General features: G+C 71.8%; 417 protein-coding genes, 2 tRNA genes, 3 rRNA genes, 2 pseudogenes and 1 riboswitch (2 of these 425 only partly in view). Of the genes and pseudogenes, 175 read left to right on the top strand and 249 right to left on the bottom strand.

Annotation, left to right across the window (positions count from 1 at the left end; translation table 11 throughout):
• Positions 1-814, top strand: the 3' portion of a protein-coding gene (locus OG373_RS30545) for a pseudouridine synthase (protein ID WP_405441545.1). The gene continues 158 nt to the left of window position 1, outside the view; the window shows 814 of its 972 coding nt (coding positions 159-972); its start codon lies off the left edge, out of view; the stop codon is at positions 812-814.
• A 189-nt stretch (positions 815-1003) separates the two neighbouring features.
• Here OG373_RS30545 and OG373_RS30540 read toward each other — a convergent pair whose 3' ends face one another.
• The 13 genes from OG373_RS30540 to OG373_RS30480 form a co-directional block, all read right to left on the bottom strand.
• Positions 1004-1681: a helix-turn-helix domain-containing protein gene (locus OG373_RS30540; RefSeq protein ID WP_405441544.1), complete on the bottom strand. Its 678-nt coding sequence runs from the start codon at positions 1679-1681 to the stop codon at positions 1004-1006.
• Between the two features lie 91 nt (positions 1682-1772).
• Entirely contained in the window at positions 1773-4613 is a 2841-nt protein-coding gene (locus OG373_RS30535) for a DEAD/DEAH box helicase (RefSeq protein WP_405441542.1), read from the bottom strand.
• 46 nt (positions 4614-4659) lie between these two features.
• Entirely contained in the window at positions 4660-5559 is a 900-nt protein-coding gene (locus OG373_RS30530; protein WP_405441540.1) for a diacylglycerol kinase, read from the bottom strand.
• Between the two features lie 78 nt (positions 5560-5637).
• Positions 5638-6603 carry a twin-arginine translocase subunit TatC gene (tatC, locus tag OG373_RS30525; RefSeq protein ID WP_405441539.1) on the bottom strand — a complete coding sequence of 322 codons (966 nt, stop codon included), beginning with the start codon at positions 6601-6603 and terminating at the stop codon, positions 5638-5640.
• 47 nt (positions 6604-6650) lie between these two features.
• Positions 6651-6944 carry a Sec-independent protein translocase subunit TatA gene (gene tatA, locus OG373_RS30520; RefSeq protein ID WP_397737934.1) on the bottom strand — a complete coding sequence of 98 codons (294 nt, stop codon included), beginning with the start codon at positions 6942-6944 and terminating at the stop codon, positions 6651-6653.
• A gap of 169 nt (positions 6945-7113) precedes the next feature.
• Positions 7114-7314 carry a hypothetical protein gene (locus OG373_RS30515; protein WP_397737932.1) on the bottom strand — a complete coding sequence of 67 codons (201 nt, stop codon included), beginning with the start codon at positions 7312-7314 and terminating at the stop codon, positions 7114-7116.
• 26 nt (positions 7315-7340) lie between these two features.
• Positions 7341-7568 carry a hypothetical protein gene (locus OG373_RS30510; RefSeq protein WP_053703996.1) on the bottom strand — a complete coding sequence of 76 codons (228 nt, stop codon included), beginning with the start codon at positions 7566-7568 and terminating at the stop codon, positions 7341-7343.
• A 14-nt stretch (positions 7569-7582) separates the two neighbouring features.
• Positions 7583-8551: a helix-turn-helix transcriptional regulator gene (locus OG373_RS30505; RefSeq protein ID WP_405441537.1), complete on the bottom strand. Its 969-nt coding sequence runs from the start codon at positions 8549-8551 to the stop codon at positions 7583-7585.
• A gap of 105 nt (positions 8552-8656) precedes the next feature.
• Positions 8657-9613 carry a YafY family protein gene (locus OG373_RS30500; protein ID WP_030016322.1) on the bottom strand — a complete coding sequence of 319 codons (957 nt, stop codon included), beginning with the start codon at positions 9611-9613 and terminating at the stop codon, positions 8657-8659.
• A 170-nt stretch (positions 9614-9783) separates the two neighbouring features.
• Positions 9784-10176 carry an FKBP-type peptidyl-prolyl cis-trans isomerase gene (locus OG373_RS30495; RefSeq protein WP_405441535.1) on the bottom strand — a complete coding sequence of 131 codons (393 nt, stop codon included), beginning with the start codon at positions 10174-10176 and terminating at the stop codon, positions 9784-9786.
• A 28-nt stretch (positions 10177-10204) separates the two neighbouring features.
• Complete coding sequence (locus OG373_RS30490; RefSeq protein WP_189974325.1) at positions 10205-11146, bottom strand: FKBP-type peptidyl-prolyl cis-trans isomerase; 942 nt, start codon at positions 11144-11146, stop codon at positions 10205-10207.
• Positions 11147-11296: 150 nt separating this feature from the next.
• Positions 11297-12658, bottom strand: coding sequence for a Pup--protein ligase (gene pafA / locus OG373_RS30485; protein ID WP_030016332.1), 1362 nt, complete (start codon positions 12656-12658; stop codon positions 11297-11299).
• A 139-nt stretch (positions 12659-12797) separates the two neighbouring features.
• Positions 12798-14060 carry an MFS transporter gene (locus OG373_RS30480; protein WP_405441533.1) on the bottom strand — a complete coding sequence of 421 codons (1263 nt, stop codon included), beginning with the start codon at positions 14058-14060 and terminating at the stop codon, positions 12798-12800.
• 144 nt (positions 14061-14204) lie between these two features.
• Between OG373_RS30480 and OG373_RS30475 the strand changes: the two genes are divergently transcribed.
• Positions 14205-15203, top strand: a complete 999-nt coding sequence (locus OG373_RS30475) for a LacI family DNA-binding transcriptional regulator (protein WP_405441532.1) — start codon at positions 14205-14207, stop codon at positions 15201-15203.
• 82 nt (positions 15204-15285) lie between these two features.
• Here OG373_RS30475 and prcA read toward each other — a convergent pair whose 3' ends face one another.
• The 6 genes from prcA to arc all read right to left on the bottom strand — a co-directional run bounded on the left by prcA (position 15286) and on the right by arc (position 21154).
• The gene (prcA, locus tag OG373_RS30470; RefSeq protein WP_161288465.1) at positions 15286-16050 is read right to left on the bottom strand and encodes a proteasome subunit alpha; all 765 of its coding nucleotides are present in this window, start codon (positions 16048-16050) and stop codon (positions 15286-15288) included.
• Between the two features lie 46 nt (positions 16051-16096).
• A complete protein-coding gene (prcB, locus tag OG373_RS30465) occupies positions 16097-16936 on the bottom strand; it encodes a proteasome subunit beta (RefSeq protein WP_385588429.1) in 840 nt (279 codons plus the stop codon).
• Positions 16888-17184, bottom strand: a complete 297-nt coding sequence (locus OG373_RS30460; protein ID WP_405441530.1) for an endonuclease domain-containing protein — start codon at positions 17182-17184, stop codon at positions 16888-16890. Before OG373_RS30460 ends, prcB begins: the two co-directional genes overlap by 49 nt.
• Before the next feature lie 29 nt (positions 17185-17213).
• Positions 17214-17426 carry a ubiquitin-like protein Pup gene (locus tag OG373_RS30455; RefSeq protein WP_030016348.1) on the bottom strand — a complete coding sequence of 71 codons (213 nt, stop codon included), beginning with the start codon at positions 17424-17426 and terminating at the stop codon, positions 17214-17216.
• A 186-nt stretch (positions 17427-17612) separates the two neighbouring features.
• Entirely contained in the window at positions 17613-19124 is a 1512-nt protein-coding gene (gene dop, locus OG373_RS30450) for a depupylase/deamidase Dop (RefSeq protein WP_405441529.1), read from the bottom strand.
• Positions 19125-19387: 263 nt separating this feature from the next.
• Positions 19388-21154, bottom strand: coding sequence for a proteasome ATPase (arc, locus tag OG373_RS30445; RefSeq protein WP_397737915.1), 1767 nt, complete (start codon positions 21152-21154; stop codon positions 19388-19390).
• Positions 21155-21418: 264 nt separating this feature from the next.
• Here arc and OG373_RS30440 point away from each other — a divergent pair, with 264 nt between their 5' ends.
• Positions 21419-21739: a ferredoxin gene (locus OG373_RS30440; RefSeq protein WP_397737913.1), complete on the top strand. Its 321-nt coding sequence runs from the start codon at positions 21419-21421 to the stop codon at positions 21737-21739.
• 4 nt (positions 21740-21743) lie between these two features.
• Here the strand turns inward: OG373_RS30440 and OG373_RS30435 are convergent, their stop codons facing one another.
• From OG373_RS30435 to OG373_RS30425, 3 genes are all read right to left on the bottom strand, one after another.
• Positions 21744-22340: a hypothetical protein gene (locus tag OG373_RS30435; protein WP_405441528.1), complete on the bottom strand. Its 597-nt coding sequence runs from the start codon at positions 22338-22340 to the stop codon at positions 21744-21746.
• Positions 22341-22517: 177 nt separating this feature from the next.
• Positions 22518-23414, bottom strand: coding sequence for a tRNA (adenine-N1)-methyltransferase (locus OG373_RS30430; protein WP_030016358.1), 897 nt, complete (start codon positions 23412-23414; stop codon positions 22518-22520).
• A gap of 18 nt (positions 23415-23432) precedes the next feature.
• Positions 23433-24566, bottom strand: coding sequence for a site-2 protease family protein (locus tag OG373_RS30425; RefSeq protein WP_405444265.1), 1134 nt, complete (start codon positions 24564-24566; stop codon positions 23433-23435).
• Between the two features lie 222 nt (positions 24567-24788).
• Here OG373_RS30425 and OG373_RS30420 point away from each other — a divergent pair, with 222 nt between their 5' ends.
• Positions 24789-25709 carry a RecB family exonuclease gene (locus OG373_RS30420; RefSeq protein ID WP_397737909.1) on the top strand — a complete coding sequence of 307 codons (921 nt, stop codon included), beginning with the start codon at positions 24789-24791 and terminating at the stop codon, positions 25707-25709.
• A 63-nt stretch (positions 25710-25772) separates the two neighbouring features.
• A complete protein-coding gene (locus OG373_RS30415; protein WP_030389607.1) occupies positions 25773-26444 on the top strand; it encodes a response regulator transcription factor in 672 nt (223 codons plus the stop codon).
• A gap of 74 nt (positions 26445-26518) precedes the next feature.
• Here OG373_RS30415 and OG373_RS30410 read toward each other — a convergent pair whose 3' ends face one another.
• The 4 genes from OG373_RS30410 to metH form a co-directional block, all read right to left on the bottom strand.
• Positions 26519-28102: an ABC transporter substrate-binding protein gene (locus tag OG373_RS30410; RefSeq protein ID WP_397737906.1), complete on the bottom strand. Its 1584-nt coding sequence runs from the start codon at positions 28100-28102 to the stop codon at positions 26519-26521.
• A 70-nt stretch (positions 28103-28172) separates the two neighbouring features.
• Positions 28173-29777 carry an ABC transporter substrate-binding protein gene (locus OG373_RS30405; RefSeq protein WP_405441527.1) on the bottom strand — a complete coding sequence of 535 codons (1605 nt, stop codon included), beginning with the start codon at positions 29775-29777 and terminating at the stop codon, positions 28173-28175.
• 530 nt (positions 29778-30307) lie between these two features.
• Positions 30308-31009 (bottom strand): HAD family phosphatase, encoded by a 702-nt coding sequence (locus OG373_RS30400; protein WP_189974347.1) that lies wholly within the window; start codon positions 31007-31009, stop codon positions 30308-30310.
• Positions 31010-31121: 112 nt separating this feature from the next.
• Complete coding sequence (gene metH, locus OG373_RS30395; protein WP_405441526.1) at positions 31122-34634, bottom strand: methionine synthase; 3513 nt, start codon at positions 34632-34634, stop codon at positions 31122-31124.
• 275 nt (positions 34635-34909) lie between these two features.
• On the opposite strand from metH, the gene OG373_RS30390 reads away from it, so the two are divergent.
• From OG373_RS30390 to OG373_RS30370, 5 genes are all read left to right on the top strand, one after another.
• On the top strand, positions 34910-35677 hold the full coding sequence (locus OG373_RS30390) for an IclR family transcriptional regulator (protein ID WP_405441525.1): 768 nt from the start codon (positions 34910-34912) through the stop codon (positions 35675-35677).
• A gap of 313 nt (positions 35678-35990) precedes the next feature.
• Complete coding sequence (locus OG373_RS30385; RefSeq protein WP_397736106.1) at positions 35991-36773, top strand: MIP/aquaporin family protein; 783 nt, start codon at positions 35991-35993, stop codon at positions 36771-36773.
• An 81-nt stretch (positions 36774-36854) separates the two neighbouring features.
• Entirely contained in the window at positions 36855-38381 is a 1527-nt protein-coding gene (glpK, locus tag OG373_RS30380) for a glycerol kinase GlpK (protein WP_030388692.1), read from the top strand.
• Positions 38382-38422: 41 nt separating this feature from the next.
• Entirely contained in the window at positions 38423-40030 is a 1608-nt protein-coding gene (locus OG373_RS30375) for an FAD-dependent oxidoreductase (protein WP_397736102.1), read from the top strand.
• A 127-nt stretch (positions 40031-40157) separates the two neighbouring features.
• Positions 40158-41153, top strand: coding sequence for a PAC2 family protein (locus tag OG373_RS30370; protein ID WP_397736100.1), 996 nt, complete (start codon positions 40158-40160; stop codon positions 41151-41153).
• 250 nt (positions 41154-41403) lie between these two features.
• Here the strand turns inward: OG373_RS30370 and mshC are convergent, their stop codons facing one another.
• The 4 genes from mshC to OG373_RS30350 form a co-directional block, all read right to left on the bottom strand.
• Complete coding sequence (gene mshC, locus OG373_RS30365; protein WP_405441524.1) at positions 41404-42633, bottom strand: cysteine--1-D-myo-inosityl 2-amino-2-deoxy-alpha-D-glucopyranoside ligase; 1230 nt, start codon at positions 42631-42633, stop codon at positions 41404-41406.
• A gap of 110 nt (positions 42634-42743) precedes the next feature.
• Positions 42744-43592: an SCO1664 family protein gene (locus OG373_RS30360; RefSeq protein ID WP_405441523.1), complete on the bottom strand. Its 849-nt coding sequence runs from the start codon at positions 43590-43592 to the stop codon at positions 42744-42746.
• Positions 43556-44146 carry a DUF3090 domain-containing protein gene (locus OG373_RS30355; protein ID WP_405441522.1) on the bottom strand — a complete coding sequence of 197 codons (591 nt, stop codon included), beginning with the start codon at positions 44144-44146 and terminating at the stop codon, positions 43556-43558. Before OG373_RS30355 ends, OG373_RS30360 begins: the two co-directional genes overlap by 37 nt.
• Before the next feature lie 76 nt (positions 44147-44222).
• Positions 44223-44942: a histidine phosphatase family protein gene (locus OG373_RS30350; RefSeq protein WP_397736092.1), complete on the bottom strand. Its 720-nt coding sequence runs from the start codon at positions 44940-44942 to the stop codon at positions 44223-44225.
• 54 nt (positions 44943-44996) lie between these two features.
• Here OG373_RS30350 and corA point away from each other — a divergent pair, with 54 nt between their 5' ends.
• Positions 44997-45989 (top strand): magnesium/cobalt transporter CorA, encoded by a 993-nt coding sequence (gene corA, locus OG373_RS30345; protein ID WP_397736090.1) that lies wholly within the window; start codon positions 44997-44999, stop codon positions 45987-45989.
• Here the strand turns inward: corA and OG373_RS30340 are convergent.
• Complete coding sequence (locus tag OG373_RS30340) at positions 45967-46797, bottom strand: ferritin-like domain-containing protein (protein WP_405441521.1); 831 nt, start codon at positions 46795-46797, stop codon at positions 45967-45969. The two genes, corA and OG373_RS30340, sit on opposite strands and share 23 nt — an antisense overlap.
• A gap of 222 nt (positions 46798-47019) precedes the next feature.
• Complete coding sequence (locus OG373_RS30335) at positions 47020-48069, bottom strand: LLM class F420-dependent oxidoreductase (RefSeq protein ID WP_189973661.1); 1050 nt, start codon at positions 48067-48069, stop codon at positions 47020-47022.
• 100 nt (positions 48070-48169) lie between these two features.
• Between OG373_RS30335 and OG373_RS30330 the strand changes: the two genes are divergently transcribed.
• Both OG373_RS30330 and OG373_RS30325 read left to right on the top strand, forming a co-directional pair.
• Entirely contained in the window at positions 48170-49153 is a 984-nt protein-coding gene (locus OG373_RS30330; protein WP_405441520.1) for an aldo/keto reductase, read from the top strand.
• A complete protein-coding gene (locus OG373_RS30325) occupies positions 49150-51408 on the top strand; it encodes a hypothetical protein (RefSeq protein ID WP_405441519.1) in 2259 nt (752 codons plus the stop codon). The genes OG373_RS30330 and OG373_RS30325 overlap by 4 nt, the downstream gene beginning before the upstream one ends.
• A gap of 84 nt (positions 51409-51492) precedes the next feature.
• Here the strand turns inward: OG373_RS30325 and OG373_RS30320 are convergent, their stop codons facing one another.
• Positions 51493-52149: a hypothetical protein gene (locus OG373_RS30320; RefSeq protein WP_405441517.1), complete on the bottom strand. Its 657-nt coding sequence runs from the start codon at positions 52147-52149 to the stop codon at positions 51493-51495.
• A gap of 47 nt (positions 52150-52196) precedes the next feature.
• On the opposite strand from OG373_RS30320, the gene OG373_RS30315 reads away from it, so the two are divergent.
• The gene (locus OG373_RS30315) at positions 52197-52385 is read left to right on the top strand and encodes a DUF5703 family protein (protein WP_397736081.1); all 189 of its coding nucleotides are present in this window, start codon (positions 52197-52199) and stop codon (positions 52383-52385) included.
• Between the two features lie 39 nt (positions 52386-52424).
• On the opposite strand, the gene OG373_RS30310 is transcribed toward OG373_RS30315, so the two are convergent.
• The 3 genes from OG373_RS30310 to OG373_RS30300 all read right to left on the bottom strand — a co-directional run bounded on the left by OG373_RS30310 (position 52425) and on the right by OG373_RS30300 (position 55096).
• Positions 52425-53204 (bottom strand): chaplin, encoded by a 780-nt coding sequence (locus OG373_RS30310; protein ID WP_405444263.1) that lies wholly within the window; start codon positions 53202-53204, stop codon positions 52425-52427.
• Between the two features lie 203 nt (positions 53205-53407).
• Positions 53408-53641, bottom strand: a complete 234-nt coding sequence (gene chpH, locus OG373_RS30305) for a chaplin ChpH (RefSeq protein WP_030009120.1) — start codon at positions 53639-53641, stop codon at positions 53408-53410.
• Between the two features lie 129 nt (positions 53642-53770).
• Positions 53771-55096 carry a M20/M25/M40 family metallo-hydrolase gene (locus tag OG373_RS30300; protein WP_189973665.1) on the bottom strand — a complete coding sequence of 442 codons (1326 nt, stop codon included), beginning with the start codon at positions 55094-55096 and terminating at the stop codon, positions 53771-53773.
• 167 nt (positions 55097-55263) lie between these two features.
• On the opposite strand from OG373_RS30300, the gene OG373_RS30295 reads away from it, so the two are divergent.
• Positions 55264-55351, top strand: a tRNA-Leu gene (locus OG373_RS30295).
• Positions 55352-55473: 122 nt separating this feature from the next.
• Here OG373_RS30295 and sigJ read toward each other — a convergent pair.
• Positions 55474-56418, bottom strand: a complete 945-nt coding sequence (sigJ, locus tag OG373_RS30290) for an RNA polymerase sigma factor SigJ (RefSeq protein ID WP_405441515.1) — start codon at positions 56416-56418, stop codon at positions 55474-55476.
• A 101-nt stretch (positions 56419-56519) separates the two neighbouring features.
• Here sigJ and OG373_RS30285 point away from each other — a divergent pair, with 101 nt between their 5' ends.
• On the top strand, positions 56520-56903 hold the full coding sequence (locus OG373_RS30285) for a hypothetical protein (protein WP_405441513.1): 384 nt from the start codon (positions 56520-56522) through the stop codon (positions 56901-56903).
• Between the two features lie 80 nt (positions 56904-56983).
• Here the strand turns inward: OG373_RS30285 and OG373_RS30280 are convergent, their stop codons facing one another.
• The 3 genes from OG373_RS30280 to OG373_RS30270 form a co-directional block, all read right to left on the bottom strand.
• On the bottom strand, positions 56984-58423 hold the full coding sequence (locus OG373_RS30280; protein ID WP_397736133.1) for an amino acid permease: 1440 nt from the start codon (positions 58421-58423) through the stop codon (positions 56984-56986).
• A gap of 221 nt (positions 58424-58644) precedes the next feature.
• A complete protein-coding gene (locus OG373_RS30275) occupies positions 58645-60216 on the bottom strand; it encodes an APC family permease (RefSeq protein WP_405441512.1) in 1572 nt (523 codons plus the stop codon).
• 132 nt (positions 60217-60348) lie between these two features.
• A complete protein-coding gene (locus OG373_RS30270; protein WP_189973669.1) occupies positions 60349-61296 on the bottom strand; it encodes a hypothetical protein in 948 nt (315 codons plus the stop codon).
• 266 nt (positions 61297-61562) lie between these two features.
• On the opposite strand from OG373_RS30270, the gene OG373_RS30265 reads away from it, so the two are divergent.
• Positions 61563-61988: an ASCH domain-containing protein gene (locus OG373_RS30265; RefSeq protein WP_405441510.1), complete on the top strand. Its 426-nt coding sequence runs from the start codon at positions 61563-61565 to the stop codon at positions 61986-61988.
• 38 nt (positions 61989-62026) lie between these two features.
• On the opposite strand, the gene OG373_RS30260 is transcribed toward OG373_RS30265, so the two are convergent.
• Positions 62027-63682, bottom strand: coding sequence for an FAD-binding dehydrogenase (locus tag OG373_RS30260; RefSeq protein ID WP_405441508.1), 1656 nt, complete (start codon positions 63680-63682; stop codon positions 62027-62029).
• Positions 63683-63758: 76 nt separating this feature from the next.
• Between OG373_RS30260 and OG373_RS30255 the strand changes: the two genes are divergently transcribed.
• The 8 genes from OG373_RS30255 (at position 63759) to OG373_RS30220 (ending at position 70285) form a co-directional block, all read left to right on the top strand.
• On the top strand, positions 63759-64289 hold the full coding sequence (locus tag OG373_RS30255) for an NUDIX hydrolase (RefSeq protein WP_405441506.1): 531 nt from the start codon (positions 63759-63761) through the stop codon (positions 64287-64289).
• A 9-nt stretch (positions 64290-64298) separates the two neighbouring features.
• Positions 64299-64697, top strand: a complete 399-nt coding sequence (locus OG373_RS30250; protein ID WP_397736065.1) for a YidH family protein — start codon at positions 64299-64301, stop codon at positions 64695-64697.
• A complete protein-coding gene (locus OG373_RS30245) occupies positions 64694-65011 on the top strand; it encodes a DUF202 domain-containing protein (RefSeq protein WP_397736063.1) in 318 nt (105 codons plus the stop codon). The genes OG373_RS30250 and OG373_RS30245 overlap by 4 nt, the downstream gene beginning before the upstream one ends.
• Positions 65012-65098: 87 nt before the next feature.
• A complete protein-coding gene (locus tag OG373_RS30240) occupies positions 65099-65395 on the top strand; it encodes a hypothetical protein (protein WP_189973675.1) in 297 nt (98 codons plus the stop codon).
• 150 nt (positions 65396-65545) lie between these two features.
• The gene (locus OG373_RS30235) at positions 65546-66457 is read left to right on the top strand and encodes an MBL fold metallo-hydrolase (RefSeq protein ID WP_405441504.1); all 912 of its coding nucleotides are present in this window, start codon (positions 65546-65548) and stop codon (positions 66455-66457) included.
• A 144-nt stretch (positions 66458-66601) separates the two neighbouring features.
• Positions 66602-67651, top strand: coding sequence for a phosphotransferase family protein (locus OG373_RS30230; RefSeq protein ID WP_405441502.1), 1050 nt, complete (start codon positions 66602-66604; stop codon positions 67649-67651).
• An 11-nt stretch (positions 67652-67662) separates the two neighbouring features.
• Entirely contained in the window at positions 67663-68895 is a 1233-nt protein-coding gene (locus tag OG373_RS30225) for an acyl-CoA dehydrogenase family protein (RefSeq protein ID WP_405441500.1), read from the top strand.
• Positions 68896-69085: 190 nt separating this feature from the next.
• Positions 69086-70285, top strand: a complete 1200-nt coding sequence (locus tag OG373_RS30220; RefSeq protein ID WP_405441498.1) for a S8 family serine peptidase — start codon at positions 69086-69088, stop codon at positions 70283-70285.
• Between the two features lie 60 nt (positions 70286-70345).
• Here the strand turns inward: OG373_RS30220 and OG373_RS30215 are convergent, their stop codons facing one another.
• The 3 genes from OG373_RS30215 to OG373_RS30205 all read right to left on the bottom strand — a co-directional run bounded on the left by OG373_RS30215 (position 70346) and on the right by OG373_RS30205 (position 73580).
• Positions 70346-70951, bottom strand: coding sequence for a TetR/AcrR family transcriptional regulator (locus tag OG373_RS30215; RefSeq protein WP_405441496.1), 606 nt, complete (start codon positions 70949-70951; stop codon positions 70346-70348).
• A gap of 68 nt (positions 70952-71019) precedes the next feature.
• Positions 71020-72831 (bottom strand): class I adenylate-forming enzyme family protein, encoded by a 1812-nt coding sequence (locus tag OG373_RS30210; protein ID WP_405441495.1) that lies wholly within the window; start codon positions 72829-72831, stop codon positions 71020-71022.
• Positions 72816-73580, bottom strand: a complete 765-nt coding sequence (locus tag OG373_RS30205) for an SDR family oxidoreductase (RefSeq protein WP_405441494.1) — start codon at positions 73578-73580, stop codon at positions 72816-72818. The genes OG373_RS30210 and OG373_RS30205 overlap by 16 nt, the downstream gene beginning before the upstream one ends.
• A gap of 95 nt (positions 73581-73675) precedes the next feature.
• Here OG373_RS30205 and OG373_RS30200 point away from each other — a divergent pair, with 95 nt between their 5' ends.
• The 4 genes from OG373_RS30200 to OG373_RS30185 all read left to right on the top strand — a co-directional run bounded on the left by OG373_RS30200 (position 73676) and on the right by OG373_RS30185 (position 77832).
• On the top strand, positions 73676-75007 hold the full coding sequence (locus OG373_RS30200; protein WP_405441493.1) for an exo-beta-N-acetylmuramidase NamZ domain-containing protein: 1332 nt from the start codon (positions 73676-73678) through the stop codon (positions 75005-75007).
• 94 nt (positions 75008-75101) lie between these two features.
• Positions 75102-76424, top strand: a complete 1323-nt coding sequence (locus OG373_RS30195) for a serine-threonine protein kinase (protein ID WP_405441492.1) — start codon at positions 75102-75104, stop codon at positions 76422-76424.
• Between the two features lie 95 nt (positions 76425-76519).
• Positions 76520-77101, top strand: coding sequence for a hypothetical protein (locus OG373_RS30190; protein WP_405441491.1), 582 nt, complete (start codon positions 76520-76522; stop codon positions 77099-77101).
• Positions 77098-77832, top strand: coding sequence for a 3-keto-5-aminohexanoate cleavage protein (locus tag OG373_RS30185; RefSeq protein WP_405441490.1), 735 nt, complete (start codon positions 77098-77100; stop codon positions 77830-77832). The genes OG373_RS30190 and OG373_RS30185 overlap by 4 nt, the downstream gene beginning before the upstream one ends.
• 213 nt (positions 77833-78045) lie before the next feature.
• On the opposite strand, the gene soxR is transcribed toward OG373_RS30185, so the two are convergent.
• Entirely contained in the window at positions 78046-78489 is a 444-nt protein-coding gene (gene soxR / locus OG373_RS30180; RefSeq protein WP_030388732.1) for a redox-sensitive transcriptional activator SoxR, read from the bottom strand.
• Positions 78490-78595: 106 nt separating this feature from the next.
• Here soxR and OG373_RS30175 point away from each other — a divergent pair, with 106 nt between their 5' ends.
• A complete protein-coding gene (locus OG373_RS30175) occupies positions 78596-79057 on the top strand; it encodes a MaoC family dehydratase (protein WP_405441489.1) in 462 nt (153 codons plus the stop codon).
• Positions 79058-79073: 16 nt separating this feature from the next.
• Here OG373_RS30175 and OG373_RS30170 read toward each other — a convergent pair whose 3' ends face one another.
• From OG373_RS30170 to OG373_RS30160, 3 genes are all read right to left on the bottom strand, one after another.
• Positions 79074-79709 carry a TetR/AcrR family transcriptional regulator gene (locus OG373_RS30170; protein WP_397736037.1) on the bottom strand — a complete coding sequence of 212 codons (636 nt, stop codon included), beginning with the start codon at positions 79707-79709 and terminating at the stop codon, positions 79074-79076.
• A 94-nt stretch (positions 79710-79803) separates the two neighbouring features.
• On the bottom strand, positions 79804-80091 hold the full coding sequence (locus OG373_RS30165) for a YiaA/YiaB family inner membrane protein (RefSeq protein WP_189973689.1): 288 nt from the start codon (positions 80089-80091) through the stop codon (positions 79804-79806).
• A gap of 197 nt (positions 80092-80288) precedes the next feature.
• Positions 80289-81440, bottom strand: a complete 1152-nt coding sequence (locus OG373_RS30160; RefSeq protein ID WP_405441488.1) for an acyl-CoA dehydrogenase family protein — start codon at positions 81438-81440, stop codon at positions 80289-80291.
• A 77-nt stretch (positions 81441-81517) separates the two neighbouring features.
• On the opposite strand from OG373_RS30160, the gene OG373_RS30155 reads away from it, so the two are divergent.
• Both OG373_RS30155 and OG373_RS30150 read left to right on the top strand, forming a co-directional pair.
• Positions 81518-82159, top strand: coding sequence for a TetR/AcrR family transcriptional regulator (locus OG373_RS30155; RefSeq protein ID WP_397736033.1), 642 nt, complete (start codon positions 81518-81520; stop codon positions 82157-82159).
• Complete coding sequence (locus OG373_RS30150; protein WP_405441486.1) at positions 82156-82410, top strand: hypothetical protein; 255 nt, start codon at positions 82156-82158, stop codon at positions 82408-82410. The genes OG373_RS30155 and OG373_RS30150 overlap by 4 nt, the downstream gene beginning before the upstream one ends.
• On the opposite strand, the gene OG373_RS30145 is transcribed toward OG373_RS30150, so the two are convergent.
• The 8 genes from OG373_RS30145 to OG373_RS30110 form a co-directional block, all read right to left on the bottom strand.
• Complete coding sequence (locus OG373_RS30145) at positions 82407-83486, bottom strand: Zn-dependent alcohol dehydrogenase (RefSeq protein WP_405444262.1); 1080 nt, start codon at positions 83484-83486, stop codon at positions 82407-82409. The two genes, OG373_RS30150 and OG373_RS30145, sit on opposite strands and share 4 nt — an antisense overlap.
• Positions 83487-83583: 97 nt before the next feature.
• Positions 83584-84996, bottom strand: coding sequence for an aldehyde dehydrogenase family protein (locus OG373_RS30140; RefSeq protein ID WP_405441485.1), 1413 nt, complete (start codon positions 84994-84996; stop codon positions 83584-83586).
• Between the two features lie 98 nt (positions 84997-85094).
• Positions 85095-86564, bottom strand: coding sequence for a CitMHS family transporter (locus OG373_RS30135; RefSeq protein WP_405441484.1), 1470 nt, complete (start codon positions 86562-86564; stop codon positions 85095-85097).
• Between the two features lie 73 nt (positions 86565-86637).
• The gene (locus OG373_RS30130; protein ID WP_405441483.1) at positions 86638-88836 is read right to left on the bottom strand and encodes a molybdopterin oxidoreductase family protein; all 2199 of its coding nucleotides are present in this window, start codon (positions 88834-88836) and stop codon (positions 86638-86640) included.
• Between the two features lie 81 nt (positions 88837-88917).
• Entirely contained in the window at positions 88918-89538 is a 621-nt protein-coding gene (locus OG373_RS30125) for a TetR/AcrR family transcriptional regulator (protein WP_397736129.1), read from the bottom strand.
• 35 nt (positions 89539-89573) lie between these two features.
• Positions 89574-90902, bottom strand: coding sequence for a hypothetical protein (locus OG373_RS30120; protein ID WP_405444261.1), 1329 nt, complete (start codon positions 90900-90902; stop codon positions 89574-89576).
• Between the two features lie 478 nt (positions 90903-91380).
• The gene (locus OG373_RS30115; protein WP_405444260.1) at positions 91381-92226 is read right to left on the bottom strand and encodes a hypothetical protein; all 846 of its coding nucleotides are present in this window, start codon (positions 92224-92226) and stop codon (positions 91381-91383) included.
• Positions 92227-92386: 160 nt separating this feature from the next.
• Positions 92387-94525 (bottom strand): right-handed parallel beta-helix repeat-containing protein, encoded by a 2139-nt coding sequence (locus tag OG373_RS30110; protein WP_405441482.1) that lies wholly within the window; start codon positions 94523-94525, stop codon positions 92387-92389.
• A gap of 217 nt (positions 94526-94742) precedes the next feature.
• Between OG373_RS30110 and hmgA the strand changes: the two genes are divergently transcribed.
• Both hmgA and OG373_RS30100 read left to right on the top strand, forming a co-directional pair.
• Complete coding sequence (gene hmgA, locus OG373_RS30105; RefSeq protein ID WP_405441481.1) at positions 94743-96056, top strand: homogentisate 1,2-dioxygenase; 1314 nt, start codon at positions 94743-94745, stop codon at positions 96054-96056.
• A gap of 63 nt (positions 96057-96119) precedes the next feature.
• Positions 96120-96869: a GntR family transcriptional regulator gene (locus OG373_RS30100; RefSeq protein ID WP_405441480.1), complete on the top strand. Its 750-nt coding sequence runs from the start codon at positions 96120-96122 to the stop codon at positions 96867-96869.
• 137 nt (positions 96870-97006) lie between these two features.
• Here OG373_RS30100 and OG373_RS30095 read toward each other — a convergent pair whose 3' ends face one another.
• Positions 97007-97174, bottom strand: a complete 168-nt coding sequence (locus OG373_RS30095; RefSeq protein WP_397736017.1) for a hypothetical protein — start codon at positions 97172-97174, stop codon at positions 97007-97009.
• Positions 97175-97319: 145 nt separating this feature from the next.
• Here OG373_RS30095 and OG373_RS30090 point away from each other — a divergent pair, with 145 nt between their 5' ends.
• Positions 97320-98444: a type ISP restriction/modification enzyme gene (locus OG373_RS30090; protein WP_405444259.1), complete on the top strand. Its 1125-nt coding sequence runs from the start codon at positions 97320-97322 to the stop codon at positions 98442-98444.
• Between the two features lie 24 nt (positions 98445-98468).
• Here the strand turns inward: OG373_RS30090 and OG373_RS30085 are convergent, their stop codons facing one another.
• Positions 98469-99191: a TetR/AcrR family transcriptional regulator gene (locus OG373_RS30085; protein ID WP_405441479.1), complete on the bottom strand. Its 723-nt coding sequence runs from the start codon at positions 99189-99191 to the stop codon at positions 98469-98471.
• Positions 99192-99264: 73 nt separating this feature from the next.
• Between OG373_RS30085 and OG373_RS30080 the strand changes: the two genes are divergently transcribed.
• The 3 genes from OG373_RS30080 (at position 99265) to OG373_RS30070 (ending at position 102489) form a co-directional block, all read left to right on the top strand.
• Positions 99265-100311, top strand: a complete 1047-nt coding sequence (locus tag OG373_RS30080) for an ATP-binding cassette domain-containing protein (RefSeq protein ID WP_405441477.1) — start codon at positions 99265-99267, stop codon at positions 100309-100311.
• On the top strand, positions 100308-101102 hold the full coding sequence (locus tag OG373_RS30075; RefSeq protein WP_405441476.1) for an ABC transporter permease: 795 nt from the start codon (positions 100308-100310) through the stop codon (positions 101100-101102). The genes OG373_RS30080 and OG373_RS30075 overlap by 4 nt, the downstream gene beginning before the upstream one ends.
• 190 nt (positions 101103-101292) lie before the next feature.
• Complete coding sequence (locus OG373_RS30070) at positions 101293-102489, top strand: CaiB/BaiF CoA transferase family protein (RefSeq protein ID WP_405441475.1); 1197 nt, start codon at positions 101293-101295, stop codon at positions 102487-102489.
• Positions 102490-102538: 49 nt separating this feature from the next.
• Here OG373_RS30070 and OG373_RS30065 read toward each other — a convergent pair whose 3' ends face one another.
• Complete coding sequence (locus OG373_RS30065; protein ID WP_172671376.1) at positions 102539-102808, bottom strand: hypothetical protein; 270 nt, start codon at positions 102806-102808, stop codon at positions 102539-102541.
• A gap of 279 nt (positions 102809-103087) precedes the next feature.
• On the opposite strand from OG373_RS30065, the gene OG373_RS30060 reads away from it, so the two are divergent.
• Positions 103088-104926 (top strand): serine/threonine-protein kinase, encoded by a 1839-nt coding sequence (locus OG373_RS30060; RefSeq protein WP_405441473.1) that lies wholly within the window; start codon positions 103088-103090, stop codon positions 104924-104926.
• On the opposite strand, the gene OG373_RS30055 is transcribed toward OG373_RS30060, so the two are convergent.
• Entirely contained in the window at positions 104896-105696 is an 801-nt protein-coding gene (locus OG373_RS30055; RefSeq protein WP_405444258.1) for an SGNH/GDSL hydrolase family protein, read from the bottom strand. The genes OG373_RS30060 and OG373_RS30055 overlap by 31 nt on opposite strands.
• 206 nt (positions 105697-105902) lie before the next feature.
• On the opposite strand from OG373_RS30055, the gene OG373_RS30050 reads away from it, so the two are divergent.
• Positions 105903-107000 (top strand): DUF5925 domain-containing protein, encoded by a 1098-nt coding sequence (locus OG373_RS30050; protein WP_372453126.1) that lies wholly within the window; start codon positions 105903-105905, stop codon positions 106998-107000.
• A 170-nt stretch (positions 107001-107170) separates the two neighbouring features.
• Here the strand turns inward: OG373_RS30050 and OG373_RS30045 are convergent, their stop codons facing one another.
• Positions 107171-107560 carry a GntR family transcriptional regulator gene (locus OG373_RS30045; RefSeq protein WP_397736005.1) on the bottom strand — a complete coding sequence of 130 codons (390 nt, stop codon included), beginning with the start codon at positions 107558-107560 and terminating at the stop codon, positions 107171-107173.
• A gap of 71 nt (positions 107561-107631) precedes the next feature.
• Between OG373_RS30045 and OG373_RS30040 the strand changes: the two genes are divergently transcribed.
• From OG373_RS30040 to OG373_RS30025, 4 genes are all read left to right on the top strand, one after another.
• On the top strand, positions 107632-108606 hold the full coding sequence (locus OG373_RS30040) for a GNAT family N-acetyltransferase (RefSeq protein WP_405441470.1): 975 nt from the start codon (positions 107632-107634) through the stop codon (positions 108604-108606).
• On the top strand, positions 108603-109085 hold the full coding sequence (locus OG373_RS30035; RefSeq protein WP_397736001.1) for a DUF402 domain-containing protein: 483 nt from the start codon (positions 108603-108605) through the stop codon (positions 109083-109085). The genes OG373_RS30040 and OG373_RS30035 overlap by 4 nt, the downstream gene beginning before the upstream one ends.
• Before the next feature lie 224 nt (positions 109086-109309).
• Positions 109310-110383 (top strand): tRNA (adenosine(37)-N6)-threonylcarbamoyltransferase complex transferase subunit TsaD, encoded by a 1074-nt coding sequence (gene tsaD, locus OG373_RS30030; protein WP_405441467.1) that lies wholly within the window; start codon positions 109310-109312, stop codon positions 110381-110383.
• A gap of 10 nt (positions 110384-110393) precedes the next feature.
• The gene (locus OG373_RS30025) at positions 110394-111068 is read left to right on the top strand and encodes a histone deacetylase (RefSeq protein WP_405441465.1); all 675 of its coding nucleotides are present in this window, start codon (positions 110394-110396) and stop codon (positions 111066-111068) included.
• A gap of 50 nt (positions 111069-111118) precedes the next feature.
• Here the strand turns inward: OG373_RS30025 and OG373_RS30020 are convergent, their stop codons facing one another.
• On the bottom strand, positions 111119-112375 hold the full coding sequence (locus tag OG373_RS30020) for an esterase/lipase family protein (RefSeq protein ID WP_405441463.1): 1257 nt from the start codon (positions 112373-112375) through the stop codon (positions 111119-111121).
• Positions 112376-112934: 559 nt separating this feature from the next.
• On the opposite strand from OG373_RS30020, the gene OG373_RS30015 reads away from it, so the two are divergent.
• Complete coding sequence (locus OG373_RS30015) at positions 112935-113162, top strand: hypothetical protein (RefSeq protein ID WP_405441462.1); 228 nt, start codon at positions 112935-112937, stop codon at positions 113160-113162.
• A 240-nt stretch (positions 113163-113402) separates the two neighbouring features.
• Complete coding sequence (locus OG373_RS30010) at positions 113403-114500, top strand: lytic polysaccharide monooxygenase (RefSeq protein WP_405441461.1); 1098 nt, start codon at positions 113403-113405, stop codon at positions 114498-114500.
• 30 nt (positions 114501-114530) lie between these two features.
• On the opposite strand, the gene OG373_RS30005 is transcribed toward OG373_RS30010, so the two are convergent.
• From OG373_RS30005 to OG373_RS29985, 5 genes are all read right to left on the bottom strand, one after another.
• Positions 114531-115391, bottom strand: coding sequence for an esterase/lipase family protein (locus OG373_RS30005; protein ID WP_405441460.1), 861 nt, complete (start codon positions 115389-115391; stop codon positions 114531-114533).
• Between the two features lie 212 nt (positions 115392-115603).
• The gene (locus OG373_RS30000) at positions 115604-116614 is read right to left on the bottom strand and encodes a hypothetical protein (protein WP_405441459.1); all 1011 of its coding nucleotides are present in this window, start codon (positions 116612-116614) and stop codon (positions 115604-115606) included.
• Positions 116611-120171, bottom strand: coding sequence for a DNA polymerase III subunit alpha (locus OG373_RS29995; RefSeq protein WP_405441458.1), 3561 nt, complete (start codon positions 120169-120171; stop codon positions 116611-116613). Before OG373_RS29995 ends, OG373_RS30000 begins: the two co-directional genes overlap by 4 nt.
• A gap of 750 nt (positions 120172-120921) precedes the next feature.
• Positions 120922-122577: an amidohydrolase gene (locus tag OG373_RS29990; RefSeq protein ID WP_405441457.1), complete on the bottom strand. Its 1656-nt coding sequence runs from the start codon at positions 122575-122577 to the stop codon at positions 120922-120924.
• A gap of 32 nt (positions 122578-122609) precedes the next feature.
• On the bottom strand, positions 122610-124004 hold the full coding sequence (locus OG373_RS29985; RefSeq protein WP_405441456.1) for a purine-cytosine permease family protein: 1395 nt from the start codon (positions 124002-124004) through the stop codon (positions 122610-122612).
• A 138-nt stretch (positions 124005-124142) separates the two neighbouring features.
• Between OG373_RS29985 and OG373_RS29980 the strand changes: the two genes are divergently transcribed.
• The 8 genes from OG373_RS29980 (at position 124143) to OG373_RS29945 (ending at position 136045) form a co-directional block, all read left to right on the top strand.
• Entirely contained in the window at positions 124143-124745 is a 603-nt protein-coding gene (locus OG373_RS29980; protein ID WP_405441455.1) for a TetR/AcrR family transcriptional regulator, read from the top strand.
• A 297-nt stretch (positions 124746-125042) separates the two neighbouring features.
• Complete coding sequence (locus OG373_RS29975; protein WP_405441454.1) at positions 125043-125945, top strand: alpha/beta fold hydrolase; 903 nt, start codon at positions 125043-125045, stop codon at positions 125943-125945.
• Positions 125946-126336: 391 nt separating this feature from the next.
• The gene (gene fxsA, locus OG373_RS29970; protein WP_209468431.1) at positions 126337-126501 is read left to right on the top strand and encodes an FxSxx-COOH cyclophane-containing RiPP peptide; all 165 of its coding nucleotides are present in this window, start codon (positions 126337-126339) and stop codon (positions 126499-126501) included.
• A 29-nt stretch (positions 126502-126530) separates the two neighbouring features.
• Positions 126531-128783 (top strand): radical SAM/SPASM protein FxsBH, inactivated beta-hydroxylase extension form, encoded by a 2253-nt coding sequence (gene fxsBH / locus OG373_RS29965; protein WP_405441453.1) that lies wholly within the window; start codon positions 126531-126533, stop codon positions 128781-128783.
• A 119-nt stretch (positions 128784-128902) separates the two neighbouring features.
• On the top strand, positions 128903-129637 hold the full coding sequence (locus OG373_RS29960) for an aminoglycoside N(3)-acetyltransferase (protein WP_405444256.1): 735 nt from the start codon (positions 128903-128905) through the stop codon (positions 129635-129637).
• A gap of 43 nt (positions 129638-129680) precedes the next feature.
• Positions 129681-131093, top strand: coding sequence for a TIR-like protein FxsC (locus OG373_RS29955; RefSeq protein WP_397736117.1), 1413 nt, complete (start codon positions 129681-129683; stop codon positions 131091-131093).
• Positions 131077-135066, top strand: a complete 3990-nt coding sequence (fxsT, locus tag OG373_RS29950; protein WP_405441452.1) for an FxSxx-COOH system tetratricopeptide repeat protein — start codon at positions 131077-131079, stop codon at positions 135064-135066. Before OG373_RS29955 ends, fxsT begins: the two co-directional genes overlap by 17 nt.
• An 82-nt stretch (positions 135067-135148) precedes the next feature.
• The gene (locus tag OG373_RS29945) at positions 135149-136045 is read left to right on the top strand and encodes a DUF4231 domain-containing protein (protein ID WP_405441451.1); all 897 of its coding nucleotides are present in this window, start codon (positions 135149-135151) and stop codon (positions 136043-136045) included.
• A gap of 35 nt (positions 136046-136080) precedes the next feature.
• On the opposite strand, the gene OG373_RS29940 is transcribed toward OG373_RS29945, so the two are convergent.
• The 4 genes from OG373_RS29940 to OG373_RS29925 all read right to left on the bottom strand — a co-directional run bounded on the left by OG373_RS29940 (position 136081) and on the right by OG373_RS29925 (position 139854).
• Complete coding sequence (locus tag OG373_RS29940) at positions 136081-136560, bottom strand: hypothetical protein (RefSeq protein WP_405441450.1); 480 nt, start codon at positions 136558-136560, stop codon at positions 136081-136083.
• A gap of 97 nt (positions 136561-136657) precedes the next feature.
• On the bottom strand, positions 136658-137545 hold the full coding sequence (locus OG373_RS29935) for a S1 family peptidase (protein ID WP_405441448.1): 888 nt from the start codon (positions 137543-137545) through the stop codon (positions 136658-136660).
• A 135-nt stretch (positions 137546-137680) separates the two neighbouring features.
• Positions 137681-138496 carry a DUF1684 domain-containing protein gene (locus tag OG373_RS29930; protein WP_405441447.1) on the bottom strand — a complete coding sequence of 272 codons (816 nt, stop codon included), beginning with the start codon at positions 138494-138496 and terminating at the stop codon, positions 137681-137683.
• 77 nt (positions 138497-138573) lie between these two features.
• Complete coding sequence (locus tag OG373_RS29925; RefSeq protein WP_405441446.1) at positions 138574-139854, bottom strand: DUF5685 family protein; 1281 nt, start codon at positions 139852-139854, stop codon at positions 138574-138576.
• A 284-nt stretch (positions 139855-140138) separates the two neighbouring features.
• Here OG373_RS29925 and OG373_RS29920 point away from each other — a divergent pair, with 284 nt between their 5' ends.
• Positions 140139-140588: a cell division protein SepF gene (locus OG373_RS29920; RefSeq protein WP_052875748.1), complete on the top strand. Its 450-nt coding sequence runs from the start codon at positions 140139-140141 to the stop codon at positions 140586-140588.
• 9 nt (positions 140589-140597) lie between these two features.
• On the opposite strand, the gene OG373_RS29915 is transcribed toward OG373_RS29920, so the two are convergent.
• Positions 140598-141767 (bottom strand): acyl-CoA dehydrogenase family protein, encoded by a 1170-nt coding sequence (locus OG373_RS29915; RefSeq protein WP_405441445.1) that lies wholly within the window; start codon positions 141765-141767, stop codon positions 140598-140600.
• Positions 141768-142007: 240 nt separating this feature from the next.
• Positions 142008-143660 (bottom strand): MFS transporter, encoded by a 1653-nt coding sequence (locus OG373_RS29910; RefSeq protein ID WP_405441444.1) that lies wholly within the window; start codon positions 143658-143660, stop codon positions 142008-142010.
• Between the two features lie 293 nt (positions 143661-143953).
• On the opposite strand from OG373_RS29910, the gene OG373_RS29905 reads away from it, so the two are divergent.
• Together OG373_RS29905 and OG373_RS29900 are read left to right on the top strand one after the other, a co-directional pair.
• Complete coding sequence (locus OG373_RS29905; RefSeq protein ID WP_405441442.1) at positions 143954-145069, top strand: hypothetical protein; 1116 nt, start codon at positions 143954-143956, stop codon at positions 145067-145069.
• Between the two features lie 242 nt (positions 145070-145311).
• On the top strand, positions 145312-146409 hold the full coding sequence (locus OG373_RS29900; RefSeq protein ID WP_405441441.1) for a phosphatase PAP2 family protein: 1098 nt from the start codon (positions 145312-145314) through the stop codon (positions 146407-146409).
• Positions 146410-146701: 292 nt separating this feature from the next.
• Here OG373_RS29900 and OG373_RS29895 read toward each other — a convergent pair whose 3' ends face one another.
• From OG373_RS29895 to OG373_RS29885, 3 genes are all read right to left on the bottom strand, one after another.
• Positions 146702-147670, bottom strand: coding sequence for a helix-turn-helix transcriptional regulator (locus OG373_RS29895; RefSeq protein ID WP_405441440.1), 969 nt, complete (start codon positions 147668-147670; stop codon positions 146702-146704).
• A gap of 37 nt (positions 147671-147707) precedes the next feature.
• Positions 147708-148238: a hypothetical protein gene (locus tag OG373_RS29890; protein WP_405441438.1), complete on the bottom strand. Its 531-nt coding sequence runs from the start codon at positions 148236-148238 to the stop codon at positions 147708-147710.
• Between the two features lie 100 nt (positions 148239-148338).
• The gene (locus OG373_RS29885) at positions 148339-149103 is read right to left on the bottom strand and encodes a transglycosylase family protein (protein ID WP_405441437.1); all 765 of its coding nucleotides are present in this window, start codon (positions 149101-149103) and stop codon (positions 148339-148341) included.
• A 295-nt stretch (positions 149104-149398) separates the two neighbouring features.
• Between OG373_RS29885 and OG373_RS29880 the strand changes: the two genes are divergently transcribed.
• Together OG373_RS29880 and OG373_RS29875 are read left to right on the top strand one after the other, a co-directional pair.
• Positions 149399-150211 (top strand): hypothetical protein, encoded by an 813-nt coding sequence (locus OG373_RS29880; RefSeq protein WP_405441436.1) that lies wholly within the window; start codon positions 149399-149401, stop codon positions 150209-150211.
• Positions 150212-150419: 208 nt separating this feature from the next.
• Entirely contained in the window at positions 150420-150800 is a 381-nt protein-coding gene (locus OG373_RS29875) for a hypothetical protein (RefSeq protein WP_405441435.1), read from the top strand.
• Between the two features lie 25 nt (positions 150801-150825).
• Here the strand turns inward: OG373_RS29875 and der are convergent, their stop codons facing one another.
• The 5 genes from der to OG373_RS29850 form a co-directional block, all read right to left on the bottom strand.
• Positions 150826-152289: a ribosome biogenesis GTPase Der gene (gene der, locus OG373_RS29870; protein ID WP_397735946.1), complete on the bottom strand. Its 1464-nt coding sequence runs from the start codon at positions 152287-152289 to the stop codon at positions 150826-150828.
• A gap of 75 nt (positions 152290-152364) precedes the next feature.
• Positions 152365-153054, bottom strand: a complete 690-nt coding sequence (locus tag OG373_RS29865; RefSeq protein WP_199816022.1) for a 1-acyl-sn-glycerol-3-phosphate acyltransferase — start codon at positions 153052-153054, stop codon at positions 152365-152367.
• Entirely contained in the window at positions 153009-153716 is a 708-nt protein-coding gene (cmk, locus tag OG373_RS29860) for a (d)CMP kinase (RefSeq protein WP_189973733.1), read from the bottom strand. Before cmk ends, OG373_RS29865 begins: the two co-directional genes overlap by 46 nt.
• Positions 153717-153884: 168 nt before the next feature.
• Positions 153885-154973 (bottom strand): prephenate dehydrogenase, encoded by a 1089-nt coding sequence (locus OG373_RS29855; protein ID WP_405441432.1) that lies wholly within the window; start codon positions 154971-154973, stop codon positions 153885-153887.
• 131 nt (positions 154974-155104) lie between these two features.
• Positions 155105-155584 carry a YidB family protein gene (locus OG373_RS29850; RefSeq protein ID WP_405444255.1) on the bottom strand — a complete coding sequence of 160 codons (480 nt, stop codon included), beginning with the start codon at positions 155582-155584 and terminating at the stop codon, positions 155105-155107.
• Between the two features lie 98 nt (positions 155585-155682).
• Here OG373_RS29850 and OG373_RS29845 point away from each other — a divergent pair, with 98 nt between their 5' ends.
• From OG373_RS29845 to OG373_RS29835, 3 genes are all read left to right on the top strand, one after another.
• Positions 155683-156024: a DUF952 domain-containing protein gene (locus tag OG373_RS29845; protein ID WP_405441430.1), complete on the top strand. Its 342-nt coding sequence runs from the start codon at positions 155683-155685 to the stop codon at positions 156022-156024.
• An 81-nt stretch (positions 156025-156105) separates the two neighbouring features.
• On the top strand, positions 156106-156594 hold the full coding sequence (locus tag OG373_RS29840; RefSeq protein WP_405441429.1) for a Rieske 2Fe-2S domain-containing protein: 489 nt from the start codon (positions 156106-156108) through the stop codon (positions 156592-156594).
• A gap of 27 nt (positions 156595-156621) precedes the next feature.
• Positions 156622-157302, top strand: coding sequence for a DNA polymerase beta superfamily protein (locus OG373_RS29835; RefSeq protein WP_405441427.1), 681 nt, complete (start codon positions 156622-156624; stop codon positions 157300-157302).
• On the opposite strand, the gene OG373_RS29830 is transcribed toward OG373_RS29835, so the two are convergent.
• The 14 genes from OG373_RS29830 to OG373_RS29765 form a co-directional block, all read right to left on the bottom strand.
• The gene (locus OG373_RS29830) at positions 157291-158049 is read right to left on the bottom strand and encodes a DNA polymerase beta superfamily protein (protein ID WP_405441426.1); all 759 of its coding nucleotides are present in this window, start codon (positions 158047-158049) and stop codon (positions 157291-157293) included. The genes OG373_RS29835 and OG373_RS29830 overlap by 12 nt on opposite strands.
• 3 nt (positions 158050-158052) lie before the next feature.
• Positions 158053-159063, bottom strand: a complete 1011-nt coding sequence (locus tag OG373_RS29825; RefSeq protein ID WP_405441424.1) for an ADP-ribosylglycohydrolase family protein — start codon at positions 159061-159063, stop codon at positions 158053-158055.
• The gene (locus tag OG373_RS29820) at positions 159060-159788 is read right to left on the bottom strand and encodes an NUDIX hydrolase (RefSeq protein ID WP_405441423.1); all 729 of its coding nucleotides are present in this window, start codon (positions 159786-159788) and stop codon (positions 159060-159062) included. The genes OG373_RS29825 and OG373_RS29820 overlap by 4 nt, the downstream gene beginning before the upstream one ends.
• Complete coding sequence (locus OG373_RS29815; protein ID WP_405441421.1) at positions 159785-160864, bottom strand: AAA family ATPase; 1080 nt, start codon at positions 160862-160864, stop codon at positions 159785-159787. The genes OG373_RS29820 and OG373_RS29815 overlap by 4 nt, the downstream gene beginning before the upstream one ends.
• A complete protein-coding gene (pnuC, locus tag OG373_RS29810; RefSeq protein WP_405441420.1) occupies positions 160861-161457 on the bottom strand; it encodes a nicotinamide riboside transporter PnuC in 597 nt (198 codons plus the stop codon). The genes OG373_RS29815 and pnuC overlap by 4 nt, the downstream gene beginning before the upstream one ends.
• 176 nt (positions 161458-161633) lie before the next feature.
• Positions 161634-163070 (bottom strand): pseudouridine synthase, encoded by a 1437-nt coding sequence (locus OG373_RS29805; RefSeq protein ID WP_405441418.1) that lies wholly within the window; start codon positions 163068-163070, stop codon positions 161634-161636.
• Complete coding sequence (scpB, locus tag OG373_RS29800) at positions 163070-163705, bottom strand: SMC-Scp complex subunit ScpB (protein ID WP_397735922.1); 636 nt, start codon at positions 163703-163705, stop codon at positions 163070-163072. The genes OG373_RS29805 and scpB overlap by 1 nt, the downstream gene beginning before the upstream one ends.
• Positions 163702-164814: a segregation and condensation protein A gene (locus OG373_RS29795; protein WP_405441417.1), complete on the bottom strand. Its 1113-nt coding sequence runs from the start codon at positions 164812-164814 to the stop codon at positions 163702-163704. Before OG373_RS29795 ends, scpB begins: the two co-directional genes overlap by 4 nt.
• A gap of 363 nt (positions 164815-165177) precedes the next feature.
• Positions 165178-165708, bottom strand: coding sequence for a hypothetical protein (locus tag OG373_RS29790; RefSeq protein WP_405441416.1), 531 nt, complete (start codon positions 165706-165708; stop codon positions 165178-165180).
• Positions 165693-166811, bottom strand: coding sequence for a ParA family protein (locus OG373_RS29785; protein ID WP_397735916.1), 1119 nt, complete (start codon positions 166809-166811; stop codon positions 165693-165695). The genes OG373_RS29790 and OG373_RS29785 overlap by 16 nt, the downstream gene beginning before the upstream one ends.
• A gap of 368 nt (positions 166812-167179) precedes the next feature.
• Positions 167180-168295 carry an alanine dehydrogenase gene (ald, locus tag OG373_RS29780; protein WP_397735914.1) on the bottom strand — a complete coding sequence of 372 codons (1116 nt, stop codon included), beginning with the start codon at positions 168293-168295 and terminating at the stop codon, positions 167180-167182.
• Between the two features lie 152 nt (positions 168296-168447).
• On the bottom strand, positions 168448-170436 hold the full coding sequence (locus OG373_RS29775) for a tetratricopeptide repeat protein (RefSeq protein WP_405441414.1): 1989 nt from the start codon (positions 170434-170436) through the stop codon (positions 168448-168450).
• Positions 170437-170587: 151 nt separating this feature from the next.
• Positions 170588-171223, bottom strand: a complete 636-nt coding sequence (locus OG373_RS29770; RefSeq protein WP_405444253.1) for an NUDIX domain-containing protein — start codon at positions 171221-171223, stop codon at positions 170588-170590.
• 83 nt (positions 171224-171306) lie between these two features.
• Entirely contained in the window at positions 171307-172959 is a 1653-nt protein-coding gene (locus tag OG373_RS29765) for a CTP synthase (RefSeq protein ID WP_189973747.1), read from the bottom strand.
• Positions 172960-173405: 446 nt separating this feature from the next.
• Here OG373_RS29765 and OG373_RS29760 point away from each other — a divergent pair, with 446 nt between their 5' ends.
• From OG373_RS29760 to OG373_RS29750, 3 genes are all read left to right on the top strand, one after another.
• Positions 173406-175235, top strand: a complete 1830-nt coding sequence (locus tag OG373_RS29760) for a glycoside hydrolase family 15 protein (protein ID WP_405441412.1) — start codon at positions 173406-173408, stop codon at positions 175233-175235.
• 133 nt (positions 175236-175368) lie between these two features.
• Positions 175369-176751 carry an FAD-binding protein gene (locus tag OG373_RS29755; RefSeq protein ID WP_405441411.1) on the top strand — a complete coding sequence of 461 codons (1383 nt, stop codon included), beginning with the start codon at positions 175369-175371 and terminating at the stop codon, positions 176749-176751.
• 35 nt (positions 176752-176786) lie between these two features.
• Positions 176787-178406 (top strand): PucR family transcriptional regulator, encoded by a 1620-nt coding sequence (locus OG373_RS29750; RefSeq protein WP_405441409.1) that lies wholly within the window; start codon positions 176787-176789, stop codon positions 178404-178406.
• A 125-nt stretch (positions 178407-178531) separates the two neighbouring features.
• Here OG373_RS29750 and OG373_RS29745 read toward each other — a convergent pair whose 3' ends face one another.
• From OG373_RS29745 to OG373_RS29725, 5 genes are all read right to left on the bottom strand, one after another.
• Positions 178532-179656, bottom strand: coding sequence for a glycosyltransferase family 4 protein (locus tag OG373_RS29745; RefSeq protein ID WP_405441407.1), 1125 nt, complete (start codon positions 179654-179656; stop codon positions 178532-178534).
• A 205-nt stretch (positions 179657-179861) separates the two neighbouring features.
• Positions 179862-181586 carry a DNA repair protein RecN gene (gene recN, locus OG373_RS29740; protein ID WP_405444251.1) on the bottom strand — a complete coding sequence of 575 codons (1725 nt, stop codon included), beginning with the start codon at positions 181584-181586 and terminating at the stop codon, positions 179862-179864.
• Between the two features lie 107 nt (positions 181587-181693).
• On the bottom strand, positions 181694-182638 hold the full coding sequence (locus OG373_RS29735) for an NAD kinase (RefSeq protein WP_397735901.1): 945 nt from the start codon (positions 182636-182638) through the stop codon (positions 181694-181696).
• Positions 182635-183450 carry a TlyA family RNA methyltransferase gene (locus tag OG373_RS29730; protein WP_405441406.1) on the bottom strand — a complete coding sequence of 272 codons (816 nt, stop codon included), beginning with the start codon at positions 183448-183450 and terminating at the stop codon, positions 182635-182637. Before OG373_RS29730 ends, OG373_RS29735 begins: the two co-directional genes overlap by 4 nt.
• 7 nt (positions 183451-183457) lie before the next feature.
• Positions 183458-183727, bottom strand: a complete 270-nt coding sequence (locus tag OG373_RS29725; protein WP_405441404.1) for a hypothetical protein — start codon at positions 183725-183727, stop codon at positions 183458-183460.
• 64 nt (positions 183728-183791) lie between these two features.
• On the opposite strand from OG373_RS29725, the gene OG373_RS29720 reads away from it, so the two are divergent.
• Entirely contained in the window at positions 183792-184139 is a 348-nt protein-coding gene (locus OG373_RS29720) for an SCP2 sterol-binding domain-containing protein (RefSeq protein WP_052875800.1), read from the top strand.
• A 198-nt stretch (positions 184140-184337) separates the two neighbouring features.
• Here OG373_RS29720 and OG373_RS29715 read toward each other — a convergent pair whose 3' ends face one another.
• From OG373_RS29715 to OG373_RS29700, 4 genes are read right to left on the bottom strand one after another with little or no spacing between them, the layout of a single operon-like run.
• Positions 184338-185159 (bottom strand): ABC transporter ATP-binding protein, encoded by an 822-nt coding sequence (locus tag OG373_RS29715; RefSeq protein ID WP_405441402.1) that lies wholly within the window; start codon positions 185157-185159, stop codon positions 184338-184340.
• Positions 185160-185176: 17 nt separating this feature from the next.
• Entirely contained in the window at positions 185177-186244 is a 1068-nt protein-coding gene (locus OG373_RS29710; RefSeq protein WP_405444250.1) for a FecCD family ABC transporter permease, read from the bottom strand.
• A 20-nt stretch (positions 186245-186264) separates the two neighbouring features.
• On the bottom strand, positions 186265-187332 hold the full coding sequence (locus OG373_RS29705) for a FecCD family ABC transporter permease (protein WP_405441400.1): 1068 nt from the start codon (positions 187330-187332) through the stop codon (positions 186265-186267).
• Between the two features lie 49 nt (positions 187333-187381).
• Entirely contained in the window at positions 187382-188449 is a 1068-nt protein-coding gene (locus tag OG373_RS29700; RefSeq protein ID WP_405441398.1) for an HAD-IIA family hydrolase, read from the bottom strand.
• 87 nt (positions 188450-188536) lie between these two features.
• Here OG373_RS29700 and OG373_RS29695 point away from each other — a divergent pair, with 87 nt between their 5' ends.
• Positions 188537-189808: a DUF1015 family protein gene (locus OG373_RS29695; RefSeq protein WP_397735888.1), complete on the top strand. Its 1272-nt coding sequence runs from the start codon at positions 188537-188539 to the stop codon at positions 189806-189808.
• A gap of 87 nt (positions 189809-189895) precedes the next feature.
• On the opposite strand, the gene OG373_RS29690 is transcribed toward OG373_RS29695, so the two are convergent.
• The 6 genes and pseudogenes from OG373_RS29690 to OG373_RS29665 form a co-directional block, all read right to left on the bottom strand.
• Entirely contained in the window at positions 189896-190786 is an 891-nt protein-coding gene (locus tag OG373_RS29690) for a hypothetical protein (protein WP_405444248.1), read from the bottom strand.
• Between the two features lie 555 nt (positions 190787-191341).
• Positions 191342-192349: pseudogene (locus OG373_RS29685) on the bottom strand (hypothetical protein); the annotation flags it as partial.
• A gap of 183 nt (positions 192350-192532) precedes the next feature.
• Positions 192533-192649: ribosomal RNA gene (gene rrf, locus OG373_RS29680) — 5S ribosomal RNA — on the bottom strand.
• A 106-nt stretch (positions 192650-192755) separates the two neighbouring features.
• Positions 192756-195878 (bottom strand): 23S ribosomal RNA (locus OG373_RS29675).
• A gap of 284 nt (positions 195879-196162) precedes the next feature.
• Positions 196163-197687: ribosomal RNA gene (locus tag OG373_RS29670) — 16S ribosomal RNA — on the bottom strand.
• Together the 16S, 23S and 5S rRNA genes form the textbook arrangement of a ribosomal RNA operon.
• 553 nt (positions 197688-198240) lie before the next feature.
• Positions 198241-198882, bottom strand: a complete 642-nt coding sequence (locus OG373_RS29665) for a DNA-3-methyladenine glycosylase (protein ID WP_405441397.1) — start codon at positions 198880-198882, stop codon at positions 198241-198243.
• Between the two features lie 108 nt (positions 198883-198990).
• Between OG373_RS29665 and OG373_RS29660 the strand changes: the two genes are divergently transcribed.
• The 3 genes from OG373_RS29660 (at position 198991) to OG373_RS29650 (ending at position 201009) form a co-directional block, all read left to right on the top strand.
• Positions 198991-199773: a sporulation protein gene (locus OG373_RS29660; RefSeq protein WP_405441396.1), complete on the top strand. Its 783-nt coding sequence runs from the start codon at positions 198991-198993 to the stop codon at positions 199771-199773.
• Between the two features lie 49 nt (positions 199774-199822).
• Positions 199823-200356, top strand: coding sequence for a YbhB/YbcL family Raf kinase inhibitor-like protein (locus OG373_RS29655; protein WP_405441394.1), 534 nt, complete (start codon positions 199823-199825; stop codon positions 200354-200356).
• Positions 200357-200505: 149 nt separating this feature from the next.
• Positions 200506-201009 carry an HNH endonuclease gene (locus OG373_RS29650; RefSeq protein ID WP_052877037.1) on the top strand — a complete coding sequence of 168 codons (504 nt, stop codon included), beginning with the start codon at positions 200506-200508 and terminating at the stop codon, positions 201007-201009.
• A 69-nt stretch (positions 201010-201078) separates the two neighbouring features.
• On the opposite strand, the gene OG373_RS29645 is transcribed toward OG373_RS29650, so the two are convergent.
• The 4 genes from OG373_RS29645 to OG373_RS29630 all read right to left on the bottom strand — a co-directional run bounded on the left by OG373_RS29645 (position 201079) and on the right by OG373_RS29630 (position 204308).
• The gene (locus OG373_RS29645; RefSeq protein ID WP_405441392.1) at positions 201079-201849 is read right to left on the bottom strand and encodes a sulfite exporter TauE/SafE family protein; all 771 of its coding nucleotides are present in this window, start codon (positions 201847-201849) and stop codon (positions 201079-201081) included.
• An 89-nt stretch (positions 201850-201938) separates the two neighbouring features.
• On the bottom strand, positions 201939-202925 hold the full coding sequence (locus tag OG373_RS29640) for an SPFH domain-containing protein (protein WP_397738384.1): 987 nt from the start codon (positions 202923-202925) through the stop codon (positions 201939-201941).
• An 84-nt stretch (positions 202926-203009) separates the two neighbouring features.
• Positions 203010-203438 carry an NfeD family protein gene (locus OG373_RS29635; protein ID WP_030386459.1) on the bottom strand — a complete coding sequence of 143 codons (429 nt, stop codon included), beginning with the start codon at positions 203436-203438 and terminating at the stop codon, positions 203010-203012.
• A 75-nt stretch (positions 203439-203513) separates the two neighbouring features.
• The gene (locus OG373_RS29630; RefSeq protein WP_030720092.1) at positions 203514-204308 is read right to left on the bottom strand and encodes an ABC transporter ATP-binding protein; all 795 of its coding nucleotides are present in this window, start codon (positions 204306-204308) and stop codon (positions 203514-203516) included.
• A gap of 133 nt (positions 204309-204441) precedes the next feature.
• Between OG373_RS29630 and OG373_RS29625 the strand changes: the two genes are divergently transcribed.
• Entirely contained in the window at positions 204442-205224 is a 783-nt protein-coding gene (locus OG373_RS29625; protein WP_397738380.1) for a hypothetical protein, read from the top strand.
• 169 nt (positions 205225-205393) lie between these two features.
• On the opposite strand, the gene OG373_RS29620 is transcribed toward OG373_RS29625, so the two are convergent.
• From OG373_RS29620 to OG373_RS29610, 3 genes are all read right to left on the bottom strand, one after another.
• Positions 205394-205639 (bottom strand): chaplin, encoded by a 246-nt coding sequence (locus tag OG373_RS29620; protein ID WP_030012639.1) that lies wholly within the window; start codon positions 205637-205639, stop codon positions 205394-205396.
• Between the two features lie 150 nt (positions 205640-205789).
• Positions 205790-206452 carry a response regulator gene (locus OG373_RS29615; protein WP_405441391.1) on the bottom strand — a complete coding sequence of 221 codons (663 nt, stop codon included), beginning with the start codon at positions 206450-206452 and terminating at the stop codon, positions 205790-205792.
• Complete coding sequence (locus tag OG373_RS29610; RefSeq protein ID WP_405441390.1) at positions 206445-207608, bottom strand: GAF domain-containing sensor histidine kinase; 1164 nt, start codon at positions 207606-207608, stop codon at positions 206445-206447. Before OG373_RS29610 ends, OG373_RS29615 begins: the two co-directional genes overlap by 8 nt.
• Before the next feature lie 157 nt (positions 207609-207765).
• Here OG373_RS29610 and OG373_RS29605 point away from each other — a divergent pair, with 157 nt between their 5' ends.
• From OG373_RS29605 to OG373_RS29595, 3 genes are all read left to right on the top strand, one after another.
• Positions 207766-208521 carry an SDR family NAD(P)-dependent oxidoreductase gene (locus tag OG373_RS29605; protein ID WP_405441388.1) on the top strand — a complete coding sequence of 252 codons (756 nt, stop codon included), beginning with the start codon at positions 207766-207768 and terminating at the stop codon, positions 208519-208521.
• A complete protein-coding gene (locus OG373_RS29600; protein ID WP_405441387.1) occupies positions 208518-209627 on the top strand; it encodes an S-adenosylmethionine:tRNA ribosyltransferase-isomerase in 1110 nt (369 codons plus the stop codon). Before OG373_RS29605 ends, OG373_RS29600 begins: the two co-directional genes overlap by 4 nt.
• Before the next feature lie 296 nt (positions 209628-209923).
• Positions 209924-210613, top strand: a complete 690-nt coding sequence (locus tag OG373_RS29595) for a transglycosylase SLT domain-containing protein (RefSeq protein ID WP_405441385.1) — start codon at positions 209924-209926, stop codon at positions 210611-210613.
• Positions 210614-210741: 128 nt separating this feature from the next.
• On the opposite strand, the gene OG373_RS29590 is transcribed toward OG373_RS29595, so the two are convergent.
• Positions 210742-213288, bottom strand: coding sequence for an FHA domain-containing protein (locus tag OG373_RS29590; RefSeq protein ID WP_405441383.1), 2547 nt, complete (start codon positions 213286-213288; stop codon positions 210742-210744).
• Between the two features lie 232 nt (positions 213289-213520).
• Here OG373_RS29590 and OG373_RS29585 point away from each other — a divergent pair, with 232 nt between their 5' ends.
• Together OG373_RS29585 and serB are read left to right on the top strand one after the other, a co-directional pair.
• Positions 213521-215074 (top strand): streptophobe family protein, encoded by a 1554-nt coding sequence (locus OG373_RS29585; RefSeq protein WP_405441381.1) that lies wholly within the window; start codon positions 213521-213523, stop codon positions 215072-215074.
• Positions 215075-215304: 230 nt separating this feature from the next.
• Positions 215305-216504 carry a phosphoserine phosphatase SerB gene (serB, locus tag OG373_RS29580; protein ID WP_397738366.1) on the top strand — a complete coding sequence of 400 codons (1200 nt, stop codon included), beginning with the start codon at positions 215305-215307 and terminating at the stop codon, positions 216502-216504.
• 90 nt (positions 216505-216594) lie between these two features.
• Here serB and OG373_RS29575 read toward each other — a convergent pair whose 3' ends face one another.
• The 4 genes from OG373_RS29575 to OG373_RS29560 form a co-directional block, all read right to left on the bottom strand.
• The gene (locus tag OG373_RS29575; protein WP_189973869.1) at positions 216595-217116 is read right to left on the bottom strand and encodes a histidine phosphatase family protein; all 522 of its coding nucleotides are present in this window, start codon (positions 217114-217116) and stop codon (positions 216595-216597) included.
• A 100-nt stretch (positions 217117-217216) separates the two neighbouring features.
• Positions 217217-217447 carry a hypothetical protein gene (locus OG373_RS29570; RefSeq protein WP_405441379.1) on the bottom strand — a complete coding sequence of 77 codons (231 nt, stop codon included), beginning with the start codon at positions 217445-217447 and terminating at the stop codon, positions 217217-217219.
• Positions 217448-217603: 156 nt separating this feature from the next.
• Entirely contained in the window at positions 217604-217723 is a 120-nt protein-coding gene (locus tag OG373_RS29565) for an SGM_5486 family transporter-associated protein (RefSeq protein ID WP_252120216.1), read from the bottom strand.
• Between the two features lie 5 nt (positions 217724-217728).
• Complete coding sequence (locus OG373_RS29560) at positions 217729-219051, bottom strand: CynX/NimT family MFS transporter (protein ID WP_405441377.1); 1323 nt, start codon at positions 219049-219051, stop codon at positions 217729-217731.
• A 57-nt stretch (positions 219052-219108) separates the two neighbouring features.
• Here OG373_RS29560 and OG373_RS29555 point away from each other — a divergent pair, with 57 nt between their 5' ends.
• Entirely contained in the window at positions 219109-219822 is a 714-nt protein-coding gene (locus tag OG373_RS29555) for a FadR/GntR family transcriptional regulator (protein WP_405441375.1), read from the top strand.
• Here the strand turns inward: OG373_RS29555 and OG373_RS29550 are convergent.
• From OG373_RS29550 to fabG, 3 genes are all read right to left on the bottom strand, one after another.
• The gene (locus OG373_RS29550) at positions 219803-220234 is read right to left on the bottom strand and encodes a hypothetical protein (protein WP_397738358.1); all 432 of its coding nucleotides are present in this window, start codon (positions 220232-220234) and stop codon (positions 219803-219805) included. The two genes, OG373_RS29555 and OG373_RS29550, sit on opposite strands and share 20 nt — an antisense overlap.
• A 207-nt stretch (positions 220235-220441) precedes the next feature.
• Positions 220442-221212: an enoyl-ACP reductase FabI gene (gene fabI, locus OG373_RS29545; RefSeq protein ID WP_389125486.1), complete on the bottom strand. Its 771-nt coding sequence runs from the start codon at positions 221210-221212 to the stop codon at positions 220442-220444.
• Positions 221213-221217: 5 nt separating this feature from the next.
• Positions 221218-221937, bottom strand: coding sequence for a 3-oxoacyl-[acyl-carrier-protein] reductase (gene fabG, locus OG373_RS29540; protein ID WP_397738356.1), 720 nt, complete (start codon positions 221935-221937; stop codon positions 221218-221220).
• Between the two features lie 185 nt (positions 221938-222122).
• Between fabG and OG373_RS29535 the strand changes: the two genes are divergently transcribed.
• The 3 genes from OG373_RS29535 to tyrS all read left to right on the top strand — a co-directional run bounded on the left by OG373_RS29535 (position 222123) and on the right by tyrS (position 226385).
• The gene (locus OG373_RS29535) at positions 222123-223646 is read left to right on the top strand and encodes a TldD/PmbA family protein (RefSeq protein ID WP_397738354.1); all 1524 of its coding nucleotides are present in this window, start codon (positions 222123-222125) and stop codon (positions 223644-223646) included.
• On the top strand, positions 223643-225043 hold the full coding sequence (locus OG373_RS29530) for a metallopeptidase TldD-related protein (protein WP_189973862.1): 1401 nt from the start codon (positions 223643-223645) through the stop codon (positions 225041-225043). Before OG373_RS29535 ends, OG373_RS29530 begins: the two co-directional genes overlap by 4 nt.
• 73 nt (positions 225044-225116) lie before the next feature.
• Positions 225117-226385 carry a tyrosine--tRNA ligase gene (gene tyrS / locus OG373_RS29525; RefSeq protein WP_405441371.1) on the top strand — a complete coding sequence of 423 codons (1269 nt, stop codon included), beginning with the start codon at positions 225117-225119 and terminating at the stop codon, positions 226383-226385.
• Positions 226386-226481: 96 nt separating this feature from the next.
• Here the strand turns inward: tyrS and OG373_RS29520 are convergent, their stop codons facing one another.
• Positions 226482-226757, bottom strand: coding sequence for a GlsB/YeaQ/YmgE family stress response membrane protein (locus tag OG373_RS29520; RefSeq protein ID WP_397738352.1), 276 nt, complete (start codon positions 226755-226757; stop codon positions 226482-226484).
• A gap of 239 nt (positions 226758-226996) precedes the next feature.
• Between OG373_RS29520 and OG373_RS29515 the strand changes: the two genes are divergently transcribed.
• Both OG373_RS29515 and OG373_RS29510 read left to right on the top strand, forming a co-directional pair.
• Positions 226997-227275: a DUF3099 domain-containing protein gene (locus OG373_RS29515; RefSeq protein ID WP_405444246.1), complete on the top strand. Its 279-nt coding sequence runs from the start codon at positions 226997-226999 to the stop codon at positions 227273-227275.
• A 136-nt stretch (positions 227276-227411) separates the two neighbouring features.
• Complete coding sequence (locus tag OG373_RS29510; protein WP_405441369.1) at positions 227412-227654, top strand: hypothetical protein; 243 nt, start codon at positions 227412-227414, stop codon at positions 227652-227654.
• 24 nt (positions 227655-227678) lie between these two features.
• On the opposite strand, the gene moaA is transcribed toward OG373_RS29510, so the two are convergent.
• From moaA to OG373_RS29495, 3 genes are all read right to left on the bottom strand, one after another.
• Positions 227679-228668: a GTP 3',8-cyclase MoaA gene (moaA, locus tag OG373_RS29505; RefSeq protein WP_405441367.1), complete on the bottom strand. Its 990-nt coding sequence runs from the start codon at positions 228666-228668 to the stop codon at positions 227679-227681.
• Positions 228669-228846: 178 nt separating this feature from the next.
• On the bottom strand, positions 228847-230475 hold the full coding sequence (locus OG373_RS29500; protein WP_405441366.1) for a cation acetate symporter: 1629 nt from the start codon (positions 230473-230475) through the stop codon (positions 228847-228849).
• Positions 230472-230837, bottom strand: a complete 366-nt coding sequence (locus tag OG373_RS29495; RefSeq protein ID WP_397738344.1) for a DUF485 domain-containing protein — start codon at positions 230835-230837, stop codon at positions 230472-230474. The genes OG373_RS29500 and OG373_RS29495 overlap by 4 nt, the downstream gene beginning before the upstream one ends.
• Before the next feature lie 256 nt (positions 230838-231093).
• Here OG373_RS29495 and OG373_RS29490 point away from each other — a divergent pair, with 256 nt between their 5' ends.
• Positions 231094-232650 carry a S8 family serine peptidase gene (locus OG373_RS29490; RefSeq protein ID WP_405441364.1) on the top strand — a complete coding sequence of 519 codons (1557 nt, stop codon included), beginning with the start codon at positions 231094-231096 and terminating at the stop codon, positions 232648-232650.
• 119 nt (positions 232651-232769) lie between these two features.
• Here OG373_RS29490 and OG373_RS29485 read toward each other — a convergent pair whose 3' ends face one another.
• Genes OG373_RS29485 through OG373_RS29475 form a run of 3 tightly spaced genes read right to left on the bottom strand, consistent with a single transcriptional unit; the run spans position 232770 to position 235517 of the window.
• The gene (locus OG373_RS29485; protein ID WP_397738340.1) at positions 232770-233813 is read right to left on the bottom strand and encodes a zinc-dependent alcohol dehydrogenase family protein; all 1044 of its coding nucleotides are present in this window, start codon (positions 233811-233813) and stop codon (positions 232770-232772) included.
• Between the two features lie 55 nt (positions 233814-233868).
• Positions 233869-234567, bottom strand: a complete 699-nt coding sequence (locus OG373_RS29480; RefSeq protein WP_405441362.1) for a lysoplasmalogenase — start codon at positions 234565-234567, stop codon at positions 233869-233871.
• Positions 234564-235517 (bottom strand): sterol desaturase family protein, encoded by a 954-nt coding sequence (locus OG373_RS29475; RefSeq protein ID WP_405441360.1) that lies wholly within the window; start codon positions 235515-235517, stop codon positions 234564-234566. The genes OG373_RS29480 and OG373_RS29475 overlap by 4 nt, the downstream gene beginning before the upstream one ends.
• Before the next feature lie 114 nt (positions 235518-235631).
• Between OG373_RS29475 and OG373_RS29470 the strand changes: the two genes are divergently transcribed.
• Positions 235632-238739: an NACHT domain-containing protein gene (locus tag OG373_RS29470; protein ID WP_405441359.1), complete on the top strand. Its 3108-nt coding sequence runs from the start codon at positions 235632-235634 to the stop codon at positions 238737-238739.
• A gap of 25 nt (positions 238740-238764) precedes the next feature.
• Here OG373_RS29470 and OG373_RS29465 read toward each other — a convergent pair whose 3' ends face one another.
• The 4 genes from OG373_RS29465 to OG373_RS29450 are packed head-to-tail and all read right to left on the bottom strand — an operon-like array spanning position 238765 to position 242979.
• Positions 238765-239988 carry an amidohydrolase family protein gene (locus OG373_RS29465; RefSeq protein WP_405441357.1) on the bottom strand — a complete coding sequence of 408 codons (1224 nt, stop codon included), beginning with the start codon at positions 239986-239988 and terminating at the stop codon, positions 238765-238767.
• The gene (locus OG373_RS29460) at positions 239985-241271 is read right to left on the bottom strand and encodes an amidohydrolase family protein (RefSeq protein ID WP_405441355.1); all 1287 of its coding nucleotides are present in this window, start codon (positions 241269-241271) and stop codon (positions 239985-239987) included. Before OG373_RS29460 ends, OG373_RS29465 begins: the two co-directional genes overlap by 4 nt.
• A gap of 12 nt (positions 241272-241283) precedes the next feature.
• Entirely contained in the window at positions 241284-242168 is an 885-nt protein-coding gene (locus tag OG373_RS29455) for an SDR family NAD(P)-dependent oxidoreductase (protein ID WP_405441353.1), read from the bottom strand.
• A 1-nt stretch (position 242169) separates the two neighbouring features.
• Entirely contained in the window at positions 242170-242979 is an 810-nt protein-coding gene (locus OG373_RS29450) for an acetoacetate decarboxylase family protein (protein ID WP_405441351.1), read from the bottom strand.
• A gap of 124 nt (positions 242980-243103) precedes the next feature.
• Here OG373_RS29450 and OG373_RS29445 point away from each other — a divergent pair, with 124 nt between their 5' ends.
• From OG373_RS29445 to OG373_RS29425, 5 genes are all read left to right on the top strand, one after another.
• Positions 243104-243727 (top strand): TetR/AcrR family transcriptional regulator, encoded by a 624-nt coding sequence (locus tag OG373_RS29445; protein ID WP_397738323.1) that lies wholly within the window; start codon positions 243104-243106, stop codon positions 243725-243727.
• Between the two features lie 74 nt (positions 243728-243801).
• Positions 243802-244779, top strand: coding sequence for a DEDDh family exonuclease (locus tag OG373_RS29440; RefSeq protein ID WP_397738321.1), 978 nt, complete (start codon positions 243802-243804; stop codon positions 244777-244779).
• Between the two features lie 92 nt (positions 244780-244871).
• The gene (locus tag OG373_RS29435) at positions 244872-245105 is read left to right on the top strand and encodes a hypothetical protein (RefSeq protein ID WP_078938101.1); all 234 of its coding nucleotides are present in this window, start codon (positions 244872-244874) and stop codon (positions 245103-245105) included.
• 84 nt (positions 245106-245189) lie between these two features.
• The gene (locus OG373_RS29430; protein WP_405441349.1) at positions 245190-245981 is read left to right on the top strand and encodes an SURF1 family protein; all 792 of its coding nucleotides are present in this window, start codon (positions 245190-245192) and stop codon (positions 245979-245981) included.
• Positions 245982-245990: 9 nt separating this feature from the next.
• The gene (locus OG373_RS29425) at positions 245991-246746 is read left to right on the top strand and encodes an SDR family oxidoreductase (RefSeq protein ID WP_189973843.1); all 756 of its coding nucleotides are present in this window, start codon (positions 245991-245993) and stop codon (positions 246744-246746) included.
• A gap of 35 nt (positions 246747-246781) precedes the next feature.
• Here the strand turns inward: OG373_RS29425 and amaP are convergent, their stop codons facing one another.
• The 8 genes from amaP to OG373_RS29385 form a co-directional block, all read right to left on the bottom strand.
• Positions 246782-247339, bottom strand: a complete 558-nt coding sequence (gene amaP, locus OG373_RS29420) for an alkaline shock response membrane anchor protein AmaP (RefSeq protein ID WP_405441347.1) — start codon at positions 247337-247339, stop codon at positions 246782-246784.
• A 4-nt stretch (positions 247340-247343) separates the two neighbouring features.
• The gene (locus OG373_RS29415; RefSeq protein ID WP_405441345.1) at positions 247344-247943 is read right to left on the bottom strand and encodes a DUF6286 domain-containing protein; all 600 of its coding nucleotides are present in this window, start codon (positions 247941-247943) and stop codon (positions 247344-247346) included.
• Positions 247940-248365 carry a hypothetical protein gene (locus OG373_RS29410; RefSeq protein WP_405441344.1) on the bottom strand — a complete coding sequence of 142 codons (426 nt, stop codon included), beginning with the start codon at positions 248363-248365 and terminating at the stop codon, positions 247940-247942. Before OG373_RS29410 ends, OG373_RS29415 begins: the two co-directional genes overlap by 4 nt.
• 7 nt (positions 248366-248372) lie before the next feature.
• Positions 248373-248558 (bottom strand): hypothetical protein, encoded by a 186-nt coding sequence (locus OG373_RS29405; RefSeq protein ID WP_189973839.1) that lies wholly within the window; start codon positions 248556-248558, stop codon positions 248373-248375.
• 15 nt (positions 248559-248573) lie between these two features.
• On the bottom strand, positions 248574-249005 hold the full coding sequence (locus tag OG373_RS29400; protein ID WP_405441341.1) for an Asp23/Gls24 family envelope stress response protein: 432 nt from the start codon (positions 249003-249005) through the stop codon (positions 248574-248576).
• 127 nt (positions 249006-249132) lie between these two features.
• Complete coding sequence (locus tag OG373_RS29395; RefSeq protein ID WP_189973837.1) at positions 249133-249912, bottom strand: enoyl-CoA hydratase/isomerase family protein; 780 nt, start codon at positions 249910-249912, stop codon at positions 249133-249135.
• 159 nt (positions 249913-250071) lie between these two features.
• Positions 250072-250293, bottom strand: coding sequence for a helix-turn-helix domain-containing protein (locus OG373_RS29390; protein ID WP_030010789.1), 222 nt, complete (start codon positions 250291-250293; stop codon positions 250072-250074).
• 364 nt (positions 250294-250657) lie between these two features.
• Positions 250658-252256, bottom strand: coding sequence for an ABC-F family ATP-binding cassette domain-containing protein (locus OG373_RS29385; RefSeq protein WP_405441339.1), 1599 nt, complete (start codon positions 252254-252256; stop codon positions 250658-250660).
• A gap of 290 nt (positions 252257-252546) precedes the next feature.
• On the opposite strand from OG373_RS29385, the gene OG373_RS29380 reads away from it, so the two are divergent.
• The gene (locus OG373_RS29380; protein ID WP_405441337.1) at positions 252547-253440 is read left to right on the top strand and encodes a neutral zinc metallopeptidase; all 894 of its coding nucleotides are present in this window, start codon (positions 252547-252549) and stop codon (positions 253438-253440) included.
• Positions 253441-253502: 62 nt separating this feature from the next.
• Entirely contained in the window at positions 253503-253898 is a 396-nt protein-coding gene (locus OG373_RS29375) for a VOC family protein (protein ID WP_397738303.1), read from the top strand.
• A gap of 34 nt (positions 253899-253932) precedes the next feature.
• Here OG373_RS29375 and OG373_RS29370 read toward each other — a convergent pair whose 3' ends face one another.
• Together OG373_RS29370 and OG373_RS29365 are read right to left on the bottom strand one after the other, a co-directional pair.
• Complete coding sequence (locus OG373_RS29370; protein WP_372453162.1) at positions 253933-255357, bottom strand: hypothetical protein; 1425 nt, start codon at positions 255355-255357, stop codon at positions 253933-253935.
• Between the two features lie 230 nt (positions 255358-255587).
• Positions 255588-256718: an alpha/beta hydrolase gene (locus OG373_RS29365; RefSeq protein WP_405441335.1), complete on the bottom strand. Its 1131-nt coding sequence runs from the start codon at positions 256716-256718 to the stop codon at positions 255588-255590.
• 309 nt (positions 256719-257027) lie between these two features.
• Here OG373_RS29365 and OG373_RS29360 point away from each other — a divergent pair, with 309 nt between their 5' ends.
• The 7 genes from OG373_RS29360 to OG373_RS29330 all read left to right on the top strand — a co-directional run bounded on the left by OG373_RS29360 (position 257028) and on the right by OG373_RS29330 (position 265731).
• Positions 257028-258338 carry an anion permease gene (locus OG373_RS29360; RefSeq protein ID WP_405441333.1) on the top strand — a complete coding sequence of 437 codons (1311 nt, stop codon included), beginning with the start codon at positions 257028-257030 and terminating at the stop codon, positions 258336-258338.
• 38 nt (positions 258339-258376) lie between these two features.
• Positions 258377-258598 carry a hypothetical protein gene (locus OG373_RS29355; RefSeq protein WP_030386568.1) on the top strand — a complete coding sequence of 74 codons (222 nt, stop codon included), beginning with the start codon at positions 258377-258379 and terminating at the stop codon, positions 258596-258598.
• A gap of 157 nt (positions 258599-258755) precedes the next feature.
• A riboswitch (cobalamin riboswitch) is annotated at positions 258756-258841 on the top strand.
• 58 nt (positions 258842-258899) lie between these two features.
• Complete coding sequence (locus OG373_RS29350) at positions 258900-259862, top strand: cobalamin biosynthesis protein (protein ID WP_405441331.1); 963 nt, start codon at positions 258900-258902, stop codon at positions 259860-259862.
• The gene (locus OG373_RS29345; RefSeq protein ID WP_405441329.1) at positions 259859-261379 is read left to right on the top strand and encodes a cobyric acid synthase; all 1521 of its coding nucleotides are present in this window, start codon (positions 259859-259861) and stop codon (positions 261377-261379) included. Before OG373_RS29350 ends, OG373_RS29345 begins: the two co-directional genes overlap by 4 nt.
• A 136-nt stretch (positions 261380-261515) precedes the next feature.
• Entirely contained in the window at positions 261516-263663 is a 2148-nt protein-coding gene (locus OG373_RS29340; RefSeq protein ID WP_405441328.1) for a putative cobaltochelatase, read from the top strand.
• Complete coding sequence (gene cobO / locus OG373_RS29335) at positions 263663-264262, top strand: cob(I)yrinic acid a,c-diamide adenosyltransferase (protein ID WP_030013115.1); 600 nt, start codon at positions 263663-263665, stop codon at positions 264260-264262. The genes OG373_RS29340 and cobO overlap by 1 nt, the downstream gene beginning before the upstream one ends.
• Positions 264256-265731 (top strand): cobyrinate a,c-diamide synthase, encoded by a 1476-nt coding sequence (locus OG373_RS29330; RefSeq protein ID WP_405441327.1) that lies wholly within the window; start codon positions 264256-264258, stop codon positions 265729-265731. The genes cobO and OG373_RS29330 overlap by 7 nt, the downstream gene beginning before the upstream one ends.
• Before the next feature lie 2 nt (positions 265732-265733).
• On the opposite strand, the gene OG373_RS29325 is transcribed toward OG373_RS29330, so the two are convergent.
• The gene (locus OG373_RS29325; protein WP_405441326.1) at positions 265734-266459 is read right to left on the bottom strand and encodes a ZIP family metal transporter; all 726 of its coding nucleotides are present in this window, start codon (positions 266457-266459) and stop codon (positions 265734-265736) included.
• A 119-nt stretch (positions 266460-266578) separates the two neighbouring features.
• Between OG373_RS29325 and cobC the strand changes: the two genes are divergently transcribed.
• Positions 266579-268024, top strand: a complete 1446-nt coding sequence (gene cobC / locus OG373_RS29320) for an Rv2231c family pyridoxal phosphate-dependent protein CobC (protein WP_405441324.1) — start codon at positions 266579-266581, stop codon at positions 268022-268024.
• 109 nt (positions 268025-268133) lie between these two features.
• Entirely contained in the window at positions 268134-269375 is a 1242-nt protein-coding gene (locus OG373_RS29315) for a CapA family protein (protein ID WP_405441322.1), read from the top strand.
• Positions 269376-269617: 242 nt separating this feature from the next.
• Here OG373_RS29315 and OG373_RS29310 read toward each other — a convergent pair whose 3' ends face one another.
• The 10 genes from OG373_RS29310 to OG373_RS29265 all read right to left on the bottom strand — a co-directional run bounded on the left by OG373_RS29310 (position 269618) and on the right by OG373_RS29265 (position 279915).
• On the bottom strand, positions 269618-270547 hold the full coding sequence (locus OG373_RS29310; protein WP_397738284.1) for an SCO1860 family LAETG-anchored protein: 930 nt from the start codon (positions 270545-270547) through the stop codon (positions 269618-269620).
• Positions 270548-270851: 304 nt separating this feature from the next.
• Positions 270852-271970 (bottom strand): amidohydrolase family protein, encoded by a 1119-nt coding sequence (locus tag OG373_RS29305; RefSeq protein ID WP_405441320.1) that lies wholly within the window; start codon positions 271968-271970, stop codon positions 270852-270854.
• A 30-nt stretch (positions 271971-272000) separates the two neighbouring features.
• Positions 272001-273062 carry an aminotransferase class V-fold PLP-dependent enzyme gene (locus OG373_RS29300; protein WP_405441319.1) on the bottom strand — a complete coding sequence of 354 codons (1062 nt, stop codon included), beginning with the start codon at positions 273060-273062 and terminating at the stop codon, positions 272001-272003.
• A gap of 70 nt (positions 273063-273132) precedes the next feature.
• Positions 273133-273840: a DsbA family oxidoreductase gene (locus tag OG373_RS29295; protein WP_405441318.1), complete on the bottom strand. Its 708-nt coding sequence runs from the start codon at positions 273838-273840 to the stop codon at positions 273133-273135.
• A 68-nt stretch (positions 273841-273908) separates the two neighbouring features.
• On the bottom strand, positions 273909-274409 hold the full coding sequence (locus tag OG373_RS29290; protein ID WP_405441316.1) for a GNAT family N-acetyltransferase: 501 nt from the start codon (positions 274407-274409) through the stop codon (positions 273909-273911).
• A gap of 63 nt (positions 274410-274472) precedes the next feature.
• Complete coding sequence (locus tag OG373_RS29285; RefSeq protein ID WP_405441314.1) at positions 274473-275921, bottom strand: peptidoglycan D,D-transpeptidase FtsI family protein; 1449 nt, start codon at positions 275919-275921, stop codon at positions 274473-274475.
• 62 nt (positions 275922-275983) lie between these two features.
• Positions 275984-276634, bottom strand: coding sequence for a response regulator (locus OG373_RS29280; protein WP_405444244.1), 651 nt, complete (start codon positions 276632-276634; stop codon positions 275984-275986).
• Between the two features lie 65 nt (positions 276635-276699).
• The gene (locus tag OG373_RS29275) at positions 276700-278019 is read right to left on the bottom strand and encodes a sensor histidine kinase (RefSeq protein ID WP_405441312.1); all 1320 of its coding nucleotides are present in this window, start codon (positions 278017-278019) and stop codon (positions 276700-276702) included.
• The gene (locus tag OG373_RS29270) at positions 278016-279005 is read right to left on the bottom strand and encodes a hypothetical protein (RefSeq protein ID WP_405441311.1); all 990 of its coding nucleotides are present in this window, start codon (positions 279003-279005) and stop codon (positions 278016-278018) included. The genes OG373_RS29275 and OG373_RS29270 overlap by 4 nt, the downstream gene beginning before the upstream one ends.
• A gap of 127 nt (positions 279006-279132) precedes the next feature.
• Positions 279133-279915 (bottom strand): IclR family transcriptional regulator, encoded by a 783-nt coding sequence (locus tag OG373_RS29265; RefSeq protein ID WP_405441310.1) that lies wholly within the window; start codon positions 279913-279915, stop codon positions 279133-279135.
• Positions 279916-280042: 127 nt separating this feature from the next.
• Here OG373_RS29265 and OG373_RS29260 point away from each other — a divergent pair, with 127 nt between their 5' ends.
• From OG373_RS29260 to OG373_RS29245, 4 genes are all read left to right on the top strand, one after another.
• Complete coding sequence (locus OG373_RS29260; RefSeq protein ID WP_405441308.1) at positions 280043-281566, top strand: aldehyde dehydrogenase (NADP(+)); 1524 nt, start codon at positions 280043-280045, stop codon at positions 281564-281566.
• Between the two features lie 62 nt (positions 281567-281628).
• Entirely contained in the window at positions 281629-281886 is a 258-nt protein-coding gene (locus tag OG373_RS29255) for a hypothetical protein (RefSeq protein WP_405441307.1), read from the top strand.
• A 61-nt stretch (positions 281887-281947) separates the two neighbouring features.
• Positions 281948-283210: a TerD family protein gene (locus OG373_RS29250; RefSeq protein WP_405441305.1), complete on the top strand. Its 1263-nt coding sequence runs from the start codon at positions 281948-281950 to the stop codon at positions 283208-283210.
• Between the two features lie 102 nt (positions 283211-283312).
• The gene (locus tag OG373_RS29245; protein WP_405441304.1) at positions 283313-283489 is read left to right on the top strand and encodes a hypothetical protein; all 177 of its coding nucleotides are present in this window, start codon (positions 283313-283315) and stop codon (positions 283487-283489) included.
• 31 nt (positions 283490-283520) lie between these two features.
• Here the strand turns inward: OG373_RS29245 and OG373_RS29240 are convergent, their stop codons facing one another.
• The 3 genes from OG373_RS29240 to OG373_RS29230 all read right to left on the bottom strand — a co-directional run bounded on the left by OG373_RS29240 (position 283521) and on the right by OG373_RS29230 (position 287444).
• Positions 283521-284960: an alkaline phosphatase PhoX gene (locus tag OG373_RS29240; protein ID WP_405441303.1), complete on the bottom strand. Its 1440-nt coding sequence runs from the start codon at positions 284958-284960 to the stop codon at positions 283521-283523.
• Positions 284961-285176: 216 nt separating this feature from the next.
• Positions 285177-285695: a proline dehydrogenase gene (locus OG373_RS29235; protein WP_405441302.1), complete on the bottom strand. Its 519-nt coding sequence runs from the start codon at positions 285693-285695 to the stop codon at positions 285177-285179.
• A 219-nt stretch (positions 285696-285914) separates the two neighbouring features.
• On the bottom strand, positions 285915-287444 hold the full coding sequence (locus OG373_RS29230; protein WP_405441300.1) for a hypothetical protein: 1530 nt from the start codon (positions 287442-287444) through the stop codon (positions 285915-285917).
• A 443-nt stretch (positions 287445-287887) separates the two neighbouring features.
• Here OG373_RS29230 and OG373_RS29225 point away from each other — a divergent pair, with 443 nt between their 5' ends.
• The 3 genes from OG373_RS29225 (at position 287888) to OG373_RS29215 (ending at position 290707) form a co-directional block, all read left to right on the top strand.
• Positions 287888-289729, top strand: coding sequence for an endonuclease/exonuclease/phosphatase family protein (locus tag OG373_RS29225; RefSeq protein WP_405441299.1), 1842 nt, complete (start codon positions 287888-287890; stop codon positions 289727-289729).
• 70 nt (positions 289730-289799) lie between these two features.
• On the top strand, positions 289800-290309 hold the full coding sequence (locus OG373_RS29220) for a GNAT family N-acetyltransferase (RefSeq protein ID WP_405441298.1): 510 nt from the start codon (positions 289800-289802) through the stop codon (positions 290307-290309).
• A gap of 137 nt (positions 290310-290446) precedes the next feature.
• The gene (locus OG373_RS29215) at positions 290447-290707 is read left to right on the top strand and encodes a hypothetical protein (RefSeq protein WP_405441297.1); all 261 of its coding nucleotides are present in this window, start codon (positions 290447-290449) and stop codon (positions 290705-290707) included.
• Between the two features lie 106 nt (positions 290708-290813).
• Here OG373_RS29215 and dapD read toward each other — a convergent pair whose 3' ends face one another.
• Positions 290814-291794: a 2,3,4,5-tetrahydropyridine-2,6-dicarboxylate N-succinyltransferase gene (dapD, locus tag OG373_RS29210; RefSeq protein ID WP_405441296.1), complete on the bottom strand. Its 981-nt coding sequence runs from the start codon at positions 291792-291794 to the stop codon at positions 290814-290816.
• A gap of 9 nt (positions 291795-291803) precedes the next feature.
• On the bottom strand, positions 291804-293051 hold the full coding sequence (locus OG373_RS29205) for an MFS transporter (protein ID WP_405444243.1): 1248 nt from the start codon (positions 293049-293051) through the stop codon (positions 291804-291806).
• Between the two features lie 95 nt (positions 293052-293146).
• Between OG373_RS29205 and OG373_RS29200 the strand changes: the two genes are divergently transcribed.
• Positions 293147-294118 (top strand): winged helix-turn-helix transcriptional regulator, encoded by a 972-nt coding sequence (locus OG373_RS29200; protein WP_405441295.1) that lies wholly within the window; start codon positions 293147-293149, stop codon positions 294116-294118.
• Here the strand turns inward: OG373_RS29200 and OG373_RS29195 are convergent.
• Both OG373_RS29195 and OG373_RS29190 read right to left on the bottom strand, forming a co-directional pair.
• A complete protein-coding gene (locus OG373_RS29195) occupies positions 294109-294660 on the bottom strand; it encodes a TetR/AcrR family transcriptional regulator (protein ID WP_405441293.1) in 552 nt (183 codons plus the stop codon). The genes OG373_RS29200 and OG373_RS29195 overlap by 10 nt on opposite strands.
• Positions 294660-294980 (bottom strand): DMT family transporter, encoded by a 321-nt coding sequence (locus OG373_RS29190; protein ID WP_397738244.1) that lies wholly within the window; start codon positions 294978-294980, stop codon positions 294660-294662. Before OG373_RS29190 ends, OG373_RS29195 begins: the two co-directional genes overlap by 1 nt.
• 122 nt (positions 294981-295102) lie before the next feature.
• Here OG373_RS29190 and OG373_RS29185 point away from each other — a divergent pair, with 122 nt between their 5' ends.
• Entirely contained in the window at positions 295103-296284 is a 1182-nt protein-coding gene (locus OG373_RS29185) for a hypothetical protein (protein WP_405441292.1), read from the top strand.
• Positions 296285-296362: 78 nt separating this feature from the next.
• Here the strand turns inward: OG373_RS29185 and OG373_RS29180 are convergent, their stop codons facing one another.
• From OG373_RS29180 to OG373_RS29145, 8 genes are read right to left on the bottom strand one after another with little or no spacing between them, the layout of a single operon-like run.
• Positions 296363-296707, bottom strand: a complete 345-nt coding sequence (locus OG373_RS29180; protein WP_030009139.1) for a metal-sulfur cluster assembly factor — start codon at positions 296705-296707, stop codon at positions 296363-296365.
• Positions 296704-297165, bottom strand: coding sequence for a Fe-S cluster assembly sulfur transfer protein SufU (gene sufU, locus OG373_RS29175; RefSeq protein ID WP_030009138.1), 462 nt, complete (start codon positions 297163-297165; stop codon positions 296704-296706). The genes OG373_RS29180 and sufU overlap by 4 nt, the downstream gene beginning before the upstream one ends.
• A gap of 22 nt (positions 297166-297187) precedes the next feature.
• Positions 297188-298444, bottom strand: a complete 1257-nt coding sequence (locus tag OG373_RS29170) for a cysteine desulfurase (RefSeq protein ID WP_030009137.1) — start codon at positions 298442-298444, stop codon at positions 297188-297190.
• A complete protein-coding gene (gene sufC, locus OG373_RS29165; protein WP_007263436.1) occupies positions 298441-299208 on the bottom strand; it encodes a Fe-S cluster assembly ATPase SufC in 768 nt (255 codons plus the stop codon). Before sufC ends, OG373_RS29170 begins: the two co-directional genes overlap by 4 nt.
• Positions 299209-299215: 7 nt before the next feature.
• Positions 299216-299533, bottom strand: a complete 318-nt coding sequence (locus OG373_RS29160) for a bifunctional 3-phenylpropionate/cinnamic acid dioxygenase ferredoxin subunit (RefSeq protein WP_052874919.1) — start codon at positions 299531-299533, stop codon at positions 299216-299218.
• Positions 299533-300711: a Fe-S cluster assembly protein SufD gene (gene sufD, locus OG373_RS29155; protein WP_405441289.1), complete on the bottom strand. Its 1179-nt coding sequence runs from the start codon at positions 300709-300711 to the stop codon at positions 299533-299535. Before sufD ends, OG373_RS29160 begins: the two co-directional genes overlap by 1 nt.
• Positions 300712-300771: 60 nt before the next feature.
• Positions 300772-302187, bottom strand: coding sequence for a Fe-S cluster assembly protein SufB (gene sufB, locus OG373_RS29150; RefSeq protein ID WP_405441288.1), 1416 nt, complete (start codon positions 302185-302187; stop codon positions 300772-300774).
• Positions 302184-302945, bottom strand: coding sequence for a helix-turn-helix transcriptional regulator (locus OG373_RS29145; RefSeq protein ID WP_397735295.1), 762 nt, complete (start codon positions 302943-302945; stop codon positions 302184-302186). Before OG373_RS29145 ends, sufB begins: the two co-directional genes overlap by 4 nt.
• A gap of 390 nt (positions 302946-303335) precedes the next feature.
• Between OG373_RS29145 and OG373_RS29140 the strand changes: the two genes are divergently transcribed.
• From OG373_RS29140 to OG373_RS29125, 4 genes are all read left to right on the top strand, one after another.
• Positions 303336-304262: an ABC transporter ATP-binding protein gene (locus tag OG373_RS29140; RefSeq protein WP_405441286.1), complete on the top strand. Its 927-nt coding sequence runs from the start codon at positions 303336-303338 to the stop codon at positions 304260-304262.
• Positions 304259-305041, top strand: coding sequence for an ABC transporter permease (locus tag OG373_RS29135; protein ID WP_405441285.1), 783 nt, complete (start codon positions 304259-304261; stop codon positions 305039-305041). The genes OG373_RS29140 and OG373_RS29135 overlap by 4 nt, the downstream gene beginning before the upstream one ends.
• Positions 305042-305108: 67 nt before the next feature.
• The gene (locus OG373_RS29130) at positions 305109-306242 is read left to right on the top strand and encodes a hypothetical protein (RefSeq protein WP_405441283.1); all 1134 of its coding nucleotides are present in this window, start codon (positions 305109-305111) and stop codon (positions 306240-306242) included.
• A 4-nt stretch (positions 306243-306246) separates the two neighbouring features.
• Positions 306247-307236 carry a COX15/CtaA family protein gene (locus OG373_RS29125; protein WP_405441281.1) on the top strand — a complete coding sequence of 330 codons (990 nt, stop codon included), beginning with the start codon at positions 306247-306249 and terminating at the stop codon, positions 307234-307236.
• Positions 307237-307291: 55 nt separating this feature from the next.
• Here OG373_RS29125 and OG373_RS29120 read toward each other — a convergent pair whose 3' ends face one another.
• From OG373_RS29120 to OG373_RS29110, 3 genes are all read right to left on the bottom strand, one after another.
• On the bottom strand, positions 307292-308383 hold the full coding sequence (locus tag OG373_RS29120; protein WP_405441279.1) for an amidohydrolase family protein: 1092 nt from the start codon (positions 308381-308383) through the stop codon (positions 307292-307294).
• 128 nt (positions 308384-308511) lie between these two features.
• Positions 308512-308889 carry a hypothetical protein gene (locus OG373_RS29115; protein WP_405441277.1) on the bottom strand — a complete coding sequence of 126 codons (378 nt, stop codon included), beginning with the start codon at positions 308887-308889 and terminating at the stop codon, positions 308512-308514.
• A gap of 15 nt (positions 308890-308904) precedes the next feature.
• Positions 308905-309852, bottom strand: a complete 948-nt coding sequence (locus OG373_RS29110; RefSeq protein WP_397735333.1) for a heme o synthase — start codon at positions 309850-309852, stop codon at positions 308905-308907.
• Between the two features lie 327 nt (positions 309853-310179).
• Here OG373_RS29110 and tkt point away from each other — a divergent pair, with 327 nt between their 5' ends.
• From tkt to pgl, 5 genes are all read left to right on the top strand, one after another.
• Positions 310180-312282: a transketolase gene (gene tkt, locus OG373_RS29105; RefSeq protein WP_405441276.1), complete on the top strand. Its 2103-nt coding sequence runs from the start codon at positions 310180-310182 to the stop codon at positions 312280-312282.
• Positions 312283-312316: 34 nt separating this feature from the next.
• Entirely contained in the window at positions 312317-313435 is a 1119-nt protein-coding gene (gene tal / locus OG373_RS29100; RefSeq protein WP_405441274.1) for a transaldolase, read from the top strand.
• Between the two features lie 5 nt (positions 313436-313440).
• Entirely contained in the window at positions 313441-314967 is a 1527-nt protein-coding gene (gene zwf, locus OG373_RS29095) for a glucose-6-phosphate dehydrogenase (protein WP_397735277.1), read from the top strand.
• On the top strand, positions 314964-315983 hold the full coding sequence (gene opcA, locus OG373_RS29090; protein ID WP_405441273.1) for a glucose-6-phosphate dehydrogenase assembly protein OpcA: 1020 nt from the start codon (positions 314964-314966) through the stop codon (positions 315981-315983). Before zwf ends, opcA begins: the two co-directional genes overlap by 4 nt.
• 216 nt (positions 315984-316199) lie before the next feature.
• Positions 316200-316982, top strand: a complete 783-nt coding sequence (gene pgl, locus OG373_RS29085; protein WP_052874934.1) for a 6-phosphogluconolactonase — start codon at positions 316200-316202, stop codon at positions 316980-316982.
• 72 nt (positions 316983-317054) lie between these two features.
• Here pgl and pgi read toward each other — a convergent pair whose 3' ends face one another.
• From pgi to OG373_RS29020, 13 genes are all read right to left on the bottom strand, one after another.
• Positions 317055-318761, bottom strand: coding sequence for a glucose-6-phosphate isomerase (pgi, locus tag OG373_RS29080; protein WP_405441271.1), 1707 nt, complete (start codon positions 318759-318761; stop codon positions 317055-317057).
• A 163-nt stretch (positions 318762-318924) separates the two neighbouring features.
• Positions 318925-319260 (bottom strand): RNA polymerase-binding protein RbpA, encoded by a 336-nt coding sequence (locus tag OG373_RS29075; protein WP_010352468.1) that lies wholly within the window; start codon positions 319258-319260, stop codon positions 318925-318927.
• A 181-nt stretch (positions 319261-319441) separates the two neighbouring features.
• Positions 319442-319672 carry a preprotein translocase subunit SecG gene (secG, locus tag OG373_RS29070; protein ID WP_189973883.1) on the bottom strand — a complete coding sequence of 77 codons (231 nt, stop codon included), beginning with the start codon at positions 319670-319672 and terminating at the stop codon, positions 319442-319444.
• A gap of 129 nt (positions 319673-319801) precedes the next feature.
• A complete protein-coding gene (gene tpiA, locus OG373_RS29065; RefSeq protein ID WP_405441269.1) occupies positions 319802-320578 on the bottom strand; it encodes a triose-phosphate isomerase in 777 nt (258 codons plus the stop codon).
• A gap of 6 nt (positions 320579-320584) precedes the next feature.
• Positions 320585-321799 carry a phosphoglycerate kinase gene (locus tag OG373_RS29060; protein WP_405441267.1) on the bottom strand — a complete coding sequence of 405 codons (1215 nt, stop codon included), beginning with the start codon at positions 321797-321799 and terminating at the stop codon, positions 320585-320587.
• Positions 321800-321930: 131 nt separating this feature from the next.
• A complete protein-coding gene (gap, locus tag OG373_RS29055) occupies positions 321931-322938 on the bottom strand; it encodes a type I glyceraldehyde-3-phosphate dehydrogenase (protein WP_030009077.1) in 1008 nt (335 codons plus the stop codon).
• A gap of 208 nt (positions 322939-323146) precedes the next feature.
• Positions 323147-326107 carry a M14 family zinc carboxypeptidase gene (locus tag OG373_RS29050; protein WP_405441265.1) on the bottom strand — a complete coding sequence of 987 codons (2961 nt, stop codon included), beginning with the start codon at positions 326105-326107 and terminating at the stop codon, positions 323147-323149.
• A 152-nt stretch (positions 326108-326259) separates the two neighbouring features.
• Positions 326260-327255, bottom strand: a complete 996-nt coding sequence (whiA, locus tag OG373_RS29045) for a DNA-binding protein WhiA (protein WP_030009075.1) — start codon at positions 327253-327255, stop codon at positions 326260-326262.
• Entirely contained in the window at positions 327246-328310 is a 1065-nt protein-coding gene (gene yvcK / locus OG373_RS29040) for a uridine diphosphate-N-acetylglucosamine-binding protein YvcK (protein WP_405441263.1), read from the bottom strand. The genes whiA and yvcK overlap by 10 nt, the downstream gene beginning before the upstream one ends.
• Positions 328307-329254, bottom strand: a complete 948-nt coding sequence (gene rapZ, locus OG373_RS29035) for an RNase adapter RapZ (protein ID WP_030720410.1) — start codon at positions 329252-329254, stop codon at positions 328307-328309. Before rapZ ends, yvcK begins: the two co-directional genes overlap by 4 nt.
• Positions 329251-331266, bottom strand: a complete 2016-nt coding sequence (gene uvrC / locus OG373_RS29030; protein ID WP_397735263.1) for an excinuclease ABC subunit UvrC — start codon at positions 331264-331266, stop codon at positions 329251-329253. The genes rapZ and uvrC overlap by 4 nt, the downstream gene beginning before the upstream one ends.
• A 204-nt stretch (positions 331267-331470) precedes the next feature.
• Positions 331471-332256, bottom strand: coding sequence for a hypothetical protein (locus OG373_RS29025; RefSeq protein WP_405444241.1), 786 nt, complete (start codon positions 332254-332256; stop codon positions 331471-331473).
• A 5-nt stretch (positions 332257-332261) separates the two neighbouring features.
• On the bottom strand, positions 332262-332870 hold the full coding sequence (locus OG373_RS29020; protein ID WP_405441262.1) for a papain-like cysteine protease family protein: 609 nt from the start codon (positions 332868-332870) through the stop codon (positions 332262-332264).
• Positions 332871-333099: 229 nt separating this feature from the next.
• Between OG373_RS29020 and OG373_RS29015 the strand changes: the two genes are divergently transcribed.
• Positions 333100-334032 (top strand): hypothetical protein, encoded by a 933-nt coding sequence (locus OG373_RS29015; protein WP_405441261.1) that lies wholly within the window; start codon positions 333100-333102, stop codon positions 334030-334032.
• A 21-nt stretch (positions 334033-334053) separates the two neighbouring features.
• Here OG373_RS29015 and OG373_RS29010 read toward each other — a convergent pair whose 3' ends face one another.
• Positions 334054-334485, bottom strand: coding sequence for a Rieske (2Fe-2S) protein (locus tag OG373_RS29010; RefSeq protein ID WP_405441260.1), 432 nt, complete (start codon positions 334483-334485; stop codon positions 334054-334056).
• A gap of 138 nt (positions 334486-334623) precedes the next feature.
• On the opposite strand from OG373_RS29010, the gene OG373_RS29005 reads away from it, so the two are divergent.
• Entirely contained in the window at positions 334624-335508 is an 885-nt protein-coding gene (locus tag OG373_RS29005) for a carbohydrate kinase (protein ID WP_405441259.1), read from the top strand.
• Here the strand turns inward: OG373_RS29005 and OG373_RS29000 are convergent.
• Complete coding sequence (locus OG373_RS29000) at positions 335498-336016, bottom strand: TetR/AcrR family transcriptional regulator C-terminal domain-containing protein (RefSeq protein ID WP_405441258.1); 519 nt, start codon at positions 336014-336016, stop codon at positions 335498-335500. The genes OG373_RS29005 and OG373_RS29000 overlap by 11 nt on opposite strands.
• 216 nt (positions 336017-336232) lie before the next feature.
• Positions 336233-339214, bottom strand: a complete 2982-nt coding sequence (gene uvrA / locus OG373_RS28995; RefSeq protein WP_405441256.1) for an excinuclease ABC subunit UvrA — start codon at positions 339212-339214, stop codon at positions 336233-336235.
• A 187-nt stretch (positions 339215-339401) separates the two neighbouring features.
• Here uvrA and OG373_RS28990 point away from each other — a divergent pair, with 187 nt between their 5' ends.
• The 3 genes from OG373_RS28990 (at position 339402) to OG373_RS28980 (ending at position 342281) form a co-directional block, all read left to right on the top strand.
• Positions 339402-340091 carry a maleylpyruvate isomerase family mycothiol-dependent enzyme gene (locus OG373_RS28990; protein ID WP_405441255.1) on the top strand — a complete coding sequence of 230 codons (690 nt, stop codon included), beginning with the start codon at positions 339402-339404 and terminating at the stop codon, positions 340089-340091.
• 9 nt (positions 340092-340100) lie between these two features.
• Entirely contained in the window at positions 340101-340757 is a 657-nt protein-coding gene (locus tag OG373_RS28985; protein ID WP_397735244.1) for an MBL fold metallo-hydrolase, read from the top strand.
• Between the two features lie 207 nt (positions 340758-340964).
• Positions 340965-342281, top strand: coding sequence for an MFS transporter (locus OG373_RS28980; protein ID WP_405444240.1), 1317 nt, complete (start codon positions 340965-340967; stop codon positions 342279-342281).
• 13 nt (positions 342282-342294) lie between these two features.
• Here OG373_RS28980 and OG373_RS28975 read toward each other — a convergent pair whose 3' ends face one another.
• The 4 genes from OG373_RS28975 to uvrB form a co-directional block, all read right to left on the bottom strand.
• On the bottom strand, positions 342295-343278 hold the full coding sequence (locus tag OG373_RS28975; RefSeq protein WP_397735323.1) for a TerC family protein: 984 nt from the start codon (positions 343276-343278) through the stop codon (positions 342295-342297).
• Positions 343279-343516: 238 nt separating this feature from the next.
• Complete coding sequence (locus tag OG373_RS28970) at positions 343517-345478, bottom strand: TerD family protein (protein WP_405441252.1); 1962 nt, start codon at positions 345476-345478, stop codon at positions 343517-343519.
• 40 nt (positions 345479-345518) lie between these two features.
• Positions 345519-346097, bottom strand: a complete 579-nt coding sequence (locus OG373_RS28965; protein WP_030762430.1) for a TerD family protein — start codon at positions 346095-346097, stop codon at positions 345519-345521.
• Positions 346098-346184: 87 nt separating this feature from the next.
• Entirely contained in the window at positions 346185-348341 is a 2157-nt protein-coding gene (gene uvrB / locus OG373_RS28960) for an excinuclease ABC subunit UvrB (RefSeq protein ID WP_405441250.1), read from the bottom strand.
• A gap of 246 nt (positions 348342-348587) precedes the next feature.
• Here uvrB and OG373_RS28955 point away from each other — a divergent pair, with 246 nt between their 5' ends.
• The 3 genes from OG373_RS28955 (at position 348588) to OG373_RS28945 (ending at position 351700) form a co-directional block, all read left to right on the top strand.
• Positions 348588-349532: a glycerophosphodiester phosphodiesterase gene (locus tag OG373_RS28955; RefSeq protein WP_405441248.1), complete on the top strand. Its 945-nt coding sequence runs from the start codon at positions 348588-348590 to the stop codon at positions 349530-349532.
• A gap of 82 nt (positions 349533-349614) precedes the next feature.
• A complete protein-coding gene (locus OG373_RS28950; RefSeq protein ID WP_405441246.1) occupies positions 349615-350187 on the top strand; it encodes a methylated-DNA--[protein]-cysteine S-methyltransferase in 573 nt (190 codons plus the stop codon).
• A gap of 292 nt (positions 350188-350479) precedes the next feature.
• A complete protein-coding gene (locus tag OG373_RS28945) occupies positions 350480-351700 on the top strand; it encodes an MFS transporter (RefSeq protein WP_405444239.1) in 1221 nt (406 codons plus the stop codon).
• Here the strand turns inward: OG373_RS28945 and OG373_RS28940 are convergent.
• Together OG373_RS28940 and OG373_RS28935 are read right to left on the bottom strand one after the other, a co-directional pair.
• Positions 351690-352064, bottom strand: coding sequence for a cupin domain-containing protein (locus tag OG373_RS28940; protein WP_405441244.1), 375 nt, complete (start codon positions 352062-352064; stop codon positions 351690-351692). The genes OG373_RS28945 and OG373_RS28940 overlap by 11 nt on opposite strands.
• Before the next feature lie 139 nt (positions 352065-352203).
• Positions 352204-352974 (bottom strand): class I SAM-dependent methyltransferase, encoded by a 771-nt coding sequence (locus tag OG373_RS28935; protein WP_405441242.1) that lies wholly within the window; start codon positions 352972-352974, stop codon positions 352204-352206.
• Positions 352975-353056: 82 nt separating this feature from the next.
• Between OG373_RS28935 and OG373_RS28930 the strand changes: the two genes are divergently transcribed.
• A complete protein-coding gene (locus OG373_RS28930; RefSeq protein ID WP_405441241.1) occupies positions 353057-354001 on the top strand; it encodes a pseudouridine-5'-phosphate glycosidase in 945 nt (314 codons plus the stop codon).
• On the top strand, positions 353998-354897 hold the full coding sequence (locus OG373_RS28925; RefSeq protein WP_405441240.1) for a carbohydrate kinase family protein: 900 nt from the start codon (positions 353998-354000) through the stop codon (positions 354895-354897). The genes OG373_RS28930 and OG373_RS28925 overlap by 4 nt, the downstream gene beginning before the upstream one ends.
• A gap of 130 nt (positions 354898-355027) precedes the next feature.
• On the opposite strand, the gene OG373_RS28920 is transcribed toward OG373_RS28925, so the two are convergent.
• On the bottom strand, positions 355028-355675 hold the full coding sequence (locus OG373_RS28920) for a uridine kinase (RefSeq protein ID WP_405441239.1): 648 nt from the start codon (positions 355673-355675) through the stop codon (positions 355028-355030).
• 93 nt (positions 355676-355768) lie between these two features.
• Here OG373_RS28920 and OG373_RS28915 point away from each other — a divergent pair, with 93 nt between their 5' ends.
• The gene (locus OG373_RS28915; protein WP_405441238.1) at positions 355769-357214 is read left to right on the top strand and encodes a WGR domain-containing protein; all 1446 of its coding nucleotides are present in this window, start codon (positions 355769-355771) and stop codon (positions 357212-357214) included.
• A 25-nt stretch (positions 357215-357239) separates the two neighbouring features.
• Here OG373_RS28915 and OG373_RS28910 read toward each other — a convergent pair whose 3' ends face one another.
• The gene (locus OG373_RS28910) at positions 357240-357611 is read right to left on the bottom strand and encodes a cupin domain-containing protein (RefSeq protein WP_405441237.1); all 372 of its coding nucleotides are present in this window, start codon (positions 357609-357611) and stop codon (positions 357240-357242) included.
• Positions 357612-357750: 139 nt separating this feature from the next.
• On the opposite strand from OG373_RS28910, the gene OG373_RS28905 reads away from it, so the two are divergent.
• Positions 357751-358410 (top strand): DUF2293 domain-containing protein, encoded by a 660-nt coding sequence (locus OG373_RS28905; RefSeq protein WP_405441236.1) that lies wholly within the window; start codon positions 357751-357753, stop codon positions 358408-358410.
• Between the two features lie 305 nt (positions 358411-358715).
• On the top strand, positions 358716-359783 hold the full coding sequence (locus tag OG373_RS28900; RefSeq protein ID WP_405441235.1) for a S1C family serine protease: 1068 nt from the start codon (positions 358716-358718) through the stop codon (positions 359781-359783).
• Positions 359784-359899: 116 nt separating this feature from the next.
• On the opposite strand, the gene OG373_RS28895 is transcribed toward OG373_RS28900, so the two are convergent.
• A complete protein-coding gene (locus tag OG373_RS28895; RefSeq protein WP_405444237.1) occupies positions 359900-360547 on the bottom strand; it encodes a chaplin in 648 nt (215 codons plus the stop codon).
• Between OG373_RS28895 and OG373_RS28890 the strand changes: the two genes are divergently transcribed.
• Together OG373_RS28890 and OG373_RS28885 are read left to right on the top strand one after the other, a co-directional pair.
• The gene (locus OG373_RS28890) at positions 360464-360679 is read left to right on the top strand and encodes a hypothetical protein (RefSeq protein ID WP_405444389.1); all 216 of its coding nucleotides are present in this window, start codon (positions 360464-360466) and stop codon (positions 360677-360679) included. The two genes, OG373_RS28895 and OG373_RS28890, sit on opposite strands and share 84 nt — an antisense overlap.
• A gap of 64 nt (positions 360680-360743) precedes the next feature.
• The gene (locus OG373_RS28885) at positions 360744-361292 is read left to right on the top strand and encodes a hypothetical protein (RefSeq protein WP_405441234.1); all 549 of its coding nucleotides are present in this window, start codon (positions 360744-360746) and stop codon (positions 361290-361292) included.
• Here OG373_RS28885 and OG373_RS28880 read toward each other — a convergent pair.
• The 3 genes from OG373_RS28880 to OG373_RS28870 form a co-directional block, all read right to left on the bottom strand.
• Positions 361273-362478, bottom strand: coding sequence for an SWIM zinc finger family protein (locus OG373_RS28880; protein ID WP_405441233.1), 1206 nt, complete (start codon positions 362476-362478; stop codon positions 361273-361275). The two genes, OG373_RS28885 and OG373_RS28880, sit on opposite strands and share 20 nt — an antisense overlap.
• Positions 362475-365303 carry a DEAD/DEAH box helicase gene (locus OG373_RS28875; protein ID WP_405441232.1) on the bottom strand — a complete coding sequence of 943 codons (2829 nt, stop codon included), beginning with the start codon at positions 365301-365303 and terminating at the stop codon, positions 362475-362477. The genes OG373_RS28880 and OG373_RS28875 overlap by 4 nt, the downstream gene beginning before the upstream one ends.
• 178 nt (positions 365304-365481) lie before the next feature.
• Positions 365482-366792 carry a helix-turn-helix domain-containing protein gene (locus tag OG373_RS28870; RefSeq protein ID WP_405441231.1) on the bottom strand — a complete coding sequence of 437 codons (1311 nt, stop codon included), beginning with the start codon at positions 366790-366792 and terminating at the stop codon, positions 365482-365484.
• A gap of 216 nt (positions 366793-367008) precedes the next feature.
• Here OG373_RS28870 and OG373_RS28865 point away from each other — a divergent pair, with 216 nt between their 5' ends.
• Positions 367009-367626 (top strand): hypothetical protein, encoded by a 618-nt coding sequence (locus OG373_RS28865; protein WP_405441229.1) that lies wholly within the window; start codon positions 367009-367011, stop codon positions 367624-367626.
• A gap of 74 nt (positions 367627-367700) precedes the next feature.
• Positions 367701-367961 carry a DUF6343 family protein gene (locus OG373_RS28860; protein WP_397735206.1) on the top strand — a complete coding sequence of 87 codons (261 nt, stop codon included), beginning with the start codon at positions 367701-367703 and terminating at the stop codon, positions 367959-367961.
• A gap of 1 nt (position 367962) precedes the next feature.
• On the opposite strand, the gene OG373_RS28855 is transcribed toward OG373_RS28860, so the two are convergent.
• The 4 genes from OG373_RS28855 to rpsA form a co-directional block, all read right to left on the bottom strand.
• Entirely contained in the window at positions 367963-368364 is a 402-nt protein-coding gene (locus tag OG373_RS28855; RefSeq protein ID WP_397735204.1) for a tetratricopeptide repeat protein, read from the bottom strand.
• A 66-nt stretch (positions 368365-368430) separates the two neighbouring features.
• Positions 368431-369039, bottom strand: coding sequence for a dephospho-CoA kinase (gene coaE, locus OG373_RS28850; protein ID WP_405441228.1), 609 nt, complete (start codon positions 369037-369039; stop codon positions 368431-368433).
• A gap of 31 nt (positions 369040-369070) precedes the next feature.
• On the bottom strand, positions 369071-370009 hold the full coding sequence (locus OG373_RS28845; protein ID WP_405441226.1) for a PAC2 family protein: 939 nt from the start codon (positions 370007-370009) through the stop codon (positions 369071-369073).
• A 264-nt stretch (positions 370010-370273) separates the two neighbouring features.
• Positions 370274-371782 (bottom strand): 30S ribosomal protein S1, encoded by a 1509-nt coding sequence (rpsA, locus tag OG373_RS28840; RefSeq protein ID WP_033222162.1) that lies wholly within the window; start codon positions 371780-371782, stop codon positions 370274-370276.
• Positions 371783-372135: 353 nt separating this feature from the next.
• Here rpsA and OG373_RS28835 point away from each other — a divergent pair, with 353 nt between their 5' ends.
• Together OG373_RS28835 and hrpB are read left to right on the top strand one after the other, a co-directional pair.
• On the top strand, positions 372136-372984 hold the full coding sequence (locus tag OG373_RS28835; RefSeq protein ID WP_405441225.1) for a class I SAM-dependent methyltransferase: 849 nt from the start codon (positions 372136-372138) through the stop codon (positions 372982-372984).
• Position 372985: 1 nt separating this feature from the next.
• Positions 372986-375541, top strand: a complete 2556-nt coding sequence (gene hrpB, locus OG373_RS28830; protein ID WP_405441223.1) for an ATP-dependent helicase HrpB — start codon at positions 372986-372988, stop codon at positions 375539-375541.
• Here hrpB and OG373_RS28825 read toward each other — a convergent pair.
• From OG373_RS28825 to OG373_RS28815, 3 genes are all read right to left on the bottom strand, one after another.
• Positions 375531-376526 (bottom strand): DUF3068 domain-containing protein, encoded by a 996-nt coding sequence (locus tag OG373_RS28825; RefSeq protein WP_405441221.1) that lies wholly within the window; start codon positions 376524-376526, stop codon positions 375531-375533. The two genes, hrpB and OG373_RS28825, sit on opposite strands and share 11 nt — an antisense overlap.
• A gap of 14 nt (positions 376527-376540) precedes the next feature.
• Positions 376541-376681 (bottom strand): SPW_0924 family protein, encoded by a 141-nt coding sequence (locus OG373_RS28820; protein WP_106971437.1) that lies wholly within the window; start codon positions 376679-376681, stop codon positions 376541-376543.
• A 171-nt stretch (positions 376682-376852) separates the two neighbouring features.
• Positions 376853-378115, bottom strand: a complete 1263-nt coding sequence (locus OG373_RS28815) for a lytic murein transglycosylase (protein ID WP_405441220.1) — start codon at positions 378113-378115, stop codon at positions 376853-376855.
• Positions 378116-378299: 184 nt separating this feature from the next.
• Here OG373_RS28815 and OG373_RS28810 point away from each other — a divergent pair, with 184 nt between their 5' ends.
• Entirely contained in the window at positions 378300-379160 is an 861-nt protein-coding gene (locus OG373_RS28810) for a DUF4184 family protein (RefSeq protein WP_405441218.1), read from the top strand.
• Positions 379161-379196: 36 nt separating this feature from the next.
• Here the strand turns inward: OG373_RS28810 and polA are convergent, their stop codons facing one another.
• A complete protein-coding gene (gene polA, locus OG373_RS28805; RefSeq protein WP_405444236.1) occupies positions 379197-381857 on the bottom strand; it encodes a DNA polymerase I in 2661 nt (886 codons plus the stop codon).
• 258 nt (positions 381858-382115) lie between these two features.
• On the opposite strand from polA, the gene OG373_RS28800 reads away from it, so the two are divergent.
• The 8 genes from OG373_RS28800 to OG373_RS28765 all read left to right on the top strand — a co-directional run bounded on the left by OG373_RS28800 (position 382116) and on the right by OG373_RS28765 (position 391980).
• On the top strand, positions 382116-384401 hold the full coding sequence (locus OG373_RS28800; protein ID WP_405441217.1) for an FdhF/YdeP family oxidoreductase: 2286 nt from the start codon (positions 382116-382118) through the stop codon (positions 384399-384401).
• A 54-nt stretch (positions 384402-384455) separates the two neighbouring features.
• Entirely contained in the window at positions 384456-384929 is a 474-nt protein-coding gene (locus OG373_RS28795; RefSeq protein ID WP_397735185.1) for a PaaI family thioesterase, read from the top strand.
• Positions 384930-385216: 287 nt separating this feature from the next.
• Positions 385217-385639, top strand: coding sequence for a hypothetical protein (locus tag OG373_RS28790; RefSeq protein ID WP_405441215.1), 423 nt, complete (start codon positions 385217-385219; stop codon positions 385637-385639).
• A 542-nt stretch (positions 385640-386181) separates the two neighbouring features.
• Complete coding sequence (locus OG373_RS28785) at positions 386182-387414, top strand: branched-chain amino acid ABC transporter substrate-binding protein (protein WP_405441214.1); 1233 nt, start codon at positions 386182-386184, stop codon at positions 387412-387414.
• 108 nt (positions 387415-387522) lie between these two features.
• Positions 387523-388455, top strand: coding sequence for a branched-chain amino acid ABC transporter permease (locus OG373_RS28780; protein ID WP_319724855.1), 933 nt, complete (start codon positions 387523-387525; stop codon positions 388453-388455).
• 5 nt (positions 388456-388460) lie between these two features.
• Positions 388461-390188: a branched-chain amino acid ABC transporter permease gene (locus OG373_RS28775; RefSeq protein ID WP_405441212.1), complete on the top strand. Its 1728-nt coding sequence runs from the start codon at positions 388461-388463 to the stop codon at positions 390186-390188.
• 5 nt (positions 390189-390193) lie between these two features.
• Positions 390194-391267: an ABC transporter ATP-binding protein gene (locus tag OG373_RS28770; RefSeq protein WP_405441211.1), complete on the top strand. Its 1074-nt coding sequence runs from the start codon at positions 390194-390196 to the stop codon at positions 391265-391267.
• Positions 391264-391980 carry an ABC transporter ATP-binding protein gene (locus OG373_RS28765; RefSeq protein WP_383205205.1) on the top strand — a complete coding sequence of 239 codons (717 nt, stop codon included), beginning with the start codon at positions 391264-391266 and terminating at the stop codon, positions 391978-391980. The genes OG373_RS28770 and OG373_RS28765 overlap by 4 nt, the downstream gene beginning before the upstream one ends.
• Before the next feature lie 65 nt (positions 391981-392045).
• Here the strand turns inward: OG373_RS28765 and OG373_RS28760 are convergent, their stop codons facing one another.
• The gene (locus tag OG373_RS28760) at positions 392046-392699 is read right to left on the bottom strand and encodes an ANTAR domain-containing response regulator (protein WP_030008501.1); all 654 of its coding nucleotides are present in this window, start codon (positions 392697-392699) and stop codon (positions 392046-392048) included.
• A 99-nt stretch (positions 392700-392798) separates the two neighbouring features.
• On the opposite strand from OG373_RS28760, the gene OG373_RS28755 reads away from it, so the two are divergent.
• A tRNA-Leu gene (locus tag OG373_RS28755) sits at positions 392799-392871 on the top strand.
• Positions 392872-393037: 166 nt separating this feature from the next.
• The gene (locus OG373_RS28750; RefSeq protein WP_405441210.1) at positions 393038-393748 is read left to right on the top strand and encodes a helix-turn-helix domain-containing protein; all 711 of its coding nucleotides are present in this window, start codon (positions 393038-393040) and stop codon (positions 393746-393748) included.
• 2 nt (positions 393749-393750) lie between these two features.
• Here OG373_RS28750 and OG373_RS28745 read toward each other — a convergent pair whose 3' ends face one another.
• The 4 genes from OG373_RS28745 to OG373_RS28730 form a co-directional block, all read right to left on the bottom strand.
• Complete coding sequence (locus tag OG373_RS28745) at positions 393751-394269, bottom strand: hypothetical protein (RefSeq protein WP_397735172.1); 519 nt, start codon at positions 394267-394269, stop codon at positions 393751-393753.
• Positions 394270-394313: 44 nt separating this feature from the next.
• Positions 394314-394769, bottom strand: a complete 456-nt coding sequence (locus OG373_RS28740) for a MarR family transcriptional regulator (RefSeq protein WP_405441209.1) — start codon at positions 394767-394769, stop codon at positions 394314-394316.
• A gap of 158 nt (positions 394770-394927) precedes the next feature.
• A complete protein-coding gene (gene pyk / locus OG373_RS28735; RefSeq protein ID WP_397735167.1) occupies positions 394928-396355 on the bottom strand; it encodes a pyruvate kinase in 1428 nt (475 codons plus the stop codon).
• Between the two features lie 147 nt (positions 396356-396502).
• Positions 396503-397222, bottom strand: a complete 720-nt coding sequence (locus OG373_RS28730) for an SIMPL domain-containing protein (RefSeq protein ID WP_405441208.1) — start codon at positions 397220-397222, stop codon at positions 396503-396505.
• Positions 397223-397351: 129 nt separating this feature from the next.
• Here OG373_RS28730 and OG373_RS28725 point away from each other — a divergent pair, with 129 nt between their 5' ends.
• A complete protein-coding gene (locus OG373_RS28725; protein WP_405441206.1) occupies positions 397352-399154 on the top strand; it encodes a bifunctional metallophosphatase/5'-nucleotidase in 1803 nt (600 codons plus the stop codon).
• A 70-nt stretch (positions 399155-399224) separates the two neighbouring features.
• Here OG373_RS28725 and OG373_RS28720 read toward each other — a convergent pair whose 3' ends face one another.
• The 5 genes from OG373_RS28720 to OG373_RS28700 all read right to left on the bottom strand — a co-directional run bounded on the left by OG373_RS28720 (position 399225) and on the right by OG373_RS28700 (position 406871).
• A complete protein-coding gene (locus tag OG373_RS28720) occupies positions 399225-400379 on the bottom strand; it encodes an ALF repeat-containing protein (RefSeq protein WP_405441204.1) in 1155 nt (384 codons plus the stop codon).
• A gap of 138 nt (positions 400380-400517) precedes the next feature.
• Positions 400518-401927 (bottom strand): lysine N(6)-hydroxylase/L-ornithine N(5)-oxygenase family protein, encoded by a 1410-nt coding sequence (locus tag OG373_RS28715; RefSeq protein ID WP_405441202.1) that lies wholly within the window; start codon positions 401925-401927, stop codon positions 400518-400520.
• On the bottom strand, positions 401924-403321 hold the full coding sequence (locus OG373_RS28710) for a pyridoxal phosphate-dependent decarboxylase family protein (RefSeq protein ID WP_405444234.1): 1398 nt from the start codon (positions 403319-403321) through the stop codon (positions 401924-401926). The genes OG373_RS28715 and OG373_RS28710 overlap by 4 nt, the downstream gene beginning before the upstream one ends.
• Before the next feature lie 611 nt (positions 403322-403932).
• On the bottom strand, positions 403933-406482 hold the full coding sequence (gene pepN, locus OG373_RS28705) for an aminopeptidase N (RefSeq protein WP_405441201.1): 2550 nt from the start codon (positions 406480-406482) through the stop codon (positions 403933-403935).
• A 32-nt stretch (positions 406483-406514) separates the two neighbouring features.
• Positions 406515-406871 carry a chorismate mutase gene (locus tag OG373_RS28700; RefSeq protein WP_405441200.1) on the bottom strand — a complete coding sequence of 119 codons (357 nt, stop codon included), beginning with the start codon at positions 406869-406871 and terminating at the stop codon, positions 406515-406517.
• 144 nt (positions 406872-407015) lie between these two features.
• Between OG373_RS28700 and OG373_RS28695 the strand changes: the two genes are divergently transcribed.
• Together OG373_RS28695 and OG373_RS28690 are read left to right on the top strand one after the other, a co-directional pair.
• Positions 407016-407438, top strand: coding sequence for a hypothetical protein (locus OG373_RS28695; RefSeq protein WP_405441199.1), 423 nt, complete (start codon positions 407016-407018; stop codon positions 407436-407438).
• Entirely contained in the window at positions 407435-407788 is a 354-nt protein-coding gene (locus tag OG373_RS28690; RefSeq protein WP_405441198.1) for a winged helix-turn-helix domain-containing protein, read from the top strand. Before OG373_RS28695 ends, OG373_RS28690 begins: the two co-directional genes overlap by 4 nt.
• Here the strand turns inward: OG373_RS28690 and OG373_RS28685 are convergent.
• The 3 genes and pseudogenes from OG373_RS28685 to OG373_RS28675 all read right to left on the bottom strand — a co-directional run bounded on the left by OG373_RS28685 (position 407785) and on the right by OG373_RS28675 (position 409995).
• Positions 407785-408381 carry a hypothetical protein gene (locus tag OG373_RS28685; protein WP_405441197.1) on the bottom strand — a complete coding sequence of 199 codons (597 nt, stop codon included), beginning with the start codon at positions 408379-408381 and terminating at the stop codon, positions 407785-407787. The genes OG373_RS28690 and OG373_RS28685 overlap by 4 nt on opposite strands.
• A 382-nt stretch (positions 408382-408763) precedes the next feature.
• Positions 408764-409151 (bottom strand): annotated as a pseudogene (locus tag OG373_RS28680) (LuxR C-terminal-related transcriptional regulator); the annotation flags it as partial.
• 91 nt (positions 409152-409242) lie between these two features.
• Complete coding sequence (locus OG373_RS28675) at positions 409243-409995, bottom strand: serine protease (RefSeq protein ID WP_405444232.1); 753 nt, start codon at positions 409993-409995, stop codon at positions 409243-409245.
• 176 nt (positions 409996-410171) lie between these two features.
• On the opposite strand from OG373_RS28675, the gene OG373_RS28670 reads away from it, so the two are divergent.
• Entirely contained in the window at positions 410172-411149 is a 978-nt protein-coding gene (locus OG373_RS28670; RefSeq protein ID WP_405441196.1) for a hypothetical protein, read from the top strand.
• A 113-nt stretch (positions 411150-411262) separates the two neighbouring features.
• A complete protein-coding gene (locus OG373_RS28665) occupies positions 411263-411943 on the top strand; it encodes an HAD family acid phosphatase (protein WP_405441195.1) in 681 nt (226 codons plus the stop codon).
• A gap of 262 nt (positions 411944-412205) precedes the next feature.
• On the opposite strand, the gene OG373_RS28660 is transcribed toward OG373_RS28665, so the two are convergent.
• The 3 genes from OG373_RS28660 to OG373_RS28650 form a co-directional block, all read right to left on the bottom strand.
• Positions 412206-412649: a VOC family protein gene (locus OG373_RS28660; protein WP_397735145.1), complete on the bottom strand. Its 444-nt coding sequence runs from the start codon at positions 412647-412649 to the stop codon at positions 412206-412208.
• Between the two features lie 81 nt (positions 412650-412730).
• Positions 412731-413642, bottom strand: a complete 912-nt coding sequence (locus tag OG373_RS28655) for an SDR family oxidoreductase (protein WP_397735144.1) — start codon at positions 413640-413642, stop codon at positions 412731-412733.
• A gap of 1 nt (position 413643) precedes the next feature.
• Complete coding sequence (locus OG373_RS28650) at positions 413644-414408, bottom strand: SDR family oxidoreductase (protein WP_405441194.1); 765 nt, start codon at positions 414406-414408, stop codon at positions 413644-413646.
• A gap of 56 nt (positions 414409-414464) precedes the next feature.
• Here OG373_RS28650 and OG373_RS28645 point away from each other — a divergent pair, with 56 nt between their 5' ends.
• From OG373_RS28645 to OG373_RS28625, 5 genes are read left to right on the top strand one after another with little or no spacing between them, the layout of a single operon-like run.
• On the top strand, positions 414465-415214 hold the full coding sequence (locus tag OG373_RS28645) for an enoyl-CoA hydratase family protein (protein WP_405441193.1): 750 nt from the start codon (positions 414465-414467) through the stop codon (positions 415212-415214).
• Complete coding sequence (locus OG373_RS28640; protein WP_405441192.1) at positions 415211-416062, top strand: CoA transferase subunit A; 852 nt, start codon at positions 415211-415213, stop codon at positions 416060-416062. The genes OG373_RS28645 and OG373_RS28640 overlap by 4 nt, the downstream gene beginning before the upstream one ends.
• Positions 416059-416802: a CoA-transferase subunit beta gene (locus tag OG373_RS28635; RefSeq protein WP_405441190.1), complete on the top strand. Its 744-nt coding sequence runs from the start codon at positions 416059-416061 to the stop codon at positions 416800-416802. Before OG373_RS28640 ends, OG373_RS28635 begins: the two co-directional genes overlap by 4 nt.
• Before the next feature lie 16 nt (positions 416803-416818).
• Positions 416819-417901, top strand: a complete 1083-nt coding sequence (locus OG373_RS28630) for an NAD(P)H-dependent flavin oxidoreductase (RefSeq protein WP_405444230.1) — start codon at positions 416819-416821, stop codon at positions 417899-417901.
• A gap of 30 nt (positions 417902-417931) precedes the next feature.
• Positions 417932-418861: a tyrosine-protein phosphatase gene (locus tag OG373_RS28625; protein WP_405441188.1), complete on the top strand. Its 930-nt coding sequence runs from the start codon at positions 417932-417934 to the stop codon at positions 418859-418861.
• Between the two features lie 78 nt (positions 418862-418939).
• On the opposite strand, the gene OG373_RS28620 is transcribed toward OG373_RS28625, so the two are convergent.
• Positions 418940-420622 (bottom strand): DEAD/DEAH box helicase, encoded by a 1683-nt coding sequence (locus tag OG373_RS28620; protein ID WP_405441187.1) that lies wholly within the window; start codon positions 420620-420622, stop codon positions 418940-418942.
• Positions 420623-420723: 101 nt separating this feature from the next.
• Positions 420724-420927: a cold-shock protein gene (locus tag OG373_RS28615; protein ID WP_052872633.1), complete on the bottom strand. Its 204-nt coding sequence runs from the start codon at positions 420925-420927 to the stop codon at positions 420724-420726.
• Between the two features lie 415 nt (positions 420928-421342).
• On the opposite strand from OG373_RS28615, the gene OG373_RS28610 reads away from it, so the two are divergent.
• Positions 421343-421984 carry an SIMPL domain-containing protein gene (locus OG373_RS28610; protein WP_405441185.1) on the top strand — a complete coding sequence of 214 codons (642 nt, stop codon included), beginning with the start codon at positions 421343-421345 and terminating at the stop codon, positions 421982-421984.
• 44 nt (positions 421985-422028) lie between these two features.
• Here OG373_RS28610 and OG373_RS28605 read toward each other — a convergent pair whose 3' ends face one another.
• From OG373_RS28605 to OG373_RS28590, 4 genes are read right to left on the bottom strand one after another with little or no spacing between them, the layout of a single operon-like run.
• Complete coding sequence (locus OG373_RS28605) at positions 422029-423186, bottom strand: acetyl-CoA C-acetyltransferase (protein ID WP_405441184.1); 1158 nt, start codon at positions 423184-423186, stop codon at positions 422029-422031.
• Positions 423187-423212: 26 nt separating this feature from the next.
• Complete coding sequence (locus tag OG373_RS28600) at positions 423213-423842, bottom strand: TetR/AcrR family transcriptional regulator (RefSeq protein ID WP_405441182.1); 630 nt, start codon at positions 423840-423842, stop codon at positions 423213-423215.
• 26 nt (positions 423843-423868) lie between these two features.
• Positions 423869-424651 carry an SDR family oxidoreductase gene (locus OG373_RS28595; protein ID WP_397735124.1) on the bottom strand — a complete coding sequence of 261 codons (783 nt, stop codon included), beginning with the start codon at positions 424649-424651 and terminating at the stop codon, positions 423869-423871.
• Positions 424648-424914, bottom strand: a complete 267-nt coding sequence (locus OG373_RS28590) for a hypothetical protein (protein WP_405441180.1) — start codon at positions 424912-424914, stop codon at positions 424648-424650. The genes OG373_RS28595 and OG373_RS28590 overlap by 4 nt, the downstream gene beginning before the upstream one ends.
• A gap of 64 nt (positions 424915-424978) precedes the next feature.
• Between OG373_RS28590 and OG373_RS28585 the strand changes: the two genes are divergently transcribed.
• The 3 genes from OG373_RS28585 to OG373_RS28575 are packed head-to-tail and all read left to right on the top strand — an operon-like array spanning position 424979 to position 427391.
• A complete protein-coding gene (locus OG373_RS28585; RefSeq protein ID WP_405441178.1) occupies positions 424979-425188 on the top strand; it encodes a hypothetical protein in 210 nt (69 codons plus the stop codon).
• A complete protein-coding gene (locus OG373_RS28580) occupies positions 425188-426333 on the top strand; it encodes an acyl-CoA dehydrogenase family protein (RefSeq protein WP_405441177.1) in 1146 nt (381 codons plus the stop codon). The genes OG373_RS28585 and OG373_RS28580 overlap by 1 nt, the downstream gene beginning before the upstream one ends.
• Positions 426333-427391, top strand: a complete 1059-nt coding sequence (locus OG373_RS28575) for an acyl-CoA dehydrogenase family protein (RefSeq protein ID WP_405441175.1) — start codon at positions 426333-426335, stop codon at positions 427389-427391. The genes OG373_RS28580 and OG373_RS28575 overlap by 1 nt, the downstream gene beginning before the upstream one ends.
• On the opposite strand, the gene OG373_RS28570 is transcribed toward OG373_RS28575, so the two are convergent.
• On the bottom strand, positions 427372-428097 hold the full coding sequence (locus tag OG373_RS28570) for a class I SAM-dependent methyltransferase (RefSeq protein ID WP_405441173.1): 726 nt from the start codon (positions 428095-428097) through the stop codon (positions 427372-427374). The two genes, OG373_RS28575 and OG373_RS28570, sit on opposite strands and share 20 nt — an antisense overlap.
• Positions 428098-428162: 65 nt before the next feature.
• Here OG373_RS28570 and OG373_RS28565 point away from each other — a divergent pair, with 65 nt between their 5' ends.
• The gene (locus OG373_RS28565; protein ID WP_405441171.1) at positions 428163-428375 is read left to right on the top strand and encodes a hypothetical protein; all 213 of its coding nucleotides are present in this window, start codon (positions 428163-428165) and stop codon (positions 428373-428375) included.
• Between the two features lie 85 nt (positions 428376-428460).
• Here the strand turns inward: OG373_RS28565 and OG373_RS28560 are convergent, their stop codons facing one another.
• The 5 genes from OG373_RS28560 to OG373_RS28540 all read right to left on the bottom strand — a co-directional run bounded on the left by OG373_RS28560 (position 428461) and on the right by OG373_RS28540 (position 432605).
• Positions 428461-429009, bottom strand: coding sequence for a DUF1062 domain-containing protein (locus OG373_RS28560; RefSeq protein ID WP_405441169.1), 549 nt, complete (start codon positions 429007-429009; stop codon positions 428461-428463).
• Between the two features lie 188 nt (positions 429010-429197).
• Complete coding sequence (locus tag OG373_RS28555) at positions 429198-429749, bottom strand: hypothetical protein (protein ID WP_405441168.1); 552 nt, start codon at positions 429747-429749, stop codon at positions 429198-429200.
• 46 nt (positions 429750-429795) lie between these two features.
• On the bottom strand, positions 429796-430752 hold the full coding sequence (locus tag OG373_RS28550) for an alpha/beta hydrolase fold domain-containing protein (RefSeq protein ID WP_405441166.1): 957 nt from the start codon (positions 430750-430752) through the stop codon (positions 429796-429798).
• A complete protein-coding gene (locus OG373_RS28545) occupies positions 430749-431480 on the bottom strand; it encodes an SDR family NAD(P)-dependent oxidoreductase (protein ID WP_405441165.1) in 732 nt (243 codons plus the stop codon). The genes OG373_RS28550 and OG373_RS28545 overlap by 4 nt, the downstream gene beginning before the upstream one ends.
• Positions 431481-431483: 3 nt before the next feature.
• Positions 431484-432605: an LLM class flavin-dependent oxidoreductase gene (locus OG373_RS28540; protein ID WP_405441163.1), complete on the bottom strand. Its 1122-nt coding sequence runs from the start codon at positions 432603-432605 to the stop codon at positions 431484-431486.
• 111 nt (positions 432606-432716) lie between these two features.
• Here OG373_RS28540 and OG373_RS28535 point away from each other — a divergent pair, with 111 nt between their 5' ends.
• The 4 genes from OG373_RS28535 to OG373_RS28520 are packed head-to-tail and all read left to right on the top strand — an operon-like array spanning position 432717 to position 435202.
• Positions 432717-433319, top strand: coding sequence for a helix-turn-helix transcriptional regulator (locus tag OG373_RS28535; RefSeq protein WP_405441161.1), 603 nt, complete (start codon positions 432717-432719; stop codon positions 433317-433319).
• Entirely contained in the window at positions 433316-434044 is a 729-nt protein-coding gene (locus tag OG373_RS28530; protein WP_405441160.1) for a VWA domain-containing protein, read from the top strand. Before OG373_RS28535 ends, OG373_RS28530 begins: the two co-directional genes overlap by 4 nt.
• Before the next feature lie 37 nt (positions 434045-434081).
• A complete protein-coding gene (locus OG373_RS28525; protein ID WP_405441158.1) occupies positions 434082-434606 on the top strand; it encodes a pyridoxamine 5'-phosphate oxidase family protein in 525 nt (174 codons plus the stop codon).
• On the top strand, positions 434606-435202 hold the full coding sequence (locus tag OG373_RS28520; protein WP_405441156.1) for a hypothetical protein: 597 nt from the start codon (positions 434606-434608) through the stop codon (positions 435200-435202). Before OG373_RS28525 ends, OG373_RS28520 begins: the two co-directional genes overlap by 1 nt.
• Positions 435203-435232: 30 nt before the next feature.
• Here the strand turns inward: OG373_RS28520 and OG373_RS28515 are convergent, their stop codons facing one another.
• Positions 435233-436531, bottom strand: a complete 1299-nt coding sequence (locus OG373_RS28515; RefSeq protein WP_405441155.1) for a DUF1906 domain-containing protein — start codon at positions 436529-436531, stop codon at positions 435233-435235.
• A gap of 185 nt (positions 436532-436716) precedes the next feature.
• Positions 436717-437655, bottom strand: a complete 939-nt coding sequence (locus OG373_RS28510) for an NAD-dependent epimerase/dehydratase family protein (RefSeq protein WP_405441153.1) — start codon at positions 437653-437655, stop codon at positions 436717-436719.
• Between the two features lie 112 nt (positions 437656-437767).
• Here OG373_RS28510 and OG373_RS28505 point away from each other — a divergent pair, with 112 nt between their 5' ends.
• Positions 437768-438730: a GlxA family transcriptional regulator gene (locus OG373_RS28505; RefSeq protein ID WP_405441152.1), complete on the top strand. Its 963-nt coding sequence runs from the start codon at positions 437768-437770 to the stop codon at positions 438728-438730.
• A 61-nt stretch (positions 438731-438791) separates the two neighbouring features.
• On the opposite strand, the gene OG373_RS28500 is transcribed toward OG373_RS28505, so the two are convergent.
• Genes OG373_RS28500 through OG373_RS28490 form a run of 3 tightly spaced genes read right to left on the bottom strand, consistent with a single transcriptional unit; the run spans position 438792 to position 441120 of the window.
• On the bottom strand, positions 438792-439826 hold the full coding sequence (locus OG373_RS28500; protein WP_405441151.1) for an ABC transporter permease: 1035 nt from the start codon (positions 439824-439826) through the stop codon (positions 438792-438794).
• Positions 439823-440716, bottom strand: a complete 894-nt coding sequence (locus tag OG373_RS28495) for an ABC transporter ATP-binding protein (RefSeq protein ID WP_405441150.1) — start codon at positions 440714-440716, stop codon at positions 439823-439825. Before OG373_RS28495 ends, OG373_RS28500 begins: the two co-directional genes overlap by 4 nt.
• On the bottom strand, positions 440713-441120 hold the full coding sequence (locus OG373_RS28490; protein WP_189736102.1) for a GntR family transcriptional regulator: 408 nt from the start codon (positions 441118-441120) through the stop codon (positions 440713-440715). Before OG373_RS28490 ends, OG373_RS28495 begins: the two co-directional genes overlap by 4 nt.
• 187 nt (positions 441121-441307) lie before the next feature.
• Between OG373_RS28490 and OG373_RS28485 the strand changes: the two genes are divergently transcribed.
• Genes OG373_RS28485 through OG373_RS28470 form a run of 4 tightly spaced genes read left to right on the top strand, consistent with a single transcriptional unit; the run spans position 441308 to position 443385 of the window.
• Positions 441308-441637 (top strand): PadR family transcriptional regulator, encoded by a 330-nt coding sequence (locus OG373_RS28485; RefSeq protein ID WP_405441149.1) that lies wholly within the window; start codon positions 441308-441310, stop codon positions 441635-441637.
• Between the two features lie 2 nt (positions 441638-441639).
• A complete protein-coding gene (locus OG373_RS28480; RefSeq protein ID WP_405441148.1) occupies positions 441640-442026 on the top strand; it encodes a DUF1048 domain-containing protein in 387 nt (128 codons plus the stop codon).
• Positions 442023-442853, top strand: a complete 831-nt coding sequence (locus tag OG373_RS28475) for an alpha/beta fold hydrolase (RefSeq protein ID WP_405441147.1) — start codon at positions 442023-442025, stop codon at positions 442851-442853. Before OG373_RS28480 ends, OG373_RS28475 begins: the two co-directional genes overlap by 4 nt.
• Positions 442837-443385, top strand: a complete 549-nt coding sequence (locus tag OG373_RS28470; RefSeq protein WP_405441145.1) for a GntR family transcriptional regulator — start codon at positions 442837-442839, stop codon at positions 443383-443385. The genes OG373_RS28475 and OG373_RS28470 overlap by 17 nt, the downstream gene beginning before the upstream one ends.
• Here OG373_RS28470 and OG373_RS28465 read toward each other — a convergent pair.
• Positions 443357-443557: a DUF397 domain-containing protein gene (locus OG373_RS28465; RefSeq protein ID WP_405441143.1), complete on the bottom strand. Its 201-nt coding sequence runs from the start codon at positions 443555-443557 to the stop codon at positions 443357-443359. The genes OG373_RS28470 and OG373_RS28465 overlap by 29 nt on opposite strands.
• Positions 443542-444378, bottom strand: coding sequence for a helix-turn-helix domain-containing protein (locus OG373_RS28460; protein WP_405441142.1), 837 nt, complete (start codon positions 444376-444378; stop codon positions 443542-443544). Before OG373_RS28460 ends, OG373_RS28465 begins: the two co-directional genes overlap by 16 nt.
• A 193-nt stretch (positions 444379-444571) precedes the next feature.
• On the opposite strand from OG373_RS28460, the gene OG373_RS28455 reads away from it, so the two are divergent.
• Positions 444572-445003: a hypothetical protein gene (locus OG373_RS28455; protein WP_405441140.1), complete on the top strand. Its 432-nt coding sequence runs from the start codon at positions 444572-444574 to the stop codon at positions 445001-445003.
• 313 nt (positions 445004-445316) lie between these two features.
• Here the strand turns inward: OG373_RS28455 and OG373_RS28450 are convergent, their stop codons facing one another.
• From OG373_RS28450 to OG373_RS28440, 3 genes are all read right to left on the bottom strand, one after another.
• Complete coding sequence (locus OG373_RS28450; protein ID WP_397735091.1) at positions 445317-446777, bottom strand: glutamate synthase subunit beta; 1461 nt, start codon at positions 446775-446777, stop codon at positions 445317-445319.
• Positions 446770-451335: a glutamate synthase large subunit gene (gltB, locus tag OG373_RS28445; protein WP_405444228.1), complete on the bottom strand. Its 4566-nt coding sequence runs from the start codon at positions 451333-451335 to the stop codon at positions 446770-446772. The genes OG373_RS28450 and gltB overlap by 8 nt, the downstream gene beginning before the upstream one ends.
• Positions 451336-451708: 373 nt before the next feature.
• Positions 451709-452440: a VIT1/CCC1 transporter family protein gene (locus OG373_RS28440; RefSeq protein ID WP_030385523.1), complete on the bottom strand. Its 732-nt coding sequence runs from the start codon at positions 452438-452440 to the stop codon at positions 451709-451711.
• Positions 452441-452699: 259 nt separating this feature from the next.
• On the opposite strand from OG373_RS28440, the gene OG373_RS28435 reads away from it, so the two are divergent.
• Entirely contained in the window at positions 452700-453686 is a 987-nt protein-coding gene (locus tag OG373_RS28435; RefSeq protein WP_189963424.1) for an ADP-ribosylglycohydrolase family protein, read from the top strand.
• On the top strand, positions 453683-453878 hold the beginning of the coding sequence (locus OG373_RS28430) for an ADP-ribosylglycohydrolase family protein (protein ID WP_405441139.1). It continues 1337 nt past the right edge of the window; 196 of the gene's 1533 nt are visible here — the first part of the coding sequence; its start codon is at positions 453683-453685; its stop codon lies beyond the right edge, outside the window. The genes OG373_RS28435 and OG373_RS28430 overlap by 4 nt, the downstream gene beginning before the upstream one ends.

The raw sequence follows: 453878 nt of genomic DNA, 5'->3' as shown, positions 1-453878 counted from the left end.
CGCCCGTCTGCTGGCCGCGGGGCGGGTGCTCGGCCCCGGCGGGCAGGTGCTGCGCGCCGGGGATCCGTACGAGCCGGGCGCCTACCTCTGGTTCCACCGGGACATCGAGCCGGAGCCGCGGGTGCCGTTCCCGATCTCCGTCGTCCACCGGGACCCGCACCTGCTGGTCGTGGACAAGCCGCACTTCCTGGCGACCACCCCGCGCGGCAGCCACATCACCGAGACCGCCCTGGCCCGCCTCCGCGAGGAACTGGAGCTGCCCGAGCTCAGCCCGGCGCACCGCCTGGACCGGCTGACGGCGGGGCTGGTGATGTTCAGCATCCGGCCCGAGGACCGCGGGGCCTACCAGCTCCTCTTCCAGCGGCGCGAGGTGCACAAGGAGTACGAGGCCCTCGCACCCCACGATCCGGCGCTCGCCCGCACCCTCCCGCGCACCGTCCGCAGCCGGATCGAGAAGGCCCGCGGGGTCATCGCGGCGGTCGAGGTGCCCGGCGCCGAGCCCAACGCCGAGAGCCTCGTCGAATGCGTCGAGGCGCGGGAGGGGCTGGCCCGCTACCGGCTGACCCCGCACACCGGCCGTACCCACCAGCTGCGCGTCCACATGAACAGTCTGGGCCTGCCCATCCTGGGCGACCCGGTGTATCCGCAGGTCACGGATCCGGCCCCGGACGACTACCGCCGGCCCCTGCAACTCCTGTCCCGGGTGCTGGCGTTCACCGACCCGGTGACCGGAGCCGCGCACCGCTTCGAGAGCCGCCGCACCCTCCAGGCCTGGGACGACCGCACGGGCTGGGAGGCCGGAGCCGGAGGCTAGTGCTGTGACCGGAAAGGTTTGCCGGGTCGCGGCGTCCGGTGCATGGGGTCTCCCCAGGCCCGCAGGGCCTGGGGGAAGCATCGCAAGGCGGAGGGCCGCGGGCCGTACTGGACGTACTTCCGTGGTCCGACAACGCGGCGAGGTGCCGTGCCGGGCGTCGCGACCCGGTGGACCTTTCCGGTCACAGCACTAGCCAGGGCCTACGGGGTGTCCCGGGGGGAGGCCGACGCCCGCGATCCGCAGCGCCGCGTCGGCCGTGGCCTCGGCGAAGGCCACCACCGGCCGCGCCGGATCCGCGCGGTGGACCAGCATGACGCCCTCGATGAGTCCGAAGACCAGGTCTCCCCGGAGCGTCAGCCCCGCCCGGTCCCCGGCCAGTTCGGCGCCGACCCGGGTCCCGGCGAGCAGCACCCGGTAGGCGTCCTTGAGTTCCCGGCGCATCCGGTGGAACCGTGTGAAGCGCGCACCGCCCACCTCGGGCAGCAGATAGAGCGCCCCCAGGTTGTAGGGTCCCCCGCACAGCAGCAGCACATCGGAGCGGCACAGCTCCCACAGCCGCCGCGCGGCGGACCGCCCGCCGTCGGCGAGCAGCTGCCGGGCCAGCACCAGCGAGGGTGCGACGGTGGACTCCAGCAACTCGGCGAGGAGTTCCTCCTTGCCTCCGAAGTAGTGGTACATCGTGGCCTGGCGCATCCCGGCCCGTTCGGCGACGGCCCGGGTGGTGGTCGCCGCGTATCCCCGGGCGGTGAAGAGCTCGGCCGCCGCGCAGAGGAGTTCCTCGCGCGGCGGCCGGCCGCTGTCCGGTCTCAGCCGGTCGGCACGTGGCCGACCGACCCGTTTCGGACCATCGCCCGCTCCCCCACTCATGACATCGATCGTCGCACAGAGCACGCCGATACGATCATGGCAAGAGATCAGATCAAGCCGGTCCCGCTCTCGGAGGAAGGCCCAAATCCGCCTAGCCGACGGAGCTGTAGGCCACTACTCCCCGAAGCAGCGCGTCCACGGCCTTGCGGGCATTGCGGGCCACCGTGCTCCCGCTGTCCCCGGAGGCCGCCGGAGCGGCCGCCGCGACCTGCCCGAGCACGTCGATGACCTGCTTGCACCAGCGCACGAAGTCACCGGCCGGCATCTCCGCCTCGCGCAGCACCTCGTCCAGACTCTTGTCGGAGGCCCACTGGTACACCGCCCACGCGAAGCCGAGGTCCGGCTCGCGCTGGCCCACGCCCTCCGCCTGGTTGATGCGGTGCTCCTCCTCCAGCGCGTCGAGCCGGCCCCAGATCCGGACCATCTCCGCCAGCGCCTCCTTCGCCGCGCCGCCCGGCACCTTCGGTGCGACCGCGTCGTCGGACTGGCGTGCCTCGAAGACCAATGCCGATACGCAGGCCGCCAGTTCGGCCGGGCTGAGGCCCTCCCACACCCTGGCCCGCAGGCATTCGGAGGCCAGCAGGTCCAGCTCCCCGTACAGCCGGGCGAGCCGCTTGCCGTGGACGGTGACCTCGTCCTCGCGCAGGTAGTCCAGCTCGGTCAGCAGTGCGTGGATCCGGTCGAAGGTGCGGGCGATGGTGTTCGTCCGGCCCTCGATCCGCCGCTCCAGCTGCTGGGTGTCCCGCTTGAGCCGGTGGTAGCGCTCCGCCCAGCGGGCGTGGTCCTCGCGTTCGTCGCAGCCGTGGCAGGGGTGCGCCCGCAACTCGCTGCGCAGCCGGGCGATCTCACGGTCGTCGGCGGCCGCGGCCCGGCCGCGGCTCCGCCGCTCCGGCGCGATGTGCCCGGCCTTGGTCCGCAGTTGGGACGCCAGGTCCCGGCGGGACTGCGGCGAGCGCGCGTTGAAGGTCTTGGGGATCCGCATCCGGTCGATGGCCTCGACCGGAACCGGGAAGTCGATCGCGGCGAGCCGCTTGACCTGCCGCTCGGCGGTGAGCACCAGCGGGCGCGGGCCCTCGGCGTACTCGTGCCCGCGGTGTCCGTTGACCCGTCCGGCCGGCACGCCCGGGTCCAGGACCAGCGCGAGCCCGGCGAACTTGCCCGTCGGTACGTGGATGATGTCGCCCGGCTTGAGCTTCTCCAGCGAACCGGCCGCCTGCACCCGGCGCTGCGCGGCGCCCTGCTTGGCCAGGTCCGTCTCGCGGTCCTTGAGGTCACGGCGCAGCTGCGCGTACTCCTCGAAGTTCCCCAGGTGGCAGGTCATGCCCTCCTGGTAGCCCTCCAGGCCCTCCTCGTTGCGCTGCACCTGCCGGGAGATCCCGACGACCGAGCGGTCGGCCTGGAACTGCGCGAAGGAGGTCTCCAGCAGCTCGCGCGAGCGGTGCCGCCCGAACTGGCTGACCAGGTTCACGGCCATGTTGTAGGACGGCTTGAAGCTGGAGCGCAGCGGATAGGTACGGGTACCCGCGAGCCCGGCGAGCCCCGCCGGGTCCATGCCGCGCTGCCAGAGCACCACCGCGTGGCCCTCGACGTCGATGCCGCGCCGCCCGGCCCGGCCGGTCAGCTGCGTGTACTCGCCGGGGGTGATGTCGGCGTGCTGCTCGCCGTTCCACTTGACCAGCTTCTCCAGGATCACCGTGCGCGCGGGCATGTTGATGCCCAGCGCCAGGGTCTCCGTGGCGAAGACGGCCTTGACCAGGCCGCGTACGAAGAGCTCCTCCACGACCTCCTTGAAGGTGGGCAGCATGCCCGCGTGGTGCGCGGCGATGCCGCGCTCCAGCCCTTCGAGCCACTCGTAGTACCCGAGGACGTGCAGGTCCTCGGTGGGGATGGAGGCGGTGCGCGCCTCGACGATCTCGCGGACCTTGAGCCGCGCGGATTCGTCGTTCAGCCGCAGGCCCGCGAAGAGGCACTGCTGGACCGCGGCCTCGCAGCCGGCCCGGCTGAAGATGAAGTTGATGGCGGGCAGCAGCCCGTCATTGTCGAGGCGGGCGATGACCTCGGGGCGGGACGGGGTCCAGATCCGGCCGCGGGAGCGCCGCTCGCGCTCGCGGTCGGCCTCGCGGACCATCTTGCCGCGCCGCCGGTCCTTCGGACTGTAGGTGCGGCTGTTCTCCTCGCGCGCCATGCGCAGCAGGTCGGGATTGACCTCCCGGCGCGCGGAGCCGCGGCCGCCGTGGTCGGACTCCTCCTCGAAGAGGTCGTAGATCCGTCGGCCGGCCATGACGTGCTGCCACAGCGGTACGGGCCGCTCCTCGGAGACGATCACCTCGGTGTCCCCGCGCACGGTGTCCAGCCAGTCGCCGAACTCCTCGGCGTTGGACACGGTGGCCGAAAGGGAGACCAGGGTCACCGACGCGGGGAGGTGGATGATCACTTCCTCCCAGACGGCCCCGCGGAACCGGTCGGAGAGGTAGTGGACCTCGTCCATCACGACGTAGCCGAGGCCGAGCAGCGACTGGGAGCCCGCGTACAGCATGTTGCGGAGCACCTCGGTGGTCATCACGACCACCGGTGCCTCGGAGTTGACGCTGTTGTCGCCCGTCAGCAGGCCCACCTTGTCGGCGCCGTAGCGCTTGACGAGGTCGGCGAACTTCTGGTTCGACAGGGCCTTGATCGGCGTCGTGTAGAAGCACTTGCGGCCCTGCTGGAGGGCCAGGTGCACGGCGAACTCGCCGACGATGGTCTTGCCCGAACCGGTCGGGGCGGCGACGAGGACGCCTTTGCCGGCCTCCAGCGCCTTGCAGGCTTCGACCTGGTACGGGTCCAGATCGAATTCGTACATCTCGCGGAAGGGGGCCAGGGCGGAGGCCTCTTCGGCGGCGCGGATCCGGGCAGCGGCGTACCGCTCGGCGGGTGAGAGTTCTTCGGTCATCTTGCTGTCGAGCCTACCCGCCACCTCTGACAACAGTCGCGATCATTTAAGTGAGCAGCCGGACGGCCCGGGGAACGCACTCGGCGGTCACCGGCAGCACCCCCATTGGCTCGCCGTCCGCGTACGCGGTCAGGCCCGCCGCCGCCAGGGTGATCTTCCGGGCCCGGTGGACGGTCACCTTCGGGTGGCCCAGGTGCCGGCCCCGGTAGACCTGCGGGAACACCTTGAGCAGGGTGGTCCGGCTGCAGTCGCCGACCACCGTGATGTCGAAGAGACCGTCGTCGGGCACGGCGTCCGCGCAGATGCGCATGCCCCCGCCGTAGGAGGAGCCGTTGCCGACGGCCACCAGCGTGGCCTCGGTCTCGATCACCGGGCCGTCGTCCAGGGTGATCCGGTACGGGAACGGCCGGAAGGCGGCCAGCTCCGCGATCATCGCCAGGTCGTACTTGAAGCGGCCGGCCGGCAGCCGCATCCGGTTGCCCCGGTCGTTGACCCGCGAGTCGAAGCCGGAGCACAGCACGGTCCCGAACCACTGCGCACGGTCGGCGCCGCCCACCCGGCCCAGGTCGATCTCCCGGACGCGGCCCTCCTTGACGGCTTCGGCGGCCAGCCGTCCGGCCCGGGCCGGCTCCCGCACGGGCAGCCCCATCGCCCGCGCGAAGTCGTTGCCGGTGCCCACCGCGACCACCCCGAGCGGCACCGGGGTCCCCGCCAGGGCCTGGAGCGCCAGGGAGACCATCCCGTCGCCGCCCACCGCGATCACCGCGGCGGTGCCCTCACGGACGGCGGTGGTCAGCCGGGCCAGCGCGTCCGGTGCGTCGGTGCCCACGACGGTCCGTACGGAGAAACCGGCCGCCCGGACAGCAGAAGCGGCCGGCTGCGCGGCGTGCGCGCCCCGGCCGCGTCCCGCGGTGGGATTGACGAAAAGGGTGACCTCGTGACTCACCCGGGGGAATGTACCGGAGCCCCCTCCCGGAGCTTCCCCCCTGGGGACTCCTCCCGGCGGCGGCCGCGGGCGTGTCCGTCAGGTGGCGTCGTCGTATCCGTTGACCCGCTGGCGTCCGCCGTCGGCCTGCTCGGGCAGGGCCGCGGGGGCCGGGACCGAGTCCAGCGCGCCGATCGGCGCCGGGGTGAGGTCCAGCTCGGAGGCCTCGTCGTCGCTGAGCCCCGCGTCGGGGTCGTTGCGCCGGCGCCTGCGGTCGTTGAGGAGGCAGAGTCCGAGAGCCGCGAAGTAGAGGGCCACGATGGGCAGGGCCAGCGCGAGCATGGTCGGCGGGTCGCCGGTGGGCGTCGCGAAGGCGGCGAAGATCGTGATGCCGAGGACCATGCCCCGCCACCAGCTCGCCAGCCGCTTGCCGGTGAGCACACCGGTGAAGTTCAGCAGGATCAGCAGCAGCGGCAGCTCGAAGGCCAGGCCGAACACGATCACCATGCGGGTGACCAGGTCGAGGTAGTCGTCGACCGGCAGCAGGTTGCGCGCGTGGTCGGGGGTGAACTCGAGCATGATCGTCGCGGTCTGCGGGAGGATCTTGTACGCGAGCACCGCGCCGGTCAGGAACAGGGGCGCTCCGACGGCGACGAAACTGCGCGCGTACTTCTTCTCGTGGCTGTGCAGCCCGGGCGCGGCGAACGCCCACAGCTGGTAGAGCCACACCGGTGCGGAGAGCACCACACCGGCCATCAGCGAGACCTTCAGGGCGATCGAGAACGCCGAGATGAGGCCGTTCACGGTCATGTCGGCGCAGGGGCGGCCGTTGCGCTGGGTCACCACACCGTTGGTGCAGCCGACGGAGTCGAGCATCGGCTTCAACAGGAAGTTGATGATGTCCCGGTAGAAGAAGGCGGCGACGATCGTGATCACCAGGATCGCGATGACCGACTTCAGCAGGCGGTTCCGCAGCTCACGCAGGTGCTCGACGAGAGGCATCCGCCCTTCGGCGTCCTTCGCCTGTCGTTCCTTCTTCTCCTGCTTGCGGGCAGAGTTGAGCAACCCACGTCCCTTGTCTCGTTGCAGATGACTGGCGTGTACGGCGGGTGTCAGCCCTGGGCGGTGCGGTTCGGCTCGCTGACCGGACGGGAGCTGCTGACGTCACCGGGCGCGGCCTGGATGGTGCGCGGGGCGACCGGCTGCTGCGCGGACTGGTCCGCGGCGGGGGTGGCGGTGGCGGCCTCGTCGCCCTCGCCGTCCTTCTTCATGGCCTTGGCCTCGCTCTTGAGGATGCGGGCCGATTTGCCGAGGGAGCGGGCCATGTCGGGGAGCTTCTTGGCACCGAACAGCAGGATGATGACGCCGACGATGACGAGGATTTCCCAACCCCTGAGGTTGCCCATAGAAGTCTTCCTTTTCTCCGAGGTTCACAGCGCACCGGCACGGACGCCTGGGACTGTGTCTATCGAGGATCGTAACCCCAGGGGGTGAACGCCCGGCAATCCCCGGGCGTCCCCGCGCTTGCGCCCTGGCCTGTTGTTCACGCCCTGGTCACACACATTCGTCCCGATGTCAGGGACGTACGCCGTGTCCCGCCCGGGCCAGGTCGACGGCCGCCTGCTCAAGATCCGCCGAAGCGTCCGTGATCCGGCGGCTGGCCTGCGCCACCTGCGAGGACAGTTTGCGCACCTCCAGGTACACCCGCACGGCCAGCACGGCGAGCACGGCCACTCCGAGAAAACCCAGGGCAATTGCGAACATCGGCCACAGCATGGGCCGAGCCTAGGCCACCCGCCGGTTCAGATGCTGCGCAGGGTGCTCACGCCGCCACCGGTCAGCAACTCCACGATGCGCTCACCAGCCGGTTTGCGTACGGCAGCACCGCATTCAGGACAGGTGAAGGAGTAGAACGTGGTGCGCCGGCTGCCGCCGATGGCCAGCCGCAGCGCGCCCGCGCCCAACTCGAAGCGGGCCCGGCAGTCGGGGCAGGAGGCCTTGAAGGCGACGGGCTCGGACGTGGGCGACATCGACCGCGCTCCCCTCAGACCTGTTCCCCGTACCCCGCGAGTGCTTCTCGAGCAGCGCTCCGCGCACTCTCCGCCAGGTCTGCGGGAGCGACGATCCGCCCCTCGCGTCCGAGCCGCAGGGCGAGCCGGCGCAGCGAGGCCGGGTCCGGGCTGCGCAGGGTGATCCGCAGACCGCCCCCGGGCAGTTCCTCGGCGCTGTCGTGCGGGTAGTACTCGGCGACCCAGCGCCCGCCCGGCCCCACCTCGACGACGACCTCGGGGTCCTCGGCGGCCGGCTGGACCAGGCCCTCGGACAGGTCGCGCGGCTCGATGGCGGGCGGCTCGGCCCGCTCGTCCAGCAACCGGATCTCGGCGACCCGGTCGAGGCGGAAGGTGCGCCGGGCCTCGGAGAGGTGGCACCAGCCCTCCATGTACGTGTGTCCCACCGCGAAGAGCCGGATCGGGTCGACCGTGCGCTCGGTGAGCTCGTCCCGGGCGGGCGAGTAGTAGCGCAGCCACAGCCGCCGGCGCTCCGCGATGGCCCGGTCGACGTCCGCGAAGACCCCGCCCTCGGACTCGAAGGTCACCGACAGCCGGGAGCTGGCCCCGGCCACCTCGCCAGCGGCCGCCTCCAGCTTGGCCGTGGCCCGCAGCAGGGCGTCCCGGTCGCTCTCGCGCAGCCCCGGCAGGGTCGCCACGGCGCGCGCGGCCACCAGCAGGGCGGTCGCCTCGTCGGCGGCCAGCCGCAGCGGCTCGGCGGTGGACTCCCCCGAGGCGTCGGGGTTGCGCCACCAGATGCGCTCCCCGTCGGTGTCGATGTCGAGCAGGTCCCCGCCCCGGAAGCTCGTTCCGCACATGGGCAGCACGTCGAGGTCCGAGATCAGCTCGTCCTCGGTGATCCCGAAGGCGCGCGCGACGTCCGCGACGTGCGCACCGGGGCGCTCGCGCAGGTAGGTCACCAGGGACAGCATCCGGCGGGTCTGGTCGATGGCGTTGGCAGCCATGCTGGTACGTCTCCCCCTCAGGGCACGTCTGTGGATGTCGCTGTTGTCGAACGGTGCGGCCGCGGATCGGCCGCCGGGCCCGCGGGCCCCGGGGTCGGGCCCCGGTCAGGCCCCGGCGACGGCCCGCAGCCGGTCCACCACGTCCGCCCGCAGGTCGGCGGGACCGACCACGACGACGTCGGGCCCGAACTCCACCAGCCATGCGTCGAGCCCGTGCCCGTAGGGGATCTCCAGCTCGTCCCAGCCGTCCCCGCCCTCACGCACCGCGGTGGCCTTGGCCCGCAGCGGATAGCCCGCCCCGGCCCGCAGCCGGATCAGCGCGCTGCGGTCCGCGCTCTCCCCGGCCCAGCTCGCCACGGTCTCCCGTACGGTCACCACGTCCGGCACCTCCGCGGTGTACTTCGCGGCCCGGGAGCGGACCTTGCCGGTGATCCGGGAGAGCCGGAACACCCGCTCCGCCCCGCGGTCGCGGTCGTAGCCGGCCAGGTACCAGTGGCCGCGCCAGCACTCCAGCGCCCAGGGCTCGACCTGCCGGGCCTCGGGCCGGGCGGCGGTGGACTTGCGGTAGTCGAAGACCACCGGCCGGCGGTCCCGGCAGGCCAGCATCAGCGGCTCGAAGGCGGCCTCGTGGACCGGGATGCGCGGCTCGATCGCGCTGTGCTGCCCCTCGTACGGGTCCTCCGCCTCGGGCATCCCGCCCGCGCGCAGTTTCTGCAGGGCTCCACTGGCGGCTCCCGCCAGCCGCGCCTGCTGCCAGACCTTGGCCGCCAGCCCCAGGGCGGCGGCCTCCTCGGCGTCCAGCGAGACGGGAGGCAGCCGGTTGCTGTCGCGGCGGGCCAAGTAGCCCGTCTCGCCGTCCAGGTTCTCCACCGTCTCGATGACGAGGCCGAGTTCGCGCAGATCGTCCTTGTCCCGCTCGAACATGCGGTTGAAGGACTCGTCGTTGCCGGCCTCCATGTAGGCCTCGATGGAACCGCGCAACTCGCGCTTGCTGAGCGGCCGGCGGGTCCCCAGCAGACACAGCGCCAGATTCATCAGCCGCTCGGCCTTGGCAATCGCCATCGACGCCCTTCCGCCCTTCTCCGCCTGCACATCCGTCGAACCGTCACACGGGCCGCGACAGGTTGCGCAGGGCCCGTGACGGTTGACCGTACCGCCCCGGCGCGCCCGGGCAAAAAGCGAGGGGCCCCGCCGGACGGCGGGGGCCCCTGCACCGATCACGGATGTCCGGATCAGCCGACCTTGACCAGGTCGCAGACGAAGATCAGCGTCTCGCCCGGGGCGATCGCGCTGCCCGCGCCGCGGTCGCCGTAGGCGAGGTCGGCGGGGATGACCAGCTTGCGGCGGCCCCCGACCTTCATGCCCTGGACGCCCTGGTCCCAGCCGGAGATGACCTGGCCGATACCGAGCTGGAACTGCAGCGCGGAACCGCGGTTCCAGGAGGCGTCGAACTCCTCGCCGGTGGAGAAGGCCACGCCCACGTAGTGGACGGAGACCCGGTCGCCCTTCTTGGCCTCGGCGCCGTCGCCCAGCCAGATGTCCTCGATCACGAGGTCCTTGGGGGCCTCGCCCTCGGGGAAGTCGATCTCGGGCTTCTGGAGGTCACTCACGGAACTTCTCCTCATACGTACGAAACGGTCAACCGGAACAGTCTTACATCACCGCGAGGATGTCGAGGCTGAAGACCAGCGTCGACTTCGCCGGGATGGTGCCCTGCTCCTTGTCGCCGAAGGCCTGGTCCGGCGGGATGACCAGCAGGATGCGGCTGCCGACCTTCTTGCCGACGATGCCGTCCTTCAGACCCTTGACCGAGAGCTCACCCAGCGGCCAGGTGACCGTCTGGTCGCTGGTGTAGGTGCTCTCGAAGGACTTGTCGTCCTTCCACGTCTTGCCGTTGAACTTGACGACGACGCTGTCGGTGTCCTTCACGACCGCGCCGTCACCCTCCAGGACGTAGTTCGAGACCAGCTTGGTGGGCTCGGCCGTGTCCTTCGGGACGGTCACGGAGACTTCCTTGCCGTCCGCGTTCGTGCCGACCTTGGGCAGGTCCTTGTTCTCCTGGGCGACTTCCTTGCCCGTGGCCGAGGCCGGGACGGTCGCGCCCTTGACGATGTCCACGACGAAGACCAGCGTGGCGTTCGGCTTGATCTTCTCGCCCGAGCCCTGGGCCCCGTAACCGAGCTCCGGCGGGATCACCAGCTCGACACGGCTGCCGACCTTCTGGCCCTCCAGGCCCTGGTCCCAGCCCTTGATGACGGCGCCGGCGCCGATGGTCAGGTCGAACGGAGCGGGCCGCCCGAAGCTCTTGTCGAACGGCTCCTTGCCGTCCCACACCTGGCCGAGGTAGTGGACCTGCGCGATGTCGTTCTTCTTCAGCACCTGCCCGGTGCCCTCGCTGACGGTCACCACCTTCAGCTCCTTGGGCGGCGTGCCCTTCCCCTTCGACAGGGTGGGCGTCTCCCCGAACGCGGCTCCCTTGGTGATCGCGGGGGCCCCGTTCTTCATCTGGGCGGAGTCGGAGCCGCTGTCGTCGCCACACGCTGCGGTCGTCAGCAGCAGGAGGGGTACGACAAGCAGGCCGGCAAGTCGGCGCACGGGTTCCTCAGATCTCAGACGGCAAAGCGGTCGCTCGCCACTCTAAGCCGTGCGCAGGGCCCCGTACGAGAGACGTACGAGGCCCTGGCGAGGAGTGTGATGTCACACTGCGGTCACTCTGCGGTCCTGACTGCCGCGCTGGATGCCGCCCTACATGCCGGCGATCAGCTTCTCCACCCGGTCGTCCACCGACCGGAACGGGTCCTTGCACAGCACCGTCCGCTGCGCCTGGTCATTCAGCTTCAGGTGCACCCAGTCGACCGTGAAGTCCCGCCGCTGCTCCTGCGCCCGGCGGATGAAGTCGCCGCGCAGCCGGGCACGCGTCGTCTGCGGGGGCACCGATTTGCCCTCGAAGATCTTGAGGTCGTTGCAGATCCGCGCCGCCTGCCCCTTGCGCTCCAGCAGGTAGTACAGCCCGCGCCGGCGGTGGATGTCGTGGTACGCGAGGTCTATCTGAGCCACTCGCGGGTTCGACATGGTCATGTTGTGCTTGGCCCGGTACCGCTCGATCAGCTGGTACTTCATGACCCAGTCGATCTCGGTCCCGATCCGGTCCAGGTCCTCCGCGTCGATCGCGTCGAGCGTGCGACCCCACAGCTCCAGCACCTGGTCCACCACACCGGTACGGATACCCCGGCGCTCGGCGAAGTCCACCGCCTTGTCGTAGTACTCCCGCTGGATCTCCAGCGCCGAGGCCTCCCGGCCGCTCGCCAGCCGCACCTTGCGCTGACCCGTGATGTCGTGGCTGACCTCGCGGATCGCCCGGATCGGGTTCTCCAGGGTCAGGTCACGCATCACCGTGCCCGCCTCGATCATGCGCAGCACCAGGTCGGTGGCCCCGACCTTGAGCAGCATGGTCGTCTCGGACATGTTCGAGTCACCGACGATGACGTGCAGCCTGCGGTAGCGCTCGGCATCCGCGTGCGGCTCGTCCCGGGTGTTGATGATGGGCCGCGAGCGGGTCGTGGCGGAGCTGACGCCCTCCCAGATGTGCTCGGCCCGCTGGCTCACGCAGTAGACCGCACCGCGCGGCGTCTGCAGCACCTTGCCCGCGCCGCAGATCAACTGCCGCGTGACAAGGAACGGAATGAGAATGTCCGCCAGGCGGGAGAATTCCCCGTGCCGGGCCACCAGGTAGTTCTCGTGGCAGCCGTACGAGTTGCCCGCCGAGTCGGTGTTGTTCTTGAAGAGATAGACGTCGCCCGCGATTCCCTCCTCGTGCAGGCGGCGTTCGGCATCGACGAGCAGACCTTCGAGAATGCGCTCGCCTGCTTTGTCGTGAGTGACCAGCTCGGTCACGTTGTCGCATTCGGGAGTTGCATATTCCGGATGCGAACCCACGTCGAGGTACAGGCGGGCGCCGTTCCGCAGGAAGACATTGCTGCTGCGGCCCCATGACACAACACGGCGGAAGAGGTAGCGCGCCACTTCGTCAGGAGACAGTCGGCGCTGTCCCCTGAACGTGCACGTGACGCCGTACTCGTTCTCCAGCCCGAAAATGCGGCGGTCCATGACTGAACATTACGCCTTCTGCCCTCTTCTGAAACCGGGTTCGGGAGCGCCGTTTCGATCAGTTCCCATCAGCGGGCCGATCGACGCCCCGATCACACCCCGATCGCGGCCCGATCGGCCCATCCGGCGCACCCTCCGATCAGGGCGCCGACGGAGCACCCGACGGCACGTCACGCGAGCCGTCCGACGCCCCGTCGGACGAACCCGCCACCGCGCGACTGCGGCCGCCCGTTGCCATCGCCCGCTGAGTGACCATCAGCACCAGCAGCGCCGCGCCGCCCGCCACGCCCGCCACACCGAAGCCCGCCGCGGTACCGCCCAGCTCCACCGCCGGCCCCGCGGCCGCCGTACCGATCGCCGCGCCCACCCCGAAGAACGTCACCAGCCACGAGAACGCCTCCGTCACCGTGCCCGCCGGGGCGTGCCGGTCCACGACGATGAACGCGCACGCCAGCGAGGGCGCCAGGAACACGCCCGAGAGCGCCGCCAGCGCGGTCATCGCCACCGGCCCCGGAACCAGCATCAGCGGCAGATAGCCGACCGCCAGCAGGGCCACCAGCAACCGCAGCCGCCGCTCGGGCGCACCGGACCACTGCCGGGCTCCGTAGAACACACCGCCGACCAGCGCGCCCAGGCCCAGCGCCGCCATCAGCCAGCCGTACACCGCCTGACCGCCGTGCTCGTCCGCGTACGCCACACCGGCCACCGTGATCGAGCCCAGCGCCGTACCCACGAAGAAGAACGCACCGAGCAGCGCCAGCAGACCCCGCGAACGCAGCGCCCCCAGCCAGTGCGCCTCCCGCGGCGCCGAGCGCCACTTCCGGGACGGCTCGCTGACCACCACGGACAGCGCTCCGAGCACCCCGATCGCGTTGAGCGCCAGCAGCGCCCCCGCCGGTGACCACATCGCCACGAACAGCGTCACCAGCAGCGGACCGACGGTGAACATGACCTCCTGGGCCACCGCGTCCATCGCGTACGCGGCGTGCACCTTCTCCTCGCGACCGCCCAGCACCCCCGGCCACAGCGCCCGCAGCCCGCCCTCCAGGGGCGGCGTGAAGAGCCCCGCGACCACCACGGCGGCGTACGCGGCCACCGCCGACCCGGTGCCCGCGAGCGCCAGCCACAGCATGCCCAGCGCCGAGGCCACCGCGGCCGGCAGCTGGACCCGCGGCTGCCCGAACAGGTCCACGGCACGGCCCAGCAGCGGCTGACCCACCGCGTTCGCCAGTCCGTACGCGGCGGCCAGCGCACCCGCCAGGCTGTAGCTGCCGCCCTCGGCACGCGTGAACAGCACGATCGCGATCGGTCCGGTGGCATTGGGCAGCCGGCCCACGAGCGTGCCCACCAGCAGCCTCGCGGCGTGCCGGGTCCTCAGCAGCTCCGCGTATCCCGCGGCCATGACCGCCCCCTTCCGCCCGGATCCAGCCGGGAGTACCCAAGTAATACGTATAACTTGACCCGTCATACGTACCATGGCCGCAGTCCGCCGGTCCACCCCGCGGACCCCGCAACACCGCCCGACCTCGCACTTCAGGAGCCCCGTGTGACGAGACCCACCAGCCGCGACGTGGCCACCGCCGCCGGGGTCTCCCAGGCCACCGTCTCCCTCGTTCTCGGGGACAAATGGGCCGGCCGCGTCTCCGAGCGCACGGCGGCCGTCGTCCGTGAAACCGCCACCCGCCTCGGCTACCGGCCCAACCTCGCCGCCCGCAACCTCCGCCTCGGCACCACCCGCACCGCCCTCCTCGTGGTGCCCGCCCTCACCAACGAGTTCTTCGCCCGGGTCTACACCGGAGCCGCCCGCATCGCCGCCGAACACGGCTTCGGCGTCGTCCTCTACCCCTCCCCCGACGGCACCGGCCCGGCCCGCGACCCCTTCGCCTCCGCCCGCGCCGCTCTCGACGGGATCATCGCCTCCTCCATGGCCGCCGACGCCCTCGACGCCATCGGCGGCAACGCCCTCCCCCTCGTCATGCTCGACAGCGACCCCACCGCCGGCACCGCCGCCGCCCACGTCAACCTCGCCATGGCCGACGGAATGCGCCAGATCACCGAGCACCTCCTCGCCCTCGGCCACCACCGCTTCCTGCACCTCGCCTCCGCCGTCGACTCCTGGACCTTCGACACCCGCGCCGAAGCCCTGACGGCCCTCCTGGGCCCCGGAACCGAGCTGCGCACCGTACGGTCCCCCCTCACCGTCGACGGCGCCCGGACGGCCATGGAGGCCGCCCTGGCCACCCCCCAGGACCGACCCACCGCCATCGTCTGCGACGACGACATCCTCGCCGCCGGCGCCTGCAAGGCCGCCCGCCGCCTCGGTCTGCGCATCCCCGAGGACCTCTCGATCACCGGCTTCGACGACCTCGCCCTCGCCACTGCCGTCGAACCCGAACTCACCACCGTCCACCTCCCCGCCGAGCGCGTCGGCGAACAGGGCATGACCGCGCTCCTCGCCGTCCTCGAAGGCACCCCCTGGACCGCCCCCGACCTCCCGGTCCGGCTCGTCGTCCGCGACTCCACCGGCCCCGCCCCCACCGCCTGACCGGCCCGGACACGACAAAGCCCGGACACGACAAAGCCCCGGCCCGCCGGAACGGCGGACCGGGGCTCCCACTGCACTGCGCCTACTCGGCGTCGTCCTCCGGCGCCTCGTCGTTCGACACGGCATCGGCCTGCACCGCCGCCGTCACGTCCGCCTCCAGCAGCCGCGACAGCTGCCGGCCCCGGATCCGCTTGAACTTGCGCTGCTGGGACCGCGTCCGGTCCAGCACCGCGACCTCCAGCCGCTCGGCCGGAATGGTCTTGTCCGCGCCGTTGGCCTGGCTGGACAGCGCCTGCACCGCCAGCTTCAACGCCTCGGACAGGGTCATCCCGTCCCGGTGACGCTGATCGAGGAAGGTACTGATCTGCTCGGCGTTGCCACCGACCGCGACCGAACCGTGCTCGTCCACGATCGACCCGTCGTGCGGCAGCCGGTAGATCTGGTCCCCGGCCGCGGTCGCACCGACCTCCGCGACCACCAGCTCCACCTCGTACGGCTTCTCGCCGGCCGAGGAGAAGATGGTGCCGAGCGTCTGCGCATAGACGTTGGCCAGCCCACGGGCCGTCACATCGTCACGGTCGTAGGTGTACCCGCGCAGATCCGCGTACCGCACACCACCGATCCGCAGGTTCTCGTACTCGTTGTACTTGCCGGCGGCCGCGAAGCCGATCCGGTCATAGATCTCGCTGAACTTGTGCAGCGCACGGGACGGGTTCTCGCCGACGAACACGATGCCGTCGGCGTACTGCAGCACGACCAGGCTGCGACCGCGGGCGATGCCCTTGCGGGCGTATTCCGCCCGGTCGGCCATGGCCTGCTGGGGTGACACATAGAACGGAGTCGACACCGGCTGTCCGTCCCTTTCTTCTGGGCTCCTACGGGGCGACGGATGGTCAGAGCAGGGCGGCGCGCGGGCCGTCGGGCTGCTCCAGCCGACGGTTGGTGACCGTACGGGCGAGCTCCTGCGACTCGTCGTCGGTCAGCCTGCGGAACCCCTCGTCCGTGATGACGGTGACGATCGGGTAGATGTGGCGGTACAGGTCCGGCCCACCGGTCGCCGAGTCGTCGTCGGCGGCGTCGTACAGCGCCTGTACGACCAGGGTGGTGGCCTGCTCCTCCGTCAGATCGGGACGGTAGAGCTTCTTCATGGAGCCCCGGGCGAAGATCGAACCGGAACCGGTGGCGGCGTAGCCGTGCTCCTCGGAGCGGCCGCCGGTCACGTCGTAGGAGAAGATCCGGCCCTTCTCCTTGGCCTCGTCGAACCCGGCGAAGAGCGGCACGACGGCCAGGCCCTGCATCGCCATGCCGAGGTTGCTCCGGATCATGGTGGAGAGCCGGTTGGCCTTGCCCTCCAGGGACAGGGTCGTCCCCTCCACCTTCTCGAAGTGCTCCAGCTCGAGCTGGAACAGCTTGACCATCTCCACGGCCAGGCCGGCCGTACCGGCGATGCCGACGGCGGAGTACTCGTCCGCGGGGAACACCTTCTCGATGTCCCGCTGCGCGATCATGTTCCCCATGGTCGCCCGCCGGTCACCGGCGAGGACGACCCCGCCGGGGAAGGTGGCGGCGACGATGGTCGTCCCGTGCGGCGCCTCGACGACACCCTCCGGCAGCTTGCGGTTGCCGGGCAGCATCTCGGGCGAGTGCGCCCCGAGGAAATCCATGAAGGACGAGGACCCCGGCGTCAGGAAGGCTGCCGGTAGACGCCCTGTGCTACGAGTGTTGGCTTCCACAGGTTTCCTTCCACGTAAGCGGCTGCACGCCCCACGACGTCCGGCCGATCCTTGAACTGGCCCGGTGCCGCTCTGCGGCTGAAGCACCGGACGCCTCGGACCCTACCCGTCTGATGATCGTGATCCACATGCTCTGCCGAACCCGATCGGCGGAGCGGTCGGACCTCGTCCCGAGCGGCGATCGGGCACTGCTCATGACCGGACGGTACGGATGTCGTACCCGCACCGTCCGACCTGTCACTCCGCACCCGACCTTCGAATCGAAGGTCAAATGACCTTACTGGCCACCCTTTTGAACGAAGCTTCGCACGAAGTCCTCGGCATTCTCTTCGAGCACGTCATCGATTTCATCGAGTACGGAGTCGACGTCGTCGGAGAGCTTCTCCTGGCGCTCCTTGAGGTCGGTCGATTCCTCGACCGCCGCCTCCTCGACCTCCTCGGTCGAGCGCGTCGCCTTCTGCTGTCCGCCGCCGGTGTCCTTGGTCGCCATGTCTACCTCACCCCGCTCGGTTCGCACGCTCACACAGAGAGACCCCGGATCGGGATCTCCCAAGATCAGACCCTACGTCGGACCCTACAAGGAGGGTCCGACATTCGTCCCCGTAGTTGTCCAAAAGCTCCGGCGCAACGTCCGGCTCTCTTCATGATTCCCGGACCGGAGGCCTTTCAGCCGCGCTCACTGCCCCGAAAGCACCCGGACCAGGTCCTCCGCCGTGCGGCAGCGGTCCAGGAGCTCCTTGACGTGGTTGCGCGTCCCCCGCAGGGGTTCCAGCGTCGGGACCCGCTGGAGCGAGTCGCGGCCGGGGAGGTCGAAGATCACCGAGTCCCAGGAGGCCGCGGCCACGTCGTCCGCGTACTGCTCCAGGCAGCGGCCGCGGAAGTACGCCCGGGTGTCCTCCGGGGGTTTGCTCTGGGCCCGTTCCACCGCGGGCTCCTCCACCAGGCGCTGCATCTTGCCGCGGGCCACCAGGCGGTTGTACAGGCCCTTCTCGGGCCGTACGTCCGAGTACTGGAGGTCGACCAGGTGCAGCCGCGCCGCGTCCCAGCCCAGCCCGTCCCGGCGTCGGTAGCCCTCCAGGATCTCCCGCTTGGCGATCCAGTCCAGCTCTCCCGACAGGCTCATCGGATCGCTCTCCAGCCGGCCCAGCACGTCCTCCCAGCGGGCCAGCACGTCCTTGGTCTGCTCATCGGCGTCCGACCCGAAACGTTCGTCCACGTACTTCCGCGCCAGCTCGAAGTACTCCATCTGGAGTTGCACGGCGGTGAGTGTCCGGCCGCTGCGCAGCGTGATCAGGTGCTGGAGGTCCGGGTCGTGGGAGACCTGGTGCAGGGTGCGTACCGGCTGGTCGACGGCCAGGTCGACGTTGATGAACCCGTCCTCGATCATGGACAGGACAAGTGCGGTCGTGCCGAGCTTGAGATAGGTGGAGATCTCCGAGAGGTTCGCGTCGCCGATGATCACGTGCAGCCGGCGGTACTTCTCGGCGTCCGAGTGCGGCTCGTCCCGGGTGTTGATGATGGGCCGCTTCAGGGTGGTCTCCAGGCCGACCTCGACCTCGAAGTAGTCCGCGCGCTGGCTGATCTGGAAGCCGTGTTCGCGGCCGTCCTGGCCGATGCCCACGCGTCCCGCGCCGGTCACGACCTGGCGCGAGACGAAGAAGGGGGTCAGGTGGCGCACGATCTCCGAGAAGGGGGTCTCCCGCTTCATCAGGTAGTTCTCGTGCGTGCCGTAGGAGGCGCCCTTGTTGTCGGTGTTGTTCTTGTAGAGGTGGATGGGCTGGGCGCCGGGGAGCTGGGCGGCGCGTACGGCCGCCTCGGCCATGATCCGCTCGCCGGCCTTGTCCCAGAGGACGGCGTCGAGCGGGTTGGTGATCTCGGGCGAGCTGTATTCGGGGTGTGCGTGGTCGACGTAGAGCCGTGCGCCGTTCGTGAGGATGACATTGGCGAGGCCGATGTCCTCGTCGGTCAGCTGGCTGTTGTCGGCGGCCTCGCGGGCGAGGTCGAAGCCGCGGGCGTCCCGCAGCGGATTCTCCTCCTCGAAGTCCCAGCGGGCGCGTCGCGCCCGGTGCATCGCCGCCGCGTAGGCGTTGACGATCTGGGACGAGGTGAGCATGGCATTGGCGTTCGGGTGCCCCGGGACGGAGATCCCGTACTCCGTCTCGATCCCCATTACTCGCCGTACGGTCATGCGGCCCTCCTTGCCCGGCGGCGCTCCCCTCTCGGGAGCGGCGCTCAAGTACCGCTGGTGCTCCGGTGCGTGTGACTGTGCGGTGCCCGTCCCCGCACTGCGCGTCCGGCGGTACGGAAGAGCCTAGAACCACTGCGCGCTCGTGGGGAGATCATTTCCGTCATTGAATGCGCCTTGTCACCGGCTGAAAGCGGCCGGTGAAGCGGTGGGGGTAAAGCAGTCGGCTGCGGATGCCCGGGGAGGGCATCCGCAGCCGCTCCGGGTCAGAGGTACTGACCGGTGTTCGCCACCGTGTCGATGGAGCGTCCGGTGTCCGCGCCCTGCTTTCCGGTGACGAGCGTGCGGATGAATACGATCCGCTCGCCCTTCTTTCCGGAGATGCGGGCCCAGTCGTCCGGGTTGGTGGTGTTGGGCAGGTCCTCGTTCTCCTTGAACTCGTCCACGCAGGCCTGGAGCAGGTGCGCCACCCGCAGGCCCTTCTGGTTGTGCTCGAGGAAGGCCTTGATCGCCATCTTCTTGGCCCGGTCGACGATGTTCTGGATCATCGCGCCCGAGTTGAAGTCCTTGAAGTAGAGGACTTCCTTGTCGCCGTTGGCGTACGTGACCTCGAGGAAGCGGTTCTCCTCGGTTTCGGCGTACATCTGCTCGACGACGGTCTGGATCATGCTGTGGACGGTGCCGTCCTTGGAGCCCTGGTGTTCGGACAGGTCGTCCGTGTGCAGGGGCAGCGAGGCCTTGAGGTACTTCGCGAAGATGTCCTTCGCGGCCTCGGCGTCCGGACGCTCGATCTTGATCTTCACATCGAGGCGGCCGGGGCGCAGGATGGCCGGGTCGATCATGTCCTCGCGGTTGGAGGCGCCGATGACGATGACGTTCTCCAGGCCTTCCACGCCGTCGATCTCGGCGAGCAGCTGGGGGACGATGGTGTTCTCCACGTCCGAGCTGACTCCGGATCCGCGGGTGCGGAAGAGGGACTCCATCTCGTCGAAGAAGACGATGACGGGGGTGCCCTCGCTGGCCTTCTCCCGGGCACGCTGGAAGACGAGGCGGATGTGCCGCTCGGTCTCGCCGACGTACTTGTTGAGGAGTTCGGGGCCCTTGATGTTCAGGAAGTAGGACTTCCCGGCGGGCTGGCCGGTCACCTCGGCGACCTTCTTGGCAAGGGAGTTGGCGACGGCCTTGGCGATGAGCGTCTTGCCGCAGCCGGGCGGGCCGTAGAGCAGGATGCCCTTCGGGGGCCGCAGTTCGTGTTCCTTGAAGAGGTCCGGGTAGAGGTACGGGAGCTCGACCGCGTCGCGGATCAGCTCGATCTGGTCGCCCAGGCCGCCGATCTTGTCGTAGTCGATGTCGGGGACCTCTTCGAGGACGAGCTCTTCGACCTCGCTCTTGGGGACGACCTCGTAGACGTAACCGGAGCGGGGTTCGAGCAGGAGGGCGTCGCCGGGACGGATGGTGATGTCCAGGAGCGGCTCGGCGAGCCTCACCACCCTTTCCTCGTCGGTGTGCCCGACGACCAGGGCGCGCTCGCCGTCCTCGAGGATCTCCTTGAGGGTGACGATGTCCCCGGCCCGCTCGAATTCCATGGCCTCGACCACGTTGAGGGCCTCGTTGAGCATGACCTCCTGGCCGCGCCGGAGGTCTTCCGGATCGACGCTGGGGCTGACGTTCACGCGGAGCTTTCGGCCTCCGGTGAAGATGTCGACGGTGCCGTCCTCATTCGACTGCAGGAAGACACCGAAACCGGCCGGCGGCTGTGCGAGCCGGTCGACTTCTTCCTTGAGGGCCACGATCTGGTCTCGGGCCTCACGGAGGGTATTCGCGAGTCGTTCGTTCTGTGCGGATACGCCGGCCAGATTTGTCTGGAGCTCGACGATCCGCTCTTCGAGAATCCTCGTGTGTCGCGGAGAGTCGGCGAGCTTTCGTCGCAGGACGGCGATTTCCTGCTCGAGATAGGCAACCTGGCCGGCGGGGTCCTCGGACCCTCGCGCGGGCCGGATGCCGCGGTTGATGTCGTCGTCGTGGGCTGCCACGGTCCTCACCTCCTCCAAGGGGAGCTGGACGCTTCCTGACCCTACCTGGGCTGGTGGTGATTGAAACCCCTAGATCACAAAGACGGTAGAGGTGTGTCCGATCTTCACCCTTGCGTACTCCCTCACGCCAAGGAAATACCCACCCATCAAACTCGGGAAGCAGCCGGTTGTAAGGTCGAACTGTTCAACACCCGTCAGGGCTCGCGCGACTTGCTGCGGGTTGTGACCGGGATGGATCACTCAGCGCAGGGAACGGCAGGAGATATGACCGTGCAGCAGGAGGCTCCGACGGGCGGTGCCGGTGAGGCCGGCGAGCCGCTCGAGGTCTGGATCGATCAGGACCTGTGCACCGGGGACGGCATCTGCGTGCAGTACGCGCCTGAGGTGTTCGAGCTGGACATCGATGGTCTGGCGTATGTGAAGAGCGCCGAGGACGAGCTGCTGCAGGACGCGGGGGCGACCACTCCGGTTCCGCTGACGCTGCTCCAGGACGTGGTCGACTCGGCGAAGGAATGTCCGGGCGACTGCATTCACGTAAGGCGCGTTTCGGACAGGGTGGAAGTCTTCGGCCCCGACGCGGAGTGACGTTTCAAACACTCCTGGAGGCCGAGTCCGTCAGCTCCTGGCGGAATTTTCCGTCGTGCCAGCGCCACTTGGCGAGCTGTTTCGTGTCGGGGCTGTAGCGGGGTACGTCGGGTGAGGAGTAGCCGACGAGGGTGGCCGTGACGAGGCCGTCGCGGACGGTGAGACCGGTGACGGTCTGGCGCCGGGCGGCTTCGAGCAGGGTGGCGACGACGCGGGAGCCGGCGCCTTCGGCCGGGCCCCGGGTGAGCACGTAGATCGCGTGGGGCGGGGTGCCGGAGCCGGCTTCGCAGCGGACGGCGGCCACGGCCTCGGGGCGGCCGTCGCCGTCGAGGTCGCCCTGGGCGCTGGTGGTGACGGTCTGCGGGGCGCCCTTGCAGTCGAGGGGGTAGGTCACCCCCGCGGGGTCGGGGGCGGCGGCCTGCGGGCCCTTCGCGGCGGGTTCCCCGGCGGCCGCGGGAGTGCCGGTGGCCGGCTGTACGAGTCCTGCCGCGGCTATGACGGCGGCCATGGCGGTGGCCGTGGCGAGCCAGTGGACGGGCCTGGTGCGGCTGTGCCCCAGGGTTTCCGGGATCGGGGCCGGCTCGGCGGTGCTGTGCGGCACGCGGGGTGTCTCCTGTGCGAAGGGTGACGGGGAGCCAGCATCGTGCCACACCTCACACAGGGGTGGAACGGCTGGGTCCGGCGGCGGTGCGCGGACAACGAAAAGGCGCTGTGGCGCAGTTCCCGGGTGGATCGGGGAACTGCGCCACAGCGCCTGCGTGTTGGGTCTGCGAGGCCGTTATGCGGAGCGGTCGCTGCCGGGGCCGTCGTAGTCCTCGCCGTAGGCGCCCTTGGCGGGGCGGCGGCGGCGCATCGGGGGCTCGACTCCGTCCGCGAGGCGGCGGGCGGTGACGAGGAAGCCGGTGTGGCCGATCATCCGGTGGTCCGGGCGGACGGCGAGGCCTTCCACGTGCCAGTTGCGGATCATCGATTCCCAGGGCTGCGGCTCGGCGAAGCAGCCGATCTCGCGGATGGACTCGACGGTCTTGGACAGCTGGGTGGTGGTGGCCACGTAGCAGCAGAGGATGCCGCCGGGGACCAAGGCCTTGGAGACGGCCTCCAGGCACTCCCAGGGGGCGAGCATGTCGAGGATGACCCGGTCGACGTCCGTGTCGGACAGGTTGTCCTGGAGGTCGCCGACGGTCAGCTGCCACGCGGGGTGGGGTCCGCCGAAGTAGCGCTCGACGTTGGCGGTGGCGATCTCGGCGAAGTCCGCGCGGCGCTCGTAGCTGTGGAGCATGCCCTGGTCGCCGATGGCGCGCAGCAGGAAGCTGCTCAGGGAGCCGGAGCCCACTCCCGCCTCCACGACGCGGGCGCCGGGGAAGATGTCGGCGAAGGCCAGGATCTGGCCCGCGTCCTTGGGGTAGACCACGGCGGCGCCGCGGGGCATGGACAGGACATAGTCGGGGAGCAGGGGGCGCAGCGCGAGGTATGCGACGTTGCCCGTGGTGCGGACAACGCTGCCTTCGGGAGCACCGATCAGCTCGTCGTGCGGGAAGGAACCCTTGTGGGTGTGGAAATTCTTCCCGGCTTCGAGCGTGAACGTGTAGTGGCGGCCCTTGGGGTCGGTGAGCTGTACCTGGTCCCCGACCTCGAAGGGCCCGCGTCGGCGGGCGGCACCGGTCGGTTCGGACATGTGACCAGTGTATTGGCTTCAGGACTGGGGCCGTGCCATGGCCTTCACGAAGGCCTTCTCGACGTCGAGGGTGGACAGGACGCCGTAGATGGTGCCGGCGGATTCGACGACGAGGTACTCGGTGGCGGGGGTGGCGCGGAGGTGGTCGAGGAGTTCTTCGCCGGTGAGGTCCGCTGAAACCTTCATGCCGTCGGTGAGGTCCTGGGCAAGGGTGCTGACGGCGACCCAGGGACGGCGGTGTTCGGGGACGGAGGCGATGGCGGTCTCGCGGACGATGGCGGTGGGGTCGCCGTGGCCGTCCACGACGACGAGGGCGCGGGCGCCGGCTTCGTTGGCGCGCCGCAGGGCCTCGGAGAGCGGGGTGGTGTTCTCGACGGGGATGGCTCGGCGGGTGAGGGTGCGGGCGCGCAGTTCCGGGAGGTGCTGGCGCAGGCGGGCCATGCGCAGGCTGTTGCCGGCTCCGGTCCAGATGATGGCGGCGAGGATGGCGGCGAGCAGGGCGTCCATGACGGTGTTCATGCCGCCGATCTCGCCGGTGCGGTTGCCGAGGGTGCCGGTCTGGGTGAGCAGCGGGAGGCCGATGAGGACGGCGACGGCGAGGCCGCGGCCGACCCAGGCGGCGGCGACGGTGCCTGCCATGGGCTTGCCGGTGATGCCCCAGATGACGGCACGGAGCATGCGGCCGCCGTCGAGGGGGAGGCCGGGGAGCAGGTTGAAGGCGGCGACGAGCAGGTTGGAGATCATCAGCCCGGCGAGGAGGACGCCGGGGACGGTGGCCGGGTCGACGGCTTTCATGCCGAGGTAGAAGGCTCCGGCGAGGAGGAGGGAGAGCAGGGGGCCGACGAAGGCGAGGACGAATTCGCGGCCGGGTGTCTCGGATTCCTTTTCGATCTCGGAGACGCCGCCGAAGAACTGGAGCTGGATGCGGCGCACGGGGAGCTTGAAGCGCAGGGCTGCGACCGTGTGCGCGAGTTCGTGGACCAGGACGGAGGCGTAGAAGGCGACGGCGAAGAAGAGGGAGACCAGGTAGCGGATGGGCCCGAGGTCGGGCAGGACGCGGTCGAGCTGGTCGCCGAAGACCCAGGTGATGAGGGCGGCGACGAGGAACCAGCTGGGCGAGACGTAGACGGGTACGCCGAAGGGGCGGCCCATGAGGATTCCGCCGCCCGGTCCGGAGCGCCTGCCTGCGCGCTCGCCGGTTTCGTCGGTGTCTGCCACGGCTGTCCTTCGTTCGGTGCTGGTGTTTCCAGTGTGGTTCTGGTCGTCTTCGGGGTGGTGCTGTAGCGGGTTGTGATGCTCCGATCATGCAGTGCGAGGGGGCTTGGCGTCGATGGTATGCGCGTGCTGTCGGCGGTGGGTCGTAGGGTTTTGTCCATGACGACGAGCCCCGGTGCTGTGCCTGACGCAGCCGATGCCGATGCGCGGAGCGCTGTGGCGCCCACTTCGCTCTCCCCTTCGCGGGCGAGCGATTTCATGCAGTGCCCGTTGCTGTACCGGTTTCGGGTGATCGACAGGCTGCCGGAGAAGCCGAGTGCGGCGGCGACGCGCGGGACGCTGGTGCACGCGGTCCTGGAGCGGCTCTTCGATCATCCGGCGCAGGAGCGTACGGCGCCGCGGGCGAAGGCGTTGCTGCCGGGGCAGTGGGACCGGCTGCTGGAGTCGAAGCCGGAGCTGACGGAGCTGTTCCCGGAGGGCGACGAGGGGGCGGGGCTGGCGCGCTGGCTGACGGAGGCCGAGGCGCTGGTCGAGCGGTGGTTCACGTTGGAGGACCCGACCCGGCTGGAGCCGGTGGAGCGGGAGTTCTTCGTGGAGACCGAGCTGGAGTCGGGGCTGCGGTTGCGCGGGATCATCGACCGGGTGGACGTGGCTCCGACGGGTGAGGTGCGGATCGTCGACTACAAGACGGGGAAGGCGCCGCGCCCGGAGTACGCGGAGGGCGCGCTGTTCCAGATGAAGTTCTACGCGCTGGTGGTGTGGCGGCTGAAGCAGGTGGTGCCGCGGCGGCTCCAGCTGGTGTACCTGGGCAGCGGGGACGTGCTGACGTACGACCCGGTGATCGCGGATCTGGAGCGGGTGGAGCGCAAGCTGCTCGCGCTGTGGGAGGCGATCCGGGAGGCGACGGAGTCGGGTGACTGGCGGCCGAGGCCGACGAAGCTGTGCGGCTGGTGTGATCATCAGGCGGTGTGTCCGGAGTTCGGCGGGACTCCCCCGCCCTACCCTCTGGTGATTTCCCCCGGCTACCGCCGGGAGGTGCCCCCGGCGCGGCCGGGGGCGGAGCTCCCGGCGGAGTCCTGATCCCGGGGTCAGGGCAGAATGGACGCGCCCGCCGTAGCCGTCCGACGAATACGAGGTAGACCCGTGGCGATCCGCGTCCTTCTGGTCGACGACCAGCCACTGCTGCGCACCGGTTTCCGGATGATCCTGGAGGCCGAGGAGGACCTGGCGGTGGTCGGTGAGGCCGGGGACGGTCTGCAGGCGCTGGACCAGGTCCGGGCGCTGCAGCCCGACGTGGTGCTGATGGACATCCGGATGCCGCGGATGGACGGGGTGGAGGCGACGCGCCAGATCACCGGTCCGGAGCGCAACGGGCCGGCCAAGGTGCTGGTGCTGACCACCTTCGACCTGGACGAGTACGTGGTGGAGGCGCTGCGGGCGGGAGCGAGCGGGTTCCTGCTGAAGGACGCGCCGGCGAACGAACTGGTGCAGGCGATCCGGGTGGTCGCGGCGGGTGAGGCGATGCTCGCGCCGAGCATCACGCGCCGTCTGCTGGACAAGTACGCGGGGCATCTTCCGTCGGGTGAGGAGAGCCTTCCGAACACCTTGGGGACGCTGACCGAGCGTGAGGTCGAGGTGCTGAAGCTGGTGTCCCGCGGGCTGTCGAACGCGGAGATCGCGGCGGATCTGTTCGTGAGCGAGACGACGGTCAAGACGCACGTGGGGCACGTGCTGACCAAGCTGGGTCTGCGGGACCGGGTCCAGGCGGCGGTGTACGCGTACGAGAGCGGTCTGGTCCGCCCCGGGGCCCAGTAGCTCCGCCGGGGCGCGCATGCGCGAGGGGGCCGTACGTGCTGACACGTACGGCCCCCTCGCGTATGGCTACGGCATCAGCCCTTGCTGATCTCCCAGAAGCGGAAGACCGTCGAGGCGTCGAGGGACCACTGCAGGCCGGTCACGTTCTGGCGGGTGACGGCGTACTGCTTGCCCTGCCAGAGCGGGATGAGCGGGAGCTCGTCGGCGACGATGTCCTGGAGGCGGTTGTAGTCCGTGTTGGCCGCGGTGCGGTCGGACTTCGCGGAGGTCGACGGGATGATGGTCCCGGTGATCTCCTTGTTGTCGTAGTTGTTGTTCAGCACGTTGCCCGGGCCGAAGAACGGCTGCGTGAAGTTGTCGGCGTCCGGGTAGTCGGGCACCCAGCCCTTCACGTACACGCCGTACTTGCCGGCCTGGATGTCCTTCTCGTACTGCTCGTACTCGACGGACTTGACGTCGGCGTCGAAGAGGCCGCTGTCGTTGAGCTGCTTGGCGATGACCTCGAACTGCTGGTCCGTGGAGGGGCCGTAGCGGGACGGGGTGGAGTACAGGGTCAGCTTGACCTTGCCGTTGATGCCGGCGGCCTTGAGGACGGCCTTGGCCTTCTCGGGCTGCGGGGTGCCGCCGTAGCGGTCGAAGAACGGGGTCGTGTGGCCGGCGATGCCGGTCGGCACGATGGAGTAGAGCGCGGTGGCGGTGCCCGCGTACACGTCCTTGACGAGGGCTTCGCGGTCCACGAGGTAGGCGATGGCCTTGCGGACGGGCAGCTTGCCGACGACGGGGTCGTTGACGTTGAACACCATGTGCTCGACCTCGGCGCCCGTGCCCTGGACGACGTCGACCTTTTCGTCGCCGGTCTTGCTCGACGCGAGGGCGGCGATGTCCTTGGCGGCGAGACCGCGGAACGCGAAGTCCACGTCCCCGCTCTCCAGGGTCGTCTTGAGGCCGGCCTGGTCGCCGTTGAAGAACTTCAGCGTGACGCCGGTGTTCTTGGCCTTGGCCTTGCCGCTGTAGGACTCGTTGACGGAGAAGGTGGCGCTCTTCTCGCCGAAGGAGTCCAGCTTGTAGACGCCGGAGCCGATGGCCTTGTTGTCGCTGCGCAGCTTGTCGGCCGGGTACTCGGCGTGGTCGACGATGGAGCCGGCACCCGAGGCGATCTTGCTGGGGAAGGTCGCGTCGGAGGTCTTCAGCTTGAAGATGACGGTCTTGTCGTCGGGGGCTTCGATGCCGGCGATCGACGAGAGCATCACGGCCGGGCCGTTCTCGTCGTTGATCTTCAGCGTGCGCTCGAAGGAGAACTTGACGTCCTTCGAGGTGAGGCTGTGGCCGTTGCTGAACTTCAGGCCGTCCCGCAGGGTGCACTTGTAGAGCTTGCTGTCACCGCCCTCGAAGCCACAGGTCTGCGCGGCGTCGGGCTCGGGGGTGGTGCCGCCCTTGGGGAAGCTCAGCAGCGACTGGAAGACGTTGTTGAACAGCAGCCAGGAGCCCGGGTCGTAGCCCGATGCCGGGTCGACGGACTTCACCTTGTCGGATATGCCCATGACCACGCCCTTGCCGCTGCCGGCATTGGAGCCATCGGTCGAACCGCAACCGCTGAGCAGCGCGGCGGCGGTGGCTGCGCCGAGCGGAGCCGCCAGCCACTGGTTACGTCGATTCACGCGAACGTCCTTCACAGTCGAACTGTTTCGTTGCGCCGGCCTGCGACACCCGCCGCCGGTTGTTGCGTTCTCAGCCGCTTACGCCGCGACCGAGCTCCCACAGCTGGAGGTCGGAGATGGCGTTGACCGACCACTCCACTCCGGTGATCCCGTCGCGTGCGGCGACGTACTGCTTGCCCTGCCACAGAGGCAGGACGGGCACGTCCTCGGCGACGATGTCCTGCATCTCCGTGATCGCGGGCACGGCGACGTTACGGTCGGCCGCGCGCCGGGATTCGGGGAGGAGCCTGCTGCGCACCGCGTTGTTGGCGTACGGCGTGCCCAGGAAGTTGTCCTGCTCCAGGAACGGGGCGAGGAAGTTGTCGGCGTCCGGGTAGTCGGGGAACCAGCCGAGCCCGTAGGCGGCGTGTTCGCCCTTCTTCTGGGCGGGGCGGAAGTCCGCCCACTCGCTGCCCTGGACGGTGATGTCGAACAGCTGGGTGGAGTTCAGCTGGGCCTTGAGGGCCTCGAACTCCGCCGCGGTGCCGTCGCCGTAGTGGTCGCTGGTGTAGTGCAGGGTCAGCTTGACCGGGGTCTTGATCCCGGCCTCCTTCAGCAGTGCGGCGGCCTTGGCCGTGTTGGCCTCGCCGTACTTGTTGTAGAAGGAGTTGACGTGGCCCGTCACGGTGGTGGGGACCAGCGAGTAGAGCGGCTGGGCGGACTTGCCGTAGACCTTGGAGATGAGCTGGCCGCGGTCGACGGCGGCGGCGAGGGCCTGGCGGACGGCCTTCTCCTTGACGACCGGCGCCTCGGTGTTGAAGCCGAGGTAGCGGATCTCCAGGCCGGGCATCGGGACCAGCTTGACGCCCTTGGGCGGCCGCTCGGTGAGCTCGGTGATCTGGGCGGGCGACAGGGTGCGGGAGACCATGTGGATCTTCCCGTCGGTGAGCGCCTTGCTCATGGCCGGGGAATCGGCGAAGGTGCGCAGTTCCACCTTGTCGTTCTGCAGCTTGAGGTCGCCCTTGTAGTGCGGGTTCTTGCTGAAGACGGCGCGGACCAGCCGGTTGCCCTTGACCTCGGCCTTCATCGTGTACGGGCCGGAGCCGTCCACGGCGAAGCCGTCGCGGAGCTTCTTGGCGTCGTAGTTCTTCGCGCTGACGATGCCGGCGGCGGGGGTGGAGAGCTTGAACGGGAAGGTCGCGTCCGGGGTCTTCAGGTGGAAGACGACGGTGTCGGCGCCCTTGACCTCGACGTTGTCGAGGGTGGAGAGCAGCGAGGAGGGGCCGTTCTCGTCCTTGATGGCGAGGACGCGGTCGATGGAGAACTTGACGTCCTTGGCGGTGAGCGGCTCACCGTCGGCGAACTTCAGCCCGGGGCGCAGCGTGCAGCGGTAGCTCTCGTTGCCGGCGTCGGTGAAGCGGCAGGCGGAGGCTGCTTCGGGGACGGGCTGGCCGCCGCCGCGCGGGGTGTGCATCAGCGTCTGGACGGTCTGGCGCAGGACGTTCCAGGCGCCGGCGTCGTAGGCGTAGGCCGGGTCGAAGGGGGCGGGAGCGAAGTCTGCGGCCTCGAACCGATCGGTGGTTCCGACGACGATCGCTCCGGATCCTGCTCCTCCGCCGCTCGCGCTGCCGCAGGCGGCCAGCGCGGGGGTGAGCAGTCCGGCCGCGGCCGTCAGCACCATGGTCTTGCGGTTCATGCTGGAAGTACTCCCTGTAACCGGCACTTGTTCAAAGCGGCGTAAAGGGCACTTCACGGCGGTCGCCCGTTCAGGGCGGAACGATCGGGCCGGTGTAGTGACGATCGGTCCACGCGGTCCCGGCACAGGGGTGTGTGCCGGGGCGGCTGAGGTGCGGCTTGGTGCCCGCGTCGACACTAGTGGTCCGGGACGGGATGGCTGGAACTGACCGGACTTGGGGCGTAATCGCACCGTGATCGGAGCGAACTGCCTGTTCACGCGCAGGGCCGCGCAGATTCGGTCAGGGGCTGATCAATCCGGACACAAGGGAAGGGGCGGGAGGCCCCGAGAGGGCCCGCAGGGGGGTGTGCGGGTGACCAATGTCACTCTGAGCGATGACCCCGGAGAGGATGGAATTTCAGCCTCCGGGGCCCGTGACGGAAGATCCTTCCGTCTGACCTCCATCACGCGCACGTTCCGTTCGGCACAGAGCGTGCATGCGGAATACCGGTGTGTGGCGGCGTACGGACGGGGCGGGTCGGCCGTCGCACTCAGTTCATGGGGACGATGAGCGAGCGCAGGAACTCCAGGTCCACGTCCTCCAGCGAGCGGACGACCGTACGGCCGGGCGCCGGTTCGATCACACCGACCGAGGGGATGGCCACGACCCGGCAGCCGGCTGCCTCGGCGGCCGCCACACCGGTGCGGGTGTCCTCGATGACCGCGCACCGCGAGGGGTGCGCGCCCAGCGACCGCGCGGCGAACAGGTACGGGTCGGGGTGCGGCTTCGTACGCGCCACCTCGTCACCGGCGACCGTCATCGTGAAGCGGTCGCGGCCGAGGGTGAGCAGGACCTGGTCGATGACCCGCCGGTGGGAGGCGGAGACGAGGGCGGTGGGCACGTTGTGCCGCGCCAGCTCGGACAGCAGCCGCTCGGCGCCGGGCATCAGCGGCACCCGGTCGGCGATGCGGGCCTCGAAACGCTCGTTGAGCAGGACGCTCAGCTCGGCGAGCCCGATGGCCGCGCCGGTCGACTCGATCAGGAAGCTCGCGCTGCGGCTCATCGGACCGCCCACGACCACGTCCCGCCAGGCGTCCTCCAGCCGGTGCCCGAGCTCCCGGAAGATCTCCGCCTCGATCTCCCACCAGAAGCCCTCGGTGTCGACCAGGGTGCCGTCCATGTCGAGCAGCACCGCCTGCAGGGCAGAACCGTCGGCCGTACGGGCGACGGGGGCGGGAACGGTGCTCGTCATGCGCATGCCTCTCCGAAGGGACGAGAAGGCCGGTCACCTCTTCCGCGGGCATACCACCCCGGGGAACAGGCGACCGGCCTGTATGGGACCGACAAGTGTACGTCGGCGAACCTCAGCGTGCGTTGAAATACTTCGCTTCCGGGTGATGAATCACGATCGCGTCGGTGGACTGCTCCGGGTGGAGCTGGAACTCCTCCGACAGGTGGACGCCGATCCGCTCCGGCTGGAGGAGATCGGCGATCTTCGCTCGGTCCTCCAGGTCGGGGCAGGCGCCGTAGCCCAGCGAGAAGCGGGCGCCGCGGTACTTGAGGTCGAACATGTCCTCGACCTTCGACGGGTCCTCGCCGCCGAATCCGAGCTCGGCGCGGACGCGGGCGTGCCAGTACTCGGCCATGGCCTCGGCGAGCTGGACCGACAGGCCGTGCAGCTCCAGGTACTCGCGGTAGGAGTCCGACTCGAACAGCTTGGCCGTGGCCTCGCCGATCTTCGAGCCCACGGTGACGACCTGGAGGCCGACGACGTCGGTCTCGCCGGACTCCTCCGGGCGGAAGAAGTCCGCGAGGCACAGGCGGCGGCCGCGGCGCTGGCGCGGGAAGGTGAAGCGGGTCCGCTCGTTGCCCTCCTCGTCCAGGATGATCAGGTCCTCACCCTTGGAGACGCAGGGGAAGTAGCCGTAGACCACCGCGGCCTCGAGCAGGTTCTCGGTGTGCAGCTTGTCCAGGAGGCCGCGCAGGCGCGGACGGCCCTCGCTCTCGACGAGCTCCTCGTACGTGGCGCCGCCCGCGCGGGCCTGCTTCAGGCCCCACTGGCCCTTGAAGAGGGCGCCCTCGTCGAGCCAGGAGGCGTAGTCCTTGAGCGGGATGCCCTTGACGACGCGGGTGCCCCAGAACGGCGGGGCGGGGACCGGGTTGTCGACCGAGACGTCGGAACGGCCCCCGGGCTCCTCGGCATCCTCGACCTGGAGGACCGGCGTGTCGCGCTTGGCCACGCGGCGCTGCTTGAGCTCGGGCAGGGACGCACCGGGAACACCGCGCTTGACGGCGATGAGCGCGTCCATCAGGCGCAGGCCCTCGAAGGCGTCGCGGGCGTAGCGGACCTCGCCCTCGTAGATCTCGTGGAGGTCCTGTTCGACGTAGGCGCGGGTGAGGGCGGCGCCGCCGAGGATGACCGGGTAGTCGGCGGCCAGCTTGCGCTGGTTCAGCTCCTCCAGGTTCTCCTTCATGATCACCGTTGACTTCACCAGCAGGCCGGACATGCCGATGACGTCGGCCCGGTGCTCCTGCGCGGCCTCCAGGATCGCGGACACCGGCTGCTTGATGCCGATGTTCACGACGTTGTAGCCGTTGTTGGTGAGGATGATGTCGACGAGGTTCTTGCCGATGTCGTGGACGTCACCGCGGACCGTCGCGAGGACGATGGTGCCCTTGCCCTCGTCGTCGGTCTTCTCCATGTGCGGCTCGAGATACGCCACCGCCGTCTTCATCACCTCGGCGGACTGCAGGACGAAGGGGAGCTGCATCTGGCCGGAGCCGAACAGCTCGCCGACGACCTTCATGCCCTCCAGCAGGGTGTCGTTGACGATGTCCAGGGCCGGCCGGGTCTGCAGGGCCTCGTCGAGGTCGGCCTCCAGGCCGTTCTTCTCGCCGTCGATGATCCGCCGCTGGAGCCGCTCGTCCAGCGGCAGCGCCAGCAGCTCCTCCGCCCTACCGGCCTTCAGCGACTTGGTGTTGACGCCCTCGAAGAGCGCCATCAGCTTCTGCAGCGGGTCGTAGTCGCCCTCGCGCCGGTCGTAGATCAGATCCAGCGCGGTGGTGACCTGCTCGTCGTCGAACCGGGCGATCGGCAGGATCTTGCTCGCGTGGACGATCGCCGAGTCCAGACCGGCCTTGACGCACTCGTCCAGGAACACGGAGTTCAGCAGCACACGGGCGGCCGGGTTCAGACCGAAGGAGATGTTGGAGAGACCCAGGGTCGTCTGCACGTCCGGGTGGCGGCGCTTCAGCTCACGGATCGCCTCGATCGTGGCGATGCCGTCGCCCCGGGACTCCTCCTGGCCGGTGCAGATCGTGAAGGTCAGGGTGTCGATGAGGATGTCCGACTCGCGGATCCCCCAGTTCCCCGTCAGATCCTCGATCAGCCGCTCGGCAATGGCGACCTTGTGCTCGACCGTGCGGGCCTGACCCTGCTCGTCGATGGTCAGCGCGATCAGAGCCGCACCGTGCTCCTGCGCGAGCCGGGTGACCAGAGCGAACCGGGACTCCGGACCGTCGCCGTCCTCGTAGTTCACCGAGTTGATGACCGCGCGGCCGCCCAGCTTCTCCAGACCCGCCCGGATCACCGGGACCTCGGTCGAGTCGAGCACGATCGGCAATGTCGACGCCGTCGCGAAACGGCCCGCCAACTCGGCCATGTCGGCAACGCCGTCACGGCCCACGTAGTCCACACACAGGTCGAGCATGTGCGCGCCCTCGCGGATCTGGTCGCGGGCCATCTCCACACAGTCGTCCCAGCGGGCCTCCAGCATCGCCTCACGGAACTTCTTCGACCCGTTCGCGTTCGTCCGCTCACCGATCGCCATGTACGAGGTGTCCTGGCGGAACGGAACCGTCTGGTAGAGCGAAGCGGCGCCCGGCTCCGGCTGGGGGGTGCGCTCGGTGATCGCCGTACCGCGCACCCGCTCGACGACCTGCCGCAGGTGCTCCGGCGTCGTGCCGCAGCAGCCGCCGACCAGGGAGAGCCCGTACTCGCGGACGAAGGTCTCCTGCGCGTCCGCCAGCTCGGCGGCGCTCAGCGGGTAGTGGGCGCCCTGCTTGGTCAGGACGGGCAGACCGGCATTGGGCATGCAGGAGAGCGGGATGCGGGCGTTGCGCGCGAGGTAGCGCAGGTGCTCGCTCATCTCGGCCGGGCCGGTGGCGCAGTTCAGACCGATCATGTCGATGCCGAGGGGCTCCAGCGCCGTCAGGGCGGCGCCGATCTCCGAGCCGAGGAGCATCGTGCCCGTCGTCTCCACGGTCACCGAGCAGATCAGCGGAACGCTGACGCCCAGCGCCTCCATCGCCCGCCGCGCACCGATGATGGAGGACTTCGTCTGCAGGAGGTCCTGGGTGGTCTCCACGAGCAGCGCGTCCGCGCCGCCGGAGATCAGACCCTCGGCATTGATCTGGTAGGCGTCACGGATCCGGCCGTAGGTGATGTGGCCCAGCGTCGGCAGCTTCGTACCCGGGCCCATCGACCCCAGCACCCACCGCTGCTGCCCGCTCCCGGCAGTGAACTCGTCCGCGACCTCACGCGCGATCCGCGCACCCGCCTCCGACAGCTCGAAATTGCGTTCGGCGATGTCGTACTCGGCCAGCGCCGCATAGTTCGTACCGAAGGTGTTCGTCTCGACGCAGTCCACACCCACCGAGAAATACGCCTCGTGCACCGAACGCACGATGTCGGGGCGGGTCACGTTCAGAACCTCGTTGCAGCCCTCCAGCTGCTGGAAGTCCTCCATGCTGGGGTCCTGCGCCTGGAGCATCGTCCCCATGGCCCCGTCGGCGACGACCACACGGGTCGCGAGCGCCTCCCGGAGGGCATCGGCCCGGGTCTGGGTGTCAGCGGACGGGTTGGGCAACGAAGCCATGGTTGTGCTCCCTGGGATGCGACGGCTGTCGGCTTTGCACCCCCTCTGTGTCAAGGGTGCACGCGGCCAGGGTAACCGCGGGGCACCGGACCCGGTGTGGGTGTCCCACGTGGCGGACTGCATTCTGTGGCAGGGGCTTGCCGGGGGTGTCCTGGCGGCGGTACGGCGAACAGATCTCCGACGGTGCGGAAGGTCGGCATCGACCGATACTGTTCAGCATTGTCGAACCGCGTCAAGATGGTCAGTAATACCGAAGGTCTGCAGGAGGCTGCGCGATGGCACGGAACATCCAGTCGCTCGAACGAGCCGCTGCGATGCTGCGACTCCTGGCCGGCGGCGAGCGCCGGCTGGGACTCTCGGACGTGGCGTCCTCGCTGGGCCTGGCCAAGGGCACGGCCCACGGCATCCTGCGCACCCTGCAGGCCGAGGGCTTCGTGGAGCAGGACCCGGCCTCCGGCCGGTACCAGCTGGGCGCGGAGCTGCTGCGCCTGGGCAACAGCTACCTCGACGTGCACGAGCTGCGCGCCCGCGCCCTGGTCTGGACGGACGATCTGGCCCGCGCGAGCGGCGAGAGCGTGTACGTGGGCGTGCTGCACCAGAGCGGGGTGCTGATCATGCACCACGTGTTCCGGCCCGACGACAGCCGTCAGGTGCTGGAGGTGGGGGCCATGCAGCCGCTGCACTCCACCGCCCTGGGCAAGGTGCTGTCGGCGTACGACCCCGTGGCGCACACCCAGGCGCATGACGTCGAGCGCGAGGCCTTCACCCCCCGCACCGTCACGGACGGCACCGACTTCGAGGCGATCCTGGGCCTGACCCGGGCGCGCGGCTGGGCCTCCGACATCGAGGAGACCTGGGAGGGCGTCGCCTCGGTGGCGGCGCCGATCCATGACCGGCGCCGGATGCCGGTCGGCGCGGTGGCGGTCGCGGGCGCCGTGGAACGGGTCTGCGGCGAGTCGGGGGAGCCCCGTGCGGCCCTCGTGGCGTCGGTGCGGGACTGCGCGCGAGCGGTTTCACGCGATCTCGGCGCAGGCCGGTTCTGAGCTTCCTTTAACAGGCTGTAGCCACACCCTGGCCTCTTTCTGCCCACTTTTCGCCATATCCCGGCCATCGAATGGCTGGTTTTGGCTGATCGCACCTAGTGGTAACGATCCGACACTTTGGCCTGGCCGACCCTTGACGCGTTCTTCACTTGGGCGGAAAACTGCCGTTCATCGGTCGGCATTGTCGAACACCTACCGGCAATACGCGCTAGGATGCGACAAGGCCACGGACCGGTGCAGCACTCACCGAGTGCGCGGAACCACCGGAGGGACCCGGTGTCCGCCCACCCCTGGACGTACAAAGGAGTCGCGGGTGTCCAGCTCCGACATCTTCATCGGCGAGACCATCGGTACCGCCCTGCTCACACTGCTCGGCGGTGGCGTCTGCGCCGCAGTGACACTCAAGAGCTCCAAGGCCCGCAATGCGGGCTGGCTCGCGATCACCTTCGGCTGGGGTTTCGCCGTACTGATCGCCGCCTACGTCTCAGCGCCGCTCTCCGGTGCGCACCTCAACCCGGCGGTCACCGTCGGCATCGGCGTCACGACCGGCGAGTGGGGGGACGTCCCCGTCTACTTCGCGGGCCAGCTGCTGGGCGCGATGCTCGGCGCGGTCCTGATGTGGATCACCTACTACGGACAGTTCCGCGTCCACCTGGCCGACCCGGAGCACATCCGCGACGCCAAGCTCGGTCCTGAGGACCCGCACCCGCACGATGTGGCCGGCCCGGTGCTCGGCATCTTCTCGACCGGCCCCGAGATCCGTAACGTCGTGCAGAACCTCGCGACCGAGATCATCGGTACCGCCGTCCTGATCCTGGCGATCCTGACCCAGGGCCTCCAGGGCGACGGCAAGGGACTCGGTGTGATCGGCGTCCTGATCACCTCGTTCGTGGTCGTCGGCATCGGCCTCTCGCTCGGTGGCCCGACCGGCTACGCCATCAACCCGGTGCGCGACCTCGGTCCGCGCATCGTGCACGCCCTGCTGCCGCTGCCCAACAAGGGCGGCTCCGACTGGGGTTACTCCTGGATCCCGGTGGTCGGCCCGCTCGTCGGTGCCGCTCTCGCCGGTGGTCTCTACAACATCGCGTTCGCCTGATCAGCAGTACCGGCAAGATCGTAAGATCCGCACCGCCCTCCTGATTCCGCCTACTCATCAGACCTGCCAGGAGCAGCCACCATGACCACCAGCACCGGCCCCTTCATCGCCGCGATCGACCAGGGCACCACCTCCTCCCGCTGCATCGTCTTCGACCGTGACGGCCGCATCGTCGCCGTCGACCAGAAGGAGCACGAGCAGATCTTCCCGAAGCCGGGCTGGGTCGAGCACGACGCCACCGAGATCTGGACCAACGTCCAGGAGGTCGTCGCCGGCGCCATCGCCAAGGCCGAGATCACCGCCGCGGACGTCAAGGCCGTCGGCATCACCAACCAGCGCGAGACCACCGTCCTGTGGGACCGCCACACCGGCGAGCCGGTCCACAACGCGCTGGTCTGGCAGGACACCCGCACCGACGCCCTGTGCAAGGAGCTCGGCCGCAACGTCGGCCAGGACCGCTTCCGCCGCGAGACCGGCCTGCCGCTGGCGAGCTACTTCGCCGGCCCGAAGGCCCGCTGGCTGCTCGACAACGTCGAGGGCCTGCGCGAGCGTGCCGCCGCCGGCGACATCCTCTTCGGCACCATGGACTCCTGGGTCATCTGGAACCTCACCGGTGGTGCCCAGGGCGGTGTGCACGTCACCGACGTCACCAACGCCTCGCGCACCATGCTGATGAACCTGCACACCCTGGCCTGGGACGACAGCATCGCGAAGTCCATGGAGGTGCCGCTCTCCATCCTTCCCGAGATCAAGTCCTCCGCCGAGGTCTACGGCCACGTCAAGGACGGCGTCCTCGCCGGTGTCCCGGTCGCCTCGGCGCTCGGTGACCAGCAGGCCGCCCTCTTCGGCCAGACCTGTTTCGCCGAGGGCGAGGCAAAGTCCACGTACGGCACCGGAACGTTCATGCTGATGAACACCGGCGACAAGGTCATCAACTCCTACAGCGGCCTGCTGACCACGGTCGGCTACAAGATCGGCGACCAGAAGCCGGTCTACGCGCTGGAGGGCTCCATCGCCGTCACCGGCTCGCTCGTCCAGTGGATGCGCGACCAGATGGGCCTGATCAAGTCCGCGGCCGAGATCGAGACGCTGGCCTCCTCGGTCGAGGACAACGGCGGCGCCTACTTCGTGCCGGCCTTCTCCGGCCTCTTCGCCCCGTACTGGCGCTCCGACGCCCGCGGTGTGATCGCCGGCCTCACCCGGTACGTCACCAAGGCGCACATCGCCCGTGCCGTCCTGGAGGCCACCGCCTGGCAGACCCGCGAGATCACCGACGCCATGACCAAGGACTCGGGCGTCGAGCTCGCCGCCCTCAAGGTCGACGGCGGCATGACCTCCAACAACCTGCTGATGCAGACGCTCTCGGACTTCCTGGACGCCCCCGTGGTGCGCCCGATGGTCGCCGAGACCACCTGCCTCGGCGCCGCCTACGCCGCCGGCCTGGCCGTCGGCTTCTGGCCCGACACCGACGCCCTGCGCGCCAACTGGCGCCGCGCGGCGGAGTGGACCCCGCGGATGCCCGCCGAGCAGCGGGACCGCGAGTACAAGAGCTGGCTCAAGGCCGTGGAGCGTTCCATGGGCTGGGTCGACGACGAAGACGCCAGCTGACCGCACTCAGCTGAGTCAATCGACGAGGAGCTAAGAGAGATATGAGCAGCCTGCAGAGCGTTCCCGCACTGGGCACGCACCCGACCGCCGGTGCCAACGTCAGCCGCGCGCAGACCCGTGAGCAGCTGTCGAAGGCCACGTACGACCTGCTGGTCATCGGCGGTGGAATCCTGGGCACCTCCGTGGCGTGGCACGCCGCGCAGTCGGGCCTGCGGGTTGCCATGGTGGACGCCGGCGACTTCGCCGGCGCCACCTCCTCGGCCTCCTCCAAGCTCGTCCACGGCGGTCTGCGCTACCTGCAGACCGGCGCGGTCAAGCTGGTCGCGGAGAACCACCACGAGCGCCGGGTGCTGGCCAAGGACGTGGCCCCGCACCTGGTCAACCCGCTCACCTTCTACCTGCCGGTCTACAAGGGCGGTCCGGTGGGTGCGGCCAAGCTGGGCGCGGGCGTCTTCGCCTACTCCGCCCTCTCGGCCTTCGGTGACGGCATCGGCAAGGTCATATCCCCGGCCCGTGCCGTCGCCGACAACCCCGGCCTGAAGACGGACAACCTCAAGGCCGTCGCGGTCTACTACGACCACCAGATGAACGACTCCCGCGTCGCCGTCATGACGGTCCGCGCGGCCGTCGAGTCGGGCGCGGTCGTCCTGAACCACGCCGAGGTCACCGGACTGCGCAAGACACACGGCCGGGTCACCGGCGCCGAGCTCAAGGACCGTCTCGACGGCACCGAGTTCGGGGTCGACGCGCGCGTCGTGCTCAACGCCACCGGCCCGTGGGTGGACCACCTGCGGCGCATGGAAGACAAGCACTCCATGCCGTCGATCCGCCTCTCCAAGGGCGCGCACATCGTCATGAAGCGGAAGTCGCCGTGGAAGGCCGCCATGGCCACCCCGATCGACAAGTACCGCATCACCTTCGCCCTCCCGTGGGAGGACCAGCTGCTGCTCGGCACCACCGACGAGGTGTACGAGGGCGACCCGGCGGACGTGCGCGCCACCGAGTCCGACATCCAGCAGATCCTGGACGAGGCGGCCTTCTCGGTGAAGGACGCGGACCTGGACCGCTCGCTGATGACGTACGCCTTCGCGGGCCTGCGGGTGCTGCCCGGCGGCCCCGGCGGCGTCGAGAAGGCCAAGCGCGAGACGGTCGTCTCCGAGGGCGCCGGCGGCATGCTGTCGGTGGCCGGCGGCAAGTGGACGACGTACCGTCACATCGGCCGTGTGGTCATGGACAAGCTGGCGAAGCTCCCGGGCAGCCCGCTGACCGAGGACATGGAGCCGGTGAAGTCGCTGGTCCGCCGGATCGCACTGCCCGGTGTCGCCAACCCGAACGCGGTCGCGCACCGGCTGCTGGTGGACCGGGAGCCCGGCACGCGGATGGACCCGCTGACCGCCCGCCACCTGGCCTCGCACTACGGCTCGCTGGCCTTCGACATTGCGCGCCTCGCGAACGAGGACGCGGCGCTGGCCGAGCGGATCCACCCGGACGGTCCGGAGATCTGGGCACAGGTCGCCTACGCCCGTGACAACGAGTGGGCCGAGACGGTCGACGACGTGCTGCGCCGCCGCACGACGGTGACGATCCGTGGCCTGGACGACGAGTCCGTACGTGCCCGTGTCGAGGAGATGCTGGGCCACAAGGCATAGCTCCTGCACAGGTGGGGAAGAGGGGCGGTTCCGAGGGGAACCGCCCCTCTGTCGTGGGCTGTGGCCGGTGCCTCATCAAGGCTTAGGCTGACCCACGTACGCAAGGGAACTTCGGAAGGAGACCTGGGTGATCGAGCTTGAGGGCGTGCCCGAGCTGATCGACCCGGTCATGGTGGCCGCGTTCGAGGGCTGGAACGACGCGGGTGACGCGGCCTCCGGTGCGGTCGCACACTTGGACCGGGAGTGGAAGGGCGAGGTCTTCGCGGCGCTCGACGCCGAGGACTACTACGACTTCCAGGTCAACCGGCCGACGGTGTGGCTGGACAACGGGGTACGGAAGATCACGTGGCCGACGACCCGGCTGTCGGTGGTCCGGATCGGCGGCGCCAAGCCGCGCGACCTGGTGCTGGTCCGCGGCATCGAACCGTCCATGCGGTGGCGGTCGTTCTGCAACGAGATCCTCGGCTTCGCCCATGAGCTGGGCGTGGAGATGGTCGTCATCCTGGGTGCGTTGCTGGGTGACACCCCGCACACCCGCCCGGTGCCGGTCAGCGGGGTGACCTCGGACGCGGATCTGGCGCGGACGATGGACCTGGAGGAGACGAAGTACGAGGGTCCGACGGGGATCGTGGGCATCCTGCAGGAGGCCTGTACGCATGCCGGGGTGCCGGCGGTGTCCCTGTGGGCGGCGGTGCCGCACTACGTCTCGCAGCCGCCGAACCCGAAGGCGACGCTGGCGCTGCTGAACCGCCTGGAGGATCTGATCGACATCCGGATCCCGCTGGGCGAACTCCCCGAGGACGCGCGGGCGTGGCAGCTGGGGGTGGACCAACTGGCCGCCGAGGACAGCGAGGTGGCGGAGTACGTCCAGACCCTGGAGGAGGCCCGCGACACGGCCGACCTGCCGGAGGCCTCGGGCGACGCGATCGCCCGCGAGTTCGAGCGGTACCTGCGCCGGCGCGACCCGGCGGGGCCGTCGGCCGAGCCGGGCGACGGCTCGTACCTCCGCGACACCTCGGGGGGCCTCCCCCGCCCCCCGAAGCGCAAGCCGGACCCCTCCGGGGAGGAACCCGAGCCGCCGGCCGCCCCGTCCACCGACGAGGACGACACCCCGAACGCGTAGCCCGCGGGGGCGGGTGCGGGTGGCTGCGCTGCGCGGAGCTGTCCCCCACCCGCCCTTCCTCCGTTCCCCGGGCTCTGCCCGGACCCGGTCCTCAATCGCCGGACGGGCTGAATATCAGCCTCGGGATACGGCGAGCGGGCGGGGCGGGGAGAGGCTTCGCGCAGCGGCAGGACCGTCCGGCCCGCGCGCGGAAAGGGCGATGCCCCCGGGCCGGAGGCCGGGGGCATCGGCAGCAGGGCTGCGGGGGTGGTTACAGGGCCACGCCCAGGAGGGCGTCCACCGTGCGGGAAACCAGGCCGGGGGCCGACTCGTCGTCGCCGTCGGTGGCGATCTGCCGCTCGACCCAGCGGTCCACGGCCGCCAGCGCGGCAGGGGCGTCCAGGTCGTTCGCCAGGGCCTCGCGGACCTCCTCGACCAGGGCGTCCGCCGCAATGCCGTCCGGCCGGGAGACGGCCGCGCGCCAGCGCTCCAGCCGGGCCACGGCCTCGGCGAGGATCTCGTCCGTCCACTCCCAGTCGGCCCGGTAGTGGTGCGAGAGCAGCGCCAGGCGGATCGCCGCCGGGTCCACGCCGGAGCGCCGCAGCGCCGATACGAAGACGAGGTTGCCCTTCGACTTCGACATCTTCTCGCCGTGCAGCGCCACCATGCCGGCGTGCACGTACGCCTTGGCCATCGGGAACTCGCCCGTGAGCGCCTGCGCGTGCGAGGCGCCCATCTCGTGGTGCGGGAACGCCAGGTCGGAGCCGCCGCCCTGGATGTCGAAGCCCATGCCCAGGTGGTCGAGGGCGATCGCCACGCACTCGATGTGCCAGCCCGGCCGGCCGCGGCCCAGCGAGCCGCCGTCCCAGCTCGGCTCGCCCGGACGTGCGGCCATCCACAGCATCGGGTCCAGCGGGTTCTTCTTCCCGGGCCGGTCGGGGTCGCCGCCCCGCTCCGCCGAGAGCAGTCGCATCGCCTCGGCGTCGAGGTGGGAGACCCCGCCGAAGTGCGGGTCGGCCTCGACCGAGAAGTAGACGTCGCCCTCCAGCTCGTACGCCGCGCCGGCGTCGCGCAGCCGCTCGACCAGCGGCACGATGCCGGGTATGGCCTCGACGGCTCCGATGTAGTGCTGCGGCGGCAGCATCCGCAGGGCCGTCATGTCCTCGCGGAAGAGCGCGGTCTCGCGCTCCGCCAGCTCGGTCCAGTCCTGGCCGTCGCGCAGCGCCCGCTCCAGGAGCGGGTCGTCCACGTCCGTGACGTTCTGGACGTAGTGGACCTGCCGCTTGGTGTCGAGCCACACGCGTTGTACGAGGTCGAACGCGTTGTAGGTCGCCGCGTGACCGATGTGGGTCGCGTCGTACGGAGTGATGCCGCAGACGTAGATACGGGCGACGGGACCGGGGGCGAGGGTGATCGTCCCCCGGGTCGCGGAGTCGTGGATCTGGAGGTCGCGGCCCTTGCCAGGAAGGGCGGGGACCTCAGAAGCGGGCCAGGCATGCATGTCTCGAGCCTAACCGGACGGGTGTTCCGGAAACGAACTGGACCTGCACTGTTGTCTTGATCGGCACTCTTGCGATCTGGCCGGTTCTATGCGTACGGCCGGTGGCTGGTTCAGACCGGTGGCCAGGGGATCGCCGGCCACTGCCCGGAGGGCTGCGGATGGGTTCCGGTGCGCAGCAGGTGCTCCACCCGGCTCCGTACGGCGGCCAGCTCGACCGGGGTGATCAGTTCGGCCAGCCGGGTGGCGAGCGGGGCTCCCGGGGCCAGTCCGGCGGCCAGCTCGGCCAGTACCTCGCGCGCCTCGTCGGTCAGCGGCTCCCCCGCCCAGCCCCACAGCAGGGTGCGCAGCTTGTCCTCGGCGTGGAAGGTCACCCCGTGGTCGATGCCGTAGAGCCGTCCGTCGGGCGCGGGCAGCAGGTGGCCGCCCTTGCGGTCGCCGTTGTTGATCACGGCGTCGAGTACGGCGAGGCGGCGCAGCCGGGGGTCGTCGGCGTGCACGAGCAGCGCGGTGCGGCCCTCACCGACCTCGGCGAGGGCCACGGGCTTCCAGCCCTCCCCCGCCTCCTCTCCGTCGACGAGCCCGAGGAGCGCGCCCAGCGGGGAGTCCTGCTCGGGCTGCTCCGCCTCGATCCACCGCTGGACCATGCCCTCGCCGTACGGGCCGTCGCGCAGCACGGTGGCGGGGACCAGGCCCCATCCCGTGGCCTCGGAGATCAGGTACGCGGCGACCTCCCGGCGGGCGAGGTTCCCGTCGGGGAAGTCCCACAGCGGCCGCTCCCCCTTGACCGGCTTGTACACGCAGTCGGCGCTCACGCCCCCGTACGTGACGCTGCACAGCAGGACGGCGTTGGACGCCTCGCGGATCCGGCCGATGACGGTGAGCTCGCCCTTGGCGAGCAGTTCCTCCAGCTCCCCCGTGTCGGTCACCCCTGGCGCCGGTAGCCGTTCTGGCGCGGGCACACGTGCCCCTCCGGGTCCAGCGGCAGGCTGCACAGCGGGCACGGCGGGCGGCCGGCGTTGACCACGTCCAGGGCCCGCTTGGCGAAGGCGCGTGCCTGGGCGCCGGAAAGGCGGACCCGCAGCATCGGCGGGCCGTTCTCCTCGTCCTGGAGGAGCCGCTCCTCCGCGTCGGCGAGGTCCTCGTCGGAGTCGGCGTCGAGTTCGACGAGCGCCTGGGCCTCGACGATCATGCGCTGTTCCTCGCCGTCCCAGGCCAGGGCCATGGTGCCGACGCGGAACTCCTCTTCGACCGGGACGTCCAGCGGCGCGGTGTCGGCGGCCTCGGCCGGGGCGACGGCCGGGACCGGGGCATTGCCCCCGGTGCGCCGTACGACCTCGTCCAGCAGCTCGTCCATCCGCTCGGCCAGCGCCGCGACCTGGGTCTTCTCCAGGGAGACGCTGGTGACACGGGGGCCTGAGGAGGCCTGCAGGAAGAACGTACGGCGTCCCGGCAGACCGACCGTGCCGGCCACGAAGCGGTCCGGGGGGTCGTAGAGGAACACCTGACGGGGCACGTCCAGTCTCCAAGTCTCGGCGGCAGGGGCAGATCCGCGCCCTGTGTGGGCCCGTCCACCCTACTGCGCCGTGCGATCAAGCCGCGCCCGCGCCGCCCCCCACGACGGCGTCTCCGGCGTCTTCGGCGTCTTTGTCCGAGGCGACGGTCTCCGGTGCGGCGGGGCGCCGTACGAGCGAGCCGAAGTCCCCGGTGTCGCCGAGCCGGAACACGAAGGGCCGGGTGGCGGTGTAGCGGATGGCGGTCACCGAGCAGGGGTCGACGTGGATGCGCTGGAAGAGGTCGAGGTGCATGCCCAGGGCGTCCGCGACGAGGGACTTGATGATGTCGCCGTGCGAGCACATCAGGAAGACGGCGTCGCTCCCGTGTTCCTGCTCGATCCGCGCGTCCCAGTCCCGTACGGCGTCCACGGCGCGCGCCTGCATGGCGCGCATGGACTCGCCGCCGGGGAAGGCGGCCGCCGAGGGGTGCTGCTGGACGATCTTCATCAGCGGTTCGTCGGAGAGCTCGGACAGTTTGCGGCCGGACCATTCGCCGTAGTGGCACTCGCCGATGCGCTCGTCGGTGTGGAGTTCCAGTTCCGGCCGGGCGGCCAGCAGGGGTGCGAGGGTCTCCCGGCAGCGCTCCAGCGGGCTGGTGACGGCGACGGCCAGGGGCACCCCCGCCAGCCGGCCGGGGAGTGCGGCGGCCTGCTCGGCGCCGCGCTCGTCGAGCGCCACCCCGGGGGTCCATCCGGCGAGCAGACCGGCGGTGTTGGCGGTGGACCGCCCGTGTCGTACGAGGATCAGCGTGGCCATGGGGCCAGCGTATGCGCTGCCGGGGGCGTGCGGGCGGGCCGTGGGCAGGGAAGAATGCCCCGCGTGATTGTGGACTGCGCGATTTACCGGGACGGCCGCCGTACCGAGGGACCTGGCGATTTCTCGGACGCCCTCGACGAGGCCCGGGCGACCGGTGACGCCTTCCTCTGGATCGGCATGCACGAGCCGACGGAGAAGGAGTTCGACCATGTCCGCCAGGAGTTCGGCCTGCACCCGCTGGCGGTGGAGGACGCGCTGACCGCGCACCAGCGCCCGAAGCTGGAGGTGTACGACGATTCGCTGTTCGTCGTCCTGAAGCCGGTGCTGTACGCAGAGGCCACGGACACCGTGACCGCGGGCGAGCTCATGGTCTTCATAGGGGATTCGTTCGTGGTCACGGTCCGGCACGGCGAGCAGGCCCCGCTGGCCGCCGTGCGCCACCGGCTTGAGCAGGAGCCGGACGTGCTGCGGCACGGCCCGACGGCGGTGCTGTACGCGGTGTCCGACGCGGTGGTCGACCACTACATCGAGGTGGCGGCCGAGCTCCAGTCGGACCTGGAGGAGCTGGAGGCCGAGGTCTTCGCCCCGAACGCCTCGGACACCAAGAACACCGCCGCCCGGATCTACGGATTCAAGCGGCAGGTGCTGGAGTTCCGGCGGGCGACGAGCCCGCTGCTCCAGCCGATGGACCGGCTCGCCTTCGGGGAGGTCCCCTTCGTCCACGAGCACGCGCAGCCGTTCTTCCGCGATGTCGCCGACCACCTGACCAAGGCCAACGAGTACATCGAGGGGCTGGACCGGCTGCTGTCGGACGCGCTCTCCGCCCACCTCGCGCAGATGGGCCTGCGGCAGAACGACGACATGCGCAAGATCTCGGCCTGGGCGGCGATGGCGGCCGTCCCCACGATGGTGGCGGGGATCTACGGGATGAACTTCGATCACATGCCCGAGCTGAGGCACACCTGGGGCTATCCGGCGGTGCTGGTGGTGATGGCCGGCGCGTGTCTGGGCCTGCACCGGATGTTCAAGCGCCGGGGCTGGCTCTGAGCTCCCTCTCGCGCGGGGTGTGGGCGGGGCCGGGCATGCCGGCCGGTGCGCCGCCGAGCGCGTCCAGGCGCTCCGGCACCCGCAGGTTCACCATCCGGTGCCAGCCGCTGAAGCGCTCGTACGCGTACATCGCGTGGATGCCGGCGGCGAGTGCGGCCCCCTTCGGGGCGGGCCAGTGCAGCAGACGCCCCATGTGGGCCATGACGGCGAGGCTCACGTCCCGGTAGACGGAGATCTCGGCGAGCGCGCTCTCGCGGAGCACCCGCTGGATGGTCCGGCCGTAGCCGGACCGGACGAGGCGCAGCAGTTCCTCGTGGCAGTAGGCGAGGTGGTTGTCCTCGTCGTGGCTGATCAGGTGGATCGCCCTGCCCACCTCGGGATGGTCTCCGAAGTACTTGACCAGCATGTCCATCTGGTCGGCCGCGCGCTGTTCGGTGACGCGGCTGTGGGCGAGGTAGACGACGATGTCCTCCTCGGTCAGCGCCTCCTCGCGGCGCAGCTTCTCGTGCGCGAGGCCGATCCCGCGGCGCTCCAGCAGCATCGTGTAGTCGGTCTCGGGAGGTACCGGGACGGGCGGCAGACCGCGCTTGCGGAGCAGCGCGTCGAAGATGCGGCCGTGCTTGTCCTCGTCGGCGCCGTGTCGGGTGATCTTGGGCGCGAGGTGGCGCATCGCGTCCGGCACCAGGGCCGCGATACGGGCGTTCTCCCAGCCGCCCTGAGCCTCCCCGCTGGCGGCGATGGAGCAGAACAGCTGGAAGGAGTCGTCGTTGTCGACGATCTCCTGGAACAGGCTGCGGGCAGAGAGCATGCAACGAGTCAAACGCCGGTCGGCCGGGTGGGCAACCGATAGGTCCCACTACTCGTCCGAATGAACGAAATCGGCTGTTGGGCCGCAACGCGTAACCCGGTGGGCGCCCAAGGCGTTGTTCGCTGTGTCGGCCGTGGCGGGGAAGACCCCCCGAGCCCCCACCACGGCCGCAGAAGCGTCCAGCGGTGCCGGCGTTCGTCCGCCGGCACCCGGAGCGGGCGATCAGGCGAGACCCGCGAGCTCCATGGCCTCGGTGCCGGCGCGCAGGGCGGCGATCCGCTCGTCCAGCGTGAAGCCGGCCGGGGCCAGCGTGAGGGTGGTGACTCCGGCCTCCGCGTAGGCCCGCATGCCGTCCGCGATCCGGGCGACCGGGCCGAGCAGCGTGGTCGAGTCGATCAGCGAGTGCGGAACGGCCTCGGCCGCGCCGTTCTTGTCGCCCGCCAGGTACTTGTCCTGGATCTCGGCCGCTTCCTTCTCGTAACCCATGCGCTGGGCCAGCTGGTTGTAGAAGTTCTGCTTCCGGCTGCCCATGCCGCCCACGTACAGGGCGGTGTACGGGCGGAACATGTCCGCGAGCGCGTTCACGTCCTCGCCGAGGGCCAGCGGCACGGTCGGGCAGACGTCGAAGCCTTCCATGGTCAGCCCGGCCTTCTCGCGGCCCGCCCGGATGTGGGTGAGCGCGGTGGCCTCCAGGTGCTCGGCGGCCGGGAAGATCAGCAGTGCGCCGTCGGCGATCTCGCCGGTCTGCTCCAGGTTCTTCGGCCCGATGGCGGCGATGTAGAGCGGGATGTGCTCGCGCTCGGGGTGCACGGTCAGCTTGAGCGGCTTGCCCGGGCCGTCCGGCAGCGGCAGGGTCCAGTGCTGCCCCTCGTAGCTCAGCCGCTCGCGGGTCATCGCCTTGCGGACGATCTCCACGTACTCGCGGGTCCGGGCGAGCGGCTTGTCGAACTTGACGCCGTACCAGCCCTCGGAGACCTGCGGGCCGGACACGCCGAGGCCGAGCCGGAAGCGGCCCTTGGTGAGCGAGTCGAGGGTGGCCGCGGTCATCGCGGTCATCGCGGGCTGGCGGGCCGGGATCTGCAGGATCGCCGAGCCGACGTCGATGCGCTCGGTCTGGGCGGCGACCCAGGCGAGCACGGTCGGGGCGTCGGAACCGTAGGCCTCGGCGGCCCAGCAGACGTCGTAACCCAGGCGGTCGGCCTCCTGGGCGACGGCGAGGTTGTCGGCGTCCATGCCCGCGCCCCAGTAACCAAGATTGATGCCGAGCCGCATGTGTCGTCCCCTTACCGGTTTACCGATCAGTAACGTTGGTGTGCGGGGACTGTAGCGCGCCAGGGTCCTCCGCGTCAGCGCCCCAGTAGTCTCAGCGCTCATGGAGCAGAGGCATCTCGGCCGCACCGGACTGCGCGTCTCCCGGATCGGCCTCGGCACCCTCACCTGGGGCCACGACACGGGCGAGGAAGCCGCCGCCGAGCAGGTGAAGACCTTCTGGGAGGCGGGCGGCACCCTCGTCGACACCGCCGACGTGTACGCCGGCGGGGAGGCGGAGTACCTCCTCGGACGGCTCGTCGGCGGACTCGTGCCGCGCCGGGACCTGGTGATCGCGACCAAGGCGGGCAGCGTGCCGGACCCCGACCGGCGGTTCGACGGCTCGCGCGGGCACCTGCTCGCGGCCCTGGACGCCTCGCTGGACCGGCTGGGCACCGACTACGTCGACCTGTGGCAGGTGCACGCCTTCGACCCGGCGACCCCGCTGGAGGAGACCCTGCAGGCGCTGGACCTGGCGGTGAGCAGCGGCCGGGCCCGGTACGCGGGGCTGGCGGGCTTCTGCGGCTGGCAGCTCGCGAAGGCGGCGACCTGGCAGCTGGCGGCGCCCGGGGTGCGCACCCGTATCGCCTCGACACAGATGGAGTACTCGCTGCTCCAGCGCGGGGTGGAGCGGGAGGTGCTGCCGGCCTCGCTGGACCTCGGGATCGGCCTGCTGCCCTCCTCGCCGCTGGGGCGCGGGGTGCTGACGGGCAAGTACCGGGACGGCACCCCGGCGGACTCCCGGGGCGCCTCGGAATCGCTGGCCGCGCTCGTGGATCCCTACCTCGACGAGGCCGCGGGGCGGATCGTGGACGCGGTGGTGACGGCGGCCCAGGGGCTGGCCGTGACCCCGCTCCAGGTGGCCCTGGCGTGGATCCGGGACCGGCCGGGGGTGGTGGCGCCGATCGTCGGCGCGCGGACGTCCGCGCAGCTCGCGGCAGCGCTGTCGGTGGAGGCCCTTAGTCTTCCGGAGGAGATCTGCCGGGCGCTGGACGATGTTTCGGCTCCGGTGCACCGCTACCCCGATCAGGACTGGAGCACGCTGTGAGTACGGACCCTCAGGCCGATACCGCTGCCGCGGAGGACCCGGCCGCCCCGGAGGCCGAGCCGTCCGCAGCGGCCGAAGGCTCGCACGAGCCCGAGCCCGACCCCGAGCCCGAGACGGGCCGAGCGGGCGCGGATCCTGCCGACGAAGGAGGGGACGGGGAGCCGGGGGCGGAGCCCCCGGTTTCGGAAGGCGGCGGGGAAGGAGAGAGCACCGCAGGGACCGGGGCCGAGGCCTCGGACGCCGACGCTGCGGAACCCGCCGAGCCGGCCGCCGAGGCCACGGCGGCACCCGCACTCTCCGAGGCCCAGGCCGAGTTGGCCGCGCAGCGGATCGAGCGGGAGCGGATCGCCCGGCGCAAGGCCGAGCGGGAGGCGCCCGTCGACGCCGGGGCGAAGCTCAGCGGGACGGCCGCCGACCTGCTGGCCGCCGTACGGGCCGTGGAGAGCGGCGCGAAGCCCCCCGCCGAGTACTTCGACGAGGCCCCGGCCGCGCCCCGCAGGGCACCCGCACCCGCGCCTGCCGCACCCCCGGCGCCGCGCCCCGCCACCCCGGCGGCAGCGGCCGCGCCCTCCGCCGACGCCGTCGAGGGCGTACGGGCCGTACTGGCTCGCGGTGGCGCCCCCGAGGCCCTGGCCGGGCCCGCCGCGGCCGCCCTGGGTGAGGACGCCGCCGGCCAGCTCGCCGAGAACCCCTGGCGGCTGCTGTCGGTCCCGGCCGTGCGGCCGACCCAGGCCGACGGCTTCGCGCGGGCCCTGCTGGGCCCCGAGGCCGGTCCCGGGGACGAGCGCCGCACCACCGTTCTGGTGGGCTGGCTGCTGGCCCGGGCCGGGCTGAAGGGGCACACCGCGCTGGAGGCTCCGGTGCTGGAGAAGGCGCTGGCCCAGTACGGCGTACCGGATCCCGCCGAAGCGCTGGAACAAGCCGTGGCCGAGGGCTCGGTGCTCGTCTTCCACGAGCCTCTGGGGCCTCCGGTCGCCGAGGACACCGAGGACGCGGAGCAGCCGGTACGGGTGCTGGTGGGCCTGGAGGGCGCCGCCATGGCCGAGGAGAGCCTGGCCGACGGGCTGGCCAGGCTGGCCGCCGGCACCTTCGACGACGCGGCGGAGTGGGAGCGGGCCGCCGGCGCCGCGCCGAGCCCCTCGGCCGCCGAGCTGATCCGCACGGTCGCGGGCCACGGCCTGGTCACCCACACCGGCGGCGAGGCCGCCCGCGCCGAGCCGTTCGCGCTGGCCGCGGCGGCCCGCGAGCTGGGCCTGCGCGTCTGCCTGGCCGCGCACGCCCCGGGCGGCCCGGACGCGGTGACCGTGGCGGAGCTGCTGTCCGGGGCCGAGGGGCCCGGGCGGGACGCGGACGGGCAGTTCGCGCTGGACCTGCTGGTGGTGCTGGACGCGCCGCAGCTGGACGTGGAGACCGCGGCCGCGCTGGTGGAGTCCGTACCGGACGGGGCCCGGCTGGTGCTCTCCGGGGACCCCGGCGTCCTCGGATCCGCCGGGGCGGGGCGGGTGTTCGCCGATGTACTGGCGGCCCGCACCTGCCCGCAGCTGGTCTCCCGCACCCCCGACCCGGGCCCCCTCGGCGAGCTCGTCTCGGGGGTCGGGATCGGGGAGCTGAACCAGGTCGAGGCGCCCGGCAAGGAGGTCGTCATCGTCCCGGTGCAGGACGCCGGGGAGGCGGTGCACCGGACCGTGCAGCTGGTGGCCGAGTCGGTGCCGCGGGCCTTCGGGATCCCGGCGGACAGCGTGCAGGTGATCACTCCGGGCCACGGCGGTGCGGCGGGGACCCGCGCGCTGAACGCCGCCCTGAAGGAGCGGCTGAACCCCGGTCCGGGCCGGTTCGGCGGCTTCGACCCCGGCGACCGGGTCGTCCACGTGCCGTCCGCCGGGCGGGCCCTGCCGGCCCGGGTGGTGTCGGCCGACGCGGAGGGCCTGCACCTGGACCGTGCGGGCGCGCGGATCGTCGTACCGAAGGAGCTGGTCGAGTCCCGGGTGCGGCACGGCTGGGCGATCACGGCACATCAGGCCGTGGGTGCGCGCTGGCCGGCGGTGGTCGTCGTACTGCCGGGTGACGCAGCCCAGGCACTGTCGCGGGACTGGGTCTACACGGCGTTCGGGCGGGGCGAGCGGCACCTGTCCGTGGTCCACGGCGTCGACCAGGCGCTGCCGCGCGCGGTGGCCGAGGTACCGGCGAAGCCGCGTACGACACGGCTGACGGGCCTGCTGACGGCCCTGGCGACGGCGGGCGCACCACCGCAGTGAGCCGGCCGTGGCCCCCGCCCGGGAGGGCGGGGGCCACGTGATCGGACCGGGGTCGGCCTGGGTCCGGGTCGGGGCCGGCCGGGATCAGGCCGGGGTCAGGCCGGGCGCCGCGGCCTCCTCCTCGTCCTCGTCGAACTCGTCGTGCTCCTCGTCGAAGACGGAGCTGACGTCGAACCGGTGCAGCACGTCCTGCGGATCGATGTGGCCGAAGGGCGAGCCCAGCCACTCACCCGGTTCCGCCCCCTCCTCCGAGGCGGCGATCCAGAGGGTGGAGTCGCCCTCCTCCAGCCCGAAGTCCTTGTAGCGGGACGCGATCTCGTCGGGCTCGTACTCCCCGAAGAGCACGCCCAGCGCCTCGGCGCTGCCGCCGTCGTTGACGAATTCGGCGTCCCGGTCGTGCGCGGCGACGCGCTCGGCCTGCGCGACCAGCCTGGCCGGTTCGACGACGGCGTAGTCCCGGCGGATGAGCACGCTGAAGGCGGCGGGCTCGGCGGGGCCGGTGTACGGCACGCCGTCCTCGGGCGTGGGGATCTCGAAGGGGGTGACCTCGTCGTAGCGGTCGTAGAGGAGTTCGTCGTACACCTCGGCCGCGGCGGCGAGTTCGTTGAACGCGGCGTAGACGTCGGGGTCCTCGTCCCCGATCCTGCGCTCGACCGCGGCGAGGTGACGGTCGAGCGCGGCCTTGACCGCCTCGGCGGCGGCGCGTACCTCGGCAACAGTGGGAAGAGCGGCATCAGACATAGAGCAGACGCTATCCGTAGCAGGCCTCTGCCCGCACAATAGATGCGATGCCGGAATACGAATTTGTCGACGTGTACGTGCCCCGCGGTGTCCCTCGCAGCGAGGCGACCCGCCTGTTGACCGACCATGCCGAGTACGGGCACTGGGAACTCGACCGCCTGAGCCTGTACCGGGACGGCAGCCGCCGTGTGCGACTGCGCCGCCGGATCATCCGCCAGGTCCGCGCGACCTGGTGACGCGGGCCCCGGGGGCGGGGCCCGCGCCGTGAAGGCCCGTCAGGCGGCGTTGCGGGCGCGCCGGTAGAGCACGGTGCCGGCGAGCAGCAGGCCGCCCGCGAGCGGGAGCCCGGCGGTGAGGACGTCACCGGACCCGGTGGCGGCGAGCCCGCCCGCCTGACCGGGACTGTCGTTCCCGCCGCCCGGCCCGGGGTGCGTGACCGGGGTGGCGGAACCGGTACCGGGGGTGGAGGGCGTGCCGGGGGTACCCGGGTTGCCTGGGGTACCGGGGTTGCCCGGGTTCCCAGGATTCCCGGGGTTGCCCGGGTTCCCAGGGTTACCAGGATTGCCAGGGTTCCCGGGGTTACCCGGGTTCCCGGGGTTACCCGGGTTCCCAGGATTCCCGGGGTTCCCAGGGTTACCCGGGTTCCCAGGGTTACCCGGGTTCCCAGGGTTGCCCGGGTTCCCAGGATTCCCGGGGTTCCCGGGATTGCCCGGGTTACCGGGGTTCCCAGGGTTACCGGGGTTGCCCGGGTGGTCGTCGCACGGTTCGTCGTCGTCGCCCGGGTGACCGGGGTGACCCGGGTGGTTGGGCTTCGGCGGCTTCGGCGGCTTCGGCTTGGTGTGGCCCGATCCGTTGGCGCAGCTGTTCCCGAAGGCCGGGTTGAGGCCTCCCACCACCGTGATCGTGTTCCCGCAGGCGTTCACCGGTGCGTCCACGGGCGCCTGCACGTTGTTCCCGGACAGCAGGCCCGGAGAATTCGCGGCGTGCCCCGAGGCGCCGGAGTCCGCGTGTGCGTGGCCCCCGCCCAGGGCGAGAACACCCCCCGCGGCAGCCATGGTGATCAGGGTCTTCCTGGTGACCTGTGCCGGTCGTCGCATCTGTACTCGTCCCCTGGTGTGTACGTTTCGGCCATCGTTCGATGGCCCGGCCGTCCGGGCTCCCCCGCCTGGCACGCCGAGAAGTAAGAGAAATCCGGGCCGGAAAGCCCGGTGGCCCCGGAGCGCTGGGATGCGCTCCGGGGCCCAAGACTTCAGACGCGTCAGGCGTTGACGCAGGTGTTGCCGAAGGCCGGGTTCAGCAGGCCGATGACGGAAACCGTGTTGCCGCAGACGTTCACGGGAATGTGGACGGGAACCTGCAGCACGTTGCCGGACAGGACACCGGGCGAACCGATGGCCGCACCCTGCGCACCCGCATCGGCGTGGGCCAGGCCCGCACCCGCGAGAACCAGGCCACCGGTGGCAGCCGCAGCGGCGACAACCTTCTTGATCATTGTTCCTCCTAGTAGGCAATGCGGTCCCAGCCGCGGACCGCAACACCTGTAACGAGGAGGGATCACCGGGGCTACGAGCGTATGAGTGCATTCACTCTTCTCAGTGGAATGCGCACACGTTCCCGATTCTCAGGCGTTGTCGATGAACCGGTCGAGCACGCGCACGCCGAACTTCAGTCCGTCGACCGGCACCCGCTCGTCCACGCCGTGGAACATCCCGGCGAAGTCCAGCTCCGGCGGCAGCTGCAGCGGCGCGAAGCCGAAGCAGCGGATCCCGAGGTCGTCGAAGGACTTCGCGTCCGTACCGCCCGACAGCATGTACGGGACCGCGCGCGCAATCGGGTCCTCGGCCTTCAGGGCGCCCTGCATGGCGTCCACCAGCCGGCCGTCGAAGTCCGTCTCCAGCGCCTTGTCGCCGTGCACGTCCTCCCGCTTCACGCGGGGGCCGAGGATGCGGTCCAGGTCGGCGAAGAACTCGTCCTCGTAGCCCGGCAGGAAGCGGCCGTCGACGTGGGCCGTCGCCTGGCCGGGGATGACGTTGACCTTGTAGCCGGCGCCGAGCATGGTCGGGGCGGCCGAATTGCGCAGGGTCGCGCCGACCATCTTGGCGATGCCGCCGAGCTTGGCGAGCGTGGCGTCCATGTTGTCCGGGTCCAGGGGGGTCCCGAGCGCGTCCGAGAGCTCGTCCAGGAAGTGCCGTACGGTCTTGGTCACGCGCACCGGCCACTGGTGGCGGCCGAGCCGCCCCACGGCCTCGCACAGCTCGGTGATGGCGTTGTCGTTGTTGGTCATGGAGCCGTGGCCCGCGGTGCCCTCCACCGTGAGCCGCATCCAGTGCATGCCCTTCTGGGCGGTCTCCACGAGGTAGAGCCGCAGGTTCTCGTTCACCGTGAAGGAGAAGCCCCCGACCTCGCCGATCGCCTCGGTGACGCCCTCGAACAGGCCCGGGTGCTTGTCGACGAGGTGCCGGGCCCCGTAGGTGCCGCCCGCCTCCTCGTCGGCGAGGAAGGCCAGCACGATGTCGCGAGGGGGCTTGCGCCCGCTGCGCATCCGGTCGCGTACGACGGCAAGCGTCATCGCGTCCATGTCCTTCATGTCGACCGCGCCGCGGCCCCACACGCAGCCGTCGGCGATCTCGCCCGCGAAGGGGTCGTACGTCCAGTCGGCGGCGTTGGCCGGAACCACGTCGGTGTGCCCGTGGATCAGCAGCGCCGGCCGCGAGGGGTCCTCTCCCTCGATGCGCGCCACGGTCGAGGCGCGTCCCTTGTGCGATTCGAAGATCTGCGGCTCCAGCCCGACCTCGGCGAGCTTCTCGGCGACCCATTCCGCCGCCTTGCGCTCCCCGGGGCCCGAGTGGTCTCCGTAGTTGCTGGTGTCGATCCGGATGAGGTCCCGGCAGAGGTCGACTACCTCGTCCTCGCCGGAGACGGTCCTGCCCGCGCTCGACTCGCTCACGCTGCTTCCTCCCACTGATCAGTACCGAACGTCCCCATCCTCCCGCTCAGGACCGCTCTCCCCAAGGGCGATCCCCGGCCGTCGGGGGGTGTGATCGAGGACCCCGGAATGTTTGGTAATGTTTTCCACGTCGGAACGGCCCGCGAGGGACGCGAGACAGACACCTTGTCCGGGTGGCGGAATGGCAGACGCGCTAGCTTGAGGTGCTAGTGCCCTTTATCGGGCGTGGGGGTTCAAGTCCCCCCTCGGACACCATGGTCCAAGGACCTGAAAGAGCCGGTCAGAACGACGTGAAGTCGTTCTGACCGGCTCTTTCGTCGTGTGGTGCGGGCGGGGCGCAGGCGGGAGCGCGGGACGGGGCGGGGCCGGGCGCGGGATCAGCGCGGTCCGGTCTGCACCCACGGCCGGAGCTTCTCCGGGTTGCGGACCGCCCAGATGCGGGTGACGCGCCCGTCGGTGAGCTCGAACGCCGCCACGGTCACGGTGGCCCCGGTGTGCTGGGCGACCAGGCCCGGCCGACCGTTGACCGAGCGCTCCAGGAGCGTCAGCCCAGGGGCCCTGTCGGCGATGTGGATCAGGTACTGGGCGATGCGCTCGGCGCCCTCGACCGGGCGCAGGGCGGCGCCGACCAGGCCGCCGCCGTCGGCGATCATCGCCGCGTCGGGGGCGAGCAGACCGACGAGGGCCTTGATGTCCCTGGCCTCCCACGCCTCTTTGAACTCCCGTACCAGACCGGCTTGTCCGGCGGTCGCGGCCGTCGGGACCTGCGCGGCGCGCACGCGTCGGCGGGCCGAGGTCGCCAGCTGCCGGCAGGCCGCCGGGGTGCGGCCGATGACGGCGGCGATCTCGGCGAAGGGGTAGCGGAAGACGTCGTGCAGGACGAACGCCACGCGTTCGGCCGGCGTCATCGACTCCAGCACGACGAGGAAGGCCATGTTCACCGACTCGTCCAGGGTGACCCGGTCGGCGGGGTCCGCGAGGTCGGCCGGCCCGCCGGTCCACTCCGCACGGTCGGGCAGCGGCTCGGGGATCCATTCGCCGACGTAGCGCTCGCGCCGGGCGCGCGCCGAGCCCAGCAGGTCCAGGCAGATGCGGCCGGCCACCGTCGTCAGCCAGGCGCCGGGCGATTCGATGGCCTCCTGCCGGTGGCTCGGCATCGCGTACCAGCGCGCGTAGGTCTCCTGTACGGCGTCCTCGGCCTCGGCCAGCGACCCCAGCAGCCGGTAGGCGAGGTTGGTGAGGTGTGCGCGCTCGCCGACGATCACGCTCAGGTCCGCCCCCGGCCGGCCGGCCCCCGGAGTGGACGACGTACTCGTGCTCACGACCGCTCCCCCCGGCCCGCCTCACATTCGGCGGGGCCACGTCGTCGAACTACCGAGACCTTATCGATCTACGCCGTGAGGCAGAAGAGGGGGCCACCACCATGGCCACACTGACGACGGAGAAGCCGCACACCATCACGTTCGTGCAGATCGCGGTCGGTGCGCAGACCTTGGCCCTCTTCTTCCAGGCGGTCACCGCCGGCATGCTGCTGTCCTCGTCCCACGGCGAGCTCCTGCACGGCATAGGCGCGCGGGTGATGTACGGGGCGTCGATGCTGTACGTGCTCGCCGCGGTCCTGGCCTGGCGCCCGGGCGGCGGATCGCCCCGGCCGATCCTGTACGCGTCGGGCTTCCTCGTACTGGCCTCGGCGCAGGTGGTCCTGGGCATCGCCCGCGTCGCGTCGGTCCACGTCCCGCTCGGCGTCCTGATGTTCGCCCTGAGCCTGCTGGCCCTGAACCGCGCCCCGTCCGCCCGCCTGTCCTGACCGGCACGACATGACACGGCGCCCCGCCGCCCGGCCGGGAGGGCAGGGCAGCGGGGCGCCGGGACGGGCGGTTGCGGGGGTCAGTCGCGGGCCGCCGCGAGGTCGGCGACGCGGCCGCGGACCAGGAACCAGCCGCCGACGAGGGCGGCGGCGATGGCCGGGAGGAACATGACCGTGGTGCGGCCGACTCCGCCGTCGCTCCACATCAGGATCAGGACCGTGACGAGGAAGCCGAGGGTCACGATCTGGGTGTACGGGGCCCAGGGCAGGCGGTAGGCGGGGCGTTCGACCAGGCCGTTCTGCGCGCGGCGCCAGAAGAACAGGGAGCAGATCATGACCATCGCCCAGGTACCGAGGATGCCGATGGAGGCGAGGTTGAGGACGATCTCGAAGGCTTCGCCGGGCATCCAGTAGTTCAGGCCGACGCCCGCGACGCCGAAGGCGGCGGTGAACAGGACGCCGCCGTAGGGGACCTTGCCCTTGTTCATGACGCCGGTGAACTTCGGGGCGGAGCCGGACAGGGACATCGAGCGCAGGATGCGGCCGGTGGAGTAGAGGCCGGAGTTCAGGCTGGAGAGGGCGGCCGTCAGGACGACGAGGTTCATGACGCCCGCGGCGCCGGGGACGCCGAGCTTGTCGAAGACGGTGACGAAGGGGCTCTGGTCCGAGCTGTACGCCGTGTAGGGCAGGAGGAGGGCGAGGAGAACGACCGAGCCGACGTAGAAGAGGCCCACGCGCCACATGATCGAGTTGATGGCCTTCGGCATGATCTTCTCGGGGTTCTCGGTCTCACCGGCGGCGACGCCGCAGAGCTCGACGGAGGCGTACGCGAAGACCACGCCCTGGATGACCAGGAGCATCGGGAGGACGCCGGAGGGGAAGAGGCCGCCGTTGTCGGTGATGTTGGCGAGGCCCGGGGTGTTGCCGCCGATGTCGTGGCTGGTGGCGACGAGCCAGATGCCGACGATCAGGAAGACGACGAGGGCCGCGACCTTGACGAGGGAGAACCAGAACTCCATCTCGCCGAAGTACTTCACCGAGATCAGGTTGGCGGTGAGCACGATGGCGAGGGCGATGAAGGCGAGGACCCACTGGGGGACGTCGGTGAACATCGACCAGAAGTGGGCGTAGGTCGCGGCGGCCGTGATGTCGGCGACGGTGGTCGTGGACCAGTTCAGGAAGTACAGCCAGCCGGCCGTGTAGGCGCCCTTCTCCCCCATGAACTCGCGCGCGTACGAGACGAAGGCGCCGGAGGACGGGCGGTACAGGACGAGCTCGCCGAGGGCCCGTACGACGAAGAAGGCGAAGACTCCGCACACCGCGTAGGCGATCGCGAGCGAGGGGCCCGCGCCGGCCAGGCGGCCGCCGGCGCCGAGGAACAGGCCGGTGCCTATCGCCCCGCCGATCGCGATCATGTTGATGTGGCGGGACTTGAGGTCCTTGCTGTACCCCTCGTCACCGGCGTCGACATGGCGGGTCGGCGCCGGGGCGGGGGCCTCGGTCAAGGTGCGGTCACTCAGGTCACTCATGTAGGACTTCGCCTTCGATGGTGGGACAAGGCAGTGCCCGGACCGCGGCGCAGGGAAGCCGGATGGTGTCCCCTGTGCTGCGATCCGGGTGTTTTGGTCGCAACAGGAGACCATGAGGCTCCGCTCCCCTCCAAAAGCACCCCCTGCACGCCGAAGCCCCCGACGACCTTGGAAACGGGTGTCGGGGGCTTCGTAGGGGCTGGAAAGCGAGGTCAGTCGCCGGGAGTGCCCTCCGCGGCCTGGTCGAGGCGGAAAGCCTCGTTCCCCAGGCCGATACGGGCGTGCACCTCGGGGCGGCTGCGGCGCAGCACGGCTCCGTAGACCAGGCCGATCACGACGGCGGCGCCGATGATGCCGGGCAGCAGCCAGCTGAGCACGGAGCCCTTCTCGGCGCCGACCAGGACGCCGAAGTCCTTGACCGTGTAGACGGCGATGGCGAGGAGGGCGAGGCCGGCGGTGCCGGCCGCGACGAGCCGCCAGACCTGGGCGCCGGCGGTGCCGCGGCGGACGAAGAAGGCGATGACGGCGAAGGAGGCGGCGGCCATGAGGAGGGTCACGCCGAGGGCGCCGACGCTGCCCATCCAGGTGAACAGGTGCAGGACCGGGGTGGTGGGGTCGGGCAGCTGCACCTTGAGGGAGGGGTCGGCGGGCGCCTTGTCCTCGGTGAGGGCGAAGGCGATCACGACGAGGGCTGCGATGCCGGTCTGGAGCAGGGAGCCGGTGGCGGGGGCGCCGGTGCCGGGGTTGGTACGGCCGAAGGTGGCCGGGAGCAGGCCCTCGCGGCCCATGGCGAAGGCGTAGCGGGCGACCACGTTGTGGAAGCTGAGCATGGCCGCGAACATGCCGGTCACGAAGAGGACGTGCAGGACGTCGGTGAAGGCGGTGCCGAGGCGGGCCTCGGTGAGCTGGAAGAGCAGGGTGGGGCCGGCCTCGCCCGCGGCCTTGACCACCTCGGAGGGTCCGGTGGCGACGGTGAGGGCCCAGGCGCTCACGGCGAAGAAGAGGGCGACGAAGCCGACGGCGAGGAACATCACGCGCGAGACGACGATGTGCGGCTTGCTGGTCTCCTCGGCATAGACCGGGGACTGCTCGAAGCCGACGAAGGCGGCGATGCAGAAGCAGAGGGCGGTGCCGAAGCCGGCCCCGCCGAGGGTCTCGGGGTTGAAGGCGTGGAGCGAGAGGCCTTCGGCGGCCGGCTTGCTGATGGCGGCGATGTCGAAGACGACGACGAGGAGGCACTCGACGAGGAGGAGGACCCCGAGGACCTTGGCGTTGAGGTCGATCTTGAGCCAGCCGAGCGCCCCGGTGGCGGCGACCGCGAGCAGGGCCGGGATCCACCAGGCGAGCTCGATGTCCAGGTAGGTGGCGAAGAGGCCGGATATCTCGAAGCCGAGGATGCCGAAGACGCCGACCTGCATGGCGCTGTACGCGACGAGGGCGACGAGGGAGGCGGCCGCGCCGGCGGTGGGGCCGAGGCCGCGGGCGATGTACGCGTAGAAGGCGCCGGCGTTGTGGACGTGGCGGCTCATCTCGGCGTAGCCGACGCTGAAGAGCGCGAGGACGGCGCCGAGGATGACGAAGAGCAGCGGCTGGCCGACGATGCCCATGACCCCGAAGGTCGTGGGCATGACACCCGCCACCACCATCAGGGGCGCGCTGGCGGCGAGTACCGACAGGAGCAGGCTGGCGGTGCCGAGGCGGCCGGCGCGCAGGGCCCTGTCCTGGCCCTTGTACGTACTGATCTCGGCCGGGTCTTGGAGCGTGGAGGATCTGCCCGTCGGCATGGCGGCGTCCTTTCGGGGGCGCGGTTCTCTCGGGGGCGGAGCGGACTTGCGGGTGCTTGCGGGGGTGCGGGGGTGCGGGGTGCTGGGTGCTGGCGGTGGCTTACGGGGCCTTCGGGGCGGGGCGGCGCCCGGTCAGGCGGTGCCGAGGGCGACGCCCCGGGCGGCGAGGAAGGCCTTCTGCGGGTCCCGGTCCGGATAGGACCAGGGGGCGCGGGTGGCATGGCTGCCGATGCGATGGAAGAGGGCCGCGGCCTCGGCGGGGCGGCCCTCGCAGAGTTTGGCGTGAGCGAGGAAGTTGAGGTCGACCCGGTTGCGGGGGTGGTCGTCGCGCTCCCACTCCAGCCACCAGTCGAAGGCGGAGCGCAGCACCTGGCGGGCGCGGCGGCCGGCCCAGTGGGCGGCTGCCGCCTCGGGCGAGTGGCCGTGCGTGGCGGCCAGCACCCGGTACCGCTCGGCGTGCGCGACGACGGGGAGGACGGCGAGCGGGGAGTCCGCCGGGGACTCCTCGGCGGCCCAGGACGCGAAGTCGTAGACCTCGTGCAGCGGGTCCTGACCGGAGACGAGGACGCGTTCGGCCAGTTTCGCGACCATCAGGTGATGGGCGTGGTGGTGCTCGCGGTGGCGGGCCCGGACCTGGTCGAAGTGCCGGCTGAACTCCTCCTCGCTGCCGAAGGCGCGGGAGAGGAGGAGCAGCCCGAGCCAGGGGGTGGGATCCGCCGGGTGCAGGGCGGCGGCCCGGCGGCAGGCCTCCTCGGCCGCGGCCGGGGTGCCCTTGTGGCGCAGGGCGCCGAAAACGGCGGCGCAGGCGAGCAGGGTCGCGGCGTCGGCGCTCTCCGGTTCGGCGAGCAGCCACTCCCGGGCCCAGGCGGTGGCCGCCGGGGTCTGGGCGAGGACGACGACGCGGTGGCCGCGGCGGTCCCAGTCGTCACCGGTGCCGACGAGGAGGGCGCGGGCCCGGGCCCACCGACCCTGGGTGAACTGGGACCGGACGTCGACGAGTTCGGCGTCGCACAGGGCCGGGTCGAAGAGCTGGGCGTCCCGCTTGCGGGCGCGGCCGAGGGGCGGCGGAGGCGGGGACATCCGCGGGTTTCCCTCCAGGACGCGGGCGGACGTGGGTCAGCGGTGGCCGGTACTCGCGCGGGGGCGCACGCGAGGGGTTCGGCCGGGCGGTTCGGGGGATCGCGACGGTGAGCGCGCCGGTGATCACGCACAGCAAAGCGGTACGCCCAGCTCCGCGTCAAGGTCCAGTCCACTGCGTGGCGGGTTTCAACTGCTGCGAGGGGGGTGCGAGTTGGGTGAACGGTCCACTTCCGGGAGGTGTCCGCACCGTCTCGTAGGGTGGCCGCATGACTGCATATGATGATCTTCCCCCCTATCTGCTGGGGTTCCCGGGGCCGTTGCGCGATCAGCTGGTCGCGGCCGTGCTGAGCGGGGCGAAAACCAGCACCACCGGCCTGCTCGCGGAGTACGAGGCCGAGAAGGAGCCCCTGCCGGAGCCCGGCACGCGGTCGCTGCTGGTCGATTCCGCGGAGCACGGGGTGGCGGTGGTGGAGGTGACCGCCGTGGAGGTGCTGCGGCTGGGGGACATCGGGCTCCGGCACGCGCTCGACGAGGGCGAGGGGTACGCGTCGGTGGCCGAATGGCGTACGGCACACGAGGAGTTCTGGCACAGCGACCCGGTGCGCGGGGTGATCGGTGACCCGGGGTTCACGGTCGACGACGACACCCTCGTCATCGCGGAGCGGTTCCGGGTCACCGAACGGCTGGTCTGACGCCGGCCCGCCGGCTTTCGGCGGGGCCCGGGGGCCGGTCAGCCGACGGCGCGGGCGGCGGCGCGGCCAGCCGCGCGGCCCGAGAAGATGCAGCCGCCGAGGAAGGTGCCCTCCAGGGCCCGGTAGCCGTGCACCCCGCCGCCGCCGAATCCGGCCGCCTCGCCCGCCGCGTAGACGCCCGGCAGCGGTTCGCCGGAGCCGGTCAGGACGCGCGAGGAGAGGTCGGTCTCCAGGCCGCCCAGGGACTTGCGGGTCAGGATCGAGAGCCGTACCGCGATCAGCGGCCCGGCCTTGGGGTCCAGGATCCGGTGCGGGGCGGCCGTGCGGATCAGCTTGTCACCGAGGTACCTGCGGGCCCCGTGGATGGCCGTGACCTGGAGGTCCTTGGTGAAGGGGTTGGCGATCTCCCGGTCGCGGGCCACGATCTCGCCCCGGACCGTGGCCTCGTCCAGGAGGTCCTCCTCGGTGACCGCGTTCATCCCGCGGACCAGGGCGGACAGGTCGCGCTCGACGACGAAGTCGGCCCCCTTGTCCATGAAGGCCCGCACCGGGGCCGGTACGGCCTGACGCGCCCGGGTGAAGACGTCGCGCACCGACTTGCCCGTGAGGTCCGGGTTCTGCTCGGAGCCGGACAGCGCGAACTCCTTCCCGATGATGCGCTCGTTGAGCACGAACCAGGTGTGGTCGTGGCCGGTCTTCATGATGTGGTCGAGGGTGCCGAGGGTGTCGAAGCCCGGGAAGAGCGGCACGGGCAGCCGCCTGCCGGTCGCGTCCAGCCACAGCGGGGAGGGGCCGGGCAGGATGCGGATGCCGTGCCGGGCCCAGATCGGGTCCCAGTTCTGGATGCCCTCGGTGTAGTGCCACATCCGGTCCTTGTTGATGTGGCTGGCCCCCGCCCGCTCCGCGATGCCGAGCATCAGACCGTCCACGTGCGCCGGGACCCCCGACAGCATCCGCTGGGGCGGGGTGCCGAGCCGGTCGGGCCACTGGGCGCGGACGAGGTCGTGGTTGCCACCGATGCCGCCGCTGGTGACGATCACGGCCTGGGCCCGCAGGGAGAAGGTCCCGGTGGCCTCGCGGCTGCTGGCGGTGCCCCGTACGGCGTCGGAGGGTTCCAGGATCTCGCCCGTCACGGTGTCCACCGCGCCGGCCGTGGCGGAGAGCCCGGTGACGCGGTGGCGGAACGCGAACCGGACCAGACCGCGGGCCACGCCGGCCCGGACCCGCCGTTCGAAGGGCTCCACCAGGCCGGGGCCGGTGCCCCAGGTGATGTGGAAGCGGGGGACGGAGTTCCCGTGGCCGTTGGCGTCGTAGCCCCCGCGCTCGGCCCAGCCGACCACCGGGAAGAAGCGGACGCCCTGCGCGTGCAGCCAGGAACGCTTCTCGCCGGCCGCGAAGTCGACGTAGGCCTCGGCCCAGCGGCGCGGCCAGGCGTCCTCCTCGCGGTCGAATCCGGCGGTGCCCAGCCAGTCCTGGAGGGCCAGGTCGTGGCTGTCCTTGATCCGCATCCGGCGCTGCTCGGGCGAGTCCACGAAGAACAGCCCGCCGAAGGACCAGTGCGCCTGGCCGCCGATCGACTGCTCCGGCTCCTGGTCGAGCAGGATGACCTTGCGGCCCGCGTCGACGAGCTCGGCGGTGGCCACGAGCCCCGCGAGCCCGGCTCCGATCACGATCACGTCAGCGTCGTACGTCATGCGGTTACCCGTCCTCCGTCGATGGTGGGGCAGATCCTTGGCTACGGAGCGGTAACCAGTCAACAGCGGTGGTTGGATGACCTGTGTGAGTGCCGCTGATGAAGTACTGGACGTGGTGGACCGGGACGACCGGGTCGTCGGGCAGGCCCCGCGGGGCGAGGTGTACGCGCAGGGGCTGATCCACCGCTGTGTGTTCGTGCGGGCCGTGGACGCGCGGGGGCGGGTCTTCGTGCACCGGCGGACCGCCTCGAAGCTGGTCTTCCCCTCGTACTACGACATGTTCGTGGGCGGAGTGGTGGGCGCGGGCGAGAGCTACCCGCAGGCCGCGCTGCGCGAGGCCGAGGAGGAGCTGGGCGTACGGGGGCTGGCGCAGCCGACGCCGCTGTTCAAGTTCCTGTACGAGGGTCCGGGCGGGGCCTGGTGGTCGTACGTGCACGAGGTGCGGTGCGAGCTGCCGGTGGACCCGCAGGCCTCGGAGGTCGACTGGCACACGTACCTCACGCCGCAGGAGCTGGACCGGCGGGTGACGGGCGGGGAGTGGGCCTGGGTGCCGGACGGGCTGGAGGCGTACCGGCGGCTGCGCGCGCACCCGGACTTCCACCAGTAGATTTGTCGGGTGATCGACTTCGTCAAGGACGTGCGCCTCTGGTTCGCACCCTCGCGGCTGAGGGACGAGGGCGAGACCCCCGACTACCGCTTCTCGCTGGCCAACGAACGGACCTTCCTCGCCTGGATCCGGACCGCGCTGGCCCTGGTGGGCGGCGGGTTCGCCGTGGACCAGTTCCTGCCGGACCTGCGCTGGGGGGTGCGGGTCGGGATGGCCCTCACGCTGCTCGCGGTGGGTGCGGCCTGTGCGCTGCGGGCGGTGAACCACTGGGTGCGGTGCGAGCGGGCGATGCGGCGGGGTGAGGACCTGCCGCTGTCGCGGTTCCCGGTGCTGTTGAGCCTGGGTGTGGGGCTGGTGGCGGTGGCGATGGTGCTGGTCGTGCTGCTCGGCTGGACGACGGGGCAGTGAGCGCCCCGGGCCCGGACCGCGATGCCGGACTGCAGCCCGAACGGACCCGGCTCGCGTGGCGGCGTACGACGCTGGCCTGCTCGGTCGTGGCGGTGCTGGCGCTGCGGCAGGCGCTGCGCGGGTCCGGTTCGCCGGTGGAGCTGGCCGGGGCGGCGGTCATCGCGCTGATCTGGCTGGCGTTCCTGTGGGTGGCCCACCGGCGGATCCGGGAGCTGGCGGCGGGCCGGCCGCGGCCGCTCGCGCCGCAGGCGGCGCTGGCGGCGGTGGCGTGCACGGCGGCGCTTGCGGTGTTCGCCATGGCGGTGATCGTCTGAGCTCCGCCTCCGGTGTGATGATCGCGCTTCGCCACGCCGCTGCGACACAACGGGCGATACCCGACAATCCGCACTAACCTCGGCGCCATGACGACGCTGCACCACGAACACCCCACGCACCAGCACACGCACGGCGCGGACTGCGGCCACCAGGCGGTCTCGCACGGCGACCACGTCGACTACGCCCACGACGGCCACCTGCACCGGGAGCACTCGGGCCACTGGGACGAGTGCGAGCCCAGCGGGCACACCACGCACGACGGACACGCGCACGCGCACGGCGCGGACTGCGGGCACGAGTCGGTCCGGCACGGCGATCACGTGGACTACCTGCACGACGGCCACCGGCACGCGGAGCACGACGGACACTACGACGACCACTGACGCGCTCCGGTCGGGCACTGACGTGCGCCGGCCCGTGCCGACATGCACTGACGTGCGCTGACGCGTGCCGAATACCACCCGCCCTCCCCCGGGGCCGCGACGGCTGGCAGGATGCCGACCGTTCGTCAAAGCGACCCGGGGAGAGCGCAGATGTCCGTCGAAGAGCCGTACCTCGTCCAGCCCGCTCCGGGGGTGTACGCCTACGTCCAGCCGGACGGCGGCTGGTGCCTCAACAACGCGGGGTTCGTGACCGACGGGGGCCGGACCCTGCTCGTCGACACGGCCGCCACCGAACGGCGGGCCCTGGCCCTGCGCGACGCGGTCGTGGCGGCCGGGGCGCCGCTGCCCCGCACCGTGGTCAACACCCACCACCACGGCGACCACACCTACGGCAACGGCGTCTTCACCCCCGAGGCGCTGATCCTCGGCCACGACAACGCGCGGTCCGAGCAGCTCGCCGCCGGGCACCAGCTGGAGCTGATCTGGCCCGCCACGGACTTCGGCGCGGTCGACATCGTCCCGCCCGACCTCACCTACAGCGACCGGGCGACCCTGCACGTCGGCGCGACGGAGGTGCGGGTCATCCACCCGGGCGTCGCGCACACCACCGGGGACTCGGTCGTGTGGCTGCCCGGGCAGCGGGTGATGTTCACCGGCGACCTGGTCTTCGCCGGCGGCACCCCGTTCCTGGCGATGGGCTCCCTGGCCGGTTCGCTGCGGGCGCTGGAGCTGCTGCGCTCGCTGGACGCGGAGACCGTCGTACCGGGCCATGGACCGCTGACCGACCCCTCCGCCTACGACTCCACCGAGCGCTACCTGCGCTACGTGGCCGAGACCGCCCGGGAGGGCCGGGCCAAGGGGCTGTCCCCGCTGGAGGTGGCCCAGCAGGCCGATCTCGGCGAGTTCGGGGCCTGGCGGGAGAGCGAGCGGCTGGTCGCGAACGTGCACCGGGCGTACGCGGAGCTGGCCGGGAAGCCCGAGGGGGCGCCCCTGGACATCCTTGCCGTCCTGACGGACATGACGGTGATGAACGGCGGAACACCGATCCTCTGCCACGCCTGAGACAGCCGGGCGGAAAGCCGGGCGGAAGGGTTTCCTTCCGCCCGCACTCTGGACGACATACCGACTGGTCGGCATGATGGCTCGCGACGGTGCTCCGACGCACCGCCGCTCTTCCCCTCGTCGACTCGCACGGAGGTGCGCACCATGACCTCAGCCCCGGCCGACCCGCGCGGCCTGGACCTGGAGCGACTGCGCGGTCATCTCGACCGGGCCCGGCCGGGGCTCGTGTCCGGGGCGCTGCGCGGCCGGCTCATCGAGGGCGGCCGGTCGAATCTCACGTACGAGATCACCGACGGGACCGCCCGCTGGGTGGTCCGCCGGCCGCCGCTGGGCCACGTCCTGGCCACCGCTCACGACATGCGGCGCGAGCACCGGGTGATCGAGGCGTTGCACGGCACGGCCGTGCCGGTGCCGGAGCCGCTGCTCCTGTGCGAGGACGAGGCCGTGCTCGGGGCGCCGTTCTACGTCATGGAGTTCGTGGACGGGGTGCCGTACCGGACGGCCGAGCAGCTCGCCGCGATCGGCCCGGAGCGGACCCGGCGGGCGGTGCTGGGGCTGGTGGACACCCTGGTCGAGCTGCACGCGGTGGACCCGCAGGCGGTGGGCCTGGGCGACTTCGGCCGGCCGGAGGGCTTCCTCGACCGGCAGTTGCGGCGCTGGGGCAAGCAGCTCGCGGCCTCCCGGGGCCGGGAGCTCGCCGGGATCGACGAGCTGCACGGCGCGCTCGGCCGCAGGCTCCCCGACTCCCCCGCCCCCACCGTGGTGCACGGGGACTTCCGGCTCGACAACGTGCTGATCGGCGGCCCGGACGACACCATCCGGGCGGTGCTGGACTGGGAGATGTCCACGCTCGGGGATCCGCTGACCGACCTCGGGCTGCTCGTGATGTACAGCTCGGACCTGGGCCTGACCGGATCGCCGGTCAGTACGACGAGCGGGGCGCCGGGCCATCCGACGCCGGCGGAGCTCGTCGAGCGCTACGCCGCCCGCTCGGGGCGCGACACCGGGGCCATCGCCTGGTACACGGCCTTCGCCTGGTTCAAGCTCGCCGTGATCCTCGAGGGCATCCACTACCGCTACACGCTGGGGCAGACCGTCGGAGCGGGCTTCGACCGGATCGGCGAGCTGGTCCCGGTCTTCATCGAGCACGGACTGACCACTCTCCAGGACCGCCAGGACCTCCAGGAAGGCTGAGGCACTCACCCATGGATTTCGCATTCGACGCCCGGACCGAGGAACTCCGCGAGCGGCTGCTCGCGTTCATGGAGGAGTACGTCTACCCGGCGGAGCCCGTCGCCGCCGAGCAGCGCGCACGGCTGGCCTCGCCCTGGGACACCCCGGCCGTCTTCGGTGAACTGAAGGCCGAGGCGCGCCGTCAGGGGCTGTGGAACCTCTTCCTCCCCAGTGCCGAGCACGGCGCGGGGCTGACCAACCTCCAGTACGCGCCGCTCGCCGAGATCACCGGGCGCAGCCCGCACCTGGCACCCATGGCCACCAACTGCGCGGCTCCGGACACCGGGAACATGGAGCTGCTCGCCCAGTTCGGGAACGAGGAGCAGCACAAGCAGTGGCTGGAGCCGCTGCTGGCCGGGGAGATCCGGTCCGCCTTCGCGATGACCGAGCCCGAGGTGGCCTCGTCGGACGCCACGAACATCGAGACGCGGATCGAGCGCTCGGCGGACGGTGACGAGTACGTGGTCACCGGCCGGAAGTGGTTCATCTCGGGGGCGATGAACCCGGACTGCCGGATCTTCATCGTGATGGGCAAGACCGACCCGGAGGGCGCCGACCCGCGCCGCCAGCAGTCGATGATCCTGGTGCCGCGCGACACGCCGGGGGTCGAGGTGCGCCGGGCCATGACGGTGTACGGGTACGAGGACCACGACCACGGCGGCCACGCCGAGGTGGTCTTCGACGGGGCCCGGGTTCCGGCAGCGAACCTGATCGGCGAGGAGGGCACCGGCTTCGCCATCGCCCAGGCCCGGCTCGGCCCGGGCCGTATTCACCACTGCATGCGGCTGATCGGGATGGCGGAGCGGGCGATCGAGCTGATGTGCCGGCGCGCGGTGGAACGTACCGCCTTCGGCAAGCCGCTGGCCGCCCAGGGTGTCGTGCAGAACTGGATCGCCGATGCCCGGGTCACGGTGGAGCAGCTGCGGCTGCTGGTGCTGAAGACGGCCTGGCTGATGGACACGGTCGGGAACCGGGGCGCACACACCGAGATCCAGGCCATCAAGATCGCGACACCGCGGGCGGTGGTGCGGATCCTCGACGACGCGGTGCAGCTGCACGGCGCGGGCGGGGTGAGCCAGGACTTCCCGCTGGCCGAGTTGTGGGCGGCCGCGAGGACCCTGCGGTTGGCCGACGGACCGGACGAGGTGCACCAGCGGTCTTTGGCACGGCGGGAGTTGAAGCAGTACGCGGCCGGTCGGCCGTGAACGTGTGGGAATCGTGCAGGAGTTCGCATGAACTCGTGTACGGGGTGAAGGCGATGCGGGGGACCCTTTAAGAAACCTTGTTGAATAACCCCGCACCCCCAAGGCGTTCTTGATTTGCGCCTGTCAATCGGAAGAGGGTTCTCCAGAAGGTCTGACGCCCCACACGTCAAACACGAGGAGAACCCTCCAGATGGCAACTCACAAGCGCTCGCGCGGTTTCCGGTACGCGGCAGTCGGCACGGGAGCGGCCGCGGCCACTGCCGTGACCCTGCTCGCCTCCCCCTTCGCGGGGGCGGCGGCACCGGCCGAAGGCACCGTGTACGGCCTCGGCGCGCCCGGCGCGATCAGCGGTAGTTACGTCGTCATACTCGACGCATCCGCGAACAAGGAACAGCTCGCCCGCAAGTACGGAGGCGAGCTGAAGCGCTCCTACGGCTCCGGCGTCAACGGTTTCTCGGCCGCGGGCCTGAGCGAGACCGAGGCCAAGCGGCTCGCCGCGGACCCGGCCGTCGGCAAGGTCGTACAGAACAAGAAGTTCACCATCAACGCCACCCAGACCAACCCGCCCTCATGGGGGCTGGACCGGATCGACCAGACCGCCCAGGCGGGCGACAAGAAGTACAACTACCCCGACAGCGGCGGCGAGGGGGTGACGGCCTACGTCATCGACACCGGCGTGCGCACCACCCACAAGGACTTCGGTGGCCGCGCGACGTCCGGCTTCGACGCGGTCGACAACGACGACAGCGCCGACGACGGCAACGGCCACGGCACGCACGTGGCCGGCACCATCGCGGGCACCGCGCACGGCGTCGCCAAGAAGGCGAAGGTCGTCGGGGTGCGGGTGCTCGACGACAACGGCTCCGGCACCACCGAGCAGGTGGTAGCCGGCATCGACTGGGTCACGCAGAACCACTCGGGGCCCTCGGTGGCCAACATGAGCCTGGGCGGCGGCGTCGACGAGGCCCTCGACGAGGCGGTGCGCCGGGCCATCGCCTCGGGCGTCACCTTCGCCGTGGCGGCGGGCAACGAGTCGTCCGACGCCGGTCAGGGCTCGCCGTCCCGGGTCACGGAGGCGATCACGGTCGCCTCCAGCACGATCGACGACGCGCAGTCCTCGTTCTCCAACTTCGGCTCCGTGGTGGACCTGTACGCGCCGGGCTCGGACATCACGTCCACCTGGAACGACAGTGACACGGGAACGAAGACGATCTCCGGCACGTCCATGGCCACCCCGCACGTGGCGGGCGCGGCGGCGGTCTACCTCGCCGGGCACCCGACGGCGACGCCGGCGCAGACAGCCGCGGCTCTGACGGGGGCGGCCACGTCCGGCGCGGTCACCAACCCGTCGGCGGGCACGGCGAACAAGCTGCTGAAGGTGGCCCCGTAGTCGACGGCCCGTGGGTCCGCCCGTCGGGCGGACCCACGGGCCCGTGCCCTGTCCGGGGGGTCAGGGACGCAGAGCGCGCAGCAGCAGGTCGGCGAGGTGATCGGCGACCTGCTGCGGCGTGAGCGGGCCGTCCGCCCGGTACCAGGTCGACAGGTGGTGGACGGACCCGAAGTGGTAGTCCACCACGAGGTCGGCGGGGGTGGCGCTGGAGAACGCCCCCGTACGCTGACCCTCCTCGACCAGCGCCCGGAAGCGCTCGTGGTAGCGCCGGCGCTCCGCCCGCACCTGCTTGAACTTCTCCGGGCTGAGCTGGTGCATCGACCGGAAGAAGATCATCGCGTCGTCGAGGTTCTCGATGGTGGTGACGACCACGTCGGCGGCCGCGGCGCGCAGCCGCTCCTCGACGGGCGCGTCGGAGTCGGCCACCGCGTCCAGGCGCTGCTGCTGGAGCCGCAGCATCCGCGCGTACACCTCGTGCAGCAGGTCGTCCTTGGACCCGAAGTAGTGGTAGAGCGCGCCCTTCGTGACGCCGGCCGCCTCGACGATCTCCTGGACCGAGGTGCGGTCGTAGCCGCGCTCGGCGAAGAGCCGGGTGGCGACGGCCAGCAGCCGCTGCGGTACCGGGGCTTCGTGCGTGCCTGCGGGTTCCGTGGTCCTGGCCGCCATGGCGCTGACCTTCCCTTCCTGTTTCCTGCCTGGTCACTGGGACCAGCTGTACGACCGTCCGACTGTTTTCAGCCGCGATCGCGCAGTTCCCGTCGCAGGATCTTGCCACTGGTCGTCTTCGGAAGGACAGGCAGGATCTCGACCTGACGCGGGTATTTGTACGCGGCGATGCGCTCGGCGCAGTAGGCGGACAGCTCCGCCGGCTCCACCGAGGTGCCGGGGCGCAGGCTCACGTACGCCTTGACGCTCTCCCCGCGGTACGCGTCCGGTACGCCGACCACCGCGGCCTCGCGGACGGCGGGGTGGGTGTACAGCACGTCCTCGACCTCCCGCGGCCAGACCTTGAAGCCGGAGGCGTTGATCATGTCCTTCTTGCGGTCGACGACGTAGAGCCAGCCGTCCGGGTCCATGAATCCGACGTCGCCGGTGCGCAGTTCGCCCTCCGGGAAGGCCTTGGCGGTATCGGCGGGCAGACCCCAGTAGCCGGGCACCACCTGCGGGCCGCGGACGGCGATCTCACCGGTCTCGCCGAAGGGGACCTCGGCTCCGCGCTCGTCGAGGATGCGGACGACGGTGTCGGCGCCGGGCAGCCCTACGGAGAGCGTCCCGGAGACGGGGTCGACGGGAGCCTCCAGGTGTACGGGGACGCTGGCGCAGGGGGCGGTGCACTCGGTGAGGCCGTAGCCGTTGCGGAGGTAGAAGCCGAAGGCGGTGCGCAGGCGCTCGACGAGCGCGGGCGGCAGCGGGGCGCCGCCGGAGGAGATCACCCGGAACGAGGCGAAGTGGTCGCGGGTGACACCGGGGTGGGCGGCGAGGGCCATGAAGGCGGTGGCCGGGCCGACGGTGTAGGCGGGGCGGTGTTCGAGGAAGGCGTCGAGGACGGCGCCCGCGTCGAAGCGGTGGGCGAGGACCAGGGTGCCGGCGTTGGCGAAGCAGGCGGCGAGCTCGCAGACCATGCCGGTGATGTGGAAGAGCGGCGCGAGGGCGAAGTACGTGGCGCCCTCGGGCAGGGGGTGGGAGGTGACCTGGCGGACGGCGTTGTACGTGAGCGCGCCGTGCGGGTTCATCGCGCCCTTGGGGGTACCGCTGGTGCCGGAGGTGTAGCTGATCAGGGCGGTGTCGGCGGCGGTCAGGTCCGGGCCGTCCGGCGCGGGCCGCCTGCCGCGGGCCACGGTCAGGAGGTCGGCGGGGCCGAGGCCGACGAGGTCGGCGGCGTCCGGGCCGGCCGGATGCTCCCGGCCGGGCACCGCGTCCGGCGCGTCCGGCACGTCCGGCGCGGCCGCCTGGGCCGGCACGAACGGCCGGGCGGGGGCGGCGGCCCGGTCCGGCGCCGGGCCGAAGAGCCGGGGGTCGTTGCGCGTCTGGAAGTCCAGGTCCGACGTGGTCAGCACGGTCCGCACGGCGCTGTCCCGCGCGGCCTCGCGCACGTACGCCGTCCACGCCCGGCCTTCGCAGACGAGCGCGGCGGCTCCCGAGTCGCGGAGGATGTGCTCGACCTCGCCCGACTTGTACATGGGGTTGAGCGGGACGACGACGGCCCCGGCCTTCCAGGCGGCGAGGACGGCGAGCACGAAGTGCGGGGTGTTCTGCAGCATGACGGCGACCCGGTCCCCGCGCCGGACGCCCCGCGCCGCGAGGTGACCGGCGACGGAGTCGGAGAGCGCGTCGGCCTCGGCGTAGCCGATCCGGCCGTCGAAGTAGGCCAGCGCGGTGCGCTCGGGGGCCCGGGCGGCGGCCTCGCGGAAGGCGTGCAGCACGGTGGGCGGCGGGTCGACGGGCTCCCGCTGGACCTCGGTGAGCCGCCCGAGCCAGGGCTTCGCGGCGTACAGGGATGCCCGGGAGGTCCTGGAGTCCTGCGAGGGGGTCACCGGGTCTCCCATTTCTGCTGGAGGTGGTTCATGCCGCTCAGCCAGCGATCCGGCTCGGTGGCGCGGGCGGCGTAGAAGTCGGCGACCTCGGGGTGCGGGAGGATCAAGAATCGGCCCTTCTCCATGCCGTCGAACAGCGCGTCCGCGACCGCTTCCGGCTCGATCGCGGTCGGCGCGAGAACGAGTTCGCCCGCCGAACCCGCGGCGGTCAGCATGTCGGTGCGGACCCCCTGCGGACAGATGGCGTGGACCTGGACCCCCCGGTGGCGGTAGGTCAGCGAGAGCCATTCGGCGAAGGCGAGCGCACCGTGCTTCGTGACACTGTACGGGGCCGCTCCGATCATGGTCAGCAGCCCTGCGGCCGAGACCGTGGACACGAAGCGGCCGCTCCCCCGCTCCAGCCAGTCGGGCAACAGCAGTCTGGCGGCGCGCACGTGGGCCATGACGTTGGTGTCCCAGGCCGCCTCCCAGACGGCCTCGTCGGCGAAGGCGTCGCCGCCGGAGGCGAGCCCGGCGTTGGCGCAGTAGATGTCGACCGTCCCGCCGAGGGCCTCGCGAGCCTCGTCCACGACGGCCGAGGCGTCGCCCGGCACCGGGATCGCCCGCGCGCCGATGGCCCCGGCGACCGCGGCGGCCCTGGCCGGGTCGAGGTCGTTGACCACCACCGTGGCGCCCTCGGCCGCGAAGCGGTGGGCGAGGGCGGCGCCGATGCCGCCGCCCGCGCCGGTGACGACGACTCGCTGGTCCTGGTACGCGCTCACGGGGTCCACCTCTCGTGCGGCCGGATGCCGGATCGTGGGCAGACTAACCAGTCGGTATGTCAGGAGGAAAGGGGCGTGACTCGTAGCGTGGCCGGATGACGCTGTCGCGACGCGGGGTGCTGGGGCTGGCGGGAGCCATCGGGTCGGCGGGCGCCCTGGGGGCGGCGGGGCGCACCGGGCCCACTGGAACCACGGGGACCACAGGTACCCCCGGGACCACCGGCGCCACCGGAACCGCCCGGACCGCCGGTGCCCGGGCGGTCATCGGGGCGGCCGGCCGGGTGCGTACCGGTCTCGATCGGCTCGCCGCGGACGGGTACGCCGCGCTGGCCGGGGAGAAGGTCGGGGTGGTCACCAACCCCACCGGGATCACCGCCGACGCCCGGCACCTGGTCGACGTACTGCACGCGGACGAACGGGTCGACCTGGTCGCGGTGTTCGGGCCCGAGCACGGGTTCCGCGGGACGGCGCAGGCGGGTGGGTCCGAGGGGGCCTCCCGGGATCCGGCGACGGGACTGCCGGTGTACGACACGTACGGCCGGAGCGGGCAGCAGCTCGCGGACGTCTTCACGGCGGCCGGGATCGACACCGTCGTCTTCGACATCCAGGACGTCGGGGCCCGCTTCTACACCTACATCTGGACCCTCTACGACTGCATGCGCGCGGCCGCGCTCGCCGGCAAGGCGGTGGTGGTGCTGGACCGGCCCAATCCGGTGGGCGGCCGGCGGGCCGCGGGGCCCGTACTGGAGCGGCCGTACGCGAGCTTCGTCGGGCGGGAGCCGATCGCCCTCGCGCACGGGATGACGGCGGCCGAACTGGCCCGGCTCTTCAACGGCGAGTTCCTGACGGACAGGCCCGTCCGGCTGCGGACGGTGCCCCTGTCCGGGTGGCGGCGGGAGTCCTTCTTCGGGGAGACGGGGCTGCCGTGGATGCCGCCCAGCCCGAACATGCCGACACCGGACACGGCCCTCGCGTACGCCGGTACCTGCCTGTTCGAGGGGACGAACCTCTCCGAGGGGCGCGGGACGACCACGCCCTTCGAGGTGGTGGGCGCGGAGGGGATCGACCGGCGGTGGGCGGAGGAGGCGAACGGCCTGGGGCTGCCCGGGGTGTGGTTCCGGGAGGCGTACTTCACACCGACCTTCTCCAAGCATCAGGGGAAGGTGTGCGGTGGAGTCCGGCTGATCGTGCACGACCGGGACGCCTTCGACCCGGTACGGGCCGGGATCGGGCTGCTGATCACCGCGCGGCGGGTGTGGAGCGGCTTCGGCTGGCGCGCGGACCACTGGATCGACCGGCTGACGGGCTCGGACCGGGTACGGACGCTGGTGGACGCGGGGGCGGACGTGGACGAGGTGGTGGGCGACTGGGCGGTGGGACTGGCGCGCTTCGGGGCGGTGCGCGAGAAGTACCTGCTCTACCCGTGAGCCTCCGGTGAGCCGACCGCGTCAGGGGGCTGGCCGGGCGGGCTCCGCAGCAGGATGCTGACTGCACCGGAGGCACGGCGTGGAGGGGGACGTCATGGCGGACATCGGTGGGCGGAGCAGGAACGCGGTCGGGATCGGGGCCGGGATCGGGGTCGCCCCGTACGCGGAGCTGACCTTCGACTCCGAAGGGGACGTGGACCGGGCGACGCAGGGGACGGTGGCCCGGATGGAGGCCACGGACCTGCTGGTCTTCGCACACGGCTGGAACAGCGACCGGTCCACGGCGACGCGGCTCTACGACCGTTTCTTCTCTCCCTTCCCGGGGCTGGTGGGGTCGGGGGTGCGGCTGGGGTACGTGGGTGTCGTATGGCCCGCGATGCGGTTCTCCGACGAGCCGATACCCGACTTCGACGCACCCGGCGCACTCGCCGAACCCGGCCTCGGTACAACCCTGGACCCCGCCACCCGGCGAGCGCTCGCGGAGTTCTGGCCGGAGCGGCGGGCCGAGCTGGACCGGGTGGCGGAACTGCTGGAGGAGCAGCCCGACTCGGCGGCCGCCTTCATCGAGTTCGGCGCCCTCGTGCGCGAGTTGGCGGGGGTGGACGCGGTTCCCGCCGTGGTCGCCCCGGCCGTGCCGGCGATCTTCACCGAGGATGTGCTGGAGGTGTGCCGGGCCCTGTCCACCGCCCTGGTCCGGGCGGGCGCAGCGGATCCGGCGGACCCCGCCGGTCCGGGCCTCACCATCGGCGGCGGGCTGCGCGGCCTGTGGGGCGGCGCCAAGGAGCTCCTGCGGCAGGCGACCTACTACAAGATGAAGAAGCGGGCGGGCGTGGTCGGCGAACGCGGACTCGGCCCGGTGCTGACGGAGCTGGCGGCCGCCCGCCCGGCGCTGCGGTTCCACCTGATCGGGCACAGCTTCGGCGCACGGGTGGTGTCCTTCTCGCTGCGCGCGGTGCCGGACCGGGCCCGGTACGTGAAGTCCGTGACCCTGCTCCAGGGGGCCTTCTCCCACTACGCCTTCGCCGACCGGCTGCCGCACGACAAGAGCAACGGCGGCGCCCTGCGCGGCCTCCAGCGACGGGTCGACGGGCCGGTGGTCGCCTGCCACTCCCCGCACGACTCGGCCCTCAAGGTCTTCTACCCGCTGGCCTCCCGGATGGCAGGCGATTCGGCCGGACTGCTGGGTTTCGACGAGCGGTGGGGCGCCATCGGGCACGACGGGGTCCGGGCGGTCCCGGGTGCGCCCCGGCTGAGCCTCGAAACCGCTCTGCGCGAGGGGGTGCCCGCGGCCGGTTGCGTCAGTGTGGACGCGGGCTCCGTGGTGCGGCGCGGCGGCGCCCCGTCGGGGGCGCACAGCGATATCTGCCACGAGGAACTGGCCCGGGTGGTGGTGACCGCGGGGCGCATGGGGCGCTGAGTTCTGGCCATGTGCCACCCGCACGCCTCGACCGCCCCCGCATGCGCCCGCCTCCGGCCGGGCATGTTGGGCACATCGGCGGAGGTGATGGTGTGATGGCGGGATTCCGGAGTCTGGCCTACCAGGTGCGCGACGCGCGCAATGACCGGGCCTTGCGGCGCCATTCGCTGCGCCGCTGCCTGGAGCGCTTCGCGCCCTACGGGCACCGGGCCACATGGTGGCACCTGTGCGACCGGCACGGGATCGCCCCCGAGGACCGGGGGGCCGATCCACTGCGGCTCGTGGCCGCGCTGGAGGAGCTGGAGGACGCGCGGGCGGTCTGGCTGGAGTACGAGCGGCAGTTCGCGGAACGCCGCCGGCGCGAGAAGCACCACGGTCTGCGCCGCCCGGAGTGGGCGTGGGGAGGGAGCGGGGACGCGGTGGTGCGGTGCGCGGACCCGGGGGTGCGGCCGGAGGGAACGCTGGGCGAGGTGCTGCGCAGGCTGGTGCGGGCGCTGGAGTCGGAGCCGGGGACGGCGTGCCCGGTCTGCGGGGACACCGAACTGCACTGGCCGGAGGTGGCTCCGGTCGGCCCCTGGGCGGGGGCGCTGGCCTGGGACGGGCCGGTGTGCGCGGGCTGCGGGATCGTGGTGCCCAGACCGGCCCTGGCGGATCTCCCGACGGCGGGGGCCGCGTGAGAACCACGCTGTCGGTGTCATTGAACGGCTCGCGGAACGCCACCGACGGCCCGGCCGTGCCGATGTCGCCGCAGGCGCTGGCCGAGTCGGCACTGGCAGCCGTCGCCGCCGGGGCCGGAGAGGTACTGGTGCACCCGCGCACCCCGTGCGGGCGCGAAAGCCTCTCGCCGCGGGTGGTCGGGCCGGTACTGGAGGTGCTGCGGCGCGCGGGGGTCGGCGTAGCGCTCTCGGTGTCGGCGAGCATCGCGGCCGAGCCCGATCCGGCCGGACGGCTGGATCGGGTGGCCTCGTGGACGGTGCTGCCGGACCGGGCCGTGGTGGACTTCGGGCAGCCGGGGGCCGCCGGGCTGGCGGAGGCCCTGCTGTCGCGGGGCGTCGCCGTGGACGCGGAGGTGCCGCTGGGCGGTGCGGCCGGGCCGGAGCCGCTGGCACGGTTCCTGGCCTGGCCGGTGCGCGAGCCCGGGCGGGTCCGGCTCTCGGCCGAACTCGCGGCGGGCGATCCGGCTCTGGTGGCGGGCCTGCGCGGCCTGCCGCCGGTCCCGGTGCTCCTGTACGGGCGGGACGCGGCCGCCTGGCCCGTGCTGCGGCTGGCCGCACGGTGCGGGACGGGCGTGCGGACCGGCGTAGGGGATGTGACGCACCTGCCCGACGGACGGCCTGCGCGGTCGAACGCCGAACTGGTGGCGGCGGCCCGGGACCTGCTGGCGGAGGCGCCGGTCAGGACACCCTAGGGGGCAGGACAGCCCCTGGGCCGTCTCTTTCGGATCTTGTCGGCCGAGCCCGCGGCGTCCGGCGGCATGGGGGCTCCCCAGGCCCGCAGGGCCGAGGGGAAGCATCGCCAGGCGGAGGGCCGCTCCTGTACTGGACGTACCGGGGCGGGCCCGACAACGCGGCGAGGTGCGGTGCCGGGCGTCGCGGGCCCGGCAAGATCCGAAAGAGACGGCCTAGAGCCGCGAGCCGGTGAGGCGCTCGCCGAAGACGTCGTCCGGGTTGGACAGCGCGCAGGTCTCCATGGACAGGCAGCCACAGCCGATGCAGTCCGTCAGGTGGTCGCGCAGCCGACCGAGTCGGGTGATGCGCTCGTCGAGTTCGGCACGCCAGGCCTCGGAGAGGCGGGCCCAGTCCTCGCGGTTGGGGGTGCGCTCCTCCGGAAGCCGGGCGAGTGCCTCGCGGATGCTGGCCAGCGGGATCCCCACGCGCTGGGCGGCGCGGACGAAGGCCACGCGGCGCAGGGCGTCGCGGGTGTAGCGGCGCTGGTTGCCGGACGTACGGCGGCTGCTGATCAGGCCCTTGGCCTCGTAGAAGTGGAGCGCGGAGACGGCCGCGCCGCTGCGGGCGGACAGCTGGCCGACGGTGAGCTCATGGATTTTCTCGGGAATCTGCGGCACCCGGTCGAGCGTAGTCGGAGGTCCGTTGACATACGCATGCGGGCCCCAGCATGCTGAGCAAGCGCTTATTCGTCCGTCAGTCGTCCGCGAGAGACAGGAACAGGGCATGGCCGAGCCGAGGGTCTTCACGTCCGCCGAGGAGCTGCACGCCGGGATCGGCGAACCGCTCGGCCCCAGCGAGTGGCTGGAGGTGGACCAGAAGCGGATCGACCTCTTCGCGGACGCCACCGGCGATCACCAGTGGATCCACGTGGACCCGGAACGCGCCGCGGGTGGACCCTTCGGTTCCACGATCGCGCACGGCTATCTGACACTGTCCCTGCTGCCCAGCCTGGTACCGCAGATCATGCGGGTGGAGGGCATGCGGATGGGCCTCAACTACGGGACGAACAAGGTACGTTTCCCGGCTCCGGTGCCCGTCGGTTCGCGGCTGCGCGCGACCGCCGTGATCACGGAGGTCACGGAGGCGGGCGGCGGCGTGCAGGTCACGGCCACGGTGACGGTCGAGCGGGACGGCGGCGACAAGCCGGTGTGCGTGGCGGAGTCGGTGTCGCGCTACTACTTCTGAAGCCCGTCCGTCCGCGCTACCGCGCGGGCGCAGGCCGCGCGGCCACCATGCGGAGCACGAGGTCGGCGTAGAGTCCGCCGACCTCGTCGGGCGTGCGCTGCCCGGCCACGTTGAACCAGCGCGCCACGTCGATGCACAGGGACAGTACGGCGAGCGTGGTGCCCGGCAGGTCGGGGACGTCGAACTCCCCCGCGGCCACTCCGTCGGCCAGGATGCGGCGCACGGCGGCGTCGCTCTGCCGGCGCAGCTCCACGATCTCGGAGCGGTGCTCGGGGGCGAGGGCGTCGAGCTCGTACTGGACCACGCGCGCGGTGGTGTGGTGCGCCGCGTGCCACCGCACGAAGGACCGCACGGCGGCGTCGAGCCGGTCGGCGGGGCTGCCGGGGCCGTCGGCGGCGGTGGTCAGGATCTCCAGCGCCTTGTCGTGGCCGATCCGGCTGATCCGGTGGAGCAGCTCTTCCTTGGTCTTGTAGTGGATGTAGAGCGCGGCCGGGCTCATACCGGCACGGCCCGCGATGTCACGTGTGGTGGTGGCGTGGTACCCGCGCTCGGCGAAGGCTTCGACGGCGGCGACGAGCAGCCGTCGCGCGGCGTCGGGGGTGACCTCGGACCACGGCCGGTAGCCGTCGACCGTATCCTCCGCGCTGCCCATCGCCCACTCACCCTTCACCGTATGGAAGGCAACACCCTACCGGAGGGTGAGCAAGCGCTTAGCCTTGTCGGGCGCGCGCCGCCGGTCGGGCCGGCTACTTCGGCGCGAAGGGGTCGTACTCGGCCATGATCTTCTCCATCCTGGCCTGATCCACCCGGCTGACGATCTGCGTGACCTCCTGGCGGTCGCGGACCACCTTGGCGAGGGTGAAGGCGGAGGTGGTGAGGTACAGGACCGCGATGCCCAGGAAGGCGCGGACCCAGCCGTCGACCTCCAGGTTGTAGATCCCCACGGCCACGGCGCCGATGGCGATGCCGAAGGAGGCGACGGCCTGGCCGTAGTACGCCCCCGTGCTCTGCTGCTTGACCGGTGTTTCGTTCATGGGTCGAGGATCGGGCCGGCCGGCGCGGAGCACATCCGCACGCGTACTCATCCCGCGTACTCATGCCGGTACTCACGCGTGCACGCATCGGGTGCACGGCTGCGCAGCTCGCCTCGCAGCGTGCCTCGGAACGCGCCTCGGAAGGTGCGTCAGAGGGTGCCCCGGACGGTGCCTCGGAACGCGCCTCGGAAGCTGCCTCAGAAAGCCGAGACCCCGGTGCGGGCGCGGCCGATGAGCAGCTTCTGGATCTGGCTGGTGCCCTCGTACAGGGTCATCACGCGGGCGTCGCGCAGCAGCTTGCCCGCCGGGTACTCGTCGATGTAGCCGTACCCGCCGTGCACCTGGAGGGCGTTGCTCGCGGCGCGCACGGCGGCCTCCGAGGCGAAGAGCTTGGCGGTGGAGGACTCGGTGGCGAAGGGCTGCCCGCGGTCGATGAGGTCGGCGACCCTCCAGGTGAGCAGCCGGGCCGCGTCCACGTCGACCGAGATGTCCGCAATGAGCTCCTGGACCAGCTGGTGTTGGGCTATCGGCTTGCCGAACTGCTCTCGCCGGGCGGCGTACGAGAGCGCCGCGTCCAGTGCCGCCTGCGCGATGCCGACGCAGCCGGCGGCGACCGACATCCGGCCCTTGGCGAGGGCGGACATGGCGACGGAGAAGCCCTTGCCCTCGGGGCCGAGCATCGCGGAGACGGGCACGCGGACGCCCTCGAGGACGAGTTCGGCCGTGGCCTGGCCGCGCAGGCCGAGTTTGCCGTGGATCTCGCGGCGGGTCAGACCCGGGGTGTCGGTGGGCACCAGGAAGGCGGAGACCCCGCGGTGGCCGGGCTCGCCCCCGGTACGGGCGAAGAGCAGCACCACGTCGGCCCACGTGCCGTTGGTGATGAACATCTTGCTGCCGTCGAGGACGTACGTGTCCCCCTCGCGGACGGCGCGGGTGGTGAGGCTGCCCGCGTCGGAGCCGGTGCCGGGCTCGGTCAGTCCGAAACAGCCGAGCGCGTCGCCGGAGCAGAGGCGGGGCAGCCAGGCGCGCTTCTGGTCCTCGGTGCCCCAGGCGGCGATGGTCTTGGCGACCAGGCCGAGGGAGACGGAGACGATCCCACGCACGGCCGAGTCGCCGCGTCCGAGCTCCTCGGTGACCAGGACGTAGGCGAGGTGGTCGCCGCCGGAGCCGCCGTACTCCTCGGGGACGGTCAGCCCGAGGAAGCCGAGCGCGCCCAGCTTCTTCACGATGGCCCGGTCGACACTCTCGGCGCGGTCCCACTCGGCGGCGTACGGGGCGACCTCGCGCTCGGTGAACTCGCGGGCGAGCCTGCGGACGGCAGTCTGCTCCTCGCTCAGCTCCAGATTCACCGGGCACCTCCGGGACGGCGTCGGGGCCTTTAACTAGCACCGGTAGTTTATGGCGGGCAGGCCCTACTATGTGGCGCATGGCCAGACCGCGCAAGCCCCTTCTCAGCCGGGACCGCATCGTCGAGGCGGCCGGCGCCCTGGTCGACGCCGAGGGGCTGGAGGCGGTGTCGACGCGGCGGCTGGCGGCCGCCCTCGGGGTCAGCGGGCCCTCGCTCTACAACCACTTCCGCACCAAGGACGAGATCCTGGACGCGGTGGCGGACTCGGTGAGCGCGCGGGTCGACCTGTCGATGTTCGACGGCGGCCCGGACTGGCGCGGGGCCCTGCACGCGTGGGCGCATTCGTACCGGGACGCCCTGGCGGACCACCCGAACATCGTGCCGGTGCTGGCGCGCGGGCCGGGCCGCCGGCCGGCCGGGCTGCGGCTGGCGGACGCGGTGTTCGGGGCGATGACGGAGGCCGGGTGGTCGCCGGCGCAGGCGACCCGGATCGGCGCACTGATGCGGTACTTCATCCTGGGCTCGGCGGTGGCCTCCTTCGCCCGGGGTTTCGTGGACGACCGGGCGGCGTACGACCCGGCGGACTATCCGCACCTGGGCCAGGCCCACCTGCTGGCGGAGCGCGGGCGGGAGGTGGACGAGGGCGCCTTCGAGACGGGCCTGGCGGCATTGCTGGACGGGCTGGCTCTCCAGTACGAGGCGCTGAAGGGGACGGTATGACACTCGGGGACACCGACTTGATCACCGCGGTGCGGGCCGACGACGCGGCGCGGGTCCGCACCCTGCTGCGGGCAGCGGCAGATCGGGCCGCTCCGGACGCACCCGGCGCGGAGGCGCTCGGCGCGGAGGCACTCGGCGCAGGGGGCCGGACCCCGCTGCTCCCGGCGGTCGACGCCGGGCCGCCCGGCTACTGGTCCCTGTACGACGCGCACCGGCACCTGCGGCTGCGCAAGGCGGCGGACACCCCCTAGAAGACGATGAGGGAGCGGCCGCCCTTGCCCGCCAGCATGGCGTCGAAGGCCGCCGGGATGTCGTCGAGGGTGATGCGGTCGGTGACCAGGGCACCGAGGTCGAGGCGGCCCGCGCGGACGTGCTCGGCGATCACCGGGAGGTCGCGGGCGGGGTCGCTGTTGCCGTAGACGCAGCCGGTGAGGGTGCGGGCGAAGTGGAAGATCTCCAGGGCGTGGAAGGTGACCTGCTGGTCCTTGCCGCCGATGCCGACGACCGTGGTGCGGCCGCCGCGGCGGGTCGACTCCCAGGCACCGCGGATGGTCTCCGCCCGGCCGACGCACTCGACGGCGACGTCCGTGCCCTGCCCGCCGGTCAGTGCGCGGATCTGCTTGGCGGTGGTGTCGGAGGCGAGCACGAACTCGGTGGCTCCGGCCGCGCGCGCCAGTTCCTCCTTGGCCGGGGACACGTCGACGGCGATGACCGGCCCCGCCTGCGCGATCCGCGCGGCCTGGAGGGCGGCGAGGCCGACCCCGCCGACACCGAACACGGCGATCGACTCGCCCGGGCGGACCTGGGCGCTGTGCCGGACGGCCCCGTAGCCCGTGAGGACGGCGCAGCCGAGCAGGGCGGCCTCGGTGAGGGGGATCCCGTCGGGGGCGGGCAGCACGCAGTTGGCCGCGACGACGGTCTCCTCGGCGAAGGCCGCCACGTTCAGCCCGGGGTGCAGTGCGGTGCCCTGCGCGTCGTGCGCGTGGACCGCCCCGACCCCGGCGAGCGCGGTGGCACAGAGCCAGACCTCACCGATGGTGCAGTGGTGGCACGCACCGCAGGACGGGGCCCAGTTGAGCACCACGCCGTCACCGGGGGCGACGTGGGTGACGCCCTCCCCCACGGCGAGGACCGTGCCCGCGCCTTCGTGGCCGAGGACGGCGGGTACCGGGACCCGCATGGTGCCGTTGGTGAGGGAGAGGTCGGAGTGGCACACCCCGGCGGCGGCGAGCCGCACCCGGACCTGCCCGGGGCCGGGATCCGGCAGCACGATGTCCCGGATTTCCAACGGGGCTCCGACGGCGGGCAGGACGGCGGCGCGGACCATGGTCGTCATCTCGTCTTTCCGGTGCTGGGCGGGTGCGGGGGGGGTGCGGCGATGGGCGATCGGGCGGGGCAGGGGGACGGTGGGCCGGGTGGCGGGATCAGAACTGCAGGGACTTCGTCTGGAGGTACTCGGCCAGGCCGTGCGGGCCCAGCTCGCGGCCCACGCCCGACTGCTTGTAGCCGCCGAAGGGCGCGAGCACGTTGAAGCGGCCGCCGTTGATGTCCACCTGCCCGGTGTCCATGCGGCGAGCGAAAGCCACGGCCGTCGCCTCGTCGGCCGCCCAGACGGCGCCGCCCAGGCCGTAGACGGTGCCGTTGGCGATGCTGAGGGCCTCCTCCTCGTCCTCGTACCGCATGATCGACAGCACCGGGCCGAAGATCTCCTCCTGGGCGATGGCCATGTCGGGCGTGACGTCGGCGAACACCGTCGGCGCCACGAAGTACCCCTGCTCCTGCGGCGCGTCGGGCCCGCCGGCGACCAGGCGCGCGCCTTCCTCCACGCCCTTGGCGATGAAACCGCGGACACGCTCGTGCTGCTTGGCGTTGACGACCGGACCGACGCGGGTGCCGGCCTGGCGGGGGTCGCCGGTGGGGTAGTTGGCGACGGCGGCGGCCGCGAGCGAGACGGCCTCCTCGTACTGGTCCCGGTGGACGAGCATCCGGGTGAGCGCGTTGCAGCTCTGGCCGGTGTTGTTCATGACGTGCCCGACACCTGCCGCGACGGCCTTGGCCAGGTCGGCTCCGGGCAGGATGACGTTGGCCGACTTGCCGCCCAGTTCGAGCGCGACCCGCTTGACGGCGGCGCCGGCCGTGGCGCCGATCAGCTTGCCGACCGCGGTCGAGCCGGTGAAGGAGACGAGGTCGACTCCCTCGTGCGCGGCCAGGGCCTGGCCTGCGACCGGACCGGTACCGGTCACCAGGTTGAAGACTCCGGCCGGGATGCCCGCCTCGTGCACGGCTTCGGCGAAGAGCTGTGCGGTCAGCGGGGTGTCCTCGGCCGGCTTGAGGACGAGGGTGCAGCCGGCGGCGAGAGCGGGCGCCACCTTTGCAACGACCTGGTGCAGCGGATAGTTCCACGGCGTGATGGCCGCGACCACCCCGACCGGTTCCAGCAGCACGGTGGAGTTCCCGATCCGCTCCTCGAAGGCGTACGAGGCGGCCAGTTCGGCATAGGAGGCGGCCACGGCGATCGGCGATCCGACGTGGACCGCCTTCGAGAAGCCGAGCGGGGACCCGAGCTCGGCGGTGATGGTGTCGGTCAGTTCGACCTTGCGGGCCAGCAGTGCGTCGCGCAGCGCGCCGATCAGAGCGCCCCGCTCGGCCGGGGGCGTGGCCGCCCAGCCGGGGAGGGCCGCACGGGCCGCGCGTACGGCCGCGTCCACGTCCTCCTCGGTGCCGGCCGGGACGGCGCCTATGACCTGGCCGTCGGCCGGGTTCACGACCTCGATCGGCTCGCTGCCGGCGGCGGGCCGCCACGCGCCGTCGATGTACATCCCGTCGTGGGCCTTCATGGCATTCCTCCCGAGCACGCACGAGCGCGTAGATCCGACCTCTCGAACACCCTACAAACTAGCGCCGGTAGTTTCTGTCGGCCAGGGGGCGCGGGATGTCAGATGATGCCGAAAAGCATCCCCGCCGCCAGGACCACGAGGGAGGTCAGGGCCGCCCATTTCACGGTGAATCGGGTGTGGTCGCCGAACTCGACCTTGGCCATGCCGACGAGGACGTAGACGGCCGGAACCAGCGGACTCGACATGTGCAGTGCCTGGCCGACGAGGGAGGCGCGGGCGATTTCGAGCGGGGAGACCCCGTGGGCGGCGCCGGCCTCGGCCAGGACGGGCAGGACGCCGAAGTAGAAGCCGTCGTTCGACATGAAGTAGGTGAGCGGCAGGCTCAGCAGGCCGGTGACCAGTGCCATGTGCGGGCCCATGCCCTGGGGGATGGCGCCGACGAGCCAGTCGGCCATGTGCTTGACCATGCCGGTGCCGGTGAGGACCCCGGTGAAGACGGCGGCGGCGAAGACCATGCCGGCGACGTTCAGGACGTTGTCGGCGTGGGCGGCGATCCGGGCCTTCTGATCGGGCATGTGCGGGAAGTTGACGGTGAGCGCGAGAGCGGCACCGAGGAGGAACAGCACCGGGATGGGCAGCAGCTCCATGATCATCGCGGTGAGCAGGGCGACGGTCAGGCCGGCGTTGAACCAGTACAGGCGGGGGCGCAGGGTGGGACGGTGCGGATCCAGGCCCTGGAAGCCCTCCTCGGGGGTGGGTGTGTCTCCGCTCGCGTGCGGGACGGAACCGGAGGCGGGGGCGGGGGCAGCGGCGGAGTCGGGGGCGGGGCCTGCGGCGGAAGCGGCGGAGCCGACGGCGCCCTCGGCGGAGGCGGAGGCGCCGGACGCCCCGGGGGCGGCCGGGACCAGCTCGTCCTCGACCGTCTCCCGCTCCACCTGTCCGGGCAGTACCAGCGTGCCGACCCGGCGGCGCTCCTTCACGCCGAGGACGTACGCCAGGACGAACACGAAGAGCAGCCCCACCGCGAGGGCCGGGATCATCGGGACGAAGATGTCGGCGGCGTCGAGCTTGAGGGCGGTGGCGGCGCGGGCGGTCGGACCGCCCCAGGGGAGGGTGTTCATGACGCCGTTGGCCGTGGCCGCGACGCCCGTCATGACCACCAGGCTGAGGCCGAGCCGCTTGTAGAGCGGATACATGGCCGACACGGTGATCATGAAGGTGGTCGAGCCGTCGCCGTCGAGCGAGACGATCGCGGCGAGAACGGCGGTGCCGACCACCACCCGCATCGGGTCCGCCTTGCAGAAGCGCAGGATGCCGCGGACGATCGGGTCGAAGAGACCGACGTCGATCATCACTCCGAAGTAGACGATGGCGAACATCAGCATGGCGGCGGTCGGGGCGAGCTTGCCGACGCCGTCGATGACGTAGTCGCCGAGGTGCGCGCCCTTCCCTGCGAACACGCAGAAGAGTGCGGGGATGAGGACGAGCGCCGCGATGGGCGACATTTTCTTCAGCATGATCAGGACCAGGAAGGTCGCGATCATGGCGAAGCCGAGGAAGGTCAGCATGTGGGGAAGGTAGGTGCCCCCTCAGCGCGCCAACAAGACGTCTGCGCGTGAGCAATACGAGCAAAACCCCAGCTCAGGGCAGGGGTGCCAACTCGACGGGGAAGCCGTTGAGCACCGCCGTGCCGGACAGCCGGTCCATGCGGGTGCCGTCGAGCAGCTGATTGACATTGGCGCCGGGCACCGCGGCGGCCACGGACAACCGCGAGCCGGCGCGATCGTGGCCCCACCCGTGCGGCAGGCTCACCACACCGCTGCGGACGGCGTCGGTGACCTCGACGGGTACCTCCAGGCTCCCGCCCTCGGCGGTGATCCTGGCCCGCCCTCCGTCGACGAGTCCGAGTCGCTCCGCGTCGTGCGGGTGGACGTGAAGGGTGCAGCGGTTGGAACCTCCGGTGAGGGCCGGGACGTTGTGCAACCAGCTGTTGTTGGACCGCAGATGGCGGCGGCCCACGAGCACCAGGGCGGCGGGGCGTTCGGCGAGCGCCGCGCGCAGCCGGGGCAGCTCGGCCGCGATCGGGTCCGGGAGCAGTTCGATCCTGCCGCTGCGGGTCTTCAGCACGCCCGGGAGCCGGGGCCGCAGCGGGCCGAGGTCGATGCCGTGCGGCGCCTGCCTCAGATCGTCGAGGGTCAGGTCGTACGGGCCCGTGCGCAGCATCAGGTCGAGGCGCCGCTCGGGGCCGGAGGTGCCGGTCAGCAGGCGGGCCAGTTCCTGGGAGTCGCCGCCGTGGAGCGGTGAGTGGGGATCGGTGACGGCCCGGGCCAGGGTGTCTGCGATGACACGCTCGTCGACGGCCTCCGGGGGCGCGCCGTGCAGCCCGGAGACGGCGAGGATCAGGCGCGCGTGGATCTCGCACTCGTCCATGCGCTCGCTCTCCAGAGGGACGGCGGCGGGCGAGTACCGGGCCTGGTTGCGCACGGCGAACCCGTTGAACGCAAAGTCGAAGTGCGCGCTCCGGGAGGGCGGCGGCGGTGGCAGGACGACGTGTGCGTGACGTGAGGTCTCGTTCAGGTACGGGTCGACCGAGACCATGAAGTCGAGCCCGGCCAGCGCCCGGTCGAGCCGGTCGCCGTCGGGTGCGGACAGCACCGGGTTGGCGGCGATGGCGAGCAGCGCGCGGATCCGCCCTTCACCGGGAGTCTCGATCTCCTCCGCCAGCGCGGCCATGGGCAGCTCACCCTTGGCCTCGGGGTGGCCGCCGACCCGGCTCGACCAGCGGCCGAGGGCGAATCCCTTGCCCGGACCGGCGGGCCGGCCCGCCGGGGCGGTCGCGGAGAGCGGGAACAGAGCTCCGCCCGGCCGGTCCAGATTGCCGGTCAGGATGTTGAGTACGTCGACCAGCCAGCTCGCCAGCGTGCCGAACTCGACGGTGCAGCTGCCGATCCGCCCGTAGACGGCGGCGGTGGGTGCGGCCGCGAGCTCGCGGGCGAGCGTACGGATCTCGGCGGGCGTGAGGTCGCAAGCGGGTGATACGGCCTCAGGAGTGAAACTCCCCAGCGCGGCCCCGAGTTCCCCGATGCCCTCGCTGAATTCCTCCAGTGCGCCGGGAGCGGCGAGCTTCTCCTCGATCAGGGTGTGCGCGAGGGCGGCGAGGAGCAGCGCGTCGCTGCCGGGGCGCGGCGCGAGGTGGCGGTCGGCGAGCGCGGCGGTGCGCGTACGGCGCGGGTCGACGACGACCAGGGTGCCGCCGCGGGCCCGCAGGGCTTTCAGCCGGCCGGGGAAGTCGGGGGCGGTGCACAGGGAGCCGTTGGACTCGACCGGGTTGGCGCCCAGGAGGAGCAGGAAGTCGGTCCGGTCGAGGTCGGGGACCGGGATGGCGAAGGGGTCGCCGAAGAGGAGTCCGCTGGATACGTGCTTGGGCATCTGATCGAGCGTGCTGGCGGTGAAGAGGTTGCGGGTGCCGAGGGCCTTGAGGAGCAGCGGCGGGTAGAGGGCGCCGGCCATGGTGTGGACGTTCGGGTTGCCGAGTACGACGCCGACCGACTGGGCCCCGTACTCCCGGACCAGGGCGGGGACGGCGGCGGCGATGGCGTCGAAGGCCTCCTCCCAGGTGGCCTCCCGCAGCCGGCCGGCACGGCGGACGAGGGGGCCTCGCAGCCGGTCGGGGTCGGAGTCGAGCGCTCCGAACGCGGCGCCCTTGGGGCAGATGAAGCCGCGGCTGAAGACGTCCTCGCGGTCACCGCGGGCGCCGGTGACCGCGCCGTCCGCGAGGGTGAGGGTGAGGCCGCAGGTGGCTTCGCAGAGGGGGCAGATGCGCAGGGCGGTGCGGGACATGGGCCCTCCAGGGCGGCGGTCTGCGGCACGGGCACGCGAGGTGCACCGAGCATACCGACCGGTACGCACGGAGGGGAGGGGTCAGTCGAGTACGCGGGCGAGATAGGCGTGCATCATCGCGCGGGTCTCGTCGACGATGCCGGGATCACCGGCCGGGTCGGCCCGGAAGGCGAGCTGGATCAGGGCGTCGGTGGCCTCGACGGCGACGAGGACGGCCCGTTCCAGGGTGGCGTCGGGGGTGAGGCCGAGGTGCGCGGAGAGCAGCTCGGTCAGCCGGGCGGCGACCTGGTGGTTCGGGTCCGCCTCCGGCCCCTCGGCGGGCGGCGCGGGCACGCCGAAGTCGACGAGCGCGAAGCCGGGCATGCTGCGCTTCATGGCCAGGTACTCGTCCAGCACGGCGTCCACGACGGGCCGCCAGTGGGTGGCGGGAAGGTCGGCGAGCCGGTCTGCGATGCCGTCGACGTAGCGGTCCAGGTTGCGGTGGGCGAGGGCGATGGCCATCGCCCTCTTGTTGCCGAAGAAGCGGTAGACGGAGCCGATCGGCACGCCGGCGCGCAGGGCCACGGCGCGGGTGCTGAGGTTCTCGTACCCGGTCTCGTCGAGCAGCTCGGCGCAGGCGTCGAGGATCCGGGCGAGCCGGTCGGCGCTGCGCTGCTGGATCGGCGTACGGCGCAGGGAGTGGGCGGGAGGCACGGGGTCCATCATGCCGCTCCTCGCTTCCGGGTTCGGTGGGGGCCTCAGTTCAGCAGAAGTCCGATCCCCCCGATGGTGTAAGTGATCATCAGCGCCAGCAGTGGCAGTTGGCCGGCCACCGCTCGGGCGGGCGGGAAGAGGCGTACGGAACGGTCGTGGGCCGCGACGACGCCGAGCACGTGACCGGTGACGACGGCGATGACCTGGAGGGCGGCGAGGCCGCCCGGCCCCAGTGGTGGCACGGGTTCGGGGGCGTTGTCAGTGCCGAGTGCCATGCTTACTGTGCGTGGTCCTTCGACTACAAGGAGGGAGAAGTAGTGGGCGATGAGATAGCCGAGTGCGATCGGTACGAGTGAGTGCGCGAAGGCGGTGAGCGGTCCGGGGTGCGGGCCGCTGACGAGGCGGGTGGCCGCGGCGCAGAGGCAGTAGAGCGTGGCGACGAGGGCGATGGAAGCGAGCAGTCCGAGTGTGGCCGTGGGGGTGCGGCCGAGGGGGGAGGTCTGTAGGGCGTTGATCCACGAGGGGTTGTCGGAGAAGCCGTCGTAGGCGGTGGAGCCGAGGAGGACGCAGACGGTGGCGACGAGGCCGGGCCGCTCGGGTGTCGCGTCGAGTCCGTGGAAGGGGTTACGGAGAACGAGGCGGCCGTCGCTGCGACGGCCGAGGGGAGAGAGCCGGGCCAGGAGGGCGGAGTACGCCTCGAAGGCGTCGCCGTCGTCGAACCAGCGCTCGCCGAAGCGGGCGGCGAGCAGGAGTTGGGCGGCGGCGTAGGTGGTGATCGCGATCAGGAGGGTGGTGGTGGATGCGGGTTCAGGAGCGACGAGTTCGAGCCAGGTGAAGCCGAACAGCCCGACGGCGGCCGGCCATTGACCGAGCCGGGCCGGCAGGGGGCGGCGGTCGGGGGCGGGGTCGGGGCCGGGGCCGGGCTCGGGGCGGCGCAGGGCTCGGGAGAGCAGACGGTGCAGGGTGCGGAGCGGGTTGAGCAGGCGCCAGGCGGGGCCGAGGAGGAGGGAGGCGGGGACGAGTCCGACCCAGAGGAGGACGTAGACGGCGCCGGGAGCGGGGTTGTGCGCGGGGTCGTCGGGACCGAGGAGGAGGTACAGCAGGACGGCCAGCGCGGCGGCGAGTCCCAGTCCACGCAGGGCGGTTCGGGTGGCCGGCGCGTCGGCCACCCGCTGCAGGGCGACGGGCAGGGCGAGACCCGAGCGCTCTCCGCGGAAGCGGGAGGTGGACCAGAGCAGGCCGAGCGCGAGGAAGGAGACGAACAGCGCGGCGAAGGCACCGGCGAAGGCATAGAAGGGAGAGATGGGCAGATCGTGCTGGGACCCGATCCCGTGCGCGAGCGAGGTGAGCGGATCGGCCGGGTGAAGGACCACGCCCTGGCCGCGACCACCACCGCCGCCGCCCGGGGTGGCCCCCGGCCCGAGGGGGCTCACCATGGGCCCACCCGGGACGGCGCCGTCCCGCGGGCAACGCGGCCGGGCGTCCCGGGCTCGCGCCCGGCTCCGGGACGCCGGGGCTGGGATACGGGCCGGAATGCGGGCCGGAATGCGGGCCGGAATGCGGGCCCGGACGCAGTCCGGAGCGCGGGCCGGGACCCGCGCCCGGGCCGAGGCGCGGGCCCGCACTCAAGTCCCTGCCGGGGCAGTGGGCCGAAGGCGGATCGGGCTGCCGGCACAGGCACGGCCGGGGCCGTGCGTCCAGGCACGGCCCCGGCCATGGGTCCGGGCACGGGCCGCGCCTTGCCCCCGGGCACGGCCCGGGCCTTGCTCCCACGCCCGGGTCGGGCCTTGCGCCCACGCCCGGGCACGGGCGGCGGGCGGTGGGTGAGGCCTGGGGCGGTGCGGGGGCGGGTCATCGGACGAGGAGTTGGGTCAGGACGAGGTTGGACTCGTGGGTTTCGACCTCGAAGAGGCCCGTGCGGTCGGCCGTCAGGATCAGGGTGGCCTCCTGGCCTGCCGGCAGGGCGAGTTCCTTGTCGTAGCCGTGGACGTGCAGGGTGTCCGCGCGGTCGCTGGTGACGCGCAGGGCCACGCGCTCTCCGCGCCGCAGTTCGGTGCGGGCGGGGGCGGGGCTGACCTTGCCGTCCCGGACGGTGATGGTGACCGTCCGGTCGGCCTGCTCCGGAGCCGGAGCCGAAGTCGGAGCCGGATCCGAAGTCGGGGCAGGGCTCGGGCTCCCGCCGTGAGTGTGGCCGTCCGGCCCTCCCGGGACGGCGGCGGTGGCGGTGAGCTGCGCCGTGCCCTCGACCGGCTTGCCCGATACGGCCCAGGCGGTGTGGTCGTCCGCGTAGAGGCGGACGGTCAGGGTGTGCGCGCCCTCGGGGACCTGCGCCGCGGGCAGGTGGAACCAGGGGCCGTACAGCCGGGCCAGTTTGCGTCCGTCGAGCTCCAGGTGGGCGTGGCCCGCGCCCGGGAGGGCGGCGCCGCCGGTGCTGTCGGGGGTGAAGCGGTAGTTCTTCACCGCCAGTTGGAGGTTCCAGCCGTCCTCGCTGTCCGGGCGGACGGTCAGCTGGACCTCCGGCGCACCCTGCGCCGGGACCTCGCGGAGCCGGTGGCCGGTGGCGTCGGTGGCCGTGAGCAGGGTGCCCACGCTGCCGGAGGCCTGCTCGTGGCTGGTGCCGGGCTTGTGGTGGGTGGTGGCCCGCCCGCCGCAGCCCGTTGCCGCGCCGCCCGCGAGGAGCAGGGCGAGGGCGAGCAGGGCGGCGGCGCGGGCGGTTCGGGGGAGCCTGCGGAGCGCGCGGGGCGGCGGCGTACCGCAGGCGTCGCACCGGCTGTCTTCGTCGGGCCGCTGCTCCGGCTGGTGCTCGGGCCGGTCGGTCACGGCTGGCCTCCTGGGGTCGGCGCGGCCTGGGCGGGGGTCACGGCGCGGGCTCCGGGGCGGTCGGCGGCTCGGGGGCCGCCGCGCGCAGTGCCGGGGCGGGACCCGCGGGGACCGGGGCGCGGTCGCCCGAGGGGTCGTCGCCCGGGCCGGACGGGTGGGCCGGCGCACCCGGGCGGGCCGAGGCCACCACCGCCCACAGGACCCAGACCACGGCCACCAGGGCCCGTACCCAGGCGGGGCTCAGGGGGGTCCACGGGATCATCAGGACCGCCTTGTCGAAGGCGTCCAGCAGGGTGAGCCCGGCCAGCAGCAGGGTCAGGCGGGCCAGCCACGGGCGGCCGGTGCGCAGGACCAGGCCGACGCCCGTCCACCACAGGCCGAGCAGGAGGAGGGCCAGCGCGGGGACGAAGGTGGCGGTCAGGGCCATGGTGGAGCCGGCCACGTCCAGGACCAGGCCCGCCAGCCCGGCGAGCGAGGCGGCCGTGCCCGGGCGCGAGCCGCGCAGGCGGCGCCACCACAGGACCCCGCCGACCAGCAGCAGCACCGCGGCGACGGCCAGCGCGAGCTGGGTCTCCACCCGCTCCAGACCGCGCGCGCCGTACCAGTCGCAGCCGGCCGGGAGTTTGCGCGCCTGGACGTTGTAGTCCGCGCAGACGAGGAGCTGGACCAGCTTGACCGGTTCGCCGACCAGCCGGGAGGACGCCCCCGAGACCTCGCCCCGGCGGTCACCGCACTGCGGGACCGTGCCCGGGGTGGAGCCGTCGGGTCCGTCCTGCCAGCAGTTGGCGCGCCCCTGGCCGTCCCACCACACGTCCATGCCGTTGGGGCGGGCGGCCCCGGACTTGTCCTTGCCCATGACGTTCCCGGCGTACCGGTTGTGGTGGGAGGTGTCCGTCTGCTTCGACCACGCCTCCTCGCCGCGGATGAAGGCGGGGACCGCGCTGAGGAAGAAGCCCGCGCGCCGGTGCCCGTACACCCAGTTGCCCTCGTAGAGGTTCCAGTTGCCGCCTGCGGTGATGATGCCGGTGCCCGGGGGCATGGAGATCTGCGGGCAGACGACGCCGCGTTCGTAGCCGCGCTCGATCGGCGGCTTGGCGCAGGTGCCGTCGGCGACGAAGCCGTAGTAGTCCTGGTTGTTGTCGTGGATCAGGTTGCGCTCGAACTTGGCGTGGTTCTGCGGGAGTCCGGGGTGCCCGGGGAAGGCGCTGTCCATCGAGGCGCCGCCCATGTTCTGGTCGAACTCGTTGTCGTGCACCCACACCGAGTCGCCCGCGGTGCCGGAGTAGCCGACCATGTTGTGGTGGCTGCGGCAGCCGGTGATCTCGATGGAGTACCGGGGGACCTCGTAGCCGCGGCCGTCGTTGATGTTCGAGGCGCTGCCCGGGTAGATGCCGGAGTCGCCGTTCCCGTACGACTCGCAGTTCTTGTAGAGCCCGTGGTCGCTGGCGAAGGTCAGGAAGCCGTACTCGTCGTTCCAGCGGGTCAGCACGTCGTCGATGACGAAGCCGTCGCCGGCCAGCACGTACAGCGAGTTGAAGGTGGTGCGCTGGGCGGTGAAGTTGCGGAAGTAGATGCCGTTGGACTTGTCCGCGCGGATGGCGTTCAGCTTCTGGTACTTGGCGTCGACGACCACGTCGAGCCGTGATGCGCCGGTGCCCTCGATCTGCAGGTTCGTCTTGCCGAGGATCGCGACGAGGTTCTGGTTGTGCCGGCACCGGACCTGCTGCTCGTAGGACAGGATCTGGTAGCCCAGTGAGGACTCGGGGGCCTTCAGCGCGGCGCACTCCCCCGTCGGCTTGGGGAGCGAGGGCTCCTCCTCGTACAGGCCGGGGAGGATCGCGATGTTCATTCCGGGCCGGTCGACGGCGTCGACGGCCTCCTGGAGGTGCCGGTAGCCGCTCTTCTCGCACCGCTCGTAGAGGGCGAGGTTGCGCTGCCTGAGCTCTTCGGGGAAGGCGGATATCCGGCGTTCGAAGGCGGGCCGGTCGGTCTTGCAGACGATGAGGTCGGGCTCCGCCCTGCGGTACTCGGGTACGGATCCGGAGCCGTCCGGGAGGGTGATCGGGCGCTCCTCGTGGGCGCCGGCGGCAGGCGCGGAGACGAGGAGGGACACAAGAGCGAGGAGGGCGGCGAGGAGCGCCGCCGGCACGGCAGGAAACCTGCGGGTCCACGACATGCGCGTGAGAGTAGAGCAATGTTCATCTTTTGTGATCCCCCTCGACCGAATCCGCGTTCCGGTCCGGCCGGAAGCCCCTCGATCTTTCCCGCCTTTCCGGCCATTCCCGCCGATCTCCCACCGGTCTCCCGCCCCCGCGCGGGGTCCGCCGTTGACGCGCGGGCCGCGGAATCCTACTGTCGACCATAGGATTCCTTCGACGGAGCGGGAGCAGCACATGAGCGAGCAGGCCAGGAAGACGGCCGGGGCACTGGAGTACCTCACCGGCTTCGGCAACGAGCACAGCTCGGAGGCCGTCCCCGGCGCACTGCCGATCGGCCGGAACTCGCCCCAGCGCGCACCTCTCGGCCTCTACGCCGAGCAGCTCAGCGGCAGCGCCTTCACCGAGCCCCGCACGCACAACCGCCGCTCGTGGCTCTACCGGATCCGCCCCTCGGCCGCGCACCCGCCCTTCACCCGGGTCGACAACGGCGCCCTGCGCTCCGCGCCCTTCACCGAGGCCGTGCCGGACCCGAACCGGCTCCGCTGGAACCCGCTGCCCGCCCCGGCCCCCGGCACCGACTTCCTGGCCGGCCTGTGGACCCTCGGCGGCAACGGCGACGTCACCCAGCGCTCCGGCATGGCCATCCACCTCTACACCGCCAACGCCGACATGACCGACCGGGTGTTCAGCGACTCCGACGGCGAGCTGCTGATCGTCCCCGAGCGCGGCGGGCTGCTCCTGCGCACCGAACTGGGCCTGCTCGCCGCCCACCCCGGCGACATGGCCCTCATCCCCCGCGGCGTCCGGTTCCGCGTCGAGCTGCTCGACGCCGATGCCCGGGGCTACGTCTGCGAGAACTACGGCCAGCCCTTCGAACTGCCGAACCTGGGCCCGATCGGCGCCAACGGCCTCGCCTCCGCACGGGACTTCCAGGCCCCCGTGGCCGCGTACGAGGACAGCGACCGCCCGACCGAGGTGATCAACAAGTTCTGCGGCAACCTCTGGTCGGCCACCTACGACCACTCCCCGCTCGACGTGGTCGCCTGGCACGGCAGCCACGTCCCGTACGTGTACGACATGCGCCGCTTCAACGTCCTGGGCTCGATCAGCTACGACCACCCGGACCCGTCGATCTTCACGGTCCTGACCTCCCCGTCCGACACCCCGGGGCTGGCGGGGGTGGACTTCGTCGTCTTCGCCCCGCGCTGGCTGGTCGGCGAGGACACCTTCCGTCCGCCCTACTTCCACCGCAACGTGATGAGCGAGTACATGGGCCTCATCGAGGGGGCCTACGACGCCAAGGCCGAAGGCTTCGTCCCCGGCGGCGGCTCGCTCCACAACATGATGTCCGCGCACGGCCCCGACCACGAGACCTTCGACCGGGCGAGCGCCGCCGAGCTGAAGCCGCAGAAGATCGACGACGGCCTGGCCTTCATGTTCGAGACCCGCTGGCCGATCACCGCCACCGCACAGGCCGCCGGCGCCGATCACCTCCAGCGCGGCTACGACGACGTGTGGCAGGGTCTGCAGCGCCACTTCCGCGCCTGACCTGCACTGCATACCCTGCATGCGCCGCACGTCACCCCTGCCCAGCCGTTCGGAGATCCACCCGTGACCGCCTTCGCCCCCGACTCGCTGGTACTGAACCGGAAACTGCCGCTCTGGTACCAGGTGTCGCAGTCACTGCGCGCCTCGATACTCGGGCGCACCCCGGACGCCTCGCTGCGCCTGCCCACCGAGGAGCAGCTCGCCGAGCACTACGGGGTGAGCGTGCTGACCATGCGGCAGGCGCTCAAGGAGCTGGAGAACGAGGGCCTGATCAGCCGGCACCGGCGGCGCGGCACCTTCATCGAGCCGGGCGCGCTGCGCAGCACCCCGGTCCGGCTGCTGGGCTCGGTCGACGCGATCGTGGCCCAGCAGTCGGGCGACCGCACGACGATCCTGGGACACGGCCGCACGGCCGTGTCCGGGGAGCTGCTGGAGCACTTCCCGGACACCCCCGAGGTGGTGACGTACCGGCGTCTGCGCCACGACCGGGAGAGCGGCGAGCCCACCAATTGGGCGGAGAACGCGGTCCTGCCGGAGTTCGCCGGGGCCGTGGACCTCGCCGATCTCGAACGCTGGCCGATGACCAAGGTCCTGCGGGACATCGTCGGGGTCCGCATCAGCCGGATCACGGACACGGTGGAGGCCCGGCTGGCCGACCCGGAGACGGCCGAGCTGCTCCAGGTCCCGCTGCTCAGCCCGATCCTGCACTACACGGGCGTCACCTACGACGAGGACGGCCGGGTGGTGGACGTGGCCCGGATCCGCTACCGCGGCGACCGGTTCTCCTTCACCGTGACGGTCGACGCGCACTGACGTCTACGCACGCCGACGTCGACGCGCACTGACGGTCGACGCGCACGGACGACGACGCACGCCGAGGTCGACGCGCACTGACGGCCTGCGCACACCGACGGCCGGCCCGCACCGACGGCCGCACCATCTCCGCGCGACTACTTCTCGTCGTCGTCCTCCCTGGTGCGCTCGCCCTCCGCCTGCGACGGCGTGGTCCGCATCGTGTGGGGGTGCTGCCGCTGCTTGCGCTGGGCCTCGTCCATGTCCTCGTCGAGGCGCTCGCCCTCGGCCTGCGACGGGGTCGTGTATTCGTCGTACTGGCTCATGACCGCCTCCTCAGCCTCCCCGGTCGATACCGTATGTATGCGTACATAAGGAGCGTAGCTCTTCGGACTGGACGCAGCCCGGCCGCCCGGTCCCGTCGCTACCATCGGCGGCGTGAGCGAAGACGTACCGCTGCTCGATGACCTGATGCCCTGGGCCGTGGGCAGCCTGCGCCTGGGCCGGGACTGGGTGGCCGCACCCGATCCGGCGGCCCTGCGCGCCCGCTGGGCCGCCCTGACGGGCTCCGAAGGGGCCGAGCGGGAGCGGCTGTTCCGCCCGAGCCGCAGCCGCAGGCCCGACGCCGGGGCGGCCGCCCTGCCGGGGCAGCGCTCGGCGGCCACGGCCCGTTTCACGGACGCCCCCGGCCCCTGCCCCGACCCCGTACGGGTACTCCGCGAGCCCTTCGACGAGCAGTGGCTGCTGCCCGACCAGCGGCTCATCGATGTGGCCCGCCCCGAGCTCTGGCGGGTCCGGGACGAGCACCAGCTGTTCCTCGTCGAGACCCCGGAGCCGCTGGTCACCGCGCACCTGCCGGTCGGCCGCCTCGGCCGCATCCGTCCGCTGCACCGGCGCCCCGGCGGCGCCGAGCCCAATCTCGCCCCCGGCCTGCTGCCCCTGCTGGGCGCGCGCCACGGCGGCTGGGTCACCCCCGAGGACGTCCTGTGCTGGATCCTGGCGGCGGGCCGCCCTGGCCCGCGCGGTTACGAGGTCCCGCTTGCCGCCGACACCGCGCACTGGCGGGCCGGGCTGGAGCTGGGGCACCGGCTGCTCACCGTGCGGCTGCGCGGCGCGCGCGGTGGCGAGCCGCCCCGGCTGCCCGGCGGCCGCCGCCCGTACGTCCGCTCGGCGGTCTCGGGCTGGCCGCACGAGCCGGCGTACGACGCCGGGAGCGAGACGCTGAGCGTCGGGAGCGGGACCGTGTCCCCCGTGCCGGCCGGGGCCTGGGAGTACGAGGCGCAGGGCGTACGGGTGCTGCCGGCCTGGTTCGCTGCCCGCACCGCGCACCGCGGCCCGGACGCCGACGGTCTGGCGGCGCTGGGGCCCGCCGAGTGGCCGCAGAGCTGGACCTCGGAACTGCTGGCCCTGGTCACCACCTTGGCACTGCTGGCCGAACTGGCTCCGGAGCGGGCGGCGTTCGAGCCCGGCCCGGAGCTGCCTGCCGAGGCCCTGCGCGCGGCCGGGGTGCTGCCGCCGCCGGCCTCGGCCCGGCGCCCGGCTTCGGTGCTCGACCACCAGGAGGAGGGCCCGGGCGGGCAGTTCGCCCTCCTCTGAGGAGGTCCCGCACGCATCCGGGGCCTACGCCTCCCAGGCCCCCAGCAGCCGGACCATGGTGCGGTCGAAGACCGCGGCCATGTCGAGGCCGGCGCCCGGGACCGGGCCGCCGCCGAGGGCAGCCGCCAGCCGCGGGTACTCCCCGGTGGCCAGCCGGGAGCCGAGCCAGGCGGTCCGTACGCGTTGCTCCTCCGCCTCGCTCCAGGGCAGCGACCGGGCCCGCTCGGCGAGCGCCAGCTCGCCCGCCACGTAGGTCGCGACGGTGCCGTTGACGGCGGCGACGAGCTCCAGCTTCTCGCTGTCCGGCACATCGAGCGGAGCCAGGCAGTCCAGGCTGTACTCCAGGTAGCGCAGGGCGTTGGGGCCGAACCCGTAGACGGGGGTGAGCAGGCGCGGCAGCCACGGGTGGCGGTGCATCAGCGCCCGCGTCCCGCGGGCCAGCGCGAGCAGGTCGGCCCGCCAGTCGCCGGTCGGCGCGGGGAACTCGTACTCCCCGCTGACCGCGTCGACCATCAGCTCGTACAGGTCCTCCTTGCGCGGCACGTAGTTGTAGAGGGACATCGTCCCGGCGCCGATCCCGGCCGCCACGCGCCGCATGGAGACGGCATCGATCCCCTCCTCGTCGGCGATCCGCACCGCCTCGGACGCGATCGACTCGCGGCTGTGCGCGGGCCTGGGTCCGCGGCCGGCCCGCTGGGGGCGGGACCAGATCACTTCGGGTTCAGCGGGTCGCCCGCCGGCTGTCATGGCTCAGATCACCTCGTCGTCTCGCCACCATCTTAGTTACGTACGGCGTACGTAGTGCGGTACGGTGGCGCACATGACGACTACGTACGCTGTACTTAGTGAGGGTCTGCGAAAGAACTACGGGGAGATCCATGCCCTGCGCGGCCTCGACCTCGCCGTCCCCGAGGGCACGGTCTGCGGCCTGCTCGGCCCCAACGGCGCGGGCAAGACCACCGCCGTCCGGATCCTCACCACCCTCACCCCGCCCACCGGCGGCCGCGCCCTCGTCGCCGGCCACGACGTCACCCGGGATCCCGCGGCCGTCCGCCGCGCCATCGGCGTCACCGGCCAGTACGCCTCCGTCGACGGGGACCTGACCGGCCGTGAGAACCTCCGGCTCTTCGCCCGGCTCGCCGGACTGCGCGGCCCCGCCCGCCGGGCCCGCGCCGACGAGCTGCTGGAGCGCTTCGGGCTCGGCGAGGCCGCCGACCGGGTGGCCGGCACCTGGTCCGGCGGCATGCGCCGACGCCTGGACCTGGCCGCCGGACTGATCACCCGGCCCCGGGTGCTGTTCCTCGACGAGCCCACCACCGGACTGGACCCGGCGGCCCGCGAGCAGATCTGGACGGCGGTGCGCCGGCTCTCCGAGGAGGGCACGTCGGTGCTGCTCACCACCCAGTACCTGGAGGAGGCCGACCGGCTGGCCGACGAGATCGTGGTCGTCGACGGCGGCCGGGCCGCCGCCACCGGCACTCCGGCCCGCCTGAAGGCCCGGATCGGCGCCCGCGCCGAGGTCACCGTCGCGGAACGCGGGGCGGTCGCGCGCGCCGCCGCCGTACTCGACCGGCTCACCGGCGGCCTGCCCGTGCTCGACGAGGAGCGGCTGACGGTGGGCGTCACCGTCCTCGACGACACCCTCACCCTGCCGCGGATCATCCGGGAACTCGACACCGCCGGGGTCCCGGTCACGGACGCGAGCCTGCGCCCGCCCACCCTCGACGAGGTGTTCCTGCGCCTGACCGGGGCCCGCCCCGCCATCACCGGAACCGAACGGGACGCCGACACCGACGCCGACGCTGACACCGGCACCGGCACCGGCACCGGCACGACCACCGAAGCCGACCAGGAGTACGCCGCATGAGCACCCTGCTGTCCGATGGCGGAGCCGTCCTCACCCGCCAGCTCCAGAAGGCCCGGCACGCCCCGGCGCTGCTGATCCTCACCCAGACCATGCCGATCACGATGCTGCTGTTCTTCGGCTACGTCTTCGGCAGCGCCGTCGCCATGCCGGGCGCCGAGTACCGGGAGTTCCTGGTCCCCGGACTGCTGGCCGCCACCGCCGCGAACGGTCTGATGACCGGCCTGTTCACGGCCGCGCAGGACGCCCACCGGGGGGTGATGGACCGCTTCCGGACCCTCCCGATGAGCCGTACCGCCGTGCCTCTCGGGCAGACGGCCGCCGACCTGCTGACCACCGGCGTGGCGATGGTGCCGCTGATGCTGGTGGGGCTGGCGATGGGCTGGCGCATCGAGAACGGACTCCCCGGCGCACTCGGGGCCCTCGGCGTGCTGCTGCTGTTCCGCTTCGCCACCGCGTGGGTCGGCACGTACCTCGGCCTGTTGAGCAGGAACGAGGAGGCGGCCGGCCAACTCGGCGGCGCCACCTTCATCCTGCCGATGCTGTCCAGCGCGTACCTGCCCACCGAGGGGCTGCCCGGGTGGCTGCGGGCGGTCGCCGAGTGGAACCCGATCAGCGCCGTGGCCACCGCCGTGCGCACACTGTGCGGGAACGCCGGGGGCGGGGCCGCGGCGGGCGCAGCCTGGCCGACGGCGCATCCCGTGGCCGGGGCGCTGCTGTGGTCGGGGCTGCTGCTCGCGCTGTTCGTACCGCTGGCCACGCGCCGGATCTCCTGCGGCGACGCCCGGAGGTAGCCGATCGGGCCGGGCACCCCGGAACAGCCGGTCGGTGGCGGCGCCCCCACGGCGGACGGACGGACGGGTGCCGACGGGCCCGTGCGACACCCGGGATGCCCGCCCGCGCGGGACGGGGGCCCGTGGGCTCGAGCGGCGTCACGGCGCCGGCCTCGTGACAGATGCCCGTCCGACCAGGTAGGCAGGGGGCATGTCTACCGAACCGCTCCCCCTGGACGGCATCACCGTCGTCGCCGTCGAGCAGGCCGTCTCGGCTCCCTTCGCCACCCGCCAGCTCGCCGACCTCGGCGCCAGGGTGATCAAGGTCGAGCGCCCGGACGGCGGCGACTTCGCCCGTGCCTACGACACCGCCGCGCACGGCCTCGCCTCGCATTTCGTCTGGGCCAACCGCGGCAAGGAGTCGATCGCGCTCGACCTGAAGGACCCGCGCGGCCGGGAGGTCCTGCACGGGCTGCTCGCCGACGCCGACGTGTTCGTACAGAACCTCGCCCAGGGGGCCGCGGCTCGGCTCGGGCTCGACTCGGCGGCACTGTGCGCGCGTTACCCCCGGCTGGTCGCCGTGGACGTCTCCGGCTACGGCGCCGAGGGCCCGTACGCCCACAAGCGTGCCTACGACATGCTCGTGCAGTGCGAGGCGGGTCTGGTGTCGGTGACCGGCACCCCGGAGCAGCCGGTCAAGGCGGGGATCCCGGCGGCGGACATCGCGGCGGCCATGTACGCCTTCTCGGGGGTCCTGGCCGCACTGCTGCGCCGCGGGACCACCGGGCGCGGGGGCAGGGTGGAGGTGTCCATGCTGGACGCGCTCGCCGAGTGGATGGGCCACCCGCTGCACCACACGATGCACGGCGGGGAGCAGCCCGTGCGCACCGGCCTCGCGCACGCGGTGATCGCACCCTACGACGCCTACCCGACGGCCGACGGGGACCGGGTGCTGCTGTCGGTGCAGAACGACCGCGAGTGGCGGCGGCTCGCGCAACAGGTGCTGGAACGACCCGAGTTGGCCGAGGATCCGGCGTACGCGACGAACGCGGCGCGCACCGGCAACCGGGAGAAGACCGACGCGGTGGTGGCGGAGGCGCTGGGCCGGCTCGGCGCGGACGAGGCGATCGGGCGACTGGAGGCGGCGGGCATCGCCTGCGCGCGGCTGAACTCGGTGGCCCAGCTGGCCGGGCATCCGCAGCTCGCGGCCCGGGACCGCTGGCGGGAAGTGGCATCGCCGGTCGGCCCGCTGCGGGCCCTGCTGCCGCCGATCGGGCTGCCGGGCGGCGCGGCACCGCACATGGGTGCGGTGCCCGCGCTGGGCGAGCACACCGAGTCCCTGCTGCGCGCCCTGGGGATGGCGGACGCACAGATCTCGGAACTGCGCCGGGACGGTGTGATCGGGTAGGGCCGGGAAGCCGGAGGCCGAAGGGCCGACGGCTGCGATACGGGGACGGTTACGAGCGGCGGCTGCCGAAGAGCGTGCGACGCAGACGGCGCAGCGGCGCGAAGAGCGAGACGCGCGCGCTCCGGCTCCGCAGACGGTGCGTGTGGTCGCGGGAGGTGAGCTCGCGCATCAGCAGCGTCGCCTCGGCGGCCTCCCGGTGCGGGACGGCGGGACCGCCCAGCACAGCGAGGTGGCGGTCGAGGCGCGAGCTGGTCGCACTGCTGCCGCAGGTGATGGCAGGCACGCGAGGCGGCCTGCTGCGCATTGCTATCTGTTCCATGATCTCTCCCCACCCGTACGAGGGCACCCGGCCCGGGCAGGTTAACCCTATCGCCCCCGCGTCGCCCCCGGGTATCCCGGTGGTGTGAATTACCCCTGTGGCGACGGGGAGTTGACGATTACTCAACGGAGTCGCCGGTTACTCTCCGCACAGACATCACGCTACGAAAGGCCTCTGCGCCAGTCCCGTCACGACAGGGGTCACACGGCTCGCACTGCGCTAACTTGGAGTGATCGCCCGATAACACGGGGGCGCACGGGAACACACTCGGGGGCGCGCGTGAGTGAGCAATCGAACTCCGATCGTGTCATCTCCGGCCGCTACCGACTGCTCGAACCGATCGGCCGCGGCGGGATGGGCATCGTGTGGCGGGCCCGGGACGAGGTACTCGCCCGCGAGGTCGCCGTCAAGGAGGTACGGGCGCCGGCCGGACTGGAGCCCACCGAACTGGAGCGGCTGTACCGGCGGCTGGAGCGGGAGGCCTGGGCCGCCGCCAGGGTCTCGCACCGCGGGGTCGTCACCGTCTACGACGTGGCTTCCGAGGGCGGGCGGCCCTGGATCGTCATGGAGCTCGTGCGCGGGCTCTCGCTGGCGGACGTACTGGAGGCCGAGGGCCCGATGACCCCTCAGCGGGCCGCGCACATCGGAGAACAGGTGCTCGCAGCGCTGCGCTCGGCGCACGACTGCGGGGTACTGCACCGGGATGTGAAGCCGGCCAACGTACTGATCGCCAACGACGGCCGGGTGGTGCTCGGCGACTTCGGGATCGCGAGCCTGGAGGGGTCCTCGGCGATCACCATGACGGGCGAGGTGGTCGGTTCCCCCGAATTCCTGGCACCGGAGCGGGCGTTGGGTCGCGACCCGGGGCCCGCATCGGACCTGTGGGCGCTCGGGGTCATGCTCTACGCCGCGGTCGAGGGGGGCACGCCGTTCCACCGGGCCACGCCGCTGGACACCCTGCGGGCCGTGGTCGACGCGGAGTTGCCGCCGCCGCGCCGGGCCGGCGCGCTGGAGCCCGTACTGGAGGGACTGCTGCGCAAGGATCCGGCCGAGCGGCTGCCCGCGGCGGAGGCGGCCGGGATGTTGCGGGTGGTGGGTGCGGGAGGGACCGTACGGGCCTCCGGCGGACCGGTGTCGGGGCCGGACGGGCCGACGACCGTCGCGCACCACGGGCGGCGGGGGGCCGACGCGCCGCACGATCCGTCCGGGGCGCAGCCGACGCGGGTGGCGCGGCCCGCGCACGGGTCGCCGTACGGGACACCGCCGCCGGTGGCGCGCGAGGGGAACGCCGGGCTGGTGCTGACGGCCGGGATCGTGCTGATGCTGCTGGCCCTGGTCGCGGTGGGGTGGCTGCTGCTCAGGGACCATGGGAACGGCGGCGGGACGGGTGGCGGGAACGGGGCCCCGACGGGCTCGGCGACGACCGCCCGGACCGTCACCGCGACCCCTTCGACCGCTCCGACGGCCCCGGTGTCGGCGTCCGCCTCGGGCGCGGCGGGACAGCACGTCTCCGTGTACGTGGACGCCGTGCGCTCCTCCTACACGGGCAGTTGCCCGCCGCCCGCCGAGTCCGCACCCGCCTTCACCGCCACCGTCGAGGTGGAGCGCACCCCGGTCGTTCTGGAGTACCGGTGGGCCACGCGCAGCGGTCGGACCTCAGGGCCCGACTGGCAGTCCGTCACGTACGAGGACGGCGGGCCGAGGAGCCGGCGGGTGGAGCACGCGGAGCTGACGCACGAGCCGGACGGGGTCCTCGAGGACGCGGTCCGGCTGGAGGTGCGGGGGCCGGCGGAGGCGGCCACCCAGTGGGTGGCCACCTCCGTGACCTGCCGGAAGGAGACCCCGACGAGCGGGGCCCCCTCCCCCGGACCGAGTCCGTCACCGGCGTCGCCGACGGCGAGCGCTCCGGCGAGCCCCGCGACCGGTGAGCCGGATGGAACGGATGGAACCGATGGAACGGGTGGAGCGGGTGGAGCGGATGGAGCGGATGGAGCGGGTGGAGCGGATGGAACGGATAAGCCCGGCCCGGCGGGTCGGGCGGACCCGGCCGGGCAGGCCGGTCGGGCGGGTCCCGGGAGTCGGACGGATCAGGCGGCGTTCGTGAAGACCGGCAGGTAGCCGCCGGACTGTCCGGCGGCGGTCGGGTGGTACGACTCGCCGATGTTCAGCCAGTTGACGCTGTGCAGCCACGCGCTGCCGGAGCAGATCTCGTGACCCGTGAAGACACCGGCGACCGAGGCGAAGGTGAAGCCGTGGTTGGCGGCGCGTTTGGCGATGGCGGCGTTGAGATAGTCGGCGGCGCCGTTGATGGCGGCCCGCTCGCCCTCGGTGAGGCCGGTGGTGCAGGTGCCGTTCAGCTTGTAGAAGCGGGGATAGCCGAGGACGACGACGTGCGCGCCGGGCGAGCGGCTGTCGATGGCGTTGTAGACCTGGTCGAGCCGGCCGGGGAGGGTGGAGTCCACGTAGGCCTTGGCCTGGTTCACGCGGCTGACGCAGGTGGATTCGGACTGGAGCACACAGGTCGTCATGACGTCGGAGAATCCGGCGTCGTTGCCTCCGACGGTGATGCTGACCAGGTCGGTGCCGGAGTTGAGCGGGGCGAGCTGGCTGGCGAGGACATCACCCGTACGAGCGCCCGAGCAGGCGGTGAAGGAGAAGGTCTGGGGGGAATGGGCGGCGGCCCACAGGGCCGGGTAGGCGCGGGTGGTGCGCTTGCAGTTGCCGCTCCCGCTGTCGTAGTTGCCGGCGCCGACGCCGGAGGAGTACGAGTCGCCGAGGGCGACGTAGCCGAAGTCGGCCTGGGCGGCGGCCTGGCCGGCTCCGAACAGGGCGGCGCCCGCGGCGAGTAACAGGGAGGAGGACAGGGCTGCGAAGCGCGACAGTCTCATGCTCATGTGTGCGGCTCCTTGTGGGGGTTACTCCTGAGTCCGTGGTACAAGCAGCCGGGGTCCGCTGGAAGTGTCCATGCCAAGAATGTTCGGGGCAGAGTTGGGGCTCGAATCTTCACCGCGGATGCGTTTGAAGAGGGAACCCGGGCACCCGATCCGGCGAAACACGGGTGCACGAGGGCATCGCGTGCCGGATCATGGGCGCCATGTCAGCCAACCCGCATGACGCGCTGCCGATCCGGCTCAATGTCGACGACAGCGATTCGCCGTCGGATGTCGTCGACGCGCTGTTCCTCGGCCGGTTCGCGTCCGGTGAGCAGCCGTACTCGCACAGCGTGTCGATCGAGCGGGTCAAGGCCGAGGCCACCCTCCTGCCGCCGGAGGCCACGGTGTTGCGCTCGGCGCGCGACAGCGACCGCAGCGCCACCCTCGCCGAGGGCGAGGGCTGGACCATGCTCGTCTCGCGCTGGAGCCGGGGCGCGGACGTCACCGTGACGGCGGTCAGCGACGAACTCGCCGCCGGAGTGCTCGGCAAGGCCACGGAGGGCGTGCAGGACGAGCCCGAACCGCAGCCCGAGAACGTCACGATGGGCTTCTGGTACGTCTCCCCGCGCCGCGGCCCCTACCGGACGACCCGCCAGATCGCGGCCGGGACCTGGGCGGAGGTGCGGCCCAACTACACGGCGCCGGTGGCCGGGGCGATGGACCGGCTGATGAAGGTGACCCCGGACGACATCGCGGGGCGGCTGCTCCTGCTGCACGGGCCGCCGGGCACGGGCAAGACCTCCGCGCTGCGCACGCTGGCCCGGTCCTGGCGGGACTGGTGCCAGGTGGACTGCGTCCTGGACCCGGAACGGCTGTTCAACGACGTGGGCTACCTGATGGACATCGCGATCGGCGAGGACGAGGGCACGGCGAAGGGACGCTGGCGGCTGCTGCTGCTGGAGGACTGCGACGAGCTGATCCGCGGCGAGGCCCGCCACACGGCCGGGCAGGCGCTGTCCCGGCTGCTGAACCTGACGGACGGACTGCTGGGCCAGGGCCGCAACGTCCTGGTGGGAGTCACCACCAACGAGGACCTGGAACGGCTCCACCCGGCGGTGGTCCGCCCGGGGCGCTGCCTGGCCCGGATCGAGGTCGGCCGGCTGACCCACCGGGAGGCGGTGGACTGGCTGGGCACGGACGAGGGCGTCTCCCGCGAGGGCGCCAGCCTGGCGGAGCTCTTCGCCCTGCGCCGTGGCACGGGCCCGGCGGCGGTCCTGCCGCCGCAGCCGCACAGCTCGGAGGCCGGGCTGTACCTCTAGCCTCCGGCCCGGCCGCGCCTGACGGACCGGGCGCCGCCCGGACCCCGGGTGCTGCCCGGGCCCGCGCCTCGAATGCCGGCGAGGCTGACTTTCCGGCCCCACCGGCGTTCGAGGCGGGGGTCCGGGCGCGGGCCACCGGCAACCGGCTCGCGCGGGGCCGAAAGCGGGGGCTACTCGGCGGCGTACCGGGCCCGGAGGGCGTCCGTGGCCGCGGCGAGGGCTTCGGCCTGCGTCAGGCCGAGGCGGCGTACCCGGTCCGCGTACGCCTGTGCGGCAGACGCCGCCTCGCGGGACACCGCGTCCCCCGCGGCCGCGATGAAGGTCCCGTTCCGCCCCCGCGTCTCGATCACCGCGTCCGCCTCCAGCGCCCGGTACGCCTTCGCGACGGTGTTGGCGGCCAGCCCCAGCTCCTCCGCGAGGCCCCGTACCGTCGGCAGTTTGAAGCCCGCCGGCAGCTTTCCCGTCCGGGCCCGGTCGGCGATCTGCGCGCGCAGCTGTTCGTACGGGGCGGCCGACCCGGCCGAGCCGTCGATGGTGATCTTCAGGTTTGTCGAGGTCACGCGGGTGATTGTCCCCCATGACCGGTTAATTGGGAGGCGCCCGGCACGAAGCCGCCCGTAGCGTCTGCCGCATGACCGCATCGATCCGCGACTTCCGCCCCGGCGACCCCTCGGACGCGGAGTCCGTCGTACGGGTACTGCGCGCGACCCTGCCCTTCACGATCACCACCCCCGAGGGCGTGGCCTTCGAGCTGGCCTGCGCCCACCCCGCGAAGCACCACCGGCTCCTCGTCGCCGAGGGCCCGGACGGCCGCGTCATCGGCACCGCCCAGGTCGGCATCGCGTACGACAGCCCCGAGCCCGGCCAGTCGTACGTCAACGCCTACGTCGACCCCGCCCACCGCGGAATCGGCGCCGGCCGCCTCCTGCTCCGCACCGCCGAGGAGCACCTCGCGGCGCACGGCGCGGTGGACGTGTACGCCTGGGTCCTCGACGAGCCCGCCCACCGCGCCTTCGCCGAGCGGCACGGCTACCGCCCCAGCCGCTCGGCGCACTTCCTGCGCCTGGACCTGGCGGCGGCCACGCTGCCCGAGCTGCCGCGGGACGGGGACCTTCCGGCCGGGGTCGAACTGCGTCCCGCCTCCGCCTTCGCCGCCGATCCGCGGCCGCTCTTCGAGGCCGACGCCGAGACGACCTCCGACGAACCGGGCGATGTGGCAGCCTCGTTCGACGACTACGAGTACTGGCTCGCGCAGACCTGGCACAGCCCGTCCCTCGACAAGGAGCTGACCACCGTCGCCCTGGTCGACGGCCGGGTGGCCTCCTTCGCCGCGGCGCAGACGGACGGCGCCACCCGCTACGGCTCGGCGATGACCGGCACCCTGCGCGCCTTCCGCGGCCGGGGTCTGGCCAAGCTCGCGAAGACGGTCTCGCTGCACCGGGCCCGGGCGGCCGGGTACACGGAGGCGTTCACCGGCAACGACGCGGGCAACGGCCCGATGCTCGCCATCAACGAGTGGTTCGGCTACGAGATCTGCGCGACCGAGACGCGCTTCACGAAGAAGCTGAAGAAGCCGAAGAAGTCGAAGGAACGGGAGAACCTGTGACCGCGCAACTGACCGTCGTGCTGACCAAGGCCGGACGGACCAAGATCCGCTACCCGGCGGCGCAGGTCGCCGACGACGGCGACCGGATCTCCGTACGCGCGCCCTGGGCGGCGGAGGGCGTACGCGACTTCGGGTTCGTGCGCTTCGAGCCGGGCGACGTGTTCGTCGAGCACTTCTGGCGGACGCGCTGGTACGCGGTCAAGGAGGTGTGGACGGGCGACGGCGTCCTCAAGGGCTGGTACTGCGATGTGACGCGCCCGGCCCTGGTGCAGAGCGGGGAGATCCTCGTGGAGGACCTGGATCTCGACCTGTGGGTCTCGGCAGACGGGACCTCGGTGCTGCGGCTGGACGAGGACGAGTTCGCGGAGAGCGGGCTCACCACGAGCGACCCCGAGGCGGCCGCCCAGGCGGTCCGGGCCCTCGACGCGCTGGACGACCAGGCCCGGTCGGCGGGCGGCCTGACCGCTCTCCTGACATAGTGCGGGGCGCGCGGCGGCCCTCCCGTGGGGAGCCGGGAGGGCGCCGGGCCCGGGAATGGTCCGGGGCCACACCATACGCACGGGCCGTGGCGGGCCGATAGGCATATGACAGACGGAGATTCCGGATCGTCGTCCACCCGCTCCCGCGCCACGGCACCCGCCTCCGACGGCGTACCTTATTGCACGAGGTTTGCAAATACAGATTAAGTGCGAAAGGAGCCGTCGTGGGCTCTCCGGTGGTGCTCGGGATCGAGTCGTCGTGCGACGAGACGGGCGCGGGGCTGGTACGGGACGGGCGGCTCCTCGGACACGCCGTGGCGTCGAGCATGGACGAGCACGCCCGCTTCGGCGGCGTCGTGCCGGAGATCGCCGCGCGGGCTCACGTGCACTCCTTCACCCCCGTCGTACGGGAGGCCCTGGACCGGGCCGGGCTGCGGCCGGCGGACATCGGGGCGGTGGCCGTCACCACCGGCCCCGGACTCTCCGGCGCGCTCCAGGTGGGGCTGGCAGGGGCGAAGACCCTGGCGTTCTCGCTCGGCGTGCCGCTCTACGGAGTGCACCACCTGGCCGGGCACGTCGCCGCCGACACCCTGGAGCACGGACCGCTGCCCGACCCGTGCGTGGTGCTGATCGTCTCCGGCGGGCACACCTCGCTGCTGCTCGTGCGGGACCTGGCGCGCGACCCGATCGTGCACCTCGGGGACACGATCGACGACGCCGCCGGGGAATGCTTCGACAAGGTGGCCCGGGTCTTCGGGCTGCCGTACCCGGGCGGACCGGCCATCGACCGCACCGCCCGCGAGGGCGACCCGCGCGCCGTGCGGTTCCCCCGGCCGCTGACCGGGCCGCGCGACGCGCCCTACGACTTCTCCTTCTCCGGACTGAAGACCGCCGCCGCCCGATGGGCCGAGCAGCACCGGATCCGCGGCGAGGACCTGCCCCTCGCCGACGGCGCGGCCTCGCTCCAGGAGGCCGTGGCCGACGTCCTGACCCGCAAGGCGGTCGCCGCCTGCCGCGCCCACGGGGTGGGGACGCTGGTCGTGGTCGGCGGAGTGGCGGCCAACTCCCGCGTACGGGCGCTCGCCGAGGCCCGCTGCCGGTCCGCCGGAATCACCCTGCGGGTACCGCCCCTGAACCTGTGCACCGACAACGGTGCGATGATCGCCGCGGTCGGCGACCTGCTGGTCCGGGCCGGCGCCGAACCGGCCCCGCTCGACGTCTCGATCGACCCGTCCGCCCCACTGGAGTACGCGGCCCTGCACCCGGTCGCCCGCGCCGCCGCCCGGCTCGCTTCCTGAGGATCCGATCATGCCCGTCCACACCGCCGCACCGCTCGCCGGGACGATCTCCGCGCCCAACAGGGTCTGGTACGCCTCCTACGGCTCCAACATGCACATGGACCGCCTCGCCGCGTACCTCGCCGGCGGAACCCCGCCGGGTACGACCCGCACCTACCCGGGATGCCGGGACCACCGGGCGCCCGAGCGCTCGATCGCGGTCGAACTGCGGGGCTGCCTGTACTTCGCCACGGAGTCCCCGGTGTGGACGGGGGGCCGCGCGTTCTACGACCCCACGGCGTCCGGCCGGACGCGCGGCAGGGCGCACCTGGTGACGGTCGGCCAGATGTCCGACATCGCCGCTCAGGAGATGTACGAGCGGCCCGGGCGGGACCTGGACCTGACCGCGGTCCTGCGGGACGGCCGCGACGAGCTGGGCCCGGGACGGTACGAGACCCTGATCTGCCCGGGCACGATCGAGGGGGTCCCCATGCTGACGTTCACCGCGCCGTGGAACCTCCAGGACGTCGAGGTGCGCAGCCCGTCGGCCGCGTACCTGCGCTACCTGGCCGGCGGCCTCCTGGAGTCGGGCCCGTGGGAGGAGCAGGACATCGCCGAGTACCTCGCGGCCCGCCCCGGAGCCGCCGGCCACTGGACGGCGGCCCAGGTGAGGGAGCTGCTCACCACTGACGACAGCACCCGGTGACACCGGGGTGGGCGGGGCGGCTGCCGGGCCGGCGCCGCCCACCCCGGTGGTCACTCGGCCACGATCTCGTTCACGAGCCACGCGCCGAGTTCTTCGGTCATGGTGGTGTGGCCCTCGTTGCGGCCGGCGCAGTGGAAGGCGTCGAGCGCGCTGTCGCCCGCCGCGATCGGGTGGTACAGCGCCTTCGGGTCGTTGATGTCGCCGGACGCGACGGCGCTGATGCTGGGGATGAAGCAGGACGTGGTGATGACGTCCGGGTCGACTTCGTTGCCGAGAAGGCTCATGAGGAGGGCGGCGAGGCCGAAGCTGCCGGTGTCGCCGGCCGGGGACTGCATCGTGAACAGACCGCCGGGAGCGCCGTCGATGTCGGGCAGCCCGCTGGTGCGCACCATGGTCGCCTCGTCGCCCGCCGTCTGCAGCCTGGCGACGATCTGGTCACCCTGGGCCTGGATCTTCAGCCAGGTGTCCTGCAGCGTTTCACCGTTGCCCCGCACCGCGATCGCACCGGCCTCGGCGCCGTTTCCGGCGCCGGTCTTCACGCCGTTGGCGACACCGATCTTGCGGACGTTCCGCGGCCATCCCCCGAGGTCGTCGAGCTTCCGGAGGAACGCCAGCCGCTCCGGTGCCTGCTCCGGCTCGGCGTCGGCCTTGCCGATGTGCCACCGCGCCATCTCCTTCGCCGCGGGGCTGTTGAGCAGCCCGGAAAGCTGGCGCAGCACGGGACCCAGCGTGGGGACCTCTCCCCACCGGTCCGTCGCGTAGTGGGTGAAGGCCTGGAGGGAGACGGGGAACCACGCCCCCTGGTGAGGGGTGTCGTAGGAGAGGTACGTGGCGGTCTCGTGGTCCGGAAGGCCGGGGTCGTGCTCCATCCTGGCCAGTGCGTAGCGGGTGATGAGCCCGCCCATGCTGAAGCCGCCCACGGCCAGCTTCGCCCGGCCCACCCGCTCGGCGACGGCCCGGCGGATGCACTCGATCGCGGTCTCGGCGTTGGCCGTGATCGAGGCGGTCCGGTCGTGGTAGCCGAGGATGATCACATCGCGGCCGGTGGCGTGAAGTTCGCTGATGAAGCGGTACTGCCCGTTCTCTTCCAGCCCGTGCCAGAGCTGGTCCAGGTTGGTGGATCCGCCCGAGAAGCCGTCGGAGAGGATGACGGGCCGAATGAGCTGCCGGCGGTTCAGCGGGCTGTAGTACACCCAGGCCGTTCCGCCCTCCAGGGGCCACCTGTCGTGCGCGTCCGGCGCGGGAGGAAAGGAGGTACGGGCCTGCGGGGAGGCAGGCCCCCAGATGTCAACGACGGTGTTGGACATGCTCGGTCGGCTCCTTGCGTAGTCATGGAACCACCGCACGCACGCGCGGTGACCCGGGGCGAGCAGGGGCTCCTGAGGCCCAACAGCTCCCTGCCGCACGGCATCCTCACACCGCACCCTCGGCCGCTCCCCGCGCCTCTGACCAGGGAAACCATCCCTCCGAGTGATCATCTTCAGCATTCGGGCGAGACGCGTCACACCAAAATCGTTTCGCCACCGGGGAGTTGCCGGAGGGGCCGACCCGGACCGCGGCCCCGGACGCTCGCGAGCGTCGGTCGAAGGCGTCTAGGCCGTCTCTTTCGGATCTTGCCGGGCCCGCGACGCCCGGCACCGCACCTCGCCGCGTTGTCGGGCCCGCCCCGGTACGTCCAGTACAAGGGCGACCCTCCGCCTTGCGATGCTTCCCCTCGGCCCTGCGGGCCTGGGGAGACCCCATGCCGCCGGACGCCGCGGACTCGGCCGACAAGATCCGAAAGAGACGGCCTTAAGCCTGCACCCACTGCCGGCCGGCCGGCACGCTCGGCGTGCCGGACTCATGCCGGGGAGGCAGGCTGGGGGTATGTCGGACCAGACGGAGATCATCGTTCACCCGGTGTCACCGCAGGGTGGCCGCAAGGTCACGGTGCATGCGCTCGGCGTGGACGCGGACCTCGGACGTGCGCACACCCCCAGTGATGTTTCCGAGTTCCTGCGCCGCGCCGGTCTGGAGGACGTGGACCTGAGCGAGGACGGGCCGATCACGTGGGAAGGCGGCGGCCCCGAGGTGTGGAAGCGCCCCGAGGTCTGAACGTACTCCAGGGGTGCAAGGGTTCCATGAGGCCGCTTCCTGAGGCGGCTCTTGTCCCTGCCTTAAGGGGACCCTAAAGATCCGCTCCAGCGGGCCCGAGGGGGCAAAAGCCGTGGTCCGGGGGGCTAGCTTGGCCGGGCCAGGACAGGAAGGGCCCGTTGCGGCGCCGCCGGGGGGCGGCGCACCGCGGGGTCCGATTCCGCCGGCACGCCCCTGCCTTGCGCCCGAAGGAGATCACCCATGCCCGCACGCCGTCGTACCGCCGCCACCCTGACCCGTATCGCCTCCGCCGGTCTCGCCCCGCTCGCGCTGGCCGCGTACGCGGCGGCTCCCGCGGTCGCCCACGGTTCGATGACGGACCCGGTCAGCCGGGTGGCGGCGTGCTACGCCGAGGGGCCGGAGTCCCCGAAGTCGGCGGCGTGCAAGGCGGCGGTCGCATCCAGCGGGGCGCAGGCGTTCTACGACTGGAACGCGGTGAACATCGCCAACGCGGCCGGGAACCACCGCTCGCTGATCCCGAGCGGCCAGCTCTGCTCGGCCGGCAACGACAAGTACCGGGGCCTGGACCTGGCCCGTGCCGACTGGCCGGCCAGCCCGATGTCCGCCGGCGCGCACACCTTCCGCTACAAGGGCACGGCCCCGCACAAGGGTTCCTTCGAGCTGTACGTGACCAAGGACGGATACGACCCGGCGAAGCCGCTGAAGTGGTCCGACCTGGAGCCCGCCCCGTTCGCGAAGGCCACCGACCCCGGCATGCAGAACGGCGACTACGTCTTCTCCGGGACCGTGCCGAACAAGTCGGGCCGCCACCTCATCTACAGCATCTGGCAGCGCTCCGACAGCCCCGAGGCCTTCTACACCTGCTCGGACGTGGTCTTCGGCAAGGACAACGGCGGTGGTGCCGGTTCCGGTACCGGCACCGCTCCGACTGCCGAGCCCGGCACCGGGACGGGCACCGGGACGGGCACCGGGACGGGCACGAAGCCGACCGGCAAGCCGTCCGACAAGCCGATCGACAAGCCCTCGGCCCCCACCGACCAGCAGATCGCCGACGGCTCCGGCAAGTCCTCGGTGGAGCACAACGGCCACGGCGACAACGACCCCAAGACGAACGGCAAGGCGGATGCCGCCGCCCCGATCGCGGCCGGGTCATCGTCCTCGTCCTCGTCCTCGCCGTCCGCGGCCGCCAAGGAGAACCTCGCGGAGACGGGCGGAAACAGCGCCACCCCGACGATCGCGATCGCCGGGGCCGCCGCCCTGGCCGTCGGCGCGGCGGCGCTGTTCGGAGCCGCCCGCCGCCGCACCGCTCGTACCGCGACGGGCCGCCACGGTCGCTAGCCGTGTCGGGACCGCCTGCGCCGAGCTCCGTCAGTCGAAGACCGAGGCGCAGGTGGTCCGTTCGGCGTGGGCCGGGTCGAGGGCGTTGACCGCCTCGTGCCAGGCGATCCGGTCGGTGAGCCCGATCGTGACGTGCTCCGAGAGGTCCAGGAGGCACAGGTCCTGGAGTACGACGTTGCGTACGTTCGGCCCTTCCAGGAAGGCGCTCCGGTACGGCGTCACCACCTCGTCGTACTTGGTCGCGATGACCGTGTACTTCACCCCGGGCACGGTGTCCCCGCCCTCGTTCAGCTTCTGCTGGAAGGCGGATCCGGCGATCTGGTCGGCGAGACCGGGGGTCGCGGTGCTGATCAGGTGCTCGGCCCCGGGGAAGTACGGCAGGAGCTTGGTGAACCCGTTCAGCGTGGTGCCGTGGTTGTCGGGGGCGAGCCCGACCAGCGCGTTGACCTTGGAGGCGCCGCCGAGGAACTTCAGGTAGTAGCGCGGCATCATGCCGCCCTGCGAGTGCCCGATGATGTCGGTCTTGGCGGAGCCGGTGGCGGCGAGCACCCGGTCGACAAAGACGTCGAGCTGTCCGGCGGACTTGTCGATGGGCCCGAGTCCGTTGAAGAGGGGGACGCCGGGCAGTTGGCCGTAGTCGAGCGAGTAGACGCAGTACCCCCGGTGCACGAGGTAGGGCGCGAGCCCGAGCCAGTTGTCCCAGGAGTTGCCGAAGGTGCCGTGGACGAGCACGACGGGGCGCGGATGCGCGGCGGACGGCTTGCAGGACCAGTTGTTCCAGCCGCTGCTGGGAGCGGCCGCGGCCTGCGCGGCGCCGGTGGGGGCGACGAGCGCGGCGGCGGTGAGGGTGAGGACGGCGAGCGGGCGGAGCAGGCGTCTCCAGGGCAGCATCGTGTGATCTCCTTGCGGGTCGACTCAAGGGGATGAGCGGGGGGATTCGTCCCGTGATCCGGATCACAAGGGGAGCTGCTGCCGCTAAATTACGGGTGAGTAGCAACACAGGGAAGTTACGCGTCAGTAAAAAATCGCGCGTCGCCCCGCCGAACCGTTATGGGCCCTCGCACGAACCCCCGAAGAACCCCCGAAGAACCCCCGGCGAACCGTCAGGCGGCCAGCGTGCCGCGGGCGATGGCCTGTGGCCCGAAGCGCGCGCGGACCCGGTCCGTGACGGCCTCCAGCCGACGGGCCTTCTCGTCCTCGGGATCGAGACTGAGCTGCCGCGCGGCCCGATCGGCCGAGGTCAGGCCCTCGGCGCGCAGGGACAGCGCGCGGACCCGGGCCCGCTGCAGGCCGAGGCCCGCGTAGAGGGCGTAGGCCGTGTCGGTCAGGGCGGCCGAGTGCGCGGTGGGTTCGGCCAGGGTGCGCGTCCGGGTGAGCGTGGTGCGGTCGGCGCAGCGGACGGTGAGGGAAAGGGCACGGCAGACCTGCCCGCGGCCCTGTTCCTGTGTACGAAGCTTCGCGCCGAGCTCCTCGGTCAGCGAGAGCAGCGCCCGCCGGTGCCGTGCGGGATCCAGCTCGTCCAGATCGAAGAGCCGCTCGGCGGCGATGGCGCGGGCGGCCGCACCCGGCCGGACCGGGGTCCGGTCGATCCCGAGGGCGCGCTCGTGCACCTCACGGCCGAGCCGGGCGCCGAGGATCCGCCGCAGGGCGGCGGGCGGGGCGGCGGCGACCCGGCCGACGGAGTCGAGGCCGTAGGAGCACAGGGTGCGGGCGGCCTTCGGCCCGACCCCGTCGAGGACGGTGACGGGTTTGCCCGCCAGGAACTCCCGTACGGCGGCGGGCTCCCCGGGGATCACCAGGGTCCCCCCGGGCCGGGCCTCTCGGGCGGCGGCCCGGGCCAGCATGGGGTTGCCGGCCACGCCGACGGTGGCGTCCACGCCGTACAGGGCGAGGGCCCGGACCCGGATCACGGCGGCGAGCCGGGTGGCGTCGCAGTCGAAGTACCGCAGGGCGCCCCGGATGTCGGCGAGGACGGTGTCGGGCGGCAGCGCCTGCACGGCCGGAGTGATCCCGCCGAGCAGCGCGAGCATCCCGGCGTACTCCCGCGCCCCGAGCGGCCCCCCGTCGGCGGGGTGCGGGCGCAGGCACATCACGACCCGCTCGACGGTGGTCATCCCGCGCTCCCCGGGCTGGAGTGCCACAGCTTGCGACCGGTCGCGGGGCCGGTGCCGGGCGGCTGGAGGTCGGCCCAGGGGTTCATCTCGTACCCCGTGGACATGCGGATCCTGCGGGCGGGCGCCTTCGCCCCCGGCTCCCCGGCGGCCCCGTCGGCCCCGTCGGCCGCGTCGGCCGCGGCACCACCGTCGGCCGCCCCGCCGCCGCCCGGGGCCGGCTCGGCCGGCTCCGCGAGGCGGGCCGCGACCGCGTCCAGACCACCCGCCGCCCGCAGTTCCACCAGCTCCGCCAGGTTCCACACAGCCGCCCCGACCACGCTCAGGCTCTGCGGGCCCCGCCGCTGCACGACACCGCGTACCAGCAGCAGGAACGAGTGGAAGACGGTGTGCGCGCAGCGCTCGTGGCTGTCGTCGAAGAAGGCCAGGTCGACCAGGCCCGTCCCGTCGTCCAGCGTCGTGAAGATGACCCGCTTCCCGGAGCGGATCGGCGGGGTCTGGGTGGCCGCCTTGGCCCCCGCGACGAGCACGGTCTGCCCGTGCTCGGTGTCCCGCAGCCGGCGCGCCGGGATCACTCCCAGTTCGGCCAGGAAGGCGTGGTGGTCCCCCATCAGGTGCCGCGAGGCGTCCATGCCGAGGACGCCCAGCTCGGCGCTGAGCCGCTCCGCCTCGGTCAGATCGGGCAGCCCGACGGAGGCCGTGGACCGGCCGCCGTCCAGGGGGAGTTGGGGTCCGCGCACCCCTGCGGCCCGCTGCGCGCCGTGCAGCTCGGACACGTGCAGCAGCAGGTCCCGCCGGTTGGCACCGAAGGCGTCCAACGCCCCGACCTGTGCGAGGCGTTCGGCGACCGGGCGGCCCGGGTGCGCCCGGTCCCAGAAGTCGCGCAGGGAGGCGTACGGCTGTCCGGCCTCGATCCGGTCCGCCTCGGCCCCACTGATGCCGTGGACGTCGGACAGCCCGAGCCGCAGCCCCCACACTCCCCCGGTATCGGACACCAGTTCGATACGGTGGGCGGCCGCCGACCGGTTCACGTCCAGCGGCAGCACCGGCACGCCCCGCCGCCGCGCGTCCGCCAGCAGCAGCCGCTTCGGGTACATCCCCGGATCGTGGGTCAGCAACCCCGCGTAGAAGGCCGCCGGGTGATGCGCCTTCAGCCAGGCCGACTGGTACGTGGGCACCGCGAAGGCCACCGCGTGCGCCTTGCAGAAGCCGTACGACCCGAAGGCCTCCACGATCTCCCAGGTCCGGCCGATCACCTCCACCGGATAGCCGCGCTCGGCCGCCCTCGCCGCGAACCAGACCCTGATCCGCGCCTGCGACTGCGGGTCGGACAGCCCGCGCCGCACCCGGTCCGCCTCGTCCCGCCCGCAGCCGGTCATGACGTGCACGATCTCGATGATCTGCTCGTGGAAGACCACCACCCCGTACGTCTCGCGCAGCGCGTCGGCCAGGTCCGGGTGCGGGAAGCGGACCGGCGCCCGCCCGTGCCGGGCCTCGATGAAGGGCCGCACCATGTCGGCGGCCACCGGCCCCGGCCGGAACAGCGAGATGTCGACGACCAGATCGTGGAAGGTGGCCGGCTGCAGCCGCCCCACCAGATCCCGCTGGCCCGGCGATTCGATCTGGAAGCAGCCCAGGGTCTCGGCCGAGCGGATCAGCTCGTACGTGGCCCGGTCGCCCGGCGGCACCTGCGCCGGGTCGTCCAGGTCGAGCTCCCGCCCCGTACCGCGCCGGATCTCCGCGACCGCGTGCGCCATCGCGGACTGCATCCGCACACCCAGCACGTCCAGTTTGAGCAGGCCGAGCTCCTCCACGTCGTCCTTGTCGAACTGGGACATGGGAAAGCCCTCGCCACTGGTGGGCACCACCGGCGTACGGGCGAGCAGCGAGTCGTCGGAGAGCAGCACCCCGCACGGGTGCATGGCGATGCCGCGGGGCAGCGCGTCCAGCGATTCGACGAGCTCCCAGAGCCGGCCGTACGACTCCCCGCGCACGTCGCGCAGTTCGGGCAGTTCCTCCAGTGCGGCGCGGGCGTCGCGGGCCCGGATGTGCGGGAAGGCCTTGGCGAGCCGGTCGGTGACGGCGGGGTCCATGGACAGGGCGGCGCCGACATCGCGGATGGCGTGCCGGACCCGGTAGGTCTCCGGCATGGAGACGGTCGCGACGCGCTCGGTACCGAACCGGTCCATGATCCGCCGGTAGACCTCCAGCCGGCGGGCGGACTCCACGTCGATGTCGATGTCGGGCAGGACGCGCCGCCGCTTGGAGAGGAAGCGCTCCATCAGCAGGCCGTGGGCGACGGGGTCGGCGTGCGCGATCCCGAGCAGGTGGTTGACGAGGGAGCCGGCGCCGGAGCCTCGGGCGGCCACCCGGATACCCATCTCCTTCACGTCGTGCACGACTTGAGCGACCGTCAGGAAGTACGAGGCGAAGCCGTGGTAGGCGATGATGTCGAGCTCGTGGTGCATCCGCTCCCAGTACGCGCGGTCGCCCGCGTACCCGCGCAGCACCATGCCCGCCGAGGCCCGCGAGGCGAGGACCCGCTGGGCGCTGCGGTGGGCCGCGCCGACGAGCCGGGCCTCGGGGAAGTGCACGGAACCCATGCCGAGGTCGTCCTCGGGGTCCACGGAGCAGGCCTCGGCGGTACGCCGGGTCTCCGCGAGCAGGCGCCTGGCGTCGGCGGGGCGCAGCCCGGCCGCCTGCGTGATCCGGTCGGCGGCCTCGGCCATGGCGGCGGGGTCCTTGAGCCAGCGCTCGCCGCTGTCGAGCGGCTGCGCGGGGTTGCGGGGGTCGATGGGGACCAGGCGGCGGGCCGCGTCGAGGATGTCGGCGACCGGGCCCTGGCCGGGGTCGGCGTAGCGCACGGCGTTGGTCAGCACGGCCGCAACGCCCTGGTCGGCGGCGAAACCGACGGTACGGGCGGCCAGCCGGAGCGAGCCGGGCCCGGTGCCGGTGCGGCCGTGGTGGACGGCCTCCAGGCGCAGGGAGTCGCCGTAGATCTCCCGCCAGGGCGCGAGCAGCCGGGCGGCCCGGTCGGGGCGGCCCGCGGCGAGCGCCCGCCCCACCTCGGAGTCGGGCCCGAGCAGGACGAAGACGCCCTCCCCGCGCAGTACGCCCCAGGGCACCAGCGGGACCTCGGCGGCCCCCGCGTGGGCGGCGGTGACCATCCGGCACAGCTCGGCCCACCCGGCGGCCCCGTCCCGGGCCAGGAAGACGGCCCGCGCGGCGGTCTCGTCCACGAAGGCCCCGCCCTTGACGGGGGTGCGCCGCCGGTAGGAGGCCTCGCCGGGGCCGCCGCCCGCGGCGGGTCCGGTCGAGCCCCCCGGCCCGGCCGGGCCCGGCGCGGGCGATACGGCCATGTCCACTCCGAACAACGGCCGGATGCCCGCCCCCGCGCACGCCTTCGCGAACCGCACCGCACCCGCCAGGGTGTCGCGGTCGGTCAGGGCGAGGGCGTCCATGCCCCGGTCGGCGGCACGCTCCGCCAGCCGTTCCGGGTGCGAGCCTCCGTAGCGCATGGAGAACCCCGAAACGGTGTGCAGATGCGTAAAACCAGGCACCCGCGGCCTCCTGCTTCGCTCGAATGAACACCTCCCCCGCTCTCCACCATAGAGCAATTCGAATATCCGTGCGAAACACTTGTTCGATCATCCGGAGGTCATCTGCGGTGCGCACGGCGGTTCGGCCGCGCTGTGTGCCGGGCGCTGCCCGGACCCGCGCCTCAATCGCCGGCGAGGCTGGATGGTGCGGCGGGGTCGGCGCAGGTCGGTGCGTGGGGCCGTGCCGGGGTGTCTCCTCGGCTCGGCGCGCGCGGGCATCTCCCGGGCTGTACGGGGTGGTCGCGCCTCGTCCTGCGGGGACACCCCGACACGTCCCCACTCCCCTCCGCCGACCACGCCGCCAGGAGCGGACCCCGGGGCCGACCCGCTCGGGCGAGGCACGCAACGGGATCCCCCGCACTGCCGAAGCCCCCGCGTGGGGCGGGGACACGCAGGAGGGTCCCCGCAGGACGAGGCGCGACCACCCCGCACAACACGGCACTGCCGCGCGCGCCGAGCCGAGGAGACCCTCGTGCGGGGCACCGACCCACACCCGCACACCGCCGAGCACCCCGCAGGGGCACCGGCCGAGGAGACCCTCGTGCCGGGCACCGACCCACACCCGCACACCGCCGAGCACCCCGCAGGGGCACAGGCCGAGGAGACCCTCGTGCCGGGCACCGCCCCACACCCCCAGCCGCCCGCAGGGCACCCCGCACCGGGCGCTGGCCCGCACACCGCCGAGCAACCCCGCAGGGGCAGGGGCAGGGGCTACGTCGTGTGGACCACCTCGCCCGCCACCACGACCGTTTCCGCAACCGTGCCCGGGATCCGGTCCGCCGGGACGGTGAGGATGTCCCGGGAGAGGATCACGAAGTCCGCCACCTTGCCCACCGTCAGCGAACCGCGTTCCCGCTCCAGGAAGTTGGCGTGCGCCGAGCCCATCGTGTAGCCGTACACGGCCGTCTCCACGTCCACCGTCTCGGCCGGCTGCCAGGCCGGGCCGTCGCCGGACAGCGGGCGGCGCGTCACAGCCGTGTAGATGCCGACCATCGGGTCCATCTCGGCCACGTTCCAGTCGCTGGAGAACGCCAGCACCGCACCCGCCTCGTGCAGGCTCCGCATCGGCCAGGCCTTGTGCCAGCGGCCCTCGCCCACGTTCTCCGCCCAGTCCTGGCCGGGTCCCGCGATCTCCGGGGCGCAGTGCCTCGGCTGCATGCACGCGATCACGCCGAGCTGCGCGAAGCGCGGTACGTCCGCCGGGTCCAGGCACTCCACGTGGACCACCTGGTGGCGGGCGTCGCGCGGGCCGTTCAGCGCCCGCGCGTGCTCCACCGCGTCCAGGACGGTTCGGATGCCGCGGTCGCCGGTCGCGTGCACGAAGCACTGGAAGCCCCGCGCGTCCAGCTTCGCCAGCAGCTCCGCGAATTCCTCCGCGGGGTAGAAGGTCTCGCCGCGGTGCGCGCCGCAGCCGGTGTACGGCTCCAGGAGCGCGGCGGTACGCGGTTCCACCACGTCGTCGATGTAGAGCTTGAGCGGGCCGACCCGCAGCCGGTCCCCGGCGAACCTCCTTGCCGCGTCGGCGAATTCGTCCAGGTCGGCGTCTCCGGTGCCGCGCGGGTGGAACAGCGCCGCGACGATCCGTGAGCACAACCGCCCTTCCGAGCGGGCCCGTTCGAAGAGTTCGAGGTCGTCGAGGGAGTTCTGCGGCTCGACGACCGTGGTGATGCCGAAGCCGATGGCGTCGTCGAGGCTCTTGGCGAGCCGTCCGTACTGCCGGTCCGGCGAGGCCCACGGCACGCCCAGCTCGCGCAGGGCCCGGTGGCCGTCGCGGGAGAGTCCCTTGATGGCGAAGTCCTTGACGAATCCGGTGGGTTCGCCGGTTCCCGGGTCCACGGCGGCCGTACCGAAGGGCAGGTCGGTGCGGTCCCGGGAGACCCCGAGCCGCCGCATGGCCGCCGTGTTCAGCCAGGCCGTGTGCACGTCGTACGAGAGCACGATCGCCGGGGTGTCCCCGGTGACCGGGTCCAGGTCGGCGGCGCACGGCATCCGCCCGTCGGGGATGGCGGAGTAGTCGAAGGCCTCGGCCTCGATCCACCCGGCGTCCGGGTTGGCCTGCCGCCAGGCCAGGATCCGCTCGTGGATGCCGCCCAGGGTGCGCACGCCGGCGAGCTGGACGCAGTCCGCGTCGGAGCCGAGCCGGACGTGGTTGTGGGCGTCGATGAAGCCGGGCAGGACCAGCTTGCCGCCCGCGTCGATCCGCTCGGTGTCCGGGCCGGCCCAGGCGGCGGCCTCGTCGTCCGGGCCGACCCAGACGATCAGGCCGTCGTGGACGGCGAGGGCCTCGGCCGCGGGCAGGTCGGGATCGACGGTGTGGATCCGGGCTCCGGTGAGCAGCAGGTCGGCGGGGAAGGGGTGGCGTGTCATGCGGGGGTGCTCCATCGGGTGTGCGGTGTCTTTCAGGCGGCCGGGGCGTACGCCGCGACCCGGCGGCGGGTGAGGGCCCAGTAGGTGAGTCCGGAGACGACCGAGCCGAGCAGGGTGAGGTCGGCGCCGCCGAGCGGGGCGACCAGCGGCCCGGTCCACAGCTCGGAGTCGCAGGTCAGGGCGGCGAAGGTCATGCCGGTGAGCAGGGCGGTGATGCCTGCGGGGTGGTAGCCGGAGCGGTACCAGTAGGCGCCCGCGCTCCCGGTGTGCAGCGCGTCGGCGTCGTAGTGGCAGCGGCGCAGCAGCATGTCGGCGAGGAAGACCCCGCCCCAGGGGGCGAACACGATGATCAGCAGGGAGAGGAAGGAGAGCAGGGAGGTGGTGAAGTCGGTGAGGAACAGCGCGGCGAGCGAGCCGAGGGCGGTGACGGCGGCGCTGATGACGATGGCCCGGGCGCGGCTCCAGGGGATGCCGAGGACCTGGAGGTTCAGGCTGGAGGAGTAGAGCGTGATGATCGAGTTGGTGACCGAGCCGCCGAGTACGAGGGCCAGGAAGAGCGGCTGGAACCAGCCGGGGAGCAGGCTTTCGGCCCCGGCGACCGCGTCGGTCATGTCGGTCTGGGTGGCGGCGGCGGCGCCCGCGACGCCGAGGGCCACGGAGGAGAGGAAGCCGCCCAGGGCGCCCATCCAGGTGATGGACTTCAGCGAGGTGGTCCGGGGCAGGTAGCGGGTGTAGTCGGCGGGCATCGGCAGGTACGAGAAGGGGCCGGCGAGCATGACGACGAAGGCCAGGCTCCAGCCGGAGAGTCCGGGTGCGACGCCGGCCGGGGCGGCGGTGTCGGTGCCGGGCAGGACGAAGAGGAGCAGGACGCCGAAGCCGGCGGCGAGGACGTAGGCCATCCAGCGCTCGGCGAACTGCACGGTGGCGTGGCCCCACATGGCGACGGCGAAGGTCAGCGCGAGGGTGACCAGGAGGGCGGCGGCGCGGCCGGCGGTGCCGGTCTGCCAGCCGATCTCGGCGAAGAAGACTTCCAGTGCGAGGGTGCCCACCACGGTGTTGACGATGGTGTAGCCGATGCTCACCACCCAGTTGAGGACGCTGGCGGGGAAGTTGCCGCGTACGCCGAAGGCGGCGCGGGAGATCACCAGGGTGGCGGTGCCGGTGCGGATGCCGCTGAGTCCGGCGGCGCTGATGGCGAAGAAGGACAGTCCGCCGATCACGACCACGGCGGTGGCCTGCCAGAAGGAGAGCCCGAAGGCGACGGCGAGGGCGCCGTTGATCACGTAGGTGAAGGTGAGGTTGGAGCCGAACCAGAGCCAGAAGAGGTCTTTGGCGCTGCCGTGGCGTTCGGCGTCGGGAATGGGGTCGATGCCGTGCGTTTCGACCCGGAACACCTCGTCGACGTCGACTGTCTCCTGCTGCCCCATGGCGGACCCCTGACCTTGAACGATCTTGAATGGCGTTCTAACTTCTTGAATGGCATTCAAGATGAGGGCTGGACCGCGACCCCGTCAAGACCCTGTCCGGGATAAGGTCGGTCCACGAAGATCCGGAGGGCGGGAGCGGTGGCGGGAGCAGCACGGCGGCGCGACGGGCAGGTCGCCCAGGAGCGGATGCTGGAAGAGGCCATGACGGCCATCGCCGAGGACGGACTGGCCGCGCTCACCATGTCCGCGCTGGCCGAGCGGCTCGGCACCAGCGGCGGCCACATCCTGTACTACTTCGGCAGCAAGGACCGGCTCCTGCTGGAGGCCCTGCGCTGGAGCGAGGAGCAGCTCACCGGGGAGCGCCGGGCGCTGCTGGGGCGCAGGGTGACGGCGGCGCGCAAGCTGGACCAGTTCCTGGAGCTCTACCTTCCCGAGGGCCCCCGCGACCCGCGCTGGACGCTGTGGATCGAGCTGTGGGCCCGTACCGCCTCCAACCAGCCGCTGAAGGCCGCCCAGGAGGAGATCGACGACAGCTGGCAGCGTGATCTGGAGACGCTGCTGACCAAGGGCGTGGAGCAGGGCCGCTTCGCACCCCTGGACGTGCCCGCGCGGGCCTCGGAGCTGCTCGCCCTGCTGGACGGTCTGAGCACCCGGGTCGTCCTCGGCCAGCGCGGCGCGGACCGGGCCCGGGCCCTGGAACAGGCCCGCTCGGCGGCGACCCTGCTCATCCCGCGCACGTGAGGCGACGGGAACTCCTTCCTTTTCGTGCGCGACCCGGCGTCCGATGCCGCAATTCGACGCCCAAAAGCGGAGCCCTCCGCGCCGAATAGGGTCATTCAGAGCGGGCCGGGGGTCCGTTCACACCCATTCACGCCCCTGGCGCGCCCTCTTGACCAGGGCATATGCGGAAGACACAAAGCAGTTCCGGGCTTGTGAAATGCTTCACTAGAATTCCGCTCGAAGTGCGCCCTACCGCGCTCCTCCCCCAGCGAGCACAATCGCGGTGACGACTCGCATCGATCGTGAAGGAGGGAGCGCGTGCGCAATCAGGTGCGCACAGCGGACGGGCGCGCTCTGACCGTGGAGCGCTGGGGCGATCCGGACGGTAGACCCGTCTTTCTCTTGCACGGCATGCCCGGCAGCCGCCTCGGCCCGGCCCCCCGTGGCATGGTCCTCTACCAACGCCGGATGCAGCTCATCGCCTACGACAGACCCGGCTACGGCGGCTCCGACCGCCATGTGGGCCGCACCGTCGCCGACGTGGCCCAGGACGTGGCCGCCGTCGCCGACGCCCTCGGCCTCGACACCTTCGCGGTCGCCGGCCGCTCCGGCGGCGCCGCGGGCGCACTGGCCTGTGCCGCCCTCCTCCCCGACCGGGTCACCCGCACCGCGGCGATGGTCGGGCTCGCCCCCCGGGACGCGGAGGACCTGGACTGGTTCGCCGGGATGGCCGCGTCGAACGTACGGGAGTACACCACCGCCACCGACGACCCCGAGGAGCTGGCGGCCCGTCTGATCCCGCGCGCCGACGGCATCCGCAAGGACCCCGGCCGGCTGCTCGACGAGCTGCGCCGGGAGCTGACCGACAACGACCGCATGATCGTCTCGGACGCCGGCCTGCGGTCGATGCTCCTGCGGAACTACCGCGAGGGGCTGCGCCATTCGGCGTACGGATGGATCGACGACGTCCTCGCCTTCAGCCGCCCCTGGGGCTTCGATCCGGCCGACATCCGCTGCCCGGTGCTCATCTGGCACGGGGAGCTCGACGTCTTCTCCCCCGTGGGCCACTCCCGTTGGCTGGCCCGCCGCATTCCGGGGGCCACCACCAACATCGTCCCGGCCGCCGCGCACTTCGCCGCCCTGCGCGCGCTGCCCGACGTACTGAACTGGCTGCTGCGCGACCTCCCGGCGCCGGACCTCAATGAACAGCAGCCCGCCTAGGGGGCCTTGCCCCCGCACCGCCCCACTCCACCGCAGTGGTCACCGCCCCCTTCCCGCCCATCGGCGGGGGCGGTTCCGCGTCGGGCGGGACGGACTCCCGGCCGGCGGGGCAAGCCCTCGCATCGCACCAGGTCAGCGAGGTACGGCCGGCGCAGGTCCGGGCCGACCGGGGCGCCGCCCGGTCCCCCGGCGATGAAAAGGATCTTTCTTTGCAGGAAACTCCTGATTCGGCCACCTCGGGATATCCCCGCGCTTTGCAGGGAAGTCATGACCAGGCGTCATGTCTCGTGTTGCGAATGGGGTGTGGCCGAGTAAAGTCCACGCTTGACAACAGCATCACGCTCTTGTCATTCACATGCCCATTCCACATGGCTTCCCCAAGGACGGTGCCGTGAACACTTCAACGACCCCCGCGACCAGCTCGGTCAAGGCCCACCGGGTCCCGCTCACCAAGATCGACGTCCACTCCGCGTCCGCGGCGACGACGCTCGGTCGCGTGCTGCCGGCCGAATCTGCTCGTCCGGTTCAGGCACCCATCTTCAACTCCGCGCTCTGACAACGAAGTATGCGCTCTAGACTGGTGGAATGACCGGCCTGATCCCATTTCGCGAGATCGTCCTGAAAGTTCACAGCAGATGCGATCTTGCTTGTGATCATTGCTATGTCTACGAACATGCAGATCAGAGCTGGCGAGCCCGGCCGAAAGTGATCTCCCCCGAGGTTATTTCGCATACCGCGTCGCGGCTCGCCGAACATGCCCGTGACCATGCACTCCCCTCCGTCACGGTGATCCTCCATGGAGGGGAACCCCTGTTGGCGGGTACCGCCCGGCTCCGCCTCGTGTGCGAGGAGTTCGGCCGCGCGCTCAGCGGAATCGCCGCCCTCGACCTGCGCGTCCACACCAACGGGCTCCAGCTCAGCAGCCGTTACCTCGACCTCTTCGACGAGTTCGGCGTCCGGGTCGGCATCTCCCTCGACGGGGACCGCGCCGCCAACGACCGCCACCGCCGATTCGCCGACGGCCGTACGAGCCACCCGCTGGTCCTCGCCGCCGTCGCGCTCCTGCGCTCGGAGCCCTACCGCCATCTGTACCAGGGTCTGCTCTGCACCGTGGACGTGGCCAACGACCCCGTCGCCGTCCTGGACGCGCTGGTCGAACTGGAGCCCCCGCGCGTGGACTTCCTCCTCCCGCACGCCACCTGGGAGACTCCCCCGGCCCGCCCCGACGGCGCCCCCGACGCGTACGCGCGCTGGCTGCTGCGGGTCTTCGACCACTGGGAGCGGCTGGGTCGCCCGGTGCCCGTACGGCTCTTCGAATCCCTGCTCTCCACCCTGCGCGGCGGCCCCAGCCTGACCGAGTCGCTCGGCCTCGCGCCCACCGACCTCGTCGTCGTCGAGACCGACGGGACCCTGGAGCAGGTGGACTCCCTCAAGAGCGCCTTCGAGGGGGCCGCCGCGACCGGGTTCAACGTCTTCGACCACGCGTTTGACCAGGTCGCGGCGCATCCCGGGGTCCGTGCCCGGCAGCTGGGCCTCGCCGGCGTCAGCGACTCGTGCCGCCGGTGCCCCGTCGTACGTTCGTGCGGCGGCGGGCTCTACACTCACCGCTACCGCGAGCGGAACGGCTTCGACAACCCCTCCGTCTACTGCACCGACCTGCGCGAGCTCGTGGACGGGGTCGAGGGCCGCACCGCGCCGAGGGAGACCGCGCCGGAGCTGTCCGACCCGGCCGAACTCACCCGGTCCCAGCAGGAGCTGACCCGGATCCTGCTGGCCCGGCTGCACGCGGACCTCGCCGGCGACCCGGACTGGGCGCACGCCTGGGAGCTGCTGGCCGCCGTGGAACGGGCCGGGGAGTCGGGCGCGGACGCGCTGGCCGCCGTACTGGACCACCCCTTCACCCGGACCTGGGTACTGGCGGCCCTGGACGCCGCCCGCACCGGTGCGCCGGACGTCGCGGAGGCGGCGCGCAGGCTGACCGCCCTGGCCGCCGCGGCCGTGCTGCGCGGCGGGCTGGAGCTGCCGGCCGAGGTGGCCTACCGGGACGGCGAGGTGTACCTGCCGACGCTGGGGCTGCTGCGGCTCGGGGAGCCCGGTACGGAGGGCCGGGCCGCGCTGCACGTCACCGACGAGGGGTACGCCGTACGGGACGGCCGCGCCGAGCACCGCTTCGGCCCCGCGGCCGGGGACGCCCGCTGGCAGCCCGTACGCACCTGGTCGCCCGGACCGGACGCGGCCCCGGTGGCCCTGGAGGACCTCGACCCGTACCGCAACTGCTTCGCCCGCCCGCCCAGGCTCCGCCTCGGCACGGGCGAGGCCGAGGAGTGGCGGGGCAGGCTGGACCGGGCGTGGGCGCTGCTGCACGAGGTGGTGCCGGAGTTCGCCCGGGCGGCGGCCACCGGGCTGACCACGCTGACCCCGCTCGCGGGCGGACCGCGGGCGGGCGGCTGGGGCGAGGCCGGCCGGCACGGGCCGGGGGCGCTCGGGGTCCCGTACGCGGCGGGGGTGCGGGAGACCGCGCTCGCGCTGCTGACCGGGCGGCGGCGGACCCGGCTGCGGGCGCTGACCGAGGTGGCCGATCTGTATGCGCTGGACGGTCAGTGGCAACACCGCTCGCCGTGGCGGGAGCGGCCGGTCCCGGTGTCCCGGCTGCTGGCCGATGTGCACGAGCGGGTGGCGGTGGAGGCGTACCGGCGGGCCACGGCGGCGTCCGAGCCGGGCGGCTCGGACCGGATCCACCGGGCCCTGGACCGGCTGTCGGAGGCGGCCGAGCTGACCGTCACCGGCAAGCGGCTGGTCGCGGAGCTGCGGTACGAACTGAAGACGGTCGACGCGTGAGTGCCGCCGCCTCCCCGGCCGCCTCCCCCACTGCCCCTGCCTCCCCCGCCGCCCCCTCCTCCGGCACCGGCCGCCTCCAGCTGGCCGTGCGGTTACGGCTGCTCGGGGTCCGCCCCGGCATGCGGCTCCTGGTGCACGCCGCCCTGGGCGGGACCGGGCTGCGCGCGGAGCTGCTGCGCGACGCCCTGACGGGTGTCCTCGGCCCGCGCGGCACGCTGGTCGTCCCCGCGTTCACCCCGGCGAACTCCAAGACCTCCGCAGCTCATCTGGAGCGGATCGGCGGCCTGGACGAGGCCGGTGTGCGGGCCTTCCGCGAGCGGATGCCCCCCTTCGACCCGGCGAGCACCCCGAGTCAGGGCATGGGCTCCCTGGCCGAGGCCGTCCGCACCGCGCCGGGCGCGGCGCGCAGCGCCCACCCGCAGACCTCCTTCGCCGCCCTCGGGGCGGACGCGGAACGGATCTGTTCCGGGCACCGTCTCGAAAGTCATCTGGGGGAGGAGTCGCCCCTGGGGAAACTGTGCTGGGAGGGCGGGCAGGTACTCATGATCAATGTGGGGTTTTCGGTCTGCACCGCGTTCCATCTCGCGGAGTACCGAATTCCGAAGCCCCCCTTGCGCATGTACGAGTGTGTGGTGAAGGTGAACCTTCCGGGGCTGCAAAGGCACCGGCAGGAGGGGGAGTGGACCGCATACGAGGACGTCGCGCTGGATGACAGCGATTTCGCGGAGATCGGTGAGGCGTTCCCGGATTCCCGGGTGCGCAGGGGGCGGGTGGGAGGCGCGTCGACCATGCTCTTCTCCCTCCCGGAGGCCGTCGATCACGCGCTTGAATGGATGACCGAAAACAGACGCTGATTGACTGAACGATGAGGGGATGTGGCGAAGCAGCTCCGGAATGATGTTTCTTCGCTCGCATCTTCGGGACGGGGGTCGTGTGCCCGCAACAGGGGAGCCGTACTTTTTTCTCAGTTACGCACATACACCGAGGTTCGGGGCCGGGGGCCCCGACCCGGACATGTGGGTCGAGCGCCTTTTCCGTGACCTCTGCGGACACGTCATGGCGCTGACGGATCTGCGTGCCGGGTACGACGTCGGGTTCATGGACCGGGAGATACGCAGCGGCGAGGGCTGGTCCGAACGGCTCGCACGTGCACTGGCCAACTGCCGTGTCTTCGTTCCCCTGTTCTCGCCGCGGTACTTCGCGAGCGAGATGTGCGGGAAGGAATGGTTCGCCTTCGCGCAGCGCGCCGTCCAGCACGGCGCGGTCCGCAACACACCGGCCGAGGCCATCGTGCCCGCATTATGGGTGCCGGTCCCGCCGGAGCAACTCCCGGGTCCTGCCGAGCGGTTGCAGTTCAACCACAACACCTTCGGGGAGCGCTACGTCACCGACGGCCTGTACGGGCTGATCAAACTGCGCGGCTACGCCGAGCAGTACGAGCAGGCGGTGTACGAACTCGCCCGTCGCATCGTCCAGGTCGCCGAGACCGCCCACCTGGAACCCATCCGCCCGCTGGACTACCGCAACGTACCCAGTGCCTTCGGCTCCAGCGGCAGCCCCGCCCGCACCCTGCACGTCACCGTGGCCGCCGCCTCCCGGCACGAACTGCCCGAGGGCCGCACCCCCGAGTACTACGGGGACACCGCGCTGGAGTGGAACCCGTACCACCCGGTCGCCCAGCGGCCCATCGCGTACGTCGCCGAGGACCTGGTCAAGAACCTCAACTACCAGACGAGCATGTCCTCCTTCGACGACGAGGCCGGACACCTCGACGGTAAACAGCTGCCGACCCGGCCGGAGATCCTGATCGTCGACCGCTGGGCGGTGGAGGACGAGGACCGGCGGCAGCGGCTGGCCGCCTTCGACCGGGACCCCCGGCCGTGGATCAACGTGGTCGTGCCGTGGAACCGGTACGACCACCAGAGCCGGACGAAGGAGAGCGAGCTGGCCGACCGGCTGGAGGCCACCATGCCGAAGACGATGAGCCAGGGCCGGGCCGCCTGCCGGGCCGCCGCCAACGGCGTGGCCAACGTGGAGACCCTCGGTCAGATCCTGCCGCAGGTGGTCGAGGCCGCCGCCCAGCAGTTCCTCAGACACGCGCAGCCGTATCCGCCGAAGGGCGACACCTCCATCGAACGACCCCGGCTGCTCGGTCCGATGGGGATGAACGGGCCACCCGGGCCGCCATCGCCCCGTGTCCCTTTCCCGCCCGATTCCGACCGGCACCGGACCGGGCCGGCGGGGGCCGGCCTCCACGACAACGACGACAACGACACCGACCGGGGGGACGCGGATGACAGCGAGCAGTGACAGCGACAGCGACAGCCGTGACGGACGCATCGTCACCTTCTATTCGTACAAGGGCGGCACGGGCCGCACCATGGCGCTGGCCAACACGGCCTGGATCCTGGCCGCCAACGGCAAGCGGGTCCTCGCCGTGGACTGGGACCTGGAGGCGCCCGGCCTGCACCGCTTCTTCCACCCCTTCCTGGACCCTTCCACCCTCGGGGCCACCACCGGGGTCATCGACCTGATCAGCGAGTACGCGTGGGCGGCGACCAGCCCGGTGCAGCGGCCCGACGACTGGCACAAGGACTACGCGCGGATACAGCCGCACGCCGTCTCGCTCACCCCGGAGACCCACGGCTGGGAGTTCCCGGACGGCGGCACCCTGGACTTCGTCTCGGCGGGCCGGCAGAACCGCGAGTACTCGGCGACCGTCTCCACCTTCGACTGGGACAACTTCTACGACCGGCTCGGCGGCGGGCTCTTCTTCGACGCATTACGCGCCGACATGAAGCGGAACTACGACTACGTCCTGATCGACAGCCGCACCGGCCTGTCAGACATCGCGGACATCTGCACGGTCCACCTCCCGGACATCCTCGTCGACTGCTTCACCCTGTCCGACCAGTCCATCGACGGCGCCGCGTCCGTCGCCCGGCAGATCGACGAGCGGTTCAACGACCGCGGCATCAAGATCTACCCGGTGCCGATGCGCATCGACGAGGGCGAGAAGGAGAAGGCCGACGCCGGCCGGGCGCTGGCCCGGATCAAGTTCGACCGCTTCCCGAGCGGCCTGGTCGGGGACGAGCTCACCTCCTACTGGGGCGCGGTGGAGATCCCGTACCGCCCCTACTACGCCTACGAGGAGACGCTGGCCACCTTCGGCGACGAGGCGGGGCTCACCAACTCCCTGCTCTCCGCCTTCGAGCGGCTCACCGCCGTGGTCACCGAGGGCCGGATCACCTCCATGCCGGTCATCGGCGAGGAGGTCCGGCTGCGCATCAGGGACGCGTTCACCCGGCGCCGCCCGGCGCTGCCCGCCGACCTGTTCCTGTCCTACGTCGCCGAGAACCGGATGTGGGCCGACTGGATCGAGTCGGTGCTCACCCGGGCCGGCTTCAGGGTCGTACCCAAGGACGTCTCGGCCGAGCGGGCACCGGGAGCGACCGTCGGGGACACCCTCGGCGGCGCGGGCATCAGCATCGACACCGCCGCCCGGACCGTGGTGCTGCTCTCCACGGCCTACCTCAAGTCCGCCCGGGCCGTGGACGTGTGGGAGCGCGCGGCTGCCGAGGACCCCACCGGGGGCCGGCGCCAGCTGGTGCCGCTGAGGGTGGGGGACGTACGGCTGTCCACGCCGTACATCGACCGCAACCCGGTGGACCTCTTCCGGCTCGACGAGGTGCACGCCACCACCGCCCTGCTGCGTGCGGTGGAGCGGCCCATGGCCCTGCCCGACAGCCTCAACAGCGCGTCCCAGCCCGGCCCCCGCTTCCCGGGGACCGTCCCGAAGATCTGGAACGCGCCGCCCCGCAACCCCGGGTTCACCGGGCGCAGCATCGTCCTGGAGCGGATGCGCGACCAGCTCGGCGGGGGCATGGCGGTGGTGCTGCCGCAGCCGCAGACCCTGTTCGGGCTCGGTGGCGTCGGCAAGACCCAGGTGGCGCTGGAGTACGTGCACCGGTTCATGGCCGACTACGACCTGGTGTGGTGGATCTCCTCGGAGCAGACCGACGACGTGGTCGCGGCCCTCGCGGAGCTGGCGGTCCGGCTGGGCGCGCAGACCGGTGAGGACATGGCGGCGGCCTCCCAGGAGGCGATCGACCTGCTGCGGCGCGGGGTTCCCTCCTCCCGCTGGCTGCTGGTCTTCGACAACGCGGACGATCCGGAGACGCTCAAGCGGTTCTTCCCGCCGGGCGGTCCGGGCCATGTCCTGGTGACCTCCCGCAACCAGTCCTGGTCGCAGTACGGTGACGCGCTGCCGGTGGACGTGTTCCTGCGCGAGGAGTCCATCGAGCACCTCCAGCGCCGGGCCCCCGGGCTCAGCAAGGACGACGCCGAGCAGGTGGCGGTGGCGGTGGGCGACCTGCCGCTGGCCGTCGAGCAGGCGGGTGCCTGGATAGCGGAGACGGCGACGCCGGTGTCCGCGTACATCGAGCAGCTGGCCCAGCAGGCCGCCCGCGTGCTGGCCCTGAACCAGCCGCCCGGCTACCCGGAGCCGGTGGCCGCCACCTGGAACATCTCCATCGAGCGGCTGCAGTCCCGCTCCCCGGCCGCGGTCCGGCTGCTCCAGCTCTGCGCCTTCCTCGCGCCGGAGCCGATCTCCGCGAACCTGCTGTACAGCAAGGAGATGATCGACGCCCTCAAGCCCTACGACTCCTCGCTGCAGGAGAAGCTGGTGCTCGGCCGGGTGATCCGGGAGATCGGCCGGTTCGCGCTGGCCAAGGTCGACCAGGTCAGCAACAGCATCCAGGTGCACCGGCTGGTGCAGGCGGTGATCCGGGCCCAGCTGACCGAGGAGGAGCAGCGGGAGGCGCGGCACGCGGTCCACCGGATCCTGGCCGGCGCCCGCCCGGACGACGACGAGCCGATCGACAATCCGGAGACGTGGCCGCGGTTCAACACCATCTGGTCGCACCTGACCCCGTCCGAGGCCCGGTTCTGCAAGGAGCCGGAGACGCGCCGGCTGCTGATCGACCGGGTGCGCTACCTCTGGAAGCGCGGGGACTTCAAGGCCGCGTACTCCCTCGGCGAGGAGCTGCGGGAGTCCTGGAAGGAGATGCTGGGCAACGACGACCTCCAGTACCTGTACCTGCGCTTCCACCTGTCGAACATCCTGCGCTCGCAGGGACGGTTCGTGGAGGCGAAGGAGCTGGACGAGGTCACGCTGGAGCGGCAGCGCGCCGTGCTCGGTCCCTCGCACCCGCACACGTACATGACCATGAGCGGTCTGGCCAACACCCTGGGCGCGCTGGGCCAGTACGGGCAGGCGATGGAGCTGGCGACCGACGCGCACGAGGGCTTCAGCCAGATCTTCCACGAGGCGCACCCGCGCACGCTGGCCGCCGCGAACAACCTGGCGCTGAACCTGCGGCTGGTGGGGCAGTACACCAGGGCCCGCGAGATCGACCAGGAGGTGCACGACCTGCGCACGGAGGTGCTCGGGCCGGAGCACCCGTACACCCTGTCCTCCGCGCAGAACCTGGCCCGCGACCTGCGGGAGGTGGGCCGGTACGAGGACTCGGTGCAGCTGCTCAGCCGGACGTACGAGACCTACAAGCGGACTCTGGGGCGGGCCTTCCCCGGCACCCTGTCGGCCGCGAAGAACCTGGCCGTGTCGCTGCGCCGGGCCGGTCAGCTGGAGGACGCCCTGCGGCTGACCACGGCCACCCGGGCCCGCTACCGGGCCAAGTACACCTCCGTCAACCCCGACCTGCTGTCCTGCGAGCTCAACCTTGCCTCGGACCTGTTCGCGACCGGGGACCCGGGCGGGGCGCGGGACCTGGCGCAGGAGGTGGTGGACGAGTACATGAAGGTGCCGGGCGAGCGGCATCCGTACACCCTGGCAGCGGTGAACAACCTGGCCGTCTTCCACTGGGGCACGGGTGCGGCGGAGACGGCGGAGACGATGCTGCGCCAGACGATACGGGGCATGCGGGACGTACTCGGCGACAACCACCCGCACACCGTCTTCGCCCATCTCAACCTGGCCAACACCCGGGCCGATCTGGGTGATCCGGAGGGCGCCCTGGAGCTGGAGCGGCTCGCGGTGATGCGGCTGCGCGAGGCGCTCGGGGCGCACCATCCGGAGACCCTGGCGAGCAGCTCCAACATGGCGATCAGCCTGGACTCGATGGGCCGCAAGGAGGAGGCGGCCCGGCTGCGGGCGGAGGCGGTGTCCGAGCTGACCCGGCTGCTCGGTGAGGACCACAGCCTGGCCCGTTACGCGCGCGACGAGCGGCGGGTCCACCGCGACCTGGAGCCTCTCGCGGTCTGATCCGACGGAGGGCGGCGGGGCTCCGCGACCGCGGGTCCCGCCGCCCGCCACCCGACAGCAGGGGGGCGCTGTGACCGACAGCATGACCTTTCGAAACGAGGACCTGCCGGCCCTCTTCCACCACACCGACCAGGCGGCGATCTCCCGGCAGCGGGAGTCCACCCAGGCCACGCGCGCCCAGTTGCTGCTGCTGGTCGCTGCCGCGGCGGCCGCCGCGCTGCCCGCCGGGCCGAAGCTGGGCTCGATGTACCTCTTCGGGCTGCTGAGCGTGCTCTCGTACGTGGGGGTGCTGGTCGTGGGCATGCGGGCGACCCGGCGCCGGGCCCGCCCGCAGTGGCAGCTCAACCGCAGTGCGGCGGAGTTCATCAAGTCCCTGGCCTGGCGGTACGCGGTGCACGGGGCGCCGTTCGGCAGCGAGGTCGCCGAGCCCGAGGCGACGTACCGGACCCGGCTGGAGGCGGGTCTGGCCGAGCTGCGGAAGATGGGCTGGGAGGATCCGCGGACCGCCGGGACGGTGCCGGAGGGCGGGGAGATCACCGGCGCGATGCAGCGGCTGCGCGGGTTGGACTATCAGGCGCGGCGCGAGACGTACGTACGGGACCGGCTGATCGAGCAGCGCAATTGGTACCGGCGGCGGACGGAGGTGTCCCGGCGGGCGACGAACCTGTGGTCGTGGACGATCGTGCTGGTGACCTGTCTGGCCCTGCTGTTCGCGCTGCTGGGGTCCTTCGGTTCGGGTCCGGGGCCGAGGCTGACCGCGCTGCTGAGCGCGGCGGCGGCGGCCGGTATCGCCTGGAACGAGGTGCGCCGCCATCATCCGCTGATCGAGGCGCACACCCTGATCGAGCAGGATCTGGCGGCGATGATGGTCGTGATGCAGACGACGATCACCGAGTCCCAGTGGCCCTCGTCGGTGTACGAGACCGAGCGGTACGTGTCCCCGCAGCACACGGACTGGCTGGTGCGGCACAGCAGTTGAGGGCGGTCGCCGACGCGACCCGGTGGGGGCGTGGCTCAGTCGCGGGTCACGCCCTCGGGCCAGATGACGGTGACCGGCTTGCCGAGGGCCTGCGCGTAGGCGACGATCTCGGCGGTGCCGCCGTGCCCGCGGGCGGGCTGCCCGTCCCAGACGGCGACGAGCCGGTCGCAGGAGTCGGCGATGTAGGTGCCGGCGGCGTAGTAGGCCTCGTCCGTGGAGCGGGCGAAGTCCATCCGGATCTCCTGGGTGGCCCGGTTCCTGAGACCCCGGTAGCGGGCGAGGGCCCCGGCGTCCTCGAAGGCGTCCTCGTAGTCCTCGCTGGGGATCACCACGGTGAGACCGGCGCCGTGTTCCAGCGCGATGGCGGCGAACAGCTGGTCCGCTCCCTCGGCGAGGCTGGAGAGGGCCTCCAACGGTCCTTCGTGGCTGCCCAGGACGGCTCGCAGACCGTCCTCCACATGGCCGAGCACCGAGTCCGGAATGGCTCGGTGCCCGGTCACGCCGATGCGTTTCATGCAGAAACCAGCCTCCCCCGTGGACACGGTCGCCCGGAACATCCTCCCAGAAGGCGGGAGGACGTCCAGGGGTGCGACGGGGGCGCGTGAGTCACCGTCAGTAGACGCTGACCCCGTAGGCGTTGAGGGCCTCGACCACGGGCTGGAAGAAGGTGGTGCCGCCCGAGGAGCAGTTGCCGCTGCCGCCCGAGGTGAGGCCGACGGCCCGGGTGCCGGAGTAGAGCGGGCCGCCGCTGTCGCCGGGTTCGGCGCAGACGTTGGTGCGGATCATGCCGTAGACGATGTCGCCGCCGCCGTAGTTGACGGTGGCGTTGAGCCCGGTGACCCGGCCGCTGTGGATGCCGGTGGTGGAGCCGCGCCTGGTCACCGACATGTTGACGGTGGCGTTCACGGCGCTGGTGATGTCCTGGCTGCCGACGGTCCCCGGGGGGACCGGTGTGTTGCTCGCGTACTTGATGAGGCCGTAGTCGTTGGTCGGGAAGCTGGATCCGGTGGTGCTGCCGAGGACGGTGGTGCGGGCGGAGTTGGTCCACCAGGTGCCCGCGCCGTCGGTGCAGTGTCCGGCGGTCAGGGCGTAGTAGTTGCTGCCGCTGCGCACGTTGAAGCCGAGCGAACAGCGCCAGCTCGTCGCGTAGATCGCGTCGCCGCCGGAGGCCAGCTTGGTCAGCTTGCCGGGGATGCGTTCGATGCGCAGGGCTCCGACGTCGGCTCCGGCCTCGCGCTTGATTCTCGCGATACCGGCCTGGGAGACCGTGGAGTCGGCGGAGACCACGAGGGTTCCGGTGGCGGGGTCGGTGTGCCAGGCGGTGCCCGCCACGTCGGCGCGCAGCACGGATGCGCCGGCCGAGGCGAGCCGGTCGGCGCCGAAGCCACCGTCCGGGTCGGAGTCCGCGCTCGCCGCCGTGGGAACGGCGAGCGCTGCGGCGGCGGCCAGGCCGGTGGCCGCCGCGAGCAGCCTGGTACGGGTCATGCGCTTGATCCTCACTTCTCGTCCTCCTGGAGAGGGTCGGGGGCCCGGCGGTCGTGGGGGTGCCAGAGCCCGTGAGGCGCAGCCGGGGGCACGGCGGGCGCATGAACTTTGGCCGTGTCCCTGACAAGCGCTGTCGGGAGTGTCCTGTCGTCAGATACCGGTCGCAAGAGCGGCTTTCAGCCTCCGCTCACCCGCCGCGACCGCGAACGGCAGCGTGTTCCCGGGTGGCGGGAAAGGACAGATGAAGTGGTCCGCGAAGGCGCAGGGAGGCAGCAGGGACCGGTTGAAGTCCACCGTGATCGCGCCTCGCGCGTCGGGTATGCCGGGCTTCAGGAAGCGGAAGCGGTAGCTGGAGCTCCCGCCGGTGGCATCCCCGAAGACGGCCCGGAGGCTGCCGCCGTCCGCGTCGACGGCGACCTGGAGGCGGTGCTCGGCGCCCTCGAAGGCGGAGAGCAGTTCGCCGCCGGGGCCGAGCCCGCGCGCCCGCCCGTCGGCGTTCTCCACCTGGACGCTCCGGTCCTCGGCGTACGGCCGGAACCGCCCCGGCAGCGCGTGGGCGGGGTCGTACGGGGTGGTCTCGACGCCGGTGAAGGCCCGGCGGGCCTCGGAGTCGGGGTCGAAGACCCGTACTCCCCACTCCCCCTCGCGCCGGATCACGACGATCCGGAGCGCCCCGGCGGAGAGCCGGGCGTGCGCGGGCGTGCCCTCGTCGGCGTCGAGGACGACCTCACCCGTGAAGGGCTCGCCGTCGAGCCGGCAGGAGTCCTCGGCGGTGACGGTCGACACCGCACCGGCCTCCGTGGCGCGCCAGCGCCCCGGAACGGCCGGAATTCGACCTTCCGGGTAATCGGCGAGCCAGAAGGTTCCGGTCAGCGCGAGGGGGCCGTAGGGCGCGGACACGGCCGCCGCCCTGCGCTCGTGCCATGTCCGCCACGCGGCGTGCGGATCGTCTGCGTCGTCGCTCATCCCGCTCAGCCCTTCCACGCCGGTCCGGACGGGAATCCCCGCGTACGCCGTCCGGACCTGTGAAATCCGAAAGGCCCTCAGCAGCCGTCGCAGGGACAGCAGCAGCAGTCGTCGCATCCGCAGTTGCTGCAGCAGTCGCAGCCGTCGCAGCAGTCCGAGCCGTCACAGAGCGGCTCGCGCCGTTCCCGCGACCACGGACCTTCGTACTCCGTGCAGCACATCTGGCAGGTGCAGAAGAGCCCGATGGCCACCGCGCAGCCCGCCAGCAGCCCGCGGCGCGGCCGCTGCGGGGGCAGCCCACCGCCACCGCCACCGCCACCGGGCCCCATGGGCGGAGGCATGCCCGGCCCGCCGGGGGCCTGGGGAGCGTTCGGGGCGTAGGGGTTGCCGCCGTACGGATTCCCGCCGTACGGGTTCGCGCCGTACGGGCTCTCCACCGCGGGCCCGCCCGCGTACGGGTTGCCGCCCTGCCCGGCGGAGGCCGTCGCGGTGTGGCCGCAGCTGCTGGTCCCGAAGGCCCGGTCCACCGAGGTGCGCAGTTCGTGCACGAGCAGCCGGTGGGCGAGCCCCGCGTCCGTGAACTCGACCTCGCGCAGTGCCAGCCGGATGCCGTGGAGGGCGTCGTCGCAGAGCCTGCGCGCCTCGGTGAGCGAGGTGCCGGTGGCGGTGAGCGGGTTCCAGGCGCCCGCGACGGCGTCGGCGCCCTGGTCCTCCACCGCGTCCAGCAGGTGTGCGAGCCGACCGAAGTACCTGCCCGCCTCGGCCAGCGCCGGGGCGTTGCCCGGCCGTCCGGCCAGCTGCGCGGTATGGGCGAAGGCGGCGGCCGTCGCGGTCTCCGTCGGCTCGGTCACCACGAGCACGGGAGTGCCCGGGCCGGCCAGCGTCTCGATGCCCGCCTGCCGGTCCACGGCATCGACGAGCACCGCGGTGTCGAAGCCGAGCGAGGCTCCGGTGCGGGCTCCGGCCCGGTCCCAGCCGCGGGCCACCTTGCGTGCGGCCGCGGCTATGGGGGCACGGGCCAACAGCCCGTCCCGGTCGGCGACGTGGTCGCGCACCTTGGCGGAGGCGAGCACGAGCGAGACCGCGGCGGCGAGCCGCGCGCCCTCTCCCTGGGCGACCGAGGCGGTGCGCATCCCGCGCAGCGGGCAGGGTCCCGCGGTGCGCCGGGCACCGGGCGCCGGACCGGACTGAGCCTCCGTCAGAACGGATACCAGCAGCCCGTCATAGTTCGTAACGATTCGGGCGAACTGTCCGTGGTCTCCCCGAAGTGCCAGGCACAGCCCGCACAAATGGGCCATCCACTCCGCCTTGAACCGTTCTCCCAACCGGTGCGTGCAAGGTCTGACGATGCCGAACAAGCTGTTCCCCCGTGTGTCGTACGCGTGCTTGCCGGGCATCGTATCGACCCGCGTGTTTCACCCGTACGTCCGCATCGCTCACCCGTAAGGCGGCAGCGGTCGTATTTTCACTCAGTCAGCAGTGGTAGCCATCAGGATCCTTGACCGTGCAACGGATGTTCTGCACCAGTACCGTCACGAAACCCCTGCGCGGCGACTATCCACTTGGCGCGTTGTCAGCATCATGGACGAGCATAGGGGCAGCGGAGAGAAGACAGACTGACCGCGGTGAAAGGAGGCAGTCCATGGGTTCGGTGCGCAAGGCGAGTGCCTGGCTGGGTCTCGTGGAGGACAGCGACGACGAGCGCTACTACGACGACGACTACGCGGAGGCCGCCCAGGGTTCGGTGGCCGGCCCCGGCGAGCAGTGGGTCACCGACCCCCGGGTGCGGGTGGCCTCCGAGTCGGCCGTGGAGCACGGCCGTCGTATCGCGACGGTCACCCCGGACGGCTTCCGTGACGCACGGGGGATCGGCGAGCTGTTCCGCGACGGGGTGCCGGTGATCGTCAACCTGTCGTCGATGGACCCGGGCGACGCGAAGCGCGTCGTCGACTTCGCGGCCGGACTGACCTTCGGGCTGCGCGGATCGATCGAGCGGGTGGCGACCAGGGTCTTCCTCCTGACCCCGGCCGACACCCAGATCGTCAGCGGCGAAGCGGGCGGCCGCTCTCGCGACTTCTTCAACCAGAGCTGAGCAGGGCTCTCACCGGAAGGCGTCCAGCCCGGTGAGCGCCTTGCCCAGCACCAGCTGGTGCATCTCGACGGTGCCCTCGTAGGTGAGGACCGATTCGAGGTTGGTGGCGTGCCGCATGACGGGATATTCGAGGGAGATCCCGTTGGCACCGAGGATGGTCCGCGCGGTACGGCAGATCTCGATGGCCTCGCGGACGTTGTTGAGCTTGCCGAAGCTGATCTGCTCCGGCCGCAGGGTACCCGCGTCCATCCGCCGGCCCAGGTGGTGGGCGAGCAGGATGCCCTTGTGGAGTTCCAGGGCCATGTCCGCCAGCTTGGCCTGGGTGAGCTGGAAACCGCCGATCGGCTTGCCGAACTGCTCCCGCGTCCTCGCGTAGTCGAGCGCGGACTCGAAACTGGCCCGTGCCGCGCCCATGGATCCCCAGATGATCCCGTACCGCGCGTGGCTGAGGCAGCCGAGCGGCCCCTTGAGCCCGGTGACCAGCGGCAGCACCGCGTCCGCGGGCAGCCGTACGTCGTCCATCACCAGCTCGCTGGTGACGCTGGCCCGCAGCGACCACTTGTGCTTGATCTCCGGCGCGGAGAACCCGGGGGTGTCGGTGGGCACCGCGAAGCCGCGGATCCCGTCGTCGGTCTGCGCCCACACCACGGCGACCGCCGCCACGGAACCGTTGGTGATCCACATCTTGCGGCCGTTCAGCACCCAGTCGGTGCCGTCGCGCTTGGCATAGGTCCGCATCGCCGCGGGGTCCGATCCCACATCGGGCTCGGTCAGCCCGAAGCAGCCGATCAGCTCGCCCGCGGCCATACCGGGCAGCCAGCGCTGCTTCTGCTCCTCGGAGCCGTACTTCCAGATCGCGTACATGGCGAGCGAACCCTGCACCGACACGAGCGAGCGGATCCCGGAGTCGGCGGCCTCCAGCTCCAGGCAGGCGAGCCCGTACTGCACGGCACTGGCGCCCGCGCACCCGTACCCCTGGAGGGACATCCCGAGCGCCCCGATGGCGCCGAGCTCCCGTGCCAGTTCCCGGATCCCGGGCAGCTCGCCGTTCTCGTACCACTGCGCGATGTTCGGCAGCACCCGGTCGGCGGCCCAGGCACGCACGGTGTCCCGGACGGCGAGGTCCTCGGGCCCGAGGAGCTCGTCGAGCCCGAGCGGATCGGTGGGAACGAAGGACACGGGGCCTCCCGGCGGCCTGAGCAGGAACCTAGCGGCGCAAGTTTTTGCGCTCGGCCGACGCTATTAGCCCCCGCCGGGCAAATCCAGCCCCACTTGTCGGAGCCGCTGCTCCAGCCTCGCCGAAGCGCTCTTCCGGTCCGGCCGGCGCTCGAGGCGCCCTTTCGGCCTCGCCGGGGTTTGAGGAGCGGGGGTCCGGGGGCAGCGCCCCCGGCAACGGCGCCGCACCCGGCGGTGTCAGCGTCAGCCCGCCTGCTCGACCGGGGTCTGCCGCGCCGCCTCACCCTTCGCCTGCGCGGGCAACCGCACCGCCTCGCCGCCGGGCAGCGGCTCCACCGCCCCGCAATCCATCGCCCGCGGCAGCTTCAGCGCCATCACGGCCCCCGCCACCAACAACCCCGCGCTCACCAGCAGGGTCACGTGCAGCCCGTGCACGAACGACTGCCGCGCCGCGGCGTACAGCGAGGCCCCCGCCGGCCCCCCGAGGTGCGCGGCGATCTGATAGGCCTCGCCCAGAGAATTCGCCGCGCCCGCGGAATCCGCCGCCGACACCCCCGGCACCCCGACCAGCCCCGGCCGGTACGCCGCGTTCATCACGCTGCCCAGCAGCGCGATGCCGATGCCCGCGCCCAGCTGGTACGAGGTCTCGCCGATCGACGCCGCGCCGCCCGCGGTGTCGGCCGGAGCCTCGCTCAGCATCGACTCGTACGCCGCGAACAGCGTGGTCTGCAGTCCGAAGCCGAGCAGGATGAAGCCGATGGTCAGCAGGAGCGGCCGGTCGTGCTGGCCCATCAGTGTCAGCAGCAGCACGGCGAAGGCGGTCAGGACGAAGCCCACGGACACCATCGTGCGCGGCCCGATCCGGTTCAGGGTGTACGAGCCGGTGGCGCCCGCGGCCATCGCGGCGAAGGTCAGCGGCAGCAGCCGCAGGCCGGTCTCCAGCGGGCTGAGCTGCAGCACCAGCTGGAGGTACTGGACGGCGATCAGCTCCAGGCCCACCAGCGCCAGCATCGCCAGCACGATGCAGGCGACCGACGTGGAGAAGGCGGCCCGCGAGAACATCCGGATGTCGATCAGCGGGTGCTCGCGCCGCCTCTGCCGGCGGACGAACAGCACCAGCAGCACCACGCCGACCAGCAGCGGGATCAGTGCCTCGGCGTCGAGGAGCCGGCGCTCGGCGCCGAGCCGCTTGATGCCGAGCACCGCGCCGAGCACACCGCCGGCGGCCATCAGCGCGCCGAGTACGTCCCACGGCCCGTCGGCGGCGCCGCGCGATTCCGGCAGCAGCCAGCGTCCGAGCGGCAGGATCAGTGCCATCAGCGGGATGTTGATGAGGAAGACGGAGCCCCACCAGAAGTGCTGGACGAGGAAGCCGCCGAGCACCGGGCCGCTGGCCGCGCCGACGGCGGCGACGGCGGTCCAGATGCCGATGGCGAGCGCCCGCTCGCGCCGGTCGGGGAAGACCTGGCGCAGGATCGACAGGGTGGCGGGCATGATCATCGCGCCGCCGATGCCGAGCAGGGCGCGCGCGGCGATGAGGACCTGGGCGTTGTCGGCGAGGGCCGCTATCGCGGAGGCGACGCCGAAGAGTCCGTAGCCGAGGAGGAGGATGCGGCGGCGGCCGACGCGGTCACCGAGGGTGCCGAAGAGGATCAGCAGCGAGGCGCAGACCAGCGGGTAGGCGTCGACGATCCAGAGGAGCTCGATCGAGCCGGGGCGCAGGTCCTCGGTGACGGAGGGGACGGCGACGTGCAGGATCGTCGCGTCGAGCGCGACGAGGACCAGGCTGACGCAGAGGACCGCCAGGACGACCCAGCGGTTGACCCCGCCGGAGGCCGCGCCGATCCGCTGCCAGGGGGAAGGGGTCCCGACTCCGGCCGCGTTCGTCCCCGACATGCATGTACCTCCCAGGTGATCCCTCGCGCTCGGCGGACCAGCGTCTTGCGGAGCCACGGGGGGTGGTGCGCTGTGCGGCGTCCAACGGGGTCCGGCATCGACACGCGAGTGAACGGTCAGCGTACGCGAGTTCGCCTGTGCCACACGTGGTCAAGCTCTCATCCCCCCGGCGGCCCCCGTGTGGCGTGCGCCACTCGCCTCCCCGTCGGCCCTTCTCCGCGTACACGCGTACTCACGGTCCGTGGTTCTGCGCCCCCGGCCCGCGGATCACTTCACCGGCGCCACCGATAATCATGTCCGTGAAGGATCTTGGATTTCGCCGGGCCGCGCCCGCACTGGCCGTCTTCGCCGCGGTCCGGCTGCTCGGGCTGACGGTGCTCGCGGTGTGGGGCGCGGCGGTCGGCAGCAGCCCCCACACGCTGCTGTCGGCCCGCTGGGACTCGCTCTGGTACGCCCGCATCGCCGCGGAGGGATACGGGTACGAGGTGGTCCTCCCGAACGGGGACGTGCACTCGAACCTGGCGTTCTTCCCGCTGCTGCCGTTGCTGGAACGGGTGGTGTCGGCTGCGACCGGGCTCTCGTACGGCTCCGCGGGGCTGGTGGTGTCGGTGGTCGCGGGCCTCGCCGCGGCCTGGGGGATCTTCGCGGTGGCCGATCTGGTCCACGGCCGCCGGGCCGGGGTGTTCGCGGTCGCGGTGTGGGCGGCGCTGCCCGTCGGGATCGTGCAGTCCATGGCGTACAGCGAGTCGCTGTTCACCGCCCTGGCCGCCTGGGCGCTCTACGGGGCCCTGCGCGGCCGGTGGCTGACGGCCGGGCTGCTCGCGGCCGGGGCCGGGCTGACCCGCCCGGTCGGTGCGGCGGTGGTCGCGGCGGTATGGGTGGCCGCCGTACTGGCCTGGCGGCGCGGGGAGCGGTCCTGGCGGACGGTCGCGGGCGCGCTGCTGGCTCCGGCGGGCGCGGCGGCGTACGTGCTGTGGGTCGGGGCGCGCACCGGGGGCGGGCTGCTCGGCTACCTGGACGTGCAGGGCGGCTGGGGGAACGGCTTCGACGGCGGCTGGGCGTTCGCGCGGTTCGTCGGGGCGAAGCTGGCCTCGTCGGCGTTCCTCGCCGGGGTGGGACTGATCGCGGGGGTCGTGCTGGTGCTCTGGCTGTACGGGAAGTGCGTCCGGCAGCGGCAGCCGGTGCCGCTGCTCGTGTACTGCGGGATCGTCGTGGCGCTGGCGCTGTGCGCGTCGGGGTACTTCGGCTCCAAGCCGCGGCTGCTGCTGCCTGCCTTCCCCTTGATGCTGCCGCCCGCAGTGGCGCTGGCGCGCCGGCGGACCGGGTGGGCGGTGTCGGTGGTGGGCGCGCTGGCCGTGGCCTCGGCGGTCTACGGGGCGTTCTGGCTGAACGGCTCGGGTCCTCCATAGGGCCGGCATGTCACGGAATGGATCATTCCCATACATCTTTCAGCAAAAGAAATGACCCGTAGGGCAATAAAGTCCGGATAAGTGGCTGAAACAATTTCTCGAAGCAGTGGATCAAGAAGGGCCCAACCGCAGTCGAAATAGCGGGAATTAAGTCCCGCGTGAGACCAACTCCACATCACATGGTCATCACAAAGCCCGCGATTCGCCCGGGCCGACCAGCGGCGGGCGGTAACGTCGATTGAGTGCGTACCGACCAAATCCTGACCCGTCTGGAGCGGGTGTTCGCCCGGCTGGACCGGGAACCAGAGCGACCGGCTCATCTGCAAACACCGCAGATGAGCCGGCACCGCGTCGTGCTCCTGGGATCGACCCTCGCGTTCTATCTCGCAATCGTGGTTGCCGTACTGACCACTTCCTGGCTGGTCCGGCTGGACTGGCAGATCATGTTCTTCCGGCCCTACGAGCAGTGGCCGCAACTGCACGCCTTCCTCGACTACCTCGTCGTACTCGGCCAGCGCGGACCCACCGCGGTCATGGTCGCCGCCTGGCTCGGCTGGCGCTCCTGGCGGCAGCACACCCTCCGCCCGCTGATCACCCTCGGCGTCGCGCTGCTGCTGCTCAACGTCACCGTCGGGGCCGTCAAGCTCGGCCTCGGCCGGCTCGGCCCGCACTACGCCACGGAGATCGGATCCGCGGAACTCTTCGCCGGTGGCGATATATTCCCTTCCGGCCACACCGCCAACGCCGTTGTGACCTGGGGAATCCTGGCCTATCTGGCCTCGACCGGGGTCACCCGGCGGGTGCTGTCCATCGTGTCCGCCGTCGTCTCGCTGAGCGTCGGCGCCACCACCGTGTACCTGGGTACCCACTGGGTCAGCGATGTCCTGCTGGGGTGGTCCGCGGGCCTGCTGATCCTGCTGGCCCTCCCCTGGTTCGAACCGCTCATCGCCCGGACCGAGGCCTACGTCTTCGACCTGCGCGAACTGCTGCGCCGCCGCGCCGAGACCGGACGGATGCCCGCGCCGGTCGTCTCCGCGCTCACCCCGCTGCTCTCGGCGGGCGGCAAGTGGCAGCTGCGACCCGCCGCCGGGGAGCCGGTCCCGCAGTCCGTACCGGCCGGCGTGGCGGCCACCGCCGCGACGTCCGCGGCGGCCACGACCGTGGCGGCCGTCGTCGCCGTGCACTCCTCGGCACCCCGGGCCACCGTGCACCCGGCCGGCCGGCCGCATGTGATCCGCTCCGAGCGGACCCCGGTCACCCCGGCCGGCAGCCGCCGCCCGGCACACACCGACCGGGCCACCGCCCGCGGGACCGCGGCCCGTCCGGTCGCCGGCGGCTGACCGGACGGGGGACGGTACGCACCACCTCACCCCCGCGACACGAAGGCGGGCCGGGTCCTCGGACCCGGCCCGCCTTCGCCGTTCGTCAGCGCCACGCCCGGACGTTCGTCCGTCCCGGGTCACGCTTGTGTCACAGAATATCTACAGCCGCAAATTGTTTACCGGTCCGCGACACGCCCGGGATGCGGACGGTTTCGAATTCGGCCCGGAGCCTGCGGAATTCATGTCCGGGATTGCCGCGACCGCACTGGTCCGGACCAGCTGAATCCCCCTCAGGTCCGCTACATTTCCTTCACTTCTCCGGGTCCACGGCCCTGGTCAGGAGATCCCGCGCCCGCCTGATCCGATCCGTCAGCTCCGGCGGCTCGACCACTTCGAACTCGCAGCCGAGCATCATGATGTGAATCACCAGAACGTCCAGGTTCACCGCCCCGGTGCGCAACAGGCAGCTCTCCCCGTCGACCGGTTCCAGGACTCCGTCGCTCGGCCCGACGATCCGCGCCGCGTCCTGCGCCGACACCTTCAGCCGCACCACCGCGCGGGCCGCGTACACCCGCTGCGACACGCCTTCGGAGACGTACGCCGCGAGGTCCTCGGCGGGCGGCGGACGCGGGGTGAAGCGTGGTCCGTGCGGCGGTCTGGGCTCGATCCGGTCCGCGCGGAAGGTCCGCCACGCCTCCCGGTCCAGGTCCCAGGCGACGAGGTACCAGCGGCGCTCGGTGCACACCAGCCGGTGCGGCTCGACGGTGCGGCGGCTGACGTCCCCCCGGTGGTCGCGGTACCCGAACCGCAGCCGCTCGGCGTCGCGGCAGACGGAGGCCAGCTCGGTCAGCACCGAGGCGTCCACGGTGGACCGCTGCGCCCCGCGCAGCATCGGCACGGTGAACTCGTTGAGCGCGGACACCCTGCGCCGCAGCCGCGACGGCAGCACCTGCTCCAGTTTGGCCAGGGCCCGTACGGAGGCCTCCCCGATGCCCTCGACCCCGTTCCCGGCGGCGGTCCGCAGGCCCACGGCGACGGCCACGGCCTCGTCGTCGTCCAGCAGCAGCGGCGGCAGCTCGGCCCCCGCCCCCAACTGGTAGCCGCCGCCGGTACCGGGGCTGGCGTTCACCGGGTATCCGAGCTCCCGCAACCGGTCCACGTCCCGCCGGACCGTCCGCGGGGTGACCCCGAGCCGGTCCGCGAGGTCGGCGCCGGTCCATTCGCGGTGGGCCTGCAACAGGGAGAGCAGGCGCAGCAGTCGTGCGGAGGTGTCGAGCATCCCCCGAGTCTGCCAAAGCCCCGCGATCGGCCCGTACTCAGCACAGCAGCGGCGGCGCCTCGGAGCCACTGGCCTCGATGAGCTCGCAGACGGTCTTGAACGAGACCTTCCAGACCCCGCCCTCCAGCACCACGGACCCCTTGCTGCCGGGGAGCACCGTCTCGTCGCCGACGCTCAGGTCGTACGTCACCGTGCCCTCGGTGGGCGAGGTGAAAGTGATGTCCGTGACCTCGACGGAGGTCTTGGCCGCTTCGGCGCCGGCCGAGAAGCCGTCCAGCAGCAGCTTGAGCAGGTCGCCGTGCTGGAGCAGCTCGGCCTTCTCGTCGGTCGGGGTCTTCGGGTCGAAGAAGGCGGTCCAGTTCTTCTCGATCTGCTCCTTGGCCGCCTCGGGGTCCGCGGGCCCGTCCGCGGCCGGCACGATCAGGACCGCGGCGGCCGGCGGGGCCGGGGCACCCGCCGCCATGGCTCCCGAGGACCACCCCACGACGGCCGGTACGGCCAGCAGGACCGCGGCCGCCGCGCATGCCGCGGCACGTGAGGGTGCGCGTGGGTGTCTGCTCTGGACCATCTGGCTCACCACCGGTGTCCGGACGAGCCGTTCGGCCCGTCGTTTCCAGGGTCAGCGCCTTCAGGGCATCGCGCAACGCGCGCACGGTCCCGCGCTCCGGTCAGGGGCGCGGGGAAGGCCGTGGAACGGCCGGTACCGCGGTCGGAGCGGCGACCGGCGCCGGCGCGGGCGCCGGCCCCGCCGGGACGGGCTTCGGGACGGGCTTCGGGACCGGTGCCGGGGCGGCCGGGACCGGGACCGGTGCCGGGGCGGTGGGCTCCGGGGTGGGGAGGGCCAGCAGCATGCCCACCGCGATGGCCTCCGGCTTCGGCCCGATCAGCGCCCGGTTCGCCTCGTGGAGCGCCCGCCACCCGCCCGGCACGCGGTGCTTGCGGGCGATCGACACCAGCGTGTCCCCCTCCCGGACCGCGTGCATCCGCCCCGCCAGCCCGTACCGCTTCGAGCACACCGGCCACGCGTTCCAGCCCTGCGAGTCGAGGACGTCCTCCGCAACCCTGATCTGCTGCGCGCGCCCGGCGAGGTCGGCCCGCTCCGCGAACGCCAGCCCGCCGTACTCCTCCCACGTCGGCTGCCAGAACTGCAGCCCGCCGTAGAAGCCGTTGCCGGTGTTCACCGACCACCGCCCACCGCTCTCGCAGTCGGCCACGCAGTCCCAGGGCCACTCCCCGCCCGGTCCGCAGTCCCCTGGCCCGCTCCCGATCACCCCCGGCGAGCCGGGATGCGCCGCCCCCGCGGGCCCCGGCGCCGGCGGCGGCGGAGCCGCGGCCACCGCTTCACCGCGGGGCAGTGCGAACGCCAGCACGGAGGCGAGGACAACGGCTGCGGCGCCGGCGCCGACGGCTCGACGGGTCCGGTGGTTGGGCATCGGGTCACGCTACGCAGCGGCCCGCGGCCTCCTCCGCCCCGCCACGCGGCGGGGCACGCACCCCACCCGGTCGGCCGACCGCCGGCTCCGCCCCAAACGGCCACACCCGAGCATCAACTGCGCACAACCAGAAAACAGTTGGCATGAAAACAAAGGTCCGGTCGGACGGTTCACCCTTCCGGGGGCCAGGTTCGAATCCGTTCCCTCAAATGGCGTGACCCCGGCCGCCGCCGAGCCGTTGAGCCCGGCGAGCCGGGAGCCTCCCGGACCCGCACCTATGCCGAGGAGCCACACCGTGCCGCGCATGCTCGACGTCAGTGATGAGGTACGTGCCGAGATCGGTGACGAAGAAGCCGACAGGCTGCTCGTCGGCGAAGACGCGCCGCGCAGTTACGACTGCACCTCCTGCCGCACCCCGGGCGACCCCGAGAACGACCGCACCAGCACGGTGCTGTTCGTCGGCGAGGAGACCGCCGTCCTCGCGTTCGCCCACGCCACCTGCATCCCCTCGCAGGTCGTCTCGGTCTCCGAGGAGCAGCTCCAGGGCGCCGTCCGCAGCATCACCGGCGACAGCCCGGCCCCCGCCGCCGGTGGCCCCGGGGTGCCCCCGCAGAACGTGCAGGGCGGCCAGGCCGTCCTCGGCATCACCAGCGGCCTCATCCTGATCGGCGGGGAGCTGCACCCCGCCCTGGTGGTCGAGCCGACCGCGCCGATCGCCCGCCCCGGCAGCGACGGCCCCGGAGACGACTTCCTGCCGCTCCTCATCGAGCAGGGGTTCATCCCGGTCACCGACACCGCCGAGGTCCCCACCCTCCTCGGCGGCTGGTCGGTCCTGCTCGCCGCGGGCCAGCTGCACGCCGTACTGCAGCCGGGCGCCGAGGGCGGCGGCCAGGTCGCCTGGTGGCAGGCGCACCAGGCGCTGTCAGTCACCGACGGCTGGCGGGCCGCCGTCAACAAGACCCAGCGCGTGCTCATCTACGCCGCCCCGGTCGGCTCCATCGGCCAGCAGCCGCGTGAGGACCTGCTGCGCGACGCCCTGGACAAGGCCGCCGCCGCGGGCAAGCTCGTGGCCGCCGCGATGCCGCTGGCGGGTACGCCCGGCGCCTGACCGAGGCGGTACCGGAACGGCCGCCCGGCCCCCTGCCGAGGGGGCCGGGCGGCGCGCGCCGGGGTGTGCGGTCCGTCCCGCACACCCCCGGCGTTTCTGTGTTTACTCCCCCGTCACCCCGCATCCGCAGAGCGCCGGTTTCGTTGGCTGATACGTGCATTCATACGACTCCTCCCGCGCCCCGTCCTACCCGAGCAGCGTCCCCGCGATGCGTCCCGCACGGGACCGGGACAGCTCTCCGGCCGTCTCGCACACCCCGATCTACGACACGCTGTACTCGGAGTACCTGCGCGCCTTCCGGGCGCTGCCGGGCGATCGCACGGGCGAGGAGGATCACGGGTTCACGGCCTTCTCCTACGGGGGCTCGTACACGAGCGGCAGCCCGTACGGCAGCGGCTGGAGCGGCAACGGCTGGCAGCGGGTCGACAGCTGGCAGCCCGCGTACACTCCCGCCCCGCAGCCGCAGCCCCAGGCGCAGCCGGCGTACTCGTACGCGGGCAGCCCCGGATACGCCGACGGGCGGCAGCACCAGACCGGAATGACGCACATCCCGGCGGCCCTGCCGCCCGCTCCACGCCGGAGCTACTGACCCCTCGGCGCCCCCCGCCCGGCGACTACTTCTTCTTCTTGTACTGGGCGCCGCGCTTCTCGCGCACCCGCACCGAGATGTGGATCGGGGTGCCGTCGAAGCCGAACTCCTCGCGCAGGCGGCGCTCGATGAAGCGGCGGTAGCCGTGCTCCAGGAAGCCGGAGGCGAAGAGGACGAACCGCGGCGGCTTGCTGCCCGCCTGGGTACCGAACAGGATGCGGGGCTGCTTGCCGCCACGGATCGGGTGCGGGTGGGCGGCGACGACCTCACCGAGGAAGGCGTTCAGCCGACCGGTGGGAACGCGCGTCTCCCAGCCCGCCAGGGCGGTCTCGATCGCCGGGACCAGCTTCTCCATGTGGCGGCCGGTGAGCGCCGAGACGTTCACCCGGGGCGCCCACGAGACCTGCTGCATCTCGGTCTCGATCTCGCGCTCGAGGTAGTAGCGGCGCTCCTCGTCGAGCTCGTCCCACTTGTTGTACGCGATGACGATGGCGCGGCCCGCCTCGACGGCCATCGTGATGATGCGCTGGTCCTGGACGCTGATGGTCTCGGTGGTGTCGATGAGGATCACCGCGACCTCCGCCTTCTCGACGGCGGCGGCCGTGCGCAGGGAGGCGTAGTAGTCGGCGCCCTGCTGGAGGTGGACCTTCTTGCGGATGCCGGCGGTGTCGACGAACTTCCAGGTGATGCCGCCGAGTTCGATCAGCTCGTCGACCGGGTCGCGGGTGGTGCCGGCCAGCTCGTTGACGACGACGCGGTCCTCCTTCGCCACCTTGTTCAGGAGCGAGGACTTGCCGACGTTCGGGCGGCCGATCAGCGCGATGCGGCGGGGGCCGCCGGGAGCGGCGCCGCCGAAGGTCTGCGCGGGGGCCTCGGGCAGGGCCTCCAGGACGGCGTCGAGCATGTCGCCGGTGCCGCGGCCGTGCAGCGAGGAGACCGGGTGCGGCATACCGAGGCCGAGCGACCACAGGGAGGCCGCGTCGGACTCGCCGCTCTGGCCGTCGACCTTGTTGGCGCACAGCACGACGGGCTTGCCCGCCTTGCGCAGCAGGCGTACGACGGCCTCGTCGGTGTCGGTGGCGCCGACCTTGGCGTCGACGACGAACACGACGGCGTCGGCGGCCTCGATGGCGTACTCGGCCTGGGCGGCGACGGAGGCGTCGATACCGAGGACGTCCTGCTCCCAGCCGCCGGTGTCGACGACCTTGAAGCGGCGGCCGGCCCACTCGGCCTCGTACGTGACGCGGTCGCGGGTGACGCCGGGCTTGTCCTCGACGACCGCCTCGCGGCGGCCGATGATCCGGTTCACCAGGGTCGACTTGCCGACATTCGGGCGGCCGACGACGGCGAGGACGGGAAGCGGGCCGTGACCGGCCTCCTCGATCGCGCCTTCGACCTCTTCGATGTCGAAGCCCTCTTCCGCGGCGAGCTCCATGAACTCCGCGTACTCGGCATCGCCAAGTGCTCCGTGGTCGTGCTGGTCGTTCATGAAGTCCGTTCCTCGTCGTTCGTGGTGGTCGGTGGTACCCGCGCAGCGCGGTTCCACTACTGGTTCAAGTCTCGCTCAGCGCCCGGTGAGGCGCTTGGCGTCGGCCAGGTGGGCGGTCAGCCGGTCCTGGATGCGTACGGTGGCCTCGTCCAGTGCGGTACGGGTCCGGCGGCCACTGCCGTCCCCGGCGTCGAAGGCCGAGCCGAAGACGACGTCGACCCGGCTCTTGAGGGCCGGCAGGCCCTTGACGACGCGCCCCGGGGTGTCCCCGCTGCCGAGGACCGCCACGGGCACGATGGGGGCGCCGCTGCGGACCGCGAAGTACGCGAGGCCCGCGCGCAGCGAGGCGAAGTCGCCCTCGCCCCGGGTGCCCTCGGGAAATATCCCCAGGGCCCCTCCATTGTCGAGCACCCCCAGGGCGCGGCCTATCGCCGTGCGGTCGGGGCCGCCGCGGTCGACCTTGACCTGCCCGATCCCTTCGAGGAAGGGTCCGAGCGGGCCCACGTACGCTTCCTTCTTGATCAGGAAGTGCAGGGGCCTGGGCGCGGTGCCCATCACCATGGGGCCGTCGATGTTGTGCGAGTGGTTCACGGCGAGGATGACGGGGCCCGAGGCGGGCACTTTCCAGGCCCCCAGTACGCGCGGCTTCCAGAGCCCGTACATGAGCCCGATGCCGATGCGCCTGCCGACCGCCGCACCCTTGCGGGAGGGCGCTTCGCTCACTTGCGGCCCGCCCGCTTCTCTTCCACGAGCGTCACGACGCATTCGATCACGCGGTCGAGCGTGAGCTCGGTGGTGTCCACTTCGACGGCGTCGTCGGCCTTGGCCAGCGGGGAGGTCTTGCGGCCGGAGTCGGCCGCGTCGCGCTTGATCAGCGCCTCCTTGGTGGCCGCGAGGTCGGCGGCCTCCTTGCCGCGGAGCTCTCCGCTGCGCCGGGCGGCGCGCGCCTCGGCGGAGGCGGTCAGGAAGATCTTGAGGTCGGCGTCGGGCAGGACGGTGGTGCCGATGTCCCGGCCCTCGACGACGATCCCCTCGGCCTCCTGGGCCGCCTCGGCGGCGATGGAGCGCTGCAGGTCGGTGATCAGGGTGCGCACCTCGGGGACGGCGCTGACGGCGCTGACCCTGGAGGTGACCTCCTGGGTCCGGATGGGACCCGCGGCGTCGAGGCCGTCCACGGTGATGGTGGGGGCGGCCGGGTCGGTGCCGGAGACGATGGTGGGCTTGCCGGCGGCGATCGCGACGGCCTGCGGGTCGTCGGTGTCGACGCCGTTGGTGATCATCCACCAGGTGATGGCCCGGTACTGGGCACCGGTGTCCAGGTAGCGCAGCCCGAGCTTGGCGGCCACGGCCTTGGAGGTGCTGGACTTGCCCGTGCCGGAGGGACCGTCGATGGCGACGATCACGGCGGACGGAGCTACGGTTTCCACGGTGCGGGCACCTTCCTGGTTGCGCGTACGTGTCCGGGCGCGGCAAAGCGCCCCTCCCCAAGGTTACCGGCCCCGGACGGCCCCCGTCCCCGCCCGGTGAATCCGGCCCCCGGCCGGGGTTCGAGGCGCGGTGGTCCGGGGGCGGAGCCCCCGGCAGCGCGCCGCGGGCTACTGCTGCCGCAGCGCCCAGCCCCGCTCCCGCAGCTCGGCCGTCAGGCCGGCCACCGCCCGCGGCTCCACCATCAGCTGCACGAGCCCCGCCTGCTGGCCCGTCGCGTGCTCGATCCGTACGTCCTCGATGTTGACCCCGGCCCGGCCCGCGTCGGCGAAGATCCGCGCCAGCTCACCGGGCTGGTCGCTGATGAGCACGGCCACCGTCTCGTAGACCGTGGGCGCCGCGCCGTGCTTGCCGGGCACCCGGACCCGGCCCGCGTTCCCGCGTCGCAGCACGTCCTCGATGCCCGCGGCGCCGCCGCGCCGCTTCTCCACGTCGCCGGACTGGAGGCCGCGCAGCGCCTCCACGGTCTCCTCCAGGTCGGCGGCGATCCCGGCGAGGACGTCGGCCACCGGTCCCGGGTTGGCGGACAGGATCTCCACCCACATCCGCGGGTCGGAGGCCGCGATGCGGGTCACGTCGCGGATGCCCTGCCCGCACAGCCGCACCGCCGTCTCGTCGGCCTCCTCCAGGCGGGCCGCGACCATGCTGGAGACCAGCTGCGGGGTGTGCGAGACGAGCGCGACCGCCCGGTCGTGGGCGTCGGCGTCCATCACCACCGGTACGGCACGGCTGAGGGCCACCAGCTCCAGCGCGAGGTTGAGGACCTCGTGGTCGGTGTCCCGCGTGGGGGTCAGCACCCACGGGCGGCCCTCGAAGAGGTCCGCGGTGGCGGCGAGCGGACCCGACTGCTCCTTGCCGGCCATCGGGTGCGTCCCGATGTACGCGGTGACGTCCACGCCGAGCGCCGCCAGCTCCCGCCGCGGTCCGCCCTTGACGCTGGCCACGTCCACGTAGGCCCGGGCGACCCCGCGCCCGATCAGGTCGGCCAGGGTCGCCGCCACGTGGGCCGGGGGGACGGCCACGATCGCGAGGTCGACCTGCTCGTTCGGGGCCTCGTCGGTGCCGGCGCCGAGGGCGGCCGCCGTACGGGCCCGGTCCGGGTCGTGGTCGGCGAGGTGGACGGTGATCCCGCGGGCGGTCAGGGCGAGCGCCGCGGAGGTGCCGATCAGTCCGGTTCCGATGACGACGGCGGTTCTCACGAGGCACTCCAGGGTTGCGAAAGGCGAGCTGACGGGCTGTCCGGCCAGGGTATCCAGCCCGTGCGGCACGAGGGCCCGACCGCCCATCCCGTGGGACGGCGGCCGGGCCCCGGCGTGCTGTTGCCGGCCGGTCAGAACTTCTGCTGCCGGATGATGTCCTCCAGCGAACCGGTCGGAAGCTGCCCCTGCGGGCTCAGCCTGTCCACGGCGGTGGGCAGTGCCTGGGCGATCTGGTCGGCGGCCTCCTGCGGGCTGACGCCCGCCTGCGCGGCCGCCTTCTGGAGGGCCTCGTCGGGCAGGGCCTCGGCGATCTGGGCGCCGCTGACCGACTGGTTGTCGCCGGTGCCGATCCAGGACTGGGCCTGGTCGGCGAGGCCCGACTTGGACAGCATGTCCATCAGCCCGCCGAGCGGGTTGTTCCCGCCGGCCCGGGCGCCGCTCGCTCCGCCGGCGCCGCCCATGAGCGCGCCGAGCAGTGCGCCGAGGATGTTGCCGCCGCCACCGCTCCCGCTCTGGCCGCCGCTGCCGCCGAGGAGGCCGCCGAGAAGAGAGCCGAGGTCGTTACCCGCCATCGTCATGCCTTTCGGAGAGGGGCCGGGCCGCGCGGACAGCGGCGTACCCGGCTTCGGGACACGGACAATGTCACCCGTACCGGAGCATGCCGCCACCTGGCGCACAGGTCCGATACCGCTGCGGTAGAACGATCGGCATGATCTTCCATATCGTCCCGCTCACCGACTGGGCCGCCGAGCCCGAGCTCCCGTACGCCCCGCCCTCGCTGGAGAGCGAGGGGTTCGTCCACTGTTCGGCGGACCGCCCCACGGCACTCGCGATCGCCGACGCGCGCTACCGGTCGGTACCCGGGATCCTGCTCGCGGTGGAGCTGGACGAGGGCGTACTGACCTCCGAGGTCCGCCGGGCGAGTGAAACCGGCGGCCGATACCCACATGTTCACGGTCCACTGAACCGGGAAGCCGTGGTTCACGTGTGGGAGGTCGTACGCACACCCGGCACTCCCACCTCACTGGCCCCGTGGGAACCGGGCCGATGAACCGGCGCGGCAGGCTTCACCTGAGGCCCGCCGCAGGCCAGGATGCTGCACGCCATCCGGCCACGAAGCGAGGAGAGACTCATGAGCGACCTCACGCACACCGCCCGGCGCACGGTACTGACGATCGGCGCGGCCGCCCTGACCGGCGGCGCGATCACCGCCTGCGGCGGCGGCAGCGGTGAGAAGGCCCCGCAGGGCGAGGCGAGCGGCGCGGATACCGCGCCCTCCGCGCCCACCGCCCCCTCTCCGGCCGGCTCGGAGGCCGGAGCGCCGGCCGCCGACGAGGCTCTCACCAAGAAGGCGGACGTGCCGGTGGGCGGGGGCAAGGTCTTCAAGGAGGAGAAGGTCGTCGTCACCCAGCCCAAGGCCGGCTCCTTCAAGTGCTTCACGGCGGTCTGCCCCCACCAGGGCTGCCTGGTGACCAAGGTGGAGAACGGCACCATCGACTGCCCCTGCCACGACAGCAAGTTCGCCATCGCGGACGGCGCGGTGACCAAGGGGCCGGCCACCAAGGGGCTGGCCGAGAAGAAGATCAAGGTCGCGGCGGACGGCAATATCTCGCTCGCATAGCCCCTGACCGGGCTTTACGCTCCCCGGATGGACGATCTGACGCTGGTACGGGACCACACGGTCTACCGGTGTGTGATGGGCTCCCGGGCGTTCGGACTGGCGACGGAGGCGAGCGACACCGACCTGCGCGGTGTCTACCTCGCCCCGACGCCGCTCTTCTGGCGTTTCGAGAAGCCCCCCACGCACGTGGAGGGCCCGCGGGACGAGGAGTTCTCCTGGGAGCTGGAGCGATTCTGCGAACTGGCCCTGCGGGCCAACCCGAACATCCTGGAGTGCCTGCACTCCCCCTTGGTGGAAGAGGTCACCCCGGTCGGCGAGGAGCTGCTCTCCCTGCGCGAGGCCTTCCTCTCCCGCCGGGCCCACACCAGCTTCAGCCGGTACGCGGCCTCCCAGCACGGCAAACTCCTCGCGGACGTCCGCGTCCACGGCGCCCCGCGCTGGAAGCACGCCATGCACCTGCTGCGCCTGCTGCTGTCCTGCCGTGACCTGCTGCGCACCGGCCGCCTGACCATCGACGCCGGCCCGCACCGCGACCGCCTCCTCGCGGTCCGCCGCGGGGAGCTCACCTGGGCCGAGGTCGACGCCTGGATGGGCCGCCTGCGGGAGGAGACGGACACGGCCCTGGCCGCCACCGTCCTGCCCGCGGAGCCCGACCACGCGCGGGTGCAGGACTTCCTGGTCCGCACCCGCCGCGCGTCAGCCGCGTAGCGTGCGCCGCCGTACGACGAACGCGTCGAGCGCGTCGTACGCCGAGCCCTGCTCGGGCAGCGCGGACGCGGCCTGCGCCGCGTCCAGCACCGCGTGCAGCGCCTCGAAGTCCTGCCGCACCGTGCCGAGGGCCGGGCCCTCGTACCCCCCGTGCTCGGCGGCCACCTTGGCCTCGATCAGGTCGGCGAGGTACGGGGGCGCCTGCGGCACCTCGGCCAGCAGGGTCGGCAGGTGCGCCTGTACCTCGGCCGACCGCATGAGGTGGATGCCGGTGAGCAGCGAACGGAACGCGTAGAGCAGCGGCTTGAGTTCGGCGGCCTTCTCGAAGAGCCGCCACTGGGTGCCCGCGAACCCGCGGTAGTGGTGGGCGTGGTGGGAGGTCAGCACGCCCGGGGACAGCGCGATCAGCTCCTCGTGCGCCGGCGTCGTGTGGACGACGAGCGGGGAGAGCAGCTGCTCCAGGACGTAGCCGTTGTGCTTCAGCATCAGGCGGACGAACTTGCGCAGGTCGTGCGTGACGAGGTCCATCTCCACGTCGTCCCGGTCCCACATGCGGGTACGTGTCTCCTCCGGCTCGCGCAGCCCCAGCAGGTCCTGCACCGGGAGCAGGTGGGCGCCGCGCAGGTCGATGTCGGAGTCCCGGGACGGGAAGCCGTACAGGTGCGCGCCGGAGACCGTGGCGAACAGCAGCGGGTCGGGCTGTTCCGCCACGACGGGGGTCAGGTCGAGACTGAGTGCATCCAGCATGGATCAAGCATCCCAGAGGGCGCCGAAGGCCAGGAGTTCGTCCCGGTACTCGATGCGGCCCTCCCACTCGCGCGGCCAGACGTCCGCGCCGAGGTGGGCTCCGGCGAAGGCGCCGGCCAGGCAGGCGATGGAGTCGGAGTCGCCCCGGGTGCAGGCGGCCCGGCGCAGCGCCGTCAGCGGCTCGTCGGGGAAGAGCAGGAAGCAGTGCAGGGCGGTGGCCAGGGCTTCCTCGGCTATCCAGCCGTCGCCCGTGGTCAGGCAGGGATCGGTCTCCGGGGACGGGGACCGCAGGGCGGCCGCCAGGCGGTCCAGGACCGCCAGGCACTCGTCCCAGCCCCGCGCGATGAAGGACTCCGGGGAGGCGTCGGAGGCGGTCCGCATCCACAGGTCGCCCAGCCAGCGCTCGTGGTAGCGGGTGCGGTTCTCCAGGGCGTACGAGCGCAGCCGCCCGACGAGCCCCGTCACCTCGGTGCCCCCGGCCAGCAGGTGCACCGCCCGCGCGGTCAGGTCGGAGGCGGCGAGCGCCGTCGGGTGCCCGTGGGTGAGGGCGGACTGGAGCTGCGCGGCGCCGGCCCGCTCCTCCTCGGTCCAGTCCGGCACCAGGCCGACCGGGACCACGCGCATGTTGGCACCGCAGCCCTTGGAGCCGATCTGGCTGGCGTCGCGCCAGTCCCGGTCCGGGGTGTCGAGCAGCCGGCAGGCCGTCATGCAGGTGCGGCCGGGGGCCCGGTTGTTCTCCGGGGAGTGGTACCAGTCGACGAACTCCTCGCGGACCGGCCGGGTCAGGCGGAGCGGACCCACCCGGCCCCGCTCCGCCGCCGTGCGCATGCCACGGGCCAGGGCGAGGGTCATCTGGGTGTCGTCCGTGACGATCGCCGGGCGCGGAAGGCTCATCTCGCGCCAGGGGCCCGTCTTGGCCAGGATCGAGGGCACGTCGTTGAACTCGGTCGGGAAGCCGAGGGCGTCGCCCAGGGCCAGGCCGATCATGGCGCCCGTCGCGGCTCGCTTGGTCATCGGGGTGATCCTTCCGGTCGCAGCAGGGGTGGGTGGAGGGTGGTCGCCGGCCCGGGCCGGTACAGGGCGGCCGGTTTCCCGCGGCCGCCGGTCAGCCGGGCCGCTCCCGGCACGGCCTCGACGAATCCCGGTGTCGCCAGGACCTTGCGGCGGAAGTTGGGGCGGTCGAGGGTGGTGTTCCAGACGGTCTCGTAGACGGACTGCAGCTCGCCGAGGGTGAACTCGGGCGGGCAGAAGCCGGTGGCCAGGCAGGTGTACTCCAGCTTGGAGCCGATCCGCTCCCGCGCGTCCGCCAGGATCACCGCGTGGTCGAAGGCCAGTTCCGTGACCTCCTCCAGCGCGAGCCAGCGGGCGTGCGACGCGTCCCCGCCGCCCTCCGCCGCCGGCTCCGGCAGATCCGGTACGAGCGCGGTGAAGGCCACCGAGACCACCCGCATCCGGGGGTCCCGGTCCGGCTCGCTGTACGTGCGCAGCTGCTCCAGGTGGAGCGCCGCCACGAGCTGCTCCGACAGGCCGGTCTCCTCGGCCAGTTCGCGCCGGGCGGCGGTCTCGGCGGACTCCCGCGGCAGGACGAAGCCGCCGGGCAGCGCCCAGGCCCCGGCGTACGGCTGCCTACCGCGCCGGATCAGCAGGACGTGCAGGGCGCCGCCGCGCACCGTGAACACGGCCAGGTCGACGGTCACCGCGAACGGCTCGAAGGCGTAAGGGTCATAGCCGTCGGTCATCGGTTCTCCGGGAGGGGGTCGGTGAAGTGCCAGCCCTCGGCCAGCAGTCCGTCCACGGCCCGGACGGCCGCTTCCAGCCGGGCCGCCCGGTCCCCGCGCACGACGAGGTAACGCCTCCCGGTGCGCTCCAGTTCCGCCCGGAACCGCTCCGTCATCCAGGGCCGCAGCTGCGGCCCGTCCCGCAGTCCGTCGTCCTCGAACGGCACGTCGGAGTGGTCGGTCAGCAGGTACAGGTCCCGCCGGGTACGGTCGGCGATCCGCTCGACCTCCGCGTTGCGGCCGTCCATGTACCGCTCGTGCCAGATCCCGGTCGCGAAGGAGTCGGTGTCGCAGAACAGCACCGGGGAGCCGAGCCGGGCCGCCTCCTCCTCGTCGGCGTCCTGGCGGCGGGCGATGACCGGGAACTCCTGCGAGGTGAAGGACACGTCCGCCCAGGAGGCCGCGGGGTCGGCCGCGCGGGCCGCCGCCAGCTTCTCCTCGCTGTAGCGGCGGCCGTACTCGGCGACCCAGCCCGTCTTGGCCCAGACCCCGCCGCGCCGCCGGTAGTGGTCCGCCAGGGCCCGCGAAAGGGTGGTGGTGCCGGTGGACTCGGCGCCGAGGACGACGACCCGTCGGGTCAGGGCGGCCCGTACGGCCGGCCCGAGGAACTCCCAGGATCCGACCGGGTCCGCCCGCACCGCCGTCCCCGACACCGGGAACAGCGTCCGTTCCCGGTCCACCAGGACCTCCGCGGCGCCGAACCGCCGGGCGAGCTCGCCCCCGTACTCCTCCGAGGTGAACACGGCGTCCACCCGCCCGGGGACCGCGGCGCGGAAGACGGCCATGTGGGCCTCCCAGATCGCCGGGTCGTGCAGGTCGACCGGGATGTCGTCCACCGCGCCGACGACCTCGGCCCCGGGGTGCGCCTCGCGCATCCAGGCGACCCGGTCGGCGAGCGGGACCGACTCGACGGAGGCCGCGCACACCAGTACGGTCAGCCGCTCGCACTGGTCCTGGGCGGTGCGGACGAGGTGGTGGTGGCCGGCGTGCGGCGGGTAGAACTTGCCGAGGACCAGGCCGTGACGGTGGCGCCTCATGCCGTCGCCCCCGCCGCCGTACGGGTGTCCCGCACGGGCAGCGTGCGCCGCCAGCCGAGGAGTCCGACCACGCACAGGGCGAGGAAGCCCGCGTAGAGCGCGGAGGTCAGATAGAGGCCCTTGTGGGCGTAGAGCGGGATGTAGACGAGGTCGGCCGCGATCCACAGCCACCAGGACTCGACCAGCTTGCGGCACTGCCCGTAGGTGGCGACGAGCGAGAGGCCGGTGGTGAGTGCGTCCCAGAACGGGACGGTGGAGTCGGTGGCCAGGCTCAGCAGCAGGGTGAGCGCGAGCACCCCCACCGCCCCCGCCGCGGCGAGCCCGGCCCATTCGGTGCGGGTGGTGCGGCGCACCGGCAGGGCCTCGGCGGATCCTGGTCCACCCCCGTGGGTCCAGGACCACCAGCCGTAGGCGGCGAGGGCGATGAAGACGATCTGGAGCCCGGCGTCGGCGTAGAGGCCGGCCTGGGCGAAGAGCACGATGAAGAAGACGTTGTTGGCGATGCCGATCGGCCAGTTGGCGACGTGCTGCCGGGCGACCAGCCAGACGCACAGGGCGCCGGTGGCGAAGCCGAGCACCTCGGTCCAGCTCATGCCGACCCCCCTCACTCCGTTTAATGGTCACGTTGACTATAAACAGGAATCGGGGTGCCCGACAAGCAGAAAACCGAGCGGACACGGCCCGGCAAGCAGAAAACCCGCGGCGCCCTGGGGGCACCGCGGGTTTTCTGCGATCGGGCCGGCCGCCTGCGCGGCGACCGGCCTGCGTCCTAGAGACCGACCTCGCGCATCAGCATGCCGACCTCGGTGTTGGTCAGGCGGCGCAGCCAGCCGGACTTCTGGTCGCCCAGCTCGATCGGACCGAAGGAGGTCCGGACGAGCTTCTCGACGGGGAAGCCGGCCTCCGCCATCATGCGGCGGACGATGTGCTTGCGGCCCTCGTGGAGGGTGACCTCGACCAGGTAGTTCTTGCCGACCTGGTCGACGACGCGGAAGTGGTCGGCGCGGGCGTAGCCGTCCTCCAGCTCGATGCCGTCCTTGAGGCGCTTGCCGATCTCGCGCGGCAGCGGGCCGGTGATGGCGGCCACGTACGTCTTCTTCACGCCGTACTTCGGGTGCGTGAGGCGGTGGGCCAGCTCACCGTGGTTGGTGAGCAGGATGATGCCCTCGGTCTCGGTGTCGAGCCGGCCGACGTGGAAGAGACGGGTCTCCCGGTTGGTGACGTAGTCGCCCAGGCACTGGCGTCCGTCCGGGTCCTCCATCGTGGAGACGACACCGGCCGGCTTGTTCAGCGCGAAGAACAGGTACGACTGGGTGGCGACGGTCAGGCCGTCCACCTTGATCTCGTCCTTCGGCTGGACGCGCTTGCCCTGCTCCAGCACGATCTCGCCGTTGACCTCGACGCGGGCCTGCTCGATGAGCTCCTCGCAGGCGCGGCGCGAACCCATGCCGGCGCGGGCGAGCACCTTCTGCAGACGCTCACCCTCCTCCTCGGCACCCGGGAAGGTCTTCGGGGTCTTGATCACGGGCTTGTCGGCGTACCGGTCGCGCACGCGCTCCTCGATCCGCGCGTCCAGCTCGCGGGGGCGGGACTGGCCGCTGCGGCTGCCGGGACCGCTGCGCGGGCCGCCCGCGCCGCCGATGCCGGGGGTCTTGGAGGTCCGGGGACCGCCCTTGGCGCCACCGCGCGCCGCAGCGCCGCGGGCACCGCCGCCGCCGGCCTTGGGGCCGCTGCGTCCGCTGCGCTCGCCCTCGGGGCCGACGTCGTAGCGGCGCTCCTCGGGACGCGGGTTGCGGATGCGGGGGGCCGGCTGGTCGCGGTCGCGCGAGTCGGAGCCGCCGCCCTGGTAGCCGCCACCGCCCTGGTAGCCGCCGCGGGAGCCGCCGGAGCTGCCGCCGCGCGAGCCGCCGGAGCCGCCCGAGCTGCCACCGCGGTAGCCACCGGAGCCGCCGGAGCCGCCGGAGCTGCCGCCGCGGTAGCCACCGGAGCTGCCGGAGCCACCGGAGCCGCCGCCGCGGGACCCGCCGGACCCGCCGGAGCCGCCACCGCGGTAGCCGCCGCCGGAGCCGCTGCTGCCGCCGGAGCCGCTCCCGCGGTAGCCACCGCCGCCGCTGGAGGAGCCGCCGCGGGAGTTACCGCGCCCGCCGCCACCGCCGCCGCCGCTGTTCCTGTTGCCGCCACCGTTGCCGTTGCCGCTGCTTCGCATCAAAGTTCCGTCGTCTTGTCGTCGTCTGCATCTGTGTCCGGTGCGTCCGGATCGAACGACGGAACACCTTCCTGCGTCTCGGCTTCGATCGCCTCCGCCTCGGGGAGGAAGGGCGCGAGCTCCGGGAGCTCGTCAAGGCCGCGCAGGCCCATCCGCTCCAAAAAGTGGTTCGTCGTCCTGTACAGGATCGCACCTGTTTCGGGTTCCGTCCCCGCCTCCTCCACCAGACCCCGCTGGAGGAGGGTCCGCATGACCCCGTCGCAGTTGACTCCGCGCACCGCGGAAACCCGCGATCGGCTCACCGGCTGGCGGTACGCGACGACCGCCAGGGTCTCCAGCGCCGCCTGGGTGAGCCGGGCCTGCTGGCCGTCCAGTACGAAGCCCTCCACGGCCGGGGCGTACTCCGCCCGCGTGTAGAACCGCCAGCCCCCGGCGACGAGCCTGAGCTCGAAGCCGCGGCGCGCGGCCGTGTACTCGTCGGCGAGCTCCCGCAGCGCGCGAGCGACCTCGCGCGGTGTGCGCTCCAGCACCTTGGCGAGGTGCGCCTCGGTCGCCGGCTCGTCCACGACCATGAGCACGGCCTCCAGGGCCGGCTTCAGCTCCAGCGCGGCCACCGCGCTCACGTCGCTGCTCAATCCTTCGCCTCCACGATCCGGTCGAACTCGTCGGTCACGGTCGGCATGCCGTCGCCGTCCCCGCCGCTCCAGCGCACGGTGAGGGTCTGCAGGGCCTCCTCCTGGTCGAGGACGACCGCCTTCTCCCGGTAGAGCTCCAGCAGGGCCAGGAAGCGCGCGACGACGGTGAGGGTGTCCTCCGCGTCCTCGGTGAGCTCCTGGAAGGTGGCCTCCCCGCGCGTCTTCAGCATCCGCACCACGAGCCCGGCCTGCTCGCGCACGCTGACCAGGGGGGCGTGGATGTGGTCCACGTAGACCTCGGGCTTGGCCCTGGGCTGCATCGCCTTCACGGCGAGCCGGGCGAACCCCTCCGGCCCGATGCTGATGACCACCTCGGGCAGCAGGTCGGCGTGGTGCGGCTCCAGCCCCACGGTCCGCGGGTACCGCCTGCCCTCGGCCTCCGCGCGCCGCTCGAAGATCTCGGCGATCTGCTTGTACGCGCGGTACTGGAGCAGGCGCGCGAAGAGCAGGTCCCGGGCCTCCAGCAACGCCAGGTCCGCCTCGTCCTCCACCTCGGCGACCGGCAGCAGCCGGGCGGCCTTGAGGTCGAGCAGGGTGGCGGCGACGACGAGGAACTCGGTGGTCTGGTCGAGGTCCCAGTCGGGTCCCATGGCCCGGATGTGCGCCATGAACTCGTCGGTGACGCGGGACAGCGCGACCTCGGTGACGTCGAGCTTGTGCCGCGAGATCAGCTGGAGCAGCAGGTCGAAGGGGCCCTCGAAGTTGGCGAGCCGCAGCGTGAACCGCCCGTCGCCGCCGGCGGGGGGCGCGCTCTCGGTGCGTACGTCCGCCTCGGCGTCCGGGACCGGGACCGGGAGCGGTGCTGGTGCTGGTGCCGACGCCGGGGCCGGTGCCGACTCCTGGGGCTCCTGCTGCCCGTCTGCGGGCCCGGGGGAACGTTCCGGCGCCGCAGCGTCCACCGCCGGCGCGGGGCGCGCAGCGGGCGCCTCAGCGGCTTCGGCGTCCGCTCCCGCCTCGTGCGCGTCCGGTTGCCGGGCCGCTTCGGGGGCGCCGGGGCCGCGGCCCAGGACGCGCCGGGTCGGTCGGCCGGGTTCGGCGGGGAGGGGCATCGCGGTCCAGGAGGTGCAAAGAGGCGGCGTGGAGGGCCGGGCGCCATGGCCGCGGCCATCAGCAGCCTACGGGCTCCCCCGCGCTCCCCGGCGGATCACCGCCCGGCACGCGCCGCACCGCCGGACCGGCGCTCCCCCGCCCGTACGGAGCGCCGCGCGGGCGGGTCCTCGCGACGGGGGCGGAGTTCCGGCGAACCGGGCCGCAGATCGCCCGGAGGCCCGGTGATCGGGCGGACAGCCGCCGGGGCCCGGCTCCGGGAAGGCGCGCCGCAGGCCGCGCCGCGACGCGCGGGCGACCCGGACGGACCGGGGCACCGGGCCACCGGGCCACCGGGCCACCGGAAGAGCGGGCCCGTAGTGCGGTCAGCGACCGCGCAGGCGCCGTACGAGGATGCTCGCGTCGCCGCGGGATTCGAGATCGGCGAGGACGACGGCCACCGCCTCGCGGACGATGCGGCCCCGGTCCACCGCCAGCCCGTGCTCCCCGCGCAGCACCAGCCGCGCGTGTTCCAGGTCCATGAGCTCCTCGGCGGAGACATAGACCGTGATCTTCTCGTCGTGCCGCTCGCGGCCGCTGGGGCGCCGGTTGGCGCCCCGGCCCTGCCCCTTGCCCCGGCGGCCCGCGCCGGCCGGGGCGGATCCCACGCCTCCGGCCGGGCCGGCAGAACCTTCCTGCGGGCGCCTGGGCTGCCCCACGACGGGCCCGCCGCTCTCCGCGCCGGCCGCGGCCTCCCGGCCACGGCCCTCACTCGCCGCGCCCCCGGCCGAAGTGGCCGAGTGTTCCGCGGCGGGCGTCTCGTCGACCCCGCGCCGCGGCGAGGACGACTGGAGCGCCATCCCCCCGGTCGTACGGAACAGTTCGTCGGCTCCGGGCAGACTCACTCGGCGTGACACCGGGCGAGCACCTCCCTGGCCAGCTGGCGGTAGGCGGCGGCGCCGACGGAGTTGGACGCGTACGTCGTGATCGGCTCACCGGCGACCGTGGTCTCCGGGAAGCGCACCGTGCGGCCGATGACCGTGTGGTAGACGTGGTCGTCGAAGGCCTCGACGACGCGCGCCAGCACCTCACGGCTGTGCACCGTACGGGAGTCGTACATCGTGGCGAGGATGCCGTCGAGCTCCAGCTCGGGGTTGAGCCGCTCCTGCACCTTCTCGATGGTCTCGGTCAGCAGCGCCACGCCGCGCAGCGCGAAGAACTCGCACTCCAGCGGGACGATGACCTTGTGAGCCGCCGTCAGGGCGTTCACGGTCAGCAGACCGAGCGAGGGCTGACAGTCGATCACGATGTAGTCGTAGTCGGCCATCAGGGGCTTCAGGGCCCGCTGCAGGGTGGACTCGCGCGCGACCTCGCTGACCAACTGCACTTCGGCAGCGGACAGGTCGATGTTGCTCGGCAGCAGGTCCATGTTGGGGACCGCCGTCTTGAGCAGCACCTCGTCGGCCGACATGCCCCGCTCCATGAGCAGGTTGTAGACCGTCAGGTCGAGTTCCATCGGATTCACGCCGAGACCCACGGACAGCGCGCCCTGCGGGTCGAAGTCGACGAGCAGCACGCGGCGCCCGTACTCGGCGAGCGCGGCACCCAGGTTGATGGTCGACGTGGTCTTGCCCACGCCGCCCTTCTGGTTGCACATCGCGATGATCTTCGCCGGACCGTGATCGGTCAGCGGACCCGGGATCGGGAAGTACGGAAGCGGGCGTCCGGTCGGGCCGATCCGCTCACGGCGCTGACGGGCAGCGTCGGGGGCGAGAGTGGCCGCGTACTCGGGGTCCGGTTCGTACTCCGCGTCGGGGTCGTAGAAGTGCCCCTCGGGCACATTGTCGTAGTCGGCGAAACCCACGGGCTTTTCGCCGCTCAGGTCGCCGGCCCTGGAGTTCACGTCTAGGCCGTCCATGCTCTTTCGGGGCGTCGTCATGTGCTGGTGGTTTGCGAAGGTGCGTACTGCGACGGAGCCGACGGCTTCGAGCCCGGTAGGGCCCTGGCCCCGCTCAGGCATCCCTGCTCGACCACCCCCAGGAGCAAATGTCGACTCATTCACAAGTCGTCTTACCTCCTCGGACGTGACCAGGACACTTATCGATAGGTCAGCGTGGCACCATGCCGACGGTTGGCGACTCTATGGCGTGTCACCACTCAGCGGCAACACAATCCGCCGGACCCGGCACGATGTGTCGGCAACCGAACACCACTCTGTCAAGGGCGCACGAGCTGTCGCTGCGAAGTTTCGCGGGTGTGCGAAAGGGTTAAAGGGTTACGTTCGAGGCGAGTTGAACGGGGTCGTCGGGCACCGCGCAAACGCGTCCGGCCGGACCTTGCGGGCAAGGTCCGGCCGGATACGTGAGATTGACGTCAGTCGTTGACGGGTCAGCCGAGCAGCGTGCTCAGCTCAAGGGTCTCGAGGCCGTGGGCCTCGGCAACGGGACCGTAAACGACCTGGCCGTCATGGGTGTTGAGACCCAGCGCGAGCGCGGCGTCACGACGCAGCGCCTCGGCCCAGCCGAGGTTGGCGAGCTGCACGATGTAGGGCAGCGTCGCGTTCGTCAGCGCGTAGGTGGAGGTGTTCGGAACCGCGCCCGGCATGTTGGCGACGCAGTAGAAGACCGAGTTGTGGACCTGGAAGGTCGGCTCGGCGTGGGTGGTCGGACGGGAGTCCTCGAAGCAGCCGCCCTGGTCGATCGCAATGTCGACAAGGACACTTCCGGGCTTCATCTTGGCGACGAGCTCGTTGGTGACCAGCTTCGGGGCCTTCGCACCCGGGATCAGCACCGCGCCGATGACGAGGTCGGCCTCGACGACGGCCTTCTCCAGCTCGAAGGCGTTGGAGACGATCGTCTTGATCTTCGTGCCGAAGACCTTGTCGGCCTCGCGGAGCTTGTTGATGTCGCGGTCCAGCAGGGTCACGTGGAAGCCCATGCCGATGGCGATCTGCGCGGCGTTCCAGCCGGAGACGCCGCCGCCGATGACCACGCACTCACCGGCGTGGGTGCCGGGGACCCCGCCCGGGAGGACGCCGCGGCCGCCGGCCGAGCGCATCAGGTGGTAGGCGCCGACCTGCGGGGCCAGCCGGCCCGCGACCTCGGACATCGGGGCGAGCAGCGGCAGCGCGCGGTTGGCGAGCTCGACCGTCTCGTAGGCGATGGCGGTGGTGCCGGACTCCAGCAGGGCGTCCGTGCACTCGCGGGAGGCCGCCAGGTGCAGGTAGGTGAAGAGCGTCTGGTCCTTGCGGAGGCGGTGGTACTCCTCCGCGATCGGCTCCTTGACCTTGAGCAGCAGGTCGGCGATGGCCCAGACCTCGTCGGCGCTGCCGAGGATCTCGGCGCCGGCCGAGACGTACTCGGCGTCCGTGATCGAGGAACCCACACCGGCGTTCTGCTCGACGAAGACCTGGTGGCCGCCTCGGACCAGCTCATGCACGCCGGCGGGCGTGATGGCGACCCGGAACTCGTTGTTCTTGACCTCGCGGGGGATGCCGACCTTCATCGTCGATCACGGTCCTTGGCTCAGGGGATTTTCGGGGGCACTTCCATACATACCCGCCCACAAGAACGCGCAACGGGATGCACCACGGGAAGCCGCGGTGAACCCAGTCTAATGAAGGATGAGTCGCTGTCTAGCCTTGCAAACCAATAATCTCAGTCGGAACCACTGCGGATTTCGCAGGCTGCGGGGTCGTCTCCCAGCAATCTGTCAGCCGCGGACCGGTGCAACCTGGCAGCTGCGGGGTCCCCGAGCCGGTCCAGCGTGTCGGCCAGCCGGACCTGCAGAGCGGCCTGAAGTCGCTGGTCCCCGGCCCTGCGCGCCAGCTCCACCGCCTCGCGGCAGGTGTGCAGCGATTCCTCGGGCCGGCCGGCGTACTCCTGGACCCGTGCCATCTCGCTCAACGCCTTTGCCTGCCCGGGCACATCGGCCAGCTTCCGGTAGCCCGCGGCGGCCGCCCGCCAGCTGCGCAGCGCGTCCCCGTACCGCCCCGCGTAGGTGTGCACGTTCCCGAGCCGCCCGTACAGCCGGGCCTCGTCCGCGCGCTCGCCCCGCGCCAGGGCCTGGGAGAGCGCCCGGCCGAACCAGTCGGAGGCCCGGTGCCAGTCCGCCAGCTCCTGGTACGCGCCCCCTACGGATTCCATCGCGCGGCCGGTCGCGTACGGATCGTTCGCCGCCCGTCCGGCGTCCAGCGCGGCCCGGTAGCGCTCCAGCGCCTCGTGGGTACGGCCGGTCGCGGCGTCCAGGTCGGCCAGGTTCAGCAGCGCGGCGGCCTGCTCCCGGTGCAGCCTGCGGCGCTCGGCCACGTCCAGGACCAGGCGGTGCAGCCCGTACAGCTCGGGAGCGGCCCCGGCCGTGCCCCGGTGGTCCGCCAGCGCCCGTACGAGGGCCGCGACCAGCCTGCGGGCCAGGGTGTCCAGCTCCCCGTCGGCCACGGCCAGCGAGGCGGCCGCGGACAGCGCGGGCAGCCGGGTGTCCAGCCAGGTGGCGGCGGCCCGCCGGTCGGGGAACCGCAGGGCGCGCGGCAGACCGTCCAGCAGTTCCCGCAGGCCGTCGTCGACGGCGGCGTCGACCCCGGGCTCCTCGGGCTCGGCCATGGCCCGGCAGGAGTGCAGCAGCCGAACGGTGCGCTCCAGCATCCGGGCCCGGGCCAGCTGGACCTCGGCGGGGCGCTCCTTGGCCTCCAGCAGGGCCTGGAGCATCGGTGCGAGGCAGCCGGGCAGCAGGAACAGGCCGTCCTGGGAGGAGTGGACGAGGCCCAGCCCGGCGAAGTCGTCGAGCGTGGACTGGGCGGCCGCCACGGAGCAGCCGGCGAGGGCCGAGGCGGTGTGCGAGTCGACGATGCCGGCCGGGGCGAGCGGCAGCAGCCGCAGGGTCCGCTGGGCGGGCTGCGGCAGGGACTCGTAGACGAGCCGGAAGCCGCGGGCGAGCGGGCCGCCGATGGTGGCGGGCATGTCGTGCAGCTGCTTGGCCACGTCGGCGACGGAGGCCTTGGGGTGGGCGGCGAGCCACCCGCCGACGAGGACGAGTGCGGCGGGCTGGCCCCCGCACTCCTCGGCGAGGGCCTCGGCGGCCCGGGGGTCGGCGGTGACGCGGGTGTCGCCGATGCGCTGCGCGAGCAGTTCCACGGCGGAAGGGGTGTCGAGCCCGCCGAGGGTGCAGGGCCGGACGTCGGGGATCCCGGTGAGCGGCCCCTCGGCGGTGACCACGACCAGGCACTCGGGGGTGTCCGGCAGCAGCGCGTCCACCTGCTGCGGATCGGCGGCGTCGTCGACGAGGATGATCACCCGGCGGCCTTCGAGGGCGGTACGCAGGGCGGAGCTCAGCTCGTCCTCGCCGGCTCCGGGCGGGGTGGGCCGCCCCAGCCCCTCCAGCAGGCTCCGGACGGCCCGCTCGGTCGCCACGGTCTCCCCGCCGGGGGCGGTGAGCCGGGTGCGGAGCACTCCGCCGGGATACTCCTCGGCGACCTCGCGCACGAAGGCCTCGGCGAGGGCCGTGCGCCCGGACCCCGGCCGCCCGGCGACGAGCAGCACCCGGGCCCGGGGCGCCTTGGCCTTGCGGCCGGAGAGGGTGTCGAGCCCGGTCCGTGCGATGTCCTCGCGCAGCTCCTTGAGCTCACGCCGCCGCCCGACGAAATCCGCCACGGATCCGCTCCTCTCCCTGCCACCGGATTGCGAGCGTAGTTCACGCAGAGCGACGACCCGTGTGGAGCGCGGCGGGCAAATCCCCCGATCGGATCAGCAGATGGACCTATTTTTCACGTACGGCCGACACGACCCGGCCGCACGGGCGCGGTCACGCCCCGTACGGGCGGGCCGGCCAGGGGGCCAGGGCCGGGCGCAGGGCCTCGATGCCGCCCTCGGAGGCGAGCGCCGCGGTGAGGGCCAGCACCCCGGTCACCAGGCCCGGGTTGCCCAGCTCGCCCGCCAGGACCCCGCGGACCAGGTCCTTCAGCGGGACGCGGGCGATCTCCATGTCGGCCTCCTCCTCGGAGACCTCGTACCGCTTCCCCTCGGCCTCCGCCAGGTCACGGGCGAGGAAGACCCGTACGGCCTCGTCGGATCCGCCGGGCGAGCTGAAGAAGTCGGCCAGCACCCGCCAGTCGCCCGCCTTGGCGTGCGCCTCCTCGTACAGCTCCCGCTGCGCCGCGTGCAGCGGGTTCTCACCGGGTACGTCGAGCAGCCCGGCCGGGAGTTCCCACAGCCGGTGCCGCACGGGGTGGCGGAACTGCTTCAGGACCAGCACCCGCTGCTCCTCGTCGAGGGCGAGGACGCACACCGAGCCGGGGTGCACCTGGTAGTCGCGGCGGACCACCGCGCGGTCGGGCATCCGGACCTGGTCCGACCTGACGGACGTCTTCGCGCCCTCGAACGGGGTCCGTGAGGCGACCACCTCCCACGACTCCGGTGTGTCCACGATGTCGTTGCCCATGGCCATGGCCGATACCTTCCCCGAGAACGCGACAGCCGGGGCACGATCCGTGCCCCGGCTGTCTACGTTATGCGGTCAGGCGCTCACTTCGCGGACTGCTGCCGCTCCACGGCCGCCTTGACCAGGCCCGCGAACAGCGGGTGCGGGCGGGTCGGGCGCGAGCGCAGCTCCGGGTGGGCCTGGGTGGCCACCAGGTAGGGGTGCACCTCGCGCGGGTACTCGACGTACTCGACGAGCTTGTTGTCCGGGGAGGTGCCGGAGAAGACGAGGCCCGCCTTCTTCTCCAGTTCGCCGCGGTAGGCGTTGTTGACCTCGTAGCGGTGGCGGTGGCGCTCGTCCACGTACGCCTGGTCGCCGTAGACCTCGCGCACGATGGAGCCCTCGGCGAGCTTCGCCGGGTACATGCCCAGACGCATGGTGCCGCCCAGGTCGCCCGCGCCCTCGACGAAGGCCAGCTGCTCCTCCATGGTCGAGATGACCGGGTGCGGGGTGGAGGCGTCGAACTCGGTGGAGTTCGCGTCGTCGATGCCGGCGAGGTTGCGCGCGGCCTCGATGACCACGCACTGCAGACCCAGGCACAGGCCGAGCAGCGGGATCTTGTTCTCGCGGGCGTAGGTGATCGCGCCGACCTTGCCGTTGACGCCGCGGTCGCCGAAGCCGCCGGGCACGCAGATCGCGTCCACGTCGCCGAGCACCGCCGCGGCGCCGTCCGGGGTCTTGCAGTCGTCGGAGGTGACCCACTTGATCTGGACGCGGGCCTTGTTGGCGAAACCGCCGGCGCGCAGCGCCTCGGTCACCGACAGGTAGGCGTCGGGCAGGTCGATGTACTTGCCGACGAGCGCGACCTTGACCTCGTGGTCGGGGTTGTGGACGCGGTCGAGCAGGTCCTCCCAGACCGTCCAGTCCACGTCGCGGAACGGCAGGTCGAGCTTGCGCACGACGTACGCGTCCAGGCCCTCGGTGTGCAGGACCTTCGGGATGTCGTAGATGGACTTGGCGTCGATCGCCGCGACCACGGCCGCCTCGTCCACGTCGCACATCAGCGAGATCTTGCGCTTGATGGAGGTCGGCACGTCACGGTCGGCGCGCAGCACGATCGCGTCGGGCTGGATACCGATGTTGCGCAGGGCCGCGACCGAGTGCTGGGTCGGCTTGGTCTTGAGCTCACCGGACGGGCCGATGTAGGGCAGCAGCGAGATGTGCACGACGAAGACGTTGTCGCGGCCGACCTCGTGGCGGACCTGGCGGACGGTCTCCAGGAACGGCAGCGACTCGATGTCGCCGACCGTGCCGCCGACCTCGGTGATGACGACGTCGACGTCCTCGGTCGCCATGCGGCGGATGCGGTGCTTGATCTCGTTGGTGATGTGCGGGATGACCTGCACGGTGTCACCGAGGTACTCGCCGCGGCGCTCCTTGGCGATGACGGTGTTGTAGACCTGGCCGGTCGTGACGTTCGCCGAGCCGTCGAGGTCGACGTCGAGGAAGCGCTCGTAGTGGCCGATGTCCAGGTCGGTCTCGGCGCCGTCGTTGGTGACGAACACCTCACCGTGCTGGAACGGGTTCATCGTGCCGGGGTCGACGTTCAGGTACGGGTCGAGCTTCTGCATCGTGACCCGCAGACCGCGCGCCTTCAGCAGCGCACCCAGGCTGGAGGCCGTCAGGCCCTTGCCGAGGGAGGAAGCGACACCCCCGGTGACGAAGATGTGCTTGGTCGTCATGGATTTGGGCGGCATCGCCAAGAGGGGGCTCCCGTGGTCGCGAGGTGAGGTGCGTCCGGCGCCGGCCACCGTCGATCCGGAAGGGTCTCAGGGGGCGCCGAAGCTGCGGTTTCGGGGCTCCTGATTCGCACAGGCAGACCACCGGTCCACGGGGTACCAGCCTATCAGCGCCCGGAGCGGTCCGCCTCCGGGCACGCGGCGCGCTCGCTCCGTCCGGAGGTGCCCGAGTGCGCCGGGGCGGCTCGGCCGCTGCTCACCCGTTCGGCCCAGCCGCATTCTTCCGGGGCTCACGTAGATCACTAGGGTGCCGTCATATCCTGCTCGGATATTGCACACATCACCGCCGGGCAGTCCGTCAGACGGCCTAACCGAGCCGATATACGGAATCATGGGCTCACGCGGAGATCCCTGCACACAGGAGACCGCGCAAACGCGCAATGCAAGCGCCCTTCGGGGCGGACGTGGCCGTTCGACTGGAGATGCACGTGTCCGGGCGCATCGAGGATTACGCACTGATCGGGGACATGCAGACCGCAGCACTGGTCTGCCGGGACGGGGCGGTGGACTGGCTGTGCCTGCCACGCTTCGACTCGCATGCCGTGTTCGCGAGCATTCTCGGCACCGAGGATCACGGGTTCTGGCGGATCGGCCCGTCGTTCCCGGCGGGCACCGAGGCCCCCCGTGCGACCCGCCGCCGCTACCGCGGTGACTCGCTGGTGCTGGAGTCGGAGTGGGACACCCCGCGCGGAAGGGTCCGCGTGATCGACTTCATGCCGCCCCGCGAGGACCACGCGCCGCAGCTGATCCGCATCGTGGAGGGCATCAGCGGGCGCGTGCCGATGCGTTCGGCGCTGCGGATGCGTTTCAGCTACGGGCGGGTCGTGCCCTGGGTCCACAAGGTCGACGGGCGCACGGTGGCCGTCGCCGGTCCCGACTCCGTCTGGCTGGACGCCGACGCGCAGACCTACGGCAAGGACCTGACGACGTACTCCGACTTCACCGTCGGGCCCGGCGACCGGAAGGCCTTCAGCATCAGCTGGCAGGCCTCGCACCGCGACGCGCCCGAGACCCCCGACGCCGAGGCGGCCCTGGAGTCGACCACCGAGTTCTGGCGCGACTGGGTCGATCAGTGCACGTACCACGGGCCCTACCGGGAGGCCGTGATCCGCTCCCTGATCACCCTCAAGGCCCTCACGTACGGCCCGACGGGCGGGATCGTCGCCGCGCCCACCACCTCCCTCCCGGAGGAGATCGGCGGGGTCCGGAACTGGGACTACCGCTACACCTGGCTGCGGGACGCGGCCATCACCCTCTCCTCGCTGCTGCGCACCGGCTACCGCGAGGAGGCCCGCGCCTGGCGCGAGTGGCTGCTCCGCGCGGTCGCCGGCGACCCGGAGAACCTCCAGATCATGTACGGGATCGCGGGCGAACGGGAGCTCGGCGAGACCGAGCTGGACTGGCTGCCCGGCTACGAGAACTCCCGCCCGGTCCGTGTCGGCAACGGCGCCGCCGGCCAGCTCCAGCTCGACGTGTACGGCGAGGTCACCGAGGCCCTGCACCTGGGCCACATGACCGGGCTCGCCCGCAGCGACTACGCCTCGCTGCTCCAGCTCAAGCTGATCCGCTACCTGGAGACCCACTGGGACCAGCCGGACGAGGGCATCTGGGAGGTGCGCGGCCCGCGCCGCCACTTCGTGCACTCGAAGGTGATGGCCTGGGTGGCCGTGGACCGCACGATCAAGCTGATCGAGAGCGGTGACGCGGACGGCCCGCTGGAGCGGTGGCGCGAACTGCGCGACGAGATCCACCAGGACGTGTGCGAGAAGGGCTACGACAAGGAGCGCAACACCTTCACCCAGTCGTACGGGTCGAAGGAGCTGGACGCCTCCCTGCTGCTGATTCCGCAGATGGGCTTCCTGCCGCCGGACGACAAGCGGGTCATCGGCACCATCGAGGCGATCCAGCGCGAGCTGTCCACGCCCGACGGTTTCATCCTGCGCTACCCGACGACGGGAGACGAGGCCGGCGTGGACGGCCTGGAGGGCGACGAGGGAGCCTTCCTGGCCTGCTCGTTCTGGATGGCCGACGACCTGGCGATGATCGGCCGGGTCGACGAGGCGCGGCGGCTGTTCGAGCGGCTGCTGTCGCTCCGCAATGACCTGGGCCTGCTGGCGGAGGAGTGGGACCCGCGGCTCCAGCGCCAGGTCGGGAACTTCCCGCAGGCCTTCAGCCACGTTCCGCTGATCGACACGGCCCTGCGGCTGACGGCCAGCGGGGCGTACGGGGGCTAGGCCGTCTCTTTCGGATCTTGCCGGGCCCGCGCACGACTCGCCGGGGCCGCGGGCTTTCTCGCCGCGCCCCGGTGATCGTCCCCGCCTACGCTGGAAGGGTCCTATGCCCTCCCTCCGGTGGAAGGGGGCAGCCATGGCTCCCCTGTCGAAGGCGGGCGCGGCCCTGACCGCGCTCCGCGAGGATCTGTCCGGCGAGGTCTTCGCTCCCGAGGATCCGGGGTACGACGAGGCCCGGACCCTCTTCAACGCGATGATCGACCGCAGACCGGCCGTCATCGCCCAGTGCGAGAGCACCGCGGACGTGATCACGGCGGTGCGTTTCGCGAGGGAGCTGGACCTGAACATCGCCGTGCGCGGCGGCGGGCACAGCGTGGCCGGCATGTCCCTCAACGACGGCGGTCTCGTCGTGGACCTGCGGCGCATGCACGAGGTGACGGTCCATCCGGCCGCCGGGGCAGCGCACATCGAAGGCGGGGCCACCATGAGCCACCTGGACCGGGCCTGCGAGCCCTACAAGCTGGCGACCACCGGCGGCCGTGCCTCCACCACCGGCGTCGGCGGCTACGTCCTGGGCGGCGGCAGCGGCTGGCTGGACCGGAAGTTCGGCCTGGCGGTGGACAACCTGCTGGGCGTGGACCTGGTCACCGCCGAGGGCGAGCTGATCCACGCGACGGCCGAGGAGCACCCCGAACTGTTCTGGGGGCTGCACGGCGGCGGCGGCAACTTCGGCATCGCCACCTCGCTGACCCTGCGGCTGTACGAACTCCCCGCCATGTCGATCGCGCTCGTGCTGTACCTGCCGGAGCGCGGGCCCGAGGTGGTCCGTACGTACCGGGACGTCATCGAGGCGGCACCGCCCGAGGCCTCCGGCGCCGCCCTCTACCTGACCGGCCCGCCCGAGGAGTTCGTCCCGCCGCACCTGGTCGGCCGGCTGGTGGCCGGCGCGCTGCTGACGTACGCGGGCCCCGAGGAGGAGATGCGCAGACTGGCCGAGCCGCTGCTGGCCATCCCGCACGAGTCGGAGATCGTCACGGCCATCCCGTACGCCGACCTCCAGTGCATGATCGACGACCCGCCGGGCATGCGGAACTACTGGTCGGCGGAGTACCTCACCGGGTGCCCGGACGCGTTCGTGGACGCCTTCTGCGCCCGCGCCGAGACCATGCCGGTACCGACCGGCACCCAGCATCTGGTCTTCCCGCAGGGCGGCGCCGTGGCCTCCGGCCCCGCCGAGTACCCGGTGCCGTACCGCGACGCGCCGTGGGCGGTGCACCCGTTCGGGATCTGGGAGGACGCGGCCGACGACGAGCGCTGCCGGCAGTGGGTCAAGGACGTCCGCGCCGACGCCCGGCCGTGGAGCACCGGCGCGGTCTACCTCAACTTCACCGGCGACGAGGGACCCCAGCGGCTGGTCGCGGGCCTGGGCGGCGAGAACATGCAGCGGCTGGGCGCGTTGAAGCGCCAGTACGACCCCGACAACATCTTCCGCTTCAACCACAACATCCGGCCCGCCTGACGATGGAGACGGGTCGGCCGGTAGCGTCCCGCGATATGGAAAACCAGGGCGGGATCACGGTTCAGCGGGCACTGGAACTGCCGGGGCTGCGCGGCGGCCTGCCGGAGGTGGTGGCCTGCGCCGACCGCCTGGGCCGGACCGTCCGCTGGGTGCACGCGGGCGAGGTGCCGAACATCGCCTCCCTGCTCAAGGGCGGCGAGCTGCTGCTGACCACGGGCCTGGGACTCGGCACCCGGCCGGCCGAGCAGCGCGCCTTCGTGCGCCGCCTCGCGGACCGGGGCATCGCCGCGCTGGTGGTGGAACTCGGCCCGCGCTTCACCCGGCTGCCGGCGACGATCGTGGAGACCGCGCGCACGGCGGGGCTGCCCCTGGTCCAGCTGCACCGGGAGGTCCCCTTCGTGGCGGTCACGGAGGAGGTCCACACCGAGATCGTCAACCACCACTACGCCCTGCTCCAGCGGGCCGAGGAGGTCCACCGCCGCTGTACGGAGGCCCTGCTGGGCGGTGGGGGCATCCCTCAGGTCCTGCGGATCCTGGCCGACTTCACCGGTAACCCGGTCTTCCTGGAGACCCCCGACGGCCAGCTCCTGTACGCGGCCGGCAGCGCGGCCGCCGATGCGGGCGCCGACCCGCTGCAGGTGTGGGAGGGCCTTCGGAGCCACCGCGAGGCCGAGCCCTCCGCGAACACGGTGGTGGTCGACGTTCCGGGCGGCGGCCACGGCACCGGTTCGGTCCGGGCCCGGGTCGTCCTGGTCGGGGTCTCGGCCCCGCTGCTCCCGGTGCACCGGATGGCGGCCGAACGCACGGCCGGTGTCCTCGCCGTCGTCCTGATGCAGGCGCGGCAGGAGGAGGAGCTGGCGGCGCGCGGCCGCGGCGACTTCCTGACGGACCTGGCGGAGGGCCGCATCTCTGCGGAGGACGCCCCGGCGCAGGCCCGCGTCCTGGGCTTCAAGCCCGGCGGCGGGCCGCTGCTGCCCGTGGTCATGCGGCTCTCCTCGGAACTCGGCCCGTCCGGCAACTGGGCGGTGCTGGCGCGCGCGGTGCTGGAGGAGCTGTCGTCCGTCGGGGTGCCGGTCCTGCTGGGCGTCCGCCCGGTCGAGGGCCGGGTTCCGCTGCTGGTCTCCCTGCGCGCGGAGTCGGAGCGTACGGCGGTGGCCGACCGGGTCTCGGCCGCGCTGCGGGCGGGCGTCGAACGCGCGGGCCTGGACCGGGCCGACGCCCCGCCGGCCGTGGTCGTCGGCGTCGCGGGGGGCTGGGCGGCCGCCTCGGCGGGCCTGCGCCATGCCGCGGAGACCGCGACGGCCGCACACGGGCTGCCGGCCCGCCCCTGGTACGACGCCCGTCGCCTCGACATCGACCTGCTGCTGTGGCGGCTGCGCGAACACCCCGACCTGGCGGCCTTCGTGGAGCGCGCGATCGGGCCGCTGCGCACGCACGACACGGCCTCGCGGCCGCCGCTGCTCCCCACGCTGGAGACGTACCTGGCCCACGCGGGCCGCAAGGCGGAGACGGCCCGTGAGCTCCACCTGAACCGGCAGACGCTGTACAACCGGCTGGCCCGCATCTCGGAACTCCTGGGTACGGACCTGGACGACCCCGAGACGGTCCTCTCCCTCAGCCTGGCCCTCCGCGCCCGCCGCCACACGCCTTCCTGACGCGGACTCCGCCCACCCCCGCGCCTCAATCGCCGGCGGGGCTGTATTCCAGCCCCGCCGGCGATTGAGGCGCGGGGGTGGGGGGCGGCGTCCCCGGAGCGGCGGCGCGCCACCGCACGGCACGGCTAGCGGCGGGTTCGTTCCATCAGTTCGTCGTAGACGGACAGGACCTGCGCGACGGTGTCGTCCTCCGACGGCCACGTCGACGCCTGCGCCCGCCCCGCCGCGGCCAGCGCGGCCCGCCGGTCCGGGTCGGCCAGGAGGCCGGTCACGGCCGAGGCCAGCACCCCCGCCTCCCCCGGCGGGACCAGCACCGCGCCCTCCCCCACCAGCTCCGGCACACCCCCCACCGTCGTGGCCACCAGCGGTACCCCCGCCCGCAGCGCCTCCTGCGCCAGCAGCGCCCGTGCCTCCCACCGGCTCGGCAGCACCGCCAGGTCCGCCGCGGCCAGCAGCTGCGCCGCGTCCCGGCGGCGGCCCAGCAGCCGTACCGGGAGCCCCTCCGCCGCGATCCGCCGGGAGAGTTCGGCCCGTAGCGGCCCCTCCCCCGCGATCACCAGCAGCGGCATCGGGTCGAGGCCGCGCCACTCCCGTGCCGCGTCGAGCAGTACGGAGTACCCCCGGTGCGGCACCAGGCTGCCGACCGCGATCAGCAACGGCCTTTCCACCGCGCCGAGTTCCGCGCGTACCTTGCCGGGGTCGGCCGCGGCCCCCGCGTCCGCCGGGCCCGTCGGGACCGCCACCGGGGCCAGCCGCGCGTCCCTGGCGCCCCGCAGCCGTGCGAGGTCCACCTGGTCCGAGGAGGCTCCGAGGACCACCGCGGCGGCCCGCGCGACGTGCCGTTCCAGCATGCGGCTCAGCCGCCCGAGCGCACCGGCCGCCGTGGGGCCGTCACCGTGCCAGCTCACCACCAGCGGTACCCGGCGCCCGCGCATGGCCAGTGCGGCGCGCATCCCGGCGCGCACGCCGTGGGCGTGCACGAGGTCCGCTCCGGCGCACGCGGCCCGCAGCACACTGACCGCGTCGGGCGCGAACTGCGCCCCGGCGCCGGTGAAGTCGTACTCCCCCTCCGTCCGGACGGGCGCGCACACGGTGACCCGTACCCCGCGCGCGGCGAGTCCGGTCGCGAGCGACCGTACGTGCGCGCTGCTGCCCGCGCCCGCACCGTCGGCGAGTACTTGCACGGTGCGCAGCGGTGGCCGGCCGTAGGGCTGGGCCGGAAGGGAGGTGGAGACCGGGGAGCTGCTCACGGGCCGAAGCTCCAGGGTGAGGGAGTCAGTAGACCTGGCCAAGGATGCCAGTCCGCACGCGCGTTCCGGGACCATACGGGTGCGGATCCCGGACGAGATACCGCAGGACGCCCCTCAGCCTCACCCACACGGGCTACCGCCGGGTCGGCCCGGGCATGCCGGAGGGCCCGGAACGCCGCGCGTTCCGGGCCCTCACCGGGGCGCCTCACGCGTCCGCGCGCGCCGCCGCCAGCAGTTCCTCCGCGTGTGCCCGCGCCGAGACCGAGTCCTCGTGTCCGGCCAGCATGCGCGACAGCTCACGGATCCGGGCCTCGCCCTCCAGCACGGTGACCCCGCTGCGGGTGACCGATCCGTCGTTGGTCTTCTCGACGAGCAGTTGACGGTCCGCGAAGGCCGCCACCTGCGGCAGGTGCGTGACGACCACGACCTGCGCCGACTTGGCCAGCTTGGCCAGCCGTCGGCCGACCTCGACCGCCGCCTTGCCGCCGACTCCCGCGTCGACCTCGTCGAAGAGGTAGGTGGGCACCGGGTCGGAGCCCGCGAAGACGACCTCCACGGCCAGCATCACCCGGGACAGCTCACCGCCCGAGGCGCCCTTGGCGATCGGCCGCGGCTGGGCGCCCGGATGCGGGGCGAGCAGCAGCTCGACCTCGTCCGCGCCCGAAGGCCCGTAGGCGACCGGGCGGCCGTCCACGTCCACCCCTTCGGGGTCCTCGGCCTGCCGGATGTCGATGGTCACGCGGGCGTGCGGCATCGCCAGCGAGGCCAGCTCCGCCGTCACCGCGGAGGCGAAGCGCGTCGCCGCCTCCACCCGGGCGTCCGTCAACGCCTGTGCCAGCAGCGAGAGTTCGCCGCGCAGCCCGTCGCGTTCGGCGGTCAGCTCGGTGATCCGCTCGTCGTCGCCGTCCAGTTCCAGCAGTCGTGCCGCGCCTTGTTCGGCCCACTCCAGTACGGCGTCCACGGTGCCCCCGGAGCCGTACTTGCGGGTCAGCTGGGTCAGTGCGGCCCGGCGTTCCTCCACCGCGGCCAGCCGCAGCGGATCGGCGTCCAGGTCGTCGGCGTAGCCCGCCAGTTCCCCGGCCACGTCGGACAGCAGGATGCCCAGCTCCCCGATCCGCTCGGCGAGCGCGCCGAGCGCCGGGTCGTGCGACCGTACGGATTCCAGCGCCCGGTGGGCGCCCGCGACGAGCATGTTCGCGTCGATGGCCTCCGGGTCCTCGGGGTTGCCCGCGAGCGCGGCGTGCGCCAGCTGCGCCGCCGAGGCCAGCGATTCGGCGTGCCCGAGCCGCTCGGCCTCCGCCGCGAGTTCGGCGTCCTCGCCGGCCACGGGTTCCACGGCCGCGATCTCCTCCAGACCGAAGCGCAGCAGGTCCGCCTCCTGGGCCCGCTCGCGTGCCCGGGTGGTGATCTCCTCCAGCTCCACGGCGGCCGCGCGGAGCCTGCGGTAGGCCGAGCCGTACTTCTCCAGCGGGACGGCGACGGCGTCCCCGGCGTACCGGTCGAGCGCCTGCCGCTGCCGGGCCGGGCGCAGCAGTCCTTGCTGGTCGGTCTGCCCGTGTACGGCGACCAGGTCGTCGGCGAGCTCGCCGAGCAGGCCGACGGGCACGGAGCGGCCTCCGACGTGGGCGCGCGAACGGCCCTCGGCGGACACGGTCCGGCTGATCAGCAGGGCGCCGTCGTCGAGCTCGGCCCCGGCCTCCTCGGCCCGTACGGCGGCGGGGGCGTCCGGACGCATGACGATGCGGCCCTCGACCACCGCCGCCTTGGCCCCGATCCGCACCAGGGCCGGGTCGGCGCGACCGCCGAGCAGCAGCCCGAGGCTGGTGACGACCATCGTCTTGCCCGCGCCGGTCTCGCCGGTCACCGCGGTGAAACCGGGCGACAGCTCGACCACCGCGTCGTCGATGACCCCGAGCGACCGTATCCGCATCTCCTCAAGCACGGGACGACGATACCGAGGTTTCATGGGTGCCATGTGACGTCACCCGTTCCGAGTTGTTCGAACGGATGTGCTATTGGAGGCGTGTGAACTGCGCCTCAGTGCGGCGCCCCGCGCCAACCCGACACCGGCAGCGCGAACTTGGCGACGAGCCGGTCCGTGAAGGACGCGTGGTGCAGCCGGGCGAGCCGTACCGGTACCGCACCCCTGCGCACCTCGACCCGTGCCCCGGCGGGCAGCTCCAGCATCCGCCGGCCGTCGCACCACAGCACCCCGTGCGGAGTCCCGTTCTGCACCTCCACCGCCAGCACCGAGGTCGGCGAGGTCACCAGCGGCTTCGCGAACAGTGCGTGCGCGCTGATCGGCACCATCAGCAGTGCCTCCACCTCCGGCCAGACCACCGGCCCGCCCGCGGAGAAGGCGTAGGCCGTGGAACCCGTCGGAGTGGCGCAGACGATCCCGTCGCAGCCGAAGCCGGTCACCGGCCGCCCGTCGATCTCCAGGACCACCTCCAGCATCCGCTCCGGGGACACCTTCTGGACCGCGGCCTCGTTCAGCGCCCAGTCCCGGTGGACCACATCGCCGTTCGTGCGCACGACCACGTCGAGGGTCATCCGCTCCTCGACCTCGTACGAGCGCGTGACCACCCGGTCCACGACCTTGTCGAGGTCGTCGCGCTCGGCCTCGGCGAGGAACCCCACCCGGCCCAGGTTGACGCCCAGCATGGGCACCCCCGAGGCGCGCGCGAACTCCGCGCCGCGCAGCAGGGTCCCGTCGCCGCCCAGGACGATCAGCAGCTCACACCCGTCGAGCGCCCCCGGGGTGGACTCGGTGACCAGCTCCACCTCGGGCGGCAGCGGCAGGTCCACCGCCTCGTGCTCCATCACGCGGACGCCGAGCCCGCACCTCAGGAGCCCCTGCACGACCAGCTCGGCACTGCGGATGGCCGCCGGCCGCCCGGTGTGCGCGAGCAGGAAGACCGTCCGCCCCGTCGCCGAAACCCCTGAAAACCCTGCACCCGCTGAATCCGATGAAACTGTCACTGCGGCCCCTCCGCCACTGCACGGTCAACATCCGCCGGGTCGAGTGCCGGTGCCCCCGCCCGCAGCCACAGAAAGTACTCGACGTTCCCCGAAGGACCCGGCAGCGGACTCGCCGTCACCCCGAGAACACCCAGCCCCAGCTTCGCCGCTTGCGCCGCGACCTCGCGCACGGCTTCCGCCCGCAGCTCCGGGCTGCGCACCACGCCGCCGCTCCCCAGCCGGTCCTTGCCGACCTCGAACTGCGGCTTGACCATCAGCACCAGGTCGGCGTCCGGCGCGCAGCAGCGCACCAGCGCCGGCAGCACCACGCCGATGGAGATGAAGGACAGGTCACCGACGACCAGGTCGACCGGGACCCCGTCGAGCTGCTCCACCGTCAGCTCGCGCACGTTCGTACGGTCCTTGACCGTGACCCGGTCGTCGCTCTGCAGCGACCAGGCCAGCTGCCCGTAGCCGACGTCCACGGCCATCACGCGGGCCACGCCCGAGCGCAGCAGCACATCGGTGAACCCACCGGTGGAGGCGCCGGCGTCCAGGGCGCGGCGGCCCTCGACGGCCAGTCCCAGCGGCTGGAAGGCCGCCAGGGCTCCGGCCAGCTTGTGGCCGCCCCGGGAGACGTAGTCGGGGTCGCTGTCGTCCTTGAGGACCACCAGGGCCGCGCTGGTCTCGACCTGGGTGGCCGCCTTGGTGGCGGTGGTGCCGCCCACGGTCACCCGGCCCGCGGCGATCAGCTGCGCGGCGTGCTCGCGCGAGCGGGCCATGCTGCGGCGTACCAGTTCGGCGTCCAGGCGGCGGCGTGCCACTCCTGCCACGTTCGATTCAGCTCCTGTTTTCGTACGGACCAGGGACGGGCGGTGCGTCCAGCGCGGTCAGCGCCTCGCGCAGTCCCCTGTGGACATCCTCGTACACCTCGACGTGTGCGTCCGCCGCGAGGTGGTCCGCGTCCGCCAGCCGCGCCAGGTGCGCGTCCACACCGGCGTGGCCGGTGGCCGTGCGTACGACGCCCAGCGCCACGGGCCCGGCAGGCTCGGCGGACTCGGCGGACCCGGCGGGCTCTTCGGCCCGGGTCTCGGCAGCTTCGTCGGTCATGCCCCGACGCTACCCCGAAGCGCCCGGCGACCACGCATGGCTCTGCGGTACGGTCGTGATCACGATGGCTACGATCCAGGAGTGCCGCGAAGCACTCGACAGACTCTCCGACAACCTCGCCCGGGCCGACGAGGGCGTACGCGGCGCCGCCGCGTTCGACCGCTCCCTGAGCTGCCACATCACGGACCTGGACCAGACGTTCACGGGCCGGCTGCAGGCGGGCCGGATCCGGGTGGACGCGCTCACCCCGGGCCCGCCCGCCGACAAGGCGGAGATCCGGCTCGCGATGACCGGTGACGACCTCGTGGCGCTGGTCGCGGGCGAGCTGAAGTTCGCCAAGGCCTGGGCCTCCGGCCGAGTCCGCCTGGAAGCCGGCTTCCGCGACCTCCTCCGCCTCAAGAGCATGCTCTAGCGCCCTCGGCCCCACCGACACCCAATCCAGCCCCGCCGGCTTCGAGGAACACCCACCCGGCCCCACCGGCGTTTGAGGCGCTCTTTCAGCCTCGCCGGCGTTTGAGGCGCGGGGGTCCGGGGGCAGCGCCCCCGGCAACGGCGCCGCACCGGGCATCCGACACCCGGCCCGGCCCGGCCCGCCCACCCGCCCGGAGGGCTACTCGGCCCGGGCCACCACACGGGCCTTGCGCGCCGCCGGAACCACCAGCGGCGTCCCCGTCTCCGGGTCGTCGATCACCTGGCAGCGCAGCCCGAACACCTTCTCCACGAGCTCCGCCGTGACCACCTCCTGCGGCGGCCCCTCCGCAACGACCTCCCCGCCCCGCATCGCGATCAGGTGCGTCGCGTAACGGGCCGCGTGGTTGAGGTCGTGCAGCACCGCGACGAGCGTGCGGCCCTGGTTCTCGTGCAGCTCCGCGCACAGGTCCAGCACGTCGATCTGGTGCTGGATGTCCAGGTACGTCGTCGGCTCGTCGAGCAGCAGCAGCGGGGTCTGCTGCGCCAGCGCCATCGCGATCCACACCCGCTGCCGCTGCCCGCCCGACAGCTCGTCCACGGCCCGGTCGGCGAGCTCGGCGACCCCGGTCGAGGCCATCGACTCGTTCACGACCCGCTCGTCCTCGGCCGACCACTGCCGCAGCAGCCCCTGGTGCGGGTACCGGCCGCGCGAGACCAGGTCGGCCACCGTGATGCCGTCCGGCGCGATCGAGGACTGCGGCAGCAGGCCCAGGGTCTTGGCGACCTTCTTCGCCGGCAGCGACCCGATGGCCTGCCCGTCCAGCAGCACCCGCCCGGCGGACGGCTTCAGCATCCGCGAGAGGGCCCGCAGCAGGGTGGACTTGCCGCAGGCGTTGGGGCCGACGATCACCGTGAAGGAGTTGTCGGGGATCTCCACCGACAGGTTCTCGGCAATGACCCGCTGGTCGTAGCCGAGGGTCACGTTCTCCGCGGTCAGCCGCTGCACTTGCGTACTCCTCATATCGCGATACTTCGCAGTCATATACGTCCCGCCTTGCGCTCGGTGACGAGCAGCCAGAGCAGGTAGACACCGCCGACGAGGCCGGTCACCACGCCCACCGGCAGCTGGTCGGCGCCGAAGGCCCGCTGCGAGGCCAGGTCGGACACCATCAGCAGGACCGAGCCCATCAGGGCGCCGGTCAGCAGGTTTCCGCCGGGCGAGCGGGTCAGCCGCCGGGCCAGCTGCGGCGCGGCCAGTGCGACGAAGCTGATGGGCCCGGCCGCGGCGCTCGCCGCGGTGGTGAGCAGGATCGCCGCGAGCATCAGCAGCATCCGCGTCCGCTCCACCCGCACGCCGACGGCGTACGCGGCGTCGTCGCCCATCTCCATCATCCGCAGGGCCCTGCCCTGCCCCAGGACGAGCGGGAAGAGCACCGCGCACACCGCGAGCAGCGGCCACACCTGCGCCCAGTCCCGGCCGGCCAGCGAACCGGTCAGCCACACCATGGCGCGGGTGGCCTCGATCATCTGGGCCTTCGTGATCAGGTACTGGATCACGGCGATGAGGATGGCGGAAGCGCCGATGCCGACGAGCACCAGCCGGTACCCCTGGATGCCCTGCTTGTACGCGAGCAGGTAGACGACGACCCCGGCCAGCAGGCCGCCGACCAACGCGCCGACGGCCACCTCGGTGGCACCGCCCTTGAACAGGATGATGACGACGAGCGCGCCGACCGCCGAGCCGTAGCCGAAGCCCAGCATGTCCGGAGAGCCCAACGGGTTGCGGGAGACGGACTGGAAGACGCCGCCGGACATCCCGAGCGCCGCGCCGACGAGCAGTGCGACCAGGACCCGCGGCAGCCGCAGGTCGTTGACGATGAAGTCGTTGGCGGGGGTGCCGTTGCCCAGCAGGGTCTGTACGACGTCCCACGGCGCGATCTCGAAGTCGCCGGTGCCGATGAGCACGACGGCGAGCGCGAGCGCCGCGGCGGTCAGCAGCACGCCGACGGCCAGAGCGCGCCGCTCGACGCGCAGCGAGATCCCGCCGGGCAGGTGCAGCGGACGGGATCCGGACCCGCTCTTGCGGGGACGGTCGGTCGCGGTCACGGTGGTGGTCGCGGTCGCGGTCACAGCTGGGCCATCCTCTTGCGCCGAACCAGGTAGATGAAGACCGGGCCGCCGATGAGCGCGGTCACGACGCCGACCTGGAGTTCGGCGGGCCGGGTGACGACACGGCCGATGACGTCGGCGCCGAGCAGCAGTACCGGCGACAGGACGGCCGAGTACGCGAGCACCCAGCGCATGTCCGGCCCGGTGAACGCCCGCACCAGGTGCGGGACCATCAGCCCGATGAACACGATCGGCCCGCACGCGGCGGTCGCCGCGCCGCACAGCAGGGTGATGGCGATCATGGCGCCGACCCGGGTACGCGTCAGGTGCGCGCCGAGCGCCCGCGCCGTGTCGTCGCCCATGGCCATCGCGTTGAGCGGCCGGCCCAGCGCCAGCGCGAGCACCGCGCCGGCGAGCAGGAAGGGGGCCACCTGCCGGACGGTGTCCATGTTGGCCGAGGCCAGCGAACCCACCGTCCAGAAGCGCAGCTTGTCCAGGGCCTTGGTGTCCATCAGCTGCACGGCGTTGATGTATCCGACCAGGGCCGCGCTGGCCGCCGTACCGGCGAGCGCGAGGCGCACCGGCGTCGCGCTGCGGCTGCCGCCGAGCACGTACACGACGACCGAGACCACGGCGGCGCCGAGGAAGGCCCACCACACGAACTCGCTGAGCGAACTCGCCCCGAAGAAGCTGATCGCGGAGACCACGGCGGCCGCGGCGCCCGCATTGACGCCGAGGATGCCGGGCTCGGCGAGCGGGTTGCGGGTCAGCGCCTGCATCACCGCACCGGACAGGCCGAGTCCGAGCCCGACCATCAGCCCGAGGAGGGTGCGCGGGATCCGAAGGTCGCGCACCACCACGTCGGCGGGTGTCCCCGCGTAGGCGAACAGGCCGTGCCAGACCTCGTCCAGGGACATCTGCTTGGCGCCCACGGCGATGCTCACGACGGCGATCAGCGCCAACACCGCGAGGGCGGCGAGCAGACCGGCGGCGCGCGCGGCATGACGCGGGCGGGCAACGGCGGTCACGGCGCCCTCTTGGGGCGCCGCGCTCCGTTCGGGTTCAGGAGGACTCTCGACCAACACGCAGGTTAGGCTAGCCTATCCTGCACATCGATCGGGCTCCCCGTACGGCCTAAAGACCCAGCCTGGCCAGCGCCTTCGCCGCGTCCAGCGTGCAGACCCCGTTCCCGGCCGCCGTCCAGGCCGCCGCGCACAGTGCCCGCAGACCGTCGATCGGGTCCGCGCCGTCCGCCGCGTCCGCACCGCCCGACCCGTCCGCGGCGTGCAGTTCCAGCACGCCACCGTTCGTCGCGACCGCCGTCCAGCCGCCGCAGCGGAAACCCTCCGGAACCGGCTCCACCTCCGGCTGCCCGGTCAGCAGCCCCCGCAGGTCCCGGTCCACATACGTCGGCCGGTGCCTGGGCTCGGCCCGCAGCAGCTGCTCCGCGTCCGTCACCCCGGTCAGCACCAGCAGCGAGTCCACCTCCCCGTTGAAGGCACCCTCGATGTCGGTGTCCAGCCGGTCCCCGACCACCAACGGCCGCTCCGCCCCGGTCCGCAGCACCGTCTCCCGGTGCATCGGGGGCAGCGGCTTGCCCGCCACCTGCGGCTCCGCGCCCGTGGCGATCCGTACGACCTCCACCGCGGCCCCGTTGCCCGGCGCGATCCCCCGCGCCCCGGGAATCGTCAGGTCGGTGTTCGACGCGAACCACGGCACCCCGCGGTTGATCGCGTACGAGGCCTCCGCGAACCGCCCCCACGGCAGGTCGGGACCCCCGTACCCCTGGACGACCGCCGCGAGGCCCTCCTCCTCGGCCGAGTCCACCGGCACCAGACCGCGCTCGCGCAGCGCGACCCGCAGCCCTTCCCCGCCGATCACCAGCACCTTCGACCCCGGCTCCACCTGCTCCGCGATCAGCCGGGCCACCGCCTGCGCCGAGGTGATCACCTCACCCGCCTCGGTCGGGATGCCCAGCTCGCCCAAGTGCTCCGCGACCGCGTCCGGCGTCCGCAGTGCGTTGTTCGTGACGTACGCGAGGTGCATCCCGTCGGCCCTGGCCGCGGCCAGGGACTCCACCGCGCACGCGATGGCCTCGCCGCCCGCGTACACCACCCCGTCCAGGTCCAGCAGGGCGGTGTCGTACGCCTGGTGCAGACTCTGCTCACTCGCCGCGGGACTGGTCCTGCTCTGCCGGGTCATCCTGTCCGCTCCTCATGAGATCGATCTTGTCCGATTCCGTACTCCCCCGATCATCCCGCATGGCGAGACGCGTCTTACGATGCACCAATGACCACTTCTCGCACCGCGGAGCAGGGACTGCGCCTGATCCCGTTCCATGGCCTGCGCTACGTCCCGGAGCGTGTCGGCAGCCTGGCCGCCGTCACCTCGCCGCCGTACGACGTGGTCGTGCGCCCCGACGGAGTCGACCACCTCGAATCCGCCGACCCGCACAACATCGTCCGCCTGATCCTCCCGCAGGCCGGCACCCCGGCCGCGCGCAACGAACAGGCCGCACGCACCCTGCACGACTGGCTCGCCGAGGGCATCCTGAGCGCCGACCCGGAGCCCGCGCTCTACGTGTACGAGCAGCGCAGGGCGGGCCTGTTGCAGCGCGGCGTCATCGGCGCCCTCGCCCTGTCCACCGCCGACGCCGGCATCGTCCTGCCGCACGAGGACGTCATGCCGGACGTGGTCACCGACCGGGCCGGTCTCATGCGGGCCACCTCCGCCAACCTCGAACCCCTCCTCCTCACCTACCGGGGCGACGAACCCGGCACCGGAGCCGCCGCGGTCGTCGAGCGGACCGCCCAGCGCGCGCCCCTGCTGTCGACCACCACCGAGGACGGCTTCCAGCACCGTCTCTGGGCCATCACGGACCCGGCCGAACTCGCCACCGTCACGGCGGATCTCAGCCATCGCCAGGCCCTCATCGCCGACGGCCACCACCGCTGGGCGACGTACCTGCGCCTCCAGGAGGAGCACAGCTCCCCCACCGCCTGGGACTTCGGCCTGGTCCTCCTCGTGGACACCGCCCGCTACCCGCTCCAGGTCCGCGCCATCCACCGGATGCTGCGCCGCCTGCCGGTCGCGGACGCCCTCGCCTCCCTCGACGGCCACTTCCGTGTCCGCCCGGTCGACGGGCCGCTCCCGCTGGCGCTGGACTCCCTCGCGGACGCCGCGGAACGCGGCAACGCCTTCATCGTCGCCGGCGACGGCGCCTTCCACCTGGTCACCGACCCCGACCTGGCCCTCCTCGACCGCACGGTCCGCCACGACCGTCCCGAGGCCTGGCGCCGGCTGGACGCCACCGTCCTGCACGCGACCCTGCTGGACGCCCTCTGGCAGATCCCGGACGCCCCGGACCAGATCACGTACATCCACGACGCCGCGTCCACCGTCGCGATGGCGGAGCGGCACGGCGGGACCGCGGTCCTGCTGCATCCCGTACGCGAGGAGGTCGTACGGGACCTGGCCCGCCAGGGCGTCACCATGCCCCGCAAGTCCACGTCCTTCGGGCCGAAGCCGGCCACGGGCCTGGTCCTGCGCGGCCTGGGCTGACCCCGTCCGGACAATGAAGGTCCGGACATGAAGAAGGGCGGTACCCCGGCCGGGGTACCGCCCTTCTTCATGTCACCGTGCCGTGCCTCAGGCCTTGTCGTCCTGGACGTCGGCGTCGGAGTCGGCCTCGGACTGCTCCAGCGGCTCGTACTCCTCGTCGTCCTCGTCGTAGTACTCGGCGACGTCGGAGGCGCGCTCGGCCGCGGCGATCTCCGCCGGGTCCTCACCCTCGTCGTCGTCCTCGTCGTCGTCCTCGTCGTCGTCCTCGTCGTCGTCCTCGTCGTCGTCCTCGTCGACGTCGATGTCGGCGTCGTCGTCCTCGTCGACATCGGCGTCAGCCAGGTCGATCGCGGCGTCGACGAACTCGACACCGTCGAGCTCGGCGAGGCGGTCGGAGGCGTCGGTGGCGCCGTCCTTGTCCGCTTCCAGGGTCTTGCCGAACCACTCGCGTGCCTCGTCCTCGCGACCGGCGGCCAGCAGGGCGTCGGCGTAGGCGTAGCGCAGGCGCGCGGTCCACGGCTGGACGGAGCTGGAGGCGAGCTCCGGGCTCTGCAGGGTCACGATGGCGGCTTCCAGCTGCCCCTGGTCCCGCCGGGCACCGGCCGCGACCAGACGCATCTCGACCTGGCCGGCCTTGTCCAGCTTCTGAACCTCGGGCTCACCGGCCATGGCCAGCGCCCGCTCCGGACGGCCGAGGCCGCGCTCGCAGTCGGCCATGACGGGCCACAGCTCGACCGAGCCGGTCATGCGCTTGGCGGCGCGGAACTCGGCGAGGGCCTCGCTGTACTTCTGCGTGGCGTACGCGGCGAAGCCGGCGGCCTCACGGACGGCGGCAACGCGGGAGGCCAGCCGCAGGGCGATGCGCGAGTACGCGTACGCCTGCTCGGGCTCCTCGTCGATCAGCCGGGCGACCATGACGAGGTTCTTGGAGACCTCTTCGGCCAGGCCCTTGGGCAGGCTCAGCAGCTCCTGACGCACATCGGCGTCGATCTCGAGGCCGGTGACGTCATCGTCGATCGGAAGCCGCTTGACCGGGTCGCGGTCGGCGCGGAAGTCGCGGTCGCCGCCACGGTCGTCACGGCCGCGGTAGCCACCGCCACGGTCGTCACGACGGGGGTACGACGGACGGTCGCCGCCACGGTCATCGCGACCACGGTAGCCACCACGCTCACCACCGCGGTCGTCGCGGCCGCCACGGTCGTCCTCACGACGCGGGTAGGACGGACGGTCGCCACCACGGTCGTCGCGACGGAAGCCGCCGCCACCACCGCTGGAGGGACGGCCACCACGGTCGTCCTCACGACGCGGGTACGACGGACGGTCCCCACCGCGGTCGTCGCGACGCGGGTAGGACGGACGGTCCCCACCACGGTCGTCACGACCACCACGGAACCCGCCACGGTCGTCATCGCGACGCGGGTACGACGGACGGTCCCCGCCACGGTCGTCACGGCGGAAGCCGCCGCCGCCACCGCTGGAGGGACGGCCACCGCGGTCGTCCTCACGACGCGGGTACGACGGACGGTCCCCGCCACGGTCGTCGCGACGCGGGTAGGACGGACGGTCCCCACCACGGTCGTCACGACCACCACGGAACCCGCCACGGTCGTCATCGCGACGCGGGTACGACGGACGGTCCCCGCCACGGTCATCGCGACGCGGGTAGGACGGACGGTCGCCACCACGGTCGTCACGACGGAAGCCGCCGCCGCCACCGCTGGACGGACGGCCACCGCGGTCGTCCTCACGACGCGGGTACGACGGACGGTCCCCGCCACGGTCATCGCGACGCGGGTACGACGGACGGTCCCCGCCACGGTCATCACGACGCGGGTAGGACGGACGGTCGCCACCACGGTCGTCACGACGGAAACCGCCGCCACCACCGCTGGACGGACGGCCACCACGGTCGTCCTCACGACGCGGGTACGACGGACGGTCCCCGCCACGGTCATCACGACGCGGGAAGCTCGGACGGTCCCCACCACGGTCGTCACGACGGAAACCGCCGCCACCACCGCTGGACGGACGGCCACCACGGTCGTCCTCACGACGCGGGTACGACGGACGGTCCCCGCCACGGTCATCACGACGCGGGAAGCTCGGACGGTCCCCACCACGGTCGTCACGACGGAAACCGCCGCCACCACCGCTGGACGGACGGCCACCACGGTCGTCCTCACGACGCGGGTACGACGGACGGTCCCCGCCACGGTCATCACGACGCGGGAAGCTCGGACGGTCCCCACCACGGTCGTCACGGCGGAAACCGCCGCCGCCACCGCTGGAGGGACGGCCACCGCGGTCGTCCTCACGACGGGGGTACGACGGACGGTCCCCGCCACGGTCATCACGGCGGAAACCGCCGCCACCGCTACCGCCACCGGAGGGACGACCACCACGGTCGTCGCGACGGAAGCCGCCGCCACCGGCACCGCCGGCCGGGCGACCACCACGGTCGTCACGACGGAACGGAGGACGGTCGCCGCCACGGTCGTCACGGCCCCCGCGGTAGCCGCCCCTGTCACCGCCGTCGTTGCGCCGAGGCTCGCGCTCCGGACGATCGTCGGGAGAGTTGGACATGGGTGTGACTCCTGTCTTCGGGGTACCGCTAGTCATTCTCGCGCAACCAACCCATGGCCGCGCTTCGGCGTAAAGAGGTGAAAATAAAAAAGGACCCTTGGTCCAGCGTTGAACGCTGGACCAAGGGTCCTTTGAAAGATTGTTCGGCGGCGTCCTACTCTCCCACAGGGTCCCCCCTGCAGTACCATCGGCGCTGAAAGGCTTAGCTTCCGGGTTCGGAATGTAACCGGGCGTTTCCCTAACGCTATGACCACCGAAACCCTATCGGTTTCGAGCGAACAAGCACACTTTGTAGTTATGTTCTAGCTCTAGAAACCAGCAACTGTTCGTTGCTTCAGAACTAACACAGTGGACGCGAGCAACTGAGGACAAGCCCTCGGCCTATTAGTACCAGTCAGCTTCACCCGTTACCGGGCTTCCACATCTGGCCTATCAACCCAGTCGTCTACTGGGAGCCTTACCCTCTCAAGGAGGTGGGAATACTCATCTTGAAGCAGGCTTCCCGCTTAGATGCTTTCAGCGGTTATCCCTCCCGAACGTAGCCAACCAGCCATGCCCTTGGCAGGACAACTGGCACACCAGAGGTTCGTCCGTCCCGGTCCTCTCGTACTAGGGACAGCCCTTCTCAATATTCCTACGCGCACAGCGGATAGGGACCGAACTGTCTCACGACGTTCTAAACCCAGCTCGCGTACCGCTTTAATGGGCGAACAGCCCAACCCTTGGGACCGACTCCAGCCCCAGGATGCGACGAGCCGACATCGAGGTGCCAAACCATCCCGTCGATATGGACTCTTGGGGAAGATCAGCCTGTTATCCCCGGGGTACCTTTTATCCGTTGAGCGACGGCGCTTCCACAAGCCACCGCCGGATCACTAGTCCCGACTTTCGTCCCTGCTCGACCCGTCGGTCTCACAGTCAAGCTCCCTTGTGCACTTACACTCAACACCTGATTGCCAACCAGGCTGAGGGAACCTTTGGGCGCCTCCGTTACCCTTTGGGAGGCAACCGCCCCAGTTAAACTACCCATCAGACACTGTCCCTGATCCGGATCACGGACCGAGGTTAGACATCCAGCACGACCAGAGTGGTATTTCAACGGCGACTCCACAACCACTGGCGTGGCTGCTTCAAAGTCTCCCACCTATCCTACACAAGCCGAACCGAACACCAATATCAAACTATAGTAAAGGTCCCGGGGTCTTTCCGTCCTGCTGCGCGAAACGAGCATCTTTACTCGTAGTGCAATTTCACCGGGCCTATGGTTGAGACAGTCGAGAAGTCGTTACGCCATTCGTGCAGGTCGGAACTTACCCGACAAGGAATTTCGCTACCTTAGGATGGTTATAGTTACCACCGCCGTTTACTGGCGCTTAAGTTCTCAGCTTCGCAACCCCGAAAGGTCACTAACCGGTCCCCTTAACGTTCCAGCACCGGGCAGGCGTCAGTCCGTATACATCGCCTTACGGCTTCGCACGGACCTGTGTTTTTAGTAAACAGTCGCTTCTCGCTGGTCTCTGCGGCCACCCCCAGCTCAAGCAGCAAGTGCTATCACCAGTGATGGCCCCCCTTCTCCCGAAGTTACGGGGGCATTTTGCCGAGTTCCTTAACCATAGTTCACCCGAACGCCTCGGTATTCTCTACCTGACCACCTGAGTCGGTTTAGGGTACGGGCCGCCATGAAACTCGCTAGAGGCTTTTCTCGACAGCATAGGATCATCCACTTCACCACAATCGGCTCGGCATCAGGTCTCAGCCTTAATGAGGGACGGATTTGCCTACCCCTCGGCCTACACCCTTACCCCGGGACTACCACCGCCCGGGCTGGACTACCTTCCTGCGTCACCCCATCGCTTACCTACTACAAGTCTGGTTCGTCGGCTCCACCACTTTCCTTCCCCCGAAGGGTCCGGAACGGCTTCACGGACTTAGCATCGCCTGATTCGATATTGGGCGTTTCAAAGCGGGTACCGGAATATCAACCGGTTGTCCATCGACTACGCCTGTCGGCCTCGCCTTAGGTCCCGACTTACCCTGGGCAGATCAGCTTGACCCAGGAACCCTTAGTCAATCGGCGCACACGTTTCTCACGTGTGTATCGCTACTCATGCCTGCATTCTCACTCGTGAACCGTCCACAACTAGCTTCCGCTGCTGCTTCACCCGGCACACGACGCTCCCCTACCCATCACAGCGGGCGTTGGCCCTATTGCTGCAATGACACGACTTCGGCGGTACGCTTGAGCCCCGCTACATTGTCGGCGCGGAATCACTTGACCAGTGAGCTATTACGCACTCTTTCAAGGGTGGCTGCTTCTAAGCCAACCTCCTGGTTGTCTCTGCGACTCCACATCCTTTCCCACTTAGCGTACGCTTAGGGGCCTTAGTCGATGCTCTGGGCTGTTTCCCTCTCGACCATGGAGCTTATCCCCCACAGTCTCACTGCCGTGCTCTCACTTACCGGCATTCGGAGTTTGGCTAAGGTCAGTAACCCGGTAGGGCCCATCGCCTATCCAGTGCTCTACCTCCGGCAAGAAACACACGACGCTGCACCTAAATGCATTTCGGGGAGAACCAGCTATCACGGAGTTTGATTGGCCTTTCACCCCTAACCACAGGTCATCCCCCAGGTTTTCAACCCTGGTGGGTTCGGTCCTCCACGAAGTCTTACCTCCGCTTCAACCTGCCCATGGCTAGATCACTCCGCTTCGGGTCTAGAGCGTGCAACTCAATCGCCCTATTCGGACTCGCTTTCGCTACGGCTTCCCCACACGGGTTAACCTCGCTACACACCGCTAACTCGCAGGCTCATTCTTCAAAAGGCACGCAGTCACGACCGTTGTTCCGAAGAACAACGGCGACGCTCCCACGGCTTGTAGGCACACGGTTTCAGGTACTATTTCACTCCGCTCCCGCGGTACTTTTCACCATTCCCTCACGGTACTATCCGCTATCGGTCACCAGGGAATATTTAGGCTTAGCGGGTGGTCCCGCCAGATTCACACGGGATTTCTCGGGCCCCGTGCTACTTGGGAGATTCTTAAGCAAGCCGCTGATGTTTCGTCTACGGGGGTCTTACCCTCTACGCCGGACCTTTCGCATGTCCTTCGACTACATCAACGGTTTCTGACTCGCCGACCGGCCGGCAGACCGATCAAAAGAATTCCCACAACCCCGCATGCGCAACCCCTGCCGGGTATCACACGCATACGGTTTGGCCTCATCCGGTTTCGCTCGCCACTACTCCCGGAATCACGGTTGTTTTCTCTTCCTGAGGGTACTGAGATGTTTCACTTCCCCTCGTTCCCTCCACACTGCCTATGTGTTCAGCAGTGGGTGACAGCCCATGACGACTGCCGGGTTTCCCCATTCGGACACCCCCGGATCAAAGCTCAGTTGGCAGCTCCCCGGGGCCTATCGCGGCCTCTCACGTCCTTCATCGGTTCCTGGTGCCAAGGCATCCACCGTGCGCCCTTAAAAACTTGGCCACAGATGCTCGCGTCCACTGTGTAGTTCTCAAACAACGACCAGCCACCCATCACCCCACCAGACAAGCTGGCGAGTTCACTGGGGCCGGCACTGAAGATCGCAACCTTACGGCCGTACCTTCAGGACCCAACAACGTGCCAAGCACGATCCCTCATCAGTGAGTCACTTTCCACGCCGAAGCAGTACTTGTGATCCATCAGAAGAACCGTGCCAACTAATCAACGTTCCACCCATGAGCTGACCGTGCAGAACATTTGTCTGCAATCGGTACTGTGCTCCTTAGAAAGGAGGTGATCCAGCCGCACCTTCCGGTACGGCTACCTTGTTACGACTTCGTCCCAATCGCCAGTCCCACCTTCGACAGCTCCCTCCCTTACGGGTTGGGCCACCGGCTTCGGGTGTTACCGACTTTCGTGACGTGACGGGCGGTGTGTACAAGGCCCGGGAACGTATTCACCGCAGCAATGCTGATCTGCGATTACTAGCAACTCCGACTTCATGGGGTCGAGTTGCAGACCCCAATCCGAACTGAGACCGGCTTTTTGAGATTCGCTCCACCTTGCGGTATCGCAGCTCATTGTACCGGCCATTGTAGCACGTGTGCAGCCCAAGACATAAGGGGCATGATGACTTGACGTCGTCCCCACCTTCCTCCGAGTTGACCCCGGCGGTCTCCTGTGAGTCCCCATCACCCCGAAGGGCATGCTGGCAACACAGGACAAGGGTTGCGCTCGTTGCGGGACTTAACCCAACATCTCACGACACGAGCTGACGACAGCCATGCACCACCTGTATACCGACCACAAGGGGGGCACTATCTCTAATGCTTTCCGGTATATGTCAAGCCTTGGTAAGGTTCTTCGCGTTGCGTCGAATTAAGCCACATGCTCCGCTGCTTGTGCGGGCCCCCGTCAATTCCTTTGAGTTTTAGCCTTGCGGCCGTACTCCCCAGGCGGGGAACTTAATGCGTTAGCTGCGGCACCGACGACGTGGAATGTCGCCAACACCTAGTTCCCAACGTTTACGGCGTGGACTACCAGGGTATCTAATCCTGTTCGCTCCCCACGCTTTCGCTCCTCAGCGTCAGTAATGGCCCAGAGATCCGCCTTCGCCACCGGTGTTCCTCCTGATATCTGCGCATTTCACCGCTACACCAGGAATTCCGATCTCCCCTACCACACTCTAGCTAGCCCGTATCGAATGCAGACCCGAGGTTAAGCCTCGGGCTTTCACATCCGACGTGACAAGCCGCCTACGAGCTCTTTACGCCCAATAATTCCGGACAACGCTTGCGCCCTACGTATTACCGCGGCTGCTGGCACGTAGTTAGCCGGCGCTTCTTCTGCAGGTACCGTCACTTTCGCTTCTTCCCTGCTGAAAGAGGTTTACAACCCGAAGGCCGTCATCCCTCACGCGGCGTCGCTGCATCAGGCTTTCGCCCATTGTGCAATATTCCCCACTGCTGCCTCCCGTAGGAGTCTGGGCCGTGTCTCAGTCCCAGTGTGGCCGGTCGCCCTCTCAGGCCGGCTACCCGTCGTCGCCTTGGTGGGCCATTACCCCACCAACAAGCTGATAGGCCGCGGGCTCATCCTTCACCGCCGGAGCTTTCAACCCCCGCCCATGCAGGCAGGAGTGGTATCCGGTATTAGACCCCGTTTCCAGGGCTTGTCCCAGAGTGAAGGGCAGATTGCCCACGTGTTACTCACCCGTTCGCCACTAATCCACCCCGAAGGGCTTCATCGTTCGACTTGCATGTGTTAAGCACGCCGCCAGCGTTCGTCCTGAGCCAGGATCAAACTCTCCATGAATGTTTACCCGTAATCGGGTGCACACATCACTTAGAGCGGGCACGTCATGTCGGAATAAGACCGACGCGCCACAACGTCCTCGCTGTGTTTGTTGCCTGCCAGTGCCCGAAGGCCCGACAGGTCTTTTTCAAAGGAACCTCATCCACCGAAGTGGACGGGGTATCAACTTCTGGCGTTGATTTTTGGCACGCTGTTGAGTTCTCAAGGAACGGACGCTTCCTTTGTACTCACCCGCAGCAACTTCGGCTGGGGCTTTCCTCCGGGCTTTCGTTCTGTTCTTGCGTTTCCAACTCTACCAGATCATTTCCGCGCCGTTTCCGGCGGTGGATTTGAATTCAGTGACCGTTGAAGGGTCTTTGCCTTTCGGCGTTCCACCACTTTAGCGCTTATCCCTTGCGGCTCATAATCGAGCCACTGGCCAGGAATTCGGGCATGCCGAATAGGACCCCGCCAGGGGTAAGTCGTAGGTGTTGGGTTGGCCGCTCTGGGTGTCTGCCGACAGCAGTGCCCGTTCAAGCGGCTCGGGCTACGTTAGGCGTCGGGCAAGGGCGAGTCAAGTTGAGCGGCGGCGTGGCGCGTGGGCGCGGTACGGGCTCACCGTCGGGTCGTCGGTGAGCCAGAAGCGGTACGGATGCCCCGCGCCGGCTCCTCCCACTCCCGTGCGCGGGCCGCTGCTGACCAGGTCCGTCGAGGTCGGGGTGCCGGTGAGGAGGGACAAGGGGGAATCGGGGCCCGCGCAGAGGTCGGTGCCGTCGAGGGAGCGGTCCACGTCCAGGGCTGTGGCCAGGCGGGCCGGGCCTTGGGCCAGTTCTCTCGGGCTTCTGGCTGAAATTCGACGTTTGGCGGCCAGCTCGGCACCCACTGTCACCTCGCCCGCGCGCAGCAGCACCCCGCTCGCGTGGCCCGGCGGGCCGCACACCAGGTTGAGGCTGAACCACATGCCGTAGATGAAGTAGACGTACGCGTGTCCGGGCGGACCGAACATGGACGCGTTGCGGGCGGTGCGGCCGCGGTGGGCGTGCGAGCCGGGGTCGGACTCGCCCTCGTAGGCCTCGACCTCCGTGATGCGCAGTTCGAGGGGGCCGTCCGCGGTGCGGCGGACGAGGGTGCGGCCGAGGAGGTCCGGGGCCACAGTGAGGACCGGGCGGTCGAAGAAAGACCTGGGCAGGGGCGTACGGTCAGGTCGCGCGCTCATCCGGTCGAGCGTAGTGGAACGCGTCCACCTGCAACCGGGACCTAGTGTTCCGCGTTGGTAAGGGGTAGTCGCGGCGTAGTCGCCAGATCCTTCAAGGGGAGTTAGAGCATGGGCTTCAAGAAGCTGTTCGCGAGCCTGGGTGCCGGTGGTGCTTCGGTGGACACCATCATCACCGAGCCGAACGTCGTGCCGGGCGGGATCGTCCAGGGCGAGGTACGGATCCAGGGCGGCTCCGTGGAGCAGCAGATCGAGGGGCTGTCCGTCGGACTGCAGGCACGGGTCGAGGTCGAGGGCGGTGACCAGGAGTACAAGCAGGACATCGTCTTCACCAAGCAGCGTCTGGGCGGTGCCTTCAAGGTGCAGGCCGGCGCGCTGCACGTGGTGCCCTTCGGGCTGGAGATCCCGTGGGAGACGCCGATCACCCACTTCGGGGGTCAGCACCTGCACGGGATGAACATCGGGGTCAGCACCGAGCTGGAGATCGCGCGCGCCGTGGACGCGGGCGACCTCGACGCGATCAACGTGCACCCGGTGCCGGCGCAGCAGGCGATCCTCGATGCCTTCCGGCAGCTCGGCTTCACCTTCCGCAGCGCGGACATGGAGCGCGGTCACATCCGTGGGACGCGGCAGTCGCTGCCGTTCTACCAGGAGATCGAGTTCCTGCCGCCGTCGCAGTACCGCGGTCTGCACCAGGTCGAGCTCACCTTCATCTCCGACGGCCGGGAGATGGACGTCGTTCTGGAGATGGACAAGAAGCCGGGTCTGTTCACCGAGGGCAGTGACACCTACCGCTGCTTCCAGGTGGGTCTGCAGTCGTACCGGGACACGGACTGGGTTGCCTACCTGAACCAGTGGATCGCGTCGGTGGGTTCGCAGCGCAACTGGTTCTAGCCGGTTCTAGGCTCGGACCCGTATTGGCCGGCGATCAGGAGGGTCAGCAGTGACCGAGCAGAGCAGGGCGCCTCTTCCGCACGACTTCCACCCCGAGGTGCACGCCTTCACCGTGACGAGCGAGGACCTGGAGCCCGGTGCCGATCTGGGCGAGGCTCAGGTGTACTCGGGTGGGAACGTCTCGCCGCAGTTGCGGTGGGAGGGGTTCCCGGAGGGGACCGAGAGCTTCGCCGTGACGTGCTTCGACCCGGACGCGCCCACGGGCAGCGGGTTCTGGCACTGGGTTCTCTTCGATCTGCCGGCCTCGGTCACCGAGCTGCCGGCGGGTGCGGGCAGCGGGAAGTTCGAGGGGCTGCCGGCCGGGGCCGTGCACGTGCGCAACGACTACGGGTCCAGGGACTTCGGCGGGGCGGCTCCGCCGGCCGGGGAGCGGCACCGTTACGTGTTCACCGTGTACGCGGTGGATCGGGCGAAGCTCGGCCCCGGGGCGGATGTCTCGCCCGCCGTGGTCGGCTTCAATCTGCGTTTCCACACGTTGGGACGGGCCCAGCTGATCGGTGAGTACGAGGCGCCCGTCGGCTGATCGTTCTCCGAGCGTTTGCCCGGTCCTGGTCTAAAGAAGGCCAGGACCGGGCATTTTTATTGCGTTGTCCCGCGTGGCGCGCGCGGCCAGAGTGGTTGCGGGCCCTGCCGCCGGTGTGGTCGCGGGCCTGCACACGGGAGGTGGGCGAGATGCGGGACACGCTGGTGCTGAATGCGAGCTTCGAGCCGCTGTCGACGGTGACCCTGAACCGGGCTGTGGTCCTGGTGCTCCAGGACAAGGCCGTCGTCGAACAGTCGCACCCCGAGCTGCGTGTGCGCGCGGCCACCATGGATCTTCCGATGCCCCGGGTGATCAGGCTCTGCCGGTACGTCCGGGTGCCCTTCCGAAGACATGCTCCCTGGTCGCGGAGGGGGGTGCTGGTCCGGGACCAGCACCGTTGCGCGTACTGCGGGAAGCGCGCGACGACCGTGGACCACGTACTGCCGCGGGCCCAGGGGGGCGGGGACACCTGGCTGAACACGGTGGCCTCCTGCGCCGAGGACAACCACCGCAAGGCGGCGCGGACTCCGGAGGAGGCAGGGATGCCTCTGCTCCGGAGGCCGTTCGTCCCGTCCCCCGCGGAGGCGATGCTGCTGGCCCTGGGGGTGGCCGGGCGGGAGGCGCTCCCCGAGTGGCTGGAGCGTTCCGCCTAGGCGGATTGCCTCGATCCCCTCTGTTCGGTAGACTCCGATGCGTTGAGCGGCGTAGGTGGTCTACGTCGCTCAGCCGACGAGCAGCTGGACGATGGCGAGGATGCCGACCGTCACGATGATCGCGCGCAGGACGGTCGGTGAGAGGCGCCGGCCGACCTTGGCGCCGATCTGCCCGCCGATGGTGGAGCCGACGGCGATGAGGAGCACGGCCGTCCAGTCGAACTCGGCGACGAACAGGAAGACGACGGCCGCGACTCCGTTCACCAGAGCGGCCAGGACGTTCTTGACGGCGTTGATGCGTTGCAGGTCCTCGCGGAGCAGCAGACCCATCAGGCCGAGGTAGAGCACGCCCTGGGCTGCGCCGAAGTAGCCTCCGTACGCGCTGGCGAGCAGCATGCCGCCGAGCAGGGCCGGTCCGCCGTCGGGGTGGCCGGTGTCGCCTCCGGCGGCTTCCTGGCGTCGGCGCAGTGCGGCGGCGAGCCGGGGCTGGAGGACGACGAGGACGAGGGCCAGCCCGATCAGGACGGGCACGATCGTGTCGAAGGAGTCGGACGGCAGGGTGAGGAGCAGGATCGCTCCCGCGAGTCCGCCGACGAGGGACACGGAGCCGAGTCGCAGGATGCGGGCGCGCTGGCCCTGGAGTTCCTTGCGGTAGCCGATGGCTCCGCTGATGGAACCGGGCACCAGGCCGAGGGTGTTGGACACGTTGGCGGTGACCGGGGGCAGGCCGGTGGCGAGCAGCACCGGGAAAGTGATCAGGGTGCCGGAGCCGACGATGGTGTTGATCGTGCCCGCGCCGATGCCGGCGGCGAGGACCGCGAGGGATTCCCAGATGGACATGGACTGTGCCATCCCCTTTGCATGAGTGAGTCGCCTCCCCGCCATGAAGGTCGAGGGGCCTCACTGATCATGCAGGAAGGGGTGGCGGGTCAGTCGATGGGGGGCTGTTCGCGGCGGTCCGCGCCGTCCTTGTCCCGAGCGGCCGGGATGCCGGCGCCGTCCTTGCCGGTGTTCCCCGGGTTGAAGCCCGAACCGCCACCCATCGGGCCGAAGTTGCCCATGGCGCCGGAGAGGCCCTTGAGGGCGTCGCCGATCTCGCTCGGCACGATCCAGAGCTTGTTGGCGTCGCCCTCGGCGATCTTCGGGAGCATCTGGAGGTACTGGTAGGCGAGGAGCTTCTGGTCGGCGTCACCGGCGTGGATGGACTCGAAGACCGTACGGATGGCCTGCGCCTCGCCTTCGGCGCGCAGTGCGGCGGCCTTGGCGTCACCCTCGGCCCGGAGGATGGAGGACTGCTTCTCACCCTCGGCGCGCAGGATCTCGGACTGCCGGACACCTTCGGCCTGGAGGATCGCGGCGCGCTTGTCGCGGTCGGCGCGCATCTGCTTCTCCATCGAGTCCTGGATGGAGGTCGGCGGCTCGATGGCCTTGAGTTCGACGCGGTTGACGCGGATGCCCCACTTGCCGGTCGCCTCGTCGAGCACGCCGCGCAGGGCTGCGTTGATCTCCTCGCGGGAGGTGAGGGTCCGCTCCAGGTCCATGCCACCGATGATGTTGCGCAGCGTGGTGACGGTGAGCTGCTCGATGGCCTGGATGTAGCTGGCCACTTCGTAGGTCGCGGCCCGCGCGTCGGTCACCTGGTAGTAGATGACGGTGTCGATGTTGACGACCAGGTTGTCCTGGGTGATGACGGGCTGCGGCGGGAACGGGACGACCTGTTCGCGGAGGTCGATCCGGTTGCGGATGGAGTCGATGAACGGGACGACGATGTTGAGGCCCGCGTTGAGGGTGCGGGTGTAGCGGCCGAACCGCTCGACGATGGCGGCGCTGGCCTGCGGGATCACCTGGATCGTCTTGACCAGTGCGATGAAGACCAGAACCACCAGAATGATCAGGACGATGATGATCGGTTGCATGCGGTTCCCCGTGCCCTTCCTGCTGTCTGTGCTGCCCCGTTGATCGGAGTCTCGCAGACCTGAGGGCCGCGAGCAGGCTGCTTGTCACATCACGACGGCGGTCGCCCCGTCGATCTCCACCACGTCGACGGACTGGCCGGGCTCGAAGCTGGTGTCCGTGTCGAGGGTGCGCGCGGACCAGACCTCGCCGGCGAGCTTGATGCGGCCGCCGCTGCCGTCGACCCGTTCCAGGACGACCGCGGTTCTGCCCCTCAACGCGTCGATGCCGCTGCGATGTTGGGGGCGCTGGTCGCGGTGGCGGTTGGCGATGGGCCGTACGACGGCGATGAGCGCGACCGAGACGATGACGAAGACCAGGACCTGGGCCACCACTTCCCCGCCGAGGGCAGCCGTGACGGCGGCCGCGACCGCGCCGACTGCGAACATGCCGAACTCCGGCATGGCGGTCAGGACGAGGGGGATGCCCAGTCCGACCGCGCCGATGAGCCACCACACCCACGCGTCGATGTCCACATGGTCATGGTAGGTCGGGTGGGCGCGGTCGGGACAGGGTGCGGGAGTCCGTAAGCGACGGGACCGGCCGAGGGCCTAGCCGAGGGGCAGGCCCTGGGCGGTCCAGCGGTCGGTCCCGTTGCGCTCGACGACCAGCGGGAGACCGAAGCAGAGGGAGAGGTTGCGGGAGGTGAGTTCGAGGTCGATCGGACCGGCGGTGACGACCTTGCCCTGACGGATCATCAGGACGTGGGTGAAGCCGGGGGCGATCTCCTCGACGTGGTGCGTGACCATGACCATCGACGGGGCGAGCGGGTCGCGGGCCAGGCGGCCGAGCCGGCGTACGAGGTCCTCGCGGCCGCCGAGGTCCAGACCGGCGGCGGGCTCGTCGAGGAGCAGCAGCTCGGGGTCGGTCATCAGCGCGCGGGCGATCAGGGTGCGCTTGCGCTCGCCCTCGGAGAGGGTCCCGAACTTGCGGTCGAGGTACTCGGTCATGCCCAGCCGGTCGAGGAAGGCGCGGGCACGCTGCTCGTCGACGTCCTCGTACTCCTCCTGCCAGGTCGCCGTCATGCCGTAGGCGGCGGTGAGGACGGTCTGCAGGACGGTCTGCCGCTTGGGCAGCTTGTCGGCCATCGCGATGCCCGCGACACCGATGCGGGGGCGCAGCTCGAACACGTCCACCTTGCCGAGGGTGCTGCCGAGGATGGTGGCGCTGCCCTTGGTGGGGAAGAGGTAGCTGGAGGCGAGGTTCAGCAGTGTGGTCTTGCCGGCGCCGTTGGGGCCGAGGATCACCCAGCGCTCCCCCTCCTTCACCGACCAGGAGACCTGGTCCACCAGAGCCCGGCCCTCGCGGACCACGGATACGTCCACCAGCTCCAGAACATCGCTCATGAGCGTGTTGTCACCCCTTGCAGTCACGGTTCTCTGTGCGCCGGTAGACGCAGCCCCAGGGGAAAACCTACGCCACTCGGAGAGGGCTCCGGGGCCGGGGCCCGGTGCCGGGGCCGATCCGTAAAGTAGGGGGATGCTTTTCGAACCACGTTCAGGGCGGTTGGCCGCCTGGGGGAACGCACTGCTGGCCGGTCTGGCCTCGCCCGACGAGGCCGTGTTGTCGATCGTGGGCGAGGACGCCGTGCACCGGGTGGAGGGACTGCCGGGTGAGGCGGGCCCCGTCGGGCTCACCCTGGCACTCGGCCGAATGCGGGCGCTGGGGGTGACGGGACTGCGCGTGGCGCTCCCGGCGCCGGGGCATCCGCTGGGGCTGAGCGGCCCGCCGGAGTTCAATGCGCGGGCGCTGGAGGCGGAGGAGGCGGTCGTCGCGGTGGGCGCGGCGCTGGGTCTGGTGCCCGAGGTGTCCGAGGCCGGCCCGGCCGGGGACGTCCACGTGTCGGTGACCTGGCACGTACTGCCGGTACGGGAGGCCCCGCCGGCGGACGTGCCCTCGCTGAGCGAGGCGGAGCGGGAGCTCGCGGAGGCGCTGCGCGAGGCGACCGAGGTCCTGACCCGGCTGGATGTGGCGGGGTCCGGGCCGGTGGCGGAGGCAGCCCTGTCGGCGTACCGGGCGCGGGCGGAGGCCGGGCGGGAAGCGCTGGCGCCGGGGTATCCGGCACGGGCGGTGCGGGTGCTGGCGCTGGCGCAGCGGGTGGACCTGATGGTGTCGCTGGCGCACGAGAACGGGCACGGGGGCGCGGTGGCCGCCTCGGAGATGGCGGCGCGGGCGGAGGCGCTGCGACCGGTCGAGCGGGTCGCTCGGCGGGCGCTCGTGGCGGCGTACAACTCGGCCGTCGAGGCGCGCGAGCGGGGGTGATCCGCTGTGCTGCGCGGGCGGGGCCGGTGGCCCCGGCCGCGCCGGGCTCTGTGGGGCTCCGCCCCACACCTAGCGCCTCAAACGCCGGCGGGGCTGGGTGGGGCTCAGCATTCGGCCCCGCTTCCCGGGGAGAGGTGGGGAAGCGGGGCCGGAGGGGTGGGGCAGGGGGTCAGGCGTTCACGCCGGTGTTGCCGAAGGCGCCGTTCAGCAGGCCGATCACGTTCACGGTGTTGCCGACCACGTTCACGGGGACGTGCACGGGGACCTGGACCTGGTTCCCGGAGGCCACGCCGGGCGAGTTCAGGGCCTCGCCCTCCGCCGACGCACCGCCGTGCGCCGAGGAGACACCGGCGCCGGCGGCGAGGAGGCCGCCCGCGATCATGGTGACGGCTGCGGCCTTCTTGAAGTTCTTCACGTTCTCGTCCTCCAGTACGTCTGCCGCGACCAGCCGCCGCGGCACGCACTGAAGAACGGCCGGCCCCGCCATCCGGATACGCCATGTGGGCTACATACACCCGACCGTATGAATCTCAGTCCGGTACGAGACGATCCGATGTGACCCCGATTACTCGGCGATTCCGTGCCTGACCGCCCACAATGCGGCCTGGGTCCGGTCGGAAAGGTCCAACTTCATCAGGATGTTCGACACGTGCGTCTTGACGGTCTTCTCGGACAGCACCAGGGCCCGGGCGATCTCGCGGTTGGAGCGGCCGTCGGCGATCAGGCCCAGGACCTCGCGTTCGCGGTCGGTCAGCGAGCCCGGCCGCCCCGCCGGCGAGCCCTGGTCCTCCTGGGAGAGCAGGGCCACCGCCACCTCCGGCTGGAGCAGGACATGGCCCGCGTGGACGGAGCGGATGGCCCCGGCCAGCGCGTCGGGGTCGATGTCCTTGTAGACGTATCCCGCCGCTCCGGCCCGCAGGGCGGGCACCACGGTCCGCTGCTCCGTGAAGCTGGTGACGATCAGTACCCGCGCCGGGTTCGCCAGCTCGCGCAGCCTGCGCAGTGCCTCGATGCCGTCCGTGCCCGGCATCTTGATGTCCATCAGGATCACGTCGGGCCGCAGCTCCTCGGCGCGGGCGATGCCCTCCTCGCCGTCGGAGGCCTCGCCGACCACCTCGATGTCCGCCTGGACCTCCAGGAAGGTGCGCAGGCCCCGCCGGACCACCTGGTGGTCGTCGACCAGCAGGACTCGAATGCCGCCGCCGCTGCGGCCGGTGCTGTCAGCCACCGGGGACCTCCATCTCGATCGTGGTGCCCCGGCCGGGCTCCGAGTGCACGGCGAGCCGGCCGCCGACGCCGCTCGCGCGGTCCCGCATGGAGACCAGACCGAGGTGGCGGCCCGCCCGGCGGACGGTCCGGGGGTCGAAGCCCTTGCCGGTGTCCAGGACCTTCAGGACCGCGCCGCCGGTGGGCGTCCGGCTCAGGGTGACCTCGACGCGGTCGCCGTCCGAGTGGCGCAGGGCGTTGTGCAGGGCCTCCTGGGCGACGCGGAGCAGCGCTTCCTCCTGGGTCGCGGGCAGGGCCCGTACGCCGTCACAGGTGAAGGTGACGTGCGCGGCGTGGGCGCGGTCGAGTACGTGGACGTGCGTACGCAGGGTGGCGACGAGTCCGTCCTCGTCCAGTGCGGCCGGACGCAGCTCGGTCACGGCGGCGCGCAGTTCGTCGGCGGCCTCCGCCGCCAGGGCCGCCACCTGCTGGAGCTCACCCTTGGCGCGGGCCGGGTCGCGGTCGACGAGGGCCGCGGCGGCCTGGGCGGTGAGGCGCAACGAGAAGAGCTTCTGGCTGACGGCGTCGTGCAGCTCGTGGGCGAGCCGGGAGCGCTCCTCGGCGATGGTCAGCTCGCGGCTGCGCTCGTAGAGCCGGGCGTTGGTGAGGGCGATCGCCGCGTGCTGGGCGAGCAGGGAGAGGAGTTCCTGGTCCTCGTCGGTGAAGCCCTGCCCGCCGCCGGGGGCGCCGGGCCGTTTGTTCGCCAGGAAGAGCGCGGCGAGGGTCTCCTCGCCGTCGCGCACGGGCATGCCGAGGAAGTCGGACATCTCCGGGTGGGCGGCCGGCCAGCCCTCGAAGCGCGGGTCCTTGCGTACGTCGGCCAGCCGCTCCGGGCCCGCCTCGTGGAGCATCGCGGCCAGGATGCCGTGCTGGCGCGGCAGCGGGCCGATGCTGCGCCACTGCTCGGCGCTGATGCCGTCCACGACGAACTGGGCGAAGCCGCCGTGGTCGTCCGGGACGCCCAGGGCCGCGTACTCGGCGTCCAGGAGTTCGCGGGCGGAGGCGACGATCGTGCGCAGGACGTCGCGGACCTCCAGGCGCCGGCTCATGGCGAGCAGTGCGGTGCTCACGGCGGCCAGGCCGCTGGGGGGCCCGCCGTGCGGGGGGCTAGCGGTCATGGCCTCACCGTACCCGGGGCCGTGACCTGCGGGATCGGGCCGTGGACGTAGGTCCAAGGGAGGTGCGGGGGTGGGGCTCGCGGCCGACGCGGCGGGGGGTGGGTCGTTCCTAGGTTGGGGGCATCTGCTGATCGGGACGGAAGGCGAGGGTGCTGTCATGTCGGTGGCGATCGTGACGGGGGCGTCCAGGGGGCTCGGCCGGGCGCTGGCCGGGGAGCTCGCGGCGCGCGGCTGGGACCTGGTGCTGAGCGCGCGGGGCGCGGCGGCGCTGGAGGAGGCCGCGGCCGGGCTGGAGCGGGCGGCCGGGGTGAGGGTGGTGGCGGTGGCCGGGGACGTGTCCTCGGCGGGGCACCGGGCCGCGCTGGTGGCGTCCGCGCGGGAGCTGGGTGGGCTGGACCTGCTGGTGAACAACGCGGGGGTGCTCGGGGCCGAGCCGCTGGTGGCGCTGGCGGACCATGCGCTGGGCGGGCTGCGCGAGGCCTTCGAGGTCAATGTGGTGGGGCCGCTGGGGCTGGTCCAGGAGGGGCTGCCGCTGTTGCGGGCGGCGGAGGCCGGGGCGGTGCTGAACATCAGCTCGGACGCGGCGGTGGTGGCGTACGCGACGTGGGGGGCGTACGGGGCGACCAAGGCGGCGGGGGATCTGGTGTCGGCCGTGCTGGCGGTGGAGGAGCCGGAGCTGCGGGTGTGGTGGGCGGACCCGGGTTCGATGCGGACGCGGATGATGGCGGCGGCCGAGCCCGGCGAGGACCTGGCGGGGCTGCCGACGCCGGAGGAGGTGGCACCGGCGCTGCTGCGGCTGGTGGAGCGGGGGCTGCCGAGCGGGCGGTACACGGCGCAGGAGCTGGCGGCGGGAGCGGCGGTGCCCGAGGCGGCCTCGGGCGCGGCCTCGGGGGTTGCGGGGGCCGGCCGGTGAGCGGGCATCGGTCCCTCCGGGAAGAGGGACTGTATATAACGGACATTTCTCCGCATTTGGTGGCCCGGATTCCGGCCGAGCAGCGCGGGCCCGGGCTGGGGCGGGACGCCGTACGCCTCCTGGTGTCCCGGGGCGCCGAGCAGGTGTCGCTGCACGCCTTCCGGGAGCTGCCGGGGCTGCTGCGGGCCGGGGACGTCCTGGTGGTGAACACCTCGGCCACGCTGGCGGCCGCCGTGGACGCCCGGCTGGGCCGCGAGGACCTGGTGGTGCACTTCTCGACCCGGGGCGACGACGGGCGCTGGGCGGTGGAGCTGCGCACCCCGGCCGGCGGGGGAACGACCCGGCCGCACGCCGGGGGGCCGGCCGGGGCGGTGGTGGAGCTGCCGGACGGGGGCCGGCTCGTCCTGGAGGAGCCGCTGACCGCGGGCGCGGACCGGCTGTGGTGGGCACGGCCCCACCCGGGGCCGTACGAGGTGCCGGCACTGCTGCGGGCGTACGGGCGGCCGATCCGGTACGCCTACACGGAGCGGGACCAGCCGCTCTCGGCCCATCAGACGGTGTTCGCGGTGCCGGCCGCCGACGGGTCGGGCTCGGCGGAGATGCCGAGTGCGGGCCGGCCCTTCACGGCGGAGCTGGTGGCGCGGCTGGTGAGCCGGGGGGTGCAGTTCGCCCCGCTGGTCCTGCACACCGGGGTGGCCTCGCAGGAGGCGCACGAGCCGCCGTACCCGGAGCGGTACGAGGTGTCGCCCACGACGGCGGGGCTGGTGAACGCCGCACGGGCCGGCGGGGGGAGGGTGATCGCGGTGGGCACCACGGCGGTACGGGCCCTGGAGTCGGCCGCGGACGAAGGGGGGCGGGTGCGCCCGGCCGCCGGGTGGACCGATCTGGTGGTGACCCCCGAGCGCGGGGTGCGGGTCGTGGACGGGCTGCTGACCGGGCTGCACGAGCCCGGGGCGTCCCATCTGCTGATGCTGGAGGCGGTCGCGGGGCGGGCCGCCGTACGGCTCGGGTATGCCGAGGCGGTGGCCAATCTGTGCCTCTGGCACGAGTTCGGGGACATTCACCTGCTACTCAAGGATGAGAACCGTAACCATTCGCATTGCTGAAGCAACGCACGGTGAAACCGTTATGTGCCCGATGTGACCCCGCACATAGGACCCACATCACTTACGAAGCTCCCTAGTGGACATATAAAGACCCCGTCAGCACTGTCCCACCTAGCGCCGGGGCCCGAAATCGGGCCTCGGCGCCCGCGCGTGATCCACTAAGCGGGATCGTACGTCACACCTTTGCCACAAGTTTTTGCCGCCGCTAAGAATTGCTCCCGTCGCACAGCACCGCGGATCCCCGGATCCACAAAGCGCCTTCCTGCGACTCCCGCTATTCGAAGAGGTTGCCCGCCATGTCTGCTTCCCGCACCCCTGGTCACAGTCGTCTGACGAAGGCGCACAAGCTGTCCATCGCCGGTGTCGCCACGCTGAGCGCCGCCGCCGTCGCCTTCTCCCTGGTCCCGGCCAACACCGCCGAGGCCGAGACGGTCACCGCCGCCCCCGTCGCCTGGACCCAGGTCGTCAACGGCGCGCAGACCAAGGCGCTGCACGGGCACCTCTCCGCACAGCAGGTCATCGCCGACGCCAACGCGAAGGCCGCCGCCGCCAAGGCGAAGGCCAAGGCCGACGCCGACGCCAAGGCCAAGGCCGCGGCCGCCGCGAAGAAGGCCCGCGAGGACAAGGCGGCCGCCAGCCGGTCCGCCGCCCGCACCCCGGTCTTCGCGAACAACCTTGACGGTTGGATCAAGGAAGCCCTCTTCATCATGAAGAAGGAGGGCATTCCGGGCACCTACGCCGGAATCCACAAGAACGTGATGCGCGAGTCCAGCGGTAACCCGATGGCGATCAACAACTGGGACATCAACGCCCAGAACGGTATCCCCAGCAAGGGTCTGCTCCAGGTCATCTACCCGACCTTCAAGGCGTACCACGTCAAGGGCACCAAGTTCGACCAGTACGACCCGGTCGCCAACATCGTCGCCGCCTGCAACTACGCGGCCGACCGCTACGGCTCCATGGACAACGTCAACAGCGCCTACTAGGCCCTGGACGCAGCCAAGCCCCCATGCGCCTCAGGGCGGCACCCGGACTTCCGGATGCCGCCCTGAGGCGTTTGTCGTGTTCGCCGTGTTCGTCGTGCGTGCGGTGTCCCGCCCGCTTGCTACTTGTCCTACTTGCCCGCGCGCATGACCTCGGGCTCGTGACGGCGCAGCAGGCGCTGCACCAGGAAGCCGCAGGCGATGCCGAGGAGCAGCAGGACGATGATGTTCAGGCTCCACTGGCCGACCGTGGCGTCCCAGAGCGGGTCGGTGTTGGTCGGGTTGTCGCGGTCCCACGGCGGCATGAGCTTGCCGAGGTTCAGCGTGGTGCCGGCGGCGGCGACGGCCCAGCGGGACGGCATCAGCCAGGCGAACTGCTCCAGGCCCGGCGAGTCGTAGACCTGGAAGAGGATGCCGGTGAAGACGACCTGGACGATCGCGAACATGACCAGCAGCGGCATGGTCTTCTCGGCGGTCTTCACCAGCGAGGAGATCACCAGGCCGAACATCATCGAGGTGAAGCCGAGCGCGATGACCGACACGCAGAGCTCGACGGCCGGCGGCATCAGCAGGCCCTCGGCGGGCAGGTCGCGCGGGAAGAAGCCGATCCCGCAGATGATCACGCCCTGGATGGCCGTGATGGCACCGAGGACGATCACCTTCGACATGAGGTACGCCGACCGGGACAGGCCGGTCGCGCGCTCGCGTTCGTAGATGACGCGTTCCTTGATCAGCTCACGGACCGAGTTCGCGGCGCCCGAGAAGCACATGCCGACCGCGAGGATCAGCATGATCGTGCCGGCGTCGCCGTTGAACTGGGACGGCGGCGTCGGGGGCGCGAGGCCGAAGGTCGCCGGGATGACCGTCGAGACCACACCGAGGACCGCGGGCAGGATCAGCATCAGACCGAGGAAGCCCCGGTCGGAGGCGATCACCGACACGTAGCGACGGATCAGCGTGAAGAGCTGCGAGCCCCAGCCCTGCGGCTTCGGCGGGCGCATCTGCTGGGCCGGGGGCATCGCGACGGACTGCGGGGCGACCGCGTCGATGTCGGCGGCGTACAGCTGGTAGTGCTGCGAGCCCTTCCAACGGCCGGCCCAGTCGTAGTCGCGGTAGTTCTCGAAGGACGAGAACACATCCGCCCACGTGGTGTAGCCGAAGAAGTTCAGGGCCTCGTCCGGCGGACCGAAGTACGCGACCGACCCGCCCGGGGCCATGACCAGCAGCTTGTCGCAGATGGCCAGCTCGGCGACCGAGTGGGTGACGACGAGGACCGTGCGGCCGTCGTCGGCGAGGCCGCGCAGCAGCTGCATGACGTCGCGGTCCATACCCGGGTCGAGGCCCGAGGTCGGCTCGTCCAGGAAGATCAGCGAGGGCTTGGTGAGCAGCTCCAGGGCCACGGACACGCGCTTGCGCTGACCACCGGAGAGCGCGGTGATCTTCTTGTCCTTGTGGATGTCGAGCTTGAGCTCGCGCAGCACCTCGTCGATACGGGCGGCACGCTCGGACTCGGCGGTGTCGCCGGGGAAGCGGAGCTTGGCCGCGTACTTGAGGGCCGTGCTGACCTTCAGCTCCTTGTGCAGGATGTCGTCCTGCGGGACCAGGCCGATGCGCTGGCGGAGCTCCGCGAACTGCTTGTACAGGTTGCGGTTGTCGTAGAGGACGTCGCCCTGGTCGGCGGGCCGGTAACCGGTCAGCGCCTTGAGCAGGGTGGACTTGCCGGAACCCGAGGGTCCGATGACGCCGATCAGCGACTTCTCCGGGACACCGAAGGTGACGTCCTTGAGGATCTGCTTGCCGCCGTCGACCGTGACCGTGAGGTGGCGGGCCGAGAAGGAGACCTCGCCGGTGTCGACGAACTCCTCGAGGCGGTCGCCGACGATCCGGAACGTCGAGTGACCGACGCCGACGATGTCGTTCGGGCCGAGCAGCACAGTGCCGGACTTCGGCAGCGGCTGGCCGTTGACGTAGGTGCCGTTGTGGCTGCCGAGGTCGTGGATCTCGAAGCGGCCACCGGGCATCGAGCGGAACTCGGCGTGGTGGCGGGAGACCTGGAGGTCGGAGACCACCAGCTCGTTCTCCAGCGCACGGCCGATCCGCATGACGTGGCCCAGCGAGAGCTGGTGGAACGTCGTCGGGCTGCGGTCGCCGTAGGCCGGTGCGCCGCCCTGCGCCGGGCGGGCCGCGGCGGCGCCACCCTGCTGGTGCGGGAGGTGGACCTGCGGCTGCTGCGGTTGGTGCTGCGCTTGCTGCGCGTGCTGCTGTTCCCAGGCCTGGTGCTGAGGCTGCTGCTGCGGGGCCTGGTAGGCCGGGGCCTGCGGCTGGGCGTACGCCTGGGCCTGGTTCTGCTGCGCCTGCTGCGCCACGGCGGGCTGCGGCGCGGCAGCGGCGGCGCTCAGGTTCAGCCGCGGGCCGTCCGTCGCATTGCCCAGGTGGACCGGCGTGCCGGGCACGAGCTCGGTCTGCTGGACCCTCGCCCCGTGCACGTAGGTGCCGTTGGTGCTGCCGTGGTCCTCGATGCCCCAACCCCGGCCGTTCCAGGTAATGGTGGCATGCCGCCACGACACGCGGGCATCGTCGATCACCACGTCTCCCTGGGGGTCGCGCCCCAGCGAGTACGACCTGGACGGATCGAGCGTCCAGGTCCTTCCGTTCAATTCCAGTACGAGTTCCGGCACTCCAGCCCCACTTAAGTCCCCCGAGAATCCCCCATGACGTCAGGGAGTCTAGGGATGGCGAACATCCGGGGGAACTATTTCAGGCCCACAGCCGTATGTGGAATCCGGGCCTTGCCGGGGCGTCTACGACAGCCCGTTGACGGGGTCGAAAATCACCCGGAGAGTGAGATACGGGACTTCTCGCCCGGTGGTCCCGTCGCGTACCGCTCGGTAGGCATCGGGGGTTCACCGCATGCGCCGCATTCGCTGGGGAGACGTGCTGCTGTCCGCGGTCGCCGCCGTGGGCTGGTCCCTGATCGTGATGGCAGCAGTGGCCGGGCTCGGGCTGCACCTGCTGGGCGCCGACGCCGCGGGAGGTTCGCTCGGGGCGATGACGGCCGCCGCGGTGGTCCTCGCGGTCGGTGGAACCGTGACCCCCTCGGGTGACGTCTCGGTCCTCGGAGCGGTCGGGGCGGACGCCGAAACCTCCCTGGACGTCATGCCCTTGGGGGTGTCACTGGCCGGGGCGCTGGTTCTGGCGCACCTGTTCCTTCGTTCACTGCGGGCCGGGGCGGGGCACGGGGAGACGGCGGCCCGGGTGACGGCCCTCGCGGCGCTGTTCGTCGCGACGGCGGGCGGTCTGGCGTGGGCCGGGCACGACGTGGTCACCCTCGACGGGACGGCGGCGCTGCCGAAGACCCCGGCGAAGGTGGAGATCCCGGGGATCGGGGACATCGGCGGGCTGCTCCCGGACCGCATCGGGGATCTGATCGAGACCCGGACCCGGGTGGGGTTCTCGGTGGAGCTCGGGCCGACCCTGCTGGGCTCGGGCCTGTGGGTGCTCGCCGTATTGGCGGTCGCGCTGCTGGTCTCGCGGCGCGGGCCGGCGGCCCTGGCCCGGCTGCGCCCGGCCGCCTCGGCCGTGGTGGCGATGCTGCTGGTGGCGGTGGCGGCCGGATGGGCCGCGGCGGTGTGGGCGGCGCTGGGCGACGACCACCCCCGGCGGGTGCTGGGCGGTGCGCTGCTGGGGGCGCCGAACGGGAGCGCGCTGGGGGTACTGCTGGGGCTGTTCGTGCCGCTGCGCGGCGGGGTCACGGGGGCGCCGGCCCGGCTGCTGCCCGATCCGCTGGACGAGCTGCTGGCGGACTCCGCGCGGGAGCCGGTGACGGTGGCCCGCCTCGCGGAGTACGACGAGCGGGTCTGGCTGCTGGTCGCGGGGGTGACCCTGCTGCTGTTGTACGCGGGCGTGCTGGCGGCCGTACGGACTCCCGGGCGCGGGATCCCGGGGTGCGCGGCCCGGCTGTCGGCCGTGACCGCGGTGACGGCGGCGGTGCTGGTGGGGCTGACGGGCTTCTCGGCGAACGCCTCGCTCGCGGTGCTGGGCGTGGACGCGGTGGACGCGGGGGTCGAGCTGCGGGGGTCCCTCCCCCTCGCCCTCGTGCTCGGCGCGCTCTGGGGTGCGGCGGCCGGGGCGGCGGGCGCGGCCTTGGCTCCCCGCCGGCGGGCGGCCCTCCCGGGCCGGGTCGGCGTGCCGGGGCCCGCCCCGGGGTGGCCCGACCCCGGGGCGCCGACGGCGGCCGCGTACCCCGGGGCCGTACCGTACGGCGGGCCCGCGCGCGGCCCGCGGCCCGGGGCGGGCGGGGAGGCGGACGGCTCCTGGGACGTGACCGTGACCGGCGTCCCGCCGTGGTCACCGGGGCCGCCGAGGCCGGCGCGGCCGGCGCGGCCGCCCCGCCGGGAGCCCTTCACGCCGCCTCCCCCGCCGGGAGCGCCACCCCCGCCCAGGCCTCCGGCGCCGCCGCGGTGAGCCCGAGCCCGTCCGCTGCGCGGAGCCGTCCCCTACCCGCCCTTCCACCGTTCCCCGGGGCTCCGCCCCAGACCCCGCGCCTCAAACGCCGGCGGGGCTGGATTTTCCAGCCCGTCCGGCGTTTGAGGACCGGGGTTCGGGGCGGAGCCCCGGTCCTGAGGCCACGCCGGGGTTCAAGACGTGGGACGGGGGTCCTGGGGCCCGGTTCGGGAAGATACGGTGAGGGCACCATGAGCGCATCGCAGACCTCCGACGTCCCCACCCTCCTCGTCAAGATCTTCGGCAAGGACCGTCCCGGGATCACCGCCGGGCTGTTCGACACCCTCGCCGCCTACTCCGTCGATGTCGTCGACATCGAGCAGGTCGTCACCCGTGGCCGCATCGTCCTGTGCGCCCTCGTCACCAAGCCCACCGGCGGCGCCGAGGGTGACCTGCGGGCCACCGTCCACAGCTGGGCCGAGTCCCTCAAGATGCAGGCCGAGATCCTCTCCGGTACCGGTGACAACCGGCCGCGCGGCAGCGGCCGCTCGCATGTCACCGTGCTCGGGCACCCGCTCACCGCCGAGTCGACGGCCGCCATCGCCGCCCGGATCACCGCGACCGGCGGCAACATCGACCGTATCTTCCGCCTCGCCAAGTACCCGGTGACGGCGGTGGAGTTCGCCGTCTCCGGCGTCGAGACCGAGCCGCTGCGCACCGCGCTGGCCACGGCTTCCGCGCACATCGGCGTGGATGTGGCCGTGGTCTCGGCCGGGTTGCACCGCCGGGCCCAGCGTCTGGTCGTCATGGACGTGGACTCGACTCTCATCCAGGACGAGGTCATCGAGCTGTTCGCCGCGCACGCCGGGTGCGAGGCGGAGGTCGCCGCGGTCACCGAGCGGGCCATGCGCGGCGAGCTGGACTTCGAGCAGTCGCTGCACGCCCGGGTGGCGCTGCTGGCGGGCCTGGACGCGTCCGTCGTGGACAAGGTGCGCGCCGAGGTGCAGCTGACCCCGGGCGCCCGGACCCTGATCCGCACGCTCAAGCGGCTGGGCTACCAGGTGGGTGTGGTCTCCGGCGGATTCACCCAGGTGACGGACGATCTGCGGGAGCGGCTGGGGCTGGACTTCGCCTCCGCCAACACCCTGGAGATCGTCGACGGGAAGCTGACCGGCAAGGTCACCGGCGAGATCGTGGACCGGGCGGGGAAGGCGCGGCTGCTGCGCCGTTTCGCCGCGGAGGCCGACGTACCGCTGTCCCAGACGGTGGCCATCGGTGACGGCGCCAACGACCTGGACATGCTGAACGCGGCCGGGCTGGGTGTGGCGTTCAATGCCAAGCCGGTGGTCCGCGAGGCCGCGCACACCGCGGTGAACGTGCCCTTCCTCGACGCGGTGCTGTACCTGCTCGGGATCACCCGCGAGGAGATCGAGGCCGCCGACCTGGCCTGATCCCCACGAGCACCGTCGGGCCCCGGCAGCCGCATCGGCTGCCGGGGCCCGTTCGCGCTGGTGGGGTCTTCGAAGGTGGCCGGGCCCCGGTCAGAGGCCCTTGGGGGTCCAGTAGTCGAGCAGTGTGCCCACTCCGTGCTCGACGGACTTCCACGATCCGGTGAAGGAGACCACGGCGAGGGCCGCGGTCGGGAAACCCGTACGGGTCATCCGCGCCAGGGTGTCGTCCTCCGCGCGCCCCGAAAGGGCGTCGGCGAGGGCGTGCATGCCGGGGTTGTGCCCGATGACGAGGAGGTCGGAGACCTCGTCGGAGGTCTCGTTGAGCAGGGCGATGAGCTCGCCCAGCGAGGCGTCGTAGAGCCTCTCCTCGTAGTGGGTCTTCGGCCGGTGCGGCATCTCCTGGACGGCGAGCTTCCAGGTCTCGCGGGTGCGGGCGGCGGTGGAGCACAGGGCCAGGTCGAAGACGATGCCGGTTTCGGCGAGCTTCAGACCGACGGCCGGCGCGTCCTTGCGGCCTCGTTCCGCGAGCGGGCGATCGTGGTCGGATACCTCGGGCCAGTCGGCCTTGGCGTGCCGGAGGAGGGCGATCCTGCGGGGTGTGTCGGCGCTCATGGCTCCCAGCTTCGCACGAAACGAGCCATGGGGCGCAGGGTGTTGAGGGGCTCACTCCCCGGGTGACGGGCGCACGGGGGTCGGCCGACGGCGCGGGGGGTCAGCCGACGGCGCGCAGGAGCTGTTCGGCGACCTGGACCAGGCCGGAGACCTCGCCGGTGGCCGCGTGGGCCTCGCCGGATCCGGCGAGGAGCAGCAGCAGGAGCCCGAAGGCCATGGCGGGCAGGGCCAGTGCCCACCAGTGCAGCCGGGTGCCGGCGCCGGTGGCGGCGCGGGCCCGGGGGCCGGACCGGCCCGGGGGGAGGGGCCTGATGTGCATGGGGGCCGACATGGCCGCCTCCGAGGGTGTGGACCGGACTGACTCGCTGCCTACGAATCTATGGATCCGGGGCAGTGGTTCCCATCCGGGGCACACCCCACTTCACCCTGAGCCTGGCCCCCTAGGGGTGGTGGGGTTAGCCCCACCCTCCCGCCGGGAGGACCGGGCTCACGGGGAGGCGATCGTGGCGATCACGGAGATGATCACGGTCACGGCGAGGAACGCGCCGAGCACGAGGCCGAGCTTCTTGCGGCCGTTCTGCGGGTTCGGTTCAAGTACGGGCGACATGCCGGTCAGTCTCCCATGCCGCATTCGTCCTCGATCGTGCGGTCCCGTCCGGCCAGGACGCCCAGCACGATCTGCGGCACGAGGAGTCCGGCCATCAGGGCGAGCGGTAGGTCCCAGCCGCCGCTGTGCTGGTAGAGGGCGCCGATGACGAGGGGGCCGGGGATGGAGATGAGGTAGCCGGTGCTCTGGGCGAAGGCGGAGAGCTTGACCACGCCGGCCGGGGACTTGGCGCGCAGCCCGATGAGGGTGATGACGAGGGGGAACGCGCAGTTGGAGATGCCGAGCAGGAGCGCCCAGGCCCAGGCTCCGGCGGCGGGCGCGAAGTAGAGCCCGAGGTAGCCGATCAGGCCGAAGACGCCGAGGGTGACGGCGATGGCGCCCTGGTTCTTCATCCGGGCGGCCAGGCCCGGGATGACGAAGGCCAGCGGGACGCCCATGACCATGGTGACGGCGAGGAGCACACCCGCGGTGGAGGCGGAGACCCCGGCGTCGCGGAAGATCTGCGGGAGCCAGCCCATGGTGATGTACGCACCGGTGGCCTGGAGGCCGAAGTAGCAGGCCAGGGCCCAGGCGGTGCGGCTGCGGACGACGCGCGGGCCGGTGTCGGCGCCCGCGCCGGCCCGTGCGCCGGACCCGCCAGCGGCGGCGGCCGCGGCGGTCTCGGCCCGGTCGCCGCGCCGGGAGGCGCGGGCGACGGGCAGCCACGGCAGTACGGCGACCAGGGCGAGCACGGCCCAGACCAGCAGGCCGGTGCGCCAGCTCCCGCCGAGGGCGGCGGTCAGCGGGACGGTCGCGGCGGCGGCGAGGGAGGTGCCGGCGGCCAGGGACATGGAGTACAGGCCGGTCATGGTGCCGACGCGGTCCGGGAAGTAGCGCTTGACGATCACCGGGAGCAGCACGTTGGTGAGGGCTATGCCGGCCAGTGACAGGGCGCTGGCTGCCAGGAACCCGGCGGCGCCGGTGGCGAAGGGGCGGATCAGCAGCCCGGTGGCGACGGCGGCCATGCCGGCACAGACGACGGCGGCCGGGCCGAAGCGGCGGGAGAGCCGGGGCGCGGTGACGCCGAAGACGGCGAAGCAGAGGGCGGGGACCGAGGTGATCAGTCCGGCGACGGTGCCGCTCATGCCGAGACCCGTGCGGGTCTCCTCGAAGAGGGCGCCGAGGCTGGTGATGGCGGGCCGCAGGTTGAGGGCGGCCAGCACGATTCCGACGATGAGCACCGGGCCGAGCCAGGCCGGGGTGACCTGGGCGGGGGTGGGAGGCTGCCGGTCAGGGGTGGTGCGCACGACCGCCGCGCGGTTCATGGTCTGGATTTCTTCGTCGGACATTGAACCATCATAGAATCATGGGATGATTGGTTGTCCAGTCGCTCTCGAGAGGAACCCATGCCGCTGACCTCGCCCCGGCGCTCCGCACTCGTCGATCAGGTGATCGCCCAGCTGCGGAACCAGATCACTTCCGGCGAGTGGCCGGTCGGCGCCCGCATCCCGACCGAGCCGGAGCTGGTCGAGCTGCTCGGCGTCGCCCGCAACACGGTGCGCGAGGCCGTCCGGGCGCTGGCGCACAACGGCCTCCTCGACATCCGGCAGGGCTCGGGCACGTACGTCATCGCCACCAGCGAGCTGGCCGGCGTCATGCACCGCCGCTTCGCCGGGGCCGATCCGCGGCACATCGCCGAGCTGCGTTCGACCCTGGAGTCCTCGGCGGCCCGGCTGGCGGCCGAGCGACGCACCGAGCGGGACCTCGTACAGCTGGACGCCCTGCTGGCGCGCCGCGAGGAGGCCTGGGCGAGCGGCGACGCGGAGGTGTTCGTGGCGGCGGACGTGAGTCTGCACATGGCGGTGGTGACGGCCTCGCACAACGACGTACTGATCGAGCTGTATGCGGACCTCGGCGATCTGGTGGCCGACTGGCTGCGGACGGACGTGGGTACCGAGCTGCACCCGTCGGCCCATCTGGACCACGCCCGGCTGATCGAGGCGATCCGGCGGGGCGACGGGGACGCGGCGGCCTCGGAGGCGGCGGGCTACCCCTTCGCCTGTCTCGGCAAGGAGGCCCGGGAAGCGCGGGAGCAGCCGCTCACGGGCGCCGGTGGCTGACCCAGGCCGAGCGGACCTCTTTCCAGCAGCGGCCGACGAGCTCGGCCCGCCCGGCCGGGCCGACGGCCACGGCGACCCCGTCGCCGTCCACGTCCCACCAGCGGTCGCACTCGACGTGCAGCCGTACGAGGTCGGTCGCCGGGTAGGCGTTGTGACAGTAGGCCGTCACCTGCGAGCCCTGGATCACGGTGTCGCAGTCGGCTCCGAAGAGTTCACCCCCGGCGGGCCGTGCGGGCTGCGCGGGCGGTTCGGCGGGGATCTCGGCGAGCTCCACGACGGCCGGGGCCGCCGACTCGGGGCCGGGTGCGGGCTCGCCCTCCGGGGGCTGCGCGGCCGCTCCGGGGACCAGGAGTCCGGTCAGGATCACGGACGTGACCAGGACGGATACCACTCGGCTCGGTCTCGCGCGCACTCCTACCTCCTCCCCGCAGGAGCCGAGAAGATCCCGGCCAGGTCAGTTTGCAGGCATCCGTCCCGGTTTTCGACTCGGGAAGATCCGGTCGGCCGGTGAACATGCGATCGAGCCCGCCGCCACGGAACGCGAAAAACGGCGGCGGCCGCGCCTCCTGGAAGGAAGGCGCGGCCGCCGCCGTACGGACGCGGGAGACCCGATCGGAGATCAGGCACCCATCGCGTGCAGGCCGCCGTCCACGTGGACGATCTCGCCGGTGGTCTTCGGGAACCAGTCCGAGAGGAGGGCGACGACGCCCTTGCCCGTCGGCTCCGGGTCGCTCATGTCCCACTCCAGCATCGAGCGGGAGTTCCAGACGTCCGCCAGCTCCGAGAAGCCCGGGATGGACTTCGCGGCCATCGAGCCGATCGGACCGGCCGAGACCAGGTTGCAGCGGATGTTCTCCTTGCCCAGGTCACGGGCGAGGTAGCGGCTGGTGGCCTCCAGGGCGGCCTTGGCCGGGCCCATCCAGTCGTACTGCGGCCAGGCGAACTGCGCGTCGAAGGTGAGGCCGACGATGGCCGCGCCCTCCGCCGGGAACAGCGGCTTGCACGCCATGGCCAGCGACTTCAGCGAGAACGCCGAGACGTGCATGGCGGTGGCCACCGACTCGAACGGCGTGTTCAGGAAGTTGCCGCCGAGGGCGTCCTGCGGCGCGAAGCCGATGGAGTGGACGACGCCGTCGAGGCCGCCGAGCTCGTCCCGGACGAGGCCCTCCAGGCGCGCCAGGTGCTCGTCATTGGTGACGTCGAGCTCGATCACCTTGACCGGCTTCGGCAGCTTCTTCGCGATGCGCTCGGTCAGCGACGGACGCGGCCACGCGGTGAGGATGACCTCGGCGCCCTGCTCCTGGGCCAGCCGGGCCGTGTGGAAGGCGATGGAGGACTCCATCAGCACCCCCGTGATGAGGATGCGCTTGCCCTCGAGAATTCCGCTCATGGTGATCAGTGACCCATGCCCAATCCGCCGTCAACGGGAATGACGGCTCCGGTGATGTACGCGGCGTCGTCGGACGCCAGGAAGCTCACGGCTGCCGCGATCTCCTCGGGCTGCGCGTAACGGCCGAGCGGCACCTGGCCCACGATGCCGGCACGCTGCTCGTCGGTGAGCACCTTCGTCATGTCGGTGTCCACGAAACCGGGGGCGACGACGTTGAAGGTGATGTTGCGCGAACCCAGCTCGCGGGCGAGGGAGCGGGCGAAACCGACCAGCGCGGCCTTGGAGGCGGCGTAGTTGGCCTGGCCCGCGGAGCCCATGAGCCCGACGACCGAGGAGATCAGGACGACGCGGCCCTTCTTGGCACGGAGCATGCCACGGTTCGCCCGCTTGACCACCCGGAACGTGCCGGTGAGGTTGGTGTCGAGGACCGACGTGAAGTCCTCCTCGGACATGCGCATCAGCAGCGTGTCCTTGGTGATGCCGGCGTTGGCCACCAGCACCTCGACCGCACCGTGCTTGTCCTCGATCTCCTTGTAGGCCTGCTCCACCTGCTCGGAGTCGGTGATGTCGCAGCGCACCGCCAGAACACCGAGTGCGGTGAGCGCCTCCGGCGGCTCACCCGACCGGTACGTGATCGCGACCTTGTCGCCGGCCTCCGCGAAGGCTCGGGCGATGGCGAGGCCGATGCCCCGGTTTCCTCCGGTGACGAGAACCGAGCGGCTCAACGGATCACCCTTTCGCTAGCGGTCTTGAATACCAAAAACCTATAGGTCGCATCGCTCGTACGGAGAATCGACCCCCGACAGGGCCTTGCGACGGGCTCTGTCGAATCCCTACAGAAAGATGTAGGCACAAGGGCCCCGATCGCGACATGATCGGTGCGACCGGCTCCGACCACGGGAGGACTTCCGTGCCCCATTCCATCGACGCGGCCTTCACCGCGCTGCCCCTGCGGGCGCTCGCCGACGCGGCGCTCGCCCGGGCCCGCGCGCTGGGCGCCGAGCATGCCGACTTCCGGCTGGAGCGGATCCGCAGCGCCTCCTGGCGCCTGCGGGACGCCAAGCCGTCCGGCGGGTCCGACACCACCGACCTCGGGTACGCGGTCCGGGTCGTGCACGGGGGCAGTTGGGGATTCGCCTCCGGTGTGGACCTGACCATGGACGCCGCCGCCAAGGTGGCCTCGCAGGCCGTGGCCATGGCGAAGCTGTCCGCCCAGGTGATCAAGGCCGCCGGTTCGGACGAGCGCGTGGAGCTCGCCGACGAGCCGGTGCACGCCGACCGGACGTGGATCTCCGCGTACGACGTGAACCCCTTCGAGGTACCGGACGCGGAGAAGGCGGCGCTGCTCGCCGACTGGAGCACGCGCCTGCTCGCGGCCGACGGGGTGGCCCACGTGGACGCCTCGCTGCTCGCCGTGCACGAGAACAAGTTCTACGCCGACACGGCGGGCACCTCGACCACGCAGCAGCGGGTGCGGATCCACCCGCAGCTCACCGCGGTCGCCGTGAACGGCACGACCGGCGAGTTCGACTCGATGCGCACCATCGCCCCGCCGGCGGGGCGCGGCTGGGAGTACCTGACCGGCACCGGCTGGGACTGGAACTCCGAGCTGGAGCAGATCCCCGGACTGCTCGCCGAGAAGATGCGGGCCCCGAGCGTCGAGGCCGGGCGCTACGACCTGGTGGTGGACCCGTCCAACCTGTGGCTCACCATCCACGAGTCCATCGGCCACGCCACCGAGCTGGACCGGGCGCTGGGCTACGAGGCGGCGTACGCGGGGACCTCCTTCGCCACCTTCGACCAGCTGGGCAAGCTCAAGTACGGCTCCCCGATCATGAACGTGACGGGTGACCGCACCGCCGAGCACGGCCTGGCCACCGTCGGCTTCGACGACGAGGGCGTGCAGGCGCAGAGCTGGGACCTGGTCAAGGACGGCACTCTGGTCGGCTACCAGCTGGACCGGCGGATCGCGAAGCTGACCGGCCTCGGGCGCTCCAACGGCTGCGCCTTCGCCGACTCCCCCGGCCATGTGCCCGTCCAGCGGATGGCGAACGTGTCCCTCCAGCCGGATCCGGGCGGGTTGTCGACCGAGGACCTGATCGGCGGGGTCGAGCGCGGGATCTACGTGGTCGGCGACCGCTCCTGGTCGATCGACATGCAGCGCTACAACTTCCAGTTCACCGGGCAGCGGTTCTTCCGGATCGAGAACGGCAGGCTGGCCGGCCAGCTGCGCGATGTCGCGTACCAGGCCACCACCACCGAATTCTGGGGCTCGATGGAGAAGGTCGGCGGTCCGCAGACCTACGTCCTGGGCGGCGCCTTCAACTGCGGCAAGGCCCAGCCGGGCCAGGTGGCGTCGGTCTCGCACGGCTGCCCGTCCGCGCTGTTCCGCGACGTGAACATCCTGAACACCACGCAGGAGGCCGGGCGATGAGCTCGTCGATTCGCATCACCAAGCCCCACGAGATCGTCGAGCGGGCCCTGGAGCTGTCCACCACCGACGGGTGCGTCGTCATCGCCGACGAGGGGTCGACCGCCAATCTGCGCTGGGCGGGCAACGCCCTGACGACGAACGGCGTGACCCGCGGCCGGACCCTCACGGTCATCGCCACGGTCGACGGCAAGGAGGGCACGGCCTCGGGGGTCGTGTCGCGCTCCGCCGTGACCGCGGACGACCTGGAGCCGCTGGTCCGGGCCGCCGAGGCGGCCGCCCGCGGGGCGGGCCCGGCCGAGGACGCCCAGCCGCTGGTCACCGGGACGCCGGCCTCGCCGGACTTCACCGACGCCCCGGCCGAGACGAGCTCGGCGGTGTTCTCGGACTTCGCCCCGGCGCTCGGCGAGGCCTTCGCCCGGGCCCGCGAGGGCGGCCGGGAGCTGTACGGCTTCGCCAACCACGAGCTGGTCTCCACGTACGTGGGCACCTCGACGGGTCTGCGGCTGCGGCACGACCAGCCGAAGGGCACCCTGGAGCTCAACGCGAAGTCCCCGGACCGGCAGCGCTCCGCCTGGGCGGGCCGCTCGACCCGGGACTTCAAGGACGTGGACCCGACCGTGCTGGACGCGGAGCTCGCCGTCCGGCTCGGCTGGGCGGAGCGGAAGATCGACCTGCCCGCGGGCCGGTACGAGACCCTGCTTCCCCCGACCGCGGTGGCGGACCTGCTGATCTACCAGATGTGGTCGGCGGCGGCCCGGGACGCGGTGGAGGGCCGTACGGTCTTCTCCAAGCCCGGCGGCGGCACCCGGCTCGGCGAGAAGCTGTCCGGGCTGCCGCTCTCCCTGCGCAGCGACCCGAACGCGCCGGGCCTGGAGTCCGCGCCGTTCGTGATCGCGCACAGCTCCGGCGACGACGCCTCGGTGTTCGACAACGGTCTGCCGGTCCCGGCGACCGAGTGGATCGCGGACGGTCACCTGAACCGGCTGACCACGACCCGGCACTCCGCGGGGCTGACCGGGATGCAGCTCTCGCCCGGCTTCGGGAACCTGATCCTGGACGCGGGCGGCGAGAAGTCGCTGGAGGAGATGGTCGCGGGCACCGAACGCGGTCTGCTGCTGACCTGCCTCTGGTACATCCGCGAGGTGGACCCGGCGACGCTGCTGCTCACCGGCCTGACCCGGGACGGGGTCTACCTGGTGGAGAACGGGCAGGTGGTCGGCGAGGTCAACAACTTCCGGTTCAACGAGTCCCCGGTGGACCTGCTGTCGCGGGCCTCGGAGGCCGGCCGGACCGAGAAGACCCTGCCGCGCGAGTGGAGCGACTGGTTCACGCGGGCGGCGATGCCGGCCCTGCGTATCCCCGATTTCAACATGAGTTCGGTCAGCAAGGGCGTCTGACCACCTAGAATGTGCGGGTAGACCCCCTCGTCCGCACCCCTGCTCACTCCATCTCTCAAGGAGAGTCACGACCGTGACTGACATCGTCGACGAACTGAAGTGGCGCGGGCTCTTCGCCCAGTCCACCGACGAAGAAGCGCTGCGCAAGGCCTTCGCGGACGGTCCGGTCACCTTCTATTGCGGCTTCGACCCGACCGCGGCCTCGCTGCACGTGGGGCACCTGGTCCAGGTGCTCACCGTGCGCCGGCTCCAGCAGGCCGGGAACCGGCCGCTGGCGCTGGTCGGCGGGGCCACCGGGCAGATCGGCGATCCGCGACCGACGGCCGAGCGGACCCTGAACGACCCGGAGACCATCGCGAACTGGGTGACCCGGCTGCGCACCCAGATCGAACCGTTCCTGTCCTTCGAGGGCGAGAACGCGGCGCTCATGGTGAACAACCTGGACTGGACGGCGGGCATGTCCGCCATCGAGTTCCTGCGGGACATCGGCAAGCACTTCCGGGTCAACAAGATGCTGACGAAGGACTCGGTCGCCAAGCGGCTCGACTCCGACCAGGGCATCAGCTACACCGAGTTCAGCTACCAGCTGCTCCAGGGCATGGACTTCCTGGAGCTGTACCGGCGCTACGGCTGCGTGCTCCAGCAGGGCGGCTCCGACCAGTGGGGCAACCTGACGGCCGGACTCGACCTGATCCACCGGGTCGAGCCGGGCGCGGTCGTGCACGCGCTGGCGACCCCGCTGATGGTCAAGGCGGACGGCACCAAGTTCGGCAAGTCCGAGAGCGGGGCCGTGTGGCTCGACCCGGAGATGACCACGCCGTACGCGTTCTACCAGTTCTGGCTGAACGTGGACGACCGGGACATCTCCACCTACATGCGGATCCTGTCCTTCAAGTCCCGCGAGGAGCTTGAGGAGCTGGAGGCGCAGACCGCCGAGCGGCCACAGGCGCGCGCCGCCCAGCGGGCGCTGGCCGAGGAGCTGACCACGCTCGTGCACGGCGCCGACCAGTGCGCCGCCGTGATCGCCGCGTCGAAGGCGCTGTTCGGTCAGGGCGACCTGGCGGAGCTGGACGAGGCCACGCTCTCCGCGGCCCTGTCCGAGCTGCCGCACGCCCGGGTGGCGGAGCTCGGCCTGGTGGTGGACCTGCTCGCGGAGACCGGCCTGGTCGCGAGCAAGTCGGCCGGCCGCCGGACCGTTAAGGAGGGCGGCGCCTACGTGAACAACGCGAAGGTCACCGCCGAGGACGCGGTCCCCGCCAAGGAGGAGCTGCTGCACGGGCGCTGGCTGGTGCTGCGCCGGGGCAAGAAGAACCTGGCCGCGGTGGAGGTCACCGGCGCCTGACGCGTCGTAGGACACCACGCACGCCGTGGAGCACGGCGGAGGGGCCGGTTCGGACCGCCAGGTCCGGCCGGCCCCTTCGTCATGACCCGCGGCGTGTCACGTCATCTGCCGCTTGCCCTTGATCGCTCCGTACATCATCTCGCCGAGTCCGACGATGACGACCGCCCCGATCAGCTGCAGCAGGTGCCGGGTCCAGTCGATGCCCTTGGTCTCCCCCACGCCGATCCACGTGGCGACGGCATTGCCGAGGACGGCGCCGGCGATACCGAAGAGGGTGGTCAGCCACAGGGGCTGGTGCTGCTTGCCCGGCAGGATGGCCTTGGCTATCAGCCCCAGCACGAAACCGACGATGATCGCCCACAACCAACTCATGACCAGCCTCCTCCTGGCGCCCTGTGCGCACGTGGGCCCAGTTTCGACCCGTCCGGCGTACCACGCATTTCGGACGGCGCCGTCAGGGGGTCCCCCCTCTCCTCGCGGCACGGGGGCGGGCGTACCGTGGGAGGGTCCGGGCCGGGAGTGCCCGGTGGGCGATCGGGTGGTGGAGCGTGGAGCGCACGAAGCGGCAGAAGCGGAACGGGGCCGAGGTCTTCCGGATCACCGGTGCGCGAATGGGTCTCGCCGAGGACGTGCGGGGCCGTCAGCGCAGGTACGTGATCTCGATGGCGATCAGGACCCTGTCGGTCATCGCGACCGTGCTGTTGTGGAACGTTCAGCGGCCGGTGGCGATCGTGACGCTCGTCGCGGGCGCCCTGCTTCCCTACATCGCCGTGGTCATCGCGAACGCCGGGCGCGAGTCGACTCCCTCGCTGCCCTCGCACTTCGTACCGGCCCCCGTACGACCGGCACTCGACGCGGGAAACCTCAAGAAAAGCTCAGATCAATCATGAAGTTCCGGTGCACTGCACCGGGTCCTGCGTGACATACTGCTCACGCGCTCCGCATCCCCCGTCGGAGCGACGGACCGACGCCGGGCAGCTCCCCCCGTGGCTGCTCGGCGTCGCCATTCCGTTCTAATGTGGGGCTGTGACTTCCTCCGGCTCCGACGAGACTCCCACCTGCTCCGCCAAGGGCTGCCGCGACGCGGCCGAGTGGGTCCTGGCGTGGAACAACCCGACGCTGCACACGCCTGAGCGGCGCAAGACCTGGCTGGCGTGCGAGGAGCACCGCGAACACCTCTCCCAGTTCCTGGGGGTCCGCGGATTCCTCAAGGACGTCGTGAAGCTGGACGAGTGGGTGCAGCCGGAGGGCTCGGAACGCCCGCGCTGACCGCGCCCGCAGCCGCGACCCGGATCAGCCGCCGATCGCGGACATCGGACGGTCGGGCTGCAGGAACGACGGGTCGTCGAGGCCGGACCCGGCCTTCTTGCCCCACATCGCGACCTTCCAGAGCCGGGCGATCTCCTCGTCCGGGGCGCCCGAGCGCAGGGCGGCGCGCAGGTCCGACTCCTCGGTCGCGAACAGGCACGTGCGCACCTGGCCGTCGGCCGTGAGCCTCGTACGGTCGCAGGCGCCGCAGAACGGACGGGTGACCGAGGCGATGACGCCGACGGTGGCGGGGCCGCCGTCGACCACCCAGCGCTCGGCCGGGGCGGAGCCGCGCTCGGCGGCGCCCTCCTCGGTGAGGGTGAAGCGGGTGCGCAGGGACTCCAGGATGTCCCCTGCGGTGATCATGCCGTCGCGCTTCCAGCCGTGCTGGGCGTCGAGTGGCATCTGCTCGATGAAGCGGAGCTCGTATTCGTTCGCCACGGCCCAGGCGAGCAGGTCGGGGGCCTCGTCGTCATTGAGGCCGGGCATGAGCACGGCGTTGACCTTGACGGGGGTGAGGCCGGACTCACGGGCGGCGGCCATGCCCTCGACGACGTCCTTGTGCCGGTCGCGGCGGGTGAGGGTCTTGAAGACCTCGGGCCGCAGGGTGTCCAGGGACACGTTGACCCGGTCCAGGCCGGCGGCCTTCAGGGCCTGCGCGGTGCGCTTGAGACCTATGCCGTTGGTGGTCAGCGACATCCTGGGGCGGGGCTCCAGGGCCGCGCACTGCTCGACGATCCCGACCAGGCCGGGCCGGAGCAGCGGCTCGCCGCCGGTGAAGCGGACCTCGGTGATACCCAGCTGTGTGACAGCGATGCGGATCAGCCGGACGATCTCGTCGTCACTGAGCAGGTCCGACTTGCCGAGCCACTGCAGCCCCTCTTCGGGCATGCAGTAGGTACACCGCAGGTTGCACCGGTCGGTCAGTGAGACGCGCAGGTCAGTGGCCACGCGGCCGTAGGTGTCGAGAAGCACTGTGGGCCCCCTCCCCTGTCCGGAAGTAGAGGTACGCGCGGACATTGGATCTACTGCACGCGTTCTATTTCGAGACTACGTGACGGGTGTGTCATCCAGAGGTCCCCGAATGAACGAGACGTGACGTGGCCGCGTCGTAGGGATCTACGACACGGCCACGCTGGGTGTTCGGACGATGTCAGTGCGCCCCTGTTCCGGTGAGGGAGCGGACCTCCAGCTCGGCGAACTTCTGGGGGTCGGCCTTCTCCTTGGAGAGGACGGTTCCCAGCCATCCGAGCAGGAAGCCGAGGGGGATCGAGATGATGCCCGGGTTCTCCAGCGGGAACCAGAAGAAGTCGGCGTCCTTGAACATCGAGGTGGGCTTGCCGGAGACGACCGGGGAGAACAGCACCAGGCCGACGGCCGAGATCAGTCCGCCGTAGATGGACCAGAGCGCGCCCCGGGTGGTGAAGCGCTTCCAGAAGAGGCTGTAGAGGATGGTCGGGAGGTTCGCGGAGGCGGCGACCGCGAAGGCGAGCGCGACCAGGCCGGCCACGTTCAGGTCGCGGGCGAGCGCGCCCAGGCCGATGGCGATGGCGCCGATGACGACGGTGGACCAGCGGGCCGCGCGCATCTCCTCCTTCTCGGTGGCCTTGCCCTTGCGGATCACGTTCACGTACAGGTCGTGCGCGAAGGACGAGGAGGAGGCGAGGGTGAGGCCCGCGACGACGGCGAGGATGGTGGCGAAGGCGACCGCGGAGATCACGGCCAGCAGGATGGCACCGCCGGTGGAGTCGGGGCCGCCGCCGACGGCCTGGGCGAGCAGCGGTGCGGCGGTGTTGCCCGCCTTGTTGGACTTGATGATCTCGTCACGGTCGAGCAGCGCAGCGGCGCCGAAGCCGAGGGCGATCGTCATCAGGTAGAAGCCGCCGATGATGCCGATGGCCCAGAGGACGGACTTACGGGCGGCCTGCGCGGTCGGCACGGTGTAGAAGCGGATCAGGATGTGCGGAAGCCCCGCGGTGCCGAGGACGAGGGCGAGGCCGAGCGAGATGAAGTCCAGCTTCGAGGTCGAGTCCTTGCCGTACTTGAGCCCGGGTTCGAGGAACTTCACCCCCTGTCCGCTGTTCTCGGCGGCCGTGCCGAGCAGGGCGGAGATGTTGAAGTTGAACTTCAGCAGCACCAGGAGGGTGATCAGCAGGGCGCCCGCGATCAGCAGCACCGCCTTGATCATCTGGACCCAGGTGGTGCCCTTCATGCCTCCGATGGTCACGTAGAGGATCATCAGTACGCCGACCAGGGCGACGACGGCCACCTTGCCGCCGTCACTGGTGATGCCGAGGAGCAGCGAGACGAGCACGCCGGCGCCGGCCATCTGGGCGAGCAGGTAGAAGATCGAGACCACGATGGTGGAGGTGCCGGCGGCGGTACGGACGGGCCGCTGGCGCATCCGGTACGCGAGGACGTCGCCCATCGTGTAGCGGCCGGAGTTGCGCAGCGGCTCGGCGACGAGCAGCAGGGCCACCAGCCAGGCGACGAGGAAGCCGATGGAGTAGAGGAAGCCGTCGTAGCCGAAGAGGGCGATGGCTCCGGCGATGCCGAGGAAGGACGCGGCGGACATGTAGTCGCCGGAGATGGCCAGGCCGTTCTGGAAGCCGGTGAACTGGCGGCCGCCCGCGTAGAAGTCGGCGGCGCCCCGGGTCTGGCGGCCGGCCCAGACCGTGATGATCAGGGTGGCGACGACGAACAGCCCGAACAGGGTGATGATCAGCGGCCGGTGCTCGGAGGCGCCCGCGGCGAGCGTCGTCAGGTGGTGCGTGCCGCTCATTCGGCGGCCTCCATCCGCGCCTTGATGGCCTCGGCCTTGGGGTCGAGCCTCGCGGCGGCGTGCCGCGCGTAGAGCCAGGCGATCAGGAAGGTCGTCGCGAACTGGGCGAGGCCGAGCACGAGGGCGACGTTGATGTTGCCGAAGACCTTGGTCCCCATGAAGCCGCCCGCGTAGTTGGACAGCAGGACGTAGAGCAGGTACCAGGCGATGAAGGCCACGGTGAGCGGGAAGGCGAAGGAGCGGTAGGAGCTGCGCAGTTCGCCGAATTCCGCGCTCTGCTGGACGCTCGTGTAGTCATCTGCCGTGGGGCCCGCCAGTGGCGTTCCCGCGCTGCCCGGCGGCGGCGCTGCTTCGGTGGTCACGGGGGAATCTCCTTGTGACGCGGGTGCGGTGGGGACGACGGACAAAACAACCTCCGTGTGGGGGGACGGTGATGCCGAGCCCCCCTGTCAACGGCACGGCCGGCGCGTCGGGACGGTTCAACACCTGTTGATTCTTGAGGGAACTGATTTCTCGAACTGATGGCGCAGAGGGGAACGACGACGCTAGGTTCGCTTGTCATGCACCCGCCCGACGCGACCGCGTGCGGGCGGCTTTCGTAGATGATCTGGAGAACCCATGGATCAGCTGGGGTCACGTGCGCCCAAGAAGCGCAGTCGTGCTCTCGCCGTACCGGTCGGCCTGGCGCTCACCGCTTCGCTCGCCTTCCTGCCCGCGGTCTCGGCCTCCGCCGCCCCGCTGGGCTCCGCGGCCGACGCGGCGGCGGCCTCGAAGCCCGACACCTCCGGCCCCAAGCTGTCGTACGTGGCCAACCTGAACGCGTACGCGTCCGTGAAGGCGGCGACGAAGGCGATCGAGCGGGCCGGTGGAACGGTGGTGACGGCCTATGAGCAGATCGGGGTCGTCGTCGCGCACTCGCAGAACCCGGACTTCGCCAAGCAGCTGCGGGCCCAGCGCGGCCTCTTCGTGTCGGTCGGCGCCACCCGGACGGCCCCGATGTCGACGGTGCAGACCACCGACGAGGGCACGACCCAGCAGCTGAGCCCGGCGGACGCCGCGAAGGCGGCGGCAGCGGCCCAGGAGGGTCAGGAGCCGCTGGAGCCCAACCAGTGGGACCTGCGGACGATCAAGGCCGACGAGGCTCACAAGATCAACGATGGCAGCACGAACGTCACGGTGGGCATCATCGACACGGGTGTCGACGACACCCACCCCGATCTCGCCCCGAACTTCTCCAAGAGCCAGTCGGCGAACTGCGTGGGCGGCGTCGCCGACACCACCGAGGGCGCCTGGCGCCCGTACGCCGACGGCAGCGACCACGGCACGCACGTGGCCGGCACCATCGGGGCCGCGCGCAACGGCATCGGCGTCAGCGGTGTCGCGCCGGGCGTCAAGATAGCCGCGATCAAGGTGAGCGAGCCCGGGACCAGCCTCTTCTACACCGAGGCGGTCGTCTGCGGCTTCATGTTCGCCGCCGAGAAGGGGATCGAGGTGACCAACAACAGCTACTACGTCGACCCCTGGCTCTTCAACTGCAAGTCCGACGACGACCAGAAGGCCCTGGTGGAAGCCATCGGGCGGGCCACCAAGTACGCCGAGCGCAAGGGCACGCTCCACGTGGCCTCGGCCGGCAACTCCAACCAGGACCTGGCGGCCGACTCCCTCGTCGACGAGACCAGCCCGAACGACACCACCCCGGTGCCGCGCACCATCGACCCCAGGGTCTGCCTGGACCTGCCGACGCAGCTGCCGGGTGTGGTGACCGTCTCGGCGACCGGCGACAAGGGCCTGCGCTCGTACTACTCCAGCTACGGCCTCGGGGTCGTGGACGTCGCCGCCCCCGGCGGTGACAAGTGGCAGGTGCCGAACACCCCGGACGCCAACGGCCGCGTGCTGTCGACCGTCCCGGGCGGGCTCTACGGGTACAAGCAGGGCACCTCGATGGCCGCCCCGCACGTCGCGGGCGTCGCCGCGCTCCTCAAGAGCGCCCACCCGTCGGCCACGCCCGCGCAGCTCCAGGCGATGCTCAAGGCCCAGTCCACGAAGGCCTCCTGCCCGACGCAGATCTACGACGCCGCGGGCACCCTGATCGACGCCACCACCTGCAACAGCAAGTGGGGCCAGACGGGCTACTACGGCTACGGCGTGATCGACGCGCTCAAGGCCGTGAAGTAGCACCGTCCGCACGGCAGTGACGGAGCGGACGGGCCGGGCGGGGGATCCCCCGCCCGGCCCGTCCGCTCATCCGCTCAAGCCGCGCGATCAGTTCGGTCCGCTCGATCCGTTCGGTCCGCTCAGGGCTTGATCATCACCTTGAGCGCGCTGCGGTCGTCCATCGCCCGGTAGCCGTCCGGGACCTCGTCCAGGGACACGGCCCGGTCGAAGACGGGCGCCGGGTCGATCGCGCCGCTGAGCACGTCCTTCAGCAGCTCCGGAATGTAGGCGCGGACCGGGGCCACACCACCGCGCAGGGTGATGTTGCGGTCGAACATGACGCCGAGGTCGAGGCCGGTGCCACTGCCGTGCGGAACGCCGACGTAGCCGATGGACCCGCCGTCGCGGGTGATGTTCACGGCGGTGCGCATGGACTGCTCCGTGCCGACCGCCTCGATGACCGCGTGCGCGCCCCGGCCGCCGAGGAGCTCGCGCACGGCCGCCTCGGCCGCCTCGCCGCGCTCGGCGACGACATCGGTGGCCCCGAAGAGCTTGGCGATGTCGGTACGCGCGGTGTGGCGGCCCAGTGCGATGATCCGCTCGGCGCCCAGGCGCTTGGCTGCGAGGACGCCGCACAGGCCGACCGCGCCGTCACCGACGACGGCGACCGTGGAGCCCTCGCGCACGCCCGCGCCCAGCGCCGCGTGGTGACCGGTGCCCATGACGTCGGACAGGGCGAGCAGCCCGGTCAGCAGGTGGTCGTCGGAGACGGCCTCGGCGGGCAGCTTCACCAGGGTGCCGTCGGCGTGCGGGACGCGGACGGCCTCGCCCTGGCCCCCGTCGTGACCGACCGAGCCCCAGAAGCCGCCGTGCTCGCAGGAGGTGAACAGACCCTCGGCGCAGTACTCGCAGGTGCCGTCCGACCACATGAAGGGCGCGACGACGAGGTCGCCGGCACGCAGGCCGGACACGGCGGAGCCGGTCTCCTCGACGATGCCCAGGAACTCGTGGCCGATGCGCTGGCCGGGCTGACGGGCGGCCTCGCCGCGGTAGGCCCAGAGGTCGCTGCCGCATATGCAGGCACGCAGGACGCGGACGACGGCGTCCTCGGGGCGCTGGATCGCAGCGTCGGGCACCTCCTCCACACGGATGTCGAGCGGGGCGTGGATGACGGTGGCGCGCATGGTGGTGCAGTCCTCCGGATCGGGATTGTTCAGTCTTGTACGACTGAGGGCGTCCCTACCGTACGCCTGCTTCGCGCGGGGTCGTGCCGGTGGCCAGCAGGTACTGGGCGGCCAGGTAGGTGGCCATGATCCAGAAGTCCGGGCGGGGCAGCTGGGGCCAGTCCGCGACTCCGGTGGCGATGAGGGTGTCGGAGAGCAGGAACAGCGCTCCGCCGATCCCGGCGCGCAGGCCGAGAGCGCTGGAGCGGAACGCCATGGCGGTGAGCAGCAGGCTGTAGCCGGCAACCGGGATCCGCAGGTCTGCCGGGAGATCGGACCACAGCAGGGCGACGGTGCCGAGGAGCGCGAGCAGGTACGCGCCGCCGAGCAGCGGGTTCGCAGGTCGCTTGCCGAACAGGACGAGGTAGCAGACGTGCCCGACGGCGAAGGAGCCCATGCCGATGAGGAAGGCGGGCTCGGCGTCGAAGAGCAGGGCCAGGTCCCCGCCCCAGCCGAAGAGCAGGGCGGCGAGCAGCAGGCGGGGGGCGCCGCGGGTGGCCATGTGGGTCACCAGCAGCGGCATCAGGAGCGGCTTGGCGATGACGTGGCCGAGGTGCCAGCCGGCCAGCAGTGACCCGAGGTCGACGGCGACGGCCACGGCGAAGGCCACGAGGGCGAGGCGGCCGAGGCGCTGCCGTCCGGCGGGCTCCCGGTCGGCGACCCAGGAGGGAGCGGGTCGGTCCGGGGACTCGGCGGTGCTGTCTGCGGTGCTCACGCGGTGGTCTCCTGCACGGACGGCCGGGTCTCGGCAGCGGCTTCCTGGCCCGGGGCCGGGGCCGGGGCGGGGGCGGCTGCCGGGGCCGAGGCGGGGGCCGGGGCGGCGTTCTGCCCGGCCGACGCCGGCTGCCAGCCGGGGCCGCGGAACACCCGGCCGGCGCGCTCGCTCCAGCTCCCGGCGGCACGTACGTCGCGGGCGATGGCGGCGTACTCGTGGGTGGCCACGCGCAGCGGGTTGTGGGTGGTGATGTTCTTGGTGAGCCCGTAGACGGGCCGGTCGGTCTCCCCGACCCAGGACCCGAACATCCGGTCCCAGATGATCAGGATGCCGCCGAAGTTGCGGTCCAGGTAGCCGCCCTGCGAGGCGTGGTGGACGCGGTGGTGGGAGGGGGTGTTGAAGACGTACTCGTAGGGCCGGGGCAGCTTGCCGATGCGCTCGGTGTGGACCCAGAACTGGTAGAGCAGGTTGAGTCCGTAGCAGAACGGGATCGCCGCCGGGTGCACGCCGAGAGCCACCATGGGCAGGTAGAACCACCAGGTGGTGGCGCTGGTCCAGGGCTGGCGCAGGGCGGTGGTGAGGTTGAACCGCTTGCTGCTGTGGTGAACCACGTGGCAGGCCCACAGGATGCGGATGACGTGGTGGAGGCGGTGCTGCCAGTAGTAGAGGAAGTCCTGGGCGAGCAGCATCAGCAGGGCGGTCCACCACAGGAACGGCACGCGCAGCGGGGTCAGTTCGTAGACCGCGGTGAAGACCGCCACGACCGGGATCTTCCAGAGCAGGTCGAACCCGATGCTGCCGAGGCCCATGGTGACGCCCGTGACGGCGTCCTTGGTGTCGTAGCCGGCGGCATCCTCGTCCGGATGGAGCCGGTAGCTCACCACCTCGATGACGGTGAGCAGCACAAAGGCAGGTATGGACCACAGCACGACATCGGGCAGGTTCGGCATGTGGGCACCATAGAGGCGCCTTCCGGGGTGCCGCTAGAGGTTGTTACCGATCGGTATCCATCGGGGTTACCGGCGGTTCACGAGATGATGTCCGAGCCAAGGGGAGGGCGGCGGATGACGGGCTTCGAGACGGTTCTCTTACGGGTGGCGGGCACGGCGGCGGCGACGCTGGTGAGGTCCCTCCTGGCGCGGGCCCCGGGGGCGGGCCTGACGACCGACCCGGCTCGGCCGGCCCCGCGCTGGCGCAGGCCTCCGCAGGAACTGGGCGAGGCGGAGCTCCGCCGCCTCACGGACGCGCTGGCCGACCGGCTCGGCGGGGCGGCGGCCGGGCTGCCGGAGCACGAGCGGCTGGCGGCGGTGACCGCGGTCGGCGACACCTTCGCGGCGCTCGGCCCGCTGGACGCGGAGTCCCTCTTCGCGGCGGACCTCGACCCGTCGGCGCTGGCGGCCACCCTGCCCCCGCCCCCGGCGGGCCTCGCTCCCGCCGCCGGGGCCCTGTACGGACGGCTGGTCCGGCTGTGCTGCGCGCACGCGGTGGAGTACGTGACCACCCTGCCGGGCTTCGGGGCCCGGGCGGACGTGGAACTGGTCCGGCGGACCGGCGAGTTGGCGCGAGCGGTGGACCGGCTCGGCGCCGCCGGGGACGGGGCGGCGTACGCCTTCGAGGAGCGGTACGCCGAGTACATCGCCCGCACGCACGGCCGGCTCCAGCTCTTCGGCCTCACCCTCAGCCGCTCCCGCCAGGAATGGCCGCTGGACGTGGCGTACATCAGCCTCGCGGTCAGCGGTGAGCAGGGGATGCCGGGCGACCCGGAACCCCACCGGACCCAGGTCCGGGCCGAGCAGGCCCTCGCCTCTGCCGACCGCGTCCTGCTGCGCGGCCCGGCGGGCTCGGGCAAGTCCACCCTGGTCCAGTGGCTGGCCCTGAACGCGGCCCGGCGGAGCTTCCGCCCGGAGCTCGGCGAACTGAACCGGTCCGTGCCGTTCGTCCTGCGTCTGCGCTCCCTCATCAGGTCCCAGGAACCGCCGCCGATGCCGGAGGACTTCCTGCGGGCGGCGGGCGTTCCCATGCACGGCGAGGCACCCCCCGGCTGGGCGTCGGCGCTCATGCGCAGCGGGCGGGCACTCGTCCTCATCGACGGCGTGGACGAGGTTCCGCAGAACCTGCGCAACCAGACGGAAGCCTGGCTGTGGTCGTTGGTCGGCGCCTACCCGGAAGCGCGGTACATCGTGACGACCCGGCCGGGGGCGGTTCGGGAGGACTGGCTGTCGGGCCACGGCTTCTCGCGGAGCTCCCTCCTGCCGATGGAGCGCCGGGACACGCAGGCGTTCGTCGCCCACTGGCACGACGCGGCGCGCGCCGACTGTCGCTCCGCCGAAGAGCACGACCTCCTCGGCCGGTACGAGCAGTCCCTCGTGCAGGCCGTGAGCACACGCCGTGACCTGGGACGGCTGGCGACCAACCCGTTGATGTGCGCCTTGCTCTGCGCGCTCAACCGGGACCGGCACATGCACCTTCCGCGCGCCCGCAAAGAGCTGTACGACGCCGCGCTCGACATGCTCCTCGTCCGCCGGGACAACGAGCGCGAGATCACCGGGGTCGAAGGGGTCTACCTGTCCCGGGACGAGCAGACACTGCTGCTCCAGCGGCTCGCCTATTGGCTGATCCGCAACGAGCACCTGGAGGCGGATCGCGACGAGGCCGTGGCGATGGTGGACGAATGGCTCGGCGCCATGCCCCAGGTCCGGGCGCAGGGAAGCAGCGCACAGCAGGTGTTCAACCACCTGTTGATCCGCAGCGGCCTGCTGATCGAACCCGTACCCGGCTCGGTCCAGTTCGTGCACCGGACCTTCCAGGACTACCTCGGCGCCAAAGCCGCCGTGGAGGCCCGGGACTTCGGCATGCTGGTGCGCCATGCGCACGAGGACACCTGGGACGATGTGGTCCGGATGGCCGTGGGCCACGCCCGCCCCGATGAACGCGCGGGCTTGCTCCGCCAGTTGCTCCGGCGTTCCGAGAAGGTCAAGAGCCACCGGAACCGTCTGGTGCTCCTGGCCGCGGCCTGCCTGGACCACGCTCCGGAGCTGGCCCCGGAGATCCATGGCGAAGTGCAGGCCAGGACCTCGAAGCTGCTGCCTCCACGGACCCCGGAACAGGCGGAGGACCTGGCCAAGGCCGGGGAGATGGTGCTGGAGCTGTTGCCGGGCCCCGACGGCCTGAGCGAGGCCGAAGCGGCCTCGTGCATCCGGACGGCCGCACTGGTGGGCGGGGACCGGGCGCTCCAGGTGATCGCCGGCTTCGGCCGGGACCACCGGTACGAGGTGGCGCACGAGGTGTCCGAATCGTGGGGGCGGTTCGAGACCGCCGACTACGCGGAATCGGTGCTGGCCGGCGCCTCGTCGGGCGAGGCACATCTGCACATCCGGACTCCCGAGCAACTGAAGGCGTACGAGGAGCTTTCCCGCATCCGCCGTGTTCACCTCAGCTGGAACGGGCGCGTACCTGCGGCGATCAGCAGCCGGCGGGACCTGGAGTGGCTGGTGCTCCAGGGAAATCCGGAGCTGCGGGACCTGTCTGCGCTGGCCGGGCACGACGCGCTGCGACACCTCGGAGTCTTCGACTGCCCCAAGCTGGAAGGCATCGAGCCGGTCGGCGGTCTGTCCGTGAACAGCCTGTCGTTCGGCTACGTGCCGGAGGGGATGTCACTGGCCCCGCTCGCCGGGGTCGCGGGGCTCCGCTCACTGGTCATCGGTTTCGAGCCCAAGGAACGTCGTCTCGCGGACATCCCCGCCGCGCCGGGGCTGACGAAGTTGACCTTGTGGCAGGGCGCCCGGGGGATCTCCCTCGACGGACTCGGGCGATGGCCCGCCCTGGCCTCTCTCACCGTTTCGGGCGACGCCCAGTGCGCGCAGCTCGTGGAAGGCCCGCCGCTCACCGGTCTGACCTCCCTGCAGATCCGGTTCACCACGCTGGTCGACCTCGACCACCTGCTGCCCTACCAGAACCTCAAGGAAATGATGTTGCTGCGCTGCGGACTCAACGGCGGCCTGGAACCACTGCTGAACATTCCGGCGCTCACCCGGCTGCGTCTCGCCGAGTGTGCCGGGACCGTGGACATCTCGCGCTTGGCGGGGGCGGACCACCTGCGCCTGGAACTCGACCGGCAGACCTCGTTCACCGGGATCGAGCGGATCCCACCGGAGCGGATCACGTTCTTCTGACGTGCCGCTCCGGCGGGATCCGGTGTCACCAGACGCGGACCGAGCCGCCGCGGGCGAAGGCCGGGCTGGTGGCCTCCGGGGGCACGGTCGTCAACGGCTCCGCGATGTCCGTGACCAGCGGGCCGTGCTTCGCCGCGACCGCGTCCAGCAGGGCGAGGTCGAAGCCGTACACGCGGGCCGCGTTGCCTCCGACCATCGCGGCGACCTCCTCCCGCGGGAGGCCCGCGTAGGCGATGCGGAGGCCTTCGCGGGAGAAGGGGGTGGTGCCCTCGTCGTGGGGGTAGTCGGCGCCCCACATGATCTTGTCGAGGCCGATCCGCTCCCGCAGCGGGACCTCGTGGGGGCGCATGAAGCTCGCTCCCACGAAGCAGTTGTCCCGCCAGACCTCGCTCGGGCCCCGGCCCATCGACTCCGCGAGGCCCGCCCCGAACTTGGACTCGGCCGTGGCCGACGCCGCGACCAGGCGGCCGTGGTAGTAGTCCAGCATCTCGAGCACCCCGGGGATCCATCCCGAGCCCTGCTCCGTCAGGACCAGCTTGAGGCCCGGGTGGCGGTGGAAGGCGCCGCCGAAGACGAGGTGCCACAGGGCGCGGTGCGAGAACCAGGTCGTCTCCACCATGAAGACGGCCCGGGCCGCCGGTTCGTCGCCCAGCGGCGGCGAGGCCGAGCCGCCGTGGTGGTTGACCGGGACCTCCAGCTCGTCGCAGACCGCCCAGATGGGGTCGTAGGCGGCGGAGTACAGCTCGGGGACGGTGGAGCCGGGCGGCACGCCGGGCAGCAGGATGCCGCCCGTCAGGCCCGCCTCCTTCGTGCGGCGGATCTCCCTCACCGCCGCGTCGACGTCGTTGAGGAGGATCTGGACGACCCCCGCCCGGCGCCCCGGCGCGTCCGCGCAGAAGTCCGCCAGCCAGCGGTTGTGGGCCTGGAGCCCCGCCCACCGCATCTCGTACTCGGCGGCCGTCGGCGGCTGGGCCATCAGGGAGGCCTTGGGGAAGAACGGCGGGATGGTGTTGGGGAAGACGACCTCGGCGACGATGCCGTCGGCCTCCAGCTCGGCGAAGCGCCGCGCGGAGTTCCAGTTGCGGTCGGCGGTGTCCGCGAGGAGGTCCTCGTACGGGTTCACGTACGTGGCGGCCCAGGCGTCGAAGTCCTCGTGGTGGCGCTTCTCCAGGTACGGCCTGTAGTCCAGCAGGTCGGCGCCGGCGTGGCAGTCCGCCGAGATCACCGTGTAGCGGTCCTCGGAGGTCACGGGTTCACCCCCAGTACGGGGAAGTCGTTGCCGCTCAGCCAGTGGCGGCCCACCTCGCGCGAGCGGGCCCAGGAGGCCTCGACCGCCGCCTGGTCCGGGGACTGGCCCAGTTCCGCCGGGGTGGGGCCGATCCGGCGGGCGATCGGGGCCAGCTTCGCGGTGTCGAAGCCGAAGACCTCGGCGGCCGCGAGTCCCAGCATCCGGCGGGTCTCCGCGACCGGGATGTCGTGGAAGGTGTTCTTCAGCCAGGTCCGGGTGTTCGGCCAGGTGCCCTCGGGGTGCGGGAAGTCGGAGCCCCACAGGATGTTGTCCACGCCGATCTCGTACCGCTGCGCCAGCTCGCGGCGCTTGGTGTTCGTCGCGCAGATGAAGACCTGGCGGTCCAGGTACTCGCTCGGCGGCCGCTTCAGCTCCTCGAACGGCGAGAGCTTCTTGCCGCCGTGCGCGCCGAGGTAGAGCCGGTCCATGAACCACAGCTGGTTCGGCAGCCACCAGCAGCCCGCCTCGGCGACGCCGAACCGCAGGCCGGGGTGCCGCTCGAAGACGCCCGACCAGAGCAGGAACCACAGCGGCCGGGCCGGCCACCAGGTGACCTCGGAGACGAAGATGCCCAGGTGGTCGCCGTATTCGTGGCGCGGCGAGGACCCGGAGTGGGTGACGATCGGCATCTGCGTCTCGGCGGCCGCCGCCCAGACGGGGTCGTAGCGTCGGTCGTGGTAGGGCGCCTTGTCCACCCACATCGCGGGGATCATCAGCGCGCCCAGCCCGGACTCCTTGGCCCGGTGGATCTCGGCGACGACCTTCTCCGGCTCGCCCGTGATGGGGAGCAGGGCGACTCCGCAGTGGCGCTCGGGGTTCTGCCCGACGAACTCGGCGAGCCAGCGGTTGTGCGCCTGGGCGCCCGCCATGCCGAGCTCGGGGTCCTGGTCGCCGGAGAGACCGAGGCCCACTCCGAAGGGGGCGGCGGTCTGGCTGTCGACGGCGTCCGCGTCGGGGAAGACGACCTCGGCGGCCACGCCGTCGCCGTCGAGTTCCTTCAGCCGTCGGCCGGCGTCCCAGCCACCTTTGAGGCCTTCCTCGTGGTCGTGGAACCACTTCTCGGCGAAGGCCTCGTTGCGGACGCCCAGGCGGGTGGCCTCCGCGCGGCGGGTGTCGCGTTCGCCGAGGAACTCGTCGAACTGGGGGTGGAAGCGGGAATCCAGGTAGGGCCGGTACTGCTCGGTGGGCAGGCCCGCGTGGCAGTCGGAGGAGATGATCAGGTACGGGTCTTCGTTCGTACTCACCACAGACGCCCCTCAGTCGAGGATGAAGCTTTCCAGGTAGGCGGGGTTGGACCGGTCGAGCATCGACTGCGACCGGGCGCGGATCTGCCGGTCGCTGTGCTCGCCGGCCGGGAGCATCCAGAAGCGGTCGGCGCGGATGCCGTCGACGACGTGCTCGGCGACCTCCTCGACCGGGGTGAACCGCACCTCGTGGCCGGCCTTCCTCATCGCCGCCTCGTACTGGTCGAGGCTGCGGTACGGGGCCTTGCGCGGCCGTTCCTTCGCGTACCGCTCGGGCCGGTTGCGGTGCGACTCCCACAGCCCGGTGCGCAGCATGTGCGGTCCGGGGAAGAGGACGGAGGCCCCGACCGCGGCGCCCTCCGCCTTGAGGTGGGCGTAGAGCGACTCGGTCATGGTGACCACGGCCGCCTTGGTGACGGCGTACACGGAGGCGGTGGGCAGGGGGGCGATGCCGCCGTCACCGGAGGAGGTGTTGACGACGTGGCCGGGGCCGCCGGCCGCGATCATGCGGGGGACGAAGGCCTGGATGCCGTGGAAGACCCCCCACACGTTGACGGAGAAGGCCCACTTCCAGTCATTGGGCTCGTGCTCCCACATCCGGCCCTCGGCTCCGGAGCCGACGCCCGCGTTGTTGCAGAGCACGTGCACGGCGCCGAAGGTCTCGAAGGCGGCGTCGGCCAGCGCGACCACGGAGTCGCGGTCGCTGACGTCGACCACCCTGGCGAGGACCTGGGACCCGTCCGCGACGAGTTCGTCCGCGGCCTTGCGCAGGGCCGACTCCTCCACGTCCGCGAGGACCACCTTCAGCCCTTCGGCGGCGAAGCGGCGGGCCATCGCGAGGCCGATGCCACTGGCGGCTCCGGTGACGACGGCCACCTGTCCTGGTTCGAGTCGCATGTCAGCCCCTCCCCCCTGACGATCCCTCCGGGGGCGCGTCGAGGATCTGCATGGGGTCGTCGTAGCGCTGGTGGATGTACGGGAGCAGGGCCCGGGCACTGACCCGCTCCACGACCCGGCCCTTCTGGTCGGTGGTCTTCTCGCCGATGGTGATCTCCACGATCCGGCGGACGGGAAGGTCGGCGACCGGGTCGAACATCGACTCCCGCAGCACGACGTCGCCGGTGATGTGCTCCAGCTTGCGGACCTTCTCGTTGCGCGTGCAGTGCACCAGCACCGGGTCGGCGTCGAAGCCCGAACCGCCCACCGCCGGGAGGAACTTGAAGTAGAAGTCGGTCTTCCTGGTGGGCTCGGGCAGCGGCAGCGCGCGGTCCACCGCACCGCGCACCTCGACGAAGGCGATGCCGTGCCGGGCGAGCGAGGCGCGTACGACGAGGCCGTCGCGCTCCACGGTGACCTCGCCCAGTTTCTTCGGCTCGCCGAAGACCTCGCGGCCGCCGGTCAGGGCGCGCTCGTGGGTCATCGGCATGACCAGGGGGTACCAGCCCTCGACCCCGTCGTGCCGGGCGGCGACGGCCACCGAGCCGGCGCCGAGCGGGTATCCGGGCAGGTCGACCTTGCTGATGTTGGCCCGTACGAGGGGCCGGTCGGCCGGTTTGAGCGGCGGCGGCAGGACGGCCGCCACCACGTCGGGGTCGGTCTCCCAGACGGCCACGACGCCGGTGGACCAGATATCGGGGAGCTTCGAGCTCTTCTCGCGCGACGCCGCGATCTCGGCCTCGGTCCGCGCTCCGTACCGTACGCGTGCCATCTATCGCACCATCCCTCGTCTCGGGGGGTCGGGTCTGTAACACAGTTACACCGCCACCGATGAAGGGTAAAGACCCCTGCACGGAACAGAACTGACGATCCGACAGATTGGTGGTGGGGCGACCGTGGCCAGAACCACGCTCACCCGCGACGAGGTACTGGAGGCCGCCGCCTCGCTGGTCAAGCAGCACGGCCCGGCCGCCCTCACCATGCGCAAGCTCGCCGCCGAGCTGGGCACCGCGGTGACGTCCATCTACTGGCACGTCGGCAACCGCGAGTCCCTCCTCGACGCGCTCGTGCAGCGCACCGTCGACGAGATGGGCGCCATCCGGCCGGCCGGCCGCACCCCCGCCGATCGGATCCTGGCCGTGGCCCGGATCCTGCGCCGCGAACTGCGCGCACGTCCGCACCTGATCGCGATGGTCCACGAACGCGGGCTCACCGAGCGGATGTTCCTGCCCGCCCAGCAGGCGCTCGTCCACGAGGTGCACGCCGCCGGGCTGCGCGGCGCCCGGGCGGCGGACGCGGTGCGCGCCGTCCAGTTCCAGGTCGTCGGGTACCTCCTCGTCGAACGCAACCGCGAGCGCGCTCCCGCGCAGTCCCCGGCCGAGAGCGAGCTCTGGGACCCCGCCGCGGCCCCCCACGATCCGGCCCTCGCCCGCGCCCTGGCCCGCCCGGCGGACCCGGACCGGCTGTTCCTGCTGTCGGTACGGGCCCTGGTGCACGCCCTGCTCACGCCGGACCCGTAGACCGGCCGCCGCCCGTCCCGACGGCGGGGAGTCGCCGGCGCGGCCACGGCTGTCGGTGTGGGCCGATATCCTCTGTGACCATGCTCGCCGACCGTACGACCGCAGAGACGATGTGGCCGACCGCGTACCCACAGGGGTACGCGGTCGTCGACGTGGAGACCACCGGACTCGCTCGCGACGACCGGATAGTCTCCGCCGCCGTCTACCGGCTCGACGCCCAGGGCAATGTGGAGGACCACTGGTACACGCTGGTCAACCCGCGGCGGGATCCGGGACCGGTGTGGATCCACGGGCTGACGAGCGCGATGCTCGCCGACGCGCCGCTCTTCGAGGACATCGCCGAGGAGTTCGCCGGCCGGCTCGCGGACCGGGTGCTGGTCGCGCACAACGCCATCTTCGACTGGCAGATGATCGCCCGGGAGTACGCGCGGGCCGCGGCGACCGCGCCGGTCCGTCAGCGGCTGTGCACCATCGCCCTGTCGAAGGAACTGAACCTGCCGCTGCCCAACCACAAGCTGGAGTCGCTCGCCGCGCACTTCGGCGTGGTCCAGCAGCGCGCCCACCACGCGCTCGACGACGCCCGGGTGCTCGCGGAGGCGTTCCGTCCCTCGCTGCACGCGGCCGCGCAGAACGGCGTACGGCTGCCCCTGCTGGAATGCCGGCCGCTGACCGAGTGGTCGGACTCCGCCGCCACCCCGCGGGTGGGGTACCAGTCCTCCTACCGCGGCAGCAGCTGGCGGCCCTCGCGCAAGCGCCCGCCGTGCCCGCACCCCAATCCGGGGCGCTTCGAGGACGGCAAGCCGCTGAAGCAGGGCATGCGGATCGCCTTCTCCGGTGACACCTCGGTGGAGCGGGAGCTGCTGGAGGACCGGGCGGTCGAGGCGGGCCTGCACATCGCGACGAGTGTGTCGCGGCTCACCAGTCTCCTGGTGACCAACGACCCCGACTCGGCGACCTCCAAGACGGTCAAGGCGAAGAGCTTCGGCACCCCGGTCGTCGACGAGGCGGCCTTCACCCAACTGCTGCGGGACGTGGCCCCGGCCGAGTCCTGAACCGGGCGGCCGTTGCGCCGGCCGGGTGCAGGCGCGGCGACTCACCCCGCTGGATCTTGTTCCCTTCCTTCCCCGTGCGCAGCATTCGGCCCATGGCACGTTGTGAGGTCTGCGGAAACGATTACGGCATGTCCTTCGAGGTGCACGCGCAGGGCGCCGTGCACGTCTTCGACTGCTTCTCCTGCGCCATCCACCGCATGGCGCCCGTCTGCGAGCACTGCCGGGTCTCGATCATCGGCCAGGGCGTCGAGGTCGAGGGGCAGTGGTTCTGCGGGGCGCACTGCGCCCGGGCGGAGGGGAAGGTGGGCATCGTCGACCGCGTCTGATCCGTCCGGCCCCTCCCGACCCGCCCGACCCCGGACGGCCACCCGGCTGCCGGGGTCCTTCGCGCTGCGGGTACCGTCGTGGGCGTGTACCGCTTTGTGCTGACCCGGCAGTGGGTGTTCCTCACCCTGATCGCCCTCGCCCTCATCCCCGTGATGATCAAGCTGGGGTTCTGGCAGTACCACCGCCATGAGCACCGGGTCACGCAGAACCAGCTGATCGAGGCGAACCTGCGGGCGAAGCCGGTACCCGTGACCGAGGTCACCTCCCCCGGGCACCGGGTGCCCCGCGCCGACTTCTGGCGCGCGGTCACCGCGACCGGCACGTACGACACCGCGCACGAGGTCGTCGTACGGATGCGCACCGACAACGACGACAAGGTCGGCTTCCACGTCCTGACCCCGCTGGTCCTCTCCGACGGCCGGGTGGTCCTGGTCAACCGGGGCTGGGTGCCCGGCGGCGACGACCCGCGCGCCTATCCGCCGGTGCCGGCCGCGCCCGGCGGCGAGGTCACCGTCACCGGCCGGCTGAAGGCCGACGAGACCAGCGGCGGCAGCGGTATCAAGGACCGCAAGGGCCTGCCGGACCGTCAGGTGATGCTGATCAACAGCACGCAGCAGGCCGAGTACCTGGGCCGGACCGTCCTCGGCGGGTACATGGAGCTGACCGCTCCGCAACCGCCGGAGGGCGGCCCGGAGACCATCGCCGACCCCGACCACGACTCGATCGGCCCGCACATGGCGTACGCCGTCCAGTGGTGGCTGTTCACCGGCGCGGTTCCGGTGGGCTGGGTGATCCTCGTACGCCGCGAGAAGCGCGAGCGCGAGGAGGAGGCGACCGGGGCCGAAGCCTCCCGGCAGGAGCCGGCGACGGCGTAGCGTGTCGGCATGGATCTTGGACTGAAAGACCGTGTCTACATCGTCACCGGGGCCACGCGCGGCCTCGGTCTCGCCTCCGCCCGGGAACTGACCGCCGACGGCGCGAAGGTCCTGCTGACGGGCCGTGACGAGAAGCGGGCGGCCGACGCGGCCGCCGGGCTCGGCCCGAACGCGGCCGGGGTGGCGGCCGACAACTCCGACCCGGAGGCCGCCGCACGGCTCGTCGCCACCGCGCGGGAGCGTTTCGGCCGCCTCGACGGCATCCTCATCAGCGTCGGCGGCCCGGCGCCGGGCTTCGCGGCGGACAACACCGACGCGCAGTGGTCGGCGGCCTTCGAGTCGGTCTTCCTGGGAGCGGTCCGCCTCGCCCGGGCGGCCGCCGCCGAGCTGGGCGAGGGCGGGGTCATCGGCTTCGTCCTGTCGGGCTCGGTGCACGAGCCGATCCCCGGCCTGACCATCTCCAACGGCCTGCGCCCGGGTCTGGCGGGCTTCGCGAAGTCCCTCTCGCTGGAGCTCGGCCCGCGCGGCATCCGGGTCGTCGGCCTGCTTCCGGCGCGCATCGACACCGACCGGGTGCGCGAGCTCGACGCGCTGTCGGGTGACGCGGCGGCCGCTCGGGCCGGGAACGAGTCCCGCATCCCGCTGCGCCGCTACGGCGCCCCGGAGGAGTTCGGCCGTACGGCGGCCTTCCTGCTCTCCCCGGCGGCGTCGTACCTGACGGGCGTCATGCTGCCGGTCGACGGCGGCTCCCGGCACGGCTTCTGACCTGCCGAGAGCCCCGCGTGATCGGCAGGACGCCCCTACGTCACGCGCTGGGCCCGGTGGGACGTCACCTTGAGGCGGGCCTCCGCGGGGAGTTCCGGGAGGCCCGCCGAGGTACGGGCATGGGTCAGCACCGGGCCCGCCACGGCGGCCAGGGCGTCGGCGGGGACCGCGTGGGGTTCCAGTTCCAGCGCGACCCGCAGCGCCGGCGACCCGCGCCGTCCGCGCAGGGCGACCCGGCAGCCGGCGACCCCGTCCACGGCGCCGGCCTCCGCGGCCACCGCCTCCTCCAGCGCACGCCCGCGCAGCAGCGCGAACGCCCCGTCCCCGGTGTCCACGACCACCGCTCCCAGCCGGGAGCGCCGCAGTTGGGACAGCAGCCACCACAGCGCCAGCAGCACGCACACGGCGAGTCCGGCGACCACCGCCCACCACCACCAGCCGTCGGCGTGCCAGTACCGGCTCCGGGTCGCCTCGCTCAGTAGCGGCGCGTGGCGGCCGTGCAGCGGCCACACACCCGTCAGCACCACGATCCCCACCGCCAGCAGGACCGCTCCGGCCACCGCCAGCAGGATCCGGTTCACCGTCCTGAGCACCCCGTCACCTCCTGACCCGTACCCGCGGCTGCGGCGGGTGCGCGAGCCCCAGTTCCTCGATGCCGACGGCCAGGACGGCGTCCAGGTCGGCCCGTACGTCGTCCAGGTCGCGGAAGTGCGAGGTGGCCCGCACCCCGACGTGGGACCGGCGCACCTTGACCCGGACGGACCGCACCCCGGACACCTCCATGGCCCGGTCCCGCAGGATCTGCGCGGCGTCCTTGCGGCCGAGCCCGGCCCGTACGCGTGCCCCCGTGACCGGCTCGTCCGGCTCGTCCGGCTCGTCCGGCTCGTCCGGCTCGTCCGGGGGCAGCATCGGCAGGATCCCCCGGAGCCCTGGGGCGAACGCCAGCAACAGGAGCACCGCCCCGGCCAGGGCGGCGGCCCCGGCGATCAGCTGCACCCCCAGGTCCGCGGGGGTGTGCGTCGCGAGCCGGTCGGCGAGTTCGCGGCGCCAGCTCATCCCGGGCCGGTCGGCCCGCACCGCGGCCAGGTCGTACAGGAACAGGCCCGCCACCCCGAGGACGACCAGGGCGCTGAGCGCGGCGGGGATCCGCCGGGAGGAGCGGAACCGGTGGACCCGGCCGGAGCGGGGGGCCTTCACCGCAGCCGCCGGTCCCGCCCGTGGGCGGTCCGGGTGTGGGTGGTCCGGGTGTGGGTGGAGTGCAGGTGCTCGATGTCGATGTCCACCTCGGGTACGGACATCGACGCGCACTCCTCGACACGGAGCGCGACCTGGCGGCGCACGGCCGCACACTGCGCGGCCAGGTCGGAGGGGTAGTCCACCTCCAGGCTCACCCGGACCCGCGCGATGTCGTGGTGCACGGTGACGGTGGCGTGCGCGGGCGCGCCCGAGGTCGTGCCGAGCGCCTCCCGGGCGGCCTGGGCCGCGATCTTGGCGACGACCCGGTCCGCGATCCGGGTGGACCCGCGGTCGGCGGGGGCGACCCTGGGCGCGCCGGGGCGCGGCGGGCCGCTGCTACTGCCGGTGCCGGCGGTGCTGCCGGTGCCACTGCTGCTGCTCATGGGCGCCTCACCCGCGCCGGTCGCCGCGGCGGCGGAACAGGTCCCCGGGTTCCAGGTCCCCGTCGAGGAACCGGCCCGCGACGAAGCCGATGGCGCCGAGGGCGGCCACCAGCAGGAAGGCTCCGAAACCGCCGAAGTAGCCGGCGAACGCCAGGGCCATGCCGGCGAACAGTCCGGCGATCGCCATGCTCATGCGGACTCCTCTCGGCTACTGGAGACGGGATTCCGGTTCCTCGTCGGGCTCATCCGGCAGCTTGACGTCGCTGACCGCGATGTTGACCTCGACGACCTCCAGGCCCGTCATCCGCTCGACCGCCGAGATGACGTTCTCCCGGACCGCCCGTGCCACGTCGCGGATCGAGACGCCGTATTCCACGACGATCTCCAGGTCGAGGGCCGTCTGGACCTCGCCGACCTCCGCCTTGACCCCGCGGCCGACGCCGGCCTTGCCGCCGCCGGGCACCCGGTCGCGGACGGCTCCGAAGGTACGGGAGAGGCCGCTGCCGCTGCCCATGGCGTGCACGCCGACCACCTCGCGGGCGGCCAGTCCGGCGATCTTCTCGACCACGCCGTCGGCGATGGTCGTGCGTCCCCGTTCGCCGGGCTCCCTGCCGGAGCCCCCTGCTGCGGTTTCGGTCATCGCGTGTCCCTTCACGTGGATAGCGGACTCACTCCGCACCACGTTAGGCGCCGGGCCGCGCCCGCGCTCCGGGACTACGCCGGTCGGCTGGCCGACTTTCGCCGGGGCGCCGACCGGGACGCGGCCGTCAGTCGGAGAGACCCGCCAGATCCCGCAGGCGGCGGGCCTGCGCCGCGCGCTCGGCGGCGCGCTGATCGTCGTACGGGCGGGACGGGGCGGAGCGCAGCAGCGTCTTCGTCTCGATCACGGCGTCCCGCGGCGGGGCGAGCAGGGCGGTGGTGAGGTCCTGGACGGCTGCGTCGAGTTCGTCCGCCGGGACCACGAGGTTGGCGAGGCCGACCCGCTCCGCCTCCTCGGCATGCACGAAGCGGCCCGTCGCGCAGATCTCGAGCGCGCGGGCGTAGCCGACCAGGGAGGTCAGGGGCTGGGTACCGGCCAGGTCGGGGACCAGACCGAGGCTGGTCTCGCGCATGGCGAACTGCACATCGTCCGCGACCACGCGCAGGTCGCACGCGAGCGCGAGCTGGAAGCCGGCGCCGATCGCGTGCCCCTGCACGGCGGCGACGGAGATGATGTCGTTACGCCTCCACCAGGTGAATGCCTCCTGGTACTCGGCAATCGTGGAGTCGAGCAGTTCGTCCGAACCGCGTGCCAGATCGAGGAAGGACGGCTCGCCCTCGAAACCTTCGGGGGTGAACGCCTGCCGGTCGAGCCCTGCGGAGAAGGACTTGCCCTCACCGCGCAGCACGACGACCCGGACGGTGCCCGGCAACAACCTCCCGGCCTCGGCCAAAGCCCGCCAGAGCGCGGGGGATTGGGCATTTCGCTTGGCCGGATTGGTCAGTGTCACCGTGGCGACCGTGTCGTCGACGGTGAGTCGTACGCCGTCCTTGTCGAGCAGAGCCATCTTTCATGCCTCCGGTGTGCAGTCGGCCGCAAGCTCGGCCTAAGTGACTGCACAGTAACCACCCAGCCGACCGGAAGGCCGACCGGGGGTCACCGAAGGAATCGTCGGATCATGATGAACCTTGAATCCGTTGACGCGTCGGAACCGATGGGACCGGGGTCAGGCCGTAGCCGCCTTCTTGCCACGCGTCGCGCCTCCGCGACCACGCAGCGAAACCCCGGACTCACTGAGCATCCGGTGGACGAATCCGTAGGACCGGCCGGTCTCTTCGGCCAGCGCCCGGATACTCGCACCGGAGTCGTACTTCTTCTTCAGGTCTGCCGCGAGCTTGTCGCGCGCGGCGCCGGTTACCCGGCTGCCCTTCTTCAGAGTCTCGGCCACCCGTGCCTCCTCATGGGAAGTGCGCTCTGGACTTCTCATGATCACCCCTCCCACGCTTCCTGGCCACCCATTCAGCAAGGTCGGTACGACGGCATTTCCCGAGGGGTGGACGCCCGAGCAGAACGGAATCTCCCCTTCCGCCGCATGACTTCCGTCACACTCCGCTGCCCTCGCCGGGAATCGCCAGGTCAGGGGCGCGGAACCGGAAAACGAACGACCCCGGTCGCGCACCCTCACGGGTGCGGCCGGGGCCGTCGTACGACGCGCAACGGTACGAGACCGTCTCACTCAGATGATGGATCACCCGTGAGCCGAATGATCCATAAGGAATTGGATCAGAAGCGGAACGGGAACCGGAACCCGGTCAGGCGAGGGCCACCAGGTCCCGGTAGTCCGGTCCCCACAGGTCCTCGACGCCGTCCGGGAGCAGGATGATCCGCTCCGGCTCCAGCGCCTCGACGGCGCCCTCGTCGTGCGTGACGAGGATGACGGCGCCCTTGTACGTGCGCAGCGCGCCCAGGATCTCCTCGCGGCTGGCCGGGTCGAGGTTGTTCGTCGGCTCGTCGAGGAGGAGCACGTTCGCCGAGGAGACGACCAGCGTGGCCAGGGCGAGACGGGTCTTCTCGCCACCGGAGAGCACCCCGGCGGGCTTGTCCACGTCGTCGCCGGAGAACAGGAACGATCCGAGGGTCTTGCGCACCGCGACGAGGTCCAGGTCGGGCGCGGAGGAGCGCATGTTCTCCAGCACGGTGCGCTCGGGGTCGAGCGTCTCGTGCTCCTGCGCGTAGTAGCCGAGCTTGAGGCCGTGGCCGGGGACGACGCTGCCGGTGTCCGGCTTCTCGGTGCCCGAGAGCAGCCGCAGCAGGGTGGTCTTGCCGGCACCGTTGAGGCCGAGGATGACGACGCGGGAGCCCTTGTCGATGGCCAGGTCGACGTCGGTGAAGATCTCCAGCGAGCCGTACGACTTCGACAGGCCCTCGGCGGTCAGCGGGGTCTTGCCGCAGGGCGCCGGGTCCGGGAAGCGGAGCTTGGCGACCTTGTCGGAGACTCGGACGGCCTCCAGGCCCGCGAGCAGCCGGTCGGCGCGCTTGGCCATGTTCTGCGCGGCGACGGTCTTGGTGGCCTTGGCGCGCATCTTGTCGGCCTGCGAGTTCAGGGCCGCGGCCTTCTTCTCGGCGTTCTGGCGCTCGCGCTTGCGGCGCTTCTCGTCGGCCTCGCGCTGCTGCTGGTAGAGCTTCCAGCCCATGTTGTAGACGTCGATCTGGGAGCGGTTGGCGTCCAGGTAGAAGACCTTGTTGACGACGGTCTCGACGAGGTCGACGTCGTGGGAGATGACGATGAAGCCGCCGCGGTAGGTCTTCAGGTAGTCGCGCAGCCAGACGATCGAGTCGGCGTCGAGGTGGTTGGTGGGCTCGTCGAGGAGCAGGGTGTCGGCGTCCGAGAAGAGGATCCGGGCGAGCTCGACGCGGCGGCGCTGACCACCGGAGAGGGTGTGCAGCGGCTGGCCGAGCACCCGGTCGGGCAGGCCCAGGGCGGCCGAGATGGTCGCGGCCTCCGCCTCGGCGGCGTACCCGCCCTTGGTCAGGAACTCCGTCTCCTGGCGCTCGTACTGCTTCATCGCCTTGTCGCGGGTGCCGCCGCTGCCGGTGGCGATGCGCTCCTCGTTGGCGCGCATCTTCTTGATCAGCACGTCGAGACCGCGCGCGGACAGGATCCGGTCGCGGGCCAGTACGTCGAGGTCGCCGGTGCGCGGGTCCTGCGGGAGGTAGCCGACCTCGCCCGATCGGGCGATCGAGCCGGCGGCGGGCTGGCCCTCGCCCGCGAGGCATTTGGTGAGGGTGGTCTTGCCCGCTCCGTTGCGGCCGACCAGGCCGATGCGGTCGCCCTTGGCGACACGGAAGGAGGCGGACTCGATAAGGACGCGGGCGCCGGCGCGCAGCTCGACGCCGGTGGCGGTGATCACGGAAATACTCCAGGGCGGGTGGGGACGGCGGAAGGGGGGCAGGACGCGAAGCTTCGACGCCGCTAATCCGCGAGGAGATTTGCCATGAGAGACATTCTACCGGGGGTGTGCAACTGGTTTCCGGGCCCCGTCCGGGCTGCCCGGTGACCGGACGCAGCCTCTCCGCTGTCCCCCGTACGGCCCAGTCGCCCCTCGGGTGACCGAGGCGCGTATCGGAATGAATGGGCTGATACTCGCCGCATGGGCGGAGAGGCGACCGCACCTGCTTCACGAGTGGAGGGCGGTGCGGGATGCAGTTCGACGACGACGCCAGACTCGACGGCTCCGAGGTCGAGGACAGGCGCGGCGGCAGCCGCATCCCGGGCGGGAAGGCCACGGTGGGCGGCGGCATCGTCGGCCTCATCGCGCTGGTCATCGGGCTGCTGTTCGGTGTCGGACCGGACCAGCTGGGACTGTCCCCCGGGGACACGGAACCGTCACCGGCCTCCTCGTCCCTCAACGAGGTGCAGCAGGCCTGCACGTCGGGGCGGGACGCGAACACCCGGGAGGACTGCCGGCTGGTGGCGGTCGTCAAAAGCACCCAGGCCTTCTGGAGGCAGGAGTTCGCCCGGCGCGGCGGCCGGTACAGCCCGGCGAACACGGTGTTCTTCGACAACCGGGTGAACACCGCGTGCGGGATGGCGACCGAGGCGGTCGGCCCCTTCTACTGCCCCGCGGACCGCAAGGTCTATCTGGACCTCGACTTCTTCAACGACCTGCGGACGAAGTTCGGCGCGACCGGCGGCCCCTTCGCGCAGGCGTACGTCATCGCCCACGAGTACGGGCACCACATCCAGAACCTGACCGGAACCCTCCAGCGGGCCCAGGACGGCAGGCAGGGCGCGAACAGCAACGCGGTCAAGGTCGAGCTGCAGGCCGACTGCTACGCGGGGGTGTGGGCGCACAACGCCACGAACGTCGCCGACGCCTCCACGGGCCGGCCGCTGATCAAGACCCTCACCGAGGACGACATCAGGGACGGGCTGGACGCGGCGGCCGCGGTCGGCGACGACCGGATCCAGGAGAAGTTCCAGGGCCGGGTGACCCCGGAGTCCTGGACCCACGGCTCCGCCGAGCAGCGGCAGCAGTGGTTCTACCAGGGCTACCGGACCGGCGACATGGCCCAGTGCAACACCTTCCGCTGACTGTCGGCGGCGCCTGCCATGCTGTGTGACGCGGGTCACCGTCACGAGAGGGAGTGATCGTCATGGCAGGCGTTCCGTCCATCTGTCCCACCCTGGTCTACCGCGACGCCAAGGCGGCCATCCGGCTGCTGACCGAGGCGTTCGGGTTCAGTCAGGTCGCCGTCTACGAGGGTGAGGACGGCTCGGTGATGCACGCCGAGCTGGCGTACGGCAACGGCATGGTGATGCTGGGCAGCTCGGGCAGCGGCGGGGCCTTCGACAAGGCCATGCAGGGCGCCGGCCCCTCGGGGGTCTATGTCGTGGTCGAGGACGTGGACGCCCACCACCGGCGGGCCGTCGAGCACGGCGCGGAGATCCTGATGGAACCCACCGACCAGGACTACGGCTCCCGCGACTACATGGCACGCGACGCCGAGGGCAACGTCTGGAGCTTCGGGACGTACGCGCCGCAGGTCTGACCCCTGTCGGCGCGCACGCCCCTTGCCCGCGGAGTCACTCGCCGCCGGTGTGGACCTGGAAGGCGGCCCGGCGGACGGCCTTGGCCAGCGTCGGGTCGGGGTGGGCGGCGGCCAGCGCGACCAGGACCTGCACGGTGCGCGGGTGGCCGACCGCGCGGACCTCGTCCAGCAGCCGGGGAACGGTGGTGCGGACGGCCGAGTCCAGGTGGCGGGCCAGCAGCTCGGCCTCGCCGTGGTCGGCGATGGCGGCCGCGGTGTCCACCCACAGCCAGGTCGATTCCTCGGCGGTCAGGACGTACTGCGCCTCGTCGGGGTCGATCCCGTCGTGCTCGGCGAGCCAGAGCAGGGCGTAGGGGCGCAGGGCGGGCTCGCGCACGGCGGCGCGCACCTCGGGCTCGGCGGGGGCGCCGACCACGCGCAGCGCCTCGAAGGCGAGACCGCGCAGCAGGGCGTCCTCGCCGCGGGCCGCCTGCAGCAGCTCGGCCACGGCGTGGCCGACGGGCCGGGCGGCGAGCCAGGCCTGGTACTCGGCGCGGGCCGGGCCGGGGGTGAGCCGCGCGCAGCCGTGCAGCATGGCGGCGGCGGACTGCTCGATGTTCCCGGCGGGGCTCTGCGCCGCGACGCAGATCTGCTCCAGCTTGACCCAGACGGCCCAGCTGCCGAGCGGGGTGAGCGTGGCCCGGGCGGGGCCGAGGGTGACGGCGTCCACGGCGGCGAGCCCGCCGAGCGCCCAGCGCAGCAGCCGGGCGAGTGGGACGGGGCGGGCCTCGGCCGAGCCGGCCGCGGACGTCAGTGCCGTCGCGGGCTCGGCCTCGTAGGGGATCTCGCACCGCTCGTCGCGCAGTTCGGTGACGCGCTGCCCGAGCAGGTCGAGCAGGTCGGGGACGGTCACCGGGCCGGCGGAGAGCTGGAGCAGGGAGAGGAGCTGGGGCATCGCCTCGACGACCTCGGCGACGGCCGAGGGGGCGATGTCCGCGGGTGCGGGATGGACCAGCGACCAGGCATCGAAAAGGGCGACCCAGCCGCGCAGTACGGCGGTGTCGTCGCGGTCCCAGGCGCGCAGCCGCCAGCCGGGGCGGGCGTGGCCGCCGTGCACCTCGACCAGTCCGGCGAGCCGCGCGCGGTCCCAGCCGACCCGGATCTGGCCGTGCGTCAGTCCCAGTTCTCCGGCGGCGCGTTCGACGTCGGCGGCGGGCAGGGCGCCCGTGGGCGCGGGCCGGCCGCCGTCTCCGGCACCGAGGTTGAGCTCGGCCCAGCGGGTCAGGCGTACGGCGTCGGCGAGCGAGGCCCGGGCCCGGTTCGCGAGGTCGGCCGTGGCGGGCGTACCCGCCGGGGGCCTGGGCGCGGGCCGGGTACGTCGGTCGGTCACCGCCTTGCGGGCCGCGGCGACGGAGCGCGGCGAGACGAGTCGGAGTCTGGAGTCGCGAGCCAACTGCTCATCAGGCTTTCGGGACGTCACGGAAGCAGTCTCGCCCGTCACTGGCCGAAAGCCCAAACGGAACCGGTCGTTGCCGCCGGCGACCCGCAGTGCAGACCGGGACAAGCCGCCCGCAGGACTCCGTCCGTCACAGGGCCTTCACATGACGGACCTCGGCACATGGCTCTTCACAGCCGTTCGCGCGGCCGCTCGACCGGCCCTTTCTCCGACCTTCGCCCGGCCTTCGCCCGGCCTTCGCACAAGACCGGCCTTCACATGAGCGGGGTGAGGAAGCGGCGCAGGGCCTCCTCGTAGCCGGCCGGGTCGGCGTTCCACATCGCGCCGTGCCCGGCCCCGCTCACGGTGTGCAGGGTGACGAGATCGGGGCGGGCCGCGGCGAGCCGGCGGGAGGGCCCCCAGGGGGCGAGCGCGTCGTCCGGGCCGTGGAAGATCAGTACGGGGACGCGCAGTGCGCCGGGGTCCGCACCCGCCGGCCGGCGGTCGGCGCGCAGGCCCGCACGGCCCTCGGCGGCCCGGACCGCCAGCGGCAGCACCACGGCCGGAGTGCCGCGCGCGGCGGCGAGCCCGCGCAGGGTGGTGTGCCAGTCGAGCACGGGCGAGTCCAGCACCAGCCCGGAGATCAGGTGGGCCAGCGCCGAGCGCTCGGCCGCGTGCAGGGCCATGGTGGCGCCGATGGACCAGCCGTGCAGGATCACCCGGCGGGCTCCGTAGCGCACGGCGTAGCGGATGGCGGCGTCCAGGTCCCGCCATTCCGATTCACCGAGGTGGCCGAGGCCGTCCGGGGAGGCGGGGGCGCCGAGGTCGCCCCGGTAGCCGAGGTCCAGGACCGGCAGCCGGTGGCGGTGCAGGAGGGGCATGACCACCATCGGGTGCTCACGGCTGCTGCCGAGCCCGTGCACGGTGATCACCCAGGTGTCACGGATCCCGGGCACGAACCAGGCGGGCAGGGCGCCCAGCTCCCCGGGGATGTCCACGTCGGCGTGGTCGAGCCCGAGGGCGGTGCCCGGGTTGCCGACGTACACCTGGGGGGTGAGGGAGACGCGGGTGCCGGGGTGGAGGGCGCCGTGGGTGACGGAGACGAGCCGTCGTACGACGGCGTCCGGGCCGGGGTCGGCGTCGGGGAGCACCGGGCCGACGACGGCGTGCACGCCGGGTGCGACCAGGCCGTAGGTGCCGGGCCGCAGCGAGGCGAGCGAGCGGGTCAGCGTGATCGTGCCGGCGCCGGTGGAGTGGACGCCGAGCTTCGGCCCGCCGGGGAGCGGACGTCCGGGTTCGGGCCGCAGGGCCGCGTCGGCGGCGTACCTGCCGACGGCGACGGCGGCCGCGCCGGCACCCAGGAGGGTCGTGGTGACGGCCGCAGCCGTTGCTGTCGCGGTTCGCACGGCTCCAGTGTCGGGGCGCGACCGCGGGCGGGCCACCGGAGGAGATCCCTCCACCGCAGGCGCGGAGGAAGTGATCTAGGTCTCATTCGAGGCCCGGGGGGCGGGATCGCATACACGGCGACCCCCTGCGGAGGGGTTCATTCACCCGGCTTTGACGTGCATTAATGGCGTTATCTACGCCAGAATCAGGACGAATGGCCCGATCACACCCTGACCCAGTACACCGCTCCGCCCGAGTCAGTTCACCTTCCGTTCATCCAGGTTGCCTACGGTCGCCGAGCCACTGACGTCAAACAGAAGCCTGGGTAAATGGAGCACATAACGCTTCTCCTCGGGATCGTGATCATTACCGCTCTCGTGTTCGACTTCACGAACGGTTTCCACGACACGGCCAACGCGATGGCCACCACCATCTCGACCGGCGCCCTCAAGCCCAAGACGGCGGTGGCCATGTCCGCCGTGCTCAACCTCGTAGGCGCGTTCATGTCCGTGGAGGTCGCCAAGACGATCTCCAAGGGGCTGGTCAACGAGGAAGGCATCCAGCCAGAGGTGATCTTCGCCGCCCTGGTCGGAGCGATCCTCTGGAACCTCGTCACCTGGCTGGTCGGCCTCCCCTCCAGCTCCTCGCACGCCCTGATGGGTGGCCTGATCGGCGCCGCGGTCGCTTCCGCCGGCATCGGCGCGGTCAACGGCAGCGTCGTCGTCACCAAGGTCCTCATTCCCGCGATCGCCGCCCCGCTGGTGGCCGGCATCGCCGCCTACCTGGCCGCCAAGCTCACCTACAAGCTGGGCAACAGGGTCGGGGAGAAGACCTCCGCCAAGGGTTACCGCGCCGGTCAGATCGCCTCGGCCGGCCTCGTCTCCCTCGCGCACGGCACCAACGACGCGCAGAAGACGATGGGCATCATCACCCTGGCCCTCATCGCCGGCGGCGCGATCGCGCCCGACGCGAACCCGCCGGTCTGGGTCATCGTCTCCGCCGGTCTCGCCATCGCGATGGGCACCTACCTGGGCGGCTGGCGCATCATCCGCACCATGGGCAGCGGCCTGACCGACCTGCACCCGCAGCAGGGCTTCGCCGCCCAGACCTCGGCCGCGTCCGTCATCCTGGCCTCCTCGAACCTGGGCTTCTCGCTCTCCACCACCCACTCGTGCTCCGGTGCGGTCATGGGTGCGGGCCTGGGCCGCAAGGGCGGTGTGGTCCGCTGGTCCACCGCGACCCGCATGTTCGTCGCCTGGGGTCTGACCCTGCCGGCCGCCGCGCTGGTCTCGGCCGGTGCCGAGCTGGTCATGCGCATCGGTGACGTCGGCATCGCCGCGGTCACGCTCTTCCTGATCGGCTCGTGCCTGGCCATCTGGCTCATCTCGCGCCGCCAGGTCGTCGACCACAACAACGTCAACGAGGTGGAGCCGGCCCACGCCGAGGAGCCGGGTGTCGTCACCACGGCGATCGCCGCGGTCACCGTCCCGCCGACCGTTGCCGCCGCCGGAACCGGCACCGGCACCGGCACCGCCGGTACGACCGCCGCGGCCACGACCGCCGAGGTCACGGACGACGCACTCAAGGCCACCATCCCGGCCGCGACGCAGACCCCGGCGGCTCCGGCCGCCGCGGTCTGACCGAGACACCCAGACCCGGACATTCAGAAAGCGGCAGTATGAAGATCGACTGGGAAGCGCTCGGCTCCGTCTTCGGGGTCAGCCTCCTCGCCACCGTCGCCCTCGTGGCCCTCTTCACCCTGGGCCTAGTGGGCCTTTCCAAGCACGAGACCGCCACCGAGCAGGGCGGCACCGCCACCCTCGCCCGCAGCGGCGCCTACGCCTGCTTCGCGCTCGTCGCGGCGGCCGTGGGCTACGCGATCTACCTGATCGTCGCCTGATCCGCCGCCTCGCGGCCGACCGGGCGTGAAAGCTCCCTCCGGGTTTGTCCCGGAGGGAGCTTTTCGCATCCCGCGCCCCTGCCGCGCCGCAGGTCAACAGCGAGTTGACGGGCTTCGCGGTGCATGGTGGACTGCCCGAGCCAATACGGCGGCATGGAGAGGAAGTCCGGTGCGAATCCGGCGCGGTCCCGCCACTGTCACCGGGTACGCACGCCGCGCGTGCCTCCCGGGAGCCAGGAACTCTCGCCGCCGGACACGTCGAACCAGGGCGCGGACCCTGAGTGAGGACATACCTGCCACCATGCGTGCCGATCGCGTCTTCGCGTACGGCGTCACGGCGGGCCTGATCGGCGACCGGATCCTCGGGGATCCGCGCCGAGGGCACCCCGTGGCCGCCTTCGGACGGGCCGCCGCCGCCGTCGAGCGCTCCCTGTGGCGCGACGACCGCGCCCGGGGCCTCCTGCACACCCTGGTGTGCGCCGGGGGCGCGGCCGCCGTCGGAGCGCTGGGCGCCCGCGCCGTGCGCTCCCGGCCCGCTGCCGTCCGTATCGCCCTGACCGCCGCCGCCACCTGGGCCGTCGTGGGCGGCACCTCGCTGGGCCGGGAGGCCCGCGCCATCGGCGGTGCGCTCGCCGCCGGGGACACCGAGGTGGCCCGCGAGCGGCTGCCGCACCTGTGCGGGCGCGACCCGCAGTCCCTGGACGGGCAGCAGATGGCCCGCGCCGTCGTGGAGTCCGTCGCCGAGAACACCTCCGACGCGGTGGTCGGGGCCCTGGTGTGGGGCACCGTCGCCGGAGTCCCCGGGCTGCTGGCCTTCCGCGCCGTGAACACCCTGGACGCGATGGTCGGCCACAGGTCCCCCCGCTACCTGCGCTACGGCTGGGCCTCCGCCCGGCTCGACGACCTGGCCGGCTGGCCCGGGGCCCGGCTGACGGCGGTCGCCGCCGTACTGGCCGGACCCGACCGGCGGGGCGCCGTACGGGCCTGGCGCGCCGACGCCGCCGCGCACCCCAGCCCGAACGCCGGCCCCGTCGAGGCCTCCTTCGCCGGGGCGCTCGGCCTCAGGCTGGGCGGAACCCTCGCATACGGCGGCCGGGTCGAGCACCGGGCCGTACTGAACGGCTCCGCCGGGCGCCCGGTGGAGGTCGCGGACATCGAGCGGGCGGTACGGCTGTCGCGGCACGTGACCTGGCTGGCACTGGGCGCCTGCGTGGCCGCCCGGCTGCTGGTCTCCCGTACGACTCGGAGAGGGCGGCGCGCATGAGCGGCGCGAAGCGCGGCGGGGGTCTGCTCGTCGCGGGCACCACGTCGGACGCGGGCAAGAGCGTGGTCACGGCGGGCATCTGCCGCTGGCTGGCCCGGCAGGGCGTGAAGGTGGCGCCCTTCAAGGCGCAGAACATGTCGCTGAACTCCTTCGTGACCCTGGAGGGCGCCGAGATCGGGCGCGCCCAGGCGATGCAGGCCCAGGCGGCCCGCGTGGAGCCGACCGCGCTGATGAACCCGGTGCTGCTCAAGCCGGGCAGCGACCGCAGCAGCCAGGTGGTGCTCCTGGGCAAGCCGGTGGGCGAGATGAGCGCCCGCGGCTACCACGGCGGGCGCCAGGAGCAGTTGCTCGGCATCGTCACGGACTGCCTGGAGCAGCTGCGGGGCACGTATGACGCCGTGATCTGCGAGGGGGCGGGGAGTCCGGCCGAGATCAACCTGCGCCGGACCGACATCGTGAACATGGGGATCGCGCGGGCCGCGCGGTTCCCGGTGGTCGTGGTCGGGGACATCGACCGCGGCGGGGTCTTCGCGTCCTTCTTCGGGACGACGGCGCTGCTGTCCCCCGAGGACCAGGCCCTGATCGCCGGGTACATGGTCAACAAGTTCCGCGGCGACGTGTCGCTGCTGGAGCCGGGCATGGAGATGCTGCGCGGCCTGACGGGCCGGGCCACGTACGGGGTGCTGCCGTTCCGGCACGGGCTGGGCATCGACGAGGAGGACGGCCTGCGGGTCTCGCTGCGCGGTGCGGTACGGGAGTCCGTGGTGGCGCCGCCGGTCGGCGCGGACGTGCTGCGCGTCGCCGTGTGCGCGGTGCCGCTGATGTCGAACTTCACGGACGTCGACGCGCTCGCGGCGGAGCCGGGGGTCGTGGTGCGGTTCGTGGACCGGGCCGAGGAGCTGGCCGACGCGGACCTGGTCGTCGTACCCGGCACCCGCGGCACGGTGAAGGCCCTGCAGTGGCTGCGGGACCGCGGGCTCGCGGACGCGCTGCTGCGGCGGGCCGCCGAGGGGCGGCCGGTGCTGGGCATCTGCGGCGGGTTCCAGGTGCTGGGCGAGCGGATCTCGGACGAGGTCGAATCGCGGGCGGGCGAGGTCGACGGCCTCGGACTGCTCCCCGTACGGGTCCGCTTCGAGCGGGAGAAGACCCTGGCGCGGCCCTCCGGGACGGCGCTCGGCGAGGAGGTCTGCGGCTACGAGATCCACCACGGGGTGGCCGAGGTGCTGGGCGGCGAGGCCTTCCTGGACGGCTGCCGGGTCGGGTCGGTGTGGGGCACCCACTGGCACGGTTCCCTGGAGTCGGACGGCTTCCGCCGGGCGTTCCTCCGGGAGGTGGCGGCGGCCGCGGGGCGCGCCTTCGTCCCGGCGCCGGACACCTCGTTCTCCGCGCTGCGGGAGGAACAGCTGGACCTGCTGGGCGACCTGATCGAGGAACACGCGGACACGCATGCGCTGCTGAGCCTGATCGAGTCCGGAGCCCCGGCGGACCTGCCCTTCCTGCCCCCGGGTGCCCCGTGACAGCGGTGGCCCTGCGGGGCTCTCCCCCACCCCGCCCGTTCCCGGAACCGGGGGCGGAGCCCCCGTCACGCCGCCGCACCGGCATGCGCAACAGCCCGTCCGCACAGACCCGTACCCGCACCGAGAGAGGCATCGCATGAGCACGCCCTATCCGTTCACCGCAGTGGTCGGCCAGTCCGACCTGCGGCTGGCGCTCCTGCTCAACGCCGTGAGCCCGGCAGTCGGCGGGGTGCTCGTGCGCGGCGAGAAGGGGACCGCCAAGTCCACCGCCGTCCGCGCCCTGTCCGCGCTGCTGCCGCAGGTCGACATCGTGTCCGGCTGCCGGTTCAGCTGCGCGCCCGCCGCTCCCGACCCGGCCTGCCCGGACGGCCCGCACGAGCACGGCCCCGGCGCCCTGCGGCCCGCCCGCATGGTGGAGCTGCCCGTCGGCGCCTCCGAGGACCGCCTCGTCGGCGCCCTCGACATCGAACGGGCCCTCGCCGAGGGTGTGAAGGCCTTCGAGCCCGGGCTGCTCGCCGACGCCCACCGCGGGATCCTCTACGTCGACGAGGTCAACCTCCTCCACGACCACCTGATCGACCTGCTGCTGGACGCCGCCGCGATGGGCGCCTCGTACGTGGAGCGCGAGGGCGTCTCCGTCCGGCACGCCGCCCGCTTCCTGCTCGTCGGCACGATGAACCCGGAGGAGGGCGAGCTGCGCCCGCAGCTCCTCGACCGGTTCGGGCTGACCGTCGAGGTCGCCGCCTCCCGCGAGCCCGCCCAGCGCGTCGAGGTCGTCCGCCGCCGGCTCGCCTACGAGGACGATCCCGCGGGTTTCGCGACCCGCTGGGCCGGTGACGAGCACGAGGTCCGCGCCCGCGTGGTGGCCGCGCGGGCCCTGCTTCCGAAGGTCTCGCTGGGCGACACCGCGCTCCTGCAGATCGCGGCGACCTGCGCCGGGTTCGAGGTCGACGGGATGCGCGCCGACATCGTGATGGCGCGGACGGCGACCGCGCTGGCCGCCTGGGCCGGGCGTACCGAGGTGCGCAAGGAGGACGTCCGGCAGGCCGCCCTGCTGGCGCTCCCCCACCGGCGGCGCCGCAACCCGTTCGACGCCCCCGGCCTCGACGAGGACATGCTCGACCGGATCCTGGACGAGTTCCCCGACGAGGAGCCGGAGCCCGACCCGGAGCCCGACCCGGCGCCGGAGGGTCCCGACGACGGCGGCCCCGGGGACGGCGGTCCCGACGGCGGCCCCGGTGGCACGCCCCCGCAGGGCGGCGGCCCCGACGTCCCGGAGACCGAGCGGCAGCCCGAGCCCGATGCCGCGGACGCACCGGAGGCGCCGGAGGCACCCGAGGCTCCGCAGTCCCCCGAACCGCAGCCCTCCGCCCAGGAGAGCGCCGGGCCCGAACAGACCGCCGTACGCGCCGCCGAGCCCTTCCTGACCAAGATGCTCAGCGTGCCCGGCCTCGGCGAGGGCGCGTCCGGCCGCCGGTCCCGCGCCCGCACCGCCCACGGCCGCACCACCGGCGCCACGCGCCCGCGCGGGCACCTGACGAAGCTGCACCTGGCCGCCACCATCCAGGCCGCCGCCCCGCACCAGAAGGCGCGCGGCCGCACCGGTCGCGGTCTGGTGATCCGCAAGGACGATCTGCGCCAGGCCACGCGGGAGGGCCGCGAGGGCAACCTCGTCCTGTTCGTCGTCGACGCCTCCGGCTCCATGGCCGCCCGGCAGCGCATGGGCGCGGTCAAGGGCGCCGTGCTCTCGCTGCTCCTGGACGCCTACCAGCGCCGGGACAAGGTCGGCCTGATCACCTTCCGCGGGGCCGCGGCCGAGCTGGCCCTGCCGCCGACCTCCTCGGTGGACGCGGCGGCGGCCCGGCTGGAGCAGCTGCCGACGGGCGGCCGCACGCCGCTCGCCGCCGGGCTGCTGAAGGCCCACGAGGTGCTGAGGATCGAGCGGTTGCGGGATCCCTCGCGCCGGCCGCTGCTCGTGGTCGTCACCGACGGGCGGGCCACCTCGGCCGGGAACGCCGGGGGCCGTACGGACAGCAGCCCCCGGGAGCTCGCCGGGCACAGCGCGCGGCTGCTGCAGGCCGGGGGCGTCGCCTCCGTGGTCGTGGACTGCGAGTCCGGGCCGGTCCGGTTGGGGCTGGCGGGCGTACTGGCCCGGGACCTCGGCGGTCCCGCCGTCACGCTCGACGGGCTGCGGGCCGACTCGCTGGCCGGGCTCGTGAGGAACGTACGTACGGCGGTGTCATCCACCGCATCAACCGACAGCAGCAACAGGAGGGCCGCGTAATGCCTCAGGGACAGCCGTCCGTCGTTCCGGACGACGGGCTCACGACGCGCCAGCGCCGCAACCGTCCGCTGGTCTTCGTCCACACCGGCCCGGGCAAGGGCAAGTCCACGGCGGCCTTCGGGCTGGCGCTGCGCGCCTGGAACCAGGGCTGGCCGATCGGGGTGTTCCAGTTCGTCAAGTCGGCGAAGTGGAAGGTCGGCGAGGAGAACGCGCTCAAGGTGCTCGGCGCCTCCGGCGAGGGCGGCTCCGTCGTCTGGCACAAGATGGGCGAGGGCTGGTCCTGGGTCCAGCGGGACGCGCAGCTCGACAACGAGCAGGCGGCCAAGGAGGGCTGGGAGCAGGTCAAGCGTGATCTGGCCGCCGAGACGCACAAGCTGTACGTCCTCGACGAGTTCGCCTACCCGATGCACTGGGGCTGGATCGACGTCGACGAGGTCATCGAGGTGCTGCGCAACCGCCCCGGCACGCAGCACGTGGTGATCACGGGCCGCAACGCGCCGGAGAAGCTGGTGGAGTTCGCGGACCTCGTCACCGAGATGACCAAGGTCAAGCACCCGATGGACACGGGGCAGAAGGGCCAGAAGGGCATCGAGTGGTGACTTCGTACCGGTTCGACGTACCTCGTCTGGTCATCGCCGCTCCGTCGTCCGGCAGCGGCAAGACCACCGTCGCCACGGGCCTGATGGCGGCCTTCTCGGAGCGCGGCCTCGCCGTGTCCCCGCACAAGGCCGGGCCCGACTACATCGACCCCGGCTACCACGCGCTGGCCACCGGCCGGCCGGGACGCAACCTCGACGCCTTCATGTGCGGGCCGGAGCTGGTCGCTCCGCTGTTCGCGCACGGGGCGGCGGGGTGCGATCTCGCCGTGGTCGAGGGCGTGATGGGGCTCTACGACGGGGCCGCGGGCCGGGGTGAACTGGCGTCGACGGCGCAGGTGGCGAAGCTGCTGCGGGCGCCGGTGGTGCTGGTGGTCGACGCCTCCTCCCAGTCGCGGTCGGTGGCGGCGCTGGTGCACGGCTTCGCGTCCTTCGACCCGCAGGTGCGGCTGGGGGGCGTGATCCTCAACAAGGTCGGCTCCGACCGGCACGAGGTGATGCTGCGGGAGGCCCTGGAGGAGGCGGGGATGCCGGTCCTCGGCGTCCTGCGGCGGGCTCCGCAGGTGGCCACGCCCTCGCGCCACCTGGGCCTTGTGCCGGTTGCCGAGCGGCGCACCGACGCGCTCACCGCCGTCTCGGCCCTGGCCGCCCAGGTCCGTGCCGGCTGCGACCTGGACGCCCTGATGGCCGTGGCCCGCACGGCCCCGCCACTGGACTGCGAGGCGTGGTCGCCGGCTACTGCGCTGACGCGCAGCCGGGGCGCCGCACCGGTCATCGCTCCTCGAACGCCGGAGGGGCTGGATACTTCAGCCTCGTCGGCGTTCGAGGCGCGGGGGTCCGGGGGCGGCGCCCCCCGCATGGGCGCCGCACCGGTCATCGCCGTCGCGGGCGGACCGGCGTTCACGTTCTCCTACGCCGAGCACACGGAGCTGCTGCAAGCCGCCGGGGCGCAGGTCGTCACCTTCGACCCGCTCCGGGACGAGGCGCTCCCCGCCGGAACCACCGGCCTGGTGATCGGCGGCGGCTTCCCGGAGGTGTACGCGCCGGAGCTGTCCGCCAACGAACCGCTCCGGGCGGCCGTCGCCGCCTTCGCCGAGGCCGGCGGCCCGGTCGCCGCCGAGTGCGCGGGGCTGCTGTACCTCGGGCGGTCGCTGGACGGGAAGCCCATGTGCGGGGTGCTCGACGCCGACGCCCGGATGTCGGACCGCCTGACCCTGGGCTACCGCGAGGCCGTGGCGGTGTCCGACAGCGCGCTCGCCGCCAACGGCACCCGGCTGCGCGGGCACGAGTTCCACCGCACGGTGATCGAGCCGGGCGCCGGAGCATCCCCGGCCTGGGGGTTCACGCATCCGGAGCGCCGGGTCGAGGGCTTCGTGCAGCAGGGTGTGCACGCCAGCTACCTGCACACGCACTGGGCGGCGGAGCCGTCCGTCGCGCTCCGCTTCGTCGAAGCGGCGGCAGCCCGGCCGTGAGATCAGTCCGCGATGCCCACCACCAGCCAGATCCCGGCCACCCCGCCCACCGTGCACATCAGCGTGGACAGGGCGGGGTGCTTGTGGTGGGCCTCGGGCAGGATCTCGGCGGACGCGAGGTAGAGCAGGACCCCTCCGAAGAACCCGAGGTACGCCCCGAGTGGTTCCTCCGGAAGGGTGAACAGCAACGTGGACGCCGCGCCCACGACCGGCGCGACGGCGTCCGCGAAGAGCATCAGCAGGGCCTTGCGGCGGTCGTTGCCGTAGAGGCTGGTGAGCGTGTACGTGTTGAACCCGTCGGCGAAGTCGTGGGTGATCACGGCCAGCGCCACGGCCACCCCCATGCCCCCGCCGACCTGGAAGGCCGCACCGAGGGCGACGCCGTCGGCGAGGCTGTGGCCGACCATGGCCGCGGCCGCGGTCAGTCCCACCTGGGGGACGCGGACGCCGTCCTCCGCCCCGTGCGCGGCCTGGCGGACGGCGAGCAGCCGCTCCACGACGTGCGCGACGAGGAAGCCTCCGACGAAGAGCAGCAGGGCGAGCGGTACCCCGAACACCTCGTCGCCCGCGGCGTGGAGGGCCTCCGGGAGCAGGTCGAGGCCCACGACGCCGAGCATCAGCCCGCCGGCCAGGCCCAGCACGAGGTGGCGGCGGTCGGTGACGCGCTGCGCCGCCCATCCGCCCGCCAGGGTCATCAGGAACGCGCCCAGCGCCACGATCACGGCCATGTGCCCCTGAATACAGACTCGTCGCCGCGCGTGCACGTCCGCGCGCGGGTGGCGGGCGGCGGACTGTTGACGACGGACCGACCGGGGCAGGTGATGTTCCGGTGGCGGTGACGGTGACGATGACTACGGAGGGAGGACCCCCGGTGGGCGAGTACACGACGCAGGTGGTGGTCGGGATCGGCGGACGCGCGGGGGTTTCCGTCGCGGAGGTCTGCGCCCTGGTCGAGGAGACGCTGCGGGGCGCCGGGCTGGCCGTGGCGGCGGTGAAGGCGCTGGCCACGGTGGAGTCGAAGGCCGACGAGCCCGGGCTCACGGGTGCGGCGGAACGTTTCGGCGTCCCCCTGGTGAGCTACCCGGCCGAACGGCTGGCCGCCGTCACCGTGCCGCACCCCTCGGAGGCGGTGCGCACCGCCACCGGAACCCCCTCGGTGGCCGAGGCCGCTGCCCTCGCGGGCGGCGGGGAACTCCTCGTGCCCAAGCGGCGGTCGATGGCGGCGACCTGCGCGGTGGCCACGGCGCACGCGCACGACCTGCGCCACCACGGTGACGCCGAGGTGATCGACGCGGGCTCCGCGCTGGTGGACCTGGCGGTCAACGTACGTGCGCAGACTCCCCCGGACTGGCTCAAGCAGCGGATCGCCGCCTCCCTCGGGGATCTCGCCGCATATCCCGACGGGCGGCCCGCCCGCGCGGCGGTGGCGGCTCGGCACGGGCTGCCGGTCGAGCGGGTGCTGTTGACGGCCGGGGCCGCGGAGGCCTTCGTACTGATCGCGCGGGCCCTGGGAGCCGTACGGCCCGTCGTGGTGCATCCGCAGTTCACCGAGCCGGAAGCCGCCCTGCGGGACGCGGGGCACCGGGTGGAGCGGGTGGTGCTGCGGGCGGCGGACGGCTTCCGGCTGGACCCGGCGGCCGTGCCCGAGGAGGCGGACCTCGTGGTGGTCGGCAACCCGACCAACCCGACGTCCGTGCTGCACCCGGCGCAGACCCTCGCCTCGCTGGCCCGGCCGGGCCGGATCCTGGTGGTGGACGAGGCGTTCATGGACGCCGTCCCGGGCGAGCGGGAGGCCCTGGCGGGACGGATGGATCTGCCGGGACTGGTGGTGCTGCGGAGCCTGACGAAGACCTGGGGACTGGCGGGGCTGCGGATCGGCTACGTACTGGCCGAGCCCGAGGTGATCGCGAAGCTGGCGGCCGCGCAGCCGCTGTGGCCGGTGTCGACCCCCGCGCTGGTGGCGGCCGAGGCCTGTATGGCTCCGGCGGCGCTGGCCGAGGCGGAGGAGGCGGCCCGGCGGATCGCGGTGGACCGGGCGCACCTGCTGGCCGGGCTCGCGGAGTTCGACGAGGTGACGGTCGTCGGGGTGGCGGAGGGGCCGTTCGTCCTGATCCGGGTGGCGGGCGGGGCCGAGGTCCGCACCCGGCTGCGCGCCCTCGGCTTCGCCGTCCGCCGCGGGGACACCTTCCCGGGGCTGGACCACTCCTGGCTGCGGCTGGCGGTGCGCGACCGGGTGACGACGGGCCGGCTGCTCCAGGCCATGGACCACGCGCTCGCGCTGATCGGGCGGTGACCGCGGGCCGCGAGACCCCCTCCTGACCCGAACGGCCCCCCTACGATGGCTGCGGGGGCGGGGGCCGGGTGACGATCCCCGCATCGGGGCACGACATCGGGGGTCGGGAATGAAGGCATCCGCCAGGTCGGCCGCGGCGCTGGCCGCGCTGGCAGTCGTGGGCGGCGGGATCTACGCCGTGCCACGGCTGCTCTACAGCGGCGCGGCGCCCCCCGCGGAGCAGCGCCTGCGGGGCGAGCCGGGGACGGACGAGCCGGCCGGCGGGAAGTCGGAGGCACCGCAGGCCGCCGCCCCGGGGAAGCCGTTCACGCTGGTGGCGACCGGCGACATCATCCCGTACCCCTCGATCGTCCAGCGGTCGGCGGCCGACGCGGACCGGGCCGGGGAGTACGACTTCCGGAAGATACTCGCGGGGGTCAAACCCCTGGTCTCCGCCGCCGACCTGGCGATATGCCACCACGAGATACCGTACGGGCGCCCCGGCGGCCCCTACACGGGCTATCCCACCTTCAAGGCCCCGCACCAACTGGCGGACGCCCTCAAGGACGCCGGGTACGACAGCTGCTCCACCGCCTCGAACCACACCCTGGACGACGGCTACGAGGGCCTCGCCCGCACCCTGGAGCACCTCGACCGGGTCGGCATCCCCCACGTCGGCTCCGCCCGCAGCGCCGAAGAGGCCAAGGCCCCGGCCCTGCTCGCGGCGGGCGGTGCGAAGGTCGCCCAGCTCTCCTACACGTACGGCACGAACGGCATCCCGCTTCCGCAGGACAAGCCCTGGGCCGTCAATCTGATCGACCCGGACCGGATCGTCGCCGACGCCCGGGCGGCCCGGGCGGGGGGCGCGAACGTGGTGGTGCTCAGCGTCCACTGGGGCACCGAGTGGCAGACCGCGCCGGACGAGCAGCAGAAGGAGCTGGCGCAGGCGCTGACCGCCTCCCGCTCGGCCGACGGCCTCCCCGACATCGATCTGGTCATCGGCACGCACAACCACGTGCCGCAGCCCTACGAGAAGATCAACGGCACCTGGGTGGTCTTCGGCATGGGCGACCAGGTCGCCAGCTTCGTACCGGCCGACAAGCTGCGCGGCAACCAGTCCTCGGTCCCCCGGTTCACCTTCGCCCCGGCTGCGGGGCATCCGGGCCGCTGGGAGGTGGCGAAGGCCGAATACCTCACGCAGTACTCGGACATGGGACCGCCGTTCCGGGTCGTCTGCGCCTCCTGCGCGGCCTCGGACACCTCGCTCCCGGCCGCGAAGCGGAGCGAGTACGCGCGGATCGACCAGCAGGTCACCGAGGCCGTGATGTCCCGGGGCGCGGGCGGGCAGGGGCTGGAGCACGCCACCCGCTGAGCACGCCGCCCGCGGAACATGCCGGCCGCCGAGCACGCCGCCCGCCGAGCACTCCCCTCCGGGTGCTCCTCGGCACGGATGCTCTCCGGGTCGCGTGCCCCCCGGCACGGGTGCTCCCCGGGACGCGTGCTCCCCGGTGGACGGGCACACCGCCCGCCCGCGCCCGCCACCCCGTGAGCACTCCCCTCCGTGTGCTCCCCGGGGCGGGCGGACCGGGCGGCGGCCCGGGGCTGCCGCCCGCCCTACGAAGCGGCCTTGCCCCGCCGGGTGAGCAGGAGCGCGCCCCCGCCGATGGCGAGCAGGGTCAGCGCCCCGCCCGCGACGTAGGGAGTGAGTGAACCGCCGCCGGTCTCGGCGAGGTTGGCGTTCGCGGTGGCACCGGACGCCTCGGCGCCGGTCCCCGTCGCGGTCTGGGGCTTGATGTCCTGGTTCGCGGGCGGGGCCGACGCCGGCGCCGCACCCTTCGGGGACTCGCAGCGCGCCTCGGCGAGCACGATCTCGCCGTCGACCTGCGCCACGTTCAGGTTCAGCGGGTTCACCGACACCTTCAGGCGGAGCGCGGCCGCGGCGGCCGTGGTGGAGGTGGTCTCCGTGCCGGACAGCTCCAGCAGGACCTGGCCCACTCCGGGGACGTCGACCTTGGTGGGACCGCCCGCCGTCAGGGTGACCTTCTTGCCGAGCGCCGTCACCTTCCCGAGGACGTTCGCGCTGGCCACCGGCTTCTTGCCGGCCTCGCAGACGGCCTTGGAGGTGACCTTCTCCACCTCGATGAGGGAGAGCAGCGGCAGGCCCGGGACATGGACCTTGGCCTTGGCCAGGTTCGCCTCCGCCTCAGCCCGGGTCTTGTCCGCGGTCGCCTTGGAGGTGGCCACCTCGGCCCGAAGCACACTGACCGGCCTGTTCCCCTCGACCCCGTCCAGGGTGACGGTCAGTGCCGTCTTCTCGGCCGCCGCCGGTGCGCTGACCTCGTTGAGGGTCGTCTTCAGCGGGACGTGCACGGCCTTGTTGAGCAGGCCCACGTCCAGTCCGGCGCGCAGGACGACCGCTCCGGCCCTGCCCTCGCCCCCGGCTCCACCGCCTCCCGTGGCGAAGGCGGGCGGCGCGGTGAGCAGGGCGACCGCGCCCGTCGCGAGCAGGACGGCCGCGGGCATACGGAAGGTATGGCTGTTCAAGGTGGTGGTACCCCCGGGGAGTTGGGTGCCGTCACGCCGCCAATGGGGGACATCGCGCGCGCCGACGGTCTCGACCCCGGAATCTTTACGCACTGTGGGTGAACGAGGGGCAAGCTGACGTTACTTCACCCCAAAGGGTGGTTTCCGGGCGCACATTCGATTCATTGCGCCTCACGAAGAACGCGAGTTCTCTCCTGTCACCGGAACCGGGCCCGCGCGGCCGTCTTCAACGACCGGCGGGCCTCGATGTCACGCGGCGTCAACAGGGCGCCGACCCTCGGCTCGGGCACGGCACAGCCCCGGCTCAGGCCCGGATCCCGCCGTTCACGACGACCCTCAGCGGCTGCGCGAGCGCGCGTACGTCGGCCCGCGGGTCGGCGGCGTAGACCACGAGGTCGGCCGGTGCCCCCTCGGTCAGACCCGGCCTGCCGAGCCACTCGCGGGCCGCCCAGGTCGTCGCGGAGAGCGCGTCGATCGCCGGGATACCGGCCCTGACGAGCTCGGCGACCTCCGCCGCGACCAGGCCGTGCGGGAGGGAGCCGCCCGCGTCGGTGCCGACGTAGACCCGGATGCCCGCGTCGTAGGCGGCGCGGACGGTGTCGTACCGCCGCTCGTGGAGCCGTCGCATGTGCGCCGACCAGCGCGGGAACTTCGCCTCGCCGCCCGCCGCCATCTTCGGGAACGTCGCGATGTTCACGAGGGTGGGGACGATCGCCACCCCGCGCTCCGCGAACAGCGGGATGGTGTCCTCGGTGAGGCCGGTGGCGTGTTCGATGCAGTCGATGCCCGCCTCGACCAGGTCGCGCAGCGAGTCCTCGGCGAAGCAGTGCGCCGTGACCCGGGCGCCCAGCCGGTGGGCCTCGGCGATGGCCGCCTCGACCTCGGCGCGCGGCCAGCAGGCCGTGAGGTCCCCGGCGTCGCGGTCGATCCAGTCGCCGACGAGCTTGACCCAGCCGTCGCCGCGCAGCGCCTCGCGGCCGACGTACTCGACGAGGTCGGCCGGCTCGATCTCGTGGGCGTAGTTGCGGATGTAGCGGCGGGTGCGGGCGATGTGCCGACCGGCCCGGATGATCTTCGGCAGGTCCTCGCGGCCGTCGATCCAGCGGGTGTCCGAGGGCGATCCGGCGTCCCGGATGAGAAGGGTGCCGGCGTCGCGGTCGGTCAGGGCCTGCCGCTCGGCGGTCTCGGCGTCGACCGGGCCGTGGGAGTCCAGACCCACGTGACAGTGCGCGTCGACCAGCCCGGGCAGGGCCCAGCCGGTCACCGTGGTGGTCTCGCGGGCGCCGCGCGGGCGCTCGTAGGAGATCCGGCCACCGACCACCCAGAGTTCGTCGCGGACCTCGTCGGGCCCGACCAGCACCCGCCCCTTCACGTGCAGCACGTCGCTCACGTCGCCCACGCGCACCTCGCTCACATCACTCATGGCGGCACTGTACGCGCGGGCCCCGCGGCGTCAGGAGGTGGCGAGGGCGTCCAGCAACCGGTCCACGTCCGCCTCGGTGTTGTAGAGGTGGAACGAGGCCCGCAGGAGGCCCGCACGGGCGGAAGTGGCGATGCCGGCCGCCTCCAGGGCGGGCTGCCGGTCGGCGAGACCCGGCACGGAGACGATGGCCGCGTCGCCGGGGACGGGCTCGTGGCCGAGGCGCGCGAGTCCGGCCCGGTAGCGGGCCGCCAGGGCGGTGTCGTGGGCGTGGACGGCCTCGATGCCGATCCGCTCCAGCAGGGCGAGGGCGAGCTCGGACGCGTGATAGGCGAGGAAGGCCGGGGACTCGTCGAACCGCCACGCCCCGGGGGCGAGCCCGGTCATCGGCCCGTAGGTGGCGTCCCCCTCGGCCACCGCCGGTACCCAGCCGGCGTGCAGCGGGGTCAGCGCGTGCTGGGCCTCCTGCGACACGGTGAGGTACGAGGCCCCGCGCACGCCGAGGAGCCATTTGAAGCCCACGGCAACCGTGTACTCGTACGGCGAGGCATCGAAGGGGAGCCAGCCGGCCGCCTGGCTGGCGTCCACGAGCATCCGGGCCCCGTGGGCGTTCGTCGCCGCGCGCACCGCGGCCAGGTCGGCCGTGCGACCGTCGGCGGACTGCACGACGCTCAGCGGGACGAGGGCGGTGTCGGCGCCGACGGCCTCGGCGAGGGACTCCAGCGGGGCGAAGCGCATCTTGAGGTCGCCGCGCGCCACGAAGGGGTTGATCAGGGAGGAGAACTCGCCCTCGGGGCAGAGCACTTCGGCGCCGGAGGGGAGCGAGGCGGCGACGAGGCCGACGTGGGTGGAGACCGCCGAGCCGACGGACACCCTGTCGGCGCCCACCCCGACGAGGCGGGCGAAGGCCGCCCGGGCGCCGTTGACCCGGTCGAAGTCGCCGAAGCCGGTGGGGAGCCCGGCCCCCGCCGCCTCGGCCAGCTCATGTACGGCCGCGACGGCGGAGCGCGGGACGACCCCGCACTTGGCGCTGTTGAGGTAGGTGGTGGTGTGGGCGAACTCGGCACGGGTCGCCTCGGCGAGCGAAAGATCCATGCCGTCAACTCTGCGCCAGGAACAACCCAAAGTCCATTGCCGAGTTCACTGACTCCACCCCAAGTAATCCTTATGCCTGCGGGACCGCGCACGCCCCGTCGGGCTCGCACGCCTCGGCGCCGGCGGCCGGTTCCTCGACCTCGCGCCCGGCCCAGGCCTGCTCCAGGGCCCGGGTGAACACCTCGGCCGGCTGCCCGCCCGAGATCCCGTAGCGGCGGTCGAGGACGAAGAACGGCACGGCGTTCGCACCCAGCTCGGCGGCCTCGCGCTCGTCGGCCCGGACCTCGGCGGCGTAGGCGGAGTCGTCGGCCAGGACGGTGCGCGCCTCGGCCTCGTCCAGCCCGGCCTCGACGGCGAGCACGATCAGCACCTCGGGGTCGAAGACGGAGCGCTCCTCGCCGAAGTTGGCCCGGTAGGCGAGGTCGAGCAGCCCCTCCTGGCGGCCGCGGGCGGCGGCCAGGTGCAGCAGCCGGTGGATGTCGAAGGTGTTGCCGTGGTCACGGCCCTCGGTCCGGTACGTGAGCCCCTCGGCGCGGGCACTGGCGGCGACGTGCTCCTCCATGCCGCGCGCCTCGTCGAGCGTGCGGCCGTACTTCCGGGCGAGCATCTCCACGACGGGAGCGGTGATCCCCTTCGCGCTGCCCGGGTCGAGCTCGAAGGACCGGAAGACGACCTCCACCTCGTCGCGGTGCGCGAACTCGGCCAGTCCCTTGGTGAAGCGGGCCTTTCCGATGTAGCACCAGGGGCAGGCGATATCGCTCCAGATCTCGACGCGCATGATCCTTCTTCTCTCCGGGTTCGGACGGGGTTGAAACGGTTTGTGGTTCAACCACCCGTCCGACCGTCTCATTCCCCGGACGAGGCCGGTACCGGTCCCACCTCCAGCCAGAGGGTGCGGTGACTGCCCGAGCGGGGGGCCGAGGGGTCCACGAGCCAGCCCTGGGCGGCGTAGAACGCCTGGGCGCGCAGGTTGTGCTCGTAGACCTCCAGGCGGACCCGGCCGATTCCGGCCCGGCGCCAGATCTCCAGGCAGGCGGTGTGCAGCGCCGCCCCGGTGCCGCGGCGCCAGTGCACCGGGTCGACGTGGAGCTGGGTGAGGGTGGTCTCGCCGTCCTCCGTGCGGTACGCGGCGACCCCGGTGAGCTCGCCGTCCTGCTCGGCACAGAGCACCCCGCCCTCGGCGGGGTCCCGGGCTATGGCATTCGCCCAGCCCTCCCGGGTCCGTTGGAGCTCGGCGTCACCCAGGTAGGCCTCCTCGGGGATGTGGCCCTCGTAGTAGGTGGCGCGGGCCCTGGAGTGCAGGGCGGCGATCGCGGCGAGGTCGGCGGTGCGTGCAGTTCTGATCATGGGAAAGAAAACGCGCCGGGACCCTGGGCGGTTCCCGGCGCGTCGGCCCTGCGGCCCGCGTGACTACTTCTTCAGCCACGCCTCCATCATCTTCTGGGCGATGGGGGCGGCCAGCCTGCCGCCGCCGATCTCGGACCGGTCGGTGTCGGAGTTCTCGATCACCACGGCCACCGCGATCTGCTTGCCGTTCAGCTTGCCGTACGAGGTGAACCAGGCCAGCGGAGCGAGGCTGTTGTTGACACCGCGCTGGGCGGTACCCGTCTTGCCGCCCACCTCGGCACCCGACACCTGGGCCGGCTTGCCGCCGCCCTCGGTGGCGACCGTACGCATGGCGTCGCGGATCATGGAGGCGGTCTTCTCGTTCATGACCTGCTGGGACTTCGGGTCCTTGAAGCTCTCCAGCACGTTGCCGCCCGCGTCGGAGACCTCGGAGACCATGTGCGGGGCGACGAGCCTGCCGCCGTTCTCGATGGCGGCCGTCACCATCGCCATCTGGAGCGGGGTGGCCTGGACGTCGAACTGGCCGATGCCGGTCTGCGCGACCTGGTCGATCGACATCTTCTTCGACGGGTACTTGCTCGGCGGGTTGGTGCGGACCGGAGTGTCGATCTGCACGTTGAAGCCGAGTTTCTCGGCCGTTGCCCGCATCTTGTCCTGGCCCAGCTTGGAGGCGAGCTCGGCGAAGACGTTGTTGCAGGACAGCCGCAGGGCGGTGCGCACCGACACGTTGTTGCAGGCCGCGGAGCCCGCCTCGCTGGGCAGCAGGGTGCGGGTGCCGGGGATCGTGTACGGGTCGGCGATGCCGGTCTGCCGGTCGATGTCGGTGACGAGGCCGTTCTCGATCGCCGCGGCGAGGGTGACCAGCTTGAAGGTGGAGCCGGGGGCCTGGGGCTTGCGCAGCGCCACGTTCTCCAGGGCCTTGCCCTTGTCGGCGGAGAGCTCGGTCCAGGCCTTCTCGTCGTTGGCGCCGGCGATGGTGCCCGGGTCGAAGGAGGGGTTGTTGACCACGGCGAGGATCTCGCCGGTCTTCGGGTCCATGGCGACGGCCGCGCCCTGCTTGCCCTGGAGCGCGTCGTAGGCGGCCTTCTGGACGTCCTTGTCGATGGTGGTCAGGACGTTGCCGGGGGCGGCCCGCTTGTTGGTGAGCATGTCCATCACGGTCTTCAGCCGGCTGTCGGAACCGTTGAGGACGTTTCTGTAGATGCCCTCCAGCATGGTGGTGCCGTAGGCCTGGGAGCTGTAGCCGGTGACGGGCGCGTAGAGGGGGCCGTCGACGTACGTCCGCTTGTAGCCGAAGTCCTTTCCGCCCGTCTTCACCGAGCCGGTGATCGCCTCCCCGCCCACGATGATGTTGCCCAGCGGGTTCTCGTACTGCCCGATGAGATTCCGGCGGTTGTGCTTGTCGTCTGCGAGGGCCTGGCCTTGGTATGCCTGCACCCAGGTGACGCGGACCAGCAGGGCCAGCACCAGGAGCAGACAGAAGACCGACGCACGCCTGATCGTCTTGTTCATCCCCCAGAAGGACGTCCCAGCGGTCCCGGCCGTTCCGCTCTGCCCCGATTGTGGCGGGGTTCTCAGCTTTTCTTCATGATGAAGCCTCCCTCGTAGGCCGCGATGACCGCCTGGGTGCGGTCGCGGGAGCCCGTCTTCGTGAGGACCGACGCGACGTGCGTCTTGACGGTCTGCGGCCCGACGCCGAGGCGCTCGCTCATCTCGTGGTTGGACAGCCCGGTGGCCATCAGGCGCAGGACGTCGGCCTCGCGGTCGGTCAGGCGGGCCACCCAGGGCGCGTGCGCGGGCGGGGCGCCGGCCGTGCGGGCGGCTGCGAGGGAGCGGACGGCCGCCGGGAAGAGCAGGGAGTCGCCGCGGGCGACGAGCCGGACCGCGCCGATCAGCTCGTCGGGGTCGGCCCGCTTGAGGAGGAAGCCGACGGCTCCCGCGCGCAGCGCGTCATAGACGTAGTCGTCGTTCTCGAAGGTGGTGACGACCACGATCCGGGGCGGCTCGGCCATGGTGGCGAGGATCTGCTCGGTGGCGCGGATGCCGTCGATCTCGGGCATCCGGACGTCCATCAGCACCACGTCGGGGGCGAGCGCGCGGACCAGTCCGACCGCCTCGGCCCCGGTGGCCGCCTCGCCGACGACCTCCAGATCGGCTTCGGCCTCCAGGATGACCCGCAGCGCGGTGCGGACCATCCGCTCGTCGTCGCAGAGCACGATGCGCAGCGGCGGCCGGCCCGCAGGGACGGTCCCCGCCCCCGCCCCTGCCCCGGCCCCGGCCCCGGCCCCGGTCAGCGGTCGTCCCCGGTGAGCGGGAGGACGGCCCGCAGGCGCCAACCGTCCCCGTGCGGGCCCGCCTCGACGCTGCCGCCGAGCAGCGCGGCCCGTTCGGCGGCGCCGCGCAGTCCGCGGCCCCCGCCGGTGCGGGGCTCCCGGTCGCCGCCGGGGGCGGCGGGCGGATTGATCACGGTGATCTCCAGTTCACGGTATGCGGTGTCGGTGTCGGTGTCGGTGTCGGTGTCGGAGCCGACATCAGGATGGGAGCCGGCCCGTACGCGGATCCGCAGATCCACCGGGCCCACCCCGTGGCGCAGGGCGTTGCTGAGGCCCTCCTGGACGATCCGGTACGCCTCGCGGGAGGCGATCGCCGGCAGGGCGGCCCAGTCCCCGGCCCGGCCGGGGTCCTCGTGCGCGGTGACGGTGGTGCCGCCGGCCCGGGTGCGGGCCAGCAACCCGGCGAGGTCGGTGGCGAGGGTCGGGGCGGGGGCGGCGTCCGGCCGGGCCGGGTCCCCGTCCCGCAGCAGGCCCAGTACGGCGTCCAGCTCGCCCACCGTCCGCCGGGTGGTGTCCTCGATCGCGGCGAGCGCCTCCCGTACGAACTCGGGATCGCGCTCCAGCATCCGCCGGGCGGCGGCCGCCTGGAGGGTGACGGCGCTCAGCGCGTGCCCGACCGCGTCGTGCAGTTCCCGGGCCAGCCGGTTGCGCACTGCCAGGTCGGCGGCCCGCTCCTCGGCCGCGGCCAGCCGGTCCGCCGGCGTCGGCCCGAGCAGCACGGGCGCCGTCCGGGCCAGCAGCTGCCCGGCCCCGGCGGCGCACAGGGCCAGCCCGGCCAGCAGACCGATCCCGACCAGGGGGGCGGCGTACGGGTTGGTGTCGGTGGCGAACCAGCCGTACCCCAACCGGACGTCCCGCAGCCGGCCCACGACCGGCACCGCGATCAGCGCGACCGCCATGGGCGGCACCGCGAGGGTCATACCGCTGATCAGCGCTCCGGTCCCCAGGTGCAGGGTCCACCAGGCCGACGCCCGCCCCCGCGCGGCCCAGGACCTCGCCGGCCCGTCGGCCAAACCCTCCCCCGGCACCCCGCACATGGCCCGGACAGCGACCACCGACATCGGACGGACCGGCCCGAACAGCGCCGTGGCGGCGACGAGGGGCAGGGAGAGGGCGTAGGCGAGGAAGCTGAGCGGGGCGGAGTCGAGGGCATTGACCCCGCCCGCGACGACACCGACCACCACCTGCGCGAGCAGGAAGTACGGCATCAGCAGGGCGCCGCCGAGTATCAGGTGCACCCAGCGCCACCCGGCCCGCGCCCCCAGCAGCCGGTTCATGCCGGGCGGCGGGCCGTGAGGAAGCGCAGGAGGACGGTGCCGGCGAGCAATCCCGTGATCATCTGGCCAGCGTAGATCAACAACGTTGCGGCGGGAGGTCCTTCGCCTCCGTCCAACTGCGGTCCCAGCGCGGCGATCGTCATCCAGGCCCCCCAGCTCAGCGTGGCCGCCCCGCCGATCCAGGCGAGGCCGAGCGGCCACCGCGCCGGGATCGTCCCGCCACGGGCCAGGAGCAGGGCCCCCGCTCCGGCGACGAGCGCGCATATCGCGTCGACCGCGGTCACCACGGCCCTGTCCACGGACTGATCTGCCGTCCCGGCGCCGAGACCGGCGGTACCACCGAAGGTCCAGTACCCGTACACCACCGCGACCGCCAGGCCGACGGCCGCCGCGGCTGCCGCCACCACCCCCGTGGACGGCGGCAGCCGCTTCCCCGTCACGCCCTGCCACCGCCGCCCCCAGCGCTCCCGCGCATAGGGCACGAACAGCCCGGCCAGGGCGAGTCCTTGGACCATGAATCCGGTGTAGACGACCATGAACACCCAGGAGTCCAGGAAGGGCTCGCGCGCCGCCTCCACCACGGGATCCGACCCGAATCCGACCGCCCGCAGGAGCAGTTGGCCGGGGAACGCGAAGAAGATCGGGGTCAGCAGACCGGTGGCCACGAAGACCGGGACGGTCAGCAGCCAGCCGGGCACCCGTATGCCCCAGGGCCTGGTGAGCAGCAGCGCGAGCAGGATCACGCAGGCGTCCATGGCCAGCGTGATCGAATTGGCCGCCAAGAAGAACGGACCCGGCTCCCGCAGCACACTTCCCTCGGGTATCCCGAGGTGACTCCCGGCCAGCCAGGCCGTTTTGAGCCCCACGTACGGCACGGTGGCGACCACGGCCACCGCCCGCAGGATCCGCCGCCCGGCCCCCGGGCGGGAGGGCGACGGCCGTTTCGCGCCCGTCACCCCACTCGTCTGCACCTCTCGCGTGTTCATGACTCAACGGTCGCGGCTGCGCAGCCCCGCCGCCTCCCCCTTGATGGGGAACCGCCTCCCCCACGCGGGGGAGGCCCTACCCGCCTCACCCCCGGCGCCCCTCCCGAGGCCCCGCACCCGCACCGCCTCACATACGGCGCGTGACCACCGACAGCCGGTCCCGCGCCTCGAACAGCGCCGCCTTGATGACCTGCTCGTGCGCCCCCGTCAGCCGGGCCACCGGCACCGAGCAGCTCACCGCGTCCCGCGCCGGCGTCCGGTACGGGACGGCCACCCCGAAGCAGCGCAGCCCGAGCGTGTTCTCCTCCCGGTCGACCGCGTACCCCTGCTCCCGCACCAGCGCCAGTTCCTCGATGAGCTGCTCCCGGTCGGTGACGGTGTGTTCGGTGACGGCCTCCAACCGCCGCGGCAGCAGCCCCCGTACCTCCGCGTCCGTGTGCGTCGCCAGCAGCGCCTTGCCCAGCGCCGTCGAGTGCACGGGCAGCCGCCGCCCGACCCGGGTGAAGGGCCGCAGGTAGTGCTGGGACTGCCGGGTGGCGAGGTAGACCACGCTCGTCCCGTCCAGCCGGGCCAGGTGGATGGTCTCCGTCGTGTCGTCGGAGAGCCGGTCCAGGGTGGGCCGGGCGGCCGCGACGACCTCGTCGCCGTCGATGTACGAGCTGCCGACCAGCAGGGCCCGTACGCCGATGCCGTACCGCGTGCCGGTCGCGTCCGTCTCCACCCACCCCAGATTCACCAGCGTGCGCAGCAGCATGTAGAGGCTGGACTTGGGCAGGGAGAGGTCGCTCTGGATGTCGGCCAGGCTGTGCAGCCCCGGGCGCGCCGCGAAGTGCTCCAGCAGGAGAACGGTCCGCACCGCCGATTTGACCGGCGCCGCCTGGGCCGGAATCCCCGACTCGGCCGTCGTCATACGCCTGCTCCCCCTCTGGTCGCCTCTTGTCACGCCGAGGACGCGGAAATAGAGTCCACAGCAGATGTGATCATTCATCCACCGGAACAGCGTTCAGAATACTGAACGATCCAGGAGGCAGCGGGCCATGACAACGACACCAGTCTGGAGTGTGGACCCCCGCACCGGGAAGCAGCGCGAACAGGTTGCGGTGGAGGCCACACCCCAAGAGGTGGACGAAGCCGTACGGGCCGCCCACGCCGCCCGTGGCCCGCTCGCCGATGCCACCGTCCGCGCCGCCTTCCTGCGCGCCGCCGCCGCGCTGCTCGACGAGGCGGCCGCCCACGTCATCGAGGCCGCCGACGCCGAGACCGCGCTCGGCCCGGGCCGGCTCACCGGCGAACTGGCCCGCACCACCGGCCAGCTGCGCGCCTTCGCCGACGCCGTGGACGCCGGGGCCTACCTCGACATCCGGATCGACCGCGCCGACCCCGCCCTCAGCCCGCCGCGCCCCGAACTGCGCCGCTACAAGGTCCCGCTCGGCGTGGTCGCGGTCTACGCCGCCTCCAACTTCCCGCTCGCCTTCTCCGTCCCCGGCGGCGACACCGCGAGCGCGCTCGCCGCCGGCTGCCCCGTGGTCGTCAAGGCGCACCCCGACCACCCCGCCACCTCCGAGCTGTGCGCCTCGCTGCTGCGCCGGGCCGCGGTCGCCACCGGGCTGCCGGCCGAAGTGGTGAGCGTGGTCCACGGGTTCGACGCCGGCCTGGAGCTGATCCGCCATCCGCTGGTGGCGGCCGCCGGGTTCACCGGTTCCATCCGGGGCGGGCGGGCCCTGTTCGACGCGGCCGCCGCGCGGCCCGTGCCCATCCCCTTCCACGGCGAACTGGGCTCCCTCAACCCCGTCGTGGTCACCCCGGCCGCCGCCGCCGAACGCGCCGAGGAGATCGGGTCCGGGCTCGCCGGCTCGGTCACCCTCGGCGTCGGCCAGTTCTGCGTGAAGCCCGGCCTGGTGCTGGTCCCCGAGGGCCCGGACGGAGACCGGGTCACACGCGAGCTCACCAAGGCGCTCGGCGAGACCGAGCCGGGGGTGCTCCTCGACCACCGGATGCGGGAGAACTTCGTCACCGGCGTACGCGAGCGGGCCGCACTGCCCGGCGTCGGCGCCCCCGTCACCCCCGGATCCGGCGGAGAGCACACGGTCGGTGCGGGCTACCTGACCGTAGGGGCCGAGAACCTCCTGGAGGGCGGCGCGTACGACCTCCTCCTGGAGGAGTGCTTCGGTCCGGTCACCGTCGTCGTGCGGTACGCCGACCAGGGCGAGGCGGGCGCGGTCCTCGGGCGCCTCGGCGGCAACCTGAGCGCCACCCTCCAGCTGTCGGCCGCCGAGACCGAGGGCGCGCCGGGGCCGGCGACCGAGCTGATCGGGCAGGTCACGGGGCTGGCGGGCCGGATCGTCGTCAACGGCTGGCCGACGGGGGTCGCGGTGGCCCCGGCCCAGCACCACGGCGGCCCCTACCCGGCAGCCACCTCGCACTCCACCTCGGTGGGCGGCACCGCGATCGAGCGCTGGCTGCGGCCGGTGGCCTACCAGTCCGTACCGGACGCCCTCCTGCCGGCCGAGCTGCGCGAGGCCAATCCGCTGGGGCTGCCGCGCCAGGTCACCGGGGGCTGAACAGTCACGGTGCCGGGCGCCACGGCGTCCCGGCACCGCGGTGTCCCGGCAGGCTCCGCCGCATGCCGAAGCCGCAGGGGTTCACGTACCAACGCCACCGGGACGACTCCGTCGTCATCACCCACCGGGGCCGCACCGCGGCCGTCCTGCGGGGAGACCGGGCCGAGAAGTTCCTCGCCGAGGTGGAGTCCGGCCACGCGCAGCCGGTGACGGCCCGCCGGACGGGCGCGTACAAGTTCGGCAACGAGCGCCTCGCCCGCAGCCACCCGCGCAACCGGCGGCGCGCACAGGCGCACCGCCAACCGCGTGATCAGCGCTGAATATCCCGAATATCCCGCGAGGGTAAGGGAACGGCAAAGCCCCTCCGGTCGTTCTCCGGGCATGACCGCTATGACCCCTGGATCCAACCTGCCGCTCAATGCCGTCCGCGTGACGGTCGACGTGGCTGCGCCGGTACGGCTCGACGTATCGGCCCTGCTCCTCACGGCGGACGGCAAGGTGCGCTCCGACGCCGACTTCATCTTCTTCAACCAGCCCACCGGGCCCGGTGTCGGCTACCGGTCCGGCGGCGGTTCGACGCCGGACTCGATCACCGTGGACACCGGCGCGGTGCCCCCGGGCATCGAGCGGATCGTGGTCACGGCCAGCCCCGACGCCGCCGGGCAGACCTTCCAGGGCATCGAGCCCACCGCCACCGTGCGCAACGCCGACGGCGGCGCGGTGATCGCCGCCTTCACCCCGCCGCAGCTGGGCACGGAGACCGCGCTCGTCGTCGTCGAGATCTACGTGCGCGGCGGCGTGTGGAAGGTGCGCGCGGTCGGCCAGGGGTATGCGAACGGCCTCGCGGGCATCGCCACCGACTTCGGGGTCTCCGTGGAGGAGGAGCCCGCGCCGCCCCAGGCCGTGGCCCCGCCCGCGGCCCCGGTGGCCCCGGCGCCGCCCGCACCCCCGGCCGCGCCGGCCTCGTACCCGGCCTCCCCCTGGCTCGGCGGCCCCACGACGCCGGCGGCTCCCGCGCCGGCCCCGGCCGCGCCCGCCGCACCCCCGGCCGCCGCGCCCGGCGCCGGAAAGATCAACCTCGACAAGGGCCGGGTCAGCCTCCAGAAGAACCAGACCGTCTCCCTGGTCAAGGGCGGCCGCCCGCTGCTCTCCCAGGTCAAGATGGGCCTCGGCTGGGAGCCCGCGTTCCGCGGCAAGGACATCGACCTCGATGCCTCCGTCATCGCATACGGTCCCCAGCGCAACCACATCGACAGCTGCTACTTCGGCAAGCTGTCCATCCTCGGCGGCGCCATCAAGCACTCCGGTGACAACCTCACCGGTGAGGGCGCGGGTGACGACGAGGTGATCGTCGTGGACCTCGGCCGGATCCCCGCCGACGCCACCGGCCTGGTCTTCACGGTCAACTCCTTCTCCGGCCAGAAGTTCACCGAAGTGGCCAAGGCCTACTGCCGGCTGATCGACGCGGCGAGCGGCGAGGAGCTGGTGCGCTTCGACCTGACGGGCGCCGAGCCCCAGACCGGAGTGATGATGGCCAAGCTGATCAAGCAGTTCTCCGGCGAGTGGGAGATGACTGCCATGGGTGACTTTGTGAAGTCGCGCACAGTGCGCGGCATGGTGAAGCCCGCCGCGCAGGCACTCTGAGCAGGTGGGCGGGCACATACGGCCGCCGCCACGGATTGCGGGTGATGGATGCCACGCGTAATCCGTAGGTGGCTGTCAGTGCCCGCCCGTAGCCTTGGAAGCATGCACGAGACCTTCACACCCGCGGGGCCCGCCCGCCCGTCCGCCGCCGAGGCGAACGAGGCGATACGGCACCTTGTGGAGACCCGGGTGGACGGCGACTGGCCCTCGGAGGCGTACGAGTTCCTCCTCGCCGAGTGGGCCGAGGCCTCCCGCGCGGAGGTTTCCCCGGCCCAGTGAGGCGCGGGCCTCGGGCGTAGCAGCGCAGCCGTCAGTGCGCGCGCCGCCACGGCCCGGTGATGGCCAGCATGATGCCCGGGTCCTGGATGTTGGCGTACAGCGTGCGCCCGTCCGGGGAGAAGCAGACGCCCGTGAATTCGGAGTACTCCGGCTCCTCGGCCGACCCGTTGTTCAGCTCGTTGCGCGCCAGCGGGTAGGTGCGGCCCGACACCGTCGCGCCGAACAGGTGCTGCAGTCCCGAGCCGTCCTCCGCGATGATCAGGCCGCCGTACGGGGACACGGTGATGTTGTCGGGGCCGTCGTAGCCCCCGTCCACGGACGGGTCGGCGTTGACCCCGATGAGGACGGTGAGCCGGACCGTGCGCCGCTTGGGGTCGTAGAACCAGACCTGGCCGTCGTGGGCCGCGCCCGGGCTCTCCTCACGGGCGTAGGAGGAGACGAAGTACGCGCCGCCGTCCGCCCACCACATGCCCTCCAGCTTGCGCCCGCGCGTCACCACTCCGTCCGCGAACTGCTTGCGCACCGGCACGGTCCGGGCGTCGCGGTCGGTCACGTCCACCCAGTCGACGCCGTAGACGGTGCCGATCCTCGTGGCGCGCGAGAGGTCGTCGACGAACCGGCCGGAGCTGTCGATGCACTTGGCCGCCTGGAGCACACCGGCGTCGGCCGCGAGCGTACGGAGCCTGCCGCGCCCGTGGCGGAAGCCGCTGGGCGGGGTCCAGCGGTAGAGCAGCCCGTTGGGGCCGGAGGCGTCCTCGGTCAGGTAGGCGTGGCCCTGGCGCGGGTCGATGACCACGGCCTCGTGGTCGTAGCGCCCGAAAGCCTTGATCGGCCGCGGGTCGCGGTTGGCTCGCCGGTCGTGCGGGTCGACCTCGAAGACGTAGCCGTGGTCCTTGGTCATGCCGTTCTTGCCGGCGAGGTCCGAATTCTCCTCGCAGGTCAGCCAGGTGTCCCAGGGGGTCGCGCCGCCCGCGCAGTTGGTCGACGTACCGGCGATGCCCACCCATTCGGCGACCTCGCCGCCGCGACGGACCTCGACGACCGTGCAGCCGCCGGCCGCGGCCGGGTCGTAGACCAGGCCCTCGGTGAGCGGGACGGGGTGGGCCCAGCCCTCGCGCCTGCCCTTGAGCTCGTGGTTGTTGACGAGGAGGGTGACTCCGCGATGTCCCTCGAAGGCGGCGGTCCCGTCGTGGTTGGACGGGGTGCTCTCGCCGGAGTCCAGCTTGGTGACGCCGCTGTGCGTGATCACGCGGTACGTGAACCCTGCGGGGAGGGCGAGGATTTTGTTCGGGTCCGGCACGAGGGGGCCGTAGCCGGGCTCGCAGGGCCGGCCGTGCTCGTCGCGGGCCGTGCCGTCCTCGGCGGCGAGGGCCCCGGGGGCGGTGGCGAGGGCTCCGACCGTTCCGGTGAGCGCGACTCCCGCGCCGGCGATGACGGTGCGAGCGGTGAAGTCTCTACGGCTGAGCGGCATCGGTGCTCCAGGGGTGGGGAGGTGGTGCGCCTGTCGTGCGGTCGTCGGCGCACACGCTCTCGCCCGCACGTGAACGGCGGCTGAACTACCCACCAAGAGGAACCGACCCCTTGCCCTACCCCGGAATGGCCAACTCCGCCCCCAGGAACGGCGCATTGTCGCCACCCTCCCCGGAGCCCCGGGTTCCGCGGGTCCCCCGGACGGAGGGTCTGCGCGTCAGTCGGTCCTGCCGATGGCTCCGCGGGCCGCGAGGCGGAAGTCCTTGACCGCTCGGTAGAGGACTCGCTGTCGTTCGGCGGCGAGGGCGGTGTCCTCGGCCTTGCGCGTGGTGTCTCCGGCGCGGGCGTCCTCGGCCATCCGTCGCATGACGCGCGCGAGATCGCCGGAGGCATGGGTGACGCGTTCGGCGGCCTCCGCGAGGGGGGCGGGCCCTTCGAGGATGACGATTTCGGCGGCGCGGTGGACCTCGCGGGCCAGCGTGACGAAGCGGCCCGTCTTCTCGTCGAGGTCGGGCAGGTCGGGTGCGTCCGCACGCAGCGCGTCGAGTACGGCGTCCATGGCGATGTCGCGGTCGTGGAGCGCGCCGAGGTAGCCGGCGTATGCGTCGCGGCGGTGCTGGCGGCTCCACTGGGCGTGCTGGGACCGTGCCTGCACACGGCCGTTCACGATCGCGGCACCGAGCGTGGTGGCGGATCCGACGGCGGCGCCCAGCAGTGCGGCAAGTCCTGAGTCCATGGCGCCCATTGTGTCTGCCGGGGATCTCGGGCCGACTGCTGGGCCGGGGCCCCGGCCGGGTCGTCTCTTTCGGATCCTGTCGGCCGAGCCCGCGGCGTCCGGTGCCGTGCCCGGCAAGGCGGAGGTGCGCCCGTGTACTGGACGTACTCGGGCGCCCCGACAACACGGCCGGGCGCGGTGCCGGGCGCCGCCGGCCCGGCAGGATCCGAAAGAGACGACCTAGGCCGGGCGGCGGGAGCGGGCCTTGAACGCGGCCTTGCGGGCCTCCTTCGCCGCCTTCCGGTCCGGGTGCAGCCGGCCCATCGCCTCCAGGACGTACACCGTCGCCGGGTGCTCCACCCGCCACACCTGCTCGAAGAACCCCGTGTGATGGGCGGTCAGGGTCTCCATCAGGAGCGGCAGCTCCTCCGTCTCCCCGTCCGCGGCGAGCTGCGCCGCGATCGTGTCGACGGTCAGCCAGAACACCATCTCCTGGTCCGGCGCCGGTACGTCGCTCACCCCGCGCTCCGCCAGCCAGACCCTGGCCAGCCCGCCCAGCTCCGGGTCGTCCAGCACCGAGCGCACCGCGGGCTCCGCCTCCGGTCCGGCCGGCGCCAGGGCCTGCTGGCAGCGCAGGCGGCGCAGCGGGCCGCCCTCGTCGTCCCCGCGGGCGGCGGCCAGCAGTTCGGCGGCCGCGGCGAGCTGTTCCCGGCCCGCCAGCCACTGCTCGATCTCGGCCTGGGCCGCGTTCTCGGAGTAGAGGGAGACGGCGTCGAGCAATACGTCGGCGCCCTTCTCGGCCAGTTCGCCGACAGCGGGGGCGTCCACCCCGGCCTCCAGCATCCGGGCCCTGATCCCGTACAGGCCGAGCGGGGTCAGGCGGACCATCCCGTAGCGGGAGACGTCCTCGTCGTCCACCTCGCCGGTACCGCCCGTGCCGCCGGCACCGCCGCCGGTCTCCGGGTCGAGGGAGCCGTCGACCTCCGCCATCAGCTCCTCGTCCACGGGCCGGAACTGCACCAGTCCGATCGGCTCCAGCTGCCGGAACTGGTCGTCGAGGCGCATCATCGCGTCCGAGACCTGCTCCAGCACGGCATCGGTCGGCTCACCCATGTCGTCGGGCACGACCATCGACGCGGCGAGCACCGGCAGCGGAATCGGCCCCTCCGGGGCTCCGCCCTCGGTGACGGTGAGCAGGTAGAGGTTGGCGAGGACCCCGTCGAGGAAGTCCGCCTCGCGCCCCGGGTTCCAGTCCAGCCGGTCGAAGTCGATCTCGCCGCCCGCGTCCAGCGCGTCGACGAGGTCGTCCAGGTCGGGCACGGCCGCGTCGGCGAGCACGGTGTCCAGGGCCGCCAGCCAGAGGTCGAGTACGTCGCCGGGCGCACCGCTCGTCACGAGCGCGAGGTCCTCACCGGGCGCGGCCGTCCCGAACCGCTCCTCCCCGCCGTCCGCACCGTCCGCGTCGCTCTCGTTGCCGTCGTCCTCCGGCTCGGTCACGTCCACCAGTCCGGTGTCCACGGCCACGCGCCAGGCCTGGCTCGCGTACCCGGCGCAGTCCGCGTCGGCGGCGTCCAGACCCAGCACCGCGGCGGCCTCGGGCAGCTGGTCGCGGGCGAGCTCTCCGCCGACACCCACGCGGGTGTCGGGTCCGGCCCAGCGGGCGAGCCGAACGGCGCGCGCGAACAGCGGGGCTCCGAGGGCGTCGCCGGCCAGTTCCGCATCGGAGTGCAGCCGGACCGGCGGCAGCGTGGGGTGCGAGTCTGCGGACATGGGGCGGTTTCTCCTCGCGGACGCGGTGGGACGGGCTGGGAAGGGACCTGGCGGGGGGTGGGACGGGACCTGGCGGGGGTGGGACGGGGGCCGATCGGGGTGTGGCGTTGGTGACACGGGGCCGTGCGGCGGCCGGACCGTCAGGTGCGCCCGGATTTCGATGACATGGCCGACATGACGGGTGGTGCGGGCATGCCGGATGTGGCGCAGATGACAGATGTGCCTCCGTACGGCGCTCCAGCGTAGACGCATTTCGGGCGCCTCCGGCGGGTCATCCCCTTTGGTTCATCCCACAGTCAGCTGTCGTATTCCCTGGAGGGCTTGACAACTTTGCTGGCCACACAGGAAATTGACGCGCGTAGATGTATCGGGAGCGGCACGTCACCCGCAGATCTCACTGCCGCGCCCCCTCCTTCCCCTCTCCCACACCGGAGTTCCTGCCCATGCGCTCCTCGCATCCCCGTTCCGCCGCCGTCGCGGCCCTCGTCGCCACCGCACTGGCCACCGGCCTGCTCGCGGGCTCCGCCGACGCGGCCGAAGGCGCCGTGTCCGCCGATCCGATACGCATCCACGACATTCAGGGCACCACCCGGATATCCCCGCTCAACGGCAAGCAGGTCACCGATGTCGAGGGCATCGTGACGGGCGTCCGTACGTACGGCTCGCGCGGCTTCTGGATCCAGGACCCGGACGCCGACGACAACGACGCCACCAGCGAGGGCGTCTTCGTCTTCACCAACTCGGTCCCGACCGTCGCCGTGGGCGACGCGGTCAAGGTCTCCGGCACCGTCGGTGAGTACATCCCCGGCGGTCTGAACTCCGGCAACCAGTCGGTCACCCAGATCTCCAAGCCGACGGTGACCGTGGCCTCCTCCGGCAACGCGCTGCCCGAGGCCACCGCGGTCAACGAGTACACGGTGCCCGCCGAGTACACCCCGGCCGGTGACCCGGCCGCCGGCGGCAGCATCAACGGTCTGACCCTGGAGCCCTCGCGCTACGCCCTGGACCACTACGAGTCGCTGGAGGGCATGAACGTCAAGATCGGCACCTCCCGCGTGGTCGGCGCCACCGACCCGTACTCGGAGCTGTGGGTCACGGTGAAGGGCTGGGAGAACACCGCCAAGCGCGGTGGCACCGTCTACGGCTCCTACGAGTCCCAGAACACCGGCCGCCTCCAGATCCAGCAGCTCGCGCCCGTCGCGCAGCAGCCCTTCCCGGTGGCCAACGTCGGCGACAAGCTGACCGGCACCACCGAAGGCCCGCTGGACTTCAACCAGTTCGGCGGCTACACGCTGGTGGCCCGTACCCTCGGCACCGTCAAGGCGGGCACCCTCGCCCCCGAGAAGACCAAGCCGCAGGTCGAGCAGGAGCTCGCGGTGGCCACGTACAACGTCGAGAACCTCGACCCGACCGACCCGCAGGAGAAGTTCGACGCGCTGGCGAAGGCCGTCGTCGAGAACCTGGCCACCCCCGACATCCTCGCCCTGGAGGAGATCCAGGACGACAACGGCGCCAAGAACGACGGCACCGTCTCGGCCGAGCAGACCCTCACCAAGTTCACCGCGGCCATCTCGGCCGCCGGCGGCCCGGCCTACCAGTGGCGGACCGTCAACCCGGAGGACAAGAAGGACGGCGGCGAGCCCGGCGGCAACATCCGCCAGGTGTTCCTCTTCAACCCGGCGCGGGTCTCCTTCACCGAGCGCGCCCCGGGTGACGCGGTGACCGCGACCGGCGTGACCAAGGTGAACGGCAAGGCCGCCCTGACCCACTCCCCCGGCCGCATCGACCCCGCCAACCCGGCGTGGGCGGACAGCCGCAAGCCGCTCGCCGGTGAGTTCGTCTTCCGCGGCAAGACGGTCTTCGTGATCGCCAACCACTTCGGCTCCAAGGGCGGCGACGAGGGCCTGACCTCGCACCACCAGCCGCCGGTCCGCTCCTCGGAGGCCAAGCGACTGCTGCAGGCGCAGGCCGTGAACGGCTTCGTGAAGCAGATCCTGGCGGAGGAGAAGAACGCCAACGTCCTGGTCCTCGGCGACATCAACGACTTCGAGTTCTCGGCGACGACGGACGCGCTGGCGGACGGCGGCGCGCTGTACCCGGCGATCAAGTCGCTGCCGAAGGCGGAGCGGTACTCGTACGTCTACCAGGGCAACGCGCAGGTGCTGGACCAGATCCTGACCAGCCCGGCGATCAAGAAGTTCACGTACGACAGCGTGCACATCAACGCGGAGTTCGCGGCGCAGAACAGCGACCACGACCCGCAGGTGATCCGCTTCCGCCCGTAGCACCCAGGGGCTCGAAGCCGCAGGGGGTCCGACCGCCGTCCGGGCCGGACCCCCTGCCACAATTCCGGCCATGATCTTCCGTGAGGCCACGCGCCAGGACCTGCCCGCCGTACTCGCCCTGCTCGCGGACGAGGAGTCGGTCGTCAACCCGGCCTCGATCGTGGTCGGCGAGGCGCACGAGCGTGCCTTCGCCGCGATCACGGCGGACCCGCGCAACGAGATGCTGATCCTCACGGACGGGGCGGACAGGGCGGGCGGGGCGGAGGGAACGGGCCGGGCGGACGGCGCCGTCGGCGCCGGCGGGGTCGTCCTCGGCTGCCTCCAGCTGACGTACATCCCGGGCCTGGGCCAGAACGGACTGGAGCGGGCGCTGGTGGAAGCCGTACGGATCCGGGCGGACCGGCGAGGCGCCGGACTCGGCGCCGAGCTGATGCGGCTGGCCGCCGAGCGGGCCCGCGAGCGCGGCTGCGGCCTGATCCAGCTGACCAGCAGCAAGCGGCGGACGGCCGCACACCGGTTCTACGAGCGGCTGGGCTTCGCCCGCAGCCACGAGGGCTTCAAGCTGCACCTCGCGCCGTAACGGGCCCCTCTCGGGCAAGGTGGGGCCTTTCGGCCCTGGTGTGACGCTCGGCACATCCCTACCGAATCGACCGGTTGTGGTGTTGAGTATTTTCACGCCCGATCTTGTACCGGCTCGTACCGACCGCACTTCGGAGGATGCTCGTGATCCCCTCCATCTCCCTCGCTCAGGAAATCGGCCTCGCCGTCCTGCTCGTGGCCGCGATCGTCTGGGTCACCGGCCTCGGTCACATGCGGCGGGACAGCCGCTTCCACCAGCCGGAGCCCGCGGCCGCCGAGGGCCTTCCGATGATTCCGGCCCAGCGCGGCTCTGCCGCGCACCCGCTGGAGTCGGTGGAACTGACGGAGGCGGAGAAGCAGGCCTTCGCCGGCCTGGTCCGCACGATCCCCCTGAACTGACCGCGTCGAGGGCCTCGGCACCTTGACGGGCGGCGCCCCGCGGACCGGGGAGCGCGAAGAGCGCCCTCCCCTGCCGCGGGAGGACGCTCTTCGACGCGGTGCGGCGTCAGTTGTGGCTGTGCAGGACCTCGTTCAGGCCGCCCCAGGCCGCCTTGTACGGGCGGGCCTCGACGGCGCCGGTGACCGAGTTGCGGCGGAAGAGGATGTTGTTGGCGCCGGACAGCTCCAGCGCCTTGACGATCTGGCCGTCCGGCAGCGTCACGCGGGTGCCCGCGGTCACGTAGAGGCCGGCCTCGACGACGCACTCGTCGCCCAGTGCGATGCCCACGCCCGCCTCGGCGCCGATCAGGGTGCGCGCGCCGATCGAGATGATCTGCTTGCCGCCGCCCGAGAGGGTGCCCATGGTGGAGGCGCCGCCGCCGATGTCGGAGCCGTCGCCGACCACGACGCCCGCGGAGATGCGGCCCTCGACCATGGAGGTGCCGAGGGTGCCGGCGTTGAAGTTGACGAAGCCCTCGTGCATGACGGTGGTGCCCTCGGCGAGGTGCGCGCCGAGGCGGACGCGGTCCGCGTCGGCGATGCGCACGCCCTTGGGGGCGACGTAGTCCGTCATCCGCGGGAACTTGTCGATCGAGGTGACCTGGAGGTGCAGGCCCTCGGCGCGCGCGTTGAGGCGGACGGTCTCGACCTGGTCGACCGCGACCGGGCCCAGCGAGGTCCAGGCGACGTTGGTCAGCAGGCCGAAGACGCCGTCGAGGTTCTGGCCGTGCGGCTTGACCAGGCGGTGGCTCAGCAGGTGCAGGCGCAGGTACGCGTCGTGCGCGTCCAGCGGCTTGTCCTCCAGGGAGGAGATCACCGTGCGGACGGCTACGACCTCGACGCCTCGGACCGCGTCCGTGCGGATCGCCTTGGCCGCGGCGGAGCCGAGCAGCTCCACGGCCCGGTCGGCGGTGAGGCGCTCGGTACCGGCCGGGCCGGGCTCGGCGACCAGCTCGGGGGCGGGGAACCAGGTGTCGAGGACGGTGCCGTCGGCGGTGATGGTGGCAAGTCCGGCGGCGACGGCGCCGGTGGTACGCGTAGCAGTCATATCCGAAACCTAACCGGCGACCGCCTTCGGTTGCGAACCGGTCTCATGTGCCGGTCGCACGGGTCGCGCCGCCCGCCGGGCCTGCCGCGCGTACGCCCCCAGCAACGTGGCGCCCGCGCCCGCCGCCAGCACCGCGCACAGCGGCCACAGCAGCCCGGGCGCGGCGGAGTACAGGGCTCCGCCGATCGGCGGCCCGAGGACGACCCCGCTGACCGACACGCCCGCGTACAGGCTCTGGAACCGTCCGATGGCACGCTCGGGCGCCTGGTCGGCCATGTAGGCCGTGGCGGTGGTCTTGTAGAGGATCTCGCCGAGGCTCAGCAGGATCATCATCGCCACGGCGCTCCCGATCCCGGCCCCGAGCAACAGCGCCGCGTACCCGGCCCCGACGAGCACCATCCCGGTGCCGATGACCGGCAGGGCCGGCCGCTCGCGCAGGGCTACGGCGGCGGGCAGTTCCAGCAGCAGGATCACCCCTCCGTTCAGGGCGATGACGAGCCCGAAGACGCGCGCGTCCAGGCCGTGGTCGGCGAGGAAGGCCGGGAAGGTGGAGTACTGCTGGCGGTAGACGACGTCGGTCACCAGGATCGCGCCGAGCAGCACCAGCACGGCGGGGCGGGCGCGCAGTTCGCGCCAAAGGCTCTGTTCGCCGTGGCCCGGACCCCCGTCCTGGGCCACGGCGGGTACGCGGGAAACGCCGCGGGCCGGGACGACCCGCGCGGTCCAGACGGCGAAGAGGAGCGTGCCGATGCCGTCGCCGACGAAGAGCCAGTCGTAGGAGAGGCCGGTGGCGACCAGGGCGCCCAGCGGCGGCCCGAGGGTGAATCCTCCGTTGGAGACGCAGCGTACGAGGGCGAAGGCCTGGCGGCGGGCCCCCTCCGGGACGGCGACCGCGACCAGCGCGGAGTTGGCGGCCCGGATCACGCCGGAGGCGTACTGGGCCACCGGCAGGGCCGCGTACAGCAGCGGGGTGGGCAGCAGCGGGAGCGCCACCAGGGCGATGCCGCCGAGGGTGGCGGCGGTGAGCAGCACCCGGCGGTGTCCGAAGCGGTCGCCGTACCAGCCGCCGGTGAAGTTGCCGGCGATCAACCCGACGCCGCCGATGCCGACGACCAGGCCCGCCTGGGCGGCCCCGAGGCCGCGCGGACCGGTCAGGTACAGGAAGACGAAGACGAAGGTGAAGCTGACGACGGCGTTGACGAAGACCCCCGCAGCCAGCAGCCACACAACCCTCGGTATGTCCTTGAACCCCTGCAGCACACCCGTGTCCCCCTACATCCATCGAGTAAGTTCCCTTTAGGAACTGACTATGTCAGCATGGCAGCCTTGGGGTCAACGGACAAAGGAGTGCCATGGCCCAGCGCACACACCTCGGCGACGCGGACTGCGCCATCGCCCAGGCCCTCGACGTGGTGGGCGACTGGTGGACGCTGCTGATCGTGCGCGACGCCGCGCGCGGCCTGAGCCGCTTCGACGAGTTCCAGCACGAGCTGGGGATGTCCCGCAAGGTGCTGGCGGAGCGGCTGAAGCTGCTCGTCGAGGCCGGGGTGCTGTCGCGCGAGCCGTACCAGGAACGTCCGGTGCGGCACGAATACCGGCTGACCCCGCGCGGGCGGGGGCTGCTGCCCGTCCTGGTGGCCCTCCAGGACTGGGGAGACACCTGGGTCCTGGGAGACGGAGAAATGACGGCGACGACCGACGAGGCCTCGCGCGAGGCGGCGCGGGTGCACGCGCTGCGCGGAACACGGGTGCCCCCGCTGCTGATGCCGGACCGCTTCGGCGAGCTGCGCGACCCGGTGGCGGACACCCCGTTCACGGTCCTGTACTGCTTCCCGGGCGCGTACGCGCGCACCGAGTCCTACCCGCCCGGCTGGGCCGGGATCCCGGGCGCCAAGGGCTGTACGTTCGAGTCGTGCACGTACCGCGACCAGCTCGCCGAGTTCACCGCGGCCGGCGCCACCGTGCACGGCGTATCGGCCCAGCGCCCGGACGAGCAGCGGGAGTTCGCGGAGCAGGAGCGGCTGCGGTTCCCGCTGCTGTCCGACGCGGACCTGACGCTGACGACCGCGCTGCGCCTGCCGACCTTCCGCACGGCCGGCACGAGCCGGATCAAGCGGCTGACGCTGGTCATCGACCGCGAACGCACGGTCCGCGAGGTGATCTACCCGATCCAGGACATCGAGGCGAGCGTGCAGACGGCTCTCGCGGCCGTCCGGACCGCCGCCGGGGGCGCCGGAGATGCCGGGGACACCGGGGACGCCGCTGCTGCGGGGGATGCCGCTGCCTCAGGGGATGCCGCTGCCGCGGGGCCGGCTCAGTCCTGACGCAGGATCCGCCGCAGGACCTCGCGGGCGTACCCCTCGTCGTACGCGGCGTCCGTCAGCAGGACCTGCAGGCCGATCCCGTCCATGGCGGCCACCAGCGCCCGCGCAGTCACCGGGTCGGTCCGCGGGGTCAGCGCCGCCGCGACCGCCTCGCACCACGCCGCCGCCACCGGCCGAAGCGCAGGGCGGCGCAGGGCCGCGAGGTAGAGCTCGTACTCCAGCTCCACCCGGCCCCGGTCCGCCGTCAGGAACTCCCCGAGCAGGCGGGCCAGGGCCGCCGCGAGATCCGCGTCCGGGTCGGCCAGCGCGGCCGAGCGGGCCACCGCCTGCGCGAAGCCTTCATTGGCCTGGTGCAGCGCGGCGACCAGCAGGTCGTCCAGCGTCTTGAAGTGGTAGGTCGTCGACCCGAGCGGTACGTCGGCCTCCGCGGCCACGCTGCGGTGGCTCAGCCCGGCGATGCCCCGGTCGCCCACCACCCTGATCGCCGCGTCGATGATCCGCTGACGCCGGTCCGGGTCGTAGCGCCGCGCGCCGGAGGGCATCAGTGGGCCCCGCCGAGATTCAGCAGGACCACTCCTGCGATCACCAGGACGATCCCGGCGATCTTGGCGGCGGTGGCCGCCTCCCCCAGGAACACCATGCCTATGGCGGCGATCGCGGCGGTGCCGACGCCCGCCCATATGGCGTACGCCGTGCCGACCGACATCGACTTCAGCGTCTGCGCGAGCAGGGTGAAGGCGATGACGTAGCCGAGCAGGGTGCCCAGCGACGGCCACAGCTTCGTGAAGCCGTCGCTGTACTTCATCGCGGTGGTTCCGGCGACCTCGGCGGCGATGGCCGCGGCAAGCATGACGTAGGGCATGCGTACAACTGTACACATCGATGCGTACGGCCGTACACATCCAGATCAATCGACTGCCATGCTCCTGACATGCTGATATACGGTGTGCCCTCGTCGGGGGAACGAGAAGACGGAGCACACGCATGACACAGAACACAGGGTGGGGATCCACGGGGGCACACGGGCCGGGCGGCCCGGGTGGCGCGCCGCAGTGGGGAGGATGGGCCCCGCCGCCACCACCGCAGCCCGGAGTGGTGCCGCTCAAGCCGCTGGGCCTCGGGGAGGTCGTGAGCGCCTCCTTCGCCACGTTCGGCCGCTACTGGAAGCAGCTCGCCGGTGTGATGCTCGCCGTGCTGGGCCTGTGTCTGCTGGTCATGGCCCTGTTGGCGGGCATCGCCGTCGCCGCGGTGTACGACCACATCGAGCCGGTCTTCGACCCGCCCTACGGGCAGGACCCGGCAACCGAGCACCTCACCCCGGTCATCGTCGCGGGCGTCACGCTGTTCGTGCTGCTGTTCGCCGTGGGGCTGCTGAGCATGGCCGTGCTCACCGCTGTGTGCCCGGCGGTCCTCCAGCAGGCGGTCCTCGGCCGGCCCACCACCTTCCGCGCGATGTGGCGCACGACCCTGCGGCGGACTCCCTCCGTCCTGGGCGCGCTGCTGCTCACGGGGCTGATCGCGGGCGCTCCCGTGCTCGCCGCCATGGCGGTGTGGATTCCGGTGATGGTCGTCTCCGTCGCCGGCGACGACCCGTCACCCGCGGCCCTGATCCTCCTGCCCGTGCTCCTGCTGCCCGCCATCGCGGTGTCCGTCTGGCTCGGCACCCGGCTCAGCCTGGCCCCCGCCGTGGCGGTCATGGAGAAGGCCGCCCCCGTCACCGCGCTGCGCCGCTCGGCCGCGCTGGTCAAGGGCGACTGGTGGCGGATCTTCGGCATCACCCTGGTCGGCAGCATGATCGCGATGAGCATCGCCTACATGATCCAGATGCCCTTCCAGCTCGTCGGCACGTTCGGGATGATCCCCCTCATGGCCGAGGCGGGCGAGGGAGCCGAGGGGGCCGACCCGTCGACGGGCATGATCGTCGCCCTCGTGTTCGGCATCCTGTGCATCATGGTCGGCGGCGGCGTGAGCCAGATGTTCCAGATCGGGTACACCCAGCTCTTCAGCAATCTGCTGTACGTGGACCAGCGGATCCGGCGCGAGAACCTCGCCCAGACCCTCCTCGCCGAACTCGCCGCGCAGGCCCCCGGCACCGGCACCGGCCCCGTGCCCACGCCCGCGGAACCGCCCGCGGACACGCCGCCCGACAGGCCGACGGACGACTGAGCGGCCCGACGGGCCGCCCTGCGGACACGAGGAAGGGCCCCCGGCACGATGCCGGGGGCCCTTCCTCGTTCAAACCGCTCAGACGTTGAAGCCGAGTGCGCGGAGCTGCTCGCGGCCGTCGTCCGTGATCTTGTCCGGGCCCCACGGCGGCATCCAGACCCAGTTGATCCGGAGCTCGCTCACGATGCCGTCCGTCGCCGACTTCGCCTGGTCCTCGATGACGTCCGTCAGCGGGCAGGCCGCCGACGTCAGCGTCATGTCGAGGGTGGCGATGTTCGCGTCGTCGATGTGGATGCCGTAGATCAGGCCCAGGTTGACAACGTCGATGCCCAGCTCGGGGTCGACCACGTCGTAGAGGGCCTCGCGGACCTCCTCCTCGGTGGCCGGCTTGATCGACGCCTCGGGCGTCGCGTTCTCGGTCATGCCGTCTTCCTCTCCGCGCCGCCCAGAGCCTGGGCCGTCGCGTCCTTCCACGCCATCCAGCTCAGCAGAGCACACTTCACGCGAGCCGGGTACTTGGAGACGCCGACGAACGCGACCGCGTCCTCCAGCACCTCCTCCATGGCCTCGTCGGGCTCGATCTTGCCCTTGGACTGCATCATCTCCAGGAAGACTGCCTGGATCTTCTGCGCCTCGGCCAGTTCCTTGCCCACGAGCAGCTCGTTCAGTACGGACGCGCTGGCCTGGCTGATCGAGCAGCCCTGGCCCTCGTAGGAGACGTCGGTCAGCGTCTCGCCGTCGTACTTCACGCGCAGCGTGATCTCGTCACCGCACGTCGGATTGACGTGGTGCACCTCGGCGTCGCCGTCGCGCAGGCCACGCCCGTGCGGGTGCTTGTAGTGGTCCAGGATCAGTTCCTGGTACATCGAATCCAGCTTCACTGCGTCCTCGTCGCCTCGTCCGTCAGCCGAAGAAGTTCCGTACGTGCTCCAGCCCGTCGATCAGCGCGTCGACCTCGGCCGGAGAGGAGTACAGGTAGAAAGACGCTCGCGTCGTCGCAGGAATTCCGTAGCGCAGGCAGACGGGGCGCGCGCAGTGGTGTCCCACGCGGACCGCGATGCCCTGCTCGTCCAGCACCTGGCCGACGTCGTGCGGGTGGATGTCGCCCAGCACGAAGGAGATCGCGGCGCCGCGGTCCTCGGCCGTGGTGGGCCCGATGATCCGCAGGTCGGGCACCTCGGCGAGGCGCTTGATCGCGTACTCCGTGATCGCGTGCTCGTGCGCGGCGATCTTGTCCATGCCGATCGCGGTCAGGTAGTCCACGGCCGCGCCGAGGCCGACGGCCTGGGCGATCGGGGGCGTACCGGCCTCGAACTTGTGGGGCGCCGGGGCGTAGGTCGAGGCGTGCATCGACACGGTCTCGATCATCTCGCCGCCACCGAGGAACGGGGGCAGGTCCTCCAGGAGCTCCTGGCGGCCCCAGAGGACGCCGATGCCGGTCGGACCGCACATCTTGTGGCCGGTGAAGGCCACGAAGTCGGCGCCGAGCGCCTGCACGTCGAGCGGCATGTGCGGGGCGGCCTGGGAGGCGTCGATCAGCACGAGGGCGCCGACGTCCTGGGCGCGCCGGACGATCGCCTCGACCGGGTTGACCGTGCCCATGATGTTGGAGACCAGCGTGAAGGAGACGATCTTCGTCTTCTCCGTGATGACCTCTTCGATGTTGGACAGGTCGAGCCGGCCGTCGTCGGTGAGGCCGAACCACTTCAGCTTGGCGCCGGTGCGCTGCGAGAGCAGCTGCCACGGCACGATGTTGGAGTGGTGCTCCATCTCCGTGATGGCGATCTCGGTCTCGCGGTCGACCCGGTAGGGCTCGTCCGCCCAGCCGAGCATGTTCGCGACCAGGTTGAGCGACTCCGAGGCGTTCTTGGTGAAGATCACCTCGTCGCGGCTCGGCGCGTTGATGAAGGCGGCGACCTTGTCGCGGGCGCCCTCGTACAGCGCCGTGGCCTCCTCGGCGAGCACGTGCACGCCACGGTGGACGTTGGCGTTGTGCTGCTCGTAGTACTCGTTCAGCGCGTCGAGCACCTGGCGCGGCTTCTGGGAGGTTGCCGCGTTGTCCAGGTAAACGATCTTCTTCCCGTCGTGGACCACACGATCCAGCAGGGGGAAGTCCTTGCGGATCGCCTCGATGTCGAGGAGGCCAGGCAGCTGTGTCACGCGGTCGCGCCACCCTTCGTGCTGTACGACTCGTAGCCTTCCGCCTCCAGCTTGTCGGCGAGCTCGGCGCCGCCGGACTCGACGATGCGGCCTTCCGAGAAGACGTGGACGAAGTCGGGCTTGATGTAGCGGAGGATCCGCGTGTAGTGCGTGATCAGCAGCGTGCCGACCTCACCGGTCGCGCGGACGCGGTTGACGCCCTCGGAGACCTGGCGCAGCGCGTCGACGTCGAGGCCGGAGTCGGTCTCGTCGAGGATCGCGATCTTCGGCTTGAGGAGCTCCAGCTGGAGGATCTCGTGGCGCTTCTTCTCACCACCGGAGAAGCCCTCGTTGACGTTGCGCTCGGCGAAGGCCGGGTCCATCTGGAGCTGCTCCATCGCGGACTTGACCTCCTTCACCCAGGTACGCAGCTTCGGCGCCTCGCCGCGGATGGCGGTGGCCGACGTGCGCAGGAAGTTGGAGACCGAGACACCGGGGACCTCGACCGGGTACTGCATCGCGAGGAAGACGCCGGCGCGGGCGCGCTCGTCGACGGACATCTCCAGGACGTCCTCGCCGTCGAGGGTCACGGTGCCACCGGTGATGGTGTACTTCGGGTGACCGGCGAGCGAGTACGCCAGGGTGGACTTGCCGGAGCCGTTCGGACCCATGATGGCGTGCGTCTCACCCTGCTTGACGGTGAGGTCGACGCCCTTGAGGATCTCGCGGGCGCCGTTCTCGGCCTCGACGGAGACGTGCAGGTCGTGGATTTCAAGCGTTGCCATGGATACCTCAGGACTCCTGGGTGAGGGAGACGAACACGTCGTCCCCTTCGATCTTTACGGGGTATACGGGTACGGGGCGCGTCGCAGGCAGACCCGAGGGCTTGCCGGTGCGCAGGTCGAAGGCCGACCCGTGCAGCCAGCACTCGATCATGCAGTCTTCGACCTCGCCCTCCGAGAGCGAGACGTTCGCGTGCGAGCAGATGTCGTTGATCGCGAACACCTCCCCCTCGGTGGAGACGATGGACACCGGCGTGCCGTCGAGTTCCACCCGCTTCGGGGTGTCCTCCTCCAGCTCGCTGAGCGCACAGGCCTTGACGTAATTCATCAGACGGAACCCTGGAGCTCGGTCTCGATCTTGGTGAGCAGGCGCTCCTCGATGTCGTCGACACCGATCTGCTGGACGAGCTCCGCGAAGAAGCCGCGGACGACCAGGCGGCGGGCCTCGTCGGCCGGGATGCCACGGGCCTGCAGGTAGAAGAGCTGCTCGTCGTCGAAGCGGCCGGTCGCGGAGGCGTGGCCGGCGCCGACGATCTCGCCGGTCTCGATCTCGAGGTTCGGCACCGAGTCGACCCGCGCACCGTCCGTGAGGACGAGGTTGCGGTTCATCTCGTAGGTGTCGGTGCCCTCGGCGCTCTTCTCGATGAGCACGTCACCGATCCAGACGGCGTGGGCGTCCTGGCCCTGGAGCGCGCCCTTGTAGACCACGTTCGACTTGCAGTGCGGGGCGTCGTGCGTGACCAGGAGGCGGTGCTCCTGGTGCTGGCCGGCGTCGGTGAAGTACAGGCCGAAGAGCTCGGCCTCGCCGCCGGGGCCGGCGTAGCTCACGCGCGGGTGGATGCGGACGAGGTCGCCGCCGAAGGTGATCACGATCGACTTGAAGGTCGCGTCGCGGCCGACCAGCGTGTTGTGCTGCGAGCAGTGGACGGCGGTGTCGTCCCAGTCCTGCACGGACACGACGGTGAGCTTGGCGCCGTCGCCGACCAGGAACTCGACGTTGGCGGCGCGCACGCCGTCACCGGTGTGGTCGATGACGACGACGGCCTCGGCGAAGGCCTGTACGTCGAAGACGGTGTGACCGAAGGTGGTACCGCCCTCGCCGTGCAGCGCCAGGCGCACCGGCTCGGTGAGGACCGTCTCCTTGGGCACGGTGACGACCGTGGCCTTGGCGAAGGAGGAGAACGCCTGGGCGGCGATCCGGTCCACCGGGATGCCGGCCTTGCCGATGCGCGCGTCACCGCGGTCCACCGACTCGACCGTGACGCCCTCGGGCGCGTCGATCTGGGCCTTCATGCTGCCGTTGGCGACCGCGGTGCCGTCGTGCAGACCCTTGAGGCGGGCGAGCGGGGTGAACCGCCACTCCTCCTCGCGGCCGTTCGGGACCGGGAAGTCCGCCACGTCGAAGGACGGGGGCGCACTCATCCGGGTGGCGACGGTGGACTCGGCGGCCACCGCGATCGCGCCGGCGGTGGTCGAACCCGCCGGAATGTTCTGAGCCTCAGCCATGGCTGTCTTCGTGCTCTCTTCCTACGTCAAAGAATGTCTGCGGGACTCGGGCGGCCGGAACTAGCCGACCGAACCCTCCATCTGCAGCTCGATCAGCCGGTTCAGCTCGAGGGCGTACTCCATGGGCAGCTCGCGCGCGATGGGCTCGACGAAGCCGCGCACGATCATGGCCATTGCCTCGAACTCCGTCAGGCCGCGGCTCATCAGGTAGAAGAGCTGGTCGTCGGAGACCTTGGAGACCGTGGCCTCGTGGCCCATGGAGACGTCGTCCTCGCGCACGTCCACGTAGGGGTACGTGTCCGAGCGGGAGATGGTGTCGACCAGGAGCGCGTCGCACAGCACGTTGGACTTCGCACCGTGGGCGCCCTCGCCGATCTCGACCAGGCCTCGGTAGGAGGTCCGGCCGCCGCCTCGTGCCACCGACTTGGAGACGATGTTCGAGGAGGTGTGCGGCGCCATGTGCACCATCTTGGAGCCGGCGTCCTGGTGCTGGCCCTCGCCCGCGAAGGCGATGGACAGGGTCTCGCCCTTGGCGTGCTCGCCCATCAGGTAGACGGCCGGGTACTTCATGGTGACCTTGGAACCGATGTTGCCGTCGATCCACTCCATGGTCGCGCCCTCGTACGCCACGGCGCGCTTGGTGACCAGGTTGTAGACGTTGTTCGACCAGTTCTGGATCGTCGTGTAGCGGCAGCGGCCGCCCTTCTTGACGATGATCTCGACCACGGCGCTGTGCAGCGAGTCCGAGGAGTAGATCGGGGCGGTGCAGCCCTCGACGTAGTGGACGTAGGCGTCCTCGTCGACGATGATCAGCGTCCGCTCGAACTGGCCCATGTTCTCCGTGTTGATACGGAAGTAGGCCTGGAGCGGGATGTCGACCTTCACGCCCTTGGGGACGTAGATGAAGGAGCCGCCGGACCACACCGCGGTGTTCAGCGACGCGAACTTGTTGTCGCCGACCGGGATGACCGTTCCGAAGTACTCCTGGAAGAGCTCCGGGTGCTCCTTGAGCGCGGTGTCCGTGTCGAGGAAGATGACGCCCTGCTCCTCCAGGTCCTCACGGATCTGGTGGTAGACGACCTCGGACTCGTACTGGGCCGCGACACCGGCGACGAGGCGCTGCTTCTCCGCCTCCGGGATGCCGAGCTTGTCGTACGTGTTCTTGATGTCCTCGGGCAGGTCCTCCCACGAAGCGGCCTGCTTCTCGGTGGAACGCACGAAGTACTTGATGTTGTCGAAGTCGATGCCCGAGAGGTCGGAACCCCAGTTCGGCATGGGCTTCTTGTCGAACAGCTTCAGGCCCTTGAGGCGGAGCTTCAGCATCCACTCCGGCTCGGACTTCTTCGCCGAGATGTCGCGGACGACATCCTCGGAGAGACCCCGCTTGGCAGCGGCGCCGGCCGCGTCGGAGTCGGCCCAGCCGTATTCGTAGGTGCCCAGGCCATCGAGCTCAGGGTGAGCGATCTCCGTGGTCATGCGGGGTTCCTCCCGGCCGTACTTGCAGATACTGATGTGTCGGTCTGTGTGGTGCTCGCGCTACGCGGAATGAACGTCGTGCACACCCCGTCGCCGTGGGCGATCGTGGCGAGGCGCTGCACATGGGTCCCGAGCAGGCGGGAGAAGACCTCGGTCTCCGCCTCGCAGAGCTGCGGGAACTGCTCGGCGACGTGCGCGACCGGGCAGTGGTGCTGGCAGAGCTGTTCACCGCTGTGCGGACCGGGAGCGCTCTTCGCCGTAGCAGCGTACCCGTCCGCGGTCAACGCCTTGGCAAGGGCCTCCGCGCGCTCCTGCGGGGCGGCTGCCTCGACGGCCTCCCGGTAGGTCTGCGCCTGCGCTTCCATCCGTGCCCTGGCGAAGGCGGCGACGGCCACCTCGCCCTGCTCGCCGCCGCCGACGGACTGCGCGATCCAGCGCAGGGCGTCCGCGGCGAGCGTGTCGTAGGACTGGTCGAAGGAGTCGCGGCCGCAGTCGGTGAGCGCGAAGACCTTGGCGGGCCGACCCCGGGTACGCGCGCCGTACACACGCTGCTCACGGGGTTCGACCACGTCGTCGGTGACGAGCGTGTCGAGGTGGCGGCGGACGGCGGCCTGGGTGAGGCCGAGGCGCTGGGCGAGGTCGGCGACGGTGGACGGACCGTGGTCCAGGATCGAGCGCGCCACCCGGTTGCGGGTTGACCGCTCCCCGGTGCCGAGCTCCCCCTGAGGGGTGTCGATCTGCCGTTCGCCGTATTTCACAACGCCATTGTTGCGTAAATAACCGAGCAGGGACAAGCCGTGACGGACGCCACTCCTGGTGGTCTCCATCACTAAGGGTTACCTAATTTATCGACGGAGAGTTATTTGGAGGGCAGTACTCCGCAATCCTCCCGAACACCCCCGAGGGCCCCGCACACGGCTCCCACCAGCGCTCCTACGCCTCGGACGCACCCCGGCACGGCGTACCCCCGGATTCGGAAAAGATCACCGAAAGACGCCGGTGCGCCCAGGGCCGGAAGACTGAAAAAGAACCGTATTCGCGAGGCCGTGTTCGCATCCCGCGCGGAGGAAGCGGAGTGGAAGGGGAGAGGAAGGGGCCCCGACCCCGGGACCCACGACCCCTCCCACAGCTCCGTAGACTCACCCCCCATGAGCAACGACCCCGCCGTGGAGATCCGCGGACTGGTGAAGCGGTACGGCACCAAGACCGCGGTGGACGGCCTGGACCTCACCGTCCGGAGCGGCTCCGTCACCGCGGTCCTCGGTCCCAACGGCGCGGGCAAGACGACCACGGTGGAGACCTGCGAGGGCTACCACCGCCCCGACGCCGGCACCGTCCGCGTCCTCGGCCTCGACCCGGTCGCCCGGGCCGAGGCCCTGCGCCCGCGGATCGGCGTGATGCTGCAGTCCGGAGGCGTCTACTCCGGAGCCCGCGCCGTCGAGATGCTGCGCCACATGGCCAAGCTGTACGCCGACCCGCTCGATGTCGACACCCTGGTGGAACGCCTCGGACTCGGCGGCTGCGGCCGCACCCCCTACCGCCGGCTCTCCGGCGGCCAGCAGCAGCGCCTCGCCCTGGCCATGGCCGTCGTCGGCCGCCCCGAGCTGGTCTTCCTGGACGAGCCCACCGCCGGCCTGGACCCGCAGGCCCGCCGCGCGACCTGGGACCTCGTACGGGAACTGCGCGCCGACGGGGTCACCGTCGTCCTCACCACCCACCACATGGACGAGGCCGAGCAGCTCGCGGACGAGGTCGCCATCGTGGACGCGGGCCGGGTCATCGTCCACGGCAGTCCCGAGCAGCTGTGCCGGGGCGGCGCCGAGAACACCCTGCGCTTCACCGGCCGCCCCTCCCTCGACCTCGCCTCGCTGCTGAAGGCACTGCCCGACGGCACCGAGGCCGCCGAGCTCACCGCGGGCGTCTACCGGGTCACCGGCGACGTCCACCCCCAGCTGCTGGCCACCGTCGCCTCCTGGTGCGCGCAGCACGGTGTGATGCCGAACAGCCTCACGGTCGAGCGGCACACCCTCGAGGACGTCTTCCTCGAACTGACAGGCAAGGAGCTGCGCGCATGAGCGCCGGTACGTTCACCCCCCGCCCGGGGGCCGCGCCCGTGTCCCGCATGATCCTCGCGCAGACGGCCCTGGAGACCAGGATGCTGCTGCGCAACGGGGAGCAGCTGCTGCTGACCGTGATCATCCCGGCGCTGCTGCTGACCCTCTTCTCCGCCGTGGACATCGTGACCGTGCCCGTCGACGAGGGGGGCAGCGGGAAGTCCGTGGACTTCCTCGCGCCCGGGATCCTGGCGCTCGCCGTGATGTCCACCGCCTTCACCGGCCAGGCCATCGCCACCGGCTTCGACCGCCGCTACGGGGTCCTCAAGCGGCTCGGGGCCTCCCCCCTGCCGCGCTGGGCCCTGATGGCCGCCAAAACCCTGTCGGTGCTGGTCACCGAGGTGCTGCAGATCGCCCTGCTGACGGTGATCGCCCTCGCGCTGGGCTGGTCCCCGCAGGGTGACCCGCTGTCGGTCGCCGCGCTCATCCTGCTGGGCACCGCGGCCTTCTCCGGACTCGGACTGCTGATGGCGGGCACCCTCAAGGCCGAGGCGACCCTGGCCGCCGCCAACCTGGTCTTCCTGCTGCTGCTGGTCGGCGGCGGGGTGATCGTGCCGCTGGACAGGTTCCCGGACGCCGTGCAGTCCGTGCTGGGGCTGCTGCCCATTTCGGCCCTGTCCGACGGGCTGCGCGAGGTCCTCCAGCACGGCGGCGCCCTCCCGTGGGGCGACGCAGCCGTACTGGCGGGCTGGGCCGTACTCGGTCTGGGCGCCGCCGCGCGGCTCTTCCGCTGGGAATGAAATCCCTCCCCTCGCGGGGGCTGTGCCGCGAGGATGGGCCCCTCACACATGAAGCCGGGGGGCGGACATGGTGCAGCGGGAGGCCGTTCTACGGCTGGACGATCAATGGGCACGGGTGCGGTCGGGGGCGGAGCACACGGAACCCGGGGAACGCGATCGGCTCCTCGACGAGCTGATCGGCGCCCTGCGCCCGTTCGACGGCGACCCGCAGTGCACCGCGCTGCTCGGGCTGCGCCTCGCCGACCGGGCCGCCCTGCGGTTCGCCGCGGGCGACCGCGCCGGCGCCCTCGCCACGATCGAGGAGGGGCTGCGCAGCTCCGAGCGCGCCGCCGGGCACTCCCCCGAATTCGCCCGCTGGTACGCCCGCGGGCTGATCAACCACGGGGTCTGGCTGGCCTGGCCGCTGAGCGACGGGGCCCGGCTGCCGAAGCACCCGCTGGGGGCGGCCGCCGGGGAGGGGCCGAGCGCCATGGAGCGGGCGGCCGGTGAACGCGCCCGCGACCTGACCCGGACCGCGGTGGAGGTGTGGGCGGGACTGGACCAGCAGGATCCGGTCAACCGGCGCGGTCTGGCCCAGGCCAAGGTGTTCCTCGGGGACCGCCTCGCCGAGCTGGGCCTCGCCGAGGAGGCCGTGGCCTGGGCCGTGGCCGCCGAGGCCGACTTCCGGCACCTGCTGCTCGCGGGCCCGGCCGCGGAGGAGGCCGAGGAGGCCGAGGAGGCCCTCGACCACATCGGCCGCCAGCTGGAACTGCGCCTGCGCCTCCTGGCCTTCGACTCGCTGGTCGGCCTGCGCGCGCAGGGGCTGCTGCCCGAACGGCTGCTGCCGCGGGCCGTGGTGGCCGCCCGTATCCAGGGGACGCCGGAGCCCGCGATCGCAGCGGGCCTGGGGCTCGACGCCGAGCAGGTGCGCACCATGCTGGAGGTCACCCCCTGGCTCGCGGTGTGGCGCCTCGAGGTGCGCGCGCCCGACGGCCTGTGGAACGTACTTGAGCATCCCTGGCACAGCGCAACAGAAGTAAGGAATAGGACAGCCGAGGAGATAGCAGGCGAATTACTCCAAGGGTTCGTCGGCTCGGCGGACTACCCGGGCGACGGCGTCCCTTGGCGGATCCTGCTGTGGTGGCACGAGGAGGGTGAGCCCGAGGGGGCGAAGTACCGCCTGGTCGTCGGCCCCGACACCACCCCGGGCACCCCCTCGTGAAACTTTGCACAAGGGGTCGCCTACGATATGGGGCGTGTTGAACCCCCTCGCCCACATCGCCAGCCGCTGGACCCCGTCACCCCGGACCGTCCAGCGGGCCGCACTCGCCGCGCTCGTCATGAGCGTGGTCATCGTCGTCACCGGCGGCGCGGTACGGCTGACCGGATCCGGCCTCGGCTGCGACACCTGGCCCAAGTGCACCGACGACAGCCTCATCGTGACGCAGGAGCAGGGCTTCCACGGCGCCATCGAGTTCGGCAACCGCATGCTGACCTACGTGCTCAGCGCGGTGGTCGGCTGGGCGATCATCGCCGCCCGCTCGGCCGAGCCCTGGCGGCACTCGCTGACGAAGCTCGGCTGGGTGCAGTTCGTGATCGTGATGGCGAACGCCGTACTGGGCGGCATCACCGTCCTGACCGGGCTCAACCCCTACAGCGTGGCCGGGCACTTCCTGCTCGCCACCGCGCTGATCGCCGTGACGACGGTCACCTGGCAGCGCACCCGCGAGGGCGACGGCGCCCCCAGGCCGCGCGTGCCCGGCCCGGTGCGCAAGCTGTCGTGGGCGCTGCTCGCGACCACCCTCGTGCTGATCGCGGCGGGCACCGTCGTGACCGGCTCCGGTCCGCACGCCGGTGACAGCAGCGAGATCAGGCGCATGCCCTTCGACTGGGACACCACCGCCCACGTGCACGCCGTCTCCGCCTGGCTGGTGTGCGCGCTCGCCGTCGCCATGTGGCTGGTCCTGCGTGTCGTGGACGCCCCGGCCGACACCCGGGCACGCGCCCGCGACCTGCTGGTCGTGCTGCTCGCCCAGGGCGCCGTCGGCTACGTGCAGTACGCCACCCAGGTCCCCGAGGCCCTGGTCGCCGCCCACATGCTGGGCTCCTGCCTGGTGTGGATCGCCGTGCTCCGGGTCGCGCTGAGCCTGCGCGAGCGGCCGGCCGAGCAGGCGGAGGTCCCCTCCCAGGGCGACCCGCAGCTCTCCGCCGTCTGATCCCCCGAGGCCCGTCAGGGCCCGGACGGACCCGTCAGCGCCCTGGGCAGACCCATCAGGGCCCGTCCAGGCGGTAGACGCGGCGGGCGTTGCCCGCCGCGACCATGGCGGCCACCCGCTCCGCGTCCCGCCAGGACCAGGATCCCTCGGCGGCCCATCCGCCCAGCACCCGGCCGAGGGCCTCGCGGAACACCAGGGCGCCCACCGCGTGCAGTTCGGGCAGGTGCCGGCCGCCGCTGGAGAAGAGCACCTTCCCGAACGGCGCGATCTCCAGCAGCTCCGCCAGGACCGCCGCGGCCCGCGCCCCGGTCTGCCCGAGGGCCGCGCCCGCGTCCGCGTAGACGTGCGGGAAGGCCGCCGCCAGCTGCGCCGTACGGCGGTGGTACGGGTACCCGCCGAGCAGCACCAGCCGCGTCCCCAGGCCCGCGGTGGCCCGTACGAACCCGGTCAGCGCAGCGGCATCGGCCGCTCCCGTGTGCAGCTGGAGCGGCAGCCCCGACGCCACCGCGCTCCACAGCAGGTGGGACAGGAGTACGGGATCCCGTACGGCCCCGCCCCGCGGCCGCCCGGCGAGCCACCGCCCGGCCGCCCCGCGCACCGCGCCGGGACCGGGCGGCTCGGGTGCGAGGTCCGGGGTGTCCGCGCAGGCGAAGGCCGTGGCGCAGGTGAAGGCCGCGGCTCCGGCGGCGGCGTGGTGGACGGCCTCGGCGAGATTGGCGAGGAAGGCGCCCACCGTTCCCGAGGTGTCGGCGACCTGCTCGGCCAGTAACTCCAGCCGGACGGCCTCGAAGGCCTCGGCGTCCCCGGCGAGCGCCAGTTCCTTGGGCCCGGTGAGGTCCCCGGCCACCCCGGTGTCGACCAGGTAGGCGGCGACTCCGGACCCCCTCAGCAGCCTCCGGGCGGTCTCGGCCACGCCCAGCTCGCGCCGCCGCGCCAGATAGCGGGCGGGGGTGGCGTGCGGCTCCAGCCCCAGCAGCGGCGGGCACCAGCGGCGTACCGCGAAGCCGGTCTGCGTGTCGAAGAAGGTGGTGCCCGCGGCGGGCGGGCCGGCCGAGCTCATCAGCTGGGCCTCGAAGGTGCCCAGGCCCAGCTCCGTACGGAGTACTCCGTGGCAGTACTGGTCCACCAGGGGCGGCGTTTCGATCATCCGGGCATCCCGATTGCGGACGTGAGGAAGGGGCTTCCACACGTCCTAACGGGTGAGCGGGGTGTGAGGTGTTGCTCGGGCTGTTGACCGAGACGGCACTCCCGGGTCCCCCGGGGGCGGTCCGGGGCTCAGGCCGCGGGGTTCTCGGGTCCGCCGATCTGGATGCCGGCCATCCGCGACCACTCGTACGGACCCGTGCGCACGCGCGCGGCGAACTCCCCGTCGAACTCGTCGTGAAGGGTCAGCCCGGCCTTCTCGGCGGCCAGCTGCGCCACCGTGAGGGTGGGGGCCACCAGATCGCCCCAGCCGCCGTCCGTACCCACGAGCACGATCCGGGTGCCGACCTGGCCGATGTGGGCGAGCTGGCCCTCTGCGCCGCCGTGCTGCTTGGCGAACGCGCCGATCTGCTTGGCCAGCTTCGCGGCCCTGCGGTCCTGCTTCTTCTCCGCGGCGCCTGCGGCGGCAGGGGCGGCTGCGGTGTCTTCGGTGTCTCCCATGGAAGCCATGCTACCGGTGAGTAATCAGCGGAGGAAGGGATCCACGGCCACCGCCACGAACAGCAGCGACACATAGGTGATCGACCAGTGGAACAGCCGCATCTCCTTGAGCTTCGCGCCCACGACCCCCGACTTGGCGCGGGCGTGCAGCGCGTGCGCCTCCCACAGCCACCAGCCGCCCGCCGCCAGCGCGACCGAGGTGTAGAACCACCCGGTGTACCCCAGCGGGGTCAGCAGCAGCGAGACCGCCACCATCACCCAGCTGTAGAGGACGATCTGGCGCGCCACGGCCCTGTTGCCCGCGACGACCGGCAGCATCGGCACGCCGGCCCGCGCGTAGTCGTCCTTGACCTTCATCGACAGCGGCCAGTAGTGCGGCGGCGTCCAGAAGAAGATGACGAGGAAGAGGATGACCGCGGCCCAGGAGACCTCGTTCGTGACGGCCGACCAGCCGATGAGCACCGGCATGCAGCCCGCGATGCCGCCCCAGACGATGTTCTGCGCGGTGCGCCGCTTCAGCAGCATCGTGTAGACCACGACGTAGAAGAGGAGCGCACCGAGCGACAGCGCCGCCGACAGCCAGTTGACGAGCAGGCCGAAGAAGAGGGTGGAGACGACCGCGAGGGTGAGGCCGAAGGCCAGGCACTCCCGCGGGCTGACCATGCCGGTCACCAGCGGGCGCTGCGATGTCCGGTCCATCAGCGCGTCGATGTCGCGGTCGATGTACATGTTCAGCGCGTTGGCGCCGCCCGCGGACAAGTAGCCGCCGAGGCAGGTCACAAGGACCAGCCGCAGCGACGGAACACCCTGCTCCGCCAGGAACATCACCGGCACTGTGGTGATCAGCAGAAGTTCGATGATCCGCGGCTTGGTCAATGCCACGAAAGCCATGACGCGGGTCCCGAGCGGCCGCTGACCGGGGCTCGTCCCGAGCACCCCCGCTGGACGGGATTCGACGGCCGTCACGCACACCCCTGAGAGAGAATCCAGCAAGCTCCGACGCGGACCACCCAAGAGATGTAGGCCCGGTTGAGGCTTGCGCGTACCACGCCACTGTAGACGTTGCACTTACGTCGCCCTGCGCCGGGGTCGCTTCGTGTTGGGCCGATCGGACCGTGCATATATACGGGGCACGCGCCGTACCGGGCACCCGTGGGCGGGTGAACGGGGGTCGGCGGCACGGTGACGGACTGCCTGCACTCGAATAGCTGCACGCCGTTGCGGGGGTAGGCTCGGAATCGCGCCGGTGCACCGTTCGTCACCGGGATTCATACATGTGGAGAGGAGCCCTGACCCACGGTGAGCACCAAGCCGACCACCACAGAGCTCGAGTGGACCGAACTGGACCAGCGGGCCGTCGACACCGCCCGCATCCTGGCCGCTGACGCGGTCCAGAAGGTCGGAAACGGCCACCCCGGTACGGCGATGAGCCTGGCCCCCGCCGCGTACACCCTCTTCCAGAAGGTGATGCGGCACGACCCGGCGGACCCCGAGTGGGTGGGCCGCGACCGCTTCGTGCTCTCCGCGGGGCACTCGTCCCTCACGCTCTACACCCAGCTCTACCTCGGTGGGTTCGGGCTGGAGCTGGACGACCTGAAGGCCTTCCGCACCTGGGGCTCGAAGACCCCCGGGCACCCGGAGTACGGCCACACGACGGGCGTCGAGACCACCACCGGCCCCCTCGGCCAGGGCGTCGCCAACGCGGTGGGCATGGCCATGGCCTCCCGCTACGAGCGCGGTCTGTTCGACCCGGAGGCCGCCCAGGGCGCCTCCCCGTTCGACCACATGATCTACGCGATCGCGGGTGACGGCTGCCTCCAGGAGGGCATCTCCCACGAGGCGTCCGCGCTGGCCGGCCACCAGAAGCTCGGCAACCTCGTCCTGCTGTGGGACGACAACCACATCTCCATCGAGGGCGACACGGAGACGGCCGTCTCCGAGGACACCCTGGGGCGCTACGAGGCCTACGGCTGGCACGTCCAGCGCGTCGAGCAGCAGGAGAACGGCGACCTCGACCCGAAGGCGCTGTTCGCGGCCCTCCAGGCCGCCAAGGCCGAGACCGGCCGCCCGTCCTTCATCGCGGCCCGCTCGATCATCGCCTGGCCCGCCCCGCACGCCCAGAACACCGAGGCCGCCCACGGCTCGGCGCTCGGCGACGACGAGGTCGCGGCCACCAAGCGCGTGCTCGGCTTCGACCCGGAGCAGACCTTCGAGGTCGCCGACGAGGTCATCGCGCACACCCGCGCGCTGGGGGACCGCGGCCGCGAGGCCAAGGCCGCCTGGGAGAAGGACTTCTCCGCCTGGCGCACCGCCAACCCGGAGCGCGCCGCCGAGTTCGACCGCATCAACGCCAACGAGCTGCCCGCCGGCTGGGAGGACAAGCTCCCCGTCTTCGAGCCCGGCAAGGGTGTCGCCACCCGCGCCGCCTCAGGCAAGGTCCTCGGCGCGCTCGGCGCGATCATCCCGGAGCTGTGGGGCGGCTCGGCCGACCTGGCCGGCTCCAACAACACGACCATCGACAAGGACTCCTCGTTCCTGCCGGTGGGCAACCCGCTGCCGGAGGCCGACCCGTACGGCCGCACCATCCACTTCGGCATCCGTGAGCACGCCATGGCCGCGGCCATGAACGGCATCACCCTGCACGGCCACACCCGCATCTACGGCGGCACCTTCCTGGTGTTCTCCGACTACATGCGCAACGCCGTCCGCCTGTCCGCGCTGATGCACCTGCCGGTGACGTACGTGTGGACGCACGACTCCATCGGTCTCGGCGAGGACGGCCCGACCCACCAGCCGGTCGAGCACCTCGCCTCGCTGCGCGCCATCCCGGGCCTGAATGTCGTCCGCCCGGCCGACGCCAACGAGACCGCCATCGCCTGGCGCGAGATCCTGCGCCGCCACACCAAGGTCTTCGGCAAGGGTGCCCCGCACGGCCTCGCGCTGACCCGCCAGGGCGTGCCGACCTACGAGCGCAACGAGGCCGCCGCCAAGGGCGGGTACGTCCTGTTCGAGGCCGAGGGCGGCCCGGCGCAGGTCCTCCTCATCGCCACCGGCTCCGAGGTGCACGTGGCCGTCGAGGCCCGCGAGCAGCTCCAGGCCCAGGGCGTTCCCACCCGGGTCGTCTCGATGCCGTCCGTCGAGTGGTTCGAGGAGCAGGACCAGGAGTACAAGGACAGCGTCCTGACGCCGTCGGTGAAGGCCCGCGTCGCGGTCGAGGCGGGCATCGGCCTGACCTGGCACCGCTACGTCGGCGACGCCGGCCGGATCGTCTCGCTGGAGCACTTCGGTGCCTCGGCCGACGCGAAGGTGCTCTTCCGCGAGTTCGGCTTCACCCCCGAGAACGTGGTGGCCGCCGCCCAGGCCAGCATCGATTCAGTACGCCTCGCCGCCGCCTCGCGCTGACGCCGTTACGCAACCGAGTAGGAGATGTAATCCCATGACAGACGCACTCAAGCGCCTCTCCGACGAAGGCGTCGCGATCTGGCTGGACGACCTGTCCCGCAAGCGCATCACGTCCGGCAACCTGGCCGAGCTCATCGACCAGTCGCACGTGGTCGGTGTCACCACCAACCCGGCGATCTTCCAGAAGGCGATCAGCGGCGGCGAGGGCTACCAGCAGCAGCTCACCGACCTCGCGACCCGCAAGGTCACCGTGGAGGAGGCCCTGCGCATGATCACGACGGCGGACGTCCGTGACGCCGCCGACATCCTGCGCCCGGTCTACGACCGCACCGACGGCCAGGACGGCCGCGTGTCGATCGAGGTCGACCCGCGCCTGGCGCACAACACCCCGGCGACCATCGCCGAGGCCAAGCAGCTCGCCTGGCTGGTGGACCGCCCGAACACGCTCATCAAGATCCCGGCGACCAAGGCCGGCCTGCCGGCGATCACCGAGGTCATCGGCAAGGGCATCAGCGTCAACGTCACGCTGATCTTCTCGCTGGAGCGCTACCGCGAGGTCATGGACGCGTACCTGGCGGGCCTGGAGAAGGCCAAGGCCGCCGGCCTGGACCTCTCCCTGATCCACTCGGTCGCCTCCTTCTTCGTGTCCCGCGTGGACTCGGAGATCGACAAGCGCCTGGACGCGGTCGGCACCGACGAGGCCAAGGCCCTCAAGGGCAAGGCGGCGCTCGCCAACGCCCGTCTGGCCTACGAGGCCTACGAGGCGGTCTTCTCCTCGGACCGCTGGACCGCCCTGGAGCGCGTCGGAGCCAACAAGCAGCGCGCGCTGTGGGCCTCGACGGGCGTCAAGGACCCGGCGTACAAGGACACCCTGTACGTGGACGACCTGGTCGCCCCGAACACGGTGAACACCATGCCGGAGGCCACTCTGGAGGCCACCGCCGACCACGGGCAGATCACGGGCGACACCGTGCGCGGCACCTACGAGCAGGCGCGCGCCGAGCTCGACGCGGTCGCGAAGGTGGGCATCTCGTACGACGATGTGGTGCAGCTGCTCGAGGACGAGGGCGTCGAGAAGTTCGAGGCGTCCTGGAACGACCTGCTGAAGTCGACCGAGGCGGAGCTTGAGCGCCTCGCCCCCACGGAGGCCTGAACACCTTGTCTGTAAACGGAGCGAACCCGCTTCGTGACGCACAGGACCGGCGGCTCCCGCGTATCGCGGGGCCGTCCGGCCTGGTCATTTTCGGCGTTACGGGTGACCTGTCGCGCAAGAAGCTGATGCCTGCCGTCTACGACCTGGCCAACCGTGGCCTGCTCCCGCCGGGCTTCTCCCTGATCGGGTTCGCCCGCCGCGAGTGGCAGGACGAGGACTTCGCGCAGGAGGTCCACGACGCGGTCAAGGAGCACTCCCGGACGCCCTTCCGCGAGGAAGTGTGGCAGCAGCTCGTGCAGGGCTGCCGTTTCGTCTCGGGCGACTTCGACGACGACGCCGCCTTCGAGACGCTGAAGGCGACCATAGAGGAGCTGGACAAGGCACAGGGCACGGGCGGCAACTTCGCCTTCTACCTGTCCGTCCCGCCCAAGTTCTTCCCCAAGGTGGTGCAGCAGCTCAAGGACCACGGGCTGGCGCAGAAGGAGGGCTCCTGGCGGCGTGCCGTCATCGAGAAGCCCTTCGGCCACAACCTGAAGAGCGCCGAGGAACTCAACAAGGTCGTCCACGAGGTCTTCCCGCGTGACGAGGTCTTCCGGATCGACCACTACCTCGGCAAGGAGACCGTCCAGAACATCCTGGCGCTCCGCTTCGCCAACACGATGTTCGAGCCGATCTGGAACCGGTCGTACGTCGACCACGTGCAGATCACCATGGCCGAGGACATCGGCATCGGCGGCCGGGCCGGGTACTACGACGGTATCGGCGCCGCCCGTGACGTCATCCAGAACCACCTGCTCCAGCTGCTCGCGCTGACCGCGATGGAGGAGCCCGGCTCCTTCCACCCCAAGGCGCTGGTGGCCGAGAAGCTCAAGGTGCTGACGGCGGTGCAGCTGCCCGAGGACCTGGGCAAGCACACCGTGCGCGGCCAGTACGCGGCCGCCTGGCAGGGCGGCGAGAAGGTCGTCGGGTACCTCGAAGAGGACGGCATCGACCCCAAGTCGAAGACCGACACCTACGCGGCCATCCGCCTGGAGATCAACAACCGCCGCTGGGCGGGCGTCCCGTTCTACCTGCGGACGGGCAAGCGCCTGGGCCGCCGGGTGACCGAGATCGCGGTCGTCTTCAAGCGGGCCCCGTACCTGCCGTTCGAGTCGGGCGCGACCGAGGAGCTGGGGCAGAACGCCCTGGTCATCCGGGTCCAGCCGGACGAGGGCGTGACGGTCCGCTTCGGCTCCAAGGTTCCGGGCACCTCCATGGAGGTCCGGGACGTCACGATGGACTTCGCCTACGGCGAGTCCTTCACGGAGTCGAGCCCCGAGGCGTACGAGCGACTCATCCTCGACGTGCTCCTCGGCGACGCGAACCTCTTCCCCCGTCACCAGGAAGTCGAACTGTCCTGGAACATCCTCGACCCGATCGAGGAGTACTGGGACAAGCACGGCAAGCCCGCGCAGTACCCGTCGGGCACCTGGGGGCCGGTCGAGGCGGACGAGATGCTCGCACGAGACGGACGGAGCTGGCGCCGGCCATGAAGATCGACCTCACGGAGACCAACTCCAGCAAGATCAATGCCGCGATGGTGCAGGCACGCCGGGACATCGGCACGCCGGCCATCGGCATGGTCCTCACGCTGGTGATCGTGACCGACGAGGAGAACGCGTACGACGCGCTCAAGTCGGCGAACGACGCGTCCCACGAACACCCCTCGCGGATCGTCGTCGTCATCAAGCGGGCCAGCCGCTCGCCCCGCAGCCGCCGCGACGCCCGGCTCGACGCGGAAATCCGCGTCGGGGCGGACTCCGGCAGCGGCGAGACGGTGGTGCTCCGCCTTCACGGCGAACTGGTCGACCACGCCCAGTCGGTGGTTCTCCCGTTGCTCCTGCCGGACGCCCCCGTGGTCGTCTGGTGGCCGGACGGTGCTCCCACGGACCTGGCGGGCGATCCGCTGGGTGCGCTGGGGCAGCGCCGGATCACGGACACATACTCCTGCGAGGACCCGATCAGGGCGCTCAGCGGCCGTGCGGGAGCGTACGCCCCCGGGGACACGGACCTGTCGTGGACCCGGATCACTCCGTGGCGCTCCATGCTGGCCGCGGCACTGGACCAGCAGGCCCTGTCGGTCGTCTCGGCGACCGTCGAGGGCGAGGACGAGAACCCGAGCTGCGAACTGCTGGCCATGTGGCTGGCGGACCGGCTCCAGGTCCCCGTCCAGCGCACGCTGTCGTCGGGCCCGGGCCTGACCTCCGTACGGCTGTCCACCAAGGACGGCGACATCGTCCTGGACCGGGCGGACGGCGCGCTGGCCACGCTGTGCATGCCGGGGCAGCCCGACCGTGCGGTGGCGCTCAAGCGCCGTGACACGGCCGAGCTCCTGGCGGAGGAGCTGCGCAGGCTGGACCCGGACAACACGTACGAGGCCTCGCTGAGGTTCGGCGTGGCGCGGCTCGAGGCGTCGGAGCCCGCGGCCCCGGCGGCGCCGGAACCGGCCCCGGCCGCCAAGCCGGCCAAACCGGCCGCCAAGCCGACGAAGAAGGCCCCGGCCAAGTAACGCCCTCGCGGTGCCTCTCCCCGCCCCGCCCTTTCGCCGTTTCCCGGGGCTCCGCCCCGGACCCCGCGCCTCAAACGCCGGCGAGGCTGAATCTTTCAGCCCGTCCGGCGATTGAGGACCGGGTCCGGGCCGAGCCCGGTTTCGGGAAGGGGCGGGGCGGGGGAGGCCCCGCGCGGCGGAACCACTTCACGACGAAGAAGGCGGCAGCACATGGGTATGACGACTCCGCAGGTCGTCGTCCACCGGGACAAGGAGCTGATGGCCCAGGCCACCGCGGCCCGGCTCATCACGAAGATCGTGGACGCGCAGGCGGCCCGCGGCTCCGCGTCCGTCGTCCTCACCGGCGGACGCAACGGCAACGGCCTGCTCGCCGCACTGGCCGCCGCCCCGGCACGGGACGCCGTCGACTGGGCCCGGCTGGACCTGTGGTGGGGCGACGAGCGGTACGTCCCCGCCGACGACCCCGAGCGCAACCACACCCAGGCCCGCGAGGCCCTCCTGGACGCGGTCCCCGTGGACCCCGCCCGGGTGCACGTGATGCCCGCCTCGGACGGCCCGTACGGGGCGGACGTGGACGCCGCGGCAGCCTCCTACGCGGCCGAGCTCGCCAAGGCGGCCGGCCCCGAGGACCACGGCCCGGTCCCCACCTTCGACGTGCTGATGCTGGGCGTCGGCCCGGACACGCACGTGGCCTCGCTGTTCCCGGAGCACCCGGCGGCCCGCGAGACCGAGCGCACGGTGGTCGGCGTCCACGGCGCCCCGAAGCCCCCGCCCACCCGGATCTCGCTCACCCTCCCGGCGATCCGGGCGGCGCGTGAGGTCTGGCTGCTGGCCGCGGGCGAGGACAAGGCCGGGGCGGTATCCCTGGCCCTGGGCGGCGCGGGCCAGGTCCAGGCCCCGGCCGCGGCGGCGTACGGCCGCTCCCGCACCCTGTGGCTCCTGGACCGCGCGGCGGCGGCCAAGCTCCCGACCGGGATGTACCCGCCGGCCTCCTCCTGACGACGTCAGACGTCAGACGCTGAAGGGCCCGCCTCCCCACACCGGGGGGGGCGGGCCCTTCGCGCATCCGGGTCAGCTGCGCCCGCGCAGCTTCCGGTACGTGGCCACGAGGGCCTTCGTCGAAGCGTCCAGACCGGGCACGTCCGCACCCTCGCTCAGCGCGGGCTCGACGCGCTTGGCGAGCACCTTGCCGAGCTCGACGCCCCACTGGTCGAAGGAGTCGATGTTCCACACCGCGCCCTGGACGAACACCTTGTGCTCGTAGAGCGCGATCAGCTGGCCCAGCACCGCCGGGGAGAGCTCGGTGGCCAGGACCGTGGTCGTCGGGTGGTTCCCGTGGAAGGTCTTGTGCGGGACCAGCGACTCGGGGGCTCCCTCGGCGCGCACCTCGTCCGCCGTCTTGCCGAAGGCCAGCGCCTGGGTCTGCGCGAAGAAGTTCGCCATCAGCAGGTCGTGCTGGGCCGCCGTGGCCGCCTCCAGCTCCGCCACCGGCCGGGCGAAGCCGATGAAGTCCGCGGGGATCACCCGCGTGCCCTGGTGGATCAGCTGGTAGTAGGCGTGCTGCCCGTTGGTGCCGGGCGTGCCCCAGACCACCGGGCCCGTCTGCCAGTCCACCGGATTGCCGTCGCGGTCCACGGACTTGCCGTTGGACTCCATGTCGAGCTGCTGCAAGTACGCGGTGAAGCGCGAGAGGTAGTGGCTGTACGGGAGCACCGCGTGCGACTGGGCGTCGAAGAAGGCGATGTACCAGATCCCCAACAGGCCCATCAGCAGCGGGGCGTTCTCGTGGGCGGGCGCCGTGCGGAAGTGCTCGTCCATGGCGTGGAAGCCGCCGAGCATCTCCCGGAAGGCGGCCGGGCCGATCGCGATCATCAGGGAGAGGCCGATGGCCGAGTCGAAGGAGTAGCGTCCACCGACCCAGTCCCAGAACTCGAACATGTTGGCCGGATCGATGCCGAAGTCGGTGACCTTCTCGGCGTTGGTCGACAGGGCCACGAAGTGCCGTGCCACGGCGGCCTGGTCGCCGCCCAGCCCCGCGAGCAGCCAGCCGCGCGCCGAGGTGGCGTTGGTGATGGTCTCGATGGTGGTGAAGGTCTTGGAGGCGATGATGAACAGCGTCTCGGCCGGGTCCAGGTCCCGCACGGCCTCGTGCAGGTCCGCGCCGTCGACGTTGGAGACGAAGCGCACCGTCAGATCCCGGTCGGCGAAGGCACGCAGGGCCTCGTACGCCATGGCCGGGCCCAGGTCGGAGCCGCCGATACCGATGTTGACGACGTTCTTGATGCGCTTGCCGGTGAAGCCGGTCCACGCCGCCGACCTGACCCGGTCGGCGAAGGCCGCCATCTTGTCGAGGACGGTGTGCACGCCGGGGACGACGTTCTCGCCGTCGACCTCGACGACCGCGTCGGCCGGTGCGCGCAGGGCGGTGTGCAGCACCGCCCGGTCCTCGGTCGTGTTGATCTTCTCGCCGCGGAACATCGCCTCGCGCAGCTCGGCCACGCCGGTGGCCTCGGCCAGCTCGCGGAGCAGCGCGAGCGTCTCGTCGGTGACGAGGTGCTTCGAGTAGTCGATGTGCAGGTCACCGACCTGCAGGGTGTAGCCGGAGCCGCGGCCGGGGTTCTCCTCGAACAGCTCCCGCAGATGCGTCTGCCCGAACTCCTCCCGGTGCTTGCCGAGTGCCAGCCACTCCGGCATCCGGTTCAGCTTCGTACGTCCCTCCCGTCGCCCACCACCACCCTCGCTTGACGCGCTTCGCGCGGCGGCCTGATTTGCATTCATCTCGGACATCAACCCACTTCTTCCGTCCTGTCGTGCCCCGCCGTCCTCCAACTTAAGGGATCACAAGCGGCAGAACGCACACAAAGAGGCCCGGTGCCACAGGAGAAGTTCCTGTGGCACCGGGCCTGGTGTCACGTGCTTCGGGCCGTCGCTCCGGGCCGTCTCAGATCTCGCCGCGGAGCTTGGCGAGCGCCTCGGCGAGGATCGCCTCGCCGTCGGCGTCCGAGCGCCGCTCCCGTACGTACGCCAGGTGCGTCTTGTACGGTTCGGTGCGCGGCGGGGCGGGCGGGTTGTCCCGGTCCTGGCCGGCCGGGAACCCGCAGCGCGGGCAGTCCCAGGTGTCCGGCACCTGCGCGTCGCTGGCGAAGCTCGGCTGCGTCTCGTGCCCGTTCGAGCACCAGAAGGAGATGCGCAGGCGGGGCGCGGACTCGCCGCGCTCTGCCTCACCCATCGGCCCCGCTCCGACCCGGCTACCACGGATCGCGTTGCCACTTGCCACGGTCGTAACTCCCTGCGTGATGGTGCCGCGGAGTGTGAGTGGATTTCTGCCGCGGAGCGCCCAAGTCTACGTAAGGCCCAACGCACGTCCAGTGAGCGGAGTTACTGATTCCACGCCATGAACGCCGACCCTCATAGTAGGCCGGGTGGTGCCGACCGGACTGCCGGAATGGCCAGAACGGTCAGCTGCTCGCCTTCATCAGCAGGCCGAGCGCGACGATGCACGCGAACCACAGCAGACCCACGACCACGGTGATGCGGTCCAGGTTGCGCTCCGCGACGGAGGAACCGCCGACCGACGACTGCATACCGCCGCCGAACATGTCGGAGAGGCCGCCGCCCTTGCCCTTGTGCATCAGCACGAGCAGCATCAGCAGGGCGCTGAAGACGATCAGGGCGATCGAGAACCCCATAATCACGGCTGATTCCTACTTTCTGGCTTTTCGGGCTTTCCGGCTTTGCGAGATGTGCGCGGGGGCCAGTGGCTGATGGTTCAGCCCCTGGCCCCCGCAAGGGTACGACGGATCCGCCCTACCGCATACTCACTGGTCGCGGAAGCGGACGATCTTGACGAACTCGTCCGCGTCCAGTGCCGCGCCGCCGATCAGGGCGCCGTCGACGTCGGGCTGGGCCATGATCGCCGCGATGTTCCCGGACTTCACGGAGCCGCCGTACTGGATGCGGACCTTGTCGGCCAGCTCCTGCGAGTACAGCTCGGCGAGACGGCCGCGGATCGCCCCGCAGACCTCCTGGGCGTCGTCGGGGGTGGCGACCTCGCCGGTCCCGATGGCCCAGACGGGCTCGTAGGCGATCACGATGGACTCGACCTGCTCGGCCGGTACGCCTTCCAGGCCACCGTCCAGCTGGCTCAGGGTGTGGGCGACCTGCCGGCCGGCCTTGCGGACGTCCAGGCCCTCGCCGACGCACAGGATCGGGGTGATCCCGTGCCGGTAGGCGGCCTTGACCTTGGCGTTGCAGATCTCGTCGGTCTCGCCGTGGTACTGGCGGCGCTCGCTGTGGCCGACGGCCACGAACGTGCACTTCAGCTTCGACAGCATCGGGCCGGAGATCTCACCGGTGTAGGCGCCGGAGTCGTGCGCGGAGATGTCCTGGGCGCCGTATTTGATCTTCAGCTTGTCGCCGTCGACCAGGGTCTGGACGGAGCGCAGGTCGACGAAGGGCGGCAGGACCGCGACCTCGACGGCGTCGTAGTCCTTGTCGGCGAGGGCGAAGGCGAGCTTCTGGACGTGGGCGATGGCCTCGAGGTGGTTGAGGTTCATCTTCCAGTTGCCCGCCATGAGCGGGGTGCGCGTGGTCATACGGGTTCAGCCCTCCAGGGCGGCGAGGCCGGGGAGCGTCTTGCCCTCGAGGTATTCGAGGGAGGCGCCGCCACCGGTCGAGATGTGGCCGAAAGCATTCTCGTCGAAGCCCAGGATGCGGACCGCGGCGGCACTGTCGCCACCGCCGACGACGGTGAAGGCACTGCTGTCGAGCAGGCCCCGGGCGACGGCCTTGGTGCCGCCGGCGTAGTCGGGGTGCTCGAAGACGCCCACCGGACCGTTCCAGAAGACGGTCTTCGCGTCGGCGATCTTCGACGCGTACAGCTCGCGCGTCCTGGGGCCGATGTCCAGACCTTCCTTGTCGGCGGGGATCTTGTCCGCGTCGACGATCTCGAAGGCGGCCGGGGCCTTGGTCTTCAGGTCCGGGAACTCCGAGGAGACCAGCACGTCGACCGGGAGGACCAGCTCGACGCCGGTGTCCTCGGCGCGCTGCATGTACTCCTTGACCACCTCCACCTGGTCCTTCTGGAGCAGGGAGATGCCGACCTCGTAGCCCTTGGCGTAGAGGAAGGTGTAGGCCATGCCGCCGCCGATGAGGATGCGGTCGGCCTTGCCGAGCAGCTGGTCGATGACGGCGAGCTTGTCGGAGACCTTGGCGCCGCCGAGGACCACCACGTACGGGCGCTCGACCTCGGCGGTCAGCTTCTTCAGGACGCCGACCTCGGTGGCGATGAGGTAGCCGGCCGCGTGCGGGAGGCGGGCGGGCAGGTCGAAGACCGAGGCGTGCCCCCGGTGCACGGCGCCGAAGCCGTCGCCCACGTAGACGTCGGCGAGCTCGGCGAGCCGGTCCGCGAAGGCGGCGCGCTCGGCGTCGTCCTTGGAGGTCTCACCGGCGTTGAAGCGCAGGTTCTCGAGGACGGCGACCTGGCCGTCGGTGAGGGCCGCGACGGTCTCCTTGGCGGAGGCGCCGACGGTGTCGGTGGCGAACGCGACGTCCGCACCGAGGAGTTCGCCGAGGCGGGTGGCGGCCGGGGCGAGCGAGAACGCCGGCTCCACGCCGGTGCCCTTCGGGCGGCCCAGGTGCGAGGCCACGATGACGCGGGCGCCGGCTTCGGCGAGCTTCGCGATCGTGGGCTGGACGGCGCGGATGCGGCCGTCGTCGGTGATGGTGCCGCCGTCCAGCGGGACGTTCAGGTCCGCGCGGACGAAGACCCGCTTGCCCTTGACGCCCTCGGCGAGCAGTTCATCGATCGTCTTCATGTATTTCTACTCCTTTAGCCTTCACTCGAAGGGCGAGGAAGGAAATAACGAGGCAAGCAACAGGGCCCGTGCGGCGCTTCGTTGCGCTGCTCGGACCCTGTGCTCACATCGTGGTGCCTTGCCCTACGTTCTTAGAGCTGACCGCCGACGAAGACGGTGAGGTCGACGAGACGGTTGGAGTAGCCCCACTCGTTGTCGTACCAGCCGACGACCTTGACCTGCGTACCGTCCTGAACCATGGTCAGGGAGGAGTCGAAGGTGCAGGACGCGGGCCAGTTCACGATGTCGGAGGAGACGATCGCGTCCTCGGTGTAGTCGAGGATGCCCTTGAGCTGCCCCTCCGAGGCCTTCTGGAAGGCCGCGTTGATCTCTTCCACCGTGGTCTCGCGGGAGAGCTCCAGGACCAGGTCGGTGACCGATCCGGTCGGGACCGGCACGCGCATGGCGATGCCGTCCAGCTTGCCCTTGAGCTGCGGGAGGACCAGCGCGGTGGCCTTGGCGGCACCGGTGGAGGTCGGGATGATGTTCTCGGCGGCGGCGCGGGCGCGACGCAGGTCCGAGTGCGGGAAGTCCAGGATGCGCTGGTCGTTCGTGTACGCGTGGACCGTCGTCATCATGCCCTTGACGATGCCGAAGTTCTCGTCGAGGACCTTGGCCATCGGCGCCACGCAGTTGGTGGTGCAGGAGGCGTTGGAGATGACGTGGTGGTTGGCCGCGTCGTACTTGTCGTGGTTGACGCCCATCACGATGGTGATGTCCTCGTCCTTGGCCGGAGCCGAGATGAGGACCTTCTTCGCGCCCGCGGCGATGTGCTTGGCGGCGTCGGCCTTCTTGGTGAAGATGCCGGTCGACTCGATGACGATGTCGGCGCCCAGCTCACCCCAGGGGAGGTTGGCGGGGTCACGCTCGGCGAAGGTCTTGAAGGTCTGGCCGCCGACGGTGATGCTGTCGTCGGTGTGGGAGACCTCGGCCTTGAGTCGGCCCAGGATGGTGTCGTACTTGAGCAGATGCACCAGGGTCGCGTTGTCAGTCAGGTCGTTGACACCGACGATCTCGATGTCCGCTCCCTGCTCCAGGAGCGCCCGGAAATAGTTACGGCCAATTCGACCAAAACCGTTGATGCCTACGCGGATCGTCACGAACCGATCTCCTCGTTGGTGCGCCGGTAAGAGCGCCGGCGAGCTGTATGGGATGTCCCCGACCGCTTACGACCCTACCTCTCCGTGAGCTTTTGGGTGACATCGGTCGGGGCCTGACACGCCCCGGGGTCCCGTTCCGGACGCGGTGGAACGGGACCTCGGGACCTGAGCCCCGGTCACTCAGGGTGAATGAGGACCGGGGCTCTGATCAGCGGTGCAGCGAACGAAGTGCCTTACCGACGAGTAGGGCTCGGTCCGCCGCCGTCGGCATGTGCTCCAGGCCGAAGCCCAGCAGCACGGTGTCACGCGTGGTGACCGCCGCATAGGACTTGAACAGTTCCCCGGTCCGGGACCAGTCGCCCGGAACCTCGGGGCTTCCGGCAGGCGCGGCCTGCGCCGTCCACGCGCCGAGGGAGCTCTCGAATCCCTCGACGTCCCGGTCCGCGCCGTTGACGGACAGGCGCGCCTCGTCCGCGAAGACGCCGCGGCCGCCCGAGCCCGGGTCGGTGATGTAGGAGAGCGAGAGTTCGACGCTCCGGCCCGCGTAGGCGCTCAGGTCGAAGGAGACCTGCTTCCAGCCGCCGGAGGAACCGGTGAAGCTGTTCCACTGGCCGCTGGTGCCCTGCGGGGTGCAGCCGCCCGCGTCGAGCGTGAGGTAGCGGCGCAGGAACGGGTGGCCGTTCATGAAGAACCCGGCCGCGCACTCCTCCGGGACGGTGTTGCCGGTCAGGCCGCCCGCCTCCGGCAGCGTGGTCCAGTCGTCGCCGCCGGCGGTCCGGGCCTCCAGGGCCGCGTGGTCGTAGCCCTCCTCGGTGTTCCAGTTGAGGGCCAGTTTGAGCTTCGGCTGGTCGGCCGCGGTGACACCGGTGAGGTCGATCGTACGGACGAGGCGCTTCCAGTCGTCGTCGGCGTGCAGGGCCGAGGCCATGCCGGAGCCGGCGTAGGGCGCGTACGGGTTCACGACCCCGGTGAAGGCTCCCCCCTGGGCGCTCCTGAACTGCGGGAACGCGGCGGGCGCCAGGGTGTCGGAGGTGATGGTGTACCCGCCGGGGGCGTTGAGCGGATTGCCCGCGGCGTCGCCCACGTTGCCCCGCGCCCCGTTCAGGGCGCCGGCGCCGGCGAAGCCGGTGGCTCCGGGCGTGCTCGTACGGCCGTAGGCGCCGAGCCAGTACTGGCTGAAGTCGTTGGTCACGGCGCGGCCGACCTGGGCGTTGCCGCCGGCGAGCTCACCGGCCTCGATCAGCCTGCCGCCCTCGTTCAGGAAGTCGCGCACGGCCAACTGGGTGTCGCCGCCGGGGGTCTTGGCCCCGGTGTAGTGGACGACCGTACCGAAGTGGGAGAGGACGCCGAGGTGGTCCGGGACACCCTGGACGGCGACGTCCCAGACCGCCGCGGACCTGCCGTTCGCGCGCAGGGCGTCGACGTAGGTCTGGGCGTGCTGGGCCTTGGCCCCCTCTTCCGCGATCACCAGGACGTCCGCGCGCGGCCGCTCGGCCACCGTGTACGTGAAGTGCTCGCTGGAGACCTGCTTGCCGGAGCGGTCGCGGCCGGTGAACCAGACCTCGACCTTGTCCCCGGGCTTCGCGCCGTCGACCTCGGCGCGGTACTCGTCGAACCAGTTGTTGTCGTCTCCGCCGTAGACCTCGCCGCCCTTCCAGGGCTTCAGGTCCTCGTCGTGCGTGCGGCCGCCGTTGATGCGGAAGTTGAGTTCCTTGTCCTTCAGCGCCTTGCGGGCCGTGACGGAGACCGCCTGGTCCTCGCCGCGGGCGGCGTAGGAGGTGGCGAAGGCGTCCACCGTGAAGTCCGCGGCGCTCAGGCCCACCGACGACGCCGGACGGTCCGGATTCGCGGCGCTCTCGCCGACCGACAGCGCGAAGGGGACGTTCTTGGCGAACTCGGCCTGGATGAGCTTCTCGTCGTCCGGGAAGTTGAAGCCGGAGGCGCAGTCCTCGGGCTTCCACTGGTCGTTCGGGTCGCTCGCCGAGGCGGTCTGGCAGGTGGTCATCTCCGGCGTGAACATCATGATGCCGTTGACATTGGCGCCGTGGCCGTCGGCCTCGCCGTTGGTGGTGTAGAGCTCGGAGGAGACCTGCGGGTAGTAGCCGGGGACGGCCGGGTTCTCCGGGGTGCCGGCGAGCGCCTTGTAGGCGACGTCGTCGGGGGTGGGGGTGGCCACCTGCCAGCCCACGCCGTAGAGGATCAGCTCGGCCGCGGAGTGGTAGTTGACGGCGTACTCGAAGCCGATGCGCTTCTCGAAGCGGTCGAGGGCGACGGTCTCGGGCTCGGAGGAGGCGCTCGGGCCGCGGTAGGTCTCGCTCGCCCGGTTCGGCGAGGAGCCCTCGTTGTCGTAACCCCACTTGAAGGCGAAGTTCCGGTTGAGGTCGACCCCGTCGCCGGGACCGGTCTTCCCGTTGCCGTCGTTGTCGCGCAGGTTCTTGCGCCACAGCCGCTGGCCGTCGGCCGCGTGCGTGTAGTCGTACCCGTCGGGATTGGCGGAAAGCAGGAACCACAGCTCGCTGGTGTCCACCAGCTTGGTGATCCGCTGGTCCTTGCCGTAGTTGTCGAGCGTGTGGTGCATCAGCCGCCGGGTCATCTCGGGGGTGATCCACTCACGGGCGTGCTGGTTGGACATGTAGAGCACGGCCGGCTTGTCGCCGTCCCTGGTCCTCCCGGCGTTCTTGCTGACCTTGAGGGCGAGGATCTCCTTGCCCTGGACGGTCTTGCCGATGGAGACGACCTTGGTGAGTCCCGGGTTCTCCTGCGCGGTCCGCAGGATCTCCTCCTGGAGGCCGCCCTTGCCGCTGTACGGGCGGAACACCCCGTCGCCGGCCGCCTTGGCGCGGGCCAGGCCCTGGGCGGGCACCTTGCGCTCGCTCAGCTTGACGCCCTGGGCGGCCAGTTCCTCGGCCTGGGCGCCGCTGAGGAACAGCTCGACCCGGGCCGTCCCGGTCTCCGGGGCCCGCTCGGAGAGCTCGTGCGCGTCCTGTCCCGCGGCGAGGACGAGCGGGACCTGTTCCCGGGTGATGTCGGCGTCGTAGACCCGTACCTCGTCGGCGCCGGATGCGGCGCCGGGTCCCGGCTGGGCCTGTGCCGCGGCGGGCAGCACGGCGAGTGTGGTTCCGAAGACGAGTGCGCTTGCGGCGAGGATCGATCTCGCGCGGTGACTCATGTGCCCCCCTGGGCGTCGTCTGCCACGAAAGCGTTCGGACGCCAGACTCAAGACCGGCCCATGCTCATGTCAATGGGGCGTGCGGCAAAGGGGCCCGCACGAGTGATCGCGCGGGCCCCTTCGGCCGAATCCGGAAACCGCTGCCGATTCGGCTAGCCGGCCATGTTGTCGGCCATCTCCTCGCTGAGGTCGAGGTTCGACTCGGTGCCCGGGATGCCGAGGTCCTGGGCCCGCTTGTCGGCCATCGCCAGCAGGCGGCGGATCCGGCCGGCCACCGCGTCCTTGGTCAGCGGCGGGTCGGCGAGCGCGCCCAGCTCCTCCAGGGAGGCCTGCTTGTGCTCCATGCGCAGCCGGCCGGCCGCCGCCAGGTGCTCGGGGACCTCCTCGCCGAGGATCTCCAGCGCGCGCTGGACGCGGGCTCCGGCGGCCACCGCGGCGCGCGCCGAGCGGCGCAGGTTGGCGTCGTCGAAGTTGGCCAGGCGGTTGGCGGTGGCGCGCACCTCGCGCCGCATCCGCCGCTCCTCCCAGGCCAGCACCGACTCGTGCGCGCCGAGCCGGGTCAGCAGGGCTCCGATCGCGTCGCCGTCGCGGACGACGACCCGGTCCACTCCGCGCACCTCGCGCGCCTTCGCGGCGATGGACAGCCTGCGGGCGGCGCCCACCAGGGCCAGGGCGGCCTCCGGGCCGGGGCAGGTGACCTCCAGTGAGGAGGACCGGCCCGGCTCGGTGAGCGAGCCGTGGGCCAGGAAGGCGCCGCGCCAGGCCGCCTCGGCGTCACAGGTGGCCCCGGAGACCACCTGCGGCGGGAGACCCCGGATGGGGCGGCCGCGGCCGTCCACGAGGCCCGTCTGCCGCGCCAGCTGGTCACCGCCGGCCACGACGCGGACCACGTAGCGGCTGCCGCGGCGCAGTCCGCCGGGTGCCATCACCACCAGGTCCGAGGAATGGCCGAAGATCTCCAGGATGTCCTTGCGCAGACGTCTGGCGGCGATCCCGGTGTCCAGCTCCGCCTCGATGACGATGCGGCCGCTCACCAGGTGCAGCCCGCCCGCGAACCGAAGGATCGCCGAGACCTCCGCCTTCCTGCAGCAGGTCCGGGTGACGGGCAGGCGGGAGATCTCATCCTTCACCGCAGGCGTCATCGCCATGGGCCGATCCTTCCATGCATCCGAAAAATACGGTCGTACGCGGCGGCCAGCAGCTCCGGATCGTGCTTCGGAGAACCGTCCTGCCTGGCCACGGGAGCCAGCTCGACCGCGGCACCGAAGCGTTTCGCGGCATCGGCGAGGGACTCGCGGTCGGGCACGGCGGCCTCGTCGGCCAGCACCACGTCCAGGGCGAGTTTAGGGGCGTGTCGGGCCAAAACCTCCAAATGACGCTGCGGAGAGAAGCCCTCTGTTTCGCCGGGTTGCGGCGCGAGGTTCAGCGAGAGGACCCGCCGGGCCTTCGTCTCCATCAGCGCTTCCAGCAGTTCCGGCACCAGCAGGTGCGGAATGACGGAGGAGAACCACGACCCCGGACCGAGCACCACCCAGTCGGCGTCCAGGACCGCGGCGACGGCCTCCGGCACCGCCGGCGGGTCGCTCGGCACCACCTGTACGGAGAGCACCTCGCCCGGGGTCAGCGCCACCGTGGCCTGCCCGCGGACGGTGTCCACGTCCTCGGGACGGGCCGGGTCGTGCCCCCTGACCAGGGCCTGGAGCTCCAGCGGCACCGCCGACATCGGCAGGACGCGGCCCTGGGCCCCGAGCAGCTTGCCGACCAGGTCGAGGGCCTGGACGGGATCGCCGAGCTGTTCCCACAGGGCGACGATCAGCAGGTTGCCGACCGCGTGCCCGTGCAGATCGCCCTCGGACTGGAAGCGGTGCTGGATGACCCGGGCCCAGGTCTGGCCCCAGTCGTCGTCCCCGCACAGCGCGGCCAGCGCCTTGCGCAGGTCGCCGGGCGGGAGCACGCCGAGCTCCTCGCGGAGCCGGCCGCTGGATCCGCCGTCGTCGGCGACGGTGACCACCGCGGTGAGGTCACCGGTGATGCGCCGCAGCGCGGCGAGGGAGGCCGACAGGCCCTGGCCGCCGCCGAGCGCCACCACCTTGGGGGTGGCGCCGCGCCGGCGGCCGGGACGGCCGGAGCGGCCCACGCCGTCCTCGCCCCGTCCCGGGGTGAGGCGGCGCAGGCGGCTCAGCCGCGGGGTCCGAGCGGTCACTCGCGCCCCATGTCCCGGTGGACTACGACGGTCTCGACTCCCTCGGAGGCGAGGCGGGCGGCGAGCTTCTCGGACATGGCCACGCTGCGGTGCTTGCCGCCCGTGCAGCCGACCGCGATGGTCACGTACCGCTTGCCCTCGCGGCGGTAGCCGGTGGCGATGAGCTGGAGCAGCTCGGTGTAGCGGTCGAGGAACTCCTTGGCGCCGGGCTGGCTGAAGACGTACCCCGACACCTCCTCGTTGAGCCCGGTGAAGGGGCGCAGCTCCGGGACCCAGTGCGGGTTGGGGATGAAGCGGCAGTCGACGACCAGGTCGGCGTCGACGGGGAGGCCGTACTTGTAGCCGAAGGACATGACGGTGGCCCGCAGCTCGGGCTCCTCGTCCCCGGCGAACTGGGCGTCCATCTTGGCGCGCAGCTCGTGCACGTTCAGGCTGGAGGTGTCGATCACCAGGTCGGCGTCGCCGCGCAGCTCGCGCAGCAGGTCGCGCTCGGCGGCGATGCCGTCGGTGATGCGCCCGTCGCCCTGGAGCGGGTGCGGGCGGCGGACCGACTCGAAGCGGCGGACCAGCGCGTCGTCGGAGGACTCCAGGAAGACGATGCGGCGGGTGACGCCCTTGCTGTCGAGGTCGGCGAGGGACTCGCGCAGGGCGTCGAAGAACTGGCGGCCGCGGACGTCCACGACGACGGCGATGCGCGCCACGTTGCCCTGGGAGCGGGCACCGAGCTCCACCATGGTCGGGATCAGAGCCGGCGGGAGGTTGTCGACGACGAACCAGCCGAGGTCCTCCAGACACTTGGCTGCCGTACTGCGGCCGGCCCCGGACATACCGGAGATGATCACCAGCTCGGGGATGGCCGCCTCGGCGGTCTCGCCGGGCTCCACTGTCGTGCCCGTACTCACCTGTGCTCCGTCTCGGTCGTGCGTGGTCTCGTGCTCGGTCATTGCTCGGTCCCCCGTTCGGACGATGCTCCCGCTGGCGCGGGGGTCTCATCCTCAATGATCTCTCCTGTGGCCGTGTTGACGGCAGGACCGGCGGGAACCGCCCGGGCGAGGGCCGCAACCACGGTCTCGGCCGTCTTCCGGCCTATGCCCGGGACCTCGCAGATCTGGTCGATTGTCGCCTGTCTCAGCTTCTTCACCGAACCGAAGTGCTTGACCAGGGCCTGCTTGCGACTCTCGCCGAGGCCGGGCACCTCGTCCAGCGGCCCGGATTTCAGGCGCTTGCCGCGCTTGTTGCGCTGGTACTGGATGGCGAAACGGTGGGCTTCGTCACGGACCCGCTGGAGCAGGTAGAGGCCCTCGCTGGTGCGCGGGAGCACGACCGGGTCGTCCTCGCCGGGCAACCAGACCTCCTCCAGCCGCTTGGCCAGGCCGCACACGGCGACGTCGTCGATCCCGAGCTCCTCCAGGGCCCGCTTGGCGGCGGCGACCTGCGGCTGGCCGCCGTCGACCACGACGAGCTGCGGCGGGTACGCGAACCGCTTGGGCTTCCCGTCGTCCTCGGGCGCCTCCCCGGCGGCCTCGGCGTCCTCGGGGTCCCACTCCCCCGTCTTCAGCTTCTCCTGGAGGTAGCGCCGGAAGCGCCGGGACACCACCTCGTGCATGGAGCGGACGTCGTCCTGCCCCTCGAAGGACTTGATCTGGAAGCGCCGGTACTCGCCCTTGCGGGCCAGGCCGTCCTCGAAGACGACCATCGACGCGACGACGTCGTCGCCCTGGAGGTGGGAGATGTCGAAGCACTCGATGCGCAGCGGGGCACTGTCGAGGTCCAGGGCCTCGGCGATCTCCTCCAGGGCCCGGGAACGCGTGGTGAGGTCGCTGGCGCGCTTGGTCTTGTGCAGGGCGAGGGACTGGAGCGCGTTGCGGTGGACGGTCTCCATGAGGGCCTTCTTGTCGCCGCGCTGCGGTATGCGCAGGCTGACCTGGGACCCCCGCCGGTCGGCGAGCCACTGGCTCAGCACCGGCGTGTCCTCGGGGAGCGCCGGGACCAGCACCTCCTTGGGCACGGCCTCGCCCTTCTCCTCGCCGTACAGCTGCTGGAGAGCGTGCTCGACGAGTCCGGCCGTGTCGACGGCCTCGACCTTGTCGGTGACCCAGCCGCGCTGACCGCGGACCCGGCCGCCGCGGACGTGGAAGATCTGCACGGCGGCTTCGAGCTCGTCCTCGGCCACGGCGATCAGGTCGGCGTCGGTGGCGTCGGCGAGCACCACGGCGTTCTTCTCCATCGCCCGGCGCAGCGCCCCGATGTCGTCGCGCAGCCGGGCGGCCCTCTCGTACTCCATGTCCTCGGCCGCCGCGTGCATCTCCTTCTCCAGCCGGGAGAGGTAGGTGCCGGTGCGGCCGGCCATGAAGTCACAGAAATCCTCGGCCAGTTCGCGGTGCTCCTCGGGGGTGACCCGGCCGACGCAGGGGGCGGAGCACTTGCCGATGTAGCCGAGCAGGCAGGGCCGGCCGATCTGGGCGGAGCGCTTGAACACGCCCGCGGAGCAGGTCCGGACCGGGAACACCCGGAGCATCAGGTCGACGGTCTCGCGGATCGCCCAGGCGTGTCCGTAGGGCCCGAAGTAGCGCACGCCCTTCTTCTTGGGCCCCCGCATGACCTGGACCCGCGGGTACTCCTCATTGAGGGTGACGGCGAGGGAGGGGTAGCTCTTGTCGTCCCGGTACTTGACGTTGAACCGGGGGTCGAACTCCTTGATCCACGAGTACTCCAGCTGGAGCGCCTCGACCTCGGTGGACACCACGGTCCACTCGACGGAGGCGGCCGTGGTCACCATGGTGGCGGTACGGGGATGCAGGCCGGCGAGGTCCTGGAAGTAGCTGGCCAGGCGCTGGCGCAGGCTCTTGGCCTTCCCGACGTAGATCACCCGGCGGTGCTCGTCGCGGAACTTGTAGACCCCCGGGGAGTCAGGGATCTGTCCCGGCTCGGGACGGTAGCTGGAAGGGTCGGCCATGCCAACCACCCTACTTGCGCCCACCGACAACAGTCCGTACGCCTCCGGCGCGGTCCGCGGATCCGGGCGCCCCGCTGCGCGTGGCTCCGCGGGCTCTGCCCGGCGAACCAGCCCCGCCGGCGTGTGAGGCGCGGGGGCGCGGGGGCGGAGCCCCCCCGGCCTGCGGGGCCCGACCGCCTGGCGGACGGCCGGGCCCCGCGAGGGCTACGCCCCAGCCACCCGGCGCCGCCGCAGGGCGAGCAGCACACCGGCCCCGCCGAGCACCAGCGCCCCGCCCGCGGCGACCACCGGGACCGGAGTCCCTGCGGCCGGCGCGACGCCCTCCGCGTACCCGCCGGCCTCGCCGGACTCCGCGTAGGAGGACCCGGGCAGCTTGTCCCCGTACGCCCGAGCGACGCGCACGCGGTACGCGGCCAGGTTCGTACCCCCGGCGCCCACGGCCCGCACGGCGTCCTCGTCCAGCGGCAGCACCCTGCTGCCCGCGGTCACGTACCAGGCGTCGATCTGCGGCTCCCGGAACACCGTCCCCCCGGGCAGCTTCTCCGCACCCAGCCGGGCGTAGCGGAACTCGTCGTCGCCGGTGGCGATGTTCACGACCTGCCAGCCGGCCTCCGTACGCGCCGTCCACAGCGCGGCCTGCTGCCCGTCGGAGGAGACGGCCCTGCTGGCGAGGAACTCCAGCCGGGCGACGGACGCGCCCGCTCTGCCCGCGACGAACTCCGGGGACAGGTGGTTGACGGGGATCGCCTCGCCCTCGATCCGGGGCTGCGCGGCCGTGAGGGAGACCTTGCCCTCCCGGGCGAAGAAGCGGGAGAGCGTGGCCAGGGTGTCGGGTGCGGTGGCCGCTCGCCCGGCGGCGGCCCGGTTCTCGGCGGTGGCGGCCCCGGGCTGCGGCACGGGACCCCCGGGAGCCGCGGCCGCGAGCGGGGCGAGGCCGAGGAGGGCGGTGGCGGCGAGGACCGCGGCTGCGGCGGTGGCACGCAGGGTCATGGCGCTCACGCCCCGATCCGGTAGAGCGAGTGGGTCCAGGAGAAGGTGTTGTTGTTGACGTACCAGGCGTGCGAGGCCCAGTTGTAGCGGTCGCTGGAGGGCCAGGGGTCGCCCCAGTAGACCCAGTTGCTCGCGGTGTCGTAGCCGTAGACGACGTGCATGTGACCGCCGCCGTTGGACCACTGGATCCGGGTCTCGATCGGCCGGTCGGCGTTGATCTCGGTCTGGACGGTGGAGTACTGGAGCCAGCCGTTGACGTACGAGCCGGGGTTGATGCCCGCCCAGCGCAGCCCGGTCTGGACGTTGCCGAGGGTGGCCTGGTTGTTGGGGCATTCGCTGCCCTGCTGGCGGTTGAAGGCGGCGTTGCAGAACTGGTTCTGGCTGTAGTTCCGGCCGAACCAGGTGGCGATGGTGTTGCCGCCCGCGGCCCAGCACCAGTTGGTCTTCGTCTGCGCCTGCATGGTGATGTTCAGGCGCTTGGTGGCGAGGGCGGAGTCGGTGCCGGCATCGGCAGCGGCGGCCGTGCCGGTGCCTATGGGCAGGGCGAGCAGCAGGGCGGTGAGCACGGCGGTGAGGGAGGCGGCTGGGGAAAGCCGCCGGTTTCGGTTGCGCATCGCGTTCCTCCCAGTGTGGGGATTGGGGGGTGGAGGAGCGCGTCCGGACGCTGTTCAGGAGCATCAGGGAGTTGTCGCGATCAGGTCAACACGCTTCAATACGCGTTGACATTGCGGTGTGAACGGTGGGGCTGCGGTGTGAACGGTTGCTGTGGTGTCACCTGGTCCCCCGGAGCCGTCGCCGCGATCCCCCGCGCCGGCCCGTGTGAACGTTCACAGAGGAGTCGCCATGCGACCGACCGGCGACACGGCGGAACTCGGCCGGTTGCTGCGCGGCGGCCCCTTCCACCTCGCCCTGCGCGCCGCCCTCGCCGCCCGCGGACTTCCCCTCCACCGGGTCCAGCACCGGCTCGCGGCACAGGGCATCAAGGTCGGTGTCACCAGCCTCAGTTACTGGCAGCAGGGCGCCCGGCGGCCGCGTCACCCCGAGTCGCTGCGGGCGGTCGGCGCCCTGGAGCGGATCCTGGAACTGCCCGACGGCGCCCTCCTGCGTCTGCTGGCCGCGCCCGAGGCCGGCCCCGGGCCCGCCCGACCGCCCACCCGCTCGTACCGGGCCCTGTTCAGCATGGGCGGGACGGTGGAGCGGCTGCTGGACGGTATGGACCTCCCGCCGGACGGCGGGCTGCACTCGGTCGGGCACCACGAGCGGGTCCGCATCGGCGCGGCGGGCGAGCTGCGGGTCCGCGAGTCGCAGCAGATCGTCCGGGCGCACCGGGACGGGGTCGACCGCTACCTGGCCGTCCACCACGGCGACCCCGGCTGCGACGTGTCCCGGATCCGCGTGTCGGCGTACGAGAACTGCCGCACGGGCCGGGTGCGGTGCCACCCGGAGTCGGGGGTGGTGGTCGCGGAGCTGCTCTTCGACGCGCGGCTGCGGCGCGGGGACACCCACGTCTTCGGCTATGTGATCGAGGACGGTACGGGCGCCCGCAGCAGCGAGTACGTGCGCGGGTTCAGCTACGCCGGCGGCCAGTACATGCTCCAGGTCGGCTTCGACGAAGCGGCCCTGCCGGTGCGCTGCCGGCGCTTCGCGCGGGGCGGGCCCGAGGCCCCGCGCACCGGCGTCGTGGACCTCACGCCCAGCGGCCGGCACCGGGCGGTGCACCTGGTGGAGCAGTCGGTGCGGCGCGGGATCCTCGGGATCACCTGGGACTGGGACTGATCTCGCTGTGGCGTTCGCCGGTCAGCCGGCGACGAGGTTGCCGTTCTCGGCCCGGACCGGGACGGCGGGCAGCGGCGCGGAGGCCGGGCCGCGCAGGACCTTGCCGGTGTTCACGTCGAAACGGCTGCCGTGGCAGGGGCAGTTCCCCTCGCCCTCGACGATCTTGTCCAGGACGCAGCCGGCGTGCGTGCACTGGGCGCTGAACGCCTTGTACTGGCCCTCCGCCGGGCAGCTGACGATCAGCTTCTTCTCCCGGTACAGCTTCGCGCCGCCCACCGGGACGTCGGCAGCGGCGCCCAGGTCCACCGGCTCGGTGGGGGTGGCGGGGGTGTTCCCTCCGCTGTTGGTCTCGGTGGAGCAGGCCGCGAGACTCGCTCCCGCGCCCGCGGCCCCGGCGAGCGCGGCGGCGCCCCTGAGGACGGTACGGCGGGCGGGCGACTGCGGCGCGGACATGCGGTTCTCCTGAGCTACGGGGGCGGGGGCGCGAGGGTGCGGTGCGGGTACGGGTACACGGCCCGGCCCGGGCCGGAACCCGACCGGGGCACCGGCCCACCCGACGATACCGCCGTCCCATGAGGTAGCTTCCCCCGCGTGATCGTCGTCGGCGGAGAAGCCCTCATCGACCTGGTGCCCGCGGCACTGCCGCCCGGCGCGCTGTTGCCCCGGCGGGGCGGCGGACCGTACAACACCGCGCTCGCGCTCGGCCGGCTCGGCGCCGAGGTGGCCTTCTGCTCCCGGGTCTCCACGGACGGCTTCGGCGAGAGCCTGCTGGCCGGGCTGCGGGCGGCCGGGGTGGACCTGTCGCTGGTCCAGCGCGGTCCGGAGCCGACCACGCTCGCCGTGCCCTCGCTGGCCCCGGACGGCTCGGCCTCGTACGGCTTCTACGTCGAGGGCACGGCGGACCGGCTGTTCACCCTGCCGCCCGCCCTGCCGGACCGGGCACGGGCCCTCGCGCTCGGCACCTGCTCGCTGGTCCTGGAACCGGGCGCGAGCGCGTACGAGGCCCTGCTGCGCCGGGAGTCCCGGCGCGGGCTGCTCACCCTGCTGGACCCCAACATCCGGCCGGCGCTGATCGCGGACCCGGCGGCGTACCGCACACGGTTCCTGGAGCGGCTGCTGCCGCACACGAGGGTCCTCAAGCTGTCGGAGGAGGACGCGGCCTGGCTGGGCGGCCGGGTCGGGGACTGGCTGGCGGCCGGACCGTCGGCGGTGGTGCTGACCCGGGGTGCGGCGGGCCTGACGGCCTGGACGCGGGAGGGCGCGGAGTACTCGGCGGCGGCCCGCCCGGTGGCGGTGGTGGACACGATCGGCGCGGGCGACACCGTCAACGCCGCCCTGCTGCACCGGCTCGGCGCCGCCGCGCCGGGCGGGCCGGTGGACTGGCAGGAGGTGCTGGCGCACGCCGCCCACGCGGCGGCCCTGACCTGCACCCGGGCGGGCGCGGAACCGCCGTACGCGGCGGAGCTCAGCGGATAGCGGCCCAGACGGTCCGGGCCACGGCCGGAGCGAACTCCTCGACGGGCTGGACCACATGGGCCCCGGAGAAGTGCAGGAAGAAGGCCCGCTGGAAACAGGCCCCGAGCAGCAGGGCCGCGGCGGCCCGCGGATCGGCGTCGGGCCGCAGCCGCCCGGCTTCGAGCTCGCGCCGCAGCCGCCCGGCCAGCGCGTCGAGGACCAGGTGCGGCCCCGCCCCGATCTCCTGGACGCCCTCCCGGTGGCGGGTGAGGAGGGCCGGCTCGGCGAAGAGCGAGGCGGCCATGGGCATGGCGTCGGCGTAGAAGAGCGAGGCGTGCCGGGCGATGCCGGTGAGCCCTTCCTCGACCCCCTCTTCCCCCTCCTCCCCCGGTCCGGCCCGGAGGGCGGCCATGAGCGGGCCGGCGTTGGGCGCGCGGACGTCGCGGACGCCCTCCTGGCCGCCCTGACGGACCCGGCCTGCACCCGCCGAGCGGTGGGCGTCGCCACCTGAGCGCCGCCCCGAACGCACGCGGGAGGGCCCGGCCAGGGGCCGGGCCCTCCCGCCGGCTCGAACGCCGCGCCAGGTCGTCTCTTTCGGATCTTGTCGGTCAGGTCCGCGTTGTCCGGTGCCGTGCCTCGGCGTGCTGCCGGGGCTGCCGTGTACTGGACGTACTCGGTTGCCCCGGCAGTGCGGCGAGGTGCGGTGCCGGGCGTCGCGGGCCCGGCAGGATCCGGAGGAGACGGCCTAGGCCTTGCGCGCCCGGGCCGTCGTCTTCTTGGCCGCCGCCTTCTTGGCCGGAGCCGCCTTCTTCGCGGCGACCGCCTTCTTGGCCGGGGCCTTCTTCGCCGTGGCCCGCACCGGAGACGCCCCCGCGTCGGAGACCCGGTCCGCGCCCAGGATGTCCCGCAGGAACTTGCCGGTATGGCTCGCACCCACCGAGGCCACCGCCTCCGGCGTGCCCTCGGCCACCACCAGACCGCCGCCGTAGCCGCCCTCCGGGCCCATGTCGATGACCCAGTCCGCGGTCTTGATGACGTCGAGGTTGTGCTCGATGACGATCACCGAGTTCCCCTTGTCCACCAGCCCGGACAGCACCTTGATCAGCTTCGAGATGTCCTCGAAGTGCAGACCCGTCGTCGGCTCGTCCAGCACGTAGACCGTCCGGCCCGTGGAGCGCTTCTGGAGCTCGGAGGCCAGCTTCACGCGCTGTGCCTCACCGCCCGACAGGGTCGGCGCCGACTGGCCGAGGCGGACGTAGCCCAGCCCGACCTCGTTGAGCGTCTTGAGGTGACGCGCGATGGTCGGCACCGCCTCGAAGAAGCCCAGCGCCTCCTCGATCGGCATGTTCAGGACTTCCGCGATGGACTTGCCCTTGTAGTGGACCTCCAGCGTCTCCCGGTTGTACCGGTCGCCGTGGCAGACCTCGCAGGGGACGTAGACGTCCGGCAGGAAGTTCATCTCGATCTTGATCGTGCCGTCACCGGCGCAGTTCTCGCACCGGCCGCCCTTCACGTTGAAGGAGAAGCGGCCCGGCAGGTAGCCGCGCACCTTCGCCTCCATGGTCTCGGCGAAGAGCTTGCGCACGTGGTCGAAGACACCCGTGTACGTCGCCGGGTTGGACCGCGGGGTCCGGCCGATCGGCGACTGGTCGACGTGCACGACCTTGTCGACGAGCTCGTCGCCCTCCACCCGGGTGTGCCGTCCGGGCACCGAGCGGGCGCCGTTCAGCTCGCGGGCCAGGTGCGTGTAGAGGATGTCGTTGACCAGCGTCGACTTTCCCGAGCCCGACACACCGGTCACGGCGGTCAGGACACCCAGCGGGAAGGACACGTCGATGTCCCGCAGGTTGTTCTCCTTGGCGCCGTGGACGGTCAGCTTGCGCTCGCCGTTCACGGGCCGGCGTACGTCCGGGATCTCGATGGACTTCTTGCCCGAGAGGTACTGCCCGGTCATCGATTCGGTGTTCTTCAGCAGCTCCTTGAGCGAACCGCTGTGCACCACCTTGCCGCCGTGTTCGCCCGCGCCCGGACCGATGTCCACGACCCAGTCGGCCACCTTGATGGTGTCCTCGTCGTGCTCGACCACGATGAGCGTGTTGCCCATGTCCCGCAGCCGCACCAAGGTCTCGATCAGCCGGTGGTTGTCCCGCTGGTGGAGACCGATGGAGGGCTCGTCCAGTACGTAGAGCACGCCGACCAGGCCGGAGCCGATCTGGGTGGCGAGCCGGATGCGCTGGGCCTCGCCACCCGACAGGGTGCCGGCGGCCCGGTTGAGCGAGAGGTAGTCGAGACCGACGTCCACGAGGAAGCGGAGCCGCTCGTTGACCTCCTTCAGGACCCGCTCGGCGATCTTCTTGTCGCGGGCGTCGAGGCGCATCCGCCCCAGGAAGTCCGCGCACTCGCTGATCGACATGGCGGCGACCTCGGCGATGGACTTCTCCATCACCGTCACGGCGAGCACGATCGGCTTGAGGCGGGTGCCCTCACAGGTCGGGCAGGGCACCTCGCGCATGTAGCCCTCGAAGCGCTCGCGGCTGGCGTCGCTCTCCGACTCCGCGTGCCGCCGCTTGACGAACGGCACGGCGCCCTCGAAGGCCGTGGTGTACGCGCGCTCCCGCCCGTACCGGTTGCGGTAGCGGACCTCGATCTGCGTCTTGTGCCCGTACAGCAGGGCCTTCTTCGCGCGCGCCGGCAGCCCGGCCCACGCGATGTCGGTGCGGAAGCCGAGTTCCCCGGCGAGCGCGCCGATCAGCCGCTGGAAGTAGTCCTTGGTGTGGCCGAGCGACCACGGGGAGACCGCGCCCTCGTCCAGGGACTTGTCCTCGTCCGGAACGATCAGCTCCGGGTCCACCTCCATGCGCGTACCGATACCGGTGCACTCGGGGCAGGCGCCGAAGGGCGAGTTGAAGGAGAAGGAGCGCGGCTCCAGCTCCTCGAAGGACAGGTCGTCGTACGGGCAGTAGAGGTGCTCGGAGTACATCCGCTCACGCTCGGGGTCGTCCTCGGCGAGGTCGACGAAGTCCAGGATCACCATGCCGCCGGACAGGCCGAGGGCGGTCTCCACGGAGTCCGTGAGCCGGCGCTTGGCGCTCTCCTTGACGGTGAGGCGGTCGATGACCACCTCGATGGTGTGCTTCTCCTGCTTCTTCAGCGTGGGCGGCTCGGAGAGCTGGATGGTCTCCCCGTCCACCCGCGCCCGGCTGTAGCCCTTGGTCTGGAGGTCGGAGAAGAGGTCGACGAACTCGCCCTTGCGCTCGCGCACCAGCGGCGACAGCACCTGGAAGCGGCTGCCCTCGGGGAGCGCGAGCACCTTGTCGACGATCGCCTGCGGCGACTGGCGCGAGATGGGCCGGCGGCACTCGGGACAATGCGGCTTGCCGATCCGGGCGAAGAGCAGGCGCAGGTAGTCGTAGACCTCGGTGATGGTGCCCACGGTGGAGCGGGGGTTGCGCGAGGTCGACTTCTGGTCGATCGAGACGGCCGGGGAGAGGCCCTCGATGAAGTCGACGTCGGGCTTGTCCATCTGCCCGAGGAACTGGCGGGCGTACGACGAGAGCGACTCGACGTAGCGACGCTGGCCCTCGGCGAAGATCGTGTCGAAGGCCAGGGAGGACTTGCCCGACCCGGAGAGTCCGGTGAAGACGATGAGTGAGTCGCGGGGCAGGTCGAGCGAGACGTTCTTCAGGTTGTGCTCGCGAGCGCCACGAACGATGAGACGGTCGGTCACGCCGGTCCGCACCTTTCTTGAGAGAGCGGGGGCACGGGCCCCCGTCCCAGGGTATGGGGGGCGCCTCTGCGATGGACTTGGTCCTTGGACTTCCGAGCGTATAGCACGCACATTCGATTTACGGCACTCCGCAGACCGCTTCACCCAATCGTGTGGCCGTGCTCGGTGAGCCACTAGGCTCGCCGTCATGACTGATCATGTGCACGACCTGCGATCTGTACGTGAAGCCACGGACCGGCTGCTGACCGCAGTCGCGAAACTGGACAACGCAGCCCTCGCCGAGGAGTCACACCTCCCGGGCTGGACCCGCGGCCACATCCTGGCCCACCTCGCCCGCAACGCGGACGCCCTCGTCAACGTCTTCGAGGGGCGCCCGATGTACGAGAGTGCCGCCGCCCGCGACACGGACATCGAGCGCGACGCCGGCCGGCCTCTGGAAGAACACCTGACGGACCTCCGTGATTCCGCGGCCCGCTTCATGGCCACCACCGAGCCCGACCAGGACTGGTCCCGCACGGTCGAGCTGCGCAACGGCATCACCGACCTCGCCGCCAACGTGCCCTTCCGCCGCTGGGTCGAGGCCGACCTGCACCACGTCGACCTGAACATCGGCTACGAGCTCTCCGACCTCCCGGCGGAGTTCACCGACCGCGAGATCGCCTTCCTCGCCGACCGCTGGTCCGGGCGCCCCGAGGTGCCGCCGGTGGCCCTGGTCGCGAGCGACGGACGGAGCTGGCGCACCGGCTCCGCCGGGGATCCCGCCGTGACCGTGTCCGGCACCGATGCCGGGCTGCTGGCCTGGCTGGCCGGCCGCGGGGACAAGGGCGCCTCCCTGACCACCTCGGGCGGCCCCCTCCCCGAGCTCCCCCCGCTCTAGGATCAAGACATGACGTACACCGGAGAGGTCAAGGTCGGCGGTCCGGCCGACGTGCACGAACTCGCGGACCTGATGATTTCCAAGGTCGCGGTGGGCCCGATGAACAACAACGCCTACCTGCTGCGCTGCCGCGCCACCGACGAGCAGCTGCTCATCGACGCGGCCGCCGAGGCCGGCACCCTGCTCAGTCTGATCGGCGACGACGGCATCGCGTCCGTGGTCACCACCCACCGGCACGGCGACCACTGGGGCGCGCTCGCCGAGGTGGTCGAGGCGACCGGCGCGCGCACCCTCGCGGGCGCCCTCGACGCGGAGGGCATCCCCGTCGGCACGGACGTGCTGGTCGGCGACGGGGACACGATCACGGTCGGACGGGTCTCGCTGACCGCCCGCCACCTGGTCGGACACACCCCCGGCTCGATCGCGCTGGTCTACGACGACCCGCACGGCCACCCGCACGTGTTCACCGGCGACTGCCTCTTCCCGGGCGGCGTCGGCAACACCCAGGGCGACCCGAAGGCCTTCGCCAGCCTGATCGACGACGTCCAGCACAAGCTCTTCGAGCAGCTGCCGGACGAGACCTGGGTCTACCCGGGGCACGGCGACGACACCACCCTCGGCGCCGAGCGTCCGCACCTGGCCGAATGGCGCGAGCGCGGCTGGTAGGCACCGCAACGCGTCAACTTCCGGGTGCGACGCACTCCTTCCGGTCGGCTCCGGCCGAACTGCCGCCCCGAGGGGCGGGAAAGGGGTATGTGGTGCGGCATGCCACAGGACCCTTCCCCGCCCCTCGCCTCCTCCGCCCCCGAGGCCTCCCCCGCCCCCTCCCCGACGCCCCGGCCCCCTGAGGCCGACGGCCGCACCGGGCCCGGCATGCTGCGGCTGGCCACGGCCTCGCTCGCCGGGACCGCGATCGAGTTCTACGACTTCTTCGTGTACGGGACGGCCGCCGCCCTCGTGCTCGGCCCGCTCTTCTTCCCCTCCTTCTCCCCGCTCGCCGGAACCCTCGCCGCGTTCGGCACCTTCGGCGTCGGCTTCCTCGCCCGCCCACTCGGTTCGGTGGTCTTCGGCCACATCGGCGACCGCTACGGCCGGCGCCCGGTCCTGCTGGCCTCCCTGCTGCTCACCGGTCTCGCCACGGTCGCCGTCGGCTGCGTGCCCACGTACGGCTCGATCGGCATGGCCGCGCCGGTCCTGCTGCTCCTGCTGCGCTTCCTGCAGGGCCTCGGGCTCGGCGGCGAATGGGGCGGCGCCGTGCTCCTCACCGCCGAGCACGCACCCGAGCGGCGGCGCGGACTGTGGTCGAGCTTCCCGCAGATGGGACCGGCGGTGGGCTTCCTGCTCGCCAACGGCCTGATGCTCGGACTGTCCGCCTCGCTGACCGATGCCCAGTTCACCTCCTGGGGGTGGCGGGTCCCCTTCTGGGCGGCCGGGGTGCTGGCCCTGGCCGGGCTGTGGCTGCGCCACTCGGTGGAGGAGACCCCGCAGTTCCGGGCGCTCGCCGCGTCGGACCGGCGGGCCGAGGCCCCGCTGGCCGAGGTGTTCCGGGGCCACTGGCGGCTGCTCCTGCTGACCGGCGGGGCGCTCGCCGTGGGGTACGCCGTCTTCTACGCGGTCACCACCTGGTCCCTCGCGTACGCCACCGAGCACCTCACGGTGAGCCGCACGACGATGCTGGCCTGCATCATGATCTCGGTTGCGATCAAGGGCCTGGTGACCCCGCTGATCGCGATGCTCGGTGACCGTTACGGGCGGCGGCCGCTGTGCCTGGCCGGGTGCGCGCTCTGCGCCGTGTGGATGTTCCCGCTGGTGGCGCTGTTGCGGACGGCCGATCCGCTGCTGATGACGGTCGGCTTCACCGGCGCGCTGCTCGGCATGGTGACGATGTTCTCGGTGGTGGCCGCTTACCTGCCGGAGCTGTACGCGCCGCGCATCCGCTGCACGGGCGCGGCCGTCGGCTACAACCTGGGCGGTGTACTGGGCGGGGCGCTGACCCCGGTCGTGGCGACGGCGCTGGCGGACGGCTCGGGTCCGCCGTGGGGCGTCGCGCTGTACCTGACCGGGATCGCCCTGGTCAGCCTGGTCTGTTTCGCATTGCTGCCGGAGACCGGTCCGGCGGCCGTCCGCAAGCGGGCGGCCGCGGGCCGGGGCACGGAAACGGGGGCGGCCGAAGTGGCCGCCCCCGTGTAGTTCCGCGGATCCGTCAGACGTCGACGCTCTCGGTGCGGGTGGCGGCCTCGGCCGCCGCCTGCTTCTTCGAGGCGATCAGGCTGGTGATCGTGGTGATGACCAGGACACCGCAGATGACGGCCAGGGAGACCGGGATCGAGATCACCGGGACGTGCACACCGGACTCGTGCAGGGCGTGCAGCACGAGCTTGATGCCGATGAAACCGAGGATGATCGACAGGCCGTAGCTGAGGTGGACCAGCTTCTTCAGCAGGCCGCCGATGAGGAAGTACAGCTGGCGCAGACCCATCAGCGCGAAGGCGTTGGCCGTGAAGACGATGTACGGGTCCTGGGTCAGGCCGAAGATCGCGGGGATGGAGTCCAGGGCGAACAGGACGTCGGTGGTACCGATGGCCAGCATGACGATCATCAGCGGGGTCAGCACGCGCTTGCCGTTGCTGACGATGAAGAGCTTGGTGCCGTGGTACCGGTCGGCGACGCCGAACTTCTTCTCGACGGACTTGAGGAGGCGGTTCTCCTCGAAGTCGTCCTCGTCCTCGTCCTTGCGGGCCTCCTGGATCAGCTTCCACGCGGTGTAGATCAGGAAGGCGCCGAAGATGTAGAAGACCCAGGAGAAGCTCGCGATGATCGCGGCGCCGGCGGCGATGAAGACCGCGCGCAGGACCAGGGCGATCAGTACGCCGATGAGCAGCACGCGCTGCTGGAGGTGGGAGGGCACCGCGAACTTCGCCATGATCAGGACGAAGACGAAGAGGTTGTCGACGCTCAGGGACTTCTCGGTGATGAAGCCCGCGAAGAACTCCTGGGAGGCCTGGGGGGTGCCGAAGAACCACAGGCCGAGCCCGAAGAGGGCGGCGAGGACGATCCAGACGACCGTCCAGGTGCCGGCTTCCTTGATCGACACGTCGTGCGGTTTGCGGCCGATGAAGAAGTCGGCGGCGATGAGGAGGGACAGACCGAGAATGGTCGCGCCCCACAGGGCCCAGGAAACTTCCATGGTGAACATGCCTCCGGCGGATGGCTCAGCACTTCGTCAGCGTCATCGCTGCCGGAGGTCTCTTCCACCCGGACGACCTGGAGGCCGCGGGCCGACGCCCCGGGGCCACTGCGCTCATACAACCGCAGGTGGTCCGTATTGACGGGTACGCCGTAGCAGGAAAGCAGGAATACTCCCCTCCGCACTCACGAGCATACCCATCAAGGGCCGAAAAGGTAAAGGGAATGCCAAAGGATGGTCACGGGCGGGTAGTGCGCCGGGCCTCCGCCACCCGGTCCAGCGCCTGGTCGAGGACCCGGCTGCCCTGCGGGGGCAGGTCCGGTTCGAAGGTCCACGCGTGGTGCACCCAGGGGTCGGCGAGATGGTTGTCCGGCACCGGGGACAGGCGCATCAGGGAGCGCCACAGCGGGTCGAGCAGCGGCCCGTAGGCCGAGGCCTCGTCGCGGTCGGCGACCATCAGCAGGTGCACGCCGACCGCCGCACCCTCGTCGGCGAGGTAGCGCAGCTGGGTGACGGCTCGGTCGTCGAAGCCGTGCGGGAAGTCGTGCACGATCAGCAGCTGGTCGGCCGTGTCCACGTCCGACGGCAGGTCCTCGGGGGCGCCGGCCCGCAGCGCCATCTGTACGAGGTCCACCCGCCGGGTCAGTCGCGCCAGGGTCTGGGTGACCCCGGTGGCCCCGGCGGCGGGCGGTGCGGCCAGCACCCCGGCACGGACCAGTGGCGCCAGGGAGGCGGACCCGGCTCCGGCCGCGTCGATGACGTGCACGGAGAACCGGTCGGCGGGGTGGACCGCGAGCAGCCGGACCGCGAGGGCGACGGCCATGTCCATGGCGGCCCGGCGCAGCCGGTCGGTGTCCATGGTCATCGCGGCCTCGGAGCCGGTGCGGCCGTTGTCGATCCAGAGTCCGCGCTCCAGCGGGACCCGGGTCAGCATGGGGATGCGCAGGTCGGGCCGCTCGGGCAGGTGCAGGTGGCCCAGACGCAGGGCCAGCGGGCTCTCCTCGGGCGTGCGGTGACCGTGCCAGACGGGATTGTCCCAGCGGGCGTACGCGGCGGGCAGCGCGGGCTCGACGACCTCCGACTCGGCGATCAGCTGGGCCAGGTCCCGGTCGAGGACGGCCTGGGCCTGGGCGACAAGCTCCTCGCGGCGGGCCCGTGCGGTGTCGCGGGCGGCGTTCCCCGAGCCGCCCAGACGGTGGCGCGGGTCGGACAGGGCCTCGTCGAGTTCGCGGTCCATCCGGGAGTCGGCGAACTCGACGGCGCTGCGGTAGGCGGCGACCGTGCGGGCCAGGTCCTCGAACATGCCCCAGACCTGGTTGTAGAGCCGCTCCTCCATGGACCAGCCGCTGGCGTCCCCGGCGACGGGCCGCGGGGCCTGGCCCGGTTCCTGCGGTGCGGCGGCCCGCGGCGCCGGCTCGGGCGGCTCGGTGCTGGTGCGGCGGCGCCGCGGGTGGGCGTAGCTGATGGTGGGCGGGGAGGCAGGGGTGTCGCCACCGGGCGCGGGCCCGGGCGTACCGGCGTACGGGTGCCCGGAGACGGGGACCGCGTCCGGCGGCTCGGGGGCGGTCGCGGGTGCCTGGGCCGGGCTCTGCGGGGCACGCAGGTCGCCGACGAGGGTCGGCATGGTCGCCAGGGTGATGTCGGCCTCCGCGGTGCGGGCGGCCGTGCGCAGCGCGGCGGCGGCCAGCTCCGCGGCATGCGGTGCGGGCAGTCCGCCGTCGGCGAGCAGGGCGCCGAGGCCTTCGGCGTAGCCCTGGCCCACGGCGCGGACCTTCCAGGCGCCCTGGCGCCGGTACAGCTCCAGGGCGACCACGGCCGTCTCGGCGTCGAGCCCGGTCAGGGTGTACCCGGCGATTTCGGCGCCGTCCGGTTCGGCCACGGCCACGTAGGAGGCCGGTACTGCGCCGAAGCGCACCGGACCGCCGGGCGGCAGGACGAGCAGGACGCCGAGCCGGTGTACCTCCGCGTCGACCTCGTCGAGGTCGACGGCGAAGGTGTGCCGTTCGGCGAGCTCGCCCGGCGACCGCACGCCGGGGAGCGACCTGGCCCCCGGGTGGGCCAGTATCCCGTCGCCGGAGAACCGGCCCTGTTCGTCGGCGAGCGAGGCCAGGGCCAGCACGGGCGTGCCCGCCGAGACCCTGATCTCCACCCGGCTCTGGGACACGGGGTGGTTCTGCCCCCGGACCAGTTCGGCCGTCATCGTGCAGCCCCTCCCCCGTGCCTTCTTCTCTTTTCCGGTACTACAGGTGCGGCAGGATCGCCGGCATGAGGTCCTGGAACGTGCGGCCGTTGGCCGGGTTCCCGAGGGCCGTCATCTGCCAGCCGGCACCCGCGCGGGACACCTTGGCCATGATCTGCGCGGTGTACTGACCGCCGCCGTCGAGGGTGTAGCGGGCCAGCTCCTGGCCGTTGGTCTCGTCGACGATGCGGCAGAACGCGTTCTGCACTTCCTGGAACGTCTGGCCGGTGAAGGAGTTCACCGTGAAGACGATCTGGTCGATGTGCACCGGCACGCGCTGGAGGTCGACGAGGATCGCCTCGTCGTCCCCGCCCTGGCCGACGCCGCCGACGAGGTTGTCACCGGTGTGGCGCACCGAGCCGTCGTCGCTCTGCAGGTGGCGGAAGAACACCACGTCCACGGGCTGCTTGTCGGCGAAGAGTACCGCCGAGGCGTCGAGGTCGATCTCCCGGGTGCGCGAGCCGAACAGCCCGCGGCGCTTCGCCGCCTGCCAGCCGAGGCCCATACGGACCGCGGTCAGCGTGCCTCCGTCCGCCTTCTGCAGACTGATGGCCTGACCCTTGGTCATGTTGACCGTCACGTACTGTCCCCTCTCCCTGGCCCGCCCCATGACGAGCGTGCAGCGTGTACCTGCGGCTGAGACCCAACCCTACTGACAGGCCTCCGGTCAGGCGAGGCCCGCTTCCTTCATCTGCCGCAACTCCTTCTTCAGCTCGCTCACCTCGTCCCGGATCCGGGCCGCGACCTCGAACTGGAGCTCGGCGGCCGCCCCGCGCATGCGCTCGGTCATCTGCTCGATGAGCGCGGCCAGTTCGGCCGCGGGCCGGTCGGTCAGCACGTCGGCACCCTTGCCTCCGGCCGTCCCCTTCGAACCCTTTCCGCCCGTCTTGCCCGCGGCCGCCCGGCCGCCGAGCGCCGGCACCGGGGCCTTGGCCCCCTTGCCCTCCTTCGCCTGCCGGTACCCGGTGCCGAGGAGCTCCTCGGTGTCGAGTTCCTCGCGGGCGATGGTGGCCACGATGTCGTTGATCTTCTTGCGCAGCGGCTGCGGGTCGATGCCGTTCGCCGTGTTGTAGGCGATCTGCTTCTCCCGGCGCCGGTTGGTCTCGTCGATGGCCTTCTCCATCGCCGGGGTCATCTTGTCCGCGTACATGTGGACCTGGCCCGACACATTGCGCGCCGCGCGGCCGATGGTCTGGATCAGGGAGGTCCCGGAGCGCAGGAAGCCCTCCTTGTCGGCGTCCAGGATGGCCACCAGGGACACCTCGGGCAGGTCGAGACCCTCACGGAGCAGGTTGATGCCGACCAGGACGTCGTACTCGCCGGCCCGCAGCTCGCGCAGCAGCTCGATGCGGCGCAGGGTGTCCACGTCGCTGTGCAGGTAGCGGACCTGGATGCCGAGCTCCAGGAAGTAGTCCGTGAGGTCCTCGGCCATCTTCTTGGTGAGGGTGGTGACGAGGATCCGCTCGTCCTTCTCCACGCGCTGCCGGATCTCGTGGACCAGGTCGTCGATCTGCCCCTCGGTGGGCTTGACCACGACCTCGGGGTCGATGAGGCCGGTGGGGCGGATGATCTGTTCGACGAAGCCGTCGCCGCGCGAGAGCTCGTACTTTCCGGGGGTCGCCGACAGGTAGACGGTCTGCCCGATGCGCCCCTGGAACTCCTCCCACTTCAGCGGCCGGTTGTCGAGGGCGGACGGCAGCCGGAAACCGTGGTCGACGAGGGTCCGCTTGCGGGAGGCGTCACCCTCGTACATGGCGCCGATCTGCGGCACGGTGACGTGCGACTCGTCGATGACCAGGAGGAAGTCCTCCGGGAAGTAGTCGATGAGAGTGTTGGGCGCGGAGCCGCGCTCGCGGTCGTCCATGTGCAGCGAGTAGTTCTCGATGCCGGAGCAGGACCCGATCTGGCGCATCATCTCCAGGTCGTAAGTGGTGCGCATGCGCAGCCGCTGCGCCTCCAGCATCTTGCCCTGCTTCTCCAGCTCGGCGAGGCGCTCGGTCAGCTCCGCCTCGATGCCGCGGACCGCCTTCTCCATGCGCTCGGGCCCGGCGACGTAGTGGCTGGCGGGGAAGACGTAGAGCTCGCGGTCCTCACTGATGACCTCGCCGGTCAGCGGGTGCAGGGTGGACAGGGCCTCGATCTCGTCGCCGAACATTTCGATGCGGACGGCCAGTTCCTCGTAGACCGGGAAGATCTCGATGGTGTCCCCGCGCACCCGGAAGGTGCCGCGGGTGAAGGCGACGTCGTTGCGCGTGTACTGGATGTCCACGAAGCGGCGCAGCAGCTGGTCCCGGTCGGTCTCCTCCCCCACCTTGAGGGCGACCATCCGGTCGACGTACTCCTGTGGGGTACCGAGGCCGTAGATGCAGGACACGGACGCGACGACGATGACGTCCCGCCGGGTCAGCAGCGAGTTGGTCGCGGAGTGCCGCAGCCGCTCCACCTCCTCGTTGATCGAGGAGTCCTTCTCGATGTACGTGTCCGACTGCGGTACGTAGGCCTCGGGCTGGTAGTAGTCGTAGTACGAGACGAAGTACTCGACGGCGTTGTTCGGCAGGAGCTCACGGAACTCGTTCGCCAGCTGGGCCGCGAGCGTCTTGTTCGGCGCCATGACCAAGGTGGGGCGCTGGAGCTTCTCGATCATCCAGGCCGTGGTCGCCGACTTGCCGGTGCCGGTCGCACCCAGCAGGACGACATCCTTCTCACCTGCACGGATGCGCTTCTCCAGCTCGGCGATGGCCGCCGGCTGGTCGCCGCTGGGCTGGTAGGAGCTGACGACCTCGAAAGGCGCCACCGTGCGTTCGATCTTCGATACGGGCCGCATGGGTCAACCGTACGACCCCCCACTGACACTCACGTAGCGCCGCGGGTCGGCGTCGCACCGCGGCCGGAGCGGCCGGCGCCCTCGGCCGCCCGGGCCGCCGTCATTCGTTCTGGTCCGTTTGTCGTAGTTCGGTGGCGGCTCGGTGATCTTCAACCCCATGATCGCGGTGAAGTGCATCGCCACAACGTCTGCCGCTCCGCACCCGTCTGACGCAGGAACAGGGCTCACGACCCGAGGAGAACGCACATGTACGTCCGACCCGCCGCCGCGGCCGCGGCCGCATTCCTGGGCTTCACTCTCACCCTGCTGGGCGGGACGGCCTCGTACGCCGCCACCGGCCCCGGAACCGGCTCGACCACCGGCACCGGCACAGGCACCGGCGCGGGGGCCGGCACCGGCCGGGCGGCCCTGGGGGGCCCGGTCGTGTACGCCCACCGGGGAGCCTCCGCGTACGCCCCGGAGAACACCCTCGACGCGATCGACCTGGCCATGCAGATGGGCTTCGCCTGGGTGGAGAACGACGTGCAGCGCACCAAGGACGGCGTGCTGGTGGTGATCCACGACGACACCCTGGCCCGGACCACCGACGTCGAGCAGCAGTTCCCGGGCCGGGCGCCCTGGAAGGTCCAGGACTTCACATGGGCCGAGATCTCCCGGCTGGACGCGGGCAGCTGGTTCGGCGCCGAGTACGCGGGCGCCTCCGTGCCGAGCCTGCGGCAGTACCTCGACCGGGTGCAGCGCAACCAGCAGCGGCTGCTGCTGGAGATCAAGAAGCCGGAGCTGTACCCGGGGATCGAGGAGCAGACCCTGAAGGTGCTGGACCAGGCCGGCTGGCTCGACGAGCGGCACGTCACGAAGCGCCTGGTGGTGCAGAGCTTCAGCGCCGACTGCGTGCGCATCGTCCACGGGCTGCGCCCGGACCTGGTGACCGCCTTCCTGGGCACCCCCACCGTCGCGGACCTGCCCCGGTACGCGGAGTTCACCGACCGGATCAACCCGTGGCACACCACCATCTCGGCCGACTGGGTCGCGGCGGTGCACGGCCTGCGCGGTGCCCACGGCAGGGCCATGGAGGTGGACACCTGGATCGTGGACGACGCGGCGACCGCCCGGAAGGTGCAGGCCATGGGGGTGGACGGGATCATCACCAACGCCCCCGATGTGGTCCAGGAAGCGGTCGGCGGGTTCTGAGACCGGGCCGGAGCGCATCGGCGGCGTTGCAGTAGTCGCCGGCGCCGACCGCGTTGTCGGTGACCGGCCGTACCGTGGACCTGTGGACAGCACCGAGCGGCCCCGCGGGCCGCACCTCGAATGGACCGTCGTCGCCGGCGACGGTGTCCTCGGCGGACCCCTGCTCCTGGCCGCGACCCCCGAGGGTCTGGTCCGGGTCGAGTTCCATGCCGAGCCGGACCGGGTCGACCGGATGATCGGCCCGCTCGTCTCCCGGCTCGGCGCCGACGCCCGGCGCCCCGCACCGGGCGAGGAGGAGCTGCTGGCCGAGCCGATACGTCAGCTCACCGCGTACTTCGCCGGTTCGCTGCGGCGCTTCGAGCTGCCGCTGGACTGGCGCCTCAGCTCCGGCTTCAACCGGCAGGTGCTCCAGGAGCTGGACCGCTCGGTCCCCTACGGATCGGTCGTCGGCTACGGGGAGCTGGCCGCCCGCGTCGGACAGCCCGGCGGCGCCCAGGCCGTGGGCAACGCCATGGGCTCGAACCCACTGCCTCTGGTGGTGGCCTGCCACCGGGTCGTGGAGAACGACGGGGGCATCGGGGGATTCGGCGGCGGGGTGGAGACCAAGCGGCAGCTGCTCGCGCTGGAGGGCGTGCTTCCGCAGCCGCTGTTCTGAGCGGCGCCCTGACCTGCGCACCTGGCCGGTGAACGGCGCCGCGACCCGGCCCGGCTCCGGCCCCGTTCCCGCACGGTTGCGGCCCGGTTCCGCCGAGCGGTAAGGGCTGGCACACTGCGGCGGTGACTACTCCTGCCGCCGCACCCGGCCGCCCCGCGTCCCCCGCGCCCCGTGTCGCCCACCCGCGACACCGGTGTACGCCGTGACCGCCTCGCCCGGCACCGACCGTCCCGTACGGCCGCTGGGCCCGCCCGAGCTGGCCCGGCTGCAGCGGCGCACCTCCCGGGTCCTCATGGCCGGCCAGGTCCTCGGCGGCCTCGGCGTGCCCATCAGCATCGCCCTGGCCCCCGTACTCGCCACCGAGGTCAGCGGCACGGAGGCACTGTCCGGCGTCGCCTCCACCGCCGCGGTGATCGGCACCGCCGTGGTCTCACTGCCGCTCGCCGCCCTGATGAACGCCCGCGGCCGCCGCCCCGGACTGGTCCTGGCGTACGCGATCGGAGCCGCCGGGGCGGGCCTGGTCGTCCTCGCCGCCACCATCGGGAACTTCCCGCTGCTGCTGCTCGGCATGGCCGCCTTCGGCGCCGCCTCCTCCGCCAACCTGCAGGCCCGGTTCGCCGCCGCCGACCTCGCGGCCCCGGACCATCGCGCCCGGGCCATCTCGGTCGTGGTGTGGGCGTCGACCATCGGCGCGGTGCTCGGCCCGAACCTGTCCGCGCCGGCCAGCCGCAGTTTCGCCGGCACCGCGATACCGGAGACGGCCGGCCCGTTCGTCTGGGCCGCCGTCGTCTTCCTGCTCACCGGCACGCTGATCGGCGTACTCCTGCGCCCCGACCCGCTGCTGACGGCCCGGGCGCTGGCCGCCCCCGAGGAGCAGACCCGTGAAGGGCGCTCGCTGCGGGCCGGACTCGCCGCGGTGAAGGCCTCCCCGCGGGCCCGGCTCGCCCTCCTCACCGTCGCCGTGTCCCACACCACCATGGTCTCGATCATGGTGATGACGCCGATGGACCTGAGCCACCACGGCGCCGGCCTGGAACTCATCGGGCTGGTGATCAGCGGGCACATCGCCGGCATGTTCGCCTTCTCGCCCGTGATGGGCTGGCTCGCGGACCGGTTCGGCCGGCTCTCCGTGATCGGCCTGGCCGCCGGCCTCCTGTCCGTCGCCGCGCTGCTCGCCGGAACGGCCGGACCCAGCCACGGCCGGAGCGCGCTCGGCCTGTTCCTGCTCGGCCTCGGCTGGTCCGCCGGAATGGTGTCCGGCTCGGCCCTGCTGACGGACTCGGTGCCGCAGCCCGCCCGGGCCGCCGTACAGGGCCTGAGCGACCTCACCATGAACACGGCGGCGGGGCTGGGCGGAGCGGCCGCCGGGCTGATCATGTCCCAGGCGGGCTACGGCTGGCTGAACGCCGTCGGCGCCGCGCTGCTGCTGCCGATGGCGGCGCTCGCGCTGTTCACGGCGCGCCGCCACCCGGTGCCTGCCCGAGGCGCCGCCAAGGGGGCCGTCAGTAACTGATGTGGTAGGCCTTGCGCAGCGTCTCGTGCACGGTCCAGGTCGTCCGGTCGCCCTCCCGCAGCACGCAGGCGGAGCCGGGGCCGACCTCCAGGGTCTCGCCGCCCTCGACCTCGACGGTGGCTCGGCCGCTGACCACCACGAAGAGCTCGTTGGCCTCGACGTCGGTGACCACGCCGGGGGTGATCTGCCAGATCCCGCGCACCTGCTTGCCGTCGGCCGACTCCCACAGCACCTTGCCCGTCACGACCGGGTCCCCGGAAACGATCTGCTCGGGGTCGAGGTCATCCGCCTCCAGCTCGACGTCGGCGACGGAGACGGAGAAGGAAGCGGGGACGCGGGTGGCGGAGTGATCGCTGCTGCTCATGGCGCGCCAGCCTAGTGCGGCCCACCGCGCGAAGCGGTGACCACAGCGTCCAGGAACGGCCCGCCGGACGAGTCATCCTGTCCAGCTTCCCGGCCGGCCGCGCCGTGACCGGCCGGCCACCCGGCTGCCCGCCCGCCCGTCACCGCGCGGTCGGCCGCCTGGCGGCGAGTACCGGCTGGTGGAAGCCGGTGTCCGCGGGTACCCGCCAGTGCGCGTCGGCGAAGCCGGCCCGCCGGGCGTACCCGGCCGTCTCCTCCTCCGGAAGCGCCCAGTACGTGGCGCTCGACGTCCGTGTGGTCCAGGTGGAGCCGGTGGGCAGCAGCTGGAAGAGCTCCACGTCGTACCGCTCCCCGTCGGCGTGCCAGTGCCACAGCTGGAAGGTCACCGTCCGCCCCTCGGGTCCCGTGTGGACGTGCGGGGGCTCGCTCTGCGGGCGGGCGCGGCGCAGTTCCGCGTACGGGCGTGTGGAGAGCAGCAGCAGCCCGCCGGGGCGCAGCACCCGCAGGGTTTCGGCCAGGGCCGTACCCACGTCCTCGGCGGTCAGCAGGTGCGGCAGGGCGTTGTCGGCGCAGACCACGGCATCGAAGGAGGCGTCCGCGAAGGGCACGGCGCGCATGTCGGCGACGGCGAGGGGCAGGGCGAGCCCGTGCCGCGCCGCCTCGCGGGCGGCGCGGGTGACGGAGGCGGGGCTGAGGTCGGTCCCCGTGACCCGGTGACCCAGCGCGGCGAGGCCCAGGGACTGGGTTCCGATGCCGCAGGCGTTGTCGAGCACGCTGTGCGCTCCCGGGCCCAGCGCGGCGGTGAGCAGGGCGTCGAGGGCCCGGCCCTGACGGGCGGTGCTCGCGTCCCAGTCCGCGTAGATGAGGTCGTAGCGGTCGGCCAGCTCGTCGTAGAAGCCGCGCGTGTCCATGGGGGCACGCTACTCGGACAGGTTGGGACGGGTGTGGCGGGAGAGCGTTTGGAGGCGTCAATCCCGTGCCATGGATGGGGACATGTCACAGCACAGAGCAGATGCGCCCCTGGCCGGTGGACCGGTCCTGTCGGCGGAGGTACGCGAGGCACTCGCCCGGGGAAAGCCCGTGGTGGCCCTGGAGTCGACGATCATCGCGCACGGTCTGCCCCGCCCCCGCAACCTGACGGTGGGCCTCGAACTGGAGGCCCTGGTCCGCGCGGAGGGGGCGGTTCCGGCGACGGTCGCGGTCCTCGACGGGGTGCCGTACGCGGGCCTGGACAAGGAGCAGCTGGAGCGGATCGCGGCCGGCGACGGCGTGCGCAAGCTCGGTCACCGGGACCTGGCGCCCGCACTGGCGGCGGGGGCCACGGGGGCGACGACGGTGTCCGCGACTGCCTTCCTCGCCGCCCGGGCGGGCCTGCGGGTCTTCGCCACCGGCGGGCTGGGCGGAGTGCACCGGGAGTGGGCCCGGACGCAGGACGAGTCGGCGGACCTGTCGCTGCTGGCGCGGACGCGGATCACCGTGGTGTGCGCCGGGGTGAAGTCGATCCTGGACGTGCCGGGCACGCTGCAGCGGCTGGAGACGCTGGGAGTGGGGGTGCTCGGCTACGGGACCGACCGCTTCCCCGGGTTCTACCTGGCCGACTCCGGCGAGCCGGTGGACTGGACCGTGCACCGGCCCGAGGAGGTCGCGGCGGTGATGGCCGCCCAGGACGCCCTGGGCGGACCGGAGTCGGCGCTGCTGGTGGCCAATCCGGTGGCGCGCGAGGACCAGCTGGATCCGGAGCTGCACGACCGGGTCCTCGCGGAGGGGCTCGCCGAGTGCCGCGAGCGCGGGATCACGGGGCAGGCGGTGACACCGTTCCTGCTGGGGTTCCTGGTACGGGCGACGGACGGGGCCTCGCTGGAGGCGAACCTGGCGGCGGTGCGCGGCAACGTACGGCTGGGCGCCCGGATCGCGGGGGCCTGGGCGGCGCGGGCATGACCGGGCCGGGGGCGTTGCTCGTCGTCGGGGACGTGGTGACGGACGTGGTGGCCATACATCCGGAACCGCTGGCCCCGGCCACCGACACGACGGCCCGGATCCGGACCCTGCCGGGCGGCGCCGGGGCCAACGCGGCCTGCTGGGCGGCCCGTACGGGGACGGCGGAGGTACGCCTCCTGGCGCGGGTGGGCGTCGAATCGGCGCGCTGGCACGAGCGGGCGCTGGTGGACGCGGGGGTGCGGCCGCGCCTGGTGATCGACTCGCAGGAGCCCACCGGGACGGTGGTCGCCCTGGTCGGCAAGGACGCGGAGCGGACGTTCCTGACCGACAGCGGGGCCTCGCTGCGGCTGTGCCCCGCCGACTGGGCCCCGTCCCTGCTGGACGGGGCGGCCCATCTCCATCTGTCCGGTTATCTGTTCTTCGCCGACAGCAGCCGGGAGCTGGCCATGGTCGCGCTACGGGCGGCCCGCACCCGGGGCGTACCGGTGAGCGTGGATCCCGCCTCGGCCGGGTTCCTGGCCGCCCTGGGGCCGCAGCGATTCCTGGACGCCGTGGCGGGGGCGGGCGTACTGCTGCCGAACGAGGACGAGGCCCGGCTGCTGGCCGGGCTGCCGGAGCCGACGGGGGCGGCGCGGGCGGCGGTGGCGCTCAGCCGCCGGGTGCCGCTGGTGGTGGTGACCCGGGGCGCGGCCGGGGCGCTGATCGCCGAACACGGCCGGATCACCGCCGAGGTCGAGGCGGAGCCGGCCGAAGCGGTGGACTCCACGGGCGCCGGGGACGCGTTCACCGGGGGCTTCCTCGCGGCCCGGCTGGAGGGCGCGGACCCGGCGGAGGCGGCCCGCGCCGGGTGCCGGGCGGCGGCGCTGGCGGTGACCCGGGTGGGCGGCCGGCCGTAGGAACGTACCCGGCCCCGGCCGGCCCCGCCCCGGCGCCGATCGAGGTGCGGCGCCGGGGCGGCGCCCGGCGGACGGGGGAAGGTCGGGGCGGGGCGGAGCTCCGCGCGGCGCAACCGCCATCCGGCCGGGGTCAGCCGGAGCCGATACCGGTCCAGGCGGGATGGCGGGGGTCGTCGGCCCGGACCACCGCGTCGGCGGCGGACGCCGGGTCGGTGTCGGCCTCGTAGCGCGCGAAGGCGGGGAGCGTCCAGCGCGCCGACTCCTCGGTGCGGCGGGCCAGGGCGCCCGTGGAGAGCCGGATGTGGACGCTCAGGTCGAAGGGGAACCAGTGGCCCAGCAGCAGCGGGCCGTGCACGAGCAGCACGCCGCCGGACGGGAGTTCGACGTAGGGGCTGCGGGTCGCCCGGTCGGTCACCGGGTCCCAGAGGTCCGGCAGCACCCGCCCGGTGCCACCGGGGTCGGTCGGGCCGAACACCTCCCGCCAGAGCGCGGCCGTGTCGTACCAGCCGCCGAGGTAGGAATCCACGTCCTCGCGGCCGAACTCGAAGCGGAGGGAGGCCGGCCGCAGGAAGCCGTCGGCCGGTACCACCAGGGACGGGCGCCCGCGCAGGCGCAGCGCGTCGGCGAGTCGACCGGCGAGCACGCCGGTCTGGGCGGCGGGGGCTCCGTCAATGCCCACCCGCTGCCAACTGCCCTGCTCGGGGGCGTTGTCGGGGTCGTCGAGGTGACCGGCGAGCCGCTCGGCCATCCGCTGCCATGTGATCGCTTCCCACTGCACCGGCCCATTGTCAGTGGTGGGCCTTAGCGTTTTTCACGAGGGATCACCGGCCGGAAGGAAGTTGGTGGCCCTGCCTTCGGGGAGAGGTTTGTCATGGCTCGGGAGACGACGTATCTGGAGCTGTCGCAGGACGACGGCGCGGCGCACAAGTTCTACGAGGTGACCGTGGACGGCACGGCCGTGTCCGTGCGGTACGGGCGCATCGGCGCGGACGGCCAGCTGCAGAGCTCCTCGTTCCCGACCGTGGAGAAGGCCCGGGCGGCCGCCGCGAAGAAGATCGGCGAGAAGGTGCGCAAGGGGTACGCCCCCGCCGTGCAGGGACAGCGCGCCGCCCGCGCGGTGACCCGCCGCCAGGTGGCCTCGGCCCCGTCGACGGCGCGTGCGGTGGCTCCGGTGCTGTGGCGTTTCCGCACGGGCTCGTCGGCCTTCGGCATCCACGTGGACGAGGACCGCTGCTGGGTGGGCAACCAGGCGGGCGACGTCTACACGCTGAGCCACGGCGGTGAGGTGCTGGCCCGCTATTCGCTGCCGGACGGGGTGAAGTGCCTGGTGGCGGACGAGTTCTGGATATACGCGGGCTGTGACGACGGCACGGTGTACGACCTGTCGTCGAAGGTTCCCTTCGGGGCCTATGCGATCGCGGCGGACGTGGACATCTACTGGCTCGACATCCACGAGGGCGTGCTGAACGTCTCCGACGCGAACGGCGGCCTGACCGTCATCGACCACGAGGACGAGCACCAGTGGTCGCGGAAGTCCGCCGGCAACGGCGCGTGGATGGTCCGGGCGGACGAGCGGGCGGTCTTCCACGGGCACAGCGGCGGCGTGACGGCCTACGCGGCCGACGGAACCGGGCAGTTGTGGCACACCAAGACCCCCGGCGGGGTGCTGTTCGGCTGGCAGGAGGACCACGCGGTGTACGCGGGCACGGTCCGCAACACCGTGCAGCGGCTGTCGAAGGCGACGGGGGCGGTGGAGGCCTCCTACGCGTGCGACGCGGCGGTGTACTCGTGCGCGACCTCGCCCGACGGACGGCACGTCTTCGCAGGCGACTCCTCCTCCTCGGTCTACTGCTTCGATGCCGACGGCCGGCGGCTGTGGAAGCTGGGAACGGGCGGCGGGTCGGCGCTTTCCATGCAGTACCTGGACGGCCGGCTGTACCTGGTCACCACGGACGGGTCGCTGGTCTGCGTGGATGCGACCGAGCAGGCGATCGCGGCGGCGCAGCAGGGCTCGGTGCCCGCGCCCATGGACGTGAAGTCGGCGGCGGCGCTGCCGGTGTTCACCCCGGCCGCATCCGCCTCGGCGGTGGCGACGGTGTCCATGGCGGCGGCCCCGGCGGGCGGCGTGGTGGTCGAGTGTGTCCAACAGGGCGGCCGGATGCGGGTCCAGGTGGTCTCCGGCGGCTTCGAACCCTCGTGGAACGTGCAGTTCCCGCGCGGGATACGCGAGGCGGGCGCCCGGTACGTGGTGGACGGGCTGCACGCTGCCTCCGGCGGCTTCTACCGGGTCCGCGGGGAAATACGCCGCCTGGTGTGAGCGGGGGCGGCCGGCCCGGCCGGGTTCAGGGGGTGTGCTGCCCGCAGACCGCCGGGGTGACACCGGGCGGGGCCGGGGTGGCGATCGCGAACGGGGTCCCCACCGGGAGCGCGGGGGTCACGTGGAGCACGACCGGCTCGGTGCCGAGGTTGTGGCCCAGGTGTATGTGGTGGATGCCGGCCGGTTCCACGAAGGTGGTCCCGGCCGTGTGCACCTCGACGGTGCGGTCGTGCAGGACCCGGGTCAGGGTGCCCGCCAGGACCACCGCGTCCAGCCGGACCCGGTGGAAGTGCCAGCCGGTGCAGCCGCCCGGTGGTATGACTATCTTTCTGCCAGTCGGGAGTGTGGCGAGGCACGTCCCACCCGGCCGCTCCGCCATCGCCTGCCGCCCACCCATGTGCCCTCCTCGGCCGGACCTTCTCCGGTCCACCGCTCCACGGTAAAAGGGCCACGCAGCGCCCAGGAACAGTCGGCGAAACATCAACATGCCTTCTCCACCAGGTGATATGAGGGTCATACAGCGGTATCACACCATCATGAGCCTGGTGGTTTTTGAGTCGCTGAAGCAGATCCACTGCGCCGACTGCCGGCAGGGCCCGCTCCGGCGCCTCGTCCGCGAGTCCGGTGTCCCGCGCTGCCTGGACTGTACGGATCTCGGCCATCTCGTCTATCTGCCGCGGGGGGACACGGCACTCACCCGCCGTTCCCGCGAGGGAAGTTCGCTCTGCGCCGTCGTCGTCCGCTTCGACAAACGCCGCCACCGGTACGAGCGGCTGGGCCTCCTCGTCGAGGAGGCCGCACTGGCCCGTGCGGAGCGCGCCTGCCTCGCGGACTCCGAGGCCCGGGCTCGCCGCCGGGAGCGCGACCGGCGGCGCCGGGCGGCCGAGGACATCCGGTTCACGGCGGCGTTCGCCGCCGAGATAGTGCGGCTGTTCCCCGGATGTCCGGCCGACCGCGCGGTGGCGATCGCCACGCACGCCTCGGTACGCGGCAGCGGCCGGGTGGGCCGGACCGCGGCCGGCCGCGCCCTGGACGAACTGGCGGTCTCAGTGGCGGTGCGCGCGGCGGTGCGGCACACCGACACCGAGTACGACTCCTTGCTGATGGCGGGCGTCCCCCGCTTCGCGGCCCGCGCCCGGCTGGCCGCGCAGATCGACGCCATCCTGGACGGCTGGCGCACGCCGCCCCGGGCCTAGGCCGTCTCTTCCGGATCTTGTCGGCCGAGTCCGCGGCGTCCGGTGCCGTGCCCGGCAAGGCGGAGGTGCGCCCGTGTACTGGACGTACTCGGGCGCCCCGACAACACGGCCGGGTGCGGTGCCGGGCGTCGCGGGCCCGGCAAGATCCGGAAGAGACGGCCTAGGCCGTGGCCCCCCATAAGTCCTCGCCAGGACACCCGGGGGCCGCGGAGCTACGGTGAAAAGAGAGGCGATGGGTGGGTGAGTCGGCGCCGAAAAGAGATCTGCCACAGGGGGACGACCACCTGCCCGGAAGGAGGTCCTCGGTGAGCGCGCACGTCAGTCTTTTCGCGGCGTCGGCCCTGCTGATCTCGACGTGCGGGGCCACGGGGGCAACGGGGGACGAACCCTCTCCGGGAAACCGGGAGCAGGCCAAGGCGGCTGTTGTCCAGGTGATGAACAACTCCGGCGCCGGTAGCGGATTTGTTTACGATGCGGGCAGCGGTCTGATCGCTACCACCGCGACTGTCGTTGCGGGGAACGGCGGCCTGGAAGTGATCTCAGAGGGCAAGCTTCCGATCTCCGCTCAACTGCTGGGAAGCGACCTCTGCCAGGATCTGGCCGTGCTCAAGGTAAAACCTCCACCGACGGGCATGAAGAGCTTGCAGTTCGGGGACAGCGATCCGCTGTCCAACGGTGACGTCGTCGTTTCCCTCGGCTACCCGGACGCAGGCGACCTCAAGGCGAATGCCGTTGCCGTTTCCGGGGCGGCGTACGAGCCCGTCGGTGACGTCACCAACCTGTCGAACCCCGACTACCCCTCCTTGATTCACCATTCTGTTCAGATGAAGAACGGAACCCTCGGAGGGCCCGTATTGAACGAGGCCGGCGAAGTGGTCGGCATCAACACGGGGGGAGCAGTAAAGGAAAAGTCGCTGGGGGAAGAGCGCGTTGCGGCGGAGGCAATCAGCAGCAACCACGCCCGGTCCGTGCTTCCCGCTCTGGCTGCCGGATCGATGAAGAACGATCCCGGATGGTGGCTCGGCGCCGTGTCGGATCCAGGCCTCGCCGTGCGGTTTGCGACCGCCGGGATCGACAAGACCTCATTGCAGAAGACTCAGAAGCGCCTTCAGAACGCCGGAACTGACGGCCTCTTCGTTTTCGACGTCCGCAACGGTTCTGCGGCCCAGAAGGCCAAGATCCAGCAGGGCGCCGTGATCACCGCGGTGAACGGGGAGACCGTGTCCTCGTTCCCGGAGCTGTGCGACGTCCTCGAACCCGCGGAACCCGGCGCCAAGCTGAGCGTCGAAGGGATCCATTCAGGAGCCGGCAGGGACAGCGGCCACCGGTTCGGTGACCCGTGGACCGCCGACGTGGTGCTGGCAGGCCGGTAGAGCAACGGAGCGCTGCCGCTCCGTCCGTTCCGGCCACCCGGCCCACACCCTGCCCCTCGTCCGTCGGGACGAGCCCGTGTGGGCCGCGATTCCGCTGCCGCGTGCGTCCTACGGCCTCAGTTGAGGCGGAAGCGGCGGTAGAGGAGGGCTCCGCCCAGGAGGAGCGCACCGCCGCTCGGCAGCAGGTAGCCGACGCCGTCGGACCCGGTGTGGGCGAGGGCCTCGTGCTGCGGGGCCTCGGGCGGGGTGACCCGTGTGACCGGCGCAGTCGGAACAGCCGGGACGACCGGGACGACCGGGGTCACCGGCTGTTCCACGACGGGCGGCTGGACGGGCTTGCCGCCCGTGGGCACCTCGCCGTTGACGGACGTGTTGCCGAGCGAGGGGTTGCCGATGCCGACCACATTGACCGAGTTACCGCTGACGTTCAGCGGGAGGTCGATCGGGAGCTGGAGCCCGTTGCCGGACAGCACTCCCGGCGAATCCTTTCCGCCTCCCTCGGCGCTCGCCCCTCCGCCGTTCCCACTGCCTGGTTTCGCCGAATCCGCGGCCCTCGTCCCGGAATGGCCGCCACCACCCCCGGGTGCCTCGTTGCTACAGCGGTTCCCGGCGGACGGGTTGAACAGACCCACCACGTTCACCGTGTTCCCGCACGCGTTCACCGGCACGTTCACGGGCAGTTGGACGAGATTTCCGGACAGCAGCCCCGGCGAGCGCTCGGCCCGGCCGCCCGCGTCCGCGTCGGCATGGGCGAATCCGCCCACACCCGCGACCGCCAGTCCGCCTCCCGCAACCACCGCCGCGATCAAGCCATTCCGACGACTGTGACGCATCAGTTTTCCTGCCTTCCGGAGAAGTTCGCGGGTAATTTCCCCGCACCGGAAACAACGCTCTGACCCCATTCGGGTTATAGAGACGGTAGGCATTTCACTCAATCGTGTACTGGGTACTGGGTACTTCATGACTGATCGCCCGCTGCTCCTCCTCGACGTGGACGGCCCCCTCAACCCGTTCCGCTCCCCCCTCGCCGGCCTGCGCGGATACCGGAGCCACCGGATGTGGCCGGACGTCTGGCTCTCCTACCGCGACCCGGAGTCCCGCCGCGCCCGGCGCGGCGCGCGGGTCCGCCTCCACCCCTCCCACGGCGCCCGCCTGCTGGCCCTGCCCTTCGAACTCACCTGGGCCACTGCCTGGACGCACCAGGCCAACACGATGATCTCCCCGCACATCGGGCTGCCGGGCGACCTGTCGGTCGTCGAGTGGCCCGAACTGTTCGCCAAGGACCCCGACGGCCTCTCGTGGAAAACCCGCCACCTGCGCGACTGGGCGGCCGGTCGCCCCTTCGCCTGGGTCGACGACATGATCACCGCCCGCGACCGCGCCTGGGTCGCCGAGCACCATCGGGCCCCGGCCCTCCTGCTGCGCGTCCACCCGCGCCACGGGCTGCGCGACCGCGATTTCACCGCCCTGACCCGCTGGGCCGAGGGCGTCAGCCCAGCAGCGCGCTGACCGGGTCCGCGGACGGGCGGCCCGTCGGCCACCAGTCCTGGTCGCCGAGGCGGTCCGCGTAGCAGTACCAGAGGCCGTCGCGGCCGAGGCGGAGCTGGCGGGTGTGGACCGTCAGGCGGTTGCGGTCGGGGCGGAAGGAGCCCTGGCCCGCGGCGAGCAGGGCGGGCCGGGCCCGGTCGAAGGGGCCGGCCGGCGGGTCCCAGGGCTCTTCGAGTGCGGCGAGCGCGGCACGGCCGCCCTGGCGCCAGGCCGCCGCGGCCCGGGCGAGGTCGGTGGTGCTGCGGCCGGTGGCCCGGGCCAGGTCCCGGTACAGGGTGCGTGCGGCGCCCGTCAGCCCCGCCGTGGGGTGCGCGGAGGCCAGCCGGACGGAGTCCTGCCAGAGGGTGAGCCCGGCGATCGGGTCCTCGCCGGTGGTCAGCAGCGCGAGGGCGCGGGCGGCCGCATCGGAGGCGAGCTGGTCGAGCGCCAGCGGGTCCGGGGCCGCCGGGTCGGCCGGGTAGGCCGGCGGCAGGCCCACGGCGGCGGGCGCGGGCAGGGGAGCGGGCAGCAGCGGCAGACCGGTGCGGGCCAGCGCCGCCCGGGCCGGGACGCCGGGGAAACCGGGCGCCGCGTCGGGCTGTTCGCGCGCGGCGTGGGCGGCGTTGCGGCGGGTGAGCTCGTCGAGGAGCTCCCGCTCCCCGCGGCCGCGCAGGAGCAGCAGGACGAACGGGTCCTCGTCCAGGAGGCGGGCCGCCCGGTAGCAGAGGGCCGCCGCGTGCTTGCACGGCGGACGCCCGAAGTCCGGGCAGGAGCAGTGCGGGACGAGCTCGCCCCCGCCGGGCAGCACGGCCCCCGCGAGCGACTGCGGCACCTCCCGCTCCAGCAGCGAGGCGAGCGCGGCGGGGTCGGCCGCGACCGACTCCAGCAGTTCGTTCCACTCCGGGTCCGCGAAGGCGGGCAGGGTCAGCTCGGTGCGGTACGGGCGGGGCCGGCTGCCCCGGACGTACGCCACGATCCGCCCCGGGGTGACGGTGACCGCGTCGACGTGCCCTTCCTCGGCGTACGTACGCCCCCGGCCCAGGCGGGCGGTGTCGCGGGAGACCTCCTCCAGCGCCGACACCCAGGCCCGGCCCCACCAGCTGACCGCCTCGGCCCCGGCGGGCACGGTCTCGAAGGTGCGGCGGCGGTCGTCCCGCGCGATGATCATCCGGGCCTCCGCAGGGACACGAGGTCGGCCAGCTCGCGGTCGGTCAGCTCGGTCAGCGCCGACTCCCCGGAGCCCAGGACGGCGTCGGCCAGGGCCCGCTTCGCCTCCAGCATCTCGGCGATGCGGTCCTCGACGGTGCCCTCGGCGATGATCCGGTGGACCTGGACGGGCTGGGTCTGGCCGATGCGGTAGGCGCGGTCGGTGGCCTGTTCCTCGACGGCCGGGTTCCACCAGCGGTCGAAGTGGATGACGTGCCCGGCCCGGGTGAGGTTCAGCCCGGTGCCCGCCGCCTTCAGGGACAGCAGGAACACGGGGACCTCGCCCGCCTGGAAGCGGTCGACCAGCTCCTCCCGGCGCGGCACCGGCGTCCCGCCGTGGAGCAGCTGCGAAGCGATCCCGCGGGCCTGCAGGTGCCGTTCGATCAGGCGGGCCATCGTCACGTACTGGGTGAAGACCAGCACCGAGCCGCCCTCGGCCAGGATCGTGTCCAGCAGCTCGTCCAGCAGGGCGAGTTTGCCCGAGCGGTGCGGGATGCGGGGCTGCTCCTCCTTCAGGTACTGGGCGGGGTGGTTGCAGATCTGCTTGAGGGAGGCCAGCAGCTTCATGATCATGCCGCGCCGCTCCATGCCCTCGCTCGACTCGATCACGGCCATCGCCTCGTCCACCGCGGCCCGGTAGAGCGAGGCCTGCTCCCGGGTGAGGGAGACCGGGTGGTCGGTCTCGGTCTTCGGCGGCAGCTCGGGCGCGATCCCCGGATCGGACTTCTTGCGCCGCAGCAGGAACGGCCGGACGAGCGCGGACAGCCGGGCGACCGCCGCCTCATTGCCGCCGTCCTCCTCCTGCTGGTGCTCCACGGGGCGGGCATGGCGGGCCCGGAACGCGGTCAGCGGACCCAGCAGCCCCGGCGTGGTCCAGTCGAGCAGCGCCCACAGCTCGGAGAGGTTGTTCTCCACCGGGGTGCCGGTCAGCGCCACCCGGGCCGGCGCCGGCACCGTGCGCAGCGCCTTCGCGGTCGCCGAATGCGGGTTCTTGACGTGCTGCGCCTCATCGGCGACGACCATGCCCCAGCTCTGTTCGGCGAGCAGCGCGGCGCTGGCGCGCATCGTCCCGTACGTGGTGAGTACGAACCCGCCCGCGCAGGACGTCAGGTCCTCGATGCTGCGGCTGCCGCCGTGGAAGCGGCGCACGGGCGTGCCGGGGGCGAACTTCTCGATCTCCCGCTGCCAGTTGCCGAGGAGGGACGCGGGGCACACGACGAGCGTCGGCTCCGGCCGGTCCCGGTGCAGGTGCAGCGCGATCAGCGTGACGGTCTTGCCGAGGCCCATGTCGTCCGCGAGGCAGCCGCCGAGGCCGAGGGAGGTCATCAGGTCCAGCCAGGCCAGGCCGCGCGCCTGGTAGTCGCGCAGGGTGGCCTTGAGGGCCGCGGGCTGCGGCAGCGGAGCCTGCTCCCCCGTCAGCCGGTCCCGCAGGGCGGCCAGCGCCCCCACCGGCACCGCCTCGACGGGCGCGCCGTCGACCTCGGCCGTCCCCGTCAGTACGGTGGCCAGCGCGTCCACCGGGTCCAGCACGCCCAGCTCCCGCTTGCGCGCCTTGCGCACCAGCTCCGGATCGACCCGCACCCACTGGTCCCGCAGCCGGACGACGGGCCGGTGCGCCTGGGCGAGCGCGTCCATCTCCCCGGGGGTGAGCCGGTCTCCGCCCAGCGCCAGCTCCCAGGAGAAGGCGAAGAGGTGCTCGGCGTCGAAGAAGGCGGTCCCGTCGGTCGCGGACCCGGGCGCGGTGGACCGTACGACGGCGGTCGCCGACAGCGTACGGGCCAGCTCGCGCGGCCAGTGGACCAGGACCCCGGTGGCCGCCAGCCGGCTCGCGGCCACCCCGAGCAGGTCCTCCAGCTCCGGGTCGGACAGGGCGAGGGCATCGGGCACGGGCTGGTCCAGCAGGCGCAGCAGCGGCGGCCAGACCCGGGCGGCCCGGCGCAGCGCGAGCACGGCGTCGATCCGGGCGCGCGGCCCGAAGCCGGCCGCCGCGGTGCCCGCCCACAGCTGCCCGGCATCGGTGACCAGGGTCGGATCGGCGAGGCTGTGGACCTGGACGACGGCGGCCCCGGCCCGCCGGGTGTCGGCTTCCTCGGCCGCGTCGAAGAGGCGGAAGGAGGAGAGGTCGAGCCGGAGCGAGATCCCGACGCCGGTGTCGGCGCCGACCGCGACCTGCGCGGCCCAGTCCTGTATCCCGGGGACCCGCTGCGGCTCCCGCGCGGCGAACGGCCGCCCGGCGGCCACGGCGGCGGCCGGGGTGCGGGGCAGGCTGTCGGCGACGGCGTCGAGGAACGCGCGGACCAGCGCCTCCGGTTCGGGCAGTTGGAGCGGGCGGCGGCCGGCCAGGGGGGTCGCGTACCCCTCGTGCGGCAGCGCGGCGGCGACCGCGCGGAGATGGTCGATGTCGGCGGCGTCGAGCGGCCCGGCCCGCCAGGCGTCGACGCCCTCGGGGGTGAGCCCGGGGAGGAGCCGGCCACGGGCGGCGAGGGTGAGCGCCTGCCGGGCGGCGGTGCCCCAGGCGCGGGTGGCGGGATGCGCGGCGGGGCTGCGGGGTGCCTGCGCGAGCAGGGGCAGGGCGGCGGCGACGGTGAAGGTCACCGCGGGCACGGTCCGGCTGCGGACCCCGTCGCCGTGCGGGCGTACGACGGTGAGCGGCCCGGGCTCGCCCGCCTCGGGCAGGGCGTCCCCGTCGGGCGCCCAGAAGGTGATCCGCCCTTCCCGGGGGACGGCTGCGGGCAGGAAGACGGCGGCGTGCCGCAGCAGTGCGGCGGCCTGCGGCTGCGTGCCCATCGCTGTCCCCCTCCCCGTCGATGCCTGTCGGTGCCCGTCGGTGCCTGTCGGTGCTAGTCGGTGCTTGTCGGTGCCTGTCGGTGCTAGTCGGTGCTTGTCGGTGCTTGGGTGCCTGACCGCGTGCTGCTGTTCCGACGAGTCTAGGCGTGGCCACCGACAACGCCCTCTGACCTGCGGTTCAGCGGGCCCAGCGGCCCTGCTCCAGCGCGTACCCGTAGACCGGCCGGCCGGTCGCGGCGCTCGTGCGCAGCGGCCGCCCGTCGTCGTCGATGCGCAGGGTGCCCGACCCGGACGGGCCGGTCCACCGGAGGTCGAGGGACCAGTCGCAGTCGCATCCCGTGGTGGCCGCCTCCACCCGCAGGACGACCGGCTCGGCGGCGGAGACGCGCAGGGGGAGGACGGGAGCCGGCAGCGAACTGCCGCCGTCGTTCCCGGCGACGGGCCGGGCCAGGGGGCGCGGCGCGTCCAGGTTGACGGCGAACACGGCCGGGGTGAGCCCGCCGCCGCAGCCCTGCGACATCTGGTAGACGTTCCAGGCCGGCGGCTTGCGGCGGGCGGACACCCGTACTTCCAGGTCCTCCAGGACCACGGCGCCCGGCCCCGTGCCGTGCAGGGTGACCTCCACGATCTGCGACCCGGCGTGCACGGCACGCTGCGCCGACGCCCAGGCGGGCGCGTCCGCCTCCACGGGCGGCGGGGCCACGGCGCCGGGACCGCGCTCGGCCAGGTAGGCGTGGTCGCATCCCGCGGTCCACACGTGCGAGCGGACCGCCGCCTTGAGGGGCGCGACCGGGGCCCGGCCCGGGGTCGAGGCCGGCGGTGACGCGGGCGGCGGGGTGTCGGCCGGGCCGGACCCCGGATCCGATGACCCGCTCGGCCCGGCGGACCCGGCGGACGCCGACCCGGCCGGTGGCGTCGGCTCCGGTGCACCGGGCGCCGCCGGTACCGACGCGGCGGGCGGGGTCGCACCCGTACCCGTCCCCGTACTCCCACCCGCACGCGGCGCGCGGGACTCGGGACCGGCCGCCGCCAGCAACGCCACGGCCACCGCCCCGGCCGTCACCCCCACGGCGGCGACCACGGCCGCCCGCCGCCGGTACCGGTCCCGCCGGGCCACCGGCCCCGGCGCCCCGACGACAACGGGCTCGGCCTCGGGCACTGACTCGGGCTCGGACTCGGACCGAAGCGCAGGCCCCGGCCCCGGCTCCGGCTCCGGCTCCGGCTCCGGCTCCGGGACCACCCCCGCCCGCCGCCGCGCGTCCGCCAGCAGCCATGCCCGGTGCAGGTCCACCGCCTCCCCGTGCGATGCCCCGCACGCCCGGGCGAAGCGGTCCACCACGGCGAACTCCGCCGGCAGCGCCTCCCCGTTGCAGTACCGGTGCAGCGTCGACGTACTCGTGTGCAGCCGGCGCGCCAGGACTCCGTAACTGAGCCCGGCACGCTCCTTCAGCTCCCTCATCAGCCGCGCGAAATTCTCGGCCTCGCTCACGCTCTCCCCCGTTCCGCGTCCCGCGACAGCGTTCCATGCATGAGGTGTTCCCCCAGGTGGCAGCACGTACGGCCGTTCCAGCGTCCCGGATTCGCCCCAATCCGTCGCCCGCCGCGCCGTCCGGGGAACAGGCTCGTCAGGCACACCGCACCGCACTGCACTGCACTGCACCGCACCGCACTGCACTGCACTCGACGCTCACGGGGAGTACCGACCATGTTCCGACGTACCGACACCGCCGCGACGCTCGCCACCGCGCTCGTCGCGGCGGCCGCCGCGCTCGTCCTGACCGCCTCCACCTCGGCCGCGGCCGCCACCGCTCCCGGCTTCCTGGCCGGCGCCGACCTCCCGCCGCACCCCACCTCGCCCTGGTACGCGGGCGCGGTCACCAAGGGGCTGCCCGAGAGCCCGCCGTTCTGCCTGGACGGCGTACTGCCGGCCGCGGGCAGCTGGCACCGCGCCTTCGGCACCGAGTACGACACCGGCGCCGTGCAGGTCTCCGTACGGTCCGCCTCGCCCGCCGCGGCGGCCAAGCTGGCCGGCACCCTGGAGCGCAAGGTCGCGGCCTGCGCCGCCGACTGGCTGCGGACGACCCCGGGCGGCATCGCCTCCTGGCAGGACTACGGCACGCTCGCCGTCGAGGAGGGCGCGCACGTCTACGGGGTCCACACGTCGATCCCCGAGTCCGAGCCGGGCGTGCACCTGTTCGGGATCGGGCGCGACGGTTCCACCGTGACCGTCGTGCAGTGGGGTCAGATGGGCGACCTGTCCCACGCTCCGGTCGCCGACTTCAGGAAGACGACCACGAAGGCCGTGAACAAGCTGAACCCGTAGCCCGGCCCGGTCCGCGGCTCGGGCCGCCGCCACCGCCGGCCGGAGTGGGACCATGGACGGGAGAGGCGATGTCCATGCGTTCCGGAAACGAACCGGTGACCGCGCGCAGTCCGTTGCGGCTGCGGTTCTGGCTGGGTGTCTGGGGGCTGGTCTGGGCCGCCGCCGGCACGGCCGTGTTCTCGCTGGTGGGCCGCCCGGGATGGGCGGCCGCCTGCGGGGTGCTGGCGGTGATCGTGGCCGTGGACCTGTTCATGATCGTGCGCCATATGCGCCAGGGGCCGCACTACCAGCCGGGCCCGGACGTCCCTCCGTACGAGCCGCCCGGGAGCCGGTGAGTCAGGCGGAGTCGCCCGCGGCCGGGTCCTCGAAGCGGGCCGCCGCCAGGTACTCGGGCTGCGGGTCGAGGGCCGCCGCCAGGCGGAAGTGCTTGCGGGCCTGCTCCGGCCGGCCCGAGCGCTGGAACGTCCGGGCCAGCGCGAAGTGGGCGAAGGCATTGTCCGGCTCCCGCTCCAGCACCAGCTCGAACTCGAGCTCCGCCGGACGCAGTTGCGCCGCGGCGAAGAAGGCCCGGGCGCGCAGCAGCCGGGCCGCCGTGTTCTCCGGGTGCGCGGCTATGACCGAGTCGAGCAGCTTGACCGCACCGCGAGGGTCCCGGGCGGCGAGCAGGTGCTCGGCGGCCCGGAAGTCGATGACGTGGGTTTCCGGGCTGGACGGGGTGGGGCGCGTGGTCTCGGACACGGTCGAAATCCTTCCCTCTACGGGCGCGTTCAACGCCCCCGCCCCACCCGCTATTCCATGCACACGTCAGACCGCCCCGCCGGACGCCCGCTCCACGAGCTCTTCCCACACCTTGCGCACCTGCGGTTCCAGCGCCTCCAGCGGCCCGTCGTTGTCGATCACGAGGGTCGCCACCGCGAGCCGCTCCTCCCGCGTGGCCTGCGCGGCCATCCGGGCCCGCGCCTCCTCCTCGGCCATCCCGCGCAGCGCGGTCAGCCGCGTCAGCTGAGTCTGCTGGGCCGCGTCGACGACGACGACGAGGTCGTAGAGCGGCGCCAGGCCGTTCTCCGCGAGCAGCGGTACGTCGTGCACCACGATCGCGCCGGCCCCCGCGGCGGCCTCCAGCTCGGCCGACCGGGCCCCCACCAGGGGGTGCACGATCGAGTTCAGCGTCCGGAGCTTCGCCGGGTCCGCGAACACGATGGACCCCAGCTTCGGCCGGTCCAGCGTGCCCTCCGCGGTCAGCACCGACTCCCCGAAGGCCGCCACGACGGCCGCGAGTCCCGGCGTGCCGGGCTCCACGACCTCTCGTGCGATCCGATCGGCGTCGACGACGATCGCCCCGTACCCCGCCAGCAGTCGCGAGACCTCGCTCTTGCCGGCACCGATTCCGCCCGTCAGGCCTACTTTCAGCATGCCCCGCAGCATAGGCGGCCCCGCCCGTACGTCAGTTCTCGCCCTCGCGCTCCGCGAGGAAGCGCTCGAACTCGCGGCCGAGCTCGTCCGCCGACGGCAGCTCCGCCGGCTCGGCGATCATGTTGCCCCGGGTCTCTGCCCCGGCGGCCGCGTCGTACTGGTGCTCCAGCCCCTGCACCAGGCTGACCAGCTCCTCGTCGCCCTCGCGGATCTGCCGGTCGATCTCCGTCTGCGTGCGGTGCGCCTCGGTGCGCAGCGCGTGCGCCACGGCCGGCAGCACCAGCCCGGTCGCCGCCGTGATCGCCTCCAGCACCGTCAGCGCGGCGTCCGGGTACGGGGAACGCGCCACGTAGTGCGGTACGTGGGCGGCGACGCCCAGGACCTCGTGCCCGGCCTGGGCCAGGCGGAACTCCACCAGGGACTCCGCGCTGCCCGGCACCTGCGCCTCGTCGAAGGGGCTGCGGTGGCCCGGCATGAGGTCGGTCCGGTTGCCGTGCGGGGTGATGCCCACGGGACGGGTGTGCGGGACGCCCATCGGGATGCCGTGGAAGTTGACGGAGAGCCGGACGCCGAGGCGCTCGACGATCTGCCGGACGGCAACGGAGAAGCGCTCCCACTCCACGTCCGGCTCCGGGCCGGACAGCAGCAGGAAGGGGGCTCCGGTGGCGTCCTGGACGAGCCGGACCTCCAGCCGCGGCTCCTCGAACTCCGTCCAGTGGTCGCGCTGGAAGGTCAGCAGCGGGCGCCGGGCCCGGTAGTCCACCAGCCGGTCGGCGTCGAACCGGGCGACCACCTGGTGGGGCAGGGTGTCCAGCAGCCGCTCGACGATCTGCTCCCCGGCCTCACCCGCGTCGATGTACCCCTCGAAGTGGTACAGCATGACCAGCCCGGCCGAGTCCTGGGCGACTGCCAGGTCGGCCACCGCCAGGCCCTTGGCATCCCATTCGTACAAACCCTGTGGATCAAGCACCGTCACCACTCCTCCTCGCCTCGTTCTCAGCCAAGAACGTTCAAGGTGGCGCCGCCATTCCCCAGTTGGCCGCATTCACAGGAACGCAACGGATCAACGCAACACATCGACGCCTTGGATCGACGCCATGGCTCGACGCCGCGGGTCGAGGGAGGACCACCGCCGGGCGCGGGAACGCGGTAAGGCCCGCCCCCCGAAGGGGACGGGCCTTACCGTTCACTGCAGTTCAGCTCGGCTCACACCGGAGTGTGATGTGCGCTGCGATCAGCTCTGGCCGCCGGCCAGCTTCTCGCGGAGCGCGGCCAGGGCCTCGTCCGACGCCAGGGCGCCGGAGGTCTCGTCCGACTCCGAGGAGTACGAACCACCCGAGATGCCCGCACCGGCGTTGCCACCGGCGGCCGGGGCGGCAGCGCCCTCGGCAGCAGCGGCCTCGTCGGCCTCGCGGCTCTTGATGACCTGAGCCTGGTGCTGCTCGAAGCGCTGCTGCGCCTCGGCGTACTGGGTCTCCCAGGCCTCGCGCTGCTTGTCGAAGCCCTCGAGCCAGTCGTTGGTCTCGGGGTCGAAGCCCTCGGGGTAGATGTAGTTGCCCTGGTCGTCGTAGGACGCGGCCATGCCGTACAGGGTCGGGTCGAACTCGACCGACGCCGGGTCGGCACCGAAGGACTCGTTGGCCTGCTTCAGCGACAGCGAGATCCGGCGACGCTCAAGGTCGATGTCGATGACCTTGACGAAGATCTCGTCGTTGACCTGGACGACCTGCTCCGGGATCTCCACGTGGCGCTCGGCCAGCTCGGAGATGTGGACCAGGCCCTCGATGCCCTCGTCCACGCGGACGAACGCACCGAACGGAACCAGCTTGGTGACCTTACCCGGGACGACCTGACCGATCTGGTGGGTCCGGGCGAACTGCTGCCACGGGTCCTCCTGCGTCGCCTTCAGCGACAGGGAGACACGCTCGCGGTCCATGTCGACGTCGAGGACCTCGACGGTGACTTCCTGACCGACCTCGACAACCTCGGACGGGTGGTCGATGTGCTTCCAGGACAGCTCGGAGACGTGGACGAGACCGTCGACGCCACCCAGGTCCACGAAGGCACCGAAGTTGACGATCGAGGAGACGACGCCGGAGCGGACCTGACCCTTCTGCAGGGTGGTGAGGAACGTCTGGCGAACCTCGGACTGGGTCTGCTCGAGCCAGGCGCGGCGGGACAGGACCACGTTGTTGCGGTTCTTGTCCAGCTCGATGATCTTCGCCTCGAGCTCCTTGCCCACGTAGGGCTGGAGGTCGCGGACGCGACGCATCTCGACGAGAGAGGCCGGCAGGAAGCCACGGAGGCCGATGTCCAGGATGAGACCACCCTTGACGACCTCGATGACGGTACCGGTGACGATGCCGTCTTCTTCCTTGATCTTCTCGATGGTGCCCCAGGCACGCTCGTACTGAGCGCGCTTCTTCGAGAGGATCAGGCGGCCTTCCTTGTCCTCCTTCTGGAGAACCAGGGCCTCGATCTCGTCGCCGACCTTGACGACCTCGTTCGGGTCGACGTCGTGCTTGATCGAGAGCTCGCGGCTGGGGATCACGCCTTCGGTCTTGTAACCGATGTCGAGGAGAACCTCGTCCCGGTCAACCTTGACGATGACGCCGTCGACGATGTCGCCATCGTTGAAGTACTTGATCGTCTCGTCGATCGCCGCGAGGAACGCGTCCGCGTCGCCGATGTCGTTGACCGCAACCTGCGGAGTGGTGGCGGTGGTCTCGGTGCTGCTCGTCATGTGGGAAAGGGCTCCGGTTACGGACAGAAAGTCGTAGGTACTGCTACGCCGGGAGCCCTTATCGGCATCCACCGAAGACCGGACAGCCAAGGAGGCCCCCAATCCGCAGAAGAGCGGCGGGGCCTCGAGAACCGAGGGGACATCAACAGATGCAAGCGCAGCCTGCTAGGTCTGAGGAGCACAGGCTCGCAGCGCAACTTGTAGCATACGGGGGCAGCCGGACAGGGTCAATGCGCGAAGGCGCACACCCCGGGCAGATCGCCTCAAGACCGGCACAATTTATGGGCGGGAAGCACTTCCTGACGCTTCCTGCCACATTCAGAAGACATTCGCAGACTACGACGACGGGCCCCATGAACCAAGAGGACTACGCCTCCGAAGACGCGTACACGGTCGATCCGGGCTCCGGGGAGGACGCCGAGGCCACCCGGCGTGACGCTGGGGAAGCGGAGAGCAGCCGGGCGAGCCGGAGCTGGTGGGACCGCAACGCCGACGAGTACCAGAGCGACCACGGCGCGTTCCTCGGCGACGACCGCTTCGTCTGGGGACCCGAGGGGCTGGACGAGGCGCAGGCGGCCCTCCTCGGCCCCGCCGCGTCCCTCAGGGACAAGGACGTCCTGGAGATCGGCGCCGGCGCCGCCCAGTGCGCCCGCTGGCTGGCCGCCCAGGGCGCCCGCCCCGTGGCCCTCGACCTCTCCCACCGCCAGCTCCAGCACGCCCTGCGTATCGGCGAGGACGTCCCGCTCGTCGAGGCCGACGCCGGACGCCTCCCCTTCCGCGCCGGCTCCTTCGACCTGGCCTGCTCCTCCTACGGCGCCGTCCCCTTCGTCGCCGACCCCGTCAGCGTCATGCGCGAGGTGCACCGCGTCCTGCGGCCCGGCGGCCGCTGGGTCTTCTCCGTCACCCACCCGATCCGGTGGGCCTTCCCGGACGAGCCCGGCCCCGAGGGGCTGTCCGTCGCCGCCTCCTACTTCGACCGCACCCCCTACGTGGAACAGGACGAGCGGGGCCGCGCCCTCTATGTGGAGCACCACCGCACGATCGGGGACCGGGTCCGCGACGTGGTGGCGGGCGGCTTCCGACTGCTCGACCTGGTCGAGCCCGAGTGGCCCGAGTGGAACAGCCAGGAGTGGGGTGGCTGGTCCCCGCTGCGCGGCAACCTGATCCCGGGCACCGCGATCTTCGTCTGCGAGCGCGACTGACGTGATCCGGACCGCCGCCCTCGACTCCCTGCCCGTACGGGAGGCCGTGCCCGCGCTCGTCTCGGCGCTGGACGGCCACGGCACGGCGGTGCTTTGCGCCCCGCCCGGCACCGGCAAGACCACCCTGGTCCCGCTGGTGCTGGCCGGGCTGGTGGACGGCGGCCCGCGGCGCCGGGTGGTCGTCGCGGAGCCCCGGCGGATCGCCGCCCGGGCCGCCGCGCGGCGGATGGCCTGGCTGCTGGGCGAGCAGGTCGGCGGCGCGGTGGGCTTCACCGTGCGCGGCGAACGGGTGGCCGGCCCGGACACCGTGGTGGAGGTGGTGACCACCGGAGTGCTGCTCCAGCGCCTCCAGCGCGACCAGGAACTGACCGGGGTCGACGTCGTGGTCCTGGACGAGTGCCACGAGCGCCACCTGGACGCCGACACGGTCGCCGCCTTCCTCCTCGACGTACGGGAGACCCTGCGCCCGGAGCTGCGGCTGGTGGCGGCCTCGGCGACCACGGACTCCGCCGGCTGGGCGCGCGTACTCGGCCGGGGCAGCCCCGGCGGCGCGCCGGTGGTGGAGGCCGCGGGGGTCTCGTACCCGGTGGAGACGGTCTGGGCGCCGCCGGCCGGGCCGGTGCGGCCCCCGCACGGGATGCGGGTGGATCCGCCGCAGCTGACGCACGTGGCCTCGGTGGTGCGGCGGGCTCTGACGGAACGCACCGGCGACGTGCTGTGCTTCCTGCCCGGCGTCGGCGAGATCGCCCGGGTCGCCGGGCAGCTGGCCGGGGTGGACGCCGAGGTGCTCCAGATCCACGGCCGGGCCCCGGCGGCGGTCCAGGACGCGGTGCTCTCCGTCGCCGGCCACCGCAGGGTGATCCTGTCCACCGCCGTGGCGGAGTCGAGCCTGACCGTCCCCGGGGTGCGCGTGGTGGTGGACTCCGGGCTGGCCCGCGAGCCCCGCATGGACCACGCCCGGGGGCTGGGCGCGCTCGCGACCGTACGGGCGTCCCGCGCGGCCGGACGCCAGCGCGCGGGCCGGGCCGGGCGTGAGGCGCCGGGCACGGTGTACCGCTGCTGGGCCGAGGCGGAGGACGGCCGCCTGGCCGCGTTCCCCTCGCCGGAGATCCGGATCGCCGATCTGGCGCAGTTCGCCCTGCAGGCCGCCTGCTGGGGCGACCCGGACGCGACCGGGCTGGCCCTGCCGGACGCACCGCCGGCCGGGGCGATGGCCGCGGCGCGGGAGGTGCTGGTGGCCGTCGGCGCGGTGTCCCCGGCCGGTGGGGTCACCGCGCGCGGGCAGCGGATGGCCCGGCTCGGGCTGCACCCGCGGCTGGCCCGCGCCCTGCTGGACGGCTCCGCCGCGCTCGGTGCCCGCCGGGCGGCGGAGGTGGTGGCCCTGATCGGCGAGGAGCCGCCGCGGGAGTACGGGGACGACCTGGCCGGCGCCTGGCGGCGGGCCCGCGCGGGCGGCGACGCGTACGCCGCCCGCTGGCGCGCGGAGGTCCGCCGCCTGGAGCGTGCCGTGCGGGACCCCGCGGGGGCTCCGCCCCCGGACCCCCGCGCCCCGATCGCCGGCGGGGCCGGGATTGCCGACGACGGCGCCGCAGGGTTGATCGCCGCCCTCGCGTTCCCCGAGCGGGTCGCGAAGAGCAAGGGCTCGGGGGCCTTCCTGATGGCCGGCGGCACCGCGGCCGAGGTCGGCGACGGCTCGCCGCTGCGCAGCGCGCCCTGGCTGGCCGTCGCGGTCGCCGACCGGGCCCCGCATGCGGCCTCCGCACGGGTCCGGCTGGCCGCGGTCATCGACGAGGACACCGCCCGCACCGCCGCCGCGCACCTGCTCACCGCGGGCGAAGAGGTCCACTGGGAGGACGGCGACCTCGTCGCCCGCGCCGCCGAGCGCCTCGGGGCGATCGAGCTGGCCGTACGTCCGCTGCGCACCCCCGGCCCGGCGCTCGTCCGGTCCGCCCTCCTCGACGGGCTGCGCGCCGAGGGGCTCGGCCTGCTGCGCTGGTCCCCGGACGCGCTGACGCTCCGGGCCCGCCTCGGGTTCCTGCACCGGACGCTCGGCGGTGCGTGGCCCGACGTGGCCGACGACCGGGCCCTGCTGGAGCGCGCCGACGACTGGCTGGAGCCCGAGCTGTCCCGGGCCCGGCGGCGCGCCGACCTCGCCCGGATCGACGCCGGTCAGGCCCTGAACCGGCTGCTGCCGTGGGCCACCGGGGAGGCGGCCCGACTGGACGAGCTGGCTCCGGAGCGCCTGGAGGTGCCCAGTGGCTCCCGGATCCGGCTGGACTACTCCGCCGAGCACGGCCAGCCGGTTCTCGCGGTGAAACTGCAGGAGCTGTTCGGGTTGGCGCAGACTCCGCGGGTGGCGGGCGTACCGGTGCTGGTGCACCTGCTGTCGCCCGCGGGCCGGCCCGCCGCCGTGACCGCCGACCTCGCCTCCTTCTGGCAGGGCGGCTACCGGGCCGTCCGCGCGGAGCTGCGCGGCCGCTACCCCAAGCACCCCTGGCCGGAGGACCCGGCCACGGCCGAGCCCACCCGGCACACCAACGCCCGCCTCAGACGCTGACCTCCGCCTGCGCCTTCGCCACCCGCTCGGCCCGGCCGCGGCGGCTGCGGGCCTCCAGCCACAGCGCCACCGCGAGCAGGACGAGCCCACCCGTGGCCAGCCCGATGGGGGCGTAGGTGTGGAGCGCGAGGACCTTCGTCCGGTTCGCCCTGACGAGGTCGACCGTGTAGTCGGAGTAGTCCTCGCGCATCGTGACGTGCCCGGCGAAGGCGGTGAGCCTGCCGTCGGGACCGCCCGCGGCGATGCCGCCGCGCATCTCCTGCTGGATGTCCTGCTCGGCGTTGACGGGCGCCCCGGTCACCGGGTCGACCCAGAACTTCGCCTTGACCGTGTACCAGAGGGTGGTTCCGGTGGCCGCCTCGATCGTCGACGGGTCGATGCCCTCGATCGGCATCTTCTTGGGCATGGCGACCTTGGTCCACGGGACGGTCTGCTCGAAGTAGTAGACGTCCATGCCCTTGAACGTGCGCGGTCCGACGTAGTGGATGGGCGAGGAGGTACGGGTCTGCGCGTCGAAGTAGAGGTAGTCGCGCGGCTCGGTGAAGAAGGGCCACTTGAACTCGATGCCCTCGCGCTTGACGGGGTCCCCGTCGACCATCTCCCCGGTGGCGTGGACCGGGTCCTGGGTGTGCGCGTCGAAGATGTAGCGCTCGGGGATCTGGGAGACCATCTTGCCGTCCGGGCCGATGATGTAGGACAGCGTGTCCCAGACGACGACGTCCTTGCCGGCGCTCGCCTCGATCTCCTCGGACGCTTCGACGTTGCCCTTGAGGGTCTGGACGATGGTGACCTTGTCGACCTTCTTCGGCTGCATGCCGCCGGTGTAGTCGAGGAGCGTCGCGTCCTTCGCCTCCAGGACCATCTCCTGGTACTGGTTCGGCGGGATCTTGGCGAGGCGGGGGTACGCGTACCAGCGCAGCAGCGGCGCGAGGGCTGCGCAGAACACGGCAAGGGCCAGCAGGACAAGGCTCGCTCTGCGTCGCACGGCCGGGCCCTCCTCTACTTTCCGGGCGCGGGGGGCGCGGTGGTGAGCAGCGGCTTGGGTGAGGTCTCGCCCTCGGGCACCCCGAATGCCGTGATGGCGAACACGAGGGCCAGCGCGGCCGCGAGGCCGATGACGGCGGCGACGAATGCGCGCATGCCGGGCTCCGAAATCTGATGAGGCGTCAGAGAGGGGGGCACCGTAGCAATGCGGAGGCGAGATGAGAACGTCCCGGGCGGCGTGAACGCCGTGAAGCCACCCGCCGCGGTGGCGGGTGGCTTCACGGGTGGTGCGGGTGCCTGCCTGTCAGATGGCGTGGCCGGGACCGGTCAGCGGGCGGAGCCGGACGTCGAGGGCTGCGCCGACGGGGTCGGGGACGGCGTACGGGCCGGCTTCGGGGTGGCCGTGGGCGCCGGAGTACGGGTCGGCGATGCCGAGGGCGTGGGCACGGGAGCCGGCGTCCGGGTCGGGGTGGGGCTCGGCGTAGGTGTCGGCGTCGGCGTCGGCGTAGGTGTCGGCGTAGGTGTCGGGTCCGGCGTGGGAGTCGGCGTCGGCTTCGGCTTCGGGTCCGGCGTGGGAGTCGGGGTGGGCGTGGGTGTGGGTGTGGGCTTCGGGTCCGGCGTCGGAGTCGGCGTCGTCGGACTCGGACTCGGGGGTGGCGTCGAGGACGGGGGCGGCGTCGGCGTCGGACTCGGCTTCGGCGGGGCGGGCTTCGGGCCCGCGCCCGTGCCGGCCCGGTCCGGGATCTCGTGCGTGCCCTTCAGGTAGTACGCGAACCAGGACCGCACCGTCCGCAGGTACTCCGTGGACCGGTTGTACGACAGCACGGCCCGGTCCAGGTCCGCGTCCGCCCTCAGGTCCCGGGTCCCCGCGCACAGGTAACGGGCGGCCGCGAGGGCCGCGTCGTGCACGTTGTTCGGGTTGCGCCGGCCGTCACCGTCCGCGTCCTGGCCCCACGCCGCCCATGTGGAGGGGATGAACTGCATCGGCCCGACCGCCCGGTCGTAGCGGGAGTCCCCGTCGTAGGCCCCGCCGTCCGTGTCCGAGATGTTCGCGAAGCCGTTGCCGTCGAGCACGGGCCCCAGGATCGGCCGCAGTGTCGTCCCGCCCGCGTCGACCTGGCCGCCGCGCGCCTGCCCGGACTCCACCTTGCCGATCGCCGCGAGGAGTTGCCAGCGCAGTCCGCAGCCGGGGTCGCTCTGCCCGACCTTCTTCTCCGCGCCCAGGTACGCCGCCAGCACGCTCGCCGGTATCCCCTGCGCCCCTTCCGCGGGCCCCGTCACGGCCGACGCCGGCGCGGCCCGCGACCCCGTCGGTGCCTGCGGCGCCGCCGACGGCCCCTCTTCCGGCAGCAGCACGCCCGGCGGCTGCGGGCTCACCAGCGGCGGGAGTTCGGTGAAGTAGGCCGAGTCGCCGCCCGCCGTGTCCGCGGCCGGCGACGGCTGTGCGCCGCCCTCCCCGGCGGCGGAGAGCCGCTCTCCGCTCCCGCCCGCCGGGCCCTGGGACGCGGTCACCGCGGCGATCACCAGAGCGGAGACCAGGGCGGCTGTCGTACCCCTGCGCAGTCTGCGTCCGATTATTCGAGCCGACATGAGCCGGACCCCTCCCCCTCGACGTCCGCGTGACCCTACGTCAACTCACTGCACACAGCACGCAAGGTCGCCCGGAATTCACCACATCCCCACGTCCCGAGGCAGGTCACGCATACTGTCTGGACCCTTCGGGAGCAATGGCCCGAAGTAAGGAACGTCCACGGGAACACCGAGGAGAGGCGCCATGCCGTTCACTCTCAGCCACGCGGCCGCCGTACTTCCGGCCATCCGCCGGACCGGGCGTGCGCGGGGCCCCCTCGTCGCCTCGGCGCTCGTCCTCGGGTCGTTCGCGCCCGACACCTTCTACTTCACGGACGCGGTCGTCGAGGGCGCCATGGCGTACGGGACCTTCACGCACTCGCTGCCGGGGATCTTCACCCTGGACGCCGTACTGACGGCCGTCCTGGTGGCCTTCTGGCTGCTGCTGCGCGAGCCGCTGATCGCGCTCCTGCCCCGCAACCGGCGCGGCAGGGTGCACGCCTTCGTACGGGGCGAGGAGTGGCGCGAGCGTCCCCGGCCGGCCGCGCTCCTCGCCTGGTTCTACGTCTCGGCGGTCATCGGTTCCCTCACGCACGTGCTGTGGGACAGCTTCACGCACCTGGACCGCTGGGGGACGAACGCGCTGCCCTGGCTCGGCGAGCCGATCGCCTTCGGCTTCCCGCCCTACACCTTCCTCCAGTACGGCACTTCGGCCGCATCGGCGTGCCTCCTGCTGTGGTTCACGACGACCGCCCTGCGCCGGCTCCCCGCCTCCACCGTCCCGGCATCGGTGCCCGTGCTCTCCCGCGCGGAGGTCCTGGGGGCGCTCGCCCTGCTCGTGGTGTGCGTGGGCGTCGCCGTCACCGTGCGCATCATCCGCTTCTTCACCTTCTTCGACCGGATCCGTACGCCGCTCGACATCATCCCGACCATCTGCTTCGGCGCGGGCGGCGGCCTGGCCGTGGCCCTGCTGGTCTTCGGGGTCCTCGTACGGCTGCGGCACCGCCACGACCGGACCGGGCGCCCCGCGGACGAGGAAACGCGAACGCCCGTCCCCACCGCCTGAGCGACGGGGACGGGCGCCGGACCTGCCGTACGGGGATCAGTGCGCGGCGGACTCCCAGTCCGGGCCGACGCCCACCGACACGTCCAGCGCGGCCCGCAGTGCGACGGCGGCGCCCATCTCGCGGCGCACCAGCTCCTCGACCTGCTGGCGCTCGCCCGGGGCGATCTCCAGCACGATTTCGTCGTGGACCTGGAGCAGCATCCGCGAGCGCAGGCCGGCCCCGGTGATGGCCTTGTCCACGCGCAGCATCGCGACCTTGACGATGTCGGCGGCGGTGCCCTGGATCGGGGCGTTGAGCGCCATCCGCTCGGCGGCCTCGCGGCGCTGGCGGTTGTCGCTGTTGAGGTCGGGCAGGTACCGGCGGCGGCCGAAGATCGTCGCCGTGTATCCGGTGGCGCGGGCCTCGTCGACGACGCGGCCGAGGTAGTCGCGGACCCCGCCGAACCGCTCGAAGAAGGTCTCCATCAGGCCGCGCGCCTCGGCGGGCTCGATGTTCAGCTGCTGGGCGAGACCGAACGCGGAGAGCCCGTAGGCGAGTCCGTACGACATCGCCTTGATCTTGCGGCGCATCTCGGCGTCGACGGCGGACCGCTCCACCCCGAACACCTGGGAGGCGACGGTGGTGTGCAGGTCCTCGCCGGTCGCGAAGGCCTCGATCAGGCCCTCGTCCTCGGAGAGGTGGGCCATGACGCGCAGCTCGATCTGGCTGTAGTCGGCCGTCATCAGGGACTCGAAGCCCTCGCCGACGACGAAGCCGCGGCGGATGGCGCGGCCCTCGTCGGTGCGCACCGGCACGTTCTGCAGGTTGGGGTCGGTGGAGGACAGCCGGCCGGTCGCGGCGACGGTCTGGCTGAAGCTGGTGTGCACCCGGCCGTCGGCGGCGATGGTCTTCACCAGGCCCTCGACGGTGACGCGCAGCTTGGCCTGCTCCCGGTGCCGGAGCATGATCACCGGGAGTTCGTGGTCGGTCTGCGTGGCCAGCCAGGCCAGCGCGTCCGCGTCCGTGGTGTAACCGGTCTTGGTCTTCTTCGTCTTCGGCAGGTCCAGCTCGCCGAAGAAGACCTCCTGGAGCTGCTTGGGCGAGCCGAGGTTGAATTCGTGGCCGACGGTGGCGTGCGCCTCCTTGACGGCCTGCTGCACGGCTCCCGCGAACTGCTGCTCCATGGCCTCCAGATGGTCGCGGTCGGCGGCGATGCCGGACCGCTCCATGCGGGCGAGGAGCTCGGAGGTCGGCAGCTCCATGTCGTGGAGCAGCTCCGCGGCGCCCACCTCGGCGAGCTTGTCCGTGAAGGCGTCGCCCAGGTCCAGGACGGCGCGGGCCTGCGCCATCAGGGCCTCGGCCTCGGCGGTCTCGTCGGCACCGAAGGCCAGCTGGCCGTCGGCCGCGGCGGGCGCCAGCTCACGGTGCAGGTACTCCATGGACAGGGCGTCCAGGGCGAAGGACCGGCGGCCCGGCTTGACCAGGTAGGCGGCGAGCGCGGTGTCCATGGCGACCCCGGCAAGGGTCCAGCCGTGCTCGGGGAAAACCCGCATCAGGCCCTTGGCGTTGTGCACGACCTTGGTCCGCGCCGGGTCGGCGGCCCAGGCCGCGAAGGCCTGCTCGTCCGCCTCGTCCAGCTCGGCGGGCGTGAACCAGGCGGCGGCTCCCCCGGCCGCGGCCAGCGCGATCTCCGCGACATTGCCCTGGCCCAGCGCCCAGCTGTCGACGGTCGAGATGCCCAGGGGCCCGCCCGCGTGGCTCTCCAGCCACGGCGCCAGCTCGCCCGTGCCCAGCACGGATCCGTCCAGCTCCACGGCGGCCACCGGAGCCGGGGCCTCCTCCACGGCCGCGCCCGGGTCCACGGTGAGCAGCCGCTCGCGCAGCGAGGCGTTGCGGATCTCCAGCACGTCCAGCACGCCGAGCAGGGCGGTCCGGTCGTAGGGGGCGCGGAGCAGGTCGGCGGGACCCTTGGGCAGCTCCACGTCCTTGACCATCTCGGTCAGGACCCGGTTGAGCTTGACGGCCTCCAGGTGGTCCCGGAAGTTCTGCCCGGCCTTGCCCTTGACCTCCTCGGCGCGCTCGACGAGCTCCGCGAACGACCCGAACTGGGTGATCCACTTGGCCGCGGTCTTCTCGCCGACGCCCGGGATGCCCGGCAGGTTGTCCGACGGGTCGCCGCGCAGCGCCGCGAAGTCCGGGTACTGCTGCGGGGTGAGCCCGTACTTCTCCTCGACCTTCTCCGGAGTGAACCGGGTGAGCTCGGAGACGCCCTTGGTCGGGTAGAGCACGGTGGTGCGCTCGGAGACGAGCTGGAAGGAGTCCCGGTCACCGGTGACGATCAGCACGTCGAAGCCGGCCGCCTCGGCCTGCGTCGCGAGCGTCGCGATCACGTCGTCGGCCTCGAAGCCGTCGACGGCGAACCGCGGCACGTGCATCGCGTCGAGCAGCTCGCCGATCAGCTCGACCTGCCCCTTGAACTCGTCGGGGGTCTTGGAGCGGTTCGCCTTGTACTCGGGGAACTCCGTCGAACGCCACGTCTTGCGGGAGACGTCGAACGCCACCGCGAAATGCGTGGGGGCCTCGTCGCGCAGCGTGTTCGCCAGCATCGACGCGAAACCGTAGATTGCGTTGGTCGGCTGCCCCGTCGCGGTCGTGAAGTTCTCCGCGGGCAGCGCGAAGAACGCCCGGTAGGCCAGGGAGTGCCCGTCCATGAGCATCAGGCGGGGACGGTCCGCTGCGGGCGGCTGGTCGGTCTTCTTCGCTGATGAATCTGCCACGCCCCGATCCTAGGCGCCCCCACCGACAATTCCGGCCCGTCGCCTCCCCCGGCGCATCCACCCCACCGGACGCCCCCGGCGCACCCGCCCGGGGCCGGTGAGCCCCGGACCGCCCTCCCCTCGTTCCGTGGTCCGTGCAAGGATCGAAGGAAGCGGCCACACGTGCTGCATACGTACGCACGCTCGAAGGGGAGCGCGATGGCCACCAAGCCGCCCACAGGCGATCCGATCCAGGACGCACCGCAGGTCACACCGCCCAAGCACGCGGCCGCCGGCCTGCCGGCGATCGGGCACACCCTGCGGATCGCCCAGCAGCAGATGGGCGTGGCCCGAACCGCCCGCACGCTCCTCAAGGTCAACCAGAAGGACGGCTTCGACTGCCCCGGCTGCGCCTGGCCCGAGGGCGACAAGCGGCACACCGCCGAATTCTGCGAGAACGGCGCCAAGGCCGTCGCGGAGGAGGCCACGCTGCGCCGGGTCACCCCCGAGTTCTTCGCCGCGCACCCGCTGGCCGACCTGGCCACGCGTTCCGGCTACTGGCTGGGCCAGCAGGGCCGCATCACCGAGCCCATGCTCCTGGAGCGCGGGGCGGCGCCCGGCGGCGACGACCGGTACGAGCCGGTCAGCTGGGAGAAGGCCTTCGAGGTCATCGCCGAGGAGCTGACCGCCCTCGACTCCCCCGACGAGGCCCTCTTCTACACCTCGGGCCGCACCAGCAACGAGGCCGCGTTCCTCTTCCAGCTCTTCGCCCGCGAGTTCGGTACCAACAACCTGCCCGACTGCTCCAACATGTGCCACGAGTCCTCGGGCTCCGCACTGACCGAGACCATCGGCATCGGCAAGGGCAGCGTCTCCCTCGAAGACCTCCACCGGGCCGACCTGATCATCGTCGCGGGACAGAACCCGGGCACCAACCATCCGCGCATGCTCTCCGCCCTGGAGAAGGCCAAGACCGCCGGCGCCCGGATCATCTCGGTGAACCCGCTGCCCGAGGCCGGCACGGAACGGTTCAAGAACCCGCAGACCCCGATCGGCATGTTCCGGGGCACCGCCCTCACCGATCTCTTCCTGCAGATCCGCATCGGCGGCGACCAGGCCCTCTTCCGCCTCCTGAACAAGCTCGTCATCGAGACGGACGGCGCCACCGACGAGGCCTTCATCCGCGAGCACACCCACGGCTACGAGGATCTCGCGGCCGCCGCGAAGGAGGCCGACTGGGACGAGACCCTCACCGCGACGGGCCTGACCCGCCCCGAGATCGAGCAGGCCCTGGCCATGATCCTGGCCTCGGAGCGCACCATCGTCTGCTGGGCCATGGGCCTCACCCAGCACAAGCACGCCGTCGCCACCATCCGCGAGGTCGTCAACCTCCTGCTGCTGCGCGGCAACATCGGCCGCCCCGGCGCCGGCGTCTGCCCCGTCCGCGGCCACTCCAACGTGCAGGGCGACCGCACCATGGGGATCTTCGAACGCCCTGCGCCGGCCTTCCTCGACGCCCTCGACAGCGAGTTCGGCATCACCTCGCCCCGCGGGCACGGCTACGACGTCGTCCGCTCCATCCAGGCGCTGCGCGACGGCAGGGCCAAGGTCCTCTTCGCAATGGGCGGCAACTTCGTCGGCGCCACCCCGGACACCGAGGTCACCGAGGCCGCGATCCGCACGGCCGCCCTGACGGTGCACGTCTCCACCAAGCTCAACCGCTCCCACGCGGTCACCGGCCGGCGGGCCCTGATCCTGCCCACCCTCGGCCGTACCGACAAGGACGTCCAGGCGAGCGGCAAGCAGTTCGTGACCGTCGAGGACTCCATGGGCATGGTCCACGCCTCCCGCGGCAACCTCGCCCCGGCCTCCCCGCACCTGCTGTCCGAGCCCGCGATCGTGGCCCGGATGGCCCGCGCCGTCCTCGGCAGCGCCTCCGCCACCCCGTGGGAGGAGTTCGAGCGCGACTACGCCTCGATCCGCGAGCGGATCTCCCGCGTGATCCCCGGCTTCGAGGACTTCAACGCCAAGGTCGCCCACCCCGGCGGCTTCCAGCTCCCGCACGCCCCGCGCGACGAGCGCCGCTTCCCGACGAAGACCGGCAAGGCCAATTTCACGGCCGCGCCCGTGGAGTACCCGCGGGTCCCGGAGGGGCGGCTGCTCCTGCAGACCCTGCGCAGCCACGACCAGTACAACACCACGATCTACGGCCTCGACGACCGCTACCGCGGCATCACCGGCGGCCGCCGCGTCGTCATGGTGAACCCCGTCGACGCGGCCGAGCTGGGCCTGGCCGACGGCTCGTACACGGACCTGGTGAGCGAGTGGACGGACGGCGTGGAGCGGCGCGCTCCCGGCTTCCGGGTCGTGCACTACCCGACGGCCCGCGGCTGCGCCGCCGCGTACTACCCGGAGACCAACGTGCTGGTCCCGCTGGACTCGACCGCGGACGTCAGCAACACCCCGGCCAGCAAGTCCGTCGTCGTGCGCTTCGAACCGGCCTGATAGAACGACCTCAGGACAAGAAGGTTAACGAGCGTTGACGAACGGAGCCTGACCATGGGCGAGCAGCACGCAGTGAAGTTCCCGCAGGAGGTGCTCGACGAGTACGCGGCCCTGGGCATCGACCTGCCCGCGCTGTTCTCGGCGGGAGACCTCGGCGAGCGGATGGACATCCGCATCCTGGAGGCCTCGGCCGACCGCGTCGTCGCCACCATGCCGGTCAAGGGCAACACCCAGCCGTACGGGCTGCTGCACGGCGGCGCCTCGGCCGTGCTGGCCGAGACCCTCGGCTCGATCGGCGCCATGATGCACGGTGGCATCACCAAGATCGCCGTCGGCGTGGACCTGAACTGCACCCACCACCGGGGCGCCCGCTCCGGCATCGTCACGGGCGTCGCCACCCCGGTGCACCGCGGCCGCTCGACCACCACCTTCGAGATCGTCATCACCGACGAGCAGGACAAGCGGATCTGCACCGCCCGCCTGACCTGCCTGCTGCGCGACGCCGACCAGGCCGCCGCGCAGTCCTGACCCGGTCGGCGCGACCCACCCGGCTCCACCCGACCGGCTCCGGCCGGCCACGCATCACCCGCAGGCCCGGATCCGCCCCGCACGGCGGCGGATCCGGGTCTGCGTCCGTTTCACGCCGCTTCCGGGGCCGCCCCGGCCGGCCCCCGGCCCGTCCACGGCCCTTCGCCGGACCGTCCGCGGCCCGTTCCGGACCGGTCCGAGCCCGCCAACCGCCCGGAATCCGCCAGTCCGCACGCTGCGGGGCGACAGCTGTTGTGTCACCGATGGTGACCGCCTACCTTCCCCTCATGGGGACCATGCCACGCACGGCCCGGTACGCCGCCCACATCCTCCTCGCGGCGCTCGCCCTGTCCGGATGCCGATCCTCCGCACCACCCTCCGCGGCGGGCTCCGAGGCGCCCTCCGGCAGCCCGTCCGGCGAACCCTCCGCCGCCCCCTCCACGCCCGTGCAGGTCTGCACGAGCCTCGTGTCGTACTGGGCGAAGGAGACCCTCCTGGGCACCAAATGGTCCGGCCTCGACTGGGAACAGAAGGGCCTGTCGAACGGCCAGTACGCGATCCAGGAGGACGCGGTCGCCGCGGGCCGCGCCGAAGAGCGAACTGCCGGACGGGGCAAGGCACTTGAGCTCATCGACCGGTTCGTCGCCCAGCGCTGCGCCGAACAGGACGGCGCGACCGCCAGTTCGGAGAACTGGCGCCCCCCGACGTGACCGGCATCACCGCATTCCCGAGTGCGGTGTCCGCCTTCCGGGCAGATCCCCCTACGGGACCGAACCGCAGGTGAGAGGCCATACCTCGACTCGAACAAGATCCGTTCACGTTCGAAAGTGCCCTCTTGACCGTCACTGTGCGTAATGCCCACCAGGGGCGTAATCCGCCTTTTCCCTTAAGAAAGACCACCCGGAGGATTCTTTTGGGCACGCGCAGCCACATTCGGCCGAAAATGATCTAAGACAGGTGCATGGAGGCCTCAAGCCCCTTAGAAGAACAGGTAATTCTCACGATGCGGACACCCGCCAAAGTGAGAAAACGTCCGTTTTGTCCACACTCCCGCCACACATTCTTGGCCTTGGCATAACAAGAGCGTCACATCCTCCTTTCCCTGCTCCCCGTGCTCGCCACCTCGGGCCTAGAGTCACGGCCAGTCACCGCGCCGCAGGGCGCGAATCAGCACGGCCGTGGACCTCCCAGTGCGGCCCGGCGACCTAACGGCACCTCTCACGAGAGAGCCGCGCCAGGGAAAGGAAGAATCGTGCGACACCGTTCTTTGCTCGTCCTCACCACCGTGATCACCACGGGAGCACTGACCCTCACCGCTTGCGGATCGCGCGACGGAGACTCCAAGGACAACGGCGGCGGCAAGAAGACCACCGTCGTCATCGGCGTGGACGCCCCGCTCACCGGCTCGCTCTCCGCGCTCGGCCAGGGCATCAAGAACTCCGTCGACCTCGCGGCCAAGACGGCCAACAAGAACAACGAGGTCCCCGGGATCGAGTTCAAGGTCGAGGCCCTCGACGACCAGGCGGTCCCCGCCTCCGGTCAGGCCAACGCCACCAAGCTCGTCGGCAACAAGGACGTCCTCGGCGTCGTCGGCCCGCTGAACTCCGGCGTCGCCCAGCAGATGCAGGGCGTCTTCGCCTCCGCCAACCTGGCGCAGGTCTCGCCCGCCAACACCAACCCCGCGCTCAGCCAGGGCGACAACTGGGGCAAGGGCGAGTTCAAGCGCGGCTTCAAGACCTACTTCCGCACCGCCGCCACCGACGTGGTCCAGGGCAAGTTCGCCGCCCAGTACCTCTTCAAGGACGCCGGCAAGAAGAAGGTCTTCATCGTCGACGACAAGCAGACCTACGGCGCCGGCCTCGCCGCGATCTTCGCCGACGAGTTCAAGAAGCTCGGCGGCGAGGTCGTCGGCACCGACCACGTCACCGTGAAGGAGACCGACTTCTCCTCCACCGCCGACAAGGTCAAGACCTCCGGCGCCGACTCCGTCTACTTCGGCGGCCAGTACCCCGAGGGCGGCCTGCTCGCCGACCAGATCAAGAAGACCGGCGCCAACGTCCCCCTCATGGGCGGCGACGGCATCCAGGACCCGGCCTTCATCAGCGCCTCCGGTGAGGCCAACGAGGGCGACCTCGCCACCTCGATCGGCTACCCGGTCGAGAAGCTGGACACCGCCAAGAAGTTCATCGAGGACTACAAGACCGAGGGTTACAAGGACCCGTACGCCGCCTACGGTGGCTACTCCTACGACGCCGGCTGGGCCGTCATCCAGGCCGTCAAGGCCGCCGTCGCCGCCAACGGCGGCAAGCTGCCCACCGACGCCCGCGCCAAGGTCGTCGAGGCACTCGGCAAGGTCTCCTTCGAGGGCGTGACCGGCAAGGTCGCCTTCGACGAGTACGGCGACACCACCAACAAGCAGCTCACCGTCTACAAGGTCGAGGGCGGCAAGTGGGTCGACGTCAAGAGCGACACCTTCAACCAGTAAGCCCGTAGTCCCCAGCACCACCCGTAACACCTGAACCAACGCCGCGCGAGGGCGCAAACAGCGCCCTCGCGCGGAGTCTTATCCGACACGCTCATCGGAGGCCCTGCGGTGCACGAACTGCCGCAACAGCTGGCCAACGGCCTGGCCCTCGGTGCTCTCTATGGTCTCATCGCCATCGGGTACACCATGGTCTACGGCATCGTCCAGCTCATCAACTTCGCCCACGGCGAGATCTTCATGATCGGCGGCTTCGGCGCGCTCAGCGCCTACGCCATCCTCCCGACCGGCACCTCCCTGCTGATCGCGATACCCGTCATGATCGTCGGAGGTGCCGCCACCTCCGTCGCCGTGGCCTGCGCAGCCGAACGCTTCGCCTACCGCCCACTGCGCAGCGCCCCCCGGCTCGCACCCCTCATCACCGCAATCGGCCTCTCGATCGCGCTCCAGCAGCTCGTCTGGCAGTTCTACCCGGACGCCAAGAAGGCCGTCAGCTTCCCTGAGTTCAAGGGCGCCGCCTTCAAGATCACCGACAGCCTGGCGATCCAGCGCGCGGACCTCTTCGTCCTCATCCTCGCCCCGCTCTGCATGCTCGCCCTCGGCATCTTCGTCCAGAAGAGCCGCAGCGGCCGCGCCATGCAGGCCACCGCGCAGGACCCGGACACCGCGAAGCTGATGGGCATCAACACCGACCGCATCATCGTCATGGCCTTCGCCATCGGTGCAGCGTTCGCAGCCGTCGCCGCCGTCGCCTACGGCCTCGACAAGGGCCAGATCAACTTCGAGATGGGCTTCATCCTCGGCCTCAAGGCCTTCACCGCGGCCGTCCTCGGCGGCATCGGCAACATCTACGGAGCCATGGTCGGCGGCGTCGTCCTCGGACTCGCCGAAGCCCTCTCGATCGCCTACATCGAAGAGATCCCCGGCATGTCGCAGCTCGGCGGTGGAGCCTGGTCCAACGTCTGGGCGTTCGTACTCCTCATCGTCGTCCTCCTCGTGCGGCCACAAGGCCTGCTCGGTGAGCGCGTCGCGGATCGGGCGTGAGAACCATGACCACCACCAGCACCAGCACCCCGCAGACCGACACGGTGAAGCAGGGCCCCGCGCCCACCACGCTCCTGTACGCGGTCATCGGCGGCAGCCTCCTCACCATCATCAGCGCCTTCCTCGCGTGGACGTGGACCGCCGAATTCCCCGGCGACCTGACCTACTACGGAAGCCCCGCCGGCCTCCAGTACGTCACCCTCGCCGGAGCCGCCCTCACCCTCGCCTTCGCGCTCTCCGCACTCGGCGTCAAGGGCTTCGGCTGGCTCACCCCCGCCGGCTCCCGCAAGGCCATCTGGTTCCTGGCCCTCGGCAACCTCGCCGCCACCCTGTTCACGGTCCTGGCCATCACCGTCGTCCTCGGCGGAGTGATCAACCTCGAACCCGGCGCGTACGTCGCCCTCGTCGGCTCGGTCATCCCCGTCCTCGCCGCGAACAAGCTCCCGGACGACACCCGCAAGGCGGCCCCCGCCAAGCAGCTGCCCTCCTGGGCCGAGATCCTCATCGTCACCGGCGTCTTCGCCATCGGCCTCTTCGTCATCACCTTCGGCATCGACACCGATGACAAGGAACCGCAGCTCTTCGTCGCCTACCTGATCACCGTCGGCGTGGCGGCCCTCGCGATGAACAAGGCAGGCCTCTTCGCCCGCCTCGCCGGCATCACCGCCAAGCACCGCCAGGTCACCCTGATCGGCACCGCGGCCGCGGCGATCGCCTTCCCGTTCATCCAGCAGAGCGGCGACACCTACACGCTGATCGCGGTCAACATCCTGATCTTCGCGACCGTCGCCCTCGGCCTCAACGTCGTCGTCGGCCTCGCCGGCCTCCTCGACCTCGGCTACGTCGCCTTCCTCGGCGTCGGCGCCTACGCCGCGGCCCTGGTCTCCGGAAGCACCGCCTCCGCCTTCGGCATCCACCTGCCCTTCTGGGCAGCGGTCATCGTCGGCGCCCTCGCCTCGCTCATCTTCGGCGTGGTCATCGGAGCCCCGACCCTGCGCCTGCGCGGCGACTACCTCGCCATCGTCACCCTCGGCTTCGGAGAAATCTTCCGCATCGCCATGGGCAACCTCGACGGCACCTCCGGCCCGGACATCACCAACGGCCCGAACGGCATCCCCAACATCCCCCACCTCGAACTCTTCGGGTGGAACTTCGGGGAATCCCACGTAGTCGGCGGCATCACCCTCGGTGCCTACGCCAACTACTACTTCCTGATGCTGCTCGTCATGGCCCTGGTCGTCCTGGTCTTCGCCCGCGCCGGCAGCAGCCGCATCGGACGCGCCTGGGTCGCCATCCGCGAGGACGAGACCGCCGCCGAAGCCATGGGCATCAACGGCTTCAAGGTCAAGCTCATCGCCTTCGCCCTCGGCGCCACCCTCGCCGGCCTCGCCGGCACCGTCCAGGCACACGTCAACAGCACGGTCGTCCCCGAGAACTACGTCTTCGCCGGGCCCGTCCCGCCGAACTCCGCGTTCCTCCTCGCCGCCGTCATCCTCGGCGGCATGGGCACCATCCGCGGCCCCATCCTCGGCGCCGCACTCCTCTTCCTCATCCCGGCGAAGCTGGCCTTCCTCCAGGACTACCAGCTCCTCGCCTTCGGCATCGCCCTCATCCTGCTCATGCGCTTCCGCCCCGAAGGCCTCATCGCCAACAAGCGCGCGCAGCTCGAGTACCACGACGACACCGCTGACCAGGCCCCCACGGACCTGGCCACCGCCAAGGCGGGGGCGTGAACATCATGACGACCACCACAGACACCACCACGGACACCACCACCAAGACCACGGTTCTCGAAGCCAAGGGCGTCACCATGCGCTTCGGCGGCCTCACCGCCGTCAAGAGCGTCGACCTCCAGGTCAACGCGGGCGAGATCGTCGGACTCATCGGCCCCAACGGCGCCGGCAAGACCACCTTCTTCAACTGCCTCACCGGGCTGTACGTCCCCACCGAGGGATCCGTCAGCTACAAGGGCACGGTCCTGCCTCCCAAGCCCCACAAGGTCACCGAAGCCGGCATCGCCCGCACCTTCCAGAACATCCGGCTCTTCCACAACATGACCGTGCTGGAGAACGTCCTCGTCGGACGCCACACCCGCACCAAGGAAGGCCTCTGGTCCGCACTCCTGCGCGGCCCCGGCTTCAAGAAGGCCGAAGCCGCCAGCGAAGCCCGCGCCATGGAACTCCTGGAGTTCATCGGGCTGGAGAACAAGGCCCAGCACCTGGCCAAGAACCTCCCCTACGGCGAACAGCGCAAGCTGGAAATCGCCCGCGCCCTCGCCAGCGACCCCGGCCTCATCCTCCTGGACGAGCCCACCGCCGGCATGAACCCGCAGGAAACCCGCGCTGCCGAAGAACTCATCTTCGCCATCCGCGACATGGGCATCGCCGTCCTCGTCATCGAGCACGACATGCGCTTCATCTTCAACCTCTGCGACCGCGTCGCCTGCCTCGTCCAGGGCGAGAAGCTCATCGAGGGCACCGCGTCCGAGGTCCAGGGCGACGAGCGCGTCATCGCCGCCTACCTCGGCGAGCCCTTCGAGGGCGACCCGGGCGCCGCGGAGGTCGCCGCGGTCGAGGCCGCGGAAGCCGCAGCCGAGGCCGCAGCCGAGGCCACCGCCGAGGCCACCGCCGAGGCCGAGGCCGAAACCGCCGAGGTCGAGGCGGAAGCCGAGCCCGAGGCCGACGCCGCAGCCGAGCCGGAGGCGGAAGCCGACGCCGACGCGGAGTCCGCCACGGACACCGACACGGAGTCCACGGACACCGACTCGGACAGCACCACCAGCACCACCAGCACGGAAGGAGAGGCCAAGTGACCGCACTGCTCAAGGTCGAAGACCTCAAGGTCGCCTACGGCAAGATCGAAGCCGTCAAGGGAATCTCCTTCGAAGTCAACGAAGGCGAAATCGTCTGCCTCGTCGGCACCAACGGCGCCGGCAAGACGACCACCCTGCGCACCCTCTCCGGGCTCATCAAGCCCAAGAGCGGCACCATCACCTTCGACGGCCAGCCCCTCGCCGCCGTCCCCGCCCACAAGATCGTCTCCCTGGGCCTCGCCCACTCCCCCGAGGGACGCCACATCTTCCCCCGGCTGACGATCGCCGAAAACCTCCAGCTCGGCGCCTTCCTGCGCACCGACAAGGAGGGCATCGAGCAGGACGTCCAGCGCGCCTACGAGATGTTCCCCATCCTGGGCGAACGCCGCAAGCAGGCCGCCGGCACCCTCTCGGGCGGCGAGCAGCAGATGCTCGCCATGGGCCGCGCGCTCATGTCCCGCCCCAAGCTCCTGATGCTGGACGAGCCCTCCATGGGCCTGTCCCCGCTGATGATGCAGAAGATCATGGCGACCATCAAGGAACTCAAGGCCACGGGCATGACCATCCTGCTCGTCGAGCAGAACGCCCAGGCGGCGCTCTCGCTCTCCGACAGCGCGCACGTGATGGAGATCGGTAAGATCGTTCTCTCCGGCACCGGCCGCGACCTCCTCCACAACGAGGACGTCCGCAAGGCCTACCTCGGCGAGGACTGACACAACGTGTGAGGCCCGCCTCCCCTCGGGGGGAGGCGGGCCTCACGCATGTCCGGGAGCGGCTGCTACTTGCCGCTCTCCTTCTTCTTCGCCTCGGCGTCCTCGATGACCACCTCGGCGACCTGCTGCATGGACATCCGACGGTCCATGGACGACTTCTGGATCCACCGGAAGGCGGCCGGCTCGGTCAGCCCGTACTGCGTCTGCAGGATGCTCTTCGCACGGTCCACCAGCTTCCGCGTCTCCAGCCGCTGCGAGAGGTCGGCGACCTCCTGCTCCAGCGCGCGCAGCTCCGCGAAGCGGGACACGGCCATCTCGATGGCGGGCACCACGTCGCTCTTGCTGAACGGCTTCACGAGGTACGCCATGGCCCCGGCGTCCCGGGCCCGCTCGACGAGGTCGCGCTGCGAGAACGCGGTGAGCATCAGGACGGGCGCGATGGACTCCTCCGCGATCTTCTCGGCCGCGGAGATCCCGTCCAGGACGGGCATCTTCACATCGAGGATCACCAGGTCGGGGCGGTGCTCGCGGGCGAGCTCGACGGCCGTCTGGCCGTCGCCGGCCTCGCCGACGACGGAATAGCCCTCTTCTTCGAGCATCTCTTTGAGATCGAGACGGATGAGCGCCTCGTCCTCGGCGATGACGACGCGGGTCGTCAGCGGCGGAACGTGCGACTGGTCGGCGTCGGGCGTGGGCGTCGACTCGTGCTCGGCGGTCACGGATGCTCCTCGGTGCAAGGCGGTTAAGCTCCCACGAGCCTACCTAGCTCCTGTATGTTTGTGACACGGAGGGTCTTAGGTATCCTTCGTTTCGAAGGGGCCCCGGTAGCCCAGCGGTAGAGGCGATGGATTCAAAACCCATTCAGCGTCGGTTCGAATCCGACCCGGGGTACTTCTCCTTCAATTTCAAGGTCGCCAAGCGGATATTGCGATCTTCACTCGTCACGGTGAACGAAACTTCGAATCGCGACCAACCGGGCGAATAACAGCGAAGCTCCTGCCCCGTGGAGCACAATCCCGCGATACGCGAAGAAGCAGTCCTGCTGCTACGCCGAGGCGTGACCAATCGAGTGGTCGCCGAGAATCTCGGCGTCCCCCGCGGCACTGTCGGCTGGTGGCGACACCAGGACCGGAAGAGCCGCGGCGAGACGTACGAGGCGCCCACCGACTGCCCGAGGTGCACCGGCCTTGGCATCGACCGGCCCGCTTACGCCTATCTCCTAGGCCTCTATCTCGGCGACGGCCACATCATCTCGAAGTACAAGCAGCACCACCTCTCCATCTTCTGCGACGCCACCTGGGTGGGCCTCATCGGCGCCGCCGAGAAGGCCATGCACCTCGTGATGCGGCTCCCCCGCGTGAGCCGTCGGCAGCGACAGGGGTGCGTCGAGCTGCAGTCCCACTCGACCCACTGGACGTGCCTGTTCCCACAGCACGGGCCCGGCCGGAAACATGAGCGACGGATCGCCCTCGAGGGCTGGCAGCAGGAGATCGTGGACGCTCACCCGTGGGAGTTCCTGCGGGGGTTGATCCATTCCGACGGGTGTCGGGTCACCAACTGGACCGTCCGCAACGGGAAGCGCTACGAGTACCCGCGGTACTTCTTCACCAACAAGTCCGACGACATCCGGAAGCTCTGCACCGACACGCTGACCAAGGTCGGGGTCCGGTGGACGGTCCTGGCCCGGGGCAGCGATCCGTTCAACGTGTCCGTCGCGCGGAAGGAGTCCGTCGCGCTCATGGACGCCCACATCGGGCCGAAGTACTAGCTTCAGAGGTGGGTGACGGTCCCGGTGGACGGGTCGTAGGTGATCAGGGGCGGCAGTTCGTGGTGGCCGGTGACGGTCTCGGCGGTGAGGACGGCCGGGCGACCGCAGACCGCGGCCAGTTCGGTCAGGAAGCGCAACACGTCGGCGACGTGCGCTCCGTCCTCGACGTCGTCGGGCCAGAGGGAGAATTCGATCCCGTCGACCGGCAGATGGGCCGTGAACCGGGTGTTGCCGCAGCGGACGGAGAGGCTCGCCGTGTAGCCGTCCTCCAGCGCGGCGAACGGGTCCTCGGTGTCGTCCGGGCCGATGTCATGTGCCTCGGGGCCGTCGTACCAGGTGAGCTGGTCGGCGGCGCCGCGGAAGTGGTGCAGGACCTGCTGCCAGTGCGTGTCGTCGGTGCCTGTGACGGTGATGTCGCGGAGGCTTCCGTCGACGTAGAAGACGTCGCACATCCACGGGTCGGGCAGTCGGCAGGTGCCCGGGCGGGGTCCGCAGTCGTTGTGTGGTCGCTGCGTGGTCATTCGGTCCGTCCCCCGTGTGTCCGTCGTGACGGCCCAGTATGGCGTTACGGGAGGTCGCCGTTGCCGCCGAGGTTGGCGACCAGGTGGCGGAGGGTGTCGATGGTGGCCGCGTACTCGGCGTCGTCGATGCCTTCGCGCATCCGCGCGTGGACCTTGGCGTTGCGGTCGTGGGCGCGGAGGCGGCCTGCTTCGCCGGCTTCGGTGAGGGTCGGGCGGTCGTCGGTCTCGGTGAGCCAGCCGCGGGTGGTGAGGTCGGCGTAGACCGCTTCGAAGTCGGTGTTCTGGTCGTCGAAGGGGGTCAGCTTCTCGGTGAGGGCCTTGCGGGTCCATTCGCCCGGGGTGCGGGCTATGTGGCCCAGGGTCCACCAGTGGGGCTGGGTGAGCTGCTCTTCGGCGAGGGCTGTGCGGAGGCTGCCGATGACCAGGTTTGCGGCTTCGCGGGCCCAGTAGCCGATGGGCTGGGCGGCGAGCTGCTGCTGGGAGTACTCGTTCGTCGTCATGTCGCGAACGTATGACCTCAGGTGAGGTTGAGGTCAAGGGAGTTCGAGGAGTTCGCGGCCGTGGTGGATCGGCGGTTCGGCTGGTGGTGCGGGTGGCGGGTGACCGCGTCGGGCGGGGTGCGGCGGCCCGACGCGGTGCGTCGTGTGCGGGTGGTGCGTCAGCGGACGGGGTCGCCGATGTGGTGGATGCGGACGAGGTTGGTGGAGCCGGTGACGCCGGGGGGTGAGCCGGCGGTGATGACGACGACGTCGCCGGGGATGCAGCGGCCGATGCGCAGGAGTTCTTCTTCGACCTGGGCGACCATGGCGTCGGTGGAGTCGACGTGGGGGCCGAGGAAGGTTTCTACGCCCCAGGTGAGGTTGAGCTGGGAGCGGGTGGCCTGGTCGGGGGTGAAGGCCAGGAGGGGGATGGGTGAGCGGTAGCGGGAGAGTCGGCGGACGGTGTCGCCGCTCTGGGTGAAGGCGACGAGGAATTTGGCGTCGAGGAAGTCGCCCATTTCGGCGGCGGCTCGGGCGACGGCGCCGCCTTGGGTGCGGGGCTTGTTGCGGTCGGTCAGGGGCGGGAGGCCCTTGGCGAGGATGTCTTCTTCGGCGGCTTCGACGATGCGGGACATGGTGCGGACGGTTTCGACGGGGTATTTGCCGACGCTGGTTTCGCCGGAGAGCATGACGGCGTCGGTGCCGTCGATGATGGCGTTGGCGACGTCGCTGGCTTCGGCGCGGGTGGGTCGGGAGTTGTCGATCATCGAGTCGAGCATTTGGGTGGCGACGATGACGGGTTTGGCGTTGCGCTTGGCGAGTTTGACGGCGCGCTTCTGGACGATGGGGACTTGTTCGAGGGGCATTTCGACGCCGAGGTCGCCGCGGGCGACCATGATGCCGTCGAAGGCGGCGACGATGTCGTCGATGTTGTCGACGGCCTGCGGCTTTTCGATCTTGGCGATGACGGGGAGGCGTCGGCCTTCTTCGTCCATGATGCGGTGGACGTCTTCGATGTCGTGGCCGCTGCGGACGAAGGAGAGGGCGATGACGTCGGCGCCGGTGCGCAGGGCCCAGCGGAGGTCTTCGATGTCTTTTTCGGAGAGTGCGGGGACGGAGACGGCTACTCCGGGGAGGTTGAGGCCTTTGTGGTCGGAGACCATGCCGCCTTCGATGACGCGGGTGTGGACGCGGGGGCCGTCGACGGCGGTGACTTCGAGGGTGACGCGGCCGTCGTCGACGAGGATGAGTTCGCCGGTGGTGACGTCGTCGGCGAGTCCTTTGTAGGTGGTGCCGCAGGTGTGGCGGTCGCCTTGGTGGTCTTCGACGGTGATGGTGAACTCGTCGCCGCGTTCAAGGAGTACGGGTCCTTCGTGGAAGCGGCCGAGGCGGATCTTCGGGCCTTGAAGGTCGGCGAGGATGCCGACGCTGCGGCCGGTCTCGTCGGAGGCCTTGCGTACGCGCTGGTAGCGCTCCTCGTGTTCGGCGTAGGTGCCGTGGCTGAGGTTGAGGCGGGCGATGTCCATTCCGGCTTCGACCAGTGCTTTGATCTGGTCGTATGAGTCGGTTGCGGGGCCCAGGGTACATACGATTTTTGCTCGGCGCATGAGGCGAGCGTATTCCCCTACCTGCGGGTAGGTAATCGCTTCCGGGTGTCCACTCAACAACCTTTGGGCGAAAGGTTGTTGACAACTGTTGAATGTGCATGGGGGTGCTCCGATGAGCACCCCCGGGGCGCTGAATGGGTCGGTTTTTCAGAGCTGGGGAGGGGTCATCGTGAAGCGGGCGTTCACCTGGGCGTAGACGGTCTGCCGTTGGGGTTCGAGGTCGAGCGGCGGGGGGCCGGCGTCCTCGGTGGCGCTGAAGGCCATGGTGCGCATTCCGCCGCCGGGGTGGGAGGGGAAGGGTTCGGCGTTCTCGGCGCCGAGGTCGGCGAGTTCGACGAGGGCGGCGAGGTTCGCGCCGAGGGCTTCGGCGTATTCGCGGGCGCGTTGGACGGCTTCGAGTACGGCCTGTCGGCGGGCCTGGCCGTGGGCGGGGGAGGTGGGGCGCAGGGCCCACCAGGGGCCGTCGACCTGGGTGAGTTCGAGGTCGGCGAGGCGGGTGGTGAGTTCGCCGAGGGTGGTGAAGTCGCTGAGTTCGGCGGTGATGTGGACGCGGCCGTGGTAGGCGCGGACGCGTTCGGCGCGGCCGTGGCGGGTGAGTTCGGGGGTGATGGAGAAGGCGCCGGTTTCGAGTTTTTCGACGGGGTCGCCGTAGCTCTTGATGAGGTCGAGGACGGTGTTGTTGCGGCGGGTGAGGTCTTCGAGTGCGGTGCGGCGGTCTGTGCCGCGGGCGCTGACGGTGATGCCGATGCGGGCGATCTCGGGGTCGACTTCGATGCGGGCTTCGCCGCGGACTGCTACGCGGGGTACTTCGGGGGTTCCGTAGGGCTGGTGCGCTGCGTGCGCTGCGTGCGTTGCGTCCTGGGTCATGGTTTCCACTGTCGCACTGTCGCTCGTGCGGGTGTGGTCATCGGATCGCAACCTGGCGGGGGTGTTGCGGCTTGTTGCTGCTGGGTCAGAATCTACGCGCGTTGTTCACGCCTCAAAAGGGGAGATGGTATGGCGTTCGACCGTAGGACTTTTCTGGGTACGACGGCTGCGACGGGTGCGGCTGTGGCGTTGGCGGGGGCCACGAGCACCCCGGCCGCCGCGGCTGCGCAGGATGCGAAGGGGTCCGGGCCCCGGACGTACGCGTTCACGGTGATGGGGACGACGGACCTGCACGGGAACGTCTTCAACTGGGACTATTTCACGGACGCGGAGTTCGACGACAAGGCGCACAACGACGTCGGTCTGGCGAAGATTTCCACGCTGGTGGAGCAGGTGCGGGCGGCGAAGGGGCGGCGCAACACGCTGCTGATCGACGCGGGTGACACGATTCAGGGCACGCAGTTGTCGTACTACTACGCGAAGGTGGATCCGATCACCGCGCGGCGTGGTCCGGTGCATCCGATGGCGCAGGCGATGAACGCGATCGGTTATGACGCGGCGGCGCTGGGGAACCACGAGTTCAATTACGGCATTCCGGTGCTGCGGAAGTTCGAGGAGCAGTGCGACTTCCCGTTGCTGGGGGCGAACGCGCTGGATGCGAAGACGCTGCGGCCGGCGTTCGCGCCGTACAGCATGCACGAGCTGCGTACGCCGTGCGGGCGTGATGTGAAGGTGGCGGTGCTGGGGCTGACGAATCCTGGCATCGCGATCTGGGACAAGGCGAACGTGCAGGGGAAGATGACGTTCCCGGGGCTGGAGGAGCAGGCGGCGAAGTACGTGCCGAAGCTGCGGTCGATGGGTGCCGATGTGGTGATCGTGTCGGCGCATTCCGGTTCGAGCGGGACGTCCTCGTACGGGGACCAGTTGCCGTACATCGAGAACGCGGCGGCGCTGGTGGCGGAGCAGGTGCCGGGGATCGACGCGATCCTGGTGGGGCACGCGCACACGGAGATCCCGGAGTACCGGGTGAAGAACAGGGCGACCGGCAAGGAGGTGGTGCTGTCGGAGCCGCTGAAGTGGGGGCAGCGGCTGACGCTGTTCGACTTCGAGCTGACGTGGGCGAAGGGCCGCTGGTCGGTGGCGAAGGTCTCGGCGAAGGTGCTGAACTCGAACACGGTCGAGGAGGACGAGAAGATCACGCGGCTGCTGTCGGACGAGCACCGCAAGGTCGTGGCGTACGTGAACCAGGTGATCGGTACGTCGACGCTGGCGATGTCGTCGGCGGAGGGGGCGTTCAAGGACGTTGCGATCATCGATCTGATCAACCACGTGCAGGCGGAGACGGTGAGGGGGGCGCTGGCCGGTTCGGAGTGGGCGGCGCTGCCGGTGCTGTCGCAGGCGTCGTGCTTCTCGCGGACGGCGGCGATTCCGGCCGGTCAGGTGACGATCCGGGATGCGGCGGGTCTGTATCCGTTCGAGAACACGATGGAGGCGCGGCTGCTGACGGGTGCGCAGGTGAAGGACTATCTGGAGTATTCGGCGCGGTATTTCGTGCGGACGGCGCCGGGTGATGCGGTGGATCCGGCGAAGCTGACGAACTCCGAGGGCATTCCGGACTACAACTACGACGCGGTGTACGGGTTGGCGTACGACATCGATATCGCGCAGCCGGTGGGTTCGCGGATCGTGGGGTTGTCGTTCCAGGGGAAGCCGGTGGATCCGGCGGCGCAGTTCGTGCTGGCGGTGAACAACTACCGGGCTGCTGGTGGTGGGAACTTCCCGCACGTGCCGCAGGCGAAGCAGGTGTGGGCGAACTCGGACGAGATCCGCAACACGATCATCCAGTGGGTGAAGGCGAAGGGGACGGTCGACCCGGCGCAGTTCGCGTCGGTTGACTGGCGTCTGACGCGGGCCGGGGTTGCGGTGTTCTAGGCGGGACGGGGTGGCCGGCCGCGGTGTGCCGCGGCCGGCCGCCCGGTCGCCCCTGTTGGTGCGGGTCCGGTCAGCGTGCGGCGCCGGCGCGGCGCATGCGGGCGGCGAGGAGCAGTCCGGCTCCGGCGGCGAGCGCGGTGCCCGCGCCGCCGGCGATCATGGTGGTGTGGTCGCCCGTGCCGGTGGTGGCGAGGGGTGTGCCGTTGTGGCCCTGGCCGGTGACGGCGGTGTTGCCGGTGCCGGTGGTGGTGCCTCCGGTGCCGGAGCCCGTTCCGGTGCCGTTGTCCTTGGCGTCGCCGTCCTTGCCGGGGGCGGGCTTGTCCTTGTCCTTGTCCTTGTCCTTGGCGGCCTGGTCCTTGGCGCGGGCCTCGTGCTGGCCCGTCTTGAGGAATTCGGTCCGGTCTGCGGGGGTGCCGGCGAGGGCGGCGCGGCCGGCCTTGACGAGCTCCGGACCGCCGCCGTCGATGATCCTGGCGATGGCGACGCGGTTGTCCTGGTCGCGGAGCTCGTACTGGGTCACTTCCAGGAAGTGGCGCAGCTCGGCCGGGGTCGGCGATCCGTTCATGAGCTTGCCGATAGCCTCGGTCAGGATCGGGCCGTCCCAGCTCTCGTCGATGCGGGCCAGTTCGACCAGGTCGTCCTGGGCCTGGGCGAGGTGGCGGCCGGTCTTCAGGAACTCCGCGCGGTCTGCGGGGGTGCCCTGGAGGGCCTTCTTGCCGGCTTCCTTGACGGCGGTGCCGCCGGTGCCGATGAGTCGGGAGATCTCGACCTTGTTGTCGTCGTCGCGCAGCTCGTGCTGGGTCACGTCGTAGAAGTGGCGGAGCTGTTCGATGGTGGGGTTGCTGCTGAGGATCTTGTTGATGCCTCCCTTCAGGCCGGGGCCTGCGTCGGGGAGGAGGCGGAGGACGGCGATGCGGTAGTCGTCCATGCGGATGTTGTGCTGGTCGACTTCGATGAACTTCCGCATGGCCTTCGGGCCGTCGGCGATGGCCTTGCGGCCGGCTTCTTTCATGAACTCGCTGGCCATCGGGTGGGCGATGATCGCGAGGATGGTCTTGCGGTCCTCTTCGGCCTGGTCGGGCACGGTCTGGTCCGGCGTGGTCGGTGCCGGCTTGTTGCCGGCGGCCGGGGCGTCGGGGCCGGCGGCGAATGCCGGTGACGCGATGAGGACGGCCGGAGCAAGGGCAGCGGTGGTGACCGCTGCGGCGATCCGGGAAAACTTCACAGACAAAACCCCCTGGAAACGTTTCTTCGACAGAAGAGACGTTCGACTTGCGCAGATAGTTGTACCGGTAACGTTCCCGCCCCTCGTGGCGGCCCCGGGGCGTTCGGGGGCCGGTCTCGATCACCGGGGGGAGGCCTCTCAGGGGTGCTCGACGAGGGGGCGGAGTTCGCCTGCCGGGCGGGGGCGGGTGTGTTCGCGCTGTTCGAGGCCGAAGGTGGTGAAGGCGGTGCGGTCCGGCTGGGGGTAGGGCTCCTTGCCGGTGAGGGTGTTGAGGATGGCGGCGCTGCGCCAGGCGGCGAGGCCCAGGTCGGGGGCGCCGACGCCGTGGGTGTGGCGTTCGCCGTTCTGGACGAAGATGCTGCCGCTGACGGTGGGGTCGAGGAGCATGCGGTAGCGGTCGTCGATGCGGGGGCGGCCGGAGGAGTCCTTGCGCAGGTAGGGGTCGAGGCCTGCGAGGAGGCTGCCGAGGGCGCGTTCCCGGTAGCCGGTGGCGAGGACGACGGCGTCGGTGGTGAGGCGGGAGCGGGTGCCCTGCTCGGTGTGTTCGATGTGGAGTTCGACCTTGGTGGTGGCGACGCGGCCGGCGGTGCGGACGGTGACTCCGGGGGTCAGGACGGTGTCGGGCCAACCCCCGTGGAGGGTGCGCCGGTAGAGCTCTTGGTGGATGGCGGCGATGGTGTCGGCGTCGATGCCCTTGTGGAGCTGCCATTGGGCGGGGACGAGCCGGTCGCGTACGGGTTCGGGGAGGGAGTGGAAGTAGCGGGTGTAGTCGGGGGTGAAGTGTTCGAGGCCGAGTTTCGAGTACTCCATGGGGGCGAAGGAGGGGGTTCGGGCGAGCCAGGTGAGGCGTTCGCGGCCGGCGGGGCGGGCGCGGAGGAGGTCGAGGAAGACTTCGGCGCCGGACTGGCCGGATCCGATGACGGTGACGTGTTCGGCGCCGAGGATGCGCTGCCGGTTGTCGAGGTAGTCGGCGGAGTGGATGACGGGGACGGTGGGGGCGTCGGCGAGGGGGCGCAGGGGTTCGGGGATGTAGGGGGCGGTGCCGATGCCGAGGGCGAGGTTGCGGGTGTAGGTGCGGCCGAGGGCTTCGGCTTCGCCGGTGGCGTCGAGTTGGGTGAAGTCGACTTCGAAGAGGTCGCGTTCGGGGTTCCAGCGGACGGCGTCGACCTGGTGGCCGAAGTGGAGGCCGGGGACGCGGCCGGCGACCCAGCGGCAGTAGGCGTCGTATTCGGCGCGGTGGATGTGGAACTGCTCGGCGAAGTAGAAGGGGAAGAGCCGTTCCTTGTGCTTGAGGTAGCTGAGGAAGCTCCAGGGGCTGGCCGGGTCGGCGAGGGTGACGAGGTCGGCGAGGAAGGGGACCTGGAGGGTGGCTCCTTCGATGAGGAGGCCGGGGTGCCAGCGGAAGTCGCGGCGCTGGTCGTAGAAGGCGGTGGCGAGTTCGCCGGCTCCTTGTCGGGGCAGGCCGTGGGCGAGGGCTGCGAGGGACAGGTTGAAGGGGCCGATCCCGATTCCGACGAGGTCGTGGGGGGTGTCGAGCTGGGCGGTCATCGGTGGGTGCTGCCTTCCAGGAGGGAGATGAGGGTGTCCAGGTCCCCCGCTGTGGTGTGCGGGTTGAGCAGGGTGGCCTTGAGCCACAGGCGGCCGTCGGCATGGGTGCGGCCGAGGACGGCGCGGCCTTGGTGCAGGAGGGTGCGGCGCAGGGTGGCGAGGTGGTCGTCGTCGGCGTGGGTGGGCCGGAAGAGGACGGTGCTGATGGTGGGGGGTGCGTGGAGTTCGAAGCCGGGGTGGGCGTCGAGGAGCCGGGCGAGGTGGTGTGCGGTGTCGATGGTGCGGTCGACGAGTGCGGTGAGGCCGTCGCGGCCGAGGGCGCGGAGGGTGGTGGCGATCTTGAGTGCGTCGGGGCGGCGGGTGGTGCGCAGGGAGCGGCCGAGGAGGTCGGGCAGGCCGGCTTCGGTGTCGTCGGTGGCGTTGAGGTAGTCGGCCTGATGTGCGAGGGGGGTGAGGAGGGTGGTGTCGGGGACGGCGAGGAGGCCTGCGGCGACGGGCTGCCAGCCGAGTTTGTGCAGGTCGATGGTGAGGGAGTGGGCGCGGCCGAGTCCGGCGAGTTTGTCGCGGTGGCGGGGGCTGAGGGCGAGGAGGCCGCCGTAGGCGGCGTCGATGTGGAGGTCGGCGCCGTAGCGGTCGCAGAGGTCGGCGATGCGGGTCAGGGGGTCGATGAGTCCGGCGTCGGTGGTGCCGGCGGTGGCGGTGACGAGGGTGGGGCCGGGGGTGGTGGCGAGGGCTTCGGCGAGGCGGGCGGGGTCGAGGACGCCGGTGGGGGTGGGGATTTCGGTGGCCGGGGGGAGGCCGAGGAGCCAGGCGGCGCGGGGGACGGAGTGGTGGGCGTTGGCTCCGTGGAGGACGGTGAGGGTGGGGCCGTGGCGTTCGCGGGCGAGGAGTACGGCGAGTTGGTTGGCCTCGGTGCCGCCGGTGGTGACGAGGGCGTCGGCGTGGGGGGTGTCGTAGAACTCGGCGGCGAGGGTGCGGGTGAGGAGGGCTTCGAGGGCGGAGGCGGCGGGGGCCTGGTCCCAGGAGTCGAGGGAGGGGTTCAGGGCGGAGACGGCGAGGTCGGCGGCGGCGGCGACGGCGAGCGGGGGGCAGTGCAGGTGGGCGGCGCAGAGGGGGTGGGCGGGGTCGGCGGCGCCTGCGGCGAGCGTGTGGACGAGGGTGCGGAGGGCTTCGTGGTCGCCGGTGCCGTGGGTGGGGAGCAGGCCGGTGTCGCCGAGGGCGGTGCGGACGCGGGCCGCCTGGGTGGCGGGGCCGCCGGCGGGGAGGGGGCCGTGGCGGTCCTCGGCGCCGGTGCGCAGTGCGTCGAGGACGGTGTCGAGGAGGGGGCGCAGGGCTTCGGGGCCGTGGGGGCCGCCGGCGAGCGGGGGCGGTGTGCCGGGCGGCGGCGCTGTCATCGGGTCCTCCGGGGGCTGGCCGGGTGCGATGCGGGGCACCCGGCCAGTACAACGATCAGACCCGAATGGGGTAACCGCCGGGGTTTGTCCGAATCAGTGGAGGCTGTGCCGAGGGGGGCGTGCCGGTGCGGGTCTGCCGGTGCCGGGGCGGGCGGGTCTGGCGGTGCGGGTCTGCCGGTGCCGGGGGCGGGGTGGGGTGCCGTCCGGGACTGCATGATTTATGGCGCCCTGGGCCGGGTGGACCGTACGGGCTGCGGGTGCGCCAACAAATCACGTTTTACGTCCCGGACAGCACCCCACCCCGCCCCGTCACCGGCCCTCGCCCCGCCGACGCCGCCGGGGTCGGGGTCGGGGTCGGGGGTGGGACGGGGTGTCGGCCGGGACGTAGAACGTGATTTGTTGGCGCGGTATCGGCCTGTGCGGGCCTGTGCCGCCGGGGCGCCGTGAATCATGCAGTCCCGGACGACACCCCGTCCCGCCCCGGCCCCGGCCCCCTCGTGCCTGGCTCCCTGCAGGGGACCCGGCGAGGTCGTCCGCTCCCGGGTTGCACCCCGTCCCCGTCCCGGCCCCTCGTGCCTGGCCCTCCGCAGGGGACCGGCCCCCCGTTCTGCCTAGCTCCCCGCAGGGGACCGACGGACCTTGAGGGCTCGGGCGAGGTCGTCGAGTTGGTCGACGAGCTTGCGGCGCAGGAGGGGGAGGATGTTCGGGTCGGTGAGGCAGTCGTGGCCCGCCTGGAGGTTGGCTTCGTCGATGGCGTGGGCGGGGAATGCCCAGCGGCCGGCGGCTTCGCCGATGGCCGGGCCGCGGCGGGCGCCGAGGGCGACGGCGTCCGGGTAGTAGCGGGTGACGTATTCGGTGAGCAGTTCGGCCTGTTCGGGCTGCCAGAAGCCCTGGGCGGTGGCGCTGAAGAGGTAGTTGGACAGGGTGTCGTCGTGGAAGAGGCGGTCCCAGGCGGCGGCCTTGGCCTCCGGGGTGGGGAGGGCGGCGCGGCAGCGGGCGGCGCCTTCCTGCCCGGTGGCGCTGGTGTCGTCGGCGAGGGCGGCGTCGATCGCGCTCTCGCCGACCGCGCCGAGGACGGCGAGGCGGCCGAGGATGCGCCAGCGCAGTTCGGGGTCGAGTGCGGGGCCGCCGGGGACGGTGTCGTCGGCGAGCCAGGCGGCGATGGTGTCGGGCTGGGTGGCGCTGTCGACGAGGGTGCGTACGGCGGTCAGCCGCATGCCGGGTTCCGAGCCGTCCTCGGTGCGCCGGAGCAGGTCGCGGGCGATGGTGGTGAGGGTGGCGAGGGCGGCGGTCCGCTCGTCGGGGGCGACGTAGCGTACGGCGATCTGGGTGCGGGCGAAGGTGAGGACGCCCTGGACGATGGCGAGGTCGTTCTCTTCGGGCAGGTGTGCGGCGGCGGTCGTCAGGTAGTCGTGCGGGTCGAGTTCGCCGTCGCGGACCATGTCGCGCAGGGCGTTCCAGACGACGGCGCGGGTGAGGGCCTCGGGGATGCCGGAGAGGCCGCGCAGGACCGTTTCGACGGAGTTCTCGTCGAGCCGGACCTTGGCGTAGGTGAGGTCGACGTCGTTGAGGACGAGAAGCGCGGGGCGGGGCCCGGTCACGGAGATGACCTCGTCGGAGGGGACGTCGAGGTCGAGGAGTTCGCGCAGTTCCAGGAAACGGCCGTCGACGGGGTCGCGGTCGTAGACGCCGACGGCGATGTGGTGGGGGCGGCTGCCGCGGCGGTCGACGGTGAGGGTCCAGCCGGGGGCGCTGTCGGGGCGGCCCTCGGACTCCTCGACGCGGGGGGTGAGGGTGTCGATTCCGGTGGTGCGCAGCCAGATGTCGGCCCAGGCGCGGACGTCGCGTTCGGTGTGGGCGGCGAGGGAGTCGACGAAGTCGGCGAGGGAGGCGTTGGCGAACTTGTGGCGGGCGAAGTGGGTGTTGATGCCGGCCAGGAAGTCCTTCTCGCCGAGCCAGGCGACGAGTTGGCGCAGGACGGAGGCGCCCTTGGCGTAGGAGATGCCGTCGAAGTTGAGGAGGGCGGAGGCGGTGTCGGGGACGTCTTCGGGGGCGGGGGCGACGGGGTGGGTGGAGGGGCGCTGGTCGGCGTCGTAGCCCCAGGGCTTGCGGGTGACGCCGAAGTCGGTCCAGGTGCCGGTGAAGCGGGTGGCTTCGGTGAGGGTCTGGTAGCCCATGTATTCGGCGAAGGATTCGTTGAGCCAGATGTCGTCGAACCAGGCGAGGGTGACGAGGTCGCCGAACCACATGTGTGCCATCTCGTGGGCGATGACCATGGCGCGGGACTGGCGTTCGGTGTCGGTGACGGCGGAGCGGAAGATGAACTCGTCGCGGAAGGTGACGAGTCCGGGGTTCTCCATGGCGCCGGCGTTGAACTCGGGTACGAAGGCCTGGTCGTAGGAGTCGAAGGGGTAGGGCTCGGTGAATTTCTCCTGGTACCGGTCGAAGCAGTCCTTGGTGATGGAGAGGATTTCGTCGGCGTCGACGTCCATGTGGGGTGCGAGGGACTGACGGCAGTGGATGCCGAAGGGCAGTCCGGCGTGTTGGGTGCGGATGCTGTGCCAGGGGCCGGCTGCGACGGCGGCGAGGTAGGTGGAGATGAGGGGGGTGGGGGCGGACTTCCAGATGCCGGCGCCGCTGCCGTCGGGGGTGTCGCCGGTGCGGGTGGTGATGCCGTTGGCGAGGACGGTCCAGTGGGCGGGGGCGGTGACGGTGAATTCGAAGACGGCCTTGAGGTCGGGCTGGTCGAAGGCCGGGAAGACCCGCTGGACGTCGTCCAGGAACATCTGGGAGTAGACGTACGTGTGCCCGTCCGCGGGGTCGGTGAAGCGGTGCAGGCCCTCGCCGGTGCGGGAGTAGCGCATGCGGGTGTCGAGGTGCAGCTCGTGGTGGCCCTCGGTGAGGCCGGTGAGGGGGAGGCGGTCGTCGGCGAGGGCTGCCGGGTCGAGGGGGGTGCCGTCGAGGGTGGCGGAGCGCAGTTCGACGGGCTTCAGCTCGATGAAGGTGTCTGCGTCGGTCCGGGCGGTGAACCGGATGACGGTGGTGGAGTCGAAGGTGTCGTCGTCGCCGGTGAGGTCGAGGGTCACGGCGTAGTGCTGGACGTCGATGAGCTGGGCTCGGAGCTGCGCTTCGGTGCGCGTCAGTGCGGACATGGGGCCCATGCTGCCGCAGTGGGCGGCCGGACCCCCGATTTCTACTCTTCGCCCGCGGCGATCGTCTCGTGGTGGCGGATGACCTCGGCGATGATGAAGTTGAGGAGCTTCTCGGCGAAGGCGGGGTCGAGTTTGGCGTTCTCGGCGAGCTGGCGCAGGCGGGCGATCTGGCTGGCTTCGCGGCTCGGGTCGGCGGGGGGCAGCTGGTGCCGTGCCTTGAGGTGGCCGACCTGCTGGGTGCACTTGAAGCGTTCGGCGAGCATGTGGACGACGGCGGCGTCGATGTTGTCGATGCTGTCGCGCAGGCGGGCGAGTTCGGCGGTGACGCTCTCGTCGATGCCTGCGGCGTCCTTGGCCGCGCCCGAGCCGGTGCCGTTGTCGAGGTCGCTGATGTTCATGGTTCCCGAGAATACGTGGCGGCGGCGGCTGGTTCCTCGGGCAGTCGGTCTGTGAGACGGCGACCCTTTACTTGCAGGATTGGAAAGTACTCGCCATAGTGGAAATTGCGGTACCGATCAGGCGTGTACGAACGAGGGGGAACCATGCGGGAGACGGCGGCGGCGGCGGTCGGGGCGTTGGGCCGGGCGGCCGGTGCGGAGAAGGCGGCGCGGCAGGGCAGCGGCTGGTACGCGCGCTACCTGTGGGCGTTCGCGGCCGGGCAGCTGGTGCTGGTACCGGTGGCCGTGCTGTGGCGCGGGCCGGTCTCGGCGGTGGTGTTCGGCGTGACCAACGCGCTCCTGGTGACCGGGCTGAGCGTGTACGCGGCGCGGCAGCGGGTGGTGCGCCGCGGGTTCGGAGTGAAGCACGGGGTGCTGGTGGGGTCCTGGGCGGTGGTCTTCGCCCTGGTGGTCGTGCTGGGCTTCACGGTGTTCGGCCCCAGCGTGCCGTTCGCGGTGGGCGCCGCGCTGGCGTGTGCGCTGCCGCTCGCCGTGGGGGCCTGGACCGAGATGCGGGGTTCGGTATGACGGACGAGCCGACGGTGGACGCCGGGGCGCAGGAGGCGGCCGCGAAGCGTGGCGGCCATCCGCGGCACGATCTCGCGCCGCTGCTGAACGCGCCCGTACGGCTGTCCGTGGTGGCGGCACTGGCTCCGTTGGACAAGGCCGAGTTCGGTTTCGTACGGGACCTGGTCGAGGTCTCGGACTCGGTGCTGTCCAAGCAGGTCGCGGCGCTGGAGGAGGCGGGCTGGGTGGAGGTCCGCAAGGGCCGGGTGGGGCGGCGGCCCCGCACCTGGATCTCGCTGACCTCTGAGGGCCGGGTGGTCTACGAGCGGCATCTGGCCGCGCTGCGGGCCATCGCGTTCGGCAGCCCCTAGGCCGTCTCTTTCGGATCCTGCCGGGCCCGCGACGCCCGGCACCTCACCTCGCCGCGTTGTCGGGCCCGCCCCGGTACGTCCAGTACAAGGACGACCCTCCGCCTTGCGATGCTTCCCCTCGGCCCTGCGGGCCTGGGGAGACCCCATGCCGCCGGACACCGCGGGCTCGGCCGACAGGATCCGAAAGAGACGGCCTGGCCGTCGGAGCGGGAGGGTGGCGGTGACGAGCCGGCCGCCCTCGGGGTGGGGCCGGCGGTGAGGAAGCCGCCGCGGGCCTCGGAGAGTGTGGCGGGGTGGCCGCCGCCGTCGGCGATGCGGACCTCCGGGCCTGCGGGGACCGTGCGCGGGGTGACCCGTACGGCGGTGGCGGTGGCGGCGTGCTTGCCGATGCCGGTGAGGGCTTCGAGGACGATGCGGTGCGCGGTGGCCGCGACGTGGGCGGGGAGCCGGTCCTCCAGCCCCTTCTCGATGCCGAGGGCGACGGGCGGCCCGGGCCTCGACGACGATCCCGGTGGCGTGGTGGGCGACGAGGTCGTGGAGCTCCCGGCGAGGTCCAGGCGTTCGGCGGTGCGTACGGCGCGCAGGTCGCGCACGCGGTCGGCGGCGTGCGGGGCGCCGGGCCGGCGGGCCAGGCCCTGGCGGGTGGGGGTGCACGGGCGCGGCCCGGCTGCGCCGGAGCCTTTCGGGGCTCGGCCCCGGACCCCGCGCCTCAAACGCCGGCGAGGCTGAAATGGCCCCGGCTTCGAACGCGCGCAGGGCTGAAATGACCCGGGCATCGAACCGGGGCGGGGCTGGAATGGCCCGGCCTCGAACCGGCGCGGAGCCGAAACGGCCCGGACCTCGAACCGGGGCGGGGCTGGAACCGCCCGGGCATCGAACCGGGGCGGGGCTGGAACCGCCCGGGCCCAGAACCCGCGCGGGGCCGAAAGGGCCTCGGCTTTGGACCGGGGCGGGGCCGGAATCGCTCGGTGGGCGTCACGCCGAGGTGGCGGCGAGGCCGCTTTCCCGGGCCCGGGCGGCGTTTTCGACGCGGTTGCGGGCGTCGAGTTCGGCCTGGATGTTGGCCAGGTGCGTCTTGAGAGTTCCCCGGCGATCTCCGCGTTGGTCGGGCCGCGCGCGAGGCGGCGTACGACGTCGTGTTCCCGCTCGGTCCGGCGGCCTGGGTGCGCGGGGCCATTTCGCGCAGCAGCCGCACCGTGATCACCGGTGGGACGAGGGAGTCGCCGACGACTGCCGCCCGTGCCGCTTCAACCGGCATGGCCGGGCCGGCGTCCTTAAGGAGGAAGCCGGATGCTCCGCCGTGGAGCGCCGCGTGGACGTACTCGTCGAGGTCGAAGGTGGTGACGATGACGATGTGCGGTGAGTCGGGGCCGCAACCGCAGGTCACGGCACGCGCTCGCCCTTCCGCCCGGTCGCGGACCGGGCGGAAGGGCGAGCGGGACGGGCCGGTGGAGCTACATGCCTGCCGCGGCGCTCTTGATCGCGGCGGCGAAGGTGGAGACCTCGGTGTAGACACCGGGGTAGTTGGGCCGGGCGCAGCCCTCGCCCCAGCTGACTATGCCGACCTGGATCCAGGCGTTGTTGTTGTCGCGGCGGAACATGGGGCCGCCGGAGTCGCCCTGGCAGGTGTCGACGCCGCCCTGGGGCAGGCCGGCGCAGATCTCCTCGCTGGGGACGAGGGAGCTGCCGTAGGCGGCCTTGCAGGTGGCGTCGGAGACGAACGGGACGGTGGCCTTCATCAGGTAGCGCTGCTGGCTGCCGCCCTCGCGGGTGGCGCCCCAGCCGGCGACGGTGAAGGTGCCGTTGTCGTAGGCCTTGGTGTCGGCGATCTTGAGGGTGGGCAGGTTGATGGGCTTGGCCAGCTTGATCAGGGCCCAGTCCTTGCCGGTGCCGTTGTAGCCGGGGGCCTGGAGGACCTTGGTGGACTTGACCTTGATGGCGCTGGAGCTGTTGAGGTCGACGACTCCGGCGGTGGCGGTGATGGAGGTGTTGTTGCCGGAGCCGTTCACACAGTGGGCGGCGGTGAGGACGATCTGCTGGGTGTAGAGGGCGCCGCCGCAGCCCATGGAGAGGCGCACCATGAAGGGGAACTCGCCCTGCGCGGCGCGGGTGCCGCCCACGACGGGCGCGGTGCCGGCGGTGGCGGTGCCGGGCTGGAGGCTGACGGCGGCGAGGGCGACGGCGCCGACAGCGAGGGTGCGCTTCATGAACTGCACGAGGGTGGTCACAGTCAACACACTGCCTTTCGTGGGGGGTTGGGCTGTGCGTGTGCGTCATCGGGTGAATGACGGGTCCATGACACAACAGGCGTGTGGTGGACATCAAGAAGGCAATTTCGGCCAACTCCCGTCCACGCGACAGAGATTGCGGTAAGGAGGGCCCGATGACGGAGAACGGGGGGCCTGGCGGCCCCATCGGGCACGGATTTCCGCATCTGGCGACCGTGCGCGCCTCGATCACCGCGCTCTTCCGCCGGCTCTCGGCCGACGGGACCGACGGAACCGAGGGGGCCGAGGGGATCCACGCCTACGGCACGAGCATCACCCCCGCCGACGCCGCCTTCGACGCCACCGACGACCTGCACCTGGGTGCGCAGCGGGTGGCCGCGGCGACGGTGCGCGCGCTGCGGCTGCCCGACGCGCGCATGGTGGTGTCCTTCCGGGCGATGGAGGAGGCGGCGACCGTGGAACTGGCGGCGGGGCCCGAGTACTTCGTCGAGGTCAACGACCGCTTCCGCACCCACCGCCGGGACCTGGCGGCAGCGCTGTCGCACGAGGTCGCCCATGTCCTGCTGCACCGCCTGGACCTGCGCTTTCCCGGCACCGCCGAGAACGAGATCCTCACCGACACCGCCGCCGCGTACCTGGGGGCCGGCTGGCTTCTCCTGGACGCCTACCGCGAGGACGCGCTCACCCACCAGCACTTCGGCTACCTCACGCCGGAGGAGTTCGGCTACGTCCTGGCCAAACGCGCCGCCCTGTTCGGCGAGGACCCCGCCCCCTGGTTCACCAGCCACCGGGCGTACGAGGCCTACGTGCGCGGGCGCGCGCTCGCCGAGCGCGATCACCGCCGGGCCCCACTGGCGGCCGCCGGGCCGCTGGCGCGGCGCCGGTACGCGAGAGCGCGGCGCACCGGGGCCGCCGGGAGTGCCGGAGTCGCCGGGGCCGCTGGGGGCGCTGGGGGCGCTGGGGGCGCTGGGGGCGACGCTTCGGCGTACCGCTTCGAACAGGACGGGTCCGGGGGCGGGTTGCGGGTGAGCTTCCCGTGCCCGGTGTGTGCGCAGTGGCTGCGGGTGCCGGTGCGCGGGCGGCTGCGGGCCCGGTGCGGGCTCTGTCACTCCGTGCTCGACTGCCTCACGTAGGACCATTCATCACGCGGTCACGAAAAGTTTCCTACCGGCCAGTAGACAGGGGTGCGGTTCTCGCCAACTCTGGTCACGTACATGCCAATCCCGTGACCGAGGGAGCGCCCCCCATGCGCAGCATCCGCAGCCCCCGCATGCCCCGTACCGCCGCCGCAGTAGCCGCGGCCACCGCCGTCCTGACGCTGGTTCCGGCCACCGCCGCCCAGGCCGCGCCCGCCCCGGCGCCCGCGCCGGTGTCCGTATCCGCCTCCCCCGCCGCCTCGGCGCCCGGCGGCAACGCGGCGATCCTCGGCATCGACTACGCCACCTGGCAGCGGGACGTCGCCGCCGTCATCGACGCGGCCCGGCCCGCGATCGAGGCGCGCATCGCCGCCTCGCCCGCCGGCGAGAAGCCCGCGCTCGTCCTCGACATCGACAACACCTCGCTGGAGACGGACTTCCACTGGTTCTGGACCTTCCCGACCCCCGCGATCTCCAAGGTCCGCGCGCTGACCCAGTACGCGCACGCGCGCGGTGTCGCGGTCTTCTTCGTGACCGCCCGCCCGGGGATCATCCAGTCCCTCACCGAGCGCAATCTCAAGGCCGTCGGCTACCCGGTCTCCGGGCTCTACGTCCGCGACCTGCCCGACCTGTTCGACGAGGTCAGCGCGTACAAGACGGGCAAGCGCGCGGAGATCGAGGCGCGCGGCTACACGATCATCGCGAACATCGGCAACAGCGCGACGGACCTCGTCGGCGGTCACGCGGAGCGCACCGTCAAGCTGCCGGACTACGACGGCAAGCTCTCCTGACCTGCTGCGCGGCGGCGCCCCTGCGCGGGCCGTACGGCCGCAGGACCCGCAACCGACGGAATCCGAACAGGAAATGGACAACATGATGGGCCGGCTGCGGTTCAGCGAGTGGATGTAGCGGGTAGTCATAGGACATCGCACCGATGAAGACTCGGGCCCGACCCCTCGCCAGGGGGCCGGGCCCGCTTCCGTGTCAGCCCCGCACCCGCCGCCCGCGCCCGGGTACGGGCGCAGGCACGGGCACGGGCACGGCACGGCACGGTCACTGGCCCGGCTCGGCCTCGCCCGGGAGGTTCAGCTGCCAGGAGACGCCGAAGCGGTCGTTCACCCAGCCGAAGCGGGCGCTGAACCCGTACGAGCCGAGCGGCATCAGCTCCGAGCCCTGCTCGGCGAGGGCCCCGTAGAGGCGCTCGATCTCGGCCTCGCTGTCGCACTGGACGTACAGCGACACGGCGGGCGTGAAGCCGAACTCGTGCTTGGCCGGACTGTCGATGCACATGAACGTCTGTCCGGCCAGGGAGAAGGCGGCGTGGCGCACGGTCCCCTCCTCCCCGACCCCGGGTCCGCTCTCGTCGGCGCCGTATCGGCTGATGCCCAGCACCTCGGCGTCGTCGAACAGCGAGAGGTAGAAGGTCATCGCCTCCTCCGCCCGCCCCTCGAACATCAGAAACGTGGTGATCTTCTGCGGGCTCGGCGTGATGGTCATCGCTGGGTCCTGTCCCTTCGCTGTCCGGCGATCCGGCGATCCGGAGCTCCGGCGAACCGGTGCTCGGAGCAGACCCTAGGTCTAGCGCGCCCCGTACACCGGCAGCGGTGCCTGCGCCGCCGCGAGGAGTTTCAGTGTGGCCTCGCCCGCCTCCGCCGGGGTCCAGCGCGCGCCACGGTCGGCGGTGGGGCCCGGCCGCCAGCCCTCCATCACCGTGATCCGGCCGCCCTCCGCCTCGAAGACCCGGCCCGTGACCCCGGCCGAGGCGTCCGCGCCCAGCCACACCACCAGCGGGGACACGTTCTCGGGGGCCATCGCGTCGAAGGCGCCCTCCTCCGGGGCGGCCATGGTCTCGGCGAAGGTCCGCTCCGTCATCCGGGTCCGCGCCGCCGGGGCGATGGCGTTGACCTGGACCCCGTAGCGGCCCATCTCCTCCGCCGCGACCATCGTCAGGCCGAGGATCCCGGCCTTGGCCGCGCTGTAGTTGCCCTGGCCGACCGAGCCCAGCAGCCCGGCCCCGGAGGAGGTGTTGACCACCCGGGCCGCCACCGGCCGGCCCGCCTTGGCCTCCGCCCGCCACCACGCGGCCGCCGACCGCAGCGGCAGGAAGTGGCCCTTCAGGTGCACCCGCATGACCGCGTCCCAGTCGTCCTCGTCCAGGTTGACCAGCATCCGGTCCCGCAGGAATCCCGCGTTGTTGACCAGGGTGTCCAGGCGCCCGAAGGTGTCCACGGCCGCCGCCACCAGCGAGGCCGCGCCCTGCGACGTCGCGATGTCCCCGCCGTGCGCCAGCGCCTGCCCGCCCAGTTCCCCGATCTCCCGGGCCACCTGCGCCGCGGGGCTGTCCGGCCCCGGCAGCCCGTCCAGCCCGACGCCGAGGTCGTTCACGACGACCTTCGCCCCCTCCGCCGCGTAGGCCAGCGCGTGGGCGCGGCCCAGCCCCCGCCCCGCGCCCGTCACGATCACGACCCGGCCTTCGCACAGTCCCGCCATCTCAGCTCTCCTTGTTGACAGTTGCCGCGTCCAGGAACGCCGGGCGCTCCCCGCCCCCGTGCACGAGCAGGCTCGCCCCGCTGACGTATGCCGCCCGGTCCGAGGCGAGGAACACGGCCGCCTCCCCCACGTCGGAGGGTTCGGCGAGCCGCCCCAGCGGGACGGTGGCGCCGACCGACGCGATGCCGGCCTCGTCGCCGTAGTGCAGGTGTGCCAGTTCGGTCCGCACCATGCCCAGGACGAGTGAGTTGACCCGTACGTCGGGGGCCCATTCGACGGCCATGGACCGGGCCAGGTTCTCCAGTCCCGCCTTGGCGGCGCCGTATGCCGCCGTCCCCGGCGAGGGGCGGGTCCCGCTGACGCTGCCGATCATGACCACCGAGCCCCGGGCCTCCCGCAGCCAGGGGTACGCCGCCAGTGAGGCGGTCATCGGCGCGAGCAGGTTGAGCTCGACGACCCGTGCGTGGCGCTGCGCCTCGCCCTCTCCCAGCAGCCGGTACGGGGTTCCGCCGGCGTTGTTGACCAGGCAGTCGAGCCTTCCGTGGCGGCCGGCGACCGCGTCGAAGAAGTCGTGCACGGCGGCGGGGTCGCGCAGGTCGACCGGGCTGAAGGCGGCCCTGCGGCCGTCCGCCGCCACCTCTTCGTCCGGTGACCGCCGGGCGCAGACGACCACGTCCGCGCCGGCCGCGAGGAACGACCGGGCGATCCCGGCGCCGACGCCCCGGGTTCCTCCGGTGACGACGACAACCCTCCCGTCGAGCTCCATGGGCTGCTACCTTCCTCACCTAACAAATGTTTGGTGGAAAGGTAGCTGATCCGCTCATGGGTGTCTCCACCTCAAGCCCCGACAAGGGCATCGCGCTCGTCACAGTCGACTTCCCACCCGTCAACGCGCTCCCGGTGCAGGGCTGGTACGACCTGGCCGACGCCCTGCGGACCGCGGGCCGCGACCCCGAGGTGCGGTGCGTCGTGCTCGCCGCCGAGGGCCGCGGCTTCAACGCCGGCGTCGACATCAAGGAGATGCAGCGCGACACCGGACACGCCGCCCTGATCGGCGCCAACCGGGGCTGCTACGAGGCCTTCGCCGCCGTGTACGAGTGCGAGGTGCCGGTCGTCGCGGCCGTGAACGGGTTCTGCCTGGGCGGCGGCATCGGACTCGTCGGCAACGCCGACGCGATCGTCGCCTCCGAGGACGCCACCTTCGGGCTGCCCGAGCTGGACCGGGGCGCGCTCGGCGCCGCCACCCACCTGGCCCGGCTGGTCCCGCAGCACCTGATGCGCGCGCTGTACTACACCTCGCGCACCGCGACCGCCGCCGAACTGCACGCGCACGGCTCGGTCTGGAAGGTGGTCCCGCGCGCGGAACTGCGCTCCGCCGCCCTGGAACTGGCCGCCGAGATCGCGAAGAAGGACGGCTGCCTGATCCGGCTCGCGAAGGCGGCCATCAACGGGATCGACCCCGTGGACGTGCGCCGCAGCTACCGCTTCGAGCAGGGCTTCACCTTCGAGGCCAACCTCAGCGGGGTGGCCGACCGGGTCCGCGACACCTTCGGGAAGGAAGAGCGCGCATGACCGACAAGTCCATGACCCCCGAAGAGGTGGTCGCCCAGCTGCACAGCGGGATGACCATCGGCATCGGAGGCTGGGGTTCCCGGCGCAAGCCGATGGCCCTGGTGCGGGCACTGCTCCGCTGCGAGATCACCGATCTCACCGTGATCTCCTACGGCGGCCCCGACGTCGGCCTGCTCGCCGCCGCCGGCCGGATCCGCAGACTGGTCGCCCCCTTCGCCACCCTCGACTCCATTCCGCTGGAGCCCCACTTCCGGGCGGCCCGCGAGCGCGCCGCCTTCACCCTCACCGAGCTCGACGAGGCCATGTTCATGTGGGGCCTGCACGCCGCCGCCAACCGGCTCCCCTTCCTCCCCGTCCGGGCCGGCCTCGGCTCCGACGTGATGCGGGTCAACCCGGAGCTGCGTACGGTCACCTCCCCCTACGACGACGGCGAGGAGCTCGTCGCCGTCCCGGCCCTGCGCATGGACGCCGCCCTGGTCCACCTCAACCGCGCCGACCGGCTGGGCAACGCCCAGTACCTGGGCCCGGACCCGTACTTCGACGACCTGTTCTGCGAGGCCGCCGACGCCGCCTACGTCTCCTGCGAGCAGCTCGTCGAGACCGCCGAGCTCGCCAAGTCGGGCCCTGCGCAGTCCCTCCTCGTCAGCCGCCACTCCGTCACCGGGGTCGTGGAGACCCCGAACGGCGCGCACTTCACCTCCTGCGTGCCCGACTACGACCGCGACGAGGCCTTCCAGAAGCTGTACGCGACCACCCCCTGGACCGAGTTCGCCGACCGCTTCCTGTCCGGGGCGGGCGAGCACGACTACCAGCTGGCCGTCCGGACCTGGCACGAGGAGCAGCAGTGACGACCACCGCCCCCCGCAGCGTCTCCCGTGCCGAGTACTGCGTGATCGCGTGCGCCGAGGCCTGGCGCGCCAACGGCGAGGTGCTCGCCAGTCCGATGGGCCTGATCCCCGCCTTCGGGGCCCGGCTCGCGAAGCGCACCTTCTCCCCCGATCTGCTGCTGACCGACGGCGAGGCCCTGCTCGTCGGGCTCGACGGCACGGCCGAGGGCTGGCTCCCGTACCGGCGCCACCTGACGATGGTCACCGGCGGCCGGCGGCACGTGATGATGGGCGCCAGTCAGATCGACCGGTTCGGCAACCAGAACATCTCGTGCATCGGCGACTGGGAGCGACCGGCCCGCCAGCTCCTCGGCGTGCGCGGCGCCCCTGTCAACACCCTCAACAATCCGGTGAGTTACTGGATCCCCAAGCACTCCACGCGGGTGTTCGTCGAGCGCGTCGACATGGTGAGCGGGGTCGGCTACGACCGCGCGGAGGCGGCCGGGGTGACCCGCTTCCACCGGCTGCCCCGGGTGGTGAGCGACCTCGGCGTCCTCGACTTCGCCGGGCCCGGCCACTCGATGCGCCTGGCCTCCGTCCACCCCGGCGTCACCGTCGAGGACGTCCTGGCGGCCACCGGCTTCGAGCCGGCCGTCACGGGTGAGGTCCCGTACACGCGGGAGCCGACCGCCGAGGAGCTGCGGCTGATCCGCGAGGTGATCGACCCCGAGGGGCTGCGCGACCGGGAAGTGCGGGTCTGAGGCGATGGCGACGACGATACGGACGGCCTTCACCGAGCTGGTGGGGGTCGAGCACCCCGTCGTGCAGACGGGCATGGGCTGGGTCGCCGGCCCCCGCCTGGTCTCGGGCGCGGCCAACGCGGGGGCGCTGGGGATCCTGGCCTCGGCCACGATGACCCTGGACCAGCTGCGTTCGGCGGTCCGCGAGGTGAAGTCCCGTACGCCGGACGGGACGCCCTTCGGGGTCAACCTGCGGGCGGACGCCGGGGACGCGGCCGAGCGCGCCCGGCTGATCATCGACGAGGGGGTGCGGGTCGCCTCGTTCGCGCTCGCGCCCTCCAAGGAGCTGATCGCGCGGCTCAAGGACGCGGGCGTGGTCGTGATCCCGTCGATCGGGGCCCGGCGGCACGCCGAGAAGGTGGCCGCGTGGGGTGCCGACGCGGTGATCGTGCAGGGCGGCGAGGGCGGCGGGCACACGGGGGACGTGGCCACGACGGTGCTGCTGCCGCAGGTCGTGGACGCGGTGGACATTCCGGTGATCGCGGCGGGCGGCTTCCGCGACGGGCGCGGTCTGGTCGCCGCCCTCGCCCACGGGGCGGCCGGCATCGCCATGGGCACCCGCTTCCTGCTGACCTCGGACTCCACCGTCCCGGACGCCGTGAAGGCCGAGTACCTGCGGGCCACCGTCAAGGACGTCACCGTCACCACGGCCGTCGACGGGCTCCCGCACCGCATGCTCCGTACCGAGCTGGTCGATTCCCTGGAGCGGGCGGGTCGCACCCGGGCCCTGGTGCGGGCGGTGCGGCACGCCGCCGGTTTCCGCAGGCTGTCCGGTCTGAGCTGGCCGCAGATGGTCCGTGACGGCCTCGCGATGAAACACGGCAAGGACCTGTCCTGGAGCCAGGTCCTGCTCGCGGCGAACACCCCGATGCTCCTCAAGGCGTCCATGGTCGAGGGCCGTACGGACCTCGGCGTCATGGCATCGGGCCAGGTCGCGGGGGTGATCGATGATCTCCCGTCCTGTGCGGAGCTCGTCTCCCGCGTCATGGCCGAGGCACAACAGACACTCGAAGCACTCGAAGCACTGCACTCGCTCCGCACCCTGCCACCACCAGGGTGATCCCCCTTCTCCGTCACAGGAGTTGCCCCTATGAGCCGTGCCAGAATCCGCCTGACGACCGCGGCGGCCGCCGCCGCCCTCGCCGTCGGGATCCTGCCCGCCTCCGCGTACGCGGAGGCGGCACCCGGAGCCGGGGTCGGTGCCCGGTACCACCAGCAGCAGGCCGAAACGATCCGCCAGATCCCTCTCCAGGGCGCCGTCAACGTCCGGGACATCGGTGGCTACCGCACCTGGACCGGCGGTCAGGTCCGCCAGGGCCTGGTCTACCGCTCCGACGCACTGAGCAAGCTGACCGCAGCGGACGTCACCACCGTCGCCGGTCTCGGCCTCAAGAAGGTCGTCGATTTCCGCATCCCGATGGAGCTCCAGTACGACGGCGCCGACCGGCTGCCCGCTGGGCTCTCCCCCACCTCGCGACCGGTCAGTGACCTGGGCCTCTACGGAACCCTCGTCGGCGCGATCGGCAGCGGCGATCCCGTCACCCAGGAGCAGATGCTCGGCGGCGGCCGCGCCGAGGCCTACATGCGCGACATCTACCGCACCTTCGTGACCGGCCCCGAGAACCGGGCGCAGTTCGCGGCGACGCTGCGGGAGATCGCCGACGGCCGGCAGGGCCCGGTCCTGTACCACTGCACGTCCGGCAAGGACCGGACCGGCTGGATGAGCTACGTCCTGCTGCGCGCCCTGGCCGTCCCCGAGGACACCGCGGAGCGCGACTACCTGGCGTCGAACACCTTCCGCGCCGCCTACGACGCCCAGGTACGGGCGGGCCTGAGGCAGTCGGGCCGGATGCAGAACCCGGACCTGCTGATCCCGCTCCAGGAGGTCCGCCAGGACTACCTGGACTCGGCGACGGCGCAGATGGAGGCCGACTACGGCAGCTTCTACGGCTATCTGACGCAGGGCCTCGGCCTGGACCTGCGGACGCTGGCGAGGCTGCAGGACCGGATCGTCCGGTAGCGGACAGCACGACGCCGGGCGGCGCGTCCTGCGCTGCCCGGCGTCGTGGTGCGTACGTGTACTGCCGCGGTACGGAGATCAGACCGCGCGGCGGCGGCTCTGGCCACCGGAGCCGACCCTGCTGCGCGCGGAAGCCGCGGCGGCGCCACCGCCACCGCCGCCCGTCCCGCGTCGGCCGCGCTCGCCGGAGCCGCCCGCTGCGGCGCCGCCGCCCTGGCCACCGCGACGGGCCTGGCCCGAACCGGCGGCCGCCGGGGCCTGCCCGGAGGCACCCCCGCCGGAACGGCGGCCGCGGCCGCCGGCCGCGGGAGCGCCGCCCGTGGCGGAGCCGGTGCGCGGCCCGCCGCCCGAGCGGCGGCGCGAGCCGGAGCCCGTACCGGAGCCGGAGCGCGGCTTGGGCGCGGTCGGCTGCGGAACGTCCAGCACCACCGGGATGCCCGAGGGCTCCTTGGCGCCGGTCAGCCGGGCCAGTTCCTCGTCGGAGGACTTGATCTGCGCGGTGCGCGGGGAGATCCCGGCGTCCGACATCAGACGGGTCATGTCCCGCTTCTGGTCGGGGAGCACCAGGGTGACCACGCTGCCGGACTCACCGGCACGGGCGGTACGGCCGCCGCGGTGCAGGTAGTCCTTGTGGTCGGTGGGCGGGTCCACGTTGACGACGAGGTCGAGGTCGTCGATGTGGATGCCGCGCGCCGCGACGTTGGTCGCGACGAGCGCGGTGACCTCGCCCGTCTTGAACCAGTCGAGGGTGCGGTTGCGCTGCGGCTGGGAGCGGCCGCCGTGCAGGCCGGAGGCGCGGACGCCGTCGGCGAGGAGCTTCTTGACCATGCGGTCGACCCCGCGCTTGGTGTCGACGAACATGATCACCCGGCCGTCGCGAGCGGCTATACGCGTCGCCACGGCCTTCTTGTCGGTCTCGTCCATGACGTACAGGACGTGGTGCTCCATGGTGGTGACCGCACCGGCCGACGGGTCGACGGAGTGGCCGACCGGGTCGGTCAGGAACATCTTGACGAGCTTGTCGATGTTCTTGTCCAGCGTCGCCGAGAACAGCATCCGCTGGCCGCCGGCCTCGACCTGCTTGAGCAGCGCCGTGACCTGCGGCATGAAGCCCATGTCGGTCATCTGGTCGGCCTCGTCGAGGACGGTGATCGAGACCTGCGAGAGGTCGGCGTCACCGCGGTCGATGAGGTCCTTCAGGCGGCCGGGGGTGGCGACGAGCACCTCGGCGCCGCGGCGCAGGGCGCCGGACTGCCGGTTGATCGACATGCCGCCGACGACGGTCGCGATGCGCAGGTTGACGGCCGTGGCGTACGGGGCCAGGGCGTCGGTGACCTGCTGCGCGAGCTCACGGGTCGGTACGAGGACCAGCGCGAGCGGCGCCTTCGGCTGCGCGCGGCGGCCGGCGGTGCGGGCGAGCAGCGCCAGGCCGAAGGCCAGCGTCTTGCCGGAGCCGGTGCGGCCGCGGCCGAGCAGGTCACGGCCGGCGAGGGAGTTCGGCAGCGTCGCGGCCTGGATCGGGAACGGCTCGGTGACGCCCTGGGCGGCGAGGGTCTTCAGCAGCGCCTCGGGCATGTCCATGTCCGCGAACGCGTCGACCGGCGGCAGCGCCGGCGCGATCGGCTCGGGCATGGTGAATTCCTGGGGTCGGGCCACGGGGGCGGACTTCTGCCGTCCCGCGCCAGACTTCGGACGCCCCTGGGCCGCACCTCGACCCCGGGTGGGGCGGCGGCTGGGTCGTGCGGAGCTGGAGCTGGTCATGCGAGAAAGCCCTCCTGAAACCGACAGGTAAAACAAAGGTCGAAACAGCAGACAAGCCGGGGTCCGCACCTCGCGGTGCGGACCCCGGCATGCTGAAGTACTTAGGCGGGAACGATGTTCTCCGCCTGGGGGCCCTTCTGGCCCTGGGTGACGTCGAAGGACACGCGCTGGCCCTCCTGGAGCTCACGGAAGCCCTGGGTGGCGATGTTCGAGTAGTGGGCGAAGACGTCCGGGCCGCCACCGTCCTGCTCGATGAAGCCGAAGCCCTTTTCCGAGTTGAACCACTTCACGGTGCCAAGTGCCATTTTAAATCTCCTGAATAGGCGGCAAAGGGCCCCATCCGGAGATTCCGGCAAAACAATAAAAGCGCCTGCGGAGCATTCCCGTCAGGCGCACATAAAGTTCATGGGTACCACAACTGCAACGAGCTCTAAGCTAGCACACCCTCGGTCCGGCGGCGCCGGAGCAGTGGTGTGACCTGCGCCCTCCGGTCGGCGGCCCGCGGTGCGCCGACCGGCCCGGCGGGGGATGTCCGCGGGGCCGGAGCCCCTGTCCCCCTTGGGTCGAGGCCGGTCCGGGCCCGTGCGGACGATCTCCCCGGCCGCGCGGCCGGCTCCGCCTTCGGCGAAAAAGATTCACTCCTGCGGGTCGGTCCGGGCGGGCCGGCAGAGGCGGCGGAAGTCCCTGGCGGCCTCCGGCCCCAACTGGTTTGATCATGGGATGGCAGCGATCAAGGAGCCCTGGGGGCTCAGTGTGCTCGGCGCGGGCAGCGTGTCCGCCGAACCCCGGCTCGCCCACGTGGACCTGGCGGTCGATCTCCTCGCCCCGACCCCGAAGGCCGCCTTCGCCGAGGCGGGCGCGGCGGTGAACCGGCTGCGGGACGTCCTGCGCGAGCACGGCATACCGGACTCGGACGTGTCCGGCTCACGCCTGCAGCTCACCTCGCAGTACAAGGGCTACGGCGCGGAGCGGTCCTTCCTCGGCTACGCCTGCGTGGCCACCTACACCGTGCGGACGGAGGCACTGGCCCGGCTGGAGCTGCTGATCGAGGACGCGGTCACGGCCGGCGCGAACCGCGTCGACGCCGTGCGGTTCGAGGTGAACGACAAGCCCGCGATGCGGGACGAGGCCCGGCGCCGGGCGGTGGAGGCCGCCCGGCGCAAGGCCGAGGTCTACGCGGAGGCGTGCCGGGTGCGGCTGGGACCGGTCATCCACATCGAGGACGTGGACCCGGAGTCGGTGGGCGGCCACAGCCACGGCCGCCGCACGGGCGGGGACCCGGAGGACGACGGCGCCCTCACCCCGGGCTCGGTGCGCGTCGAGGCGGCCGTACTCCTCGGCTTCGGCCTGCTCCCGGACTGACCGGGGCCGGGGCCCGGGACCCGAGGGCGGGGGCCGGGGGCGGCCTACAGCCGCTCGATGATCGTCACGTTGGCCTGGCCGCCGCCCTCGCACATGGTCTGCAGGCCGAAGCGGCCGCCGGTGCGTTCCAGTTCGTGGAGCAGGGTGGTCATCAGCTTCACCCCGGTCGCGCCCAGCGGGTGGCCCAGGGCGATCGCGCCGCCGTTGACGTTGACCCGCTCCGGGTCGGCGCCCGTCTCCTTCAGCCAGGCGAGCACCACCGGGGCGAACGCCTCGTTGATCTCCACCAGGTCGATGTCGGCCAGTGACATGCCGGTCTTCTTCAGCGCGTACGCCGTGGCCGGGATCGGCGCGGACAGCATCCGGATCGGGTCCTCCCCGCGTACCGAGAGGTGGTGGATGCGGGCGCGCGGCCGCAGGCCGTGTTCCCGTACCGCCCGCTCGGAGGCGATCAGCATGGCCGCCGCGCCGTCCGAGACCTGGGAGGAGACGGCCGCCGTGATGGTGCCGCCCTCGACCACGGGCTTGAGGGTGGCCATCTTCTCCAGGGTCGTGTCCCGGCGCGGGCCCTCGTCCACGCTCACGTCCCCGTACGCCACCGTCTCGCGCGCGAAGCGGCCCTCGTCGATGGCCCGGATCGCGCGCCGGTGGGAGCGGAGCGCGAACTCCTCCATGTCCTGCCGGGTGATCCCCCACTTCTGCGCGATGAGCTGGGCGCCGTGGAACTGGTTCACCGGGGCGTCCCCGTAGCGGGCGCGCCAGCCCGCCGAACCCGCGTACGGTCCCTCGTCGAGGCCCAGCGGCTCCGCCGCCTGCCGCGAGGCGAAGGCGATCGGGATCATCGACATGTTCTGGGTGCCGCCCGCGACCACCAGGTCCTGGGTGCCGGACAGGACGCCCTGCGCCGCGAAGTGCACCGCCTGCTGCGAGGACCCGCACTGGCGGTCGACGGTGACCCCGGGCACCTCCTCGGGCAGGCCGGCCGCCAGCCAGGCCGTCCGGGCGATGTCCCCCGCCTGCGGCCCCACCGTGTCGAGGCAGCCGAACACCACGTCCTCCACGGCGGCCGGGTCCACCCCGGACCGCTCGATCAGTGCCTTCAGGACGTGCGCGCCCAGGTCGGCCGGGTGGACGGCGGACAGGCCCCCCTTGCGCCTCCCCACGGGCGTGCGTACCGCATCGACTATGTAGGCCTCGGGCATCGGGACTCCTCGGACGGTCGGGTCGGTCAGGTGGGGCGCAGTGCGATCCCGTCCAGCACCATCGACAGGTACTGGCGGGCGATCTCCTCGGGGCTGTGCTGTCCGCCCGGCCGGTACCAGGACGCCGCCACCCACACCGTGTCGCGCACGAACCGGTAGGTGAGGCGGATGTCGAGGTCGGCGCGGAACACCTTGGCCTCGACCCCCCGCTCCAGCGTCCCCAGCCAGGCCTTCTCGAACTTCTGCTGCGAGCCGGACAGGTAGTGGAAGCGGGGCTGGGCGGAGAGGGTGCGGGACTCCTTCTGGTAGATGGCGACGGCGGCGCGGTGCCGGTCGATCTCCCGGAAGGACTCGGTGACGAGGGCCTCGATGGTCTCCCTGGGGCCGAGACCGGCGGCGAGGACGGTGTCGTACCCGTCCCACAGTTCGGTCAGGAAGGCCGAGAGGATCTCGTCGAGCATCGATTCCTTGGAATCGAAGTGGTAGTAGAGGCTGCCGGCGAGCATTCCGGCGGCGTCGGCGATCTTGCGGACGGTGGTGGCGTTGTAGCCCTGCGCGGCGAAGACCTCGGCTGCGGTGTCGAGGAGTTCACGACGCCGTTCGGGGGACGCCGTCACCTGCGGCTGCTTCTTGGCTGTCGGCTTGTTCGTTGGCACGCGTCCATTCTCGGCCAAGGCATCCGCTAGGCGTGCTGGCTGCTGACCGACACCGTCTCGCCGGTCATGTACGACGAGTAGGCGCTGGCCAGGAAGACGATGACGTTGGCGACCTCCCAGGGTTCGGCGTACCGGCCGAAGGCCTCGCGGGCGGTGAGTTCGGCCAGGAGCTCCTCGCTGGTGACCTTCACCAGGTGGGGGTGCATGGCCAGGCTCGGGGCGACCGCGTTGACGCGTACGCCGAACTCCGCCGCCTCCAGGGCCGCGCAGCGGGTCAGGGCCATCACCCCGGCCTTGGCGGCGGCGTAGTGGGCCTGGCCGGTCTGGGCGCGCCAGCCGATGACGGAGGCGTTGTTGACGACCACTCCGCCGCCGCCGGAGGCCTTGAGGGCGCGCAGGGCGGCGCGGGTGCAGCGGAAGGTGCCGTTCAGGGTGACGTCGAGGACGCGGGACCACTGGGCGTCGGTCATGTCGACGAGGGCGGCGGTGCCGCCGAGGCCGGCGTTGTTGACGACGATGTCGAGGCGGCCGTGGGTGTGCTCGGCGAGTGCGAAGAGGGCCTGGACCTGGTCCTCGTCGGTGACGTCGCAGGGCAGTGAGGTGACCTGGTCCGCCCCGAACTCGGCGGCGAGGGCCTCCTCGGTCTCCTTCAGGCGGCGGGCGTGGGCGTCGCCGATGACGATGCGGGCGCCCTCCTCCAGGAGGCGGCGGGCGGTGGCTCCGCCGATCCCGGCCCCGGCGGCGGCGGTGACGACGGCGGTGCGGTCCTTCAGCAGTCCGTGCCCGGGGACATAGTCGGGGGTGTTCACGCCCGTACCTCCTTGGGAAGGCCGAGGATCCGCTCGGCGATGAGGGTCGTCTCCGGCCCGGTCCGGGCCCGGACGAGGCGGTCGCGGATCAGCGGCTCGGCGCTCGGCGGCTCGGCGAGGGCGCCGTCGGTCCGGGCGGGTTCGGTGGGAGCCCCGTGCTCGCGGCCGGGTCCGCCGCGGCCCTCGAGGGCGGTGAACCCACCGGCGAGGTGGGCCCGTTGCCACCCCCGGGCCCCGGTGCGGAACTCCTCGACGCTGCTCATGGCCGTACGTTAACCTACCAAACACTTGTTAGGGAAGCTTCCCCTCGTGAAGGACGGACGCCGCATGCCCGACGACCGCAGGCCCGACGACACACCCGGACCGGCGCCGGCCGAGCGGGCCGTCAACAACCGGGCCGAGGACCTCCAGGGCCTGCGCACCGGCACGGACTCGGTGTTCGGCCTGCACCACCTGGCGCACACGCACGACGCGGAGACCGCCGCGGACTCGCTCGGCGGCGTCGACATCGCCGCCACGAAGGAGGCGACCACCTGATGGAACTCACGCACACGGCGGACGTGGAGGCCTTCCGGGCCGAGGCCCGGGACTGGCTGCGCGCACACGTTCCGGCCCGGCCCCTGCCCTCCCTGGAGACCGCGGAGGGATTCGCGGCGCACCGGGAGTGGGAGGCGGTGCTGCACGCGGACCGCTGGTCGGTGGTCTCGTGGCCCGAGGAGTACGGGGGCCGGGGCGCGGACATCGTGAAGTGGCTGGTGTTCGAGGAGGAGTACTGGGCCGCGGGCGCACCCGGCCGGGTCTCGCAGAACGGCATCAGCCTCCTCGCCCCCACCCTCTTCGACCATGCGGGCGCGCAGCAGCGGGCGCGCGTGCTCCCGTCGATGGCGAGCGGCGAGGTGATCTGGGCGCAGGCCTGGTCGGAGCCCGAGTCCGGGTCCGACCTGGCCTCGCTGCGGTCGCGGGCGGTCCGCACGGACGGCGGCTGGCTGCTGTCCGGGCAGAAGACCTGGTCCTCGCGGGCCGCCTTCGCGGACCGCGCCTTCGGGATCTTCCGCACCGACCCGGACGCCCCGCGACCGCACCAGGGGCTGACGTACGTGATGTTCGACCTGCGGGCGCCGGGTGTGACAGTGCGGCCCATCGGCCGCCTCGACGGCAAGCCGGCCTTCGCGGAGCTCTTCCTGGACCGGGTCTTCGTACCGGACGAGGACGTCATCGGGGAGCCGGGGCAGGGCTGGCGGATCGCCATGTCGACGACCGGCAACGAGCGCGGGCTGACCCTGCGCTCCCCCGGCCGCTTCCTGGCCGCGGCGGACCGGCTGGTGGGGCTGTGGCACGAGCACGGGGACCCCGCCGACTCCGCGCTGGGGGACCGGGTCGCGGACGCGGTGGTCGGGGCGCGCGCGTACGAGCTGTTCACCTGGGCGAACGCCGCCCGCTTCGCGGCGGGCGAGACGATCGGCGCCGAGTCCAGCCTGAACAAGGTGTTCTGGTCGCAGTACGACATCGCCCTGCACGAGACGGCCCTGGACCTGCTGGGCGCGGACGCGGAGCTCGCGGACGGCGCATGGGCCGAGCCGTGGGTGTTCTCCCTGGCCGGGCCGATCTACGCGGGGACGAACGAGATCCAGCGCGACATCATCGCCGAGCGGCTGCTCGGCCTCCCGAAGGGCCGCCGCTGATGCGCTTCCTGCCGACCGACGAGCAGTCGGACTTCGCCCGTACGCTGCGCTCGCTGCTGGGCTCGGCGCAGGTGCCGGCGACGGTACGGGCCTGGGCGGACGGCGATGCCTGGCCCGGGCGGGCGCTGTGGTCCCGGCTCGCGGGGACGGGGCTGTTCGCGCTGGCCGTGCCGGAGGCCTACGAGGGGGCGGGCCTGCTCCCGCCGGAGCTGTCCCTCGGCTTCGTGGAGCTGGGCCGGGCCGGGGTGCCGGGGCCGGTGGTGGAGAGCGCCGCCGTGTCGGTGCTGCTGGCGGAGCTGGCGGACGAGGCGCTCGCCAAGCGGTTCCTGCCGGGGCTGGCCCGGGGGGAGACCTCGGCCACGCTGACCCTGCCGGGCGGGGGCCCGTACGCGCTGGACGCGGACGCGGCGACGTACTGCTTCACGGTGTCGCCGACGGGCGAGCTACGGCTGGCGGGCGGTACGGGCGAGGCCGACGGTACGGGCGGCGCCGGAGCCTCGGGAGCCACCGGCGCCACCGGCGCCACCGGCGAGCCGATCCGGTCGACGGACCCGGCCCGCCGGCTCTGTCTGCCGACGGCCGACGGGGGCGAACTGCTGGCCGCGGGCCCGGGGGTGGCGCGGGCGGCGGAGGTGGCCGGACGCTGGGCCCGGCTGCTGACGGCCGCCCAGTGCCTGGGCGTCGGCGAGGCACTGCTGGCCAGGACGGTGGAGTACGCGAAGCAGCGCACGCAGTTCGGCACACCGATCGGGTCCTTCCAGGCGGTCAAGCACCGGCTGGCGGACACCCTGCTCGCCCTGGAGTTCGCCCGCCCGCTGGTGTGGGCGGCGGCCCTGTCCCCGGCCCCGGGGGAGGTGGCCGCGGCGAAACTGTCGGCGGGCGAGGCGTCCTACCGGGCGGCGATGACGGCGCTCCAGCTCCACGGCGCGGTCGGCTACACCGAGGAGCTGGACCTGTCCCTGTGGCTGCGCAAGGCCCGGCCCCTGCGGGACGCCTGGGGAACGCCTTCGGCCTGCCGGGCCGAGGTACTGCGGTCCCTCACACCACCGCGACGCTGACGTTCACGACGTACTGCTCCTCGACGATGCCGTCCGGGAAGAGCGGGTTCAGCAGCTCGCGTTCCCCGGCGAAGTACTCGCGGGTGCGGGCCTCGCCCAGGACCAGGAAGGCGGAGTGGCTGGCGAGGTTGGCCAGGTGGTCGTCCAGCGTGATGCGCCGGGACCAGGGCACCGACCGGGTGGTGAACTCGCCGAGCCCCTCGGGCAGCGTGCGGTGGGTCTCCCCCTTGACCTCGAAGAAGACCCGGAGCCGCTCCTCCTGTTCGGCGATCCACGGGACGGTGACGTCCGTGTCGTTCCACCAGATCGCGAGCGCGCCGCCGGGACGCAGCACCCGGCGGGCCTCGGGCACGGAGCGGGCCGGGTCGGTCCAGTGCCAGGCCTGGGCGTAGGTGAGCAGGTCGAACGCGCCGGTGGCCAGCGGCAGCCGGTCCCCGTCGCCGCGCACGATCGGGATCCCGGGATGCGTCCGGCGGAACTCGGCGGCCATCCCGTCCCCGGGCTCCACGGCGAGGACCTCGGCCCCGCGCTCGCGCAGGAGCCCGGTGGCGATGCCGGTCCCGGCTCCCACGTCGGCCACCCGGGCCCCGGCGAGCGGCCGCCCGGCGAGGGCCTCGACGGCATCGAAGAGGGCCGGGGGGTAGCCGGGGCGGTGGGCTGCGTACAGAGCTGCTGCTGCGTCGAAGGAACGGGCTCGTGTCGTCATGCGTCCATTGTTTTCGATCACACAACCGGCAACAAGATCGAGGTACTTGCACCATGCGAAGGACGATGACCACGGTGACCGTGTGCGCCGCGGCGGCCGCAGTGCTCACCGCCGCGGAGCAGAAGGTCGGGTACCCGGTGAACGTCGTTCCGGGCACGATCACGGGCCCCGACGGCAAGCTTCAGCAGGCCCCGTGCGTCATCAAGGTCGACGGGAAGAAGGTCGCGGAGAGCGACGGCGTGACAGCCGCGAAGGGCTGCTCCTGCACGATCGAATAGGCGCGTCGCGTCTCCCGGGCCCGGCGGGGCTCCTGGAGCCCGTCCGGCGGATCCTGCCGGACGGGCCCCAGGTTCCGGGGAGGGCTCAGCGCTTGAGCATGAAGGTGAAGTCGCCGGAGATCTTGCCGCCCAGCCGGACCGGCGACACGAGTTTCCCGTCCGCGATCAGTCTTTCGACCTCGGCCCGGGAAAGTCCGCAACCTTCAGCGATCACCCGCACCGGCCGGACGGGGATCTGCGCCGCGAAGCGGACCGCGACGTCGATCACCTCCCGGCCCAGGTGATCCGATCCGTCGGTGTCGAGCCGCCAGGCGTCGTCCCAGTCGAGGGCGATGCGATTGCGTCGCCGCATGACCGGATCCTGGAGCACCTCGGCCGCCAGGCCGGGGTCGTTGTCATGCATGCGGTCCAGGAGCTCAGGTCGTACGGAGCGCACGTTCATCCGCTCCAGGACCGTGAGCTTCGCGGTGTCCCCGCAAGCGGTACAGAGCACGAGCAGCCAGGCGTCGAGGAGCTTGTGGTTCGCGTTGACACGAAATTTGCCGTTCGCCCGGAAGCGCTCGGACGCGCACGCATGGCAGCGGCGGCGAACGAGCGGCAGGCAGGTGGGCACGACCGCCCAGTTATTGAGCACAGAAGTACACCGGTTTCAGTGAGAAGTCCGCAGCAAAAAGCAGCACGGCGCACATGTGCGACGCGCGACCGATCAGCGCTTGGGGGGTCTCACAGGGTGTACAACGGCAGGTCCTTGCCTGGACGACTCGGTTCGACGGCACGGTAGTGGCGCACAGCGACGCTGTTCCACTGGTTTTCGGAGACGCCCTAGGCCCGGTGGCGGCGCAGGGAGATCCGGCCGACGACGACGGTCTGGAGCAGGATCAGGGCCCCGGTGCCGAGCGCCGGCCAGCGCGGGCCGTCGGGGCGTCCGCCGACGGACCAGGCCGGTCCGTCGGGGTCCACGGTCACCTTCAGCCGGGCGCCGACCGGGAGGTCCTTCGCCACCGGGCCGGGCAGGTCGCGGCCCGCCTCGGTGCGCAGCCGCAGCGACGGGGCCGTGGTCGAGCCGTCCTCGACCACGGTCCGCTCGATCACGATCGCCTGTTCCTCGCGGCCGCGGTCGTGGAGGGTGTGCCGGTCCCAGGTGATCCCGCCGGCCACGGCGACGGCGACCGCGAGGAGCGCGACGGAGGTGCGGGCGACGAACTCCGCGTCGGTGCCGTGCGGGACGGCCGCGCCGAGGACGAAGACGGCCAGCAGGACGGGGATCCAGGCGCCCTCGGGACCCTGCAGCAGCCAGATCGCCGCGAACTCCCCTGCCAGGAGAAGGCAGTTGCGCAGGACGGCGCCCGGCAGTCTCCGTATCAGTTCAGCCATGGACACATCATGCCCGGGGGGCGGGTGGGATCCGCCACCCCATCCGTCATGCCTCCGCCGCGCGGACCCCCGCCACCCAGGCCCCGGCCGCCCGCAGCGCGGCGGCGCCCGCCGGGAGCTGCAGGCCCAGGAAGCCGTGGAAGACCCCCGGGTGCAGCTGGACCGCGCAGTCGACGCCGGCCCGCGCCAGGCGGCGGGCGTACGCGAGGCCCTCGTCGCGCAGTACGTCGCAGTCGGCGAGGACGATCAGGGCGGGCGGCAGGCCCGACAGGTCGGGGGCGCGCAGCGGCGAGACGTGCGGGTGCTCCGGGTCGCCGCCGTACCGGTCCCAGTACCAGGCCATGTGGGCGGCGGTGTGGAAGTGGCCCTCCGCGTACGTCTCCACGGAGGCGGAGTCCATCGAGGCGTCCAGCGGCGGATAGAACAGCAGCTGCCCGGCGACGAGTCCGGGTGCGCGCAGGGCGGTCACGGCCGCGAGGTTGCCGCCGCTGGAGTCCCCCGCCAGCACCACCCGGCCGGGGTCGCAGCCGAGCGCGCGGGCCCGGTCCCGGGCCCAGAGCAGGACGGTGAGCGCATCGTCGGGCGCGGCCGGCCAGGGGTGCTCCGGGGCGAGCCGGTAGTCCGCCGAGACGACCACCGCGCCCGCGGCCAGCGCCAGGGAGCGGCAGGTCGCGTCGTGGCTGTCGAGCCCGCACATCACCCAGCCGCCGCCGTGCAGGAAGATCACCAGCGGGCGGTCGGCCGGGCCGGGCGCGGGATCGTAGATCCGGACCGGGACCCCGCCCGCGACCGTGTCGGAGACCGAGGCCACGGCCGGGCCCGGGCGGCCGGATCCGGACGTCGCCGCCGCCCGCAGGGCGCGGGCGTCGCCCGGGCCCGGGAAGCCCGCCGTCATCGCGTCGCACAGCCGCCTGGCCTCCGGGGACAGCGGGTCCGTCGTCGGGAAGTCGGAGTCGAAGCCGGAGTCGGAGTCGAAGCCGGAGTCGGAGTCGGAGTCGCTCACGCGGCCGTCATCCCCCCGTCCACGGTGAATTCGGTGCCGGTGATGTACGAGGACGCGTCCGAGCAGAGGAAGAGGACGAGCTCCCCGACCTCCTCCGGGCGGCCGATGCGCCCCAGCGGTACGTGCGACCAGTCCCGGCCCGCGACCGCCTCGGCCACCATCGGGGTGTCGATGGCCCCCGGGTGCACCGAATTGACCCGGATCCGGTCCCCGGCGAGGTCGAGCGCCGCCGACCGGGTCAGCCCTCGCAGCCCGAACTTGGTGGAGCCGTAGGCCGCGTGACCGGGTATCCCGACCAGGCCGGCGGTGGAGGAGATGTTGACGATCGAGCCGCCCCCGCCCGCGCGCAGCACCGGCGCCACCGCCTGGATGCCGAGGAACGGCCCGAGCAGATTGACCCGCAGGAGCGCCTCGAACTCGTCGAGCCGCTGCCGTTCCACGTGGGCCGTACGCCACAGGGCCGCGTTGTTGACCAGGGCCGAGACCGTCCCGAAGGCGCGGACGGCCTCCTCGACCACCGTCGCCCAGCTCGCCGGGTCGGCCACGTCGTGGCGTACGTACAGCCCCTGGTCGCCGAGTTCTTCGGCCACCGCCCGGCCCTCGTCCTCCCGTACGTCGGTGACCACGACCCGGGCCCCGGCGCACGCGAACAGCCGGGCCTCGGCGGCGCCCTGGCCGCGTCCGGCGCCGGTGATCACGACGACCTTCCCTTCGAGGCGCTCCGCCACGGCTCAGCCCTCCAGCGCGCGGAAGTGCGGGATGACCTTCTCGCCCCACTGGCGGATGGTCTCCATGCAGACCTCCTGGGGGACGGTGCCCATCTGGATCAGGCACATCACCTCGTCGACGCCGATGTCGCGCAGCTGCTCGACGTAGGCGATGGCGGTCTCGGCGCTGCCGTACGCGTGCTCCGCGTTGTAGGTGCCGGTGTCGACGGGGCGGGCGGGGATGTTCGCCTCGTGCAGCCGGGCGACGAGTTCTTCCCGGCCCCGGGCCAGCGCGCCCGCGTGGTCCTCTTCCTCCGCGTACCCGGTCGGCTCGGGGCCGTTCCCGTACCAGTGGGCGATGGACTCGGCGAAGAAGCGCTGCCCGCGGGTGCCCAGTCGCAGGGCCCGCTCGGCGTCGTCGAGGACGATGGTCGGGCAGAGGGCGGAGAGGTGGTCGTTGACCTCGGTGGAGACCAGGCGCTCACCGGTGCGGGTCGCGATGGCCTCGTCGTAGACCTTGCGCATGGTGCGTACGTCGTCGGCGCCCGCGAAGCCCATCACCAGGGCCCCGATGCCGAGTTCGGCGGCCAGCTTGAGGGTGTCGTGTCGGGAGCAGGCCATGAACAGCGGCGGGTGCGGGTCCTGGACCGGGCGGGGCAGGATCGCGCCGGGGCCGATGTCGAGGGAGCCGTGCCATTCGAACGTCTCCTCCCGCCAGGCCGAGGAGAAGATCCGCAGGGCTTCCTCCGTCTGCGGGCCGGTGTCCTCGGTCCTGACCCCGTACATGGACATCTCCTGGCGGGTGGCGCCGCGCCCGGCGCCGATGTCGACGCGGCCGCCGCAGAGCACGTCGAGCATGGCCGCGCGCTCGGCGACGCGCACCGGGTGCTGGTAGCCGAAGGGCATGGTGACGACGCCGTGGCCGATCCGGATCCGGCGGGTGCGGGCGGCCACCCAGGTCAGGAAGATCTCGGAGGCGCTCATGTGCGCGTACTGCGTCAGGGAGTGGTGCTCGACGGCCCAGATCCGGTCGAAGCCCATCTCCTCGGCGTGGACGGCCTGTTCGACGCAGTCGTGGATGACCTGGCGTTCACGTTCGGGGGTGGGGTCGACGAGCTGCGCCTCGAAGATCATCGAGAACTTCACGGTGAGGTCCCTCCGTCCGGAGTTCGGGAGCACTCTTTCTAATAGGAATACTTCTAGCAGGCATACTCCGCACGGGGAAGGGCGCCGGGGGCCGGTCGTAGACTGCGCTGCGTGGCAGACGAGACGAACAAGCGCACGCTCCCCGCGACCAGCTGGGCGGTGCTCGGGCTGCTCTCCTTCGGAGAGGAGCTCTCCGGTTACGACCTGAAGAAGTGGTCGGACCGGTCGCTGCGGTTCTTCTACTGGAGCCCGTCCTTCAGCCAGATCTACAGCGAGCTCAAGCGGCTGGAGAAGGCCGGCTACGCCTCCTCGCGGATGGTCGCCCAGGACACCGGGACGCGCGACAAGCGGGTGTACCGGATCACGGACGAAGGCATGGCGGCCGTACGGGAGTGGGCCCGCGAGGCCCCCGTCGACCCGCCCGTCCTCAAGCACGGACCGATGCTCCGACTGTGGCTGGGCCACCTGCTGGAGCCGGAGCAGATGCGCGAAGTCCTCGGCCGGCACCAGGAGTTCGCGGAGAGCATGCGCCGTCACGCGGTGGCCGACGCGGAGAGCGCGCAGGACGAGAGCGCCTGGGCGTACCCGACGCTCACCCTCCGGTGGGCCGAGCGGTACTACGCCTCCGAGCGCGACCTCGCGGCCGCGATGCTCGACGACATCGACGCACTGGCCGCCGGGCGGGACGGGCGCGGGCGTACGCTCGGCCCATGACGGGCAGTGCGATCAACCTCCGCAAGGTGGAGGAGACGGCTCCGGCGCTCGTCAGCCTCTACAAGAGCGCCGGGGTCTCCCTGCGCAAGTACGGCCTGGAGGGCGGGCGGGCCGCGGTCTACCTGGTTCTGGACTACTCCGGCTCGATGCGTCCGTACTACGCGGACGGTAGCGTGCAGGCCCTCGCGGACCGGGTCCTGGGACTGTCCGCCCATCTGGACGACGACGCCCGGGTGCCGGTGGTCTTCTTCTCCACCGAGGTCGACGCGGTGGAGGAGATCTCCCTGGCCGGGCACGCGGGCCGGGTCACCGAGATAGCCGCCCGGCTGGGCCACATGGGCAGGACCGCCTACCACGCGGCGATGGACGCGGTCATCGACCACTACCTGGACTCGGGGTCGACGGCCCCCGCCCTGGTCGTCTTCCAGACCGACGGCGGGCCGATCAACAAGCTCGCGGCGGAGCGGTACCTGTGCAAGGCGGCCCGGCTGCCGCTCTTCTGGCAGTTCGTCGGCTTCGGCAACACGCGCAGCACCCAGTTCGACTTCCTGCGCCGACTGGACGAGCTGCCGGTTCCGGCGATGCGGGCCGTGGACAACGCGGGCTACTTCCACGCGGGACAGGACCCCCGGAAGGTGCCGGACGGCGAACTCTACGACCACCTTGTCGGGGAGTTCCCGGCCTGGCTGGCGGCGGCGCGCGGTGCGGGCATCGTGCGCGCCTGACCGGTGACGACCGGGGCCACGCGCTTTGATGGGACGCATGACGACGACCAACTGGGCAGCGTTCGAGAAGGCGGAGCCGGAGTTCGCGGCGGCCGTCCGGGCCCGCTTCGCGCAGTACCCCCACCATGTCCTGGCCACCCTCCGCAAGGACGGCTCCCCCCGGGTGACGGGGCTGAACGTCGGTATCCGGGGCGGGGAACTGTGGCTCGGGATGATGGCCGGCTCGATGAAGGCCAAGGACCTCCAGCGCGACCCGCGCTTCGCCCTGCACACCAATCCGGGCGAGGGCGAGAGCATGCCGGACGGGGACGTACGGATCTCCGGACGCGCGGTGGAGCTCCTGGACCCGCCGGAACTGCACCGGTACGCGGAGGAGACCGAGACCCCGCACCCGTTCCACCTCTTCCACGCCGACCTGACGGAGGTCGTCCACGTCGGCGTGGAGGGCGACGACCTGGTGATCCGCACGTGGACCCCGGGGCACGGCCTGCACACCCTGCGCCGGGGCGACGACGACGAACCGCCCCGGGAGGATCCGGCCGAAGGCGGTGCGGCCGGCTGATGGGACGGGGGGTGCAGGAAGGCCGGCTCGACGCGTGGACGTGGTCGGACGCGCTCAGGCTGTACGAGTGGGTCAGCACGTTCGTCGCCGTCGCCCCGCGCGGACACGACGATTGGTGGCTCGACGTGGGCGCACTCATGCGTCTCGAAACCCGGGACCCCCGGGGCTGGGAATCCGTCGACCCCTTCGAGGGCGAGGAGGAACGCCTCGACGATCCGCTGTTCCCGTGGCTGGAGACGCCCGCCACGCCCGCGGACGCGGACCGGTACCGGCCCAGGGCGGGCGAGCTCCCCCGGTCCTCGGCCCGGTCGCTGCTCGTCCTGCTCACCGTCGCGGCGAACAGTACGGACGTCTCGCGGACCCCGGGCCGGGAGGAGCGCCGGCCGGACCGGGAACGCCGCGCCGATGCGCTCCTCTCGCGCTTCCCCGACGGCACGCGCTTCCACACCGACCTCGGCGGGAAGGGCGACCGGCCCGACTTCTACGCGCTGTCCTCCCGCGGCCACGACCCCTTCAGCTCCTACGACTGGGACGCCGGGCTGATCGCCGTCAACGACGACGAAGTCGCCATGTTCTGGAACTTCCAGAACACCTGATCCGAGTGATCCGAGGAGGTCGACCACGGCCTAGATCCGCGGCTTCTTGTCCTTCCGGGCGAGGGCGGTCGGGTCCACGTCCACCCAGCTGCGGTCGATGTTGAGGGTGACCCCGCCGTAGGTGGCGTCGTGGTCGCCGCGGAACTGGTGGGCCCGGCGCGGGCCCGCCCACTTGGCGGTGCCCTTCGCCAGGCCCATGTCGGCGTCGCCCACGGTGGCCGAGAGGTTCCAGCGGGCGGCCCAGAGCACGTCGGGCATGGCCTGCGGGGCCTGGCGGTAGTGGGCGCTGAGGGCCTTGACCCCGGAACTCACGGAGACGTAGGCGGCGGAGCGGTAGCCCAGCTCGTGCAGCCGCTGCGTCCAGGCGGTCAGGTAGGCGACGACCGGGGCGTCCCAGGTGGCGCGGTCCGTGTAGTTCTCCAGGTCGTTGTAGAGCACCGTGCCCACGGGCAGCCGCAGCGACCGGGCCGCGTCCACCGCGCCCTCGGCGGCCTCCCGGCCCTGCGCGGCGGCCTCGGAGGGGTCGGTGGACAGGCCGGTGCCCGCGTTGTGCCAGGGCTGCGGGCCCACCCAGATGGGCATCAGGTGCCAGCCCGCGGCGGCCTGCCGTTCGACCCAGCGGGCCGTGAGCCGCGGCTGGGCGCAGGCCCGGGCCCGGCCGCCGATGTAGACGCCGATCGCGCCGAAGGGGGAATCGGCCCGCCAGGTGTCCATGGCCTTCTGGGTGGGGGCGGTGCAGGCGTCGAAGCCCTCGCCCTTGAAGGGTTCCTGGGCGCTACGGGGACCCGGGCCTCCGGCGGCCGGCACGGCGACGACGGGGGCCGTGGCGTGCGGGGTGTGCGGGGGCGCTGCGGCGCGCGCCTGCGCCAGTACCCGGCGTACGGCGTCGGGCGTGGCCCCGTAGGAGACGGTGGCCATGACCTCGGCCCGGCGCAGGGCGTACCGCAGTTCGTTGCTGTCGGAGCGGGGCGGGGCCTCGCGCAGGGTGCTCCAGGAGTCCACGGTGACGGTCGGGATGTCGGCGCGCTCCGGGGCCTTGCCCAGGGGTTCGAGGTGCAGGGTGCCGGCGCGGACGGCGACGGCCCGGCCGGTGCATTCGGCCTGGGTGCCGGCGTGGCCGAGGTACAGGGTGGGCAGGTCGAGGCGCACGCACGCGTCGGGGTTCCGATCGAGGTCGACGACCCGCCAGTCGGCGGGGAGGGCAACGCGCAGACCGTGGTACTCGACGATCCGGCCGCCGTCGCCGTCGCCGTCGTCGGCGGAGGGCTGGACGGGAATCAGCAGGGCGGCGCCGAGCAGGCCGCTCAGCAGCATTCGGATGGGGGCCATGATCCAGATGGGTACCAGACGGCGGGCACCTCAACTGTCGCGAGAGGCCCCGCAGATGCTCCGTCCGGCCCAGGGCCCGGCAGGAGCATCCCCGGCCCTTCCCCATCAGGTCACCCGCACGAGCGAATCGGGCTCGGCCCCGTCGGTCGGTACGCCGCAGGCCCGGGAAGCCGCGCCCGCCGGTCTCACCGCCCCGTCCGCGCCGACGGCGGCCCGGTGGAGATCAACTCCTTCAGCACGTGGTCCAGTTCGGTGGCCCGTACGCCGAGCAGGCGCTCGGTGTCGGAGGCGTCGAGGCGCAGCTCGCCGTCGTACTGGTAGGCCATCTCCGGCATCTCGGCCATCACCGGGTCCGCCGCAGCCGCCGCGTCGAGTTCCTCCCGCGTCGTGGTCCTGAGCCTCGGGCTCGGCGCGCCGGCGGCTGCGGCCAGTCGCCCCATCAGCTCCCTCGGGGACAGTTCGGAGGTGGAGGGCACGTGCCAGGCGCGGCCCCAGCCGTCTTCCCGCCCGCCGACCGCGATCAGGGTCCGCGCGACGTCTTCCGTATAGGACCAGGCGTGCGGCGCGTCGAGGCCGACCGGCAGCACGGCCTCCTCGCCGGCCAGTACGGCGGGCACGGCCAGGAGGGGGAAGAGTCCGAGGACGTCCGCCCCGAGGAAGTCACCGGCGCGCACTTCGGCGACCCGGACCCGCCCGGCCCGGTGCGCGGCCAGCGCCTCCTCCCACATGGCGGCGCGAACCCGTCCCTTGTCGGAGTTGGGCCTCATGGGCAGGTCGGGCGTGAGGGGGCCTTCGACGGGCCCGTACCCGTACACGTTGCCCAGCATCATGTAGTCGGTGCCGGTCCGCTCGGCGGCGGCGAGCAGTGAGGCGGCGAGGGGCGGAAAGGCGGTCCGCCAGTCCTGGTAGGCGGGCGCGGCCGCGTTGTAGAGGGTCCGGGCGCCCTGCAGCAGCTCGGCGAGCCGGTCGGTGTCGGTGATGTCGGCGGCGACCCGCTCGACGAGCGGAAGATCGGGCCCGCCGCCGCTGCGGGTGATGACGCGGACCCGCTCACCGGATGCGGCGAGCAGGCGCGCGGCGGCGGTGCCGATCGCACCGGCGCCCGTGATGACGTGCAGAGCCATGGTTGTACTCCTGTGCTGGTACGACGAGTTGCTGTTGTTGACAGGTCAACTCTCGTCCCGGGCGCGGCCGTACAGTAGTGGCTGGAATGCCAGCAATCCGGAGATTCGAGCCATGCCAATCGCTCCCCCGCACCGCGTCGCGGTCATCGCGTGCCCGCCGGTCACCACCTTCGACCTGTCGATCCCGGGGGTGGTGTTCGGCGCGACGACCCTCGGCGAGCAGCCTGCGTACGAGGTGACGGTCTGCACGCTCGTCCCCGGCGTGGTGCCGGCGCGGTACGGCACGGACGTCGTGGTGCCGCACGGCCTGGAGGCGGTGGAGCGGGCCGACACGGTGATGGTCACGGGGACGGCCGACCGGGAGGGCCCCGAACCCCAGGTACTGGACGCCCTGCGGGCCGCCGCCGCGCGGGGCGCTCGCATCGCCTCCATCTGCACGGGTGCCTTCGTCCTCGCGCAGGCGGGTCTCCTGGAAGGCCGCCGCGCCACGACCTTCTGGACGGCGTCCGCGGAGTTCGGGCGGCTCTTCCCCGAGGTCGACCTCGTGCCCGGCGTGCTGTTCGTCGAGGACGGCAGGGTGCTGACGTCGGCGGGCATGTCGGCCGGGATCGACCTGTGCCTGCACCTGGTGCGCCGCGACTACGGCGCCGCCGTCGCGAACACCACGGCCCGTCTGGTCGTGGCGGCTCCCGTACGGCCGGGCGGCCAGGCCCAGTTCATCGAGACCCCGCTCCCGCCCGAGCGCGGCACCTCCCTGGCGGCCACCCGCGCCTGGGCGCTGGCCCGCCTGCACGAGCCGACGACCCTGGCCGAGCTGGCCCGGCACGCGGGCACGAGCACCCGCACCCTGACCCGCCGCTTCCGCGCGGAAACGGGCCTCAGCCCCCTCCAGTGGCTGCTGCACCAGCGCCTGGACCGCGCCTGCGAGATCCTGGAGACCACCACCCTCCCGATGGACCAGGTGGCCGCCCGCAGCGGGCTCGGCACGGCGGACTCCCTCCGCGCCCACCTGACCCGCCACACGGGTCTGACTCCGAGCACCTACCGCGCCACGGCGCGGGCCCGACGGCCGTAGAGTCGAGGGAGCGGCCGAAGCCAGTTGCGTTGGCTTCGGCCGCCCTTTTGCCCTCGTCCGGTCAGGCCGCCCGACGGCGCAGCCACCAGGCGCAGAACGCGGCCAGCAGTCCGGAGAGCGCGAGGAAGATCCCGGTCTCGATCCACTGGAAGGTCCAGTAGCGGTCGGCGGGCTGGTAGTCGACCTCGATGTGGTGCTTCGAGGTGGCGAAGCACTCGAAGGGCTCCTTCTCGCGCTCCGCGCAGCCCTCGGCGCCGCGGACCTCCTTGCCGGAGGCGTCGAGGACCGTACCGAGATCGGACACGACCCAGACGCCGGGCTTGAGGACCCCGATCCGCAGGTGGGCGTCGCCTCCGGAGCCCTTCAGCTGGATGTGGTTCCCGTTCCAGCCGTCCTTCGGCGCACCGGACTCCTCGCCGCCGCCGACCGGCGCCATGACGAGGGAGCTGAGCGCGACATCGGTGTGCTCCGGCGCCATGAAGTGCGGGCGGATCGCGTAGGGCACGAAGATCTGCACCGCGAGGAAGACGGCGAGGGTCGCGGCCATCGCGGGCACGGTGCGCCGGATCAGGAGTCCGGCCGAGGCGCCGAGGGTGAAGGCGAACGCCGCGTAGCCGAGGGGGACGACCCCGCGGCCGCTGAACATCAGTGCGGTGAACCGGTCCAGGTTGACCCGGTCGATGGGACTCGCCCACCAGGTCACCAGGAGGCTGAGCACCCCGGTGACGGCGACGGCGATCAGGCCGACGGCCCCGAGCTTGACCAGGAGCCAGCGGCCGCGGGTGATGCTCTGGTTCCAGATGAGCCGGTGGGTGCCGGTCTCCAGTTCACGGGCGATCAGCGGGGCGCCCCAGAAGATCCCGATGATGCCGGGCGTGGCGAGCAGCAGGCTCGTGACGTAGTAGGTCAGGGTCTGGTACTCGACGACCAGGGCGTTCTTCGCCGATCCGCAGTCGCTGCCGCAGCCGGCGACGGTGCTGTCGTAGACCTCGCGCATCCGGAGGCCGGTGACCACGAGGAATATCGCGATCGCGGCCAGGACGGCGAGCGCGGCGAGGGTCTGGACGCGGTATTGGCGCCAGGTCAGCCAGATCATCGCTGGTTCTCCCGGGTGGGTCGGGGGCCGGGCCCGGCCGTGGCCTGACTCATGTAGGTGAGCACGAGGTCCTCCAGGTTGAGGGGCTCCAGGACCCAGGAGGGGTCCTGGACCGGCTTGTCGGAGCGCACGATGAAGGTGCTCTGCCGCTCGGTGTGGGTCTCCTGGATGACCTGAATGCCCTGGGGCAGGGTGGCCGCCTCGCGGCGGGCGGTGGTGAGCCGGAAGTGGGTGGCGAGCAGGTCGTCGACGTCGCCCGCGACCTGGACCCGGGAGGCGACCAGCGAGATCAGGTGGTCGCAGACCCGTTCCAGGTCGGACACCAGGTGCGAGGAGAGCACGACGGTGGTTCCGTGTTCGGCGACGACTTCCATCAGGCTCTGCAGGAACTCCCGGCGGGCCAGCGGGTCCAGGGCGGCGACGGGCTCGTCGAGGATCAGCAGCTCGGGCCGTTTGGCGACGGCGAGGGTCAGTGCCACCTGGGCGCGCTGGCCGCCGGAGAGCCTGCCCGCCTTCTGGGCGGGGTCCAGGCCGAGCTGCCGGATCCGGTCCTGCGCCAGCTGCGCGTCCCAGCCCGGGTTGAGCCGGGCGCCCAGCTGCAGGTGGTCGGCGATGGACAGCCCGGCGTAGGTGGGGGTGTCCTGGGCGACGAACCCGACCTTGGCGAGCTGCACGGGCCCGGAGGCGGGCCGGCCGCCGAGCACCTCGATGCTGCCGGAGGTCGGGCCGATCAGCCCGCAGGCCAGCTGCAGCAGGGTCGACTTCCCGGCCCCGTTGGGCCCGACCAGGCCGACGACCCGCCCGGACGGCACGCTCAGGGTGCAGTCGCTCAGCGCCTCTTTGCGGCCGTACCGCTTGCCCAGCGCGCGGGCTTCCAAGATTGCGGTCATTTCTCCTCTTCGATGTGCGGGTCCGTGCCGGTGCGGGCGCGGAAGGTGCTCAGGAACAGGGCCTCGATGCTCTCCTCGCCCAGCCCGGCGGCCCGCGCCTTGTCGAGCCACAGCTGCAACTCCCGGCGCAGCGGCTCATGCTCGGAGAGCGAGTCGTCGCTGAGCGTGCCGGAGATGAACGTGCCGACCCCGGGCTTCTTCGCGACCAGGCCCTCGTACTCGAGCTCCCGGTAGGCCTTGAGCACGGTGTTCGGATTGATCGCCACGCCGGCCGCGACGTCCTTGACGGTCGGCAGCCGGTCCCCTTCGGACAGCAGCCCCAACCGCAGGGCCTGACGGACCTGGTGGACGAGCTGCATGTACGGAGCGACGCCGGACCGGGCATCGAGGTGAAACTCGATCACTGTCCTCCTCTATTCATCTAGCTTCCTAGCACTATAGGACTCTACATATGCGGTGACTGTCAACCACCGTTCGAGCGGGCGAAGTTGCCCGGACCTCCGGGCTATTCGGCCTTGCTAGGTACCGGTAGTCAGCGTTACGGTGTACCAGTACTCAGCAACACCGAATAGCTCAGGGAGGAGGTGTTCCATGCCCAAACTGCTGACGGAAATGCTCAAGGGCACGCTGGAGGGCATCGTCCTCGCGACCCTGTCCGGCCGGCCCGCGTACGGCTACGAGATCACGGCATGGCTGCGGGAGCAGGGGTTCTCCGACATCGCCGAAGGGACCGTCTACGCGCTGCTCATCAGGGTCGAGAGGCGCGGTCTCGTCGACGTGGAGAAGGTCCCTTCCGAGAAGGGGCCGCCGCGCAAGGTGTACTCCCTCAACGCCGAGGGGCGGGAGTACCTCGAAGAGTTCTGGAGGACCTGGAGCTTCCTCACGGAACGACTGGACCAGCTCCGCGAAGGGGGCGAGTAACCATGTCCGATAGCGAGAAGAGCGGTTTCATCGCGAAGGTGATCGGACCGAAGAAGCGCTGGAGGGCGTACAAGGCGCGCGTCAAGGAGCTCCCCGAGAGCCGGCGCACGGCGGTCGAGGCGATCGAGCGGTACCTGATGCACTTCGTGCCGACCGACGGCGACAGCAACGCGTCGATGTTCGAAGACCTCGCCGACCTGTTCGAGCAGGCCGCGGCGGACGGAACGCCGATCCGCGAGATCGTCGGGGAGGAACCGGTGGAGTTCGCCGACGCGTTCGCCCGGAACTACTCGGAGGGCGGCTACGTCCCCGCCGGCGCGAAGAAGCAGCTGACCGAAGCCCTCGCCCGCGCCGAGGAGGCCGAGGAAACGACCGGGGGCACGGTATGACGGCGTTATGGACCGGCATGGTGCCGGTCGACGACACGGCCCTGGCCGCCACCGACACCGGCGGCCCCGGCACCCCCGTCGTGTACCTCAACGGCCACTTCGCCACCCAGGGGTACTGGCGGCGGGTCATCGCCGACCTGGGGCCCCGGTGGCGGCACATCACCTACGACGAGCGGGCCCGCGGCAGGAAGTCGAAACGCTCGGCCGAGTACTCCTTCGAGGCGGCCGTCCGGGACGTCGACGCCGTGCTCGCGGCCAGGGACGTGGACCGGGCGCTGGTGGTGGGCTGGTCCTACGGGGCGTTCGTCGGGGCCCACTGGGCGAGCCGCAATCCGGACCGCGCCCTCGGTGCGGTCCTGGTGGACGGCGCACAGCCGTACGACTGGCTCACCGAGGAGATGGAGCAGGGGATCCGCAGGTCCTTCAAGCGGATGGGCCCGCTCATGCCACTGCTCCGCCCGACGGGCCTGACCCCGCGGATGACCGCCGAGGAGATGGCGAACAGCAACATCGAGGTCGGCCGGCTCGCCCGCGAACGCGAACTGGGCCCCGTACTGGACGACATCACCGTCCCGGTGCGGTACGTACTGGCTTCGGGAACGCCCTTCGGGAGCAAGGGCGACGAGCAGGAACGGATCCGCGCCGGCCTCGACCCGGTGTTCCGGCGCAAGCCGAACATCCAGCTCAGCGCGAAGGCCCCCAGCAACCACGGCGCGATCCTGAGGAAGGACGCCCCGGCCGTCGCCACAGCCGTACGCGAGGTCGCCGCCCTCGCCCACGACGAGCGCCGGCGCCCCTACCGTGGAGGCCATGGAGTGGACCAGTGAGTCGATGCCGTATCTGACCGCGCGCCCGCCCGGCGCGGCGGACGCCTGGACGGACGAGGCCGCGGGGGCAGGGCGGCGGGGCAGTCAGCGCATCCTGCGCGCAGGAGTAACGGCAGCCACCGCCGCCGTTGCCGCCATGCTCGGCCTGGCGGCCGGAAGCACGGTCGTGGTACGCCGCAGGGTCATTGAACTCGATGGCGAGCCGACCGAGTTGACGGACACCTACTATCCCCCGGACATCGCCGCGGGAACCCCACTGGCCGGTACGGCGAAGATCCGCGGCGGCGCCGTGACGCTGCTGGCCGCCCTCGGGCACATCGGCGTACGGGTCGTCGAGGACGTGACGGCGCGGATGCCACGTGAGGAGGAACGTGAGCAACTTCGCCTCGGCGCGGGCGAACCGGTGCTCCGCCTGGCCCGCACCACCTACGACGCGGCGGACCGCCCGATCCAGGCGGACGTGATGCTCATGCCGGCCGGGCGCCAGCAGCTGCGCTACGAGATCAGGCTCGCTCCTTCAGAGCCCGGATGAACGGATCCCATGCGGCTGCCGGAAACACCAGCACCGGACCGGCACCCGCCAGCTTGGTGTCCCGGACGGGGACGACGCCGGGGAGGTCGTCGGAGACCTCCACGCACTCGCCACCGTCTCCGTTGCTGTACGAGGACTTGCGCCAGGACAGGCCGTTCACGTCTGCGCACATTTCGCATGCTCCTCCGCCACCGACTCGATCAAAACCAGGGACGCCTCCGGCGACAGCGCGGCAGCCCTGGCAAGATCGTATGACCTCCAGTGACGCGCAACCAGGGCCGGATAGTCGAGCAACTGCCCCGCGTGGGGCCCCTCTGTGTAGGCCGCGTCGGGTGCGTCAGCGAACTGCATGATGCGTACATACGCTCCCAGAGCGCCATGGGCACCCGCCGAGAACGGCACCACCTGCACGGTGATCCGGTGGGCGCGGATATATGACGAGATATGACGCAGCTGAGCAGCCATCACAGCGTGACCGCCGACTGCCGAACGCAGTACAGCCTCGTGCAGAACGACCCACAATTCGGGGGTAACCGGATCATCAAGAAGTCGCGCACGCTCTACGCGGGCCGCAACCAGGGAATCGACACGTTCCGCCAGTCCCGTGGGACTTGCGGCCCGAATTACAGCGCGGGCGTAGTCCCCTGTCTGGAGCAGCCCGGGAACCAACGTGGGGCCGTAGTCGAAGATGGCCGCCGCCAGGCGTTCCAACTCGGCCGCTTCGGCGAAGTACTCGACGTGCTTGGACTTGAACGCCCTGGCCAGGCGGACGAAGTAGTCCCCGGTGCCGAACACCTTGTCGATCAGCTCCGCGATCTCCGGACGCAGCCTCCGCGTGCCGCACTCCATCTGCCCGACGTACGCACCGCTCGTGAAGATCCGCTCGCCCAGACCGTCCTGGCTCAGCCCGGCCGCTTCCCGGTGACGCCGCAGCTCCTCGCGGGCGAACTCCTGCGGAGTCTGCGCTCCACCCAGATTCTTCGGCTTGGCCATGAGCCAACTCCCCGCTTCCGCAGTGCCCTTGCTCCACGAAAAGCGTAGTCCCCGCCGAGTCCACGAAACAGCGGAAGGCATTGATACGACTACGCAACGCCACAGCGCCGGCCGGGAAGAGGAAGGCCGCTGTCAGTGCCGCTGGTTAACGTGAGTGGTGTCAGTCGTAACCGAAGACACCACGGGGGATCACATGAAGCAGGCACACGGGCGCGGCAAGGCCGCCGCGATCGCCGCACTGACCACGGCGCTCACGCTGACGCTCGCGGTCGGAACGGCCCAGGCCTCATCGGGGGGCGAGATCATCGGGTACCCCGGGCCCGACGGGCTGATCTGGATACCCGAGCAGGCCGGTTCCAGCGGCTTCGTCTCGGGCGGCCTCTCGCCCCGGCTGGACACGTTCATCACCTTCGGCTGCGCGGGCGGCGGCACCATAGAGGTGGCCTTCCGCCTCGACAACCACCCGGACCGCAACCCTGCCCCCTTCACGGTCGACTGCCCCGAGAGCGACCCGGCGCGCGTCACCGTCCCCCTCGGCACCGGCCTCCAGGGCGGATTCGGGGCCTGGGTGACGGCCTCGGCCCCGTCCACCCGCTGGGGCGCCACGGTCGTCCAGCCCGAGTAGCCCCGAACACGCCACAGCGCCCGCCATCCCTGGTCGGGGACATGGCGGGCGCTGTGTCGGAGTTCCGCACACCGTTGTACGGACCGCATGAGGGGTCTCCCGCAGGGGAGGGGTACTGCCGACGACACGGGCCGCGCACCGACGGTCGGAGGCCGGCGCAGCCGGGCGAAGCCCGGGAGGCCGCCTGCGGCCGAGCGGTGCGAGCACGGCGTCCGGAAGGAGCCGTGGCGGGCGATGTGTCGGGAGTTCCGTACGCCGTTGTACGGACCGTATGAGGGGTCCCTCCCCCGGAGGGGAGGGGGGTACTGCTACGTCAGACGGTCAGAGAACGATCCGTCGGCTTGACCGGGTACGGGAGGGCGCTGCTGCCGGTCAGGAAGCGGTCCACGCCGCGGGCGGCCGAGCGGCCTTCCGCGATGGCCCAGACGATGAGCGACTGGCCGCGGCCCGCGTCGCCGGCGACGAAGACGCCGTCCACGTTGGTCGCGTAGGAGGCGTCGCGGTCGATGTTGCCGCGGGCGTCCAGCTCCAGGCCGAACTGCTGGACCAGGCCGTTCGCCTGGTCGGTGCCCGTGAAGCCCATCGCCAGGGTGACCAGCTGCGCGGGGAGGACGCGCTCGGTGCCGGGCTTCTGGACGAGCTTGCCGTCCTCGAAGGCGACCTCGATCAGGTGCAGGGACTGGACGTTGCCGTCCTCGTCGCCCTCGAAGTGGGTGGTGGAGACGGAGTAGACCCGCTCGCCGCCTTCCTCGTGGGCCGAGGTGACCTTGTAGAGCATCGGGAAGGTCGGCCAGGGCTGGTTGGCGTTCCGCTCCTCGCCCGGCTTGGGCATGATCTCCAGCTGGGTGACCGAGGCCGCGCCCTGGCGGTGGGCGGTGCCCACGCAGTCCGCGCCGGTGTCGCCGCCGCCGATGACGACCACGTGCTTGCCCTCGGCCGTGATGGGGGGCGCCATGAAGTCGCCCTCCTGGACCTTGTTGGCGAGCGGCAGGTACTCCATCGCGAAGTGGATGCCGTTCAGCTCGCGGCCCGGGGCCGGCAGGTCGCGGGAGACGGTCGCGCCCGCCGCGATGACCACCGCGTCGAACCGCTTGCGCAGGTCGGTGGCGGTGATGTCGCGGCCGACCTCGATGCCGGTGCGGAACTTGGTGCCCTCCGCGCGCATCTGCTCGATGCGGCGGTTGATGTGCACCTTCTCCATCTTGAACTCGGGGATGCCGTAGCGCAGCAGGCCGCCGATGCGGTCGGCTCGCTCGTACACGACCACGGTGTGGCCGGCCCGGGTCAGCTGCTGGGCGGCGGCCAGACCGGCCGGGCCGGAGCCGATGACGGCGGCGGTCTTGCCGGACAGCCGCTCCGGCGCCTGCGGGGTGACGTCGCCGTTGTCCCACGCCTTGTCGATGATCGAGACTTCGACGTTCTTGATGGTCACGGCGGGCTGGTTGATGCCGAGCACGCACGCCGACTCGCACGGGGCCGGGCACAGCCGCCCGGTGAACTCCGGGAAGTTGTTCGTCGCGTGCAGTCGCTCCGACGCGGCGGTCCAGTCCTCGCGGTACGAGAAGTCGTTCCACTCCGGGATCAGGTTCCCGAGCGGGCACCCGTTGTGGCAGAACGGGATGCCGCAGTCCATGCAGCGGCCGGCCTGCTTGCTGATGATCGGGAGCAGGGAGCCCGGAACGTAGACCTCGTTCCAGTCCTTCAGCCGGTCGGCGACGGGACGGGTGCAGGCGGTCTCGCGCGCGGTGGTGAGGAAGCCCTTCGGGTCAGCCATTGGTCGCCGCCTCCATCATCTTCTCCGTGGTCTCGGATTCCGAGAGTCCGGCGAGCTCAGCGGCGTCCTTGGCGGCGAGCACTGCCTTGTACGTGGTGGGGATGATCTTGCTGAAGCGGTCCACCGCGACGGACCAGTCAGCCAGGAGCTTCGCGGCCACGGTCGAGCCGGTCTCCTCCTCGTGGCGGCGCACCACATCGTGCAGCCACTGCTTGTCGGTGTCGGACAGGGCCTCGACGGCGCCCGCGTTCCCGACGTTGACGTTGTGCGGGTCGAGGTCGATGACGTACGCGACGCCGCCCGACATACCGGCCGCGAAGTTGCGGCCCGTCTCGCCCAGGACGACCGCCCGGCCACCGGTCATGTACTCGCAGCCGTGGTCGCCCACGCCCTCCGAGACGACCAGCGCACCCGAGTTGCGGACGCAGAAGCGCTCGCCGGTGCGGCCGCGCAGGAACATCTCGCCGCCGGTGGCTCCGTAGCCGATGGTGTTGCCGGCGATGGTGGAGTACTCGGCGAGGTGGTCGGCGCCGCGGTCCGGGCGGACCACGATGCGGCCGCCGGAGAGGCCCTTGCCGACGTAGTCGTTGGCGTCGCCCTCCAGGCGGAGGGTGATGCCCTTCGGCACGAAGGCGCCGAAGGACTGGCCGGCGCTGCCGGTGAAGGTCAGGTCGATGGTGTTGTCGGGCAGGCCCGCACCGCCGAACTTCTTGGTGACCCGGTGGCCGAGCATGGTGCCGACGGTCCGGTTGATGTTGCGGATCGCGACCTGGGCGCGGACCGGGAGGGCCGCTTCGGCGGTGGCGGCGTTCAGGGCCTCGGAGGCGAGCTCGATCAGCTCGTTGTCGAGGGCCTTCTCCAGACCGTGGTCCTGCTCGATCAGGGCGTGGCGCACCGCGCCGTCGGGCAGCTCCGGCACGTAGAAGAGCGGCTCCAGGTCGAGACCCTGCGCCTTCCAGTGCGTGACGGCCTTGGTGGTGTCGAGCAGCTCGGCGTGGCCGACGGCCTCCTCGATCGTGCGGAAGCCCAGCTCGGCGAGGATCTCGCGCACCTCCTCCGCGATGTACTCGAAGAAGTTGACGACGAACTCGGGCTTGCCGGAGAAGCGGTCGCGCAGGACCGGGTTCTGGGTGGCGATGCCGACCGGGCAGGTGTCCAGGTGGCAGACGCGCATCATGACGCAGCCGGAGACGACGAGCGGCGCGGTCGCGAAACCGAACTCCTCGGCGCCGAGCAGCGCGGCGATGACCACGTCGCGGCCGGTCTTGAGCTGGCCGTCCGTCTGGACGACGATCCGGTCGCGCAGCCCGTTGAGCAGCAGGGTCTGCTGGGTCTCGGCGAGGCCGAGCTCCCAGGGACCGCCCGCGTGCTTGAGCGAGGTGAGCGGGGAGGCGCCCGTTCCGCCGTCGTGGCCGGAGATGAGGACGACGTCCGCGTGGGCCTTGGAGACACCGGCGGCGACCGTACCCACGCCGACCTCGGAGACCAGCTTCACGTGGATGCGGGCGACCGGGTTGGCGTTCTTGAGGTCGTGGATCAGCTGAGCCAGGTCCTCGATGGAGTAGATGTCGTGGTGCGGCGGCGGGGAGATCAGGCCGACGCCCGGGGTGGAGTGCCGGGTCTTGGCGACCCACGGGTAGACCTTGTGGCCGGGCAGCTGGCCGCCCTCGCCGGGCTTGGCGCCCTGCGCCATCTTGATCTGGATGTCGTCCGCGTTGACCAGGTACTCCGAGGTCACACCGAAGCGGCCGGAGGCGACCTGCTTGATGGACGAGCGGCGCGCCGGGTCGTACAGGCGGTCCGGGTCCTCGCCGCCCTCACCGGTGTTGGACTTGGCGCCCAGCTGGTTCATGGCGATGGCGAGGGTCTCGTGCGCCTCCTTGGAGATGGAGCCGTACGACATGGCGCCGGTGGAGAAGCGCTTGACGATGTCGGCGACCGACTCGACCTCGTCGATGGAGATGGCCTCGCGGTCGGCCTTGAAGCCGAACAGGCCGCGGAGCGTCATCAGGCGCTCGGACTGCTCGTTCACCCGGGCCGTGTACTGCTTGAAGATGTCGTACCGGCGGTTGCGGGTGGCGTGCTGGAGGCGGAAGACCGTCTCCGGGTCGAACAGGTGCGGCTCGCCCTCGCGGCGCCACTGGTACTCGCCGCCGATCTCCAGGGCGCGGTGCGTGGCCGCGATGCCGGAGACGGGGTACGCCTTGGCGTGGCGCGCGGCCACCTCCTTGGCGATGACGTCCAGGCCGGCGCCGCCGATCTTGGTGGCGGTGCCGTTGAAGTAGGTCTCGACGAACTCGTCGTTCAGGCCGACGGCCTCGAAGACCTGGGCGCCGCGGTAGGAGGCGACGGTGGAGATGCCCATCTTGGACATGACCTTCAGGACGCCCTTGCCGAGCGCGTAGATCAGGTTCTTGATGGCCTGCTCCGGCTCCAGGCCGGACAGGAAGGTACCGGCGCGCAGCAGGTCCTCGACGGACTCCATGGCGAGGTACGGGTTGACCGCGGCGGCGCCGTAGCCGATGAGCAGGGCGACGTGGTGGACCTCGCGGACGTCACCGGCCTCGACCAGCAGGCCCACCTGGGTGCGCTGCTTGGTGGCGATGAGGTGGTGATGCACGGCGGAGGTGAGCAGGAGCGACGGGATCGGCGCGTGCTCGGCGTCCGAGTGGCGGTCCGAGAGGACGATGAGGCGGGCGCCGTTGGCGATCGCCGCGTCGGCCTCGGCGCGGATCTGCTCGATCCGGGCGGCCAGGGCCTCGCCGCCGCCGGAGACCCGGTAGAGGCCGGAGAGCGTGGCGGCCTTCATGCCGGGCATGTCGCCGTCGGCGTTGATGTGGATGAGCTTGGCCAGCTCGTCGTTGTCGATCACCGGGAAGGGCAGGGTGACGCTGCGGCAGGACGCGGCGGTCGACTCCAGCAGGTTGCCCTGCGGGCCGAGCGAGGACAGCAGCGAGGTGACGAGCTCCTCGCGGATGGCGTCCAGCGGCGGGTTGGTGACCTGCGCGAAGAGCTGGGTGAAGTAGTCGAAGAGCAGCCGGGGGCGCTCTGACAGGGCCGCGATCGGGGAGTCCGTACCCATGGAGCCGAGCGGCTCGCCGGCGGTACGGGCCATCGGCGCGAGGATGACGCGCAGCTCTTCCTCGGTGTAGCCGAAGGTCTGCTGGCGGCGGGTGACCGAGGCGTGGGTGTGCACGATGTGCTCGCGCTCGGGCAGGTCCGACAGCTCGATCTCGCCGGTCTCCAGCCACTCCGCGTACGGGGCGGCGGCGGCCAGCTCGTTCTTGATCTCGTCGTCCTCGATGATCCGCTTCTGGGCGGTGTCGACGAGGAACATCTTGCCGGGCTGCAGGCGGCCCTTGCGGACGACCTTGGCCGGGTCGATGTCGAGGACGCCGACCTCGGAGCCGAGGACGACGAGGCCGTCGTCGGTGACCCAGTAGCGGCCGGGGCGCAGACCGTTGCGGTCGAGGACCGCGCCGACCTGGGTGCCGTCGGTGAAGGTGACGCAGGCCGGGCCGTCCCAGGGCTCCATCTGGGTGGAGTGGTACTTGTAGAACGCGCGGCGGGCCGGGTCCATGGAGGTGTGGTTCTCCCACGCCTCCGGGATCATCATCAGCACGCTGTGCGGGAGCGACCGGCCGCCGAGGTGGAGCAGCTCCAGGACCTCGTCGAAGGAGGCCGAGTCGGAGGCGTCCGGGGTGCAGATCGGGAAGATCCGGTCCAGCACGCCCTCGCCGAAGGCCTCGGAGGCCAGCTGGGACTCGCGGGCCTTCATCCAGTTGCGGTTGCCCTTGACCGTGTTGATCTCGCCGTTGTGCGCGACGAAACGGTACGGGTGGGCGAGCGGCCACGACGGGAAGGTGTTCGTGGAGAACCGCGAGTGGACCAGGGCGAGCGTCGAGGCGAAGCGACGGTCGGAGAGGTCGGGGAAGAAGGGCTCCAGCTGGCCGGTGGTCAGCATGCCCTTGTAGACGATGGTGCGGGCGGAGAGCGACGGGAAGTAGACACCGGCCTCGCGCTCGGCGCGCTTGCGCAGCACGAAGGCCTTGCGGTCCAGCTCGATGCCCGTGCTCCCGCCCCCAGACTCCGTCCGGGAGGTGCCCCCTGAGACGAAGAGCTGGGAGAAGGCCGGCATGGTGGCGCGGGCGCCGTTGCCGAGCAGGTCCGGGGTGACCGGGACCTCGCGCCAGCCGAGGACCGTGAGGTTCTCCTCGGCGGCGATGGCCTCGATCTGCTCCACGGCGACGGCCTGTGCGGTGCCGTCGGCGGGGAGGAAGGCGATACCGACGGCGTAGCCACCGGCCTCGGGGAGCTGGAAGCCGGCCACCTCGCGCAGGAACGCGTCCGGGACCTGGCTGAGGATTCCGGCGCCGTCGCCCGAGTCCGGCTCGGAGCCGGTCGCGCCGCGGTGCTCGAGGTTCCGCAATACGGTCAGGGCCTGCTCAACGAGCGTGTGGGTGGCCTCGCCGGTGAGGTTCGCCACGAATCCGACGCCACAGGCGTCCTTCTCGTTGCGCGGGTCGTACATGCCCTGCTGGGCGGGGCGACCGTCCATGGGCGACCAGGCGGTGGTGCTGGGGCCGGTCGCGGAGTGCGTGGATGCGGAACGCATCGGCTCTCCCGTCGTCGTCGTGGCATATGTGCATAGCCGAGGGACGACGTTGGCCCTCTGCGAAATTTCGTGCAGATTACATGATGACGACAATCCCGAGAAGCGGATACGCCATTCCAGCATGCGGACACTGCACGAGGCAGAAAGAGGGAACTTTCGCGGCGCGCTACGGCTGTATCGCGGGGCGGAAGTCCCGGTGCAGGGCGGGCATCGTTGCCCGGAGCCCTGGTGTGATGCCCGGCGGACACGGATTCGAAACCGCCGAGTAACGGACTACTTATGTGGTGCGCTGCATAGTGTCTCACTCCAGCCGCGGTCAGCCTATGGCTCCACCGATCCAGGTTCCCAGGATGTACGTCACACCCGCGGCCGCGCCACCCAGCGCCAGCTGGCGTACTCCGCTGTACCACCAGGACCGGGCCGTGACCCGGGAGACGACCGCCCCGCAGGCGAAGAGTCCGGCCAGCGCGAGCAGCACCGCGGGCCACAGGGCCGTGGCCCCGAGCAGGTACGGCAGGACGGGGAGAAGCGCCCCCAGCGCGAAGGATCCGAAGGACGAGACCGCCGCGACCAGCGGCGAGGGAAGGTCGTCGGGGTCGATCCCGAGCTCCTCGCGGGCATGGATCTCCAGCGCCTGCTCGGGATCGCGGGACAGCTGCATGGCGACCTCGCGGGCGAGCGGCGGCTCGACGCCCCGGGAGACGTAGAGCTCGGCGAGCTCTTCCATCTCGTCCACCGGGTGCTTGCGCAACTGCTGCCGTTCCACGTCCAGTTCGGCGAGGACCAGCTCGCGCTGCGAGGCGACGGAGGTGTATTCACCGGCCGCCATGGAGAAGGCGCCGGCCGCGAGACCCGCCAGCCCGGTGATGACGACGGTCTGCGGGGCGACGGCGCCGCCGGCCACACCGGTCATCAGCGCGAGGTTGGAGACGAGCCCGTCCATGGCACCGAAGACGGCCGGCCGCAGCCATCCACCGTTGACGTCGCGGTGGGTGTGGTTGTCACGGTGGGCGGTGTGCAGTGGTGCTTCGATGTCGATGATGGACATGCGGCGTATCTCCCCAAATATGCGAACGGGCGGCGTGAGGCGTTCCGCTCCCCCTGAACACCTCGAAACTACGCACGATTTCCGCCGCCCGCCAGCAAGGAAGGCCGTACTTACCTGGGCTTTTGCGGATCGGCGACCGGGTGACGGGGGTGTACGCGGGGTGTTTCGCGACGAGCGACAAACCACATGCCATGGCACAAATCCCCCAGGGGCTCATGATGAGCCCCATCCAATGTGGGAGAGGCGCGCCATGGAGCCGGTGAAGCTGATTGCATGCAATCCGCAGGTCCTCCTCGAACGGGCCAGGGGCGCTCTTCTCGGACTCGCGGTGGGCGATGCGCTGGGCGCCCCCGCGGAGAACATGAAGCCGTCGGAGATCCGGGCGAAGTGGGGCCGCATCGAAGGCTTCGTGTCGGAGGACCCGGCGGGCACGGACGACACCGAGTACGCGATCTTCTCGGGGCTGCTGCTGGCCCGCCACGGCTCGGCGCTCACCGTCTCCCACGTGGAGCGGGCCTGGCACCACTGGATCGCCGACCTCGACGAAGGCCCGTTCCGGGGCGCCGGTTTCTCCGAGCGCGGCACCCTGGAGAACCTCCGCCGGGGCCTGGCCGCACCCATCTCGGCCCAGCACCGGCACGCCTGGTCGGACGGTCTGGCCATGCGGGCGGCGCCGTTCGGCGTCTTCGCCGCGGGCCGGCCGGCGGAGGCGGCCCGGCTGGTCGCCATCGACGGCTCGGTCAGCCACGACGGCGAGGGCATCTACGGCGGCCAGGCGGTCGCGGCGGGCGTCGCCGCGGCAATGGCGGGCGGCTCCCCGGCGTCGGTGGTCTCGGCGGCCCTGTCCGTCATCCCGTCCGACTCGTGGACGGCCCGCTCCCTGCGCCGGGCGGTCACCGCCGCCCCGCGCGGCGAACGGGCGGTGCGCTCGGCGGTGGTCATCGGCGGCTACCCGTGGACCGACCTGGCCCCCGAGGCGGTGAGCCTGGCCTTCGGCGCCTTCGCCGCGTGCCGGGGCGACTTCCCGTCCTCCGTCCTCACCGCGGTGAACATGGGCCGCGACGCCGACACCACGGCGGCCGTGGCGGGCGCCCTGGCCGGCGCCATGTCGGGCGCCGCGGCCATCCCCGCCGACTGGTCCTCGGCCATCGGCCCGGTCCGCGGCAGCTGCCTCCCCTCGATGCGGGGCTACCACGTCCTGGACATCGCGGACCTCCTCACCCCCGAATGCGAGGTCCCCCGATGACCCTCTCCCCGGACGACCTGACCACCACCGCACACCCCCTGCCCGAGGCCCCGCCGCAGCCCCCCGCGGCCCCGGCCGAGCGGCTGCCCCTGGGCCCGGCCTCGGGTACAGGACCGACTCCGTCGGAGCCCGGGTCCGGGGGCTTGTCCCCGGGTGGCCGAGCACCGGCCCCGGCCCCGCCGCGGGCGCTGC

This window comes from Streptomyces avidinii (assembly GCF_045161815.1).
Taxonomy (GTDB): Bacteria; Actinomycetota; Actinomycetes; order Streptomycetales; family Streptomycetaceae; genus Streptomyces; species Streptomyces avidinii.
The sequence above is the reverse complement of the archived record's forward strand: the minus strand, read 5'-3'. Positions and strand labels throughout refer to the sequence as shown.

Excerpts from the sequence above, each read along its gene's own strand:
- OG373_RS29185 (WP_405441292.1), top strand. The coding sequence starts at position 295,103 with ATGACACAGAACACAGGGTGGGGATCCACGGGGGCACACGGGCCGGGC.
- OG373_RS29290 (WP_405441316.1), bottom strand. The coding sequence starts at position 274,409 with ATGATCAGAACTGCACGCACCGCCGACCTCGCCGCGATCGCCGCCCTG.
- OG373_RS29555 (WP_405441375.1), top strand. The coding sequence starts at position 219,109 with ATGCCGCTGACCTCGCCCCGGCGCTCCGCACTCGTCGATCAGGTGATC.
- OG373_RS29515 (WP_405444246.1), top strand. The coding sequence starts at position 226,997 with ATGGGTCTCGCCGAGGACGTGCGGGGCCGTCAGCGCAGGTACGTGATC.
- OG373_RS28520 (WP_405441156.1), top strand. The coding sequence starts at position 434,606 with ATGGGACGGGGGGTGCAGGAAGGCCGGCTCGACGCGTGGACGTGGTCG.
- OG373_RS30210 (WP_405441495.1), bottom strand. The coding sequence starts at position 72,831 with ATGGGAGACCCGGTGACCCCCTCGCAGGACTCCAGGACCTCCCGGGCA.
- OG373_RS29195 (WP_405441293.1), bottom strand. The coding sequence starts at position 294,660 with ATGCCCTCCGGCGCGCGGCGCTACGACCCGGACCGGCGTCAGCGGATC.
- OG373_RS28910 (WP_405441237.1), bottom strand. The coding sequence starts at position 357,611 with ATGGGTGGGCGGCAGGCGATGGCGGAGCGGCCGGGTGGGACGTGCCTC.
- pgl (WP_052874934.1), top strand. The coding sequence starts at position 316,200 with ATGACGACTCCGCAGGTCGTCGTCCACCGGGACAAGGAGCTGATGGCC.
- OG373_RS30260 (WP_405441508.1), bottom strand. The coding sequence starts at position 63,682 with ATGACGTACGACGCTGACGTGATCGTGATCGGAGCCGGGCTCGCGGGG.
- OG373_RS28915 (WP_405441238.1), top strand. The coding sequence starts at position 355,769 with ATGGCTCGGGAGACGACGTATCTGGAGCTGTCGCAGGACGACGGCGCG.
- OG373_RS29885 (WP_405441437.1), bottom strand. The coding sequence starts at position 149,103 with ATGCCCAACCACCGGACCCGTCGAGCCGTCGGCGCCGGCGCCGCAGCC.
- cobO (WP_030013115.1), top strand. The coding sequence starts at position 263,663 with ATGCCTCAGGGACAGCCGTCCGTCGTTCCGGACGACGGGCTCACGACG.
- OG373_RS30005 (WP_405441460.1), bottom strand. The coding sequence starts at position 115,391 with ATGCTGCCCTGGAGACGCCTGCTCCGCCCGCTCGCCGTCCTCACCCTC.
- OG373_RS28775 (WP_405441212.1), top strand. The coding sequence starts at position 388,461 with ATGACCACCACCAGCACCAGCACCCCGCAGACCGACACGGTGAAGCAG.
- fxsBH (WP_405441453.1), top strand. The coding sequence starts at position 126,531 with ATGACCGGCCTGATCCCATTTCGCGAGATCGTCCTGAAAGTTCACAGC.
- sufC (WP_007263436.1), bottom strand. The coding sequence starts at position 299,208 with ATGGCAACGCTTGAAATCCACGACCTGCACGTCTCCGTCGAGGCCGAG.
- OG373_RS29910 (WP_405441444.1), bottom strand. The coding sequence starts at position 143,660 with ATGTCGGGGACGAACGCGGCCGGAGTCGGGACCCCTTCCCCCTGGCAG.
- OG373_RS28505 (WP_405441152.1), top strand. The coding sequence starts at position 437,768 with ATGCCAATCGCTCCCCCGCACCGCGTCGCGGTCATCGCGTGCCCGCCG.
- OG373_RS29140 (WP_405441286.1), top strand. The coding sequence starts at position 303,336 with ATGAGCAACGACCCCGCCGTGGAGATCCGCGGACTGGTGAAGCGGTAC.
- OG373_RS28925 (WP_405441240.1), top strand. The coding sequence starts at position 353,998 with ATGACCGGGCCGGGGGCGTTGCTCGTCGTCGGGGACGTGGTGACGGAC.
- OG373_RS29200 (WP_405441295.1), top strand. The coding sequence starts at position 293,147 with ATGGCCCAGCGCACACACCTCGGCGACGCGGACTGCGCCATCGCCCAG.
- OG373_RS29795 (WP_405441417.1), bottom strand. The coding sequence starts at position 164,814 with ATGCCCCTCCCCGCCGAACCCGGCCGACCGACCCGGCGCGTCCTGGGC.
- OG373_RS28700 (WP_405441200.1), bottom strand. The coding sequence starts at position 406,871 with ATGAACATCAGCGACCTCGACAACGGCACCGGCTCGGGCGCGGCCAAG.
- OG373_RS30505 (WP_405441537.1), bottom strand. The coding sequence starts at position 8,551 with ATGGCTGCCAACGCCATCGACCAGACCCGCCGGATGCTGTCCCTGGTG.
- OG373_RS28525 (WP_405441158.1), top strand. The coding sequence starts at position 434,082 with ATGACGACGACCAACTGGGCAGCGTTCGAGAAGGCGGAGCCGGAGTTC.
- whiA (WP_030009075.1), bottom strand. The coding sequence starts at position 327,255 with ATGGCGATGACGCCTGCGGTGAAGGATGAGATCTCCCGCCTGCCCGTC.
- secG (WP_189973883.1), bottom strand. The coding sequence starts at position 319,672 with ATGGGGTTCTCGATCGCCCTGATCGTCTTCAGCGCCCTGCTGATGCTG.
- OG373_RS29665 (WP_405441397.1), bottom strand. The coding sequence starts at position 198,882 with ATGAGCGCGCGACCTGACCGTACGCCCCTGCCCAGGTCTTTCTTCGAC.
- OG373_RS29215 (WP_405441297.1), top strand. The coding sequence starts at position 290,447 with ATGCTCGTGATCCCCTCCATCTCCCTCGCTCAGGAAATCGGCCTCGCC.
- corA (WP_397736090.1), top strand. The coding sequence starts at position 44,997 with ATGCCCCGCGTGATTGTGGACTGCGCGATTTACCGGGACGGCCGCCGT.
- OG373_RS28585 (WP_405441178.1), top strand. The coding sequence starts at position 424,979 with ATGCCCGACGACCGCAGGCCCGACGACACACCCGGACCGGCGCCGGCC.
- OG373_RS29395 (WP_189973837.1), bottom strand. The coding sequence starts at position 249,912 with ATGGCTCTGCTCGACAAGGACGGCGTACGACTCACCGTCGACGACACG.
- OG373_RS28615 (WP_052872633.1), bottom strand. The coding sequence starts at position 420,927 with ATGGCACTTGGCACCGTGAAGTGGTTCAACTCGGAAAAGGGCTTCGGC.
- OG373_RS29010 (WP_405441260.1), bottom strand. The coding sequence starts at position 334,485 with ATGTCCGCGCCGCAGTCGCCCGCCCGCCGTACCGTCCTCAGGGGCGCC.
- OG373_RS29920 (WP_052875748.1), top strand. The coding sequence starts at position 140,139 with ATGGGTTCGGTGCGCAAGGCGAGTGCCTGGCTGGGTCTCGTGGAGGAC.
- OG373_RS30135 (WP_405441484.1), bottom strand. The coding sequence starts at position 86,564 with ATGCTGACCTTCCTCGGCTTCGCCATGATCGCGACCTTCCTGGTCCTG.
- OG373_RS28860 (WP_397735206.1), top strand. The coding sequence starts at position 367,701 with ATGCGTTCCGGAAACGAACCGGTGACCGCGCGCAGTCCGTTGCGGCTG.
- OG373_RS29060 (WP_405441267.1), bottom strand. The coding sequence starts at position 321,799 with ATGAAGACGATCGATGAACTGCTCGCCGAGGGCGTCAAGGGCAAGCGG.
- OG373_RS28985 (WP_397735244.1), top strand. The coding sequence starts at position 340,101 with ATGACGTACACCGGAGAGGTCAAGGTCGGCGGTCCGGCCGACGTGCAC.
- glpK (WP_030388692.1), top strand. The coding sequence starts at position 36,855 with ATGACCACCAGCACCGGCCCCTTCATCGCCGCGATCGACCAGGGCACC.
- OG373_RS28605 (WP_405441184.1), bottom strand. The coding sequence starts at position 423,186 with ATGCCCGAGGCCTACATAGTCGATGCGGTACGCACGCCCGTGGGGAGG.
- OG373_RS28565 (WP_405441171.1), top strand. The coding sequence starts at position 428,163 with ATGACCACGGTGACCGTGTGCGCCGCGGCGGCCGCAGTGCTCACCGCC.
- OG373_RS30150 (WP_405441486.1), top strand. The coding sequence starts at position 82,156 with ATGACACTCGGGGACACCGACTTGATCACCGCGGTGCGGGCCGACGAC.
- OG373_RS30535 (WP_405441542.1), bottom strand. The coding sequence starts at position 4,613 with ATGACCGAAGAACTCTCACCCGCCGAGCGGTACGCCGCTGCCCGGATC.
- OG373_RS29025 (WP_405444241.1), bottom strand. The coding sequence starts at position 332,256 with ATGACCCTGCGTGCCACCGCCGCAGCCGCGGTCCTCGCCGCCACCGCC.
- OG373_RS29315 (WP_405441322.1), top strand. The coding sequence starts at position 268,134 with ATGAAGGCATCCGCCAGGTCGGCCGCGGCGCTGGCCGCGCTGGCAGTC.
- OG373_RS29750 (WP_405441409.1), top strand. The coding sequence starts at position 176,787 with ATGGAAAACCAGGGCGGGATCACGGTTCAGCGGGCACTGGAACTGCCG.
- OG373_RS28665 (WP_405441195.1), top strand. The coding sequence starts at position 411,263 with ATGCGCAGCATCCGCAGCCCCCGCATGCCCCGTACCGCCGCCGCAGTA.
- OG373_RS29275 (WP_405441312.1), bottom strand. The coding sequence starts at position 278,019 with ATGAACCGGCTGCTGGGGGCGCGGGCCGGGTGGCGCTGGGTGCACCTG.
- OG373_RS30285 (WP_405441513.1), top strand. The coding sequence starts at position 56,520 with ATGGCCACACTGACGACGGAGAAGCCGCACACCATCACGTTCGTGCAG.
- OG373_RS30425 (WP_405444265.1), bottom strand. The coding sequence starts at position 24,566 with ATGGGCCGCCCCTTCGGCGTACCCGTCTACGTCTCGCCCAGCTGGTTC.
- OG373_RS30335 (WP_189973661.1), bottom strand. The coding sequence starts at position 48,069 with ATGCGGCTCGGCATCAATCTTGGTTACTGGGGCGCGGGCATGGACGCC.
- pafA (WP_030016332.1), bottom strand. The coding sequence starts at position 12,658 with ATGGACCGCCGCATTTTCGGGCTGGAGAACGAGTACGGCGTCACGTGC.
- fabI (WP_389125486.1), bottom strand. The coding sequence starts at position 221,212 with ATGAGCGGAATTCTCGAGGGCAAGCGCATCCTCATCACGGGGGTGCTG.
- polA (WP_405444236.1), bottom strand. The coding sequence starts at position 381,857 with ATGCTCATGGACGGGCACTCCCTGGCCTACCGGGCGTTCTTCGCGCTG.
- mshC (WP_405441524.1), bottom strand. The coding sequence starts at position 42,633 with ATGCATGCCTGGCCCGCTTCTGAGGTCCCCGCCCTTCCTGGCAAGGGC.
- OG373_RS29350 (WP_405441331.1), top strand. The coding sequence starts at position 258,900 with ATGCGTGCCGATCGCGTCTTCGCGTACGGCGTCACGGCGGGCCTGATC.
- OG373_RS30175 (WP_405441489.1), top strand. The coding sequence starts at position 78,596 with ATGGCCGAGCCGAGGGTCTTCACGTCCGCCGAGGAGCTGCACGCCGGG.
- sufB (WP_405441288.1), bottom strand. The coding sequence starts at position 302,187 with ATGACCACGGAGATCGCTCACCCTGAGCTCGATGGCCTGGGCACCTAC.
- OG373_RS30390 (WP_405441525.1), top strand. The coding sequence starts at position 34,910 with ATGGCACGGAACATCCAGTCGCTCGAACGAGCCGCTGCGATGCTGCGA.
- OG373_RS30330 (WP_405441520.1), top strand. The coding sequence starts at position 48,170 with ATGGAGCAGAGGCATCTCGGCCGCACCGGACTGCGCGTCTCCCGGATC.
- OG373_RS28480 (WP_405441148.1), top strand. The coding sequence starts at position 441,640 with ATGTCCGATAGCGAGAAGAGCGGTTTCATCGCGAAGGTGATCGGACCG.
- OG373_RS29255 (WP_405441307.1), top strand. The coding sequence starts at position 281,629 with ATGCCGAAGCCGCAGGGGTTCACGTACCAACGCCACCGGGACGACTCC.
- OG373_RS29180 (WP_030009139.1), bottom strand. The coding sequence starts at position 296,707 with ATGACCGAGAACGCGACGCCCGAGGCGTCGATCAAGCCGGCCACCGAG.
- OG373_RS29360 (WP_405441333.1), top strand. The coding sequence starts at position 257,028 with ATGGAGCACATAACGCTTCTCCTCGGGATCGTGATCATTACCGCTCTC.
- OG373_RS30315 (WP_397736081.1), top strand. The coding sequence starts at position 52,197 with ATGCCGGAATACGAATTTGTCGACGTGTACGTGCCCCGCGGTGTCCCT.
- OG373_RS30065 (WP_172671376.1), bottom strand. The coding sequence starts at position 102,808 with ATGGAACAGATAGCAATGCGCAGCAGGCCGCCTCGCGTGCCTGCCATC.
- OG373_RS29645 (WP_405441392.1), bottom strand. The coding sequence starts at position 201,849 with ATGTCCATCTGGGAATCCCTCGCGGTCCTCGCCGCCGGCATCGGCGCG.
- OG373_RS30165 (WP_189973689.1), bottom strand. The coding sequence starts at position 80,091 with ATGAACGAAACACCGGTCAAGCAGCAGAGCACGGGGGCGTACTACGGC.
- OG373_RS30055 (WP_405444258.1), bottom strand. The coding sequence starts at position 105,696 with ATGAGACTGTCGCGCTTCGCAGCCCTGTCCTCCTCCCTGTTACTCGCC.
- tpiA (WP_405441269.1), bottom strand. The coding sequence starts at position 320,578 with ATGACCACGCGCACCCCGCTCATGGCGGGCAACTGGAAGATGAACCTC.
- OG373_RS30020 (WP_405441463.1), bottom strand. The coding sequence starts at position 112,375 with ATGTCCAACACCGTCGTTGACATCTGGGGGCCTGCCTCCCCGCAGGCC.
- OG373_RS30375 (WP_397736102.1), top strand. The coding sequence starts at position 38,423 with ATGAGCAGCCTGCAGAGCGTTCCCGCACTGGGCACGCACCCGACCGCC.
- OG373_RS28640 (WP_405441192.1), top strand. The coding sequence starts at position 415,211 with ATGACCGACAAGTCCATGACCCCCGAAGAGGTGGTCGCCCAGCTGCAC.
- OG373_RS29305 (WP_405441320.1), bottom strand. The coding sequence starts at position 271,970 with ATGAGTGATGTGAGCGAGGTGCGCGTGGGCGACGTGAGCGACGTGCTG.
- OG373_RS29845 (WP_405441430.1), top strand. The coding sequence starts at position 155,683 with ATGATCTTCCATATCGTCCCGCTCACCGACTGGGCCGCCGAGCCCGAG.
- OG373_RS28880 (WP_405441233.1), bottom strand. The coding sequence starts at position 362,478 with ATGATCATCGCGCGGGACGACCGCCGCCGCACCTTCGAGACCGTGCCC.
- OG373_RS29820 (WP_405441423.1), bottom strand. The coding sequence starts at position 159,788 with ATGACCGACGGCTATGACCCTTACGCCTTCGAGCCGTTCGCGGTGACC.
- OG373_RS30040 (WP_405441470.1), top strand. The coding sequence starts at position 107,632 with ATGACCGCATCGATCCGCGACTTCCGCCCCGGCGACCCCTCGGACGCG.
- OG373_RS30275 (WP_405441512.1), bottom strand. The coding sequence starts at position 60,216 with ATGCCGACGGGCAGATCCTCCACGCTCCAAGACCCGGCCGAGATCAGT.
- OG373_RS28475 (WP_405441147.1), top strand. The coding sequence starts at position 442,023 with ATGACGGCGTTATGGACCGGCATGGTGCCGGTCGACGACACGGCCCTG.
- pyk (WP_397735167.1), bottom strand. The coding sequence starts at position 396,355 with ATGCGCCGAGCAAAAATCGTATGTACCCTGGGCCCCGCAACCGACTCA.
- sufD (WP_405441289.1), bottom strand. The coding sequence starts at position 300,711 with ATGGCTGAGGCTCAGAACATTCCGGCGGGTTCGACCACCGCCGGCGCG.
- OG373_RS28670 (WP_405441196.1), top strand. The coding sequence starts at position 410,172 with ATGACGGAGAACGGGGGGCCTGGCGGCCCCATCGGGCACGGATTTCCG.
- OG373_RS29240 (WP_405441303.1), bottom strand. The coding sequence starts at position 284,960 with ATGCCGCTCAGCCGTAGAGACTTCACCGCTCGCACCGTCATCGCCGGC.
- OG373_RS29340 (WP_405441328.1), top strand. The coding sequence starts at position 261,516 with ATGAGCACGCCCTATCCGTTCACCGCAGTGGTCGGCCAGTCCGACCTG.
- OG373_RS29955 (WP_397736117.1), top strand. The coding sequence starts at position 129,681 with ATGTTTCTTCGCTCGCATCTTCGGGACGGGGGTCGTGTGCCCGCAACA.
- OG373_RS30230 (WP_405441502.1), top strand. The coding sequence starts at position 66,602 with ATGACCTCAGCCCCGGCCGACCCGCGCGGCCTGGACCTGGAGCGACTG.
- OG373_RS29830 (WP_405441426.1), bottom strand. The coding sequence starts at position 158,049 with ATGCTGGATGCACTCAGTCTCGACCTGACCCCCGTCGTGGCGGAACAG.
- uvrC (WP_397735263.1), bottom strand. The coding sequence starts at position 331,266 with ATGGCCGACCCTTCCAGCTACCGTCCCGAGCCGGGACAGATCCCTGAC.
- OG373_RS28440 (WP_030385523.1), bottom strand. The coding sequence starts at position 452,440 with ATGTCCATCATCGACATCGAAGCACCACTGCACACCGCCCACCGTGAC.
- OG373_RS30170 (WP_397736037.1), bottom strand. The coding sequence starts at position 79,709 with ATGGGCAGCGCGGAGGATACGGTCGACGGCTACCGGCCGTGGTCCGAG.
- OG373_RS30225 (WP_405441500.1), top strand. The coding sequence starts at position 67,663 with ATGGATTTCGCATTCGACGCCCGGACCGAGGAACTCCGCGAGCGGCTG.
- OG373_RS30145 (WP_405444262.1), bottom strand. The coding sequence starts at position 83,486 with ATGGTCCGCGCCGCCGTCCTGCCCGCCGTCGGAGCCCCGTTGGAAATC.
- OG373_RS28875 (WP_405441232.1), bottom strand. The coding sequence starts at position 365,303 with ATGGGCACGCAGCCGCAGGCCGCCGCACTGCTGCGGCACGCCGCCGTC.
- OG373_RS30515 (WP_397737932.1), bottom strand. The coding sequence starts at position 7,314 with ATGCTGTGGCCGATGTTCGCAATTGCCCTGGGTTTTCTCGGAGTGGCC.
- OG373_RS28465 (WP_405441143.1), bottom strand. The coding sequence starts at position 443,557 with ATGTGCGCAGACGTGAACGGCCTGTCCTGGCGCAAGTCCTCGTACAGC.
- OG373_RS28990 (WP_405441255.1), top strand. The coding sequence starts at position 339,402 with ATGACTGATCATGTGCACGACCTGCGATCTGTACGTGAAGCCACGGAC.
- tal (WP_405441274.1), top strand. The coding sequence starts at position 312,317 with ATGACAGACGCACTCAAGCGCCTCTCCGACGAAGGCGTCGCGATCTGG.
- OG373_RS30350 (WP_397736092.1), bottom strand. The coding sequence starts at position 44,942 with ATGGCCACGCTGATCCTCGTACGACACGGGCGGTCCACCGCCAACACC.
- OG373_RS30215 (WP_405441496.1), bottom strand. The coding sequence starts at position 70,951 with ATGGCGGCCAGGACCACGGAACCCGCAGGCACGCACGAAGCCCCGGTA.
- OG373_RS29990 (WP_405441457.1), bottom strand. The coding sequence starts at position 122,577 with ATGACACGCCACCCCTTCCCCGCCGACCTGCTGCTCACCGGAGCCCGG.
- rapZ (WP_030720410.1), bottom strand. The coding sequence starts at position 329,254 with ATGACCGAGCACGAGACCACGCACGACCGAGACGGAGCACAGGTGAGT.
- OG373_RS29630 (WP_030720092.1), bottom strand. The coding sequence starts at position 204,308 with ATGAGCGATGTTCTGGAGCTGGTGGACGTATCCGTGGTCCGCGAGGGC.
- OG373_RS29435 (WP_078938101.1), top strand. The coding sequence starts at position 244,872 with ATGGCACGTTGTGAGGTCTGCGGAAACGATTACGGCATGTCCTTCGAG.
- OG373_RS29895 (WP_405441440.1), bottom strand. The coding sequence starts at position 147,670 with ATGCTCGACACCTCCGCACGACTGCTGCGCCTGCTCTCCCTGTTGCAG.
- OG373_RS30090 (WP_405444259.1), top strand. The coding sequence starts at position 97,320 with ATGCCCTGGGCCGTGGGCAGCCTGCGCCTGGGCCGGGACTGGGTGGCC.
- OG373_RS29755 (WP_405441411.1), top strand. The coding sequence starts at position 175,369 with ATGGCTCCCCTGTCGAAGGCGGGCGCGGCCCTGACCGCGCTCCGCGAG.
- OG373_RS29765 (WP_189973747.1), bottom strand. The coding sequence starts at position 172,959 with ATGCCGCCCAAATCCATGACGACCAAGCACATCTTCGTCACCGGGGGT.
- OG373_RS29265 (WP_405441310.1), bottom strand. The coding sequence starts at position 279,915 with ATGACGACGGCCGAGTCGGGGATTCCGGCCCAGGCGGCGCCGGTCAAA.
- OG373_RS29785 (WP_397735916.1), bottom strand. The coding sequence starts at position 166,811 with ATGCCTGAGCGGGGCCAGGGCCCTACCGGGCTCGAAGCCGTCGGCTCC.
- OG373_RS30095 (WP_397736017.1), bottom strand. The coding sequence starts at position 97,174 with ATGAGCCAGTACGACGAATACACGACCCCGTCGCAGGCCGAGGGCGAG.
- OG373_RS29520 (WP_397738352.1), bottom strand. The coding sequence starts at position 226,757 with ATGAGTTGGTTGTGGGCGATCATCGTCGGTTTCGTGCTGGGGCTGATA.
- OG373_RS29375 (WP_397738303.1), top strand. The coding sequence starts at position 253,503 with ATGGCAGGCGTTCCGTCCATCTGTCCCACCCTGGTCTACCGCGACGCC.
- OG373_RS29425 (WP_189973843.1), top strand. The coding sequence starts at position 245,991 with ATGGATCTTGGACTGAAAGACCGTGTCTACATCGTCACCGGGGCCACG.
- OG373_RS29245 (WP_405441304.1), top strand. The coding sequence starts at position 283,313 with ATGCACGAGACCTTCACACCCGCGGGGCCCGCCCGCCCGTCCGCCGCC.
- OG373_RS29295 (WP_405441318.1), bottom strand. The coding sequence starts at position 273,840 with ATGCGCGTCGAGATCTGGAGCGATATCGCCTGCCCCTGGTGCTACATC.
- OG373_RS29115 (WP_405441277.1), bottom strand. The coding sequence starts at position 308,889 with ATGGCTTCCATGGGAGACACCGAAGACACCGCAGCCGCCCCTGCCGCC.
- OG373_RS28810 (WP_405441218.1), top strand. The coding sequence starts at position 378,300 with ATGCCGTTCACTCTCAGCCACGCGGCCGCCGTACTTCCGGCCATCCGC.
- OG373_RS29225 (WP_405441299.1), top strand. The coding sequence starts at position 287,888 with ATGCGCTCCTCGCATCCCCGTTCCGCCGCCGTCGCGGCCCTCGTCGCC.
- OG373_RS29805 (WP_405441418.1), bottom strand. The coding sequence starts at position 163,070 with ATGCGAAGCAGCGGCAACGGCAACGGTGGCGGCAACAGGAACAGCGGC.
- OG373_RS30320 (WP_405441517.1), bottom strand. The coding sequence starts at position 52,149 with ATGTCTGATGCCGCTCTTCCCACTGTTGCCGAGGTACGCGCCGCCGCC.
- OG373_RS30495 (WP_405441535.1), bottom strand. The coding sequence starts at position 10,176 with ATGAGGAGAAGTTCCGTGAGTGACCTCCAGAAGCCCGAGATCGACTTC.
- OG373_RS30130 (WP_405441483.1), bottom strand. The coding sequence starts at position 88,836 with ATGTCCCGCACCGCCCTGCGCATCTGCCCCCTCTGCGAAGCCACCTGC.
- OG373_RS30200 (WP_405441493.1), top strand. The coding sequence starts at position 73,676 with ATGACGCTGTCGCGACGCGGGGTGCTGGGGCTGGCGGGAGCCATCGGG.
- OG373_RS30265 (WP_405441510.1), top strand. The coding sequence starts at position 61,563 with ATGACTGCATATGATGATCTTCCCCCCTATCTGCTGGGGTTCCCGGGG.
- OG373_RS29015 (WP_405441261.1), top strand. The coding sequence starts at position 333,100 with ATGCGACCGACCGGCGACACGGCGGAACTCGGCCGGTTGCTGCGCGGC.
- OG373_RS28495 (WP_405441150.1), bottom strand. The coding sequence starts at position 440,716 with ATGACCGCAATCTTGGAAGCCCGCGCGCTGGGCAAGCGGTACGGCCGC.
- OG373_RS29120 (WP_405441279.1), bottom strand. The coding sequence starts at position 308,383 with ATGATCGAAACGCCGCCCCTGGTGGACCAGTACTGCCACGGAGTACTC.
- OG373_RS29905 (WP_405441442.1), top strand. The coding sequence starts at position 143,954 with ATGTCCGTGAAGGATCTTGGATTTCGCCGGGCCGCGCCCGCACTGGCC.
- OG373_RS30510 (WP_053703996.1), bottom strand. The coding sequence starts at position 7,568 with ATGTCGCCCACGTCCGAGCCCGTCGCCTTCAAGGCCTCCTGCCCCGAC.
- pnuC (WP_405441420.1), bottom strand. The coding sequence starts at position 161,457 with ATGAGCTGGACCGAGGTGCTCGGCTTCGCCACCGGCGCCCTGTGCGTC.
- OG373_RS28450 (WP_397735091.1), bottom strand. The coding sequence starts at position 446,777 with ATGGCTGACCCGAAGGGCTTCCTCACCACCGCGCGCGAGACCGCCTGC.
- OG373_RS29560 (WP_405441377.1), bottom strand. The coding sequence starts at position 219,051 with ATGTCCGACGAAGAAATCCAGACCATGAACCGCGCGGCGGTCGTGCGC.
- metH (WP_405441526.1), bottom strand. The coding sequence starts at position 34,634 with ATGGCTTCGTTGCCCAACCCGTCCGCTGACACCCAGACCCGGGCCGAT.
- OG373_RS28930 (WP_405441241.1), top strand. The coding sequence starts at position 353,057 with ATGTCACAGCACAGAGCAGATGCGCCCCTGGCCGGTGGACCGGTCCTG.
- OG373_RS28975 (WP_397735323.1), bottom strand. The coding sequence starts at position 343,278 with ATGGAAGTTTCCTGGGCCCTGTGGGGCGCGACCATTCTCGGTCTGTCC.
- OG373_RS28820 (WP_106971437.1), bottom strand. The coding sequence starts at position 376,681 with ATGCGCGCATTCGTCGCCGCCGTCATCGGCCTCGCGGCCGCGCTGGCC.
- OG373_RS28515 (WP_405441155.1), bottom strand. The coding sequence starts at position 436,531 with ATGGCCCCCATCCGAATGCTGCTGAGCGGCCTGCTCGGCGCCGCCCTG.
- OG373_RS30140 (WP_405441485.1), bottom strand. The coding sequence starts at position 84,996 with ATGAAGGCCCACGACGGGATGTACATCGACGGCGCGTGGCGGCCCGCC.
- OG373_RS28620 (WP_405441187.1), bottom strand. The coding sequence starts at position 420,622 with ATGACCAGCTCCAGCTCCGCACGACCCAGCCGCCGCCCCACCCGGGGT.
- OG373_RS30015 (WP_405441462.1), top strand. The coding sequence starts at position 112,935 with ATGTCGGACCAGACGGAGATCATCGTTCACCCGGTGTCACCGCAGGGT.
- OG373_RS29455 (WP_405441353.1), bottom strand. The coding sequence starts at position 242,168 with ATGCGACTCGAACCAGGACAGGTGGCCGTCGTCACCGGAGCCGCCAGT.
- OG373_RS30125 (WP_397736129.1), bottom strand. The coding sequence starts at position 89,538 with ATGGACCCCGTGCCTCCCGCCCACTCCCTGCGCCGTACGCCGATCCAG.
- OG373_RS30500 (WP_030016322.1), bottom strand. The coding sequence starts at position 9,613 with ATGGCGATTGCCAAGGCCGAGCGGCTGATGAATCTGGCGCTGTGTCTG.
- OG373_RS29605 (WP_405441388.1), top strand. The coding sequence starts at position 207,766 with ATGTCGGTGGCGATCGTGACGGGGGCGTCCAGGGGGCTCGGCCGGGCG.
- OG373_RS28740 (WP_405441209.1), bottom strand. The coding sequence starts at position 394,769 with ATGACGACGAACGAGTACTCCCAGCAGCAGCTCGCCGCCCAGCCCATC.
- OG373_RS28650 (WP_405441194.1), bottom strand. The coding sequence starts at position 414,408 with ATGGAGCTCGACGGGAGGGTTGTCGTCGTCACCGGAGGAACCCGGGGC.
- OG373_RS29825 (WP_405441424.1), bottom strand. The coding sequence starts at position 159,063 with ATGACCAAGCGAGCCGCGACGGGCGCCATGATCGGCCTGGCCCTGGGC.
- OG373_RS30405 (WP_405441527.1), bottom strand. The coding sequence starts at position 29,777 with ATGAACCGCAAGACCATGGTGCTGACGGCCGCGGCCGGACTGCTCACC.
- OG373_RS29595 (WP_405441385.1), top strand. The coding sequence starts at position 209,924 with ATGTCTGCTTCCCGCACCCCTGGTCACAGTCGTCTGACGAAGGCGCAC.
- OG373_RS30540 (WP_405441544.1), bottom strand. The coding sequence starts at position 1,681 with ATGAGTGGGGGAGCGGGCGATGGTCCGAAACGGGTCGGTCGGCCACGT.
- OG373_RS30025 (WP_405441465.1), top strand. The coding sequence starts at position 110,394 with ATGCCCGTCCACACCGCCGCACCGCTCGCCGGGACGATCTCCGCGCCC.
- OG373_RS29720 (WP_052875800.1), top strand. The coding sequence starts at position 183,792 with ATGGCTACGATCCAGGAGTGCCGCGAAGCACTCGACAGACTCTCCGAC.
- OG373_RS29400 (WP_405441341.1), bottom strand. The coding sequence starts at position 249,005 with ATGACCGAAACCGCAGCAGGGGGCTCCGGCAGGGAGCCCGGCGAACGG.
- OG373_RS29835 (WP_405441427.1), top strand. The coding sequence starts at position 156,622 with ATGGACGATCTGACGCTGGTACGGGACCACACGGTCTACCGGTGTGTG.
- OG373_RS29345 (WP_405441329.1), top strand. The coding sequence starts at position 259,859 with ATGAGCGGCGCGAAGCGCGGCGGGGGTCTGCTCGTCGCGGGCACCACG.
- OG373_RS28730 (WP_405441208.1), bottom strand. The coding sequence starts at position 397,222 with ATGACCCAGGACGCAACGCACGCAGCGCACGCAGCGCACCAGCCCTAC.
- OG373_RS28555 (WP_405441168.1), bottom strand. The coding sequence starts at position 429,749 with ATGGCTGAACTGATACGGAGACTGCCGGGCGCCGTCCTGCGCAACTGC.
- OG373_RS28795 (WP_397735185.1), top strand. The coding sequence starts at position 384,456 with ATGGGCGAGCAGCACGCAGTGAAGTTCCCGCAGGAGGTGCTCGACGAG.
- OG373_RS29380 (WP_405441337.1), top strand. The coding sequence starts at position 252,547 with ATGCAGTTCGACGACGACGCCAGACTCGACGGCTCCGAGGTCGAGGAC.
- OG373_RS29940 (WP_405441450.1), bottom strand. The coding sequence starts at position 136,560 with ATGAAACGCATCGGCGTGACCGGGCACCGAGCCATTCCGGACTCGGTG.
- OG373_RS30430 (WP_030016358.1), bottom strand. The coding sequence starts at position 23,414 with ATGTCCGAACCGACCGGTGCCGCCCGCCGACGCGGGCCCTTCGAGGTC.
- OG373_RS28935 (WP_405441242.1), bottom strand. The coding sequence starts at position 352,974 with ATGGACACGCGCGGCTTCTACGACGAGCTGGCCGACCGCTACGACCTC.
- OG373_RS30240 (WP_189973675.1), top strand. The coding sequence starts at position 65,099 with ATGACGACGCTGCACCACGAACACCCCACGCACCAGCACACGCACGGC.
- OG373_RS29565 (WP_252120216.1), bottom strand. The coding sequence starts at position 217,723 with ATGTCGCCCGTACTTGAACCGAACCCGCAGAACGGCCGCAAGAAGCTC.
- OG373_RS28955 (WP_405441248.1), top strand. The coding sequence starts at position 348,588 with ATGTACGTCCGACCCGCCGCCGCGGCCGCGGCCGCATTCCTGGGCTTC.
- OG373_RS30480 (WP_405441533.1), bottom strand. The coding sequence starts at position 14,060 with ATGGCCGCGGGATACGCGGAGCTGCTGAGGACCCGGCACGCCGCGAGG.
- OG373_RS29450 (WP_405441351.1), bottom strand. The coding sequence starts at position 242,979 with ATGGCACGCGTACGGTACGGAGCGCGGACCGAGGCCGAGATCGCGGCG.
- cobC (WP_405441324.1), top strand. The coding sequence starts at position 266,579 with ATGACTACGGAGGGAGGACCCCCGGTGGGCGAGTACACGACGCAGGTG.
- OG373_RS29325 (WP_405441326.1), bottom strand. The coding sequence starts at position 266,459 with ATGGCCGTGATCGTGGCGCTGGGCGCGTTCCTGATGACCCTGGCGGGC.
- OG373_RS30075 (WP_405441476.1), top strand. The coding sequence starts at position 100,308 with ATGAGCACCCTGCTGTCCGATGGCGGAGCCGTCCTCACCCGCCAGCTC.
- OG373_RS28725 (WP_405441206.1), top strand. The coding sequence starts at position 397,352 with ATGGCGTTCGACCGTAGGACTTTTCTGGGTACGACGGCTGCGACGGGT.
- OG373_RS28970 (WP_405441252.1), bottom strand. The coding sequence starts at position 345,478 with ATGACGGCCGAACTGGTCCGGGGGCAGAACCACCCCGTGTCCCAGAGC.
- OG373_RS28945 (WP_405444239.1), top strand. The coding sequence starts at position 350,480 with ATGGCCGGCCAGGTCCTCGGCGGCCTCGGCGTGCCCATCAGCATCGCC.
- OG373_RS28485 (WP_405441149.1), top strand. The coding sequence starts at position 441,308 with ATGCCCAAACTGCTGACGGAAATGCTCAAGGGCACGCTGGAGGGCATC.
- OG373_RS28530 (WP_405441160.1), top strand. The coding sequence starts at position 433,316 with ATGACGGGCAGTGCGATCAACCTCCGCAAGGTGGAGGAGACGGCTCCG.
- OG373_RS29355 (WP_030386568.1), top strand. The coding sequence starts at position 258,377 with ATGAAGATCGACTGGGAAGCGCTCGGCTCCGTCTTCGGGGTCAGCCTC.
- OG373_RS28790 (WP_405441215.1), top strand. The coding sequence starts at position 385,217 with ATGGGGACCATGCCACGCACGGCCCGGTACGCCGCCCACATCCTCCTC.
- OG373_RS30340 (WP_405441521.1), bottom strand. The coding sequence starts at position 46,797 with ATGCTCTCTGCCCGCAGCCTGTTCCAGGAGATCGTCGACAACGACGAC.
- OG373_RS28940 (WP_405441244.1), bottom strand. The coding sequence starts at position 352,064 with ATGAGCAGCAGCGATCACTCCGCCACCCGCGTCCCCGCTTCCTTCTCC.
- fxsT (WP_405441452.1), top strand. The coding sequence starts at position 131,077 with ATGACAGCGAGCAGTGACAGCGACAGCGACAGCCGTGACGGACGCATC.
- OG373_RS28745 (WP_397735172.1), bottom strand. The coding sequence starts at position 394,269 with ATGACCACGCAGCGACCACACAACGACTGCGGACCCCGCCCGGGCACC.
- OG373_RS29260 (WP_405441308.1), top strand. The coding sequence starts at position 280,043 with ATGACAACGACACCAGTCTGGAGTGTGGACCCCCGCACCGGGAAGCAG.
- der (WP_397735946.1), bottom strand. The coding sequence starts at position 152,289 with ATGAACGACCAGCACGACCACGGAGCACTTGGCGATGCCGAGTACGCG.
- ald (WP_397735914.1), bottom strand. The coding sequence starts at position 168,295 with ATGAAGGTCGGCATCCCCCGCGAGGTCAAGAACAACGAGTTCCGGGTC.
- opcA (WP_405441273.1), top strand. The coding sequence starts at position 314,964 with ATGAAGATCGACCTCACGGAGACCAACTCCAGCAAGATCAATGCCGCG.
- tatA (WP_397737934.1), bottom strand. The coding sequence starts at position 6,944 with ATGGGCAACCTCAGGGGTTGGGAAATCCTCGTCATCGTCGGCGTCATC.
- OG373_RS30085 (WP_405441479.1), bottom strand. The coding sequence starts at position 99,191 with ATGACAGCCGGCGGGCGACCCGCTGAACCCGAAGTGATCTGGTCCCGC.
- serB (WP_397738366.1), top strand. The coding sequence starts at position 215,305 with ATGAGCGCATCGCAGACCTCCGACGTCCCCACCCTCCTCGTCAAGATC.
- OG373_RS29135 (WP_405441285.1), top strand. The coding sequence starts at position 304,259 with ATGAGCGCCGGTACGTTCACCCCCCGCCCGGGGGCCGCGCCCGTGTCC.
- OG373_RS28815 (WP_405441220.1), bottom strand. The coding sequence starts at position 378,115 with ATGTCGGCTCGAATAATCGGACGCAGACTGCGCAGGGGTACGACAGCC.
- OG373_RS28675 (WP_405444232.1), bottom strand. The coding sequence starts at position 409,995 with ATGAAGCGCACCCTCGCTGTCGGCGCCGTCGCCCTCGCCGCCGTCAGC.
- OG373_RS28690 (WP_405441198.1), top strand. The coding sequence starts at position 407,435 with ATGACGGACGAGCCGACGGTGGACGCCGGGGCGCAGGAGGCGGCCGCG.
- OG373_RS30220 (WP_405441498.1), top strand. The coding sequence starts at position 69,086 with ATGGCAACTCACAAGCGCTCGCGCGGTTTCCGGTACGCGGCAGTCGGC.
- OG373_RS29625 (WP_397738380.1), top strand. The coding sequence starts at position 204,442 with ATGCTTTTCGAACCACGTTCAGGGCGGTTGGCCGCCTGGGGGAACGCA.
- OG373_RS29695 (WP_397735888.1), top strand. The coding sequence starts at position 188,537 with ATGACCACTTCTCGCACCGCGGAGCAGGGACTGCGCCTGATCCCGTTC.
- OG373_RS30270 (WP_189973669.1), bottom strand. The coding sequence starts at position 61,296 with ATGTCCCCGCCTCCGCCGCCCCTCGGCCGCGCCCGCAAGCGGGACGCC.
- OG373_RS28455 (WP_405441140.1), top strand. The coding sequence starts at position 444,572 with ATGAAGCAGGCACACGGGCGCGGCAAGGCCGCCGCGATCGCCGCACTG.
- OG373_RS29500 (WP_405441366.1), bottom strand. The coding sequence starts at position 230,475 with ATGAGCGGCACGCACCACCTGACGACGCTCGCCGCGGGCGCCTCCGAG.
- OG373_RS29405 (WP_189973839.1), bottom strand. The coding sequence starts at position 248,558 with ATGAGCATGGCGATCGCCGGACTGTTCGCCGGCATGGCCCTGGCGTTC.
- OG373_RS28660 (WP_397735145.1), bottom strand. The coding sequence starts at position 412,649 with ATGACCATCACGCCGAGCCCGCAGAAGATCACCACGTTTCTGATGTTC.
- OG373_RS28655 (WP_397735144.1), bottom strand. The coding sequence starts at position 413,642 with ATGGCGGGACTGTGCGAAGGCCGGGTCGTGATCGTGACGGGCGCGGGG.
- OG373_RS28570 (WP_405441173.1), bottom strand. The coding sequence starts at position 428,097 with ATGACGACACGAGCCCGTTCCTTCGACGCAGCAGCAGCTCTGTACGCA.
- OG373_RS30235 (WP_405441504.1), top strand. The coding sequence starts at position 65,546 with ATGTCCGTCGAAGAGCCGTACCTCGTCCAGCCCGCTCCGGGGGTGTAC.
- OG373_RS29020 (WP_405441262.1), bottom strand. The coding sequence starts at position 332,870 with ATGCGCAACCGAAACCGGCGGCTTTCCCCAGCCGCCTCCCTCACCGCC.
- OG373_RS29865 (WP_199816022.1), bottom strand. The coding sequence starts at position 153,054 with ATGCGTCGTGACGCTCGTGGAAGAGAAGCGGGCGGGCCGCAAGTGAGC.
- OG373_RS28695 (WP_405441199.1), top strand. The coding sequence starts at position 407,016 with ATGCGGGAGACGGCGGCGGCGGCGGTCGGGGCGTTGGGCCGGGCGGCC.
- coaE (WP_405441228.1), bottom strand. The coding sequence starts at position 369,039 with ATGCTGAAAGTAGGCCTGACGGGCGGAATCGGTGCCGGCAAGAGCGAG.
- OG373_RS28575 (WP_405441175.1), top strand. The coding sequence starts at position 426,333 with ATGCGCTTCCTGCCGACCGACGAGCAGTCGGACTTCGCCCGTACGCTG.
- OG373_RS30110 (WP_405441482.1), bottom strand. The coding sequence starts at position 94,525 with ATGTCGTGGACCCGCAGGTTTCCTGCCGTGCCGGCGGCGCTCCTCGCC.
- OG373_RS29840 (WP_405441429.1), top strand. The coding sequence starts at position 156,106 with ATGAGCGACCTCACGCACACCGCCCGGCGCACGGTACTGACGATCGGC.
- pepN (WP_405441201.1), bottom strand. The coding sequence starts at position 406,482 with ATGGGCCCCATGTCCGCACTGACGCGCACCGAAGCGCAGCTCCGAGCC.
- OG373_RS29485 (WP_397738340.1), bottom strand. The coding sequence starts at position 233,813 with ATGCGCGCCACCGTCATCCACGCCCCGCTCGACATCCGTGTGGAGGAG.
- OG373_RS29575 (WP_189973869.1), bottom strand. The coding sequence starts at position 217,116 with ATGAGCGCCGACACACCCCGCAGGATCGCCCTCCTCCGGCACGCCAAG.
- OG373_RS30400 (WP_189974347.1), bottom strand. The coding sequence starts at position 31,009 with ATGACGAGCACCGTTCCCGCCCCCGTCGCCCGTACGGCCGACGGTTCT.
- OG373_RS30440 (WP_397737913.1), top strand. The coding sequence starts at position 21,419 with ATGACCGTGCAGCAGGAGGCTCCGACGGGCGGTGCCGGTGAGGCCGGC.
- OG373_RS29230 (WP_405441300.1), bottom strand. The coding sequence starts at position 287,444 with ATGTCCGCAGACTCGCACCCCACGCTGCCGCCGGTCCGGCTGCACTCC.
- OG373_RS29300 (WP_405441319.1), bottom strand. The coding sequence starts at position 273,062 with ATGGATCTTTCGCTCGCCGAGGCGACCCGTGCCGAGTTCGCCCACACC.
- OG373_RS30070 (WP_405441475.1), top strand. The coding sequence starts at position 101,293 with ATGTCTACCGAACCGCTCCCCCTGGACGGCATCACCGTCGTCGCCGTC.
- OG373_RS30255 (WP_405441506.1), top strand. The coding sequence starts at position 63,759 with ATGACCTGTGTGAGTGCCGCTGATGAAGTACTGGACGTGGTGGACCGG.
- OG373_RS29190 (WP_397738244.1), bottom strand. The coding sequence starts at position 294,980 with ATGCCCTACGTCATGCTTGCCGCGGCCATCGCCGCCGAGGTCGCCGGA.
- OG373_RS28710 (WP_405444234.1), bottom strand. The coding sequence starts at position 403,321 with ATGACAGCGCCGCCGCCCGGCACACCGCCCCCGCTCGCCGGCGGCCCC.
- OG373_RS28835 (WP_405441225.1), top strand. The coding sequence starts at position 372,136 with ATGAACCAAGAGGACTACGCCTCCGAAGACGCGTACACGGTCGATCCG.
- OG373_RS30010 (WP_405441461.1), top strand. The coding sequence starts at position 113,403 with ATGCCCGCACGCCGTCGTACCGCCGCCACCCTGACCCGTATCGCCTCC.
- OG373_RS29160 (WP_052874919.1), bottom strand. The coding sequence starts at position 299,533 with ATGAATTACGTCAAGGCCTGTGCGCTCAGCGAGCTGGAGGAGGACACC.
- OG373_RS29130 (WP_405441283.1), top strand. The coding sequence starts at position 305,109 with ATGGTGCAGCGGGAGGCCGTTCTACGGCTGGACGATCAATGGGCACGG.
- OG373_RS29285 (WP_405441314.1), bottom strand. The coding sequence starts at position 275,921 with ATGAACAAGACGATCAGGCGTGCGTCGGTCTTCTGTCTGCTCCTGGTG.
- hmgA (WP_405441481.1), top strand. The coding sequence starts at position 94,743 with ATGAGCGAGCAGGCCAGGAAGACGGCCGGGGCACTGGAGTACCTCACC.
- OG373_RS28590 (WP_405441180.1), bottom strand. The coding sequence starts at position 424,914 with ATGAGCAGCGTCGAGGAGTTCCGCACCGGGGCCCGGGGGTGGCAACGG.
- OG373_RS29875 (WP_405441435.1), top strand. The coding sequence starts at position 150,420 with ATGCGTCCCGCACGGGACCGGGACAGCTCTCCGGCCGTCTCGCACACC.
- OG373_RS28980 (WP_405444240.1), top strand. The coding sequence starts at position 340,965 with ATGCTGCGGCTGGCCACGGCCTCGCTCGCCGGGACCGCGATCGAGTTC.
- OG373_RS28800 (WP_405441217.1), top strand. The coding sequence starts at position 382,116 with ATGGCCACCAAGCCGCCCACAGGCGATCCGATCCAGGACGCACCGCAG.
- OG373_RS29250 (WP_405441305.1), top strand. The coding sequence starts at position 281,948 with ATGACCGCTATGACCCCTGGATCCAACCTGCCGCTCAATGCCGTCCGC.
- OG373_RS28905 (WP_405441236.1), top strand. The coding sequence starts at position 357,751 with ATGAGCCTGGTGGTTTTTGAGTCGCTGAAGCAGATCCACTGCGCCGAC.
- OG373_RS30310 (WP_405444263.1), bottom strand. The coding sequence starts at position 53,204 with ATGGCTGCCGCGGGGGGTGTTCTCGCCCTGGGCGGGGGCCACGCACAC.
- OG373_RS30420 (WP_397737909.1), top strand. The coding sequence starts at position 24,789 with ATGACGACGAGCCCCGGTGCTGTGCCTGACGCAGCCGATGCCGATGCG.
- OG373_RS29815 (WP_405441421.1), bottom strand. The coding sequence starts at position 160,864 with ATGAGGCGCCACCGTCACGGCCTGGTCCTCGGCAAGTTCTACCCGCCG.
- OG373_RS29960 (WP_405444256.1), top strand. The coding sequence starts at position 128,903 with ATGCGGCTCCTGGTGCACGCCGCCCTGGGCGGGACCGGGCTGCGCGCG.
- OG373_RS28865 (WP_405441229.1), top strand. The coding sequence starts at position 367,009 with ATGTTCCGACGTACCGACACCGCCGCGACGCTCGCCACCGCGCTCGTC.
- recN (WP_405444251.1), bottom strand. The coding sequence starts at position 181,586 with ATGCGGATACGGTCGCTCGGGGTCATCGACGACGCGGTGGTCGAGCTG.
- OG373_RS29945 (WP_405441451.1), top strand. The coding sequence starts at position 135,149 with ATGACCTTTCGAAACGAGGACCTGCCGGCCCTCTTCCACCACACCGAC.
- OG373_RS30455 (WP_030016348.1), bottom strand. The coding sequence starts at position 17,426 with ATGGCGACCAAGGACACCGGCGGCGGACAGCAGAAGGCGACGCGCTCG.
- OG373_RS28510 (WP_405441153.1), bottom strand. The coding sequence starts at position 437,655 with ATGGCTCTGCACGTCATCACGGGCGCCGGTGCGATCGGCACCGCCGCC.
- OG373_RS29270 (WP_405441311.1), bottom strand. The coding sequence starts at position 279,005 with ATGAACACGCGAGAGGTGCAGACGAGTGGGGTGACGGGCGCGAAACGG.
- OG373_RS29050 (WP_405441265.1), bottom strand. The coding sequence starts at position 326,107 with ATGAGTCACCGCGCGAGATCGATCCTCGCCGCAAGCGCACTCGTCTTC.
- OG373_RS28460 (WP_405441142.1), bottom strand. The coding sequence starts at position 444,378 with ATGGCCAAGCCGAAGAATCTGGGTGGAGCGCAGACTCCGCAGGAGTTC.
- OG373_RS28885 (WP_405441234.1), top strand. The coding sequence starts at position 360,744 with ATGACTGATCGCCCGCTGCTCCTCCTCGACGTGGACGGCCCCCTCAAC.
- rpsA (WP_033222162.1), bottom strand. The coding sequence starts at position 371,782 with ATGACGAGCAGCACCGAGACCACCGCCACCACTCCGCAGGTTGCGGTC.
- OG373_RS30050 (WP_372453126.1), top strand. The coding sequence starts at position 105,903 with ATGTCAGCCAACCCGCATGACGCGCTGCCGATCCGGCTCAATGTCGAC.
- OG373_RS28770 (WP_405441211.1), top strand. The coding sequence starts at position 390,194 with ATGACGACCACCACAGACACCACCACGGACACCACCACCAAGACCACG.
- OG373_RS29700 (WP_405441398.1), bottom strand. The coding sequence starts at position 188,449 with ATGACCCGGCAGAGCAGGACCAGTCCCGCGGCGAGTGAGCAGAGTCTG.
- OG373_RS28715 (WP_405441202.1), bottom strand. The coding sequence starts at position 401,927 with ATGACCGCCCAGCTCGACACCCCCCACGACCTCGTCGGAATCGGGATC.
- OG373_RS29530 (WP_189973862.1), top strand. The coding sequence starts at position 223,643 with ATGAGCTCGTCGATTCGCATCACCAAGCCCCACGAGATCGTCGAGCGG.
- OG373_RS29470 (WP_405441359.1), top strand. The coding sequence starts at position 235,632 with ATGACGGGCTTCGAGACGGTTCTCTTACGGGTGGCGGGCACGGCGGCG.
- OG373_RS29715 (WP_405441402.1), bottom strand. The coding sequence starts at position 185,159 with ATGAGGAGTACGCAAGTGCAGCGGCTGACCGCGGAGAACGTGACCCTC.
- OG373_RS28500 (WP_405441151.1), bottom strand. The coding sequence starts at position 439,826 with ATGATCTGGCTGACCTGGCGCCAATACCGCGTCCAGACCCTCGCCGCG.
- OG373_RS29585 (WP_405441381.1), top strand. The coding sequence starts at position 213,521 with ATGCGCCGCATTCGCTGGGGAGACGTGCTGCTGTCCGCGGTCGCCGCC.
- OG373_RS29610 (WP_405441390.1), bottom strand. The coding sequence starts at position 207,608 with ATGACCGCTAGCCCCCCGCACGGCGGGCCCCCCAGCGGCCTGGCCGCC.
- OG373_RS29985 (WP_405441456.1), bottom strand. The coding sequence starts at position 124,004 with ATGGGGCAGCAGGAGACAGTCGACGTCGACGAGGTGTTCCGGGTCGAA.
- OG373_RS29475 (WP_405441360.1), bottom strand. The coding sequence starts at position 235,517 with ATGCCGAACCTGCCCGATGTCGTGCTGTGGTCCATACCTGCCTTTGTG.
- OG373_RS28580 (WP_405441177.1), top strand. The coding sequence starts at position 425,188 with ATGGAACTCACGCACACGGCGGACGTGGAGGCCTTCCGGGCCGAGGCC.
- OG373_RS29770 (WP_405444253.1), bottom strand. The coding sequence starts at position 171,223 with ATGGGCAACGACATCGTGGACACACCGGAGTCGTGGGAGGTGGTCGCC.
- uvrB (WP_405441250.1), bottom strand. The coding sequence starts at position 348,341 with ATGCGGCCCGTATCGAAGATCGAACGCACGGTGGCGCCTTTCGAGGTC.
- chpH (WP_030009120.1), bottom strand. The coding sequence starts at position 53,641 with ATGATCAAGAAGGTTGTCGCCGCTGCGGCTGCCACCGGTGGCCTGGTT.
- OG373_RS30080 (WP_405441477.1), top strand. The coding sequence starts at position 99,265 with ATGACGACTACGTACGCTGTACTTAGTGAGGGTCTGCGAAAGAACTAC.
- OG373_RS29490 (WP_405441364.1), top strand. The coding sequence starts at position 231,094 with ATGGATCAGCTGGGGTCACGTGCGCCCAAGAAGCGCAGTCGTGCTCTC.
- dop (WP_405441529.1), bottom strand. The coding sequence starts at position 19,124 with ATGACCGTACGGCGAGTAATGGGGATCGAGACGGAGTACGGGATCTCC.
- OG373_RS28645 (WP_405441193.1), top strand. The coding sequence starts at position 414,465 with ATGGGTGTCTCCACCTCAAGCCCCGACAAGGGCATCGCGCTCGTCACA.
- OG373_RS30155 (WP_397736033.1), top strand. The coding sequence starts at position 81,518 with ATGGCCAGACCGCGCAAGCCCCTTCTCAGCCGGGACCGCATCGTCGAG.
- OG373_RS28625 (WP_405441188.1), top strand. The coding sequence starts at position 417,932 with ATGAGCCGTGCCAGAATCCGCCTGACGACCGCGGCGGCCGCCGCCGCC.
- OG373_RS28610 (WP_405441185.1), top strand. The coding sequence starts at position 421,343 with ATGGCAGCGATCAAGGAGCCCTGGGGGCTCAGTGTGCTCGGCGCGGGC.
- OG373_RS30190 (WP_405441491.1), top strand. The coding sequence starts at position 76,520 with ATGGCGGGATTCCGGAGTCTGGCCTACCAGGTGCGCGACGCGCGCAAT.
- OG373_RS29410 (WP_405441344.1), bottom strand. The coding sequence starts at position 248,365 with ATGAGCAGCAGCAGTGGCACCGGCAGCACCGCCGGCACCGGCAGTAGC.
- OG373_RS28470 (WP_405441145.1), top strand. The coding sequence starts at position 442,837 with ATGGAGTGGACCAGTGAGTCGATGCCGTATCTGACCGCGCGCCCGCCC.
- OG373_RS29660 (WP_405441396.1), top strand. The coding sequence starts at position 198,991 with ATGGGCTTCAAGAAGCTGTTCGCGAGCCTGGGTGCCGGTGGTGCTTCG.
- OG373_RS29220 (WP_405441298.1), top strand. The coding sequence starts at position 289,800 with ATGATCTTCCGTGAGGCCACGCGCCAGGACCTGCCCGCCGTACTCGCC.
- OG373_RS29235 (WP_405441302.1), bottom strand. The coding sequence starts at position 285,695 with ATGGACTCAGGACTTGCCGCACTGCTGGGCGCCGCCGTCGGATCCGCC.
- OG373_RS30195 (WP_405441492.1), top strand. The coding sequence starts at position 75,102 with ATGGCGGACATCGGTGGGCGGAGCAGGAACGCGGTCGGGATCGGGGCC.
- OG373_RS29890 (WP_405441438.1), bottom strand. The coding sequence starts at position 148,238 with ATGGTCCAGAGCAGACACCCACGCGCACCCTCACGTGCCGCGGCATGC.
- OG373_RS30000 (WP_405441459.1), bottom strand. The coding sequence starts at position 116,614 with ATGACCACCGTCGAGCGGGTCGTGATGTGCCTGCGCCCGCACCCCGCC.
- gltB (WP_405444228.1), bottom strand. The coding sequence starts at position 451,335 with ATGGACGGTCGCCCCGCCCAGCAGGGCATGTACGACCCGCGCAACGAG.
- OG373_RS29570 (WP_405441379.1), bottom strand. The coding sequence starts at position 217,447 with ATGTCGGCCCCCATGCACATCAGGCCCCTCCCCCCGGGCCGGTCCGGC.
- OG373_RS29725 (WP_405441404.1), bottom strand. The coding sequence starts at position 183,727 with ATGACCGACGAAGCTGCCGAGACCCGGGCCGAAGAGCCCGCCGGGTCC.
- dapD (WP_405441296.1), bottom strand. The coding sequence starts at position 291,794 with ATGACTGCTACGCGTACCACCGGCGCCGTCGCCGCCGGACTTGCCACC.
- pgi (WP_405441271.1), bottom strand. The coding sequence starts at position 318,761 with ATGAATGCAAATCAGGCCGCCGCGCGAAGCGCGTCAAGCGAGGGTGGT.
- OG373_RS29930 (WP_405441447.1), bottom strand. The coding sequence starts at position 138,496 with ATGAGCGACGACGCAGACGATCCGCACGCCGCGTGGCGGACATGGCAC.
- OG373_RS29640 (WP_397738384.1), bottom strand. The coding sequence starts at position 202,925 with ATGCAACCGATCATCATCGTCCTGATCATTCTGGTGGTTCTGGTCTTC.
- OG373_RS29650 (WP_052877037.1), top strand. The coding sequence starts at position 200,506 with ATGCGGGACACGCTGGTGCTGAATGCGAGCTTCGAGCCGCTGTCGACG.